437 protein-coding genes, 7 tRNA genes and 1 pseudogene (2 of these 445 only partly in view) are annotated in these 456255 nt (G+C 65.9%); 188 read left to right on the forward strand and 257 right to left on the reverse strand.

Features of this window, described 5'->3' with window-relative positions:
* From nrdF to B9Y86_RS03045, 17 genes are all read right to left on the reverse strand, one after another.
* On the reverse strand, positions 1–97 hold the start of the coding sequence (gene nrdF, locus B9Y86_RS02965; RefSeq protein WP_055924138.1) for a class 1b ribonucleoside-diphosphate reductase subunit beta. 878 nt of this gene lie to the left of the window's left edge; only the first 97 of its 975 coding nucleotides appear in the window; the start codon lies at positions 95–97; its stop codon lies off the left edge, out of view.
* A gap of 54 nt (positions 98–151) precedes the next feature.
* The gene (nrdE, locus tag B9Y86_RS02970; RefSeq protein WP_085482770.1) at positions 152–2257 is read right to left on the reverse strand and encodes a class 1b ribonucleoside-diphosphate reductase subunit alpha; all 2106 of its coding nucleotides are present in this window, start codon (positions 2255–2257) and stop codon (positions 152–154) included.
* 35 nt (positions 2258–2292) lie between these two features.
* A complete protein-coding gene (gene nrdI, locus B9Y86_RS02975; RefSeq protein WP_139824747.1) occupies positions 2293–2703 on the reverse strand; it encodes a class Ib ribonucleoside-diphosphate reductase assembly flavoprotein NrdI in 411 nt (136 codons plus the stop codon).
* 43 nt (positions 2704–2746) lie between these two features.
* Complete coding sequence (gene nrdH, locus B9Y86_RS02980; protein WP_044441583.1) at positions 2747–2980, reverse strand: glutaredoxin-like protein NrdH; 234 nt, start codon at positions 2978–2980, stop codon at positions 2747–2749.
* A gap of 297 nt (positions 2981–3277) precedes the next feature.
* Positions 3278–4693 carry an APC family permease gene (locus B9Y86_RS02985; protein ID WP_085483746.1) on the reverse strand — a complete coding sequence of 472 codons (1416 nt, stop codon included), beginning with the start codon at positions 4691–4693 and terminating at the stop codon, positions 3278–3280.
* A gap of 73 nt (positions 4694–4766) precedes the next feature.
* Entirely contained in the window at positions 4767–5795 is a 1029-nt protein-coding gene (locus B9Y86_RS02990) for a methionine synthase (RefSeq protein ID WP_085482772.1), read from the reverse strand.
* Positions 5792–6802 (reverse strand): putative oxygenase MesX, encoded by a 1011-nt coding sequence (locus B9Y86_RS02995; RefSeq protein ID WP_085482774.1) that lies wholly within the window; start codon positions 6800–6802, stop codon positions 5792–5794. Before B9Y86_RS02995 ends, B9Y86_RS02990 begins: the two co-directional genes overlap by 4 nt.
* A gap of 240 nt (positions 6803–7042) precedes the next feature.
* Positions 7043–8995: a prolyl oligopeptidase family serine peptidase gene (locus B9Y86_RS03000; RefSeq protein ID WP_085482776.1), complete on the reverse strand. Its 1953-nt coding sequence runs from the start codon at positions 8993–8995 to the stop codon at positions 7043–7045.
* A 9-nt stretch (positions 8996–9004) separates the two neighbouring features.
* Positions 9005–9700, reverse strand: a complete 696-nt coding sequence (locus B9Y86_RS03005; protein ID WP_085482778.1) for a DedA family protein — start codon at positions 9698–9700, stop codon at positions 9005–9007.
* 116 nt (positions 9701–9816) lie between these two features.
* The gene (locus B9Y86_RS03010) at positions 9817–10986 is read right to left on the reverse strand and encodes a N(5)-(carboxyethyl)ornithine synthase (RefSeq protein WP_085482780.1); all 1170 of its coding nucleotides are present in this window, start codon (positions 10984–10986) and stop codon (positions 9817–9819) included.
* Positions 10987–11123: 137 nt separating this feature from the next.
* The gene (locus B9Y86_RS03015) at positions 11124–11360 is read right to left on the reverse strand and encodes a hypothetical protein (RefSeq protein ID WP_085483748.1); all 237 of its coding nucleotides are present in this window, start codon (positions 11358–11360) and stop codon (positions 11124–11126) included.
* 186 nt (positions 11361–11546) lie between these two features.
* Positions 11547–12704 (reverse strand): cystathionine gamma-synthase, encoded by a 1158-nt coding sequence (locus tag B9Y86_RS03020; protein WP_085482782.1) that lies wholly within the window; start codon positions 12702–12704, stop codon positions 11547–11549.
* 44 nt (positions 12705–12748) lie between these two features.
* Positions 12749–14113 (reverse strand): cystathionine beta-synthase, encoded by a 1365-nt coding sequence (locus B9Y86_RS03025; RefSeq protein WP_085482784.1) that lies wholly within the window; start codon positions 14111–14113, stop codon positions 12749–12751.
* Between the two features lie 51 nt (positions 14114–14164).
* On the reverse strand, positions 14165–16072 hold the full coding sequence (locus B9Y86_RS03030; RefSeq protein ID WP_085482786.1) for an ABC transporter ATP-binding protein: 1908 nt from the start codon (positions 16070–16072) through the stop codon (positions 14165–14167).
* A gap of 135 nt (positions 16073–16207) precedes the next feature.
* Complete coding sequence (locus B9Y86_RS03035; protein WP_085482789.1) at positions 16208–17170, reverse strand: carbohydrate ABC transporter permease; 963 nt, start codon at positions 17168–17170, stop codon at positions 16208–16210.
* A complete protein-coding gene (locus B9Y86_RS03040; protein ID WP_085482791.1) occupies positions 17167–18510 on the reverse strand; it encodes a carbohydrate ABC transporter permease in 1344 nt (447 codons plus the stop codon). Before B9Y86_RS03040 ends, B9Y86_RS03035 begins: the two co-directional genes overlap by 4 nt.
* 166 nt (positions 18511–18676) lie before the next feature.
* On the reverse strand, positions 18677–20002 hold the full coding sequence (locus tag B9Y86_RS03045) for an ABC transporter substrate-binding protein (RefSeq protein WP_085482793.1): 1326 nt from the start codon (positions 20000–20002) through the stop codon (positions 18677–18679).
* Between the two features lie 305 nt (positions 20003–20307).
* On the opposite strand from B9Y86_RS03045, the gene B9Y86_RS03050 reads away from it, so the two are divergent.
* On the forward strand, positions 20308–21336 hold the full coding sequence (locus B9Y86_RS03050) for a LacI family DNA-binding transcriptional regulator (protein WP_085482795.1): 1029 nt from the start codon (positions 20308–20310) through the stop codon (positions 21334–21336).
* Between the two features lie 81 nt (positions 21337–21417).
* On the opposite strand, the gene B9Y86_RS03055 is transcribed toward B9Y86_RS03050, so the two are convergent.
* The 3 genes from B9Y86_RS03055 to rplJ form a co-directional block, all read right to left on the reverse strand.
* Entirely contained in the window at positions 21418–22095 is a 678-nt protein-coding gene (locus tag B9Y86_RS03055) for a hypothetical protein (protein ID WP_085482797.1), read from the reverse strand.
* 121 nt (positions 22096–22216) lie between these two features.
* Entirely contained in the window at positions 22217–22600 is a 384-nt protein-coding gene (rplL, locus tag B9Y86_RS03060) for a 50S ribosomal protein L7/L12 (protein WP_044441566.1), read from the reverse strand.
* 90 nt (positions 22601–22690) lie between these two features.
* Positions 22691–23203, reverse strand: coding sequence for a 50S ribosomal protein L10 (rplJ, locus tag B9Y86_RS03065; RefSeq protein ID WP_044441564.1), 513 nt, complete (start codon positions 23201–23203; stop codon positions 22691–22693).
* Between the two features lie 324 nt (positions 23204–23527).
* On the opposite strand from rplJ, the gene B9Y86_RS03070 reads away from it, so the two are divergent.
* Positions 23528–23938 (forward strand): DUF4190 domain-containing protein, encoded by a 411-nt coding sequence (locus B9Y86_RS03070; protein ID WP_085482799.1) that lies wholly within the window; start codon positions 23528–23530, stop codon positions 23936–23938.
* Positions 23939–23963: 25 nt separating this feature from the next.
* Here the strand turns inward: B9Y86_RS03070 and B9Y86_RS03075 are convergent, their stop codons facing one another.
* The 3 genes from B9Y86_RS03075 to B9Y86_RS03085 all read right to left on the reverse strand — a co-directional run bounded on the left by B9Y86_RS03075 (position 23964) and on the right by B9Y86_RS03085 (position 27263).
* On the reverse strand, positions 23964–24854 hold the full coding sequence (locus tag B9Y86_RS03075; protein WP_244894605.1) for a TolB-like translocation protein: 891 nt from the start codon (positions 24852–24854) through the stop codon (positions 23964–23966).
* Between the two features lie 27 nt (positions 24855–24881).
* Positions 24882–26231 carry a cation:dicarboxylate symporter family transporter gene (locus B9Y86_RS03080; protein WP_085483752.1) on the reverse strand — a complete coding sequence of 450 codons (1350 nt, stop codon included), beginning with the start codon at positions 26229–26231 and terminating at the stop codon, positions 24882–24884.
* A 192-nt stretch (positions 26232–26423) separates the two neighbouring features.
* Positions 26424–27263: an NAD-dependent epimerase/dehydratase family protein gene (locus B9Y86_RS03085; RefSeq protein WP_085482801.1), complete on the reverse strand. Its 840-nt coding sequence runs from the start codon at positions 27261–27263 to the stop codon at positions 26424–26426.
* Between the two features lie 111 nt (positions 27264–27374).
* Between B9Y86_RS03085 and B9Y86_RS03090 the strand changes: the two genes are divergently transcribed.
* Positions 27375–27989, forward strand: a complete 615-nt coding sequence (locus tag B9Y86_RS03090; RefSeq protein ID WP_085482803.1) for a YqaJ viral recombinase family protein — start codon at positions 27375–27377, stop codon at positions 27987–27989.
* Here the strand turns inward: B9Y86_RS03090 and B9Y86_RS03095 are convergent.
* Positions 27970–28671: a DUF998 domain-containing protein gene (locus tag B9Y86_RS03095; protein ID WP_244894606.1), complete on the reverse strand. Its 702-nt coding sequence runs from the start codon at positions 28669–28671 to the stop codon at positions 27970–27972. The genes B9Y86_RS03090 and B9Y86_RS03095 overlap by 20 nt on opposite strands.
* 189 nt (positions 28672–28860) lie before the next feature.
* Here B9Y86_RS03095 and B9Y86_RS03100 point away from each other — a divergent pair, with 189 nt between their 5' ends.
* Together B9Y86_RS03100 and B9Y86_RS03105 are read left to right on the forward strand one after the other, a co-directional pair.
* The gene (locus B9Y86_RS03100) at positions 28861–29883 is read left to right on the forward strand and encodes an NADP-dependent oxidoreductase (RefSeq protein ID WP_342351705.1); all 1023 of its coding nucleotides are present in this window, start codon (positions 28861–28863) and stop codon (positions 29881–29883) included.
* Between the two features lie 54 nt (positions 29884–29937).
* The gene (locus tag B9Y86_RS03105) at positions 29938–31377 is read left to right on the forward strand and encodes an RNB domain-containing ribonuclease (RefSeq protein ID WP_085482807.1); all 1440 of its coding nucleotides are present in this window, start codon (positions 29938–29940) and stop codon (positions 31375–31377) included.
* On the opposite strand, the gene B9Y86_RS03110 is transcribed toward B9Y86_RS03105, so the two are convergent.
* Complete coding sequence (locus tag B9Y86_RS03110) at positions 31374–32015, reverse strand: TetR/AcrR family transcriptional regulator (protein ID WP_244894607.1); 642 nt, start codon at positions 32013–32015, stop codon at positions 31374–31376. The genes B9Y86_RS03105 and B9Y86_RS03110 overlap by 4 nt on opposite strands.
* A 75-nt stretch (positions 32016–32090) precedes the next feature.
* Between B9Y86_RS03110 and B9Y86_RS03115 the strand changes: the two genes are divergently transcribed.
* Positions 32091–33557, forward strand: a complete 1467-nt coding sequence (locus tag B9Y86_RS03115) for a DHA2 family efflux MFS transporter permease subunit (RefSeq protein ID WP_085482811.1) — start codon at positions 32091–32093, stop codon at positions 33555–33557.
* 34 nt (positions 33558–33591) lie between these two features.
* On the opposite strand, the gene B9Y86_RS03120 is transcribed toward B9Y86_RS03115, so the two are convergent.
* The 7 genes from B9Y86_RS03120 to B9Y86_RS03150 form a co-directional block, all read right to left on the reverse strand.
* Positions 33592–34122 (reverse strand): GNAT family N-acetyltransferase, encoded by a 531-nt coding sequence (locus B9Y86_RS03120; RefSeq protein WP_085482813.1) that lies wholly within the window; start codon positions 34120–34122, stop codon positions 33592–33594.
* 164 nt (positions 34123–34286) lie between these two features.
* The gene (locus tag B9Y86_RS03125; RefSeq protein ID WP_085482815.1) at positions 34287–35240 is read right to left on the reverse strand and encodes a hypothetical protein; all 954 of its coding nucleotides are present in this window, start codon (positions 35238–35240) and stop codon (positions 34287–34289) included.
* Between the two features lie 251 nt (positions 35241–35491).
* On the reverse strand, positions 35492–36181 hold the full coding sequence (rplA, locus tag B9Y86_RS03130; RefSeq protein ID WP_085482817.1) for a 50S ribosomal protein L1: 690 nt from the start codon (positions 36179–36181) through the stop codon (positions 35492–35494).
* A gap of 141 nt (positions 36182–36322) precedes the next feature.
* The gene (gene rplK, locus B9Y86_RS03135; protein WP_055776148.1) at positions 36323–36754 is read right to left on the reverse strand and encodes a 50S ribosomal protein L11; all 432 of its coding nucleotides are present in this window, start codon (positions 36752–36754) and stop codon (positions 36323–36325) included.
* 196 nt (positions 36755–36950) lie between these two features.
* Entirely contained in the window at positions 36951–37946 is a 996-nt protein-coding gene (gene nusG / locus B9Y86_RS03140) for a transcription termination/antitermination protein NusG (RefSeq protein WP_085482819.1), read from the reverse strand.
* A gap of 132 nt (positions 37947–38078) precedes the next feature.
* Positions 38079–38351: a preprotein translocase subunit SecE gene (secE, locus tag B9Y86_RS03145; RefSeq protein WP_085482821.1), complete on the reverse strand. Its 273-nt coding sequence runs from the start codon at positions 38349–38351 to the stop codon at positions 38079–38081.
* Between the two features lie 90 nt (positions 38352–38441).
* Positions 38442–38514: transfer RNA gene (locus tag B9Y86_RS03150), tRNA-Trp, on the reverse strand.
* Positions 38515–38724: 210 nt separating this feature from the next.
* On the opposite strand from B9Y86_RS03150, the gene rfbB reads away from it, so the two are divergent.
* From rfbB to B9Y86_RS03165, 3 genes are read left to right on the forward strand one after another with little or no spacing between them, the layout of a single operon-like run.
* Complete coding sequence (gene rfbB, locus B9Y86_RS03155; RefSeq protein ID WP_085482823.1) at positions 38725–39723, forward strand: dTDP-glucose 4,6-dehydratase; 999 nt, start codon at positions 38725–38727, stop codon at positions 39721–39723.
* Positions 39724–40431 (forward strand): HAD-IA family hydrolase, encoded by a 708-nt coding sequence (locus B9Y86_RS03160; RefSeq protein ID WP_244894608.1) that lies wholly within the window; start codon positions 39724–39726, stop codon positions 40429–40431.
* Between the two features lie 47 nt (positions 40432–40478).
* Positions 40479–41237, forward strand: coding sequence for an HAD-IIB family hydrolase (locus B9Y86_RS03165; protein WP_085482825.1), 759 nt, complete (start codon positions 40479–40481; stop codon positions 41235–41237).
* 280 nt (positions 41238–41517) lie between these two features.
* Here B9Y86_RS03165 and B9Y86_RS03170 read toward each other — a convergent pair whose 3' ends face one another.
* A complete protein-coding gene (locus tag B9Y86_RS03170) occupies positions 41518–42666 on the reverse strand; it encodes a diacylglycerol/lipid kinase family protein (RefSeq protein ID WP_085482827.1) in 1149 nt (382 codons plus the stop codon).
* 123 nt (positions 42667–42789) lie between these two features.
* Between B9Y86_RS03170 and B9Y86_RS03175 the strand changes: the two genes are divergently transcribed.
* Positions 42790–43992 carry a pyridoxal phosphate-dependent aminotransferase gene (locus tag B9Y86_RS03175; protein ID WP_085482829.1) on the forward strand — a complete coding sequence of 401 codons (1203 nt, stop codon included), beginning with the start codon at positions 42790–42792 and terminating at the stop codon, positions 43990–43992.
* A gap of 91 nt (positions 43993–44083) precedes the next feature.
* Here the strand turns inward: B9Y86_RS03175 and B9Y86_RS03180 are convergent, their stop codons facing one another.
* Positions 44084–44434, reverse strand: coding sequence for a DoxX family protein (locus B9Y86_RS03180; RefSeq protein WP_085482831.1), 351 nt, complete (start codon positions 44432–44434; stop codon positions 44084–44086).
* 100 nt (positions 44435–44534) lie between these two features.
* Between B9Y86_RS03180 and B9Y86_RS03185 the strand changes: the two genes are divergently transcribed.
* Positions 44535–45050, forward strand: a complete 516-nt coding sequence (locus B9Y86_RS03185) for a MarR family winged helix-turn-helix transcriptional regulator (protein WP_176223234.1) — start codon at positions 44535–44537, stop codon at positions 45048–45050.
* A 3-nt stretch (positions 45051–45053) separates the two neighbouring features.
* Here B9Y86_RS03185 and B9Y86_RS03190 read toward each other — a convergent pair whose 3' ends face one another.
* Entirely contained in the window at positions 45054–45335 is a 282-nt protein-coding gene (locus B9Y86_RS03190) for a hypothetical protein (protein WP_139824700.1), read from the reverse strand.
* Between the two features lie 197 nt (positions 45336–45532).
* On the opposite strand from B9Y86_RS03190, the gene B9Y86_RS03195 reads away from it, so the two are divergent.
* Positions 45533–46114: a histidine phosphatase family protein gene (locus B9Y86_RS03195; protein WP_085482837.1), complete on the forward strand. Its 582-nt coding sequence runs from the start codon at positions 45533–45535 to the stop codon at positions 46112–46114.
* Between the two features lie 72 nt (positions 46115–46186).
* On the opposite strand, the gene B9Y86_RS03200 is transcribed toward B9Y86_RS03195, so the two are convergent.
* From B9Y86_RS03200 to B9Y86_RS03220, 5 genes are all read right to left on the reverse strand, one after another.
* Complete coding sequence (locus tag B9Y86_RS03200) at positions 46187–47581, reverse strand: sugar ABC transporter ATP-binding protein (protein ID WP_085482839.1); 1395 nt, start codon at positions 47579–47581, stop codon at positions 46187–46189.
* A gap of 50 nt (positions 47582–47631) precedes the next feature.
* A complete protein-coding gene (gene mmsB, locus B9Y86_RS03205) occupies positions 47632–48873 on the reverse strand; it encodes a multiple monosaccharide ABC transporter permease (protein WP_085482841.1) in 1242 nt (413 codons plus the stop codon).
* 33 nt (positions 48874–48906) lie between these two features.
* Entirely contained in the window at positions 48907–50454 is a 1548-nt protein-coding gene (mmsA, locus tag B9Y86_RS03210; protein WP_085482843.1) for a multiple monosaccharide ABC transporter ATP-binding protein, read from the reverse strand.
* Between the two features lie 132 nt (positions 50455–50586).
* Positions 50587–51708 carry a multiple monosaccharide ABC transporter substrate-binding protein gene (gene chvE, locus B9Y86_RS03215; RefSeq protein ID WP_085482845.1) on the reverse strand — a complete coding sequence of 374 codons (1122 nt, stop codon included), beginning with the start codon at positions 51706–51708 and terminating at the stop codon, positions 50587–50589.
* Between the two features lie 303 nt (positions 51709–52011).
* Positions 52012–52995 (reverse strand): LacI family DNA-binding transcriptional regulator, encoded by a 984-nt coding sequence (locus B9Y86_RS03220; RefSeq protein WP_085483758.1) that lies wholly within the window; start codon positions 52993–52995, stop codon positions 52012–52014.
* A gap of 573 nt (positions 52996–53568) precedes the next feature.
* On the opposite strand from B9Y86_RS03220, the pseudogene B9Y86_RS17895 reads away from it, so the two are divergent.
* Positions 53569–53685: pseudogene (locus B9Y86_RS17895) on the forward strand (type IV toxin-antitoxin system AbiEi family antitoxin domain-containing protein); the annotation flags it as partial.
* Positions 53686–53852: 167 nt separating this feature from the next.
* Here the strand turns inward: B9Y86_RS17895 and B9Y86_RS03225 are convergent.
* Positions 53853–53993 carry a hypothetical protein gene (locus B9Y86_RS03225; protein WP_176223236.1) on the reverse strand — a complete coding sequence of 47 codons (141 nt, stop codon included), beginning with the start codon at positions 53991–53993 and terminating at the stop codon, positions 53853–53855.
* A gap of 91 nt (positions 53994–54084) precedes the next feature.
* On the opposite strand from B9Y86_RS03225, the gene B9Y86_RS03230 reads away from it, so the two are divergent.
* Entirely contained in the window at positions 54085–54633 is a 549-nt protein-coding gene (locus tag B9Y86_RS03230) for an endonuclease domain-containing protein (RefSeq protein WP_139824701.1), read from the forward strand.
* Between the two features lie 54 nt (positions 54634–54687).
* On the opposite strand, the gene B9Y86_RS03235 is transcribed toward B9Y86_RS03230, so the two are convergent.
* From B9Y86_RS03235 to B9Y86_RS03245, 3 genes are all read right to left on the reverse strand, one after another.
* Positions 54688–55785: a fatty acid desaturase family protein gene (locus B9Y86_RS03235; protein WP_244894609.1), complete on the reverse strand. Its 1098-nt coding sequence runs from the start codon at positions 55783–55785 to the stop codon at positions 54688–54690.
* Between the two features lie 154 nt (positions 55786–55939).
* Positions 55940–56374 (reverse strand): VanZ family protein, encoded by a 435-nt coding sequence (locus tag B9Y86_RS03240; protein WP_085482853.1) that lies wholly within the window; start codon positions 56372–56374, stop codon positions 55940–55942.
* Positions 56375–56507: 133 nt separating this feature from the next.
* Positions 56508–57896, reverse strand: a complete 1389-nt coding sequence (locus tag B9Y86_RS03245) for a sugar nucleotide-binding protein (RefSeq protein WP_085482855.1) — start codon at positions 57894–57896, stop codon at positions 56508–56510.
* 217 nt (positions 57897–58113) lie between these two features.
* Between B9Y86_RS03245 and guaD the strand changes: the two genes are divergently transcribed.
* The 6 genes from guaD to B9Y86_RS17475 all read left to right on the forward strand — a co-directional run bounded on the left by guaD (position 58114) and on the right by B9Y86_RS17475 (position 62827).
* The gene (gene guaD / locus B9Y86_RS03250) at positions 58114–59511 is read left to right on the forward strand and encodes a guanine deaminase (protein ID WP_085482857.1); all 1398 of its coding nucleotides are present in this window, start codon (positions 58114–58116) and stop codon (positions 59509–59511) included.
* A 2-nt stretch (positions 59512–59513) separates the two neighbouring features.
* Positions 59514–60215 (forward strand): antibiotic biosynthesis monooxygenase, encoded by a 702-nt coding sequence (locus B9Y86_RS03255; protein WP_085482859.1) that lies wholly within the window; start codon positions 59514–59516, stop codon positions 60213–60215.
* A gap of 176 nt (positions 60216–60391) precedes the next feature.
* The gene (locus tag B9Y86_RS03260; RefSeq protein ID WP_085482861.1) at positions 60392–60682 is read left to right on the forward strand and encodes a hypothetical protein; all 291 of its coding nucleotides are present in this window, start codon (positions 60392–60394) and stop codon (positions 60680–60682) included.
* Between the two features lie 70 nt (positions 60683–60752).
* A complete protein-coding gene (locus B9Y86_RS03265) occupies positions 60753–61055 on the forward strand; it encodes a hypothetical protein (protein WP_085482863.1) in 303 nt (100 codons plus the stop codon).
* Between the two features lie 87 nt (positions 61056–61142).
* On the forward strand, positions 61143–62459 hold the full coding sequence (locus B9Y86_RS03270) for a UDP-glucose dehydrogenase family protein (protein WP_085482865.1): 1317 nt from the start codon (positions 61143–61145) through the stop codon (positions 62457–62459).
* 194 nt (positions 62460–62653) lie between these two features.
* Entirely contained in the window at positions 62654–62827 is a 174-nt protein-coding gene (locus tag B9Y86_RS17475; RefSeq protein WP_176223237.1) for a hypothetical protein, read from the forward strand.
* A gap of 107 nt (positions 62828–62934) precedes the next feature.
* On the opposite strand, the gene B9Y86_RS03275 is transcribed toward B9Y86_RS17475, so the two are convergent.
* Positions 62935–63456, reverse strand: a complete 522-nt coding sequence (locus B9Y86_RS03275; protein ID WP_085482867.1) for an LPXTG cell wall anchor domain-containing protein — start codon at positions 63454–63456, stop codon at positions 62935–62937.
* An 80-nt stretch (positions 63457–63536) separates the two neighbouring features.
* Positions 63537–65357 (reverse strand): DUF4012 domain-containing protein, encoded by a 1821-nt coding sequence (locus B9Y86_RS03280; RefSeq protein ID WP_176223238.1) that lies wholly within the window; start codon positions 65355–65357, stop codon positions 63537–63539.
* A gap of 294 nt (positions 65358–65651) precedes the next feature.
* On the opposite strand from B9Y86_RS03280, the gene B9Y86_RS03285 reads away from it, so the two are divergent.
* The 5 genes from B9Y86_RS03285 (at position 65652) to B9Y86_RS03305 (ending at position 71982) form a co-directional block, all read left to right on the forward strand.
* Positions 65652–66812 carry a glycosyltransferase gene (locus tag B9Y86_RS03285; protein WP_085482871.1) on the forward strand — a complete coding sequence of 387 codons (1161 nt, stop codon included), beginning with the start codon at positions 65652–65654 and terminating at the stop codon, positions 66810–66812.
* Complete coding sequence (locus tag B9Y86_RS03290; protein ID WP_085482873.1) at positions 66809–67894, forward strand: glycosyltransferase; 1086 nt, start codon at positions 66809–66811, stop codon at positions 67892–67894. Before B9Y86_RS03285 ends, B9Y86_RS03290 begins: the two co-directional genes overlap by 4 nt.
* A gap of 31 nt (positions 67895–67925) precedes the next feature.
* Complete coding sequence (locus tag B9Y86_RS03295; RefSeq protein ID WP_085482875.1) at positions 67926–69782, forward strand: glycosyltransferase family 2 protein; 1857 nt, start codon at positions 67926–67928, stop codon at positions 69780–69782.
* Positions 69779–70750, forward strand: coding sequence for a glycosyltransferase (locus B9Y86_RS03300; RefSeq protein WP_085482877.1), 972 nt, complete (start codon positions 69779–69781; stop codon positions 70748–70750). Before B9Y86_RS03295 ends, B9Y86_RS03300 begins: the two co-directional genes overlap by 4 nt.
* 122 nt (positions 70751–70872) lie before the next feature.
* Positions 70873–71982 carry a glycosyltransferase gene (locus B9Y86_RS03305; protein ID WP_176223239.1) on the forward strand — a complete coding sequence of 370 codons (1110 nt, stop codon included), beginning with the start codon at positions 70873–70875 and terminating at the stop codon, positions 71980–71982.
* 18 nt (positions 71983–72000) lie between these two features.
* On the opposite strand, the gene B9Y86_RS03310 is transcribed toward B9Y86_RS03305, so the two are convergent.
* The 7 genes from B9Y86_RS03310 to B9Y86_RS03340 all read right to left on the reverse strand — a co-directional run bounded on the left by B9Y86_RS03310 (position 72001) and on the right by B9Y86_RS03340 (position 79759).
* Complete coding sequence (locus tag B9Y86_RS03310) at positions 72001–73476, reverse strand: sugar transferase (RefSeq protein ID WP_244894610.1); 1476 nt, start codon at positions 73474–73476, stop codon at positions 72001–72003.
* Positions 73473–74102 (reverse strand): arsenate reductase/protein-tyrosine-phosphatase family protein, encoded by a 630-nt coding sequence (locus B9Y86_RS03315; RefSeq protein ID WP_176223240.1) that lies wholly within the window; start codon positions 74100–74102, stop codon positions 73473–73475. Before B9Y86_RS03315 ends, B9Y86_RS03310 begins: the two co-directional genes overlap by 4 nt.
* Before the next feature lie 29 nt (positions 74103–74131).
* On the reverse strand, positions 74132–75550 hold the full coding sequence (locus B9Y86_RS03320; RefSeq protein WP_085482883.1) for a tyrosine-protein kinase domain-containing protein: 1419 nt from the start codon (positions 75548–75550) through the stop codon (positions 74132–74134).
* A 117-nt stretch (positions 75551–75667) separates the two neighbouring features.
* Positions 75668–76747, reverse strand: coding sequence for an acyltransferase family protein (locus B9Y86_RS03325; protein ID WP_176223241.1), 1080 nt, complete (start codon positions 76745–76747; stop codon positions 75668–75670).
* Positions 76748–76766: 19 nt separating this feature from the next.
* Positions 76767–77564: a GDSL-type esterase/lipase family protein gene (locus tag B9Y86_RS03330; protein ID WP_085482887.1), complete on the reverse strand. Its 798-nt coding sequence runs from the start codon at positions 77562–77564 to the stop codon at positions 76767–76769.
* A gap of 73 nt (positions 77565–77637) precedes the next feature.
* Complete coding sequence (locus B9Y86_RS03335; protein ID WP_085482889.1) at positions 77638–78552, reverse strand: glycosyltransferase; 915 nt, start codon at positions 78550–78552, stop codon at positions 77638–77640.
* Complete coding sequence (locus tag B9Y86_RS03340; RefSeq protein ID WP_085482891.1) at positions 78524–79759, reverse strand: lipopolysaccharide biosynthesis protein; 1236 nt, start codon at positions 79757–79759, stop codon at positions 78524–78526. Before B9Y86_RS03340 ends, B9Y86_RS03335 begins: the two co-directional genes overlap by 29 nt.
* Positions 79760–79919: 160 nt before the next feature.
* On the opposite strand from B9Y86_RS03340, the gene B9Y86_RS03345 reads away from it, so the two are divergent.
* Both B9Y86_RS03345 and B9Y86_RS03350 read left to right on the forward strand, forming a co-directional pair.
* Entirely contained in the window at positions 79920–81236 is a 1317-nt protein-coding gene (locus B9Y86_RS03345) for a hypothetical protein (RefSeq protein ID WP_139824704.1), read from the forward strand.
* Entirely contained in the window at positions 81233–81955 is a 723-nt protein-coding gene (locus B9Y86_RS03350) for a CPBP family intramembrane glutamic endopeptidase (protein WP_085482895.1), read from the forward strand. Before B9Y86_RS03345 ends, B9Y86_RS03350 begins: the two co-directional genes overlap by 4 nt.
* 149 nt (positions 81956–82104) lie before the next feature.
* Here B9Y86_RS03350 and B9Y86_RS03355 read toward each other — a convergent pair whose 3' ends face one another.
* Together B9Y86_RS03355 and B9Y86_RS03360 are read right to left on the reverse strand one after the other, a co-directional pair.
* Entirely contained in the window at positions 82105–84231 is a 2127-nt protein-coding gene (locus B9Y86_RS03355; protein WP_085482897.1) for an acyltransferase family protein, read from the reverse strand.
* Positions 84232–84459: 228 nt separating this feature from the next.
* Entirely contained in the window at positions 84460–85296 is an 837-nt protein-coding gene (locus B9Y86_RS03360) for a glycosyltransferase family 2 protein (RefSeq protein ID WP_085482899.1), read from the reverse strand.
* A gap of 447 nt (positions 85297–85743) precedes the next feature.
* On the opposite strand from B9Y86_RS03360, the gene B9Y86_RS03365 reads away from it, so the two are divergent.
* Both B9Y86_RS03365 and B9Y86_RS03370 read left to right on the forward strand, forming a co-directional pair.
* Positions 85744–87345 (forward strand): ABC-F family ATP-binding cassette domain-containing protein, encoded by a 1602-nt coding sequence (locus B9Y86_RS03365; protein WP_085482901.1) that lies wholly within the window; start codon positions 85744–85746, stop codon positions 87343–87345.
* 62 nt (positions 87346–87407) lie between these two features.
* The gene (locus tag B9Y86_RS03370) at positions 87408–87824 is read left to right on the forward strand and encodes a hypothetical protein (protein WP_139824705.1); all 417 of its coding nucleotides are present in this window, start codon (positions 87408–87410) and stop codon (positions 87822–87824) included.
* Between the two features lie 186 nt (positions 87825–88010).
* Here B9Y86_RS03370 and B9Y86_RS03375 read toward each other — a convergent pair whose 3' ends face one another.
* From B9Y86_RS03375 to B9Y86_RS03385, 3 genes are all read right to left on the reverse strand, one after another.
* Positions 88011–88289: a hypothetical protein gene (locus B9Y86_RS03375; RefSeq protein WP_085482905.1), complete on the reverse strand. Its 279-nt coding sequence runs from the start codon at positions 88287–88289 to the stop codon at positions 88011–88013.
* A 140-nt stretch (positions 88290–88429) separates the two neighbouring features.
* Positions 88430–88792, reverse strand: a complete 363-nt coding sequence (locus B9Y86_RS03380; protein WP_139824706.1) for a hypothetical protein — start codon at positions 88790–88792, stop codon at positions 88430–88432.
* Between the two features lie 173 nt (positions 88793–88965).
* Positions 88966–89421, reverse strand: coding sequence for an SRPBCC family protein (locus B9Y86_RS03385; protein WP_085482909.1), 456 nt, complete (start codon positions 89419–89421; stop codon positions 88966–88968).
* A 134-nt stretch (positions 89422–89555) separates the two neighbouring features.
* Between B9Y86_RS03385 and B9Y86_RS03390 the strand changes: the two genes are divergently transcribed.
* On the forward strand, positions 89556–90437 hold the full coding sequence (locus B9Y86_RS03390; RefSeq protein ID WP_085482911.1) for an endonuclease/exonuclease/phosphatase family protein: 882 nt from the start codon (positions 89556–89558) through the stop codon (positions 90435–90437).
* A 170-nt stretch (positions 90438–90607) separates the two neighbouring features.
* Here B9Y86_RS03390 and B9Y86_RS03395 read toward each other — a convergent pair whose 3' ends face one another.
* A complete protein-coding gene (locus B9Y86_RS03395; protein WP_085482913.1) occupies positions 90608–91483 on the reverse strand; it encodes a hypothetical protein in 876 nt (291 codons plus the stop codon).
* Between the two features lie 173 nt (positions 91484–91656).
* Between B9Y86_RS03395 and B9Y86_RS03400 the strand changes: the two genes are divergently transcribed.
* Positions 91657–92199 (forward strand): SseB family protein, encoded by a 543-nt coding sequence (locus B9Y86_RS03400; protein ID WP_085482915.1) that lies wholly within the window; start codon positions 91657–91659, stop codon positions 92197–92199.
* On the opposite strand, the gene B9Y86_RS03405 is transcribed toward B9Y86_RS03400, so the two are convergent.
* Both B9Y86_RS03405 and B9Y86_RS03410 read right to left on the reverse strand, forming a co-directional pair.
* Positions 92153–92983 carry a GDSL-type esterase/lipase family protein gene (locus tag B9Y86_RS03405; protein ID WP_139824707.1) on the reverse strand — a complete coding sequence of 277 codons (831 nt, stop codon included), beginning with the start codon at positions 92981–92983 and terminating at the stop codon, positions 92153–92155. The genes B9Y86_RS03400 and B9Y86_RS03405 overlap by 47 nt on opposite strands.
* Positions 92984–93019: 36 nt before the next feature.
* Positions 93020–93709, reverse strand: coding sequence for an endonuclease/exonuclease/phosphatase family protein (locus tag B9Y86_RS03410; RefSeq protein ID WP_085482917.1), 690 nt, complete (start codon positions 93707–93709; stop codon positions 93020–93022).
* Positions 93710–93957: 248 nt separating this feature from the next.
* On the opposite strand from B9Y86_RS03410, the gene B9Y86_RS03415 reads away from it, so the two are divergent.
* The 3 genes from B9Y86_RS03415 (at position 93958) to B9Y86_RS03425 (ending at position 96045) form a co-directional block, all read left to right on the forward strand.
* On the forward strand, positions 93958–94968 hold the full coding sequence (locus tag B9Y86_RS03415) for an LLM class flavin-dependent oxidoreductase (RefSeq protein ID WP_176223242.1): 1011 nt from the start codon (positions 93958–93960) through the stop codon (positions 94966–94968).
* A 36-nt stretch (positions 94969–95004) separates the two neighbouring features.
* The gene (locus B9Y86_RS03420; protein WP_085482921.1) at positions 95005–95577 is read left to right on the forward strand and encodes a P-loop NTPase family protein; all 573 of its coding nucleotides are present in this window, start codon (positions 95005–95007) and stop codon (positions 95575–95577) included.
* A 111-nt stretch (positions 95578–95688) separates the two neighbouring features.
* Entirely contained in the window at positions 95689–96045 is a 357-nt protein-coding gene (locus B9Y86_RS03425) for a nuclear transport factor 2 family protein (RefSeq protein WP_085482923.1), read from the forward strand.
* Between the two features lie 86 nt (positions 96046–96131).
* Here B9Y86_RS03425 and B9Y86_RS03430 read toward each other — a convergent pair whose 3' ends face one another.
* A complete protein-coding gene (locus B9Y86_RS03430) occupies positions 96132–96692 on the reverse strand; it encodes a dihydrofolate reductase family protein (protein ID WP_085482925.1) in 561 nt (186 codons plus the stop codon).
* Between the two features lie 92 nt (positions 96693–96784).
* On the opposite strand from B9Y86_RS03430, the gene B9Y86_RS03435 reads away from it, so the two are divergent.
* Positions 96785–97069, forward strand: a complete 285-nt coding sequence (locus tag B9Y86_RS03435) for a DUF1905 domain-containing protein (RefSeq protein ID WP_085482927.1) — start codon at positions 96785–96787, stop codon at positions 97067–97069.
* A 48-nt stretch (positions 97070–97117) separates the two neighbouring features.
* Complete coding sequence (locus tag B9Y86_RS03440) at positions 97118–97714, forward strand: hypothetical protein (RefSeq protein WP_085482929.1); 597 nt, start codon at positions 97118–97120, stop codon at positions 97712–97714.
* Between the two features lie 91 nt (positions 97715–97805).
* On the opposite strand, the gene B9Y86_RS03445 is transcribed toward B9Y86_RS03440, so the two are convergent.
* From B9Y86_RS03445 to B9Y86_RS03475, 7 genes are all read right to left on the reverse strand, one after another.
* The gene (locus B9Y86_RS03445; RefSeq protein ID WP_085482931.1) at positions 97806–98180 is read right to left on the reverse strand and encodes a VOC family protein; all 375 of its coding nucleotides are present in this window, start codon (positions 98178–98180) and stop codon (positions 97806–97808) included.
* A 49-nt stretch (positions 98181–98229) separates the two neighbouring features.
* On the reverse strand, positions 98230–98673 hold the full coding sequence (locus B9Y86_RS03450) for an SRPBCC family protein (RefSeq protein WP_085482933.1): 444 nt from the start codon (positions 98671–98673) through the stop codon (positions 98230–98232).
* An 80-nt stretch (positions 98674–98753) separates the two neighbouring features.
* A complete protein-coding gene (locus B9Y86_RS03455; RefSeq protein ID WP_085482935.1) occupies positions 98754–99692 on the reverse strand; it encodes a carbohydrate ABC transporter permease in 939 nt (312 codons plus the stop codon).
* Entirely contained in the window at positions 99689–100636 is a 948-nt protein-coding gene (locus B9Y86_RS03460) for a carbohydrate ABC transporter permease (protein ID WP_085482937.1), read from the reverse strand. The genes B9Y86_RS03455 and B9Y86_RS03460 overlap by 4 nt, the downstream gene beginning before the upstream one ends.
* A gap of 62 nt (positions 100637–100698) precedes the next feature.
* Positions 100699–102051 (reverse strand): ABC transporter substrate-binding protein, encoded by a 1353-nt coding sequence (locus tag B9Y86_RS03465; RefSeq protein WP_085483764.1) that lies wholly within the window; start codon positions 102049–102051, stop codon positions 100699–100701.
* A gap of 40 nt (positions 102052–102091) precedes the next feature.
* Complete coding sequence (locus B9Y86_RS03470; protein WP_085482939.1) at positions 102092–104200, reverse strand: beta-galactosidase; 2109 nt, start codon at positions 104198–104200, stop codon at positions 102092–102094.
* Positions 104201–104323: 123 nt separating this feature from the next.
* Entirely contained in the window at positions 104324–105322 is a 999-nt protein-coding gene (locus B9Y86_RS03475; RefSeq protein WP_085482942.1) for a LacI family DNA-binding transcriptional regulator, read from the reverse strand.
* Positions 105323–105453: 131 nt separating this feature from the next.
* Here B9Y86_RS03475 and B9Y86_RS03480 point away from each other — a divergent pair, with 131 nt between their 5' ends.
* Entirely contained in the window at positions 105454–106473 is a 1020-nt protein-coding gene (locus B9Y86_RS03480; protein ID WP_085482944.1) for an SDR family oxidoreductase, read from the forward strand.
* A 10-nt stretch (positions 106474–106483) separates the two neighbouring features.
* Positions 106484–107932 carry a phytoene desaturase family protein gene (locus tag B9Y86_RS03485; RefSeq protein ID WP_085482947.1) on the forward strand — a complete coding sequence of 483 codons (1449 nt, stop codon included), beginning with the start codon at positions 106484–106486 and terminating at the stop codon, positions 107930–107932.
* Here B9Y86_RS03485 and B9Y86_RS03490 read toward each other — a convergent pair whose 3' ends face one another.
* A complete protein-coding gene (locus B9Y86_RS03490; protein ID WP_085482949.1) occupies positions 107933–108646 on the reverse strand; it encodes a hypothetical protein in 714 nt (237 codons plus the stop codon). It lies immediately after the preceding gene.
* 171 nt (positions 108647–108817) lie between these two features.
* Here B9Y86_RS03490 and B9Y86_RS03495 point away from each other — a divergent pair, with 171 nt between their 5' ends.
* A complete protein-coding gene (locus B9Y86_RS03495; protein ID WP_085482951.1) occupies positions 108818–110002 on the forward strand; it encodes a M20/M25/M40 family metallo-hydrolase in 1185 nt (394 codons plus the stop codon).
* A 136-nt stretch (positions 110003–110138) separates the two neighbouring features.
* Positions 110139–111230, forward strand: a complete 1092-nt coding sequence (locus B9Y86_RS03500; RefSeq protein WP_085482953.1) for an FAD-dependent oxidoreductase — start codon at positions 110139–110141, stop codon at positions 111228–111230.
* 6 nt (positions 111231–111236) lie between these two features.
* On the opposite strand, the gene B9Y86_RS03505 is transcribed toward B9Y86_RS03500, so the two are convergent.
* Both B9Y86_RS03505 and B9Y86_RS03510 read right to left on the reverse strand, forming a co-directional pair.
* Positions 111237–111554, reverse strand: coding sequence for a DUF7882 family protein (locus B9Y86_RS03505; RefSeq protein WP_085482955.1), 318 nt, complete (start codon positions 111552–111554; stop codon positions 111237–111239).
* 17 nt (positions 111555–111571) lie between these two features.
* Positions 111572–112069, reverse strand: a complete 498-nt coding sequence (locus tag B9Y86_RS03510; protein ID WP_085482957.1) for a MarR family winged helix-turn-helix transcriptional regulator — start codon at positions 112067–112069, stop codon at positions 111572–111574.
* A gap of 90 nt (positions 112070–112159) precedes the next feature.
* Here B9Y86_RS03510 and B9Y86_RS03515 point away from each other — a divergent pair, with 90 nt between their 5' ends.
* Together B9Y86_RS03515 and B9Y86_RS03520 are read left to right on the forward strand one after the other, a co-directional pair.
* Entirely contained in the window at positions 112160–112762 is a 603-nt protein-coding gene (locus tag B9Y86_RS03515) for a TetR/AcrR family transcriptional regulator (RefSeq protein ID WP_085482959.1), read from the forward strand.
* Positions 112763–112846: 84 nt separating this feature from the next.
* Complete coding sequence (locus tag B9Y86_RS03520; RefSeq protein ID WP_044442618.1) at positions 112847–113338, forward strand: CarD family transcriptional regulator; 492 nt, start codon at positions 112847–112849, stop codon at positions 113336–113338.
* Positions 113339–113585: 247 nt separating this feature from the next.
* Here B9Y86_RS03520 and B9Y86_RS03525 read toward each other — a convergent pair whose 3' ends face one another.
* From B9Y86_RS03525 to B9Y86_RS03545, 5 genes are all read right to left on the reverse strand, one after another.
* The gene (locus tag B9Y86_RS03525; RefSeq protein WP_085482961.1) at positions 113586–114002 is read right to left on the reverse strand and encodes a hypothetical protein; all 417 of its coding nucleotides are present in this window, start codon (positions 114000–114002) and stop codon (positions 113586–113588) included.
* A gap of 140 nt (positions 114003–114142) precedes the next feature.
* The gene (locus tag B9Y86_RS03530) at positions 114143–114898 is read right to left on the reverse strand and encodes a hypothetical protein (RefSeq protein WP_139824708.1); all 756 of its coding nucleotides are present in this window, start codon (positions 114896–114898) and stop codon (positions 114143–114145) included.
* A gap of 45 nt (positions 114899–114943) precedes the next feature.
* Complete coding sequence (locus B9Y86_RS03535) at positions 114944–116107, reverse strand: UDP-N-acetylmuramate dehydrogenase (RefSeq protein WP_244894612.1); 1164 nt, start codon at positions 116105–116107, stop codon at positions 114944–114946.
* Between the two features lie 62 nt (positions 116108–116169).
* Entirely contained in the window at positions 116170–116619 is a 450-nt protein-coding gene (locus B9Y86_RS03540; protein WP_085482969.1) for a MaoC/PaaZ C-terminal domain-containing protein, read from the reverse strand.
* Positions 116616–117062, reverse strand: a complete 447-nt coding sequence (locus B9Y86_RS03545) for an FAS1-like dehydratase domain-containing protein (protein ID WP_085482971.1) — start codon at positions 117060–117062, stop codon at positions 116616–116618. Before B9Y86_RS03545 ends, B9Y86_RS03540 begins: the two co-directional genes overlap by 4 nt.
* Positions 117063–117125: 63 nt before the next feature.
* On the opposite strand from B9Y86_RS03545, the gene B9Y86_RS03550 reads away from it, so the two are divergent.
* Entirely contained in the window at positions 117126–117824 is a 699-nt protein-coding gene (locus B9Y86_RS03550; RefSeq protein ID WP_085482973.1) for a hypothetical protein, read from the forward strand.
* Between the two features lie 329 nt (positions 117825–118153).
* Here B9Y86_RS03550 and B9Y86_RS03555 read toward each other — a convergent pair whose 3' ends face one another.
* The 4 genes from B9Y86_RS03555 to B9Y86_RS03570 form a co-directional block, all read right to left on the reverse strand.
* A complete protein-coding gene (locus B9Y86_RS03555; protein ID WP_085482975.1) occupies positions 118154–118963 on the reverse strand; it encodes a TrmH family RNA methyltransferase in 810 nt (269 codons plus the stop codon).
* Between the two features lie 10 nt (positions 118964–118973).
* Complete coding sequence (locus B9Y86_RS03560; RefSeq protein ID WP_085482977.1) at positions 118974–119624, reverse strand: CDP-alcohol phosphatidyltransferase family protein; 651 nt, start codon at positions 119622–119624, stop codon at positions 118974–118976.
* A gap of 90 nt (positions 119625–119714) precedes the next feature.
* Positions 119715–119788, reverse strand: a tRNA-Met gene (locus tag B9Y86_RS03565).
* Positions 119789–119838: 50 nt separating this feature from the next.
* A tRNA-Thr gene (locus B9Y86_RS03570) sits at positions 119839–119910 on the reverse strand.
* 118 nt (positions 119911–120028) lie between these two features.
* Between B9Y86_RS03570 and B9Y86_RS03575 the strand changes: the two genes are divergently transcribed.
* On the forward strand, positions 120029–121774 hold the full coding sequence (locus B9Y86_RS03575; protein ID WP_085482980.1) for a glycoside hydrolase family 13 protein: 1746 nt from the start codon (positions 120029–120031) through the stop codon (positions 121772–121774).
* A gap of 181 nt (positions 121775–121955) precedes the next feature.
* On the opposite strand, the gene B9Y86_RS03580 is transcribed toward B9Y86_RS03575, so the two are convergent.
* Both B9Y86_RS03580 and B9Y86_RS03585 read right to left on the reverse strand, forming a co-directional pair.
* Positions 121956–123440 (reverse strand): M23 family metallopeptidase, encoded by a 1485-nt coding sequence (locus tag B9Y86_RS03580; protein ID WP_085482982.1) that lies wholly within the window; start codon positions 123438–123440, stop codon positions 121956–121958.
* Positions 123441–123593: 153 nt separating this feature from the next.
* On the reverse strand, positions 123594–124418 hold the full coding sequence (locus B9Y86_RS03585; protein WP_085482984.1) for an inositol monophosphatase family protein: 825 nt from the start codon (positions 124416–124418) through the stop codon (positions 123594–123596).
* A gap of 180 nt (positions 124419–124598) precedes the next feature.
* Here B9Y86_RS03585 and B9Y86_RS17730 point away from each other — a divergent pair, with 180 nt between their 5' ends.
* Positions 124599–126161 (forward strand): response regulator transcription factor, encoded by a 1563-nt coding sequence (locus B9Y86_RS17730; RefSeq protein ID WP_085482986.1) that lies wholly within the window; start codon positions 124599–124601, stop codon positions 126159–126161.
* A gap of 166 nt (positions 126162–126327) precedes the next feature.
* Positions 126328–127875, forward strand: a complete 1548-nt coding sequence (locus B9Y86_RS03595) for a helix-turn-helix transcriptional regulator (protein WP_085482989.1) — start codon at positions 126328–126330, stop codon at positions 127873–127875.
* Positions 127876–127897: 22 nt separating this feature from the next.
* Here B9Y86_RS03595 and B9Y86_RS03600 read toward each other — a convergent pair whose 3' ends face one another.
* The 3 genes from B9Y86_RS03600 to B9Y86_RS03610 all read right to left on the reverse strand — a co-directional run bounded on the left by B9Y86_RS03600 (position 127898) and on the right by B9Y86_RS03610 (position 129761).
* Positions 127898–128680 (reverse strand): alpha/beta fold hydrolase, encoded by a 783-nt coding sequence (locus tag B9Y86_RS03600; RefSeq protein ID WP_425319456.1) that lies wholly within the window; start codon positions 128678–128680, stop codon positions 127898–127900.
* 188 nt (positions 128681–128868) lie between these two features.
* Positions 128869–128953 (reverse strand) — tRNA-Tyr (locus B9Y86_RS03605).
* Between the two features lie 76 nt (positions 128954–129029).
* The gene (locus tag B9Y86_RS03610) at positions 129030–129761 is read right to left on the reverse strand and encodes a lytic transglycosylase domain-containing protein (RefSeq protein ID WP_139824709.1); all 732 of its coding nucleotides are present in this window, start codon (positions 129759–129761) and stop codon (positions 129030–129032) included.
* 132 nt (positions 129762–129893) lie between these two features.
* Between B9Y86_RS03610 and B9Y86_RS03615 the strand changes: the two genes are divergently transcribed.
* The gene (locus tag B9Y86_RS03615; protein WP_055776386.1) at positions 129894–130382 is read left to right on the forward strand and encodes a YajQ family cyclic di-GMP-binding protein; all 489 of its coding nucleotides are present in this window, start codon (positions 129894–129896) and stop codon (positions 130380–130382) included.
* An 11-nt stretch (positions 130383–130393) separates the two neighbouring features.
* Positions 130394–131092, forward strand: a complete 699-nt coding sequence (locus B9Y86_RS03620) for an NUDIX domain-containing protein (protein ID WP_244894613.1) — start codon at positions 130394–130396, stop codon at positions 131090–131092.
* Between the two features lie 58 nt (positions 131093–131150).
* On the opposite strand, the gene B9Y86_RS03625 is transcribed toward B9Y86_RS03620, so the two are convergent.
* The 8 genes from B9Y86_RS03625 to ubiE all read right to left on the reverse strand — a co-directional run bounded on the left by B9Y86_RS03625 (position 131151) and on the right by ubiE (position 139993).
* Positions 131151–132155: an iron-siderophore ABC transporter substrate-binding protein gene (locus tag B9Y86_RS03625; RefSeq protein WP_244894614.1), complete on the reverse strand. Its 1005-nt coding sequence runs from the start codon at positions 132153–132155 to the stop codon at positions 131151–131153.
* Positions 132156–132236: 81 nt separating this feature from the next.
* A complete protein-coding gene (locus B9Y86_RS03630) occupies positions 132237–133037 on the reverse strand; it encodes an ABC transporter ATP-binding protein (RefSeq protein WP_085482997.1) in 801 nt (266 codons plus the stop codon).
* Positions 133034–134095: a FecCD family ABC transporter permease gene (locus tag B9Y86_RS03635; protein WP_085482999.1), complete on the reverse strand. Its 1062-nt coding sequence runs from the start codon at positions 134093–134095 to the stop codon at positions 133034–133036. The genes B9Y86_RS03630 and B9Y86_RS03635 overlap by 4 nt, the downstream gene beginning before the upstream one ends.
* Entirely contained in the window at positions 134092–135102 is a 1011-nt protein-coding gene (locus B9Y86_RS03640) for a FecCD family ABC transporter permease (protein ID WP_085483001.1), read from the reverse strand. The genes B9Y86_RS03635 and B9Y86_RS03640 overlap by 4 nt, the downstream gene beginning before the upstream one ends.
* Positions 135103–135157: 55 nt before the next feature.
* Positions 135158–136702 (reverse strand): L,D-transpeptidase family protein, encoded by a 1545-nt coding sequence (locus B9Y86_RS03645; protein WP_085483768.1) that lies wholly within the window; start codon positions 136700–136702, stop codon positions 135158–135160.
* Between the two features lie 77 nt (positions 136703–136779).
* Positions 136780–138132, reverse strand: a complete 1353-nt coding sequence (locus B9Y86_RS03650; RefSeq protein WP_085483003.1) for an FAD-dependent oxidoreductase — start codon at positions 138130–138132, stop codon at positions 136780–136782.
* Between the two features lie 16 nt (positions 138133–138148).
* Positions 138149–139270: a polyprenyl synthetase family protein gene (locus B9Y86_RS03655; RefSeq protein WP_085483005.1), complete on the reverse strand. Its 1122-nt coding sequence runs from the start codon at positions 139268–139270 to the stop codon at positions 138149–138151.
* Between the two features lie 9 nt (positions 139271–139279).
* Positions 139280–139993: a bifunctional demethylmenaquinone methyltransferase/2-methoxy-6-polyprenyl-1,4-benzoquinol methylase UbiE gene (gene ubiE / locus B9Y86_RS03660; RefSeq protein WP_244894615.1), complete on the reverse strand. Its 714-nt coding sequence runs from the start codon at positions 139991–139993 to the stop codon at positions 139280–139282.
* Between the two features lie 89 nt (positions 139994–140082).
* On the opposite strand from ubiE, the gene B9Y86_RS03665 reads away from it, so the two are divergent.
* Together B9Y86_RS03665 and B9Y86_RS03670 are read left to right on the forward strand one after the other, a co-directional pair.
* A complete protein-coding gene (locus B9Y86_RS03665; RefSeq protein WP_085483009.1) occupies positions 140083–141345 on the forward strand; it encodes an isochorismate synthase in 1263 nt (420 codons plus the stop codon).
* Positions 141346–141356: 11 nt separating this feature from the next.
* Positions 141357–142226 carry a hypothetical protein gene (locus B9Y86_RS03670; protein ID WP_085483011.1) on the forward strand — a complete coding sequence of 290 codons (870 nt, stop codon included), beginning with the start codon at positions 141357–141359 and terminating at the stop codon, positions 142224–142226.
* Here B9Y86_RS03670 and B9Y86_RS03675 read toward each other — a convergent pair.
* The 4 genes from B9Y86_RS03675 to B9Y86_RS03690 all read right to left on the reverse strand — a co-directional run bounded on the left by B9Y86_RS03675 (position 142223) and on the right by B9Y86_RS03690 (position 146012).
* Positions 142223–143083: a PPK2 family polyphosphate kinase gene (locus tag B9Y86_RS03675; RefSeq protein ID WP_085483770.1), complete on the reverse strand. Its 861-nt coding sequence runs from the start codon at positions 143081–143083 to the stop codon at positions 142223–142225. The genes B9Y86_RS03670 and B9Y86_RS03675 overlap by 4 nt on opposite strands.
* 124 nt (positions 143084–143207) lie before the next feature.
* Positions 143208–143870: a dihydrofolate reductase family protein gene (locus tag B9Y86_RS03680; protein WP_085483013.1), complete on the reverse strand. Its 663-nt coding sequence runs from the start codon at positions 143868–143870 to the stop codon at positions 143208–143210.
* A gap of 31 nt (positions 143871–143901) precedes the next feature.
* Positions 143902–145617, reverse strand: coding sequence for a 2-succinyl-5-enolpyruvyl-6-hydroxy-3-cyclohexene-1-carboxylic-acid synthase (gene menD / locus B9Y86_RS03685; protein ID WP_244894616.1), 1716 nt, complete (start codon positions 145615–145617; stop codon positions 143902–143904).
* A complete protein-coding gene (locus tag B9Y86_RS03690) occupies positions 145617–146012 on the reverse strand; it encodes a PLDc N-terminal domain-containing protein (protein ID WP_085483017.1) in 396 nt (131 codons plus the stop codon). The genes menD and B9Y86_RS03690 overlap by 1 nt, the downstream gene beginning before the upstream one ends.
* Before the next feature lie 73 nt (positions 146013–146085).
* Between B9Y86_RS03690 and B9Y86_RS03695 the strand changes: the two genes are divergently transcribed.
* A complete protein-coding gene (locus B9Y86_RS03695) occupies positions 146086–146406 on the forward strand; it encodes a DUF4229 domain-containing protein (RefSeq protein ID WP_176223243.1) in 321 nt (106 codons plus the stop codon).
* Positions 146407–146416: 10 nt separating this feature from the next.
* Here the strand turns inward: B9Y86_RS03695 and B9Y86_RS03700 are convergent, their stop codons facing one another.
* Positions 146417–146833, reverse strand: coding sequence for an SRPBCC domain-containing protein (locus tag B9Y86_RS03700; protein WP_085483021.1), 417 nt, complete (start codon positions 146831–146833; stop codon positions 146417–146419).
* Positions 146834–146990: 157 nt separating this feature from the next.
* Complete coding sequence (locus B9Y86_RS03705) at positions 146991–147977, reverse strand: 1,4-dihydroxy-2-naphthoate polyprenyltransferase (protein ID WP_217809155.1); 987 nt, start codon at positions 147975–147977, stop codon at positions 146991–146993.
* A 127-nt stretch (positions 147978–148104) separates the two neighbouring features.
* Here B9Y86_RS03705 and B9Y86_RS03710 point away from each other — a divergent pair, with 127 nt between their 5' ends.
* Positions 148105–149286, forward strand: coding sequence for a Na+/H+ antiporter NhaA (locus B9Y86_RS03710; protein ID WP_085483025.1), 1182 nt, complete (start codon positions 148105–148107; stop codon positions 149284–149286).
* On the opposite strand, the gene B9Y86_RS03715 is transcribed toward B9Y86_RS03710, so the two are convergent.
* From B9Y86_RS03715 to B9Y86_RS03735, 5 genes are all read right to left on the reverse strand, one after another.
* Positions 149287–150519 (reverse strand): AMP-binding protein, encoded by a 1233-nt coding sequence (locus tag B9Y86_RS03715; RefSeq protein ID WP_085483027.1) that lies wholly within the window; start codon positions 150517–150519, stop codon positions 149287–149289.
* 140 nt (positions 150520–150659) lie between these two features.
* Positions 150660–151082, reverse strand: coding sequence for an organic hydroperoxide resistance protein (locus B9Y86_RS03720; RefSeq protein ID WP_085483029.1), 423 nt, complete (start codon positions 151080–151082; stop codon positions 150660–150662).
* Positions 151083–151093: 11 nt separating this feature from the next.
* Positions 151094–151591 (reverse strand): MarR family winged helix-turn-helix transcriptional regulator, encoded by a 498-nt coding sequence (locus B9Y86_RS03725; RefSeq protein WP_217809156.1) that lies wholly within the window; start codon positions 151589–151591, stop codon positions 151094–151096.
* 148 nt (positions 151592–151739) lie between these two features.
* Positions 151740–152660, reverse strand: a complete 921-nt coding sequence (locus B9Y86_RS03730) for a 1,4-dihydroxy-2-naphthoyl-CoA synthase (RefSeq protein ID WP_085483031.1) — start codon at positions 152658–152660, stop codon at positions 151740–151742.
* A 133-nt stretch (positions 152661–152793) separates the two neighbouring features.
* A complete protein-coding gene (locus tag B9Y86_RS03735; RefSeq protein WP_085483033.1) occupies positions 152794–153747 on the reverse strand; it encodes a hypothetical protein in 954 nt (317 codons plus the stop codon).
* 77 nt (positions 153748–153824) lie between these two features.
* Here B9Y86_RS03735 and B9Y86_RS03740 point away from each other — a divergent pair, with 77 nt between their 5' ends.
* The 4 genes from B9Y86_RS03740 to B9Y86_RS03755 all read left to right on the forward strand — a co-directional run bounded on the left by B9Y86_RS03740 (position 153825) and on the right by B9Y86_RS03755 (position 158264).
* Complete coding sequence (locus tag B9Y86_RS03740; protein ID WP_085483035.1) at positions 153825–154352, forward strand: ribonuclease H family protein; 528 nt, start codon at positions 153825–153827, stop codon at positions 154350–154352.
* 107 nt (positions 154353–154459) lie between these two features.
* On the forward strand, positions 154460–155476 hold the full coding sequence (locus tag B9Y86_RS03745; protein WP_085483037.1) for an o-succinylbenzoate synthase: 1017 nt from the start codon (positions 154460–154462) through the stop codon (positions 155474–155476).
* 195 nt (positions 155477–155671) lie between these two features.
* Complete coding sequence (locus tag B9Y86_RS03750) at positions 155672–156367, forward strand: hypothetical protein (protein WP_085483039.1); 696 nt, start codon at positions 155672–155674, stop codon at positions 156365–156367.
* Between the two features lie 214 nt (positions 156368–156581).
* A complete protein-coding gene (locus tag B9Y86_RS03755; protein WP_085483042.1) occupies positions 156582–158264 on the forward strand; it encodes an O-antigen ligase family protein in 1683 nt (560 codons plus the stop codon).
* A gap of 321 nt (positions 158265–158585) precedes the next feature.
* On the opposite strand, the gene ccsB is transcribed toward B9Y86_RS03755, so the two are convergent.
* Genes ccsB through B9Y86_RS03780 form a run of 5 tightly spaced genes read right to left on the reverse strand, consistent with a single transcriptional unit; the run spans position 158586 to position 163292 of the window.
* Entirely contained in the window at positions 158586–159611 is a 1026-nt protein-coding gene (gene ccsB / locus B9Y86_RS03760) for a c-type cytochrome biogenesis protein CcsB (protein ID WP_085483045.1), read from the reverse strand.
* A 13-nt stretch (positions 159612–159624) separates the two neighbouring features.
* Positions 159625–161295, reverse strand: coding sequence for a cytochrome c biogenesis protein ResB (gene resB, locus B9Y86_RS03765; protein WP_085483047.1), 1671 nt, complete (start codon positions 161293–161295; stop codon positions 159625–159627).
* Positions 161279–162034 carry a cytochrome c biogenesis CcdA family protein gene (locus tag B9Y86_RS03770; RefSeq protein ID WP_085483049.1) on the reverse strand — a complete coding sequence of 252 codons (756 nt, stop codon included), beginning with the start codon at positions 162032–162034 and terminating at the stop codon, positions 161279–161281. Before B9Y86_RS03770 ends, resB begins: the two co-directional genes overlap by 17 nt.
* Positions 162035–162039: 5 nt before the next feature.
* Complete coding sequence (locus B9Y86_RS03775; protein WP_085483051.1) at positions 162040–162651, reverse strand: TlpA family protein disulfide reductase; 612 nt, start codon at positions 162649–162651, stop codon at positions 162040–162042.
* Positions 162648–163292 (reverse strand): histidine phosphatase family protein, encoded by a 645-nt coding sequence (locus B9Y86_RS03780; RefSeq protein ID WP_085483053.1) that lies wholly within the window; start codon positions 163290–163292, stop codon positions 162648–162650. The genes B9Y86_RS03775 and B9Y86_RS03780 overlap by 4 nt, the downstream gene beginning before the upstream one ends.
* Before the next feature lie 164 nt (positions 163293–163456).
* On the opposite strand from B9Y86_RS03780, the gene B9Y86_RS17815 reads away from it, so the two are divergent.
* Complete coding sequence (locus B9Y86_RS17815; protein WP_280522292.1) at positions 163457–163585, forward strand: hypothetical protein; 129 nt, start codon at positions 163457–163459, stop codon at positions 163583–163585.
* Between the two features lie 97 nt (positions 163586–163682).
* Positions 163683–164003, forward strand: coding sequence for a helix-turn-helix domain-containing protein (locus B9Y86_RS03785; RefSeq protein ID WP_085483055.1), 321 nt, complete (start codon positions 163683–163685; stop codon positions 164001–164003).
* Between the two features lie 31 nt (positions 164004–164034).
* On the opposite strand, the gene B9Y86_RS03790 is transcribed toward B9Y86_RS03785, so the two are convergent.
* From B9Y86_RS03790 to B9Y86_RS03800, 3 genes are read right to left on the reverse strand one after another with little or no spacing between them, the layout of a single operon-like run.
* Positions 164035–164604: a GNAT family N-acetyltransferase gene (locus B9Y86_RS03790; RefSeq protein WP_085483057.1), complete on the reverse strand. Its 570-nt coding sequence runs from the start codon at positions 164602–164604 to the stop codon at positions 164035–164037.
* Between the two features lie 4 nt (positions 164605–164608).
* Positions 164609–164908 (reverse strand): Dabb family protein, encoded by a 300-nt coding sequence (locus tag B9Y86_RS03795; RefSeq protein WP_085483059.1) that lies wholly within the window; start codon positions 164906–164908, stop codon positions 164609–164611.
* A complete protein-coding gene (locus tag B9Y86_RS03800; protein WP_085483061.1) occupies positions 164905–165186 on the reverse strand; it encodes a glutaredoxin family protein in 282 nt (93 codons plus the stop codon). The genes B9Y86_RS03795 and B9Y86_RS03800 overlap by 4 nt, the downstream gene beginning before the upstream one ends.
* 58 nt (positions 165187–165244) lie before the next feature.
* Here B9Y86_RS03800 and B9Y86_RS03805 point away from each other — a divergent pair, with 58 nt between their 5' ends.
* On the forward strand, positions 165245–166018 hold the full coding sequence (locus B9Y86_RS03805) for an HAD family hydrolase (protein WP_244894617.1): 774 nt from the start codon (positions 165245–165247) through the stop codon (positions 166016–166018).
* Positions 166019–166203: 185 nt separating this feature from the next.
* Here B9Y86_RS03805 and B9Y86_RS03810 read toward each other — a convergent pair whose 3' ends face one another.
* Positions 166204–166302: a 30S ribosomal protein bS22 gene (locus B9Y86_RS03810; RefSeq protein ID WP_003792170.1), complete on the reverse strand. Its 99-nt coding sequence runs from the start codon at positions 166300–166302 to the stop codon at positions 166204–166206.
* A gap of 156 nt (positions 166303–166458) precedes the next feature.
* On the opposite strand from B9Y86_RS03810, the gene B9Y86_RS03815 reads away from it, so the two are divergent.
* A complete protein-coding gene (locus tag B9Y86_RS03815) occupies positions 166459–167790 on the forward strand; it encodes an aminotransferase class III-fold pyridoxal phosphate-dependent enzyme (RefSeq protein ID WP_085483065.1) in 1332 nt (443 codons plus the stop codon).
* Between the two features lie 367 nt (positions 167791–168157).
* On the opposite strand, the gene B9Y86_RS03820 is transcribed toward B9Y86_RS03815, so the two are convergent.
* Entirely contained in the window at positions 168158–168355 is a 198-nt protein-coding gene (locus tag B9Y86_RS03820) for a helix-turn-helix domain-containing protein (RefSeq protein WP_044442490.1), read from the reverse strand.
* A 114-nt stretch (positions 168356–168469) separates the two neighbouring features.
* Positions 168470–168970, reverse strand: a complete 501-nt coding sequence (locus tag B9Y86_RS03825) for an ArsR/SmtB family transcription factor (protein ID WP_139824711.1) — start codon at positions 168968–168970, stop codon at positions 168470–168472.
* A gap of 142 nt (positions 168971–169112) precedes the next feature.
* On the opposite strand from B9Y86_RS03825, the gene B9Y86_RS03830 reads away from it, so the two are divergent.
* The 3 genes from B9Y86_RS03830 to B9Y86_RS03840 all read left to right on the forward strand — a co-directional run bounded on the left by B9Y86_RS03830 (position 169113) and on the right by B9Y86_RS03840 (position 174020).
* A complete protein-coding gene (locus B9Y86_RS03830; RefSeq protein ID WP_085483774.1) occupies positions 169113–170555 on the forward strand; it encodes a TrkH family potassium uptake protein in 1443 nt (480 codons plus the stop codon).
* Complete coding sequence (locus B9Y86_RS03835) at positions 170548–171216, forward strand: potassium channel family protein (RefSeq protein ID WP_085483067.1); 669 nt, start codon at positions 170548–170550, stop codon at positions 171214–171216. Before B9Y86_RS03830 ends, B9Y86_RS03835 begins: the two co-directional genes overlap by 8 nt.
* A gap of 140 nt (positions 171217–171356) precedes the next feature.
* The gene (locus tag B9Y86_RS03840; RefSeq protein WP_139824712.1) at positions 171357–174020 is read left to right on the forward strand and encodes a zinc ribbon domain-containing protein; all 2664 of its coding nucleotides are present in this window, start codon (positions 171357–171359) and stop codon (positions 174018–174020) included.
* Here B9Y86_RS03840 and B9Y86_RS03845 read toward each other — a convergent pair.
* Together B9Y86_RS03845 and proC are read right to left on the reverse strand one after the other, a co-directional pair.
* Complete coding sequence (locus tag B9Y86_RS03845) at positions 174014–174769, reverse strand: SGNH/GDSL hydrolase family protein (protein WP_139824713.1); 756 nt, start codon at positions 174767–174769, stop codon at positions 174014–174016. The two genes, B9Y86_RS03840 and B9Y86_RS03845, sit on opposite strands and share 7 nt — an antisense overlap.
* Before the next feature lie 71 nt (positions 174770–174840).
* Positions 174841–175689 (reverse strand): pyrroline-5-carboxylate reductase, encoded by an 849-nt coding sequence (gene proC, locus B9Y86_RS03850; protein ID WP_085483071.1) that lies wholly within the window; start codon positions 175687–175689, stop codon positions 174841–174843.
* A 22-nt stretch (positions 175690–175711) separates the two neighbouring features.
* On the opposite strand from proC, the gene B9Y86_RS03855 reads away from it, so the two are divergent.
* Positions 175712–176659 carry a cation diffusion facilitator family transporter gene (locus B9Y86_RS03855; protein WP_085483073.1) on the forward strand — a complete coding sequence of 316 codons (948 nt, stop codon included), beginning with the start codon at positions 175712–175714 and terminating at the stop codon, positions 176657–176659.
* A gap of 170 nt (positions 176660–176829) precedes the next feature.
* Here B9Y86_RS03855 and tadA read toward each other — a convergent pair whose 3' ends face one another.
* On the reverse strand, positions 176830–177258 hold the full coding sequence (gene tadA / locus B9Y86_RS03860) for a tRNA adenosine(34) deaminase TadA (protein WP_085483778.1): 429 nt from the start codon (positions 177256–177258) through the stop codon (positions 176830–176832).
* 90 nt (positions 177259–177348) lie between these two features.
* Here tadA and upp point away from each other — a divergent pair, with 90 nt between their 5' ends.
* The 4 genes from upp to B9Y86_RS03880 all read left to right on the forward strand — a co-directional run bounded on the left by upp (position 177349) and on the right by B9Y86_RS03880 (position 180811).
* Positions 177349–177981, forward strand: coding sequence for a uracil phosphoribosyltransferase (upp, locus tag B9Y86_RS03865; RefSeq protein WP_085483075.1), 633 nt, complete (start codon positions 177349–177351; stop codon positions 177979–177981).
* 398 nt (positions 177982–178379) lie between these two features.
* Entirely contained in the window at positions 178380–179084 is a 705-nt protein-coding gene (locus tag B9Y86_RS03870; protein ID WP_085483077.1) for a winged helix-turn-helix domain-containing protein, read from the forward strand.
* 63 nt (positions 179085–179147) lie between these two features.
* Positions 179148–180254 (forward strand): carboxylate-amine ligase, encoded by a 1107-nt coding sequence (locus B9Y86_RS03875; RefSeq protein ID WP_085483079.1) that lies wholly within the window; start codon positions 179148–179150, stop codon positions 180252–180254.
* Positions 180251–180811: an SRPBCC family protein gene (locus B9Y86_RS03880; RefSeq protein WP_085483081.1), complete on the forward strand. Its 561-nt coding sequence runs from the start codon at positions 180251–180253 to the stop codon at positions 180809–180811. The genes B9Y86_RS03875 and B9Y86_RS03880 overlap by 4 nt, the downstream gene beginning before the upstream one ends.
* A gap of 36 nt (positions 180812–180847) precedes the next feature.
* On the opposite strand, the gene B9Y86_RS03885 is transcribed toward B9Y86_RS03880, so the two are convergent.
* The 8 genes from B9Y86_RS03885 to B9Y86_RS03920 form a co-directional block, all read right to left on the reverse strand.
* On the reverse strand, positions 180848–181276 hold the full coding sequence (locus tag B9Y86_RS03885) for a hypothetical protein (RefSeq protein WP_139824714.1): 429 nt from the start codon (positions 181274–181276) through the stop codon (positions 180848–180850).
* Positions 181277–181338: 62 nt separating this feature from the next.
* Complete coding sequence (locus B9Y86_RS03890; RefSeq protein ID WP_085483085.1) at positions 181339–182853, reverse strand: ABC transporter C-terminal domain-containing protein; 1515 nt, start codon at positions 182851–182853, stop codon at positions 181339–181341.
* A gap of 110 nt (positions 182854–182963) precedes the next feature.
* Positions 182964–184637: a dipeptide ABC transporter ATP-binding protein gene (locus tag B9Y86_RS03895; protein ID WP_085483087.1), complete on the reverse strand. Its 1674-nt coding sequence runs from the start codon at positions 184635–184637 to the stop codon at positions 182964–182966.
* Positions 184634–185485, reverse strand: a complete 852-nt coding sequence (locus B9Y86_RS03900; RefSeq protein ID WP_085483089.1) for an ABC transporter permease — start codon at positions 185483–185485, stop codon at positions 184634–184636. The genes B9Y86_RS03895 and B9Y86_RS03900 overlap by 4 nt, the downstream gene beginning before the upstream one ends.
* Entirely contained in the window at positions 185482–186450 is a 969-nt protein-coding gene (locus B9Y86_RS03905; RefSeq protein ID WP_085483091.1) for an ABC transporter permease, read from the reverse strand. Before B9Y86_RS03905 ends, B9Y86_RS03900 begins: the two co-directional genes overlap by 4 nt.
* Positions 186447–188093, reverse strand: a complete 1647-nt coding sequence (locus B9Y86_RS03910; protein ID WP_085483093.1) for an ABC transporter substrate-binding protein — start codon at positions 188091–188093, stop codon at positions 186447–186449. Before B9Y86_RS03910 ends, B9Y86_RS03905 begins: the two co-directional genes overlap by 4 nt.
* A 41-nt stretch (positions 188094–188134) precedes the next feature.
* Positions 188135–189556 carry an FAD-binding oxidoreductase gene (locus B9Y86_RS03915; protein WP_085483095.1) on the reverse strand — a complete coding sequence of 474 codons (1422 nt, stop codon included), beginning with the start codon at positions 189554–189556 and terminating at the stop codon, positions 188135–188137.
* Positions 189557–189736: 180 nt separating this feature from the next.
* On the reverse strand, positions 189737–190768 hold the full coding sequence (locus tag B9Y86_RS03920; protein WP_244894618.1) for an ABC transporter substrate-binding protein: 1032 nt from the start codon (positions 190766–190768) through the stop codon (positions 189737–189739).
* A 23-nt stretch (positions 190769–190791) separates the two neighbouring features.
* Here B9Y86_RS03920 and B9Y86_RS03925 point away from each other — a divergent pair, with 23 nt between their 5' ends.
* The 4 genes from B9Y86_RS03925 (at position 190792) to B9Y86_RS17735 (ending at position 194609) form a co-directional block, all read left to right on the forward strand.
* Positions 190792–191808, forward strand: coding sequence for a FecCD family ABC transporter permease (locus B9Y86_RS03925; protein WP_085483099.1), 1017 nt, complete (start codon positions 190792–190794; stop codon positions 191806–191808).
* Complete coding sequence (locus B9Y86_RS03930; RefSeq protein ID WP_217809157.1) at positions 191805–192884, forward strand: FecCD family ABC transporter permease; 1080 nt, start codon at positions 191805–191807, stop codon at positions 192882–192884. The genes B9Y86_RS03925 and B9Y86_RS03930 overlap by 4 nt, the downstream gene beginning before the upstream one ends.
* A gap of 98 nt (positions 192885–192982) precedes the next feature.
* Complete coding sequence (locus B9Y86_RS03935) at positions 192983–193744, forward strand: DUF3592 domain-containing protein (RefSeq protein WP_139824715.1); 762 nt, start codon at positions 192983–192985, stop codon at positions 193742–193744.
* A 601-nt stretch (positions 193745–194345) separates the two neighbouring features.
* Positions 194346–194609: an iron chelate uptake ABC transporter family permease subunit gene (locus B9Y86_RS17735; RefSeq protein ID WP_244894643.1), complete on the forward strand. Its 264-nt coding sequence runs from the start codon at positions 194346–194348 to the stop codon at positions 194607–194609.
* Between the two features lie 45 nt (positions 194610–194654).
* On the opposite strand, the gene B9Y86_RS03950 is transcribed toward B9Y86_RS17735, so the two are convergent.
* Entirely contained in the window at positions 194655–195248 is a 594-nt protein-coding gene (locus tag B9Y86_RS03950) for a hypothetical protein (RefSeq protein WP_085483108.1), read from the reverse strand.
* A gap of 112 nt (positions 195249–195360) precedes the next feature.
* Here B9Y86_RS03950 and B9Y86_RS17300 point away from each other — a divergent pair, with 112 nt between their 5' ends.
* The 5 genes from B9Y86_RS17300 to B9Y86_RS03970 all read left to right on the forward strand — a co-directional run bounded on the left by B9Y86_RS17300 (position 195361) and on the right by B9Y86_RS03970 (position 201208).
* Positions 195361–195570 (forward strand): hypothetical protein, encoded by a 210-nt coding sequence (locus tag B9Y86_RS17300; protein ID WP_139824716.1) that lies wholly within the window; start codon positions 195361–195363, stop codon positions 195568–195570.
* A 29-nt stretch (positions 195571–195599) separates the two neighbouring features.
* Positions 195600–197006, forward strand: a complete 1407-nt coding sequence (locus tag B9Y86_RS03955; RefSeq protein WP_085483110.1) for an amidase — start codon at positions 195600–195602, stop codon at positions 197004–197006.
* 106 nt (positions 197007–197112) lie between these two features.
* Positions 197113–198492: an NAD-dependent succinate-semialdehyde dehydrogenase gene (locus tag B9Y86_RS03960; protein WP_085483112.1), complete on the forward strand. Its 1380-nt coding sequence runs from the start codon at positions 197113–197115 to the stop codon at positions 198490–198492.
* Positions 198493–199355: 863 nt separating this feature from the next.
* Entirely contained in the window at positions 199356–199799 is a 444-nt protein-coding gene (locus tag B9Y86_RS03965) for a MarR family winged helix-turn-helix transcriptional regulator (protein ID WP_085483114.1), read from the forward strand.
* Complete coding sequence (locus tag B9Y86_RS03970) at positions 199796–201208, forward strand: cryptochrome/photolyase family protein (RefSeq protein WP_085483116.1); 1413 nt, start codon at positions 199796–199798, stop codon at positions 201206–201208. The genes B9Y86_RS03965 and B9Y86_RS03970 overlap by 4 nt, the downstream gene beginning before the upstream one ends.
* On the opposite strand, the gene B9Y86_RS03975 is transcribed toward B9Y86_RS03970, so the two are convergent.
* Positions 201205–202386, reverse strand: coding sequence for a hypothetical protein (locus B9Y86_RS03975; protein WP_139824717.1), 1182 nt, complete (start codon positions 202384–202386; stop codon positions 201205–201207). The two genes, B9Y86_RS03970 and B9Y86_RS03975, sit on opposite strands and share 4 nt — an antisense overlap.
* Positions 202387–202495: 109 nt before the next feature.
* Between B9Y86_RS03975 and B9Y86_RS03980 the strand changes: the two genes are divergently transcribed.
* The 6 genes from B9Y86_RS03980 (at position 202496) to B9Y86_RS04005 (ending at position 208253) form a co-directional block, all read left to right on the forward strand.
* On the forward strand, positions 202496–203113 hold the full coding sequence (locus B9Y86_RS03980) for a hypothetical protein (RefSeq protein WP_085483120.1): 618 nt from the start codon (positions 202496–202498) through the stop codon (positions 203111–203113).
* A gap of 154 nt (positions 203114–203267) precedes the next feature.
* Positions 203268–204005 carry a YcnI family copper-binding membrane protein gene (locus B9Y86_RS03985; RefSeq protein WP_085483122.1) on the forward strand — a complete coding sequence of 246 codons (738 nt, stop codon included), beginning with the start codon at positions 203268–203270 and terminating at the stop codon, positions 204003–204005.
* 37 nt (positions 204006–204042) lie between these two features.
* Positions 204043–204714, forward strand: a complete 672-nt coding sequence (locus B9Y86_RS03990) for a copper resistance CopC family protein (RefSeq protein WP_176223244.1) — start codon at positions 204043–204045, stop codon at positions 204712–204714.
* An 89-nt stretch (positions 204715–204803) separates the two neighbouring features.
* Positions 204804–205031 (forward strand): hypothetical protein, encoded by a 228-nt coding sequence (locus B9Y86_RS03995; RefSeq protein WP_085483126.1) that lies wholly within the window; start codon positions 204804–204806, stop codon positions 205029–205031.
* A 79-nt stretch (positions 205032–205110) separates the two neighbouring features.
* Positions 205111–205440, forward strand: a complete 330-nt coding sequence (locus tag B9Y86_RS04000; protein ID WP_044442452.1) for a DUF7882 family protein — start codon at positions 205111–205113, stop codon at positions 205438–205440.
* A 158-nt stretch (positions 205441–205598) separates the two neighbouring features.
* The gene (locus B9Y86_RS04005; protein ID WP_085483128.1) at positions 205599–208253 is read left to right on the forward strand and encodes an ExeM/NucH family extracellular endonuclease; all 2655 of its coding nucleotides are present in this window, start codon (positions 205599–205601) and stop codon (positions 208251–208253) included.
* Between the two features lie 219 nt (positions 208254–208472).
* On the opposite strand, the gene B9Y86_RS04010 is transcribed toward B9Y86_RS04005, so the two are convergent.
* The 3 genes from B9Y86_RS04010 to B9Y86_RS04020 all read right to left on the reverse strand — a co-directional run bounded on the left by B9Y86_RS04010 (position 208473) and on the right by B9Y86_RS04020 (position 211594).
* Positions 208473–209057 (reverse strand): histone, encoded by a 585-nt coding sequence (locus tag B9Y86_RS04010; RefSeq protein WP_139824718.1) that lies wholly within the window; start codon positions 209055–209057, stop codon positions 208473–208475.
* A 165-nt stretch (positions 209058–209222) separates the two neighbouring features.
* Positions 209223–210230, reverse strand: coding sequence for a Dyp-type peroxidase (locus tag B9Y86_RS04015; protein ID WP_085483132.1), 1008 nt, complete (start codon positions 210228–210230; stop codon positions 209223–209225).
* Positions 210231–210310: 80 nt separating this feature from the next.
* Positions 210311–211594: an MFS transporter gene (locus B9Y86_RS04020; RefSeq protein WP_085483134.1), complete on the reverse strand. Its 1284-nt coding sequence runs from the start codon at positions 211592–211594 to the stop codon at positions 210311–210313.
* Between the two features lie 46 nt (positions 211595–211640).
* On the opposite strand from B9Y86_RS04020, the gene B9Y86_RS04025 reads away from it, so the two are divergent.
* On the forward strand, positions 211641–212120 hold the full coding sequence (locus tag B9Y86_RS04025) for a DUF3817 domain-containing protein (RefSeq protein WP_085483136.1): 480 nt from the start codon (positions 211641–211643) through the stop codon (positions 212118–212120).
* A 107-nt stretch (positions 212121–212227) separates the two neighbouring features.
* Here the strand turns inward: B9Y86_RS04025 and B9Y86_RS04030 are convergent, their stop codons facing one another.
* Positions 212228–212422, reverse strand: a complete 195-nt coding sequence (locus B9Y86_RS04030) for a hypothetical protein (protein WP_085483138.1) — start codon at positions 212420–212422, stop codon at positions 212228–212230.
* A 185-nt stretch (positions 212423–212607) separates the two neighbouring features.
* Between B9Y86_RS04030 and B9Y86_RS04035 the strand changes: the two genes are divergently transcribed.
* Entirely contained in the window at positions 212608–212979 is a 372-nt protein-coding gene (locus tag B9Y86_RS04035) for a nuclear transport factor 2 family protein (RefSeq protein ID WP_085483780.1), read from the forward strand.
* Between the two features lie 69 nt (positions 212980–213048).
* On the opposite strand, the gene B9Y86_RS04040 is transcribed toward B9Y86_RS04035, so the two are convergent.
* The 5 genes from B9Y86_RS04040 to B9Y86_RS04060 form a co-directional block, all read right to left on the reverse strand.
* A tRNA-Arg gene (locus B9Y86_RS04040) sits at positions 213049–213122 on the reverse strand.
* A 67-nt stretch (positions 213123–213189) separates the two neighbouring features.
* The gene (locus tag B9Y86_RS04045; RefSeq protein WP_085483140.1) at positions 213190–214038 is read right to left on the reverse strand and encodes an acyltransferase domain-containing protein; all 849 of its coding nucleotides are present in this window, start codon (positions 214036–214038) and stop codon (positions 213190–213192) included.
* 17 nt (positions 214039–214055) lie between these two features.
* Complete coding sequence (locus B9Y86_RS04050; protein WP_085483142.1) at positions 214056–214877, reverse strand: carbohydrate ABC transporter permease; 822 nt, start codon at positions 214875–214877, stop codon at positions 214056–214058.
* Complete coding sequence (locus B9Y86_RS04055; protein ID WP_085483144.1) at positions 214874–215815, reverse strand: carbohydrate ABC transporter permease; 942 nt, start codon at positions 215813–215815, stop codon at positions 214874–214876. Before B9Y86_RS04055 ends, B9Y86_RS04050 begins: the two co-directional genes overlap by 4 nt.
* Before the next feature lie 9 nt (positions 215816–215824).
* Positions 215825–217177 (reverse strand): extracellular solute-binding protein, encoded by a 1353-nt coding sequence (locus tag B9Y86_RS04060; protein WP_085483146.1) that lies wholly within the window; start codon positions 217175–217177, stop codon positions 215825–215827.
* 184 nt (positions 217178–217361) lie between these two features.
* On the opposite strand from B9Y86_RS04060, the gene B9Y86_RS04065 reads away from it, so the two are divergent.
* From B9Y86_RS04065 to B9Y86_RS04090, 6 genes are all read left to right on the forward strand, one after another.
* The gene (locus tag B9Y86_RS04065) at positions 217362–218573 is read left to right on the forward strand and encodes an ROK family transcriptional regulator (RefSeq protein ID WP_176223245.1); all 1212 of its coding nucleotides are present in this window, start codon (positions 217362–217364) and stop codon (positions 218571–218573) included.
* Between the two features lie 55 nt (positions 218574–218628).
* The gene (locus tag B9Y86_RS04070) at positions 218629–219660 is read left to right on the forward strand and encodes an ROK family protein (RefSeq protein ID WP_244894619.1); all 1032 of its coding nucleotides are present in this window, start codon (positions 218629–218631) and stop codon (positions 219658–219660) included.
* Positions 219653–220972 carry an MFS transporter gene (locus B9Y86_RS04075; RefSeq protein WP_085483150.1) on the forward strand — a complete coding sequence of 440 codons (1320 nt, stop codon included), beginning with the start codon at positions 219653–219655 and terminating at the stop codon, positions 220970–220972. Before B9Y86_RS04070 ends, B9Y86_RS04075 begins: the two co-directional genes overlap by 8 nt.
* A gap of 5 nt (positions 220973–220977) precedes the next feature.
* Positions 220978–222039: a Gfo/Idh/MocA family protein gene (locus tag B9Y86_RS04080; protein ID WP_244894620.1), complete on the forward strand. Its 1062-nt coding sequence runs from the start codon at positions 220978–220980 to the stop codon at positions 222037–222039.
* Positions 222040–222045: 6 nt separating this feature from the next.
* A complete protein-coding gene (locus B9Y86_RS04085; RefSeq protein WP_085483786.1) occupies positions 222046–223086 on the forward strand; it encodes a Gfo/Idh/MocA family protein in 1041 nt (346 codons plus the stop codon).
* A 93-nt stretch (positions 223087–223179) separates the two neighbouring features.
* Entirely contained in the window at positions 223180–224691 is a 1512-nt protein-coding gene (locus B9Y86_RS04090) for a CoA-acylating methylmalonate-semialdehyde dehydrogenase (RefSeq protein WP_085483152.1), read from the forward strand.
* A 24-nt stretch (positions 224692–224715) separates the two neighbouring features.
* Here B9Y86_RS04090 and B9Y86_RS04095 read toward each other — a convergent pair whose 3' ends face one another.
* Positions 224716–226251: a PucR family transcriptional regulator gene (locus tag B9Y86_RS04095; RefSeq protein WP_139824719.1), complete on the reverse strand. Its 1536-nt coding sequence runs from the start codon at positions 226249–226251 to the stop codon at positions 224716–224718.
* A 92-nt stretch (positions 226252–226343) separates the two neighbouring features.
* Here B9Y86_RS04095 and B9Y86_RS04100 point away from each other — a divergent pair, with 92 nt between their 5' ends.
* From B9Y86_RS04100 to B9Y86_RS04110, 3 genes are all read left to right on the forward strand, one after another.
* Positions 226344–227642, forward strand: a complete 1299-nt coding sequence (locus B9Y86_RS04100; protein ID WP_085483156.1) for an aspartate aminotransferase family protein — start codon at positions 226344–226346, stop codon at positions 227640–227642.
* 99 nt (positions 227643–227741) lie between these two features.
* Positions 227742–229124 (forward strand): NAD-dependent succinate-semialdehyde dehydrogenase, encoded by a 1383-nt coding sequence (locus B9Y86_RS04105; RefSeq protein ID WP_085483158.1) that lies wholly within the window; start codon positions 227742–227744, stop codon positions 229122–229124.
* A 103-nt stretch (positions 229125–229227) separates the two neighbouring features.
* Complete coding sequence (locus tag B9Y86_RS04110; RefSeq protein ID WP_085483160.1) at positions 229228–229581, forward strand: cupin domain-containing protein; 354 nt, start codon at positions 229228–229230, stop codon at positions 229579–229581.
* Here the strand turns inward: B9Y86_RS04110 and B9Y86_RS17740 are convergent.
* On the reverse strand, positions 229574–230437 hold the full coding sequence (locus tag B9Y86_RS17740; RefSeq protein ID WP_244894621.1) for a cupin domain-containing protein: 864 nt from the start codon (positions 230435–230437) through the stop codon (positions 229574–229576). The two genes, B9Y86_RS04110 and B9Y86_RS17740, sit on opposite strands and share 8 nt — an antisense overlap.
* Positions 230438–230702: 265 nt before the next feature.
* Between B9Y86_RS17740 and B9Y86_RS04120 the strand changes: the two genes are divergently transcribed.
* The gene (locus B9Y86_RS04120; protein ID WP_085483162.1) at positions 230703–232343 is read left to right on the forward strand and encodes a histidine-type phosphatase; all 1641 of its coding nucleotides are present in this window, start codon (positions 230703–230705) and stop codon (positions 232341–232343) included.
* A 244-nt stretch (positions 232344–232587) separates the two neighbouring features.
* On the forward strand, positions 232588–233439 hold the full coding sequence (locus tag B9Y86_RS04125) for a phosphatase PAP2 family protein (RefSeq protein ID WP_217809158.1): 852 nt from the start codon (positions 232588–232590) through the stop codon (positions 233437–233439).
* On the opposite strand, the gene B9Y86_RS04130 is transcribed toward B9Y86_RS04125, so the two are convergent.
* From B9Y86_RS04130 to serS, 6 genes are all read right to left on the reverse strand, one after another.
* On the reverse strand, positions 233390–233836 hold the full coding sequence (locus tag B9Y86_RS04130) for a hypothetical protein (RefSeq protein ID WP_139824720.1): 447 nt from the start codon (positions 233834–233836) through the stop codon (positions 233390–233392). The genes B9Y86_RS04125 and B9Y86_RS04130 overlap by 50 nt on opposite strands.
* A 163-nt stretch (positions 233837–233999) precedes the next feature.
* Positions 234000–234088 (reverse strand) — tRNA-Ser (locus tag B9Y86_RS04135).
* Positions 234089–234149: 61 nt separating this feature from the next.
* Positions 234150–235430: an LCP family protein gene (locus B9Y86_RS04140; RefSeq protein WP_244894622.1), complete on the reverse strand. Its 1281-nt coding sequence runs from the start codon at positions 235428–235430 to the stop codon at positions 234150–234152.
* Between the two features lie 53 nt (positions 235431–235483).
* Positions 235484–235571 (reverse strand) — tRNA-Ser (locus B9Y86_RS04145).
* 67 nt (positions 235572–235638) lie between these two features.
* Positions 235639–236442, reverse strand: a complete 804-nt coding sequence (locus B9Y86_RS04150) for an HAD family hydrolase (RefSeq protein ID WP_085483168.1) — start codon at positions 236440–236442, stop codon at positions 235639–235641.
* Positions 236439–237701: a serine--tRNA ligase gene (gene serS, locus B9Y86_RS04155; protein WP_085483170.1), complete on the reverse strand. Its 1263-nt coding sequence runs from the start codon at positions 237699–237701 to the stop codon at positions 236439–236441. The genes B9Y86_RS04150 and serS overlap by 4 nt, the downstream gene beginning before the upstream one ends.
* Before the next feature lie 71 nt (positions 237702–237772).
* On the opposite strand from serS, the gene B9Y86_RS04160 reads away from it, so the two are divergent.
* A complete protein-coding gene (locus tag B9Y86_RS04160; protein ID WP_244894623.1) occupies positions 237773–238756 on the forward strand; it encodes a diacylglycerol/lipid kinase family protein in 984 nt (327 codons plus the stop codon).
* Between the two features lie 2 nt (positions 238757–238758).
* On the opposite strand, the gene pheA is transcribed toward B9Y86_RS04160, so the two are convergent.
* Entirely contained in the window at positions 238759–239721 is a 963-nt protein-coding gene (pheA, locus tag B9Y86_RS04165) for a prephenate dehydratase (protein ID WP_085483175.1), read from the reverse strand.
* A 26-nt stretch (positions 239722–239747) separates the two neighbouring features.
* Positions 239748–240620 (reverse strand): DUF2510 domain-containing protein, encoded by an 873-nt coding sequence (locus B9Y86_RS04170; protein ID WP_085483792.1) that lies wholly within the window; start codon positions 240618–240620, stop codon positions 239748–239750.
* Positions 240621–240806: 186 nt separating this feature from the next.
* Between B9Y86_RS04170 and B9Y86_RS04175 the strand changes: the two genes are divergently transcribed.
* Positions 240807–241319: a GNAT family N-acetyltransferase gene (locus B9Y86_RS04175; RefSeq protein ID WP_176223246.1), complete on the forward strand. Its 513-nt coding sequence runs from the start codon at positions 240807–240809 to the stop codon at positions 241317–241319.
* A gap of 19 nt (positions 241320–241338) precedes the next feature.
* Here the strand turns inward: B9Y86_RS04175 and B9Y86_RS04180 are convergent, their stop codons facing one another.
* Together B9Y86_RS04180 and B9Y86_RS04185 are read right to left on the reverse strand one after the other, a co-directional pair.
* Positions 241339–242121 (reverse strand): hypothetical protein, encoded by a 783-nt coding sequence (locus B9Y86_RS04180; protein WP_085483179.1) that lies wholly within the window; start codon positions 242119–242121, stop codon positions 241339–241341.
* Positions 242118–242501 (reverse strand): PadR family transcriptional regulator, encoded by a 384-nt coding sequence (locus B9Y86_RS04185; protein ID WP_085483181.1) that lies wholly within the window; start codon positions 242499–242501, stop codon positions 242118–242120. The genes B9Y86_RS04180 and B9Y86_RS04185 overlap by 4 nt, the downstream gene beginning before the upstream one ends.
* Before the next feature lie 168 nt (positions 242502–242669).
* Here B9Y86_RS04185 and pgm point away from each other — a divergent pair, with 168 nt between their 5' ends.
* Positions 242670–244316, forward strand: a complete 1647-nt coding sequence (gene pgm, locus B9Y86_RS04190; RefSeq protein ID WP_085483183.1) for a phosphoglucomutase (alpha-D-glucose-1,6-bisphosphate-dependent) — start codon at positions 242670–242672, stop codon at positions 244314–244316.
* 107 nt (positions 244317–244423) lie between these two features.
* Here pgm and B9Y86_RS04195 read toward each other — a convergent pair whose 3' ends face one another.
* The 3 genes from B9Y86_RS04195 to B9Y86_RS04205 form a co-directional block, all read right to left on the reverse strand.
* Positions 244424–245347, reverse strand: coding sequence for an amidase domain-containing protein (locus B9Y86_RS04195; RefSeq protein ID WP_085483185.1), 924 nt, complete (start codon positions 245345–245347; stop codon positions 244424–244426).
* Between the two features lie 82 nt (positions 245348–245429).
* Positions 245430–246809 carry an MFS transporter gene (locus B9Y86_RS04200; protein WP_244894624.1) on the reverse strand — a complete coding sequence of 460 codons (1380 nt, stop codon included), beginning with the start codon at positions 246807–246809 and terminating at the stop codon, positions 245430–245432.
* Positions 246802–247782, reverse strand: a complete 981-nt coding sequence (locus B9Y86_RS04205) for a M15 family metallopeptidase (protein WP_176223247.1) — start codon at positions 247780–247782, stop codon at positions 246802–246804. The genes B9Y86_RS04200 and B9Y86_RS04205 overlap by 8 nt, the downstream gene beginning before the upstream one ends.
* Positions 247783–247938: 156 nt before the next feature.
* Here B9Y86_RS04205 and B9Y86_RS04210 point away from each other — a divergent pair, with 156 nt between their 5' ends.
* Both B9Y86_RS04210 and B9Y86_RS04215 read left to right on the forward strand, forming a co-directional pair.
* Entirely contained in the window at positions 247939–249801 is a 1863-nt protein-coding gene (locus B9Y86_RS04210; RefSeq protein ID WP_176223248.1) for an MDR family MFS transporter, read from the forward strand.
* 109 nt (positions 249802–249910) lie between these two features.
* Positions 249911–251335: a glycoside hydrolase family 1 protein gene (locus B9Y86_RS04215; protein WP_085483192.1), complete on the forward strand. Its 1425-nt coding sequence runs from the start codon at positions 249911–249913 to the stop codon at positions 251333–251335.
* Between the two features lie 19 nt (positions 251336–251354).
* Here B9Y86_RS04215 and B9Y86_RS17305 read toward each other — a convergent pair whose 3' ends face one another.
* Complete coding sequence (locus B9Y86_RS17305; protein ID WP_139824721.1) at positions 251355–251738, reverse strand: DUF6234 family protein; 384 nt, start codon at positions 251736–251738, stop codon at positions 251355–251357.
* A 64-nt stretch (positions 251739–251802) separates the two neighbouring features.
* Complete coding sequence (locus tag B9Y86_RS04220; RefSeq protein WP_085483194.1) at positions 251803–252261, reverse strand: VOC family protein; 459 nt, start codon at positions 252259–252261, stop codon at positions 251803–251805.
* Between the two features lie 171 nt (positions 252262–252432).
* On the opposite strand from B9Y86_RS04220, the gene B9Y86_RS04225 reads away from it, so the two are divergent.
* On the forward strand, positions 252433–253476 hold the full coding sequence (locus tag B9Y86_RS04225) for a LacI family DNA-binding transcriptional regulator (RefSeq protein WP_085483196.1): 1044 nt from the start codon (positions 252433–252435) through the stop codon (positions 253474–253476).
* Positions 253477–253550: 74 nt separating this feature from the next.
* On the opposite strand, the gene B9Y86_RS04230 is transcribed toward B9Y86_RS04225, so the two are convergent.
* Positions 253551–254207 (reverse strand): TetR/AcrR family transcriptional regulator, encoded by a 657-nt coding sequence (locus B9Y86_RS04230; protein ID WP_085483198.1) that lies wholly within the window; start codon positions 254205–254207, stop codon positions 253551–253553.
* 136 nt (positions 254208–254343) lie between these two features.
* Between B9Y86_RS04230 and B9Y86_RS04235 the strand changes: the two genes are divergently transcribed.
* Positions 254344–255888: an MFS transporter gene (locus B9Y86_RS04235; RefSeq protein WP_244894625.1), complete on the forward strand. Its 1545-nt coding sequence runs from the start codon at positions 254344–254346 to the stop codon at positions 255886–255888.
* 89 nt (positions 255889–255977) lie between these two features.
* On the opposite strand, the gene B9Y86_RS04240 is transcribed toward B9Y86_RS04235, so the two are convergent.
* Complete coding sequence (locus B9Y86_RS04240) at positions 255978–256847, reverse strand: DNA-methyltransferase (RefSeq protein WP_085483202.1); 870 nt, start codon at positions 256845–256847, stop codon at positions 255978–255980.
* 43 nt (positions 256848–256890) lie between these two features.
* Between B9Y86_RS04240 and B9Y86_RS04245 the strand changes: the two genes are divergently transcribed.
* On the forward strand, positions 256891–257175 hold the full coding sequence (locus tag B9Y86_RS04245; RefSeq protein ID WP_044442398.1) for a GNAT family N-acetyltransferase: 285 nt from the start codon (positions 256891–256893) through the stop codon (positions 257173–257175).
* Positions 257176–257198: 23 nt separating this feature from the next.
* On the opposite strand, the gene lplAB is transcribed toward B9Y86_RS04245, so the two are convergent.
* The 13 genes from lplAB to B9Y86_RS04305 form a co-directional block, all read right to left on the reverse strand.
* Positions 257199–258248: a lipoate-protein ligase LplAB gene (gene lplAB / locus B9Y86_RS04250; RefSeq protein WP_085483204.1), complete on the reverse strand. Its 1050-nt coding sequence runs from the start codon at positions 258246–258248 to the stop codon at positions 257199–257201.
* Positions 258249–258353: 105 nt separating this feature from the next.
* On the reverse strand, positions 258354–260099 hold the full coding sequence (locus B9Y86_RS04255) for a hypothetical protein (RefSeq protein WP_085483206.1): 1746 nt from the start codon (positions 260097–260099) through the stop codon (positions 258354–258356).
* 49 nt (positions 260100–260148) lie between these two features.
* Positions 260149–260994, reverse strand: a complete 846-nt coding sequence (locus tag B9Y86_RS04260; RefSeq protein WP_244894626.1) for an alpha/beta hydrolase — start codon at positions 260992–260994, stop codon at positions 260149–260151.
* A gap of 162 nt (positions 260995–261156) precedes the next feature.
* On the reverse strand, positions 261157–262002 hold the full coding sequence (locus B9Y86_RS04265) for a transglutaminase family protein (protein ID WP_085483210.1): 846 nt from the start codon (positions 262000–262002) through the stop codon (positions 261157–261159).
* On the reverse strand, positions 261999–262931 hold the full coding sequence (locus B9Y86_RS04270) for an alpha-E domain-containing protein (protein WP_085483212.1): 933 nt from the start codon (positions 262929–262931) through the stop codon (positions 261999–262001). The genes B9Y86_RS04265 and B9Y86_RS04270 overlap by 4 nt, the downstream gene beginning before the upstream one ends.
* Positions 262925–264691 (reverse strand): circularly permuted type 2 ATP-grasp protein, encoded by a 1767-nt coding sequence (locus B9Y86_RS04275; protein ID WP_085483214.1) that lies wholly within the window; start codon positions 264689–264691, stop codon positions 262925–262927. The genes B9Y86_RS04270 and B9Y86_RS04275 overlap by 7 nt, the downstream gene beginning before the upstream one ends.
* 140 nt (positions 264692–264831) lie before the next feature.
* Positions 264832–265779, reverse strand: a complete 948-nt coding sequence (locus B9Y86_RS04280; RefSeq protein WP_085483216.1) for an alpha/beta hydrolase — start codon at positions 265777–265779, stop codon at positions 264832–264834.
* Positions 265780–265781: 2 nt separating this feature from the next.
* Positions 265782–267956, reverse strand: a complete 2175-nt coding sequence (locus B9Y86_RS04285; protein WP_085483218.1) for a family 1 glycosylhydrolase — start codon at positions 267954–267956, stop codon at positions 265782–265784.
* Entirely contained in the window at positions 267953–268711 is a 759-nt protein-coding gene (locus B9Y86_RS17660) for an ABC transporter ATP-binding protein (RefSeq protein WP_217809159.1), read from the reverse strand. The genes B9Y86_RS04285 and B9Y86_RS17660 overlap by 4 nt, the downstream gene beginning before the upstream one ends.
* Positions 268708–269553 (reverse strand): ABC transporter ATP-binding protein, encoded by an 846-nt coding sequence (locus B9Y86_RS17665; RefSeq protein ID WP_217809160.1) that lies wholly within the window; start codon positions 269551–269553, stop codon positions 268708–268710. Before B9Y86_RS17665 ends, B9Y86_RS17660 begins: the two co-directional genes overlap by 4 nt.
* Positions 269550–270401, reverse strand: a complete 852-nt coding sequence (locus B9Y86_RS04295) for an ABC transporter permease (RefSeq protein WP_085483220.1) — start codon at positions 270399–270401, stop codon at positions 269550–269552. The genes B9Y86_RS17665 and B9Y86_RS04295 overlap by 4 nt, the downstream gene beginning before the upstream one ends.
* The gene (locus B9Y86_RS04300) at positions 270388–271323 is read right to left on the reverse strand and encodes an ABC transporter permease (RefSeq protein ID WP_139824722.1); all 936 of its coding nucleotides are present in this window, start codon (positions 271321–271323) and stop codon (positions 270388–270390) included. The genes B9Y86_RS04295 and B9Y86_RS04300 overlap by 14 nt, the downstream gene beginning before the upstream one ends.
* Before the next feature lie 11 nt (positions 271324–271334).
* Positions 271335–272867 carry an ABC transporter substrate-binding protein gene (locus tag B9Y86_RS04305; RefSeq protein ID WP_176223249.1) on the reverse strand — a complete coding sequence of 511 codons (1533 nt, stop codon included), beginning with the start codon at positions 272865–272867 and terminating at the stop codon, positions 271335–271337.
* A gap of 170 nt (positions 272868–273037) precedes the next feature.
* On the opposite strand from B9Y86_RS04305, the gene B9Y86_RS04310 reads away from it, so the two are divergent.
* On the forward strand, positions 273038–273643 hold the full coding sequence (locus B9Y86_RS04310; RefSeq protein WP_176223250.1) for a TetR family transcriptional regulator: 606 nt from the start codon (positions 273038–273040) through the stop codon (positions 273641–273643).
* 350 nt (positions 273644–273993) lie between these two features.
* On the opposite strand, the gene B9Y86_RS04315 is transcribed toward B9Y86_RS04310, so the two are convergent.
* Entirely contained in the window at positions 273994–274689 is a 696-nt protein-coding gene (locus tag B9Y86_RS04315; RefSeq protein WP_085483228.1) for a YceI family protein, read from the reverse strand.
* The gene (locus B9Y86_RS04320) at positions 274686–275909 is read right to left on the reverse strand and encodes a DUF418 domain-containing protein (RefSeq protein ID WP_085483230.1); all 1224 of its coding nucleotides are present in this window, start codon (positions 275907–275909) and stop codon (positions 274686–274688) included. Before B9Y86_RS04320 ends, B9Y86_RS04315 begins: the two co-directional genes overlap by 4 nt.
* Before the next feature lie 172 nt (positions 275910–276081).
* Here B9Y86_RS04320 and B9Y86_RS04325 point away from each other — a divergent pair, with 172 nt between their 5' ends.
* The 3 genes from B9Y86_RS04325 (at position 276082) to B9Y86_RS04335 (ending at position 279380) form a co-directional block, all read left to right on the forward strand.
* Complete coding sequence (locus B9Y86_RS04325) at positions 276082–276741, forward strand: response regulator (RefSeq protein ID WP_085483796.1); 660 nt, start codon at positions 276082–276084, stop codon at positions 276739–276741.
* A complete protein-coding gene (locus tag B9Y86_RS04330; protein ID WP_085483232.1) occupies positions 276738–277835 on the forward strand; it encodes a sensor histidine kinase in 1098 nt (365 codons plus the stop codon). The genes B9Y86_RS04325 and B9Y86_RS04330 overlap by 4 nt, the downstream gene beginning before the upstream one ends.
* A 423-nt stretch (positions 277836–278258) precedes the next feature.
* Positions 278259–279380 carry a Gfo/Idh/MocA family protein gene (locus B9Y86_RS04335; protein WP_085483234.1) on the forward strand — a complete coding sequence of 374 codons (1122 nt, stop codon included), beginning with the start codon at positions 278259–278261 and terminating at the stop codon, positions 279378–279380.
* A gap of 116 nt (positions 279381–279496) precedes the next feature.
* On the opposite strand, the gene B9Y86_RS04340 is transcribed toward B9Y86_RS04335, so the two are convergent.
* Complete coding sequence (locus tag B9Y86_RS04340; RefSeq protein WP_085483236.1) at positions 279497–280831, reverse strand: carboxylesterase/lipase family protein; 1335 nt, start codon at positions 280829–280831, stop codon at positions 279497–279499.
* Between the two features lie 219 nt (positions 280832–281050).
* On the opposite strand from B9Y86_RS04340, the gene B9Y86_RS04345 reads away from it, so the two are divergent.
* Positions 281051–282313 (forward strand): D-arabinono-1,4-lactone oxidase, encoded by a 1263-nt coding sequence (locus B9Y86_RS04345; RefSeq protein ID WP_244894627.1) that lies wholly within the window; start codon positions 281051–281053, stop codon positions 282311–282313.
* Between the two features lie 9 nt (positions 282314–282322).
* Here the strand turns inward: B9Y86_RS04345 and B9Y86_RS04350 are convergent, their stop codons facing one another.
* Positions 282323–282895 carry a hypothetical protein gene (locus B9Y86_RS04350; RefSeq protein ID WP_085483240.1) on the reverse strand — a complete coding sequence of 191 codons (573 nt, stop codon included), beginning with the start codon at positions 282893–282895 and terminating at the stop codon, positions 282323–282325.
* A gap of 48 nt (positions 282896–282943) precedes the next feature.
* Here B9Y86_RS04350 and B9Y86_RS04355 point away from each other — a divergent pair, with 48 nt between their 5' ends.
* Positions 282944–283267 carry a zinc-ribbon domain-containing protein gene (locus B9Y86_RS04355; protein ID WP_085483798.1) on the forward strand — a complete coding sequence of 108 codons (324 nt, stop codon included), beginning with the start codon at positions 282944–282946 and terminating at the stop codon, positions 283265–283267.
* 29 nt (positions 283268–283296) lie between these two features.
* Here B9Y86_RS04355 and B9Y86_RS04360 read toward each other — a convergent pair whose 3' ends face one another.
* On the reverse strand, positions 283297–284316 hold the full coding sequence (locus tag B9Y86_RS04360) for an NADP-dependent oxidoreductase (RefSeq protein ID WP_217809161.1): 1020 nt from the start codon (positions 284314–284316) through the stop codon (positions 283297–283299).
* A gap of 101 nt (positions 284317–284417) precedes the next feature.
* A complete protein-coding gene (locus B9Y86_RS04365) occupies positions 284418–285428 on the reverse strand; it encodes a LacI family DNA-binding transcriptional regulator (protein WP_085483242.1) in 1011 nt (336 codons plus the stop codon).
* A 100-nt stretch (positions 285429–285528) separates the two neighbouring features.
* Here B9Y86_RS04365 and rhaI point away from each other — a divergent pair, with 100 nt between their 5' ends.
* Positions 285529–286692 (forward strand): L-rhamnose isomerase, encoded by a 1164-nt coding sequence (rhaI, locus tag B9Y86_RS04370; RefSeq protein WP_085483244.1) that lies wholly within the window; start codon positions 285529–285531, stop codon positions 286690–286692.
* A gap of 292 nt (positions 286693–286984) precedes the next feature.
* On the forward strand, positions 286985–288487 hold the full coding sequence (locus B9Y86_RS04375; protein ID WP_085483802.1) for a DHA2 family efflux MFS transporter permease subunit: 1503 nt from the start codon (positions 286985–286987) through the stop codon (positions 288485–288487).
* 44 nt (positions 288488–288531) lie between these two features.
* Here the strand turns inward: B9Y86_RS04375 and B9Y86_RS04380 are convergent, their stop codons facing one another.
* Complete coding sequence (locus B9Y86_RS04380; RefSeq protein WP_085483246.1) at positions 288532–289929, reverse strand: hypothetical protein; 1398 nt, start codon at positions 289927–289929, stop codon at positions 288532–288534.
* A 203-nt stretch (positions 289930–290132) separates the two neighbouring features.
* Between B9Y86_RS04380 and B9Y86_RS04385 the strand changes: the two genes are divergently transcribed.
* From B9Y86_RS04385 to B9Y86_RS04445, 14 genes are all read left to right on the forward strand, one after another.
* A complete protein-coding gene (locus B9Y86_RS04385) occupies positions 290133–292976 on the forward strand; it encodes an ATP-binding protein (RefSeq protein ID WP_085483248.1) in 2844 nt (947 codons plus the stop codon).
* Between the two features lie 69 nt (positions 292977–293045).
* Positions 293046–295889 (forward strand): ATP-binding protein, encoded by a 2844-nt coding sequence (locus B9Y86_RS04390; RefSeq protein ID WP_176223251.1) that lies wholly within the window; start codon positions 293046–293048, stop codon positions 295887–295889.
* A gap of 100 nt (positions 295890–295989) precedes the next feature.
* Entirely contained in the window at positions 295990–296706 is a 717-nt protein-coding gene (locus B9Y86_RS04395; protein WP_085483252.1) for an alpha/beta fold hydrolase, read from the forward strand.
* Between the two features lie 60 nt (positions 296707–296766).
* Complete coding sequence (fumC, locus tag B9Y86_RS04400) at positions 296767–298233, forward strand: class II fumarate hydratase (RefSeq protein WP_085483254.1); 1467 nt, start codon at positions 296767–296769, stop codon at positions 298231–298233.
* The gene (locus tag B9Y86_RS04405; RefSeq protein WP_085483256.1) at positions 298233–299618 is read left to right on the forward strand and encodes a threonine/serine exporter family protein; all 1386 of its coding nucleotides are present in this window, start codon (positions 298233–298235) and stop codon (positions 299616–299618) included. The genes fumC and B9Y86_RS04405 overlap by 1 nt, the downstream gene beginning before the upstream one ends.
* Complete coding sequence (locus tag B9Y86_RS04410; RefSeq protein WP_085483258.1) at positions 299615–300400, forward strand: YoaK family protein; 786 nt, start codon at positions 299615–299617, stop codon at positions 300398–300400. Before B9Y86_RS04405 ends, B9Y86_RS04410 begins: the two co-directional genes overlap by 4 nt.
* On the forward strand, positions 300397–301230 hold the full coding sequence (locus tag B9Y86_RS04415; protein WP_085483260.1) for an alpha/beta hydrolase: 834 nt from the start codon (positions 300397–300399) through the stop codon (positions 301228–301230). Before B9Y86_RS04410 ends, B9Y86_RS04415 begins: the two co-directional genes overlap by 4 nt.
* Complete coding sequence (locus B9Y86_RS17480; protein ID WP_176223252.1) at positions 301227–301448, forward strand: VOC family protein; 222 nt, start codon at positions 301227–301229, stop codon at positions 301446–301448. Before B9Y86_RS04415 ends, B9Y86_RS17480 begins: the two co-directional genes overlap by 4 nt.
* Positions 301445–303148 carry an MFS transporter gene (locus tag B9Y86_RS04420; protein ID WP_176223253.1) on the forward strand — a complete coding sequence of 568 codons (1704 nt, stop codon included), beginning with the start codon at positions 301445–301447 and terminating at the stop codon, positions 303146–303148. Before B9Y86_RS17480 ends, B9Y86_RS04420 begins: the two co-directional genes overlap by 4 nt.
* Before the next feature lie 10 nt (positions 303149–303158).
* A complete protein-coding gene (locus B9Y86_RS04425) occupies positions 303159–303875 on the forward strand; it encodes an alpha/beta fold hydrolase (RefSeq protein WP_085483264.1) in 717 nt (238 codons plus the stop codon).
* 248 nt (positions 303876–304123) lie between these two features.
* A complete protein-coding gene (locus B9Y86_RS04430; protein ID WP_085483266.1) occupies positions 304124–304885 on the forward strand; it encodes a DeoR/GlpR family DNA-binding transcription regulator in 762 nt (253 codons plus the stop codon).
* Between the two features lie 177 nt (positions 304886–305062).
* On the forward strand, positions 305063–307111 hold the full coding sequence (locus tag B9Y86_RS04435; RefSeq protein WP_085483268.1) for a bifunctional rhamnulose-1-phosphate aldolase/short-chain dehydrogenase: 2049 nt from the start codon (positions 305063–305065) through the stop codon (positions 307109–307111).
* 142 nt (positions 307112–307253) lie between these two features.
* Positions 307254–308690: a rhamnulokinase gene (locus B9Y86_RS04440; protein WP_085483270.1), complete on the forward strand. Its 1437-nt coding sequence runs from the start codon at positions 307254–307256 to the stop codon at positions 308688–308690.
* Between the two features lie 44 nt (positions 308691–308734).
* Positions 308735–309025 (forward strand): hypothetical protein, encoded by a 291-nt coding sequence (locus tag B9Y86_RS04445; RefSeq protein ID WP_085483272.1) that lies wholly within the window; start codon positions 308735–308737, stop codon positions 309023–309025.
* Positions 309026–309043: 18 nt separating this feature from the next.
* On the opposite strand, the gene B9Y86_RS04450 is transcribed toward B9Y86_RS04445, so the two are convergent.
* Entirely contained in the window at positions 309044–309652 is a 609-nt protein-coding gene (locus B9Y86_RS04450; RefSeq protein ID WP_085483274.1) for an LppP/LprE family lipoprotein, read from the reverse strand.
* A gap of 74 nt (positions 309653–309726) precedes the next feature.
* Here B9Y86_RS04450 and B9Y86_RS04455 point away from each other — a divergent pair, with 74 nt between their 5' ends.
* Positions 309727–310086, forward strand: a complete 360-nt coding sequence (locus B9Y86_RS04455; RefSeq protein ID WP_085483276.1) for a hypothetical protein — start codon at positions 309727–309729, stop codon at positions 310084–310086.
* Between the two features lie 22 nt (positions 310087–310108).
* Here B9Y86_RS04455 and B9Y86_RS04460 read toward each other — a convergent pair whose 3' ends face one another.
* A complete protein-coding gene (locus B9Y86_RS04460) occupies positions 310109–310636 on the reverse strand; it encodes a YbhB/YbcL family Raf kinase inhibitor-like protein (protein WP_085483278.1) in 528 nt (175 codons plus the stop codon).
* A gap of 152 nt (positions 310637–310788) precedes the next feature.
* Between B9Y86_RS04460 and B9Y86_RS04465 the strand changes: the two genes are divergently transcribed.
* From B9Y86_RS04465 to B9Y86_RS04480, 4 genes are all read left to right on the forward strand, one after another.
* Entirely contained in the window at positions 310789–311565 is a 777-nt protein-coding gene (locus B9Y86_RS04465; protein WP_280522293.1) for a FadR/GntR family transcriptional regulator, read from the forward strand.
* Positions 311558–312958 (forward strand): alpha-hydroxy acid oxidase, encoded by a 1401-nt coding sequence (locus tag B9Y86_RS04470; protein WP_085483280.1) that lies wholly within the window; start codon positions 311558–311560, stop codon positions 312956–312958. Before B9Y86_RS04465 ends, B9Y86_RS04470 begins: the two co-directional genes overlap by 8 nt.
* 129 nt (positions 312959–313087) lie before the next feature.
* Positions 313088–313450, forward strand: coding sequence for a DMT family transporter (locus B9Y86_RS04475; RefSeq protein WP_085483282.1), 363 nt, complete (start codon positions 313088–313090; stop codon positions 313448–313450).
* Positions 313450–313770, forward strand: coding sequence for a DMT family transporter (locus B9Y86_RS04480; RefSeq protein WP_085483284.1), 321 nt, complete (start codon positions 313450–313452; stop codon positions 313768–313770). The genes B9Y86_RS04475 and B9Y86_RS04480 overlap by 1 nt, the downstream gene beginning before the upstream one ends.
* Positions 313771–313782: 12 nt before the next feature.
* Here the strand turns inward: B9Y86_RS04480 and B9Y86_RS04485 are convergent, their stop codons facing one another.
* Positions 313783–314109, reverse strand: coding sequence for a hypothetical protein (locus B9Y86_RS04485; RefSeq protein WP_085483286.1), 327 nt, complete (start codon positions 314107–314109; stop codon positions 313783–313785).
* 203 nt (positions 314110–314312) lie between these two features.
* Between B9Y86_RS04485 and B9Y86_RS04490 the strand changes: the two genes are divergently transcribed.
* Positions 314313–314666, forward strand: a complete 354-nt coding sequence (locus tag B9Y86_RS04490; protein ID WP_085483288.1) for a DUF4342 domain-containing protein — start codon at positions 314313–314315, stop codon at positions 314664–314666.
* 107 nt (positions 314667–314773) lie between these two features.
* Here B9Y86_RS04490 and B9Y86_RS04495 read toward each other — a convergent pair whose 3' ends face one another.
* Positions 314774–315436 carry a pentapeptide repeat-containing protein gene (locus B9Y86_RS04495; RefSeq protein ID WP_085483290.1) on the reverse strand — a complete coding sequence of 221 codons (663 nt, stop codon included), beginning with the start codon at positions 315434–315436 and terminating at the stop codon, positions 314774–314776.
* Between the two features lie 96 nt (positions 315437–315532).
* Here B9Y86_RS04495 and B9Y86_RS04500 point away from each other — a divergent pair, with 96 nt between their 5' ends.
* Positions 315533–316708 carry an epoxide hydrolase family protein gene (locus B9Y86_RS04500; protein WP_085483292.1) on the forward strand — a complete coding sequence of 392 codons (1176 nt, stop codon included), beginning with the start codon at positions 315533–315535 and terminating at the stop codon, positions 316706–316708.
* A gap of 87 nt (positions 316709–316795) precedes the next feature.
* On the opposite strand, the gene B9Y86_RS04505 is transcribed toward B9Y86_RS04500, so the two are convergent.
* Positions 316796–317473, reverse strand: a complete 678-nt coding sequence (locus B9Y86_RS04505; protein WP_085483294.1) for an AIM24 family protein — start codon at positions 317471–317473, stop codon at positions 316796–316798.
* A 183-nt stretch (positions 317474–317656) separates the two neighbouring features.
* Between B9Y86_RS04505 and B9Y86_RS04510 the strand changes: the two genes are divergently transcribed.
* From B9Y86_RS04510 to B9Y86_RS04525, 4 genes are all read left to right on the forward strand, one after another.
* Positions 317657–318511, forward strand: coding sequence for a cytochrome c oxidase assembly protein (locus tag B9Y86_RS04510; protein ID WP_244894628.1), 855 nt, complete (start codon positions 317657–317659; stop codon positions 318509–318511).
* A gap of 23 nt (positions 318512–318534) precedes the next feature.
* Positions 318535–319491, forward strand: a complete 957-nt coding sequence (locus B9Y86_RS04515) for an aldo/keto reductase (protein WP_244894629.1) — start codon at positions 318535–318537, stop codon at positions 319489–319491.
* A 55-nt stretch (positions 319492–319546) separates the two neighbouring features.
* Positions 319547–320323, forward strand: a complete 777-nt coding sequence (locus B9Y86_RS04520; RefSeq protein WP_085483296.1) for a hypothetical protein — start codon at positions 319547–319549, stop codon at positions 320321–320323.
* A 118-nt stretch (positions 320324–320441) separates the two neighbouring features.
* A complete protein-coding gene (locus B9Y86_RS04525; RefSeq protein WP_085483298.1) occupies positions 320442–323375 on the forward strand; it encodes an alpha-L-rhamnosidase in 2934 nt (977 codons plus the stop codon).
* Between the two features lie 158 nt (positions 323376–323533).
* Here B9Y86_RS04525 and B9Y86_RS04530 read toward each other — a convergent pair whose 3' ends face one another.
* The 9 genes from B9Y86_RS04530 to B9Y86_RS04575 all read right to left on the reverse strand — a co-directional run bounded on the left by B9Y86_RS04530 (position 323534) and on the right by B9Y86_RS04575 (position 337392).
* Positions 323534–323824 carry a GIY-YIG nuclease family protein gene (locus tag B9Y86_RS04530; protein WP_085483810.1) on the reverse strand — a complete coding sequence of 97 codons (291 nt, stop codon included), beginning with the start codon at positions 323822–323824 and terminating at the stop codon, positions 323534–323536.
* Between the two features lie 236 nt (positions 323825–324060).
* The gene (locus B9Y86_RS04535) at positions 324061–325581 is read right to left on the reverse strand and encodes a glycoside hydrolase family 43 protein (protein WP_085483300.1); all 1521 of its coding nucleotides are present in this window, start codon (positions 325579–325581) and stop codon (positions 324061–324063) included.
* Entirely contained in the window at positions 325581–328073 is a 2493-nt protein-coding gene (locus B9Y86_RS04540) for a beta-glucosidase family protein (RefSeq protein WP_085483302.1), read from the reverse strand. Before B9Y86_RS04540 ends, B9Y86_RS04535 begins: the two co-directional genes overlap by 1 nt.
* 3 nt (positions 328074–328076) lie before the next feature.
* Positions 328077–329864: a glycoside hydrolase family 3 protein gene (locus B9Y86_RS04545; protein WP_085483305.1), complete on the reverse strand. Its 1788-nt coding sequence runs from the start codon at positions 329862–329864 to the stop codon at positions 328077–328079.
* On the reverse strand, positions 329861–332035 hold the full coding sequence (locus tag B9Y86_RS04550; protein WP_244894630.1) for a beta-galactosidase: 2175 nt from the start codon (positions 332033–332035) through the stop codon (positions 329861–329863). The genes B9Y86_RS04545 and B9Y86_RS04550 overlap by 4 nt, the downstream gene beginning before the upstream one ends.
* On the reverse strand, positions 332032–332883 hold the full coding sequence (locus B9Y86_RS04555; protein WP_085483307.1) for an ATP-binding cassette domain-containing protein: 852 nt from the start codon (positions 332881–332883) through the stop codon (positions 332032–332034). Before B9Y86_RS04555 ends, B9Y86_RS04550 begins: the two co-directional genes overlap by 4 nt.
* Positions 332880–334838 (reverse strand): dipeptide/oligopeptide/nickel ABC transporter permease/ATP-binding protein, encoded by a 1959-nt coding sequence (locus B9Y86_RS17310; RefSeq protein WP_425319461.1) that lies wholly within the window; start codon positions 334836–334838, stop codon positions 332880–332882. The genes B9Y86_RS04555 and B9Y86_RS17310 overlap by 4 nt, the downstream gene beginning before the upstream one ends.
* On the reverse strand, positions 334835–335779 hold the full coding sequence (locus B9Y86_RS04570) for an ABC transporter permease (RefSeq protein ID WP_342351707.1): 945 nt from the start codon (positions 335777–335779) through the stop codon (positions 334835–334837). Before B9Y86_RS04570 ends, B9Y86_RS17310 begins: the two co-directional genes overlap by 4 nt.
* A gap of 95 nt (positions 335780–335874) precedes the next feature.
* Positions 335875–337392 carry an ABC transporter substrate-binding protein gene (locus tag B9Y86_RS04575; RefSeq protein WP_085483817.1) on the reverse strand — a complete coding sequence of 506 codons (1518 nt, stop codon included), beginning with the start codon at positions 337390–337392 and terminating at the stop codon, positions 335875–335877.
* Positions 337393–337514: 122 nt separating this feature from the next.
* Between B9Y86_RS04575 and B9Y86_RS04580 the strand changes: the two genes are divergently transcribed.
* A complete protein-coding gene (locus B9Y86_RS04580; RefSeq protein ID WP_085483310.1) occupies positions 337515–338120 on the forward strand; it encodes a TetR/AcrR family transcriptional regulator in 606 nt (201 codons plus the stop codon).
* Between the two features lie 31 nt (positions 338121–338151).
* Here B9Y86_RS04580 and B9Y86_RS04585 read toward each other — a convergent pair whose 3' ends face one another.
* Entirely contained in the window at positions 338152–339120 is a 969-nt protein-coding gene (locus B9Y86_RS04585; protein ID WP_217809162.1) for a nucleoside hydrolase, read from the reverse strand.
* Positions 339121–339254: 134 nt separating this feature from the next.
* Positions 339255–339974 (reverse strand): AAA family ATPase, encoded by a 720-nt coding sequence (locus B9Y86_RS04590; RefSeq protein ID WP_085483819.1) that lies wholly within the window; start codon positions 339972–339974, stop codon positions 339255–339257.
* A gap of 123 nt (positions 339975–340097) precedes the next feature.
* Between B9Y86_RS04590 and B9Y86_RS04595 the strand changes: the two genes are divergently transcribed.
* Positions 340098–340997 (forward strand): DsbA family protein, encoded by a 900-nt coding sequence (locus B9Y86_RS04595; protein WP_176223254.1) that lies wholly within the window; start codon positions 340098–340100, stop codon positions 340995–340997.
* A gap of 112 nt (positions 340998–341109) precedes the next feature.
* Here the strand turns inward: B9Y86_RS04595 and rocD are convergent, their stop codons facing one another.
* A complete protein-coding gene (gene rocD, locus B9Y86_RS04600; RefSeq protein WP_085483315.1) occupies positions 341110–342345 on the reverse strand; it encodes an ornithine--oxo-acid transaminase in 1236 nt (411 codons plus the stop codon).
* Positions 342342–343202 (reverse strand): dimethylargininase, encoded by an 861-nt coding sequence (gene ddaH / locus B9Y86_RS04605; RefSeq protein ID WP_085483317.1) that lies wholly within the window; start codon positions 343200–343202, stop codon positions 342342–342344. The genes rocD and ddaH overlap by 4 nt, the downstream gene beginning before the upstream one ends.
* 180 nt (positions 343203–343382) lie before the next feature.
* Here ddaH and B9Y86_RS04610 point away from each other — a divergent pair, with 180 nt between their 5' ends.
* The 3 genes from B9Y86_RS04610 to B9Y86_RS04620 are packed head-to-tail and all read left to right on the forward strand — an operon-like array spanning position 343383 to position 344974.
* Positions 343383–343811 carry an Lrp/AsnC family transcriptional regulator gene (locus B9Y86_RS04610; RefSeq protein WP_044440623.1) on the forward strand — a complete coding sequence of 143 codons (429 nt, stop codon included), beginning with the start codon at positions 343383–343385 and terminating at the stop codon, positions 343809–343811.
* A gap of 19 nt (positions 343812–343830) precedes the next feature.
* On the forward strand, positions 343831–344607 hold the full coding sequence (locus B9Y86_RS04615; RefSeq protein WP_342351708.1) for a GTP pyrophosphokinase: 777 nt from the start codon (positions 343831–343833) through the stop codon (positions 344605–344607).
* Complete coding sequence (locus B9Y86_RS04620; RefSeq protein WP_085483319.1) at positions 344600–344974, forward strand: GntR family transcriptional regulator; 375 nt, start codon at positions 344600–344602, stop codon at positions 344972–344974. The genes B9Y86_RS04615 and B9Y86_RS04620 overlap by 8 nt, the downstream gene beginning before the upstream one ends.
* 3 nt (positions 344975–344977) lie before the next feature.
* Here the strand turns inward: B9Y86_RS04620 and B9Y86_RS04625 are convergent, their stop codons facing one another.
* From B9Y86_RS04625 to B9Y86_RS04650, 6 genes are read right to left on the reverse strand one after another with little or no spacing between them, the layout of a single operon-like run.
* Positions 344978–346387: an NAD(P)/FAD-dependent oxidoreductase gene (locus tag B9Y86_RS04625; protein WP_085483321.1), complete on the reverse strand. Its 1410-nt coding sequence runs from the start codon at positions 346385–346387 to the stop codon at positions 344978–344980.
* On the reverse strand, positions 346384–347202 hold the full coding sequence (locus tag B9Y86_RS04630) for an ABC transporter ATP-binding protein (protein WP_085483823.1): 819 nt from the start codon (positions 347200–347202) through the stop codon (positions 346384–346386). The genes B9Y86_RS04625 and B9Y86_RS04630 overlap by 4 nt, the downstream gene beginning before the upstream one ends.
* Positions 347202–348209, reverse strand: a complete 1008-nt coding sequence (locus B9Y86_RS04635) for an ABC transporter ATP-binding protein (protein WP_085483323.1) — start codon at positions 348207–348209, stop codon at positions 347202–347204. The genes B9Y86_RS04630 and B9Y86_RS04635 overlap by 1 nt, the downstream gene beginning before the upstream one ends.
* Positions 348206–349084, reverse strand: coding sequence for an ABC transporter permease (locus B9Y86_RS04640; RefSeq protein ID WP_085483325.1), 879 nt, complete (start codon positions 349082–349084; stop codon positions 348206–348208). Before B9Y86_RS04640 ends, B9Y86_RS04635 begins: the two co-directional genes overlap by 4 nt.
* Complete coding sequence (locus tag B9Y86_RS04645; protein ID WP_085483327.1) at positions 349081–350055, reverse strand: ABC transporter permease; 975 nt, start codon at positions 350053–350055, stop codon at positions 349081–349083. Before B9Y86_RS04645 ends, B9Y86_RS04640 begins: the two co-directional genes overlap by 4 nt.
* Complete coding sequence (locus tag B9Y86_RS04650) at positions 350028–351650, reverse strand: ABC transporter substrate-binding protein (RefSeq protein WP_085483330.1); 1623 nt, start codon at positions 351648–351650, stop codon at positions 350028–350030. The genes B9Y86_RS04645 and B9Y86_RS04650 overlap by 28 nt, the downstream gene beginning before the upstream one ends.
* Positions 351651–351739: 89 nt before the next feature.
* On the opposite strand from B9Y86_RS04650, the gene B9Y86_RS04655 reads away from it, so the two are divergent.
* Positions 351740–352348 carry a TetR/AcrR family transcriptional regulator gene (locus tag B9Y86_RS04655; RefSeq protein WP_085483332.1) on the forward strand — a complete coding sequence of 203 codons (609 nt, stop codon included), beginning with the start codon at positions 351740–351742 and terminating at the stop codon, positions 352346–352348.
* A 9-nt stretch (positions 352349–352357) separates the two neighbouring features.
* On the opposite strand, the gene B9Y86_RS04660 is transcribed toward B9Y86_RS04655, so the two are convergent.
* From B9Y86_RS04660 to B9Y86_RS04675, 4 genes are all read right to left on the reverse strand, one after another.
* Positions 352358–354061 carry an amidohydrolase gene (locus B9Y86_RS04660; protein ID WP_085483335.1) on the reverse strand — a complete coding sequence of 568 codons (1704 nt, stop codon included), beginning with the start codon at positions 354059–354061 and terminating at the stop codon, positions 352358–352360.
* A gap of 111 nt (positions 354062–354172) precedes the next feature.
* Positions 354173–355525: an extracellular solute-binding protein gene (locus tag B9Y86_RS04665; protein ID WP_085483337.1), complete on the reverse strand. Its 1353-nt coding sequence runs from the start codon at positions 355523–355525 to the stop codon at positions 354173–354175.
* 44 nt (positions 355526–355569) lie between these two features.
* Complete coding sequence (locus B9Y86_RS04670; RefSeq protein ID WP_244894631.1) at positions 355570–356376, reverse strand: carbohydrate ABC transporter permease; 807 nt, start codon at positions 356374–356376, stop codon at positions 355570–355572.
* A gap of 38 nt (positions 356377–356414) precedes the next feature.
* Positions 356415–357359 (reverse strand): carbohydrate ABC transporter permease, encoded by a 945-nt coding sequence (locus B9Y86_RS04675; protein ID WP_085483341.1) that lies wholly within the window; start codon positions 357357–357359, stop codon positions 356415–356417.
* Between the two features lie 164 nt (positions 357360–357523).
* On the opposite strand from B9Y86_RS04675, the gene B9Y86_RS04680 reads away from it, so the two are divergent.
* Positions 357524–358357, forward strand: a complete 834-nt coding sequence (locus B9Y86_RS04680; protein WP_085483343.1) for an inositol monophosphatase family protein — start codon at positions 357524–357526, stop codon at positions 358355–358357.
* Positions 358358–358421: 64 nt separating this feature from the next.
* Here B9Y86_RS04680 and B9Y86_RS04685 read toward each other — a convergent pair whose 3' ends face one another.
* The 3 genes from B9Y86_RS04685 to B9Y86_RS04695 form a co-directional block, all read right to left on the reverse strand.
* Complete coding sequence (locus tag B9Y86_RS04685; protein WP_085483345.1) at positions 358422–359078, reverse strand: heme utilization protein; 657 nt, start codon at positions 359076–359078, stop codon at positions 358422–358424.
* 130 nt (positions 359079–359208) lie between these two features.
* A complete protein-coding gene (locus tag B9Y86_RS04690; RefSeq protein WP_139824727.1) occupies positions 359209–360285 on the reverse strand; it encodes a LacI family DNA-binding transcriptional regulator in 1077 nt (358 codons plus the stop codon).
* 4 nt (positions 360286–360289) lie between these two features.
* Positions 360290–360889 carry a TetR/AcrR family transcriptional regulator gene (locus B9Y86_RS04695; protein ID WP_085483348.1) on the reverse strand — a complete coding sequence of 200 codons (600 nt, stop codon included), beginning with the start codon at positions 360887–360889 and terminating at the stop codon, positions 360290–360292.
* Positions 360890–360940: 51 nt separating this feature from the next.
* On the opposite strand from B9Y86_RS04695, the gene B9Y86_RS04700 reads away from it, so the two are divergent.
* A complete protein-coding gene (locus tag B9Y86_RS04700) occupies positions 360941–361435 on the forward strand; it encodes a GNAT family N-acetyltransferase (RefSeq protein ID WP_085483350.1) in 495 nt (164 codons plus the stop codon).
* Here B9Y86_RS04700 and B9Y86_RS04705 read toward each other — a convergent pair.
* Positions 361416–362090 carry an HAD family hydrolase gene (locus B9Y86_RS04705; RefSeq protein WP_085483353.1) on the reverse strand — a complete coding sequence of 225 codons (675 nt, stop codon included), beginning with the start codon at positions 362088–362090 and terminating at the stop codon, positions 361416–361418. The genes B9Y86_RS04700 and B9Y86_RS04705 overlap by 20 nt on opposite strands.
* A 138-nt stretch (positions 362091–362228) precedes the next feature.
* On the opposite strand from B9Y86_RS04705, the gene B9Y86_RS04710 reads away from it, so the two are divergent.
* Positions 362229–363557: an alpha/beta hydrolase gene (locus B9Y86_RS04710; protein ID WP_085483355.1), complete on the forward strand. Its 1329-nt coding sequence runs from the start codon at positions 362229–362231 to the stop codon at positions 363555–363557.
* Positions 363558–363687: 130 nt separating this feature from the next.
* Positions 363688–365613: a LamG-like jellyroll fold domain-containing protein gene (locus B9Y86_RS04715; RefSeq protein WP_244894632.1), complete on the forward strand. Its 1926-nt coding sequence runs from the start codon at positions 363688–363690 to the stop codon at positions 365611–365613.
* A gap of 119 nt (positions 365614–365732) precedes the next feature.
* Here the strand turns inward: B9Y86_RS04715 and B9Y86_RS04720 are convergent, their stop codons facing one another.
* Positions 365733–367037: an HNH endonuclease signature motif containing protein gene (locus B9Y86_RS04720; RefSeq protein ID WP_085483357.1), complete on the reverse strand. Its 1305-nt coding sequence runs from the start codon at positions 367035–367037 to the stop codon at positions 365733–365735.
* A 233-nt stretch (positions 367038–367270) separates the two neighbouring features.
* Between B9Y86_RS04720 and B9Y86_RS04725 the strand changes: the two genes are divergently transcribed.
* Complete coding sequence (locus B9Y86_RS04725) at positions 367271–372211, forward strand: DUF3320 domain-containing protein (protein ID WP_176223256.1); 4941 nt, start codon at positions 367271–367273, stop codon at positions 372209–372211.
* A gap of 37 nt (positions 372212–372248) precedes the next feature.
* On the opposite strand, the gene B9Y86_RS04730 is transcribed toward B9Y86_RS04725, so the two are convergent.
* Complete coding sequence (locus B9Y86_RS04730; RefSeq protein WP_085483362.1) at positions 372249–373595, reverse strand: APC family permease; 1347 nt, start codon at positions 373593–373595, stop codon at positions 372249–372251.
* Positions 373596–373733: 138 nt separating this feature from the next.
* Positions 373734–377228, reverse strand: coding sequence for a proline dehydrogenase family protein (locus B9Y86_RS04735; protein WP_085483364.1), 3495 nt, complete (start codon positions 377226–377228; stop codon positions 373734–373736).
* A gap of 70 nt (positions 377229–377298) precedes the next feature.
* Here B9Y86_RS04735 and B9Y86_RS04740 point away from each other — a divergent pair, with 70 nt between their 5' ends.
* Together B9Y86_RS04740 and B9Y86_RS04745 are read left to right on the forward strand one after the other, a co-directional pair.
* Positions 377299–378882 (forward strand): phytoene desaturase family protein, encoded by a 1584-nt coding sequence (locus B9Y86_RS04740; protein WP_085483366.1) that lies wholly within the window; start codon positions 377299–377301, stop codon positions 378880–378882.
* Between the two features lie 135 nt (positions 378883–379017).
* Entirely contained in the window at positions 379018–379374 is a 357-nt protein-coding gene (locus B9Y86_RS04745; protein WP_139824728.1) for a DUF3592 domain-containing protein, read from the forward strand.
* Between the two features lie 19 nt (positions 379375–379393).
* Here B9Y86_RS04745 and B9Y86_RS04750 read toward each other — a convergent pair whose 3' ends face one another.
* Positions 379394–380329, reverse strand: coding sequence for a DNA-3-methyladenine glycosylase family protein (locus B9Y86_RS04750; protein WP_085483370.1), 936 nt, complete (start codon positions 380327–380329; stop codon positions 379394–379396).
* Between the two features lie 109 nt (positions 380330–380438).
* Between B9Y86_RS04750 and B9Y86_RS04755 the strand changes: the two genes are divergently transcribed.
* Genes B9Y86_RS04755 through B9Y86_RS04770 form a run of 4 tightly spaced genes read left to right on the forward strand, consistent with a single transcriptional unit; the run spans position 380439 to position 382724 of the window.
* Positions 380439–380762, forward strand: coding sequence for a hypothetical protein (locus tag B9Y86_RS04755; RefSeq protein ID WP_085483372.1), 324 nt, complete (start codon positions 380439–380441; stop codon positions 380760–380762).
* Between the two features lie 55 nt (positions 380763–380817).
* Positions 380818–381978: an inorganic phosphate transporter gene (locus B9Y86_RS04760; protein WP_085483374.1), complete on the forward strand. Its 1161-nt coding sequence runs from the start codon at positions 380818–380820 to the stop codon at positions 381976–381978.
* A gap of 4 nt (positions 381979–381982) precedes the next feature.
* A complete protein-coding gene (locus tag B9Y86_RS04765; protein WP_085483376.1) occupies positions 381983–382300 on the forward strand; it encodes a hypothetical protein in 318 nt (105 codons plus the stop codon).
* A 28-nt stretch (positions 382301–382328) separates the two neighbouring features.
* The gene (locus tag B9Y86_RS04770) at positions 382329–382724 is read left to right on the forward strand and encodes a YchJ family protein (protein ID WP_085483378.1); all 396 of its coding nucleotides are present in this window, start codon (positions 382329–382331) and stop codon (positions 382722–382724) included.
* A 3-nt stretch (positions 382725–382727) separates the two neighbouring features.
* Here B9Y86_RS04770 and B9Y86_RS04775 read toward each other — a convergent pair whose 3' ends face one another.
* The 8 genes from B9Y86_RS04775 to B9Y86_RS04810 form a co-directional block, all read right to left on the reverse strand.
* Entirely contained in the window at positions 382728–383333 is a 606-nt protein-coding gene (locus B9Y86_RS04775) for a hypothetical protein (RefSeq protein WP_085483381.1), read from the reverse strand.
* The gene (locus tag B9Y86_RS04780) at positions 383330–383914 is read right to left on the reverse strand and encodes an Asp23/Gls24 family envelope stress response protein (protein WP_085483383.1); all 585 of its coding nucleotides are present in this window, start codon (positions 383912–383914) and stop codon (positions 383330–383332) included. Before B9Y86_RS04780 ends, B9Y86_RS04775 begins: the two co-directional genes overlap by 4 nt.
* Complete coding sequence (locus tag B9Y86_RS04785; RefSeq protein ID WP_085483385.1) at positions 383911–384291, reverse strand: hypothetical protein; 381 nt, start codon at positions 384289–384291, stop codon at positions 383911–383913. The genes B9Y86_RS04780 and B9Y86_RS04785 overlap by 4 nt, the downstream gene beginning before the upstream one ends.
* On the reverse strand, positions 384288–384485 hold the full coding sequence (locus B9Y86_RS04790; RefSeq protein WP_085483387.1) for a DUF2273 domain-containing protein: 198 nt from the start codon (positions 384483–384485) through the stop codon (positions 384288–384290). Before B9Y86_RS04790 ends, B9Y86_RS04785 begins: the two co-directional genes overlap by 4 nt.
* Positions 384482–384925 (reverse strand): Asp23/Gls24 family envelope stress response protein, encoded by a 444-nt coding sequence (locus B9Y86_RS04795; protein WP_085483389.1) that lies wholly within the window; start codon positions 384923–384925, stop codon positions 384482–384484. Before B9Y86_RS04795 ends, B9Y86_RS04790 begins: the two co-directional genes overlap by 4 nt.
* A gap of 122 nt (positions 384926–385047) precedes the next feature.
* Entirely contained in the window at positions 385048–385431 is a 384-nt protein-coding gene (locus B9Y86_RS04800) for a hypothetical protein (protein ID WP_085483391.1), read from the reverse strand.
* Entirely contained in the window at positions 385428–385727 is a 300-nt protein-coding gene (locus B9Y86_RS04805) for a DUF7882 family protein (protein ID WP_085483393.1), read from the reverse strand. The genes B9Y86_RS04800 and B9Y86_RS04805 overlap by 4 nt, the downstream gene beginning before the upstream one ends.
* Before the next feature lie 135 nt (positions 385728–385862).
* Positions 385863–386036, reverse strand: coding sequence for a CsbD family protein (locus B9Y86_RS04810; protein WP_085483396.1), 174 nt, complete (start codon positions 386034–386036; stop codon positions 385863–385865).
* Positions 386037–386229: 193 nt separating this feature from the next.
* On the opposite strand from B9Y86_RS04810, the gene B9Y86_RS04815 reads away from it, so the two are divergent.
* The gene (locus B9Y86_RS04815; protein ID WP_085483398.1) at positions 386230–386871 is read left to right on the forward strand and encodes a DedA family protein; all 642 of its coding nucleotides are present in this window, start codon (positions 386230–386232) and stop codon (positions 386869–386871) included.
* A gap of 26 nt (positions 386872–386897) precedes the next feature.
* Positions 386898–387548 (forward strand): GNAT family N-acetyltransferase, encoded by a 651-nt coding sequence (locus B9Y86_RS04820; RefSeq protein WP_176223257.1) that lies wholly within the window; start codon positions 386898–386900, stop codon positions 387546–387548.
* Between the two features lie 22 nt (positions 387549–387570).
* On the opposite strand, the gene B9Y86_RS04825 is transcribed toward B9Y86_RS04820, so the two are convergent.
* The 4 genes from B9Y86_RS04825 to B9Y86_RS04840 all read right to left on the reverse strand — a co-directional run bounded on the left by B9Y86_RS04825 (position 387571) and on the right by B9Y86_RS04840 (position 390760).
* Positions 387571–389163 (reverse strand): Na+/H+ antiporter, encoded by a 1593-nt coding sequence (locus B9Y86_RS04825; protein ID WP_085483400.1) that lies wholly within the window; start codon positions 389161–389163, stop codon positions 387571–387573.
* Positions 389164–389226: 63 nt separating this feature from the next.
* The gene (locus B9Y86_RS04830) at positions 389227–389583 is read right to left on the reverse strand and encodes a UBP-type zinc finger domain-containing protein (RefSeq protein ID WP_085483402.1); all 357 of its coding nucleotides are present in this window, start codon (positions 389581–389583) and stop codon (positions 389227–389229) included.
* 151 nt (positions 389584–389734) lie between these two features.
* Entirely contained in the window at positions 389735–390280 is a 546-nt protein-coding gene (locus tag B9Y86_RS04835; protein ID WP_085483404.1) for an acyl-CoA thioesterase, read from the reverse strand.
* Positions 390281–390289: 9 nt separating this feature from the next.
* A complete protein-coding gene (locus B9Y86_RS04840) occupies positions 390290–390760 on the reverse strand; it encodes a MarR family winged helix-turn-helix transcriptional regulator (protein WP_085483407.1) in 471 nt (156 codons plus the stop codon).
* Positions 390761–390844: 84 nt separating this feature from the next.
* Between B9Y86_RS04840 and B9Y86_RS04845 the strand changes: the two genes are divergently transcribed.
* The 3 genes from B9Y86_RS04845 to B9Y86_RS04855 all read left to right on the forward strand — a co-directional run bounded on the left by B9Y86_RS04845 (position 390845) and on the right by B9Y86_RS04855 (position 394276).
* A complete protein-coding gene (locus B9Y86_RS04845) occupies positions 390845–391771 on the forward strand; it encodes a TIGR01777 family oxidoreductase (protein WP_085483409.1) in 927 nt (308 codons plus the stop codon).
* Between the two features lie 20 nt (positions 391772–391791).
* Positions 391792–392766, forward strand: coding sequence for an SDR family NAD(P)-dependent oxidoreductase (locus tag B9Y86_RS04850; RefSeq protein WP_085483411.1), 975 nt, complete (start codon positions 391792–391794; stop codon positions 392764–392766).
* Positions 392767–393043: 277 nt separating this feature from the next.
* Positions 393044–394276: a glycosyltransferase gene (locus tag B9Y86_RS04855; RefSeq protein WP_085483413.1), complete on the forward strand. Its 1233-nt coding sequence runs from the start codon at positions 393044–393046 to the stop codon at positions 394274–394276.
* A 48-nt stretch (positions 394277–394324) separates the two neighbouring features.
* Here the strand turns inward: B9Y86_RS04855 and B9Y86_RS04860 are convergent, their stop codons facing one another.
* The 4 genes from B9Y86_RS04860 to B9Y86_RS04875 all read right to left on the reverse strand — a co-directional run bounded on the left by B9Y86_RS04860 (position 394325) and on the right by B9Y86_RS04875 (position 400086).
* Entirely contained in the window at positions 394325–396943 is a 2619-nt protein-coding gene (locus B9Y86_RS04860) for an alpha-L-rhamnosidase (protein ID WP_085483415.1), read from the reverse strand.
* On the reverse strand, positions 396940–397827 hold the full coding sequence (locus B9Y86_RS04865; RefSeq protein ID WP_085483417.1) for a carbohydrate ABC transporter permease: 888 nt from the start codon (positions 397825–397827) through the stop codon (positions 396940–396942). The genes B9Y86_RS04860 and B9Y86_RS04865 overlap by 4 nt, the downstream gene beginning before the upstream one ends.
* Positions 397824–398711: a carbohydrate ABC transporter permease gene (locus B9Y86_RS04870; RefSeq protein ID WP_085483419.1), complete on the reverse strand. Its 888-nt coding sequence runs from the start codon at positions 398709–398711 to the stop codon at positions 397824–397826. The genes B9Y86_RS04865 and B9Y86_RS04870 overlap by 4 nt, the downstream gene beginning before the upstream one ends.
* 73 nt (positions 398712–398784) lie before the next feature.
* The gene (locus B9Y86_RS04875; RefSeq protein ID WP_085483421.1) at positions 398785–400086 is read right to left on the reverse strand and encodes an ABC transporter substrate-binding protein; all 1302 of its coding nucleotides are present in this window, start codon (positions 400084–400086) and stop codon (positions 398785–398787) included.
* Between the two features lie 109 nt (positions 400087–400195).
* On the opposite strand from B9Y86_RS04875, the gene B9Y86_RS04880 reads away from it, so the two are divergent.
* From B9Y86_RS04880 to B9Y86_RS04890, 3 genes are all read left to right on the forward strand, one after another.
* Positions 400196–401233, forward strand: coding sequence for a LacI family DNA-binding transcriptional regulator (locus B9Y86_RS04880; RefSeq protein WP_085483423.1), 1038 nt, complete (start codon positions 400196–400198; stop codon positions 401231–401233).
* A 214-nt stretch (positions 401234–401447) separates the two neighbouring features.
* A complete protein-coding gene (locus B9Y86_RS04885; RefSeq protein ID WP_085483425.1) occupies positions 401448–404189 on the forward strand; it encodes a beta-glucosidase in 2742 nt (913 codons plus the stop codon).
* A 100-nt stretch (positions 404190–404289) separates the two neighbouring features.
* Positions 404290–405360 (forward strand): LacI family DNA-binding transcriptional regulator, encoded by a 1071-nt coding sequence (locus B9Y86_RS04890; protein ID WP_139824731.1) that lies wholly within the window; start codon positions 404290–404292, stop codon positions 405358–405360.
* On the opposite strand, the gene B9Y86_RS04895 is transcribed toward B9Y86_RS04890, so the two are convergent.
* From B9Y86_RS04895 to B9Y86_RS04935, 9 genes are all read right to left on the reverse strand, one after another.
* The gene (locus tag B9Y86_RS04895) at positions 405357–406409 is read right to left on the reverse strand and encodes a family 43 glycosylhydrolase (protein WP_085483429.1); all 1053 of its coding nucleotides are present in this window, start codon (positions 406407–406409) and stop codon (positions 405357–405359) included. The genes B9Y86_RS04890 and B9Y86_RS04895 overlap by 4 nt on opposite strands.
* Positions 406406–409009, reverse strand: coding sequence for a family 78 glycoside hydrolase catalytic domain (locus tag B9Y86_RS04900; RefSeq protein ID WP_085483432.1), 2604 nt, complete (start codon positions 409007–409009; stop codon positions 406406–406408). The genes B9Y86_RS04895 and B9Y86_RS04900 overlap by 4 nt, the downstream gene beginning before the upstream one ends.
* The gene (locus B9Y86_RS04905; protein WP_085483434.1) at positions 409006–409872 is read right to left on the reverse strand and encodes a carbohydrate ABC transporter permease; all 867 of its coding nucleotides are present in this window, start codon (positions 409870–409872) and stop codon (positions 409006–409008) included. The genes B9Y86_RS04900 and B9Y86_RS04905 overlap by 4 nt, the downstream gene beginning before the upstream one ends.
* On the reverse strand, positions 409869–410759 hold the full coding sequence (locus B9Y86_RS04910) for a carbohydrate ABC transporter permease (protein WP_085483436.1): 891 nt from the start codon (positions 410757–410759) through the stop codon (positions 409869–409871). Before B9Y86_RS04910 ends, B9Y86_RS04905 begins: the two co-directional genes overlap by 4 nt.
* A gap of 77 nt (positions 410760–410836) precedes the next feature.
* Positions 410837–412135, reverse strand: coding sequence for an ABC transporter substrate-binding protein (locus B9Y86_RS04915; RefSeq protein WP_085483438.1), 1299 nt, complete (start codon positions 412133–412135; stop codon positions 410837–410839).
* A gap of 197 nt (positions 412136–412332) precedes the next feature.
* A complete protein-coding gene (locus tag B9Y86_RS04920; protein ID WP_085483440.1) occupies positions 412333–412914 on the reverse strand; it encodes a DinB family protein in 582 nt (193 codons plus the stop codon).
* Between the two features lie 32 nt (positions 412915–412946).
* Positions 412947–413588: a DUF6226 family protein gene (locus B9Y86_RS04925; RefSeq protein WP_280522294.1), complete on the reverse strand. Its 642-nt coding sequence runs from the start codon at positions 413586–413588 to the stop codon at positions 412947–412949.
* Positions 413585–414652, reverse strand: a complete 1068-nt coding sequence (locus B9Y86_RS04930) for an enoyl-CoA hydratase/isomerase family protein (RefSeq protein WP_085483444.1) — start codon at positions 414650–414652, stop codon at positions 413585–413587. Before B9Y86_RS04930 ends, B9Y86_RS04925 begins: the two co-directional genes overlap by 4 nt.
* Positions 414649–416406: an AMP-binding protein gene (locus tag B9Y86_RS04935; protein ID WP_085483446.1), complete on the reverse strand. Its 1758-nt coding sequence runs from the start codon at positions 416404–416406 to the stop codon at positions 414649–414651. Before B9Y86_RS04935 ends, B9Y86_RS04930 begins: the two co-directional genes overlap by 4 nt.
* 151 nt (positions 416407–416557) lie before the next feature.
* Here B9Y86_RS04935 and B9Y86_RS04940 point away from each other — a divergent pair, with 151 nt between their 5' ends.
* The 5 genes from B9Y86_RS04940 to B9Y86_RS04960 all read left to right on the forward strand — a co-directional run bounded on the left by B9Y86_RS04940 (position 416558) and on the right by B9Y86_RS04960 (position 421475).
* Entirely contained in the window at positions 416558–417337 is a 780-nt protein-coding gene (locus B9Y86_RS04940; protein ID WP_085483448.1) for an SDR family NAD(P)-dependent oxidoreductase, read from the forward strand.
* A gap of 92 nt (positions 417338–417429) precedes the next feature.
* Complete coding sequence (locus B9Y86_RS04945) at positions 417430–417969, forward strand: GNAT family N-acetyltransferase (protein WP_085483450.1); 540 nt, start codon at positions 417430–417432, stop codon at positions 417967–417969.
* 80 nt (positions 417970–418049) lie between these two features.
* A complete protein-coding gene (locus B9Y86_RS04950) occupies positions 418050–419354 on the forward strand; it encodes an MFS transporter (RefSeq protein ID WP_176223258.1) in 1305 nt (434 codons plus the stop codon).
* 111 nt (positions 419355–419465) lie between these two features.
* Positions 419466–419933, forward strand: coding sequence for a GNAT family N-acetyltransferase (locus B9Y86_RS17900; RefSeq protein WP_139824732.1), 468 nt, complete (start codon positions 419466–419468; stop codon positions 419931–419933).
* 243 nt (positions 419934–420176) lie between these two features.
* Positions 420177–421475 carry a nucleotide disphospho-sugar-binding domain-containing protein gene (locus B9Y86_RS04960; RefSeq protein WP_085483831.1) on the forward strand — a complete coding sequence of 433 codons (1299 nt, stop codon included), beginning with the start codon at positions 420177–420179 and terminating at the stop codon, positions 421473–421475.
* A 90-nt stretch (positions 421476–421565) separates the two neighbouring features.
* Here the strand turns inward: B9Y86_RS04960 and B9Y86_RS04965 are convergent, their stop codons facing one another.
* A complete protein-coding gene (locus B9Y86_RS04965) occupies positions 421566–422639 on the reverse strand; it encodes a LacI family DNA-binding transcriptional regulator (protein ID WP_085483456.1) in 1074 nt (357 codons plus the stop codon).
* Between the two features lie 102 nt (positions 422640–422741).
* Between B9Y86_RS04965 and B9Y86_RS04970 the strand changes: the two genes are divergently transcribed.
* Genes B9Y86_RS04970 through B9Y86_RS05000 form a run of 7 tightly spaced genes read left to right on the forward strand, consistent with a single transcriptional unit; the run spans position 422742 to position 430140 of the window.
* Entirely contained in the window at positions 422742–423953 is a 1212-nt protein-coding gene (locus B9Y86_RS04970; RefSeq protein ID WP_244894634.1) for an extracellular solute-binding protein, read from the forward strand.
* On the forward strand, positions 423950–424900 hold the full coding sequence (locus tag B9Y86_RS04975) for an ABC transporter permease (protein ID WP_085483458.1): 951 nt from the start codon (positions 423950–423952) through the stop codon (positions 424898–424900). The genes B9Y86_RS04970 and B9Y86_RS04975 overlap by 4 nt, the downstream gene beginning before the upstream one ends.
* Positions 424900–425715 carry an ABC transporter permease gene (locus B9Y86_RS04980; protein ID WP_085483460.1) on the forward strand — a complete coding sequence of 272 codons (816 nt, stop codon included), beginning with the start codon at positions 424900–424902 and terminating at the stop codon, positions 425713–425715. Before B9Y86_RS04975 ends, B9Y86_RS04980 begins: the two co-directional genes overlap by 1 nt.
* Before the next feature lie 8 nt (positions 425716–425723).
* Positions 425724–426869 carry an ABC transporter ATP-binding protein gene (locus B9Y86_RS04985; RefSeq protein WP_085483462.1) on the forward strand — a complete coding sequence of 382 codons (1146 nt, stop codon included), beginning with the start codon at positions 425724–425726 and terminating at the stop codon, positions 426867–426869.
* Positions 426866–428389 carry an inositol monophosphatase family protein gene (locus tag B9Y86_RS04990; protein ID WP_085483464.1) on the forward strand — a complete coding sequence of 508 codons (1524 nt, stop codon included), beginning with the start codon at positions 426866–426868 and terminating at the stop codon, positions 428387–428389. Before B9Y86_RS04985 ends, B9Y86_RS04990 begins: the two co-directional genes overlap by 4 nt.
* A 36-nt stretch (positions 428390–428425) precedes the next feature.
* On the forward strand, positions 428426–429541 hold the full coding sequence (locus B9Y86_RS04995) for an acetylxylan esterase (protein ID WP_085483466.1): 1116 nt from the start codon (positions 428426–428428) through the stop codon (positions 429539–429541).
* Entirely contained in the window at positions 429505–430140 is a 636-nt protein-coding gene (locus B9Y86_RS05000; protein ID WP_085483468.1) for a LysE family translocator, read from the forward strand. The genes B9Y86_RS04995 and B9Y86_RS05000 overlap by 37 nt, the downstream gene beginning before the upstream one ends.
* Positions 430141–430247: 107 nt before the next feature.
* Here the strand turns inward: B9Y86_RS05000 and epsC are convergent, their stop codons facing one another.
* The 3 genes from epsC to B9Y86_RS05015 all read right to left on the reverse strand — a co-directional run bounded on the left by epsC (position 430248) and on the right by B9Y86_RS05015 (position 432399).
* Positions 430248–430838, reverse strand: coding sequence for a serine O-acetyltransferase EpsC (epsC, locus tag B9Y86_RS05005; RefSeq protein ID WP_085483470.1), 591 nt, complete (start codon positions 430836–430838; stop codon positions 430248–430250).
* A 46-nt stretch (positions 430839–430884) separates the two neighbouring features.
* Complete coding sequence (gene cysK, locus B9Y86_RS05010) at positions 430885–431820, reverse strand: cysteine synthase A (protein WP_085483472.1); 936 nt, start codon at positions 431818–431820, stop codon at positions 430885–430887.
* 138 nt (positions 431821–431958) lie between these two features.
* A complete protein-coding gene (locus tag B9Y86_RS05015) occupies positions 431959–432399 on the reverse strand; it encodes a MarR family winged helix-turn-helix transcriptional regulator (RefSeq protein WP_176223259.1) in 441 nt (146 codons plus the stop codon).
* 71 nt (positions 432400–432470) lie between these two features.
* On the opposite strand from B9Y86_RS05015, the gene B9Y86_RS05020 reads away from it, so the two are divergent.
* Positions 432471–433001 (forward strand): phenolic acid decarboxylase, encoded by a 531-nt coding sequence (locus B9Y86_RS05020; RefSeq protein WP_085483476.1) that lies wholly within the window; start codon positions 432471–432473, stop codon positions 432999–433001.
* Positions 433002–433034: 33 nt separating this feature from the next.
* Here the strand turns inward: B9Y86_RS05020 and B9Y86_RS05025 are convergent, their stop codons facing one another.
* On the reverse strand, positions 433035–433517 hold the full coding sequence (locus tag B9Y86_RS05025) for a GNAT family N-acetyltransferase (RefSeq protein WP_085483478.1): 483 nt from the start codon (positions 433515–433517) through the stop codon (positions 433035–433037).
* A 122-nt stretch (positions 433518–433639) separates the two neighbouring features.
* Here B9Y86_RS05025 and trhO point away from each other — a divergent pair, with 122 nt between their 5' ends.
* Both trhO and B9Y86_RS05035 read left to right on the forward strand, forming a co-directional pair.
* Positions 433640–434584 carry an oxygen-dependent tRNA uridine(34) hydroxylase TrhO gene (gene trhO / locus B9Y86_RS05030; protein ID WP_085483480.1) on the forward strand — a complete coding sequence of 315 codons (945 nt, stop codon included), beginning with the start codon at positions 433640–433642 and terminating at the stop codon, positions 434582–434584.
* A gap of 44 nt (positions 434585–434628) precedes the next feature.
* Positions 434629–435402, forward strand: coding sequence for an isocitrate lyase/PEP mutase family protein (locus tag B9Y86_RS05035; protein ID WP_085483482.1), 774 nt, complete (start codon positions 434629–434631; stop codon positions 435400–435402).
* Between the two features lie 7 nt (positions 435403–435409).
* Here B9Y86_RS05035 and B9Y86_RS05040 read toward each other — a convergent pair whose 3' ends face one another.
* Complete coding sequence (locus tag B9Y86_RS05040) at positions 435410–436096, reverse strand: SDR family NAD(P)-dependent oxidoreductase (RefSeq protein WP_085483484.1); 687 nt, start codon at positions 436094–436096, stop codon at positions 435410–435412.
* A 142-nt stretch (positions 436097–436238) separates the two neighbouring features.
* Here B9Y86_RS05040 and B9Y86_RS05045 point away from each other — a divergent pair, with 142 nt between their 5' ends.
* Together B9Y86_RS05045 and B9Y86_RS05050 are read left to right on the forward strand one after the other, a co-directional pair.
* Positions 436239–437774, forward strand: a complete 1536-nt coding sequence (locus tag B9Y86_RS05045) for a DNA-3-methyladenine glycosylase 2 family protein (RefSeq protein WP_085483486.1) — start codon at positions 436239–436241, stop codon at positions 437772–437774.
* A complete protein-coding gene (locus B9Y86_RS05050; protein WP_085483488.1) occupies positions 437771–438280 on the forward strand; it encodes a methylated-DNA--[protein]-cysteine S-methyltransferase in 510 nt (169 codons plus the stop codon). Before B9Y86_RS05045 ends, B9Y86_RS05050 begins: the two co-directional genes overlap by 4 nt.
* Positions 438281–438284: 4 nt before the next feature.
* Here B9Y86_RS05050 and B9Y86_RS05055 read toward each other — a convergent pair whose 3' ends face one another.
* Genes B9Y86_RS05055 through B9Y86_RS05065 form a run of 3 tightly spaced genes read right to left on the reverse strand, consistent with a single transcriptional unit; the run spans position 438285 to position 440598 of the window.
* Entirely contained in the window at positions 438285–438773 is a 489-nt protein-coding gene (locus tag B9Y86_RS05055) for a hypothetical protein (protein ID WP_085483490.1), read from the reverse strand.
* Positions 438770–439660: an LssY C-terminal domain-containing protein gene (locus B9Y86_RS05060; RefSeq protein ID WP_085483492.1), complete on the reverse strand. Its 891-nt coding sequence runs from the start codon at positions 439658–439660 to the stop codon at positions 438770–438772. The genes B9Y86_RS05055 and B9Y86_RS05060 overlap by 4 nt, the downstream gene beginning before the upstream one ends.
* A 2-nt stretch (positions 439661–439662) precedes the next feature.
* Positions 439663–440598, reverse strand: a complete 936-nt coding sequence (locus B9Y86_RS05065; RefSeq protein ID WP_085483494.1) for a PfkB family carbohydrate kinase — start codon at positions 440596–440598, stop codon at positions 439663–439665.
* Positions 440599–440726: 128 nt separating this feature from the next.
* On the opposite strand from B9Y86_RS05065, the gene B9Y86_RS05070 reads away from it, so the two are divergent.
* The 4 genes from B9Y86_RS05070 (at position 440727) to B9Y86_RS05085 (ending at position 443880) form a co-directional block, all read left to right on the forward strand.
* Positions 440727–441629 (forward strand): ATP-binding cassette domain-containing protein, encoded by a 903-nt coding sequence (locus B9Y86_RS05070; protein ID WP_085483496.1) that lies wholly within the window; start codon positions 440727–440729, stop codon positions 441627–441629.
* On the forward strand, positions 441626–442435 hold the full coding sequence (locus tag B9Y86_RS05075; protein ID WP_244894635.1) for an ABC transporter permease: 810 nt from the start codon (positions 441626–441628) through the stop codon (positions 442433–442435). Before B9Y86_RS05070 ends, B9Y86_RS05075 begins: the two co-directional genes overlap by 4 nt.
* A gap of 82 nt (positions 442436–442517) precedes the next feature.
* Positions 442518–442685 carry a hypothetical protein gene (locus tag B9Y86_RS17485; RefSeq protein ID WP_176223260.1) on the forward strand — a complete coding sequence of 56 codons (168 nt, stop codon included), beginning with the start codon at positions 442518–442520 and terminating at the stop codon, positions 442683–442685.
* A 127-nt stretch (positions 442686–442812) separates the two neighbouring features.
* Positions 442813–443880 (forward strand): alkene reductase, encoded by a 1068-nt coding sequence (locus tag B9Y86_RS05085; RefSeq protein ID WP_085483500.1) that lies wholly within the window; start codon positions 442813–442815, stop codon positions 443878–443880.
* Positions 443881–443938: 58 nt separating this feature from the next.
* Here the strand turns inward: B9Y86_RS05085 and B9Y86_RS05090 are convergent, their stop codons facing one another.
* The 4 genes from B9Y86_RS05090 to B9Y86_RS05105 form a co-directional block, all read right to left on the reverse strand.
* Positions 443939–444337, reverse strand: coding sequence for a hypothetical protein (locus B9Y86_RS05090; RefSeq protein ID WP_085483502.1), 399 nt, complete (start codon positions 444335–444337; stop codon positions 443939–443941).
* Between the two features lie 92 nt (positions 444338–444429).
* Positions 444430–444750, reverse strand: coding sequence for a hypothetical protein (locus B9Y86_RS05095; RefSeq protein WP_085483504.1), 321 nt, complete (start codon positions 444748–444750; stop codon positions 444430–444432).
* Positions 444747–445385 (reverse strand): hypothetical protein, encoded by a 639-nt coding sequence (locus B9Y86_RS05100; protein ID WP_085483506.1) that lies wholly within the window; start codon positions 445383–445385, stop codon positions 444747–444749. The genes B9Y86_RS05095 and B9Y86_RS05100 overlap by 4 nt, the downstream gene beginning before the upstream one ends.
* The gene (locus B9Y86_RS05105; protein WP_085483508.1) at positions 445382–445948 is read right to left on the reverse strand and encodes an RNA polymerase sigma factor; all 567 of its coding nucleotides are present in this window, start codon (positions 445946–445948) and stop codon (positions 445382–445384) included. Before B9Y86_RS05105 ends, B9Y86_RS05100 begins: the two co-directional genes overlap by 4 nt.
* A gap of 113 nt (positions 445949–446061) precedes the next feature.
* Here B9Y86_RS05105 and B9Y86_RS05110 point away from each other — a divergent pair, with 113 nt between their 5' ends.
* Positions 446062–446490 carry an Asp23/Gls24 family envelope stress response protein gene (locus tag B9Y86_RS05110; RefSeq protein WP_085483510.1) on the forward strand — a complete coding sequence of 143 codons (429 nt, stop codon included), beginning with the start codon at positions 446062–446064 and terminating at the stop codon, positions 446488–446490.
* Positions 446491–447109: 619 nt separating this feature from the next.
* Positions 447110–447544, forward strand: coding sequence for an SMI1/KNR4 family protein (locus B9Y86_RS05115; RefSeq protein ID WP_085483512.1), 435 nt, complete (start codon positions 447110–447112; stop codon positions 447542–447544).
* A gap of 234 nt (positions 447545–447778) precedes the next feature.
* Here the strand turns inward: B9Y86_RS05115 and B9Y86_RS05120 are convergent, their stop codons facing one another.
* The 3 genes from B9Y86_RS05120 to hemB are packed head-to-tail and all read right to left on the reverse strand — an operon-like array spanning position 447779 to position 452561.
* Positions 447779–450202 (reverse strand): glycosyl hydrolase family 95 catalytic domain-containing protein, encoded by a 2424-nt coding sequence (locus tag B9Y86_RS05120; protein ID WP_085483514.1) that lies wholly within the window; start codon positions 450200–450202, stop codon positions 447779–447781.
* A gap of 3 nt (positions 450203–450205) precedes the next feature.
* Positions 450206–451570, reverse strand: coding sequence for a glutamate-1-semialdehyde 2,1-aminomutase (gene hemL / locus B9Y86_RS05125; protein ID WP_085483516.1), 1365 nt, complete (start codon positions 451568–451570; stop codon positions 450206–450208).
* 13 nt (positions 451571–451583) lie between these two features.
* Positions 451584–452561, reverse strand: coding sequence for a porphobilinogen synthase (hemB, locus tag B9Y86_RS05130; protein ID WP_085483518.1), 978 nt, complete (start codon positions 452559–452561; stop codon positions 451584–451586).
* Positions 452562–452639: 78 nt separating this feature from the next.
* On the opposite strand from hemB, the gene B9Y86_RS05135 reads away from it, so the two are divergent.
* The 3 genes from B9Y86_RS05135 to B9Y86_RS05145 all read left to right on the forward strand — a co-directional run bounded on the left by B9Y86_RS05135 (position 452640) and on the right by B9Y86_RS05145 (position 454475).
* Positions 452640–453122, forward strand: coding sequence for a MarR family winged helix-turn-helix transcriptional regulator (locus B9Y86_RS05135; RefSeq protein ID WP_085483520.1), 483 nt, complete (start codon positions 452640–452642; stop codon positions 453120–453122).
* 130 nt (positions 453123–453252) lie between these two features.
* Positions 453253–454059: an MBL fold metallo-hydrolase gene (locus B9Y86_RS05140; RefSeq protein WP_085483522.1), complete on the forward strand. Its 807-nt coding sequence runs from the start codon at positions 453253–453255 to the stop codon at positions 454057–454059.
* Positions 454050–454475, forward strand: a complete 426-nt coding sequence (locus B9Y86_RS05145; RefSeq protein ID WP_085483525.1) for a nuclear transport factor 2 family protein — start codon at positions 454050–454052, stop codon at positions 454473–454475. The genes B9Y86_RS05140 and B9Y86_RS05145 overlap by 10 nt, the downstream gene beginning before the upstream one ends.
* Positions 454476–454699: 224 nt before the next feature.
* Here the strand turns inward: B9Y86_RS05145 and B9Y86_RS05150 are convergent, their stop codons facing one another.
* The 3 genes in view from B9Y86_RS05150 to hemC are tightly spaced (at most 38 nt apart) and all read right to left on the reverse strand, a layout consistent with a single transcriptional unit that may run on beyond the window.
* A complete protein-coding gene (locus tag B9Y86_RS05150) occupies positions 454700–455170 on the reverse strand; it encodes a GNAT family N-acetyltransferase (protein ID WP_085483527.1) in 471 nt (156 codons plus the stop codon).
* Between the two features lie 38 nt (positions 455171–455208).
* Complete coding sequence (locus tag B9Y86_RS05155; RefSeq protein WP_139824755.1) at positions 455209–455997, reverse strand: uroporphyrinogen-III synthase; 789 nt, start codon at positions 455995–455997, stop codon at positions 455209–455211.
* A protein-coding gene (hemC, locus tag B9Y86_RS05160; protein WP_085483531.1) for a hydroxymethylbilane synthase crosses the window boundary here: on the reverse strand, positions 455997–456255 show its final stretch. It continues 674 nt past the right edge of the window; the window shows 259 of its 933 coding nt (coding positions 675–933); the start codon falls outside the window, past its right edge; its stop codon occupies positions 455997–455999. Before hemC ends, B9Y86_RS05155 begins: the two co-directional genes overlap by 1 nt.

Consider the following 456255-nt stretch of genomic DNA (forward strand, 5'->3'; position numbering starts at 1 on the left):
TGACGAGTCGGTTCCACACCTCGACGTCTTTGTCGTCCTGGATTCTGTTCCAGTTGATCGCATTGACGTGCGACACGAGCTTGAGCTTCTCGACCATGACCTTATTTTCTTTCGTTGACTGAGCTTGTCGAACCAGAAGATGCCCTCTGCGCTAGAGAGCGCAAGAGACACATCCCTCGATCTCGGTGCCCTCGAGGGCCATCTGGCGAAGACGGATGTAGTAGATCGTCTTGATGCCCTTGCGCCATGCGTAGATCTGCGCCTTGTTGATGTCACGAGTGGTCGCCGTGTCCTTGAAGAACAGCGTCAGAGACAGGCCCTGGTCGACGTGCTGCGTTGCCGCGGCATAGGTGTCGATGATCTTCTCTGCGCCGATCTCGTACGAGTCCTGGTAGTACTCCAGGTTGTCGTTCGTCATGAACGGGGCCGGGAAGTAGACGCGGCCCAGCTTGCCTTCCTTGCGGATCTCGATCTTCGCCGCGATCGGGTGGATCGATGCCGTGGAGTTGTTGATGTACGAGATCGACCCGGTGGGCGGCACGGCCTGCAGGTTCTGGTTGTAGATGCCGTGCTCCATGACGGATGCCTTCAGCTGGTCCCAGTCGGCCTGCGTCGGGATGTGTACCCCGGCCGTGTCGAAGAGCTCGCGAACGCGGTCGGTGGCGGGCACCCACTCGGCGTCGGTGTACTTGTCGAAGAAGGTGCCGGATGCGTAGGTCGAGTCCTCGAAGCCCTCGAACTTGACGCCCCGCTCGATCGCGATCAGGTTCGAGGCACGCAGGGCGTGGAACAGAACCGTGTAGAAGTAGATGTTCGTGAAGTCGATGCCCTCTTCGGAGCCGTAGAAGATGCGCTCACGAGCGAGGTAGCCGTGCAGGTTCATCTGGCCCAGGCCGATGGCATGCGACTTGTCGTTGCCGTCTTCGATCGAGCGCACCGACGTGATGTGGCTCATGTCGCTGACCGCGGAGAGGCCCCGGATCGCCGTCTCGACCGTGAGGCCGAAGTCGGGCGCATCCATGGCCAGGGCGATGTTCATCGAGCCGAGGTTGCACGAGATGTCTTTGCCGATCTCCTTGTACGAAAGGTCTTCGTTATAGGTGGTCGGGGTGTTGACCTGCAGGATCTCGGAGCACAGGTTCGACATGTTGATGCGGCCCTTGATGGGGTTGGCCGCGTTCACCGTGTCTTCGAACATGATGTACGGGTAGCCCGACTCGAACTGGATCTCGGCGATCGTCTGGAAGAAGTCGCGGGCCTTGATCTTGGTCTTCTTGATGCGTGAGTCGTCGACCATCTCGTGGTACTTCTCGCTCACCGAGATGTCACCGAAGGGCACTCCGTAGACGCGCTCGACGTCGTACGGCGAGAACAGGTACATGTCCTCACCCTTCTTCGCGAGCTCGAAGGTGATGTCAGGAACAACGACACCGAGCGACAGCGTCTTGATGCGGATCTTCTCGTCGGCGTTCTCACGCTTGGTGTCGAGGAAGCGCATGATGTCGGGGTGGTGGGCGTGCAGGTAGACCGCGCCGGCACCCTGGCGGGCACCGAGCTGGTTGGCGTAGCTGAAGGAGTCTTCGAGCAGCTTCATCACGGGGATGATTCCTGAGGACTGGTTCTCGATCTGCTTGATCGGTGCGCCGGATTCGCGGATGTTCGAGAGCAGCAGCGCCACGCCGCCACCACGCTTGGAGAGCTGAAGGCTTGAGTTGATCGCGCGGGAGATCGACTCCATGTTGTCTTCGATACGCAGCAGGAAGCAGGAGACGAGCTCGCCGCGCTGCGCCTTGCCTGTATTGAGGAACGTGGGGGTGGCCGGCTGGAAGCGGCCGCCGAGGATCTCATTGACGAGGTTGATCGCGAGCTGCTCGTTGCCGCCGGCGAGGCCGAGGGCCGTCATCACGACGCGGTCTTCGAAGCGCTCGAGGTAGCGCTTTCCGTCGAACGTCTTCAGCGTGTACGAGGTGTAGTACTTGAACGCGCCGAGGAACGTGTCGAAGCGGAACTTCTTGGAGTAGGCGAGGTCGTTGAGCTTGGTGATGAACTCGAACGAGTACTGCTCGATGGTCGCGGCCTCGTAGTACTCCTTCTCGACGAGGTAGTCGAGGCGCTCGCGCAGCGAGTGGAAGAAGACCGTGTTCTGGTTGACGTGCTGCAGGAAGAACTCCCTGGCGGCCTCTTTGTCTTTGTCGAACTGGATCTCGCCGTTCGGGCCGTAGAGGTTCAGCATCGCGTTCAGCGAGTGGTAATCCATCTGCACCTGACCAGGGGTCTCGATGCGGTTGTGCTCTACTGCTGCTGTGGGGACGTCCAAAACGCTTCCAATCCATCGTGGACGGCGGTGACGTCGTCCGGGGTTCCGAATACTTCGAATTTGTAGAGGTGGGGAACTGCGCACTTGCGGGAGACGATGTCTCCCGCCTTGCAGAAGGCTTCCCCGAAGTTGGTGTTGCCCGCAGAGATCACTCCGCGGATCAGGGATCTGTTGTGCTCGTCATTGAGGAACGAGATCACCTGTTTGGGAACCGCCCCGCCCTCGGTGCCCCCACCGTAGGTGGGAAGCACGAGAACGTAGGGTTCGGTGGCCATCAGTCTCGGCTGCCATTTATGAAGAGGGATGCGATCGGCTGGCATCCCGAGCTTCTCAATGAAGCGGTGGGTGTTGCCCGACACAGACGAGAAGTAGACCAGGTTCGACAGGGTGGGGATCGTGTCGACCACCTCGGCGAGTGGCACGGGGAGACTAGCCGGCGAGACGGGCCAGCTCATCGATCTTGTCGGGGCGGAATCCCGACCAGTGGTCGTTGTCGGTGATGACGACAGGAGCCTGCAGGTAGCCGAGCTCCTTGACGGCGGCGAGAGCCTTCTCGTCGACAGACACATCGAAGATCTCGTACTCGAGGCCCTTGTTCTCGAGAGCGCGGTAGGTAGCCGTGCACTGCACGCAGGAGGGCTTCGTGTAAACCGTGATTGCCATGAAAATGCGCCTTTCAGACGAAGGAGATGGGTGGAATGTTCTGTATTGGTTTTGGTGCTGGCGAGGTGAATATCGGACCGTTCGGCCCCGTCACCGTGCCGGGAGTTCAATACTACATATAGGGATCGGCCTCTTCGAGTGCCACTAGATGAAGTGTTACACCCGTGTAATTCTCCACAACGAGTGCACATGGTTATCAACCGTTTGTCCACAAGAAAAATGCCTGAAATTCACGGGTGATCTCGACCGTTGTGGATAACTCGGCGCCGAAAAATCTTTCCAAAAAAGATGCGGCGTTCAGCGCCCTCGGCGTGTCGCGTCGGATGCCGTCGATCGCGACTTCGCAAGGCGACCGATAGCCCACAGAACGACTCCGACACCGAGCAGAACCCCGGCGATCTCGTACTGCTCGACAGGTCTGCCCGACGACCACGGCAGCACCAGGTACACGCACACGATCACTCCCAGCACGGGTAGCACGGTCGGCGTCGTGAAGTGCTCGTGGTCGACTTTCTCGCGCCGCAGCACGAGCACGCTCACATTGACCAGCGCGAAGACGGCGAGCAGCAGGAGCGAGGTCGTGCCGCCGAGGAGAATCACGAGCGGGTTCTTCGGATCGATAGATACGTAGGCCGTGAGCGCGAGCGCGATGCCCGTGGTGAAGAGGATCGCTGCGAACGGCGTCTGCCGCTTTGTGTGCACCTTCGACAGGAACGACGGAAGCACACCCCTCTTGCTCATGCCGTAGAGCAGCCTGCTCGCCATCATCATGTTGATCAGCGCGCTGTTGCCCACGGCGAACAGCGAGATGAAAGGAATCAGTGCTGAGATCGGAAAGTCGGGAGCTGCTGTCTGCACGACGGTGACCAGCGGGGTGTCATTGCCGGCCAGCTCGCCGACTGGCACCACGGCGACGGCGATGATCGCCACGGTCACATAGACGATCGCCGTAATGGTGAGCCCCGACAACAGCGCTCTCGGAAAGATACGGCTCGGGTTCTTGACCTCTTCGACCATGTTCACCGAGTCCTCGAACCCGACCATCGCGAAGAACGCCAGCGATGTCGCTGTGCTGATCGCCAGGAAGATGCTCTTGTCCTCCGGGGTGTCGAACGCGACCACTCTCGAGAAATCGGCGTCACCGCCGAAGATGGCGAAGCATCCGATGAGAATCACGAGCAGAAGCCCCGACAGCTCGACCAGGGTCAGCACCACGTTGAGCCCCACGCTCTCGGCCACGCCCCGCAGGTTCACGGCCATGATCAGCACCATGAAGAGCAGCGCGACGACCAACAGGATGCCGGGGTTCGTGCTGTCGAGACCGAAGCCGGTAGCGAAGTTGCTCGCGAACGCGCCGGATGCGGCCGAGGCGGAGGTGAGCCCCGAGCACATCACGGTGAAGCACACGATGAACGTCACAAAATGGATGCCGAAGGCCTTGTGCACGTAGAGCGCTGCTCCCGCGGCCTGCGGATACTTGCCCACCAACTCGAGGTAGGAGCACGCCGTGAGCAGAGCCACCCCGAAGGCGATGAGGAAGGGAATCCACGCGGCTCCCCCGACCTCGGCCGCCACCTGGCCTGTCAGGGCATAGATGCCGGTGCCGAGAATGTCTCCGACGATGAAGAGAAGCAGCAGCTTCGGCCCCATGACCCGCTTGAGCTCCGGCTGCTGCGCCTCGGTCGAATCATGTGCTTTCTCGTTGATCGTCATGATGTCTGTCGCCCCCTTGTGCGCCAAGCCTGCACCCGACATCGGCGCACGGTCTAGCCCTGGCGCTGCACAATTAAGACGACAGCTCACCCCGCAGGAGGCCCGCGCCCGCGCCCAAGGCGGCGAGCTTCGCGCGGGCAACGCTTCGAGGCAAGGGTGCCATCCCGCAGTTGGTAGAGGGGTACAGCTTGTCGGCATCGACGAACTCAAGAGCCCGCTGCAGGGTACGAGCGACCTCCTCGGGCGTCTCGATGGTGGCCGTCGCCACATCGATGGCTCCGACCATCACCTTCTTTCCCCGAAGGAGTTCGATCAGATCTATGGGCACATGCGAGTTGTGACACTCGAGCGAGACGATATCGATGTCCGACGCCTGCAGCTTGGGGAAGATCCCTTCGTATTCACGCCATTCGGCGCCCAGGGTCTCCTTCCAGTCGGTGTTGGCTTTGATGCCGTAGCCGTAGCAGACGTGCACCGCGGTCTCGCAGGTGAGCCCTTCGATCGCCTTCTCGAGAACGGCGACGCCCCAGTCGTTCACCTCGTCGAAGAAGACATTGAATGCGGGCTCATCGAATTGGATGATGTCGACGCCCGCAGCCTGCAGCTCCCTGGCCTCCTGATTGAGGATGGTCGCGAATTCCCACGCCAGCTTCTCGCGGCTCTTGTAGTGAGCGTCGTAGAGGGTGTCGACCATCGTCATCGGTCCGGGCAGAGCCCACTTGATGGGTTGATCGGTCTGGCCTCGAAGAAACCGGGCGTCGTCGACGAAGACCGGTTTCTCGCGGCTCACTGCGCCCACCACAGTCGGCACGGATGCGTCGTAGCGGTCGCGGATTCTGACCGTCTCCCGTTTCTCGAAATCCACCCCGCTGAGGTGCTCGATGAAGGTGGTGACGAAGTGCTGCCTGGTCTGCTCGCCATCGCTCACGATGTCGATGCCCGCCTGGCGCTGATCGTCGAGTGAGAGGCGAAGCGCATCGTGCGTGCCCTCCGTCAGCTCGTCACCGCTCAGCTTCCACGGTGACCAGAGCTTCTCGGGCTGTGCGAGCCACGAGGGCTTGGGCAGGCTTCCGGCAGTCGTGGTGGGAAGAAGATTGTTCACGACCGTGCTCCCTTCAGATCGGCAGACTGAACCGCGAATTCTGCTGACCAGTCTTCGAGCGTGGTCTTATAGGGCTTCATGAAATGCTCCTCGGCGAACCGGCCCTGCTCGATCGCAAGCCTGCTGCGCTCCTCCCTGTCGTAGACGATCGACGTCGTCGAGAAGCTGGGATTGGTCAGACTCGGCTGATACGTCTCCCCGGCTGCGGAGTGGGCGTTGTAGATCTCGGGTCGGTAGATCTTCTGAAAGGTCTCCATCGTGCTGATCGTCGCGGCCAGCTCGAGGTCTGTGTAATCGTGAAGCAGATCACCGAGGTGATAGAAGGCCAGAGGCGCCACGCTGTTGGGCGGCATGAAGAAGCGCACCCGCAACCCCATCTTCTCGAAGTAGGCATCCGTGAGCGAGTACGCGCTCTGTCGATATTCGACGCCCAGAATCGGATGCTGGTTGTCGGTGCGCGAGTAGGTCTTGCTGCTCGAGACGCTCAGGCAGATGACGGGCGCCTTTGTGAAGCGCTGCGAGTAGGCCTCGGAGTGCAGAAAGCTCTTGAACAGATTGCCGTGCAATTCTCCGAAACCGGGCGGCAGTCCATCGGCCGACGGATCTGCGCTGTGCGCGGGCAACACGATGCTGAAGTCGTAGTCCCGCACATACGACGAGAAGTTGTTGCCCACGATGCCTTCGATGCGTTCGCCGGAGAGTCGATCGACGATGGTGGTCTGCAGCACCTCGATCAGCGGCACAGCATCGCGAAGACCCTTGCCGTCGACATCGACGCTCACCGAGACGATGTCGAGTTCGACCGAGTATCGATCGCCGTCGTCACTGCCGCCGTGAACCAGCTCGTTGATGCGATCGTCGATCATCGTGAACGTGCTGCGCAGATTCTGCAGGCGGTTCTCGCCGCGGGCGAGGTTGGCGAAGTTCGTGGTGATGCGCGTGGTGCCGAGAGGGCGATAGTCCTCGTCGAAACGAGTGCTGTCGATCGAGAAGGCGAGCTGTGTCATCGACAGAACTCCGTTCGGGCGGGAACGACCTGTGCGCCCATGTGGCGAGCGTTCGTGATGGTGACCATGGCGGTGTGCTCCTCGAATAGGGAAGCCGCGATGGCGCGACTCCACGGATAGCGATGTCGCAGGCGTGTCCCTGATCGGGACGCGAGGCTTCGTTGTGCGCACTGCCCTAGCAGGCTACGACAGCGTTGCCCGATCGTGCGCCGAATGACCTCACGTTACGACGCCTCTATCTCAGTCTTCCAACGGCAACACCGGAACGTCGACCGGAACGAAGCCCATGACCTGTCCGTAGAACGAGAGCTCGGCCTCGGTGGCCGAGATGATCGTGGATGCGCGCCGGAACCCGTGCGACTCGCCCTCGTAGGCGAGATACGCGTGCCTCAGGCCCTTCGCCTGGAGCGCGTCCCTGAAACGCTCCGCCTGTGAGGGAGGAACGATCTTGTCGTCGAGTCCTTGCAGCAGCAGCACCGGGCACGACAGTCCGTCGACGTTGTTCAGCGGCGCCCGCTGTTCGTAGAGATCGGCCGCCTCAGGCAGCGGGCCGACCAGCCCGTCGAGGTAGCGCGACTCGAAGTCGTGCGTCTCTGCCGCGAACAGGGTGAGCTCGGCGACCCCGAAGTAGGAGGCGCCGCAGGCGAAGACGTCGGACTGCGTCAGCGAGGCCAGCACAGTCCACCCGCCCGCCGACCCACCGCGGATCGCCAACCGGTGGCCGTCGGCGATGCCTGCCTCTGCGAGCCCGCGTACGGCGGCGACCGTGTCGTCGACATCCACGATGCCCCACTGCCCGCGCAGGCGGTCGCGATACTCGCGGCCGTACCCTGTTGAGCCGCCGTAGTTGATGTCGACGACGCCGATGCCGCGCGACGTGAAGTAGGCGATCGTCGGGTTCACGGCGGGCACCGTGCGGCTGGTCGGGCCCCCGTGCACGAACGCCACGAACGGCGGCCGCTCGCCCGCCGGAGCCGCGAAGTCGGGGTTCGCCGGTTCGTACACGAAGGTGTGCACCGGCCGCTCTTCGGTTCCGAAGGTGCGGGCGACGGCCGTGGGCAGATACGCCCGATCGGGCAGATCGTCGACAGAAAGGCGGATGTCGGTGAGCGCGCGAGTCTGCAGGTCGAGCTCTCGGAGGCCCGACGCCAGAACAGCGCTGCCGCCCGTGACCAGGATGCGCTCACCGCGGCGGGCGCCGAACGAGATGGAGTCGATGTCGAGGGGCAGATCGGTGAGCTCGCCCGTTCGCACATCGAGGATCGCGGCCTGATCGGTGCCGAAGGTGCGCACCGTCAGCAGCCTGTCGGCGTCGAGCACGGTGTACCAGGTGGTGCCCAGCATCCAGAGCGCACCGCCGAAGTCGAACGACGCCGCGTGCAGAGGGCGCAGCTCTGCGCCCGCGACCTCGACGAGGTAGAGGTTCCACCAGCCCGTGCGGTCGCTGATCACGAAGAGTTCGTCGTCGCCTCGCCATTCCGGCTGCAGAACCGATTCGGTGGTGCTGCCCGCCAGGGTGCGCCAGTCGATCACGCGGCCGCCCTCGTCTATGGCCCCGACCCGCAGTTCCGTGCCGTCCCACGGCATCTGCGGATGCTCCCATGCGATCCACGCGAGCTTCGTGCCGTCGGGCGAGATGCGCGGCGACGCGAGAAAGTGCGAGCCAGAGACGATCGACCGGATGCGCCCCGCGTCGCTCGCCGCGCTGCCGTCGAGCGGAATGGCGACGATGTCGCGGGAGAGCCCGGAGTCGCTGTGCGTCTCGCGAACCGCGATGATCTCGGCCCCGCGCTGCTGAAGCTCCGCGAAACGCATGCCGAGCCCCTCCGGGGTCAGCGGGCTGGGCACGGCATCGACCGTGTCGACATCGAGCCGGTAGACGCGCTGATCGTCGAAGTTCGCGAAGACGAGAACCGGCGGGCCGTCGGCGAGGCCGGTCACGGTCCACGCTCCCCCGCCGTATTCGTGCACCCGGGTGCGGGCGTTGAAGGGAACCGGAAGCACGTCGACCGGCTCGCCGTCGGCACCGGCGCGACGAATCGAGAGACGGCCGCCCTCGGTGGGCCGCAGCTCTTGCCACCACACCTCGTCACCTGCATAGGCTCCGCCGCCGACCGGATGCCCTGAACCCGCAAGGGATTCAGCACTGATCGGCGAGGTCCATGTTCCGTAAGGAGCGATGCGAGAGGTCATGAATCCACGCTACAACGGGGCGCTGACAGCGAGATCGCCGACAGCTCTATCACCGGATGGCGCGGCCGGCAGAGCCACCGCCTCGGGCTCCCGCGCATCCCGTTTCAGGGTCGCCCGCCGGGCCGCCCGAGCCATCACGCGGTCGATGAGCAGCCCGAGCAGCACCGCGGAGACGGCGGCGATCAAGGCGGAGAGGAGTGGGTTGTCCTGGATCCACGTCGACGCGATGAGCGCGACGACGAACATGTACAGCGACCACGAGACGCCGGCCACGACGCTGAGCGGCACGAACGTGCGACGCGAGAGGCCGACGCTGCCCGCCGTGAGGTTCACGGCGATGCGGCCCACGGGAATGTACCGGCCCGTGATGATGAGACTCGCCGGCCGCACCCGCAGCTGTGTCGACGCGCCCGCGATGGCCGCCCGCATCGGGCGGCTGCGCATCCATCGGTATCTCGTGGCGCCCACCCGCCGGCCGATCGCGTACACGATATTGTCGCCGACGATCGCGCCCACCGCTGCGACGAGAACGAGCGGAACCAGCAGTGCCGGGGACCCCGCGACGGCGACCGCCACGGCTGCCACGAGCACGATGTCACTGGGTACGGGCGGGAAGAACGCGTCGAGCATGCAGACGGCGAAGACGACGAGAAGAACCCACGGCGACGAGACGGCTCCCACGAGGAGATCGGTGAGCTGTTCCATGGCGCCTTTCGGGATGACGTGTGGGCTATGTCTCCACCGTAGAAAAGGCGAGGGGAGGAGCACATCCACCCGGGGGACCACGCGCGTCGCACCCCGGTCTCATCGTCGACGCTAGGTTATGACTGCACCGCCGGATAGGGGTATTCGGTTGAACGTTTCTGGAATTCGAGGATCGCCTCGTTGCGCACGAGGCCTCCCTCGATCTCGATGGCACGCCGGATCGTCTCCGACTCGGCCCACGACGACGAGCCCTCCATCACCGTCCGAACGAAGGGCATCAGAGCCTCGCTGATCTCCCAGGTGGTCGAGTTCCACAGCAGCGACGGGCTGTGATCGACCGCGTAGTAGTTGGTCGAGTCTCCGACCGTGAACATCGGGTCGGCGAACGTCGTGGCTTTCGCCCATTCGAAGCCCATGCCCTCGTCGACCGACACGTCGACGATGAGGCTGCCTCCGCGGAACATGCTGAGGTCTTCGGTGCGCAGATAGGTGAGCGGCGCGTTCGGATCCTGCAGTGTGCAGTTGACGACGATGTCGTTCTCGGCGAGAAAAGGAGCGAGCAGCACCGGCCCCTCTTCCGTGTTGACCGTGCTCTCGAAGGGCGCGGAGTCGTTGTGCTCGAACTGGATGATGTCGACCGACGGAATCGGCGATCCCACGGCCGCGATCCCCCTGTTGGTCAGCACCCGCACATCGTGGATGCCGTGGGCGTTGAGCGCGGTGACGGCCCCGCGCGCGGTCGCGCCGAATCCGATCACCACCGCTGTGAGCCGGCGACCGTAGTCACCCGTCGAGCCGCACAGCTGCAGCGCGTGGATGACCGAGCAGTATCCGGCGAGCTCGTTGTTCTTGTGAAAGACGTGCAGCCCGAATCCGCCGTCTGCCTGCCAGTGGTTCATGGCCTCCCACGCGATGAGGGTGAGCCGCTTGTCGATGGCGAGCTGGGTGATGGCCCGGTCTTGAACGCAGTGCGGCCATCCCCACAGAACCTGGCCGTCGCGCAGGTCTTCGAGATCGGATGCTTGGGGCTTGGGCAGCAGCACCACGTCGGCCCGCTCGATGATCTCGTCGCGCGTGGCCATCGATCCGACGAGTGGCTCGAGTTCGGAGTCGTGGATGCCGAAGCGCAGGCCATAGCCGCGCTCCAGGAGCATGTTCGCCCGCAGATCTGCATCGATGCGCTCGAGGTGGGCGGGGTGGATGGGGAGGCGCCGTTCGTCGGCCTTGCGTGACGTGGCCATCACGCCGAGGCGCAGCAGGCCGGGCGTGGATGTCGTTTCGCTCATACCTGACCCTAGGGCACGCCTCCCCTCTACGCGGATGAGGAAAAAGCGGCGACACCCGGAGCTTGATGAGCTCGACACACGGAAAGCCCGAAATTCTTCCTCATCCGCGAAGGTGGCGGACCGGAGGGAAGGGGCTGTTATTCGGCAAAGTCTCCTGCCACGATGGCATCTGCGTAGGTGCGGATGTCCGGGCCGGGTTCGAAGTCGATAAACTTGTCCTTCAACGCTGAGAACAGATCAGCGTAGACCTCGTCCGACGAACGTCCTTCCGAAGACTTGGCCAGTTCGAGCACGGCATTGCGCAACACTCGATCGCTGTCTTCGAGGATCTTCGCGCGGGCTTCGTCGTTCCAGGAGATATCGCTTGGTTGCATGAGGGCGACGCTACGCCTCTCGCACACCTACGCGACTGGGGCTTGCGCTCCTGGGCGACATCGTCCAGCCATCGCGGATGAGGAAAAAACCGCGACACGCGGATGCTCCAGTGCACGACACACGGGGAACCCCAGTATTTCCTCATCCGCGAAGACGAAAGTGACGGCCCAAGGCCGAAGGGGCCCCTACTTCTTGGGCAGAGCCTGCTCGATGTCGGCGAGCAGGTCGTCTGCACCCTCGATGCCGACCGAGAGGCGAATGAGGTTCTCCGGCACCTCGAGCGCCGTTCCCTTGACCGAGGCGTGCGTCATCTCTGTGGGGTAGCCCACCAGCGACTCGACGCCGCCGAGCGATTCGGCGAGCGAGAAGAGCTTCGTCGATTCGGCAAACTTGCGGGCCGCCTTCGGACCGGCTTTGAAGGTGAGTGAGAGCATGCCGCCCGGGCGACGCATCTGCCGCTTGGCGAGCTCGTGGCCCGGGTGCGATTCGAGTCCCGGGTAGAACACCGTCTCGATGGCGGGGTGGCCCACGAGGTATTCCGCGATCTTCTGCGCGTTGTCGCTGTGTCGCTCCATGCGCACGGCGAGAGTCTTGATTCCTCGAACGGTGAGCCAGGCATCCATGGGGCCCGAGACAGCGCCGGCCGCGAACTGCTGAAAGCGCACCTTCTCGTGCAGCTCGTCATCGTCGAGAACGAGCCCGCCACCCAGCACATCGGAGTGGCCGCCGAGGTACTTGGTGGTCGAGTGCACGACGACATCGGCACCGAGAGCCAGCGGCTGCTGCAGATAGGGAGACGCGAAGGTGTTGTCGACCACCACGAGTGCACCGGCGGCATGGCCGATCTCGGCCAGCTCGGCGACATCGCTGACCTTCATGAGCGGGTTCGACGGGGTCTCGAGCCAGAGAACCTTCGTCTTGCCCGGAATGACCGCCTTGGCGACGGCCTGCAGATTCATCATCTCGACGGTGTCGTTCTCGACGCCCCAGCGACCGAAGATGCGGTTGATCAGACGGTGCGTGCCACCGTAGACGTCGTTGCCCAGCACAACGTGGTCGCCGGGTTCGAGCACGGCGCGCAGCAGCGCGTCTTCGGCGGCGAGGCCCGACGAGAACGACAGACCGTGCTTGGCTCCCTCGAGGGCGGCGAGAAGGGTCTCGAGCGACGAGCGAGTGGGGTTGCCGCCGCGCGCGTACTCATAGCCACCGCGAAAGCCGCCGATGCCGTCTTGCACGAAGGTCGACGTCTGGTAGATCGGAGGAATGATCGCACCGGTCGTCGGATCGAACTCCTGTCCGGCGTGAACGGCGACGGTCTCGAACTGCTGCTTTTTCTGGGGCATGTCTACTGTCAAGTCTCTTCGGGTGAGTTTTATTCGCCAGCGAACTATTCGCTGAGGAAGGTGAGGAGGTCGTGCCGGGTGATCACGGCCACGGGTTTGCCGTCGTCGGTCACGAGCAGAGCGCCCGCCTTGCCGAGAAAACGACGCGCCGACGCGACAGACTCATGGATGCCGATGAGCGGCAGAGGATCGCTGGCAAAGGCCCCGACATGGTCGGTCATCGAGGCCCGGCCCGAGAAGACCTCCTCGAGCAGGCTCTGCTCGTTGAGCGAACCCGTGACTTCACCCATCACGACCGGCGGCTCTGCCGACAGCACGGGCAGCTGCGAGACACCGTAGCTCGTCATGATCTGGATGGCGTCGCGCACGGTGTCGCTGGGGTGCGCGTGCACGAGCGCCGGCAGTCCGCCGGTCTTCGCCTTCAGGATGTCGCCGACCGTGGCCTCATCGGTGGCGTCTGCGAAACCGTAGCTGCGCATCCATTTGTCGTTGAAGATCTTGCCCAGATAGCCACGACCGCCGTCGGGGAGCAGAACGACGACGACGTCGTCTGGGCCGAGCTTCGCAGCCGCCTTGAGCGCAGCGGCGACGGCGAGACCCGACGATCCGCCGACGAGAAGGCCTTCCTCGCGAGCGAGCCGGCGGGTGAGCGCGAACGACTCGGCGTCGCTGGCGGCGATGATCTCGTCGACCACGCTGGCGTCGTAGGCCTCGGGCCAGAAGTCTTCTCCGACGCCCTCGACCAGGTAGGGGCGGCCCGTGCCGCCGGAGTAGACGGAGCCCTCTGGGTCGGCACCGATGATCGTGACGCCGCCGCCCGACACCTCTTTGAGGTAGCGTCCGACTCCCGAGATGGTGCCTCCGGTGCCCACTCCGGCGACGAAGTGCGTGATCTTGCCCTCGGTATCTGCCCAGATCTCGGGGCCGGTCGTCTCATAGTGGCTGAGCGGACCGTTCGGGTTGGAGTACTGATTCGGCTTGAACGCACCCGGAATCTCTCGAGCGAGCCGATCCGAGACCGAGTAGTAGGAGTTGGGGTCTTCGGGCGCGACAGACGTGGGCGTCACCACGATCTCTGCTCCGTAGGCGGTGAGCACGTTGCGCTTGTCTTCGCCGACCTTGTCGGGAAGCACGAACACGCATCGATAGCCACGCTGCTGCGCAACAAGAGCGAGGCCGATGCCGGTGTTGCCCGAGGTGGGTTCGACGATCGTGCCGCCCGGCTTCAGCTTGCCCTCGCGCTCGGCGGCGTCGATGATACGCGTCGCGATGCGGTCTTTCGACGAGCCTCCGGGGTTCAGATACTCGATCTTGGCGAGCACCGTCGCCTGGATTCCCTCGGTGACGCTGTTGAGCTTGACGAGGGGCGTGTTGCCCACCAGGTCGATGACGGTATTCGCGTATTTCACCCCTCGAAACTATCACCGACGTCCGACGGCCAAGCCCTCCGAAGATCGGAGCTACGTTGTTTCGCGCTGCTGCGAGTAGAGCGTCGAGTAGACCCCTTCGGCATCGATGAGTTCGGCGTGAGTTCCACGCTCGACCACCTCGCCGTTGTCGATCACGAAGATGACGTCGGCAGACAGCACCGTCGAGAGACGATGGGCGATCGCGATGGTCGTACGACCTCGGGATGCCGTGTCGAGCGCCGCCTGCACGACCCGTTCCGAGATGGTGTCGAGGGCGCTGGTGGCCTCGTCGAGAATGAGCACGGCGGGGTCTTTCAACAGCACGCGCGCGATCGCGATGCGCTGCTTCTCTCCGCCCGAGAGTCGATAGCCCCGCTCCCCCACCACCGTGTCGTAGCCGGCGGGAAAGCTCATGACGCGGTCGTGGATGTTCGCCTGACGCGCGGCCTCCTCGATCTCCGCCTGGGTGGCATCCGGCTTGGCGTAGCGCAGGTTGTCGGCGATCGTGGCATGAAAGAGGTAGGTCTCCTGGCTCACGATTCCGAGGTTCGCCACCAGCGAGTCCTGGCTGAGCTCGCGCACGTCTGTGCCGGCGAAGCGAACCGCGCCGTCGGTCGCCTCGTAGAAGCGCGGCACGAGATACGACACCGTCGTCTTGCCCGCGCCCGAGGGGCCGACGAAGGCGGCGAACTGCCCAGGCTCGATGACGAACGACACCCCGTTGAGCGTCGGACGAGAGTCGTCCTCGGCATCCGGATAGCGAAAGACGACGTCGTCGAACTCGACCCGGCCGAGGTGAGCCGTGTCGACCGAGCGCGCGTCGGGCGCGTCGGCGATAGCCGGCTTCAGATCGAGGTACTCGAAGATGCGGGCGAACAGAGCGCTCGAGGTCTGCAGGTCGAGGGCCACGCGCATGAGTCCGAGTAGAGGGAACAGAAGCCGCGCCTGCACCGTCGTGAACGCGACGATGGTTCCCGCCGTGATGTCGGGCGCACCGCCGACCAGCAGCCATCCGGCCACGAGGTACACGATGGCGGGGATCGCCGACAGGAAGATGTTGACCATGGCGAAGAACCACTGCCCGCTCATCTGCTGGCTGACCTGCAGCCGCACCTGCGTGGCGTTCTCATCGGCATAGCGGCCGATCTCGGTCTGCTGCCGGTTGAAGCTCTTCGAGAGCAGAATGCCCGACACGCTCAGGGTCTCTTGAGTGATCGCGGTCATATCCGAGAGCGATTCCTGGGTCTTCGTGGCGATGCGGGCCCGCACCTGGCCGACCCGACGCTGCGCGAGAACCAGGATGGGCATGAGCACGAGGGCCACGATCGTGAGCTGCCAGTTCAGCAGGATCATGGCCACGACCGCCGCGATGAGCGTCACGGTGTTGCCGAGGATCGACGAGATGGTGTTGGTCAGCACGCTGGCCACGCCGCCCACGTCGTTCTGTAATCGCGACTGGATGACGCCCGTCTTCGTCTTGGTGAAGAAGCTGAGCTCCATTGCCTCGAGGTGGGTGAAGAGCCGCACGCGAAGCGCGCCCATCACGCTGTTGCCGACCTTGGCGGTGAGGTAGGTCTGCCAGACGCTCAGCAGGCTCGACACGATGTAGATCACGATCATGAGAACCACGATCTCGATCAGCACCGGCAGGTTGGGGCCTTGGATGAGCGACCCCGCGTCGCCCGTATCACTCCCTGCGCCTGTCGCCGGATCGGCCGAAGGGAAGAGTCCGTCGTCGAAGGCCCGCTGCGTGAGAAGAGGTGGGATCACCGTGAGGCCGGCGCCGAGCAGCACAAGCACGATCGTGCCGATGATGGGCGTGCGATACGGGGAGAAGAGCGAGAGGATTCGGCTCAGAAGGTGGTCGATCTTCGGCGCACTCTTGTTCAGTTCTTTCTGCAGACCGACATCACCGGCGCTCACCCCGCCCCTGCGGCCGCCGGCCCCTCGCATACTCATCTGTTCAACCTACCCGCGCTTCAGACAGAAGAGTCCCGCTGGATGAGTAGCGAGGAACGAACGTATCGAGACCCGACGAGGGGCCTCGATACGGCCGCGGCCGGCCTACTCGACCAGCGGGACCAGTGCTCGTCACTAGCCCTTCGTCGCTCCGGCGAGCAGGCCTCGTACGAAGAAGCGCTGCAGCGAGAAGAACACGACGAGCGGCACGATGATCGAGATGAACGCACCGGCCGACTGCAGGAACCACTGATTGCCCCAGGTGCCCGACAGCGAGTTGAGCGTCTGCGTCAGCGGCAGTGACGTCGACGGCGCGAAGATCGTGGCGACGAGCAGGTCGTTCCACACCCAGAGGAACTGGAAGATGGCGAACGACGCGATCGCCGGCGTGGCCAGCGGCAGCACGATACGGAAGAAGATCTGTCCGTGCCCGGCCCCGTCGACGCGCGCGGCCTCGATCACCTCACCGGGAATCTCCGAGATGAAGTTGTGCAGCATGAAGATGGCCAGCGGCAGGGCGAAGATCGCGTGGGCGATCCAGACCGTTGCGAAGCTGTGCTCGGCATCACGCAGCTCGAAACCCGGGAAGATGCCCACACCGTTGACGGTGAGGCCCTTCGAGAAGAGGCTGAGCAGCGGAACGAGCGCCATCTGAATGGGAACGATCTGCAGCGCGAAGACGCCGACGAACACGATGTTCTTGAACTTGAAATCGATCCACGCGAAGGCGTAAGCCGCGAGCGAGGCGATGACGAGCGGGAACACGGTCGCCGGGATCGTGATGCCGAGCGAGTTGATGAACGACTGGCCCAGGGTGAGAGCCGTGCCGCCCGAGTTCAGCGCCTGTGCATAGTTGTCGAGCGTGAACGACGGGTTCACGAACACGGTCCACCAACCGGTCGACTGCGTGTCTGAACCGGGACGGAACGAGGTGACGAAGAGGCCGAAGGTGGGGATGGTCCAGATGACGGCGATGATGATCGCCGCGATCGTGGCGCCTCGCGAGGTGAGGCGCTTCTGCGCCATCTTCTCGCTCTTCTGGGTCTGCCGGGCGACCTGACGCTTGGTGCGTGTGTCGACGAGAGTGTCGGCGGTCATCGGATCTCCCTCTGCTTGCGCATTTGGTTGGCGTTGTAGATGATCAGCGGCAGCACGAACAGGAACAGCACGACGGCGAGGGCCGCCGAGTGTCCGTAGCTCTGGAAGCGCTGCTGCTGGTTGACCATCTCGAAGCCGAGCACAGTCGTGTTGGCGCGGCCGCCGGTCATGACCGCGACGATGTCGTACACCTTGAGGGAGCCGATGGCGATGGTCGTCAGAACGACGATCAGCGACGACCGGATGCCGGGCACGGTCACGTTGCGGAACCGCTGCCAGGCGTTGGTTCCGTCGAGTTCGGCGGCCTCCATCTGCTCGGTCGGCACGCCCTTGATGGCCGCCGACAGAATGACCATGGCGAATCCGGTCTGGGTCCAGATGAAGACGACGAGAAGCAGCAGGGTGTTGATGAGGGGCTGCGCGTCGAGCCACGAGACGGGCTGGCCGCCGAACGCCGTGATGATGGCGTTGAGCAGACCCACCTGCTCGCCCTGGCGGTTGTCGTAGATGAACTTCCAGATGATTCCGGCACCGACGAACGAGATGGCCATCGGCATGAACACCAGCGACTTGAGGTACTTCTCACCACGCGCCTTATCGATGAACACCGCGTAGGCGAGCCCGATGATGGTCGAGAAGACGGGAGCGACGAGCACCCAGATGAGAGTGTTGACGACCGACCAGAATCCCTCGGGGTTCGTGAACACCCAGAAGTAGTTGTCGAGGCCCACGAATGTGGTCGTGGTCTTGTCGAAGAACGACTGATAGATGGTGGCGATCGTCGGGTAGATGAGACCGAGCGCGAGCAGCAGCACCGCGGGCGCCATGAAGGTGACGAGCTGGAAGAGGTAGCCCGCGCCCTGGCGAGACCGGTAGTCGGCGAAGAAGAGCAGAGCTCCGACGACCAGGGCGATGACGAGAACCCAGATCAGCGCGTTCTGGTACGGACGCAGGAGCATCAGTGCCAGCACCGGAATCACGAAACAGGCCGCGAGACGCAACCAGAAGTAGAAGGTGCCCGAGCGCGGCGCGTACTCGATGAGAACGAGGATGAGGGCGATGACAAGACCGAAGATCACGATGATGATCGGAATCTGAACCAGAGGGTTCAGGTTGCCCATCCACCGGAAGAGGCTGTTCAGTGAGAAGCCGAGAGAAACAGGCTTGGCCTCGTCGTTCGGCGGGCTCGTGATCAGCAGGACGAAGACAACGGCCAGAACGACCGCGGCTCCCGCGACGACCAGCTTGGTCGTGCGCGCCGAGGGCTGCGGCCTCGGCGCTTCATGTAGCTCCGGTGGTGGTGCTGACACCGGAGGCGTCGTCGTTCGTGTGTCGGACATGAATACCCTTTCGAGTACAACGGTGGACTCTTGGATTGGCCAACAGTAGCGCTTAACGAATGCGCTCATCGACCTTTCGATCGGGAGGGCCGAGAGTGGGGGCCGCCCCGTTGTACGAGCGGCCCCCACGGGCGCCGGGCAGATCTGCCCGACAGGTGGTTATGCGTTAGTTCTCGTAGCCGGCCTGGATGTCACTGAGCACCGTGTCGGTGTCCTTGCCATCGATCCAGCTGACCATGCCCTTCCAGAACGAACCGGCACCGACGGTCGAGGGCATCAGGTCTGAGCCATCGAAACGAACGGTCGTGTTCGAGTCCTGGAGGAGCTTCATGGCGTCCTGCAGAAGCGGGCTGGATGCCTTGGAGGGGTCGGCGTTCAGGTTGGCCGAGATGACTCCGCCGAGGCTGACGCGAGCGTCGGCGAACTCGGGGGTAGCCATGTAGGCGGTGACCTTCTTGACTGCCTCGGAGTCGGTGAACGGCGTCACGAACTCGCCGCCGACCTCGATGTTGGCCGAGCCTGCCTCGATGCCCGGGAGCACGAAGCCGTAGACGTCTCCGTCGGGAGCGACGGTCGGTGTCTTGCCTGCAGCGGTCTTGACGTCGAGGAAGTTGCTCGAGAGGAACGACGCCTGGTGGGTCAGCGGGCAGCTGCCGTCGGCGACCTTGGCCGCGACGTCACCGAATGCGGTGGAGTTGATGCTCTTGACATCGCCGTAGCCCGCGTTCACGTAGGCCGGGTTCAGCAGGATCTCTCCGACGGAGTCGAAGGCCTTCTTGATGGCGGGGTCGGTGAACTTGGTGTCTCCCGCAACCCAGCTGTCGTAGACGTCGGGGCCGGACTGGCGGAGCACGAGGTCTTCGATCCAGTCGGTTCCGGGCCAGCCCGAAGCAGCGTCAGAGGCGAAGCCGGCACACCAGGGCGCCTTGCCCGTCTTCTCCTGGATGGTCTTGGTCAGCGCGAGCGTCTCGTCCCACGTGGTGGGAACGGTGACGCCCCACTCCTTGAACTGGGCCGGCGAATACCAGACGTAGCCCTTGATGCTGGCGAGCATCGGGGCTGCGTAGAACTTGCCGTCGAACGTGCCGTACTTCTTCCAGTCGGGCGACCAGTTCTTGTCGACGTTGGCGCTCGTCTCTTCTGACGCCTCTTTGACCTCGCCGGTCTCGACCAGGGTCTTGAGCAGACCCGGCTGGGGAACGATGGCGATGTCGGGGGCGGAACCACCGGTGACCTTCGTGACGATGTTGCCCTCGAAGCTCTTGTCACCCGTGTACTCGACCTTGATGCCGGTGTCTTTGGTGAACGCGTCGAAGCTCTTGTTCAGGGCGTCGGCCTCGGTGCCGGTGATGCCACCGGAGATCTTGACGGTCTGGCCCTCGGTCGAGCCGGAGTCGGTGCCGCTGTCTTCGGCACAGCCGACAAGGGCGAGTCCGACGATGGTGGCGATGGCGATAGGTGCTGCGATACGGCGATGCAGGGAAACCCGCATTTCTCCTCCTCATTGAGTCGAGAACAGATCGTCAGGACGGCCGATCTGCCTGCCGGTTGAGTGACCGGACTAGGACGGCCCAACCGCGCGAACAGGCCGCGGGGAGGGCAGGTAGGAAAACCTTTCCATGAGTCCCATGGAAGCACAACCCCGACACCGACAGAAGAAAATTCCGTAACGATTCGATACCGAGAGCGCTCTCAGAGTTCTGCCTCTCCTGGGTGCCGGCGCTAGGGTTGGGCTCGGGAATGTGACGGGGATGTTACATTTCTGGAACCGATTGCAGACGAGGAGGTCAGCCAGGAATGTCGGGCATCGAAGACGTCGCACTCCGAGCTGGAGTGTCGAAAGCCACGGTTTCGCGCGCGCTGAGCGGCCGGGGCTATGTCTCGTCGATCACGCGGCACAAGGTCGAGAGTGCGGCCAGCGAACTCGGCTATGTGGTCTCGTCGAACGCCTCGAGTCTCGTCACGGGTCGAACGAACAACGTGGGCGTCATCATTCCCGTGATCAACCAGTGGTTCTTCGGCAGCATCATCGAGGGCGTCGAGCGCGCCCTCATCGACCGCGGCTACGACCTCATGCTCTACAACCTCACCAAAGACATCGATGCCCGCAGCAGGGTCTTCGAGTACTTTCTGGTTCGCAAGCGAGTCGACGCGATTATCGCGGTGACCCTCGAGATCTCACCAGACGAGGCGTCGTCTCTTGTTGCCCTCGGCAAGCCCATCGCAGGCATCGGCGGGCCACTCGCCGGCATCCCGACTCTCAGCATCGACGACATCGCGGCGGCGCGTCTCGCGACAGAACATCTCATCGCCCTCGGCCACACGAACATCATGCACGTGGGCGGCGACGCGGCAGAGCTCATGGACTTCAACGTGCACTCCAAACGTCTGCAGGGGTTCATGGATGCCCTCGCGGCCGCCGGCCTGCCGTTCAACGGTGAGTCCTATGTCGCGACCCACTTCGACATCCCGGGTGGATACGCCGCCGGCAAGCAGATTCTCGGCGACCCTCGGCGCCGGCCCACCGCCATCTTCGCCGCGGCCGACGAGGTGGCGATCGGCGTCATCCTCGCTGCCCGAGAACTCGGCATCTCGGTTCCCGATGATCTGTCGGTGATCGGCATCGACAACCACCCCCTCGCCGACCTTTTCGGGCTCACTTCTATCGCCCAGAACCCGGCGAAGCAGGGCGAGCAGGCCGTCGACCTGGTGATCCGGCAACTGGAGACGGCCGGCTGGACGCCCCCGAACATCCACACGACAGTGCCCGCGCAGCTCGTGATGCGCTCGAGCACGTCGGCCCCGCGCGCCGGCTCACCGCGCTGACCGTGGGCGTTCTCGCCCAACGCGGTGGCTAAACCACCGCGGAACGCGAGAACACCCGCGCTCGGCGACGAGCGAGGAGCATCAGTCGCGCTCTCCGCGGAACGCCCGGCCGCTCGACGCGAGGAACTCGTCGAACGAGGCACGGGCACGACGACGGCGGTCGCCTCGTTCATGCCCGACGACGCGCACACGGGGCTCGGGCTTCGTGGTGCGCAGACGTTCCGGGCGCCAGCGATCCGGCCACCACGTGTGGGCCAGCGAGAACGCGAAGAGCAGCCACCCGGGCACGAGCAGCCAGCCATTCGGCACTCCCCCGCCGCCGAGCATGGCCGACGCGACGACGAGGCCGACCCCGATGGCGGCGCCGACGACGGCGAGTTCGCCATTGCGGATCCACCAGAGCCTCGCTCGACGGCTGATGCGCAGCGGCAGTCCCACGACCACCACGAAGACAGTGGAGATCGCCGAGACGGCAATCGCCGCGAGCAGGCAGAGCAACAACGCCCCGACGCCACCCGAGGCATAGCCCGCGCTCAGCAGCAGGATCGCGGCCGTCACCGAGAGGATCGCTCCGGTTGCGATCAGGTGGGCGGTCAGAAGCCCGAGCTGCGCGGCGCCGCGAGCAACGGGCGGGGCCACGGCCTTCACCGTGGCGACGACACGGGCACCGGATGCGCGAAAACTCGGCCTCGCCGTACGATCTTCGGCGGGCGGGGCGTCGTGCACACGAGGGGGAACGTCATCGTAGAGCGTGGCCATGACGACTCCTTCCTGCGTTGGCCCCCAAGGGTACACACCCCACCTGGGTGCACAGAAGGCCCCCGCACCATAGTGCGAGGGCCTTCTGATTCAGTAGCGTGCTCCGAAGCCGGAGCGCAGACTACTTGAGGGTGACGGTTGCGCCAGCCTCTTCGAGCTGAGCCTTGGCCTTCTCGGCGGTCTCCTTGTTGGCGCCCTCGAGGACAGCCTTGGGAGCTCCGTCAACGAGTGCCTTCGCCTCTCCGAGACCGAGGCTCGTGAGGGCGCGCACCTCCTTGATGACCTGGATCTTCTTCTCGCCAGCCGACTCGAGGACGACGTCGAAGGAATCCTTCTCCTCGACCTCTTCGACGGCGGCGGCAGCGCCACCGGCCGCGGCGACCGCGACGGGGGCAGCAGCGGTGACCTCGAAGGTCTCCTCGAACGCCTTGACGAACTCGCTCAGCTCAATGAGCGTGAGCTCCTTGAACGCGTCGAGCAGCTCTGCAGTTGACAGCTTTGCCATGATTTTCTCCTTGTTTCCCCTTCGACAAGCTCAGGGAACGGTTTGGTGTTACCTGCGCACAACGCTCAGGGAACGGTTTGTTGAAGGGTGTTAGTTACTTGACTGCTTCTCGCGCAGCGCATCGACCGTGCGAACGGCCTTCGACAGCGGTGCGTTGAAGAGGTATGCGGCACCGAACAGCGAGGCCTTGAAGGCGCCTGCGAGCTTCGCAAGCAGCACCTCCCGGGATTCGAGGTCGGCGAGCTTCGAGACCTCTTCGGCGGTCAGGGGGTTACCGTCGAAGTAACCGCCCTTCACAACGAGAAGAGGGTTTGCCTTGGCAAAGTCGCGCAGGGACTTCGCGACGGCGACAGGGTCACCGTGAACGAATGCGATGGCGGACGGGCCGGCGAGTTCGTCGTCGAACGACGAGATGCCGGCGTTGTTGGCCGCAATCTTGGTCAGCGTGTTCTTTACCACGGCGTAGCTTGCGTGCTCACGGAGTGTGCCGCGCAGCGTCTTAAGCTGGGCGACCGTGAGACCGCGGTACTCGGTCAGCAGAACGGCGGTCGAGCTCTGGAAAAGTTCCGTGAGTTCGGCAACCGAGGCTTCCTTGTTCGCCATGGCGCTCCTTGTGGTTTCAATGCCGGTAGCCCCGGGCTCACCCCACAAAAAAAGCTCCGGCGCAGGAGGCCGGAGCGAATGCACACGAGTGTGCCTTTACTGACGTATTCCTGCGCAGGTCTTCACGGACGTGAACCTTCGATCACAGCGTCTGCGTTCGAACAAGTCGAATGCGGGCACGGCGATAACCGGCGGTCTTTGGCTTCGTTCACCATACGTCATGCGCGGGAGCCATGCAAGTGCGCTGGAGGATCATGCCCTGGTACTACCGGAACACATCCCCGGTCCGATGCCCGAATCGCGCACGCTTCGTAGCGTTGAAGCATGACAACTTCGACACTCACCCCAGACACCCAGAACGTTCCCGACACCGATGCTGGCGCGAACGAGAACATCACGACACAGCTGCCGATCACCCCGCAGCCGAACCAGGTGCCCCCGGCCCAGGCCGCCGTGCCCGCATCCCCTCACTACAACTACCCGCCCGTTCGTCCCACGAACGTACTGGGCATCGTCACCCTGGTACTCGGAGTGCTCGGGTTCGCGATCGTTCCCGTGATCACCGGCCACATCGCCCTGGCGCAGATCAAGCGCACGGGCGACGACGGGCGGGGCATCACGATCGCGGGGCTCGTTCTCGGCTACATCGGCCTCGCGGGCTACGTTCTCGCGGCGCTGTTCTTCTTCGGCGCACTGTTCCTCGGCTTCCTCGGAGCCGTGAGCTCCTACCGATGATCGACGGTCACGGCCGCGCGGCCGCCTACGTCGTCGGATATGCGACGTAGGCGACGCGGCGGCCATCCGGAGACCAACCCGGCACGTTCGTCGTGCCCTGCCCACCCACAAATGAATCGATCACCCTCTCGTCGCCCGACGTGAGGTCGATCAGCCTCAGTTCGACGTCGAGATTCGGCGGATGGCCCGTCGTTCCCGCGGGATAGCTGAGGTAGAGCACGTGCCGGCCGTCGGGCGATGGATGCGGAAACCAGTTGACCCGGTCGTCGTGCGTCACACGCTGCAGCCCGCTGCCGTCGATGCCCATGCGGAACAGCTGAGCATGGCCCGGGTACCGGCCCTCGCGCTCCGAGTTGAACCAGATGGTCTCGCCGTCGGCCGAGAAGTCGCATCCGTCGTCGGCGAAGGCGTCGTCGGTGAGCTGCGTGTGCGGCCCACCTGTCGCGGGCAGTGTGTAGACGTTGGTCACCCAGGCGCCGGATGCGTCGAGGCCGCCCCCGATGACAGCCAGCGTCTGGCCGTCGGGCGAGACGCCGTGCAAGTAGTACTTGAAGCGCAGCGCCGGATCGCTGTCTGGCGTCAGTCGTATCGCTTCACCGCCACCCCACGGCAGGCGATACAGATGTCCATCTCGCGCGGTGACCACGATGCTCGCACCATCGGGTGAGATGACGTGGTCGTTGTTCAGCACCAGCGCATCCGGCACCTCGATCGGCTCCACCAGCGATGCTCCGTCTGCGCGCAGCCGCACGAGACCGCCCTCGAGGTTGAGCACGAGCCACTCGCCGCCCGGACGCCAGTTCGGCGCCTCGACGAATCGCGACGACGAGCTGAACACGACCGTCGCTTCGCCCGCATCGAGGTCGTAGACGCGAACCTCGGCACGCTGGTCTGCCTGCAGAGTCAGAAAAGTCATGCCATCATTCTCGCCGCAGCGGTGCGATCAGACCCTCTCTTCAGGCAGGGCATCGGCCAGGGCATCCGCCACCGGGTCGCTCTCCTGCCCGGCGAAGGCGCGAAGCATCATGTCGCGGTCGAACTGCCCTTCCCATTTGGCCACGACGAACGTGGCGACGCAGTTGCCCAGCAGATTGACGACGACGCGCATGGAATCCATGATCCGGTCGGCGCCGAGGAGCAGCGCCACCCCGGCGACCGGGAAGATTCCGAGCGCGGCGGCGGTGGCCGACAGCGCCAAGAACGACGAGCCGGGAACGCCGGCCATTCCTTTCGACGTCAACAGGAGCACACCGAGGGCCGTGAGCTGCTGGCCCAGATCGAGCTCCACGCCGAATGCCTGCGACAGAAAGAGCAGCGAGATCGAGAGGTAGATCGCCGCGCCATCGAGGTTGAATGAATAGCCGGTCGGAACGACAAGGCCGGACACAGCGCGCGAGCAGCCGGCAGCGGTCAGCTTGGTGATGATGCGAGGCAGCACGGATTCGGTCGACGCCGTTCCCAGTGCCAGACCGAATTCGGCCCGTGTGTACTTGACGAAACTCCAGAGGGGCACCTTGGGAATGAACCAGGCGATCAGGGCGAGAACGCCGATGAAGAGAATCGCGGCGCCGTAGCAGGCTGCGATCAGCTTCGCGTAGGTTCCGAGCGTGGCGATGCCGTACTGGCCGATCACGAAGGCCATGGCACCGAAGGCTCCGATCGGTGCCACACGCATGATCCAGCCCATGATCTTGAAGGTGATGGCGAGGCACGAGTCCATCACGTTCAGCACCGGCGCCAGCTTGTCCTTGCCGATGACGACGACGGCCGCCCCGACGAAGACAGAGAAGAAGAGCACCTGGAGGAGGGCATTCTGCGCGAACGCGTCGATCACGCTCGTGGGGATCACGCTGAGGATGAAGGTGGCCGCGTCCGTAGGCTCGGCCCCTCCTGTCTTTGCCTGGACGTCCGCCTCGGAAAGAGACGAAGGATCGATGTTGAGGCCTTGGCCCGGTCCGACGATGTTGCCGACGATCATGCCGAAGATGAGCGCGAACGTCGATGCGGCCAGAAAGTAGGTGAGAGCCTTGACGCCGACGCGACCGACGGACTTCACATCGCCCATGTGCGCGATTCCCGTGACGATCACGAGAAAGACCAACGGCGAGATGATCATCTTGATCAGCCGGATGAAGCCGTCACCGAGAGGTTTGAGCTGGGATCCGAGATCGGGAAACAGCACCCCGACCGTGATTCCGAGAACGATAGCCACGATCAGCTGAAAGAACAGCGCGGTGTAGAACGGTCGTCTCACACGTAGGTGGATCGCGCTGGTCGACGTGTCCTCGAACATGCCGTCGGGCGTACTGGCCATGAGTGTCTCTCATTCGCTGATGAGTGGAAGAGGGCATACCTCCACTGTCGATATGGACAGACCAATTAAGAGACATCATTGTTACCGCTCTTCGCGGCATGTATTTCGGCGAAGTAAAACGCCCGGCGTCTTTTGGTGCGCCGTGGGCGGCGGCTTACGCCGACGGCGGCGTCAGTCGCGCCAGCTGTGCTGCGGGTCGTAGCCGAGCAGGCGACGGGCCTTGTCGATCGAGAGCAACGTGTTCGTGTTGTCGAGGTCACCGCGGGTCTCGACTCCGGGGAACACCTCGGCGACCAGCTCGGAGTTCGGGCGGCTCATCACCGTGTCGGGCGACGCGATGATGAAGCGGTCGAAGCCCGTGTGCTGCCACTCGAGCGCCTTTAGAACGGCTTGCGCTCCGTCGCGGGCATCGATGTAGCCCCAGAGGTTCCACTTGCGCAGCCGAGCATCGGCGTCGAAAGAAGGGAACTCCGCGTAGTCGGACTCGTGCATCACATTCGAGAAGCGCAAGGCCACGATCTTCAACTCGGGGTTCCACCGCGTGAGCTCGATCGCCATCGTCTCTTCGAGATGCTTCACGAGCGAGTAGGTGCTCTCTGGGCGCGCCGCATAATCCTCGTCGACAGGAATGTAGGGCGGCGGCACGTCGAACGGCAGCCCGAGAACCGTCTCGCTCGAGGCGTAGACGATGTTCGTGATTCCCGCCCGCTCTGCCGCCTTGAACACGTGGTAGGTGCCGAGCATGTTGTTCTCGAAAGTCACCACGTCGCTGCGCATGCCAGGTGCGGGGATCGCGGCGAGGTGCACGATGGCGTCGAAGCCGTCGGGTCCGTCGTCGACGCTGTGGAAAGCATCCACCACGTCGCCGTAGTTGGTCAGGTCGAGGCGAACGAAGCCGTTGCCCCGTTCACCGACAACGTCGAAGTTGGTCACGGTGTGGCCCTGCTCGCGCAGGTAGGGCAGCACCACGCTGCCGAGCTTTCCAGAACCGCCGGTCAGTGCAATACGCATTCAAAACTCCCGTGTTGTGAGGCGAGCGCTCGGCGTGGATGATCAAAGCGAGCGCGTCACCCCAGTCTGTCACCGGTCGTGAGCGAGAATAGGCAGGTGACTCTCCAGCCGATGCTCCCGTTCCCCTGGGAAGAGGAGCAGAAGCCGGCTCGCCCCGCCCATCTCGACCGCCTTGTCGCAGACGGCACGAATCGAGTCGAGTGGCTGCGCGCGCGCAGTCGCGGCGTGACCGCCACCGATGTGGCCCGCCTCACCGGACCGCAGAACCTCGAGTCGGTGGCCTACGACAAGATCAACGGCACCGGCTTCGGCGGCAACATCTTCACCGATCACGGCAAAGACCGCGAGCCGCACATCGCACGCTATGTGCGGGCCATGTTCGGGGTTCTCCCCAGCTCATCGCTGTTTCACGCCGAGGGCGAGAAGCGCCATCTGGCGACTCCCGACGGCGTGGCCGTCACCAAGAACGGAACGCTCGAGCTGGCTGAGATCAAGACCACGAACAAAGCGTGGCGCTCGATTCCCCGGCACTATCTGCGCCAGGTGTGGTGGCAGCAGTACGTGCTCGGTGCGGAGCGCACCATCGTGGTGTGGGAGCAGCACGACAATTTCATGCCCGTCGACCCCGAGCCGCAGAGCCGTTGGGTCGATCGCGACGAGAACGAGATCGCGCGTCTCGTGAACCTTGCCGACAAGCTGCTCGCGCTCATGCAACCCGGTCGCTGACCGGGCTCGCGCATCCGGTCGCCACCGATGCCCGGCTCGGCACCGCGGCGAGCAGCGCGACCGCGAGAATCGCCAGCCACAGCAGGGCGACGGTGGTCGCGGCGAACTCGAGCAGGCCGCCCAGGTGCTGCATGAATCGGGCGAGAGACAGGATGCCGCCAGCCCCGGAGACCACGGCCACCACGACGGCCGACACCATCGAGTAGCGGGCGAGCCTCGGGTGGTCGCGCGCCGTCGCCACTTGGAGCATCGCGATGCACGCGGCGGCGAAGCCGATCACGGCGATGACGGTGTGCGTGAAGTCCTGCCAGGTGAACGAGTCGCCGACGGGCAGGGGGCAGCCGCTGGTGCAGGTGATCTGCGACGCGAGCGCGAACGCAGAACCCGCGATGAGCAGAGAGACAGAGGGCGTGACGAGGGCGAGGATGCGCATCCGCGAGCGCAGGGTCGTCGCTTCGGCGGCCACGATGAGTGCGGCGACCGCAACGAGAAGGAGCGCCCAGCGGAACGCCCAGGCGGTCGGCTCGCCGTCTGCACCCAGCTCGCTCACGTAGATGAAGCGGTTCGCAGCGATGCGGGCACCCCACAGCAGCGCAAGACCGACGAGCACAGCCACGGCGGCGACAACGAGCAGCGGTCGGGCCACCCGGGGCGACGCAGCACGAGAGAGGCGGAAAGTCACGATCTACGAATGGTAACGGCGGCGAAGTTTGTTTGCCTCCAAGGAACACCGCCGTAACACCGGTGAATCATTCGACCGATTGACTGGAGCGTGCGGGGAGCCCGAACGACCCACACACTCGACAAGCCGCATATTCCTTGTCGAGAATCCCTCACGGGACGCCCAGAACCCGCCGATGAAAGGCCAGCGATGACGCCGCACGAGACCAATTCGATCACCCCGCACGTCGTCAGCGCTCCCCCTTCTTCGCCACCGGCTCTGATGAAAGCGGTCGTCTTCGACGCACCGGGAGATCCATCGGTTCTGCGGCTCACAGATGTGGCCACGCCCGCGAGGGTCGGCTCGGAGGTTCTCGTGAAGGTCTCTGCGGCGGGCATCAACCCAATCGATGCTAAGACCCGTTCCGGCGCCGGAGTGTCTGTCGCCATCCCGTTCTATCCGACCGTCATCGGTCGCGACTTCTGCGGAATCGTGGTCGAGAGCCCCTACGACGGCCACCCGCTCAAACCGGGCGACGAGGTCTACGGCGTCAGTGCAGCGCCTCGCACCTTCGGCTCCTATGCGCAGTACGTCGCCGTTCCGAGTCTGCAGGTTGCGCGCAAGCCCCGTCGGCTCACTCCCATCGAGGCTGCCGCCGTGCCGACCGCGGCGCTCACGGCGTGGGGGCTCGTCGTAGACCTGGCGAAGGCTCACGAGGGGCAGCGCATGCTCATCCACTCGGGAGCCGGCGGGGTGGGCCATCTGGCCGTGCAGCTGGCCGTGTACTTCGGCGCACGCGTGATCGCGACGACCTCGGGCAACAACGCGAGCTGGTTGCGGTCGCTCGGCGCAGAGGAGGTCATCGACTACACGACGACGCGCTTCGAAGAGCGGGTGTCGGATGTCGACGTGGTGATCGATCTCGTCGGCAACGTTCACGACAACACCGGAACACGCTCGCTCTCTGTGCTTCGCCACGGAGGACTCATCATCTCGGTTCCCACCGGGGGCTGGCCCGGATTCGCTGACGAAGCCGAGAAGGCCGGGGTTCGATGGAGCGGTTTTTCCGTGTCTCCCGACGCGGCCTGCCTCGCGATCATCTCGAGACTCATCGACTCCGGCGATCTGCATGTGCACGTCTCCGAGATCTATCCGCTCGACGAGGCGTCCGAGGCGCACGCGCACCTCGAGCGCGGACACACCCGAGGAAAGATCGTGCTCGAGGTTCCGTAGCGGCGGCCCACCCTCCTGCACCGCATGTCATGAGCTCCGCGTACGCTGGGGCGCGTGACTCGATCTTCACTCAGGCTGACGACATCCACCGATGACCGTCTCGCCGCGGCGATCGCGGCAATCCGCGCCGACCTCGACGTACCCACCGCCTTTGCTTCGGCCGTCGAGCTCGAGGCGCAGCGCGTGGTGGCGTCGAACGCTCTGCCGATCTCCGATCTCACCGATGTTCCGTTCATCACGATCGATCCCGAAGGGTCGACCGACCTCGACCAGGCCGTGCAGATCGAGCGGCTGGGCGAGGGCTACCTCCTGCGCTACGCCATTGCAGACGTGCCCGCGTTCGTCGAGCCGCTCGGCGAGATCGATGCCGAGGCGAGGCGTCGCGGGCAGACCTTCTATGCGCCCGATGGCCGCATTCCTCTGCACCCCACGATCATCAGCGAGAACGCCGCATCACTGCTGCCAGCTGAGGTGCGGGGCGCTTTCGTGTGGCGGTTTTCGCTCGGGGCCGACGGCGCTGTGCGCTCGACCGAATTGTCGCGTGCGCGCATCCGGAGCGTTCGCCAACTCTCATACGTCGAGGCCCAGCGCGAGATCGACTCGCGCGAGGGACCCGATGCCGCGGCGGCAGACGTGACGCTGATGCTGCTCGCCGAAGTCGGGCCGGCTCGACGCGCTCTCGAGAGGCTTCGCGGCGGCGCGAACCTCTCGCGACCCGAGCAGATCGTCTCCTCGAGCGGCGGGCACTACACGCTCGAGCGCCGTTCGTCGCTGCCCGTCGAAGAGTGGAACGCGCAGATCTCACTCCTCACCGGAATGGAGGCCGCGCGCATCATGATCGCCGGTCGGGTCGGCATTCTGAGAACCATGCCGGCTCCCGATGCCGAGACAGTCCAGCGATTCAGGCTGCGCACCGAGGCGCTCGGCCACCCGTGGCCCGAGTCCATGCCCTATGGGGAATATCTCGCCTCACTCGACCCGAACAACCCCCTTCAGCTCGCGATCACGCACGCCGCCGGCTCGCTTTTCCGGGGCGCTGGCTACACGGCGTTCGACGGCGACGTGCCCGAGCAGGTCAGCCAGGCGGCCGTCGCCGCACCCTACGCACACACGACCGCTCCATTGCGGCGGTTGGTCGATCGCTTCACACTCGTCATCTGCGAGGCGTTGTGCGCGGGTGAGGCGCCGCCGCAGTGGGCCCGCGATGCCCTGGCCTCACTGCCCAAGATCATGGCGGCATCCGATTCGCGCGCCTCACAACTCGACAACCGGTCGATCGCAGCGGTCGAGGCGGCGCTGCTCTCCGACCGCATCGGGCAACTCTTCGAGGCAGCGGTCATCTCGGCGAAAGAGAATCGCGGCATCGTTCAGATCATCGACCCTGCCGTCGACGCGGAATGCACGGGCAGCCTGACTGCCGGCGAACGAGTGCGGGTAAGGCTGGTCGAAGCAGACATAGAGTCGGGCCGAGTTCTCTTCGAACTCGTCGACTAGACCGGCCGCGTCGACTGCTCGCTCGCGACACACAATACGGCGTCGAGCTTTGCTCCGAACGAGAGGGTCATCAGCTCGGTGGCTGCTTCGTCACCCTCGAAATTGTCGGGCATGCCGATCGCGAGAAGGGTGTTGATCAACATGCCGTCGGCGAGAAAGCCTCGAACATCATCGGCAGGAATCCCCGCCTCGTCGCGCAGCAGTCGGTAGATCTCGAGGAATCCGGCTCGCGCGCGGCGCCCGATCACATCGTCGTGGCCCTGGATGAAGCCCTGCATCAGCGACATCAGGATTCCCCGGTCTTCGATCAGATCGACGTAGGCCTGGCCCAGCCGCGCGCCGAGTTCGTTGCTCGCGATCTCTCCCGAGTCGCGCAGGCGAATGATCTCGCGAAAGGCGACGATGAGCTTGCCGAGGGCGCGCTCCATGACCTCGACGAACAGTTTCTCTTTCGTGCCGAACATGCGCACGACGTAGGGCTGGCTGATACCAGCAGCCTGCGCGATCTGCTCGGTCGTCGTGCCCGAGTATCCCCTGCGCCCGAAGACCGCGCTGGCGTGCCCGAGAATCAGCTCGCGCCGCTCGGCAGCAGGCATTCGCTCGCGAATGGGAGGGTCGGACGGAGTGTCATTGGTCACACTTGACATGGTATCAGCTGATAACTTACTCTCTAGTAATTGATCGATTACTAGTTTAGTTTGTGTGGAGATGTCATGTCAGTTGCCCGTCGAATCCCCGTCTGGCTCGCGCTCATCGCCGCCTCGGTTCCTGTCTTCATGGCCACCCTCGACAACCTCGTCGTGACCAGCGCCCTCCCCGTGATCCACCAAGATCTGGGCGCCGGCGTCACCGAGTTGCAGTGGATCACCAACGCCTACACGCTGACCTTCGCTGCCCTGATGCTTCTCTTCGTGAGCCTGGGCGACCGCTTCGGAAGGCGGCACTTCTTCGTCGGCGGCATCGTGCTCTTCACCCTGTCGAGTGCGGCAGCCGCGCTCAGCACAGAACCATGGATGCTCGTACTCGCCCGGGCCGTGCAGGGTGCCGGTTCCGCGGCCATCATGCCGTTGTCTCTCACCCTGCTCGTCGGCTCAGTCTCCACTCGAATGCGGCCCCTCGCAATCGGCATCTGGGGCGGCATCTCCGGTCTCGGCGTCGCTCTCGGTCCGCTCATCGGTGGCGCCGTGGTCGAGGGGTGGAGCTGGCAGGCCATCTTCTGGCTCAATGTGCCGCTGGGCATCCTCTCCGTTCCGCTTGTCATCGCCGCGCTGCCGAACTCCTTCGGCGCCCGCGTGCGCGCCGACATCTGGGGCGTGATCCTGGCCGGTGTCGGGATCCTCGGCATCGTCTACGGCATCGTGCGCGGCAACGACGCCGGCTGGGCGAGCGCAGAAGTACTCGTCGCGCTTGTCGGCGGCGCCGTGCTGATGGGCCTCTTCCTCGTGCGGGAGTCCCGCGTGTCTGCCCCTCTCCTTCCGCTCCGCCTGTTTCGCGACCGCAGCTTCTCGATCGCGAACGCCGTGGGCCTCATCTTCAGCTTCGGAGCGTTCGGGGCGGTGTTCATCCTCATCCAGTTCCTGCAGATCGTGCAGAACTACTCGCCTCTCGAAGCGGGGGTGCTCACCATGCCCTGGACCATGGCACCCATGGTCGTGGCGCCGCTCGCCGGGCTGATCGCGCCCCGGGTCGGCACGCGCATCCTGATCGTCGCCGGTCTCGCGTCGCTCGCCATCGGCATCGGCTGGCTGGCCGCCACCATGGCTCCGGATGCGACGTACCCGGCCATGCTGCCCGGCTTCATTTTCGCGGGGCTCGGCATGGGTCTCGTCTTCGCCCCGAGTTCCACGGCAGTGCTGGTGAACATGGCCCCGGCCGACCACGCCAAGGCTTCGGGCACCAACTCCACGCTGCGCGAGATCGGCGTCGCTCTGGGCATCGCCGTGCTCACGGCCGTCTTCACCGGTGCCGGCGGCGAACTCACACCGACCGGCTACGTGGATGCCGCGGTTCCGGCCGTCTTCGTCGGTGCAGCAGCGCTGGCCCTCGCCGCGCTGATCGCACTCTTCCTGCCCGCCGGGCGCAGCACAGATGTCCGCGGCGATACACCCGCTGTCCGAGAGCCCACGCCCACCCGCTTGTCACGAATCGACCTGACCGCCGCTGGGAAGGTCGATTCGTGACACACGGGCGTTCCCGGAGTGTGCCGAAGGGCAGCTACAGAACGCGCTCCCGCACGAAGTCGTCTTCATACGTCTCTCCCACGAGAAAGCGCTTCGTGCCCACCTTGGCGAAGCCGTTCTTCTCGTAGAAGCGATTCGCCCGAGCATTCTCCTCGTTCACCCCAAGCCACATGGCAGCGGCCCCGCGCCGCTGCGACGCGGCGATCGTCTCGGTCATGAGTGCGGGTGCGATGCCCTGCCCGTGGTGCCCGGCGAGCACGTAGAACTTGCTGAGCTCGATCGACGGCGTCACCGTCAGCGCCGCCGTCACGTCGGGGTCTGACGGTTCTGCGAACACGATCATCGTGTAGCCGACCGCCTCACCCTCGATCTCGGCGAGCAGGATGTCGCGGGCCGGGTCGGCGAGGTAGCCGTCGAAACTCGTCTGGCTGAGATGGGTCGCGATGAACGCGGCCTTGGCCTCGTCGGTGGTGTGCGGCGGACACGCGAGGGGAAAGGTAGAAGCCGCCAACGCCGCGAGAGCACCACTGTCAGAAACGACCGCACGCCGCACAGAAAGAACCATCCCGTCAGAATACCGTCGCCCGCCCCAAGCCGCCTTCGCCGGCGTGACCCCGCTCCCATGCCCACGAGAGTCCCGAGTTGCCACTTCCGTGCACTCGAGAGTTGCGAGTTGCCACTTCCGTTGACCTCAACTGTCATGTGGCACGCACCACCCCTACCGAAGCGTCAACTCGGTCGGTAGCACAGCCGTCCGGTCCAGCCCTGTCGGTCGAGTTCACCCTGCACCTCGTCGAGGAATTCGTACACTCCGGGTGGCTCCAGATCGTCGGCGACCACGCGAAGGCCGACCATCTCGACGCCCGCGAGCTGCCGGAACCGCCGCACATCGCGCATCCACTGTCTGCGTTGGGTTCGGTGATGGTCGCCTTCGTAGTCGAGTGTGATTCTGAAGCCGCGAATGCGCAGGTCGGGTTGCACGATCACTCGACCCCACTGATCGAGGAAGGGTTCGTTCACGATGAGTTCCGGGCATCCTGCTCGGAGCAGCAGAAGACGCAATTGTGTCTCCTTAGGTGAGTCCACTCGCTCCCGAATCCCCTCGAGTGCGCGCGATATGCGGCGGGCACCTCGGCGATCTATCGAACGTTCCGCTGCCGTTCGCAGCTCATCGAGAGTGGCGAGCGGCCGATATCCTCGACGGGTCTCCCTCGGCCTCACCAGATAGTCGCCCACGATGACGGCTTCGTCGAGAGTGAAGGAAGTACCCGCGAGTTCCAACCATGCGCGGCACGCGGTGCTGTGCGCGAACCCGGCCGATCGCATCCATTCGTCGCCCAACACGGTGCGGCGGTGACCGACGACCTGACGACGCCGGGGCGCACGATACGGCGCGGGCACCGTGACGTGGATGCTGCGCGCATCTCCCCGACGAACGGGAAAGTCGAAGAGACGCGCGGCTGACTCGTGGCTGATGAACGAGCCAGGCGGGAGTACCGCCATCAGCGCTCGGCAACGCTGCACGAAAGTCGGCTGCCGATCGGAGACGATGTTGACGCCTCGAAACGGATGAGCGATATCGCGCGCACGCAATCTCGACGGGCCGACGCCGCTAGACAACGCCTCTCGAGTTGTGAAGATCTTCGATTCGAGCGCATCGGGAAGGGGCGATGGAGTGGACATATCCCGACCGTGGCACGTTTCGCGGGAGCGTCCGCCGAGCGGACGAGCACCTGTGCAGAGCAGTGCATTGGAGGCGGTTGTGCCGGAGTGCTGCGAGTTGCCAGTTGCGTTGACGCCAACTGTCACCTCGACCGCCAGAACCCACCCGAACTGCCATCTCGACGCAGCGAGCCTCGCTGCGCGGCGGGCGCAGCACGCAGAAAGGGCCGCCCTCGCGATGCGAGAGCGGCCCTTTCTGAGGGAAGCTGAGCCTAGATGGCGTTGACGTCGAGCGGGATGCCCGGGCCGAACGTCGTGGAGACCGTGCCCTTGTTGATGTAGCGGCCCTTGGAGGAGGACGGCTTCAAACGGACGACCTCTTCGAGGGCGGCCTTGACGTTCTCGGTGAGCTGCTCCTCGGTGAAGGATGCCTTGCCGGCGACGAAGTGCACGTTGGAGTGCTTGTCGACGCGGAACTCGATCTTTCCACCCTTGATCTCGTTGACGGCCTTGGCGACGTCGGGCGTCACCGTTCCGGTCTTCGGGTTGGGCATGAGGCCACGGGGGCCGAGCACCTTACCGAGGCGTCCGACCTTACCCATGAGCTCGGGGGTCGAGACGGCCGAGTCGAAGTTCGTGTAGCCAGCGGCCACCTTCTCGATGAGCTCGTCGCCACCGACCTCGTCGGCGCCGGCCGCGATGGCGGCTTCGGCGGCGGGACCGGTTGCGAAGACGATGACGCGGGCGGTCTTACCGGTGCCGTGAGGAAGAATCACGGTGCCGCGGACCATCTGGTCTGCCTTGCGGGGGTCGACGCCGAGCTTGAGAGCGACCTCGACGGTGCTGTCGAACTTGGCGGAGCCGGTCTCGCGGGCGAGAGCCATTGCTTCGGTGGGCGTGTAGACCTTGCCCTCTTCGATCTTTGCTGCCGCGGCCTTGTAGGCCTTGGAGTTCTTTGCCATAACTGATTCTCCTGAATCTTGGAGTGTGGTTTACGTGAGCCTGGCTGGCTCTCCCACGTCGTGCTGAGTGGTGCTGATCGTGCGGCGTTCCCCGAGCGTGTCGAAGGGCGGCCTACTCGATCAACGAGGTGCGGTGAGGAGTTACGCCTCGACCGTGATGCCCATGGAGCGGGCGGTTCCGGCGATGATCTTCGACGCGGCGGCGATGTCGTTCGCGTTGAGGTCGGCCATCTTGGTCTCGGCGATCTCGCGGACCTGTGCCTGGGTGAGCTTCGCAACCTTGACGGTGTGCGGAGTTCCCGAACCCTTGGCGACTCCGGCGGCCTTCTTGATGAGCTCTGCTGCCGGGGGCGTCTTCAGGATGAACGTGAACGAACGGTCTTCGTACACGGTGATCTCGACGGGGATGACGTTTCCGCGCTGAGCTTCGGTTGCTGCGTTGTACTGCTTGCAGAACTCCATGATGTTGACGCCGTGCTGTCCCAGCGCAGGCCCGATGGGCGGTGCGGGGTTGGCGGCGCCGGCCTTGATCTGAAGCTTGATCAGACCGGTAACCTTCTTCTTCGGTGCCATTTTTCTCTTCCTTATCTGTGTCGAGTGCGCCCTGATTGGCGAACTCTCCCGCCGTTCGGTGAACGCGGTTTGTGGCCGACTTCGTCAGCACGCCAGAAGGCGCGCCGGTATGAGGACAACCCTCCAAGCATACGCGATACAACCCGTTAACGCCATCGAGCCCACCGAATCAACGGTGGGCTCGATGTGAAGAGCTCTAGAGCTTGGTGACCTGGTCGAAGCTGAGCTCGACCGGAGTCTCGCGCTCGAACAGCGAGACGAGAACCGTGAGCTTGCCGCTCTCGGGCTTGATCTCGCTGATCGATCCGGGCAGACCCGCGAACGAGCCTTCCTTGATCGTGATGGTCTCGCCGATCTCGAAGTCGACCTCGGCCGGAATCGAGCGGGAGACGGCCTTGCCGCCCTTTCCGCCGGCAGCCTTGGCCACGGGGACCTCGGCGACGACGACGAGCGACTGCAGCATCGAGAACGCCTCTTCGAAACGCAGCGGCGTCGGGTTGTGCGAGTTGCCCACGAAGCCGGTGACGCCGGGCGTGTGACGCACGACAGACCAGCTGTCTTCGTTGAGGAACATGCGAACGAGCACGTAGCCGGGAATTCGGACGCGAGTGACGAGCTTGCGCTGGCCGTTCTTGATCTCGACGACGTCTTCCATCGGAACCTCGACCTGGAAGACGAAGTCCTCCATGCCCATCGAGGTCTTGCGGCTCTCGATGTTCTGCTTCACGCGCTTCTCGAAGCCGGCGTAGGAGTGGATGACGTACCACTTGCCCGGCAGAGTGCGGAGTTCTTTGCGGAATGCCTCGTACGGGTCGACCTCGGCCGGCTCGGCTTCGTCGCCCGACTCACCGTCGGCGATCTCGGCACCGGATGCGTCGGCCTGCTCGGCCGCATCGGCACTAACAGCCTCGGCCTCGGCTTCGGCGACTGCCGTGGCGATGTCGTCGCCGTCTTCGTCGAGCACCGTGGCGGCATCGGGGTCATCGAGCACGTCGATGGCCGCGGCGACCTGGTCTGCATCGCTGATGTCGAGGGCGTCATCGACGATGGCGTCGGCCTCGGGGTCTGGATTCGCGTCGATCGCGTCGAGGAGAGCGTCGAGGTCGGCGGGCGTTTCGCGCGCCGCCGTGGTCTCGGCTGACTTCTCTTCGGCTGCGACGTTCTCGACGTCGTCGCGCTGTGACTCTGCCACGTAAATCCGTTCCAATTCGTTGATTATTGCGCTTGGCGCAGAATGCCTTCGTTCACCGCTCTGCGGAACCCAGCCGCACAACGAGTCGGGATGCACCTGTTCTGACAGAACATGTGACCCGCTTCAGTGCGCTTAGGTCGGGTTTCCGAAGACCATCACTGCAAGCCAGGCGAACACTGCGTCGAGACCCGACACCAGCGCCATCATGATGATGACGAAGACAAGAACGACTGCGGTGTAGCTCAGCAGCTCTTTGCGCGTCGGGGTAACGACCTTCTTGAGCTCTTGAAAGACCTGCTTGATGAAGAGCACGATACGGGCGAACGGATTGCGGCGAGCAGCCCGTTCTTTTTTGGCGCTCTCGACGACTTCTTCGCTCGGTTCGTCGATTACTTTGCGTGCCACGTAAGTAGTTACCCTTCACAATTCGGCCATTCGGCCCAATCTCCTCTGTTCGCCCTCACAGAATCTGCGAGAACGACCCGATTCGATCAGCAGGGCGGACAGGACTCGAACCTGCAACCTGCGGTTTTGGAGACCGCTGCTCTACCAATTGAGCCACCACCCTTCGGGCTGAAAAGCCCGGGAATCGTCACCCGCCAAACCCTTCACAAACCCAAAAAGGGCATAAAAAAGCTTGGCAGACTTCAACTACCTCGACCAAGTGTAGGCGAGAGCAGAACGAGAGTAAAGCCAGCGCCCGTTTCGGCATCTCGGCCGACGTCAGGGGCCCCCGTTACTATGGGGGAAATCTTTTCGTCGACTTCAGGAGATCTCAGTGCGCAAGCTTCTCGTTACCGGTGGGGCCGGTTTCATCGGTTCGAACTTCGTGCATTACGTGCTCGAGAACACCGATGACCACGTGACGGTGCTCGACAAGCTCACCTATGCCGGCAACCTCGCATCGCTCGACGGACTCGACCCCGAGCGCTTCTCGTTCGTCAAGGGCGACATCGCCGACGCCGCCCTGGTCGACGGCCTCGTCGAAAACGCCGACGTCGTGGTGCACTACGCGGCAGAGAGCCACAACGACAATTCGCTGCACGACCCGCGCCCGTTCCTCGACACGAACATCATCGGCACGTTCACGCTGATCGAGGCCGCGCGTAAGCACGATGTGCGCTTCCACCACATCTCGACCGACGAGGTCTATGGCGACCTCGAGCTCGACGACCCCGAGCGCTTCACCGAGCAGACCCCCTACAACCCGTCGAGCCCCTACTCCTCGACCAAGGCCGGCAGCGATCTGCTGGTGCGCGCATGGGTTCGCTCGTTCGGGTTGCGCGCCACGATCTCCAACTGCTCGAACAACTACGGGCCTTACCAGCACGTCGAGAAGTTCATTCCGCGCCAGATCACGAACGTGCTCACGGGCGAGCGCCCCAAGCTCTACGGCGCGGGCGAGAACGTGCGCGACTGGATCCACGCGAACGACCACTCCTCGGCCGTGCTCACGATCATCGACAAGGGCGAGATCGGTGAGACCTATCTCATCGGCGCCGACGGCGAGAAGAACAACAAGCAGGTCGTCGAGCTCATTCTCGAGACCCTCGGTCAGCCGGGCGACGCCTACGACCACGTGATCGACCGCCCGGGGCACGACCTCCGCTACGCGATCGACTCCACCAAGCTGCGCACGCAGCTCGGCTGGGTTCCGCAGTATTCCGACTTCGAGTCGGGCCTCGCGTCGACCGTCGCCTGGTACCGCGAGAACGAGAACTGGTGGAAGCCGCAGAAGGCCGAGACCGAGGCGAAGTACCAGCTCCAGGGTCAATAGGTGACCACGGTCGCCGCGACAGGCGCCCCCGGCACGGTTGACCTCACCGCCCGGGCCGTGCTGTTCGATATGGACGGCACTCTCGTCGACTCCACCGCGGTGGTCGAGCAGGTCTGGCGGGCCTTCGCGTCCGAGAACGGCATGGATGCGCAGGCGATCATCGCCACAGGTCACGGCGTGCGGGCCGAAGACACGATGCGGCGGCACGGCCCCGTCGGCTTCGACGTGGCCACGGGCGCCGACCGGCTCTTCGACCTCGAGCTCGCGGCGGTCGACGGCATCGTGCCCGTTCCGGGTGCCCGCGCTTTCGTCGAGAGCCTGCCCACGGCATCCATCGCTCTTGTCACCTCGGCGAGGCGCGCGCTCGCGCTTCGCCGACTCGAGATCGCCGACGTGCCGACGCCGGGCGTCGTCGTGACGGCGGCCGACGTCGAGCACGGCAAACCCGCGCCCGACTGTTACCTTCTGGCCGCGCGGTTGCTCGGCGTCGATCCGGCAGACGCGATCGTCTTCGAGGATGCCGAGGCCGGCATCGCGGCGGGTCTCGCGGCGGGCATGCGCACCGTCGTGGTGGGCTCGCACGAGAGCGAGACCACGCGCGGACTGCCGCGCATCCGAAACTATCGCGACGTCTCGGTGACCCTGCACGAGGCCGCACCCGCCGGCCAAGACCCGCGGCCCAGTTTCACCATCGCTCTGCCCCTCTAGAATCGACGCGCCCCGCGACTTCCGCGATCGGTGCAGAACGGACAGCCATGACCTCGACTCCCCGCCTCGTCGCCTTCGACCTCGACGACACCCTCGCGCCCTCGAAGACGGCCATCGATCCGCGCATGGCGGAGCTTCTTGTGACGCTGCTCGACCGGGTCGAGGTGTGCATCATCTCGGGCGGACAGTACGGGCAGTTCACCGCCCAGGTCATCGACAAGCTCACCGCGGCGAGCCCGGAGGCCCTCACGCGACTGCACCTGATGCCCACCTGCGGCACGCAGTACTACCGCTTCGAAGGCGGGGCGTGGAACCAGGTGTACGCGCAGAACCTCACCGACGACGAGAAGCACCGTGCGCTGGCCGCCGTCGAGGGCGAGGCCCGACGTCTCGGCTACTGGGAGTCTGAGACCTGGGGGCCGATTCTCGAGGACCGCGGATCGCAGATCACATTCTCGGCGCTCGGCCAGGGCGCGCCTGTCTCTGCGAAAGCCGCATGGGACGCCGACGGCGTCAAGAAGAACACGCTCCGCGAGGCCGCCCAGGCTCTGCTGCCCGATCTCGAGGTGCGCAGCGGCGGCTCGACCTCGGTCGACATCACACGTCAGGGAATCGACAAGGCCTACGGCATGGGGCGTCTGTCAGAGCTCACGGGCATTCCGCTCGACGACATGTTGTTCGTGGGCGACCGCCTCGACCCCGATGGCAACGACTACCCGGTGAAGGCGCTCGGCGTCGAGTGCCACGCGGTCGAGGGTTGGCACGACACGGCCGCGTTCCTCGACGAGCTCATTCCGACACTGTAGACCTCGGGTCTCGATACGGCCGCAGGCGGCCTACTCGACCAACGCAGGTTGTGCGCCGGTCGAGTAGCCGCGCGACGAAGGAGCCGGCGTATCGAGACCATCACCGCCGAAGCCGGCGCGTCCAGCGCGCCCACGGAAAGTCGTGCGGCCAGTGGATCGCCAACGAGTGGAATCCCCGCCTGATGCGCGTGGCGAATCCGCTGGCATCGAAGAGCGGCCGCATCGAGGCAGCGCTTCAGGAGCTCTCCGTCGTCTTTGACGGGAATGACGACCGAGATGGTCAGTTCGATGGCGACTCGCCCTTCGAGGCGGTATCGGCGTCGTCGCTCGACTCTGCGAAGAGATCCGACTCGGCGTCGGCGCCCTCGTCGATGCGCTCGCCGGGCAGCCGGGCCTCTTCAGGTTCGTCTTCGGGCCGCTGTTCCTCGAGAGTGACCTCGGCGGGGATGCGCACGCGCAGCGCTCCGGCGTCGACCCAGGTGCGGAACGCGATCGCCTTGCCGAACCCATCGCCGTCGAGCTCGATATCGTGGGCTCGGTCGAGCTTCACGACGAGCTCCTTGCCCTTCACGTAGTTGAGCGCGCGCACCTCTTTAGAGAGGCCGGCCAGGCGGCGACCCACTGCGGTGCGGCGCAGCACCCCGTTCTCCCACACGATCTTCACGATGATCTGCACCCAGCCCACGAAGCCCTTGGGGCGAAGCATCACGATGTCGAAGAGTCCATCGTCGACGGCGGCCTCGGGAAGCAGCAGGATGTTGGCCGGCAGCGATCCGCAGTTGCCGATGATGATCGTGTGCGCGCGCACCGAGTGATTGCCCTGCCGGTCGAGGTTGTAGCGCATGCGCAGTTCGTTCTTGTCGCGCAGCGCCTTGGCTATGGCGCTCACGTAGGCGAGCCAGCCGACCCGCTTCTTGAGGTCGTCGTCGGTGTTCGCGATCATCGTCGCGTCGATGCCGAGCCCTGCCATCACGACGAAGGCGAACTTCTCGACAGAGGAGTCCTCGCGGCGCACCTGAATGAGTCCCACGTCGATGGCACGGTCGTCGCCCGAGAACGCGGTCTCGACCGCGTGGTCGAGGTCGTTCAGCGTCAGGTCGAGGTTGCGGGCGAGCAGGTTGCCCGTTCCGCTCGGAAGCAGAGCGAGCGATGCCTTGCTGCCGTGCACGGCCTCCGCGACCGACCGCACCGTTCCGTCACCGCCGGCCGCGAGAACCATCGTGGCACCGGCATCCAGAGCCTCTTTCGTGACGCCCTGGCCCGGGTCTTCGACGCTCGTCTCGAACCAGAGCGTCTCGCCCCACCCGTTCACACCCTCGTGCCGCTCGACAGAGGCGCGAAGGGCGTCGACATCGACCTTGATCGGGTTGTAGACGACGGCGGCGACCGGCTTCTGGCTCTCGGATGCGTCGGGCTGGTTTTCGCTCATACCGTCAAGGGTATGGGCGGCATTCGGATACGGTCCATCTGTGGCCGACCCGATGCGCAAAGCGATGTCGAGGCCCTAAACTCTCCCGCTGATTCGCAGGCCCTCCCGCTAGGCTTGGCTCTTGTGACCGAACCCACCCGTATCTCGCACCGCATCGCATCCATCGCCGAATCGGCGACTCTGAAGGTCGACAGCAAGGCGAAGGCGCTGCAGGCCCAGGGCCGCCCTGTCATCAGCTACGCGGCGGGCGAGCCCGACTTCGCCACGCCCGCCCACATCGTCGAGGCGGCGTCGCGGGCTGTGCTCGATCCCAAGAACTACAAGTACACGCCGGCGGTCGGCCTTCCCGAGCTGCGCGAGGCCATCGCAGCAAAGACGCTGCGAGACTCGGGGCTCGAGGTCTCGACGTCGCAGATCATCGTCACCAACGGCGGCAAGCAGGCCGTCTACCAGAGCTTCGCGACCCTGCTCGATCCGGGCGACGAGGTGCTGCTGCCCACCCCGTACTGGACCACCTACCCCGAGGCCATCCGCCTGGCGGGCGGCGTTCCCGTCGACGTCTTCGCGGGCAGCGAGCAGAACTACCTCGTGACCGTCGAGCAGCTCGAGGCCGCGCGCACCGATCGCACCAAGGTGCTGCTGTTCGTGTCGCCGTCGAACCCGACCGGCGCCGTGTACTCGCCCGAGCAGACCAAGGAGATCGGTGAATGGGCCGAGTCTCACGGCCTGTGGGTCATCAGCGACGAGATCTACCAGAACCTCACCTACGACGGCGTTCGCGCACTGTCGATCGTCGAGGCCGTTCCGGCGCTGGCCGACCGCACGATCCTGGTCAACGGCGTCGCGAAGACGTATGCCATGACCGGATGGCGGGTCGGGTGGATGGTCGGCCCCGCCGACGCCATCAAGGGCGCCGCGAACCTGCAGTCGCACCTCTCGAGCAACGTCTCGAACATCTCGCAGAAGGCGGCCATCGAGGCGCTCAACGGACCGCAAGACGCCGTCGAAGAGATGCGACTGGCGTTCGATCGACGTCGCAAGGCGATCGTCGCCGGGCTCAACGCCATCGACGGAATCGTCTGCCCCACGCCCGAGGGCGCGTTCTACGTGTACCCCGACGTCACGGGTCTGCTGGGCCGCTCGTGGGGAGGGGTCACGCCGACGACCTCGCTCGAGCTCGCCGATCTGATTCTCGATCAGGCCGAAGTGGCCGCCGTTCCCGGTGAGGCCTTCGGCCCGAGCGGGTTCCTGCGCCTGTCGTACGCGCTCGGCGACGAGCCTCTCGCCGAGGGCATCGCGCGGCTGCAGAAGCTCTTCACGTCGTAGGCCGCGCTGGTCTCGATACGCTCGTACCTCGCTACTCGACCAGCGCAGAACCGCGCTGGTCGAGTAGGTCGCTCAGCGACCGTATCGAGACCTACATGCTGAGCAGGCGCAGCACGAGCGCGGCCACGGCCACAAGAAGCAGAACCGCCGGTGCACCCAGACCCTTGGTGTCGGACACGCGGATGTGGGCGACAATGGCACCCACGAAGTAGACGATCACGCCGATAGCCGCGGCCACGCCGATAGGCCACCAGAAGATGCCGACCACCAGCCCGAGGGCGGCCGCGAGCTCGAGCACCGCGAGCATCCAGACCCCGTCGCGGGGAACCCGCACAACGTCCATGCCCTTCATCACGGTCTCGTTCTTGGCGAGCTTGTTGACGCCCGACCCGCCTACGGCGATGGCGAGCAGAACAGACACGACGATGGATGCGATGAGCATGGTTTTCTCCTGAGGTCGTGCCAACTGTACGACATCAGATCATCCGATGCAAGACGATCTCATTCTGGACGAAATCGACACAGAGACGTACTGTGGTGTTATGTCCCGCGACTCGATCGATTCCTCTTCCGAGGCATGCGCAGCCGCCGGTTCGGTGTCTCTGCACTCCGCCGTCTGCTCATCGGTCGACAACCTCGAGACAGCCGATCTCACCTGGCTGATGCACCGGGCGGCTGAGGTTCTGCGCGCAGATTTCGACGCGGTCGCGAAGACAGCAGGGCTGGTCGATCTGCGCGACTGGCTGGTTCTATCGGTGGTGACCGACGGAATCCCACGCACCCAGCTCGAGATCGCTCGGCAACTCGGCATCGATAAGACAACGCTGATCGCGGTGCTCGACCGACTCGAAGGCCAAGCGTTCATCGTGCGCAGCGCTTCGCCGACCGACAGGAGGGTACGCATCCCCGCAGCGACGGCCGCCGGCGCTGCGATTTACGAGAGAGTCACTGTGGAACGCGATACGGCCATCGCTGCACGGCTCAGCGCTGTGCCGGAGGCCGAGCAGAGTGCGCTGCGCTCAGCGCTGTGGGCTATCGCGAGCGCACCCTCGACGTAGAAGTTATTTAGACGACTTCTTGTCGCTCTTCGACATCGTGGCTCGCTCGGCCTCGAGAGTCGCCCTCAGATCGTCGTCGATACGGTCGTCGACCACGCCGAGAAACGGGTTCGCCATGCGCTTCTTCGCCGGCAGCGCAGAGAGGTAGGCCGTGGCTGCTTTCTGAACACGAACGGTCGCGCGCTCGGTCTTCGAGACCGACGCATCGGGGGTCGCAGCGATCTCCGCGTGCTTACCCAACGCCTTGATGAGTTCGGCCAGCGCCGTGGTGATCTTCTTCGTCATGAGTGCATTGTCCCAGGCGAAAGTGAACATGCAACTCCGTGTCTCATTCCCCGCGAAACGCCGTCTCACCACCGCGAACACATGTGCAGAATGACGCGCTCTGCCGCGCAGCCTCGAGCGGCGTTCTACCATTGAGCCTGGGGCATCGACCTGTTTCGAAGGCGCCCCTCCACTCTCTCGACGAAAGCCCTTCCTTCATGCGCATCGAACTCATCCGCCACGGCCAGACCGACTGGAACCGCGACGGTCGTCTCCAGGGCTCCAGCGACATCCCTTTGAACGACACCGGGCGGGCGCAGGCCGTCGAGACTGCCGCCGTGCTCGCCGATCAGGGCCTGTCGGCTATCGTCTCGTCTCCCCTGATGCGCGCCAGAGAGACCGCTCGCATCATCGCCGAGATCCTCGACATCGACCTGGGCGCGAGCTACGACGATCTCATCGAGCGCGACTACGCCAGCCTCGAAGGAGCGGTGCCGACCGAGCCCATTCCCGACGAGCCCAACGCCGACTTCGCCGACATCGAGCCCCGCGAGGCGGTCACCGCCCGCGGCATGCGCGCCATCGTCGAGATCCGCGACACGAGACTGCCTCTCGACGGCCCGGATGCGACGGTCGCCGCGGTCTGCCACGGCACGATCATCCGCTTCGTGCTCTCCGAGATTCTCGGCGAGGAGATCCCGCACATCCACAACGCGGCGATCAACGAGATCGAGTGGGCGGATGGCGCCTGGCGCGTCTTGAGCGTCAACGGCAGCCCCGTCGTCGAGGCTCGCGCATAGCAGCGCGCCACAACTCAGGCAGAACCGAGCAGCCGTGCACGAAAACGCCGGTTTCGGCCCGTTCTTCCTGAATTAGAGCGGCGCCACCAGCGACAGCAGCTCGAGCGACGACGCTCCGCGCCCCACATCACCCACAACGCGCCCTCCGGCCATCGCCACCACGCGGTCGCTGATCGCCAGCAGTTCGTCGAGGTCGGCCGATGCCACGATCACGGCCTTGCCCGCGTCGGCGATCACCCGCAGCAACCGCCACACTTCGGCACGCCTCTCGTCATCGAGTTCTCGCGTCGGCTCCACCAGCAGCAGCACGCGGTGCTGCGACTCGGGGAACAGCTCGAGCAGGCTGCGGATACGCACCCACTCGTCATCGCGTCCGCGCAGGCGCACGGCGTCGAGGGCACGAGCACCGGGCGTCGGCCTCGTCTCGTCGTCCCGTGTCACCACTCCGGCCTTCACAAGCGCGGGCAGCATCGACGGCGTCGCCGGAGCCGAGATGCCCCCGACGATGCGTACCCGGTACTTCGGCTGAACCGTGACGATCGCGAAGATGCCGTGCTCGATCGCGGCCATGGTGGTGTTCGTCTCGACGGGCAGGCCATCGATCAGCACGGCGCCCGAGGGCACGGTTCCCGCGGTGCGGCCGAACACACTCAGCAGCAGCTCGTTGCGACCAGACCCCTCGAGTCCGGCAAGCCCGACGATCTCGCCGGCCGCGGCGCTCAGCGATGCGCCGATCACCACGCGGGTCACGCGGTCGAACTCGTCGTTGGTGCTCCAGTCGACGATCTCGAAGACCGCTCCGGATGGCGACTTAGCCGCGCGATCGCGCCCCGCAAGGCCGGTCGCGCCGGCCGCGCCCGCGCCGCCCACCCCGGCCGCGCCGTCCCCGGCCGCGCCGTCCCCGGCCGCGCCGGCGCCGGCCATCGCCTCGAGGAGCCGGCCACGGGCATCCGACCCGCTGTCGCCTGGCCCAAGAACCGGCGTGACCGAACCGGCCGACAGCACCGACACCGTGTCACCGATCTCGAGCGCGAAACTCGGCCGTTGGGATGCGACGACCACGGCGATTCCCTCGCTGGCGAGACGGCGCAATGCCCGCACGACCCGCTCTGCGCCGGCATCGGTCAGCCCTGCTGTGGGCTCCGTGAAAGCGAGGACCGTCGCCCCGTGCGCGAGCGCCCTGGCCGCTTCGACGAGAACCCGAGACGCGTCGTCTAACTGCGAAGCGAGCGTGGGAAGGGGCGAGTAGACATCGACCTTGCGCAGCAATGCGGTGGCCTGCGTGCGCATCGACGCGCGGTCGACGATGCCGGGCAGCCCGAGAAAACGCCGCCGCGGCTCGATGCCGAGAAAGAGGTTGTCGGCGAGGTCGAGGGTCGCGGTGAGCGACGACACCCTCCGCACATGCGCGAACGCGACCGTGCCCACGACCCGCGCCAGAACGGCGTCGAGCCCGGGCGAGTCCACGCCGAGAACGACGTGGATCTCGCCCGGGCTCGGGCTGAGCTCTTCGGAGATCAGCGGCCTCCGGAGCGGCGCTTGTTGTAGACGTCGAAGGCGACGGCGAACAACAGCACGAGGCCCTTGACGGCCTGCTGCCACTCGATACCGATGCCCATGATCGACATACCGTTGTTCAGAACACCGATGATCAGACCACCGATGATGGCGCCACCGATCGTTCCGACACCACCCTGAACCGCGGCTCCACCGATGAAGGCTGCCGAGATGGCCTCGAGCTCGAAGCCGTCACCTGCCTTCGGGCCGGCGAGGTTGAGTCGCGCGGTGAAGATGAGGCCGGCGAGGGCAGCAAGGAAGCCCATGTTGACGAACAGCCAGAAGGTGACGTTGCGGGTCTTGATGCCCGAGAGCTCCGCGGCGTGCAGGTTTCCACCGATGGCGTAGACGTGACGGCCGAAGACCGAGCGGTTCATCACGATTCCGTAGACCAGAACCAGCACAGCGAGAACGATCAGGGTGGCAGGAATGCCCTTGTAACTGGCGAGCTCATAGGCGAAGAAGCCGATGGCCGCGGCGATGAGCACCAGCTTGGCGACGAACCAGGCTAGGGGTTCAACCGCCTGGCCGTAGCTCGAGCGTCCTGCGCGGGTGCGGAACTGCTGCACGACGAGCGCGAGGATGGCAATCGCAGCCACGCCGAGTGTGAACGGATCGATCTCGAATTCGCCGAAGATGTTGCTGAGGAATCCGTTTCCGAGAGCACGGTATTCGCCGGGAAAAGAGCCGATGCTGGCGCTGCCGAGCACAACCAGGGCGAGGCCTCGGAAGATGAGCATGCCCGCTAGCGTCACGATGAACGCGGGTATACCTACGAAGGCGATCCAGAAGCCCTGCCAGACACCCACGAGAGCACCGACCAGAAGCGACAGGATGATCGACAGCCACCACGGCAGCCCCCAGTCCACGGCGAAAACGCCAGAGACGGCGCCAACGAAGGCGGCCACAGATCCCACAGAGAGGTCGATGTGGCCGGCGATGATGACCATCACCATTCCGATCGCGAGAACGAGGATGTAGCCGTTCTGCACGATCAGGTTGGAGATATTCTGCGGCCGCAGAAGGATGCCGTTGGTGAGGACGCTGAACAGCACCACCACCAGGATCAGGGCGAGGAAGATGCCGTTCTTGCCCAGGTCGGAGAGGATGTGGGCGAACTTGTTGGTGAACCTGTTCTCCACGGGATTCACCTGGCTGCCGGCCGCGACGCCGTCGGCGGGCTTGGTCTCGAGGTTAGACATGTCGTTGTGCTCCTATATCCACCAGCGCGAGCGCTAGCGGGCCTTTTCCATGGTCATGAGTTTGAGCAGAGCCTCGGGGCTCGCTTCTTCGATCGGCAGTTCGCCAGTGATGCGGCCCTCGCTGAGGGCGTAGATGCGGTCGCAGATTCCGAGCAGCTCTGGCAGCTCGCTCGAGATCACGATCACTCCCTTACCCTCTGCAGCCAGCTTGTTGATGATGCTGTAGATCTCGTACTTGGCACCCACGTCGATTCCTCGGGTGGGCTCGTCGAGAATGAGCACGTCGGGGTCGGAGTAGATCCACTTCGACAGAACGACCTTCTGCTGGTTTCCGCCGGAGAGCTTGCCGGTCTTCGCCAGCACGGTCGGCGACTTGATGTTCATGCTCTTGCGGTACTCGTTGGCGACGGTCCACTCCTGGCCATCGTTCACGAGGCCGAGCTTCTCGAGCTTCTTCAGCGCCGCCATCGAGATGTTGCGCTTGATGTCGTCGATGAGGTTGAGGCCATAGGTCTTGCGGTCTTCGGTGGCGTAAGCCAATCCGTTCGCGATGGCCTCAGACACCGTGCGGGTCTTGATCTCGACGCCGTTCTTGAAGACGCGGCCAGAGATCTTCGAGCCGTAGCTGCGGCCGAAGAGGCTCATAGCGAACTCGGTGCGCCCCGCGCCCATGAGTCCGGCGATACCGACGATCTCTCCGCGGCGCACGTTGATGTTGACGTTGTCGACGACCACGCGGTTCACGTCTTGAGGGTGGTGAGCGGTCCAGTCTTCGACCCGTAGGATCTCGTCGCCGATGTGCGGCGTGTGATCGGGGTAGCGGTTCTCGAGGTCGCGACCGACCATGTCTTTGATGATGCGCTCTTCGGTGACGTCGCTCTTGCTGATCGTCTCGATCGTCTTGCCATCGCGGATCACCGTGACGGAGTCGGCGACCTTCTTGATCTCATTCAGCTTGTGGCTGATGATGATGGCCGTGATGCCCTGCTCCTTGAGGTGCAGGATCAGATTCAGCAGGTGATCGCTGTCATCGTCGTTGAGAGCCGCGGTCGGTTCGTCGAGGATGAGGAGCTTCACTCGCTTCGAGAGCGCCTTGGCGATCTCGACGAGCTGCTGCTTTCCGACACCGATGTCCATGATCTTGGTGGTCGGGTTCTCGCGCAGACCCACGCGGGCGAGCAGCTTTGCGGCCTCTGCGTTGGTCTTGTTCCAGTCGATCAGCCCGAGGCCGCCGCGCTGTTCGTTGTTGAGAAAGATGTTCTCCGCGATCGACAGGTACGGGCTGAGCGCCAGCTCCTGGTGAATGATCACGATGCCTTCGGCCTCGGAATCGCGGATGTCTTTGAATTCGACGATCTTGTTCTCGAAGACGATGTCGCCTTCGTAGGTGCCGAACGGGTAGACACCCGAGAGCACCTTCATCAGCGTCGACTTGCCGGCGCCGTTCTCACCGCAGATGGCGTGAACCTGGCCACGGCCGACCTCGATGGTCACATCTTGCAGCGCCTTGACGCCGGGGAACGTCTTGGTGATTCCCCTCATCTCGAGGATGTTGAGCGGAGCGTCGACCTTGTCCGTCATCGCGATTCTGCTTCCTTGCTGGTTGTTCGTGGGGGTGGTTTACGTCGCCCTAGGCAGCGACGAGAGACTGGATGCGCCGGGCGCGCGACCCGTCAAGGTCACGCGCCCGGAGCATCCGGGATCTTTTAGGTGTTAGCCCTTGATCTCGTCTTCGGTCCAGTAACCGGAGTCGACCAGGACCTCCTTGATGTTGTCTTTCACAACGATCTGCGAGTCGAGCAGGAACGAGGGGACGACCTTCTTGCCGTTGTCGTAGTCCTTGGTGTTGTTCACCTCGGGCTTGTCACCCTTGAGGATCGCGGTGGCCATGTCGACCGCAACGGTTGCCAGCTTGCGCGTGTCCTTGAAGATGGTCGCGTACTGCTCGCCGCCGTTGATCGCCTTGACGCTGTCGAGCTCCGAGTCCTGGCCGGAGATGATGGGCCATTCAGCGCCCACCGAGTAGCCGGCGTCGGTCAGAGCCGAGATGATTCCACGCGAGATGCCGTCGTAGGGCGACAGTACGCCGTTGACCTTCTTCGATCCGTCGGAGTACGTGGAGGTCAGGATGTCCTCCATGCGGCTCTGAGCTGCTTCGCCGTCCCAGCGGAGGGTTGCGACCTGCTGGAAGTCGGTCTGGCCACTGCCGACGACAAGGGTCTTCTTGTCGATGTAGGGCTTCAGAACGTCCATCGCACCGTTGAAGAAGAACGTCGCGTTGTTGTCGTCGGGCGAACCGGCGAAGAGCTCGATGTTGAACGGACCGGCGGGGGCGTCGGTCTTGGCGGTGCCGTCGAGCTCGGTCAGACCGAGGCCGTTCAGCATCGACCATGCCTGCTGCTGGCCGACCTTGAAGTTGTCGAACGACGCGTAGTAGTCGACGTTCTCGGTGTCGCGGATCAGGCGGTCGTAGGCGATGACGGGGATGTCGGCGTCCTTGGCGTCCTGAAGAACGCTGGTGAGCGTGGTGCCGTCGATCGAAGCGACGATCAGGGCCTTGGCGCCCTTGGTGACCATGTTCTCGATCTGCGAGACCTGGGTGGGGATGTCGTCTTCTGCGTACTGCAGGTCGACGGTGTAGCCGGCGTCTTCGAGCTGCGACTTCACGGCGTTGCCGTCCTGAATCCAGCGCTCGCTCGACTTGGTGGGCATCGCGACGCCGATGAGGCCGCCGTCTCCGCCCTTGTCTCCACCGGATGCGCCGGAGGAGCAGGCCGAGAGGCCGATGATCATCGCGCCGGCGGCGACGCCGGCGAGGAGGGTTTTGATTTTCACTGTGTGAATTCCTTTCGAATGTGCAGTGGACGTCGTTGTCTGCAGTGGTGCACGAACCGGCATCGTCCCGAATACCGTTTCGTTCGCCGTGCAGGGCAGGGAGCCATGCGCGGCATAGGGGTGCGAACTAGAGAGAAGGCGGATGAGCTGCGCTGCGAATGCTGCTGGCCATATCGACGACTCCCTTGTCTGCTCTGGTGCGATGTTGCGACCACAATCCTTGTGAACGTTCACAACGCGTGTTCATACTAGACCCGTACATGATCACCCTGTCAACCTGGATTGTTCGGCGTGTCACGATCGTTACCGAGTCTGGGGCGCAGCCGATGAACCGCGCTCGATGAGAGTCGGAAGAATGCTCCCCGCGTACTCCTCGCCCGCTTCGAGCCCGCCCAGCAGCAGGGCCATGCATCGCCTCCCGAGTTCGGCGAAATCTTGCCGAACCGTGGTGAGCGGTGGCCAGAAGTGTGCCGCATCGGGAATGTCGTCGAAGCCGACGATGCTGATGTCGCGCGGAACCTCGAGTCCCCCGTCGCGGATAGCGTGCATGAGCCCCAAGGCCATCTGATCATTCGCCGCGAAGATTGCTGTGAAATCGCGCATCCTCAGCAGCTCGCGCCCTGCGAAGTAGCCGAACTCGGCTGTCCAGTCGCCGAGAATGGGTGCCGTCGTGGGCATGTCTTGATCGCTCATCTCATCGAGGAACCCGGTCATCCGCGCCTCTGCCTCGATCCAGTCCTGTGGACCGGCGAGGTGGTAGATGTAGCGATGCCCCAACTCGATGAGGTGTCTGGTCGCCAGACGCGCTCCCAAGATCTGGTCGACCGAGAGCGACTTGTCCCCGTCGGTTCCGGTGGACTGCAGTGTGACGATCGGCAGGCGCAACGACATGCCGGCGAGAGTGTCGAACACCCGCCGCTGCGGCGCGATCACAACGAGGCCCTCGATGGCCTGGTCGAGCAGTCGGTCGATGGCACGCACGATGGCGGTGGACTCGTATCCGCTGATACTGGCCGTGGTGACCGCATAGCCGGCCGCATTGGCAGCGTCTTCGATCGCCTGAATGCTGGCCGCGGGGCCGTAGTTGGTGCGCGAGGCGGTCAGGATGCCGATGGTGCGGGAACGAGACGTGACCAGCGCGCGAGCCGCCCGGTTGGGCCGGTACTGCAGCTGCTCCATCGAGTCGAGAACGCGCTGCTTGGTCTCTTCGCGGATGTTCGGAAGATCGTTGATGACGCGAGAGACGGTCTGATGGGAGACTCCGGCGAGGCGCGCCACATCGTGCATGCTCGGTGCCCGTGACTTCTTCGCCACCGGCTCGGGTTCCTGTGCCACGCGTCTCAAACCTCATCGTTGTTCACGTTCACAAACGGTGAGCGCTTACTCATTATGCACACCCGCGAAGCCCGCGTCGTGCGCATCCCAGAACAGGGGGTGCTGCAGCGACCCCGGGGCGGCGGCGCTCTAATTCAGGAAGAACGCCTGCAAAACGGCGTTTTCGCGCTCGACGCCTCGGATTTTCCTGCAGACCGGCGCCGCACATCCGATGCTTCGTGTTGCGAGTCCGCCGCTGCAACACAACGACGCGGCCTGCTGCACGAATCGGCGCCGCAGCTCGCAACTTCGGCGGCGCAGCTCGCAGCTTCGGCGGCGCACGATCTGAGTCGCTCCTTCCGCCGGCCGCCGCCTCCCTCATTCAGGAAGAACGCGCCCAAAACGTGGTTATCGCGCGCGGAGCGCCGGATTTTCCTGCAGAAGAGCGCGCCCTCCTCTCCACCACGTTCGTGCCAGGCATCGTTTACTCCACAGAAGTGCCTCCGCGCGGCCCGCAGCATTCAGCCAGGGGCGACGCTCGTGCTCATGAACACATCTCGTGGGCACATCGCCTCCCGAAAAGCACTACTAGCCTTCGGCATGACACATCACTCGATCGCTCGTGCCGTCGCCCGCGGCGAACTTCTGCGCCTGCGACGTGGCTGGTACGCGACACCCCTCACCTCACCCAGTGCGATGCGTGCTGTGACGGTGGGCGGCGTGACCACCTCGCTGTCGGCGACGGAGTTGTTGGGGCTGTGGACACCGCCCGACTCAGCTCTGCACGTGGCGGTTCCGAGCAATGCAAGCAGGTTGCGCGCTGCCGCACCTTACCCGCGGCGACCGCGGTCGACGCCGCAGTCGACGCCGAGGTCGACGCCGCAGTCGACGCCGAGGTCGACGTCGCGGTCGACGCCGCAGTCGAGGTCGAGGTCGACGGCGCTGACGGCATCGACGTCCCACTCAGACACCGGCGCGGAATCTCGCGGTGAGTCTGCACCGACACCCCTCTGCCTTCACTGGCGCAATCACAGAAGTTCGCCTCGAGACGGCGTGGCCTCGGTGATCGACGCACTGATCGATGCCGTGCAGTGCCAGCCGGAGGAATACTCGGTGGTCGTCATCGACTCGGCGTTGAACAAGGGCCTCGTCACGCTTCGCCAGCTCGAGGCCGCATTCGAGCGACTCCCCCGGCGCTATACTCGCGCACTCGGCCGGGCGGACGGTCGAAGCCAGTCGGGCACCGAGACCCTGGTTCGACTGCGGCTCCGTGCCCTCGGCATTCGCGTGTCTCTGCAGGTGCGCGTCTCCGGCGTCGGATACGTAGACCTGATCGTCGGCGACCGTTTCGTTCTCGAGTGCGACAGCAGAAGATTTCACACCGGTCACGAGAGGTACCACGGGGATCGGCTGCGTGATCGAGAGCTCATCAGACTCGGCTACCTGCCCATGCGTCTCACCTACGAGATGATCATGTTCGACTGGCCAGAAACACTGGAAACTATCCTCTCCCGTGTAAGGCGGAGAGAACATCTGTGGCCGCGGCGCTCCAAAACAGGAAAAACCGCCGCTCGCCGCACGAAAACGCGCGATGAGGACGGTTCTTCCTGAATTGCGGCGGCCGCAGCCGCAGCGGCGGCCGAAGCGGCAGCTGCAGCGGCGCGACTAGCGGCCGAACGCCTGAGCTGCGGGGCAGTCGAACGGGTCGCCGCCAGCAGAGAGCCCCACCTTGTTGAGGTAACGGATCACGATGCCGTAGGACTGACGCAGACCGGTCTCGGTATAGAGAATGTCGTGCTTCTCGCAGTACTCCTTGGCGATGGCCTGGGCCTTCTTGAGGTTGGGCCGTGCCATGTTCGGAAAGAGGTGGTGCTCGACCTGGTAGTTGAGTCCGCCCATGAACGTATCCATGACGAAGCCACCGCGGATGTTGCGCGAGGTCAGCACCTGGCGACGCAGGAAGTCGACCTTGCTGTCGTGCGGCAGGGTGGGCATTCCCTTGTGGTTGGGAGCGAACGATGCGCCCATGTAGACGCCGAAGACGGCGAGCTGAACGCCGATGAAGGCGAATGCCATTCCGGGCTCGAGCAGCAGGAAGATGACGATCACGTACGCGGCGATACGCGTGGTGAGCATGACGATCTCGAGCCAGCGCTTGTCGACCTTGCCCTTGCCGAAGACCGTGCGGAACCCGTGGATGTGCAGGTTCAGGCCCTCGAGCATGAGGATCGGGAAGAAGAAGTATCCCTGGCGCTTGGTGGCCCAGGCGTAGAGGCCCTTGGCCTTGGCCGCGTCTTCGGGCGTGAACGACACGAAGTCGCGCTCGATGTCGGGGTCTTTGCCGAGCACGTTGGGGTTGGCGTGGTGACGAGAGTGCTTCGTCATCCACCATGAGTAGCTGATACCCACGAAGAGGTTGGCGAGCGTGCGGCCCGCGATGTCGTTGGCCTTGCCCGACGTGAACACCTGGCGGTGCGAAGCCTCGTGGGCGAGGAAGGCGAACTGCGTGAAGATGATGCCGAGTGCGGCGGCCATCAGCAGCTGCAGCCAGGAGTCACCGAGAAGAACGACGCCTACGCCGACGCCGCCGAGCGCTGCAACGAGCACACCGAACATGGCGTAGTAGAAACCCTTGCGGCGGCGGAGAAGGCCGGCATCGCGAACGGTGTTCAGAAGCGCCGAATACTCGCTGGTCGGGCTGGTACGCGCACCGCCAGGCTTCGTCTTCGTGAAGGTAACGCGCGGTTTGACTGTGTCGGTCACAAGGCCCCTCTCGGCCATCGGGCCCTCGCAGGGCAGCAAGACACCAGGTACTAGCGGTGGCTTGCTCTCACTCTAGGGTGCGGGTCACCTATTCCACGGGTCGAGCCACGGATGCACGGTCTTCCGGTAGAGGATTGCCAGGCCAGGGCATTGCTTAACGCCGCTGCCGCCCGAGCTGTACATAACGCAGAACGCATATAGCCGCACCACCGAGCAACGCGCCCGCCGTATTCGCAACCACATCACCGGCCGACGGGAACCGCTGAGGCAGCCATAGTGCCTGTGTGAGCTCGATCGTGAGCGACGCCACGAACCCGAGCAGACCAGACACCCACCACAGCGACGGCCATGCCAGCAGAGCTATCAGCGCCCCGAGGGGAACGAACATCACGACGTTCGACGCCGATTCGACCACGGAATAGGTGATCCACTCGGGCAGACCGTGCCGATGCAGCACCCCGAGTAGCCGAGCGAGCGCGCTCTGAAACGGCTTGTCGACGGGCGTCGGCCAGAACGTGATCGCCACGACCAGGATCGCGATCATGCCCAGAGCGCGCCAGGCCCATCGTCGAGTGCGCGCGCCGGTCATGCCACGAGGCTAGCGAAGGAGGGTTTCGCCGCTATTGCCGCGACGAATCGATCGTGCTTCGGCCAGACCCCGAGGAGCAGACCCAGAGCACCAGCCCCCGAGGGGCAGACCCCAGAAGGCCAGCCCCCGACTACTAGACCCCGAGGTACTGCTTCAGCGCCTCGTCGCCATCACGAGGAACGAACCCGGTGGCCGCGAGCTTGCCCAAAGGCAGAACGCTGCCGAGCGGCCTCGGCGCAACAGACTTGCCGGCGAAGTACTCTTCGGTCGACACCCCGGTCACATCTGAGGCGGCGTGCCCCGTGAGCTCATACACGCGCGCCGCGACGGCCGCCCACGACAGAGGCTCGCCCTCGTTCGTGAGGTTGTAGGTGCCGAATGAAGCACCCGACGAAAGCAGGTGCCGGATGCCCGCGGCCAGGTCGGTCGTGAAGGTCAAGCGCCCGATCTGGTCGTTCACGACGCTCGGTGCGATGCCGCGCGAAGCGAGCGACGCCATGGTGCGCACGAAGTTGTTGCCCTCGCCGATGACCCAGCTGGTGCGCACGATGTAGTGCTTGGGAACAGTGGAGACGAGCGCGTCGGCGGCAGCCTTGGTCTGCCCGTAGACGCCCAGCGGCGAGAACGCCTCGTCTTCGGGATGCTCGGCCGCGGTTCCGTCGAAGACATAATCGCTCGAGACGTGCACAAGAGTGAGGCGGTTCGCGGTGGCGACCGATGCGAGCAACGCGACGGCCGAGACGTTCGCGGCCCACGCATCCACTCGGCCTGTGGCCGTCTCTGCCTCGTCAACCTTGGTGTAGGCGGCGGCGTTGATGATGGTGTCGTAGTCGCCCCAGTGCCGCGAGGTGTAGCTGGCGGGGTCGGCCACGTCGAAGTCGGCGCGCGAGACGAACTCGGCGTCGGGGAATTCGGCGCGCAGGGCGAGTCCGAGCTGTCCGCCGGCACCCAGCACCAGGGTGCGCGCGCCCTTCATGGGCACCACATCGGCGAGGCGCGGGTGGGCCTGGTCTTTCGCGCTGATCTCGACGTCGTCGAGCGCGATGGGCCACTGGATGTTCGAGGTCTCGTCGGCGAGATTGAGGAACGTGTACGAGGCGGCCGGGCTCCAGTGGTCGTTGACCAGGTAGGTGTAGGCCGTGTCTTCTTCGAGCGTCTGGTAGGAGTTGCCTACGCCGCGCGGCACATAGACGGCGCGACCCGCGTCGAGCTCGACGGTGACGACGGCGCCGAAGGTGTCGCCCTCGCGCAGGTCGACCCACGCGCCGAAGATGCGGCCGGTGGCGACAGAGACGTACTTGTCCCAGGGTTCGGCGTGAATGCCGCGGGTCGTTCCGGTCTTGCCATTGAACGAGATGTTGTTCTGCACCGGTCCGAAGTCGGGCAGCCCGAGGGCCAGCATCTTCTCGCGCTGCCAGTTCTCTTTGAACCAGCCGCGGTTGTCGCCATGCACCGGCAGATCGAGAATGACGAGCCCCGGAATCGCGGTCTCGGTCAGACGCAGTTCTGTCGCTTCGGCCATGGGTGATACCTGTGCTTTCTCTCGCCGCACGCGTTCGGTCGCGCGCAGCGAGCCTATCGGCAACGGGCGCTCGGGTCACCCTGGCAAGGGGCACGCCCATGAAACGCGACGCACCGTAGCAGTCACGGCTGCCGTTGTGGCACGATGTGGCTGAACAGCTCGGTGGCCGGGGGTCCGCATAACTCGTGGCTTTGTCGACCTCGAAAGGCACGATCTCATGGCAATCACAGCAATCCGCGGAACCTTCTTCGACTTCGTCGACGACCCGTGGAAGCACGTGGGCAGTGAACACGAGGCCGCGCGCTTCACCCTCGACGGCCTGCTGGTGATCGACGACGGCATCATCGTGGCGTTCGGCGACTTCTACGACGTGGCCCCCTCCTATCCGGGCATCGACCCGACGGTCATCGCCGACCGCATCATCATGCCGGGGTTCATCGACGGCCACATCCATGTGCCGCAGACGCGCGTGCTCGGCGCCTTCGGTCAGCAGTTGCTGCCGTGGCTGAACGACACCGTCTTTCCCGAAGAGGCGAGGTACAGCGACCGCGAGTACGCCCGCGAGGGCACCGAGCGATTCTTCGAGAACGTGCTCGCGGGGGGAACGACGACCGTTCAGGCCTTCACGACCACCTCGCCCGTGGCGACAGAAGAGTTCTTCGAGGCAGCATCGCGCCGCAACATGCTCGTCATCGGTGGAGTGACAGGCATCGACCAGTTCGCCCCCGAGGGCACGACCAGCACGCCCGAGCAGTTCTACGCCGACAGCACCGCCATGATCGAGAAGTACCACGGCACCGGCCGCAACCTCTATGCCATCACGCCGCGCTTCGCCCTGGGGGCGACCGAGCGGCTGCTCGAGGCGTGTCAGAAACTGAAGCAGGAGCATCCGGATCTGTGGGTCAACACCCACATCTCTGAGAACCCGGCCGAGATCGCGGGCGTGCTGCAGGCCCACCCCGACTGCACCGACTACCTGGGCGTCTACGAGAAGTACGGGTTGGTCGGCCCCAAGTTCTCGGGCGGCCACGGCATCTGGCTCTCTGACAACGAGTTCGCGCGCATGAGCGACAGCGGCGCCGCCGTGGTGTTCTGCCCCTGCTCCAATCTGTTTCTCGGCAGCGGCGTCTTTCGCCTGGGCAAGGCCACAGACCCTGACAGGCGGGTTCGGATGTCGTTCGGTACCGACATGGGCGGAGGTAACCGTTTCAGCATGGTCAACGTTCTCGACGAGGCCTACAAGGTGGGCATGCTCGGCAACACGCTGCTCGACGGAAGCACCAATCGCGTCACCCAGGATCTGGCGCAGTCGGAGCGCAGCAAGCTGTCGCCCTATCGCGCGTTCTGGTCGGTGACCCTGGGCGGTGCAGAGGGGCTCTACATCGACGACCGGGTGGGCAACTTCGAGGTGGGCAAAGAAGCCGACTTCGTGGCCCTCGACTACACGGCCGGCCCGCCCGCGATGCCGTGGCACCAGGAGCTGTTCTTCGGCGCATCCGGCCCCACCACCATGGAGGAGGCCGCCCACGCCCTATTCAGCATCATGATGGTCGGCGACGACCGCAATGTCGACGAGACATGGGTCTCGGGCGTGCGCCTCTACAAGAAGGCCTGAGCGTGAACCACGAGCCCGTCGCCGTCTACCGAGACGAGGCGGTCGCCGGCAGCAGCGGCTTCTCCGCCATCGTGACCGCCGAGGTGCCGGCGGGTCTCGATGACGAGTACATCGCGTGGCAGAACACGATCTCAGCGACCGAGGCCACATTCGAGGGGTTTCTCGGCCATCGCGTTCAACGCCCCGTCGCGGGAGCCCGACACGAGTGGGTGGTCGTCGTGAGCTTCGACACCGAGGCGCACCTGTCGGCATGGCTCGCTTCGAGCGAGCGAGCCGCGCTTCTCGCCGAGGGCGAGAGATTCAACCGCCAGCTCGAAGTCACGAAGACGAGCTTCGGTTTCGACTTCTGGTCACAGCGACCGGATGCCGTGGGCTCGGCCCCGAAGGCCCCGGTCGGCAAACAGAATCTGCTGGTTCTGATGGCCCTCTATCCGATCGTCTTTCTCTGGGGGTACTTCGTCAGCACTCCCCTCTTCGACGGACCGGGCGAGATTCCGTTCTGGCTGTCGCTCTTCGTGGGCAACCTGGTGAGCACTCAGCTGCTCGGCTGGTGGGTGATGCCGTGGGTCTTCAGACGCTTCGACTGGTGGCTGAAACCTCGACAGGGGGTGCGTGTGCAGGTGACAGGATTCGTGATTCTCGCGGTGATCTACGGCTCTTCGATGGCGCTCTACGCCTGGCTCCTTTCGCTCGTCGCTGCCTGATCGTCGGCAGTCTGCGACATAGGTGATCTGAGCCGACTTAGAAGCCCCACGCTCGGTGAACCGATTCTCCGAACTTGCTCCGGGTTTCGTAGCACACCCCGAAAGAGGGACATAATTGAGGATGTGTCGCGATCTCATCCCGAAGGTCTCGATACGACAGATCAGGAGGCAATCTCGTGAAACGCATCGAATGCCAGGGCAAGAGCATCCTCACCACAACGGCAGTGGCAGAGGCCGTCGCCGACTTCTACGCAGCCGCCCACCGACGCGGCCGCACCGTGCGAGTCGACGTGCCCGCGGTCGACCACGATCGCCCGCACGTGCCGCTCGTTCTGACGCCCGGCGAGACGCTCACGCTTCGCGACTGCCCGATGCGGCCGGTCGAGCTCGACGCCACTCACCTGATCGAGTCGCTGGCCACCAGGCAGTCCGCGTGGCTTCCGAGAGTAGGCCGCACGCACGCATAGCCCGAAAGTCAAGCCCTCAGAGCAGGCCCGCAGATCGGTCAAACTCAGTAGGCGACGACGAAGGGCAACCATGAAACGCGTCCAGTGCCAGGGCAAGATCTTCGTGACCACCGACGATGTCGCGCGGGCGGTCATCAACTTCTCTCAGGCGGCACAGAAGCGGGGCCGCGTCGTGAAGATCGATGTGCCGGCCGCCGGTGGCGATGCGGGCGAATACGTCGTCGAGTTGGTGCTCTTTCCCGGTGAACAGCTCGACGTCTCCGACTCCCTCGACGAGCCGGTCGAGCTCGATACAGCGCCCCTCATCCGCTCGCTCTCTGCACGCAAGCTGGCGTGGCGGCCCCACACGATGCCCGAGAGCGAGACCGCGTAACCCTTCGGATGCATAACTCTGGTAGTAATGAGGCATGGATCGGCACAGCGGAGTGCGTCAATTTGCCAAGTCGGGGGAAGGCAGAAGATGAAACTCTCTGTAATCGGATGCGGCTATCTCGGGGCTGTTCACGCCGCGTCGATGGCCGAGCTGGGTCACGACGTGATCGGCATCGACATCGACCAGGCCAAGATCGACGCGCTGGCCGCCGGCAAGGCGCCGTTCTTCGAGCCGGGCCTGCCCGAGATCCTTACCTCAGCCACCGCCACGGGGCGCCTGCGCTTCTCGACTGACCTCGCCGACGCAGCCGGAAGCCAGGTGCACTTCATCGCCGTGGGCACTCCGCAGAAGCGCGGCAGCTATGCCGCCGACCTCACCTATGTGAACGCGGCCCTCGAGGGCCTGCTCCCATATCTATCGGATGGCGACCTGGTGGTCGGCAAGTCGACAGTGCCCGTCGGCACCGCAGCCGATCTCGCCGCCAAGGTGGCGGCATCCGGCTCTGGAGCGATGCTCGCGTGGAACCCCGAGTTCCTGCGCGAGGGCTTCGCCGTGCAAGACACGATCTCGCCCGACCGTCTCGTGTACGGACTGCCGCCCGAGCCGGCCCAGGCCGAGGCATCCAAGGCCTTGCTCGACGCCGTTTACGAATCGGCACTCGGCAAAGACACTCCGCTGGTAGTCACCGACTATGCGACCGCCGAACTCGTGAAGGTCTCGGCCAACGCGTTTCTCGCCACGAAGATCTCGTTCATCAACGCGATGGCCGAGATCGCCGAGGTCACCGGCGCCGATGTCACGCAGCTGTCGACCGCGATCGGCCTCGACGACCGCATCGGCTGGAAGTTCCTGAAGGCCGGCGTCGGCTTCGGCGGCGGATGCCTGCCCAAAGACATTCGCGCCTTCACGGCCCGCGCAGAAGAGCTGGGCCGCGGCGAGAGCGTGGCATTTCTCAAAGAGGTCGACGCCATCAACCTGCGTCGCCGGCAGCGCGTGGTCGACCTCGCGGTCGAGGCGCTCGGCGGCCAGGTCAACGGCAAGAAGATCGCCGTTCTGGGTCTGGCGTTCAAGCCGCACTCCGACGATATTCGCGACAGCCCGGCGCTCGACGTAGCCGTGCAGCTGAAGGGTCGCGGCGCCAACGTGGTGGCGACCGACCCCGAGGCGATCCACACGGCCAGCCGCGTGCATCCGCAACTCACGTACGAGGCTGACCCGGCCGCTGCGCTGCAGGATGCCGACCTGGTCGTGCTGGTGACGGAATGGGACGAGTTCCGCTACATGGACCCCAGCTGGGCGCTGCCGCTGGTCAAGACCCCCACCATCATCGATGGCCGCAACACGTTGGATGCGACGGCGTGGCGCGCTGCCGGCTGGACATACATCAGCCTCGGTCGACCGTAAGGCCCGTCGCTCCCTCCGCGCTGGTCGAGTAGCCAAAGGCCGCCCGCGGCCGACGCATATCGAGACCACCCCACTCCTCTAACACCGGTCGAGCAGGCCGCCCGCGGCCGTATCGAGACCTCCCGATACACAACGTTCCGTAGTTAACCGAGAATTACTCGCTTATCGCCCATGTGCCCCCTAGGCTGCCCCTCATGGAACTTTCCGGCGTGGCAGTCGCAATCACTCTCGCCCTCGTCGCCTGGCTCTGCCTGGCCCTCACCGGCGGCCTGCTCGTGGGAGCGATCGTGCGACGTCGCGACGCTCCGCCCCTGACGTCGCTGCACACCGTCGGCACCGGAGCATCCGACCCCTTCGACGCCCAGTAGGACCGCGCGCTGGTTCGCTAAAAGACTCAAGGCCCCGAGCGATGCCCGGGGCCTTGATATCGAAGTTCCTTTTGGAGGAAGGTTCCCCGCTTAAAGAACCGCTGTTGTTAGACGGCGCGCTTGTTGCGGCGAACGACGTTGAGAACGAAGACGAGCGCGAGGCCGAGGATGAGTGCACCGCTGGCGCCCCAGACGATCAGCATGGGCGTCTCGAAGCCGGTGTTCGGCAGGTTGCCGTTGGCGTTCGAGCCCGAGCCCGAGCCAGAGTCGGCCGGAACGACCGTCAGAACGCCCGTGGAGATGTTGGTCGCGCTGGTGACGGTGATCGTGTAGCTGCCCGGCTCCTTGGCGGACGCCGTGTAGACCACGGAGCCGTCGGCGGCGGCGGGACGCGAAGCCGTGGTGACGACCTTGATGGCACCGAGCGTCACGGCGTCTGGAGCAGATGCGACCGTCGCTTCACCAGGCTGGAAGCCGGAGAAGGCGAGAGAAACCGGTGCGCCCGGAGTGATGACAACCGTGCCAGGACCGGATCCGTCGTCTCCGTACGGAGCCGCATTGGCCGCGGTCGGAACCGAGAAGATGGCGAGAACCGCGAGTAAGCCGACGGCGAGAGACTTTTTAAGCATAGAAAACTACCCCCAATAGTTAGTGAATTTCGTTATTCAAGGAAGGCTGAATGGCCCTGACCCCCGGTAACGATTACTACTTACTGTAAGGCATCCGCGCAGTCTAGTGCGAGGGAGGTTGTTTCGAGTGGGTAAACAAAGGGGGTGTGTCGCACAGATACCTCTCGCTGCGTGGTGTCCGCGCCCAGGAATTGAAAGGCCAGCACCGTGCTCTGACCCGGGGCGAGTTCGACCTCGACCTTGCTTACCCCGTAGCCCGAATCGATCGCTGCCTGGTACGGTGCCCTCTCTCCATCGCGCGCGACCCCCACGTTGAAGAGGCCGGGCGCGCCGTACGCAGCGATATTGGTGCGGATATTGCCTTCGGGAATAGAGAAGTCTCCGCCCCCGGTCACATACTTCGGCAAGGACGTTGCGGCATCGGCCGGCGCCGTGTTGGTGAGTGTGACCTGAATCGCATTGATCGGAAGCCCGTCGTTGCGACAGACAGCACTTCCTGCCGCAATCTCCACACGCAGATACGGGTCCATCTTCGCCGTCGTGCTGTCGTTGAAGTAGAGACCGAAGGCCTGCTCCTTATCCGAGCCAACGGGTAGCTCACCCGTCACCCGGTTCTTGGCCAGCAGCTGCTGCTCGCCGTCGTTGGCACTCCAGATCAAGACTCGGTTCTCGCTGCTCGCCTGCGCGAGCGCCGACACCAAGGCGGAAGGGTCGACGGCACCGGCCGCGAGCTTGTCGAAGACGGCCGACGCGGCCGAAGCGAAAAAGGCGTCCTGCTGGACGGGGTCCGGGTAACGGGCATACACGTCTTGCAAGAGAAGCGTGACCGCGTTGTCGCTCGTGAGCTGGTCTCCCGTGGCGAGTTGAACGGGGCCAGTGGCTTTCAACAGGTACGACAGCGCGACCGGGTCGAGAGAGATCACGCCGTCGACCTGAAGGCCGAACCGTTGGCTCCACATTTCCCGCGCGATCTGTGCCGACAAGGGAAAGTAGGGCGTGAAATTCACATCTTGGATGTACTTGGCCGTGTTCGGCCCGTAGAGCGTGCGAGTATCGGCGGGCAATTCGACGACGGGTTCGGGAAAGGTATCGAACTGGGTGGTCGAGGCCTGTTGCACGAGACTGACGGCCCCTTTGTCTGCCCGAACGATGGCCATCGCCCCGGGAATTCCACCCGTCGAACGCAACTCAGCGTTGTTCTGGAACAGCACGAGGTAGTTGCGCGGTTGTTCGTTGCCTAGCATCGAGGGCAGTAGCCGTGACGCGTCACTGGCGATCTGCAGCCCCGAGGAGGCCTCTTTCAAGTACGTCCCCAGCTGCGTGCGCGCGTCGATCAGGGGTTGCACGGCATCCGTCGAATCGATCGCGTCGACACGAGCGGCCGCGGCGGTCACGACCTGGGACGCGTCGGCCAGGGTTGCCTGCGAATCGATGAGCGGCTGCAGCTGGATCTGACCGTCGACCGGTTTGAAGCTCGACACTCCGATCGAACCGGCGAGCTCGGAGAGGGGCACGACGCCGTTTCGCGAGACGTCGTCCGCCGCGGCGGTGATCTCGCGCATAACGCGCAGATTGGGGCCGACCCACGGCGTCACTTCGGCAAATCTCCAGATCGGATCACTCGTCAGCGATGCAGCAGCGCCCGCATGATCGGCGAGTTCCTGGGCAGAGGCACGCGCGTCATCGACATCACCCGACACCAGCTGCTCTTGCAGACGCGACGCGACCGGAAGAGCCGACTCGAGTTCGCCCTTGGCCAGATAAGCACGAACACCGACCCATGCGGCCAGGCCGACGAGGAGCACGGCGACGACGATCACCGCTGTGAGGATGCGTCGGCGCACCGGCGAGCGGCGGCGCCGAGAACGGCGCTCACCGCGAGTCGGCTGAGCTCGCGACATAGACGGTTTCCAATCACTAGCGAGCGATGAGATGCAATGACCTGGCTCTGCACAACAGTATCCAACCCCGCACCGCCCATACCGAGAACACGTCTCGCCCATCTCAGCTCGGCAACGAATGGCCATGCGTAGGTCTGACCTGATGACGGCGAAAGCATCATCGGATAGGCTGCGTACTTCCGAGCTACAACAAAACTGGCGTTACAGCGTGAACGCCAGCGCGTTGCATACCTTTGGGGGGGCTATGTCGGAAGAAATCACAGTATGCGGTCGTGACGTGGGCGTGATCGCCTGATGTCCAAGCGCAAGTCGGTGTCGATCATCGGCACCCGAGGCTATCCGAGCTACTACGGCGGCTTCGAGACGGCAGTGCGACGGATCGCGCCATATCTGGTCGATGCGGGCTGGGATGTCACGGTCTACGGCCGACACGGATCCACGGCACCCGACGATCCCACTCGCGATCATCGAGTCGTGACCCGCACCACCTGGGGCATCGAAGGGCGCTCGGTGAGCACTCTCACCTACGGCCTGACGGCGTCGATGGATGCCGCGGTGCGGCGCCCTGACGTGGCGCTGGTGATGAACGTGGCCAACGGCTTCTACCTTCCGCTTCTTCGTGCACGCGGCATTCCCTCACTGGTGAATGTCGACGGAATCGAGTGGGACCGCGCCAAATGGGGTCGGCTCGCGAAAAACGTCTTCCGCGCTGGCGCACGCATGACCGCGCGATTCGGTACGCGGATGGTCTACGACTCGCACGAGATCGGGCGGCGCTGGCGCAAGGAATTCGGCGTCGATGGCGTCTTCCTTCCCTACGGCGGCGACACCCCCGCCGAGCTGCCGATCGAACCGGGCCTAGAGCACCGCGGATACGTGCTCGTGGTCGCCAGATTCGTTCCCGAGAACACCATCGAGGAGTTCCTCCTCGCAGCGGAGACCATCTCCGAACGGTGGCCCGTCGTGATCGTCGGCTCGTCCGGCTACGGCGGAGAACTCGATGAACGCGCCCGCAAGTTGGCCGACGACCGAGAGAACGTTCACTGGCTCGGCCACGTGAGCGACGACGCACGGCTGTTCTCGCTCTGGCAGCACGCCGGAGTGTATTTTCACGGTCACAGCGTCGGCGGCACGAACCCGGCGCTCGTTCAGGCCATGGCCTGCGGTACGGCCATCGTGGCACGCGATACCCCGTACAACCGCGAAGTACTCGGAGCCGACTCGGTGCTCACCCGGCCGGTTCCCGACGACATCGCCGAGACCATCATGCAGCTCATGCTCGACCCTGGGCGCATCGAGGAGTTATCGAAGAGGAACCAGGAGCGCGCGCACAGCAGCTACTCGTGGCAGCAGATCTGCGCCGGATACGAGCAGGCCCTCACCGAGCTGATGACGCGTCGCTCGCTCCGATCGGCCAAAGAACGTGGCGAGGCCGATCAGGGGGCAATGCTGTGAGCGCGCTGCCCCACGACGAGGTCTCCGACATCCGCGTGATTCCCCGGCTCCGTGCGGCACACGTGGAGCGCGACATCCCTCGCCCCGGCTCGCTCGTGCTCTATTTCGAGGCCTACTCCGACCTGCCCGACCACATTCCGCCGCAGTTTCGCCGCGCCGATCTCTTGACGATGCTGCGCGCCGTCGCCTCCAGTCGAGGGCGCATCCTCGAACTGCCCGAGCCCCTGTGGGTGCGCTTCTACCCGGCTTCGCTCACCATCGCACTGGTCTGGCGACTCAGTGGGGCACTGCGACGCATCAACCGCAAGGCGCGCTTCTACGCGATCGAGAACAACGATGTCGGCCATGTCGTCTTCGGCTCGGCGAGGCCGGCCATGAGACGGTTGCTCGAACGACCGATAGCAGCGCTGATCGGAGCGAGCATCAGCACGTTGTTCGAACGGGTCGCGTTCGGCAGCGATGGGTCGTTCGAGACCTACCGCTCGATCCCCCTCTGCCGGCCGCTGAAACACAGGGTCTTCCTCGAACTGCCTCAGCGCGCCGATACCTCGACAACCCCGCGCGCCTACAGCGCCATCTTCGTGGGAGGCCTCGAGGTACGAAAAGGAATCCCTTTCCTCTTGTCTGCCTGGGAACGCGTAGAGGAGGCCCTGCCCGAATCCACGCTCACCATCGTGGGCGCTGGGCCACTCGCACAGGAGGTTCACGCCTGGGCCGACAAGAATCCGGCTCGGCGATCTGCGACAGGCTCGCTCGGCAGGTCCGACGTAGCAGCCGCGCTCGCGCAGAGTGCGGTGCTGGTCGCCCCTTCGCAGCGCAGTGGTCGCTGGCGCGAGCAGATCGGCCTGCCGATCTCCGAAGCACTCGCTCGAGGACTGACGGTCGTCACGACAGACGAAACGGGATTGTCATCGTGGCTTGGCGAACACGGCCACACGGTGGTGCCGGCCCAGACCTCCGCAGAGAGGCTCACCACCGCCATCGTCTCGACACTTCTCGAACCTCTGGATCGCGCTGCCGTGCAAGACGCACTCCCTGCCGAAGACGGCCGCCGCCGCGCCCATCGCTGGCTTCACAGCTAGTGTCGAGACAGTCCACCATGCGAAGGATCACATGAGCATTCAGGGCGTCGTCGCGGTCGTCGTTCACCACCGCAGCTATGACACCGTCGGCCGAACCGTCGCGAGCCTCATCGAACAGGGCCTCGACACTGCTGACATCGTTGTGATCGACAACAGCGAGCAACCCGAGCGATGTCCGGAACTCCGGCAGACGATCCACGACGGCGTCGAGATCGAGTTCGTCGAGAACAGAGGGTATGCCGCGGCGATCAACGCGGCCATCAGGTATTTCCGTGAGCGGGAACCTCTGCCGTCGTTCTTGCTCGTAGCGACCCACGAGACACGCACAGAGCCTGGCGCGGTTGGCCGACTCGTAGAGGCTCTGGTTGCGGATGCCGGGGCTGCCGTCGCAGGCCCCACCCTCGTCTCCGGTGCGGAGGGTGAGCAATTCGTCTGGTCGACGGGAGGTTTCATCGACCCGATCACGCACGTTCCGAAACACCACGACCACCGCGCCTCGCTCGAGGAAGTGGATGTCGAGGGAAAGCCGCGCGCGCGTCGCTGGCTCGATGGAGCGTTTCTCCTCTATCGATGGGTCGACATCGAGCGGCACCCGCTAGACGAGAGGTTCTTCGTCTACATGGAGGAGACCGATCTCCATCTGCGCCTCGGTGCCGCACGACGCCGCGCTCTGTGGGTGCCCGGCAGCATCGTCTGGCAGAGCTCGGGCGGCGTGCCTCCGTACTACTTCGCCCGCAACATCCGGCTTCTTCTGAAAAAGCACGGAAACCTCTTTCAGCGCACACTTGCGGCTCCGTACATGATCGCTCGACGTCTACTCGCAACCGTCGTGCGCTCCAAGTCACTGGCAGCCGTCGCGCCCACCCTGCGAGGCGCCCTCGAACGTCTGCCGAGCGATCGCATCCACGACGACAGGCCAGCGCGACCGGTGATCATCATCAACCCGCTCGCTGCGGCCCTCGCCCACTATCAAGAAGAGACAGTCGCGGTGTTCGAGGCCGCCGGAGTGCCCTTCTCGATCCTCTCGGTGCCGGAGCCCTCGCACGCCAGCACGGGTCGCGTCGCCTGGCTGCGAGGGGTGAACGGCCTCTACTCCCAGGCGGCGAAAATGGTTCGCCGAGATCCCCGCAGCAGAGTTCTCGTGCTGTGGCCGGCCACCGGTTATGTCGACCTTCTCCTGCTCGCCCTGCACGGGCTGCGGGGGTCTGTGATCCTGCACGATCCGCATCCGCTCGTACGCGCGATCGGGTACGGTGCGCTCGTTCGACGGATCGCGAGCAGACTGTGCGCGAGGAGGATCACCCTCATCGCGTTGAGCCGCGGGGCCGCAGCCGAGATCACCCGTGATGCGGGAAGGATCCGCGTCGAGACGCTGCCCCATCCGATTCTTCCGCCCACCGAGCACACACCGCCGTCTCCATCACAGACCGTTCGAGTGCTTGGCCAGTTCAAGAAAGATCGCGACCTCGGCGCCCTCGCCGCGATCGGCGAGGCCCTGCACGACGAGTTCGATCTTCAGGTCGTCGGGCGCGGCTGGCCCCCGGTGCCGGGCTGGACTGTGGAGTCGCGATTCGCGAGCGAAAGCGAAATGGATGAACTCCTCCAGAGCAGCGCAGCGGTGGTTGTGCCGTATCGGCGGTTCTACCAGAGCGGCATCGGCATCCGCTGCCTCGAGCACGGCACGCCTCTCGTCGCTCCAGCTCAGGATTTTCTTGTCGAGATTCTCGGCACCGGCGCTCCTGGGCTCGTCGAGGGGGATGCTCGGTCGAGCTGGGTCGACGGCGTGCGGCAGGCGATGGATGCCGGGCGCGACCCGGTGATCGCGGCCGCGGCGGAATGGCACACGAAATGTCTTCGGGCGTGGACGGATTGGGCGAATAGAGAATGAGCAGCGACGTGCCCTATGTGATGGTCGCCCTCGGGCGCAGCCGACCGGCATCCGACTCGGATTGGATCGACTCGGGCCTCGTCAGGCACTTCGTCCGATTCGAGCGGGCCGCACCCTCCGGATTCCGCTTCTCATCGCGCATCTTCGGCCTCGGCCTCGACTCCGCGATCGTGGCGCTGAAGGTGGCAGTCCTGGCCCCCCGAGGTCCGTATCTCGCAGCCAACCCCTGGGTCGCAGTGGCCCTGAGGCTCTTGGGCAAGAGACGCATCGCTGTCACGGGCATCTACGCAGAGAACGGCTCGCGCAGCTTCCGTCTCCTCAGGCGTTTTCTCGGCGACGCTCCCGTCGTCACGCTCGTGAGGCACGAGGCGGAATCATGGAACGCTGCGGGCGGGCGGGCTACCCCGGTGATCTACGGCAATACGTTCGGCTATCCCTATCCGACACCCCCGCGCACCGACGGCAGGATCTCGATCTTCATCGGCGGTTCGTCCGACCGCGACCCAGCGGCGATCGACCGACTGGAGGGCGAACTGCGCGACGCCGATTCGGCATTCGACCTGGTCATCGTCTCGAAAGAGGAGCCATCGTCGTGGTCGGGGCAGAATGCGACAGTCACTCGAACCGGATACGTCTCGGCTGACGAGTTCGGTCGGCTCATCTCTCTCTCCGATGTGGTCTACCTTCCTCTCTCGCACGGGCACCGGGCAGCGGGCCACATGGTCGCGGTGGGCGCCCTCGAAGTCGGCGTTCCCGTGGTGAGCACCGATAGCCCGGCGATGACGGGTTATGTCGACGGCACCGTCATCCGCACGGCGCCGAGCGACGAGAAGGTGCTGCCCGCGCTCGAGTCTGTCGCGCTGTGGGGGCGCGAGAACCGCCCAGAGGTGCGGGCCGAATGGGATGCGCATTACAGTCACCGCGCATATGTCGAGCGGGTCGCCGCCGCACTCCGCCAGAGGGCCTAGACAGAACACCTCATAGCGTAAGTCAAGCAAAGCTCGACTTCTGTTATCGTCATTGCGCTGGGAACCACCCCGTTCCCGGAGGGCTGAAGACAGCCGTTGCCGAACATGGGAACCCGAACCCGATGTCTCAACCTCAAACGGCGAGCCCGCGCGGCGCGACCGACGTGCGATTCCTGCGGGTACTGCCCGAACTCCGCGCCTCGCAGGTCGAGGACTACCGCAACGCCGGACGCGACGGCGACGTCATCTATTTCTCACGTCACTACGATCTCGGCCTCAGCGACATACCGCCCACGTTTCACTCCGTCACCCTCGGGCAGGCGGTGAGGCAGGTTCTCAGATCAGAGGCCGACACCTTCGAACTTCCTGAGCCTTTCTGGGCACGTTACGCGGTGCACACCGTCATTCTCGCGTTGATCTGGCGCATCAACGGGCTCCGGCGAGGCCGCAGCAGACGCGCGCGGCTCTACGCCATCGAGAACAACGATCCGATCATGGCCCTATTGGGACGACCCGTTCCTGCGGCACTGCGAGCGGTGCTCGCGGCCGGACTCGGGCTCTTCATCCTTCTGAGCTACGAGCGCATCGCCTTCGGCAGCGACGGCGCGAAGAATGCCTATGAGTCGTTGCCCCTGGTCAGCTCGATCCCCAGCGGCACGTTCCTCGAACTGCCCACAGGAGCGACCGATCTGCCAACCCGGTCGAGCCCTGGATCGAAGGCGATCTTCATCGGCAACCTCGAGTCTCGCAAGGGCCTGTCGACGCTGCTCGAAGCGTGGCCTCAGGTGGAGAACGACCACCCCGCATCGCACCTGACGATCGTGGGCGCAGGTGCGCTCGAGCAACGCGTCGCCCGCTGGGCGGCCGAAAAGGCGCAGAGCCGCTCGTTTCTCGGTCGGGTCGAGCATTCGCAGATCGACCCGCTCCTCGACCAGGCAGATGTCGTGATCGTGCCATCAGAACGCGACGGGCGCTGGCGCGAGCAGATCGGGCTTCCCATCGTCGAAGGCTTGTCGCGTGGGCTCACTGTCGTCACCACAGACGAGACGGGGTTGGCGCCGTGGCTCCGCTCGACCGGCCACGTGGTCGTCGCCTCGCCCTGCTCTCCGGCAGAGCTCGCCGAGGGCATTCTCTCTGCCCTCGAGTGCCCTCTGCCCCAGCACGACGTCGTCGCGTCGCTTCCCCGTGAAGAGGCGCGCATACAGGCCGCGCGCTGGCTTCTCGAGCCGTGACCGCCGGCATCCGCCTGTCTAGTACGCGCCGGACTTGCTGACGACAGCCTTGAACGTGCGCCAGAGAATCACGATGTCGCCCGTGATCGACCAGTTCTCTACGTAGTAGAGATCGAGCCGCACGGTGTCCTCCCATGAGAGATCCGACCGGCCACTGACCTGCCACAACCCGGTGATGCCCGGCTTCACCAGAAAGCGCCGGTGCACGTGGCTGTCGTACTGGTCGACCTCGCGTTCGAGCGGAGGCCGGGGCCCGACCAGGGCCATTGTGCCCTGGAGCACATTGAACAGCTGCGGAAGCTCGTCGAGGCTGAATCTGCGCAGCAGCCGACCGATCGGAGTGACCCGCGGGTCATTCGCCATCTTGAAGAGCACGGAATTGCCCTCGCTCCGCTGCTGCGATTGGAGTGAGGCGAGCCGGGTCTCGGCATCGGTGACCATCGAGCGGAACTTCATCATGTGAAAACGGGAGCCGTTGATGCCGACCCGAAGCTGCCGGAAGAACACGGGGCCGGGCGACGACAGCTTGACCAGAAGCGAGATGATGCCGAACAGGGGTGCGAGAAGAACGATCAGCACGCTCGCGGCGACCAGGTCGAATGCTCGCTTGGCGAACTGCTTCGACCCCGTGTAGCGCGGCGTCTCCACGTGAATGAGCGGCAGGCCCGCCACGGGCCGGGTGTGGATGCGCGGGCCACCGATGTCGGTCAGGCTCGGCGCGACGACCAGATGCTGACGGCCGGGTTCGAGACCCCAGCTGATTTTGCGGATGGCCTCCGGCGAGAGATCTTCGCTGCTCGAGATCACCACGGTATCGGCTCCGGTCACCTTCATGGCCGAACCGAGGTTCTCGAGGTCGACGAAGACAGGAATCGAGGTGCCGCCGAGGTATCCGGCATCGGCTCTCGCGGGGATGCAGGCGCCCACCACGAGGTATCCGGCCATCGGCTGACGTGCCAGCTCCCTCGCCAGGTGCAGCGTCGACGATTCAGAGCCGACGACCAGAACGCGCGAGGAGTATTCGCCTCGCAGCCGCTTGACTCCGAGCCATTGTCTCCAGATCCACCTCGAGAGCAGAAGGGTGAGCACGCCCAGCGGAAACGCGATCAGGATGTACCCGCGGGCGAGTTCGATCTTGAAGAGGAAGGCGACGATCGCTACCAGACCGAAGAGCCTGACACTCGCGTCGAGCACGAGCCTGTATTCCTGCGGCCCCGTGCCCAGCACCCTGTAAGAGCGCGAACCGAACACTCCGAGAATCGCCAGCCATGACGTCACGAGAAACACCGAGATGGCGGTGTAGCTGAAGGCGACCTCGCTCAGGCTTCCCGAGAAGGTGACGTCGGAGGTCGTTACGCCGAACCATCCGATCTGGGCGCCGAAGATCACCCAGATGAGCACAAGCAGGTCGGTGATGGCGAGGCCCATGGCATAGCGGTCGCGCCAGTCGCGAGACGCTCCTGACGAGACTCGCTTCTCGCGCGTGGCTGTCACGACCCGGCCGATCTGCGAGGTCGCGGAGCCTCGGTCTTGAGGCTTGCCCGCGCGATGGCGGTCACAATGGCATCGACGGCGTGATCGATGAGCGCGCCCGCCTCATCGTAGACCGACTGTTTTCGCCGATATGGGTCGGCAATGTCGTCGTCTGCGGCTGTCGGCATGGCCGATCCGTGGCCGCGCAGACTGGCTGTCTGGCGCACGAATTCATCGAGATCGAAATCAATGACGGCACCCCGACGCTGCCCATCAGGGACAAGACTCTCAGCCGCCGAGATGTCGACGAGTCGCGCGAATTCGCGCAGAGTGAATGTGTAACGACTCGCCCGCGGAACCAACGAGACGACCGCGGATCTGTGTTCACGACTCGCAGTGAGCACGAGGTTCGACGCCGTAATGCCGGCCGCATCGATGGGCGAAGCACTGTGCAGTGACGGATCGCCGCCATAACGGAGCGACAGCTCGGCTGCCTGGGGCGTCATCAGCTCACCCGCTCGAGCACCGGTTCCCGCGCTCGACGCGACCAACCGCATGCCGCGGGCATCCATACGCGCTCGGAACAACTGCTCGGCCAGCGGCGACCGGCAGATGTTGCCGGTGCAGACGAAGAGCACGGAGGGCACCTGTCGACCACCTCTGTCTTGAGTCACGGTCAGGGACGGCTCGCGACGACTTTCGGCGAGGACTCGGTAGGTTCGCCCGTGTCGCCATAGCCATAGCTGTATCCATAGCGCCCGTAGCCGTAGGCATCCGGACCCTTGGTAGGCAGCATCGTGATCACGATGCCCGAGACGGGCGTATCGACGTTGCTCAGATTGGCCAACGCACCCTTCAGCTGGCCCTTGTGCGTCTTGCCGGCAGCGCAGACCACGATCGTGCCGCCGACGAGTCGGGCGAGAATCGCTGCGTCTGTCACCGGAAGCAACGGGGCGGAGTCGAAGAGCACGATATCGAATGCCCTGTTGAACTCGGCGAGGAGGGTCACCAGAGCCTCCGACCCCAGAAGCTCGCTCGGGTTCGGAGGGATCTTGCCGGCGGGCAGCACGAACAGGTCGCCCTTGCCCCAGGGCTGGATCACGTCGGACGGTTCCGCTCGCCCGATGAGCAGATCGGTGAGTCCGACTGCACCCTCGAGTCCGAGGTATTCGTGCAGCTTCGGTCGGCGCAGGTCGGCATCGACGACGAGCACGCGCGCACCGGCATCTGCCAGGGTGATGGCGAGGTTGGCCACCGTGGTGCTCTTGCCCTCGCCCTGAATAGACGACGTGATGACGAACGAACGGTTCTCGCGACCGATGTCGAGGAACTGGAGATTCGTTCGGAGCGTGCGGAACGACTCTGCCCGAGGGCTCTTCGGGTCGTCGTGCACGATCAGGGGGCGCTCGCTGGCCTTGGGGTCGAAGACGATCCCACCGAGAATCGGAGCCTCGCTGATGAGTTCGATGTCGCGCTCGTTGCGGATGCGGTTGTCGAGCGCCTCTTTCAGCACGGCCAGGCCGATGCCGAGGGCCAGACCCACGAGCGCACCGAGTGCGATGTTCAGGGGAACGTTCGGGCTCACCGGCGTCTGCGGCACCTCAGCGTGCTGCACGAGGGTCAGTTTGACCGGAGACTCGGCTCCGGTCTCGTTCGATGCCGTCTCGATGTTCTCGACCGCCTTGGCGAGGTTCTCGGAGACGGCGGTGGCGATCTCGGCCGACAGCGCGGCGTCGACGTTCGTGACCGAGATCTCGATCAGAGTCGTGTCGAGCGGGGCCGACGCCGTGATCATGTTGGCGAGCTCGGTGCTGCTGAGATCGAGGCCGAGCTCGCTGATCACGGGCAGCAGCACGATGGGAGTCGTGGTGAGGTCGGCGTAGGTCTTGACCCTCTGCTGCGTGAAGGTGTTGCCCTGCTGCAGGTCGGAGACGCTCGACCCGCCAGAGGTCGATACGAAGACCTTCGCTGACGAGCTGTACTTCGGTGTCTGAATGATCGAGTATCCGGCAGCCGCTCCGATGCCGAGAAAGAGGAACACGGCGATGAGAACCCAGCTCTTCTGAAAGATGCGTATGTAGTCGCGAAGTTCCACTGAATCGGCCTTCCCCTCAAGGTCGTAAAGCACGGCGAACCTCAGCCCGCGTAGCTTTATGCTGCCACACATCTGGTCGGGCGACGTCAACAGACGATGGCCGCCGCCCGGCGACGATCACTCCGCCTGTCTCAGACGTCGGGCTCCAAGCCCCTGGCGCCCCACGAGACCCTTGAGCCGCAATGCCGGAGACTCGACGGCGAGCCAACTCGCCCACGCGAACGGCACGGTCACCACCACGGCGAGGGCGGCGAACAGCCAGATGGGCACAGACCATCCGGCCAGCAGCAGAAGCAGCACCAGCCCCTGCTGCACCGGGAATCCGTAGATGTACATTCCGTACGAGATGTCGTTGCGGCGCCCGACCCTGTCGAGCGGCGCCATCACTGTCGACAGGTAGATCAGCAGATACGCGATGGGCAGGGCTGCGAGCGCCGAGAACACCCCGAGAAACGCGAACATCGCGGCGAGAAGAGCGGCGACGATCGCGAGGGCCGCACGAGACGGAATCAGGTCGCGGTAGAGGTGAATGAGCGACCCGGCCAAGAAGAAGCCGGCCAGATTCGCGGCACTCTCGAGCACGGGAGACGTGAGGAAGCCGGGCGCCCAGAGGAACACGAGTGACAGCGACATCGCGACCACGAACATCGCGCAGACGACCGCGCCGCGCAGGCGTTCAGAGACGACAGAGACGAGCACGCCGATCAGGAGGTAGCAGACGGCCTCGTAGAAGAGTGTCCACAGCGGCAGATTCCAGACGAAGGGGTAGGCGTTGTTCGACAGCGTGTCTGGCACCCCGAGCTGACGCACGAATAGCCCGGCGTTGTTGAGCACGTAGGCTGCGGCGCCCGCCCAATCGATGGTGCTGCGCCCGTCGAGAAGCGTCGAAAGCGGCGCGAAGACGAACGCCGTCACCGCGAGCACGACGAGAAAGGCGGGGTAGATTCTCAGGAATCGGCGCCATAGATAGGCAGGCAGCGACGACGAGCGGAGCCTGCTGGCCGTCACGAGATATCCGGAGATGCCGAAGAAGCCGGCCACCGCGACCAGACCGGCATCCGTTCCGCCCACCATGGGCGGCAGGCCCAGCCCGTTGACGAGCCACGAGTGGCTCACGATCACCGCTGACGCCAGCAGCAGCCGAATCGCGTTCAAGCTATTGCGATCCGGATCGAAGGCCTCCCCCACCGTCGTCATAACGCGACCGACAACCGGTCTACCGAGCGGTGAGCAGCACGGGCAACTGCGCCTCGGCGGCCGTGGCCAGAGCCGATGAGCCATCGGCATTGGCTGTCTCCCCGTCGTCGGAGAGGCCTGCAGCCCAGAACCCAGACGGTGTCGACACGGCCGTGTGCAGATCGAGCACGCCGACTCCGGCGGCCTGAGCGGCGGATGCGATGGCTGAGTTCAGTGCGTTGGTCTCAGACGCGTCGTCATCGGAGGGAGGAAGCAGCGTGGCTATGGGAATGCCACCGCGGTCGCGAATCGCCTGCCAGAGCACACCGAGGCTCCTGGCGACGGGGGCCGGCTCGGCCCCATCCGCCACCTCGGTCGAGCCGGCCTGCACCACGATGTACCCCTGCAGCGACGGCGATCCCTCGAGAAGCGACCCGAGCTCCTCGACGGTGAGTTGCGTTGTCGCCGCGGTCGGCGCGGGAACCTCTGCACCGTCGACGGCGTTCGGCACGGCACCGGCTCCGACAGAGAGAGACCACCAGGATCCGCCCGTGCTCACCGCTCCGTCGTGGAGCAACGAGACGGCGACCGGGATGACCGGGGTCGGCGTCGGGGTCGGGGTGCTGCTGGGCGTCGGCTCGGCACTGGGCTCACTGCTCGCGGGGGCGGTGCGGATCGCGCCGACGGGCGAGGGGTGGAGGTGAACACCGATCAATGCGGCAGCGGCGAGCCCGAGCGACGCCACGGCGATCACCGCGAGCGCTGCCAGATCGGCCGCCCGCCCGAACGACCACGCAGTGCGCCTCGACGTGCGCGAGCCACCGACCCTCTTCACCATGAACTCCCCCGAGCAGATCTGAACGATATGGTACCTGCGCTACTGTGGCGCATCGGCGGGCGTCGACTCGAGCTCATAGCTTGCCGCGCCGATTCAGGATGCCGTGGGTCAGGCCCTTCAGCACGGCTACCCGCTGGTCGCGACTTCGCGACCGACCGAGCACCTTGCGAAGCGAGCTGTCGACGAGAAGCCGGATCATGCTGGGATATCTCCGCAGGGGAAGATCGAGGTCCCTCATAAAGAAGATGGCGTTCCTCGTGAGGTAGTAGTCCCTGGTCGGACTGTTATGCACGTAGCGAACGTTGCCGCTTCTGCTCAACGTGGGCTCGTCGCCGAGCTTGTGGAACATCGTCACGTTCGGAGTGATGACGAGGCGGCCTCCCGAGAGCCCGACTCGTAGCCCCCATTCTTGATCGACATGATCGATGAAGTAGTCGCTCCGGAACATGCCGAATCTCGCGAAGGCGTCGACATCGATCAATGCCCCAGAACTCACGAGAAAAGCGACCTCTGTCGTTTCGGCGATGACTCCAGGTCGAATCCGGGAGCCGTTCCAGACCCGCGCGAGCACCTGCCCGGATCGCTCGTCTACGACCTTGGGGCCGATGCCGACCGTGTCGGGCGAGGTGTGCCGTTCGGCTGCGAGATCACGAAGCATCGTCTCGACGCCGCCATCGGGAAAACTGCTGTCGTCGTCGAGGAAGAGCACGAAGTCGGCGCCGAGTTCGATCGCCCGCCGCACGCCACGGTTCTGCGCCTCCGCGATACCGATGTTGCCACCCGACGGGATGTACTCGACCCGCTCGCCCAGGTCGGAGAAGTCGGCGTGAGAACTGTCGTCGAACGCGTCGCTGTTGTCCATGATGAACACCCCGAACAGCTGAGGTGCGAGCCGAGCAGCCGTGCGGCGAAGCACGTCGTAGGGCGTGTTGTAGGCGACGAGAACGCCCACGACTCTGTCACCGGGCGAGGGTCTCTGCGTGCTCATGTGCCACCGCCTTTCGAAGCGCGAAGATCTGGTAGACGACGACGATGGTCTCTGAGATCGCCAACGAGATCGCCGCGCCGGTCGAGCCTGAGGTGATGACGAGGATGAAGAGCAGGGGTGTTCCCACGGCGGCTCCGTACAGGGCGCTCACGGCGACTGATCGATCCCGTCCTAGTGCGAGCAAGCAGGCCATGCCCACCACCCGCGAGATCGTCGACGTCGCCACCGCGACACCGAGTGGAATGGTGAGTTCCCACGGAAGTTCGACCGCGCCCCCCGACAGCAGGTCTCCCACGAACGGCCCGCCGACGGCCACCGCGAGTCCCACGGGAATCGCCAGAACATAGGATGCCCGCGTGGCCATCCGGATCCGCCATTCTCGGGGTCTCTCCGAGGTCGACTTGGGAACCCAGCCCTGCGCCCACTGGAAAATGGGGGTTGCTGCCATCAGAGCGAGTCTCATGAGTCTCTCTCCGAGGGCATAGACCGGCACGCTGGCCGGAGCGATCGCAGCGATCACGAGAGTGGGAAGAGAGGCGAAGCTCGTCGCCGTGACGACCGTGATTCCGGCGTACATCTGGCTCTTCACGCCCCTGAATGCCTCGGCGACGCCCCACGACTCGCGGTCGACCGCGGGCCCGCGACCGATGACGACGATGGTCGCCACAGCGCTGGAGAGGATGCCGCCGGCGAGCTGAATCCAGAGAAAGATGTACACGTCTTGCCAGACAAAGAGCGAGCCGACGCCGACGACGCTGCCTATCCAACGAGGAAGCCCATCCCAGATGAAGAGTTTGCGAGGCTGCCCTTCGCCCACGAAGTACCACCCCATGCCCAGACCGCCCAGTGTCACAGTCACCGACGCGATAACGGATGCCAGCGGAAGAGTCGGAGCGAGCGAGAACGCGACAACCGCTGACGCGATCACGATGATCGGCGCGACGAGCAAGCGCGCAATGAGCGAGTTGATCGCGATCACGCGACGCCCGACATCTGATGCTCTCGCCACCAGGCTGGGACCGTTGTATCCCCAGCCCAATGCCACGAAGATCGTGGCGATGCTTCCCACCGCCTGGCCGACCGCGATGGCGCCCCATTCGTCGGCCCCGACCACGTAGATCGTCGCGGGCACCACGAGAAGTCCGATCGCCGAATTCGCGATCATGATCGCCGAGTACCACGACAGGTGGCCGAGCACTCGCCTCATATCTCACTCCCCCAAGTTGGATAATTCGTCGTCTCGCTGCGGCACCGCTTCGATCGTGCAGTCTTGCCGCACCGGGCCGGCACAGACGCATGATCCGTGCACGACAAATGGCGCTGTGCTCAGCTTAGATCAGTGCATTGCGACACCTAAGATGTGACCCGTGGGGGAAAACGTACTGGGGGTACTCGTCGCCGTGGCACTGTTGGCGTCGGCCGCCGTTCTCGTGCTCACTCATCGGGCTCGACGCGACGTGTTGGCCTTCGTTGTCGGCGTGAGCGCAGGGCTCTTCGGAGTGCAGGTTCTGCAGGTTCACGTGTTCACGATTGTCGTCGTCGTGTGGGCTGTGCTGTCTCGCAGAGACGGAAAGTCTCTCGTGGCGCGCGAGGCCGTGGTTCTGGTGGGCGCCGCAGCGCTGCTCGCGTCGACCGCGTTGTTCGGCGAGCTGGTGAACAACCCCCCTCTCGGGCTGCAGCTGCTTGCCTTGGCAGTGTCGGGGGCCATCATCATCGTCTCCGCGAGCGCCACCGACATCCGCACCATGCTCTACGGTTTGCTGACCGTGACGTCGTTCAGTGCCCTGTTCGGTCTGCTGCAAGTGGCAGGCATCATCCCGAGCGATGTGTGGCACCTGAGCATCTCAGCGCTCGGTCGACCCACCGGCATCTACCCCGAGCCAGACTGGCTGGGCATGTACTCCGGCGTCGGTCTTGTTCTTGCCTGGCGTCTCGATCTTCGGCGGTGGCTCCGGGTCGTTCTTATAGCCGTGACCTTCAGCGGTCTGGTGCTCGCTTTTGCTCGAGCAGGATGGGTTGCCACGGCTGGATCGGTGGCTCTGGCTGCGGCCGTCGCGCTCGTCGTTCGATCTCGATCGGCTCGCCGGGGTGCGACACCGGATGCCGCGCCTGCGACACGAAATCGATCTGGCCGAATCGCGGGTGTCGTCGTCACGGTCGTTCTGGGAGTGATCGCGCTCAATTCCATTCCGGCGCTGCACGACAACCTCATCACCAGGCTCTCTCGAACTCTCACCGTCGCGTCAGACGATGTCTCGGCCCAGGCGCGTGTGCAGCAGAACGACGGACTGCTCTATCTTGCAGATTCAGCTCCCTGGTACGGCTGGGGCATCAGCAGCAGCGGCAGGGTGGGGGTCTCCGGTCGGCTAAACTTCGGGGCATCCGACAACAACGTCGGCTCTAACTGGATTCTCTCCATGTGGGTCGACGGCGCCTGGCTCTCGCTTCCCCTGATCGCGGTTCTTCTCTTCGCCTGCGCCGCCGCGGTGCGCACTATCCAGGGCCAACTGCTCGTGCTGGTTCTTCTGAACAGCTTCTTCTCCAACGCCACCTATCAGCCGATCACGTGGTTCTTGGCCGCCCTCTGCCTGGTGAGCCTCAGACACCGGCGCGAAGCAACCGTCGACGTGACGATCTCCTCGAAGGAGAAGAGGCCACGACGCCCGCTCTCCCCTGTCACATGACAGACCTCGGCAAGCGTCACGCCACCGGCACACAACAACTGAGCGCTTCAGTCGTTGCTCTTGCTATCGCGCTGGTCTCGATGCTGGCGCTCGTCTCCTGGCTGCGAACCGGTCCGCTATTTGACCCGCACGTGGTTCTCGTTGCGAGCTACCTCGTCGTCTGGCTGCCTTTTCTCGCCGCGGTCGCGTTCATCTGCTTCGTTCGCGGCACCGGGTCGCTTGCCCATGATGTCGGCCTGCGCATCACGCTTCTCGACGTGGTCGTCGGCGTGGGCGCCGGCCTCCTTGCTCGCGCGGCGGTCGGCATCGTCGAGATCGCTGTCACAGGCCGCATGATCGGGCTCGGAGTGACGTTCGGCGAGACCTACTACGACGTGTGGTGGCTGTTCGGAACGATCCTCGCGCCCGTGCTGATTGCGCCCTTCGTGGAAGAGATCTTCTTTCGCGGGCTCCTGCAGCGCGCAGTGCTGCGGGTGAGTTCGGCCCGGTTGTCGCCCCGAGTCGCGGCTTCGGTATCGATGATCGCGAGCGCGGCTCTTTTCGCCCTGCTGCACCTCACCCAGGCAGCGAGCCCCACAGGGGCCCTCGTGCTCGGACTATCGAGCCTGATTCTGGGGCTGACAGCAGCACTTATCGCTGGTCTCACCGGCCGCATCGGAGGCGCCATCGCCGCCCACGTGGTGTTCAACGGTTCGCTCGTGCTGACGTCGTTCATGTAGTTCCCGCTCGATTCGTCGCCGGCTCCCCTCGGTGCCCGTTGAACCTCCTCATTCAGGAGGAGCGCGAGTGGTGACTCGGTAAAGAGTTGATGGCGAATTCGGGGCTCTCACCGATGGGACGAAGGCGGCACAATCATTGCCGCACGGCTTCACTCAGGGGCAGCGGGCGATGTCGCCGCGACGATGTCGCGGACAAGATAAGGAGCCAGCGTCTTGCTGTAGGTGGCGGTTATGTGCGAGATATCGTCGCGGTACACCAACACATTGCCAATGACTTCTGGACACGTTTCCTGACAGAAGTACTGTTGGGTCGACACGAGGGCCGCGTTCTGCACCAGAGGCACGGCCATCGCGGCACCATCCTGGACTCTGTACCCCTTCTCGGTCGAGATAGAGCAGTCGTCTGTCGCAACGAAGTTGACACGGGTTACGCAAGCCACAGCCTCGCCAGCGCTGATCGGCACATCCTCAATGACCACGATTTTCGAACCCGCTGTCGCTACAGGCGTCCATGTGTCGGCGAATGACTGCGCTAGAGCGTCTTTGTCGGTATTGCCGCTGCCTCGGTACGCCGAAGTGATGACGATGTCGTACGGCTGCTCAAGAAGAGCTTTCTCGATATCTGGCATTGCTTCGCAGCTTCCGCTGATCCAGATACAGGCTGCGCCGACATAGGTGTCGAGAGCCCACCCCTGGCCGGACGCCTCCTGGGACAATCCGGGGATCAGAGAGGCCGCATGGCTGTCACCAACGATTGCAACTCTGACGTCTGAATCGACGTCTCCGTAGTGACATACCTTCATCGCTTGGTCCTCATTGGGAAAGCATGCGTACGAGTTTCCAGTGTCCTCCGCGACGTCCGCCGGTAAAGGCGCCAGTTGTGAGCCAACGACCACCGGAGTGCAGCTCGCAGCAGGATCCAACGTGGCGGCTCCGAGGCACAGGGGCAACGACGCTGCCGGCTCCGCGGCGGCATCCGGATCGTACGCCGAGAGCAGCTCCGCCGTGTCGATCCTCGGGACTGAGACGGGTTGTCTTTGGAACGCAACGACGACCAGAAGTATCGATACGGTGGCGAGGACGGCCAGCCACCCCGTCGCGAGCTTCCGATCTACCGGCCGTCTCGGCGCCTTCGGTGTTCCTGCGCCATCCAGCCATCGAGACTTTCTAACAGGATCCTCAATCAGGTGATAACTCACCACGGAAAGAGCCCCTGTCAGAGCCAACGCGACGACATAATACTCGAGGCTGCTTCCCGGCATCAAGGTCAACAGCATGATGAGAATCGGGAAGTGCCACAGATACAGCGAGTAAGAGATGTCTCCGATGTAATTGGTCGCGCGATTCATGATCGGCCACAGAAAACGCTGAGTCCCTCCCGTTCCTGCAGCTATCACCAGTGCCGTCGCCAGAACCGGAAGGGCCGCCCATGGAGCAGGAAAGGCGTCTGTATCCGAGACGACGAACACGGCCGCCATAACACCGGCAAGACCAATCCATCCCAGCGCAGGACGCAGCCACGCTGGTATCCGAGCAAGATGACCCGCTGTCAATGCGACGATGGCACCGATACCGAGCTCCCATGCCCGAGAAAATGTCGAAAAATAGGCCCAAGTCGGATTGTTAATGGTCTCGAAGATCGCCCATGTGAACGAAGCAAGCGAGATGGCGACAACCGTCAAGCCCACCGCAACCCTCGCCGTCTTTTCGCTCGCCCGTCCTCGACGTGCCACGGCCCAGAAGATCAGAAGCATGAGCCACGGCCATACGAAGTAGAACTGTTCCTCAACAGCGAGTGACCAATAGTGCTGTAGCGGGGAGATGGGGCCCCCGAGTTGGAAGTAATCGGTTCCGGCAGCAGCGAAGTGCCAATTCGCTGCGAAGAATGTGGCCCAGATACCGTCGCCGATTGTTTCCAGCAGACGCGACTTCCCGAAAAGGATTGAAGCCGCGAATATAGTCACCACTACGACGGCGACCGCAGCGGGCATGATGCGTTTGATACGTCGACGGTAGAAGCCGATAAAGGAAATCGAGCCCGTACGCTGATGCTCCCGCAGCAAGAGACCAGTGATCAGAAAGCCAGAGATCACGAAGAAGACATCGACTCCGACGAACCCCCCTGCGGGCCAGCCCAGTAGGTGGTCCAGGATCACCGCGACGACGGCTAGTGCGCGTAGTCCCTGAATGTCAGCTCGGGGGGGGGGGGGAGAGGCCGCCTTGACTCCCGCAGGCTCAGCCCGCGCTGTCTTGGCGTACTTGCGCGTTCTTGTCATCGTTCCCCCACCGATAGATGCCCCAGCGCGATCTTATCGGTCCACAGATCAGCCCTGACACGCCGTCAAGAGCGAACTTTTACTATTGGCCGCAGTCTGCTTAGCGAGACCAGAGATGCTCCTGCGGGTCTCGGTCGTCCGGCCGCTTCCTGCCCCGTCCCGCAGGCGCGGTCAGCCTTCGTACGTAGCGCAACGGATCGCTAAGTGCTGGGCAGCGTAACTTGCTATTCATGAGTGGAGCGCGGCGAGGCCACGGCGGGTACCTCGGGCCATGGCTTCAAGCTTTGCCCGTCTCCCCCGCTCAAAGGCCGCAATGACTGCGGCGCGTTTGGCCAACACCATCAGCGCTCCCAGCAAGCCTGTGGGCAGGTCCGGAAACCTGCGTGTGCCGCGGGGATGCTTTCGGACGTAGACCAGCATGTCGCGCGCGATATAGAACATTCGGAACGCTGAATGGTTCCACACCCTGATGCCACCTCGCATCATGCTCTGGCCGACCTCGTGCATCAAGAGGGCGTGAGGGACTACGCGCACGGTTCTACCCGCATCGGCAAGTCGACCGCAGAAGTCGAAGTCGACATAGTCGATAAACAGGTCCTCATCGAAGCCGCCAGCCTCTCTCCACGCTGCGACGGAAACCAGAGAGCCCGACGTAATCCAGTGAGGAACGTCACGAACCGTTGGATCGCCTGGAGGGCCGATTTCCTTCGTCAAGTTCCGGTCGATGTATCGCGGCACGGCTTCTCCGACCGTGCCGACAAGGTGTTCGCTGAGCGCAGCCACCATGCCGTATGCGGGAACGGAGTCCTGGTCCAGCAGAAGTACCGCGTCCGCGCCCACGTTCTCAGCCCACCGCATGATCTGGTTCAGGGCCGCGGATACCCCGCGGTTCTTCGAGTTCCTCTGGAAGTCTGCCGACGCAGCGATTTCGGCGATGCCATCCGAGTTACTGGAGGCGTTGTCCAAGACGAGCAGTGCCTCAACCTGCGGTCGAACCGCAGTCATCGCTTCCGTCAGTCGCGCGAGATCTGGTTCGTAGGTCACTATTCCGGCAACTATGCGCATGAGCTGATGCTATCGACCGGGCATGACTCGACTCCCATCGTTTGGCGGTGGTCTCGATACGGCCGCGGGCGGCCTACTCGACCAACGCGAGGGTGCGCCGCCTCGGGCGGCCTACTCGACCAACGCGAGGGTGCGCCGCCTCGGGCGGCCTACTCGACCAACGCGGGGCGCGCGGCCTCGGGCGGCCTACTCGAGCGACTGAGGGTGCGCCGCCGCACGTGCTTCTCGATCGCGCGCCCATCGCATCCTGTATCGTGAAATGCGTGCTGAGCCCCGAGATCGACAGCGCCTAGCCACCGTTTCTTCGGTGGCGGCCCCGCGACGACAGTAAGAGCCGTTCCAGAGGACGGCCGTGAGTCGCGTGCCGTCGAACCATCGCCCCGCGATGGGTTCTGTTCATCTCCGCTCCCCTCACCGGGTCGAGCGCACACACCTCTTCGGGATCTCATGTCATCACGCAACGCATCAATCGTTCTCTCAGCCCTCTCGTTTACGTGGCCCGACGGCACGCCCGCTCTGTCTGGCATCAGCGGCAGCTTCACATCGGGGCGCACAGGCCTCGTCGGCGCCAATGGCAGCGGCAAGTCGACCCTGCTTCGGCTGATGGCGGGCGAGCTCACACCGACCTCGGGCACCGTCACGGTCACCGGCGCGGTCGGGTACCTTCCTCAGTCATTGACCTGGCACGACTCGACGACCGTCGCCGACCTCCTCGGCGTCGCATCGATCCTCGATGCCATCCGGGCGGTCGAGGCGGGCGATGTCGACGAGCGTCACTTCGACACCATCGGCGACGACTGGGACATCGAGGCGCGCTCGGCCGAGCAGCTGCGCCCCCTCGGGTTCACGGCCGACGACCTCGGGCGACACGTCGGCCAGCTCTCGGGCGGCGAGGTGATGCTCATCGCGATCGCGGGCCTGCGGGTGCGACGCCTGCCCATCACGCTGCTCGACGAGCCGACCAACAACCTCGACCGCCAAGCAAAGCGGATGCTGGTGCAGCTTCTCGACACCTGGCCCGGACCGCTGGTGGTCGTCAGCCACGACCTCGAGCTGCTCGACCATATGGATCAGACCGCCGAGCTCTACGGCGGCAGCCTGACTGTCTTCGGTGGACCGTATTCCGAGTGGAAGCAGAAGCTCGAGCTCGACCAGGCAGCCGCAGCACATGCGGCCGACGCGGCCGCTCACGCGGTCAAAGCGGAGAGACGCCTCAGGGCAGAAGCCGAGAGCAAACTGGCGAAACGATCGAAGACGGCCAAGACAGCGAACGAGAACAAACGCGCATCGAAGATCGTGATGAACGGCCAGGTATCGAGGGCCGAGAACTCAGCGGCGAAGCTGCGCGCGACGCGGCATGACCGGCTCGACGCAGCCCTCACATCTCGCAATGACGCTGCAGAACGGGTGCGGCCAGAGCAGAAGATCAGCCTGCAGCTCCCCGATCCGGCAGTGGGCGCGAGCCGTCGCATAGTCGAACTTCGCGGCACGAACCGCACCATCGCCATCCAGGGCCCGGAGCGCGTAGCGCTCGTCGGCCCGAACGGCATCGGCAAGTCCACCCTGCTCGAGAACCTCGTCTTCGGGCGGGATGCGGAACCCGGGCGAGCATCCGGAGTTCTGCACACCGACCGCGTCGGATACCTCAGCCAACGACTTGCGGGGCTCGACGATGCCGAGACGGCGATCGAGAACATCCGTTCTGTCGCACCGACCACGCCCGACTCGCAGGTTCGCAACCAGCTCGGCCGCCTGCTGATCAAGGGCGACAACGTCGGCCGGCCCGTCTCTACTCTTTCGGGCGGCGAACGCTTCAGAGTGGCGTTGGCCCGGCTGCTGCTCGCCGATCCCCCGGCGCAACTGCTCATGCTCGACGAACCCACCAACAACCTCGATCTCGTGAGCGTCGACCAACTCGTCGACGCCCTCAACGGCTATCGCGGCGCGCTGCTGCTCGTGAACCACGACGACCACTTTCTCGCCCGCCTCGGGTTGACGGCGACATTGGCTCTGGATGCCGATGGCCGGCTCTCGGATCTGACCCTATGACGGCGATCGACACGAGCGGAGCTCGCTCGGTAGTCTGGCCGCCTAATCATCGGGAGAACAACATGCGTGTCTTGGCCTGGATCTATCTCGTTGGCGGCGTTGTCGCGCTGTTCATCGCATGCGCTTTGCTGATCGGCAATGACGATCTCGCCCTCGGCGGTCCTTCGCTTCTGCCCGACATCGTGACCGACAGTTGGAGAATGCTGCTCGGCCTTGCCATATGGGTGGCCAACGTAGGCCTCAGTGCCGCATGGATCGCGTTCCGGCGCCTGCCGAACTGGTCGTGGTTGCCGATGTTGATTCCTCTGTTCTTCATTTTTGGGTATTTCTCTGTGGGCCTCGCGCCGACTGCTACCGCGGCGATCATCGGGCTGATCGTCGGAGGAATCGTGGCTCCCGCGGGGGTCGCAGCGATCGCATCTGCCATCGGTCATGCTGTGATGCAGCACCGCGCCAGAGTGGTGAGCGGCCCGGCGTAACCGCGCGGGGCCGCGCCGGTCGAGTGGTCGTTTCGACCGCGCGGCCGGCGTATCGAGATCACTCGGGTGTGATCTCGATACGGTCACTGGGCGACCTACTCGATCAGCGGGGAGAGTGGGTGGGCTACTCGATCAGCGGGGCGGGGTGAGCGGGCTGCGCGGTCAGCGCGGGGTGGGGTGAGCGGGCTACTCGATCAGCGCACGCGAGCGCCGCTCTCCCACGGTGAGGCCGGCCCAGAATGCCGCGACGACGAGGCCGAGCGCGACGACCGCGAGGGCGTACATCGTGGGAGCCGACACCAGATGGGTGGAGTTCGGGTTGAAAACCTCACCCGACAGCGGCGCGTAGGCCACCCAGGCGAACGACATGGGTTGCGCGGCGAAATAGACAGCGCCCGCCGCCCCGGCCACAACGGCGACGATCGCGGCGACCAGCAGGAGACGTTTCACGGAGGCGAACTTCATACCTCCACGCTACGGACTTCTCGGCGCGAGAGGGCGATCCGTGTCGACCGCCCGCGTTCGGAATCCATGCGTCGCCAAATGCTCTTCACAGAGGAATTCAGAGCATTTCGCGACGGATCGATGGCGCGACTCTGGGCGCCTCAGCGCGAGAGGGCGACGAAAGCGAGGGTGAGGCTTATGCCCGCGATGACCACGAGGCCGCCGAGTTGCAGCACATCGGCAGAAGGCATCGCCAGCGCGCGTCGGGCGAAATCCGACTTCTTGGCGGCGGGGCGCTTAGCTGGCGCGGGCCTCACGGCGGCAGCATCCGCAACCCGACGCCTCGACGGCGTATGCACACCCAATACCGGGGCTGCGGCGGCAGCAACTGCAGTCACAACTGCGGGAGCAGCAACCGCCGAAGTGGGCGAAGCGACTCCGCCCTCGACCCGAGCAGTGCGCTCGTCGTCGCCGAACTCGGCTAGCAGGGAGTCGAACGTGAATTCGCGTTCGGCAACAGACATGTTGGCGTGATCGCGAGCGGGCACAGGGGCAGTCATGGAGTCCGAGCGGTGAGGGTAAGAAGCTGAAAAGTAGAAGGCGCCCATTCAGCGTAGGGGGTGAACCAACGCCTTCTACTCATTCAAAGATAAGGATTACTCAGCTCTTTGTCCACTCGGGGCAGAGCAGGCTCAGATCAGGCCTGAACCTCGCCGCGCCAGGCACCATCGGGGTGCTCGGTCGACTCGATGTATTCCTTGAAGTTCTTCAGGTCTTTCTTCACCGCGTGGCCACCGACGCCCACGGCCGAGCCGAGCTTCTCGAGCAGGCCCTTCGGCTCCCAGTCGAGCTGAACTGTGACGCGGGTCTCGGTGTCGGCGAGCTTGTGGAACGTGACGACGCCGGCGTGGTCGACCTCACCGCCGGTGCTGTTCCAGGCGACGCGCTCGTCGGGGTGCTGTTCGGTGATGTTGGCCTCGAAGGTGCGCTCGACTCCTGCGACGCTCACCTTCCACTCGGTGAGAGTGTCGGTCACCTGCTGGATGGACTCGACCTCGTCGAGAAACTTGGGAAACTCCTCGAACTGCGTCCACTGGTTGTAGGCGACAGAGACGGGAACAGAAACGTCGACGGTCTCGATGATCTGGGGCATAAAAGTAACTCCTTGTATTGCGGTATCAGCTTGTCCGTACGCTCTCGACGTTACGTCGCCGCGCGCAACACGAGACCCCCCTTGACTCGCGGCGCATCCCGCAGCAATCGGGCAGCGCGGCCTACGCTGGCCCCATGACTGACGCCCCGATCTTCGGCCAGGCCCACGCACCCGATCTGCATGTGATGACCTACAACATCCGGCGTCGAATGCGACAGAACGCCCCCGGCAGCCCCGATCTGTGGTCGAAGCGTCAGCCGCTGCTGCGGCAGCTCATCTCGCGCGAGCGCCCCACCGTGCTCGCCACCCAGGAGGCCCTGCCCGATCAGGCCCTCTTCATCTCTGCGGTGCTCGGCCCGCACTATCGGCGCATCGGCTACGGCCGCAACGCCGACGGCACCGGCGAGGGATGCCCGCTCTTCTACGACTCCCGTCGACTGCACCTCGAGAGCTGGCGACAGATCGCCCTGTCAGAGACACCGGATGTCGCGGGGTCGCGCTCGTGGGGAAACCTGATTCCGCGCGTGGCCGTCGTCGCGCGCTTCATCGACGTGAAGACCCACGAACCTCTTCGCGTGGTGAGCACGCACTTCGATCACATCTCGAGGCGGGCTCGCCTGCGCTCGGCCGAGCAGCTCGCGGCGATCGCCTCATCGAGCGACGAGTCGATCATCGTGATGGGCGACATGAACACCGATGTCGGCACGGTTCCCTACGACGCGATCGTCGGCGACGCCGGGCCCCTCGTGGATGCCTGGAGCGCGGCGGGCGTTCGGCTCACCGCCCCGTGGGGCACGTTCTCGAACTACCGGGCACCGAAGACAGGCACCAAACGCATCGACTGGATCCTTGTGAGCCCCGACCTCGAGGTGCGCGAGGCGGCGATCAATGCCTCGCGTTTCGATGGCGCAGCCGCATCCGATCATGAGCCGGTGCAAGTGATGCTACGCCGACGCGCAGACCCGGCGGGCGAGGTCGTTAAAAAGATGAGGAGCGCCGGATCTATTGGGGGTTGAACCGGCGCTCGCTCGATCTAAAACTATGTGCTTCGACGGCTCGGTTCTAGGTTATTGAAGATTTTTCACCCCTCTTTTCACCCCCCTGGTGGGTGGTTTCGAGGCGCACGTGAATTCGATGCGCCGCTTGGTTTCGATACGCTCGTTCCTCGCTACTCAACCAGCGCAGCTCAGCCGAGGCGGTCTAGGCGCTCCTGGGCCTGTTTCGCCCGCTTCTTGGCCTGCACTTCAGCGCGCTCGGCCGCCTTCCTGTCGCGCTCGCCGACCTGGATGTCGTGATAGACATGCGCCAGATCCGACTCCACTCCGCGAAGCTGCTCTTCGATCTCGGTTCGTTCGGCCTCGAGCTCGGCGCGCCGACTCGCGAGGTCGCCGAGTGCGCCCGCGAGGTCGTTCACCGATTGATGGGCCGTCGCCACGTCGTCGAGCGCGCTCCAAGCCGCGGCCTCCGCAGCCTTGCGCTCGCGCTCGCTGACCTCGGGGTCGGCTCTGGATGCCCGTGGGCGCGCCGCCCGGGCCCGTCGCCCCATCGAGACACCCTCTGGCGGCAGCGCGGCGGCACCCTCGAGCCGCACCGGCTCCCACCCCGTGACCGCGAGCCCGCGAACCAGAAGCCCGTCGCGCACCAGCGCGGCGGCATCCGGGTCTGTCATCGCAGCCTGCAGGGTCTGCGTCACCTCGATCATGGCCGAGCCGCTCAGAGTGACGCCGGCGCCATCGGCGAGCTCACGGGTGCGAGCCGACGCCCGAGACAGCAGCTTCTGCCGCTCGGCGCCAAGCGAGCGCAGGGCGACCGGATCGCTGTTCTCTTGCGCGTCGCGCAGCCGCTCGCCGAGATCGAGCAGTTCATCGAAGATCGTCGGATCTTCACGCACCAGCGTGCTGACCGCCCAGGCAGTGGCCTGCGCCCGAGGCAAGCGTTTGATGGCCGCGGCATCCGACCGCTGCGACGCCTCGCGCGCAGCCTGATTGCGAGCAGACGTGAACTCGGCGGGCGGCAGCTCGTAGAGCGCCTTCGCCACCCGCCGCAGTTCGCTCGAGGTCATGCTTCTATGTTCGCGCATCGGGAGCGCGCACGGGCCCGTGCGCTGATTGAGTAGCCGCGCGACGAAGGAGCCGGCGTATCGAAATCACCTCAGCGTGGTTTCGATACGCTCGTTCCTCGCTACTCAACCAGCGCAAACAGCGGGAGGCCAGGAGGCCTCATTAGGGTTGAACGGTGACCGACTCCAGTGACTCCGCCGACTTCGATGCCCGACTCGCCGCCGACCCCGTGCACAACGAACTCGAGCAGGCGCTTCTCGATGGCATTCGTGGTGAGGTGCGGCAGACGGTCTTCATCTCGGCATTCCTGACCACGCCCGTGTTCGCGCTGAGCCGCACCGAGACAGCCGCCGACGCCACCTCGGGCTTCAGCCCCCTCGTGCTCAGCACCGTCGGAGGCGCCCCGATGCTGCCGCTCTTCACCGACCTCGCGCGCGTTCCGGCTGAATACCTCGAGGTCGCGCCGCACACGGTCGCCCTCACCGGAGGACGTTTCGTGGCCAGCGTCGCCGACGAGGTGGGCATGGTGGTCAACCCGGGGCATCCGATCGGCTTCGAGCTGTCGCCCGAAGCGCTGGCCGCGATCAGACGCGACTTCGCCGAGTCGCAGCAGGCCCAGCCTCCGCCTCGCATCCGCGCATCCGCGCCCGCGCCCGCGCCCCGCGGCGCGCTCAGGACCTCGGCAGCTCGGCCAGCTGGCCGAGGCGCCCCGCGATAATGCCGGGCAGCTGAGCGAGCACCTCGTTCGCCTGCCTGGTGGCGCCCTCGAGATTCGCGTGCTTGCCGTCGTCTGAGGTGCCCGCCAGCCACCGGCCACCGGCGTCGGCGACCGGGGTGTAGACATCCAGAATCGCGATGCCGGCCTGCCGGGCAGCGCCCGTCAGCAGCCGATTCAGCTCGATCACCTTGCTGCCGACCTGGCTCGACGGCGGCACGAGAACCGCGATCGGGGTCGAGCCGCGCTCGCGCACGCCTGCCCAGAGGGCCTCGATGTCTGACGCGGCCCGGGCGGGCGAGCTGCCGGCGAGCAGGTCGTTGGTTCCGGCCTGCACGAGCACGTAGCCGCCCTGGGCGCCGGCCGCCGCTTCGTCGAGACCGGATGCGATGGTGTCGGCCACCGCGCCGGGTTGCGACGCGAAGGCCCCCATCGAGACGCCCGGAATAGCGTTCGCCTCGACGGTCTGCCGCCACCAGGACGCGGCGAAGTAGGCGTGCGAGTCGCTGAGCACCGAGAGCGGAACGACCTGTGTCGAGGCAGGCGTCGCGGTGGCCGTCGGTGTTGCAGGCGGTCGAGCAGTGGCGACCGCACCCACGACCAGGGTGCGCTCCCCCACTCCCGTGAACCCTGCCTCGAGAGCTGTGCCGGCGGCGGGCCAGAGCGCGACCAGCGCGGCGAGCACGACCGTGCGCCAGAACGCGCCCTTCGCAACCCGCTTCGACGCCCGGCGTGAAGCGGCTCGAGTGCCCGGTTCGCGGCGTGGCTCGCCAGATGAGGCGCTCACGGCCGGGGTGGTCGGTCTGGTCTGGTCTGGTCTCAGCTAGTCGCCGACGACCTCGGCCATGTCGTATTCGGCCTTCACGAGAATCGGCAGGTGGTCGGAGTCGCCCTGCGGAAGGGTCTTGACCTCGTCGATGCGGAACCCGTTCGAGGTGACGAAGTCGAAGTGGCCACGCACCCACTTGTAACGCATGTACGTCACGCTGTCGCTCAGCGACAGCTCGTAGCCCGAGTCCTTGATTCCAGCCCGCAGCTTGTTCTGGAACAGGGGGTAGTTGAAGTCGCCCACCATCAGAATCGGAATGTCGACGCCGATGCGCTGCAGCTCTTCGTGGGCCGCGGTGATCTGGGTTCGACGCAGAGAATTGGATGCCGTGAGCGGCGCGGCATGGAACGACGCGGCGACGAACGAGCGGTCGGTCTGGCGATCGAGAAGTCGGGCGCCGAGCAAACGCTGGGTTCCGGGCGACATCACCCGGTCGTGCATGGACTTCTTGAGCGTGAAGGTGGTGCTGTCTTCGACCGAGAAGCGCTCGGCGCGGTAGTAGAGCGCGAGACCCAGGCGGTTCTCTGTCGTGGCGTGCGACATGGTCAGGTGCCCCATGGTCGACGGGAGCGACGCGGTGTCGGCCTCTTGAACGCAGAAGATATCTGCGTCGAAGTCGTCAGTCAGGGCGGCGAGTTCGCCACTGGCACTGTTGTTCCGCAGGTTGTAACTCAAAACGCGCATTCTGGAAAGTCCTCTCGCAGTTCTGCTAGACGACAGACTATTCGTGACGGGCTGAGATTTGGATCGGTTGCGGCTGTGCCTTCGATTGTTTACGTCGACTTAACGCGCCGGTTCGCTGAACGTGTCAGCGCGTTCCACCCGCGAGCGCGGGTGTTCTCGCCGAACGCGCGGGCACAACCACCGCGCTCGGCGAGAACGCCCGCGCTCGGCGCAGGAATACGAACCGGGTTTCATGCGTTCACATACACATGAAGAAAATCGGGTTTCTCTCGTTCGGCCACTGGCAGCCCATTCCCGGGTCGCTGACTCGCACGGCGGCCGACGCGCACCTGCAGATGATCGAGCTGGCTGTCGCCGCAGAAGAGATCGGCGTCGATGGCGCCTACATGCGCGTGCACCACTTCGCGCGCCAGTTCGCCTCGCCGTTTCCGCTGCTCTCGGCCATGGCCGCCCGCACATCGAAGATCGAGCTCGGCACCGGCGTGATCGACATGCGCTACGAGAACCCTCTCTACATGGCAGAAGAGGCGGCGACGGCCGACCTCATCTCAGGCGGCAGACTGCAGCTTGGCGTGAGCCGGGGATCACCCGAGACCGCGCTCCGGGGCTCCGAGTCGTTCGGTTTCGTTCCGCAAGACGGCACGACGGATGCGGACCTCGCCCGCGCGCACACCGAGCTCTTCCGGGCCGCGATCACCGACGCTGGCGTGGCCATGAGCAATCCGCAGATGACGGGCGTGAGCCAGCCCATGGGCATCCTGCCCCAGTCGCCCGGTCTGGCCGACCGCATCTGGTGGGGGTCGGGCACACGCGCGACCGCCGTCTCGACGGCGGAGCTGGGCATGAACCTGATGAGCTCGACTCTGCTCACCGAAGACACCGGTGTGCCCTTCGGCGATCTGCAGGCCGAGCAGATCGCGCTCTACCGCGCCGCATGGAAGGACGCCGGCTGGGAACGCGAGCCGCGCGTTTCGGTGAGCCGCAGCATCCTGCCCATCACCACGGATCAGGACCGCGCCTACTTCGGCGACATGAGCCGCGACCGCGAAGACCAGGTGGGCTACCTCGACAACGGCATCGCTCGCTTCGGCAAGAGCTATGTGGGCGAGCCCGACGCGATCGTGAAGGAGCTGCTCGACGACGCGGCCGTGCGCGATGCGGATACCGTGCTCGTGACGATCCCGAACCAGTTGGGCGTCGACTACAACGCGCACCTGCTCGAGACGATCGTGAAGGACATCATGCCTGCGCTCGGCTAGCGCCCGTCGAGTCGGTGCGCCGCTATCGTGGCAGGCATGTTGAGTCCCGAGGACGCGCTTCTGCATAGGCCCCGGCGCGTGCTCATTGCCGGCGTCTCGGGGGTGGGCAAGACGACTCTCGCCGCGCGGGTAGGCCGGATGCTCGACATTCCGCACACGGAGATCGATGCACTTTTCCACGGGCCCGGCTGGGTTCCGCGCGAGGAGTTCCTCAACGACGTTCGTCTGCTGGTGTCGCACGAGACGTGGGTGACCGAGTGGCAGTACTCGTCAGCCCGACGCACGCTCGCCGAAAAGGCCGATCTCCTCGTGTGGTTGGACCTGCCATTTCTGACTGTGACCTTTCCCCGAGTCATCAGGCGAACCCTCAGGAGGCGACTCAAGCGCGAGAAGCTCTGGAACGGAAATATCGAAGGTCCGCTCTCCACGTTCTTCACCGACCCGGAACACATTGTGAGATGGGCCTGGTCGACGCGACACAAGTACCGCGAACTGATTCCCGAGGTGGAGTCGGAGTTCGCCCACCTCACGGTGGTGCGTCTGCGGTCGAAGCGTGACATCGAACACTGGCTGGCCCAGCTGCAGAAGGCATACGCCGACCCTCGATAATTGCTATCGAGAGTGCAGTTTCTGTCGGTCGTCGACCCCGAGACGGGCGAGAACTGCTCACTCGAGTTGAGATGGCCCAGGGCGTCTACCGTCGATCCGTAGTCTGGGTTCATGGACGACCTCATCGATGCCGCCTGGCAGGGCGAGGAGGCTTTGCTATCGATGGGCGTGCGAAGCGATGCCGATCGGCTTAGCGAGCTGCTCGCATCCGATTTCTATGAGATCGGGCAGTCTGGGCGGCGCTGGAGCCGCGACGAGATCATCGACTCGCTGGTCGCCGAGGGCGACGAGCATCCGGATGCCGAGCTGACGGAGCGCGAAGCAGTGCTCATCGGCGTCGACACCGTGCTGCTGTCGTATCGCCTCGAGTTCGTCGCTCGTAGCAGTCGTCGGTCATCGCTCTGGCGATGGGATGGCCGCCGCATGAGGTGTTTCTTTCACCAGGGCACCCCGCTGCCGACGGGCTGAGGGGTGCACACGGTGGTCTCGATACGGCCGCGGGCGGCCTACTCGACCAGCGCAGATCAGCGCGGATCAGCGCGGATCAGCGCGGATCAGCGGCGCACGCGGTGGCGGAGGTACGCGACGCCCGAATCGAACGCGCGTGTCTCGAGCAGTTCGAGGTCGACGCGGTTCTCGTCGCGAGCGAAGAACGGCAAGCCTCCCCCGACCAGCACGGGATAGACCCTCATGTAGTACTCGTCGATCAGGCCGAGAGTAGCGGCCTGGGCTGCGAGAGTGGCGCCGCCGATGGCGATGTCGCCATCGGCCGGCTCGGCGCGGAGACGCGCGATCTCATCGGCAAGGCCTGAATCAGCCAGACGCGCGTTGCCTCGAACCGTCGACAGCGTTGTGGAGAAGACCACCTTCGGCAACGCGTTCCAGAGATTGACCCACTCCTGCACCGGGGCCGCGAGCGCAGCCACATCGACGGTCTCCCAGTAGAGCATCGCCTCGTAAAGGTGCCTGCCCATGAGATGCACCCCGACGTCGCGGATCTCGTCGAGCGCGATGTCGAAGACCTCGTCGCTCAGACCGGGCCAGTCGAAGTCGCCATCCGGCCCCCGCACGAAGCCGTCGAGCGACACGCTCATCGAATAGGTCACGCGGCGCATGGGGTCTCCCGTTCTTCGCCTGTGCGCTCGATATTACGACCGTCGACGCCAAATCGCTCGCGACAGAACACACCGCCTCGATACCCTGAGATATGGCTACCAACGAGGCGAGCAGAGTCGAGTTCGATTCGACGATCGGTGTCGATGTCAAAGGCGAGACCTGGAGTTGCGTCGAGATTCCCGACTCGGTCGTGCTCTTCGGAACCGGTCGGAGTGTTCGTGTCGACGCACTGATCGACGGGGTCGCTCTCGAGAATGTCGGGGCCATGCCCACGGGCGCAAACGGTCATATGGTGTCGGTGAGCGCCAAAGTTCGCAAAGCCCTCGGCAAAGATGTGGGCGACGACGTGCATGTGGTGATCGTCAAACGCGCGTAGCCCGCGATGAACGCAGCACATGCGCCAACACAGAAAGAGAGTCGAGTTATGACTGACGTCCGAAGTCGCGCGTGGCTGTGGGGCGGAATCGCCTTGATCGCCTCGGCCATTGTGCAGTTCGCGCTTCCGTCAACTCTGAGAGGCAGCAGCCTCATCGGCGCGCTGCTCATCGCCGCGGGACTCATGCTCTTCGCGTTCGGCGGAGGTGTCCGCCGCAACATCTTCGGCGGCCACGTACTCGGGGCCGTAGGCGCGGTTCTGCTCGCAGTGTTGCTGATCACCACGAACATCGTGAATCTCTTCCCCGACTTCGGCGGTCCCGCCTGGAATCAGGAGTGGGTGGGTTCGGTCGTGGGATTTGCCCGGCTGGCTCTATCGATCATCGTCGTCGTTCAGGTCGGCAGGTCGTCCGAGCTCTCGAGCCCGTGGCGATGGGCTCCCGTCTGGGCCGTGCTCGCGCAGGAGTTCAGTTGGGTCATATTCCAGGTCGGCCTCATCAACGCAGGAAACACCGCGAACGGTCCGGGCCTGTGGGTCACATCGTTCTCCGCCGTCGTTGCTGCCTCCGTTCCGATCTTCATCGGCGTGCTCGCGATCGTTACCTCCGTCGCGAGGCAGCCAACTGCGCAGCCTGCCCCCGCTTAGAGCTCCGAAGAGCGCAGTAGTCCCCACTGCGGGCAGAAAGTACCCGCGCACCGGTACCAACTGTCCGCAGCGGGGACTACTGAGAGGGGCGCTACTTCGCCTGGCCTATGCCGAGCGCGTTGCCGTCGGGGTCGATCAGATAGGCCACCCAGGCATCGCCCTGGTCGGCGATGCCATCGACCGTCTTCAGCTCATCGGTGTCGTAGTTCTCGGGCTCGACGCCGCGGTGCTTCAACTCCTCGAGCTCGGCACGCAGGTCGAGAACCCGCCATTCAGCCTGAGTCTGCTCGTCTTTCGTGCCGACGGTCGAGGCGGTCACCTTGAGCCGGGTGTTGCCCGAGGAATAGGTGATGGCGGTGTCTGTGGCCTCGATCACGTCGAGGCCGAGGCGCTTCTCGTAGAACTCGCGCGAGGCATCCAGGTCTTTGGAGAGCAGCACAACGTCGACGGGGTGGTCTTTCAGCATGGGTGGAGCCTTTCGATCGGTGGTGTGAGTCCGCAGCAAACGTCGGCAGCTACTTGCCGTCGGCCTTTCCCTCTGCGATGTACGCGAGCCGCCGCAGAGTTTCGACGTTGCGCACGTAGAGTCCGATGTCGAGCAGCGCTGGCGGAACGTATTTTCCCGGGCCGGCGACGGCCTTCTCGATGATCCGCACGACGCATCCGGTGCCCCGCGGTTTCACGTCGATCTGCACAGACGCCTCGCCGATCGGCCAGCCCTTGGCGACGATGAGCATGTGCCGGGGCGGATCCCACTCGTGCATCGTCGTCTCGTCATCGATCACCGCGGGCCACGAGCCGAACGAGTGATGCAGATGCGAGCCCTCCGCGGGCCACGCCTTCTCGACATCGCGCATGCGCGACGAGCCCACCACCCACGTCGGAAACAGCCATCCGTCGGCGAGCACGGCGAAGACATCCTCGGGCGAACAGGCCATGAGTCTCACGTTTGTCGACATGAGTCCCAAGCATTCAGCATCAGCCAACTGTCGTCTAGGCCCCTCGGCGCCGAAACCGTCACACGCCCGGAGCGATCTGATCAGCCCTTCACACCGCCCGTGCTGAGGCCGGACTGCCAGTAGCGCTGCAGGAACAGGAACGCCACGACAAGGGGAATGATCGATACGAACGACCCCGTCAGCACAGTGGAGAACAGCACCTGGGCGCCGCCGCCGCCGGTTGCCGCCTGCTGCCATTGAGCCAACCCGACCGTGGCCGGGAATAGAGCGGGGTTGTTGAGCATGATCAGCGGTAGGAAATAGTTGTTCCACGTCGACACGAGGGCGAACAGCAGGACGGTGACAATACCTGGCGCCAGCAGGCGCGACGCGATGGTCGTGAAGATGCGGAACTCTCCGGCGCCATCGATACGCGCAGCCTCGATCAGGCTGTCGTCGACCGCATCCGCGGCGTAGACCCTGATCAGGTAGACGCCGAAGGGGCTGACGAGGGACGGCAGGATTATGGCCCACGGGGTGTCCACCAGGTTCGCAGCGCTGAACAGCAGATACGTCGGGATGGCGAGCGCCGTGAGCGGCACCATCACAGCGCCCAGGATGAGCGCGAACACGAACGAGCGGCCCTTGAAGACGTACTTCGCGAGCGCGTAGCCGCACATGGTCGCGAGCAGCGCGGCCCCGACGGCGCTCGTGATGGCATAGAGCGCGGTGTTGCCCATCCACCTCACGAAGATTCCATCTTGGAAGGTGAACAGCTGACCCACGTTGTCGAAGAGCGCGAATGTCTGGCCGAACCACAGCCCGAAGGTGCTGAAGAGGTCTCCGTTCGTCTTCGTCGACGACAGAAAGAGCCAGACCAGCGGCAGCAGGAAGTACGCGAGCGTCATCCACAGGATGATCGTGAGCACCGAACTGCGGCGTTTGTCGCGCTCGACAGGCCTCTTGCCGCGCGCCCGCGCGGCCTCCTTGCGGCTCGGCACCGCCGAGGAGACGAAGGGGGATGGTGTGGCGACGGTCACGACAAACGCTCCTTGCGTGCGGTGGCGAGCTGCACCACGTAGCTGATGATCATGATGAGGAAGCCGAGCAGGAACGCGATCGCCGCCGCGTAGTTGATGTCCTGGTTTTTGAAGGCCACGTTGTAGGCATAGAGGTTCGGCGAGAAATCGGATCCGATGGCGTTCGGCGCGATCGAGTACAGCAGGTTGGGCTCGTTGAACAGCTGGAACGATCCGATGACCGAGAAGATGATCGTGAGCATGATGGCCGGCCGGATGGCCGGGATCTTGATGCTCCAGGCCGTGCGCCAGGCCCCCGCCCCGTCGATCTCGGCGGCCTCGTACATCTCGGTCGGAACCGAGCGCAGCGCCGCGTAGAGCACGATCATGTTGTAGCCGATGAACTCCCAGCTCACGATGTTCATCGTGCTGCCGAGGATGTTCTGCGGCGAGAGCAGGGTCGGGGCGTCGAGACCCACCGCGCGGAACAGCTGCGCGATAAGGCCGGAGTCGGTGCCGTAGAGATAACCCCACATGAGTGTGGCCACCACGCCGGGAACGGCGTACGGAACGAAGATCGCGAGCCGCACGAACTTGCCGCCCTTGACGCGGCCTGTATCGAGGGCGAGCGCGATAAAGAGGGCGATCACCAGCATGATCGGCACCTGAACGAACAGGAACATGGCCACACGGCCGAGACCGGCCCAGAAGCTGGGATCCTGCAGCGCCCTCGTGTAGTTGGCGAGGCCGGAGAAGACCTCGCCGCCGACCAGCTGGGAGGTGAAGGTGCTGAGGTACCCGGCGTAGCCGAGGGGCACCAGGAACATGGCGGCGAAGACGATCAGGAAGGGAACGATCAGCGCCCAGGCCGCGAAGAGCTGTGGGCGTCGGATGGTGCTGCGTCGCGCCGGCGCAGCGGAGGCGCGCGACGGTGAGGTACGTCGAAGAGGGGGTGCGGCGGACATGTGGCTCCTTCATTAGGCCGGAAGGGTGCCGGCCGGCCGCGGCCGGCACCCCTCGATAAGCACTACTTGACCGTGAAGCCCTGCTGCTTCGCGTAAGCGACGACAGCGTCCTGCCAGGCGGTGAGCGCCGACGACATGTCGGCCTTGTCGGCGATGGCCGTGCCGAGCGTGTCGTTGAAGCTCGAATAGACGTAGTCCATGAACGGCAGCCATTGGAAGTCGGTGCTGACGGTGTCGGAGACTCCCGCAAACAGCTCATTCACCTTCTGGCCGCCGTAGAACTCGGACGCCTGGCCGGTGAAATCCGGGCTGGTCAGGGTGTCCGTGGTGGTCGGGAACAGGAACTGCTTGTTCGCGAACGTCAGGGTCGACTCGGCGTCGCCGTTGAGGAACTTCGAGAACTCGGCGGCGGCGATGGGGTTCTTCGTGCCGGTGATCACGGCGTCGGACGAACCGCCCCAGTTGCCCGAGACGTCGTCGCCCGCGTTCCACTGCGGGATCTTGGCCGCGGTCCATTTGCCGCTCGTGTTGGCCGCCGTTCCCTGCAGGAACACGGGGCCCCAGGCCGCGGTCTGCCAGCTGGCGTACTTGCCCGACGAGAAGCCCTGATACCAGGCATCGTTGAAGTCGGCATCGGTGGACACCAGATCTTTGTCGATCAGGTCCTGCCAGAACTTCACGACCTTCTGCGTGGCGGCGGAGTCGAGGTCGATGCCGACCGTCTTGTCACCGTCGTAGCTGAACGGTTTGGCCCCGGCCTGCCAGAACAGTCCTACGACCTGGCCGGGGTCGTTGCCCGGGAGGTTCGATATGTACGAGCCCGTCTTGTCTTTGATCGTCTGCGCATCGGAGGCGAAGTCGGCCCATGTGGCCGGGGCCTGCGAGAGACCGGCGGCGCTGTAGATGTCGGAGCGATACAGGTTGCCGAGCGGCCCCGAGTCCTGCGGTATAGACCAGACGCCCTTGTCGTCGGCAACCTGGTTCCACACCCAGTCGACGTACTTCGACTTGAGCTCGTCCCCGCCGTAGGGCTGCAGGTTGACGAGGCTGTTCGTCTGACGGAACGACGGGATGTATTGGTATTCGATCTGCGCGACATCCGGTGCACCCTTGCCGGCCTTCAGCGCCGTGCGCAGCTTCGGGTACTGCACCGTGCCTGTTCCGACGTTCACGACCTCGACCTTGATGGCTGGGTACTTGGCCTCGAACAAGTCGACCTCCTGCTGGATGTCGGGCACCCAGGTCCAGAACGTCAGCGTCGTCGGAGTCTGCATCGCCTTGTCGATGTCGGCCTGCGAAACGGCCGCGGTCGTCGAGCCGGCGTTGCCGCCCGCTGATGGGGTGCATCCGCTGAGGATAAGTGTCGACGCGACCGCGAGGGACACGAGCGTCGTTGCTGCGTGAGTTCTTTTCATCATCAAATCTTTCGTGGGTAGGTGGAGGTGGACGGTGGTGCTACTCGCCGACGACGACGCGTTCGAAAACGCGGGCGGCCCGACGGGCGAGGGTCAGGGGCGCGCCGGCCGAGAAGATCTCGCCGGTCTCGAGGTCGCGCACGGCGGCGGGGGGCACAACGACGGCTTCCTCGCCGGACCAATTCGACACGAACACCACGCTCGCGAGGCTCGGGCGCGACGCGGTCGTCACCGTCACCGGGATCGGCGCAGACCAGAGCGCGGCGGCAGCATCCGGAACGAGCCAGCGGGCCAGCGACCTCGACAACTCGGGGTTGGGCACGGTGGCGACGTAGGTCACGCGTCCGGCACCGGATGCACGGGTCGTCACGACCGGGCCGGTTCCGATCTCAGACTCGGGCAGGCTCACCAGCACGTCTGCGCCATCGAGCAGAACGACGTCGGCCCAACGGGTGGCGGCGGATCCGTCTTCGAGGGTGATCTCCCCCTCTGCCTCGGCCAGCACGGCCGTCGGCTCGTCGAGATTCGTGTATTCCTCATACCGGATGCCTGCGGGCCCAGCCAGGACGGCCGGCGCCGCAACCCGACGGGCCCGGGCGAGATCGTCCCCGTATCCGGTGCGGATGCCCACAACGAGGTGGCCGCCCGCGGCGGCGTAGGCAGCGAGGGCCTCGAGCGTCTCGTCGGACGCGACGTACAACGCCGGGGCCACCAGTACTGGCCAGCGCTCGACGAGCTCGGCCGCGTCGAACGCGAGGAACTGCTCGACGTGCTGCACGCGCACCTGCGCACCCACCTCGGAGAGCCCGCGGTAGTGGGCATCGAAGAGCTGCGTGTACGAGTTGCGGTCGGGGCCGCCGCTCGACGTCGCGAGGGGCGGATAGGTCTCGAACGACCACTTGGTGTCGGTCGACCACAGCATCAGCACGTCGGAGTCAGGCTCCATGCCGTCGAGTGCCCCGCCGAGCGCGGCGAAGGTGGCGCCGAGGGAAGCGACCTCGCGATAGATGCGGCCGGGAACCTGGCTGTGCGGAAGAACTCCGCCCCAGTAGGTCTCCACGCCGAAGTGCAGTGTGTGCCAGTGCCAGTACTCCACCATGCGGGCGCCGCGGGCTACGAGCGCGAGCGCCGCCTGCTTGATCTGGCCGTCGAACGGAGGGTGGTTCTGCCACGGGCCTCCGATGGACTGCGCGTTCGTCTCGGTCACCAAGTAGGGGGCCTGCGCGCTCGAGAAAGCACGGTCGCCCCACTCCATCAGGGCCCAGACGCCCGTGTGCCACCAGTCGGCCTCGCGGTCGATCTCGACGCCGATCGTCAGGCCATCCTGCATCTTGTAATAGGGATTTCCCGCGGTCACATCGAGGGACTTCACCACCTGATCGTCGGCGAGCTGCGGCCGCGAGTACGACAGGCAGGTCGTGACGAACTGGTCGTCACGTGCGTACTCGCGAACCACGCCGGCCTGCCACGCGATGAGCTCGTTCGTGAGCGTGGCCTGGAACCGACGCCACTCGAGGTCGTACTGAGGCTGCGTGTTGCCATCCGGGCGCCAGAGTTCTTCGAAGCTGCCGAGACGGTGAGACCAGTACACAAGGCCCCACTCTTCGTTGAGCCGTTCGATGGTGCCGTAGCGCTCCCGAAGCCACCCGACGAAGCGCCGGAAGACCTGGTCATTGTGCGGCAGCTGGTTGCCCGGCTCGTTATCGACCTGGTACCCGACGACGGCCGGATGATCGGCGTAGCGCTCGACGATCTTGCGCACGATCCGCTCGGCGTAGAAGCGGTAGGCGGGGTGACTCTGATCCATCTCCTGCCGTGCACCCCAACCGGAACGCACGCCAGTGGGTTGTTCAGCCTCGATCTCCGGGTGCAACTTCTGCAGCCACGGAGGCACAGCGTAGGTCGGGGTTCCGAGGATGACGGAGATACCGCGGGAGTGGGCGCCGTCGAGAACGGGCTGCAGCCAGTCGAGCTCGAAATGCCCCTCGCGGGGTTCCCACGTCGACCAGACAGATTCGCCCACGCGAATCACCGTGAAGTGCGCTTCGACCATCAGGTCGAGATCCCGATCGAGGGTGCCGGGCTCCTGGTATTCGGCGTAGTACGCCGCCCCGAAGAGAATGCCCGAGTGCTGCGGAGGTTTCGTCATCGTTGACCCTATTCTCTGTAAATGTTGTCGATAACATTTGTGCTGAGATGAAACTAGTCGACGTTGCTCCGATTACGCAAGACCCTGTTCGGTAACGAATCCGTCGACGGGCCCGGAGGCAGTTCAGTCGCCGATCGGAGCGGTCGATCTGCGTTGAATCAGGCGCGGAGTGGGTGGGGTCAGTCCACCATGCGGCTGTTTGCCCTCAATCTCGGCGACAAGGGTCGACACCACGTAACGCCCCTCGAACGCGAAGTCCATGGCCACGCTCGACAGTGAGGGAACCATGTATTCGGCCTCGGGAGCGTCGTCGGTACCGATGATGCTCATATCGTCAGGCACACTGATGCCGGCCCCGGACAGCGCTGCGAGGGCACCCATCGCCATGCTGTCGTTGGCCACCGCGATTGCCGTGAACTCGCCGGCCCGACGCGCGAGTCGTGCGCCGGCCTCGTAGCCGGAGCGGGCCGACCAGTCCCCCTCGTCGTGCACCAAAACCGTGCCTCCAGCGGCAATGAACGCGTCACTGAATCCCTGGCGGCGTTCGCCCGACGCCGTCCAGACTGGAGGCCCTGCGAGGTATGCGGCACGGCGGTGGCCAAGCGCGACGAGGTGCTCTGCGGCGACCCGGCCAGCTGCAGAGTTCAGAGTCTCCCGGCCGTCGGCGCCACGTAGATCGAAATCTCGAGCCACGGGGATCGACAGCTCGCGGTCCTCGACGGCCGCACGCCCGGTCTGCGTCTGGGCCGAGAGAACGATGCCGGCGATCTGGTCCTGCAGAATCACATCGAGCGCCTCGCGCACCGACGCCTCGTCACCGCCGTCGATCGATACGATGTCGAGAACGTAGCCGAGCTCGCGCGCGGCGGCGGCGGCCCCGACGAGGGTGCGAGACGGCCCCGACTGGTCCATCCGATCCGCGAGATAGCCGATCCTGTTCGTGCGGCGCAGGCGCAAGAACCGTGCCGCCGAGTTCGGCTTGTATTCGAGCTCGGCCAGCGCACGCTCGACCTTCTCTCGCGTATTCGGTCGGATGCCCTCGAAGCCGCTGAGGTACCGACTCACCGTCTGGTGCGATACGCCCGCCCGCTCGGCCACATCGTAGATCGTGGCGGACTTCATGTCAGGAGCTTACTGACAGCGGCCGCCGCATACGCCATTACTCCGAACCTGTCGACCGGGGCGCGCTTTGGGTCGAGGTGACACACACTCGAGGGAGCGCCGGGAAATCCGTGTGCAATCGAGGGAGTGTCATGAGTCGTGGAGTAGCCGTCGTTACCGGAGGAACCGCTGGACTCGGTCGAGCGATCGTAAGGGAACTCGCCGACCGCGGATGGGACGTGGCCGTGCTCGCACGCGGCGAAGGCGGTCTTGCAGGAGCCGTGTCAGACATCCAGATTCGCGGGGGTCGCGCGCTCGGCATCAGCACGGATGTCGCCGATCGCGAAGCCGTCGAATCGGCAGCAGACCGGGTGGAATCCGAGCTCGGACCGATCGAGCTCTGGGTCAACGACGCGATGGTCGGAGTCTTCGGCGACTTTCTCACGACCGAGCCAGACGACTTCGAGCGCGCCACGCAGGTGAACTACTTCGGCTTCGTCAATGGAACCCGAGCGGCACTCTCGCGCATGGTCCCCCGCGAGCGCGGCCACGTCATTCAGATCGGGTCGGCGCTCGCGCACCGAGGTATTCCGCTGCAGGCCGCGTACTGCGGAGCGAAGCACGCCGTGAAGGGGTTCACCGAGTCGGTGACCACCGAGCTCATCCATGCCAAGAGCCCCGTGCGCATCTCCACCGTCGACATGCCCGCGCTCAACACGATCCAGTTCAACTGGGTCAAGTCGCAGCTGCCCCATCACCCGCAGCCGGTGCCCCCGATCTATCAGCCCGAAGTCGGTGCGAAGGCCGTGGCCGATGTCGCGGATCACCCGCGCCGGCGCACCTGGGTGGGCGAGCCCACCATCAAGACCGTTCTGGGCAACCGCTTCATCGCGGGGTGGCTCGACACCTACCTGGCGAAGGTCGGATACGACGGACAGCAGGCTCCTGAGAAGGTCGAGGCGATGCTGCCCAACAACCTCTACGAGCCGGCGACAGGCGACAAGGGCGCCCGCGGCATCTTCGGCAGCGACGCTCGAAATGGAAGCCCGGCGACCTGGGCGATCGGCCACCGCAAGACGATGGCCGCGGCCGCCGTCGGCCTGGGCGCCGCTGCGGCAGGGGGCGCGGCGATGGCCGCCACCGCTGTGGTTTCGCGCCTACGCCGGTCGTAGGCTGGTCGGCATGAGCGAAGTGGATGCGGTCGTCGTCGGCGCAGGGCCGAACGGTCTTGCCGCGGCCGTGACCCTGGCCCGCGCAGGGCTGTCCGTGCGCGTCTACGAAAAGAACTCAACCATCGGCGGGGGCGCCCGCACCAAAGAGCTGACGCTTCCCGGCTTTCTGCACGACGTCTGCTCGGCCGTTCACCCGATGGCCCTGGCCTCCGGATTCTTCCGACGTTTCGGCTTGCAGCATCGCATCGAGCTGGTGCTGCCCGAGGTGTCGTACGGGCATCCGCTCGACGGCGGTCGCGCCGGAATCGCGTACCACGACCTCGCCCGCACGGTCAGCGCTCTCGGCCGCGACGGAGCTGCCTTCCATTCGCTGATGGCCCCACTCGTCGAACGCGCCGATCAGGTGGCGCGCCTCGCGGGCTCGAGTCTGCTGATGGCCCCGCGCCAGCCCATTACGGCCGCACTGTTCGGGCTGCGTGTGCTCGAACAGGGCCTGCCGACCTGGAACGCTCGTTTTCAAGGCGATGTCGCGCCCGCGATGCTGACCGGCATTGCGGCCCACGCCATCCGGCCCATGCCCAGCCCCGTCACCGCTGCGGCCGCTCTCAGCCTCGGCAGTTACGCGCACGGTCGCGGCTGGCCCGTGCCGGTCGGCGGCAGCCAGGCGATCGTGGATGCGATGGCCGCCGATCTCGTGGCGCACGGTGGGCAGATCGAGACGGATGCCGGCATCCGGTCGCTCGACCAGCTGCCGTCGTCGACGGCCGTGCTCTTCGACACCACGCCGCGTGCACTGGCGGATATCGCCGGTCGGCGGCTACCCACGGTCTACACGAGGGCGCTGCGGAAGTTCCGTTACGGCAACGGGGTGGCCAAGGTCGACTTCGCGCTGTCGGGCCCCGTGCCCTGGACGAACGCCGAGCTGCACAAGGCCGGAACCGTGCACGTGGGTGGAACCCGCGCCGAGATCGCGGCATCCGAAGCCGACGTCGCCGCCGGACGGCACACCTCGAACCCCTACGTACTCGTTGCGCAGCCGTCGAGTTTCGACCCCTCACGCGCGCCCGAGGGCAAGCATGTGCTGTGGGCATACACCCACGTTCCGAAGGACTCCTCGATCGATCAGACCGAGGCCATCATCACCCAGATCGAGCGCTTCGCCCCGGGCTTCCGAGACCTGATCCTCGGCTCGGCGAGCATGACCGCGCGCGATATGGAGAACTACAACCCGAACTACATCGGCGGCGATATCGCGGCGGGCGCGGCCACTCTCGCGCAGCTGGTGAGCAGGCCGGTGATCTCGTTCGATCCATGGCGCACTCCGGCCTCGGGCATCTACCTCTGCTCGTCGTCGACTCCGCCCGGGCCTGGCGTGCACGGCCTCGCAGGCTGGTACGCGGCGAAGAGCGCGCTGAAGCACAGCTTCGGAATCAGGACTACGCCGTCGCTTGCTCCCTGACTAGGCCGAGATGGCGTCGAGCTGGTGCTCGCCTTCAGCCGCTGACAGAGCGTCGGAGGCAGCGGTATCGGCCTCGTGACGGCGGAGAGTGCGACTCATCTTGCGGATCTCACGACGGGCGAGCCGCTCGAGCGTCGAATCGGGGTGCGCGCTGCGCACGTCTTCGAGGGCCTCGACCGTCAGCTGCGGCCCCGCGACCCGGCGCAGCGCGTACATGGCCTGCTGCGCGACGTCGATGTCGTGGATGAGCTCGCGCAGGGCGCGCTCCGTCTCGGGGACGCGCCGAAAGCGCGGCAGACCGAGCACGACCGGCTGGCGGTTCGTGCCATAGACGGAGTCGGTCGCTATGCCGAGAACCAGCGACGCTTCGCGTATCGGCGCCGCATTCACGAGCGCCTGACCGAGCTGCCACCCCACGCGTCCGCGGCGCACAGCACCCCACTCGAGAAATGATGCGTGAAGAGCATCGAAGGCCGCGGGTCGCGCGGCGGGGTTCTTGAGGTGCAGGGCGACGATCTCGATGACACCGGGATCGGTGAGCCGCGGAAGCGCCTCGATCAGTACCGGCGTGGCCGCTTTCGAGTCGAAAGACGAAGTGCCGAAGTAGCGGTGATCATTGACGAAACGACCGAAATCCTCCGCACCCGCGACCGAGCGGTCAGCGAGAAGACGGCGCACGAGGGCGCGCTCATCGGTGGTCGAAACAACGGTCATAGCAGGAGAATACATCCGGTTGCTGAGGATTTATCGACGTGGGTGTCCCATCTCGTGACATTCTGTCACGTATCGCGTGAAAAAGCACCGAATTCGACGGATGAGGTGCACTCCAGAGGCCTCTTCTCGCGCGGGCCTGCGGCACAGGCCCGGTCACGAGACAATGGAGTCATGAGCGAGATCGTCGACAGCCCAGGGCAGAGCACTGCCGCCACCGGCGAGTCCGAACTCGTCTCGCTTCTGCGACGACTCGTCGAGATCGATTCGTCGAACCCCGACCTCGGCAGCACCGGCCGCGGCGAGGCAGCCGTAGCCGACTTCATCACCGACTGGCTGGCACCCCATGGATGCGACATCGAACGACTCGAGGCCGCTCCCGGTCGCCCGTCGATCGTCGCAACCTGGCGCGGCACCGGTGGAGGTCGATCACTGATGCTCAACGGACACATCGACACCGTCTCACTCGACAGCTACGACGGAGACGGCCTCTCCCCCGTGATTCGCGACGGCGCGATGTTCGGGCGAGGCAGCTACGACATGAAGTCGGGGATCGCGGCGATGATGGTGGCCGCGAAGACGGCTGCGGGGCAGCCGCATCGCGGTGACATCGTGCTCGCGCTCGTCGCAGACGAGGAGTTCGAGAGCGCCGGAACAGTCGAGGTTCTCAAGCAGTTCTCTGCCGACGGCGCCATTGTCGTCGAACCGAGCGACGGCGAAGTCACCCTCGCGCACCGCGGTCTCGTCTGGCTCGACGTCGTCATCACGGGCCGCGCCGCTCACGGCTCCCGCCCCGACCTCGGGCGCGACGCGATCGTGCAGGCAGGCCGCTTTCTCGGCCGCCTCGGCGACCTGGCTCACGAGCTCACGACCCGGCCCGAGCATCCATTTCTCGGTGCGGCCAACGTGCACGCATCTCTCGTGCGCGGCGGCGTCGAGATGTCGAGCTACCCGGCCGAGTGCACGATCGGCATTGAGTGGCGCACACTTCCCGGGCAAGACCTCGACACGATCGTCGGCGAAATCGACGCGCTTCTGGTCGCGGTGTCAGCCGAGCATCCCGGGTTCGAATACCGCATCGTGCCCGGCCTCACCGAGCCACCCTTCGAGGCGGACCGCTCGTCGGCCGTCGTGCGGAGCGTACTCGCGAATGTCGAAGCCGTCACCGGAAAGCCGCCCGTTCTGCGAGGCGAACCCTTCTGGACGGACTGCGCCCTTCTGGCCGAGGCCGGCATCCCCGCCGTGCTCTTCGGAGTGACCGGCGGCGGAGCGCACGCGGCCAGCGAATGGGTCGACCTCGCCTCGGTCGAGACCGTCACCGAGGTACTCGAGCGCACAATCCTCGACTTCTGCGCATAGGCTCCGCCTGCCCGGAGCGCTCGTTTTCAGGAGAATCGACGGTGCCGAGCGCGAAAACTACGTTGTCGGCGCACTTCTCCTGTGTTGGAGCGCGGCGGTCGGCAATAAATCGCGCGCTCCCACGGTTGAAGCGCACGTGAGCACAGCACTCCCCCACGACACCCGCGTGGTCATCATCGGCGCCGGCCAGGCGGGGCTCTCCGTCGCCTTTCACCTGCGCCGCCTCGGGCTCGTGCCCGCGCGCGACGTCGTCGTACTCGACCGCGGACCGCGCGCCGGAGGAGCCTGGCAGTTCCGCTGGGAATCGCTTCGACTCGACACCGCCCACAAGGTCGACGACCTTCCGGGCATGTCCGAACTCGGTCTCAGCTTCTCGACCGCCGACCAGTCACTGCCGGCCCGAGACGTGGTGAGCGACTACTACGCGAGTTATGAACGACACTTCGGCCTCGGCGTCGTGCGCCCCGTCGAAGTCACCGGCGTAGCGAAACTGTCCAACGGGCGCTACGAGGTGCAGACCAGCCTCGGCCCCGTGCGCGCGGAGGTCGTCGTGAATGCCAGCGGAACCTGGGCGCGGCCGTTCCTCCCCACGTATCCGGGCGCCGACACATTCGCGGGCATCCAACTCTCGACGCCCGACTACCGGGCGGCGGCCGACCTGGCCAGCCTCGATGTCGTGGTCGTCGGCGGCGGAACCTCGGCAGTCGGGTTCCTCCTCGAACTCGAAGGCGTCGCCGCGTCGACCACCTGGGTCACGAGGCGGCCCGTCGAATTCACGATGGACGAGCACTCGAAGGTCGCCGCGGTCGAACGTGCCGATGCGGCAGCTCGCGCAGGGCTGCCGATTCCGAGCGTGTCGAGCGGCACCGGACTGCCGGCGAGCCCTCGCAACATCGCCGCACGCGAGCGCGGTGTTCTCGTCGACCGTCCCATGTTCTCGTCGATCGAAGCCGACGGCGTGCGCTGGTCTGACGGCACATTCCAGCATGCCGACGCGATCATCTGGGCCACGGGGTTTCGAGCCGAGTTGGCACACCTCGCTCCGCTTCACCTGCGCGAGTCGGGTGGTGGAGTCGCCGTCGAGCGGGGCCGCTCGCTCCGCGATCCGAGCATCTTCCTCGCCGGCTTCGGCCCGCAGGCGAGCACGATCGGCGCTAATCGTGCCGGTCGGGTCGTGGCGACTCAGGTACTGGATGCCCTGGCGGCCACGAACGCCGCCACGGCCTAACGAGTCTTAGGTCTGCGGGCCCGTTCCGCCGGGCTCCGCGATCAGCACCATGCCGTTCGCGCTGTTCGCCGTCACCATCAGCGCTTCGATCCAGGCGCGGTTCACGGGTGGCTGGCGGTTGCCATAGAAACGGATATGCAGGGGAATCGTCGGATGCATCCAGATGGAACTGCGCCCATTGCCTTCGTCGGAGTTGTGCTCCCAGTTGAACAGGAACGCTTCACCTCGCCGGAACTTGGCGTTGATGACCACTCGCATGTGAGCGAGCACACGATCATCGATGTCGATTTCGAGGCCGGTCGGGCCGTAGATGAGTTTTCCCACCTAGTTAGTTTATCTAGCTATTTATCCGACTTCGACACGGCGTCGCTCATTCGCTCCAGAAACGCGGTGATCACGGTCGCGTCATGAGCCTCGAGGCTTCGCGCAACAGCCATCATGCGATGGTGCATATCGCCGAACACCTCGCTCATATCCGAGTGGGTCATGGGCGTGGCGGCCAGCACCACCGCGCGCCCGTCACTCGGATGCTTCGTGCGATTGAGATGACCGCTCGCGACGAGCCGGTCTACCAACACGGTCGTGGATGCCGACGAGATACCGAGGTGGCCGGCCAGGTCTTTCGGACTCACCGGCCGCGAATCGCGCTCGGCATTGACGACGAAGCGCAGCGCCGTGATGTCGGTCTCATTGAGACGCAGTGCCGCACGGGTTCGACGGCGCATCGCCATCTCTGCCACCCGATAGCGACGGAGTGCATTGAGGGCATCGACACCGGTCTTCAGCTCGACATCGTCGCCATACCAATAGCCCGAAGCGCGCACCTCAGACGATTCCATGGGTCGATTCTAAGGCCCGTTCGCTAGGCGAACTAAGCATCTCTCACCGTTCTCGGACAGGTGTCCGAGAAATCGTGATAGACTGAGCCGATGTCGACTGTTCGAAGTGCTGTTGTGCCCGACAGCTTTCGATCTTCCGCCGAAGCTCCGGCCGACCCGAGAGCCGCCCGCACCCGACAGGGAATCCTGTCCGCTGTCGCGCGACTCCACTCGGCAAGTGCCGGAGACATCTCCGTCAGCGACATCGTGCGCGAGGCGAAGATCAGCCGCAGTTCGTTCTACGCGCACTTCTCCAGCCTCGACGACCTCGCAGTCGCCCTGCTCCGGCAGGAGTTCGCCAGCGTTGCTGCGCCTAACCCCGGCGAACCCAACCCCGCTGCCAGTCTTCGCGAGAGCTACACGCGGCTCGTGCAGCACTTCGCTCAACGAGAGTCGCTCTACTCCCACGCACTCGGCCTCCCCCTGTCTCAACGCGCGTTCGATGAAGTGATCGCCGCATACGCCGAGCAGGTACTGGCGTCGTTCTCCGCACCGACCTCGGGAGCAGGCGCCATCCGGGCCCGCCTTGCGGCGACATACGTCGCCGGCGGCACCGTGAGCCTGCTCAGCGCCTGGGTATCCGACCATCACGACATCAGCGAAGACGAGCTGGTCGACGAACTCATCGCGCTGCTGCCCCCGTGGCTCAATTGACTCCTCGAGCATGGTCGGCAGACCAGCGCTCACCTCAGATCTAACCTCCGCACACCACGTCACAAAGAAAAGAGAAGCCCAGTCGTGAAATTCGATATTGGAGAGACCCTCGTCTACCCGCACCACGGAGCGGTCACCATCACGGAACTCGAGACCAAGAAGGTCAAAGGCGAAGACAAGCGCTATATGACGCTGCGGGTGCACACGAGCGATCTCATCATCAAGCTTCCGATCGACAACGTCGAGCTCGTGGGAGTGCGTGACGTGATCGATGCCGCTGGTGTCGACGAGGTCTTCGCCGTTCTGCAGAACGACTTCGTCGAGGAGCCGGGCAACTGGTCGCGCCGATACAAGGCGAACCAGGAGAAGATGGCCTCGGGCAGTGTGCACCGCGTCGCAGAGGTCGTGCGCGACCTGTGGCGCCGCGAGCAGGCCCAGGGTGTCTCCGCCGGCGAGAAGCGACTACTGCTCAAGGCGCGACAGGTGCTGATCTCCGAACTCGCACTCGCACGCCGAGTCAGCGACGAAGATGCGTCGCTGCTGCTCGACGAGGTCTTGAACGCGGTCGTCGTCTAACTTCTTCGAGGCCATCGCACGAGAGTGCGTGGCAGAGGCCGACCGGTCCCCCCGGACCAGATCCCCACATCCCTGTCGGCCTCTGCCTATTAGCTCAAGCTAGACATTTCTGAGAGCGGTTGCAACGTGACGAACCCTCACGTTACGTCGTAAGTCGTTCCGTGGAGCCCAGCGACGGGCATCCGGTGTCTTAAAAAGAGAAGGCGGGCCCGGGGTGCTGCACCCCGGACCCGCCTTCTGTGTCGTGCTAGTTGCAGACCTTCGAGAGAGCCATGAAGGTGTCCTGAACGTCGGTCGAAGCGTCGGTCAGAGCCTTCGTGTCGGCCGAAGCCGGGTCTTGCGAGTACGTCTTGAATTCGCTGACGAGCGTACCCAGAGCCTTGTCGGCGTCATCGGCAACCTTCTTGACCTCGTCGTTCGAGACCTTCGACACGTTCTCGGAGAACTTGTCGGAGACCGTGTCAAGAGCCTTGGAAGCACCCTCGGGGTCGGTGGCGGCGTCGGAGAGGCTGCTCGTCAGTTCGCTCTGCAGATCGGTGAGACCCGACTCGAGAACCTTGCAGGCGTCGGCCTTGCTCTGTCCGCCGGCGCAACCGGTCAGCAGAAGTCCGGTGATGGCGAGCGCGCCGATCAGCGATGTGGTCTTAGTGCGCGAGATTCGCATTGTTGGTTACTCCTCTTTGGGGGGTGCGTGGTGTGAAAACACTAGCAGTCACCCGTATACACGCCGAGTTCACGGCATGGGCAGTACTCACCATTGACATGCCCGAAGCCGCGCACGAACGCGACCGTCGCCGCGGCAGATTACTGCGTCGGCACCGCCAGGCTCACGCTCGGGTCGGCGTCGAAGAACTCCACCGTCGTCCAGGAGTCGGCCTCGCCAGCGACAGGGATCTCCGCCTTCATCAGATGGCCGGTCTCGTCGATCCAATACCGGATCGTCGGCGCGGCGTTGCTCGGTGCGGTCGTCGCCGGCGCATCCGACGTGGGGCCCGCGAACACGTCGACCGTCACTCCGTCGACGTCGTCGGAGCGCAGCCAGAGGGCATCCGTCTGCTGCAAGAGCTGCGGATTGTCGGGCCGGTCGTTGCCGAGCCCCAGGAGCACGGCGACCACGTTCGACAGGCTCGTCGCCGATGGGTCGAGGGCGCTGTCCTGCCAGCCGTCGGCCGGCACCGGAAGCGGGGCCTTGTCGAGCGTGGTCGGCTGATATCCGAGCGACTGTGATGTGAAGCGCAGCAGACCGGTGTCGGCCGCCCCGTCGACCGTGGTCGAAGCGAAGCCGTAGCCCGCTCCCGCTGCGTAGTCGATCCAGCCAGAGAACTGCACCGGCTGTGCGCCGGGGATGCTGAACGTCACCGCACGCACACCGCTGTCGAAGTTGTTGAATCGAAAGATCGCGAGCCTCTGCGCCTGCTCCGTCGACAGCGCCGAACCCGCGGCCTGGCTCGAGGCCGGAGCACCCGGAGCGTCTGACGGAGCACAGCCCGACACACCCAACATGGCGCCCAGAACGACCATCACCACGAGGGGGCGCATCCCCCGACTAATTCGGACCACCCGCCGAGGCTAGCGCATGCTTCGAGGCAATAACGTCAGAGTGCGCTAGACGAAGACGGGCTCCGGCTGCAACACGACGCCGAACTCCGCAGACACGCGATTCTGGATGTACCGCGACAGTTCCGCGATGTCGGCGGCTGAGGCGCCGCCCGTGTTCACGATCGCGAGGGTGTGCTTCGAGGAGATCGCGGCGCGCGATCCGGGCAGAGAGAATCCCTTGCCGATTCCCGCGCGCTCGATCAGCCACGCGGCGCTCAACTTGACCTGCGGCCCCGCCGAAGACGACGAAGACGCGGGCGCAGACGAGACCCCGCCGAGCGGGCCCGACAGATCGACTGCGAGGCCAGAACCGGGCTCAGGCAGAGCGACCACGATCGGTTCCTGCTCGGGCTCGACGAGCCAGCGCGGCGCATCCGACGGCAGCCCGCGAGCGAAATTCTCGGAGACGATCGGGTTGGTGAAGAACGAGCCGGCGCTGACGGAATCGGGATCCGTGGCATCCAGAACCATGCCCTTCGACGCCCTCAGCGACAGCACGGCCGAGCGCACGGCGCCCAGCGCCACCCGGTCTCCGACGGCGACGCCGAGCGCGGTGGCCAGCTGCGGGTACGCGATCGGGTCGCCCAGTGCGAGAGGCCCGAGCGGCTCGGCCGATGCATCCGACTCGGTCAACGAGAACGTCACCGAGAGCACGACGCCGCGCCTGCCGCGCTTGAACACGCTCGTGCGGTAGCCGAGCTCGAGGTCGTCGCGTGCGATGCGCTCGACGCGGCCCGTGCCGTAGTCGAGAAAGTCGACCGAGACGATCGAGTCGCCGGCCTCCTGCCCGTATGCGCCGATGTTCTGAATGGGCGATGCGCCGGTCGAGCCGGGAATGCCCGAGAGCGCCTCGAGTCCAGACCAGCCCTGCTCCACCGTGTAGGCGACGAGGTCGTCCCACGGCTCGCCGGCCTGCACGCGCAGTCGCACGGTTCCGCTGGGCGCGACGATGCGAGCGACTCCCCTGGTCGCGACGCGAACGACGGTGCCGTCGAAGCCCTCGTCTGAGATGACGACGTTGGAGCCGCCGCCGAGCACGAACCAGTCGTCGCCCGAGTCCCAGACGCCGAGGACGCTCTGCAGCAGTTCGGGTTCGCCCTGAGGTTCGATGATGCGCGCTGCCGGACCTCCGACCTTGAGGGTCGTCAGGGGGCCGAGCGCGACATCCACGGCCTCGACCGAATCGCCTGTCGGCTCACCGGCGTGTGGTTCTGGCTGCCCGTGCCGCCCACTCATACGGATGCGGTGGGCGCCAGAGAGACGACGGCCTGCGCCTTGCCGAGAACCGTGTCGCCGTTGTAGGTGACGGTCAGGTCGATGCGTGCGGTGCCCGCCTCTGCGTCGACTTTGCCGACCTTCGCGCTCACGATCAACTCTGCTCCGTCGACGGGGTCGACGAGCACGGGGCGGGTGAAGCGCACCTGGTAGTCGAGCACGCGTCCCGGGTCGCCGATCCAGTCGACGACCGGCTGCACGGCGAGCCCCATGGTCAGCATGCCGTGCGCGAGAACACCGGGCAGGCCCACGGATGCCGCGACGTCGTCGCGGTAGTGGATGGCATTGAAGTCACCGCTGGCTCCGGCGTAGCGCACCAGCGAGTCGCGGCTCAGCGCGAAGTGACCGCCCGCGACGACGTCGCCCGCGGTCAGCTCGTCGGGCGTGAGGGTGATTCCGGCGGTCATTCGTCTCCCCTGACGACGAGGGTGGATGTTGCGGTGACGACGTGCGCGCCCGTCGCGTCGACGATCGTCGACTCGGCGGTGACCATGGAGTGGCCACCCAGCGACTTGATGCTCGCCACGTTCAGGGTGGCCGTGAGCTCGTCGCCGGCCACGATCGGGCGGGTGAAAGTGAAGCGCTGATCGCCGTGGACGACGCGCGAGAAGTCGATGCCGGCATCCGGCTCGCTCAGCAGCTGCTTCAGGGTGTGCTCCTGCACCACCACCGCGAAGGTGGGCGGCGCCACGACGTCGGTGTAGCCGGCAGCCCTGGCCGCCTCGACGTCGGTGTTGAGCGGGCTCGTGGCGAAGACGGCGGCGGAGAATTCGCGCACCTTCTCACGGCCGACGAGATAGGGAGAGGTCGGGGCGAAGACGCGTCCGACGAGTTCGGGGTTCACTGGCACCCGTCCATTCTACGAACGCCCCGGCTGCCTATGCTCTGTTGCGCCTGCCTAGACTGATCAGCGATGAGCACTCCTCCGGCCCCGAAACCGCACTCCGCCTCGAACAGCACGCTCCTCATCGTGCTTGGAATCGGCGGGGCGCTCGGTCTCGTTGTGTCGATCGCGGCAGCCGCAGTGGTCTTTGTGCTGGCCATCGGGGTCTTCCGGGGCGCGAGCTCGGCCGGCCCCGCGCCCCAGCCGTCGCCATCCAGCGATTCGCCCGGCGACGTCGACTACAGCGATCTCACGTTCGGTTCGAACTACACGTTGCCGGCCGGCAGCCTCGCCGCCCTCACCTTCAGGCCGCCCGAGGGAACAGACTGGGCCGTCGACCCTGATGCCAAGAGCGACGCCGACACGATGAGCTACGTGAGCGAGTCGACCGGCTGCAAGCTGCGCATCTGGCAGTCGTCTCTCGACTCGGTCGATGTCGCTGCCGGCGACGACGAGAAGACCTCGCGAGCGGTGGCCTCGGCGTTGCGCACCGAGCAAATTCCCGATGACGCGTTCGCCAAGCACACGTTCACCGGCGGCTTCTCCTCGGCGAAGGTCGAATTCGTCGACGTGCTCTGGGGTGCATCGAACGGCAACTACCTGGCCGTGCGCGCCTTCGGCGACGCGGGTGTCTTCGTGTCGGTCGGGGTGGCGTGCACGCAGTCGAGCGCGTGGGATGCGGTCAAGCAAGCCGACGCGGGACTCGGAGTCGTCACCCTCTCGGAGTGACCCATGCGCTGATCGAGTAGCCGCGCGAGGCACGAGCACGGCGTATCGAAATCACCCCGACGGTGGCCTCGATACGCTCGTTCCTCGCTACTCGGCCAGCGCAGAGCTACGCGACCGGCGAAACGGGAGGAGATGAGCACCTCCGACTCGAATACCGCATTGGTTTTGCGTAGCTCCTCCCGTTCGCCCGGGTGGTCTCTGGAAAACAGAGATTCCACCTTCTGCGCCGATTGAGTAGCCGCGCGAGGCACGAGCACGGCGTATCGAAATCACCCCGACGGTGGCCTCGATACGCTCGTTCCTCGCTACTCATCCAGCGCAGGAGGGGGTCAGCCGGAGACCGCCCACATCGCCACCGCGCTGGCGGCCGCGACGTTCAGCGAGTCGATTCCGTGCTTCATCGGAATCTGCACCACGGTGTCGGACGCTGCGATCGCTTCAGCGGTGAGTCCTTCGCCCTCCGCGCCCAGCACGAGGGCGAGACTCTCGGGAAGCCGAGCCTGGAAGTCTCGCAGGCTGACGGCATCCGGGGTCAGGGCCAAGGCTGCCACGTGGAAGCCCGCAGCGACCAGCAACTCACGGGTCTCGGGCCACTCCCCGACGCGGGTCCAGGGCACCTGCAGCACGGTGCCCATGCTCACGCGGATGGCGCGGCGGTAGAAGGGGTCGGAGCAGCGCGGCGTCACGAGAATCGCATCGGCTCCGATCGCGCCCGCCGAGCGGAAGATCGCGCCCACATTGGTGGGGTCGACCACGTTCTCGAGAACGACGATTCGGCGGGCGTTCCGGATGAGCTCCGCCGGGTTCGCGAGCGCCGGGCGATTCATCGAGGCGATGAGTCCGCGGTGCAAGACGTAGCCGGTGAGCTCGGCGAGGAGCTCGCCCGGGCCGGTGAAGATCGGCACGTCGGTGAAGCCGTGCTCGGCGAGCGCCGACTCGGCCTCGTCGGTGGAGGTTCCGAGTGCCAGCACGGAGCGGGGCGCATGCCCGGCACGCAGGGCACGCTCGAAGACGAGGAGCGACTCCGCGAGATAGAGGCCGTGCTCGGTGCCGCGCGCCTTCTTGAGGGCGACATCGGTGAGGTGGGCGTAGTCGCCAAGCCGCGGATCGCCGAGGCTGTCGATGCGCAGGACGGGCATTGAGCGGCCGCTATCCGCGCCGGTTAGGTGCGTCCGCGTCTGGACGACCAGCAGCGGATGCGCCGAGTGGGCGCGGATCTGCGCGGCCGGCGCGGCCCTCGCGGATGACGATCGCCGCGTACTGGGCGCCGACGAAGACGTGCAGCAGGCATCCGATGACCACGCCGTAGAAGGCGACGACCGCAACCACCTCATGGCCGGCGAAATCGGAGTGGCCGAGCAGCAGCAGCGGCAGTCCGAGCATCAGGAAAGTCGTGCGGATCTTCGAGATATAGGTGATCGTCATCGAGCCCTGGCGCTTGTACGCAAGGATGATCAGGCCCAGGATAAGGTCCGTCGCCGCGATGGCGATGAGGATCCAGAGCGGCAGAATGCCGCTGATGACGAGAGTCACGCACACGACGACCTGGCTGGCACGGTCTGCGACGGGGTCGAGCACCGCACCGAAGTGTGTCACCTGGCCGAGCTTGCGCGCCGCGAAGCCGTCGATCCAGTCGGTGGCGCCGAGTGCGACGAGCACGATGAAGGCCCAGAAGTTCTCGTGCCAGACCAGCACCAGAAGCACGAACAGCGGCATGAACAGGATGAGACGGGCGAACGTGATGGTGTTCGGCACGTTCAAGATCTGCTCGCGCTGCCGCGGTGCTGTCGGGGTCTCCACTCTCTGAGGGTAACCGGTGCGCGGCTCGCAGCACTGCACGCCGCGGGCAAGAAAAAAGCCCCCAAGATGGCGAGATCTTGGGGGCTTTCGTAGCGGGAGCGGGACTCGAACCCGCGACACCACGATTATGAGCCGTGTGCTCTAACCACCTGAGCTACCCCGCCGGGCGCCGTCCGTTCGGCTGGCAGCTCGCGCTGCCGCCTGTGGAGGACGGAGCCCCCTGTGGGAATCGGACCCACTACCTCTTCCTTACCAAGGAAGTGCTCTACCAATGAGCTAAGGGGGCGTAACCTGCGCACGACTGATAAGCCGTGCGATTTGGCACCTGTAGAGAATAGCATCACAAAGAGGCCAGCCCGAACCGATGTCTAGGGTCGAAACGATTCGAGGCTAGAGTGTTGCGCATGACAGTCGAACTCACCGACACCTCCGGCGCGCCCGAATCCGACGCGCAGAGCCGCCTGATCGCGATCGGCACTGGCTCCGAGTGGTGGCGCTCAGCCGTGATCTACCAGATCTACCCGCGGTCATTCGCCGACAGCGACGGCGACGGCATCGGCGACCTGCCTGGAATCACGAGCCGCCTCGACTCGCTCTCCACCCTCGGCGTCGACGCGATCTGGCTCTCGCCTTTCTTCACCTCGCCCCAGCATGACGCGGGTTACGACGTGGCGAATTATGTCGATGTCGATCCGCTCTTCGGCACCCTGGCCGACTTCGACACCATGCTCGCTCGCGCTCACGAGCTCGGGCTCAAGGTCATCGTCGACCTGGTTCCCAACCACACCTCGTGGGATCACGAGTGGTTCAAGGCCGCCCTCGCCGCCCCGGAGGGCAGCCCCGAGCGCGACCGGTACATGTTCCGCGACGGCCTCGGCGAGAACGGTGAGATCGCGCCCAACAACTGGCAGTCGGTGTTCGGCGGCCCCATGTGGGAGCGCACGACCAACCCCGACGGCACCCCGGGCCAGTGGTACCTGCACATCTTCGACGTGAGCCAGCCCGATCTCAATTGGCAGAACCCGTGGGTGCGCGAGCAGATGATCGCCGTACTGCGCTTCTGGCTCGACCGCGGTGTCGACGGCTTCCGGGTGGATGTCGCGCACGGCCTGATCAAAGAGACTGGGCTCCCCGACTACACGCCTCCCGCAGACGCCGGCAGCATGGGCGGCGGAGCAACGCCTCTCGAGCCCGGAATCGACTCCGACGACCCGCCCACCCCGCCCTATTGGGCGCAAGACGGCGTGCACGAGATCTACCGCTCGTGGCACGAGGTGCTCGACGAGTACGAGGGCGATCGAGTGCTCTGTGCCGAGGCCTGGGTCGAGCCGCTCACCAAGCTCGCCCGCTGGGTGCGCCCCGACGAGATGCAGCAGGCGTTCAACTTCACCTACCTCGAAGCCGCATGGAGCGCTCCGCAACTGCGAAAGGTGATCGACACGTCGATCTACGCCTTCGGCACCGTCGGCGCACCCTCGACTTGGGTGCTGTCGAACCACGACGTCGTGCGTCATGCGAGTCGACTGGCTCTCGGCGCCGACAATCTCCAGGGCGATGGAATCGGACCGAAGACTCCGGGCTTGCCCGACACCGCGCTCGGGCTGCGTCGCGCCCGCGCCGCCACCGCCGTGATGCTCGCGCTTCCGGGCAGTTCCTACATCTATCAGGGCGAAGAACTCGGCCTGCCGGAGGCCATCCATCTGCCCGACGATGCCCGCCAAGACCCGACCTGGTTCCGCACCAAGGGCGAGCGCTACGGGCGCGACGGATGCCGCGTGCCGATTCCCTGGGAGGCCGGCAAGCCGAGTTATGGGTTCGGCCCGACGGCATCCAGTTGGCTGCCGCAGCCGAGCGACTGGGATGCATACTCCCGCGACCGCCAGGCTGCCACGCCAGGGTCGACGCTCGAGCTCTACAAGCTCGCCCTGTCGCTGCGCGCGCAGCACGAGTTGGGAATGGGAACGATCGAGTGGCTGCCCGGCTACGACGACGACGTGATCGCGTTCTCGAACGGAGCCGTCACGGTGATCTCGAACATCGGCTCGGTGGCGGTGGAACTGCCTGCTGCAGCCGGCGACGTGCTGCTCGCCTCCGAGGCGATCGTCGAGGGCGTCCTTGCGGTCGACACGACGGTCTGGCTCGCGAGCTGACTCACACTCCGCTGATCGAGTAGTCGCGCGAGGAACGAGCCGACGTATCGAGATCACCGCGGCAGGTCTCGATACGGTCGCGGGCGACCTACTCGACCAACGCAGAACCGGTCGCGGGCGACCTACTCGACCAACGCAAAACCACTCGCGGGCGACCTACTCGACCAACGCAGAAGGCGCGCTAGTTGGCGTACTGGTTGAGCCAGGGCATCGGGTCGATGGGCGTGTCGCTGGCGTTGTGGATCTCGAAGTGCAGGTGTGCGCCTGTCGAGGTTCCGGTGCTGCCCACGTTGCCGACCTGCTGACCGACCTTCACGTCTTCGCCCTTGCTCATGGCGACCGAGCCGCACTGCATGTGGCCGTAGAGGCTGGCGAACTTCATGCCGTTGACGTTGTGGTCGACGATGACGTAGCAGCCGTAACCGCCGGCATCGCTCGTCTGCGCGAGACGCACCGTTCCGTCGGCGACCACCTGGATGGGCGCACCCATTCCGGGGTTGAAGTCGATGCCCTGATGGTTCGTGCTGCCGATGCCACCGGGCGACGAGCGGTACCCGAAGCCATCGCTGATGGGCACACCGGTCGGGAAGGGCCACTGGATCGTGCCGCTGGTGTCGTTCGAGAATGTGTCGGCCGTATTGAACCCGGTCATCGACACCTTGGGCACGCTCGTGACCGTGTACGAGTCGCGATCGACACTCGCCGCAGAGGCTTCGCTGGCCGCCCTGGCCTGTTGCTTCGCCTTATCGCCGCCGGTGTTCTGATCGGCCTGTACCTGCACGCTCTGGGAGATCGACGCATTCGGTGTCGCGGCGAAATACGCTTCTGCGGGAAGCGACGTGGCCACGGCTATTCCGCCGGCGACGAGAAAAGCGAAGATTCCGAAGCTCTTCTTGGCGATCATCTTGGTCGACGGGCGGCGTCGGCGCTGCTGCGGTATCGCCGCCTCGCCCGATCCGCTGCCGGATGCGTCGGCCGCTGATTTCGGCGAACTCACGCGAGGGCGCTCGGCGGGTGTGCTGGCCGCACGACGCCCGGCCTTGACCCGCGGCGGAGCATTCTCGTCGTCTGACGAATCGGAGACCGCGCGTCGCCCAGGCACCCGAGTCGATGGCGTGGGCGCGACCTCACCGAGAACGTCGGCAGGATCGGTGACGACCGCGGCGGGCGACTCCTGCGCCACGGGAGGGCTGACATCGGTGGGCGCGTCTGACGAGACAGCAGACTCTGCGACGGTGACGTCGACGGCAGAGACAGGAGTGACCGACTCTGCGACACCGGTCGCGACAATCTCGGGCTCTGTCGCGGCGAACGCGGTAGCGGAGGAGAGCTCGTCGGTCGACGCGGCCGCGCGGCGTCCGCGTGGGCGAACGGTGTTCTCGAATGCGGCTCGCGCCGCCTCGCGCTCTTGCACCTCGGTGAGGACAACCGGAGAGGCGACCCCGGCGGCTCTGGCCGCCCTGCGGGTCTGGGGGGCCGCGGCGCTTCGCGCATCCGGAATCGCTGCCGCAGAATCGGCGGACGCGACGGGCGAATTAGACGAGAGGGAGCCAGCGGCAGCCGCCTGCCTTCTCGACCGGCGAGAGTGCAGATTCGCTTCGGCCTTGGGCGTCGTACCGTCGGTCGCAGACGAGAGGTCATCTGGACGAGGGTTGTGACGAGCCAAGGTGCAGTAGTTCCAATGTCAGTTCGGGTTTTAGAGCCAAACGCGTCTTCTAAAACTCAAGCCAAGCGAAGACGCGACTGTCGAGGTTAACCGTCAAGTCTGAAAATTTCCGCAAAACGAAAAAATTCGGCGCATATTGACGGCGATCGGCTGTCAGATAAGACCGGCGGATGCGTAGAGATCGCGCAGGATCGGCTCGAGTTCGACGGCCAGCGATTCGTCGGCCGCCAGCAGGAAGCGGGCGCTCTCGGCATCGCCATCGAAGCCGCCGACCCGACCGCCGGCCTCGCGCACGACGAGCGCACCGGCTGCGTGATCCCAGGGGTTCAGTCCTCGCTCGGCGTAGGCGTCGAGGCGCCCCGCCGCCACCCAGCAGAGGTCGAGAGCCGCGGAACCGGCTCTGCGGATGTCTCGGACTCGGCCGAGGATGCCGGCCAGCACCTGGCCCTGCCGCATCCGCGTCTCGGCACTGTACGAGAAGCCCGTGCTCAGAAGGGTCTGCTCGAGCGAAACGTCGGAGTTCACCTGAAGCTGCTGCGCGCCGAGGTAGGCTCCACCTCCTTGTGCGGCAGTGAAGACCTCGCCCGTGGCCGGGTTCACGACACACCCCGCGAGCGCGTTCCACTCCTGTGGATCGGCGCCGCCCTCCACGACGGCGATGCTCACCGCGTATTGAGGGATGCCGTAGAGATAGTTCACGGTGCCATCGATGGGGTCGACGATCCAGGTCAGGCCGGAGCGGCCGGTAGAGCCCGTGGACTCCTCACCCAGGAACCCGTCCTCTGGCCGCACGTCGGCGAGCGCACCCCGTATGTAGGTCTCGACCTCGCGGTCGGCGAGGGTCACGACGTCGACGATGGAGGACTTCGTCGCCGCGACCTCGACGCCCTCGGCGCGACGACGGGCCGCGAGCGCGCCTGCTTCGAGGCCGATCCGGCGGGCGATGTCGAGCAGGTCGTTGTTGGCAGCGATGGTCATGACCCCAGCCTGTCACAGCGCTTCGCCGACGGCTTATCCACAACCGGAAGCATTCACTGGCCCAAGGCATGGTCATGGGAGTTAGGATCGACAAGCTTTAAGCGTCAGAGCTGCATGTTTTAGCCAACATGTGATGGAAAGCGTTGATGGCATGACGTACACCGACAAAGAAGGGTTCCCATGACTCCGATCGGCAGATCAGTCGGAGCAGAAGAATCGGAGCGCGCCGCGCGCTTCAGGAGACTGTTCGCGTCCACCCTCCGCACACGGGGATGGCGCGAGGCCCAGCCACTGATCGAACAGCACTGGCACGAGTTCGCCCTCACCGAGCCCGATGTGCTGCTCGACGTCATAAAGATGCTGCCCTCAGAGGTGTTCATCGAGAATCCGACCTGGCTCATCGGGGTCGATCACCTCCGGCACGCGGTCGCAGGAGAGGCTCCCCGATCGACGCATCTAACCGACTCCGCGGCTCTCGTTTCGCAGAGCCGCGGGGTCGGCCTGAAAGCACGTCTGATCGCCGCGACCGGTCGAATCGTGTCGTCGCGCACGGCAGGACGCCTGCCGGAGGCGGTCGCCGGCGCGACCGAAGCGCATCGCGCACTGCGCTCCGCAGAGAGCGACGAACTCGCTCCGCTGAAAGCGACGCTGCCGCATCTCACGATCCAGTGGTCCAGGGCGATGGAGATCGCCGACCATCCCGGTGCCGTCGAGCTCTACGAAGACACCTATGAAACCGCTCTTCTCTTCGATCAGCCAGACGTAGCCCGCCGTGCAGCGGCATCCCTCGCGTGGATGTACGCGGAGCAGGGACATACGCACGAGGCACGCAGCTGGCTCGACCGGGGCAACGGCATCGATCTGCCGACCAGCAAATATGACACGCCCCTCTATCTCGCCGCGGCTTTGCTGGCGGTCGACGCGCTCGATCGCGACGAGGCTCGCGCTCAACTGGCCATGGCACTGCGGTTTCCGGCAGGAGAGTATTGGGCCGCGCTGCTCTGGGTCAGGTCGCACCTCTGCAGCACGCCCAGCGACGTCACCCACGTCGAACGCGACCTGTCGAGCGAGCTGCTCCATCACCCCGAAGCGCTGACGAACAGCGGCGCCAATCTCCGCTATCTCGACTTCGCTCGGTGGGTGCTGAACCGACCGCAGTCCCCTGTGGTGCGCGACCCACGGGCACCCCTCCAACGCACGACGGCTCGGGATCTGATCGATTCGGAGGTGGCGTATCGGCAGGGTTCGTTCGACGAGGCTCTTCGCCGATGCGCCCCCCTTCTCACAGAGAGCACGGCGCCTCGATTCAGGGCGTCGGCACTTCTCCTCACGGCCGCGAGCCGCTTTCGCCTCGGGCGCACGAAGTCGGGGATCGAGGCGTTCCGCCAGGCGCACGCCCTCGCGGAACACGAGAACCTTCTTCTGGTCTTTTCGATGATCGACCGCACCGACCTCCGCGAGCTGGCTCGCCTGAGCGGGCGAGAACTGCGACCCATCGTCGATGTCGTACACCCTCACAGAACATCGAGTCGGCCCACACACTCTCTCAGCAGACGCGAGCGCCAGGTGCTGAGCCTCCTCGCTACGGAACTGCCGAATGCAGAGATCGCCCAACGCCTCTTCGTCACGATGAACACGCTCAAGTCGACCCTCCGAAACGTCTATCGAAAGCTCGGTGTGCACGATCGGCAGAGCGCATCTGACGCCGCGCAGATGATGGGAATCGACCGCAGCGAACATTAGGCGACTTCCTCGCAAAAGCCGCGTCATAAGTGTCACTGTCGAGCGTCTCTCCAAGTGGTGAGAGGTATTCCGGGCGCCTACGCCCTCGCTACATCGCCACTTCATGGGCAGCGTCGAGCTTCGCCGCGGCCCGCGCACTTCCTGAATCGACCGAGGAATGTAGACGATGACGATAGACAAGGCTCTGCCTTATGGCGAAGCCGCAGCCTCCTTTTTCACACGCGTTCGCGCAGAACTCGATTCACGGGAGTGGCGCTCCGCCGCACGCACCATCGAAGACAACTGGGATCACTTCGCTCTGACGGAGCCGCAGGTTCTCCTCGACGCTTTCACCGCCCTGCCTTCGGAGGCGTTCATCGAGACGCCCTCCCGCCTCATCGAGGTCGACTACCTCCGCTACGTCGCTTCGGGAGCCGCGCCGCACGCGTTTCGTCGCCGGTTCAATCCCGCAGCAGACACGCCCTCTCCTGATCTGCCCCTGCGAGACCGACTCTTCGGCATCACCAGCAGGGTGGCCGCGCATCGCTCAGCAGGCAGAATCGCGGATGCGGTGGCCGACGCCGTCGAGGCGCGTCGCGTTCTCGACACGGCCGACGCAGAAGAGACCGCCGAGCTGCGCACGGCGCTGCCCCACCTCACGATCCACTGGGCCCAGGCGCTCGACGTGGGCGACAGCCCCCTCGCCGCGCTCGAATACGAGCAGACCTGTGCGGCAGCCGTGGCCACCGGTCAGCCCAGGATCGCACGACGGGCAGCCGCCTCGCTGGCGTGGATGCACGCCGAGCAGGGGCGCATCCACAACGCCCGCACCTGGCTTGATCGTGCGACCGGATTCGACGTCGCAATAGACCGCTACGACGTTCCTCTGCTTCTGGCCGAGGCATTGATCGCCGTCGATGGTCTCGACACCGAGAAGGCACGGCGACATCTCGCGGCGGCCGACCAGTTCGTCGCCGGCGAGTACTGGGCCGCGTCACTCTGGCTGCACGCCCTGCTGAGCACCTCACCCGAGGACATCATCATCACCGAGACGGTGATGACGCGCGAGACACGACGCCACGTATCGAGAGCGGTCGAACCGGGCGCACATCGCCGGCAGGTGGCGCTCGCCCGATGGACCCTCAGAGTGAGACGCGGAACACTGCAGACCCCGGGCGGCGACGACGACCGGATCCCCTCGGCGATCGCAGCGGAGAGAGCCTATCGCCAGGGCAGATTCGCCGACGCTCAGACCGTCGTCTCTCGACTGCCGAAAGACGAGCTGCCTCCTCGCCTCGGCGCCGCCGTGCTGCTCATCGCGGCCGCAAGCGACCTGCGCCTCGGCCGACGAGATCAGGCCGTGGATGCGTTTCACCGCGCTCACGACATGATCCAGCACGAGGGACTCTCGATGGTCTTCGCGACCATCGACGCGTGCGCCCTGAAAGAGCTGGCCGAAGCCAGCGGACTTTCGGTCGATTCCGCCGTATTGCAGTTCTTGCACGACAGCACCGACGATCCGCGCCCTGCCATGCCATCGCTATCGCGGCGCGAACGGCAGGTACTCGCACTCCTCGCCTCCGGCATGTCGAACAACGAGATGGCAGAGACGCTCTTCATCACGGTCAACACTCTCAAATCGACGGTCCGCAACCTCTACAAGAAGCTCGGCGTGCACGATCGCGCAGAGGCCTCGGACCTCGCTCATCGGCTCGGCCTCGACGACGGCGCGTGACGCTCATCGCCCCATCGAGATCTCAGGCGCGCAGGAACTCGATCGCCGCGGTGCGGAAGTGGCGCGACGTGGGCGCATTGAAGTGGTTACGACCGGGGATCTCGTAGAAGACGCCGTTCGGTGTCGCCGCCGCGAGCGAGCGCGAGCGCTCGAGGATCGAGTCGTCGCTGCCCGTCGCGAACAACACGGGCTGCAGGGGCGGATGCGCCGGGTCGGGTTGGATGCCGTCGCGCATGCCGTCGACAAGGCTCATCAGGGCCTCGAGATCGTTGCCCGGAATGGCGGAAGCCATCGTGACGTAGGCACGGGTGATCCGATCTTCGACCTCGGTGCCGGTCTCGATGAATGCCCTCGCCTCGTCGGTGCGCAGCCGGGTGAGCGGCTGGCCGTCGGGGATTCCGCCGAGAACCGCCCGGGTGATGCGCCCCGGTAGATCGAGTGCGGCCTGCCAGCCGACCCGCGCGCCCAGCGAATACCCCGCGTAGACCGCCTCGTCGATCAGGTAGGTGTCCATCACCACCACGAGATCGGCCACGAGCTGTTCCATCGAATAAGCGGCGGGGTCGTGAGGCTTGTCGCTCTCGCCATGCCCACGCTGATCGAGGGCGATCACCCGATAGCCCGCCCGCGTGAGATCGCGAGTCCACCCTGTCGCGTGCCAATTGACGAGCGCGCTCGACGCGAAGCCGTGCACCGCGATGACGGTCGGCGCATCCGCATCGCCGAACTCGTAGGTGGCCAACTGCAGCCCGTCGGAGGACATGATCTTCTGCGCGCGGGGCGCGGCTGGCACAAGAGAGTTCACGCGACCAGTCTGCCAACAATCGGTGGCGCACTCCGCGGGTGCGGCGACGACTGTGCCCGTTTACCTCCATTACGTCGGTGCTTCGCCGCACAAATGGAGGTAGATGGGCACAATCAGGCGAAGACGCGAACCGCGCACACCCCGCTACGAAGAAAGCCCCGCGAATCGCGCGATTCGCAGGGCTTTTCTGGTGGCAAGTGAGGGATTCGAACCCCCGAAGTCTAAGACGGCTGATTTACAGTCAGATCCCTTTGGCCGCTTGGGTAACTTGCCAGGGCGCACCCGACCACGTGAAACACACAACCGAAGGCGCGTGTACACATTACCCGCCTTCAGGCTGTCGGCGAAATCAGGCCTTCGCCACGTCCTCGGAATAGCGGATGGCGTACTCGGAGACACCCAGCGCATAGGGCGCCGCGTCGTTGTATGCCGCGATGGCCATGCGCCAGTTGTCGGCCACAGAGAGGTCTCCGCCGGCGTGGCAGAGGTAGTTCGCCGTGGCCAGAACGGCGTCGTCGAAGTTCTGCGGATCGACCTTTCCGTCGCCCGACCCGTCTGCACCCCAGTTGCGCCAGCTGTCGGGAATGAACTGCAGCGGGCCGACCGCGCGATCCCACTCAGCGTCGCCGTCGATCGTGCCCTGATCGCTGTCGGGAATGGCGTTCGTCGTCGCACCGTCGAGCGCGATGCCGAGAATGGGCGGGGTGACGAGCCCGTCGGCGCCGATCGACGAGCCGTCGATCGTGCCGTGGTGACTCTCCATCTCGCCGATGCCCGCCAGCGTGTTCCACCCCAGGTTGCAGCCCGGGTTCTGATTGGCGACATAGACGGCTGCTCCGCCATACGCGAGCATCGCGCGATCCGGGATGCCGGTGGCCGCGGCCGCGCTCGCCGCCCAGTCAGCGTCGATGAGAGTCGGCAGGCCCGCCCAGGGGTCGACATCGGGAGCTACGGCCGCCTCGAGCGCGGCCTTGGCAGGAGCCTCCGCCGTCTCCGGTTCGCTGGGCTCGGGTGACGTCGTGCACCCGACGAGAGCGAACGCGACGACGAAAACCGGGGCAAGAAGAAGGGAGCGGCGCACTCGCACCAGTGTACGGATCAGGTCTGACGCGGCACCGAGCGCGGGTGTTCTCGCCCAACGCGGTGGCCGCGCCTGCACGCTCGGCGAGAACACCCGCGTTCGGCGACATGGCGAAAAGCTAAACTGGTGCGCATGGCAGATTCAAGCTTCGACGTAGTCAGCAAGGTCGACAAGATGGAGGCGGACAACGCCCTCAACCAGGCGCACAAAGAGGTGGAGCAGCGCTACGACTTCAAGAACATCGGCGCCTCCATCGAGTGGAGCGGCGAGAAGGTTCTGATGAAGGCCAACTCCGCCGAGCGAGTGAAGGCGATCCTCGAGGTGTTCGAGGCCAAGCTCATCAAGCGCGGCATCTCGCTGCGCAGCCTCGACGTGGGCGAGCCCTACGCATCGGGCAAGGAGTACCGGCTCGAGGCATCCATGAAGAACGGCATCGAGCAAGAGGCCGCCAAGAAGATCTCGAAGCTCATTCGCGACGAGGCCCCGAAGGGCGTCAAGAGCCAGATTCAGGGCGACGAGCTGCGCGTCTCGTCGAAGAGCCGCGACGACCTGCAGGCCACCATGGCGCTGCTCAAGGGCGCTGATCTCGACGTGGCCCTCCAGTTCATCAACTTCCGCTGATCGGCGGGCAGATGACGATGGATGCCGGCACGCCGGCCGCCGCCCAGCAGCCCGCGGCAGTTCCCGGCGTCGACATTCCAGACGCCCGGGGCCGCACCGGCCTCGACCAGACCGGCCGTGAGCTGACGGGCAACCCCCGCGTTCGCGTCAAAGACGTGCGACTGCTCTCGTCGAACTGGCACGTCTTCCGTGCCAACACGCTGGAATACCAGCGCGCCGACGGGGTGTGGGAGACGCAGCACCGCGAGACGTACGATCGCGGCAACGGTGCGACCATCCTGCTCTACTCGCTCGAGAAGCGCACGGTGCTGCTGACCCGTCAGTTCCGCTACCCGGCATACGTGAACGGGCATCCCGACGGCAATCTCATCGAGGCGGCCGCGGGCCTGCTCGATGACGACGACCCGCTCACCGCCATCCGGCGCGAGGCGCGTGAGGAGACCGGGCACGAGATCGGCGAGGTGAGCCCTGTATTCGAGGCCTATATGAGCCCGGGTTCTGTCACAGAGAAGCTCTTCTTCTTCGCCGCGCCCTATTCGCCCGACACCCGAGCGGATGCCGGTGGCGGGCTCGCCGACGAGGGCGAAGAGATCGAATTGCTCGAGATCGACTTCGACGAGGCACTCGACCGCATCGGCAACGACATCATCGACGCGAAGACCATCATGCTGCTGCAGTGGGCCGCACTGCGCGGACCGTTCGCACGCTGACGGGTCGTTCCCTGAGCTTGTCGAAGGGGCCCTTCGACAAGCTCAGGGAACAGTGTCGTTACTTTGCGGCGGCCGCCAGAGTGTCGACGAGGTTGTCGAGGCCCCACGGGAGCGACAGCGCGGTGGGCGGTGAGACGGCGGAGATGTTCTGTGCTCCCACCAGCTGCGCGGCGTGCCCGGCAGCGACGGCCGGAATCACGGACGTCTGCGGCGAACTGGTGAACGCATCGGCCTCGGGCTGTGTGGTCGCATAATTCAGCACGACATCGGCCTGGAGCTTGTCGAGCTGCTCGTAGCTGAGCGTGTAGAAGAACGTGCCATCGCCGTTCGACAGATCATCGACGGCGGGGGCATTCGTGAAGCCGAGGTCGAACATGAAGCCCACCCGCGGATCGTTCTTCTTGTAGACGTAGAACGTGCCGGAGCTGTCGGCCACGGCGGCGAGAGTCTTTCCCTTGAACTCGGGGTGCTCAGCTGCCTTCTGCGCGATCTGCGCGTCGATGCCATCGAGTACCTTCTTGGCCTCGTCGCTCTTGCCGAGAGCGGTGCCCACGGTGGTGACGACGTCGCGCCACGGGGTGCTCCACGCCTGGTCGGGGTATGCGACGGTCGGGGCGATCTCCGAGAGCTTCTTGTACTGCTCCTCGGTGATGCCCGAGTAGACGGCCAGAATGACGTCGGGGTCGGCAGCAGCGATGGCTTCGTACGGCGGCTCGTCGGGCGACTCGGGAAGGATCGTCGGCATCGCGGCGCCGTCTTTGTCGATCGCGTCTTTGACCCAGGGCAGCACGCCGTCTTTGTCGCCCGCGTACGAGTCGAACGGGATGGCGACAGGAATCACCCCGAGGGCGATGGATGCGTCGGTGCTGCCCCATCCGAGCGTCACGACGTTCTTCGGGTTGGCCGGCACGGTGGTCTCACCGAAAGCGTGCTCGATGGTCGCTCCGCCAGCCGACGCGGAGTCGGTCGAGGAGTCTGAGGCAGCGGTGCTGCAGCCGGCGAGCAGGAGTGCGGCGGTGAGAGTCGACGCGACGACCGCAGCGAGTTTCATTCTTCGGGGCACGGAAAATTCTCCAATGGTGATGCGAAGTGGCAAGGGATGTTAGGTAAGCCTAAGCTCACCTGGTCGAAAACCGCTAATGCTTCACAGACCGTGATGAAAACGCCCCATCGGTACGACCATGGGTGAGTGACTGATGGGATCGTCGATGATGACGGCCTCGAGACCGAACGCAGCGCCCACGGTGTCGACCGAGATCACATCGGCCGGCGCCCCCTCCGCCACGATCTTTCCGGCCGACATCACCACGAGGTGATCGGCATAGCGCGCCGCCAGATTGAGGTCGTGCAGCACCATCACCACGGTGGTTCCCCGCTCGCGGTTCAGTTCGTGGAGCAGGTCGAGAACCTCGATCTGGTGGGTCACATCGAGGAAGGTCGTGGGCTCGTCGAGCAGCAGAATGTCGGTCTGTTGCGCGAGCGCCATGGCGATCCAGACCCGCTGGCGCTGGCCACCCGACAGTTCGTCGATACGACGGTCGGCCAGATCGACCGTGTCGGTCGACCGCAGAGCCTCCGCGACGGCCTCGGAATCCTCGGCGGTCCACTGCCTGAACAGCCCCTGGCGAGGAAACCGTCCACGCCCCACCAGATCGGCCACGGTGATGCCGTCGGGAGCGATCGGCTGCTGAGGAAGCAGGCCGAGCACGGTGGCCAGTTGCTTGCTCGGGTAGCGGTGCACATCCGTTCCGTCGAGCGTCACGATGCCCGCCTCCGGGCGCATCAGCCGCGCGAACGCGCGGAGAAGGGTCGATTTGCCGCAGGCGTTCGGGCCCACGATCACGGTGACGCGGCCGTCGGGGATGACGGCGTCGAGGTTCTCGACGACACGACGCCCGTCGTAGCCGAGAGATAGAGAATCCGCTCGCAGTTCATGAGACGTCATGCTGTTCCTCTCGATCGGTTGCTGCGGGCCAGCAGAATTAGTAGAACGGGGGCGCCCACGATGCCCGTCACGATGCCCACGGGCACCTGGAGACCGGAGACCGCGTGCTGAGCGATCAGGTCGGAGCCCGTCACCACGAGCGCGCCCACGAGTGCACTCACGACGAGAGCGGGCCCCGTTCCGCCCAGAAGCCGACGCGCGATAGGCGCCGAGACGAAGGCCACGAAGACGACCGGCCCTGCGGCAGCCGTGGCGACGGCCGCCAGCCCCACAGCGATCAGGGTGATGACGAGCCGCGCCGGCGTGACGCGCACGCCGAGGCCGGTGGCGGCCTCGTCGCCGAGTTGCAGCATCCGGAGCCGGGGCGACACGACGGCGAGCGCCACCGCGAGCACGACGAGCCCCACGGCGGTGCTGGTCAGCTCCTCCGACGTGACAGTTCCGAGGCTGCCGACCAGCCAGACGAGTGCCGACTGCGCGTCGCGCACATCGGAGCGGGTGAGCATGAAATTGATCGCCGCCTGCGCCAGAAAGGCGAGAGCGATGCCGATGAGCACGAAGCGAGATCCGACGACGCCGTGTCGGGCGGCGAGTACGGTGATGAGGCCGGCCACAAGCACGGCGCCCCCGAACGCGGCGAACGAGACGGCGAGGCCGCTCCAGCCGAGCAGCAGGATCGATCCGACAGCGGCTGCGCTGGCGCCCTGGGTGATGCCGATGATGTCGGGGCTCGCCAGGGGGTTGCCGAGCAGACTCTGGAAGACCGCGCCGGCAAGCCCGAAGGCCGCGCCGACCATCAGGCCGAGCAGAAGTCGAGGCACGCGGAGGCCGAAGATCACGAAGCGGTCGCCACCGCTGCCTCCGCCGAACAGAGTGGTGAGAACATCACCCGGCGCGACGACCCGATCGCCGAGCATCAGCGCCAGCACGGCCAGCCCCACGAGCGCCGCCGCCATAACGACAGCGACGACGAGAGACCGGATGCGCCCAGCGCGGCGGGCGACGGCGACACGCGCGAGATCGTCGAGAAGGGGCTGGTATCGCTCCGGCACGGTCATCGTGTGACCGCCCTGTTTCCTCTGACGAGGACGATCAGCGCGGGCGCACCGATGAGCGCGACCACGATGCCCGCCTCGAGCTCCGAGGGCGGGGCGATGAGGCGCCCGACGGTGTCGGCGATGACGAGCAACGCCGCCCCGAGAGGCATCGACCAGAGCAGGATCCAGCGATAGTCGGCCCCAACGAAGCGACGCACGATGTGCGGCACGACGAGGCCGACGAACACGAGGGGGCCAGCAAGCGACGTCGCCGAGCCGCACAGGAGAATGATGGCGACGCCCGCGACGATGCGGGTGAGTCCCACACGCTGGCCGAGCCCCCGGGCCACATCGTCACCGAGAGCGAGCGAGTTGAGGCTGCGCCCGAGCAGCAGAGCGGCTGCCGCCCCTACGACGAGGAACGGCGACACGGTGGCGACAGTGGACACGTCTCGGCCCACCAGAGAGCCCGCAGACCAGAAGCGGAACTGCGCGAGAGTATCGAGGTCGCGCAGCAGAATCAGGGTGATGAACGATGTGAGCACCGCCGTCGTGGCCGCGCCGGCGAGGGTGAGGCTGAGCGGAGACGGCCCCGTGCGCCCAGAAGCCACAGCGTAGACCAGCGCCGCTGCCAGCGCGGCTCCCCCGAAGGCGAACCAGACGTACCCTGACGGTGCCGTCACTCCGAAGAACGCGATAGCCGCGACCACCGCGAGCGACGCACCGGCGTTCACCCCCAGGAGACCCGGATCAGCGAGCGGGTTTCGGGTGAGTCCTTGCATCAGCGCGCCCGCGAGTCCGAGTGCCGCACCCGCAACGAGACCGATGATCGTGCGGGGAACGCGCAGATCGAGCACCACCATCTGCTCGACGCTGGCGGTGCCACGCGAGAACACCGCGTCGAACACCGAAGCCACATCGATAGAACGACTCCCGAGCAACAGGCTGGCCCCCACCGAGAGGAGCACGACGACGAGAAGGGCGAAGAATCCCAGCACCCTCGTCGCGGGCCGGGTGAAGGTAAGCATTACCTAAGTATGACAGCCCACCAGGACCGACCGAGGAGCAGCGGCGAGTCGAACGTCAGTAGGTGACGGTGACCTCGGTGCCCATCGGGGCCCAGTCGAAGACATTGGCGGCCTTGTCGAGCGGCATGTTGATGCAGCCGTGGCTCATGACATTGCCGAAGTTGTTGTGCCAATACGCACCGTGAAGAGCCTCGTCACCGTTGTAGTACATGACGTCAGGCACGTTCTGCGTGTAGTAGTTCGGCGCCTGGGTCAGGTCGGGGTTGCCCATGTTCTGCGAACTCAGCTTGGCCGTGATGCGGAAGTTGCCCGTGTGCGAATCGTGCCCTGACACACCCGACGAGATCAGGAAACTGTCGATGACCTGACCGTTCTCGAAGAGATACTCGCGCTGTTCGCTCAGGTTGACCACGATATTGCGCGATGTCTTCGTGACCTGGGCGGCGGTGACGGTGACGGGAAGCTCGAACACCGGCTTGCCTTCAGCCAACTGAGTCGCGTAGGCGGCAGCGACCCCACTGGTATCGCCGAGTGCACGCCCGTCGGCGCCCGCGGCGATCGTATCGAGCGTCGCACCTTCTGTATCGGTGATCTCGGTGCCGTTGACCACATCACGGTTCACAGCCGCCGGCAGGGTGTCGACGACCTTCTGAATGGCCGCCTTGTCTGCCGTGTAGCTGTAGCTGCCGTCGTCGTTCGTCGAGAGCGTGATCCACGATGCCACCACTGCGCGGTCGACCGGAACGGTGCGCTCCTCGCCGACATAGAAGCCTGCGGTGTCGAGAATGGTGTTCAACTCAGTGGCCGTCGCGGTCACAGAATCGGTCGATGCAGACGCAGCTACCACAGTCGGTGTCACAGCGACGTCGACACTGGTTTTGCCCGAGACGAGCGCGTCTTGCAACGCGCTGCGGAACGAATCGAGGTCTACGCCCGCGCCGTCGACGGCGGGTGTGACGACGTAGGTGGCCGTTGCGGAGTCGAAGGCCATCGTCGCGTTCACCGGATCGACGAAGAGTTCGGGAGCGAGTTTGCGCAGGGCGGACGTCGCCGTCTTGGTATCGATCTTGACGGTCGGCGTGACGGCTGTCTTCGCGTTCCACTCGGTCACGTTCCAGAACGGACTCTGGGAGTACGCCTTCTCGGCGAGCGTCTGAGCGTCGACCGATGCGCCGAGGTCGGCGCCCTTGAGTTCGGTGGCCGAGCTGCTGGTCGAGGCGTTCGCGATGCTGGCACCGAGCTGGGCGCCGTTCACGATCTTGTCGCCGTCGGCTCCGGTAATGACGACAGCCGTGTTGGCGAGTCGCTGACTCACGGCGTCGGATGCGGCTCCGACGGTCATTCCGCCGACATTCACGCCGGCGACGGTGGTGCCGGGTGCGATCAACAGCAACGAGGCGGCGACCAGCGCGATCGTCGCTACGGCAGCGGGGATGCCGAGCCAGAGCCCGAGATGACGCTTCTTCTTCTTCGTCGCCTCGGGAATGACCCATCGGGTCGTCTCGGGCGCAGCAGACGCGGCCGGATCGACGGGCTCGACGCTCGCCTCGGGCGCAACCGATGCCTCGGGCGCGCTCGGCGCAGGAGCCAGTTCAGTCACGTCATCACCTCCGCCTCGGAGAACCCACTTCACACATGCTACGTCACGAGTTCGCTTCGGCCGGTAACAATAAGGCGTCAGGTGTTGGAAACTCGGATCATCTCGTCGCGCGGCACGACCTTCTTACGCAGGCGACCCTCGGCCTCGCCGAGCGCGAGCTCGTGTTGGTCGAGCTGGTGCCAGCCGTCGATGGTCGTGAACTCGACACCTCGTGAGGTGAGCAATTCGACGATGCTCTGCTCGTCGGGGTGAGTCGGCGCCCACCAGCTCGCCTGGTCGTTCACAACGTGCTGGATGGTCTCCATGGCATCGGACTTGGTGTGCCCGATGAGACCCACTGGGCCGCGCTTGATCCATCCTGTGGCGTAGACGCCGGGAATGACGGAGTTGTCGTCGGCGAGCGCCTGGCCCTCGTGATTCGGGATCACGCCGTGGCGCTCATCGAACGGGATGTCGGCGAGCGGCGATCCGAAATACCCCACGGCCCGATAGATGGCCTGGATCTCGATCTCGCGGATCTCGCCCGTTCCCTCGACGCTGCCGGCACCGTCGGGCCGCGTGCGTTCGTAACGGATCGACGCGACCCGGCCATCGGCATCCGATGTGATTTCGAGCGGCTTCGCGTAGAAGTGCAGGTGCAGGCGGCGAGAGGCCTCGCCCACCGGCCGCTCACGCCACTGATTGAGCACCTTGTTGATGACGAAGACCTGCTTGTTGCTCGCGATCGCGGCCTTCGAGGCCTCGTCGAGCTCGAAATCCTCGTCGTAGACGATCATGTCGACGTCACGCATCTCGCCGAGCTCACGCAGCTCGAGCGGGGTGAACTTGACCTGCGCGGGGCCCCGGCGACCGAAGACATGCACATCGGTGACGGGCGACGACTTGAGGATCTCGTAGACGTTGTCGGGGATCTCGGTGGGCAGCAGGTCGTCGGCGTGCTTGGCGAGGATGCGCGACACGTCGAGCGCGACGTTGCCGTTGCCGATCACGGCGACCGACTGGGCCTCGAGCGGCCACGTGCGCGGAACATCCGGATGGCCGTCGAACCAGCTCACGAAGTCGGCGGCGCCGTAGGAGCCCTCGAGCTCGATGCCGGGGATCGCCAGCGGCGCGTCGGTGATGGCGCCCGTGGCGAAGATGACGGCGTTGTAGTGCTTCTTGAGGTCGTCGAGGGTCACGTCGACGCCGTAGCGCACATTGCCGAAGAAGCGGATGTCACCGCGATCGAGCACCTCGCGCAGAGCGGTGATGATGCCCTTGATGCGCGGGTGGTCGGGTGCGACGCCGTAGCGAACGAGTCCGTATGGAGCGGGAAGGTGCTCGAAGAGGTCGATCGAGACGTCGAAATGACGTTCGGCCTTGATCAGAAGGTCGGCAGCGTAGATTCCGGCGGGGCCGGCTCCGACGATGGCCAGTCGCAACGTGGTCATTTAGGGAGGTGTTTCCTTAATTTGTGCGATCCACCACAGTGTCGGCGAATCGGGTGAGGGTCTTCTTGACGGTTCCGTCTGGAAGAGGAGCAAGAGCATCGACGGCACCGCGGGCCCAGCCGTGCGCCTCGTCGATCGTGGCCTTGGTCACCGGATGCGCGCGCAGTTCGGCGATCACAGCGTCGACGGCGGCCTCGTCGACCTTGTCGCCCGGCTTCGCCGTGGCGACCGCGTCGATGCGCTTCAGCAAAGCCGCGGCCTCGGCGTTGCGCTTGGCACGCTTGCGCAGGTAGAGAACGGGAAGCGTGACGACGCCCGCGCGTACGTCGGTACCCGCCTTCTTGCCCGTGGGCTGAGTCTTGCCGTCACCCTCGGCGGGCGGCGACATGTCGAGCACATCGTCGATGAGCTGGAACGCGACGCCGATCTTCTCGCCGAACTCGATCACCGGCTGCTCGTACTCGACGGGAGCGTTCGAGAAGATGACGCCCATCTGGGCCGAGGCTGCGATCAGCGACCCCGTCTTGTCGCTCAGCACCTGCAGGTAGTGCTCGATCGGGTTCTCATTGTCTTTGGGCCCGATCGTCTCGCGCAGCTGGCCTAGGCACAGGCGCTCGAACGTGTCGGCCTGGAGCTGGATGGCGCGCTCGCCCAGGATGGAGAGCAGCTTCGACGCGCGAGCGAAGAGCAGGTCGCCGACGAGGATCGCGATGGAGTTGCCCCAGACGTTCTGCGCGGTCGGAACGCCGCGTCTCACGGGAGCCGAGTCCATGACGTCGTCGTGATAGAGCGAAGCGAGGTGAGTGAGCTCGATCGACGCGCCGGCCATGATGACCTCGTCGGTCACGCCGTCGCCGAGCTGGGCAGTGAGCATCGCCAGAATCGGCCGCACGCGCTTGCCACCGGCCTCGAGCAGATAGCGCGCCGCCACATCGGCGAGCTCGTCGCTGAATTTGACCTCGGCGAACAGCCTCGCCTCGAGACGCTCGATTCCGTCGTCTACCGCGCGGGCAACCTCGCGGTCGCGACTCGTCGAGAAGAGGCGGTCGTGCAGATTGAGCGACGACGACAGGCTCTGGGTGCGCCGGGCTTTGCCTGCGGGCGCACGCGTGCCAGCAACGGGTGTTTTCGGGGTCACGTGTTCAGCCTACTGACCCGTACGGGGCTTGATGCCCCGGTGCAGGGCGACAATGCCGAGGCTGAGGTTCTTGTACGCGACCCTCGAGAACCCGGCCACGCGCATCCACTCGGCCAGGGTCTTCTGGTCTGGCCAGGCCTTGATCGAATCGCCGAGGTAGTCATAGGCCTCGGCGTTCGACGACGCGAGCTTCACGAGGGTGGGCATGACCTTATTGAGGTAGGTGAAATAGCCGCTGCGCACGAGCTTGGCGGGCGGCTTCGAGAATTCGCAGATCACGATTCGACCGCCGGGCTTGGTCACCCTGTAGAGCTCTGCGAGCGCTACGTGAGGGTCGACGATGTTGCGCAGTCCGAACGAGATCGTAACGGCGTCGAACTCGTCGTCGGCGAAGGGCAGATCCATGCCATCGGCCTGCACGAATTCGACATTGCGATTGCCCGCCTGCTGACGCTTGCCGACCTCGATCATGCCCGGCGAGAAGTCAGCCGCGATCACGTGGGCGCCCTTCGCGGCGAGTGCCGCGCTCGACGTTCCCGTTCCTGCTGCGAGGTCGAGGATGCGATCGCCCGGTCTCGGGTCGACGGCCCGCACCGTGGCCGCGCGCCACAGCTGGTCGTTGCCCACCGAGAGCACAGCGTTCGTGCGGTCGTAGTGCGTGGAGACCTGGTCGAACATCGCGGAGACCGCCTGGGGCTTTTTAGTAAGGTCTGCCTTATTCACACTCCCAGTGTAGTTGCGTAGCCCGCGTGACGGCTGGGGATAGCGCATCTTCGGGAATGCGTTCGCTCCAGCGGAACTAGGCTGAAGAAGTGAGCGAAACGTCACGAACTCTGCCCCGGCTGGTCGTCGAGACCACCCGCGTCGACGACATCCGACTTCTGGTGCCACTGCTCGACTCGCGGCATCCGCTGCTCTGGATGCGCAAGGGCGAGGGCATCGCAGGCGCAGGAGTAGCGCTGCGGCTCGAGTTCTCGGGCGATAACCGATTCGTGGATGCCTGCGAGACGTGGAGAGAGGTCGCCCGGCTCGCGCAGGTGACCGACCCCCTGCAGTCGCCCGGCACCGGACTCGTGGCCTTCGGCGCCTTCGCGTTCTCGGCCACCTCAGCTCTCATCTCGACCCTCATCGTTCCCGAGATCGTCGTCGGCAAGCGCGCGGGTACCTACTGGATCACCCGCATCACAGCGGTGTCCGAGTCGGGCGCCCCTCTCGCGCCTTCACTTCCGATGCCCGCCGCCCGCCCGCTCGGCGCCGAATACCGGCTCTCGCTCCTGCCCGGCCAGGTAAAGCCCGACGACTACCGCGAATCAGTCAAGGCGGCCGTCTCGCGCATCACCGCGGGAGAACTGAACAAAGTAGTTCTCGCCCGCGATCTGGTGGGGCACCTGCCCGCCGAAGCCGATCTTCGGCGCACTCTCACCGACCTCGCTCTGGGCTACCCCGACTGCTGGACCTTCGCCGTCGACGGCCTCATCGGATCGAGCCCCGAGACCCTCGTGCGTGTCGATCACGGCACGGTCAGCGCCCGTGTGCTCGCCGGCACGATCTCGCGCGGTCGAGACGCCGAAGCAGACCACGACGCCGCAATAGCGCTTGCCACGAGTTCGAAAGACCTCGACGAGCACCGCTTCGCCGTCGCGAGCGTCGTGCAGTCGCTGAAGCCGCACACCCGCACCCTCATCACCTCAGAGATACCGTTCACGCTGAAACTGCCCAATCTGTGGCACCTCGCGAGCGACGCCGAGGGCATCCTCTCCGACGGTTCGACCTCGCTCGATCTGATCGCCGCCCTGCACCCCACGGCCGCTGTCGCCGGCGCGCCGACGGCTACCGCGCTGGCCCTCATCGACGAGCTCGAGCCGTTCGACCGCGGTCGCTACGCCGGGCCCGTCGGGTGGGTCGGTGCGGATGGCGATGGCGAGTGGGCCGTGGCGTTGCGCTGCGCCCAGATAGCCGAGAACGGCGACATCACCGCGTATGCGGGCGCAGGCATCGTGGCGGAGTCCGACCCCGAGCGCGAACTCATCGAGACGAAGATGAAGTTCCGCCCCATCGTCGAGGCCTTCGGCTAGGAGCGTGCGCCGTGCCGCCCACTTCGTTCCCTGAGCCTGCCGAAGGGAACTCCGCGGGTCCGCGCTGGTCGAGTAGGCCGCCCGCGGCCGTATCGAGACCACCGGCAGATGGTCTCGATAGGCTTCGGCCGCAAGCGGCCTCGGGCTACTCGACCGGCGCAGCGCCCGAGCGCCAGGCCCTCGCGCGCGCCGCATACGGACGCACCACATCTTCTGAAGACGAGGTTCGCGCCGCCGAAGCCGCGCGCGAGCTGCACGAGTTCGATCTGCGCGAGGCCGCCGAGCGGCAGGCTCTGCACCAGGCCACCCTCGATGCCGCAGATGCCCGCGAGCGCCGAGCCCATCGCATCCGGTCTCGCTCTGTTCGAGTGCTGGGCGCGCTCGTCGTGCTGGGCGTGATCACGGCCGGGGCTGCCACATTTCTCGCTCCGACCGCGCCTGCTCCGTTGAGCGATCTGCCGCGCACCGCCCCTGCGACAAGCGAACCCCGCGTCGATCTCGGCCCGGGCATCGTCGCGACGGTGCCGTCCGGGCCTGTGGGCCGGACAAGCTCGGGCAGCGCGGCTTCGGCCGAGCATTGGTTCGACGAGCCGCAGAAGGACACCGACCGGCTTCCGCAGATCGTGGGGAATATCGACCCGTCGTCGACACGCGCGGTAGACCCCAGGGTCAAGGGCTGGCAGGTGTTCGTAGCCAAGGACACCGCCGGGGGCTTCTGCGTGATTGCTCGCGAGACTCCGAATGGCGTAGCAGGTGCCGGATGCGCGACGCCCGAGCAGTTCACGTCGGCCGGCATCCTGCTGAACACGGGCGGCGCGACCGCGATCACGGTCTACTGGGACGGATTCGACCTGACCGTCGAGTCCTCCCCGTCTTCTTAGCTCGCCGCGAGCCGCGCCTTCTCGACCTCGATGTCGTAGTCGGCCGGGGGCCAGCCCTGGCCGAACGCCGACATCGTCTCGATGAGCAGCTGCTGCACCGCGGCCCTGGCGTACCACTTGTGATTGGCAGGAACGACGAACCAGGGCGCGATCTCCGTCGACGTGTTCTGGATCGCCAGCTGGTAGGCCTCTTGATAGGCGGGCCAGAGCAGACGCTCGTCGACGTCGCCCGGGTTGTACTTCCAGTACTTGTCTTCGCGCTCAAGGCGGGCGCCGAGCCTGGCCTTCTGCTCGTCGGAACTGATGTGGAGCATGACCTTGACGATGGTCGTGCCCGACTCCGTGACCTGGCGCTCGAATTCATTGATGAGCTCGTAGCGGTGCTCGATCACGTCGGGCGTCGCGAGTTCGCGCACCCGCGCGATGAGCACGTCTTCGTAGTGTGAGCGGTCGAAGACCCCGATCTGGCCCGCCTTCGGCAGGGCGTTGCGGATGCGCCAGAGAAAATCGTGGCTGAGTTCCTCGGGCGTCGGCTTCTTGAACGAGGTGTGCGCCACGCCCTCGGGGTCGACCGTGCCGATCACGTGGCTGACGATGCCGCCCTTGCCCGCGGAATCCATCGCCTGCAGCACGAGAAGCACGCTTCGGCTGTCGCCAGAGAGGCTGTTGGCGTGAAGCCTGACCTGCAGGTCGTCGAGAACGGGAGCCCCGGCCGCGAGCGCCTTCTCACCCTGCTTCTTCGAGGCTGCGACGCCGGGCGTGCTCTCGGGGTCGAGGTCGGCGAGCACGAAGCCCTCTCTCGCGGCGAGCAGATCGCGGGCGCTGCTCGAGAAGAAGGTGTCGTCGTTCTTGGCCATGGTCATTCCCTTTCGCCGAGCGTGACCCCCACTGTAGAGGGAGATTTCGTGCAGCCACAGCGCGTGCTCGTCGCTCCTCGACGAGGATGTCGCCTGGCTGAACGGAATGTGGCCTACCGACCGGTCAGCGGGCCTTGCGGGTGAAGACGTAGTGCACTACGCCCGATGGTGAGGCAGTGGTCTCGACATCGAAGCGCTCCTCGACGCTCTCGAGGCCGTCCCACAATCGAACGCCACGTCCAAGCACGATCGGCACGACCACGATGTGCAGATGGTCGACGAGGTCTGCCTCGAGAAACTCGCGCACGACGGTCGGGCCGCCGCCGAGGCGCACGTCGAGACCTCCGGCCACCTCTGCCGCGAGCTCGAGGGCATCACGTGCCGAGGCGTCGCGGAACAGGAACGTGGTCTCGCCTACTGCGATGTCGGATCGCTCATGGTGCGTGAGCACGACGACAGGCGTGTGGAATGGAGGCTCTTCGCCCCACCACCCGCGCCAGGACTCGTCTTCCCACGGTCCTTGCTGCGGCCCGAACTTGCCTCGGCCCATGATCTCGGCACCGATGCCCACCTGGGTCGCGGCGGCGAACGCATCGTCGACGCCTCGGGTGCCGGCACCGGCCGCCTCGGCATCGTGACCGGTCATGCTCACGAAGGAATGAGTCGGAAAGAACCACGACATGAGTCTCTGCCCGGCATGACCGAACGGAGCCTCGAACGTTCTGTCTTCGCCCGTGGCAAAGCCGTCGATCGAGACGGCCAGGTTGTGCACTCGAAGTTTCGTCACGAGGGCAACCTAGCAAAGGGGCAGGCGCGCGTCACTGCATTTCGCCGAACGGAACCTCGACGATGCTCAGCGGCCCCGCGGGACTCGTCAGCGCACGATCGAGCTCAGCGCGCGTCGAGACCCTCGTGTAGCTCCAGCCGTATGCCGCGGCGAGCTGCTCGATCGAGACCGACTGGGGGGTGCGCATCACACGAGCGAAGGCATCCGGGTCTGCCGTGGCTGCGACCTCGAGCGAGTCGAAGATCGTGCCGCCGCCGTCGTTCGCCACGATGAGCTGAACGCGCGGGCGTCTCTCGCCGTCACCGATCAACAGGCCACCCACGTCATGCAGAAGCGTCAGATCGCCGAGCAGCACTCGCGTGATTCCGCCCTTCGCATCGGTCTGGCTGGCCAGGGCGACGCCGATCGCGGTCGAGGCGGTTCCGTCGATGCCGGCGAGCCCACGGTTGGCGTGCACTGTGATCTTCTTGCCGGGCACGATCTTGTCGACCTCGCGAATCAGTCGTGATGCGCCCAACACCAGCCGGTCGTGCGGCCACGTAGCGCGCCATACCGCGAGAGCCAAAACCGGTCTCGAGATGGATGCCCGTGCGGCGGCCAGTTCGGCCTTCGCATATTCGCGGCGGCGGCCGAGGTCACCCGAGCGGGGAGCCTCGACATCGGGCGCAGGAAGTTCCGGGTCGTCGAGCTCGAGCTGGTGTCTGCTCGCCATGACCCAGCGGCCGAGCCAGGCGCGGGCATCCGGTTCTCGACTTGCGGCGATGGCCTCGGCGCTCGCCTCGACCCGGTCGACCAGCATCCGCCCGTCGTGCCCGGGCGTGATTCGCTCGCCACCGGATGCCACGACCACGAGCTGCACATCGGGCCGCGCGAGCAGAGCGGGCACCTCGCGGCTCAGGGTCGGATGGCCGAAGACGACGACGCGCTCGACGTGCGCAGCCAGGTCACCGGCGAGCAGAGCACGGTAGGCGACGATCAGGTTCGGGCCGAAGCGCGCACCGCTCGAGACCTCGGCGATCAGAGGCCATCCGCCCGCGTGAGCGAGTTCTTCGGCCTCGGCGCCCGCGCCGTCGCCCGCGACGACGACGGTGCGCGGTCCGGGCTCCAACGCATGGGCGAGCGCCGGATGCGACGGGGCCGGGTCACCGAGATTTGTTGCCGGCAACTCGGGGAAGGCTCCCGAAAGCGGTTCTCGGAACTGCAGATTGAGGTGCACGGGGCCGGGCATGCCTTCGCGCCCGAGCGCGGCATCCGTTGCATTCGTCGCGAGCGTCTCGGGGTCGGGCGACAGGCCGAGAGCCTCGTCGACCGGCTCAGCTGCGGGAGCAGAAGGCGGCTCCACGTCGAGCTCGAGCCTCACGAAGGCACCGAAGATGCCGGGCTGCCAGGTGGTCTGATTCGCGCCGGTGCCGCGCAGCTCCGCGGGGCGATCGGCCGAGAGAACGATTAGCGGCACTCCACTGTGATGCGCCTCCATCACAGCGGGCAGCAGATTGCCCACGGCTGTTCCCGACGTCGTGACGATTGCTACGGGGAGGCCGGTCTCACGGGCGATACCAAGAGCGGTGAACGCCGCCGACCGCTCGTCGACGCGAACGGTGAGATCGAGGATGCCGCGACGATCGAGTTCGGCGGCGGCCAGGGCGAGCGCCTGAGAACGCGACCCCGGAGTGAGCACGACATGGCGAAGCCCCCGAGCCGCTAGGTGCGTGAGGAGGGCGACGGAGAAGTCCGTTGCCGGGCTCACTAGGCCGGGCCGGGCTTTCCTCTGCGCCCCGATGTGGGGTCGTCAGAGGGGTTGTCGCCTGCCTGCTCGGCGAGACGCTTCTCGAGGTCGCGGATCTGCTCGTCGGTGCGAGCCTCGGCTGCGGGGTCGCGCGGAGTCGTGTAACCGAGCTTGCCGAGGAAGTCGGGGTCGTCATCCGGACCCAGCGTGCGATACACGGCGGCCTTCTGCTCGCGGCCGCGGCCGATGACGAACCAGAGAACCCCACCGATGATGGGAATGACGATGATGACGAGGAGCCACGCCCACTTGGGAAGGCCTCGAACAAGGCGGACAGGCCGCAGGGCGGCGTCGACGATCGAATAGATCATGAACGTCACGGCGACGATACCGAGGACGAACAGCAAGCGGGCCATGAACTAATGATAGGCGCGGTAACCGTACGTTTGCCCGGGGGTTGCCAGAGGAGGAGCGCATACACTGAGTGCCGTGAATCCTCGACGCACATGGTTGCTCTTCTCGCTCATCCGCATCGGGCTGTTCGCCGTCGTCCTCGCGATTCTGCTGCTGCTCCTGACACCGGGGGGTGTGCCCGCATGGATCTCGGCGCTGCTCGCCGCGATCATCGCTTTCTGCCTCTCGTTCATCTTCTTGCGCAGGCAGCGCGAGGAGGCGGCAAAGAGCCTCTATGAGGCGCGCGCCAGCACGAAGCGCTCGCAGTCGTCTGCTGCGGGAGACGACGAAGACATCGAAGACGCGGCAGTCGACGGCACCGCTGCCGAAGGCACTGCCGCCGACAAGCAGCCGTAGGTCTCTGGGGCTATTTCGCCTGGCGCTTCAGCGCCTTCTCGAGGTCGCTGGCCACACCCTTCCAGCGTCCGAGCATCATCTTGCGCTCGTCGCGGCTGGTGAGCTTCTGCTGGTGAAACGAGATGGTGGTCGCGCCGTCGGCCTCTTTGAGACTCAGCTGCAGAGTGGAATCGTGGTTCCATTCGCCTGGCCGCCAGCTCACGCGCAGATCGACTCCGGGCTGCACGCTGAGAACGCGTCCGGTGATGTCGTCGTCGGTCTCATAGGCGGCGCCCTTGACCAGAGGAAGCTTCGTCGTCTTGCCCAGCCAGAGCGGCAGGCCTTCGCCCATCAGGAACACCCAAACGGCCTTGCGGCTACCCGGCACCGTCTGTCGAACGCCGACATCCCAGCCGGCAGAAGTGTTCGGTCGCGAGTAGTCAGCCATGCCTCGACTCTAGGCGCTGCGGCGACCGCCTCGCGTCCAGTGGTCTCGATACGCCTCGGCCGCAGGCGGCCTCGAGCTACTCGACCAGCGCAACACTTCCTGCGCTGGTCGAGTAGGCGCGCGACGAAGGAGCCGCCGTATCGAGACCAGCGCGGGGCTAGAACGCGATGGCAGCCGCCAGGCCCAACCCGTAGACGAGCCCGGTGAGGCTCGTGAGCTGCAGCGCCAGGATCAGTTCTTTCGGCGTCTTCGCGGTCAGCACGATCAGACACGCCGGAAGGGCAATCAAAAGCGCGAAGAACACGAGGATCGCGAGCGGGAACAGCACGCTCAGGAATCCCACCACCACGAACGGAATCAGCATGTAGACGCAGTACAGGATGCGCGCGGCTCGGTCGCCGACACGCACCGCGAGCGTCTTCTTCTTCGCGATGCGGTCCTGCGGAATGTCGCGAATGTTGTTCACCATCAGAACGGCGCACGAGATGAATCCGATTGCAACGGCCGAGAGAAGCCCCTCGAGGCTGATGTCGCGGGCCAGCACCCACAGCGTGCCGAGGGTGGCGACCAACCCGAAGAAGACGAACACGAAGAGCTCACCGAGCCCCGCGTATCCATAGGGCCGCTTGCCGCCGGTGTAGAACCAGGCGGCCACAATGGCCACGGCGCCCACCGCGAGAAGCCACCAGATCTGCGTGATGATCACGATGGCGATGCCGGCGGCCGCAGCCAGACCGAAGAACACCAGAGCGACCGTCAACACCAGCTTCGGCCGCACCGCGCCCGAGCCGGTCAGCCGCGCAGGCCCGACACGGTGCGCATCAGTGCCCCGGATGCCGTCGGAGTAGTCGTTCGCGTAGTTCACGCCGATCTGCAGCAGCAACGAGACGGCCAGGCAGAGGGCGACCAGCGGCAGCTTGTCGTGCACCGAACCGAGGATCGTGGCGGCACCCGTTCCGAGCGCAACCGGCGCTATTGCAAGAGGAAGCGTGCGCAGCCTCGCCCCAGCGATCCAGTCGCGCGCCGTGACCTTCGCGACGCGGTTCGGCGCGACGCGCGGCCCGGCCGGATGACCGCTGGACTTCACACGACGGGCTTTTCGCGACGGAGACTTCTTGCGGGGCGACTTCTTACTCGTAGGCACCCGACGATTGTATGGCTCGACGTAGAATGGATGCTGGTGCGCCGGGAAGTCTGGTCGGCAAGCGATCAGGGGATCGCTTCATTTCAGCTTCACGACCCCTCCGACACGGAGGCACAAAGGACACCACATGAGCGTGATTCGATCGGAGCGCGTCGCCGCCCTCGTCCTCCTGGTGGCCGCGGCCATCGGCCTCATCGTCGCCAACACCCCTGCGGGGCCCGGCCTGATGAGGCTGCAAGACGCTCACCTCGCTATCCCCGGCACCCCTCTCGATCTCTCTGTGGGCCACTGGATCAGCGACGGCCTGCTCGCGATCTTCTTCTTCGTGGTCGCGGTAGAGCTGAAGAACGAGTTCGCTGTGGGCCAGCTCAACAGCGTGTCGAAGGCTGTGCGGCCCGCCATTGCTGCGCTCGGCGGCGTGATCGTTCCGGCACTCATCTATGTCGCTTTCACGTCGGGGTCGGGCTACGAGAGCGGGTGGCCGATCCCCACGGCCACCGACATCGCCTTCGCGCTCGGCGTGCTCGCGGTCTTCGGCAAGGGCATCCCGTCACGCCTGCGCATCTTCATTCTCGCGCTGGCGATCCTCGACGACATCGTGGCGATCCTCATCATCGCCGTCTTCTTCACCGCCGACCCCAACCTGCTGTTCATCGGCCTCGCTGCCGTCGGAGTCGCGCTCTTCTGGTTGCTCAGCCGCAGCCTCGGCGGTCGTTATCGGATGCCGGTGGGCATTCTGATGGGCATCGTCGCCCTGGTCACGTGGTCGCTCACGTATCTCTCCGGCGTGCACGCCACGATCGCCGGCGTCGCTCTGGGTCTCGCGATGGTGCGTGTCCCCGCGATGCGCGTGCGGCACGTGCTCGAGCCCGTGACGAACGGCGCGATCCTTCCGATCTTCGCCTTCTCGGCCGCGCTCGTCGCTATTCCGCAGGTCGCTCCGAGCGAGTTGGCCGCACCCTTCTGGGGAATCCTGGTCGCCCTGCCCGTGGGCAAGATCATCGGCATCAGCCTCGGCGGATGGCTCTCGAGCTTTGTCGGGCCACGCGAGAAGCGCCCGCATCTCACCCTGCACGGGCTGCTCGCGGCTGGAGCTCTGGGAGGCGTCGGGTTCACCGTGTCGCTGCTGATGAACGAGCTCGCATTCGCCGGCCAAGAAGAGGTGGCCGACGAGGGTACGCTCGCCGTGCTGCTCGGGTCGTCGATCTCCATCGTGATCGCCGCGGTGCTCGTGTCGATGCTCGCGGCGTACTACAAGCGGCTCCGCACCCTTCGCGAGAATGCAGTCGACAAGCTCCGCGCGGCCTGATCAGCGCGCGTCGGTAGCGCCTGCGGCGTCGACCGAAGCCAGCGAGCGGGCAAGGCTGATCCTGTCGGGCTTGCCGGATGCGAGGGTCGGCATGGCCTCGACCGTCACGATGCGCACGGGTGCGGCCGCGCGACCCGGCCCCGCGATCACGGCCTCGCGCACGCGCTGCAGGCTGTCGGCATCCACCGGACCGTCGGTAACGACGACCGAGACCTGACCCCACTCGGCGCTGGGCTGCGGCACCACGACTGCACCGCGGAACCCCTCGATCGACTGCACAACACGCTCGACGCGGTCGAGCGACACCTTGATTCCACCCGAGATGATGACGTTGTCGATGCGGCCGGAGACACGCACGACACCGCCGACCACGTCGCCGGAGTCGGCTGTGCGGTACCAGCGGCGACCGTTCTCGGTGCGGAACTTGCGGTCGGTGAGTTCGGGGTCGCCGAGGTATCCCTCGGCAAGCATGGGACCTGAGAGTTCGATCTCCCCCGCGCTCACCCGCGCCTGAACCTGGCTGAGCGGGATGCCGTCGTACACGCATCCGCCCGCCGTCTCGGAGGAGCCGTACGTGCGACGAACGGTGAGGCCGAGCTCGACGGCCCGCTCGAAGAGCGCGGCCGGCAACGCCTGCCCGCCCACGAGAATCGCGTCGAGGCGACGCAGCTGCTGCCGGATGCCCGCATCAGCCTCGCCCGCGTCGATGACCCGGGCCAGCTGAGCCGGAACCAGCGAGGCGAACCGCAGCGGGGCATCCATCTCGTCGACGAGAGACGCGAAGACGCGGGCCGAGAAGTGGCCGGGCGGCTGAATGACGGGAGCCGTTCCGGCCACGATGGAGCGCACCAGAACCTGCACGCCGGCGATGTAGTTGGTGGGCAGAGACAGCAGCCACTGCCCGTTGCCGCCGAGTTCGCTCTCGACCGCGGCGGCGCTGGCGAGAAGGGCGCCGGTCGACAGGGCCACGCGCTTGGGCGCGCCCGACGAGCCCGACGTCTCGATCACGAGGGCGACGTTCGTGGCCACGTGATCGGGAACGGGGTTCTCTCGCACTGTGGGTGTTTCGCCGGGAGCGGGGGCCGCGTGCCTCGGCTGCGGCCGGGAATCGGGGGCCCGTTGCTCTTCGAGCCGGGGCAGGATGGCCGCGCCTCCCTGCGACAGGGCTTCACGCAGGCGCGGAAGCACGGCCATGGGATCGTTCGCAACCACGATGTCGAGCGGGCGTGTCATCCGTTCACCCTACGTGAGCGCGTGTTTCCGGTGGGTAACGTCTGCCCCGAATCGCCGAACGCGGGTGTTCTCGCGCTGCGCGGTGGCTAGGCCACGGCGGTCGGCGAGAACACCCGCGCTCGGCACGGGAACGGAGGAGACTAGCCCTCTTCGACGACGATCTGAACGTCGATGTTGCCACGGGTGGCGTTGGAGTACGGGCAGACCTGGTGCGCAGCGTCGGCCAGCTCCTGAGCCTCAGCGAGCGGCAGGCCCGGAAGGACGACCTCGAGCAGAACGGCGAGCTGGAATCCGCCTTCACCGTTTGGTCCGATGTGCACGCGACCGCCGACGCTCGAGTCGGAGATCTTCACCTTGCGGGCGCGGGCGACGCTCTGCAGAGCGGAGTGGAAGCAGGCCGCGTAGCCGGCAGCGAACAGGTCTTCGGGGTTCGCTCCGTTGCCCGATCCGCCCATCTCCTTGGGAATGGCGAGGTCGAGGTCGACCTGTCCGTCGCTCGTGCGCACGTGGCCGTTGCGGCCTTCGCCGGTCGACAGGGCTTCAGCGGTGTAGAGAATCTCCATGGTGTTTCCTTTCATCGACCGACGTCGGGTGCGCCGGTGGTCTGGGTGGTGTCGAACGAGCGGGTGTCGTCGGCCAGCTGCTTCAGCACGCCGCGGAGCTGCGTCGCCGTGGCGAGGTCGAGCTTCATCGCGCCGGCAACGCAGGCGGGAACGGCAGCGAGCTCCTCGCGCATCCGCTCGCCTTTATCTGTGAGGCCGATCGTCACGACTCTGGCATCGTCGGATGCGCGGGCGCGCTCGAGGTAGCCGGCCTCCTCCATGCGCTTCGTGAGCGGCGAGAGGGTGCCGGAGTCGAGTTCGAGCCTCGAGCCGAGGTCACGGAGCGACATCGCCCCCTCATTCCAGAGAACGACGAACACGAGGTACTGCGGGTACGTGAGCCCCCAGGGTGCGAGCACCGAGCGGTACGTCTGAGTGATGGCGTGCGACGCGTTGTAGAGAGCGAAGCAGACGAGCTCGTCGACCACGAAGGGCTGCTGCGCTGCAGGTGCTTTCGTCGTTTCGGTCACGACAAAAGCATTGCGCACAATTCAATTGTGCGCAAGCTAATGGTCTCGATACGTCGGCTCCTTCGTCGCGCGACTACTCGACCGGCGGACCCTCTCGCTGATCGAGTAGGCCGCCCGCGGCCGTATCGAGATCTCCGGCGGCAAGCCCTCAGTAGTGGTAGGGGAACGGAGACCAGTCGGGCTCACGTTTCTCGAGGAACGAGTCACGCCCCTCGACGGCCTCGTCTGTTCCATAGGCCAGCCGCGTGGCCTCGCCCGCGAAGACCTGCTGGCCCATGAGCCCGTCGTCGACCGCGTTGAACGCGAATTTGAGCATGCGGATGGCCGTGGGCGACTTGGTCAGGATCGTGCGTGCCCAGTCCAAGGCTTCCTTCTCGAGCTCGGCGTGCGGCACCACCGCATTCACCGCGCCCATCTCGTAGGCCCGCTGCGCCGAGTACTCACGCGCGAGAAAGAAGACCTCGCGCGCGAACTTCTGCCCGACCTGCCTGGCGAAATATGCGCTGCCGTAACCTGCGTCGAACGAGCCGACATCGGCATCCGTCTGTTTGAACTTGCCATGCTCTTCGCTCGCGATCGACAGATCGCAGACCACGTGCAGTGAGTGCCCGCCGCCGGCCGCCCAACCGGGCACGACGGCGATGACGACCTTGGGCATCGTGCGGATGAGTCGCTGCACCTCGAGGATGTGCAGTCGCCCGGTCGCGGCGCCGGCGAGGGGGCCGTCGGGCGCGGTGCCGTCGGCGTACTGGTACCCGTCACGACCCCGGATGCGCTGGTCGCCGCCCGAGCAGAAGGCCCAGCCGCCATCTTTCGGGCTCGGGCCGTTTCCGGTGAGCAGCACGACTCCGATGCGCGGATTCTGCCGCGCATCATCGAGCGCACGGTAGAGCTCGTCGACGGTGTGCGGGCGGAACGCGTTGCGCACCTCGGGCCTGTTGAAGGCGATGCGCGCCACGCGCCCGTCGTTCGTGTGGTGGTAGGTGATGTCGGTCAGGGCGCTCGCCCCGGGCGCTGTGGCCCATTCGGAAGCATCGAAGATCTCAGAGACGAACGGCGTTTCAGACATGCTGCCAGTCTGCCAGCCCCGCGCCGATCGAGTAGCGGTCGCGAGGAACGAGCACCGCGTATCGAGATCACATCCGTCGTGATCTCGATAGTCGGTTCGTTGCTCGCTACTCGACCAGCGCGGCGGGCCGAGGTTACGGCGCGGGCGGCTCGCGGTCGTCGTAGCGGCGCGCCCTGTCACGAAACTCGTCCTCCAGCTCTGCGGGCAGTGTTCCGCGACTCACGATCTCGAGGTCGACCGAGCTCATCGGCCCGCCGCGAAGCTCTGCTCTCGCCCGCGCCGCCTCGAGAAAGCGCCCCGTGCGATCGTGCTTCAGCTCGATGATCGTGAGCTCGAACTCGCTGCGTGAGTGCACCGACTCGCGGGCGACAAGCGACCACACGACCTGATCCCGCAGAGTCATGCCTCCGAACTCGTGCTCCACCGCAGCGAGGGCCGCGGCCCCGGATGCGTGGGCCGGGTCGTTCCGCAAGGTCACGTCGTGAAAGCCCTCGGCCTGGAGCAGGCCCGTGACCAGGTCGACGAGCTGCATCTTGACGAGCGGATTCGTGAGCTTCGCCGTGGAGCGCCAGGTTCCGGTAGTGCACGTCTCGAGCAGACTCTCGCCTCCCCAGTCGTTGAGCTCCGAGTCGATGCGCGGGATCTCGCCGAACAGCCCCCAACTCAAACCGAACTGCGGGGTGATGGCATCGCGCAGCCGCGCGAGCAGAGCCTCGTTGCGCTCGATGACCTCCTCCTGCGACAGCGCCGCCAGAACGAACTCGGCATCACCCGCCCGCGTTCCCGGATAGAGCGACCAGTCGACACCGTCTGAGACCGTCGGCAGGTCGTCGTCCGGGCCGATGCCGAGGTCGGAGAGAACTGCCTGCGCGCGGTCTTGCACCGCATCCAGAAACCCTGCAAGGCCGCCCTCGTCGTCGCCCGGCTCTGTCTCGAGCGCCTGACCCGGCGCATCCGACACCGTTCGCGCCTGCCGGGGGGAGCCGTAGGCGGGCCCACCCACGCGTGGCGGCGTGCCACCGGGCGTGCCGTAGTCGGGGATACCGGGCGCCTCGTCGTCGTGCGCCGGGGACGTGTCGTCGCGCATGCGTTCAGTCTGTCAGCCCGGGTCGCCTACCCTCGATAGTGCGCATTCCCGCTTTGTGCGCCAGAAGGAGTCCCCCCGTGACGATCGTCGCTTCCGCAGACGGCTCAGCCCTCGGCAACCCCGGCCCCGCAGGCTGGGCCTGGTACGTCGACGATGAGCGCTGGGCGGCGGGCGGCTGGCCCCGCGCCACGAACAACATCGGCGAACTCACCGCCGTGCTCGAGCTGCTGCGCGCGACCGAGGGCGAGAACGAGCCGCTGCACATCATCTGCGACAGCCAGTACACCATCAAGGCGTGCACCGAGTGGATGGCGGGCTGGAAGCGCAAGGGCTGGCGCAAGGCCGACGGCAAGCCGGTGCTCAACGTCGAGATCATCAAGCAGCTCGACGACGCTCTACAGGGGCGGGTCGTGACCTTCGAGTGGGTCAAGGGGCACGCGAACCACCCCATGAACGAGGCGGCCGACGCGCGCGCCCGAGCCGCATCGACGGCGTACCAGAACCGCACGGCCGTGCCGAGTGGTCCGGGATGGCCGGGCGCCGCCGCATCCGCCCCGGTCGAGGCCGTTCTGGCCGAAGACACCGCCCCGCCTTCGCTCTTCTAGGCTCGCGGAGCAGAAACGGTTCAGCCTGAGCGGACCCTCGTCGCTATTCGACGAGGACATGCTCCACGTGCACCGAATCAAACCGAGACGTCGGCCTACGCTGGAGCATGGCCTCCCCCGCACTCCCCGCTCTTGCCGAACTGCTCGCCGCCGCGCACGTCGTCTCTCTTCCGCTGACCACCCGGTTTCGACGCATCGACACCCGCGAGGCAGTGGTGTTCCGCGGACCCGAGGGCTCCACGGAGTTCTCGCCCTTCGCCGAATACGACGACATCGAGGCGGCCACCTGGCTCGCCGCAGCCATCGACTTCGGGTGGCGGGCGCAGCCCTCTCCCCTGCGCGACCGCATCCGCGTGAACGCCACGGTTCCCGCGGTGGATGCGTCGCGGGTACCCGAGGTGCTCGCCCTGTACGACGGGTGCCGCACCGCAAAGGTGAAGGTCGCGGAAGCAGGACAGGTACTCGCCGACGACGTCGCCCGCGTGCGGGCCGTGCGTGCGGCGCTCGGTGCCGAGGGGCGCATCCGCGTCGATGGCAACGGCGGCTGGAATGTCGACGAGGCCGAGCACGCCATCCATTCACTGGCCGAATTCGACCTCGAGTATGTCGAGCAACCGTGCGCCTCGATCGCCGAACTCGCCGAACTGCGCGAGCGCCTGCACGACTGGGACATCCCGATCGCTGCCGACGAGAGCGTTCGCCGAGCCGACGACCCTCTCGAGGTCGCGCGCGCGGGGGCCGCAGACCTCCTGGTGATCAAGGCGCAGCCGCTGGGCGGCGTGCACTCGGCACTCGACATCGTTGGCGAAGCCGGGCTGCCCGTCGTCGTCTCGAGCGCCCTCGACACGTCGGTGGGCCTGTCGATGGGAGCCTGGCTCGCCGCCAGCATCCCCACACTCGACTTCGACTGCGGGCTTGGCACGGCGTCGCTGCTGGCGGCGGATGTGACGGCGCGGCCCGTGCGCGCCGTCGACGGCTTCATCGAGGTGGAACGCGTCGAACTCGACGACGCCTTGCTGACGCAGCACGCGGCATCGGTCGAGCGCGACGCCTGGTGGCGAGCCAGAATCAGCCGTTGCTACGAGGCACTCACCACCCTCGAGCTGGTTCGACCCGATCGATAGCAAGCGCTCGCGTCATGTGCGCAAAGTCGTCACGCTGTGCCATAAGCCCCGAACTGGGGGTATGAAATAACTACGAATTCTCGCTAACGTCGCTCTGGCTGGCAATTTCCCGAAAATCTGGAATGTCGTCCGGCTCACCCAGCAAAACGCGGCCGTCCCCTATCTTCCGGGCACAGCACCGACGAAAGGTCCCCAATGGCACTCCTCCTCGCATCGCGCGTGCGCGCCGTCTGCACCGTCGCCGCAATCGGGGCGCTCGCCGTCGCGGGTGTCGGCTTCAACGCCAGCGCCGCATCGGCAGAACCCACCGGAACGAGTTCCGGTTCCGGGGGAACCAGCTCTGGCAGCGGCGGCACGAGTTCGGGTTCTGGAGGAACCAGCTCTGGCAGCAGCGGCTCCGGCTCGGGTGGTTCGAGTTCTGGTGGATCCGGCACCGGAACTGGTCCTGGGACAGGCTCCGGAACGTCGACGACCGGGCTCACAGCACGCCTCATCGAAGGATCGACGCTCACCGTCGCCCGCGGGAGCCAGCTCACCGTGACGGGCGAAGGCTTCACCCCCCAGGGCGAGGCCAAGGTCTGGTTCCATTCCGACCCGATCCTCGTGGCCACCGCGACCGTCGCAGCAGACGGCACAGTCACTGCCACATTCTTGGTTCCCTCAGCTGCCGCCGCCGGCGTGCACACCATCGAGATCGAAGACGTCAGCACCGGGCGAGTCTTTGTCGTCGCCACAGTGACGATCACCGATCAGGCGACACTCGCCCAGACAGGCTTCGCGGGTGACCTCGCTGGTGGAGCCGGCGCGCTTCTCCTGCTCGCCGGCGCTGGCGTTCTCGTGAGCCGGCGGGTCGGTCGCGGCACGCTCAGCGCAGCCTCACCGAAGGCCTGATTCTCTGTCGCTCGTCGTCGCCCAGACAGCCCGAAGGGCACCCGGCATCAACCGGGATGCCCTCCGGGCTGTCAGTGCGTTCGCTGCGATCACGCTCGCCGTAGCCGCGACTATCGTCTTCCTCCCGGGAGGACTGGTTCGCTGGTTCCTACCGAAAGATGCTCTCCTCGCGATCGCCGTCATTCCGGCGATTCTCGCCACGCCGCAGGGCAGAATGCCACGATGGTTCGTTCTGTCGATCACGGCGCTGTTCGCATTCCTCGCGATAGCGGCGTTGCTCGGCGAGAGTCCTTCGGCACAGTTCTGGGGCCGCTGGCCACGCTACGAGGGCGCAGTCACTCTGCCGGTCTACGTGGCGAGCGCCTGGATCGGCGCGCGACTTCTCGCACGCCCTGGCAGCGCTCGCACGGCGCTCTACCTTGCGGTCTGCGCAGCCGCCATCGCGCAGGGTGCCGTCAGTGCCATCGAGTCCACGGGCCTTCGACCCATTCCGACCGACATCGAACGTCCCGGCGGGCTCGTAGGCCAGGCCACCGATCAGGGCACGCTCGCGGCCATGATGTTCGCGTTGCTTCTGCCGACCCTGCTCCTCGCCTGTCGTCGGGGGCACCGGTTATGGTTCCGACGCGCCTGGCCCGCGCGGGTTCTTCTGGTCAGCGCCACCACTCTGGCGCTGCTGACCGTTTTCTGGTCGGGGTGCCGCGCCGCGCTCGTCATGGTGATCATCGTCATCCCGGCTGTAGCCGTCGGCGAGTTCATCACCTCGCGCCGGCGTCGGGGGCAGCAGCGTGTTGCTGACAGCCGAGCCCTCGACGGTTCGCCGAACAGCGCATCCAACGCCACGGGGGTCATTCGTGGCGGAATAGCGGTGGCAGCGGGGCTCGCGGCCGTTGCGGCCCTCGCGATCGCCACGCCGTCTATGCGAGACCGCTTCACCGATCTGACCGGCTCCGCCATGAAGAGCGCCACCGACCGCGCGGCCATGTGGCAGGAAACCGTCGGGCTCATCGCCAACAGACCAATCACGGGGGTGGGCCCGAGCGGATACGTCGACGCCATCGTCCCATTCCACACGCAGGAGTGGTACGACTCGGTGGGCACGACCGTCCTCGACTCGCCCCACAGCCTGCTGTTTCAGGCAGCGGCAACGGGCGGGCTGCTCACCCTGGCGGGGGTCGTGGGCCTTGCCCTTGCTGTCTTGGCTGTAGGCCTTCGTCGCTGGTGGCGACTCGGTAATCAGGGCGGGAGTTCGGCGGATGCCGAGAGCGCGGCTCTCACCGCGGGTGCCGTTCTGGCGCTCATGACGCTCGGAGGCGTGTTGCTGTCAGCATTCACAGCGCCATCGACGCAGATCCTGGGCTGCCTCCTCGTGGGCTTTGTCGTAGCGAAAGCCCGACCCTCGGATGCCACGGCGCAGGCTCCGGGACGTTCCGTCCGGTCTGCGCGCCGACGGGTCGTCCGCTCTCTGGCGCTGAGCGGCGCGGTTGCGTGGGCCGCATTTCTCGGGGTCACAGCCGCAGCCGAGATTCCGCTGCAGAACGGTTCGGATCTCGCGGACATGCGCCGCGAGATCGATGCGAACGCGCAGTTCGAATTGGCGCAGTCTCTGCGCCCGTGGGACAGCGACATCGCAAAACTCGCGACCAGGGCGTTCGCCCGTTCAGCGCTCAACGATGTGCCGACCGCCGCCGACTATGCGGTGAGCTGGGGAAACAGGGCCATCTCGGTCACCCCGAACGACGTCACCGTGGCGAAGGCACTGGCCCTCGGACTCGACCGATCCGGCGACGTGGCGGGGGCCCGCCACTTGCTCGAACGTATGCTCGCCCGTGCTCCGTACGACCCGACCTTCGTTCAGCACTACGCCGAGATCGTGGCACGCACCGACCAGCACTGACACAGCACTGACACCGGCAGCCCGCTACAACTCAGGTAGAAGCGCGCTGCCGTGAACGAAACCGCGCTCTTTCGGCGGTTTTTCCTGAGTTGCGGCGGTCATTCCGTGTGGACTCTTGTGTCTGCGCTGACGATCGTCGCCATGTCAGGGTGGATTCAGTCGGAGCTTCGACCTCGACTGGTCAGCCTTATCGCGCTCGCGCCGATCATCTACATCAGCGTTCTCGCGGGCCAGATTCTCACGGTCACGGTACTGCTGGCCGGATTCGCCGCGGTCGTACTCGTTCTACTACTCGTCGTGCGCGGCGCTCGATCGCGCGGTCTACAGGCCCGAGTAGGCGTGCAGTCCCTTGAAGAACACGTTCACGACGCCGAAGTTGAACAGCACAGCGGCGAAACCGATCAGCGCGAGCCATGCCGACCGCGATCCGCGCCAGCCCTTGGTGGCGCGAGCGTGGATGTAGCCGGCGTAGATGACCCAGATGATGAAGGTCCACACCTCTTTGGTGTCCCAGCCCCAGTAGCGGCCCCACGCTCGCTCAGCCCAGACGGCGCCGGCAATCAGGGTGAAGGTCCAGAAGACGAAGCCGACGATGTTGATGCGGTAGGCGAGGTTCTCGAGGCGCACCGAGTTCGGCAGCGTATCGAGTAGACGGAAGTTCAGGAAGCGCGATTTGGGCGACGCCTCGCGACGGTTCTGCAACAACTGGATGCCGGAGAGCGCACCACCGAGCGCGAAGAACGCGGTGCCCAGGCTGGCCACGAACACGTGGATGACGAGCCACGCGGACTCGAGCGCCGGCGGCAACGGCACGACAGCCACGTAGTAGTTGACCGTCGAGACGCCCAGCAGGATCAGCACCAGCCCGGTGATGAACGTTCCGAGGAAGCGCAGGTCTTCGCGAGTCAGCACGATGAGGAAGACGGCCATGATCAGCAGGGTTCCCGTGATCGAGAACTCGTACATGTTGGCCCACGGCACCCGCTCGGCGGCGACGCCGCGCAGCACGACACCGACCAGCTGCAGCAGGAATCCGAGAATGGTGAGCGAGACGCCGATGCGCAGGCTCACGGAACGCTTCGGGGCCACCGCGCCGTCATTGGGCCCACCGACAACAGACGTGCCCGAGGCCGCAGAAACGGAGGAATCGCTCACCGGGGTGCCGTGCGAGAGGCCGGCCCCCGACACGGACGCGCCGACCAGTTCAGGGGCTGCAGCAACCGCCGCCGCGGCCTTCATCTGCGATGAGCGGCGCGCGAGGTCGAGCGCGAAGGAGATAAACGCGAGCGCGTAGATCGCCATCGCCGAATAGACGAGGAGAATCGAGTACTGTTCGAGCGTTTCCATCACGATGGCAATCCTAAGCGTCGTCCGACGTGTTCGCGCCGGGGTTTGTGGTTGTCGTCTTGCCGGCAGACGTCGGAAGGCTCTTGATGTGCTTGTCGGCGATCTCGGCGACGGCGTCGTCGAGACGCGGGTCGTCGCCGCGCGCGAGTCCGGCGTACTCGAGAGTGACGCCCGTGCCGTCGGCGTTCTCGATGAGCTTCACCCACACTCGGCGCCGCGGAATGAACAGCGACGTCAGCAGTCCGCCGAGCACCAGAATGGCGAATACGAGAACCCAGGCCTGCGTCGGATCGCGGTGAATGTCGAATGACGCAAAGCGCTTGACTCCGTCGAGCGTCACCGAGCCGAGGCCGTCTGGCAGTTGGGCCGTCTCGCCCGGCTTGAGCTCGATCGAGTCGACGCCGGTCTTTCCTCCGTTGAGCTGGGTCATCTTGTCGGTGGCCAGCGAGTAGACGGATGTCGGCACGCCCTTGTCGAGGCCGAGGTCGCCCTCATACACGTTGAGGGTGACAACCGGATACTCAGCCTCGGGGAACGATGAGAAGAAGGCGCCGCTCGGCCCCACATCCTGCGTCGGGTAGAAGAAGCCGATCATGCCCACCTGCTTGGGCAGGCCGTCAGTGATCTTCACGACTCCGAGAGAGGTGAGGTTGGCGTCTTGGGGCAGGAAGGGCACCGAGTCGGTGAAGACGACGTCGCCCTGAGGGTTCTTGACGGTGAGCGTCGGCGCATAGCCGTTTCCGAGCAGGTAGACATCGGAGCCGCCGATCTTGAGTGGGCTGTTCACCTTGACTTCGCCGTCGGACTCCTGACCGTCTTCGGTCGTCGTCACGTGCGCGGAGTAGTCGATGGGCTGCCCGAACGCGTTGAGGTTCTTGGTCTCATAGGTGGCGTCGAACTTGTCGAGCCGCAGGGTGAAGGGCGTCAATGTGTCGTCAGAGAAGAAGCGCCCCGGGTTGAACGAGTCGAAGGCGAGCAGCGTATTCACGAACGTCTGCCCCTCGACCACCACACGCTGGCCTGCATAACCGAAGCCGCCGCCGATTCCGACCGTGACGAGGATGCCGACGAGTGCCGTGTGAAAGACCAGGTTGCCGGTCTCGCGCGCATAACCCCGCTCGGCTGAGACCGACGTGGAGCGCGCATCCTGGAACATGCGAACCCGGTAACCCGACTTCTTGAGGATCGAGCGAGCCGACTCGAGAATGGCCGCCGAGTCGCCTTCGGCCTGACGCGTCGTGAACCCTCCGAGCCGTTCGAGTCGAGCGGGAGTCTTCGGCGGAGCCGAACGGAGCGCATCGAAGTGATGCTTGGTACGGGGAATGACGCAGCCGACGAGCGAGATGAACAGCAGCAGGTAGATGCTCGAGAACCACACCGAGCTGTAGACAGAGAACATCTGCACGCTGTCGAGGATCGGCGCCAGTGTGGGATTGTCGACGAAGTACTGCGTGACGCCGTTCGGGTCGCTCGAGCGCTGAGGCACGAGCGAGCCCGGCACAGCCGCCAACGCGAGCAGCAACAGCAGGAACAGCGCCGTGCGCATGCTCGACAACTGCCGCCAGAACCAGCGCAGCCAGCCGACCACACCCAGCTTCGGCTGGGTGATGGATGCCGAGTCGCCGTTACGTGCGGACTCGGGCGCCGGGCTCGGGGAATCGAAATGATCAGACGGGCGAGACAAAGGAGAACATCACCCCCTGCAGGTTGTTCATGACGATGGTCCAGATTCCCGAGACCATCAAGAGACCGACGGCGATGAGCAGTGCCCCGCCGATGATGTTGACCGCGCGAATATGCCGCTTGAGGAATGCGACGGATCCGGTGACCCAGTTGAAGCCCAGAGCGACGAGGAAGAAGGGGATGCCGAGGCCGATGCAGTACACCAGGCCGAGCAGGGCACCACGCCAGGGAGAGGCTCCGTTGAGGCTCAGCGCCGCGATTGCAGAAAGGGTCGGGCCGATGCAGGGAGTCCAGCCGAGCCCGAACACGATGCCGAGCAACGGCGCACCAGCCAGCCCGGTGGCGGGAGCCCACGACGGCTTGAACGTACGCTGCATGAAGGTGAACTGGCCGATGAAGACCAGGCCCAGCACGATGACCACGACGCCGAGGATGCGCGTGATCAGGTCTTGCCAGGTGGTGAGCCAGGCACCGACCGCACCGAAGGCCGCTCCGTAGGCGACGAAGACCAGCGAGAAGCCAAGCACGAACAGGGCCACGCCGAGAAGCAGCCGGCCTCGGCCGCGCGCGCGACCCGTCGCATCCGGAGCAGACGCGAAGCCGCCGACGTAACCGAGGTAGCCGGGTACCAGTGGCAGAACGCACGGCGACGCGAACGAGACGAGCCCGGCCAGCAAGGCGATCGGCAGGGCGAGCAACAACTGCCCGGAGAGCACCGCCTCCGCGAAGGGATTGTTCACCGGTGCTAGCTCGACTCGGCGATGGTGTCACGAATGAGCGTGTCGAGAATCGACGGCTCGCTCACCTGGCCGAGGATCCGCGCGGCGACCCGGCCTTGTTTGTCGATCACGAGAGTGGTCGGCACGGCGTTCGGCGACACCTCTCCGCTGAACGCGAGCTGCAGCGCGCCGTCGGTATCGATGACCGAGGGGTAGGTGATGCCGTAGTTCTTTTCGAAGCTGATGGCCTGGGGGGCCTGATCGCGCACGTTGACGCCGAGGAAGCTCGCGCCCTGTCCATCGTATTTCTCGCTGAGCTTGGCGAGTTCGGGGGCCTCGACTCGGCACGGTGCGCAGCTGGCGTACCAGAAGTTGAGCACGACGACCTCACCCGAGTAGTCGGCCTGGCTCACAGCAGAGCCCTCGGCAGTGGTGCCGCTGAAGTCGACCGGCTGCTGACGCGAATCGGGCTCGATCTCGGTGACCGTGCCGTCTCCGGCGATGTAGTTCTTGCTGTCGCCCGAGAGGTACTGATCGGCCAGGGGGTCGTTCGAGCACCCCGCCAGCAGCAGGGCGCCGGCCACGACGAGGCCCGCCACACCTGCTCGAGCCGCGCGGCGCATCCGGATGCCCGTCATACGGCACCCACGTCTGTCGCGTTCTCGGCGAGGTCGGCCGCGGGGTCGACGTAACCCGCCTCGACCCAGCGGTTGCCGACGCGCTCGAAGCTCGTGATGCTCGAGAGCTCGCAGCGGCGGCGGCGCGGATCATGGAAGAGAGGTTTGCCGGCGATCGCGAGATGGGTCGTCCAGATGGGCAGTTGATGGCTCACGAGAACCACGTCTCCTGACTCGACGGAGTTGTAGGCGTCATTCATCGCCGCGAGCATCCGAATCTTTATCGAGGCGTAGGGCTCTCCCCAGCTGGGAACGGTGGGGTTGCGGAGCCACGGCCACGTGCGGGGATTCTTGAGAGCGGAGCTACGGCCGCGCATGCTCAATCCCTCGAAACGGTTAGTGGGCTCGATGATGCGCGGATCGGTGATGATGGGCAGCTCGAACGCCTGCGAGACCGGCTGGGCCGACTCCTGTGTGCGCTGAAGGGGGGATGCGTAGAGAGCGCTGATGCTGCGGCGCCTCTCGACGAGCTCGGCCGCGGCGGAGCGCGCCATCTCGTGACCGAGGTCGGAGAGGCCGAATCCCGGGAGTCGCCCGTAGAGCACACGTTGGGGATTGAAGACCTCGCCGTGACGCACGAGATGGATCTGGCTGGCTACCACGGAGTCCAGTTTACGGAGCGGCGGTCGGGGAAAAGCTGATAGCCGAGTGATGCGCTTACAGAGAGCGAAAACTAAGTAGCAAAAATACTTCTCTGCCATAGAAATAGTTAGTTGTGCTTCCGTGTTAAGAAGTTGAGACTTATCACAAGAAAGGTTTACTCATCATGCTTATCGCCATCGTCGTATCGTCCATCTTCGCCATCATCTCGGTTGCCGGAGTCGCCGCAACCGTGCGCGCCGTCGCCAATGACGGCTACCGCCGCCAGCCCACGCGCGAGTACCTCGCCCGCTGACCCGGCGGTCCTGCCGAGACGCTAGACGACGCAGGGCACAAACGCATTGAGCTTCGACGCTCTGGCCTCGCTTCTCTTATGCGCGACATCATGACGCGTGACCAAAACGCACTCGGATGCCGCCGCGATTCTCGGCGATCGAGTGCGCGAACAGCGTCTGAAGTTGGGGCTGACTCTTGAAGACCTTGCTTCGCTGTCAGAGATGCACTGGACCAGCGTCGGCAAGATCGAACGCGGCCAGGTCCATCCGAACGTCGAGACGCTCGTTCGCCTCGCCACGGCGCTCAATGCCGACCCTGGCGTCTTCGTCGAAGGCTTGAACGCCTCGATGTACGCCAAGCGCGTGCACGGCCTCACCGCCGCGGACTTCATCCGCGAGCGGGAGCGAGAGGAATCGCGCCGCTCCGAGGTGTCCTGACCCAGCGCGCTGCACGCGGCAGAAAACGCCACTACGCGCTCGGGCGCGACCGCATCCATTCGTCTCGGGTGAGTACGTAGCGCACACACGCGCTGATGGGCGAGCCGTCGGGCACGTCCGGATGCGCGAAGTCGTCGACGTGACGCATACCCAGTCGGCGCATCACGCCGCGCGACGGCTCATTGATCGCCGCGGTGATGGAGTTCACCTCGAGAAGCTGCGGGGCTGCATCCGATGCGAACGCGGCGTCCAGCGAGGCGGTCGCCGCCTCGAGGGCGAAACCCTGCCGCCAGTGGGCGCGGGCGATCCGCCAACCGATCTCCATGCCATCAGAACCGGGCACACCCTCTGGCATCGGCCCGATGCCCGTGAAGCCGATGAACTCACCCGTGTCACGACGCTCCAGCGCCCAACGACCGTGGCCATGCAGGTCGAACCCGGCATCTAGTCGGTCGGCCGAGATATCGCTGCGCTCCCTGCTCTGCACCGCGGGAAAGTAACGCATCACCTCGGGGTCGGCGTTCATCGCGGCGAAGGGCTCACGATCAGACGGGACCCAGCGGCGAAGAACCAGTCTCGGAGTCTCGAGTTGCTCCGTCACAGCTTCAGAGTTCGAAGTCGACGCTCGCCCGCGCCGAAACGAGCGGCCTGACGACGTCGACGGCTTTCAGGTGCTCGGGGTGCACCTGGTAGGTCTCGAGACCCTCGAGGTCGTCATAGTCGGCGACGAGGCAGATGTCCCAGTTCTGATCGGCGTAGGCCACGTTGGGCCCGATCGAGAAGCTCTTGATCTCTGGGATGACCGCAGGCAGCGGAGCGAGAGCGGCCTGGATGGCGGCAGCAGCGGCCACCTTGCCCTCCTCATCCACAGCAGCGAGCTTCCATGCGACAACGTGACGGATCATGCGGACTCCTCGAGTTCGGTGGTGAGAGCGTTCGTGAGGCGTGCCGGATCGACACGCCAGATGGTGTGCACGCGGCCGTTGATCAGCACCACGGGAATCTCCTCGACGTACTCGTCGAAGAGCTCTGGGTCGTCGAGAATCGACTTCTCGTCGAAGGCCACCGATGGAGAGTCGCCGCGAGGCGGGAAGGTCGCCAGCACGTCTGACACCACTTGCCGGGCGTCATCGCAGAGATGACACCCCGGCTTCGAGAGCAGGGTGAGCTGGATGGCGGGCACTCATTCACCCTAGACCCCGGCGCCGTCGCGCAGCCTGGATGGGTAGCATGGTGAACCCATGCCGAATACCGAAATGCCGCCGGGCAGCGACCACGAACCGCCCGCCGCGAACCGCCCTGTCATCGCCTTCTTCGATGTCGACAACACGCTTCTGCGCGGAGCGAGCGTCTGGCATGTGGCGATCGGCGCGTGGCGTCGGGGAATGCTCTCCCCCCGCGACATCTGGCGCTTCTTCTGGCAGCAGCGTCACTTCATCAAGGTCGGCGAGAACATGGGCCACCTCAGTGACATCAAAGAAAAGGCTCTCCGCCTGATCGAGGGCAAGACCCAAGCCGAGATCCGGTCGCTGAGCGAGGACATCTTCGATCGACGCATCAGCCAGCGACTGTGGCCCGAGACGGTGGCGCTCACCAAAGAACACCTCGCCATGGGGCACCAGGTCTGGATCGTGTCTGCAACCGCCAGCGAGGTCGCCGACGTCTTCGCTCGCCGGCTCGGTTTGACCGGTGCTCTCGGCACCCGATTCGAGTCGAAAGACGGCGTCTACACGGGCGTACTCGAAGGCCCGGTGATGCACGCGCAAGACAAAGCCGACGCATCCATCGCCCTCGCCAATGGAATCGGCGTCGACCCTGCGGAGTGCTGGGCCTACTCGGACTCGAGCAATGACATCCCGTTGCTGACGTTCGTCGGGCATCCGGTCGTGGTGAACCCCGACCATGCTCTGAACGCGCACGCGACGAAGCACGACTGGCCGGTGATGCGGCTCAACCCGTCGAGCATCAAAGACGCTCGCAAGCGCGTACGCCGAGAGGCCCGCCGCGCTCGCTGAGGCGATCTTATCGTTGGTCGAGTAGCGAGGGACGAGCGTATCGAGACCACAGTTACGGCGATCTCGGTACGTCGGCTCCTTCGTCGCGCGACTACTCGATCAGCGCTTAGCGGGCACAGCAAAAGCGCCAGACCTGAGGCCTGGCGCTTGTGCTACTTCGGCAGCGCATGGCGCTGCACGAGATGCTACTTCTTGTTGCGGCGCTGGTGACGGGTCTTGCGAAGCAGCTTGCGGTGCTTCTTCTTCGCCATACGCTTGCGACGCTTCTTGATTACTGAACCCACAGGGACCTCACGATTTTGAGCTTCGCTGCGCAGATCGCAGCGGAAGAGAATTTTGCCTCGGAGCAGTCTACAAGGCCAATCGCTGAACGACTAATGCACGTCGAACCCCTCCGTTTCCTGAGCCTGTCGAAGGGATCAGCCGCATAGGCTGGCAGCATGGTTCGCGACTTCGATATCACCCAGCAGCGCTTGCTCGTCACTGAACTTCCGGGGCCGAAGTCGGTGGCGCTCCAGGAGCGTCGGGTCCGCTCCGTCTCTCGTGGCGCCGGCACCCTGGCGAACATCTACATGGAGCGCGGCGCTGGAGCGATTCTCGTCGACGTCGACGGAAACCAACTGATCGATCTCGGGTGCGGAATCGGTGTCACCACGATCGGCCACGCGCATCCGGATGTCGCCGCCGCGGCGGCCGCTCAGGCCGGCAAGCTCACGCACACCCTCTTCACCGTCACCCCCTATGAGAACTACGTGCGGGTGGCCGAGAAGCTCGCCGAGATCACGCCGGGCGACTTCGAGAAGCACTCGATCCTCGTGAATTCCGGCGCCGAGGCCGTGGAGAACGCGGTGAAGATCGCGCGCAAGTTCACGGGGCGGCGCGCGATCGTGAGCCTCGACCATGCATTCCACGGGCGCACGAACCTCACCATGGCCATGACCTACCGCCCGTGGCCGGAGCGCGCCGGCATGGGGCCGTTCCCGGGCGAGGTCTACAGCGTTCCCACGAGCTACCCATTCCGCGACGGGCTCTCGGGCGCCGAGGCCGCCGAGAAGACCATCGACTACATCACCACCCACATCGGCGCATCCGAGGTCGCGGCGTTCTTCGTGGAGCCGATCCAGGGCGACGGCGGAATCGTGATTCCGGCGCCCGGCTACTTCGCCCGCATCGCCGAGTTCTGCCGCGACAACGGCATCGTCTTCGTCGCCGACGAGATCCAGGCGGGTATCGCCCGCACCGGAACCTGGTACTCGATCGAGCACCACGACGGCGTGATCCCCGACCTCATCACCACGGCCAAGGGCATCGCGGGTGGCTTCCCGCTCGCCGCTGTCACGGGTCGCGCAGAGATCATGGATGCCGTGCAGCCCGGCGGCATCGGCGGCACCTTCGGCGGCAACCCGGTCTCGACCGCGGCCGCCCTCGAAGTGTTCGACATCATCGAGCGAGAGGGCCTGCTGGCCGAGGCGCAGCGGGTCGAGGCGTCGCTGTGGGCGCGCATCGGCGACTGGGCCGAGAAGTTCGATGTGGTCGGCGAGGTCCGCGGCAAGGGCGCCATGTTCGGCGTCGAGCTCGTGAAGCCGGGCACCCGAGAGCCCAACCCCGAGGCTCTCACCGCCATCCTGAAGTACGCCACCACGCACGGCGTGATCGTGCTGGATGCGGGCAGCTGGGACTCGGTGCTGCGCATCATGCCGAGTGTGGTCATCAGCGACGAACTCATCGGCGACGCAGCGACGGTCCTCGAAGAGGCACTGGCCCTGCTCTAGCCACCTTGCGTTGATCGAGTAGCCACGCGAGGAACGAGCACGGCCTTGCGTTGATCGAGTAGCCACGCGAGGAACGAGCACGGCCTTGCGTTGATCGAGTAGCCACGCGAGGAACGAGCACGGCCTTGCGTTGATCGAGTAGCCACGCGAGGAACGAGCACGGCCTTGCGTTGATCGAGTAGCCACGCGAGGAACGAGCACGGCGTTGCGTTGATCGAGTAGCCACGCGAGGAACGAGCACGGCCTTGCGTTGATCGAGTAGCCACGCGAGGAACGAGCACGGCGTATCGAGATCAGCCCACGGTGGCCTCGATACGCTTCGGCCGCGGGCGGCCTCTGGCTACTCGACCAGCGCAGTACGCGGGGGCTATGCCGTGTCTGCTGCGTGCTGCGTCAGCGCCTCTGCGACCGCCGTCTCGGGCACTCGAAAGCTGCGCCCGAAGCGAATCGCCGGCATCTCGCCCGAGTGCACCATGCGATACACCGTCATCTTCGACACACGCATCATGTCTGCGACCTCGGCCACGGTCAGAAAGCGCACATCGGGCAGGTCTGAGCCGGCCATGGCGTCTCTCCTCTATACGAGCACTGCAACGAGTCACAGGAGTGACGAATGAGACTCCGTGATGATTCGCAACTCTAGGGGGTGCACCGGATGCGGGGCAACCGGGTCCCGGCCCTATTTGCGCAGTCGCGACACCAGCTTGGTGGCGTTGGCCTGCAGATCTTCGACGACGGCCCGCGCCTGGTGGCTCGAGGTCGCGACCGTGCGCCCGACGTTTCGAGCGAATTCCGAGGCCGAGCCCGCGGCATCCGAGCTCTGGCCGGCCACTGCCGTGTCTGCCCACTCAGCGTCGTCGTCTTTGAGCGAACCGTCGAAGTCGGCCGAGAGAAAGGGAATGGCCCAGTCTTCTACCTCTTCGAGCGGCGAGGCGTCGAGCTTGTAGTAGCGGTGCTGCCCCTCTTCGCGAACGACGACGAGGCCGGCGTCGCGCAGAACTTTGAGGTGCTTCGACACCGTGGGCTGGCTCAGGTCGAGCGCGTGAACCAACTCAGAAACGCTCGACTCCCCCGCATGTGGCACGACCTCAGCGGAGCCCGCCGCCATGTAGCGATCGAGCAGCAGCTCGAGCAGGTGGCGTCTCGTCGGGTCAGCGATCACGGAGAAGATGTCGGCCATGGCATAAGGGTAGTCATTCGACGGCTGAATACTCCTCAGCCGCTGAGCTTGGCGCGCCGCCCGGATGCTTCGTCGGAGTACCATGACGGGAATTCATTCGGCCGACCGAGCAGCTGTCGGCCTCGTTGACGAAGGACGCTCGATGCGCATACCCGCACCCACGCGGCGCTCCGTCTACGCCAGCAGAACGCCGATCGGCCGCATCCGCGACATGATCGACGAGTTCTCCGAGCAGTCGCCCTCGCGCTTCGCGATCCTGATCTTCACGGCGATGATCCTGATCTTCACCGTGCTCTTCTCGCTGCCGGTCTCTCAGGCCAAGGGTGCTGTCACGCCGATCGCCGACGCGCTCTTCACCGCCGTCTCGGTGATCTGCGTCACGGGGCTCTCCACCGTCGACATGGCCACGCACTGGTCGGTCGTGGGCCACATCTTCATCTTCATCGGTGTGCAGATCGGTGCACTAGGGGTACTGACCCTGGCGTCGATCCTCGGCCTCGCCGTGTCGCGCAAACTCGGCCTCAAGAGCCGGCTCATGGCCGCGGGCGACACCAACCCCATGCGGATGCGCCACGGCGCCGTGTCGGAGGGCCAGGCCGTGCGGCTCGGCGAGATCGGCGGGCTGCTGGCAACTGTCGCGGTGAGCTCCCTCGTGATCCAGCTCGTGATCGCACTCCTTCTCATCCCCCGCATGCTCATCGACGGCGTCGCCCTCGCTCCGGCGATCACCGACAGCTTCTACTACTCGGCCATGGCGTTCACGAACACCGGCTTCGCGCCGAATGCCGAGGGACTCGCACCGTTCGAGAACGACTACTGGTTCCTCAGCATTCTGATGCTCGGGGTATTCATGGGAAGCATCGGATTTCCGATCATCTATGTGCTCTCCCGCAACCTCAAGAAGCCGAAGCGTTGGTCGCTGCACGTGAAGCTCACGCTTGTGACGTCGCTGATTCTCATCATTGCCGGAGCCGTGCTCTACATCGTGCTCGAGTTCGACAACCCGAAGACCTACGGCGACCTCAACGCGGGCGACACGATCTTCCAGTCGCTGTTCCTCTCGGTGATGACGAGATCCGGCGGCTTCTCAACGATTCCGATCAGCGACCTCAACGGCTCGAGTCTGCTGGTCACCGACATGCTGATGTTCATCGGCGGCGGCTCCGCATCGACCGCCGGGGGAATCAAGGTGACGACCCTTGCGGTTCTGTTCCTCGCCGCGTTCGCCGAGGCCCGCGGAAACGAATCGATGGAGGCCTTCGGGCGACGCATTCCGGGCGATGTGCTGCGACTCGGCGTGAGTGTCGTGCTGTGGGGCGCGACGACCGTCGCTGTGTCCACCATCGTCATCCTGCAGATCACCAAGGCGCCGCTCGACTTCGTGCTCTTCGACGTGATCTCTGCATTCGCGACGTCTGGACTCACAACCGGGCTCACGGCATCCCTTCCCGACTCGGGCATCTACGTGATGGCCGCGACGATGTTCATGGGCCGCGTTGGTACAGTGACTCTCGCCGCGGCGCTGGCAGCGAGCCAGCGCCGGCAGCTGTTCAGACGACCCGAAGAGAGGCCCATCGTTGGTTGATCGCATCAAGCACGACGCCCCCGTTCTCGTGATCGGCCTCGGTCGCTTCGGGGCCGCGACGGCGGGCCAACTCGACCGCCTCGGCCGCGAAGTTCTGGCCATAGACGACAACGACACTCTCGTTCAGAAGTGGTCGGAGCGCATCACCCACACGGTGCAGGCGGATGCGCGCAACATCGACGCGCTGCGGCAGATCGGCGCGGGCGAGTTCTCGATCGCCGTCGTCGCCGTGGGCTCGTCGATCGAGGCCAGCGTTCTCATCACCGCGAACCTCGTCGACCTCAAGGTCCCGCAGATCTGGGCCAAGGCCATCTCGAAGTCACACGGAAAGATCCTCGAGCGCATCGGCGCGAACCACGTGATCTACCCCGAAGCGGAGGCCGGCGAGCGCGTCGCCCACCTCGTGTCTGGGCGGATGCTCGACTTCATCGAGTTCGACGACGACTTCGCCCTCGTCAAGATGTTTCCGCCCAAGCCGATTCGCGGAAAGAACCTCACAGAGTCGGGCGTGCGTTCGCGGCACAACATCACCGTCGTCGGCGTGAAGTCACCCGGCAAGCCGTTCACCTACGCCACAGAGAAGACCGTCGTGACCGACCACGACATCATCATCGTCTCGGGCACCTCGAGCGACATCGAGAAGTTCTCGGCGCTCGAGTAGCCAAAAAGCACGCCGTGTCCCCCAAAATGCCGACACGGAACACCCTCGATCGGGTTACAGCTCCTGCTAGACAGGTGCATGGGAGAGAAATACGCGTGCGATTTCGCGTGCCCGCTGCCTAAACCGAACAAGGGATGCACGTGAGCAACGATCCAAATCTGCCCAACCCGGATGCCCCTGCGGCTCCTGCTGTGCCGCCGGTGCCGCCCGCACCGTCTGCGCCGCCCGCGCCTGCGGTGCCGCCCGCGTCGTCCGCACCCTCCGGCGCGCCCAGCGCGGCAGGGGCAGAAGTTCCCCCGATGCCCCCTGTCGGTGGCGCGCCCGTCGGAACTCCTCCGGTCGGCGGGCCTCCGGTCGGCGGGCCTCCGGTCGGCGGGCCTCCGGTCGCTCCCGGCAAGCCGTCGGCTCTCGCGCAGGCGGTGAGGCCCGAACAACTGATTGGCCTGTTGCTCCCCCTGGGAGCCGGCCTCGTCGGAACCTATATGCTCGGGCTCGTCTTCTCGATCCTCACCGTGATGTCCGCCGGCGAGCCGCGTCCGTGGTCGATCGTGGCCGCGCTCCCGCTGCAGCTCATGGGCGCGGGACTGCTCGGCACGATCTCGGCAACCGTATCTGCCGGAATGTTCGGCGTATCGATCAGCGGCTCGGTCATCGCGTTTACTGTTCCTGTTCTCTTTCTGCTCCTCCAGGCCGGCGCCGTGGCCACTCTCTCGTACCGAGCCGAGCTGCGCATCCCGACGACCTCTGCCGCAGTTCGCTGGCTGGTCTCGCTGGCACAGGGCATCGCCTACTCCCTGCTGCTCGTGATCCTCACGCTCGCGGGCACGGCGAGCTACACGGCGAGCGGAACGACGTTCTCCGCGACGACGTCCTCGGTGAGCCTGTTCTTCGGTGCTGTTGTGATCATCACTCTCAGCGCGGCCCTCGCCCGTTCGCGTGCGGCGCGCTCCAGGGGAGATGCGAAACCTCTCGGACTGAGCCGCACGATGCCCGCGGCGCTGTCCTCCGCTCTGCGCGTCGCGTTCGGTTACACCGTCGTGGCCTCTGTCATCGCAGCAATCGCGATCGCGATCGGGGTCGCCGTTCAGGAGTCACCTGACGCGCTGCTGAGCGCCCCGCTGTGGTTGCCGTCTGCGGCACTGGCCGGTCTGGCGATCATGCATCTCGGCCAGATCAGCCTCGGCGGAAGCATGCAGAGCTCGCTCGGATCCGAAGCGCCCAGCTCCGTCTGGATCGGTTCCGCTGAACCATGGGTCGTTATCGTCGACATCGTTCTCGTGCTCGTGCTGATCGCGCTCGCCGGTGTCTGGCTACGCCTCGCGCGGTCGACGAGTCGGTTCTCGCCGCTGGCCGCATGGGGCTCCACCGTCGGAGCTTTCGCCCTCGCCGGGCTACTGGTGTCGTTGTTCGGATCGGTCATAGCGACTGGTTCGGTGGGCGGCCTAGTCTCCGGCAGCGTCTCTGTGGGTCCCGCACCCTGGACCCTGTTGCTGTTCGCTGCAGTCGGCGCTCTCGTCGAGTTGGTCGCCCGATATGCCGGCGGCATCCTTCTCGGTCTGCTGCCCGCGGCCTTCGTCGCTCGACTGTCTCGTCTCGCCGCACCGTCGGCCAGTCCAGCCGTTGCGGGCGGCGACCCGCAGCCCGCCGCACCGGTCCTGCAGCCCGCGCATCCAGAAGCCTCAGCAGAGGCGACCGGCGGCACGGTGCCCGTGATGGCACCCACCACGGCGGCCTCTGCCACGACGCCACCCCCGGCGGCCCCAGCCGCCCCAGCCGCGACTCCACTCGATCCACGAACCAAGAAGCGCATCCTGGTGGGAAGCATCGTGGGCGGTGGAGCACTCGTGCTCGTGCTCCTCGCCACGGTGGGCCTCTCGATCGCCAATGGAGCCATCAACCCGCCTCAGGCACGCGTGACCGAGTACCTCGATGCGCTCGTAGACGGCAAGGCTTCCGAGGCGCTCGCCCTGGCCGATGTCGACGCCCCGAAGGCCGACCGCGTTCTTCTCGACGACAAGGTCTTCGCCGCGGCGACCGAACGGATCACCTCCTACGAGATCACCTCCGTGAACACCTCGAACGACGTCGCCTCGGTGACCGCAGAGCTCGATCAGGACGGCCGTAAGAGCACCGTGCGGTTCTCGGTGCGCTCGACGGGCAAGCAATGGCTGTTCTTTGACAACTGGAAGCTGGAAAGACCGGATCAGGGCTCGATCAGGATCTACGCCCCCGAGTCGATCGAGAAGATCCAGGTGAACGGAATCGACGTCGACCTCACGCCCGAACAGCGCGATGGCAGCGTGGATCTCCCCGTGCTACCGGGCACGTACGAAGTCGGCGTCGCCGACTCGGATAAGTGGTTGACAGCCAAACCTGTCAGCAAGACCGTCGTCGCCGGCGAAAGCAGTGCAGTCCTCGGCCTGAACGCCCCCGCCGTGCTGGAGCCGGAGCCGAGCGATGAGCTCACGAGCACCATCACGACTCAGGTGGACGACTATCTCGCGAAGTGCATCGCATCGACAACGGTAGATCCCGAGAACTGCCCGAACTCCGTGTACGCATACGGCAGCCCGACGAACGTCGTCTGGACGCTCGACAAGAAGCCTGCGTACGAGATCAGGATCAGCTCGGATGGCGAGCTCCAGGTCAACACCGCCGAGAGCGGCTCCGCATCGGTCACCTACAAGTACACGTCTGTGAGTCAGCAGCGTGACGGTTCGGACAAGACGAGCATCCGCATCTCGGGAACGATCGAGCTCGACGGCGACAAGGCGACCTTCACACCCGACGACAGCTACTACTGATTCGCTTCGCGGCCCGCTGGGGCCTTGCGGCCGGCGGTCGCGTGCTCGCGCAGATCTTTTGCCCGAGCCGCGACCGCCGGCAGAAATGCCGAAGCCCACACCCTGTAGCCGCGGTCGTTCGGGTGGAACAGATCAGCAGCCGACTGGTAGACGGCGCCGAGAATTCCTTGCCGTTTCGTCACCGCATAGAGCGGGGCGACGACGAGGCCGTGGCGCTCGGCTGTCGCCCGCACGATGCGATTGGCGACAGCCACCAAGCGCTCACGCTGGGGAATGTGAAAGCACGGCAGATCGGCCACGATCGCGGTCGAGGGTAACAGCGCGTAGAGCTCTTCGAGCTCTCGGGCGAAGCGGCCTTTCTCGAACGAGTTGATGTCGTTGGCGCCGATCGACACGGTCAAGAGATCGGGTGAGGCATCGCGCAGCAGCGTGGCCAGCTTCGGCATCTGGATGGCGAGGGCCTCGCGAAGTCGGGCGCCTGCAACGCTGAGATTCACAATGCGCACCGTACGCCCTGTCTCTGCGGCGAAGTGGTTCGCCACGACCTGGACGTATCCGCGATAGGGCTTCGATGCGCCGATCCCCTGCGCCGCCGAATCTCCGATGACCAAGTAGAGCAGCTCGCCCGCCTTCTTCTGACGCGCTCGCCAGAACGCCGAGTTCACGGGAATCGTGAGGTCGATGCGCGCGGCCGCCGTTTCGCGATGCCGCACGATGGCACTGATCGGCCAGAGGGAGAGAAGATTCACGCTGAAACGCTATCGCTGCACCCTGACACCGCACAGGGGGTTGCCCTTCGACTGGCTCAGGGAGCGCATGCTCAGCCGGCGGCGAGCTCCCTCGCGCGCGCGAGCGCCGCATCCGTCGCCCGGGCGAACAGCTCGTCGACTCCCCCGTCTTGCAGCACCGCGATAGCCCGCTCGGTCGTTCCGTTGGGACTCGTCACCTGTCGGCGCAGCTCAGACGGGGTGCTGGTCGATGCGGCGAGCAACTGCGATGCCCCCAGGAACGTGCCGTTCACCAGAACGGCGGCCTCCTCCGCGGTGAAGCCTTTCTCGACGGCCACCGCGGTGAGCTGCTCGATCAGAAAGAACACGTACGCCGGGCCCGACCCCGAGATCGTCGACAGCGCATCCAGCTTGTCTTCGGGCACGACCACGACCTCACCCACCGTTTCGAACACCCGCGTTACGAGAGCGAGCTGTTCGGCCGTCGATCGGGTACCGGCCGAGAGTCCGGTCACGGCGCTGCCCACGATCGCGGGCGTGTTCGGCATCGACCGCAGCACGGCAACCGCCTCGGGCAGGCGCTGTTCGAACGTCGCGACGGTGACGCCGGCCGCCACGCTCACGACGATCGCGCCGGGCTCGAGCGCATCCGCTATCTCGTCGAGCAGGGCCGGCACCATGGGCGGCTTCACCGCCACAAGAACGATGGATGCCCCGGCGACGGCCCGGCGATTCGCCTCGGGATCGTCGTCGGTCGCCCAGGCCGTGACCGCATCGACCTCGGCGAACTCGGCGGCACGCACGGCCGACCGGTTGGTCACGCGGATGCCGCCGGAGACGTCGACGGTGGGCGCGAGCAGGCCCGAGAGGATGGCGCGCCCCATCGATCCTGCGCCGAGGATGGCGATGGCGGGCAATGAGATGGGAGAGGTGTCTGTCACGGGTCCATCCTAGGATTGGGGCATGAGCGCATCCGGAGGAAGCAAGGCGATCATCGCCGCGCTGGCGGCCAATCTCGGTATCGCTCTCACCAAGTTCATCGCGTTTCTCTTCTCGGGATCGTCGTCGATGCTGGCCGAGAGCGTGCACTCCGCCGCCGACTCGGGCAATCAGCTGCTGTTGCTGCTCGGAGGCCGCAAGTCACGCAAGCAGGCCGACCGGGCGCATCCGTTCGGCTACGGCCGCGAGCGCTACGTCTACGCCTTCGTCGTGTCGATCATCCTGTTCTCGGTGGGTGGCGTCTTCGCGCTCTACGAGGGCATCGAGAAGATCAACAACCCGCACCCGCTCGAGGTGTGGTGGTTGCCGATGCTGGTACTCGTCATCGCCATCGGGCTCGAAGGGTTCTCGCTGCGCACCGCGATCGGCGAGTCGAACCACACTCGGGGCTCGCTGAGTTGGTTGCAGTTCATCCGTCGGGCGAAGGCACCTGAGCTGCCGGTCGTGCTGCTGGAAGACACCGCCGCCCTCCTGGGACTCGTCTTCGCGTTTGCCGGAGTCGGCCTGACCGTGCTCACCGGCAACGGCGTGTGGGACGGCATCGGAACCGTCTTCATCGGAGCCCTACTCGTGCTCGTCGCCGTAATCCTGGGCATCGAGACGAAGAGCCTGCTGGTCGGAGAGGGGGCCACCGACGAAGACCTCGTGAAGATCGAGAACGCCATCACGTCGAGCCCGGAGGTCGAGCACCTCGTGCACCTGAAGACCATGTATCTGGGCCCAGAGGAGATGCTCGTCGGCGCCAAGATCACGCTGCCCGCGGCGACCACGCTCACCGATATCGCGTTGGCCATCAATGCTGTCGAGGCGCGCATCCGTGAGGCCGTGCCGATCGCCCGGGTGATCTACCTCGAGCCCGACGTCTACGCGCCGAGCGTCGCCGACGCCACCGGCTCTGCGCCGGTCGAGTAGGCCGCCCGCGGCACCCGTGCGCCGGTCGAGTAGGCCGCCCGCGGCACCCCTGCGCTGATCGAGTAGGCCGCCCGCGGCCGTATCGAGATCCGTCGCGGCGATCTCGATACGCCGGCTCCTTCGTCGCGCGACTACTCGATCAGCGGAGAGCCATGGGCGCGACTACTCGTTCAGCGGTGGCGGAAGAAGGTCGTCAGGGCGGCGGCGCAGGCGTCGGCCTCGACTCCCGCCCAGACCTCGACCCGGTGGTTCAGCCGCACATCGCGCAGAACGTCGTAGACCGAGCCGACAGCGCCCGCCTTCTCGTCCCACGCGCCGAACACGACCGTCGGAACGCGCGCGCCGAGGATCGCGCCGGCGCACATCACGCACGGTTCGAGCGTGACGATCAGCGTGCACCCCTCGAGACGCCAGTCCCCCGTCGCCGCTGACGCTTCGCGCAGTGCCAGCACCTCGGCGTGGGCGGTGGGGTCGTGCAGCAACTCGCGCTCGTTGCGGCCGTGGCCGATGACCCGGCCGGAGGCATCCAGAACCATCGCCGCCACGGGCACGTCGCCCGACGCCTCGGCGAGCCGGGCATCTTCGAGAAGCTCGCGCATCCGCTCGCCGTAGGCGGCAGGCCAGGGATGCGCGGGGTGCGATCGATCGGACATTCCGCCAGGCCCCTTCCGCTCCAGTAGATTGAGCCTATGCGAGTACACGTTGCCGACCACCCGCTCATCACGCACAAGCTCACCGTGCTGCGAGAGAAGTCGACGCCGTCACCGACGTTCCGTGCACTCACTGAGGAACTCGTGACGCTGCTCGCCTACGAGGCCACGCGCGAGGTGCGCACCGAGGTCGTAACCATTCAGACGCCGGTCGCCGAGACCCAGGGGCTCGCCATCTCGGAGCCTCGCCCTCTGATCGTTCCCATTCTTCGTGCGGGGCTCGGCATGCTCGAGGGCATGATGAAGCTCGTTCCGAGCGCCGAGGTCGGCTTTCTCGGCATGGTGCGCGACGAGGAGACGTTCGAGCCGACGACCTACGCCGAACGCCTGCCCGACGATCTGAGCGACCGCCAGTGCTTCGTGCTCGACCCGATGCTGGCCACCGGTGGGTCGCTGAGCGCGGCGATCGAGTTCCTCTTCGACCGCGGAGCCGTCGATGTCACGGCGATCTGCCTTCTCGGTGCCCCCGAGGGCGTCGCTGCCCTCGAGAAGGCCGTCGAGGGCCGCGAAGTGCACCTCGTCCTCGGAGCGCTCGACGAGCGACTCAACGAGAAGGGCTACATCGTTCCGGGCCTCGGAGATGCCGGCGACCGCCTCTACGGCCTCGTCTGAGACGACGCGAGGTCACGATCGAGCTCGCGAACAAGAAATAACTTGACATGCGGAGTCATATTCCGCTTAGCTTTCGTTCATGACTGACAACGCGCTCGCCCTTACCTCCTTTGAGGCACTGGGGACTGCTGGCATGATGATGCCCAGCAGCGCTGTCATGTGTTGCCGAATGTGTGCCTAATCAGACACTGCGCCTGACAATCAGGTTCGCTCGGTTCTGAGGTCTGCTTCTCTCTTTAACGAAAGAGGCCTCCGTTCCCCCGCCTGGTTCTGACTCTCAGAACCACTCGCGGTCTCCGGCTGTAACGCCGCACCATTCGCACAACCCGCCCTGGGGCATCCGCTTCGTCGCCGTATCCGGCCGGAGCCCACGGGCACCTCATCGAAGGATTTCTCCCATGTCTCTTGCACACCTCGACACCCGCCCCGCCGCCGTCACCCCGATCACCCGCTCAGAGCAGCTCGCCCCTGAGGCGCCCTCGACTCACCTGCGTGCCGTGCCCACCGGCACCGAGGCTCGCGGCTTCGTTCTCTACGTGGGAATCGACGAAGACAAGGCCGCCGCCGACGGTACCGACCTATCAGAGATCGTCGCCCAGCTGCGAGCTCTCGCCGCCCAGCTGTCGCCGTCATCAGAGACCTACGCCGCCGTCGCCCTGGCCCCGCGCGGCGCCGGTGGACGCGACGTCGACGTGGTGCGCCTCGCACTGCAGGATCCCGCAGCACTCGCCAAGCACCGCCACACCCCCGAAGACGAAGACCGCGCTCGCGATGGCGTCGTCATCGACCTGTCACGCAAGCGTGTACTGCTCGACAACAACGCGGCGAACCTCACATACAAGGAGTTCGAGCTGCTGCAGTACCTCGTGCTGCGCGAGGGAAAGACCATCGACCGCGCCGAACTCATCGCCTCGCTCTGGTCGGCCGACGACAGCGATATTCCGAACGAGCGCACGATCGACGTGCACGTGCGGCGCCTCCGCGCCAAGCTCGGCGACTACGAAGACATCGTGCGCACCGTCCGCGGCGCGGGCTACCGCTTCGATCGCCACGCCGACGTCTCGGTGCAGCACACTTCGACGCCCTCGCCCGACCTGTTCTAAGCCGAGCCGCTCCTCGAAGACAAGGGCTGTCACAGACCATCCGCCTCCCACTAGGTTGTGGTCATGGGTGCAGAACTGACGCTGGGCGCAGAAGAAGAACTCCACCTCATCGACCTCGAGTCGTGGCGGTTGTCGGCCTCGGCTCCACAGCTTCTCCAGCAGCTCGACGCGGCGAGCTACGGCGCCGAACTTCAGCGCACAACCGTCGAGACGAACACCGGGGTGGTGCAGACGTTGGCGGGGCTCCGGGCAGAGCTCGTGCGTCTTCGCCGAGGGGTGATGGATGTCGCCCGTCCGCTGGGCGTGGGCATCGCGGCCGCCGGCACGGCGCCACGGTCGGAGATCTCCGACTTCGAACTCACCAGCTCACAGCGATTCGGTGCGATGCAAGAGAAGTATCGGCTGCTCGTCGACGAGCAATTGATCTGTGGATTCCAGGTTCACGTCGGTGTAGCCGACCGCGACCTCGCCGTGCAGCTCGCACAGCGGGTTGCCGATCGTCTCCCTGTTCTTCTCGCTCTGTCAGCCAGCTCGCCGTTCTGGAACGGCCACGACACCGGCTATGCGAGCGTGCGAAGCCTGGTCTGGCAGCGCTGGCCCAGTGCGGGAGCGACGGGCCCCCTCGCCTCCGCCGCCGAGTACGACGAACTCATCTCTGATCTGATCGATACCGGGGTGATCGCCGACAGCAAGATGGCGTACTTCGACGTACGCCCATCTGCCCACGTCCCCACCCTCGAACTGCGCGTCTGCGATGCGCTGCCCCTCGTCGACGACGCCGTGCTGATCGCGGGGCTCTTCCGCGCCGCCGTGCGGTCTGCGGAGATCGACATCGAGAGAGGGGTTCCTCTGCAGGCTCGGCGCGCACCCATTCATCGGGCGGCCCTGTGGCAGGCCTCCCGCACCGGGCTCTCAGCCGAGCTTCTCAGCGCGGGCCCGCACCCGCACCCGCTCGACGCGGCGGATGCCGTGCGCGGCTTGGTCGACGACCTCAGGCCCGCGCTCGACGAGTTCGGCGACTACGCGGTTGTGCGCGATCTGGCGGAGCAAGCGCTCGGCCGGGGCAACTCATCCGACCGCCAGCGCGCAGCATTCGCGAGTCAGCAGAGCCTCGACGACGTCATGCGACTGGTCGTCGGCGAGACGCAGTCGATCGGAGAAGGACCATGACGGCGAACCCACGCCGTGCAATCGGCTTCACCACCGAACTCGTGACGGGCGCGGTAGCCCTTCGGAGCTGGACTGTCGCACTGCAGACGCCGCCCACCGAGTTCTATCCACGCTTCGGACCCCTGCCCGCGGTCGTGGGCGTACTAGGCCAGCCGTCGTCGTGGGATGTCGTCGGCTACACGCGCACCCTCCAGCTGTCTGACGGCGGCACCGTCGTCGAGACGATCACGCACAGCGAGCCGGGCGTGTTCTTCGCCTACGACCTGAGCCGATTCACGGGCATCCTCGGTCGGCTCGTGAGCGGAGGACGCGCGGAATGGACTTTCACCCCGGCAGGCCCAGGTGGCTCTGATGACTCGGGCGGCCCTGGAGGCTCGAGCCCCCACTCCGATTCGGCGACCACGAACATCCGGTGGCAGTACCGGTTCTATCCCCTGCCGGGCCGCGCATTCATCGTTCGCGCCATCGTGGGTCTGTTCTGGGCACCGTACATGCGTCGGGTGCTCAGCGCGATCGTGGAGACGGTCGAGGCGCGAGGAAGCAGGCCGAGCGACTGAGTCGGTCCGGGCCGGGTCGCCACGGCGACGAGACCGTTACTCGGGCGGGGCCTCCACGCAGGGGCCGGATGCGGAGAGCACCACGACCGGCCCGCCCTGCGGCGCGGTGCTGAACTCTCCCAGTCGCAGGTAGTACCCGTCGGCCGACACCATAGAGACTGCCGTGGTGGCTTCTGAAGATCCGTCGGCCGCCACCTTCTTCTGAATCTTCCACCCTTGGCGCTGCTCGAAGCTCGCGGCCGCCTGGTCGAGCCATTCCGCACGGTCGAAGTCGGCGGCGACCACGATCGTGCGGGTTCCTCCGAACTGCGCCGCATCATCGCCACAGGCTATGCGCACCTCGTCGTCGCTCGAGCTGAGCACGGCCGCCGACGACAGCGTCTCCTGCACTTCGTCACGAAGAGACAGCGCCGCCGCACGCGAGCCGTCATAACTCAGGCCTGTCGATCCCGGATCGTTCACCACACCACATCCTGTCATTGTCACGACGACCGCGGCGGTCGCCAGCATCGCTTTGATTCCGGACCTCATGATCCGGCGGGCTTGTTTCCACTCAGCAGGTCGATCAGCCCATCTTTGACCTCGTGGCTCGTGTTCGTCGAAGCGATGAGGCTGTGATTGTCTATGGACTGCTTGAGCAGCGGGTCGAACAGAGTCGGCGTCTTCCACCCGATACCCGGATCGAGCACAGAGAAGCCGTTCTCTTCGCTCGGCGTGAGGGGGAAGCCCGCCCTCTCGAAGCTCAGCGTGACCGATGGATCGAGGATCGACCCGCCGAACTCGATGTCCGACGGGAGGAGTCCGTTGACTCCTCGAGCGGCGAGGATGGCATCGCCGCCAGTCGTGTAGTCGTAGTAGCCGGTGCCCTGCTGCGGCTCCCAGCCCCCGGCCATTCCGATGCCCGACAACGACACCACATTCGTGTAGTGCGCGCCAGCCGACTCACTGGCCGTGAGAATCGCTAGTCCCGCAGAATGACCGACCGCGGTGTTCGGCATCGACTCGAATCCCGACGCTTCGAGCCCGGATTGGAACTGCGCCTGTGTCACGCCGAGGTCGTGGGCGAGCGAGGTGTCCGACGGGGGGTGAGAGAGATCCCACTGCGGGTAGGTTCCGTCTTTCATCACAAACGCCACCGTACCCGGCACGGCCCCGGCCACGTAGTCGGGCAGACCTTGCACACCATGTGTGTAGAAGGAATTCATGTCGGTCGCGGTGCCCGGGATCCAGGTGAGCTGCTGAGTCGCCGTCTCGGGGTTGCCGATCATCTCGACGATGCGGTCGGCATCTCGGTCATAGGTGTAGAGCTGAACGTCGCCGTCGACGGCTTCCTGCAGGTACTTGTTCTCGTTCTTGAGATCTTTGAGTTCGTCGTTCAGGGCCTGGATGTCGCCCGGTCCCGTGATAGCACTGAGTGCATACCTCCACGGCTCTGCGAGCTTCTGCTCGATCTCTTTGATCCTGGTGTCGTTCTTCTCGATCTGATCGCCGGCGATGTTCGCGTTGGCGGCGACTCGATCGAGTGCGGGCACGCCGTCGAGGCCACCGACGAGTTCGGGAGCGTTCTTGATCAGGCGCGCCTGCTCGGCCGGGGTCAGAGACTCCCACCAGTCGTGCGCCGCATCGGGGTCTTTACTGAACTTCTCGGCGAGATCGCGCAGCTCGTCGCTCGACAGATCTTCGAGGTCGTCGACGGACTTGCCGCCGAGATCGCCGGAGGTCGTGCCGTCGCTCGATCCCTTGCCGGTGCCGCCATTGCCTGCGCCGCCTCCGGTGTCGGAGCTCGTTGTCTGCTGCTCATCGGCGTTCTTGACGAGGATCGTCACGAGACCGTGAAGGCTACCGCTCGCGCGGGTGAGTCCCGGCTTGTACTGCGAATTCCAGTGAGAAGTGAACTCCGAGCCGTCGGGCCCGAGCCAGCGTGTGCTTGCGAGCGCGGCCGACAGCCCGTTCGTCGTGTCGTCGAGTTGACGGCTGGCCGTGTCGACGAGCTTCGCGAACGCGCGAAGCTCGTCGACGTCTGCGCCTACGAATCCGGCCATGAATCGACTCCTTTGTTCCCCCGTGGGCACTGATGCTCCACGTGACTCAGAGTAGGAGGCGGCGGGCCGGAAGGCCATGGGGACATGTCCCCATGGCCTTCCGGCCTCGTCTAGCCGCTCGTGCGCGGGATCGCCTCGAGCAAGGCGCGGGTATAGGGATGCTCAGGGCGCGCGAAGATCTGATCGACCGTGCCGCTTTCTACGACCTTCCCCCGCTTCAGCACCGACACCGTGTCGGCGAGCTGCCTGACCAGCGCCAAGTCGTGCGACACGAGCAGGTACGACAGGCCATGCTCGCGTTGCAGACGAGAAAGAAGTTCGAGGATGCCCGCCTGCACACTCACGTCGAGCGCCGAGGTCGGTTCGTCGAGCACCAGCACGTCTGGCCGCACGACAAGGGCACGGGCAATGGCCACGCGCTGGCGTTGACCACCAGACAGCTGGCTCGGTCGGCGCGACAGAACGGATGCCGGCAGCCCCACCTCGTCGAGCGTCTGCTGAACGAGTCGGGCACGCTCTGATCGTTCGTCGACGCGGAAACGGTCGAGCGGCTCCCGCACGATCTTGCTCACCCGCCAGGTGGGATCGAGTGACGTGAACGGATTCTGGTAGACGAGCTGCAGGTGCCGTCTGAGGCTGCGCAGCTCCGCCGCCGTCTGCCCGTGCACCCGCGAGCCCGCTACCTCGATCTGTCCGGCATCCGGCTGTTCGAGGCCCAACAGAAGGCGTACCGCGGTGGTCTTGCCCGACCCCGATTCGCCGACGAGCGCGTGGGTCGTTCCCTTCTCGAGCGTAAACGAGACGCCGTCGAGCGCCGCCACCTCGCCATCGCCCGAGCGGAACCGCTTGGAGACATCGCGAACCTCGACAGCGCGAACCGTGACAGGTGCGGCATCGGCGGATGGAGCAGTGCGCTGGACGCGGTATCGGTCGGGGTTGAGGGCGGGCACATCGGCATGCAACTGCCGCGCGTACTCCGACGTCGGAGCCGAGAAGACCTGTCTCGACGAACCGCTCTCTTCGACGACCCCGTTCTTCAACACCACGATCGAATCCGCCCGCTCGGCGGCGACCGCGAGATCGTGCGTGATGAGCAGCAGACCGATGCCCAGGTCTCGTCGCAGTTCGGAGAGCAGGTCGAGAATGAGCTTCTGGATGGTCACGTCGAGCGCCGACGTGGGCTCGTCGGCGACGATGAGCGCCGGCCTCGGCAGCACGGTCAGCCCGATGAGAACACGTTGCAGCATTCCGCCTGAGAGCTGATGCGGATACGAGGCGTAGACCCGCTCGGGGTCGGGCAGGCCGACCTGCTCGAAAACCGACAGGATGTTTCGGCGCCGGACCCGCGCATCCGATTCGCCCGCGAGCGCCGCCGCCTCGTGTGCCTGCGAACCGATGGTGCGCACCGGGTTCAAGGCCGACGACGGATCTTGCGGAATATAGCCCAGCAGGCGGCCGCGCAGAGGCCTGAACTGCCGCTCGGGCAACCCGAACAGTTCTCGTCCTTCGAGACTCACCCGTCCGCTCGTGGCGCTCTCGCCCGAGGGAAGCAGACGCAGGATGCTCTTCGCCACCGTCGACTTTCCCGAACCTGACTCGCCGATCAGTGCCAGGCTCTGCCCGCGCTCGAGAGAGAATCCCACGTCGCGCACGACCGTGGTGTCGCCATATGCGACTGCCAGGCCCTCGACGGTGAGGAGAGAGGCGCCATCGGGCCGGCCGGAACGGGCGGTCGGCGCGACGGCAGGAAGCACCTGCCGCGTGCTCTCGATCGATACGGTCATCGTGTTCTCCTCAACCAGGTACTGATGCGGTTCACAGAGAGAACGGTGATCACGATCACCAGCGCGGGAGCGTAGATGAGCCACGGTGCGGTCGCGTACGACTTGCCCGAGGCCACAAGCAGGCCCCAATCGGATGCCGGTGGCGGGTCTCCGTAGCCGAGGAACGCGAGCGAGGCGATCACCAGAATCGAGGTGCCGAACTGCAGGACGGCGAGTGCGACCACCGACTTGTAGGTGTTCGGAAGGATGTGCCCGAGCAGCGCGTGGAGCCTGTTGCCACCCTGCAGGTAGGAGGCCTCGACGAACACAGATCCGCGCGCCCTCAGCACCTCGGCGCGCATGAGCCGGGCGAAGATCGCGATCGCGGAGACTCCCGTCGCGATCGCCGCGTTGATCGTCTGGAAACCGAGCGAACTGACGATGACGACGGCGAGGAGGAAGCTCGGGATGGCCAGCAGCACGTCGACGACTCTGCCGAGCACGACATCGACCGCCCCGCGGAGGAACCCACTCGCCAAACCGATGATGCTGCCGACGACGAGTCCGATCGAGACGGCCACCAGCGCGCTCGTCACCGACGATGCCGTTCCGTACACGACACGGGCGAACACATCCCGTCCGAGGTGATCGGTTCCGAACCAGTGCGCGCCGCTCGGCGCCGTCAGCTTCTCGGCCGTGTCTCCGACCGACGGGTCGAATGAGGTGAACAGCCACGGCACCAGCGACCACAGCAGCACGATGACGATGACGACTGCGGCGACCGCCACCGTCGGCGGCACGCGAACGGCCGATTGCCGTGCGGCGCGAAGTCGATCCGACGGTCTCAGGAGCGCTGTCAAGCTGGTCATACCGGCACCACGACCTTTCGTTCGGACTTCACGTCGAGCCGGGGATCCAGGAGCGGCGACACGAGGTCGGCGAGCAGATTGACCGTGACGAAGACCACGGCCGCGAGCGATACCACGGCCTGCAGAACAGGCACGTCCTGGCTTGTGACCGCCTTCTGCACAACCGTGCCGAGTCCGTCGCGACCGAAGATCGTCTCGGTGATCACGGCCCCTCCGAGCAGTTCGCCCACGACGAGCGCGATCATCGCGACGGCGGGAAGCATGGACGGCTTGACCAGATGCCGCGCGAACAGTCGCGCCTGGCTCAGGCCTCGGGAGCGCGCGACAAGCGCGTACTCCTGCCGGGACTCATGATCGAGGTTGGCGATGAGTACCTCCGCCAGCGGCGCCGATACCGGGATGGCGAGGGTCAGGGCCGCGAACAGGGTTGCCGCAGCGCTATCGGGGTCGATGGTGGTGAAGGTGTGCAGCCGGAACGCGAAGAGCTCGATCAGAACGAGGCCGACGACGAAGTTGGGAACCGACAGGAAGAGCGACGGCACCGATCGCAGCACTCCGCGCGCCCACCTGCTCGGCAGGTACTGCACGCCGTACGCGATCGCCACCGCGATCACCACGGAGAGCGCCAGTGCGGTGCCCGCCAGTGTCAGCGTCGAAGGCAGCGCATCGCCCACGAGCTGCGACACCGGCAGGTTGGACTGCAGCGAGAACCCGAGGTCGCCGGTGACAAAACGTCCGAGCGAGAGGATCAGCTGGATGATCACCGGCTTGTCGAGTCCATAGTGCGCGACGATCTGCTGGATCTGGTCGTCTGAGAGTCCGTTCTGCGGATCGCGCAGCATGTTGGTGATCGGATCGCCGGGCAGCACGCTGATCACCAGGAAGGTTCCGATGTACGCCAGCAGGACGACGACCAGCGCTTGGGCGGCCCGAAGCAGCGCGTACCGCCCGTAGGACTTGGTCACGGCGCTATCCAGGCGGCCGCGAAGTTGGCGAACGCCAGACCGTTGAACGTCACGCCCTTGATGTTCGGCGACAGCAGGTAGAGGCGCTGCACGAGCTGAACGGTCGGAATCGAGTATCCCTGCTCGAGCACGTACTGCTGCAGATCTTTGACGAGCGCGGTTCGCGAATCGCGATCCGAGGCGGTGGCGATTCCGTTTGCCAGCTCATTCAGCTTCTCGTCGCCTGTTCCCGCCTTGAACCAGTCCTCGCCCTTGTTCTGGCTAGTCAGGACTCCGGCGACGGTGCCCACATCGACGAAGCTGCGCGAGGTCTGGAACAAGGGCGGCTGGTGCGCGATGATCGCGGCGTAACCCGACACATCGACGACGTTCAGGTTCACCTTGATGCCGATGCGCTTCAGCTGCTGAGCGATGAGCTCGTCCTCGGCCTGGGTCGATGGCACATAGGGATTGGGGGTCACGGTGAACTCGAGCGTCGCGCCGTCTTTCGATCGATACCCGTCGGAGCCGAGCACCCAGCCCGCTCCGTCGAGCAGCTTCTCCGACTTGTCGGGGTCATACGAGAGCAGATCGCTGTAGTCGCCCGCCTCGGGAACGTTGCCTTGCAGGAAGGACCGTGCAACCTCCCAGTCACCCGTGTACACGGTGTCGACGATGTTCTGCCGATCAATGCCGTGCTGGATGGCCTGCCGGACGGCGAGTTCGTTCGTCGGAGCGACACTGGTATCGACCTGGAATCCGTCGGTGAAGCCCAGGTAGCGCGGGGTGTCCACGACGAGGCCCTGGTCGGTGAGCGACTCGATCTCCTGCGGTTCGACGTTGTAGGCGACGTCGGCCTGCCGCGACGCGACGGTCGACGTACGCACCGAGGTGTCTTTGATCACCTTGTAGGTGATGGTGTCGAGATACGCAGCGCCGCTATGGCCGGTCGCCTCCGGCCCCCAGTCGTAGTCGGGCCGTTTCTCGAGCACATAGCTATCGCCCTGTGTCACCGATTTCACCGTGAACGGCCCACTGCCGACCTGCTTCGTGAGATCGGCCTGGTCGTCGATCGACAGAGCCAAGGTCGCGGGCGACAGCAGGATCGCACCGTGGTACGCCAGCGTCGGAATGAAGCTCAGCGCAGGTGAGGTGAAGACGACATGCACTGTCGAGCTGTCCGTCGCCTCCGCGTGATCGAAGTTGCCCGATGGAAAGAGTCCCACCTTGCTGATACCGCGGTCGGGGTCGCCTTTCGCCCAGATGTTGATGTTGTCGACGACCGCGGCCGCATCGAGCGGAGTGCCGTCAGAGAAGGTGACGCCCTCTTTGAGGTGCAGAACGAACTCGGTCGCCCCGTTCAACTCCTCCCAGCTGGTGGCGATCCAGGGGCTGAGCTGTCCCTTCTCATCGACATAGATGAGCTTGTCGGTGATCTCGCCCCACAGGTTGCCCTCGTAGCTCGAGATCGATGTCTTGCTCGAGACCCAGCCGGCGTCGTAGCCCTGAATGAGGAACGTCAGATTGCCGCCCTCAACCGGGGTCGAGTCAGAGGACGCCTGACCGGGGGGTGTGCCCGCGGCGCACGCCGCGAGAAGTACCGTCGTCGCGGCAACGGCGATGGCTGCACGAGCCGCTCGCCGTACTGTCGTCGAGATCGTCATGGTGTTTCTCTTTCTGCTGAATAGGTGCACGAAAGCGCGACTCAGATGGCCTTGCCGGGATTGAACAGGTGCTGCGGATCGACGGCGGCCTTGATGGCGCGTTGCGCTTCTATCGAGCGCTGTGACAGTTCTAGAGCGGCCCACTCGCGCTTGAGCGTCCCGATTCCGTGCTCGCCCGAGACGGTGCCGCCGAGTGCCAGAGCGATGCGAACGAGTTCCGTGGCAGCCTCCGCAAGTGACTCCGGAATGACCGCGGGGTCGTCGCCCTGCCTGATCTCCTGTGTGATCAACGGGTGCAGATTTCCGTCTCCCGCGTGGGAGACCGCCGAGATCTCGACGCCGAAACGGGCCTCCAGCGCGGCGAAGGAACGATAGACGGCAGGGAGCGCCGACTTGGGAACCGCGATGTCTTCGCCGATGAAGCGGCGCGACCCGGGCAGGCCCCGGCCGTGTCGGCGCAGCTCCCAGAGAGCGACGCTGTCTTCGTCCGACTCCACCGTGACGCGCGCGCCGACTCTCGTCAGAGCATCCTCGAGGTCTGCGGCCTGCTCGTCGATGCCGTAACCATCGAGCTCGATCAGAATGAGCGATTCGCCCCGCTCACGGAGTCGGGTGCCGGAGTGCGCGTCGATGCCCTCGAGGCTGACCTTGTCGAAGAACTCGATGATGGCCGGCCGCACCGGTGAGAGGGTGATCGCGCCCAGACCCTCGGCGCCGGATGCCGTGCTGTCGAAGAACGCGGTGACGGTGCGTCGGGCTACCGGAAGAGGGCGCAGGCGAAGGGTGGCGCGCACCACGATACCCAGCACTCCCTCGGAGCCGACGAACAGCGAGGTCAGATCGAGCCCGGTCACCCCCTTGATCGATCGATGACCGACGCTGATGAGGCTGCCGTCGGCGAGTACGACGTCGAGGGCCAGCACCGACTCCCGGGTCACCCCGTACTTCGCGCATCGCAGCCCCCCTGCGTTCGTTGCGATGTTGCCGCCGATGGTCGAGATCTCGAAGCTGGCGGGATCGGGCGCGTAGAACAGACCGAACTCCCGCAGGTGCGCGTTGAGGTCTCCGTTGATGACGCCCGGTTCGACGATCGCGACCTCGTCGAGTGGCGAGACCTCTACGATGCGGTCGAGCCTGTCGGTCGAGATGACCAGCTGCTCGCCCGTAGCGCTCGCGCCGCCGGCCAGGCCGGTTCCCGCCCCACGAGCGACCACGGTGACGCCATATTCGGCTGCGAGCCGCACGAGCGACTGCACGTCGTCGGCCGTCGTCGGGAAGGCCACCGCGGGGCCACGAAGACCGTCGACCACCGAATCGGGCCGCGGTGCCGTCGCATAGTCATACTGATAGGCCGCGGTGTCGGTGGATGCCGGCCGCACGTCGATCTGCGGGTGCCGGTTCGCCACGGCGCGCATCAGTGCGTCGGCCGGGCTGATAGTCGCGGTCGTGTCGGCTGAGGTCATCGTCGATCGGTCCCTTCCTCGTCAGGAGACCGATACTGCTGTGACCGAGACCTGCGCGACGGTTCTCGGCGTAACTTTTAGACGCCGACGTAACACAACGTCAGCTGATTTCGCCTCGCCAGCCGTCTGTGTGAAGCACCTTCGCCGGCTCGCGAGGGTGAGGCATCCGACCTCAGGTGCCTAGCCGCCCAGCGTCTTCTCCAACTGCGACAGCACACCTCGGGCCGCAGTCGGTCCGACGTTGAGATAGAACACGTCGTCGTCGACCGAGACAGCGTGGTCGTCGTCGACGGCATTGAGAGTGGGCCACAACGGCAGCGAGGTGAGCTGGGTGTCGTCACCACCCTGCACTCCGTAGAAGATCCAGTCGGCGTCGGCCTGGTCGAGCTGCTCTGAGCTGATGTCGACAGAGGTGTCATTGGTGAACTGCTGACTCTCGGGGCGAGCGAGACCCGCGTCTTCTGCGACGGATCCGCTGAACGAGGCGACGCCGAAGATGCGCGTGCGGTCGGCATTCTTCCGCAGGAACGACACCGTCGGTGCTCCCTCGACCGTGGCCCCGAAGGCCTTGGCGTCGTCCTGGTAGTCGTCGAGCCACTGCTCGGCCTGCTGGGTCTTGCCGATGGCGTCGGCGAGCAGAAGGAAGTCCTGCTTCCAGTACAGACCCGTGCCCTGGGTGACGACGGTCGGAGCGATAGCGCTCAAGCTCGCGTACAACGCCGTCGCATCCTTGCCGGCGCTGCTCATCACGATCAGGTCGGGAGCCAGATTCGCGATCGTCTCGACGTTCGGCTCGAAGCGGCTGCCCACGTAGGTGACCGCGTCGAGCGCGGACTTGTCGTCGGGGAACGCTTTGTAGAGGTACGACGGAATCATGTCGGCCCCGTCGCCTGAGGTCGACCCGGTGGGAACCACTCCGAGCGTCAGCAGGGCGTCGGCCTGGCCGGTGGAGATCACGACGACCTTCTTCGGCGCGGCCTCGAGGGTCGTCGATCCTGAGAAGTGCACGACGGTGCGCGGAAATACTCCGTCGGATGCCCCGCTGCCCTTACCCTCGGGCATGGTGCGCGGGGTCACATAGCTGGTCGGATGCGCATCAGACGAGGGCGGTACCGTTGCGGCGGGCGACGCGGCGGAACATCCGGCCAGCAGGAGAACGGCGAGGGACATGGCGGCGAGCGAGGTTCGCTTCTTCAATTCGGCAGTAAACACCGACCAAGCATAGGCTTACCTAAGTGAGCGTTTACAGGGCAGAGCGATCGCGCCGCATCCGGCTGCCTGTCGCCCTCATCGCCGGAGCCACCGTCCTCGTTCTGTTCACCGTTCTCAGCCTGGCGATCGGCTCGAAGAATCTGAGCATCGGCGAGGTCTTGAACGGGCTGCTCGCCGCAGACGGCTCTCGCGGGTCGATCATCGTCTGGCAGCTGCGCATGCCTCGAACCCTCCTCGCCATCGTGGCGGGCGCGGCTCTCGCCGTCTCGGGTGTGCTCATGCAGGCGCTGACACGCAACCCTCTCGCAGAGCCGGGACTGCTCGGTGTCAACGCTGGAGCCGCATTCTCTGTCGTCATCGCGATATCCGCGTTCGGCGCCACTCGCGGCGACGAATATCTGTGGTTCGCGTTTCTCGGAGCCGGCGCCGCCGCCGTCTTCGTCTATCTCATCAGCATCCGCCGCACCCAGGCCAGCGACCACGCTCGTCTCGTACTCGCGGGAGTCGCGCTGACGGCAAGTCTGGGAGCGTGCACCCGCATCATCACCCTGTTCGATGCGACCGCCTTCGACTCGTACCGCTTCTGGGTGATCGGGTCGGTCGCCAACCGCGGCTTCGACACCGTCTTCTCGGTTCTGCCGTTCATCGCAGCCGGCCTCGTGCTCGCCTTCGTCTGCGGCCCATCGCTCAACGCCCTCGCCCTGGGCGACGAGCAGGCCGTCTCGCTCGGTGTGCCGGTGACGGCTTTGCGCATTCTGGTGATCGCCACGATCACGCTGCTCTGCGGCGCGGCCACGGCAGCGGCCGGCCCGATCGCATTCGTCGGGCTCGTGGTTCCGCACGTGCTGCGACTGATCGCGGGCGTCGACCAGCGCACCATCCTGGTGCTCTCTGCTCTCGTCGGCCCGTCGCTCATGCTGGCTGCGGATGTGATCGGCCGGCTCATCGCCCAGCCGTCCGAACTCGAGGTGGGCGTGGTCACCGCGTTCCTCGGTGCCCCCGTTCTGATCGCCCTGCTTCTTCGACGGAGGCCTGCGTGAGCGGCTTCGGCAGGCGATCCCTGCCACCCGGCTACTTTCGATTCCGGATGCCGGGCGGCACCGCACTGCTGGTTCACCGTCGCTCCGCCGTAGTCGCTGCGGCGCTTTTTCTTGTCGCCCTCGCGGTCGCCGTCGTCGAGATCGCGACCGGCGATTACACGATCACCCCGACCGGTGCCCTCAACGCACTTGTCGGCGGCGGATCGGATCTCGATCGTTTCATCGTGGTCGACCAGCGGTTGCCCCGGGCGGCCGCAGCCCTTCTTGTGGGTGCCGCGCTCGGCGCATCCGGTGCCATCTTTCAGAGCGTGTCGCGGAACCCTCTGGGCAGCCCCGACATCATCGGCTTCACTACGGGCGCCGCCACGGGCGGGCTGACCGTGATCCTGTTGGTGGGCGCGTCGACGGCCACGACCATTCTGGTGGGCACACTCGTGGGCGGCTTCGCGACCGCTGCGGTCGTCATCGCGCTGGCACTGCGACGCGGAGCCACCGGAGATCGACTGGTGCTGTCGGGCATCGCCGTGGCGGCGATGTTGGCCGCAACGAACGACTACCTCGTGAGCCGCGCCGACATCGAGAACGCAGAGGTGGCGAAGGCCTGGCAGTACGGAAGCCTCAACGCGATCTCGTGGCCGCCGCTGCTGCCGCTCGCGGTCGTGCTGGCGTTCGCGCTTCCGGCGGCGCTGCTCGCCTCGCGCTCTCTGCGCGTCCTCGAACTCGGCGACGATACGGCCGCAGCGGTAGGCCTACGCGTGGCGCGCACCCGCACCGTCGCACTCGCACTGGGCGTCTGCCTCGCCGCCATCGCCGTGGCAACGGCCGGCCCGATCGGCTTTCTGGCGCTCGCCGCACCCCAACTGGCGCGCCGTGTCGCCCGTTCGCCCGGCGTCACCGTGCTTGCGTCGACAGCGATGGGCGCCGCGCTGCTCGTGAGCGCCGACCTGCTGGCGCAGCGGCTGCTGTCGCCGTTTCAGATTCCCGTCGGCCTGGTCACGGCCGCGATCGGCGGGGCGTACCTCGTCTGGATGCTGGCGCTGGCCCCCGCGTCGGGGTCGCGGTCGGGCCGCACGTGAGACGGGCTATGCGAGGGCGAGAACAAAGCCGATAACAACGAGCGCGGCCAAGGTTCTAGGTTGGATATCGTCGAGACTAGCGAGCAGTGGAGGACGAGATGAGTACGCTCGACCCTATAGAAGCGCGACAGCGTCGGGAAGCAGCCAGACTTGGCTCGCCCGGGGCTTTCGTGGGTATCGTGATCGGGCTTCTGCTGATCGCCGTCGGCGGGGCCTTCGAGACGCGCGCCCTGTTCGGCTTCGCGGAGTTCGACGCGATGGGCGATGTCGACGAGCCGCCATTGGCGATCTTCGGAATGATCGTGGGGCTCCCCCTGCTGCTCGCCGGCTTCTTTATCCACACCGGCGCGAGCCGTCGATTCACCGGAAAGCTACTGAGTTCTCCCGGCGTCGGGCCGGTCTCGATCCTGCTCGTCGGCCTGTCCGCTGGTGCTTGGTGGGGAGCTCTGTCAATGCCGTCGCCTGGCGCCTTTTGGATGGTTCCGCTCGGCTTGACGGTTCTCGCGGCGCTTCTCCTTGTCGCGGGCGCGGCAAAACGGATGCGTGGGCGTTCGCAACGAGGCACGCTGGCCCGACTGGTGGTTCAGGGACGGATCGCCGCCGGTGTCATCGTCGAGATACCCGAGATCGACCCGTCCTCCGGGGGCCTCATAGGCCCGGTGACGGTGAAGTTCACCGACTCGGCGGGCGTCGACAGGTGGGTGACGAAGACAGGGCAATGGAAGCGCCGAGACCTCCCACAGACAGGAGACTCGGCCAGCGTTCTCTACGATCCCGAACGGCCGAGCGATACGTCGCGGATCTGGGTCGCGCCATCCGAATCGACCACCGTCGACGATTTCAGCCGCTGGCACGCCTAGCCCGCCGACGAACCCTAGACTCGAAGAATGATCGGTTTCATCGTCGCCTTCAACTGACGGTCCTGCGACCCGCCCCTCGCAGTTCCTGGCACCGGCCCCGGGCGGGTTCGAACGCGCCGCTTTAAGGCGCGCAGACCCTCATCAGCGATGATCCTCCGCAGCGCTTCGGCGCGCGTCGAGGTTCGTATTACCGAAGGCCCATAATGCCCACCGATCACCTGTCTTATCGAGCCGTGCTGCGCACACCGCAGATAGCTCGCTCCTTTCTCCCCAGCATCGTCGGGCGCCTGTCGCTCGCCACGTCTGGGCTCGCCCTGGTGCTGCTGCTCGAGCAGTCCACCGGATCGTTCGCCCTGGCCGGGGTGATCACCGCCGTCTTGGGAATCGCGAACGTCGTAGCCACTCCCTTGCGGGCACGCCTCATCGACAGCCACGGCCAGACCGTGGTGCTCGGCGCGATCGGACTCGGCCACGCGGCATCCCTCATCGCGCTGGCCGCGGTGCCTCATGCCGACACGCTCTGGCTTCTTCTCCTTGCCGCCGCGTGGCGCGCACCCGCACCGTCGCACTCGCACTGGGCGTCTGCCTCGCCGCCATCGCCGTGGCAACGGCCGGCCCGATCGGCTTTCTGGCGCTCGCCGCACCCCAGCTCGCGCGCCGTGTCGCCCGTTCGCCCGGCGTCACCGTGCTTGCGTCGACAGCGATGGGCGCCGCGCTGCTCGTGAGCGCCGACCTGCTGGCGCAGCGGCTGCTGTCGCCGTTTCAGATTCCCGTCGGCCTGGTCACGGCCGCGATCGGCGGGGCTTATCTCGTGTGGATGCTCGCGCTCGCGCCTGCGTCGGGGTCACGGTCGGGCCGCGCGTGACGCGGTCGGGCCGCGCGTGGCAGTGGGTCGTGCAGAGTTGGCCGGCTACTTCAGCGGCCATGGAGCGTCGTAGTGGCACGTCACAGGACCCGTATCGGATGATTCCTGATCAACGACGGCTCCGCCGTACCGGATCTGGCAGCTGTGCAAGTAGCCCTCGCCGCCCGGCGACGGCGTCACGGTGATCTCGACGGTCTTCTTCGTGGTGTTCCACCATTTCACACCGTCTTTTTGCCACTCTTCGGTGTACGTCTGAAAGTCGTCCGCGTACGTCACAGTGAAAGTGGGTCCACCAGTAGCGCGCACCTCGACGTCGACCGGGCGCGCTGTAAGCAAAACGACCATGATCACCACGACGACAAGGTCGACGACGAGGCCGATAACGGCGAGCACCGCCGTCCAACGCAATATGGCGCCGCGTTGGCCTCGCGAGCGAGCACGAAACATGAGCACCAGCGCGACCACGGCTGCGACAGCCCCAAGCCCGACGAGCGGAAAGAACTCGTAGTAGAAAACCGGCGCGATCACGGCGGCGATCGCCAGCCACAGTGCGACGAGCGGAGTTCGCCCGGAGACGCGCCCACCAGCGCCCGTCGGAGCCGCTCCGTCGGCGGGCAACGATCCGTCAGCCTGAGTCATGTCTTTCCCATCGATAGTTGCCCGCACGCACTGCCTTGGGCCTTTCCGTGCCCTGCAGACTGCTGTCGTTCTGCATTGGGTATCACGAGACTAGCGAGCAACGGAGGACGAGATGAGCACGGTCGACCCTGTAGACGCACGCCAGCGCCGGAAAACGGCCAGACTCGGCTCGCCAGGGGCAGTCATGGGTATCGTGATCGGCCTCCTGCTGATCGCCACGGGCGGAGCCCTCGAGACGCGCGCCCTGTCCGTCGGTCTGGCAGGCGGCGCCTCTGTCTCTATCTCGCTTCGTGAAATCCGCGCGAAACGATCCCCTCTGTAGCGTGGGCAGCGAGACGAAGGCGGGGCCGGATGCGCGAACTCAGTTTTAGCTCGGTTGTACAGCAGGCCGCGTGGGTGGCTTCGGGAGAGGTGAGTGCACGGGAGCTCGTAGATCACTCGCTCGACGCCATCGAGTCACTCAACCCCCGACTCAACGCTGTCGCCGAGGTGATGGCCGCCGACGCCATGGCACGCGCCGACACCCTCGACTCGCAACGCCACGACTCCTCGGCAAAGATGCCCCTGCGTGGGGTACCCATTGTCATCAAAGAAGAGAACGATATCGCCGGCATCCCCACCCGGTACGGCAGCGCGGCCTACTCCACGCCCGCCCGCGCAGACAGCGAGGTGGTTCGCAGGCTCCGCGCAGCCGGCGCGGTCGTCGTCGGCACGACCCGCATGCCCGAGTTCGGCATCTGGCCCTTCACCGAGAGCGAGGCCTACGGGATGACCCGCAATCCCTGGAATCTCGAGAGGTCGCCGGCCGGGTCGAGTGGAGGTACGGCGGCGGCTGTGGCATCCGGCATGGTGGCCGCGGGAATCGGCGGCGACGGCGGCGGTTCCATCCGGCTGCCCGCCAGCTGGTGCGGCCTGTTCGGACTCAAGGCACAACGAGGGCGGATGAGTCTCGCGCCGAACGCCGACCTGTGGCGATCACTGGGCGTCATCGGGCCGATCACGCGCACGGTCGCCGACAGCGCGCTCATCCATGACGTCATCGCCGGCACCACCGCAGTCGACCGCTTCCGCGCTGCACCGTTGGCGGCGTCGATGTATGCGGCGGCGACGAGCGAAACGGTGACTCCGCTCAGAATCATGGTGTCGACGAAGAACCCCTCTGGCGGACCGGCGGCAGACTCCGATACCACCGAAGCGCTGATGCGCACCGCAGCTCTTCTGGCGACACTCGGCCACGAGATCATCGAGGCAGATCCCGCGTACCCCAAGCTGAACCTGCCGTTTCAGCTTCAGCTGAGTGGCGGCATCGGAGACGAGGCGGCCCGCGCCGACGAGCCCCACCGTCTGGAATCTCGGACAAGGAACATGCTGCGCATCGGTCGCCCGCTGCGTCGACTCGGAGGCTGGGCTGAGCGAACCGCCGCTCGGCTGGGCGAGCCGTTTCTTGATGACCTGTTCGGCAGGGTAGACCTTCTCCTGACTCTCACCACGCCCACTGCAGCCTTGCCGATCGGGCAGTTGCACGATGCCGGGGCGCTGACGGCGGTGCGACGTGCCACACCTGTCAGCTCGTACACCTCGGTGTGGAACGTTCTCGGAAATCCTGCCGCCGCGGTGCCCGCCGGGTTCGGTGCCGACGGAATGCCTCTCAGCGTGCAGGTCATCGGGCCGCCGAATGGCGAGCTCTCTGTTCTCGCCCTGGGCGCCCAGCTCGAACGCAGTCAACCATGGGCCGATTCTCTTCCCCCGGCGGGCTGAACCACGGTCGAGGCGACCTCGGCCGGACTTCCGACGGCCGACGCCGCCTCTTACAATTCGAAGACCGCATCGCACGATAAGCACCTCAGAATCAAGGAGCACACCAGTGAGCGACTACGCCGTCATCAACCCTGCGACCGGAGAGACCCTCCGCGACTATCCGACGATCACCGACGAGGAGCTTCGTCAGGCGATCGCCTCGGCTTCGGCCGCGCACGAGGAGTGGTCTCGCCGCGTTGCGGTCACCGAGCGGGCGGCCCTGGTTGCACGCGTGGCCGCGCTTCACACCGAGCGCCGTGAGCAGCTGGCCGAGATCGCCGTGCGCGAGATGGGCAAGACCCTGGAGCAGGCGCTGGGCGAGGTCGATTTCGCCGCCGCGATCTACCAGTACTACGCCGACAATGGCGAGGCCTTCTCCGCCGATGAGGCGATCGAGCTGTCCGACGGCACCGGTTCGGCGTTCGTGCGGCGCGCTTCGCTCGGCGTGCTGCTCGGCATCATGCCGTGGAACTTCCCGTACTACCAGGTGGCCCGCTTCGCAGGCCCCAATGTGGTCAATGGCAACACCATCCTCCTGAAGCATGCCCCGCAATGCCCGGAGTCGGCGGCCGCGATCGCGCAGATCTTCGACGATGCCGAAGCCGAGCTGGGCGCCCATGACTCGGTCTACGTGAACATCTTCGCGACCAACGAGCAGATCGCGACCGTCATCGCCGATCCGCGGGTGCAGGGCGTCTCGGTCACCGGGTCGGAGCGAGCCGGCTCGGCCGTCGCGGAACTCGCGGGTAAGCACCTCAAGAAGGTCGTCCTCGAACTGGGCGGCTCCGATCCGTTCATCCTGCTCTCCACCGACGACCTGGATGCCGCGGTGCAGGACGCCGTCAACGCGCGCCTCGACAACAACGGCCAGTCGTGCAACGCCGCCAAACGCTTCATCATCATCGACGAGTTGTACGACGCGTTCGCAGAGAAGTTCACGTCTGTCTTTACCGCGAACACCCCCGCCGACCCGATGGCCGACTCCACACAACTCGGTCCGCTGTCGTCGAAGGCCGCTACCGAGCGACTGACCGAGCAGCTCGGACGCGCTCGATCGCAGGGCGCGACGATCCTCGCGTCAGGTGAGCCCGACGGCAACTTCTTTCCTCCTGCCGTGCTCGCAGATGTCACGCCGACGATGGACGCTTTCCACGAAGAGTTCTTCGGACCGGTCGCGGCTCTCTACCGCGTCTCGTCCGAAGACGAAGCGGTCAGGCTCGCGAACGACACTCCGTTCGGCCTCGGTTCTTACGTCTACACGACCGATCAGGCGCAGGCGTTACGCGTCGCCGATGCCATCGACGCCGGCATGGTATGGATCAACCTCGTGCTGGGCGATGCCGCCGAACTGCCGTTCGGCGGTGTGAAGCGCTCCGGCACCGGCCGCGAGATGGGCCGCCTCGCCATGGATGAGTTCGTGAACAAGAAGCTCATCCGAATCGCGTGAGTCGGCCCCTTGCCGTTCTTCGCTCGAAGAGTCGCTTGTCGTAGGGTGCCTGCGTGAGAGCAAAAACCATCGCGGTCGCAGGTTCGTTGGCGCTGGCCCTCATGGGGTCTGTCGCAGGATGCTCACCGGTGGGGTGCGGCGGCGCAGCAGTCGAGCCACCGAGCGTCTACCTCGATGCGGGCCCCTGGCTCGAGGCGAATCCCGGGGCGACAGCTCAAGCGTGCTTGGGCGATGGCGAATGCAGAACCCTTACCCCCGGTGCCCAACAAGTCTCCGCGACAGGGGGTATCGGAGCACAGTCGTCGTACTCCTTGAGCGTGACAGGTGAGCTCACCGGATCGCCGATCCTGACAGTGACTGAGGACGTCGACATTCCCGTCACCACGACCCAGGCAGCATGCGGCCCCAGCAGGTCGCAGACACGAAAAATGTCTCTGAATCGCTCGGGCCAGCTCGTCACACCATGACCACGGCACGTGCTCGGGAGAGCACCCCTCGCCGCCGGTGAAAGTGACTCCGTGGAACTGATTCCTCGTGACCTGGCCACCTCGAATTGCACCGGACACATGCCCCCCGAACAGGGGTTCCCAGAGAACTCCCAGCAAAATAACGTTTTGGTAACTAGCGCTCCGTTACTCAACCGTTATATGGTTCTAGAGCGTTAGTTGTTTGCTGTGGCAGGTAACGCAGAATGTGATTGCAGGACACTCTTGGTGCAAGGGAAGAAAGCCCGTCGTTAGCCTCTACGACGGGCTTTCTGTCTGTCTGCGAACGCGTCACTCCAGCGAGGGATGTCAACCCGCCCCTCCTGTTTCGGACATTCCTCAGCGGCGCCCCTAATGTGGAGCCACGAGAGGATCTCCATGACTAATCCAGCCTCCCCCGTCGAAGCGTGGGAATCGCTCTTTCGCGCTCAGGTCGCGGTGATGCGACAGATCGCCTCGGAGTTTCCCTCCGACGTCATCTCTCTGAATGAATACGACGTTCTCTTCACCCTGACCCGCAGCGAGAACCGAACCCTGCGCATCCGGGAATTGAACGAGAACGTGCTGCTCACCCAACCGAGCATCTCGCGCCTGGTCGACCGCCTGGCCGCCCGCGGTCTCGTCACGAAGCTCACCGATCCGAACGATGGCCGCGGAACCCTGGTTGCACTCACCGACACCGGATTCGCTCTGTTCCGCGACGCCGCGCGCATTCACGGCCGCTCCATCACGAGCCGCATGAGCACCGCGCTCTCACCCGACGAGCTCACAGACCTCGCGCGCCTCACCGGCAAGCTCTACGCGAGCGTCACCACCAGATGAGCGCACCCAGCGTCGTCTGGTTTCGTGACGACCTGCGGGTCGCAGACAACCCGGCCCTGCACGAGGCCGCCCAGCGTGGCGAGCCGATCGTGTGCCTCTACATCCTGGATGACGCCAGCTCCGACATCAGGCCGCTGGGCGGCGCGGCCCGCTGGTGGCTGCACCACAGCCTCGACACCCTCGCCTCGTCGCTGCGCGACCTCGGGCTCGATCTCACCCTTCGACGCGGCGCGGCCTCCGACGTCATCGACTCGGTCGTCGCCGAGACAGGGGCGAAGGCCGTCTTCTGGAACCGTCGGTACGGCGAGGCCGAACGCGCGGTGGATGCCGGCATCAAGTCGTCGCTGCGCGCTGCGGGCATCGAGGCCCGAAGCACTCAGGCGTCGCTTTTGTTCGAGCCCTGGACCGTACTCACCGGGCAGGGCGCGCCCTATCGCGTGTTCACGCCGTTCTACCGGTCGTGCCTCGCCCAAGCCGAGCCACGGCATCCGCTGCCTGTCGACGACGAGGTCTCGGCCTTCGACGGCGTGACCGGCGACGATCTGGCCGACTGGGCACTGCTGCCCACTCAGCCCGACTGGGCGGGCGGGCTGCGCGAGGCGTGGGTTCCCGGAGAGAAGACCGCGCTCGAGAGGCTGCGCGCGTTCCTGGCCGACGAACTCTCGTCGTATGTGGCCGAGCAGGATCTGCCCGCGCAGGATGCGACATCCGGTCTCTCGCCGTATCTGCGTTGGGGCGAGATCAGCCCGTTTCAGGTGTGGCACGAGACCCGCTCGTTCGTGGCGTCGCTCGACAGGCGAACGTCGGAGGGCGCCACAGCAGCCGAGGGCGCGAGCGCGTTCCTGCGCCAGCTCGTGTGGCGAGAGTTCTCGTACCATCTGCTGTTCCACTGGCCGCAGATCACCCACGCCAACATGAGGCCCGCCTTCGACGACTTCCCGTGGTCCGAGCCGACCGACGTCGTGATGGAGGCGTGGCAGATGGGTCGCACCGGCATCCCGCTCGTCGATGCGGGCATGCGCGAACTGTGGCAGACGGGCATCATGCACAACCGGGTGCGCATGGTCGTGGCGTCGTTTCTCGTGAAGAATCTGCGCATCGACTGGCGCGAGGGCGAGCGGTGGTTCTGGGACACACTGGTAGACGCGGACCCCGCAGCGAACGCGGTGAACTGGCAGTGGGTCGCGGGGTCGGGGGTCGACGCGGCGCCCTACTTCCGCGTATTCAACCCCGAGTTGCAGGCCACCAAGTTCGACCCGCACCGCGAATACATCCGCCGATTCGTGCCCGACATCGACGACGAGACCTACCCGCCGCCGCTCGTCGACCTCAAAGAGTCGCGCAAGGCCGCACTGGATGCCTATGCCTCGATCTCGAAGGATCGTGCGTTGGGCGAGCCGGGCGCCTAGATCCCTTCGCCGGGCACGATCGTCGAGTCGATGCTGCGGTTCAGCGCCTGCGCGTCGGCGTCGAGATCTCGCAGCTGTTGCTGAAGGTCTCCGAGTCGCGTCTTCTTGTCGTTGATGGCCGTTCTACGCGTCTCGAGCTCGGAGTCGCGAGCGATGAGTGCAGCCTTGTCAGCATCGAAGCCGGCCGGATCGCCCGAGTAGCCGTAGGCCTGATTCTTGGCGATGAAGGCATCGATATCGGCGTTGAGTTGAGTCTGGTCGGCGTTGAAGGTGTTCGTGTCCGACTCGATCTCGTCTGCGAGCGCCAGAATCTGGTTCGACAGATCTGTCGTCTGCTTCTCGAGGTCGCTGAACACCTTCATATACGAGGCATGCAGCCCGACGACGATGCTCCGGTCGCCGAAGTAGCGCTTGTAGTACGTTTCGAGTTCGGGGTCGAGATCGGCGAATTCGGTTCCGACGATGGAGTGCAGCTCGGTGATGCGGGTGCCCGGCTGCGAGATCGCATAGGCGTCCATGCGGTCGGCGAGCTCGGGATCGTCTCCGTGTTCCTCGTAGGCCTTCTCGAGCAGTACGCCCAGTCGGTCCTGCGACTTCTTGTCGAGGCGGTCGAAGGCGGCGTGCAACATCTCGTGTGCCGCCGTGACCTCGCGCAGCCCGTCGAGGCGCTCTTCAGTGACGTTATAGAGATGGATGGTCTCACCCGTGTAGCAGCCGAGGAGGAACTGCTCGGGGCGGATTCCGCAGGCCGTGTTGAATTCGTTTGCCGTGTTCAGCTCGGGATGACTCGTGTAGAAGATGAAGGTGCCGACGTCGTTCAGATCGGCACGCTCGACCAACGACGAGATGTTGTCGCTCGGGGTGTAGTCGGCCACCGATTGCCGGTCGGCGATGAGTCGAGCATTGGCCATGTAATAGACGCCGCCCGAAACGGGGAGTGCGATCGAGAGCAACGCCGCCACACCGACCATCAGGCCCTGCCACCAGGTCATTCCGCGCGTGCGCACGGGCTTGGGCGACCCGGATGCGTAGGGCCGGGGTGACTGCGAGGGATACTGCTGGGTCTGCTGCGGCGGATAGGGCTGATGCTGGGTCTGCTGCTGCGGCATCGGAGGAACCGGTGGTCGACCTGCTGCGCCGCTCTGCTCGGGGCCGGTCGGATACGGGGGCAGACTCACGGAGGTTCCTAACACTCGACACAATCCTGCTGACCAGACTAGCGGGGGGCGGATTTTGCGGGAGGACGAGCCGAATAGACTTGACGGTGATCGCGAGACGAGGAGCACGATGAGCACACGCTGGACACGCGTCGCTCGTGGCACGCTCGCCGCCGGGTTCTCGACCTTCGTGGCCGCCTTCTCTCACGCTGCTGCCGGGGGAAGCGCGCCCAGCATCGCGGCACTCTCGCTGGCCATCGCCTTCTCGACCATGATCTGCGTGGCCCTCGCGGGGCGCGGGCTCTCGTATTGGCGTATCGGCGCCTCGGTCGCCGTGAGCCAGGTCTTCTTCCACACGCTCTTCAGCCTCATCGCCACGCCCGCCGCGCGCGCGCCGGGTTCCGCCCCGGCCGCCCATAGCGGCCACGATATGGCCGCGATGTTCGCGCCGACGGGCCCCGCGGCATCCAGCGCCCTCGCAATCGGCATCGATGTCGCCATGATCGCGGGCCACGTGTTCGCCGCGGTCGTGACCTTTGCCGCCATCGTCTGGGGCGAGCGCGCCGTTCGCGGCCTGCTCGCTGCCGCGCTCGTGCGTGCGACGCGCCTCTCGGCCCTCCTTGTTCCCTCGCCGTCCTTCGCTCCCCCCGCGATCAGGGTGGGGCGCGTGCATCGCATCGACGCCCCGGCCATGCTCGAGGTGCTGCGGGCCTCCCTCTGGCACCGCGGCCCACCGCTCTTCGCCTGACCTTTCCCCTTCCTCGGGCCCTATCTTCGGGCCAGCACTTCGCGGGCACGCACTCGCCCGCGCACCGAGGCATTTTCGCGCACCCTGCGCATTCATCTCGCCGGAGCAGCCGCGCCTTCGACGCGCCCCTCCGCACTCTTTTCAAGGACTCACCATGAAGAAATCCACCTCGCTCACCCTCGCCTCGACCGGCCTCGGCCTCGGCGTTCTGTTGGCCGTCGCCGTTCCTCTCTCGGCGAGCGCACACGTGAGCGTCACCCCCGCCGCGACGGCCGCGGGGTCGTACACCGTGCTCACGTTCGCCGTTCCGCACGGATGCGATGGGTCGGCCACGACCTCGATCACCATCGACATTCCCGAGACGATCGCGTCGGTGACGCCCACCGTCAACCCCAACTGGGACGTCTCGAAGGTCATGACCCCGCTGGCCACCCCAACGACGAATGCTGAAGGCGCAACCGCGTCGGAGCGCGTCGGTCAGGTCGTCTACACCGCCAAGACTCCGCTGGCAGACGGCTACCGCGACACCTTCGCGCTCTCACTGCAGCTGCCGACCGACGCCGCGGGCACGACCCTCGACTTCCCCGTGCTGCAGACCTGCGAGACCGGCTCGACGAACTGGAATGAGATCCCGGCCGAGGGTGCTGACGAAGACTCGGTCGAGCACCCGGCGCCCAACATCAAGGTGACCGACGCCGTGGCGACCGAGGCCGACGGCGACCCGATGCCGGCTGGCTCCATGGCGTCGGATGCGACGGGCTCGGCATCGAACACGGCCTCCGGTTCGTCTGATGATGTGCTGGCACGCGTGCTCGGTATCGGCGGACTCGTGGTCGGTGCCGTCGGCGTCGTCATCGCCGTCGTGGCCACGCGACGCTCGCGGGCGGCCTAAGCGCATGCGCATCGCTCTGCCGAGGTTCTCGAGTGGCGTGACCGTGGCGATCGGCGCCCTGGCGCTGCTCGGCACGGGAGCGCTCGCGGTCGGCGCAATCGGGCAGCTTCCGCCCGCATCCGCGCACAACTATCTCGTGTCGTCGACCCCGGAGGCGGGGTCCGTGCTCACCGTACTGCCGAGCGACTTCGTGATCACGACCAACGATGTGCTGCTCGACTTCGGCGGGGGGAGCACCGGATCGGCCGGCGCCCTCGAGGTTCAGGGCCCCGACGGCCTGTTCTACGGCGACGGATGCGTGACCGTTGCGGGGCCGTCGATCTCGACGGCCGCCGCACTCGGTCCGGCCGGCGACTACACGGTGCTCTGGCGCGTCGTCTCGACCGACGGGCATCCGGTGTCGAATCAGTTCTCGTTCACGTGGAAGCCGGATGCGGGGCAGCCCGCCTCGCCCGGCTCCACGACCGCGCCCGTCTGCCCGACGGCGGCCGACGCCTCCGGTGACGGTGCGTCGACCGGTTCTGCAAGCGGCTCCGACTCCTCGTCGGTCGCTGAGACATCAGACGAGGAGTTCGTATCAGTGCTGGCGTGGGGTGGCGGAGCTCTCGCCGCCGTCGCGGTGGCCGTCGGCGTGACTCTGTTCATCCTGCGGCGACCGAAACTGGGAGCGGGCTCCGGAAGTGATTCACGCTCCTCGAGCGATATCTAGCCCTGCCGCGAATCGGAGCTCTCACCGAGACTGGTGAGAGCTTCGATTCGCAGACTTCGCGAAAGGAGCGAGGAAAGAGCAGGAATAGCGTGATCGCACACAGCACCGCCTCGCCGACTCGACAAGCCGTATCGCTGGTCAGACTCTCACCGACGGAATGGCGGGTCTCAGATCCCCGCGTCTCAGCTCACGACGCGGCGTCGCTGCTCGGGTTCATCGAAGCACGTGGCCCCATCTTCGAGGTGACTCTTGTGAACCGCGGCGTCGCTTCTCATACTGCGCGCAGCCTCGACGACGCGCTGGAACTCTTCGCCTAGAGTCATAGATCGGGTCGTGTCTCGCCTAATGTGGGAGGATCACCGCGCGCAGCGGTGCGCTGAGGCACGAGGGGACATCATGGGAAAGTTGCTATACGGTGACTCCGACATCGAGATCGAGTTCGACGACCGGGCGCTGACGCACCTGCAGATCGTGATCGGCTCGAAGCTGCGGCGTGGAGAAAGCTTCTTCTTCTCGTGGAAAGACGACCCCGCCATCGGCGACGGTCGCTCGAGCATCTGGCTCGACAAGTCGATTCCGCTCTATTTCAAGTTCTTCGGCGGCAAGATGCCCACGCTGAACCGCGAGTGGCTCGAGATTCTCACATCCTCGGCGAACAGCGGGCAGGGGCTCATCTTCTCCGAAGAGCCGAACGGCGCCACGAACCCGCCCCGGGGTCACGTCTAAACGACCCGCCGCTCTCGGGCGCCGCGCGCATCCTGACACGCCCAACACCCCCTCAATAGGGGTACTTTAAACCTGTTGTTTACACGCGCGTCTCGCTGCCGTCGCGCACTGTCCCTTGGATGGATGAATACCACTCGTCATCCGAACAAGGGATCTCCATGCCCCGAACGCACCACACTCGGCTCAGGCTCGGCCTGGCACTCGCCGCCGGAGCCGCACTCGCCGCCGGCCCCATGATCGCTGCCCCCGCTGTGGCCGCCAGTACCGGGGTCATCATCAATGAGGCGTACGTGAACGGCGGATCGACCGGCGCGAGCTACGTCAACAAATTCGTCGAGCTCTACAACCCGACCGACGCCGCTGTCGATCTGAGCACGATGTCGCTGCAGTACCGGGCCGCGGGCAAGGCTGACGACCCCACCGGCGTCCTGCCGCTGACGGGAACCATCCCCGCCGGCGGACACTACCTGATTCAGGGCACGAGCAATGCCGCGAACGGAGCGCCTCTGCCGACCCCAGACGCTACGGCCAAGTTCTCGTTCGCCGGCGGAGGAGGAACCCTGTTCCTGGCGAATCAGACGACAGCGCTGGCCGCACCGTCCATCGGTTCCCTGGTGAACAACCCGGCCGTCATCGACCTGCTGGGCTATGGCTCGTCGAACACCTTCGAGGGCGCTGCGGCTGTGACGCCGTCGGTGACCACATCGTTGACCCGCACAAGTGCGGTCGACAGCGACGTGAACTCCGCAGACTTCGCCGTCGCGCCGCCGACACCTGAGAACAGCGGGGGCGAGCAGGCACCGGAACCGGAGGAACCGTCTGGGCCGCCGGTCACCGCCACGATCGCCGACATTCAGGGCACGACGGATGCGAGTCCCCTCGCCGGTCAGGCCGTCATCACCCGCGGAGTCGTCACCGCCAGCTACCCATCCGGCGGCTTCGACGGCTACGTCATCCAGACGCCGGGCACCGGAGGGGCGGTCGACCTGGCGACGCACACGGCATCCGACGGCCTGTTCGTCTTCTCGTCGGCGACGGTGTCACAGGCCCCCATCGGCGCGTACGTCGAGGTCACCGGCACCGTGTCGGAGTACCAGGGCCTGACCGAGGTGACCGTCGCATCCGATGGCCTGACCGTGCTGACCGAGGCGGCGACGACGCCGATACCGGCCACACTCGCTGTGCCTGTCGACCCCACCCAGCGGGAGTCTCTCGAGAGCATGCTGATCGCTCCTGCGGGCGACTACACGGTCACCGACAATTACGACACGAACTTCTTCGGGTCGGTGGTGCTCGTAGCCGGATCCGAGCCGCTCACGACCCCGACATCGGTGACCGAGCCCGGCAGCGCCGAGTACCGAGCGCTCCTGGCGGCGAACACCGCGGCCAAGGTGACTCTCGACGATGGTGCGAGCACGAACTTCAGCAGCGCGGCGAACACCGCGAAGCCGCTGCCGTATCTGACCGTCGAGAACCCCGTGCGCATCGGCGCAGCGGTGACATTCACACGCCCGGTCGTGCTCGACTACCGCTTCGACACCTGGAGCCTGCAACCCACCCAGGAGTTGACGCCGTCGAACGCCGCCGAGGTGCAGCCCGCGACCTTCGAGAACACGCGCAAGCCCTCCCCCGCGGCTGTCGGAGGCGACGCGACGGTCGCCTCATTCAACGTGCTGAACTACTTCTCGACCACGGGCGATGAGTTGAGCGGATGCTCGTACTACACCGACCGCGAGGGCGACCCCGTGACCGTGAACAAGGGGTGCGACGCTCGCGGGGCAGCCGAGCAGGAGGACCTCGACCGGCAGCAGGCAAAGATCGTCTCGGCCATCAATGCGCTCGACGCCGATGTCGTCTCGCTCGAAGAGATCGAGAACTCCGCCCGCTTCGGAGAGCAACGCGACGCATCACTTGCTCAGTTGACGGCGGCCCTCAATGCCGCGGCCGGTGCTGGCACCTGGGCGTTCGTGCCCTCACCCTCAGCGATTCCGGCCGATGAGGATGTGATTCGCACGGCCTTCATCTACAAGCCGGCCGTCATCAAGACCGTCGGCTCCTCGGTGATCCTCGACGACCCGGCGTTCGTCAATGCCCGCGATCCGCTGTCGCAGGTGTTCGCACTCGCCGATGGCGGAGACGACAGCCGGTTCATGGTGATCGTGAACCACTTCAAGTCGAAGAGTTCGGGAACAGGCGCAGACGCGAATCAGAACGACGGGCAGAGCGGATCGAACGCCTCACGAGTGCGGCAAGCCAACGCCCTCGTGACCTTCGCCGCCGCGCGCAGGGCAGAGACGGGCATCGACCGAGTACTACTGAGCGGCGACTTCAACGCCTATGAGAAAGAGGATCCGGTCGATGTGATCCTCGCGGCCGGCTACACCGATATCGGCGAGGCCACGGGCAAGAAGAGCTACGCGTTCGAGGGTGCGGTCGGCTCGCTCGATCACGTGTTCGCGTCGCCCGCTGCTGCGGCGGATGTGACGGGTACAGACATCTGGAACATCAACTCGGTCGAGTCGATCGCCCTGGAGTACAGCCGTTACAACTACAACGCGCTCAACCTCTACCGGGCCGATCCCTACCGATCGAGCGATCACGATCCGGTGGTCGTCGGGCTCGCGCTGCGCGGAGACGCGTCGGCAGACCCGGGGGATCCGGGCTCTCCTGGGGCGGCTGCTCCGACCCGCCTCGCGGCCACGGGAACTGACGCTTCACCATTGCCGATCGCGGCGCTGGCACTGCTCCTCCTCGGAGCGGGGTTCGCTCGTATAGCTCAGCATCGACGCCGCGAGTCGGCGCCGATCGAGTAGCGGCGCAACGGAGGAGCGCGACCATGCGCCGATCGAGTAGCGGCGCGACGGAGGAGCCCGATCATGCGCCGCTCAAGTAGCGGCGCGACGGAGGAGCGCGACCATGCGCCGATCGAGTAGCGGCGCGACGGAGGAGCCCGCGTATCGAGATCACTGCAGCAGTGGTCTCGATACGGCCGTGGCCTGCCTACCCGGCCGGCGCAGGCGAGAGTACGGGCACTAGTCCTTGAGGCGCTCGACCAGAATGGCGCGGCTCATTCTCGAATAGCCGACGATCCCTTTCGCCTTGGCCTGCGCGCGCAGCTCGACAAGGGTCGGCGGCTTGGTGGCCGCAGGTGCGGCCTTGGGGGCGGCCTTGGGGGCGGATGCCTTCGGCAGGTCGAGTGCGCGCTTCGTCGCAGGGGGCGCCGATGCGATGGGCGGCGCGGCCACCTTCTTCGCTGCGGCGGACTTCGCAGTAGCGGGCTTCTTCACGACCGGCTTCTTCGCGGCAGGCTGCTTGGCGGCAGGCTTCTCAGGGGCGGACGCCTTCTTCGTCGCGACAGACTTCTTCGCCTCGGGCGCTGCATCTTTCACGACGCTCTCGAGGTCCTGGCCGACTTTCTCGGCCTGCTTGCGTAGTTCCTTCGAGCGCTCGCTCGCCGCCTTGCGCGCCTTCTTCACCGCGGTCTCCGCCGCCGCGATCGCCTCGCGTGCCGCCTTCTCGAGCTTCTTCTCGATGTTCTTCGCGGTCTTCGATACGGTCTTCTCGTTCGACTTCTTCGTCGCCTTCGAGGTGGACTTCTTCGTCTTCTTATCAGCCATGACGGCCCCCTTCTCTCCCACGGCACTGGCGCGCCGGGGTTCTAGATTGGCAGTACTCAGTGAGAAAGTACCGAACCGTGCATTCGACACACGTCGACACTCGCGCCGAGTGTGCAGAAAGCGTCGGTGGCACGCGCCATCACCGGCCGAAAGTGCACACTCGAGCTACGTGGCTAGCGGGAGCGTGGGCGTGGGCGCGAGCGTGGGCGCGGGCGTGGGCGGGAGGGGCGGCGGGTCGTCGAGGAAGTCGCCGGTGGGGGTGAAGTACAGCGATCCGGTGACTGCCGTCGAGAAGTCTAGGATGCGGTCGTAGTTTCCCTCGGGGGCGCCGACGAACATGTTCTTCAGCATGCTCTCGGTGACCGCCGGCGTCTTCGCGTAGCCGATGAAGTAGGTGCCGAACTCGGCCTCTCCGACCCGGCCGAACGGCATGTTGTCGCGCACGATCTTGAGCTCGTTGCCATCGGCATCCGTCAACACGGTCAAGACCGTGTGAGCGTTCGGGGCCTTCTTCTCTTCGGCCTGCTCGACGTTGTCGGCTTTGCCCCGACCGATGGCCTGTTCCTGCTGCTCGACCGTCAGCGTGTTCCAGGCCGTGAGGTTGTGCAGGTACTTCTGCACGACCACGTAGCTGCCGCCGACGAACTGCGGCTCGTCGTCGCGCACGATCACGTTCCGCACCGCGAGCGCGCCGGTCGGGTTCTCGGTGCCGTCGACGAAGCCGAGCAGATCGCGTTCCTCGAAGTACTTGAAGCCGTGCACCTCGTCGACGACGGCGGACATGCCCCCGAAGCGCTCGACGAGAAGGCTCGCGAGTTCGAAACAGAGATCCATGCCCTTGGCTCGAATGTGAAACAGGATGTCGCCGGGCGTCGAGACCGAGGAGTGCACCGCTCCATGAAACTCAGGCAGAACGTGCAATTGGTTCGGGCGGGGTCCGTCGAAGAGCCGCGACCAGGCATCCGAGCCGATGGAGGTGATGCAGGTAAGAACCCCATCGGGCACACGAAAGCCCACAGAACGCACGAGGCCGGAGATATCACCGAGCGCATCGTGTACCAGTTGTTCGTTGCCCGCCGCGACCGTGAGCACGAGGAAGATGGCCGAGTCGCTCAGCGGATTGAGGATGGCTTGAGATGCGGCGAGCGGCTCGCCGTCGGCAGGATCGGTCACAGCTGAACGCTACTGGAGCGGCTCGCCGAGGCCGCTAGACGGACGTCGAAACCTGCGGCGAACTCGACCGGCACCCAGCGTCACGCGACCTCGTCGACCGGGCCCGTCGCATCCAGGGGGTGCGCGATCTCGTCGCGCGGCATGCGGGCGATGAGCAGGGCGGCGACCGCGAAGAAGACGGGCACGATTCCGGCGACGAGGAACGTGGGCATCAGGCCGACGGCTTCGCCGACAGGGCCCGCGAGCGCCATCGACACGGGCATGAGCGCGAGCGAGACGAAGAAGTCGAGGCTCGACACCCGCCCGAGCAAATGACGCGGAACCCGCCTCTGCAGAAGGGTTCCCCAGATCACCCCGCCCGCAGAGCCCGTGAAGCCCACGATGAAGACGGCGGCAGCCATGACCCATAGCTCACTCGTGAACCCGATGATCGCCATGGGAACCGAGCCGACTCCCCAGACCAGCAGCATCACAGTGAGATAGCGGCGAGGCAGTGGGCGCGAGGCGACGAAGATCGACCCGATGGCACCGCCGACTCCGAAGGCTGCGAGCACGAGGGCGAACGATCCCGCTCCTCCCCCGGTCTGGTCGCGCACCGCGAACGGCAGCAACACCTCGATGGGGCCGAGCAACACCAGCACCCAGCCGAATGCGAAGAGCAGGGTCGCAAACAGCCAGGGCGTGCGCACCATATAGACGACGCCCTCGCGCATGTCGCGATAGACAGAGACGAGCGGATGCGCGGTGTCGGCCGAGCGATCACGCACGACGGGCACGCTGCGCATCAGGCTGAGCCCCACGAGCGCGAGAACGTGAACGACGACGATCACGACGAAGGCGAGGGGTGGGCCTCCGATGGCGATGAGGCCGGCGGCGAGCGCGGGGCCGGCGGCCTGCATTGCCGAGGGGCGGAGCACTCCCTCGATGCCGTTCGCCGCGAGCAGGTCATCTGCAGGAAGGAGGGAGGGGAGGATCGCCGAGTACGCCGGGTAGAAGAACCCCTCGCCGATGCCGAGCAGAGCGGCCGCGACCACGAGGTGCCAGAGTTCGAGCGAGCCTGTGAGCGCGAGCGCGGCGACGCCGGCCATGCTCACCACTTTGACACTCTCGATGCCCACCAGAATCAGACGCTGCGGTACCCGGTCGGCGACGACTCCACCGATGAGGGTGGCGCCGACCATTCCGATGCTCGTGGCAGTGGCGGTTATCGACAGCTGCAGCGGGCCCCCGCCGAGCTCGATGACCTGCCATACGAGGGCCACCAACCACATGCCGCCGCCGAAGAGCGAGAGCGTGAGCGCGCCGAAGAGCAACCGGTACTGCCCTGTGGCGAACGGCCGCACGGCGCGGGGAAGCTGAGCCATTCCTCTACGCTACGGGCACCCAGCGACGATACGAGACACTGGATGTATGGCCTCCGTTCGCACGTTCACGCCCGAGAGACTCTTCCGCGTCTTCGCCCTGCTCGAAACCATCACCTGGACACTGCTCATTCTCGGCATGATCCTGAAGTACGCGGTGGGGGTGGGCGACTGGCCCGTATCGATCGCGGGGTTCATCCACGGACTGATCTTCATCGCGTACGCGCTGCAGGCCGGCGTCGTGGCCGTGAACCAGCGGTGGCGCCTCGGCCTCGCGACGCTCGCCGTCGCATCCGCCGTCGTGCCCTATGCCACGATCCCGATGGAGCGCTGGCTGGCCCGCCGCAGCAACCTCGAGGGCGGATGGCGTACGGAGTCGACAAGCGACCCCCGAGACGCGCGCCCGCTCGATCGCGCGTTCCGCTGGGCGATCAACCGCCCCCTGCCGCTGGCCGGTGCACTCATTGTGGCCCTCGCCGTGATCATGACGACGCTGCTGATGGTCGGCCCTCCCGGAGGCAAGGCCTGAGCAGCGAGCCGCGCGCGCCCGTATTCAGGAAAACTGCTCTGGTTCGGACGACTTCGCACGCGACGACCCGGTTCTGCCTGACTAAGAGCGCCGCTGACCGCTCGAGCTCAGAGCTGAGGTTCGTCGGTTCCATCCGCGATGAGCAACTCCATCTTGACTTCTTGCACGCGCAGGTAGCTCTGGAGGGCGGCCGTCGCCGCCAGCATCAGGCGCGCGAGGATGATCACAAGGACGACGGCACCGATGAAGAGTGCCGCCATGAACACGATGTACGGGATCTGAACCCAGCCGTTGTAGAACATCTAATCGACGGTAGTACGCAACCAGAAGAGACGTCTACTCGAGCGGCAGCTGACGTCGTTCGCTCCAATTCAGGAAAAACGCTCCGATTCCGGTGAATTCGCGCGCGACGGACCGGTATTTCCTGTGTTGAAGCGCACGTGCGCGGTGAAAGACGTGGTCAACGATGCTGACTACGATCGAGCGCATGAGCCTCACCGACGACGCAGCTTCATTTCTGGCCGAATACGAACTACGCACCAACGCGCACGACGTCGAGGCGTGGGCTGATTTGATCGCCGAGGATGCCACCTACTGGTTCACGAACGGCAGTCACGTTGGCAAGCGGGCGGTCGTTGATGCGGTCGCCTACAACTTTCGCGCGATTGCGGATGAGACCTACCGGATCTCGGAGATCGAGTGGGTGCATAGAGCAGACGATGTCGCCGTCGTGCGCTACCGATTCGATTGGCACGGCGTCATCGACGGTCACGCTGCGAGCGGCGGAGGAAGAGGAACAAACGTCATGTCTCGACGCGACGGTCGCTGGCAGATGACGCACGAGCACCTCAGCGCTTGACGCCGCTACACGCCCTCGCGGGCAATGAAAAAGCCCCCGACTCCGTGGAGTCGGGGGCTTCTGGTGTTGTGCGCCCTAAGGGATTCGAACCCCTGGCCTTCTGATCCGTAGTCAGACGCTCTATCCAGCTGAGCTAAGGGCGCAGGTCAAGACCAGATGAAATCCTAGCACGCCTCGCGGCAGCCCGTTGACGCAGCCGCAAAACGCGGCTCAGAGCTTCAGATATCCCCACGTCACCTGCCACGTCTCGCCGAGCTCGAAGCGCTCGAGCACGGCGCGCTGCAGCGAGGTGTCGCGCGGCAACTCGTCGAGCCGGCTCAGGTCGCGGGTGCGGAAGACGAAGTACAGCGCGTCGGTGTGTCCGTCGCTCGAGTGGCCGATCGGCGTGAAGCGACGCACGAACGATCCCACGTTGCTCTCGGGCGCGACACGGTCGAGCAGAAATGGGTCGAGCATCCACGAATCGCACGTGACCACAGACACCGGATGCTGCGGAAAGCGCTCTGCAAAGAACTGCTTGGCCGCAGCGAGACTCTCATCGACGAGGCTGGGCAGCAACGGGCCAGACTCCGGGATGTGCACCGCGAGCACCCAGTCGCCCGCCTTGATCACTCCGTCAACCTCGGTGGCGGGTGCGGCTCTCTCGAGCGCGAACTGCAGCCGGCCCAGCGCGAAGATGCGCACCGTGAAGTGGTAGGTGAGCCAACGCCAGGTCTGCAGGCCAAACTCCCCGGTGACGCGGCGACTGATGGCGAGGTGCCGCCCGACGTCGGCCAGCGTGTCACGAATCACTCGATCGGGAATGTCGTGCCGGCGGCTCCACGCCACTACTCGCGGGGTGAGGGTGAAGAACGCCTTCAGCCAGACCAGCGGATCCTGCGTCGGTTCATCGACGGGAATCTGGTTGAAACTGCCGAAGCTGCGTCGCAGCGCCGCCACGACCGGTGCGACCTGTTCCGCATCGTCAGTACGCTCGAGCAGGCGGGCGCAGTCGGCTCGGTCGACCTCGTCGATCGCGAGAAGACCGAACAACGTGTCTTGGTCGTATGCCGCGGCCATAGACGCATTCCTGTCTGTCATCGGCTCGAGATGCCGTCGAGCATGCCGCTGATGAAGCGCTTCTGCAGAAAGAAGTACAGCACGACGATGGGGGCGGCGATGATGATGCCCGCCGCAGCCAGCAACGAGTAATCGGTCGCGTGCTGACCCTGGAAGAAGGCGAGGCCCAGGGGCGCGGTGCGCAGACTGTCTTGCGTCACCATCACCAGCGGAATGAGGAACTCATTCCACGTCCACATCGCCACGAGCAGGCACATCGTCATGATCGACGGAATCGACGGCGGCACGATGATCTGCCACAGCGTGCGCAGATCGGTGGCGCCGTCGAGCCTGGCCGCCTCGATGACCTCGCCGGGGAACGACATGAACTGGTTGCGCATCCAGAAGATGCCGAACGCGAGCGACTGTGCGATCTGCGGCAGGATGAGCGCCCAGTAGCTGTCGGTGACATGCGCCGATCGCAGATTGAAGTACAGCGGAATGATGAACGCCTCAGCCGGCAGCAGCAGACCCGCGAGCAGCACAAAGAACACGATGTTCGAGCCGAAGAACTTCAGCCTGGCGAAGGCGAATCCGGCCATCACGCTGAGCACCGTGGTGACGACGATCACGGTGACCGTGACGAGAACGCTCGAGACGATGTACTGGGCGAAGTGGCCGCGATCCCACGCCTCGACGAAGTTGCCGAGCTCGATCGACTCGGGCATCCGGAACCCGCTCGTCGAGCTCGACGGGCTGATCGCGGTGATGACGACACCGAGCAGCGGCACCAGAGCGAACGCCGCGAAGATGACGAGAACGAGGTAGGTGACGAGCTTTTCGCCGAGCGAGAGCTTCATTCGGTGTCTTTCGGTTGCAGTCGCCCGATCAGGGCGGTGATCAGCAGGATGCCGATGGTCAGCACGACCGCGACACTCGCGGCGGATCCGACCTGGCCCGAGTTGAACGCGCGATTGTAGGCCTCGAAGGCGGGAACCGACGTGCTGTTTCCCGGGCCTCCGCGCGTGGTGATGTAGACGAGGTCGAAGGTCTTGAGCGACGACACCACGGTGAGGGTGAGCGCCACCGTGATCTGTCCGCGCAGCGCCGGCAGGGTGATGCCGAAGAACTCCTGCAGGCCGCTCGCTCCGTCGAGCCGCGCCGCCTCGAACAGTTCGGGCTGCACGTTGCCGACCCCGCTCAGAAAGAGAACGAGGCAGAGGCCGACGTTGAGCCAGGTTCCGACGAAGCCCACCGAGACGAGCGCCGTGTTGAAGTCGCCCAACCACACATGCGTGAGCGAATCGAGCCCGATGGCCCGCAGCAGCGTGTTGAGCAGCCCGTTGGGCGAGTAGATCGAGAGCCAGGTCGTAGCGATCACAACCGAGGCGATGACCTGAGGAAGGAAGAGCACCGTGCGAAAGAAAGACATGCCGCGAAGGGCATGTGCCCGCGAGATGACCATGGTGAGGAGCAGGGCGATGGCGATGGGCAGGAACGAGTAGAACACCACGAGCACACCCACGTGCATGAACGAGTCGCGCAGTTGCTCGTCTTGAACGATGTCGATGTAGTTCTGCACACCGGCCCAGGTTGCGACACTCAGGCCGTTCCAGTCGTAGAGCGAGTACCACGCCGTCTGCAGCGTGGGCACGATGAGGAAGATCAGCGAGAACGCGAGCGCCGGCGCGACGTAGAGGAACGCCTTGAGCGAGGCGACGCGGCGCCGGCGGGTGCGGCTCGGGGCCACACCCGCCGTTCGCGTCTCACCCGAGCGGAGCCGAGTGGTGACGGTCATTCGGAGTCCTTACTTGCTTCCCACGAAGCCGGAGTAATCCTTCTGAAGAATGTCGGTGAAGGCCTCGGGCGTGACCTGCTGATCGGTCAGCTGCTGCACCGCGCTCGTGAGTGTGTCGTAGAACGTGGGCGTGGAGTAGTCGAGATACGGCACCAGCCCGCCCGACGAGGTGACCTTGCCGTAGGTGTCGAAGACATCCGTCTCGAGACCAGGCTTCGGCGTGTAGTCGGCCGGAATCACTGACGGCAGGCTGTTCTCGTCGATGAACGTCTTGGCCGCATCCGCATTGTTGATGAAGTCGATGTAGGCGGCAGCGACATCCGGGTGCTTCGAGCCCGTCGTGACAGCCCAGGCCAGACCCTCGCCGCCCGTGGTCACCGGCGAGTCCGCGCCCTTCGGGATGAGTGTCGTGAAGCCGGCGTCGTCACCCATCGCCTCCGAGATCGCGGCCTGCTTCCAGGTGCCTACGACGTAGAAGGCAGACTGCCCGGCCTCGAACTGGGCGAGGGCATCATCGCGAGAGACACCGTTGGCACCCTCGGTGATGTACCCCTTGCTCGACCAGTCCTGAATCGTCTTCGCGGCCGTGACCGACGCGTCGTCTGTCCACGCGCCGCCGGCGCCGGTGACGAGCTTGTTCACCGCATCAGACCCGGCGATCGCCGCCTGCACCACGCCGAAGAGGTGGATGCCCGGGCTCTTCTCGATGTCGCCATACGCCATGGGCATGATGCCTGCGGCCTTAGCCGCCGCCATGTCTTGCTCGAGCTCGTCGAGCGAGGTCGGAGCCTCGACGCCGAGCTGCGTCAGGATCTTCTTGTTGTAGTAGATGCCCACCACCTCGCCGGTCTGCGAGATGCCGTACAGATTGTCGCCCTGCCAGGTCTTGCCATCAGCGCTGAACGAGTTGATCTTCAGCAGCGATTCCGGGTAGTACGAACTCCAGTCATACAGGCCGTCGTAGTCGTTCAGCGAACGGATGAGACCGCCCTGCACGAATGCGCCCATATCGGGATAGCCCTGGTTGGCCTGAACCACGTCGGGAGGATTGTCACCCGAGAGCGCGAGCTTGAGAGTGGTCTTCAGGTCGGCGAACGACTGCGTGACCCTGTCGATCTTCACATTCGGGTATTTCGCCGAGAACGCGGCGTTCAGCTTCTCCTGCGCGTCGGTGATGCCCTCATCCGTGTTCTGATCCCACACCGTGAGGGTGACGTCTCCGGCTCCGGCGACGTCTTTCGATACGGGGCCGCCGGATGCCGCGGGAGCCGATCCACTGCCGGGTGCGCAGGCGGTGAGCGACAGCGCCACCGCGACGGACACGGCAATGACTCCTGTCCAGGAACGTTTCTTGCCATTCATGCTGACTCCTCGACTTGCTGGGGGGAACTGAGAGATAGGGGCGATGGAGCGAAATGGGGTGGATCGGGTGCCTGAGGTAAAAGCTATGGTTCCTATGTTTCGTACGAGTTACCGTTTGATTGCCACCGCAAGTAGATTGCAATTCGAACGACTTCGTTCGATTCTCGGCCTATATGGTGAGTGTATGACACGAGCAGAGCTTTTCCGAGAATCGGAATTCGCCTCGGGATCGGTCGGCGACATCTTTCGCCTGATCCGTTCCGGCGCAGCCTCCTCTCGCTCTGCGCTCGCGCGCCATATCGGCATGGCGCCCTCGACCATATCGCTCAGAATCGACTCTCTCATTCGCCTCGGCCTCGTCAGCGAGGCCGGCGACGAGCAGTCCCGCGGCGGTCGGCGTGCCCGCTCGCTCGAGGTCTCGACGGGCGCCGGGTTCGTCGGGGCGATGGATGTCGGTGCTCACCATGTGCAGGTCGGCATCGCCGATCTCGGTGGTCGCATGCTCGCCGTAGAAGATGTACCCGTGGCCATCGAAGACGGCCCCGCCTTGGCCGCCGAGGCCTTGTGGGCAGCGCTGCGAGGCCTCATCGCCGCGAACGAACTCGATGAGGCGCAGCTTCTGGGGGTAGCCATCGGCCTCCCCGCTCCCATCGAATACCCGAGCGGCCGTGTCGTTCTGCCCTCGTTCATGCCCAGCTGGCACAACGCCGACCTGCCCGGTCTGTTCAGCGAGTTCACGAGCGTGCCGGTGCTCGTCGAGAACGACGCGAACCTCATCGCGCTGGCCGAGCAGACGATGGGAGGCCAGAGCAGCGACCAGCTCCTGGCCATCAAACTCGGCACCCGCATCGGCTGCGGCATCGTCTCCGACGGTCGACTGCACCGCGGGGCCGGCGGTGCGGCCGGCGAGATCAGCCATACCTCGGTGCAGGGAACCTCCACGATCTCGTGCGTCTGCGGCACCCCGAACTGCCTCGAGTCCGTCGCGAGCGGCGGCGCGATCGTGGCGCGGCTGTCGCAGCTGGGGTACGACGTGCAGACCGCCGCAGACGTCGTCGAGCTCGGCCGCGGGGGCGACGCTCAGGTCGTCGATATCCTGCGCAGCGCCGGCACCTCGATCGGCGGCGTCCTCGCGTCGATCGTCAACTTCTTCAATCCGCGTGACGTGATCCTCGGTGGAGCGATGTCTGCGTCGGCGCCCCTGGTCGCCGCCATCCGGGCCGAACTCTTCCAACGCTGCCTTCCGCTGGTCGGCAACGACCTCGACGTGCGCGCCGCGCGCAGCCCCGGCGATGCCGGCGTGCGGGGCGCGGCGCACCTGATTCTCGAAGAGGTGCTGGCGCCCGCCCGCATCGAGCAGCTCGTTCGAGAACTCGACGACACGACGCCCGCCTGAACGCTCAGACACTATCCCCGCCCCGACCTTTCGTCTTAGAACTGCGAGTACTTCTGTGATCCACCCGCACCACTCGGCCCTCGAGGTCGTGATCGCGATCGACATCGGCGGCACGACGGTCAAGGGCGCGGCCGTCGACGCCGCGGGCACGGTGGTCGCGCGGCACACCACCGCGACCTTCGATGGCGGCCGTGACGCCTACGAGAGCGTGCTGGCGATCGCGCGCCGGCTCGTCGACGAAGCGGCGGCGGGCGGCTTCACGATCGCGGGCATCGGCATCGCCTCGCCGGGACTGGTCGACCCCGAGTCGGGTACCGTGCGCTTCGCCGCCAATCTCGGATGGGACGGCTTTCCGCTGCGTCAGCTGCTCGAGGCCGAGTTCAGCGTCGCCGTCAGCGTCGGCCACGACGCCCGCTCGGCCGCGCTGGCCGAACGCGCCGCCCAGGGGGCCGGCGCATCCGGCACCGACGCGGGCTCGAGCTACGACGCCGCGTACGACGACGCCCTCATCGTGCCCATCGGCACCGGCGTCTCGTCTGCCGTCGTCTCGGGCGGCGTTCTCGTCGAGGGTGCCACCGGCGCCGCGGGCGAGCTCGGCCACATGCTGGCCGTGCCGAACGGCGCGCTCTGCACGTGCGGGCAGCGAGGCTGCATCGAGGCCTACGCGTCGGGAACGACGATCCTCGATCGGTACCGCGAGCACGGCGGAACCATCGCGTCGTCGACCCGGGCCATCGCATCCGCTCTCGACACCGACCCGATCGCCGCCCGTGTCTGGGCCGACGCCGTCGATGCCCTGTCTGTCGGGCTCGCCGGCATCACCGCGGTGCTCGATCCTGCCGTGATCGTGATCGGTGGGGGCGTTTCGGCGGCGGGCGACACTCTGATCGCGCCGCTCCGCGAGGCCGTCACGGCCAGGCTCGGCTGGCGCTCGACCCCGCGCATCGAGCAGTCTGCGCTCGGGGCATTGGGTGGCCTGATCGGCGCGGCGATCATCGGCTGGGCAGATCGGGTTCCGGATGCGGGCTTCGCCCGACAGGCCCTCCGTTCGCTGGGGCCGGAACAGCGCGGAGCATCTGATGCCTAGGAACGCTCTCGCCGGCAGCTCGCTCGACCGAAGGCTGATGCTCATCTGGGGCGCCGGCGTTCTGGCTTACATCGTCTCGATCGTGAACCGTACCTCGCTCTCCGCGGTTGGCACCGAGGCGTCGGCACGCTTCCACGCCGACGCGTCAACCCTGGCGCTCTTCGCCGTTCTGCAACTGCTGGTCTACGGTGCGATGCAGATCCCCGTGGGCCTGCTGCTCGACCGTTTCGGTTCGCGACGCGTCATGACCGTGGGAATGCTGGTCATGGCCGCCGGACAACTCGTGATGGCGCTGACCCCCGACGTGCACATCGCGATCGCCGCACGCGTTCTGCTCGGTGCCGGCGATGCCGCGATCTTCCCCAGCATCCTGCGCGTGATCGCCGCATGGTTCCCGGTGAAGCGCGCTCCGATCATCATTCAGTTCACCGGGCTGCTCGGGCAGTTCGGCCAGATCGTCTCGGTCATTCCTCTGGCCGCCCTGCTGCACGCCACGAACTGGCCCACCGCCTTCGTCTCGCTCGCCGCCGTTGGCGCGCTGGCCGGCATCCTGACCTTCGCCATGGTGCGAAACGAACCCGAGGAGACGGGCGCGATCACCGTGGTGACGAGCCGCCCCGATCTGCGGCAGGGGTTTGTGGATGCCTGGAAGCACCCGGGCACTCGGCTCGCGTTCTGGTCGCACTTCTCCACGCCGTTCGCGGGCAACGCGTTCGCTCTGCTGTGGGGCTACCCGTTCCTCGTCGAGGGACTCGGGCTGTCGGTGCAGCTCGCATCGCTGATCTTCACCTTCTATGTGCTGGTCGGGCTCGTCCTGGGGCCTGTCGTCGGGGCGGCGTCCGCCCGGCATCCACTGCGCCGATCGTGGATCGTGCTGACCGTCGTCGGGGCCCAGGCCGCACTCTGGGCCGTGGTCATTCTCTGGCCGGGTGCTGCTCCCCTGCCCGTGATCTTCGCGCTGGTCGCTGCGCTCTGCGCTGGTGGCCCCGGCTCGATGATCGCATTCGACCTCACCCGCGCCCACAACCCGGCACAGCGTCTGGGAACCGCCACGGGAATCGTGAACGGCGGCGGCTTTCTCGCCAGCGTCCTCGCGATCCTGTTCATCGGTATCGCCATGGATGTGCAGGGCGCGGGGACTCCTGCGACCTACTCCCTCGCCGCATTCAAGATCGCCTTCCTCGTGCAATTCCCGATCTGGGCCGTCGGCATCGTCGCCCTGCTGCGCGAACGTCGCCGCACCCGCGCGGTGATGGCGGCCAGAGGCATCCATCTGCCCCGAATTCGCGACGTGATCGCCCGGAGGCGATGACCGCAGTGCCCACCATCTCTTCACCCGCCCACCTCTCCTCCCCCGACGGAAAGACAGCCATGACACACACTCCGCTTCGAATCGGCCTCATCGGCGCCGGCGGCATCAGCCACTCGCACCTTCGGCACCTGCTCACCCTCGGCGCCGATGTGTACGTCTACTCCGAAGCAGGAGCGGCCGAGCTGGTCGCCCTCTACGGCGGAACCGTGGTGGACAGCCTCGACGAGCTGCTGGCGGCGGTGGACTTCGTCGACGTGGCCACCCCGACGTTCACGCACCACGCCCTGGTCAAGCGTGCGCTCGAGGCCGGCAAGCACGTGATCAGCGAGAAGCCGCTCGCGCGCACCGACGCGGAGGTCGACGAGCTCGCAGGTCTGGCAGACGAACTCGGCCTCATGCTGTTCCCCGCCCACGTCGTGCGGTTCTTCCCCGAGTACGTCCTGCTGAAAGAGGCCGTCGCATCCGGTCGACTCGGCGACCTCGCGGTACTCCGCTTCTCTCGATCCGGCGCTTTTCCCACCCGCACTCCCTGGTTCGCCGACCGCGCTCTGTCGGGCGGCATCATCATGGATCAGATGATCCACGACATCGACATCGCGAGGTGGGTCGCAGGTCCCGTCGAGCGAGTATCCGCGGTCTCCTCTCATGCGGGGGATGCGACGACGCCGGTCGAGGCAGCGCACGTTCTGCTCACCCACAGCTCGGGAGCCATCAGTCACATCGCCGGAATCTGGGGCCCGTCGCACCTGCCTTTCACCACGGAATATTCGGTGACGGGAACCGAGGGTTCGCTCGCCCATTCCTCGGTGGCGGAACGCAACTACATTTCACACCTCGCCAGCACAGACGCGCCGAGTGGCCTGCTGCCGGAGGTCGACCCGGCAGAGAACCCCTACTTCGCCGAGCTGCGCGAATTCACCGACGCTTTCGGCGGAGGTGCGGCGCCGCGGGTGTCTGCTGCCGAAGGCGCCGAAGCCGTGCGCCTCGCCAACGCCGCCCTACTCTCGCTCGAGACGGGGCAACCTGTCGATATCGAATCCCCCTCAGCACAGGCCACCGGAAAGTAGATGACGATGCGCACTCCCGACCGCCCCCTGAAGATCGCCGTCATGTCGTTCGCGCACACCCACGCTCGTGGCTACATCGACCTGCTCAAGGGCACCCCATCGGTGAGCCTGCTCACCTCCGATCCCGGTGAGCACTCCGACACAGAGCTGCGCGGGCGCGCGTTCGCCGAGCACCTCGGCGTCGACTACGTCGACAGCTACGACGAGCTCATGGCCTGGCAACCGGATGCGGTGATCGTCACCAGCGAGAACGCCCGCCACCGGGCCGACGTCGAGCGCGCGGCCGCGGCCGGGGCGCACATCCTGTGCGAGAAGCCGCTCGCCACGAGCCACGAAGACGGCGTGGCGATGCTCGAAGCGGCAGACGCCGCAGGCGTCATCCTGATGGTCGCGTTTCCCGTGCGCTTCGCGAGCACCTTCTCTCGGCTGAAGGCCGAGTACGACGCGGGCCAGCTCGGGCAGGTCTTCTCTATTCGCGGCAGCAACAACGGCAAGCTGCCGAGTGAGCGTGCGTGGTTCACCGACCCTGAGCTCTCGGGCGGAGGCGCTCTCGTCGATCACGTCGTGCACATCGCCGATCTGTTGGAGGCTCTGATGGGCGCGGCGCCCGTGTCGGTGACCGCCGTCACCAACCAGAAGCTGCACGCCGACAGGGCCCGCGCCGAGACAGCCGGTCTTGTGACCATCAGCTACGACAACGGCGTGATCGCGGCGATCGACTGCTCGTGGAGCCAACCCGACACGGCTCCGAGCTGGGGCGGTGTCTCTGTGACCCTGGCCGGCACCGCGGGAACCGTGGCCGTCGACTTCTTCGGACCGCGCGCACGTGGTCTCGACACGGCGACAGGCCTGCCGATCGAGGCGCCCTACGGACCGAACTTCGACGAGGCTCTACTGTCGAGCTTCATCGACGCGGTCTGCTCGGGAGAGCAGCCCCAACCCGACGGCGGCGTAGGGCTGCGTACTCTCGACATCGTGCTGGCGGCGCAGGAGTCGGCCCGCACGGGTCGAACGATCGCCGTGGCTGACGTCGCCTCGAGCAGCTAGGCGTGAGACAAATCGACGACCTGTCGAACAGCCAACGCCTCATTCGACAAAAGCGACACGTCGATTGACGCGCTGAGGCCTTAGCTTTGGGCCATGAACCCAGAGTCCAGCTCACCTCTTCCCGTCGTCGCGCACTGGATCGACGGGATCGAGTATCCGTCGTCATCGGGACGCACAGCCCCGGTGTTCGACCCCGCGTTGGGCGTAGAGACGAAGCGCGTCGCGCTGGCCGACCAGTCCGAGATCGCCGCGGCGATCGCCAGCGCGCGGGCAGCGTTCCCCGCGTGGCGCGATCTGTCTCTCGCTCGCCGGCAGCAGATCCTGTTCCGATTCCGCGAGCTGCTCGAAGCGAAGAAGGGCGAGCTCGCCGAGATCATCACGAGCGAGCATGGGAAGGTGCTCTCCGATGCGCTCGGCGAAATCACCCGCGGGCAGGAGGTCGTCGAGTTCGCGACCGGCCTGGCACACCACCTCAAGGGCGAGTACTCCGAGAACGTCTCCACCGGTGTCGACGTCTACTCCACGAAACAGCCGCTCGGCGTGGTGGGCATCATCAGCCCCTTCAACTTCCCGGCCATGGTGCCGATGTGGTTCTTCCCCATCGCCATCGCCGCCGGCAACACCGTCATCCTGAAGCCCTCCGAGAAAGATCCCAGCGCAGCACTCTGGATCGCGAAGCTGTGGAAGGAGGCCGGCCTCCCCGACGGCGTGTTCACCGTCCTCAACGGCGACAAAGAGGCCGTCGACGGCCTGCTCACGAGCCCGGATGTCGCATCCATCTCGTTCGTCGGCTCGACCCCGATCGCGCAATACGTGTACGAAACAGGCACGAAGCACGGCAAACGCGTGCAGGCACTGGGTGGGGCGAAGAACCACATGCTGGTGCTGCCCGATGCCGACCTCGACCTCGTCGCGGACTCTGCCATCAACGCCGGCTTCGGCTCGGCCGGCGAGCGCTGCATGGCCATCTCGGTCGTCGTGGCCGTCGAACCCGTAGCCGGCCCCCTGATCGAGAAGATCACCGAGCGGATGTCCGGCCTCCGCACCGGAGACGGTCGCCGCGGCTGCGACATGGGCCCGCTGGTCACCGAGGCGCACCGCGACAAGGTCGCCTCCTACATCGAGATAGCCGCCACCGATGGCGCGAGCATCGTGGTCGACGGCCGCGACGTGCAACCCGACGGCGACGCGAACGGGTTCTGGCTCGGCCCGACCCTGCTCGACCGAGTACCGACCACGAGCCGCGCTTACACCGAGGAGATCTTCGGCCCCGTCCTCTCCGTCGTGCGCGTGAACACCTATGAGGAGGGCGTGAAGCTGATCAACGACGGCGCATTCGGCAACGGCACCGCCATCTTCACCAACGACGGCGGTGCGGCACGCCGCTTCCAGAACGAGGTCCAGGTAGGAATGATCGGCATCAACGTGCCCATTCCCGTGCCTGTCGCCACCTTCTCGTTCGGCGGCTGGAAGGCCTCGCTGTTCGGCGACACCAAGGCACACGGCGCCGAGGGCGTGCGGTTCTTCACCCAGCAGAAGGCCATCACGAGCCGATGGCTCGATCCCTCCCACGGCGGCATCAACCTCGGCTTCCCCCAGAACTGAGTTCGCCCCGTTCGAGCCTGGCCGCTACTGCCCGTTCTCCTCGGGATCGATGAGCTGCAGCGCCGACCAGAGCTCTGCCCTCGCCGCGAACTGCTCCAGATCGAGCCCGAGCAGGGTGTCCGCCGCGGCCACCCGGTTGCGCAGGGTGTGTCGGTGGATGCCGAGCTGGCGGGCAGCCGGGTCCCACGCTCCGTTGTGCTCGAGCCACACCCGCAGTGTTTCTGCGAGAGCCTCACGATCGCGCAGCGGCAGGTCGAGCAACGGCCTCAGGATGCGTCGGGCCACCGCCTCGCCGCCGCTCGCGGCGAGCAGTCCCTGCATCCCCTCGTCGGCGAGTCGTTCGAACAAGATGAAGGGATGCTCGCGCGACACGGCGCGACCGGCGTGGCCCGCCTCGGTGAGAGCGCGAGGCAGCTCGTTCCACCGCACCGGCCCCGAAGTACCCGCGCGAAGCCCATGACGCAGGAGCAGCGCCTGCAGATCGTCGAATTCGTCGTTGCCCGTGATCAGCAGAATGCGCCCGCCGCGCTCGGCGAAGAAGAGCCGGCCACTGTTCTGGTCGGCATGCAGCTCGAGCTCATCGAGCAACGCCTGCCCAGAGACCTCCCCCACCACCGCGGTGAGTCGCACGGGCTCGGCCGGCAGCGCGCCCCAGAGCGACTCGGCCGTGCGGTCGGCCACGTCGATCACGCCGGCCAGAAGCAGTTCGAACAGGCCGGTGCGAAGCCGCCGCCGTGCCGCGTCCAGGTTGCGGCGCTGCTCGAGCGCGATACTCGCGAGCCCGATCACGCTCTCCACCACGTCGCTGCCCGCGGCATCCAGAGGTTCGGAGGCACCGACGGCCAGCACTCCGCGAAGCTGACCGCGCTGGCCGATGGTCTGCAATGTGATGCCATCGCCTGCGTCGAGGATGTTGAGGCCGGCCCGCGATCCACGCGCCAGCGTGCGGGCCACCGCCTCGGCGACCACGGGTTCGAGCTCGGCCGGCACCGGGGCGAGCCCCGGCACCCGCAGCCGGTTTCCCACGGAATCGTAGAGCGCCACCCAGCAGTCGAGCCGGTCGGCGAGTTCGAGCAGGATGGCGCCGAGACCGTCGACCCGCAGCGCTGCCCTGGCGACGGCGCGCTGGGCGTCGAGCGACCACTGCAGGCGCTCGCGCCGCTCGTCGGCGAGTACGTCGGCGACCCATCGGATGATGCCGATAAACGGAGTACGCCGCTCGACCTCGAAGAGCGGCAATCCCGCCCGATCGCACGAGGCCGCCAGGGCATCCGGAATGCGATCGTGCACGATGCCCGTGGCGAACCCGAGCGCGACCACGCCTCGCGCGAGAAGCCGGTCGACGTACTCGGCGACGAACGCGTCGTTGCGCTCGGTGAACTGAGCGCCGTCGGTGAGCAGCAGTTGGCCAGGCTCCAGCCATGGCGTCGGATCGGCCAGATCCGAGCTGTGCGCCCAGGACAGCGGTTCGTCTATGAACGCATCGTCTGCCGCGCCGCCCGCCGCCAGTCTCAGGCGAAAGTCGCCTTCGGCGAGAAGCCGTCTCATGGTTGCCGGCACTGACCACCTCTATCGTCGTTATGTCGACTCTTAGGCTAGTCGATCGACATTTCGGCACTCGTTTCGTGTGGCGAACACGACACACTGACACCATGCCGAGTAACGAATCCGTCTCCCTCTCCGATCGCTCTACCGTCTTTCACTCCTGGTCGGCCCAAGGGGCGTTGGCCCCGCTGGCGATCGCGAGCGGACTGGGAAGCCGAGTATGGGACTTCGACGGTAAGGAGTACCTCGACTTCTCGTCGCAGCTGGTGAATGTGAACATCGGCCACCAGCATCCGAAGGTCGTTGCCGCCATCCAGGAGCAGGCCGCCCTGCTCACGACCGTCGCACCGGCACACGCGAACGCCACCCGCGCCGAGGCTGCCCGCCTCATCCTCGATCGGGCGCCTGAGGTCTTCGAGAAGGTGTTCTTCACGAATGGTGGTGCCGATGCGAACGAGAACGCGATCCGCATGGCCCGTCTGTACACGGGCCGCGACAAGGTGATCTCGCACTACCGCTCGTACCACGGCAACACCGGGGCCGCCATCGTCGCCACCGGCGATTGGCGACGGATGCCCAACGAGTACGCCCGCGGACACGTGCACGTGTTCGGCCCCTACCTCTACCGCTCCGAGTTCTGGGCGTCGACGCCCGAGGAGGAATCGGCCAGGGCGCTGCGCCACCTCGAGCGCGTCATCCAGTCCGAAGGTCCCGACACGGTCGCCGCGATCCTGATCGAGACCATCCCCGGCACCGCCGGCATCCTGGTACCGCCGCCCGGCTATCTGAAAGGCGTGCGCGAGCTCGCCGACCGCTACGGCATCGTGCTCATCCTCGACGAGGTCATGGCCGGATTCGCGCGCACCGGCCAATGGTTCGCGTTCGACGCCTTCGATGTCGTGCCCGACCTCATCACCTTCGCCAAGGGCGTCAACTCGGGCTACGTGCCCGTCGGTGGCGTGCTCATCTCCGGGCCGATCGCGCACCACTTCGACGAGCGGGTCTTCCCCGGCGGGCTCACCTACTCCGGGCATCCACTCGCGGCTGCCAGCATCGTGGCGACCCTTCACGCGATGGCGGATGAGGGCGTGGTCGAGAACGCGCGCACCATCGGCGAGTCGGTGATCGGTCCGACGCTCGCTCGCCTCGCCTCGACCCACGAGGTGATCGGCGAGGTGCGCGGCACCGGAGTGTTCTGGGCAGTCGAGCTCGTCGCCGACCGCGCCTCCCGCGAACCACTGGATGCGGCCACCATGGGCCGCCTGAAGTCCTCGCTGCTCTCCGCAGGGCTGCTTCCTTTCATCGCAGAGAACCGAATTCATATCGTGCCTCCCGCCGTGATCACCCCCGCCGAAGCCGACCACGGTCTCGCACTTCTCGATGAGGCGCTGTCCGTTCTCCGATGACGACGACGTCGACTCGGCACACAGTGATCGTGGATGCCGTGCTCACGAAACCATCGAAATCATTTCTGCTGTTGCCACCACGATCGAAGGATCTGCCCTATGAGCCACTACGCCGTCATCAACCCCTCAACCGGTGAGACTCTGTCTGAGTACTCGACCATCACCGACGCTGAGCTCGGCGCCGCCACGCGATCGGCCTCCGATGCATTCGAGGGCTGGTCGCGCAAGGTCACGGTCGCCGACCGGGCCGCGCTGATCGCGAAGGTGGCCGAGCTGCACAGAGAGCGCAGGCTCGAGCTCGCCGAGATCGCTGTGCGGGAGATGGGCAAGCCGCTCGACCAGGCCCTCAGCGAGGTCGACTTCGCCGCCGCGATCTACCAGTACTACGTCGACAACGGCGAGATGTTCCTGTCCGACGAACAGATCGAGCTCTCCGATGGAACCGGATCAGCGTTCGTGCGCCGCGCGGGCCTCGGCGTGCTGCTCGGCATCATGCCCTGGAACTTCCCGTATTACCAGGTGGCGCGGTTCGCCGGCCCGAACATCGTGGCCGGCAACGCCATCCTTCTCAAGCCCGCCCCGCAGTGCCCGGAGTCGGCTCTCGCAATGCAGACCATCTTCGACGAGGCAGCCGCGTCAGTGGGCGCACCCTCTGCTGTGTACGTCACCATCTTCGCCACCAACGAGCAGATCGCCACCGTGATCGCCGACCCGCGCGTGCAGGGCGTTTCGGTGACCGGCTCTGAGCGGGCGGGCGCGGCCGTGGCCGAGATCGCGGGCAAGTATCTCAAGAAGGTCGTACTCGAGATGGGCGGGTCCGACCCCTTCATCCTCCTGTCGACCTCCGACATCGACGGAGCGGTTCAGGACGCGGTCAGCGCTCGCCTCGACAACAACGGGCAGTCCTGCAACGCGGCCAAGCGGTTCATCGTGATCGACTCGCTGTACGAGGAGTTCGCGGCGAAGTTCACAGCGGCGTTCACGGCGGCGCAGCCGGCGGATCCGTTCGCCGAGGGCACGCTGCTCGGCCCGCTGTCGTCGACGTCCGCAGCCGACCGCCTCGAAGAACAGCTCGGCCGAGCGATCTCACAGGGCGCCACTGTGGTCGCCAAGGGCGAGCGCAGCGGCAACTACTTCCCACCCGCCGTGCTCGCCGACGTCACCCCATCGATGGACGCTCACCACGAGGAGTTCTTCGGACCTGTGGCGGCGCTCTACCGCGTCTCGTCGGAGGACGAGGCGATCGCGCTCGCCAACGACACCCCGTTCGGGCTCGGCTCCTACGTCTACACCACCGACCAGGAGCAGGCGCTGCGCGTGGCCGACGCGATTGATGCCGGCATGGTGTGGATCAACCTCGTGCTGGGCGACGCCGCAGAGCTCCCCTTCGGTGGAGTGAAGCGCTCGGGCTCGGGCCGTGAGATGGGTCGCTTCGCGCTCGAGGAGTTCATCAACAAGAAGCTCATCCGCATCGCAGGCTGAGCCGTGTTCTCGGCCGACGACAGATGGACAAGTCGGCAGTTCAGGTCAGATGGTGGGCTAATTTGTCATTCGCCTCTCGGTGCGGTCCGAGTAGCCTTCACACATGGTCGACTCCAGCACGAATGCCTTGCAGCCCGGCGGAATGATCGATGCGTTGGCCCTTTCTCTCGATCTCGCACCGGCCGACAACGTCGTGGCCGGCACGCCCCACACCGGTTTTTACGAGCTGATGGATACAGATGGACGCTCGGTCGGAATATGGGAGCTCGGAGTCGGGACAGTGACCGACACCGAGATCGACGAGGTGTTCGTCGTGATCAGCGGATCGGCCACTGTGGAGTTCGACGACAGCGATGAGACCCTCTCGCTACGTCCTGGGTCCGTCGGTCGTTTGGGCGCCGGGATGCGCACCCGCTGGACCGTCACAGAGACACTCCGCAAGATCTACATCACCTGAGTGCGGCACGGGTCCGTTCTGCCTCGATGAGCTGCTCGAAGACGGCCGCGTAGGTCACGCGGGCCTGCTCCCACGACGCAGTCATGTCGAGCTGCGTCGGGTCGTCGATCGGCAGCGCGTAGCCCGCCTGGGCATGCGGCACCGGGTCGCCCGGCAGAACGAGGGTCTGGATGTAGGCGCCCGTGTCGACGTTGAAGGTCAGCGTGTGCGAGGCCACATTTCGATCCCAGTCGTCTGACGGCCACGAGAGGAACGAGACGTGCCGGGGTGGCAGGTCTGTGCCGAGCTGGGTGGCCGAGACGTAGCTGCCGTAGTGCTCCTCGCCCGGAGAGAGGATCTTGTAGGAGCCGTTGTCGAGGTAGATGAGCAGCGCTTCGGGAAACGGCTTGGGGCCGTACATCGCGGTGTAGCGGAAGGCCTGCGCGAACACAGGCTTCCCGAGCGGCACGGCGACCGATGCAGCGCCCTCGTGCGGTCCGACCTCCGGCACGCTTTCCCCGCCTTCGGACTCCATAGGTTCCTCGCCGGGGGGCGGGCACGGCACGGCAGCCTCGGAACCGGCCGGAATGTGCGACAGGAACACCAGCTCAGCCTCTTCGACGCCCGTGCTGTGTGCGATGTGCACGATCTCGGGCTGCTCGATGAGCGGGGTGGCGATCTCGAAAACCGTATCGCGATCTCTGGTCGAGTGCCTGATCTCTCCGCGCAGCAGAAATCCGGTCTGCCAGCCGTCATGAAAGTGCCAGCCTGTCGACGATCCGACGGGAATCACGACGCGGCGCACCTCGACGCGGCTCCCATCGGGCCGTTCGATGCTGGCGAGAATCTCAGTCGACGGCGATTCTGGTTCGCTCACGAACACTCCCTGTTTGCTTCGCGTCGAGGCTATGCCGTCGACCATGGGGCCGCTCCTCGCGGGTAGTTCATTTTCGAGCCCCGGCCTGGCCGAACCCTGGGATCGCCGATCTCAGCACATACTGCGCACGCCGACACTCGCTGTTCATGTCTACGACAGCAGCAGGTCACGTGGGAGAAATAATCTTCGCCTGTCGCGACAGCGACCACCCGACTCGCGCCTCATGCTTACCCCTGAGCGCGCGACCTTCCCGCACAGGATTCCGATGCTGCCCAATTCCCCCTTCTCTGCGAGCTCCCGCGGGCGCCGCGGCCCTGCACGATCACGCGCACTCCTCGTCGTCTCGAGCGCACTCGTTCTGGTGCTCGCCGGCTCGGCGGCCCCCGCCCTGGCGGCATCCGGAACGGGTACCGACCCCGCGTCGGGCCGCACGTACTACAGCAGCAAGACCCCCTACGTGCCGCAGGAGACTCCGGCCGAGCTGCAGACCGCGCCCGCCGGATTCCTGCCGGTCTACACGGAGTCCGTCGCCCGGCACGGATCCCGAGCGCTGTCGAGCTTCAAGTACGACTCTCTGACCACACAGGTCTGGGAGCAGGCGCGTTCCGAAGGAGCACTCACCGAGCTCGGCACAACACTCGGCCCCGAGGTGCAGAAGCTGACCGCCGCGAACCAGAAGCTCGGCTACGGCAACCTCACCGGCCAGGGCGCGACCCAGCACCGGGGCATCGGCAGCAGGGTCGTCGAGCGGCTTCCCTCGCTGTTCGCGGGCATCGACGCCGGAACCGACACCGTCGCCGTCGAGAGCTCGGGAGAGGCCAGGGCCACGGCATCCGGCAAGGCGTTCGAGCAGGGGCTCACTCAGGCCGATCCTCTGATCGCCTCCCACCTGCCCGCGGCCATCGCCCAGCGCCCCGACACCCTCTACTTTCACAAAGAGGACATCAACGCCGACTACCAGGCATACGCCGACAGCACGAAGGTCAGCGACGCGGTCGATGCCATCTACGCCCAGCCCCGCAGCCACGAGGCATCTCGCGAGGTGCTCGAGCGCATCTACACGCCGGCGTTCGTCGATCGACTCGCAGCCGGTGCGTACCATTTCGTCGACGGCGGCGACGGCAAGACGACCGTCGACAACGAGGTCGACGCGGCGATGATGCTCTACAACCTCTACATCATCGCGCCCGACATGACCGAGGAGGTGCAGGTCGACTTCGACCGCTACTTCGCCGGCGCAGACGCCGAGTGGTTCGCGTATCTGCTTGACTCCGACGACTTCTACGGCAAGGGCCCCGCCTTCGCGGGCAGCGACATCACCTACAAGATGGCCACGCCCCTGCTCACCGACTTTCTCGACTCGATCGACGCGCGGTTGGCTGGTTCCACGACCGCGGCGACCTTCCGTTTCGCCCACGCCGAGACGATCATCCCGTTCGCGGCGCTGATCGGCCTGCCCGGCTCGACTCAGCCGGTGACACCGGATGCGCCGTATTCGTACGCGACGAACGATTGGCGCGGCGAGACGGTCACCCCCATGGCCGCGAACGTTCAGTGGGACGTCTTTCGCGACGCCACCGGTCGCGCCATCGTGCGCATGCTCTACAACGAGCGCGAGATCGCCTTCCGCGCCAGCTGCACCCCCATCGCCCCCGGTTCCCACTTCTACGACGTGAGCGAGGTGCGCCGCTGCATCACGGGGCAGGTCGCGGATGCGCCCGGCGCGGCGTCCGACCCGGCGGATAGCGCGACGGCGAGCAACGCGAATGGCTCGGCGACACTCGCGGCAACAGGCGAGGATGCGACGGAGCGCGACCTGCTCATCGGCCTGGCTCTGGCACTGCTCACCGCCGGGGCTGGCGCACGTCTCGTGCGCAGCGCGCGCCGCAGCCGCTCGAGGCTCTGACCCGCGCCAGCACCGCGCCGCCACTGAGGTGCGGAGTATGGCCGCATCCCGACGCCGGGTAGCGGCCATACTCCGCACCTCAGTGCGCCCGAAAGACACACCACGCGTCTGACAACAGCTAGTGTGCTTGGGCATGACGTCATCACATTCGGCGAGTCGAGGAGAGGCGGCTCCACCTTCGGCTGATGCACGCTCTAAATCCGTCGAAGCCGCTCACCCGAGCCGTCGATGGATCGTCACCGCCGTGGTCGCAGCGGCACTGCTGATCCTCGTCTACGTCATTGCCGTGCTCACGCCCTGGGGTCAACGATGGGAGAACGCTGCTCTCACGGGTTCCGGGCGGGCGTCGCCCGACGAACAAGCCCAGGCTCTGGATGCCCTGGCGGCGATTCAGATCTGGTCTCTGGCCGTTGCCCTCGCCGGCATCGCGGTGATCGGCTTACTCAGGCGTCAGATACTGACAACAATCGTCGCCCTCGCCGTTGTTCTCGGCGGTGCCGGGGGCGCCGAAGTGCTGAAGCGTTGGGTCCTGCCTCGCCCGGAACTCTTTGCAGCACCTGTCGATCTCATTCAGAACAGCTTTCCGAGCGGGCACACGGCCATTGCCATGACCACGATGGTGGCGGTGTTTCTCGTCGTGCCCTACCGGTGGCGTGGCTGGGCGATGTTCATCGTCATGACGTGGGCGACGAGCATCGGGCAGTACACCGTCACCGCGCACTGGCATCGACTGTCAGACACCGTCGGCGCCGATCTCATGGCGTTGATCCTCGGCAGCGTCGCGGCGTATTGGCTGCACCGACGAGGGCTCGTGCATGTCTCGGAACAACGTCGATACGGCGGACGCGTCGTCTACGTCGCTTTGGCGACGATCCTGGGGCTCGTCTCGCTGGCGCTCGGAACGCTTCTCGCGTGGGTGTCGATCGATCAAGAGCTCGCCTCCGGGTCGGGCGACCACAATGCATTCCTGGCCACGCAGGTGTTGGCGGGTGCCTTCTCGACGGCTGCGGCGCTCGTCTACTGGGCAACCTGGCATCGGCTCGAGATCACCGGCTCGAGCGAACTCGCGATCGACGGGCATTCCAGACGGCCGTGAAGCCCGCGTAGGCGCCGAAGACGACGATGAACCCCAGCACTCCGATCCATGGTCCAGGGCCGTTCTGGTAGAACCAGCTCAGGTAGACCAACAACAGCGAGCTGCCCAGCGCGCCACCCACCCCGGCGCCGAAGCTGATCCTCGTGCGTTCGGCCGGCATCCCGGTGGTCGTTGCCGAGCCGCGCTTGCCGATGTACGCGCCGAGACCCGCGGTCAACCCAGAGATGATGCCGGTAATCACCGACGGAACCATGATGAGAATGATGATCCACCGGACGCCGGCCTCGGAGTCAGGCAGGTTGGCGATGTAGACCGATGCCTGGATGGCCAGCATGGCCGCGGTGAAGAGCACAGTACCGAACACTGTGAGGGCGAGGATCAAGCCGCGCATTGTCATCGGCCTCAGTGTTTGTCGAGAACGTCATCACGATTATCTAACTGCACGTTCCAGGTCTGTGCTGACGCCCCGCTCGGCAGCGGTTGCGCCACCTTGCGGGCACTGCCGTAGGTCAAACAAAAACGGCCCAAACTTTCGTTTGGACCGAGTTCGAACTGTGGTGCGGAGACGGAGGGATTTGAACCCTCGGTGGGGTTTCCCCCACTCCACCTTAGCAGGGTGGTGCACTAGGCCGGACTATGCGACGTCTCCTTGGCTTGCGCCTCAGCAATCATAGCCGACGTCGGCCGAATCTCTACTTTCGGCCTCTCGATCAGTCGTCGAAGCCCTTGCTGCAGGTGTACTCCGCGGCCGATTGGCCCGTGATGCTCTTCGGCAGCACGGTCGCAGCCGAGCCGGCCTGACCAGCCTGGGTCAGGGCTGCTGCCGCATCCGATTCGCCGGCGCCCGGGTCGGCCGTCGTGCCGGATGCCGGGGGCAGCGCATTCGGGTCGACCTCGGCGCCCAGGCCGGTGTTGCCGGCTTCGGCGACGATCGGCTGATCGGCTCGGATCGCGGCGAACATCGCTTCGGCATCTGCGGCGTTCGGCTGCACCTTGCCGGCGTACACACCGGAGCCGCCGGTCGACCCTGGATACGCGTAGAACCCGATCTTGTCGAGCGGAATGTCTTTGAGAGCGACCGCGATCGACACCATGGTGTCGGGCGAGCTCAGACTCGTGGAGACCTGCATGTTGCTGGCGGCCGCCTTGGCCAGGCCATAGAGCTTGGTGACATCGGTCAGCGTGTCCGAGCTCTTGATCGTGCGCACGAGCGACGACAAGAAGACCTGTTGCGAGCTGATGCGACCCAGGTCGCTGCCGTCGCCGACGCCGTGTCTGGTTCTCAAGAACTGCAGCGCATCCATGCCCTGCAGCTGGTGCGTGCCCGCTGTCAGATGGGTGTTCGTCCACTCGTCGTCGATGGGAGACGCCACGCACACGGGCACACCGCCGACCGCGTTGGACATCTCGATCACGCCGTTGAACTGAATCTCGGCGGCGAAGGGAATCTCGAGCCCGGTGAGCTTCTCGACCGTGAGCACGGTGCAGGGCAGGCCGCCGTAGAGCAGGGTGACATTGATCGGCTGCGCCGACATCGCATCGCTCGTGCCGCCCTCGCCATCGGGGCATTCGGGGATCGACACGACGAGGTCGCGCGGGAAGCTGATGACCGACGCGCTGGAGTGATCCTGCGAGATGTGCAGGAGCATCGTGACGTCGTTCAGGTTCGACGTCTCGTCGCCGTACGCCTCGCCTTGACCCGCGCGGCTGTCGCTGCCGACGAGCAGCAGATTTACTCCCCCATCGATCGCCGCGATGTTCGGCGGCGGCAGGTCGGTCTTGTCACCCTCGAGGGCGACGACGGTGAGGTCCTTGCGCACATCCCACGTGGCGATCGCGGCGATCGATACCCCGCTGACGAGAAAAACGGCCATCATCAGGCCCACGACTCTGAAGAAAGAGGAGACGACGTTCGACGTGCGCTGACGTCCATGGCGAATCGCGGTCGGTCGAGGCGAGCGCGCGCCGCGACGCGAAGAATCTGCTCTCACTCGGTCCTTTCATGCACACGGTCTCGGGGTAGACCATGGTCATCGGGGTGGAATGGCGGAGGGCTAGGGATTCGAACCCTAGAGACATTTCTGCCCACCAGTTTTCAAGACTGGCTCCATCGGCCGCTCGGACAGCCCTCCTTGCCCGGTAGAACCAGACAAGCCACGATTCTAACCGAACCGCATCCGTCGGTGGGTCAGGCAGTGGTCAGAACGTGCGAAGAGCGACGGCCAGGCCGTCTTCGTGCACGGATGCCGTCACCTCGCTGGCAACGGCCAGCACGTCGTCGGGCGCCTGGCCCATCGCGACTCCGCGGCCGTGTTCGCCGGCCCAGGTGAGCATGTCGACGTCGTTGCGACCGTCGCCGATCGCGAAGATCCGCTCGCGCGGAACATCCAGAAGCTCGCGCACGCGCTCGAGGCCCGTGGCCTTGTTCACGCCGTCCGGAGCGATGTCGAGCCAGGCCGTCCAGCCGATGGCGTAGCTCACCTTGTGCAGGCCCATGCGCTCGACGAGAGAGAGGAAGTCTTCCATATCGTGGTCGGGCGAGATCACGACGACCCGGGTCGCCTCGATAGTGAGCAGCTGCTCGAACGGCACCGCTCGGCTACCGACGTCGGCGGCGGTCACGGGGAACGTGCCGTAGTAGCAGAAGTTGCCCTCCTCGTCTTCGACGGCGAAACTCGCCTCGGCGAGATGAGCCCTGATCTGCGTGAGCACGGGCCCGGGGTCGAAGGTCTCGACGAACTCGCGGCGGTATCCGACGGGTGCCGTCTCGTCGCGCTTGAGCGTGATGGCACCGTTCGAGCACACGACGTACTCCGGCGTGATCGACAGCTGGTCGAGCATGGGCAGCGTCGACGCCACCGAACGCCCGGTCGCCAGCATGATCTCGTGCCCGAGCGCCGAGACCCGAGCGACCTCGTCGCGGACCGCGTCGGTCAGAGTGCCGTCTTCGTGGATGATCGTGCCGTCGATGTCGAGGGCGAGCAACCAGCGATCGTCGGTCACTTCGGCTCGATTCTCTCGACTCCGTTGAGGTACGGGCGAAGCACCTCGGGCACGATCACCGATCCGTCGGCCTGCTGATGCGTCTCGAGAATAGCGACGATCCAACGAGTGGTCGCCAGAGTGCCGTTCAATGTGGCGACGGGAGCGGTCTTGCCGCTCTCGGTGCGGTAGCGGGTCTCGAGGCGACGAGCCTGGAAGGTCGTGCAGTTCGAGGTCGACGTGAGCTCGCGGTACGCATCCTGCGTGGGAATCCACGCCTCGATGTCGTACTTGCGTGCGGCCGACGAGCCGAGGTCGCCCGCGGCCGTGTCGATCACGCGGTAGCTGAGACCCAGATCCTGCATCATCTGCTCCTGGAACGACACCAGGGCGAGGTGCTCGTTCTCGGCATTCTCGGGCAGCACGTAGCTGAACATCTCGAGCTTGTTGAACTGGTGCACGCGCAGGATGCCGCGGGTGTCTTTTCCGCCCGAGCCGGCCTCGCGGCGGTAGCAGGTCGACCATCCGGCGTAGCGCTTCGAGCCGCCCTCGAGGTCGAGAATCTCGTCGGAGTGGAAGCCCGCGAGCGCCACCTCGCTCGTGCCGGTGAGGTAGAGGTCGTCGGCGGGAAGGTAGTAGATCTCGTCGGAGTGCTCTCCGAGGAACCCGGTGCCGGCCATGATCTCGGGGCGCACGAGCGTCGGAACGATCAGCGGCACGAAGTCGTTCTTCTCGGCACGGTCGAGCGCCAGCGTCATCAGGGCGAGTTCGAGTCGGGCACCGATTCCGGTGAGGTAGTAGAAGCGCGCACCCGAGACCTTGGCGCCCCGCGCCAGGTCGAAGATGCCCAGGGTCTCGCCGAGCTCGACGTGGTCTTTCGGCTCGAAGTCGAACGACGGACGCTCTCCGACCTCGCGGAGGGTCACGAAGTCGTCCTCGCCGCCGGCGGGCACGCCGTCGATGATCGGGTTGGCGATCTGCCGAACGATCGTCGTGAACTCGGCCTCGGCATCCGACGCCCGCTGGCTCGCGGCCTTGACCTCGGCGGCCAGCGACTGGGCCTCGGCGACGAGAGCCTTCTTCTCTTCTTTGGCGGCCTGCGCGACCTTCTTGCCGAAGGCATTCTGGCTCGCGCGCAGGTTCTCGTACTCGCCGATGGCGGCCCGGCGGGCGGCATCCGCTGACAGAGCCGCGTCGACCAGGTCGACGGAGTCGCCCCTCGCCGCCTGCGATTGGCGGAGGACATCGGGATTTTCGCGCAGGAGTACGGGATCGATCACCGCTCAAGCCTACCTTTTGCGGCGCGCGCGCCCGGATGGCCGCGGGTGAACAACGCGGTAGCTTTACACTCGTGGCCACAATCGAAGAACCCGCAGAGCCCCAACGGGCCGCTGTCGTGTACAACCCGATCAAAGTGGATGTCACCAAGTTGCGCGTCGAGATCAACCGGGCTGCCACGTCGGCCGGTTTCGAGAAGACCCTCTGGTTCGAGACCACGATCGACGAGGCCGGCCAGAACCTCGCCCGGCAAGCTGTAGAACAGGGCGCGACCGTCGTGATCGCGGCGGGCGGCGACGGCACGGTCAGAGCCGTCGCAGAGGGACTGCGCAACACCGGCGCCGCCCTCGGCCTCCTCCCGAGCGGCACGGGCAACCTCTTGGCCCGCAATCTCGACATGGGCGTTCCTCACACCGAGAGGGCGCTCGGCATCATCTTCACCGGTAAAGATCGGGTCATCGACCTGGGCCTCGCCGCGATCACCCGAGCCGACGGAGACGTGCAGGAACACGTCTTTCTCGTCATGGCAGGTCTCGGGCTCGACGCGAAGATGATCGCGAACACCAACTCAAGGCTCAAAAAGGCCGTCGGATGGCTGGCCTACGTCGACGGCGTCGGCCGCTCGCTGCCCGAGCTGCGCCCGGTGAAGTTCCGCTTCTCGATCGACGGGGCGCCCTGGAAGTCCACGTCGGCGCACACCGTGATGGTGGGCAACTGCGGCGTGCTCCCCGGCGGCGTGCTCCTCATTCCGGATGCCAAGCTCGACGACGGCGTGCTCGACATCATGGCGTTGCGTCCCGAGGGCCCGTTCGGCTGGCTGAAGGTGTGGAACAAGATCGCGTGGGAGAACGGGGTGCTGCGCAAGTCGGCAGCCGGGCGCAAGATCATCGATCTGTCACGCGACGTTCGCTCGGTGACCTATCGCACGGGCAAGGACCTCAAGCTGGTCGTCGCCGAGCCCGAGGAGTTCCAGCTCGACGGCGACGAGTTCGGCGAGGTCACCGCCGTGCACAGCTGGGTCGAGCCGGGTGCCCTCCGCGTGAAGGTGCCTGCGTAGCCCTACGAGGCGTCCGGCTCGCCCGAGATCACTCCGCGCAGCCAGTCACGGGCCTCGATGAACACGTCGTCGTCGTAGCGCGGGATGTACTCGATGGGCGCCTTGTCGGCTCGGGGGTACGAACCCAAGAAGATCACCTTCGGGCTGAAGCGGCGCACGCCCAGCAGCGAATCGGCCACGCGCTCGTCGAGGATGTGCCCGTCTGCGTCGATCACGAAGCGATAGCGACCGAGGGCGTCGCCGATGGGCCGCGACTCGAGCAGGCTCATGTTCACGCCGCGGGTCGAGAACTGCTCCAGCAGTTCGAGCAGGGCTCCGGCGCGATCGTCGGGCAGTTCGACGATCAGGCTCGTCTTGTCGGCTCCGGTGCGCGGAGGAATCGCGGTGGTCTTGCTCACCAGCACGAAGCGGGTGACCGCGTTGTCGTTGTCACCGATGTTCTCTGCGAGAACGTCGAGGTCGTAGTGATCGACGATTCCGGGAGGCGCGACGGCTGCGTCGGCCAGGTCGTTATCGAACAGCGAGGCCGCAGCGGCGACGTTCGACGTGGCCGGGATGTGCCCGTGGCTCGGCAGGTTGGCATCGAGCCAGTGGTGGCACTGCGTATAGGCCACCGGATGCGCGTTCACGACCTTCACATCGGCCAGCGTCGTTCCCGGCTTGGCCACCAGAACGAACTGCACCTTCACGAGGTACTCGCCCACGATGCGCAGATTCGGGATCTTCGCCAGAGCATCCTGCGTGGCGTTCACGCCGCCCTCGATCGAGTTCTCGATCGCGATCATCGCCGCGACACTGCGCCCGGCGACGACGTCGTCGAGAGCCTCACCCACGTTGTTGACGCTGCGCCAGATCTTGCCACGGGCATCCGGAACCTGCGCGAGAGCCGCCTCGGTGAACGTGCCCCGGGGGCCCAGGTAGCTATAGCTCTCGGTGGCGGCTTCGTTCTGCGGTGCGTCGGACATGGCTCAGAGCCTATTCGACGCGGCCTCTATTGCCGGGGCGCGCCCACGGTGCGCTGTGGCGCATGCTCCGGAAGAAGCAGCGTGCGGCGCTGCAGCCGTGACAGCAGAAGGACAGCCGCGCCCAGCGCTCCGAACGGAACGCCTCCGAAGAGGATGACACCACCGATGATCGCCATCAGCCCGAAATCGTTTGCGCCTATTCCTCCGACGAGCACGACAGCGCCCACGACGAGCGCAACTCCGCCGAGACCGACGAAGATCCATCCCATCCATGCGAGGATGCGCAGCATCCGGGCTCCGGTGAATGTCGGACGGGGTCCATAACGCGTGCCGATGTACTGCGACCACCGGGCACCGGTCCACCATCGAGTGACATTCGGCGCCACGGTGTACCAGCCGGCGTCGGCACCCTCCTGCTCGCCTGGGAGCGGACGAACCGCATCGATCGCAACGGCTGCCGAACGAGGTACCGGGATTCGGCGCACCGCGGTGGTCTGTATGGCCATCACGAACCAGAGCACCGCCAGGCAGAACGTGATCGTCCCAGTCGCGAAGATGCCGCCAGCGAGTAGGCCGAGTCCGAACTGCGCGAGTGCCAGCATGAGGAAGAAGCAGCCGAGCACCCATGCCATCACCGGCTGCTCTGTCGTGTTCCAGTCGGCGCCGGGGACGCCGCGTTTGATGCGCAAGCCCGTCCAATGTGAGCCGTCCCACCATCGCGGAAATCCGGCTACCGTCTCGTACCAGCCCGGCGCCGGAGCGGTGAGCGACGAGGGCTGGTCCACGGCCGCAGAGTTCTGAGGATTCGCGTCGGCCTCATGAGCCGTCCACTGCACGCCATCCCACCACCGCACTCGCCCTGGTGTTCCGGCGTCGTACCATCCGGGAGCCATTGTCATGTGGGTTCCCTCTCCGATGTTCTTTCGACGGACGCTCGAGGCTTCTTCTCCGAGACCGCTCTTGGCCACGGTAGCAGCACGCAATCGCGTGTCGAGGAGAGCCGACGTGAAGCGGTTGAGCGTGGCTTTGTAGAGTGACGTGGACGCGAAATGCGATTCAGTCGGAACGCGAGGGAAGGGTGCCAGGTGACAGCCAACAGCAGCGGCGCGCCGCTTACGACAGTGGTCGTCGACCCTCGTTCTGACGAGGGACGAGCGGCCGTGAGGCGCTTCTACATCGACATCGTGGGCCGCTACTGGGGCCGGCCGGCCACGGATGCCGAGGTCGAGCAGGCCATGCTCGACGAACCCAGTGACGACCTTCGCGGCGAAGGCGGATTTCTGCTCCTGGTCCAGGATGACGCACGCGTCGTAGGGTGCGGAGGCGTGCGCTTCATCGAGCCGGGCGTCGGCGAACTCACCCGAATCTTCGTCGACGTGACCTCCCGGGGTCGAGGCGCGGGTCGCATCCTGATCAGTGAACTCGAATCGATCAGCGCTCGCCGCGGCGTGCACACTCTGCGGCTGACGGTTCGCGACGATCTCGTCGAGGCGCACCAGCTCTACCAGCGGCTCGGCTATGAGAAGGTCGACCCTTTCTCGACGTCGCCCTACGCCGATCACCACCTCGCGAAAACGCTGTCGCCCACTGCCGAGTAGCCCTGCACCGCGCTCGTATTCAGGACGAACGGGTCGAAAACGGGGTTTTCGCGCGTGGTGGGTGCGTTCCTCCTGCGTCCGAGCGGCGACGTGCTCCAGCAGACAGCCCGCGCAGTGCCATGGAGAAGAAGAAAACGGCAGTCGCAGCGCCGGGCACAACGGCGATGTATCCGATTTTGTCGACACTGAGATTCATCAGCACGAGGACGTTCGTCGACGCGTAGCCGAGCGTTGCGCTGAGGCTCCAGAAAGAAATGCCGACCGCCCACGTCAGCGGAATGCTCGCTGCCGCCATGACCATGAGCGCGGCCGGTCTGGTACTTGCCCGGAAGAAGAGAGCGAGCCCGGTGAGCATGGCCATCGGTGCAACGAGCAGCAGCAGCTGCAACTCTTCCGAGCTCCGCGCGTCGGGGTTCAGCAGCACTCGGATCGTCGTGAAGACACCCACGATCGCGAGCGTCGTCGCCAGCGTCAGAACTACAGCCGTCGCAGACGAACGCGGGCGTCGAGTGTCGGCCGACAGTGCGCCTTGTTCCCGTCGAACGTCTCGGATGCGAGTGGTGCGCCAAGCCAGGTCGGCGGCGATCCCACGAATGGCCCGCCAGGCCAGGCTCAGCGCGAGCAGGCGGCGAGCGGCTGAGCCGGGCCCGACGTCTGCGCTCTGCTCGTAGAGATCGGAAGCGATCTCATCGCGGCGCTGCCCCGCGACATCTTCTGGGAGCTTTCGTGTGTAGAAAGCCACCCATCGCAAGATGAGGGCGACCGTCAGGTGGTGGGCGATGGTGGAGCGTCGCTCGCTCATGGAAGCACCGGGATGCTTGGGAACACGGGAACCGCCGTCGCGCTCTTCGACGAGGCAGTCGATGCATCCGATCTCGACGCGCTCTTCACCGTCTCGATTCCTGCCGCGGTGATCGAGTACAGGCGACGGCGGGGCCGCCCCTCTGCCTCGGCCTGCTCGGCGTCTTCCCAGCGCGATTCGAGCAGCCCTCTTTCAGTGAGTCGCCCCAGAGCTTTGTACAGAGTGCCATGCGAAATCAACGCCTGCGCCGGCCTTTCGGCACTGATACTTCGGGCGATCGAGTACCCGTACGCATCAGAGCTCTGAGCACAGAGATCAATGACGGCATGGAGCAGCGACATCTCCATCGGAAGTATCGATCCTTCTTTGCGTCTCGGCATATCAAAAGAATAGGAAGGTACCTTCTCGAAGTCAACCAGTCGGCTGCGAAGCGCTCGCCCGCAGGAAGAACGGACCGAAAAACGAGGTTTTCGCGCGCGGTGGGTGCGTTTCTCCTGAATACGAGCGGCACCTCCTCTGAGCGGTGTCGGAGTGCCAGACTGGGAGGCATGGAAAACCGCGCCGGCACCGTTGCCCTCCCCGAAGACCTGGTCGATGTCGAGGCGCTCGTTCGCGCCTATTACGAACTGAAGCCCGATGTCACGATCGCTGACCAGAAAGTGGTCTTCGGCACGAGCGGACACCGCGGCTCGTCGCTGAACACGGCCTTCAACGAAGACCACATCGCCGCGACCACGCAGGCCATCGTCGAGTACCGCGCGGGCCAGGGCATCACCGGCCCGCTCTTCATCGGTATCGACACCCACGCGCTCAGCCGCCCCGCGCAGACGACGGCCCTCGAGGTGCTCGTGGGCAACGAGGTGCGTGTGCTCGTCGACGAGTTCGACAGCTTCACCCCGACCCCCGCCGTGAGCCACGCGATCATCGCGTACAACCTGGCCCTTCGACAGGCTCAGGGAACGGCCGAAGGATTCGAGGGGCAGGCCGACGGCATCGTCGTCACGCCCAGCCACAACCCGCCCGCGGATGGCGGCTTCAAGTACAACCCGCCCCACGGAGGCCCCGCAGACAGCGACGCCACCGGCTGGATCGCGAACCGCGCCAACGAGCTGCTCGCCGACGGCCTACGCGGCGTGAAGCGCGCCGAGCCCAGCGCGGTCGAGACCTACGACTTCATGAACAACTACGTGAACGATCTCGGCACCATCATCGACATGGAGGCCATCAAGAAGTCGGGCATCCGCATCGGCGCCGATCCGCTGGGCGGCGCCAGCGTCTACTACTGGCAGGCCATCCGCGAGCGCTATGGAATCGACCTCACGGTCGTGAACCCGCTCGTCGACCCGCAGTGGGGCTTCATGACTCTCGACTGGGACGGCAAGATCCGCATGGATCCGTCGTCGCCCAGCGCCATGGCATCCGTGCTCGCCCACCAGCACGACTACGACCTCCTCACGGGCAACGACGCCGACGCCGACCGGCACGGCATCGTGACCCCGGATGGCGGCCTCATGAACCCCAACCACTACCTGGCCGTCGCCATCCAGTATCTTTACGCCAATCGCGCCGACTGGAAGCCCGACGCCGCGATCGGCAAGACCCTCGTTTCGTCGAGCATGATCGACCGGGTCGCGACCGAGCTCGGTCGCACACTGCTCGAGGTTCCGGTGGGCTTCAAGTGGTTCGTGCCGGGGCTGGTCGACGGAACCGTCGCCTTCGGTGGGGAAGAGAGCGCGGGCGCGAGCTTCTTGCGTTTCGACGGCACCGTGTGGACGACCGATAAAGACGGCATCATCCTGTGCCTGCTCGCGGCCGAGATCCTCGCGGTCACCGGCAAGACGCCCAGCCAGCTGTACTCGGAGCTCACCGAGAAGTTCGGCTCGCCCGCCTACGAGCGAGTGGATGCCGCGGCCACGAAAGCGCAGAAGGCTCGGCTCGCAAAGCTCGACGGCGACGCGATCACCGCGACCGAGGTCGCAGGCGAGACGATCATCGCGAAGCTCAGCCACGCGCCCGGCAATGGAGCAGCGATCGGCGGGGTGAAGGTCGTGACCGAGAATGCGTGGTTCGCGGCGCGCCCCAGCGGCACCGAAGACGTGTACAAGATCTACGCCGAGAGCTTCTTGGGCGAAGAGCACCTGCGCCAGGTGCAGAAAGAGGCCAAGGCGATCGTCGACGAGGCCCTCGCCGAGTAGCGCACCCTCGGGTGGCCTCGATACGCCGGCTCCTTCGTCACGCGCCTACTCGACCAGCGCAGTCCTAGGCGCTGGTCGAGTAGGCCGCCCGCGGCCGTATCGAGACCCTACGCGATGCTGTAGAACCAGGCTGTGGCGCCCGGGTTCTCGATAGTGATCGCCTGGTCGAGGTCGCGGTACTGGGCATCGATGGTGTGCCCCACCATGCTGATCGCACCCGTGGCAGCATCGACCTTCGACACCAGCATCGTGTGGTCGACGCCGTTCTCGTTCTCGGGATCCCAGTCGAACATGACGACGTCGCCGACCTTCACCTGCGCCCGCTGATCGAGCGAGAGCCGCGTAGCCCTGTCGGTCTGCGAGGCGAACCACGCGTCCATTGCAGGACCGCGCGCCCAGCTGTCGCTGAAGTCGCCGGTGGTGTTCCAGTCGCTGTACCACTCGTCGGTCTGCTGCCACCCGCGCGCGATCAGGGTCTGGTTCACGAAGTTGCCGCAGTCGTTGTCGGGGAATACACCCCAGACCTCGGAGTTATAGTCCTGCCAGTGGGCGAACGCGTACTGCATCTGCGCGTCGACGCCCGTGACGACCTGATAGTCATAGTCGGCCGCACTCGCGATGACCTCGCCCTCGTCGCTCGAGACGGTCACGCTCACCGCGCCCGCCGCGTAGTCGACCGCCGCCGGTGCCACGACCTGCAGCTGATTGTCGGCCACGGCGGTGATCGACGTAGCCGCTGCACCGCCGAAGATCACACTCGATACATGGTCGAGGCCCTCGCCGGTCAACGTGATCGTTTCGCCACCGAGAAGAGAGCCGGATGCCGGAGACATCGTGTCGATGCGCGTCGCGTCGGTCTTGCCTCCCTGCCCAGACCCCTCGGTGTGGGCTTTATCTACAGCCGTACATCCGGTCAGCGCGAAGGCTGCCACGAACAGGGATGCGAGAACCGAGCGGGTCGTACGCGTGCGGCGAGTGATGATCTCCTCCAGAGAGTTCTTCGGGCGCACCGACCTTAAAGACGAGCGCATGACCGGGATTCATCCCATCCCAGCACAGCTTTCTGAGCGCCCCCTTAAGGGTGACGTCGAGAGAGACCGCGTGTCGCGCTCGTCAGGCCCGCCGCGGGCGCTGCGACACCCGCGCGCTCACGATCAGGGCCAGGATGCCGGCCACCAGCGAGAAGGCGAAGGTCGCCACAAAAGACGGCTGGCTTCCCGGCGCGCCCGCCACGGAGAATGCGACCGCACCCAGCGCGAGTGCGATGGCGGATCCGCCGGAGTCGGCGATGGCGAGCGCCGATGAATTGAAGCCCTGCTCGGCGGGCGTCGAGTAGTCGAACGTCAGCACCGTGATGCGCGGATAGGCGAAGCCCATACCCGCGCCCCCGAGGAACCAGCCCCCGATGATCACCCAGGCGGGCAGCTCGAGCGCGGTCACGAGCAGCACCACGCCGATCGCTGCGGTCGCCCCGAGAATTCCGATGCGGATGGCGGTGCGATGCGACACCCGATCTCCGAGTCGCCCCTGAGCCAGCGACGACGAGCCCCACGCGACGCCCGAGAAACTCAGGGCGAGCCCGGCGAGCGCCGCTGTGAGTCCGAAACGCTCGGTGAGCACATAGGGCAGGTACACCTCGGCGCTCATGAACGCCCCGGCGAGCAGGCCGCGCATCGCGATCACGCTCGGCAGCCCACGGCGCAGGCGCAGGCTGGCCGCGGGCAGAAGCGGCCGGAGGGCCACGAGCGCAACGGCCAAGCCCCCTGTTGCCAGCACCCACCGGGCTACGCCATCCAGATCGGCTGCGATGTTCAGACCCAGGATGGCGATGGCCAGCAGCACGGCCCAGAGCGCACGCGCGGTGCTGCTTCGGCCATCCGGTTCGAGGCGGTCGTGCGGCGCCATGCTGCGCATGGCCGGCAGCACCATCGCCATCGCCGGCAGCACGAGCACGACGACGCCGAGGAAGACCCAGCGCCATCCCAGATACTGCCCGACGACGCCCGCAATGAACGGCCCGACCAGAGCGGGAACGACCCATGCCGCCGCGAAGGCTCCGAAGATCTTGGGCTGCAGGCGGGGCGGATAGATCTTCGCGACGATCACGTAGAGCGCGACGGTCAACGCTCCGCCGCCGAGACCCTGCACCAGGCGCCCCGCGAGGAAGATCGGCATCGTCGGAGCGGTGCCGGCGATCACGAGCCCCAGGGCGAAGAGCGCAACGGATGCGTAGAGCGCCTTCACCGGTCCGCGCCTGTCTGACCAGTCGCCGGCCAACACCATGCCGATCACGCCCGACGCCAGCGGGCCTGCGAAGGCCAGGGCGTAGAGGGCCAGCCCATCCAGATCGCGTGCGATCGCGGGCATGATCGTGGTGACGGCCAGCTGCTCGAAGGCGGCGATCACGATGAGCGCGCACGCGCCGATGCTCACCAGGCGATACGGCTTATCGAGAATGCCCTGGGGGCGTGCGGCGGCTTCTGGCCTAGTCAAGATAGCCGGGCGCGGCGGGCAGGCCGAAGAACTCTTCGAGGGTCGCGACGCCCTCATTGTGCATCTCGGTCGAGAGGTCGACCCCGATGTAGCGGAAGTGCCACGGCTCGTACTCGTATCCCGTGATCGCCGTCTTGTCTGCCGGATAGCTCAGCAGAAAGCCGAACCGGTAGGCGTTGGCCGCCAGCCACTGACCCGCGGTCGTGTCGCCGAAGCACGGGCCGTCGAGCGAGCATCCACTGCCCGACGTCAGAAGGTCGATCGCCATGCCGGTCTGGTGTTCGCTGAAACCCGGGCGCGCGCTCGTGAGGTCTGCGCCGGCCGTTCCGAGCTGATTGACGTATCTGTTGTACGCGTTGACCTGGATGCCATACGAGCGGTACCCGCTCTGGGCCACGAGCTGCTGACCGATCTCGGCGTTCGCCGCATCGACCATCGTTGCGAGCGCGTCGGCCGCCTCTTGCCGCAGCGGGAATCCGTTGGGGTTCGGAATGTCTGACCGCAGCGGCACCAGGTCGGGCGGCACGTAGTTCGCCGCATCGGGAATCGGGCGCGTCTTGTTGACGACGAACCAGATGCTCGTGGGGTCGTCGATCGAGCGCGCCGATTTGTCGAAGCCGGTCGAGGCGGCGGGCGCGGGTTCCGAGGGAACGGCGAGCGGCACCGCTGTCTGGATGGGCGCGGGGATGGTGATCTGCGCGGGAGCCGAGGCCTGGTTCGGCAGCGAATCGGCGGTCACGGATGCCTCGGGCACGTTTCGCTGTGCCGTCGCGCTCCACAGAGCCGCTTCGCCGACGACCACGAGCACGATGGCGGCAAGCCCGGCTGTGAACACGCGAGCCTTCGACTGGCGAGTGGGTTCGCGGCGCTGAGAGGGATCGCGGCGCAGCGAGGACTCGTGACGAAGATGGGTTTCGCGGCGACGAGAGGGTTCGCTGCGACGCAGTTCGCGTCGCGGTCTCAAGTCAGTCACCATTCCACAATACGGGCGCGATCTGTTCTTTTCGTGGAGGTTGGAACGCCGCGCGGTTGAGAAGCCGTTTCACTCGGTGTAACTTTGCACTCTGCGCAATTTTTCTGCCGTGCGATTTTCTCCCCCCGTTTACCCTCTCTCCCCGTCAGGAATCTCATGACCTCAACACCGAGCGCTCCTCGGAGCTCGAAGAAGTCCGGCGCTGATCGCGCACGGGCTGCTGCCGAATCCGGCGGCCAGCTGTCGGCGCGACAGATCCAATTCATCATCTTCGGCCTCATGGCCGGAATGTTCCTCGCCGCACTCGACCAGTCCATCGTGGGCACGTCGATGCGCACCATCGGAGACGACCTGAAGGGTCAAGACCAGCAGGCCTGGGTCACCACGGCCTACCTGGTGGTGTCGACGATCGCCACACCGATCTACGGCAAGCTCAGTGACATCTTCGGTCGCCGTCCGCTCTACATCATCGCCATCTCGATCTTCATTCTGGGCTCGCTCCTCGCGGGCATCTCCACGTCGATGATCGAGCTCGCCGGCTTCCGCGCCATCCAGGGCCTGGGCGCCGGTGGCCTGATGTCCTTGGCGCTCACCGTGATGGGCGACATCCTCGCTCCCCGCGAGCGGGCCAAATATCAGGGCTACTTTCTCGCCGTCTTCGGCGTCTCGAGTGTGCTCGGCCCCCTGCTGGGCGGCCTGATCTCGGGAACTCCCGAGATCTTCTACATCACCGGATGGCGCTGGATCTTCCTGCTCAACCTGCCGGTCGCAGCGATCGCGATGATCCTCGTCGTCAGCTTCCTGCACATTCCCCACACCCGCCGCGATGCCCGCATCGACTGGTGGGGCGCCGCATTCATCGTCATGGGCATCGCACCCCTGCTGCTCGTCGCCGAGAATGGCCGCGACTGGGGCTGGGGTTCGGCGGGCGCGTTCGCCTGCTACGTGATCGGCGTCGTCGGCATCGTGGCGTTCATCTTCACCGAGCGCCGCATGGGCAGCAACGCCCTCATTCCGCTCTCGTTGTTCTCGTCATCGACCTTCTCGATGGCCAGCATCATCGGAACCCTTGTGGGCTTCGGAATGTTCGGCGGCATGCTGACCATCCCTCTGTACCTGCAGATCGTCAACGGGGCCACACCCACCGAGTCCGGCCTGCTGATGATTCCGATGGTCGTGGGTCTGATGATCGCATCGATCGTGTCGGGTCAGATCATCGCTCGAACGGGCAAGTACAAGGTCTTCCCGATCGTCGGAACGTTCCTGATGTCGGCAGCCTTCTTCTACCTGACGTTCGCGACAGCGACCAGCGGCGTCGTCTACATCATGGGCGGAATGCTCATGCTCGGTCTCGGCCTCGGCCAGTTGATGCAGACGCTCACGATCGCCACCCAGAACTCGGTCGGGCCTCGCGACATCGGAGTGGCCACGAGCGCCGCGACCTTCTTCCGCCAGATCGGTGGAACACTCGGCACCGCCGTCATCTTCTCGGTGGTGTTCTCCCGCGCGCCCGATGCCATCCAAGACGCGTTCAAGACGCCGGATGTCGTGGCCGGCATCGCGGCGGCAGGTCAAGACCCGAAGGTGCTCGCCAACCCGGCCAACGTCGACATTCTGACGCAGATGCAGCTCGCGCAGTCGGGACAGCCGAACACTCTCGGCAGCGCACTCAACGGCGACACCTCGTTCCTGAACCTCATCGACCCGCGCCTTGCCCGCCCCTTCCTTGAGGGCTTCTCGACAGCCATGGTCACGGGATTCTGGATCAGTCTCAGCGTCGTGCTCGTCGCCTTCCTCCTCAGCTGGTTCCTGAAGGCCACCCCCCTGCGGCAGAAGTCGGCCCTGCAGGAGGCCAATGACGACGCCCAGGCTGCGGCCGCCGCGAAAGCCGATGGCGCCCGCGCCGACTCCGAGGGCGAGCTGCAGCTGCAGCTCGGATCGACACGCGCCGCGGAGACCTTCGGGGCGCTCGTCGAACCAGCGACCGGCAGCGTTCCAGCGCAGAAGCCCAAGCCGTAGGGCCCTCCGACCGCTCCGGCAGGTTTGACACCTGTCGGAGCGGTCGCCTACCGTGGTGAGAATGCCGAGAGAGCGCTCTCTCGCTGCAATTGAGGAGCCCGTCGCCACTATGTCGCTCGACACACCCACGTTCACGTCTTTCCCTCCGGGCTTCATCTGGGGCTCGGCCACGGCCGCAGCTCAGATCGAAGGAGCGGCCCACGAGGGCGGCAAGGAAGACTCGGTGTGGGACGCGTTCGCTCGCGTGCCGAACGCGATCATCAACGGCGACACCCCCGAGGTGGCGGTCGACCACTACCACCGCTTCGCTGGCGACGTGGCGATTATGAAAGAACTGGGCCTCGACTCCTATCGGTTCTCGACGAGCTGGTCACGCATCAAGCCGGGCGACCGTGAATTCAACCGCACCGGCCTCGACTTCTATTCGCGCCTGGTCGACGACCTGCTCGAGGCCGGAATCCTGCCCTGGCTCACCCTGTACCACTGGGACCTCCCTCAGGCGGTCGAGGAGCTCGGCGGATGGGCCAACCGCGACACTGCCTTCCGCTTCCGCGACTACGCCGAGGGCGTCTACGCGGTTCTCGGCGATCGCGTCGGGCACTGGACCACGTTCAACGAGCCGTTCTGCTCGGCCCTGCTCGGCTACGGAGCCGGCGTGCACGCTCCCGGCCGCCGCGAGCCTCTCGCCGCGATCCAGGCCGTGCACCACCATCACCTCGCGCACGGTCTCACCGTGAACCGCCTGCGCGAGCTCGGTGCTCAGAATCTGGGCGTCACGTACAACCTGACCAACGCCATCCCGGCGGATGCCGCAGACCCCGTCGATCTCGACGCCGCGCGCCGTCTCGACGGCATGATGAACCGCATCTTCCTCGACCCCGTGCTGCGCGGGGCCTACCCCGCCGATGTGGCCGACGATCTGGCGGCCGTCGGCATCCAGTTGTCTGAGATCGTGCACGACGGCGACCTCGAGATCATCTCGGCGCCCATCGACTTTCTCGGTATCAACCACTATCACGACGACGTCGTCAGTGGACATCCGCTGGAGGCCGGGGCCATCGACCCCCACCTCGTGGAGAACGGGCGGCCGCTGTCGTCGCCGTTCGTCGGCAGCGAGTTCCTGACCTTTCCGAGCCGTGGCCTGCCCCGCACCGCCATGGACTGGGAGGTGCACCCCGATGGTCTGCGCCACCTGCTGGTGCGACTCGGCCACGAGTACCCGAACCTGCCGCCGCTGTACATGACCGAGAACGGCGCGGCCTACGACGACGTGGTGTCACCAGACGGCGCCGTGCACGACCCCGAAAGGGCGGCCTTCATCCTGGCGCACGTGACCGCCGTCGCTGAGGCCATCGCCGAGGGCGCAGATGTGCGGGGTTACTTCGTGTGGTCGCTGCTCGACAACTTCGAGTGGGCCTGGGGCTACGACAAGCGCTTCGGTATCGTGCGCGTCGACTACGACACGCAAGAACGCACGATCAAGGACTCGGGGCGTGCGTTCGCTGCCGTCTTCGCGGGGCGGCCCGCGGAGTAGTGGCAGCGCGGGGCGGTTGTTAGTTGCAGTCGCCGCTGCCGCTGTAACACGGCTTGTAGTACGGCGACAGCGGCTCGCCTGTCGGTTCCGGAGGAACCCACCTGCCTGCCGGTACCGCGAATAAGACCGAACCGCCCAGGGCCATCACCACCAAGATGCTGCTGAACACGATGAGCCACACCGACCTGCGAAGTATCGAGATCACCAGGGCTGCGATCACGCTTCCGACGCACAATATCGCCGTCACGTCGTATCTCGCGATGTCCGACTTCGACGGGACGGGGGTCTGGCTCCCCAGGTTGAAATAGACCTCGAAGGACTGCCAGAGCAGCGCAAGGCCGCACAAGCTGCCTATCGCCCACAACCCGAAGGCCCAGCCGCGACCAACCCGGGGTGATGACATAGCGCAACCCTGACAGGAGAGGCACACGGCCGCACGTCGGCACTTTCGGGGACTGAGACGCGGGCTACCCTCTCGTACCGAAGTCGGCGCTGCCTTCGCGCTCCTCGAGCGAGTCGAGCTCCTGGAAAATCGTGACCTGCAGGCCGGCCGGCGCCTCGAGACGCGAGTTGACCGAGCGCCACGGGGTCTCGCGCGGCTCTGCGATCAGCTCTGCCCCCGCTTCGACGAGATCGTTGGTCACGGATGGCGAGTCGTCGACCTCGAAGGCGATCCGGATGCGCGCGCTCGGCTTTCCCTCGGCCTCGACCCGGTCGATCATGCGCTTCTGTGCGGGGTTGGCGATCTCGAGGGTCGCGAGCCCCGCGTTGAGGATCATCACCTTCGCGTCACCCTCCCCCTCGTAGGCGGCCTGCTCCGTGAGTCCGAGTGCGTCGCGGTAGAAGGCGACGGCCGCGTCGTAGTCGTCTGCCTCGACCACGAGTCGGAGCTGGCGAACAGAGGTGGGTGGAATCGATTCGGTCATTCTCCGAGCGTAAGAGGAGCGGCCGAGGCGGGGAAGGCCACTGAAGTGCGGAGAAGGGCCGCTTCGAAGGGATTCGAAGCGGCCATATCCCGCACCTCAGCGTCGTGGCCTGCGGGTCCGCAGCCAGCCGCGCTCCTAAACTGGTCTCCACGCAGGAGAAGGGCATTGTCAATGTCGATCGACACCCCCGAGCAGATCGTTCCGCAGGCGCCCACCCTCGAGATGGTCGCGCATGAAGCCGGAGTCTCGCGGGCCACCGTGTCGCGCGTCGTCAACGGGTCGACCGCGGTGACCCCGCAGGTGACCGCCGTCGTGAACGCGGCGATCGAGAAGCTCAACTACGTTCCCAACAGGGCGGCCCGCTCACTGGCGAGCCGGCGCACGAATGTGATCGCACTCATCGTTCCCGAGCAGACGTCGATCGTGTTCAGCGATCCCTTCTTCGCCGCTGTCATCCAGGGCGTGGCCGTGTACCTCAACGACACTGACTACACGCTCAATCTGCTCATCGCGTCGGAGACCTCGAGCGACAAGACCCGCCGCTACCTGCTGGGCGGCAACGTCGACGGCGCGCTGGTCGTGTCGCACCACTCGGGCGACCATTCGTACACGCGGCTCGGCCAGAAGCTGCCGATCGTCTTCGGCGGCCGCCCCCTCACCCCCGAACTCGACGACAGCTACTTCGTCGACGTCGACAACGTGGCCGCCGCCCGCTCGGCCACTGAGCATCTGATCTCGCTCGGCCGCACCCGCATCGCCACGGTCGCCGGCCCCCAAGACATGCCGCCCGGCGTCGATCGCCTGCGCGGGTGGCGCGAAGCCATGGATGCCGCAGGGCTCACCGACGACCTCGTCGAGATCGGCGGCTTCTCTCCCGCGTCGGGTGCGGATGCGATGGGCCGGCTGCTCGATCGCGATCCGTCGATCGACGCCATTTTCTTCGCAAACGACCAGATGGCGGCCGGCGCGTATCCGGTGCTGCGCGAGCGCGGACTCTCGATACCTCAGGACATCGCTGTGGCGGGCTTCGACGATGACCCCCTCGGCACGGCGCTCAGCCCGACTCTCACGACCGTGCACCAGCCGTCGTCGGAGCTCGGCGCCGGCATGGCCGCAGCTCTCGTTCGCTTGATCGCCAAGGAGGAGATCGAGCGGGCGACCATTATGCCGACGAGCCTCGTGGTCAGGGAGTCGTCGAAGGCACCTCTGCGCTGATCGAGTAGGCCGCCCGCGGCCGTATCGAGATCCAGTACCGGTGGTCTCGATACGCCGGCTCGTTCCTCGCGCGGCTACTCGACCGGCGCGGAACCGGCGGGTGCTGCGCGCAGCCCCACTGCGGGGAGGATCACCCCGTCGATGAGGGTGATCAGGAAGTCGCGGCTCACCGGCTTGCGCTGAAGGAGCGAGCGGTAGGCCACCATCGAGGGTGAGATCAGCGAGACGAGCTGGATGTCTATATCGGCGGCGATCTCACCGCGTTCGACCGCGCGCTTCAACAGCATGCGGTTGATGCGAGCGCGCGGTTCGACGATGGCCTCGTTCGCTGCGTCGGCCAGATCGGGAGCGGACGACAGCATCGAGGCGAGACCGGCCATGATCTTGAGCTTGCGCTCGGCGTCGTCGATTGTGGGTGGGCGGATCATGCCGACAAGATCTCCGCGCAGCGTTCCCGTATCGGGAATCTGCACCGCATCGAGATCGCCCTTCTTCAGACACGCGACCGCATCGAGCACCAACTCGTTCTTCGAGGCCCAGCGCCGGTACACCGTCGCCTTGCCCGCTCCTGCTCGAGCCGCGACCATGTCGATGGTCATGCCGTCGAAGCCCGTCTCGGAGAGCACCTCGATCGCGGCATCGAGAATCTGCTGATCTTTTGCCGGATCGCGTCGCCGACCGAGCTTGGGGGCGCCATCCGCCACTTTCTGATCAACGTCGAGCTGCGTCATTGCGGCCGTCTCTTTCTGTCGTCTGGCAAGCGCTTCGCCTCCATGCTACCAATTAGGGAACCATCATGATCCGGAACTCAACAGATTCGAAACTGTAGCTATCCGAAACTTGGAAGTTCCGTATATGCTCTTCGACATGACCCAGATCACCTCATCGCCCTCGGACGTCGCCGACGCCGCGAAGGTCTCTCAACGCCGCTGGCTGACGCTCACTGTCGTCGCCCTCGCCCAGCTCATGGTCGTGCTCGACTCGACCGTGGTCAACATCGCCCTCCCCGCCGCCCAGACCGACCTCGGATTCAGTGACGGCGACCGCCAGTGGGTCTTGACCGCCTACTCCCTCGCTTTCGGCAGCCTGCTCCTTCTCGGCGGACGCCTCTCCGACCTCATCGGCCGCAAGCGCACGTTCATCATCGGACTCATCGGCTTCGCGGTCGCCTCGGCACTGGGAGGTGCTGCAGAAAGCTTCGGCACGCTGGTCGCCGCCCGCGCTCTACAGGGAGCCTTCGGCGCTCTTCTCGCGCCGACCGCCCTCGCGGTGCTCACCACGACCTTCACGATCCCCAAGGAACGCGCCCGCGCCTTCGGCATCTTCGGCGCGATCGCCGGAGCCGGCGGAGCGGTCGGTCTTCTCCTCGGCGGATTCCTCACAGAGCGCTTCGACTGGCGCTGGAACCTCTATATCAACGTCTTCATCGCGATCATCGGTGTGATCGGCGCCGCCATCTACGTGTCGGAGTCCAAGCGCACCGGTCCACGACCGAAGCTCGATATCCCTGGCACCGTGCTCATCTCGGGCGGCCTCTTCGGCCTCGTCTACGGATTCGCGAACGCCGAGACCGACGGCTGGGGCTCGCCGCTTACCTGGGGGATGCTCGCGGGCGCCGCCGTCCTGCTCGTCGCGTTCGTACTGTGGCAGCGCAGAGCCGCACACCCGTTGCTGCCGCTCAAGATCGTGCTCGACCGCAACCGCGGCGCGGCCTACGCCTCGGTACTGATCGCGGGAGCCGGCATGTTCGGCATCTTCCTGTTCGTCACCTACTACCTGCAGTCGTCGCTCATGTTCTCGCCCATTCAGACCGGCCTCGCATTCCTTCCGATGATCGGCATGCTCGTGCTCGCTGCGCAGTTGTCGACGAACATCTTCGTTCCCCGGTTCGGCCCGAAGATCATGGTCCCGACGGGCATGATCCTCGCCATGATCGGCATGATGCTGCTCACCCGCCTCGACCTCGACAGCAGCTACGCGGCCAACGTGCTGCCCGCCCTGATGGTCATGGGCTTCGGAATGGGCACGATCATGCCGGCGTCGATGCAGACGGCCACGCTCGGCGTCGACCGTGAGTTCGCCGGCGTCGCGTCGGCCATGGTCAACACGAGCCAGCAGGTCGGAGGATCGATCGGCGTCGCACTGCTCAATACCCTGGCCGCCACCGCCGCCACCGATTACCTCGCCGCGAATGCACCGGTCACTGCGACTGTCGCAGCCAACGCCGCTATCGCCAGCTACGCGACCGCGTACTGGTGGGGCGCAGGCTTCTTCGCACTCGGAGCGGTGGCCTCCGCGCTGCTGTTCCGCCGACGCGGCCAAGGCCTGTCGCTCTCCGCTCACCCTGCCGCACCAGCCGCCCGAGCCGGCGCATCCAATGTGGCCGATGCCGTGCCGATGCCCGTTCACTAGGGCCGCCGCGCCCGACCCCGTTCGCGCCCGTTCGGCGCATCCGCTGCCCGTCTATCGGCGGCGCGTGTGCCGAACGGGCGCGGATGCGTTCACGCGTCGCGCAGGGGAACGTCGGGCATGCGGGCGCGCATCACCTGGATCGCGTCGGGGTTGCGATCGACAAGAACGAAGCGGCGGCCGAGAGCCTGAGCGACGGCGCCCGTCGTGCCGCTTCCCGCGAAGAAGTCGAGCACCCAGTCGCCTTCGCGGCTCGACGCCTGAATGATGCGGCGCAGGATGCCCTCGGGCTTCTGCGTGGGATAGCCGGTCTTCTCGCGACCGGTCGGCGACACGATCGTGTGCCACCACACATCGGTGGGCAGCTTGCCGCGCGCGACCTTCTCGGGCGTGACCAGACCGGGCGCCATGTACGGCTCGCGGTCGACCGACGATGAATCGAAGTAATAGCGGGTCGGGTCTTTCACGTAGACGAGGATCGTGTCGTGCTTCGCCGGCCAGCGACTCTTCGACTTGGCCCCGTAGTCGTAGGCCCAGATGATCTCGTTGAGAAACGACTCTCGGCCGAACAGCGCATCGAGCAGCACTTTGGCATAGTGCGCCTCGCGATAGTCGAGGTGCAGATAGAGCGTTCCGTCGGGCGCGAGCAGGCGCCAGGCCTCGATCAGGCGAGGTTCGATGAACTCCCAGTAGTTCTCGAACACGTCGTCGTAGGCGAGCAGGTCGCCCTTGATGCGCTCGTAGCTGCGGCCCTTGAAACCGGTGACCGAGCCGACTCCGGCCTGCGTACGAACGGATGTCGTCGACTGCCGCTTCTGCACACGGCCAGTGTTGAACGGCGGGTCGAGATAGATGAGCGTGAACGCCTCGTCGGCGAGGCCGGTGAGAACGGGAAGATTGTCACCCTGGATGATCCGGCTGACTCCCTGGTCAGACGCCGGGTCTGTGGGATGATCGGGCATCCTGCAATTGTGGCAGGTCTTGCCGAGGCGTATCGTTCGTTGAATGCAGAGCCGCGAAGTGCGCCATGAGCCCGATGCCCGCCGCTACACCCTCTGGATCGACGACGAACAGGTCGGCCTCGCCGACTACGAGGTGCAGGGCGACGCCATCGCCATCACCCACACCGAGATCGATCCCAGCAAGCAGCACGGAGGACTCGGCAGCGTGCTGGTGCAGGGCGTTCTCGATCAGATCGCCGAGGGCACGCAACGCGTGATTCCCGCCTGCCCCTTCGTGGCGAGCTACATCGACAATCACGAGGAGTACCAGCCGCTCACCACGCGCTGAGCCTTCTCACCTGGCACTGAGACCTAGGGAACGCGGGCGATCCACTCGGGCGTGCTGAACTTGGTGCGCACGAGCTCTTCGGCCTTGGCGTACTCGTCGTCGGTGATGTCGCCGGGCGTGGCTCCGTAGAGGCCCGTGAACGTGGCGATCATCTTGTCGATGATCTCGGCCCGAGACAGACCCGTCTGACTGCGCAACGGGTCGACCCTCTTCGCCGCCGACTTCGTGCCCTTGTCGCTCATCTTCTCGCGGCCGATGCGCAGCACCTGCACCATCTTCTCGCCATCCATGTCGTAGCTCATGGTCACGTGGTGCACGACGGCGCCGTTGCCGAGCCTCTTCTGCGCGGCTCCGCCGATCTTGCCCGTGGGGCTCGTGATGTCGTTCAGGGGCGCGTAGTGGGCGTCGATTCCCAGCGCCTTGAGGGCGATGATGACCCACTCGTCGAGAAAAGCGTAGGAGTCGGCGAAGGTCATGCCCGAGACGAGGGCGGCGGGAACGTAGATGGAGTAGGTGATAACGGAGCCGGCCTCCATGAACATGGCACCGCCCCCCGAGATGCGCCGCACGACGTCGAAGCCGTACTTCGCCGCGTTCTCGAGGTCGACCTCGTTCTTCAGCGACTGGAAGCTGCCGATGACGACGGCGGGCGATTCCCACTCCCAGATGCGCATGGTGGGCTGGCGACGCCCCTCGCCGACCTCGACCGCGAGCACCTCGTCGAGAGCCATCTGCTCGACCGGCGAGACGGCCTTCGAGTGGATGACCTGCCAGTCGTAGTCGCGCCATCCGGTGGCCTTGGCGAGCGAGCGCCGCACGGCGACCGCGACGGCCTCGGGCGAGAAGCCCAGAAGCTGCGCACCCTCGGGGAGCGCGGCCTTCACCGCGGCGGCGATGGTGGCCGCGTCGGACTCGACCGGCAGACCCTCGATGGCCGCGTTGATCAGGGGAAGAGCGTCGTCGGGCTCGAGAAAGAAGTCACCCGCCAGGCGGAAATTCGCGATGCGACCATCGACCTGGTCGAGGTCGACGACCACGAGTTTGCCGCCGGGAACCTTGTACTCACCATGCATGCAGCCAGCCTACGCCGCTGCAATTCAGGAAAACGGGGCCCGAAGCCCCGTTTTCGCGCACGGGCGCCTCGATTCTCCTGAGCTAGGGCGCAGTAGGTAGCGCGGCTAGCCTGCATCCGTCAAAGACAGCGTGAGCACGATCGCCGGGGCATGTCTACTGTTCAAGCCGCTTGCCCGCTCGACAGCTTCTTGACCTGCATCGCCGAGCCATAAGCCCAGCAGCAGGTCGAGGAGTTCTGTGCCAACACCTACGGATGCAGAACGGATCTGATCGTAGGTAGCCGTCGCCACTTTCTCATTGTTCCTCGAGACGCACACGCCAAGCAGAACCTTTGCTGGGACAGATATAACTTTTGGTGCCCGGTGCAACTGTATGAGCCAATAGGTTGCGCCCGGATCCATCGTGAGAATCAGCTTGAGTTGCTCGACATCGATCTTCCAGGACGGAGCGGCCTGCGGGTCTTCCCTATTGCCTGCTTGCTTCACCTGCACGAGATGGCCCGTTCGGACTTTCTGTCGGCCAGGAAGATTTATGTCGACGACAATTCCGAGGTCCGCTCCGCTGAGCTTCTCGTGAGTACTTGAGTTCGTTGACGTGACAGACAGACGAACAGGAGGCGTTCCTGCCTGACTCTGAGGAAGGAGTGAGTCGTCGTGAAACGCCGTTGCCAGAGCATTGACGATCGCCCCGGTAACCTCGGTCTCTTCGGACAAGCCCGCTGTCGAGAGCCGCTCCAGGCACCCGCTGATCTTGTCGCGAATCTCCTTCTCGAGAGTGGCGTCGCCCAACCACGTGCTGGTGGGTGAGGCCAAAGGCTGAGGAGTGAGATAGTAGCGCTGATCGAGCCACCACATGAAGGTCGACATCGCGGACGCCGTCGAATGTGGACTGGCCGCCAGCGCAAGACCTCGAGCCCGCAAGGCAAGGTCCGATCCGCCCTCGCCATAGAGTGTCGCCGCGTGTAGAACAGCGGAGTTCTCCATTGCCATGGTGAGAAGCAGGTTGTGATGAGCGGTCGAATCCAGCGCCAGGAACCAGGGCACTGCCACAGCAATTGCGACATCGTCTTGGCGCGCTCGCTTCAAAAGTTCGTCTTTGAGGGCAAGCATCGTGAAATGTTCAGGGTTCGTATCAATGCGAAGAATGAGAGAGTCGATGAAGAACGCTGCCTTGCGATGGTCGTCCACTTTCGGCTCGACGGGCGCTGCCCGTCGAGCGGAAAGCAGTCCGACGATGATCTGCATTGCGGGGGAAAGATCCACCACGTCAATCCAGCGAGACACCGTGACCCACGGCTCGGCAACAGCCAGGCGGTCGTACGAGCTGTTCATCAGTTCAGCCTGCAACGCGGGTTCAACGATGTGGGGAAGAAGAATCGTCATGGCTAACGCCGTCAATGGAGAGTTGTGAAGAGTGACATTCCCGAAGACCGAAGTGCTGTCATCGTCGGCGTGGTTAGACGTTACGTCACTGGTGGGCCAATGGAACGGTCGGCCAGGCACAGGCTCGGTGAACAATTCAGTCATTTTTTTCGCAGCAGAACTTTGATCCTCCTTAGCAAGGTCCATCCATCCCAGGTATTCCCAACAGTCGGTCTTTGATGAGGTCACGCCATCAACTTCTGGGGTGTCGGACAGCAGATCGATTGCCTTCCCGCGATTGACAATCTCTTCAATTGCGTCGAACCACGGAATATACAGTTTTTCTGCGCGAATAGCTTTTTGCCGCGCAACCGCTCGAAAGTGCTCATGCGCACCGTCAAAGAGGGTCTTATAGAGGGCGAAATCCTCGAAATGTAACTCGAGGTCTTGTTCATCCTCGGGCGAGGGATACCGCAACTGTTCGGACATGTTCCGAGTTTGTCACTTCGCGACTGCGTAGGTCACCCAGGTGCCCTAGCTAGGGCACGACGTGGTGCTCGAGCCAGTCGACGAGGCGGTCGGCCACGGCGGCGCGGTTCGTCTCGTTGAAGACCTCGTGCCGCGCCTCGGGAAACACCACGACCTCGACATCGGAGAGCCTCGACCGCCCCGTGAAGGCGCGCGCGAGCCTGCGCATACTGGCTGTTCCGCCGAGCGTGTCATCGCTGCCACCCATAATGAGCACGGGAAGGTCGCGGCGGATCTCGCGCCCCGGCAGCCCGAACAGCAGCACACCGTCGCGCACGCCGAGCTCCTTCAGCGCCTTCGCTTCGAACATGAACGGGTCGGCCGCGGCAGCCGCCTGCATGGCCACATCGCGGCTCAGCCATTCGAACCCCGAGCCCTGGCCGCGGGCCGGGCGGTGACGCCGCGTCAGGTCGCCGCCATCCATCGACCCCGGCATCCGCAACGCCGTGCCGGTGAGCACGACGCCGTCGAAGGCTGTCGAACGGGTGTTGATCACGCGCTGCAGCAGCAGCGAGCCGAGGCTGTGGCCGATGGCGAAGAGCGGAACGCCGGGCGTCTCGTCGCGCAGCAGGCGGGTGAACCGCAGGATGTCGGCCTCGGCCGTGCGCGCTCCGTCGGGGCCCATGCGGTGGCCGGGCTGCGTCTCGCCGCCGGGCAGTCGGGCGGTCTCGCCGTGGCCGCGCAGGTCGTGGGCGTAGACGGCGTATCCGGATGCGTTCAGCCGGCCCGCGAGTTCGGCATACCTGCCCGAGTGCTCGCCGAGGCCGTGCACGATCTGCACGACACCGCGCGGGCGGTCGACGGGCCAGGCGGAGTAGCTGATGGCGACGCCGTGGTCGCTGAGAAACTGGGGCACCCGTTCATTGTGCACCCCCGCCCGGACCCTGCCTTCCCTTCGCGGATGAGGAAAAAAGCGCGACACCCCGCGGCGAGCTCAGGGCCAGCCGGCGTGTCTTCATTTTTTCCTCATCCGCGAAGGGGGAAGCGCGGGGTGGGGAGGGCGGAGGTCAGCTTCGGATCAGCTCTCTCGGGTGATCTCCACCGTGACGAAGAGGCTCGATCCGAAGGGGCCGGCATAGACACCGCGCAGCGGAGCGACGTCGTTGTAGTCGCGACCGCGCCCCACGGTGACGTGGCGGTCGCCGATGTCGATGGAGTTCGTGGGGTCGAAGCCCCGCCAATCTCCGCAGTACCACTCCACCCACGCGTGTGACTCTCCCGCGACGGTCTCGCCGATCTCGGCGTTCGGCTTGGGGTGCAGATAGCCCGATACGTAGCGCGCGGGGATTCCGACGGAGCGCAGGGCGCCGAGGGCGATGTGCGCGATGTCCTGGCAGACGCCGCGCTTGTCGGCCCAGGAGTCCTTCGCTGTCGAGTGCACGTGCGTGACACCCTGCACGTACTGCATCTGATCGCCGATCGCCGAGCAGATCTCGAGGGCGGCCTCGCAGGGGCTCTCATAGCGAGACGCGATCTCACCGGCCAGCTCGATGATGTCGTCGGCGGGATCGGTGAGCCGGGTCTGCTTGGAGTGCTCGACGAACGCGGTGGCCTTCGCAGACGCGTCGGCCAGTGCTTCCCACCCGACGATGTGGGGCTTGTGCGCGCGCGGGCGTACCTCGACGAGGCTGTTGGCTGTGAGCGAGAGCTCTTTGTGCGGGGTCAGCACTTCGAAGCTCGACACCCGGGTGCCCCAGTAGTCGAGGTAGCTGTGGTTGCTCGATACCGGCGCGATCTCGAGGTTGGAGTAGAGCACGAACTGGTCGGTGCTCGAGACGGGGAGCATGCGCGCCTCGTTGTACGAGGCCGCCACCTCGCCCTCGTAGCGATATCCGGTGACGTGCCGGATGCGGAGCCGGTTCATGTGTTCTCTCCCGTCCAGGAAGGAGCCGCGTTGGTGGGGAAGTATCTCTGCCTGATCGCCTCGGATGCCGTCGACGTGGCATCCTGCACACTGTCCATGTGCTTCGGGAGCTCGTGCAGAATGTCCATGATCGGGCGGTATTCGAGCTGGCTGCGGATCTGGCCGAGCAAGCGCTGTGCCCGGTCGGTGACACCGACGCGGTCGTTGCGGGGCTCGATGGCACGCAACGACTCCTCTGCCCGAGACACCGAGAAGATGATCGAACGCGGAAACAGGCGGTCGAGCAGTAGGAACTCCGCCGCGTTGCGCGCCGAGGGCACGCCACGGTAGGTGCGCAGATAGGTCTCGTAGGCGCCGCACGAACGCAGAATGGTCGTCCAGCTGGGGCCGGATGCCTCGGTGAGGCTTCTCGTCGCCAGCAGGCGGGCCGTCATGTCGGCCTGCTCGAGCGACCGGCCGAGGTTGAAGAAGTGCCAAGCCTCGTCGCGGCTGGTTCCCGCCTCGACGATGCCCACCGCGAGCGCGGCACGTTCGCGTACCCACCCGAAGAACTCGTGGGTCTTCTCGGCCGCGACCTTGCGCGGCATCTTGGCGCGGGTCGTGTTGAGGCACTCCCACAGCTCTGTCGACACGATCTCGCGCGCCCGGCGGGCGTTCTCGCGGGCCGCGCCCAGTGAATAGGCGATGGATGCGGGATGCGTGCGGTCTACCGCGAGTGTCGCAAGAACGTCCTGCCGCGTCAGCGCCCGCTCGGGGCCGGGAACCTCGCTGCCCATGAGCGCGAGGAGCGAACGGCAGGCGAGGTCTTCTTCGATCCACGGGTCTTCGAGCAGGAGCTGGAGGTGAACGTCGAGGATGCGTGCGGTTCCGTCGCTGCGCTCGATGTAGCGGCCGATCCAGAAGAGGCTTTCGGCGATGCGGCTCAGCATTCGTCTGCTCCCCTCTCGGTGCCGGCTGGTCTCGATACGCCCGCTCGTTCCTCGCGGGCTACTCGACCAGCGCCGCCGCGCTGATCGAGTAGGCCGCCCGCGGCCGTATCGAGATCGTTGCTGCGCACCTGTTGCTGCTGTTGCTGCTGGTCGTTATTCGGCTTGTCTTGAGGAGAGTGATCCACGGCGTGCTTGCCCACGATTGGAATCGACTGCGTGTTGGCCGCCTGATCGGCGACGAGCCCCTGGATGTTGCGGGCCGACGACTCGTGGAAGAAGTCGGGCTCGAGCCCGATGACCCAGGTGTCCTTCGATCCGCCGCCCTGGCTCGAGTTCACGACGAGCTCGCCCTCGGGAAGCGCCACCCGCGTGAGCCCGCCGGGCAGAACCCAGATGTCACTGCCGTCGTTGACGGCGAATGGACGCAGATCCGCGTGGCGCGGCCGCATCCCGTCTTCGACGAGCGTGGGGATGGTCGAGAGCTGAACGACCGGCTGCGCGATCCAGCCGCGCGGGTCTTTCAGGAGCCGCTTGCGCAGCGTCTCGAGCTCGGTCTTGGATGCCGCCGGTCCGACCACGAGGCCCTTGCCACCCGAGCCGTCGACCGGCTTCACGACGAGCTCGTCGAGACGATCGAGCACCTCTTCGAGCGAGGCCGGGTCTTCGAGACGCCAGGTGTCGACGTTCGGGATGATCGCGGTCTCGCCGAGGTAGTACTTGATGAGGTCGGGCAGGTAGGTGTACACGAGCTTGTCGTCGGCGACGCCATTGCCGACCGCATTGGCGATCGTCACGTTTCCGAGCCGTGCCGCCATCATGATGCCGGGCGAGCCCAGCTGGCTGTCGGCACGGAACTGCAGCGGGTCGAGGTACTCGTCGTCGACCCGGCGATAGATCACGTCGACGCGCATCGGACCTGCCGTGGTGCGCATCCAGACCCTGCCGCCCGAGCAGAACAGGTCGCGGCCCTCGACGAGCTCGACGCCCATGAGTCGGGCCAGCAGCGTGTGCTCGAAGTAGGCCGAGTTGTAGACACCGGGGGTGAGTACGACGACGTTGGGGTCGTCGACGCCGGCGGGTGCCGAAGCGCGCAGCGCCTGCAGAAGCTTGTTCGGGTAGTCGCCGACGGGGCGAACGCGCATCGAGACGAAGAGCTCGGGCAGCGTCTGCGCCATGACCCGGCGGTTGGAGATGACGTAGCTCACGCCCGACGGCACTCGCACGTTGTCTTCGAGCACCCGCCAGGCGCCCTTCTCGTCGCGGATCAGGTCGATGCCCGAGACCTGGATGCGCACATTGTTGGCCGAGACGATGCCCGCGGCCTGGCGGTGGAAGTGGCTCGACGAGCTGATGAGCGCGGCGGGAATGACTCCGTCGCGCACCGCGTGCTGTGGGCCGTAGATGTCGGCGAGAAAGGCCTCGAGCGCCCTGACCCGCTGCTTGATTCCGGCCTCGACGTTCAGCCATTCCTTCTGCTCGATCACCCGGGGAACGGCGTCGAGCGGAAAGGGCCTCTCCTCTCCGGCGAAGTCGAAGGTGACGCCCTGGGCGAGGTACGAACTGGCCAGCGCATCGGTGCGCCCACGCAGTTCCTCCTGTGTCATGCGAGCCAGCGCCTGGTACACGTCTTTGTAGGCGGCGCGGGCTTCGACGGGCGCCAGAGAGCTTGGTTCAGGGAACATTTCGTCCCATGCGCTCGCGGACCCGCGCGAGGAGCGAGGGTTGAGTGTGGCGCCGTAACCGGCGAACAGGTCGACCATGCCCTGAGCCTAGTGCGGCGTTGTTGCCGGTGTGTTTCGGACGCTGCGAGCTGGCCGAGTGCGCTGATTGAGTAGCCGCGGGAGGAACGAGCCGGCGTATCGAAATCACCCCACCGTGGTTTCGATACGCTCGTTCCTCGCTACTCAACCAGCGCGGCAGCGAAGAAGTCGAGCGAGCGGGAGACCTCGGGCAGCGCAGGGGTGCGGTTCAGGTGGCCATGCAGCATGCCCGTGGCCAGCTGCGTCTCGACGAGCGCACCGGCCTCCGCCAGCTGCTCGGCGAACAGCTCGCCCGACGGCCTGAAGTCGTCGTACTCGCTGATCAGGATGCGTGTGGCCGGGAATCCGTCGAGGGGCGCGTTTCCGGGCATCACCTCAGCCGGGAGGTCGGAGAGCCGACCGGCGTAGTTCGCGAACATGGCGCTCACCACCGACGCGGGAGCCCGAAGCACCCGCGGCAACGTCGCCATCACCTCGTGAACGTCGTCGTCGACTGCCGGAAGGGGGAAGTGCAGTGCCGGATACGCGAGCAGCAGCGCCGCGGGAATCGGGCCGCCGGTGCGGCGCAGCCGCACGACGGCAGCGGCGGCCAGGTTAGCCCCCGCACTCCCGCCGCCGATCGTGATGCGTCGGGCATCCACCCCCAACTCGGCGGCGTGCGCCACCAACCAGAGCCAGGCCGCCTCGACATCGTCGAGCGGAATCGGGTGCCGGACGCCCGCGTTCGCGAGCCGATAACCGACGGCGACGACGAGTGCGCCCGACCGGGCGGCGAGCTCCGCACTCACGACGTGGGACTCGTTCATATCGAGGTCGCCGCCGACGAAGCCGCCGCCGTGGTTCCAGAGCAGCGCGGGCAGGGGTGCCGATGCGTCGACGACCCGATATAAGCGCACCGGAATCGGTCCGTGCGGCCCCGGAACGACCTCGTCGCGAACGTCGACCGACCTGGGTATCTCGTACGGAGCGGGATCGGTGAAGAACTCCGCGTATATCCGGGCGTTGGCAGGGTCGGCGCGGTCAGCGTTCCAGCTCGGGTCGGTCGGGATACTCCGCACTCGATCGGCGAGGTGAGGGTCGAGGGGCATGATCAGGCCACCAGTTTTTGTCGCAGCGCGCCGAGATCATCCGGAGAGAATCCGTGCACTCTCAGGTACTCAGTCACGGTTCCGTGATCGTGGCGGATGACGTCGAGCACCCCTTCTATGAGTTCGCTGGGCGACACGAGGAGATCATCGAGATCGGCATCCAGAATGGGCGACCCGTCGGGCGACGAGAGCGTCATCAGCGCCGACACCTCGGCTCGGAACCCTGTGCCGAGCAGGTCGCCCGATTCAGCGTAGGTGCGCACGATGTCGACGTCGCGCACACCCAGTGCGGCCAGCAGAATCGCGACGAAGACACCGGTGCGGTCCTTGCCCGCGGTGCAGTGGGCGAGCACCGCGCCCTGTGCCGCAGTGATCGCGCGCAGTCCCTGCGTGATCTCGCGGCCCCGTGTCTGCACGATCTCTCGGTAGATGGATCCCAAACCGGATACGCCGGATTCATCGGCCGCGGCTCCCACGAACAAACCCGCCTCGGGGTCGGACGGTTCGTGCAGGGGAAGGTGCATGATGCGGGCCCCCTCGATCGCGTCGGGCGACTGCGTCACCTCGGTCGTTCCGCGCAGATCGAGGATCGTGTCGACTCCCAGCAGCGTCAGGGTTCTGCGCCCGTCGTCTGTGATGCCATGGAGCCCCGCCGTGCGGAAGAACAGGCCATCGAGCACCCGCCTGCCGTCCATGGTCTCGAGCCCTCCGATGCCTCGGGCGTTGTGCACGCCTCGCACGTCGATGCCGAGGTGATCTCCGACGGGCTGCTGTTCAACCGCGTCGGGCACAGCGCTCGAGCGCACCACCTGTCGATACCACTCGAACGATGCTTTCGGAGTACGCACGAGGGTCTCGGGGTCGACGTGAATCAGCCCGAACCGCTGGGTGAATCCGGCCATGTACTGCAGGTTGTCGTGGCTCGACCACGCGTGATAGCCACGAACCCGCGCTCCCCCGGCGATCGCGTCGGCGACCTCCTGAATAGCCCAGCTCAGGTACCGGATGCGCCGCTCGTCGTTCACGACGCCGGTCGCGTCGGGCGCATCCGCGTACCCCACCCCGTTCTCGGTGATCACCACATCGGGATGATCCGGGTACGTGGCCGTCAGCCAGTCGAGTGCGTCGCGGAGTCCGCCCGGGGTGAGCTGGCGGTGGGCGCCTCCCCAGGGCAGACCCGGTGCCGGCACGATCGTGAAGCCCAATGGTGCCGTCACCGGCGCGAAACCCGCGAACATCGCGGCGCGCGGAGGGAGCTCTGCAAGGTGCGCGGCCGCGCGCTCGGGAGCCGCGATCGAATATGTCGAGTACCAATTCACGCCCAGCACGTCCATGCGCTGGGCGATCGTGTCGAGGTCGCCGTCGCGCACCGTGTCGCCCAGTGCGGCCAGGAGCTCGGGCAGATGCCCGCGCCCCAGCATCGGGTCGAGAAAGAGCCGACCATCGAAATACTCGGCGCGCTCGGCTGCCGCGATGTCGTCGGCGTGGCTGGTCGCCGGAGAGGCGCCGTTCATACTCAGGATCGTGCCGATGTCGCCCGCGACTCCCGCGGAGCGCAGGGCCAAAATCGCTCGGCCGTGGGCGAGCAACAGGTTGTGCACGCTCGCGAGGCCCGCCTGCCCCTCGCGCCGGGCGGGCGGCAAGAATCCCGCGACATAGGCCCCGAGAGATGGATGGGTCGGTTCGTTCATCGTGAACCACTGCGCGACCCGGTCGCCCAGGCGCTCCCCCACGACCGCAGCCAGGTGCCCGAAGTGCTCGGAGAAGTCGCGGGTCATCATTCCGCCGAGATCCTCCATCCACTGCGGGGTGTCCCAGTGATAGAGGTTGAGGGCCGGAGCGATGCCCCGCGCGAGCAGGCCGTCGACCAGCCGCTCGTAGTAGTCGAGCCCCGCCTCGTTGACGCTGCCCGTCGCATCCGAGACGATTCGTGGCCATGCCACCGAGAATCGGTGCGCGCCGGCCCCGAGTCGCTGCAGCAGGTCGAGGTCTTCGTCGAGGCGGTGGTACTGATCGATCGCGCGATCACCGCTCGTGCCGTCGGGAGTGCGCAACCCCGTATGGAATGCGGTGTCCCAGATCGACGGCACCTTGCCGTCTTCGTTCCAGGCACCCTCGACCTGGTAGGCGGAGGTTCCCGTGCCCCAGATGAAGCCGTCGGGGAAGGTGTTCGTCATCGTGTCTCTTTCAGATGGGGAAGTTTCAGATGGGGCAGGCGCGGTGCCGCCTCGAGCAGCTGCCGGGTATAGGGGTGTTCGGGGGCCGAGATCACGCGCTCGGTGTCGCCGCTCTCGACGATGCGCCCCTCGCAGAGCACCGCCACGGAGTCGGCGATCATGCGCACCACCGCGAGGTCGTGCGAGATCACGAGCAGGCTGAGTCCGACCTCCTCACGCAGATCTGCGAGCAGATTCAGCACGCGTGCCTGCACAGAGACGTCGAGCGAGGAGACCGGTTCGTCGCAGAGCAGCAGTGCGGGTCTGGCGACGAGTGCCCGCGCGATCGCAACGCGCTGTGCCTGGCCGCCCGACAGCGTTCCGGGGCGCGCATCCGCAAACCGCTCGGGATCGAGCCCGACCCTGGCGAGCAACTCGCGCGCCGTCTCACGTCGCTGCTGGCGGGTGCCCTCTCCCCGAATCGTGAGCGGCTCTGCGACGACGTCGATGACCGAACGGTGCGGGTTGAGAGAGGAGATGGGGTCTTGGAAGACCATCTGGATGGGGTGATCCATTCCTCCGTCGTCTACGCGGATGGCTCCGGAGCGCGGCTTCTGAAGGCCGATGACCGTGCGGGCGAGTGTCGACTTGCCGGAACCGGATTCGCCGACGAGCCCGACGCATCCGCCGGCCGGCACACTCAGGCTCACGCCATCGAGCACGATCCTGTCGCCGTAGCCGACGACCAGATCGTCGATGGTCAGAACGTCGTTCACGAGAGGGCTCCTTCTTGGGGGGTGCGAAGTCGCCGCAGCCTGGGTCCGTCGAGGCGCGGGATGCTGTCGAGCAGCGACCGGGTGTAGGGGTGCTGAGGTGCCTCGATGACCTCGGAGGTATGCCCGGCCTCGACGATCCGGCCGTTTCGCATAACGATGATCTCGTCGCAGCGCTCCGCGGCCACACCGAGGTCGTGAGTGACCAGCAGCATGCTCGATCCCGTGCGCAGACGAGTATCGTGCAGAAGATCGAGAACGCGTTTCTGCACCGTGACATCGAGTGCCGTGGTGGGCTCGTCGCCGATGAGCAGCGCCGGCTCCGTGAGCGCCGCCGCGCCGATTCCGATGCGCTGACGCTGGCCGCCCGACAGCTCGTGCGGGTAGCGACGCGACTCGCTCTCCGCACTGCGGAACCCGACGCTGCGCATCAGCTCGATGCCACGACGGCTTCGCTCGCGGCGGGTGGCTGTGCCGGCGAAGGCGAGCGTCTCGGTGAGCTGGTCGCCTACGCGAATGGTCGGATTGAGCGAACGGAGCGGATCCTGGTGGATCATGCCCACGCTGGTGGCAAGCGCTCGCCGTCGCTCGCGGCCGCGGAGTGCGAGCATGTCGTGCCCGTCGAGAGTGACGCTCCCCGTGACGCGCAGGGTCACACCCGGCGGATGCACGCCGAGGATCGAGCGGATGAGCATCGACTTGCCTGCCCCCGACTCCCCGACGATGCCGAGCGAGCGACCGCGGGTGAGAGAAAAGGTCACCCCTTCGACCACCGTGCGCTCGGTGCCGTGGCGCAGCACGGTGGTCGTGAGGTCGCGCACCTCGAGGATCGCGTTCGTGTTCATCGCTTCGCCTCTCGAAGGTGCTCGCCGAGCACGTTGATCGCCAGGATGGTGACGCAGAGCAGCAGCGCCGGCAGGAGGGTGACCCAGGGAGCGAGGGCGAGCTGGGTACGACCCTCGGCTATCAGGCCACCCCAGGAGGGCTCGGGCGGCCTCAGCCCAAATCCGAGAAAGCTCAGGGCGCCTTCGGAGATGATCGCAGTGGCGAGCGTCGTCATCAGGAACGGCATCATGACCGGCAGCACGCTCGGCAGGACCTCGCGGGTGAGTATGCGCCAGCCGCTCGCTCCCAGTGTTCGGGCAGCAACCACGTAGTTCTCGGCCGCGATCGACAGCGTGGCGCTGCGGCTGAGCCGCGCGAAGACGGGAATGGCGAACGCGGCGATCGTGAGCGAGATCGTCGGCAGGCTGGGTCCGGCCAAGGTCACGACCGTGGCGACGATGATCAGCGACGGCAGGGCGATCGTGACATCCGTCAGAAAGCCCGTGATCGCATCCGCGATGCCGCGCCGCAGGCCGGCCCATACACCGAGCAGGATGCCGAGGCCGCCGCCCACGAACACGGTCACGAGTGCCACCACGGCGCTCGAACCGGCCCCGTGCAGCGAGCGCGAAAACACGTCGCGTCCGAGGTTGTCGGTTCCGAAGGGGTGGGCGAGGCTCGGCGCCTGGCTGATCACGGTGTAGTCGTTCGTGAGCGGATCGGCGGTGAGCCCTGCTGCTGCCACGAGCGCGCCGACCGCCAGAAGCGCGAGCCAGAGGAGAGCGACGATCACGCCGATGCGCGGGATGCGGTTGCGCGCCACAGATGCGATGGCGACGCCGGGCGTCGCCAGGTCAGACAAGGCCATGTTTGCTCCTCGGGTCGATGCGGCTGACGGCGATGTCGGCGAGAATGCCGAAGATCACGACGGTGGTGGCGGCGAAGAGCACAACGCCCTGAATCATCGGAAGGTCTCTGACGCCGAGCGAGCTGACGGTGAGGCGACCCAGGCCCGGTATGGCGAACAGGCTCTCGACGAGCAGGGTGCCGCCGAGCGCCACGCCGAGACTGACCCCGATGAGCGCCAGAAGGGTCGACGACGAGGGCCTCAGGATGCGCCACCACAGAAGCTGAGGGTCGGATGCGCCGCGCACGATCGAGGCATAGGCATACGGCGAGCGGAGGGCCTCGATGGCCGAGCCGCGCAGTGCTCGCACATATACAGCGCCCTCCGCGAGCCCCAGCGTGAGCACGGGCAGCACCATGTGGGAGATGTTCTCGAGCGGATCGTCGACAAAGGCCGTGTAGCCGGATGCCGGCAACCAGCCGAGCTGCACCGCGAAGAACTGGATCGTGATGATGCCGACGACGAACGAGGGCACCGCCAGAAGCAGGAAGGTGCCGGTGGAGACGAGCCGGTCGAGCTTGCCCCCGACGTTGCGTGCGCTGTGCAGAGCGAGTGGGACGGCGACCGCCAGGGCCACAACCTGGCTCAGGATGACGAGCTCGGCAGTGGCGGGAACTCTAGAGAGGATCTCGACGAGCACGGGGCGGCCCGAGGCGAACGAGGTGCCCCAGTCACCGGTGACGACCCCACCCATGAAATTGACGAAGCGCACGAAGGCGTTCTGGTCGAGGCCCAGCGTGTGGCGCAAGGCCTCACGCTGGGCCTCGGTGGATTCATCTCCGAGGATGACGAACGCCGGGTCACCGGGCAGGAGAGCGGCGAGCTGGCATGTCAGCGCCGAGACGACGATCAGCACCAGAAGCGATCGGCCTGCGCGCGGCAACCAGGCGATTCTCACTCTGCAGCCCACCCGATCTCGCCGGGCTGGACCGACACCAGCGTGAGCTTGCTGACATCGGGGAACCCGGCGACCTTGGCGGAGCCGATGAAGCCGGCATTGCCGGCCGTGAGCCACAGCATGGGCAGGTCTGTGGCCAGCTTCTGCGAGGCGTCCGTGAGCAGTTTGGTGCGGTCGGGTCCGTTGGTAAGAGCCTTCGCCGATCCGAGCAGCTGGTCGACATTACCGTTGCTGTAGCCGGTGAAGTTGTACTGGCCCGTCGAGGTCGCGACCAGAGCGCCACCCGAGGGATCGGAGAAGATCGACGTGACCAAGACGGCAGCCTCGAAGTCCTTGGCCGCGAGCGCGGTGCCGAATGATGCTCCGTCGACAGGCACGATCTCGACATCGACACCCACTGCGGTGAGCATGTCCTTGATCACCGTCGCGCGTTGGATCGAGTCGGGAGAATTGTCCGCAGAGATCGAGAAGCTGAGCCCGGCTCCCTCGAGCACCTTCTTCGCGGCGTCGACGTCGTACTTCGGGTAATCGATCGAGGGTGCATCGGCGAGAAGACTGTACGGACTGTCGACGGTGGTGCCCTCGCCGAGATTCACCACGGCGTTGACGGCGTCGCGGTCGATGGCCTGGGCCAGAGCAGTTCGCACCTTCACGTCAGCGAACTTCTCATTCGAGAGATTGAGCTGCAGCGCACTGACCGCCGCTGGAGCAACATGCACCGCGAGGGCGCTATCGCTGCGGGCCTGTTCGAACTGGCTCGCCACCTCTGTCCAGATCAGATCGACGTCGCCCGACTTGAGGCTCTGGAAGCGTGAATCGGCATCCGGCATCATGCGGAACGTGATGCTGTCGAGATCGGGGGCCTCGCCCCAGTAGTTCTTGTTTCGAACCACGGTGACGGAGTCACCCGGAGTGAAGGACTCGATGGTGTACGGCCCGGCGCCGATCGGGAATCCGAACTGATCTTTCGCCGTGGTCGACGTGACCATGCCGAGCGTTCGAGCGAGCTGGGAGGCGAAGTCGGCGTTCGGGGCCTTGAGATCGAAGACCATCGTCGTGTCATCGGTGATCGTCATTCCGCTGATCTGCGCGGCCTGTGCCGCAGCGGGCGACTTGGTCGCGGGGTCGGCCAGGTGCTCGACGTTGGCCTTCACCGATGCGGTCGTCAGAGGCGAGCCGTCAGAGAAGGTGACCTTCTGTGGCAGCGTCAGCGTCCAGTGCGTGGCCGTCTCATCGGATTCGAGCGACTTGGCGAGCCCCGGGGTGAACGTTCCTCCCTCGGCGGGTGCCATGAGGGGCTGGTAAAGCGCGTTGGCCAGCAGGCGCACGGGCTGTTGCCCCATCACGGCGGTGCTGGCGTCGAGCGTCGCGAGCTCTCGATCGAGAGCCACGGTGAGGGTGCCGCCCGAGCTCACCGCAGCGGCAACCGTGGGCGATGACGACGACGTCGGGCTGCTGCACGCCGAGAGCGTGAGCATGCCGACGATTGTGGCTGCGAGAAGGGCGCAGGATGCCCTACGTCGGTTCATGGAGTTCCTCCTGATCGGGTGGCGGGGTGACCACGCTGGAGACGGTACGGAGGAAGTGTGAATGGTGGCACCAGTGCCACTTTCCATTAGGTGAACGGATGATAAACAAAAGTGGCACTAGTGCCACAATCGCCGTTTCGCGTGCCACTCTTTTGCCAGGAGGAATAAAGATGAACGCCCCAGCACAGGCAGCAACCAGGCGAGCGGAACAGAAGGACCGCACCCGCGAGGACATCCGGGCCGCCGCCCTCGACCTTTTCGAGAGCCGTGGTCTCGAAGGCACCACCATCGACGACATCGCTGCCGAGGCGTCGATAGGCCGGCGCACCTTCTTTCGGTACTTCTCATGTAAAGAGGCGGTGCTGTTCAGCGGAGGCCTCTTTCAGGAGATCGCCGACGACCTCCACAGTCTGCTCGATGAGGGCGTCCCTCCCATGCGCGCTCTGATCAAAGCCATCGAGCGCGATGCCTACGGCGCAGACGACCCCGACGAAGTGACCATTCGTCGACGCCGCATGCGCGTGGACCTGCTCGAGAAACCTGCCGTCGCCGCCTACTACCGCAGCGAGATCGCACGAACGGCGCAGGTGGTCACGGACGTTCTGCGCGCGCATCCGGAGCACGCGCGAGTGAAGTACCTGCCTGAGATGGTGGGCGGCCTGCTGCACACCATGACACTCGCGCACCTCGAGAGCGGCGAGACCCACCACTTCTCGGTCGACGCCGATACCTGGAGACAGGCCCTGCTCGCCCTGGAACGCGGATTCGACGAGTAGCTGACGTCGCTGGTCGAGGAACGAGGAACGAGGAACGAGGAACGAGGAACGAGGAACGAGCTTATCGAGACCACCTTCGGGGTGATCTCGATACGCCGGCTCGTTCCTCGCGCGGCTACTCGATCAGCGCAAGATGTGGAACATAAATGGGAGGAGATTCGGAACATCGGTGCGCTATTTGCATCGGATCAGCGAATCTCCTCCCGTTTCGAGGACTGCACGTCAGCATCCGCCCTGTGCGCTGGTCGAGTAGCGAGGCACGAGCGTATCGAGACCACCCGGAAGTGATCTCGATACGCCGGCTCGTTCCTCGCGCGGCTACTCGATCAGCGCAAGACCCGGGCGTTCGATCAGCGCGCGGCCTTCTGCAGCGCGAGCGAGAACTCGATCGAGCCCTTCGGCTCCACCTTCACGAAGCCGAGGTCGGGAGCGGTGACGCTGTAGTCGGCGAAGGTGATCGGCACGCTTCCGGCAAGAATCGCTCCGTCACCGCTGAGGGCGAAGGTCACCGGCGCAGTCACCTCTTTGGTGACGCCGTTGATGCTGAGGGTTCCCTTCGTCTGCACGGTCTGCGACGTCGCCAGTGACGAGGGGTCGATCTTCAACGGTTCGGCGATCGTGAACGTCGCCTTGGGAAATTTGCTCGTGTCGATCGCGGTCGTGCGGAAGTACTCGTCTCGCGCCGCCTCGGTCGTGGCGATCGACGCGACGTCGACACTGATCTCGGCGCTCTTCACCGTGTCAGACGTCGTCGAGATCGCCGCGTCGACCTTGGAGGTGCGGCCCGTGACCGTGACGTCGGTTCCGTTGAGAACTTCTTTGACCCGATACCCGGCGTAGGAGCTCGAGCCCGTCTTCCATGAGCCGGCGAGCTGCTCTCCCGAGAGGGTACTCGGCTTCAGTACTCCGAGGTCCTCTGTCGGTGCTGCCGCGGCAGGGCCGACCACGAGGTCTCGATAGAGGGTGGGACCCGCGATGAGTGCGGTGGCACCGAGGGCGACGACCAGGGTTGCGGCGGAGATGATGACGACATTGCGAGTTCTCATGAGTGTGTCCTTCTATCGGTGGTCGGATCTGTGGAGAGCGAGGTCGGGCGAGCGATCAGCGCCGCGGTGGTGGAGTGCACGAGCGATTCGAGTGGACCGCGCCGCGCGAAGCGGAACCAGATCAGGGCGAAAACGATCGATCCTGCGATGAAAGCCAGCAGCACCCACAGGGGCGACCCTGGCATCGCGTCGAGGCCGGCGACGTTGATCGTGAGCACGTGCACGACGTAGATCGTCAGCGACATCGATCCCGCCGCGACGATCGGTCGGGTGAGGCGTGGCAGCCACTCGGCGAATCCGAGGCACAGGGCGAGGATTGCCAACGCGACCCCGATGCCGCCGACGATCTCGAAGGTCGAGCCGGTGTGCGCATCCGCCCCCATCAGAATCGACCAGTCGAGCGAGCCCGATGCGTCGGGCGGGCCGACGACCGCCTGCGGGCCGAGAGGAGCGAGCAGCGCCGAGAACCCATAGGCGACGAACGCCATGCCGACCCCGATGGCGAGCATTGTCGTGCGCGATAGGCGAGCGATGTCCATGCGTCCGAGCGCCAGCCCCACGAGGATGAACGGCATCCAAGTGACCGCCGGGTAGATACCCGTCACGAGAAGCTGGTCGATGCCCTCGCCCGAGATGAGCGTGATGGGATCGACGCGAGCGACGACATCCGCCGCACTCGAGCCCCACCACCACGACTGAACGAGCAGAGCCACGACGGGGCCGACGAGCGCCCAGCATCCGGCGATCACGAGCAGGGTGTGCGCCTTCATCCGCAGGAACGGGATCGCGAGCAAGAAGAAGACGCCGTAGTAGGCGAGGATGACGGCCACCGGGGTGCCCATCGCGGTGAGCGTGACGCCGATTCCCATGATGAGCAGGCCGCGCACCGCGATGCGCAGTCGGGTGCGTCGCGGGTCGGATGCGCCGGGCGGCGTCGCGCCGCCGCTGAGCAGAGCGAGCGAGAGACCGGCGAGGGTGGCGAAGAGGATCGACGAGCGGCCGGATGCGGCGAACATGAGCGCCCCGGTCAGCCCTCCCACGTCGGACGACGGCCCCACGTGCGCCGCGAACATACCGAACAGGGCCAGCCCTCGAGCGAGGTCGATGCCCCGGATGCGAGGGCGAACGGCGATGGTCTCGGCTGTCTGCTCGGCGAGCTTCTCGGTGGGCTTCTCGGTGGGCTTCTCCGCGGGCGGCGCTGTGGCCGAGGTTGTGCTCATGGGCGACTCCTGTCATGTGGTGAGGCGATACATCGACTCTCCGGCAGGGGCGGCGGCGGCAGTATCCGCCGGTCGACCAGAGCACCCCCGACACCTGGGGGGTATTCGCCCCCGCGACCTCGATACGTCTGTTTCTGGCCCTACGGTGGAGAGCAACAGGATGGAGAACCCGATGATCCGCGTGGTGGTGATCGACGACGAGGCGCTCGTGCGAAGCGGGTTCCGCTTCATCCTCGAAGCAGTCGACGACATCGTGGTGGTGGGTGCCACCGATGGTCATGGGGCCATCGACCTCATCACCGAGACCGATCCCGACGTCGTGTTGCTCGACATCCGGATGCCGGGGCGCAACGGCCTCGAGATCCTCAGCGAGCTCGATCCCCACACGGGCGGCCCGGTTGTCGCGATGCTCACGACCTTCGACACCGACAGCTATATCGCCGAAGCACTGAGGCGCGGAGCAGCGGGTTATCTGGTGAAGGACACCGACCCCGAGCAGCTGCCGCATCTGGTGCGCAGTCTCGCGGCCGGCGGCGTCGTGCTCTCGGCCGAGGCGAGCCGGGCAGTGCTGCACAGGCAGCTCGGCACCGTCGACAATGACATCGCGAAGAAGCAGGTGGCACAGCTCACCGCGCGAGAACGCGACGTGCTCGTATTGCTGGGCGGCGGAGCATCCAACACCGAGATCGGCTCGTCGCTGCATCTCAGCAGCGGAACGATCAAAGATCACGTCAGCTCGATCCTGGCGAAGTTCGGCGTCGCGACCCGCGTACAGGCGGCCCTGGTGGCCGATCGTGCGGGTCTACTCGAGACGAGCGGCGGCACACGATGAACTCCGTCTATCGTCTCTTCGCCCGCACTCCCCCGATCGTCATCGATCTGATCCTCGCGGGGCTGGCGCTCACCGATGGGCTGCTCAGCCTGTGGCGCACGACCGACACCGACACGATCTACACGATCGTCGCGGCGGCAGGTCTGCTGCTGCGCCGACGCGTTCCCTACCTGGCGCTCGCCCTCACGCTGCCCAGCCTGTTCTTCGGGGCATCCAACGTGGCCGCGATCATCGCGCTATACACGGTGGCGGCACTCTCGAAGTCGCGCATCGGCGTGCTCGTCGCGGCCGTCATCGTCTTCGTGGGCAACACCAGCTTCTGGGCTGAGTCGCTCACCGTCGCCGAGTCCGTTCCCGACATCATCTACAGTCTTATGGTCGCGGCGGGGCCAACGGCTCTCGGTTTGCTGACCCGCACCTACGGTGAGCTGGCGCGCCGGGTCACCGAGCTCAGCATCCTGCGCGACCAGGAGCGCGAGCGCATCAGCGACGAGGTGCGTGCTGCCGAGCGCGTGCAGCTCGCCCGGGAGATGCACGATGTGGTCTCGCACCAGGTCAGCCTCATCTCGGTGCAGGCCGGCGCGCTGCAGGTGCGCTCGGCTGACCCCGAGGTGAAGGAGGCGTCGCAGACCATTCGCCGCCTCGCCTCGCGCACCCTCGAGGAGCTTCGGCAGATGGTTCTCGTTCTGCGCGGCCCTGCTGACGAGGGCGTGTCACTCACCCCGCAGCCGACCCTCGCAAGCCTCGAGGAGTTGATCGCGGGCAGCGGGCTCGATGTCGAGACGAGTCTTTCTCTTCCGTCGGATCTCTCCCCCGCCGTGCAGCGCACTTTCTATCGCACCATTCAGGAAGGACTGACGAATGTGCGCAAACACGCGCCGGGGGCGCGGGTGACCGTGCGCGGGGCCGTCGAGAGGAAGGAGATCGTCGTTTCGGTGACGAACTCGGCGCCGACACAGCCCGCGCTGGATCTGCCGTCTGCGCGGCACGGGCTGCTGGGATTGGCCGAGCGCGCGGATATTCATGGCGGGTCTTCGTCGGCCGGGCCGACGCCGGATGGCGGGTTCGAACTCGAGTTGCGCGTTCCTCGCTGACCGGAGGTGCGCAAGGCGAGCCAAGTACTGCTGCGGCGTCCCCCAAATCTGTCGAAGGGCGGCAGCTACTCAACCGACGAAAGCCGCGCCCGCCAATGGGCGGAGATCCGACGAGCCGACGACGTATTCGGTTCGGATGCGCTGATCTCCGCCCGTTCGTACATCGGATGGTCTCGATACGCTCGTTCCTCACTACTCGACCGGCGCTCCCCTCTGCGCCGGTCGAGTAGACGCTCCGGCTGCGGAGCCGTCGCATCGAGACCACCAGAATGTATGCGCATTCCACCGCGACAACTACGCTTGTCACACACCCGACCACTCTCCGAGGAGACGCATGACCGCGACCATTTCGCTCCAGCTCTATACGGTTCGCGAGGCGCTCAGCGCCGGCCGCAAGTTCCTCGTCGAGAGGGGTCTCCGCTGATGAGCGCACCCTCCTACAGCCCCACCGGATCCGGCCCCGTGGGCATCGGCATCATCGGCGCCGGCGCGATCAGCGACCAGTACCTCTCGAACCTTGTCACCTTTCCCGACGTGCGCGTCGTGATGATCGGCGATCTGGATGTCGCACGCGCCGCATCGCAGGCCGAGACATATGGCGTGCCGCGTTCCGGACGCGCTGACGAGGTGCTGAAAGACGACGACGTCGAGATCGTGATCAACCTCACGATTCCGGCCGTGCACGCCGAACTCTCCTCGGCGGCGCTCAGCGCCGGCAAGCACGTGTGGAGCGAGAAGCCGATCAGTCTCGACCGCGAAAGCGGCCAGGCCCTGCTCGACGTGGCAGCGGCATCCGGCCTTCGCATAGGCGTCGCGCCCGACACCATTCTCGGACCGGGCGTGCAGAGCGCGCTCCGCGCGATCGCGCGCGGCGACATCGGTCGGCCACTCACGGCGATGACCGCGTTTCAGGGCCCCGGCCCCGAAGCGTGGCATCCGAACCCCGACTTCTTCTTCGTTCCCGGTGCCGGCCCGCTCTTCGACATGGGCCCGTACTACCTCACGACGCTCGCGTGCATCTTCGGCTCGTTCACCGAGGTGGCCGCCATCGGTTCGCGGGCCCGCGACATCCGGGTCATCGGATCCGGCCCACGCGCCGGAACCGAGCTGCCCGTTACCGTGTCGACCCAGATGAGCGCGCTCGCCCGCTTCGAGGGCGGGGAATCGGCGCAGAGCATCTTCAGCTTCGACTCTCCCCTGCGGCGTTCAGGCTTCGTCGAGATCACCGGCGAGACGGGAACCCTCGTGCTGCCCGACCCGAACATGTTCGAGGGCGTGAGCACGCTGGTGCGCGGCGACGAGAGTACCGAGCTCGCCGAGACCGGATTCGCCGGCGGCCGCGGCTCGGCCGTGCTGGAGATGGCCAGGGCCATCCGTTCGGGTGGCACCGATCTGCTGCCGGCCCAGCTGGGCTATCACGTGCTCGACGTGATGACCGCGATGGAGGAGTCTTCGGAGGCCGGCCAGTTCGTGCGCGTGCAGAGCACGGCGCCCGCCTCCCCGGTACTCCCGGAGACGTGGAACCCGACCACCCGCACCCTGTAGCGGCGCTGCGCGGAAGCATCCGCACCCTTTCGGCGCATCCGCGCCGGTTCGGCCAGGCGCGGATAGCCCCAACCGGCGCGGATGCCCCGCGGTCGAGCGCGCGAGCGCGTTTCGCCCTAGAGAAGCGGCAGCACGTCGTCGTATGCGCCCTCGACCAGGCGGGTCGTCGCCGTGGAGTCGGCACCGAAGACGAGCACCGGATCTGCTTCGACGCCTCGGGCGGCAGGCCACGAGGGCTCCTCGCCCCTGACGAAGGCGACGAATTCGCGGTGCATCCGATCGGCGAGCGCTGCAGGCGCATCGCTTCCGAGAACAGCTTCGACTCCCTCTGCTCCGAAGATGTCGAAGAAGAAGGGAAGGTCGATGCAGTGTGCGGCGCCTCCCACGATGGGCGAGGCCCAGTCGAACGAATAGAGCCAGGTGCCGGCTGGTGCGGATGCTCGCGCCCGCGCCGTGCGCAACACTGCGGCCCTGAACAGTGTGTCGGTCTCACGAGGAAAGACGGCGGGCGTCGCCCGGCCACCCGCGCCAGGGCTGTCGAACTCGTCGGCCGTCGATCCGATGAGAAGGGGCTTGTCGAGTCCGTTCACGCCTAACCCGTCGCGAATCGAGAGGGGCAGCAGCTCGCCGCCACTCACCGGTGCGAGCGACAGCTCACCGGCCTGAGGGTGCCGCTCACCCCAGTGGATCACCGCATCCTGCAGCGCATCAGGGTCGATCGAGCCGAAGCCTTCTGCGGTCGGCTCGATGCCGAGCGACTCCGCAAGCACGGCAGAGCGCCGGCGCGCCTCGTCGAGCGAAGTCGAGATGTCGATGGGCGACACCGCAATCGCACGATGAAAAAGCGGCTGAGCCTGAGGACTGGCCAGCAGCGCGAGCACCGCGCCTCCCCCGGCGGACTGCCCGGCCACGGTCACCCGAGCCGGGTCTCCCCCGAACGCGGCGATGTTGTCGCGCACCCACGCGAGCGCCAGCAGCCAATCGGCGACGCCGCGGTCGGCCTGGCCATCCACCGCCGCGAAGCCGTCGACGCCCAGCCTGTAGGAGATCGACACGAACACGATGCCGTCGCGCACAACGGGCGCGCAGCCGTACCAGGGGCTCGCGGCGGAGCCCGCGACGTAGCCGCCGCCGTGGATCCAGACGAGCACCGGGGCGGGCTCGCCCGTGATCGCGTCGTGAGGAGCGAAGACGTTGAGTGTGAGCGTGTCGTCGCCAGGGATAGACGGCTCGGGGATCGTCGTGACCGGGTAGGGCTGGCCGCGCTGCGGCGTCGCACCGAAAGCGGATGCCGAGAACGGCTCGTCGAAGACGGCCCTCGGCTCGGTCGCAGCGAAGCGACGCGCACCGGTGGGCGCCTCGGCGAACGGAATGCCGAGGAAGCGTGCATCCACCCCGTCGGTGAACCCGACGATGGTGCCCGCCGCGCAGGTGACCTCGTATGACGGCATGGGTGACTCCTCGGTCTCGACTGCACTCTGGAGACCAGGTGTCGGGCTCAGATCATGCTAACGGCGGCGTCGAAAATGCGTGCGACCCGTCGCGCTTGCCGCGTACGCTACAACCGTGGCTGTCGACGATGAGCCAGCTTCTGCCCTCTCATCGGATGTGTCGGCCTCGACCTGCGTCGTTCGCATCGAGCGATGAGACCATCGACGAAGAAGGACCCCGTGAGAAACGACTCCGAGCTGAACTGGGCGGGCACGCTCGAATACGGCGCCGCCGACATCATCGACGCCACCACCATCGACGAGGTCTCCTCCCTCGTTGCGGGCGCCGAGCGCATCCGGGCCCTCGGCACCCGGCACTCGTTCAGCGATATCGCCGACACCGACGCCCTGCTCGTTACGGTCACCGACATAGAGCCCGACTTCTTGCTCGACGAGGATGCCCGCACCGTGACTGTCGGCGGAGGAACGCGATACGGCATCCTCGCCCGTTTTCTCGAAGACCACGGCTGGGCGCTGCACAACATGGGCTCGCTGCCGCACATCTCGATCGCCGGCGCCATCGCCACCGGCACGCACGGTTCGGGCAATGGCAACGGCGTGCTTTCGACCGCAGTATCCGCCCTCGAGATCGTGATCTCCGACGGAGAGCGCCGCACGGTGCGGCGCGGCGAGCCGGGCTTCGACGGTCTCGTCGTTGGGCTCGGGGCCTTCGGCGTCGTCGTTCGGGTGACCCTCGACATCCAGCCGTCGTTTCAGGTTCGGCAGGATGTCTACCGCGGCCTGCCCTGGGACGTTCTGCTCGACGACCTCGACGGCGTCACCAGCCTGGGCTACAGCGTCAGTGTGTTCACCGACTGGGTCGAAGAGACGATCGCGAACTTCTGGGTGAAGACTCGAATGGATGCCGGCACAGAGGTCGTCGACGAGTGGCGCGGAGCCAAGCGCGACATCGTGTCGGCGGGCGCGCTCTGGGAGACGTCGGACGACAACCTCAACGTGCAGGGCGGCGTCGCCGGCCCCTGGCTCGAGCGACTTCCGCACTTCCGGCTCGACCGCGTTCCGTCAGCGGGCGACGAGATCCAGACCGAGTACTTCGTTCCGCGCTCGCAGGGCGCAGACGCCATTCGCGCCCTCCGCGCCCTCGGGGAGAAGATCGCGCCGCACCTCATGATCACCGAGTTGCGCACCGCGGCGGCCGACGATCTCTGGCTGAGTATGGCCTACCAGCGCGACTCGCTCATCATCCACTTCACCTGGAAGAACGAGCCCGAGGCCGTTCTCGCTCTCTTGCCGCAGATCGAGGAGGCACTCGCACCGTTCGAGGCGCGGCCGCACTGGGGCAAGCTCAACACCGTGGATGCCGCCACTCTCGAGCGCCTGTACCCGCGGCTCCCCGAGTTCCGGGCTCTGGCCGCGGAGTGGGACCCGACGGGCGCGTTTCGCAACGCCTACCTCGACAGGCTCATCTTCACGGGCGAGTAGCCTCGCGGGTCAGCGCGCGACGAGCCGCCCACCCGTGAATGCTGCCGTCGCGTCGAGGATCGTCTGCATCGGCACGTCGATTGCTGCGCCGCCGATGCTGAAGCCTTGCGTCGAAAGGCGGGGGAACATCTTCGGCGTGATCGTCGTCTGCACTCCGGCGCTGTCACGCGTCACGCCCTCGTAGATCCGAAAGGTCGCGATGTCGTGGCGGCCGCGAGTTCTGACGTCGACAGACGAGACCGTTTCCCACGGGAGCACGAGCAGTCCCTGCGTCGTATTCGCGGTCAATCCCGTCGCATCCAGCGTGAGCACCGGGCCCGCGGAGACCCTCTTCGCGACCTTGCCCGCCACACGCAACGCCAAGTAGCCCTGGTAAAGAGCGACGATCAGAAAGATGAACCCCGCCACCAGCCCATAGCCCACCCCCGTAGTTGCCCCGACCACCGCGCCTGACAGCACGGCGGAGATGGCGCAGAAGACGGCCATGCCCGATGCGAAGGCAAGCGGAACGCGAAAGGCCTTCTTCACGCCTTCGAGATCGGTGCCCACGACGAGGGGCGGAAGCACAGCGGCATCAGTCATATGCCCAGTATCGTGGCTGCCGGGGCAACCACCAACGAACGGATTCGCATGATCATCTTCGGAACTCGCGGCTGGGCCACCGTGCTCGCCATGTTCACCTACCTCTGCGCGAACTGCCAGCGCCCGGCGGCCCAGCGCATCGTGAAGCGTCAGCGCTGGTTCACGCTGTTCTTCATTCCCACGTTCCCATTCCACATCTCGCGCTACCAGCAGTGCGTCAACTGCGGCGTCGAGACTCCTCTCACCAAGGAGCAGGCCGAGAGCGCCGTATCGTTCGCCGAGCAGATCCAACCTCGGCCCCAGCAGCCCCAGGAGACCGCGCCAACGCAGCAGCAACCGGCCATCGACGGCCCGGCGCAGCCCATGATCTGAGCCCGGCCCGCGTCGCCGCCGAAGGGCAGCTAGATGCGCACCAGCATCTTGCCCACGTTCTCTCCACGCATGAGGCCGAGGAACGCATCGACAGCATGGTCGATTCCGTCGACGACCGTCTCGTCGAAGACGACCTCGCCGTTCTGCAGCCACGGACCCATCTCGGCGTAGAACGCCGGGGCGTGCTCTGCATAATTGCCGACGGTGAAGCCCTTCATCGTGAGCCCGCGCGTGACGAGGTTCGACATGTTTCGCGGCCCGGCCACGGGCTCGGTGGTGTTGTAAGCCGAGATCGCGCCGCAGAGTGCCGCGCGCCCGCCGTCGTTGAAGGAGTTGAGGGCGGCCTCGAGGTGGTCGCCGCCGACGTTGTCGAAGAACACGTCGATCCCCTCGGTGGCGAGAGAGGCGAGCTGCTCACGCACAGGGCCGTCCTTGTAGTTCAGCGCGGCGTCGTACCCGTACTTCGAAGTGAGCAAGGCGACCTTCTCGGCCGACCCCGCGGAGCCGATCACGCGCCTCGCACCCTTCAGCCGAGCGATCTGGCCCACGGCCGTTCCCACGGCTCCGGCCGCGCCCGACACGAAGACGGTGTCGCCCTGCTTCAGCTTCGCGATCTCGGTGAGTCCGACATAGGCAGTGAGCCCCGTCATACCGAGCATGCCCAGGTAGACCGACGATGCGAGCCCGGGTATCTCCTCCACCACCCGGAATCCGGCGGCGTCTTCCTGAACCACGTCGCGCCAGCCGAACGCGTGCACCACAAGCGCACCCACGGGCACGTCGTCAGACGCCGACTCGATGACGCGGCCGACGGCGCCGCCCAGCATCGTCGCATCCAGTTCATAGGGGGCGACGTAGCTCTTCACATCGTTCATACGCCCGCGCATGTAGGGATCGACCGACATGAACTCGTTCTTGACACGCACCTGGCCCGGCTGGAGCGCTCCGAGTTCGACCGTGACGGTGCGAAAGTCGGATGCCTTCGGCCAGCCGACGGGGCGGGCGGCGAGCTGGATCTGGGTGCTGGTGGCGATGGTGTCGGCGGTCATATCGGTAGTGCCTTTCGTTGCGTAATCGTGCATCGAATTTACTGTACCGTTCGTTTCAGTAAGATTCCCGAGAGTCACCACCCCGTCATGCCACGAGGGGATCAGCCCCGTGTGCTGGCCCGAATCACGAGCTCCGGCTGGAAGACGACATGATGCGGCGGCGCGTCCGGGTTCTCGACCTCGGCGAGCAGGATCTCGACCGCGGTCTTTCCGATCAGCGCGCTCGGCTGACGAATCGAAGACAGCGGCACAACGGCGGCACTCGCGAAGTCGATGTCGTCATAGCCGATGAGCGCGATCTGCCCTGGAACAGACACGCCTGCTCCCTGCATGGCGAACGCCTGCAGCAGCCCCATCGACACCAGGTCATTCGCCGCGAAGATCGCGTCGGGCCGCTCGTCGGGCGAGCGCCCGACGATGTCGGCCCCAGCTGCCCGGCCTGCCAAGACGCTCAGCGCGTCGATCTCGATGACCTCGAGCGAGACATCCGGATGCGACGCGACGGCCGCGCGGGCGCCCTCGAGTCGGTCGGCCACCTGGCGGATGCCCATCGGTCCGCCAACGAAGGCGAGCCGACGGCGACCCAGCGACATGAGGTGCTCGACCGCGAGTCTGCCGCCCGCGAGGTCATCGACCGCCACCGAGCTGAATGGGCCGTCGGGGCTCGATCTGTCGACGAGCACGGCGGGGATGCCGCGCTGCTTGAGCCGCGTGAGCCGTTCGGTGATGTCGGCATACGCCGAGATGACCACTCCGTAGACGCGCTGCTGCTCGAACAGATCGAGATAGGTGGCCTCGCGCTGCGGATTCTCGTCGCTGTTACCGAGAGTCACCGTCAGCCCCGAGCCGGCGGCCTCGTCTTCGGCCCCGCGCGCCAGATCGGTGAAGAACGGGTTTCGCACGTCGAGAACCACCATGCCGATGGTACGACTGCGGCCGTTGCGCAACTGCCGAGCGGCATCGTTGCGAATGAAACCGAGTTCGTCGATCGCCCGCTGAACGCGTTCGACAGCCGCCGGCGATACCTTCTCGGGGTGGTTCAATACGTTCGACACCGTGCCCACAGAGACACCCGCCCGCAGGGCGACATCCCGAACACTCGACGCCGACATGGTTCCACCCTAGAGGCCTGATGGTCGCGCCTTGTGAATCCATTCATCGTCGCTTAGTCTTGGCGATGTTGAATCGATTCAAAGAAGAACGGAAAAACTCATGGTGCAGTTCAGTGACATCGCCGCCCAGCTCGAGGGGCAGTCCATCGAACTGCCGTCGTGGGCATTCGGCAACTCGGGCACGCGATTCCGCGTCTTCGGAACCCCGGGCACGGCTCGCAACCCCGAAGAGAAGATCGCCGACGCGGCCCAGGTCAACAAGTACACCGGGCTGTCACCCAAGGTGGCCATCCACATTCCGTGGGACAAGGTCGACGACTACGCAGCCCTCGGCGCCTACGCCAACGACCTCGGCGTCGAGCTCGGAACCGTGAACTCGAACACCTTCCAAGACGAGGACTACAAGTTCGGATCACTGACCTCGTCGAACCCGGCCGTGCGGCAGAAGGCCATCGACCACCACTTCGAGTGCATCGACATCATGCATGCGACGGGCTCGAAAGACCTCAAGATCTGGCTCGCAGACGGCACGAATTACCCCGGGCAAGACGACATTCGCGGGCGCCAGGATCGCCTCGCGGAGTCGCTGCAGACCATCTATGACCGCATTGGCTCAGATCAGCGGCTGGTGCTCGAATACAAGTTCTTCGAGCCGGCGTTCTATCACACCGACGTTCCCGACTGGGGAACGAGCTACGCCCAGGTCGCAGCCCTCGGCGAGCGCGCCCTGGTCTGCCTCGACACCGGACACCACGCACCCGGCACCAACATCGAGTTCATCGTCGCCCAGCTGCTGCGCCTCGGAAAGCTCGGTTCGTTCGACTTCAACTCGCGCTTCTACGCCGACGACGACCTGATCGTGGGCGCGGCCGACCCGTTCCAGCTGTTCCGCATCCTCTACGAGGTCATCCGCGGCGGAGGCTACGGACCCGACTCGGTCGTGGCTTTTATGCTCGACCAGTGCCACAACATCGAGGCCAAGATCGCCGGCCAGATGCGCTCGGTGCTCAATGTGCAGGAGATGACGGCGCGCGCGCTGCTCGTCGATCGCCAGGCACTCACTGCGGCACAGGAGTCCAACGACGTGCTCGGCGCCAACGCCGTTCTGATGGACGCCTTCTACACGGATGTCCGCGGGCCGCTCGCGTCGTGGCGCGAGTCTCGCGGTCTTCCGGCCGACCCGATCGCCGCTTTCCAGGCATCCGGTTACCAGGAGAAGATCTCGGCTGAGCGCGTCGGCGCCCAGGCCAGCTGGGGCGCATAGCGAAGGCATCTGCGCTGGTCGAGTAGCGAGGCACGAGCGTATCGAGACCATCACCGGGGTGATCTCGATACGCCGGCTCCTTCGTCGCGCGGCTACTCGATCAGCGCACTCGCGCGGCTACTCGAACAGCGCAGATCAGCGCGACTCTTTCGGGTGTCGGGGGAATAGAGCAGAGTGGTCACAGGTTCTCCCGACGAAGCGAATTCCGTGAGCCATCGCTGGCGCTTCCCATTCTTCTCTTCTCAGCCCTGGAGTTCTCGTGACTGATCGCCTCGCACCGCCCACAGACTCCATGCCGGCGGTCTCACCGTCGTCGGCTCCCGACGCACCCGCATCCCCCTGGGCCGAAGACCCGGCGCTCGCCGGTCGCAACCGACTCGTCATCTCTCTGCTGCTCGTCTCGGCCTTCGTCGTGATTCTCAACGAGACGATCATGAGCGTGGCCCTGCCCGTGCTCATGAAAGACCTCGACATCGCCGCGGAGGCGGCTCAGTGGCTGACGACCGCGTTCATGCTCACGATGGCCGTGGTCATTCCGATCACCGGCTTCCTGCTGCAGAGGTTCAACACGCGCCCGGTCTTCCTCGCTGCCATGGCGCTCTTCAGCGCGGGCACGTTCATCTCGGCGATGGCGCCCGGATTCGAGATTCTCCTCGCGGGCCGTGTCATCCAGGCCAGCGGAACGGCCATCATGATGCCGCTGCTGATGACCACGGTGCTCAACCTGGTTCCCCCAGCAACCCGCGGTCGCACGATGGGCAATATCTCGATCGTCATCTCGGTCGCGCCGGCCATCGGCCCCACGATCTCGGGCCTCATCCTCAGCGTTCTCGACTGGCGTTGGATGTTCTGGATCGTTCTGCCCATCGCCGTCGGTTCGCTGGTGCTCGGCTTCCTCAAGATCCCCAACGTCACCGAGCCGCGCAAGGCTCCCATCGACGTCTTCTCGGTCATCCTCTCGGCATTCGCGTTCGGCGGTCTCGTCTACGGCCTCAGCTCGATCGGTGGCCACGGCGCAAGCGAGGGCGGAATGCCCACCTGGCTGCCGCTCGTCGTCGGCGTCGTCGCACTGGCCGCGTTCATTCTTCGCCAGGTCTTGCTGGCCCGTCGAGAGAAGGCGCTGCTCGACCTCCGGGTCTTCCGCTCGCCGACGTTCTCGGTGGCCATCGCCATGCTCGCAATCAGCATGATGGCCCTGTTCGGCACGCTCATCATCCTGCCCCTGTACACGCAGAACGTTCTCGGTCTCAACACCCTGTCGACGGGCCTGCTACTGCTGCCGGGCGGACTGCTGATGGGCATCCTGGCGCCCTTCGTCGGGCGCATCTACGACCGCTTCGGCCCGAGGGTGCTGCTGATTCCGGGGTCGATCATCGTGAGCGCGGCCTTCTGGGGCATGACCCTGTTCACTGCCACCACGGCCTGGGGCTGGGTACTTGCCGCCCACGTCACCATGAGCCTCGGCCTCGCGCTGCTGTTCACTCCCCTGTTCACCGCGGGCCTGGCATCACTCACCCCGAAGCTCTACTCGCACGGCAGCGCCGTGGTCGGCACCGTTCAGCAGCTCGCCGGAGCGGCAGGAACCGCGTTGTTCGTCTCGGTGATGACGGCGCAGGCGCTCACCCTTTCGGGCGGCAGCGCTCCGACCGCGGTCGACACGGCCGGAGGCATCCACTCGGCGATCATGTACGGTGCGTTCATCTCTCTCGCAGCCATCGCGATCTCGTTCTTCGTGAAGGCGCCCGCTCAGCCCTCCGCCGAGGGTGTTCACGACGCGATGCCCGCGGGCCACTAGGAGCGAAGCGCCCACCGGCTGAGCGTTTGTTTCCAGGGCTCCGCTCAGCGAGGCAGCATTCGCACCCGAGCTGCGGCTGCGCGCTCCTGCGTTCGGGTCAGAGTCTGCTGCCCGGCAGGCCGGATGACGTAGCCGGTCACCGGGTCGACCTGGTCGAGGTCTGGCCGAAGCGTGCGGCTCAGCGTGTAACCCGCTGCATGTTCGGCCTCCTGGCGCCGTCGAAAGTCCGCCCTTCGGTACCAGGCGATGCTGCGCGAGTGCCTGCCGGCCAGTAGCGGATATCGGGCAGGAACAGGCTCGCCTGTGCCTGTTCCCCAGACCGGCGTACCCGCAGCTCCCTCGCCGCGAAGCTCAGATATCGGCTGTGGCAGCACCTCCGGATCTTCACCGCCCGAGACGATCTGTCGCGCCCGCAGCACCGCCCATTCGGATGCCGGCAATTCGGGGCCGCCGGCATCCAGTAGCCGCGCCGCCGAACGTGCCCTCCTCTGCTCGCGACGCGTGAGCGCACGCTCGCCAGCACGTCGGATCACGATGGAGGTTGCGGGGTCCAGCTGATCGACCTGAACAGGGCCGAAGCGCGAAAGCGTGTAGCCGGCCTCGAGCTCCTTTAGGGTGAGAATCTTCGCCGCCCTACCGCGGGTGACTGCGACGAGAATGGCGGCGCCGCTCGCGATCACACCGACGAGGCCTGGAATTCGCATGACGTCGGAGCCTTGCACCTGAGACGCGATGAACACCACGATGCCGCCCACGAAAAGCACGCCGACGATTGCTCTCCAGACGGATTGGGTTCGTGTCGACGCCGCCCCGTAGACCGGTTCACGGCGCTCGATGCCGCCCAGGAGTTCGTCGGCCGTGCGGCTCGGTAGGTCACGGTCGGCCGCCAGTTTCTTGCGAGTCGGGTCGAACTCGGGCACCTCCTCGCGCATCAGATCCCTCGAATTCAGCCGCGCGGTGGGCGTGCCGCGCAGTACGTTCACCTCCCGTGCGACCCCCAAGGTATCGAGCGACGAACTCTCGGCGTTGAGACTCGCGATGCTGACCGACGGCGGGTATACGAGCAGAGGAATCGTCACCGAGTGGGCGGTGATCGTGATCGCCTCCCGCATGACCAATGAGCGGGGGGCGATCGCGAATATCTCCTTGAAAAGCGAGCGACGCTGGAACTGGGGCACCGTTATGGCGGCCAGACCGACGCGGTCTACCTCCGACCACGGTATGAATGCCCGGCAATCAGCAGCGATGTCGGGGGCAGTGGGTACGGTCAAGTCATAGAGCCTGACTCCGTCGCCGTCGAACACCACCTGAAACGGGTCTCCGAGTCCGCGAAGCCGACCGCCGTACCCCGCCTCCCAGAGCCGGATGAGCGTCTGCTCCGACGCCGTCGCATGCAGGTGGATGTCACGCGGTCGCGATTCCTCTGTCGATCCTGCGGCCATGCCTCATTATCTCCGAAGCGCCATCGCGCTGCTTCGTGCGTCAAGGCGCCTGCGCTCGTTCCCAGACGAGTGATGTCGAGGTCGATCTTTTCGCTCGACGGGTGATGTGGGCGGCGCCGAGGCATCGGTAGCTTTCACAGTGAGAAATAAGGAGGAATCCGCATGCTCGATCACCGATCGACACCGCATGCGGTCACAGCGCCGTGACCCAGATCGATGTCGGCCCGCACGCCGACGGAAGGTCACGCCCCGTCTTCGAGGTCGGCTCCGGCTTCGGCTCCGGTGAATCGGAGCCCGCACTCGACACTCCCTCACGGCGACCCGCGCTGATCGCGCGCGAGAACGAGATCGCCGCCATCCGGAATGCCGTCAAGGCTGCCTCCCGAACCGGCTCGACCCTCCTCGTCTCAGGTGACGCGGGGCTCGGCAAGACCTCACTGGCATTCGCTGCTGTGGAGTACGCCCGTTGGGCGGGCCTCGACGTTCTGCAGGCATCCGGTGTTCAGGCAGAGGAGGACGTGCCCTACGCGACGCTGCACCAGCTCCTCCACGTGCTGCGCGACCGTGTTGCCGACCTTCCGCCGCCGCAGCGTCAGGCCCTGCAGTCGGCCTTCGGCGAAAGCCAGGAGTCGCCGAGCATCTTCCTCGCCAGTGTCGCCGTGCTCACCCTCCTCTCTGAACGCGCGACGTCGGCCGGCCTCCTGATCGTGATCGAAGACATCCATTGGGTCGACCCCGCGACGCGCGCCGTCGTGAGTTTTCTGGCCCGTCGAATGGCGGCCGAGCCGATACTCCTGATTCTGACGGCCCGTCCGTCACGGATCGCCGATGAGCTGGCAGACAGCCCCGATGTGCAGCACATCAGCCTCGAGCCGCTCGATGAACCGCAGGCGCGTCGACTCCTTGCCGAGCGTCGCGGCCCCATGGCCGCGGCGGTTCAGGAACGCGTTCTGACCGAGGCACTCGGAAACCCCCTCGCTCTCATCGAGCTGAGTTCCGTCGCCGACCGCATCGGCGAGATCTCTGCGGCATCGACGCCTCTCACGAAGAGGCTGGAGAGTGCGTTCGCCCACCGGCTGCTCGATCTGTCGTCGATCGAGCGATCCGTGGTTCTCGTGGCGGCGGTCACCGCGGAGCACCGCCAATCCGAGATTCTCGCCGCCACCTCCCGTCTGGTAGGCGAAGATGTCGACGCGCAGACGATCGACTCCCTGATACTGCTCGATCTTCTGCATCGCTCACGTGGCGAGGTCACCTTCCGCCATCCCCTCGTACGCTCCGCGGTCGTGCAGACCGCGACCCCCGCGGAACGCGCGAGGGCGCATCGAGCGGTCGCATCGCTTCTGCCCGTGGGCACAGACAGGCAGCTGTGGCACCTGGCAGTGGTTGCCGATCTGCCCGACGAGAAACTCGCCGACGCTCTCGAGCAGAGTGCGGCACGGGTACACGAAGCGGGCGACGCGGTCACCGCAATGACCGCGTTCCGGCGCGCGGCCGAACTCAGCCCTCATCTCGAAGATCGGGCGCGGCGCAACTATCGTTCGGCGGCTATCGCGATCCGCCTGCAACAGCTCACCGAGGCTCAGCAGCTGATCGACGAGATCGGCCACCAGACCACCGACCCGGGCCTTCTCGCTCGAGTGGCGTGGCTTCGGCAGTCGATCCCGGGCAGTGAGCTGCAGACAGGGCAGTTCGACGCCACCATCCGAATCGCCGATGAGCTGCACCGTGCGGGCCGCACGGAGCATGCAGTGACGGTGTTGATGACGGTCGGCCGTCAGATCTGGCCGACCGTCGCCGAGGGACCCTTCTGGCGCAGCATGCTCGAGCACACTCTCGGCTACGGACTCGACGTGCTCGATCCGCGTGTTCTGTGGATGAAAGCTCACGGCTCTCCCGGCACCGCTTCACAGGAGGTTCGGCAGGCGCTCGAGTCGATCGATCCTGACAGCGGCTTCACGGTGCACCAGCTGAACATGCTGGCCGATGCGTCGACGATGGTCGGCGACGTGCAGAGGGTCGATTCCTTTATGCGTCCGACGATCGAGGGGCTGCGCCGCGAGGGCCAGTTGCCACTGCTCTCGATGGCGCTGCTGACGGATTCGGCGGTTCAGAGCCTCACTGGGCGGTTCCGCCTGATGCGAAGCACGGCAGACGAGGCCCAGCGCCTCGCCGACGAGGCACAGCAGCCATTCCTCGGCATAGCGGGCTATCTGCATGGCCAGATTGCGCGTGCGACGCTGGGCGAGCCGCTCGCGATCGAACGGCTGCGGGAGCTGTATCCGGCCTCCGCCGCTGTGCTGGATAGGAACCCCTACCGCCAGATGATGATGCTGACGCAGGGCATCTCTGATGCCGGAGAGGGGCGACACCTCGACGCCTATGTTCGCCTGCGGCCCTTGGTCGACCAGAACGAGCCGGGCTTTCAGTGGGCCTGGGGGCTTCTCTTCGCCTTCCCTCACTACGTCGACGCCGCAGCCCGTTCGGGTCATCACGCCGAGGCGCGCGAGCGGGTGGCCGAGGTAGAAGCGCGCACGGGACTGGCCGAGTCCGAGAACCTCCGCTCGCAACTCGCTGTGGCGCGCGCGCTGCTGGGGGCGGGCGACGGCGACGTCAGCGCCGATTCCGATGCGGCCTTCCGCATAGCCATCGACGCGACATCGAATGTGCTGCCGTATTGGCGCGCCAGATCGATGCTCGCCTACGGCGAGCGCCTGCGCCGCCAGCGTCGCATCACCGAGGCGAGAGAGCAGCTGCGACAGGCGCGGGCCGAATTCGACCGGATGCATGTGGTGCGGTGGGCGACCGTGGCGCGGAACGAGCTCGAGGCGGCCGGAGAGCACAGCCCCCGTCGCCCCGTCGATCCCGGGTCGCTGCTGACCCCGCAGGAGGAGCGTGTTGCGTCGCAGGCCGCAGAAGGCTTGACCAACAAGGAGATCGCAGAGCGACTGTTCTTATCACCGCGCACGGTCGCGACCCACCTGCACGCGGTCTTCCGCAAGCTCGAGATCACGTCACGATCGGAGCTCAAGAACATCAACGACTGAACTGAGGACACCCTGCCAGGGCTACCCTCGTGCGAACCACCGTTGCGCTTCATGAGCGACAATCGGGAGGTGTCTTCTGCCCAAAATCCTCCCGGCGCTGGGCACGGTGCGACGAACCCCCGACTGACGGGCTCCGACAGCGTTCTGTTCTCCACCCCATTGCGTGGGCGCGAGCAATTCGCAGAACAACTCGCCGACGCCGCGAAATCGGTCGAGGCGGGCAACTCGCGGGTCATCATCCTGCGTGGCATTCCAGGCGTCGGCAAGACGCGATTGCTCGGTGAGGTACTGGCAGAGGCGTCCCGGCGAGGCTGGAAGACCGTGACAGCGACCACCGAACCCGACTCGAACCTCATTCCGCTCGGATCGCTGCTCGATGCGGTCGCCCGCACGAGTCCGCCGCTGCTGACCAAGACGCACATCCAGGCACTCGCTGGCGAACCGGATGCGCGGTACTGGCTGGTGCAGGCGCTACGCGACGCGTTGGAGACGGCGACGAAGACTCAGCCGGTCGCCATAGTCATCGACGATATGCACTGGCTCGATGCCGCATCGCTTGCCGTACTCCGGTCGCTCCTGCCTCGGGTGGCCGATCTGCCCCTGCTCTGGGCCTTATCGGTGCGGTCGGGCGAGCACGGCGCACCGGTCAGCCGAACCATGACCGAACTGGCGAAGACGGCGACGGTCGTCGACGTGGCAGCGCTGAGCGACTCCGCCGTCGACGACATCGTGACCGACATCGTCGGTGCACCGCCTGGGGCCACGTTGTCGGCGATCATGCAGCGCACCGAGAACGTGCCTCTGCTCGTGATCGAGCTTCTGCAGGGCTTGATGGAGGAGAACCTCGTCACGACCAGGTCCGGCGAAGCGTACGCCCTCGGAGGCTCGGAACTGCCCGAGCGGTTCGGCGCCTCGATCCGAGAGCGCATCATGCATCTGTCGCAGCCGGCCCGAACCCTGGTGCAGATCGCTGCCGTGCTCGGCCACGGATTCACCATCCAGAACGCGGCGACGCTTCGCGGGCGCACAGCCGCCGAACTCGTCGAGCCCCTTGCCGAGGCCGTGGCAGCGCACATCATCACCGATGGCACCGAACTGGCCTTTCGGCACGACGCGATCAGGGATACCGCACTCGGCATGCTGCCCGACGACCTTCGATCGCAGCTTCAGCGTGATGCCTGGCGCGTGCGCATTGCCGCGGGTGAACCCGTGCTCGCCGTCGCGGCAACGGTCGCGCAGACCGCCCTGGCAGCCGATGACGACGCGATAGCGCTGTTGCACGATGCCGCGCTTGAGCTGGTCGCAACCGACGCGTCGAGTGCCGCCGAACTCGCCGAACGCGCGATCGAGCTGATGGCTTCGGAGCCCCGCTTCGCCCAGCTCGCCGTCGACCTCGTTCCCGTGCTCTACGCCGGGGGCAAGGCGACGGCGGCCAGGTCGACGGCCGCCGCGGTCTTCTCCGCTCTGCCCGTCGACAGCGAAGCGCATCTGCTTCTCTCGATCGCACGACTCGAGACCGAATCGTCATTCGAGGAAGCGATCAGAACCTGCGACAGAGCGCTCGCGCTCGAGGGCGTGCCCGACGATGTTCGCGCCAACCTCTACGCCGTCAAGGCACTCAACTACGCGAACATCGGTCGGTTCGTCGAGCTCGCCGACACTCTGGCGCTGGCGACGACTGCGGCGACAGCAGCCGAGGAGTACGCCGCGCTCGCAACAGTCGAGGCCACCGAATCCGTGCTCCGCTTCTACGAGAATCGGTTCGGCGAGGCCTATCGGCTCATCACGAGCGCCGAGCAACGGATCGCGATCTCGCCCGGGCGCACCCCGTCGCACTGGCTGCCCGAGGGCCTGTGGCGCGCGTTCCTCAGCAACTCCCTCGGTGATGGCGAGTCAGCACTCCGGATCGCCGACAACAACCTCGCGGAGACGACCCGGCGACGAGAAGCGCCGGCGATGGCGTTCTGGATGATGCTCCGCTCTCGGGTACTGCTCGATCTCGGCAGGCTCGACGACGCCAAGACCCAGGCCGAGGCCGTGCTGGCCATCGCCCAAGATCTGCAGCTCGGCGACTTTGCCGATGCGACCGCAGGCTACGTCGTCTTTCGCGTCGCGCTCTACCAGGGCGACAGCGCCGAGATCGGTCGCAATCGGGACTTTGTGCGAGCGATGTCCGACGGGCCCGGTCTCTTCAAAGTCGGCCGTTGGTTGTCTGCCATCGCGGCAGACGACGTGGGCGACCACATCGGCGCGCTCGCGTTCACGAACGATGCTTTCGCGACCCTTCGGGATCCGATCCCCTCGATGACGACGCCCGCCGACTTCGGGGACGACATCGACCTCGTACGCATCTCGATGCGCGCGGGTGCAGTCGATCGCCTGGCGACGATCCTCGACGTCGTCGAGGCCCGCGCCGTCGCGAATCCGGGCAATGCGCTCGCCGTCGGCATCCATCACCATGCACGGGGCCTGATCGAGAACTCGAGCGACGAGCTACGGCATGCCGCAGCGGCGCTGCGCGAAGCGGGGCGGCCGCTTGTGCTCGTCTGCGCGCTCGAGGATCTCGGCGCGGCCCTGGCATCGACAGATGTCGACTCCGCTACCGCAGCCTGGTCAGAGGCACTCGGCATCGCAGAACGCTGCGGCGCACTGCGCGACGCGGGCCGTCTGCGTCGGCACCTGCGCGGCATCGGCGTTGTGCGCCGGCCTCCCACCTCGACCACGCCATCGGGTCTCACGACTCGCGAGTTACAGGTGGTCGAGCGACTGGCCGAGGGCCGCACCACCAACCAGATCGCGGACGACCTGTTCCTCTCGCCCCACACGGTGATCACGCACATCAGGCATGCCTCGACCAAGTGGAATGTGAGTTCGCGCCGCGGCCTCGTCGAACGGTTCAAATCGCAGAGCTGAGTACTGCACAAGGGCACGACGCAGACTAAGCATCTGCGCGGCCCGATCTACGTCACGGTGACCGATGCCGGTCGGGGCATGTGCTTTCTACCGTGAAGACATGAGTTCTGATCCGACGATCGTCCTCGTTCACGGGGCCTTTGCAGACGCGTCCAGTTGGGCGCCCGTCACCCGACGGCTGCTCGATCTGGGGTACTCGGTTCTGGTTCCCGCCGTGCCGAACAGGGGCCTGGATTCGGACGCCGCCTATGTGCGATCGATCGTCGAGCAGATCGATGGTCGGGCGCTGCTGGTCGGCCACTCCTATGGCGGCGCCGTGATCACGGTGGTGGGTGAGGCAGAGAACGTCGTCGGGCTCGTGTACGTGTCGGCATACGCCCCGGATGTCGGCGAAAGCGTGGGTCAGTTACAGGCCGCTTTCCCCGATCCCGAGCTCGCCGCCAATCTCGTCTACACGTACTTTCCGAGCGGAGGCACGGAACCCGGCATGGACGTCTCGGTCGACATTGACGCGTTCCCCCGAGTTCTCGCGGTCGGTGTGCCCGACGATGTCGCCGAGGTTCTCGCCGTCTCGCAGCGACCCCTCGCGGCAGTGGCATTCGGCGACATCGCCACGAGCGCCGCGTGGCGCACGCGACCCGTTTGGGGCCTCGTCTCCTCGAAGGACCGCTCCATCAATCCCGATCTGCAGCGCTTCGTATATGCCAGGGCCCGCGCTCATCGCGTGATCGAAGTGGATGCTCCCCACCTCGTGATGCAGACGAACCCCGGCGAGGTCGCAGCCCTCGTCAGAGAAGCCGTCGAGTCCGTCGGCTGACAACCGATCTTCTCCTTGCGAAACCAACAATCCAGCACCGTGACGAAAGGAACCGAGCCCATGGCTACCCAGAATCAGACAGAGACTCCCCCTCGCTACACCGACGTTCCCATCGGCATCGATGCAACCGGAAAGCGCACCGAGTTCGACAGCATGGGCACCGTCGATGTGCCGGCCGAGCGTTATTGGGGAGCGCAGACCCAGCGTTCGCTGCAGCACTTCTCGATCGGCCACGATCACATGCCGATCGAGGTATATCGCGCCTACGGCGTCGTGAAGAAGGCCGCGGCTCTGGTGAACGAAGAGGCCGGACGCCTGCCCGGCTGGAAGGCAAAGGTCATCGTTCAGGCCGCCGACGAGACGATCGACGGCAAGCTCGACGACGAGTTCCCGCTCTACGTCTGGCAGACCGGTTCTGGCACCCAGAGCAACATGAACATCAACGAGGTTCTCTCGAACCGCGGCATCCAACTGCTCGGCGGAACGCTCGGCAGCCAGGTTCCCATCGGCCCGAACGACGATGTCAACATGGGCCAGTCGAGCAACGACTCGTTCCCCACCGCCATGCACATCGCCGCGATTACTGAGCTCGACGAACGTCTGCTGCCCCGTCTTCGCGAACTGCACGCCGAGATCGCGGCCAAGGCGAAGAAGTGGATGGACGTCGTGAAGATCGGGCGCACCCACTTGGAAGACGCCGTGCCGCTGACGGTCGGCCAGGAGTGGTCGGGCTACGCCGCGCAGATCGAGGAGTGCATCCGCGAGATCGAGCACAGCCGCGAAGGCCTCCTGCGCCTGGCCCTAGGTGGCACCGCCGTCGGAACGGGACTCAACGCCCCGGCGGGCTTCTCTGAGAAGGTCGCCGCGAAGATCGCGGAACTCACGGGCAAGAAGTTCGTGACCGCGCCGAACAAGTTCGAGGCGCAGGGCTCTCTCGACGCCATGGTGCGCGCGCACGCCGCCCTCCGCGGGGTAGCCGTGTCGCTGATGAAGATCGCGAACGACATGCGCTGGCTCGCATCCGGCCCGCGAACCGGATTCGCCGAACTCGTGCTGCCGTCGAACGAGCCGGGCTCATCCATCATGCCGGGCAAGGTCAACCCGACCCAGTGCGAGGCGATCGTCATGATCTCGATCCAGGTGATCGGCGACGACGCCGCCGTGGCATTCGCCGGGTCGCAGGGCAACTTCGAGCTCAACGCGATGCGCCCGATCATCATCAACAATTTCCTGCACTCCGCCCGCATTCTGGGCGACGGAGTCGAGAAGTTCTTGACCTATTCGGTGAAGGGCACCGAGCTGAACGAGAAGAAGATCGCGTCGTATGTGGGCGAGAGCCTCATGCTCGTCACGGCCCTCAGCCCTGTCATCGGCTACCAGAAGTCGGCGCACATCGCCGAGGCCGCGCTCGCCAACGATCAGACTCTGCGCGAGGCCGCCCTGGCCTCCGGTGAGGTCACGGCTGAGCAGTTCGACAAGATCGTGAATCCCGCAGCCCTGACCGGCTCGGGCGTCGGAGGCGCCTGATGGTCGCGCGGCGCGGAGTCGACGCCGCCTCCGCGCCGCGCCCCTCCTCGGAGGCGGCGTCGGCCGGGGCCGCCGACGGTGAGCAGTTTCTGGTGGATGCGATCGCCGCGCTGCACGGAAACGGCGCGAGTTCCGAGAGATCCATCGAACGCGCTGCCCAGCTCGAACCGGCACTGGGAGTGAAGGGTCGACTCGACCTGGGCTGGAACACATCGTCGATCGACCTGGAAGCGCGCACGCCCAATGGTGTCGATACGGCCGTTGGCGGCCCACTCGACCAGCGGAGGACGACACTGCGCTTCGCTACCACGCCGTCTGCCGTCGCCATGAACCGAGTACTCGCCGTCGACCGCGCAATCAACGAGTTCTCATCGAGCACGACGACGCTGGCGACAGCCCGCAAGGCCGTCGCACGGGCTGCAGCCCTCAAACCGTCGAACATCTTTCTGTTCGCCGCGGCCTGCGCCGTCGGCGCCAGCTGCCTGGCGATCATCTTCGGCATCCACCATGGAGAGACCGTTCTGCTCATCGCTGCTAGCTCCGTTGCGGGAGCATTTCTGCGCCGCGGCATCGGCCGCCTGGGCGGTTCGAACTTCTGGCAGGTGGGCGTCGCAGCATTGCTCGCCGGTCTGCTCGGGGCGATAGCCACCAACAGCGATATCAGTTCGTCGCTGCGGCTCGCCGCCGTCTGTCCCTGCATGATTCTGGTGCCGGGTCCGCACCTGCTCAACGGTTCCCTCGATCTCGCGGCCCTCCGCATCCCGCTCGGTCTGGCTCGACTCACGTTCGCGACCCTTACGCTGCTCTCCATCGCCGCCGGCCTGCTCGCCGGCCTGACCCTCGGCGGGGCGGAGCTGGTCGTCGATCCAGCGGGCCGCGACATCCCGCTCTGGCTCGACGCCGGCGCCGCTGGGATCGTGGCCGTCTGCTACGGCATCTTCTACTCCGCTCCCCTGCGCATCCTCATCTGGCCGTTCGTCGTCGGGGCCGCCGTGCATGCCCTTCGGTGGGTCGCACTCGACATCTGGCACCTCGAGTCCTACGTGGGCGCCGGGTTGGCCTGCCTCGCTGCCGCAACGATCCTTCTTCCGGTATCCCGCCGATTCCAGCTTCCGTTCTCGGCGATCGGCTTCGCCAGCGTCGTCTCCCTGATGCCGGGAGTGCTGATCTTCCGCTCGCTCGCAGGGCTCGCTCAGCTGCAGACAGCGACAGGAACGACCGCCGAACACCTGCTCGTCTCGACGATCAACGACGCGAACGTCGCGTGGCTCACGATCTTCGCCATGGCGATCGGATTCATCCTGCCTGCGGGCGTCTACGGCTGGATCCGGCACCGCTCAACGCGAAGCCACTCAGCGCCGACATCGAAGGAGACTGCCCGATGAATACCCCGCCGCCTATCCCGGCGACGACGCGCGCTCTCTCGCCGGCATCTGCATCCTCGAGCGTCGCCCTGCCGGCGGCCCTCAGCCTGCTCGCCGGAGCGACCGACGTGACCAGTTGGCTTCTGCTGGGAGGCTTCTTCTCGGCCCACGTCACCGGCAACCTCGTCGTGATCGCCGCCGATGTCGTTGCGGGCCGTGCGCCGGGTGTGGCATCGGTTCTCGCCATCCCGGTCTTCGTGCTGATCACGGCCGCGGCGACGATCGCATCACGTCGGTTGGTTCTGCATGGCATGTCAGCGCAGACGCTCACGACGGTGCTGCTGGGCGCGCAGACCCTGCTACTCGTGCTGGCCGCCACACTGTCGTTTGCCACGCGAGCGTCGGAGGATCCCACCCAGCCTCTCGCTGTCATCATCGGTCTCTGCGCGGTGTGCGCCATGGCTACACAGAACGCGTTCCTGCATCTGGTTCCACCGAAGGCGGCCTCAACCGCCGTCATGACGGGCAATCTCGTGGCGGGCACGATCGCCCTCGTCGACCTCGTGCTCAGCCGGGGCGCATCGGGATCGGCCCGCTCCCGCTGGCACAGCGCCTGGCCACTGCTCACGGGCTTCGTCGGTGGATGCCTGATCGGCGCGGCCGGGGCCGTCGCGTTCAGCGATCGCGCGTCCCTGATCCCAGCGGTACTAGCCTGCGTTCTCTTCTTCGTCGTACTGTCGAGGCGTTCGAACCCGGCCCGTGAAAAACCCAGTACTGATCAGCCGAAAGAAGGACGTTCATGACCACTCCGCTCATCACGCTCGATGTTCCCTACGGCACGGGTTCAGACCCGATGCACCTGCTCGATATCTACGAAGACCCCGACCGCACAGACGACGCGACCCGCGCGGCGATCATCCTCGTGCACGGCGGCGGCTGGTTTCGCGGCGACAAAGCCAAGGAGAAGACGCTGGCCAGCTTCTTGGTCGAGGCCGGGTACCTGGTCTTCGTGCCCAATTACCGCCTCGCGCCCGACCACATCTTTCCCGCAGGTCGCGAGGATGTGCTGGCGGCCGCCGAGTGGGCGCGCGCGTCTCAGCACGCCTTCGATCGCGCACGCGTGGCCTTCTTCGGCGGTTCGGCCGGCGGCAATCTGGTGGTCGAGGCCGCGATAACCACCGGATGCCCCGCCGTGAGCTGGTCGGGAATCTTCGATCTCGCCGGCATCATCTCGGCCACCGATGCGACGGCCGCCGAGCCGACGACGCAGGATCTCGATGCCATGCGCAGCGCCGACATCAACCAGACCGGCCGCGACGACGCCTTCCTCCGCTGGGTGATCCTCCAGGAGGTCGGCGGCGACCGCTCGGCCCTCGCCGCGGCATCCACCACGCCGCGAGTGACCGAGACGACCGGGCCCGTGTACCTGGCCAACTCGCTCGCCGAGTTCGTGCCGGTCTCGGATGCCGCCGCGCTGCAGAACGCACTGTCGTCGGCCGGAGTCGCGAGCACTCTGCAGCTGGTTCCCGGAACGCATCACGCCGAGGGCTACCTGCAGCAGGCATTGCACGGCTCGCTCGCATTCCTCGCCGACGCGCTGCGCCGACCAGATTCGAAGGGATCTCCGTCATGACGACCACCGCCCACACGACGCCGTCTGCTCCGGCAGTGCAGACGCAGCGACTCGTGTCCTTCCTCGTAGATGGAGCCCGCCTGACCATCCGTCGTGTCGAGGAGTTCGACGGGTCTGGTCCGGCGGGGATAGCCGTGTCGTGGACGGTCGACGACTTGGATGCGTCTGTCGGCGACTCGACGGACCGCGGCGCTGTCGTTCATCGCGGTCCGCAGTGAGCGTCGGGACAGCAGCATCCAGACCGCCCGGGCCCCTGGCGCCGCTCGCCGTCACCATCTTCCGGTGGCTCTGGATCGCCGACGTCGTCAGCAACATCGGCGGCTGGATGCAAACGGTCGGCGCGCAGTGGTTTCTCGTCGAAGACCACGCCTCGCCCGCCGTCATCGCTCTCGTCTCGACCGCCTCAGCGGCACCCGTTCTTCTGTTCGGCATCCCGGCCGGCGTGCTCGGCGAATTCGCGAACAAGCGGCACCTGCTCATCGGCGTGCAATCGGCCCAGGCGCTGGTGGCCGCGGGGCTCGCCGTGCTCACCGCCATCGGGGCGATGACACCGACCTTGCTGTTGGCCTTCACCTTTGCGCTCGGCGTCGCGTCGGCCGTGCAGCTGCCCGCCTATCAGGCATTCGTTCCCGGCGTCGTTCCAAAGCCGCTCATCGGCGAGGCCGCATCGCTCTCGTCGATCGGTGTCAACGTCGCCCGAGCCATCGGACCGGCGATCGCCGGCGTCGTGATCGGCTCCTGGGGCATCCCCTTCGTCTTCGCTCTCAACGCGCTGAGCTTCGCCGGCCTGCTTCTCGTGCTGATTCTGTTCAAGGGCTACAAACAGCCGACCGCCGACCGGGAGCCGTTCATGTCGGCGACCCGAGCGGGCCTGCGTTACGTGCTGCACGCCGCCGTCGTTCGGCGCATCTACTTTCAGCTGCTCATCTTCATCGTGCCGGCCAACGCACTCTGGGCTCTGCTGCCGGTGCTTGCCAGCAGCCGACTGTCGCTCGACTCCAACGGCTACGGAATCCTGCTCGCGGCTCTGGGCGTAGGGTCGATCGGCGGCGCTTTCATCATTCCCAAAGCGCGCGCTGCTCTGGGAACCAACCGGCTCATCGTCGTGACGAGCGCCGCCTACGGCATCGGAATCGCAGCGACCGCGCTGTCGCAGGCACTGTGGATCACCCTGCCGGTGCTCGTTCTCGTCGGCCTGTCGTGGATCGGCGTGATCGCCACCCTGAACGGCACGGTTCAGGCGTTCCTGCCCGGATGGGTGCGCACGCGGGGCCTCTCGGTCTATCAACTGGTGCTCTTCGGCGGAACGGCATTCGGCGCGGCGATCATCGGCGCTCTCGGAGGGATCTTCGGCACCGCTCACACCATGGCCGTCGCGGGAATCGTCGTGGTCGTCGGCGCAGCCATGCTGCTCATCTGGCCTCTGCATCCCACCGCCGACAAGAGCCGTGCCGCATTGCCCATGCCTCTCACCGATGTGCCGCCGGTCGCCACGCCTCTGCCGGGTGATGACGACGCGAATCCCGACGATGCGGCTGCCGCCGCGGATGTAACCGCCACTCCGGCCGTCAATCACGAACTCGACCCGGCCGGCGCCACGCTCGTCATCGTGCGCTACGAGATCGCAGACCGCGATCGAGCGGCGTTCCTCTCCGCGATGCGCACGCTCGAGCAGAGCAGGCGCCGCACCGGAGCCCGCTCGTGGGATGTCTACGACGACCGCGAGCGCCCTGGCTTCCTCGTCGAGGCATTCCACGTCGGCTCGTGGCAAGAGCACCTCAGCCAGCACCACAACCGCACCACCGGCTACGACACCGAAATCGTCGAGGCGGCACGCACACTCTCCGCCTCGCCCCCGACGGTCGAGCACCTCGTCTCGGCCGCCCTCCCGCACCACCCTCACACCACGACTAAGTAAGGAACACACCATGGCAACCACACCCACCATCGTTCTCGTGCACGGCGCCTTCGCCGACGCCGGCAGCTGGGCACCCGTCACACTCGAACTGCTGAACCAGGGCTACACCGTCCTGGTTCCCCCGGTCTTCAACCGCAGCCTCATCGGCGACTCCGCCTACATCAGGTCGTTCGTCGAGCAGATCGACGGACCGGTGATTCTCGCGGGACACTCCTACGGCGGAGCCGTGATCACCGTCGCCGGCGTCGCCGAGAACGTGGTCGGCCTCGTGTATGTGTCGGGCTACGCACTCGATGAGGGAGAGAGTCTCGGCCAGCTGCAGGGCGGCTTCCCCGACTCCGAGCTCGCTGCGAACCTCGTGTACTCGCCCTACCCCATCGAGGGCGCGGAGCCGGGAACGGACGTCTCGGTGAAGATCGACGCCTTCCCCGAGGTCTTCGCGGCCGGGGTTCCTGAAGACACCGCACGCATGCTCGCAGTAGGCCAGCGCCCGCTCGCGGCCGTCGCGTTCTCCGAGGCCGCCCCCGTCGCCGCCTGGAAGACGAAGCCCAGCTGGGGCATCGTCTCGAGCGCCGATCACACCATCAACCCCGATGTCGAGCGCTTCGGCTACAAGCGAGCCGGCGCCCGAAAGGTCATCGAGCTCGATGCGCCGCACCTCGTGATGCAGACCAACCCCTCCGAGGTCGCGAAGTTCATCACCGACGCCATCGACGAACTGGGCTAGTCCTCGAGGCGAGGCCGCTGCGCATCCACACCACTTGGCGGTAATCGACCCACACCTCGGCGTTGAGGTCGATTACTGCCATCTGCGTTCCGGCGCACGAGGCCCACCTGTCGCAGATCGACCTACCGAGCGACTTTTGGGTCGATATGCGCCAAGCCGAGGGCGGTGCACCCCCGGGATCGATGGTTGGCACATCCGCCGTGTTACTTTATGTGAGTTCCAAGCTCCAGCTCACACGGAAGGCAACTATGGCGACCACGCGCAGTTTCGGCGCCGAGGCTCGCCGCGACGCGCTTCTCGCCACGCTCAGGGCTGAGGGCGGCGTGCGCCTCGAGGCCGCGGCCCAGCAGCTCGGCGTGAGCGTCATGACCGTGCGGCGCGACCTCGACGAGCTGGATGCGGCGGGCCTGGCAAGACGGGTGCGCGGCGGCGCCGTGCCCGCGATCAGCGCGCGGCCGTTCAGTGAGCGCCGAAGCGCCGGGCGCGCAGCAAAGACGCGCATCGCTGAGAAGGCCTCCTCTCTCCTCCCCGGCGCGGGGTCCATCGCGGTCGACGCATCCACCACCGCCGGAGGCCTTGCCGCCCATCTCGCGCCGACCGGCCCGCTGACCATCGCGACCAACAGCTACGAGAACTTCGCCGCACTCAACGCGAACAAAGACCTCTCGCCGGTTCTCGTCGGGGGCGAGCTCGATGACCGCACGGGCAGTTTCGTGGGACTCATCGCCTGCCAAGCCGCCCAAGCCATGCTCTACAGCAGATTCTTCGCCTCGGCCTACTCGCTCGATGCAGACAACGGCAGCTCCGAAGTATCGCTCGCCGAGAGCCAGGTGAAGCGCGCTTTCGCGGAGCGCGCTCGCGAGATCGTTCTGCTGGTCGACTCGTCGAAGCTGGGCCAACAGGCCCTCGCCGTGGGCTTCGCGTGGAGCGAGATCGGAATCCTCGTGACGGAGCTCGACCCGTCCGACGCGGCTCTCGACCCCTACAGGGATCTCGTAGAACTCCTCTGACCCGCCCACTCCCCTTCGCCGATGAGGAAATACCTGCGACTCGCCGTCTCCGACGCAGTCACGTGCGGGGTGTCGCGCATTTTTCCTCATCCGCGAGGGAGAAAGTCGGCGTTGTGCTCTCGCGTTAGATTTTGTAACATATAACAAAACGCAACATACCCGTGCATTGGAGCGCCCATGACTTCCCTCGAGACCCCCGCCGCCGCCGCCGAGCTCATCGCCCGCTCCAATCGTCTCGGACAAGATCCGAAGAACACCAACTACGCCGGAGGAAACACCTCGGCCAAGGGCGTCGCCACCGACCCGGTCACCGGCGAAGACGTCGAGCTGATGTGGGTCAAGGGATCAGGTGGCGACCTGGGCACACTCACCGAATCGGGGCTCGCCGTTCTGCGCGTCGACCGCCTGCGCTCGCTCGTCAACGTCTACCCGGGTGTCGACCGCGAAGACGAGATGGTCGCGGCCTTCGACTACACCCTATTCGGCAAGGGCGGCGCGGCCCCCTCGATCGACACGGCCATGCACGGCCTCGTCGACGCGGCGCACGTCGACCACCTGCACCCCGACTCCGGTATCGCCATCGCGACCGCCTCCGACGGCGAGGCCCTCACCACGACGATCTTCGGCGACAAGGTCGTGTGGGTTCCGTGGCGTCGCCCCGGCTTCCAGCTCGGCCTCGACATCGCCGAGATCAAGGCGCAGAACCCGGATGCGATCGGCTGCATCCTGGGCGGCCACGGCATCACCGCGTGGGGCGATACGAGCGACGAGACCGAGGCGAACAGCCTCTGGATCATCGACACCGCCGCCGCCTACATAGCGGAGCACGGAAAGGCGGAACCCTTCGGCCCCGCCCGCGACGGCTTCGGCGCACTCGACAAGGAGGCTCGCCGAGCGAAGGCCGCCGCACTCGGTGCCACTCTTCGCGGTCTCGCCTCGACCGACGCCCCGAAGGTCGGCAGCTTCACCGATGCCGACGTCGTGCTCGACTTCCTCGCCTCGTCCGAAGCGCCGCGCCTCGCGACCCTCGGCACCAGCTGCCCCGACCACTTTCTGCGCACCAAGGTGAAGCCGCTGATCCTCGATCTGCCGGCCGACGCATCCATCGACGAGTCGATCGCACGGCTCGTCGAGCTGCACGCCGAGTACCGCGCCGACTACCAGGCCTATTACGACCGGCACGCCACGGCCGACTCCCCCGCGATCCGCGGCGCCGACCCGGCGATCGTGCTCGTTCCGGGCGTGGGCATGTTCAGCTACGGCGCGAACAAGCAGACCGCCCGCGTCGCCGGCGAGTTCTACATCAATGCCATCAACGTGATGCGCGGCGCCGAGTCGCTCTCCACCTACTCCCCCATCGAGGAGAGCGAGAAGTTCAACATCGAGTACTGGGCACTTGAAGAGGCCAAGCTGCAGCGGCTGCCCAAGCCGAAGTCGCACGCCACCCGGGTCGCGCTCGTCACGGGTGCGGCATCTGGAATCGGCAAGGCCATCGCGACCCGCCTCGTCAAAGACGGCGCGTGCGTCGTGATCGCCGACCTCGACCTCGAAAAGGCTCAGGATGCCGCCGCGCAGCTCGGATCGACCGACGTCGCCATCGGCGTGCAGGCCAACGTGACCAGCGCAGACGAGATCCAAACCGCGATCGACGCAGCCGTGCTCGCGTTCGGCGGACTCGATCTCGTGGTCAACAATGCCGGCCTCTCGTTGTCGAAGCCCCTGCTCGACACGACCGAGGGCGACTGGGATCTGCAGCACAACGTCATGGCCAAGGGGTCGTTCCTCGTGTCGAAGGCGGCCGCGAAGGTGCTCATCGATCAGAAGATGGGCGGCGACATCATCTACATCTCGTCGAAGAACTCGGTCTTCGCCGGCCCCAACAACATCGCGTACTCAGCAACGAAGGCCGACCAGGCGCACCAGGTGCGTCTGCTCGCCGTCGAGCTCGGCGAACACGGAGTGAAGGTCAACGGCATCAACCCCGACGGCGTCGTGCGCGGCTCGGGCATCTTCTCGGGCGGATGGGGAGCCAAGCGCGCCGCCGTCTACGGCGTGCCCGAAGAAGAGCTGGGCGCCTACTACGCCAAGCGCACGATCCTGGGCCGCGAGGTTCTTCCCGAGAACGTCGCCAACGCGGTTGCGGTGCTCACGGGAGAAGATCTCACGCACACCACCGGCCTGCACATTCCTGTCGATGCGGGCGTCGCGGCGGCCTTCCTGCGATGATGCTCTGCATGACGAGCTGCGCTGATCGAGTAGCCGCGCGAGGAACGAGCCGGCGTATCGAGATCACCTCCCGGTGGTCTCGATACGCTTCGGCCGCAGGCGGCCTCGGGCTACTCGACCAGCGCACGGCGGCGGTCTCCGCATGACCGCCGCCGTCGCCGCCGTCGACCTCGGCGCCACCAGCGGCCGGGTCATGCTGGGCTTCGTGTCGCACAATGAACTCAGCCTGCGACCGGTCGCACGGTTTCCGAACACGCCCGTTGCCACGATCGACGGACTGCACTGGAACATCCTCGAGCTCTACCGCAACGTCGTCTCGGGCCTCGGTGCCGCCGTGCGCGAGGAGCCGTCGCTCAGGAGCATCGCCGTCGACTCGTGGGCCGTGGACTACGCCCTGATAACCGGCAACCGCATGCTCGGAAACCCATACCACTACCGAGACCAGCGCACCGCGGCCGGCGTCGAGAAGACGAGCGCTCTGGTGTCGGCAACCGAGCTCTACGCCGCGAACGGTCTGCAATTCCTGCCCTTCAACACGCTGTACCAATTCGCAGCGGATGCCGTGGCCGGCTCGCTCGATCAGGCCGAGACCGCGCTGCTCATTCCCGACCTCATCAACTTCTGGCTCACGGGCGCCGCTCGTGCTGAGAAGACGAATGCGTCGACCACGGGGCTGCTGAATGTGCACACCCGCGAATGGGATGACGCGCTCATCGAGCGGCTCGGTCTGCCTCGCGGACTCTTTCCCGAGCTGGTCGAGGCGGGCACGCCGATCGGCACCCTGCTGCCGGCCGTCGCATCCGAGATCGGCCTGTCGAACCAGGCCGCCCTGTCTCTGACCGTGACGGCCGTCGGGTCGCACGACACCGCATCCGCCGTCGTCGCCGTGCCCGCGACGGGCGACGACTTCGCCTATATCTCGAGCGGAACCTGGTCGCTGGTCGGGGTCGAGTTGCCGAGCGCCGTGGTGAGCGAGGCGAGCCGGCTGGCCAACTTCACCAACGAGGGCGGCGTCGACGGCCGCGTGCGCTACCTCAGCAACGTCATGGGTTTGTGGCTGCTGAGCGAATCGGTGCGCACGTGGGAGAAGTCGAGCGGAGCTGCGATCGACCTGCCCCCTCTCATCAGCGAGGCCGCCGCGGTCACCACCCCGGTCGCCGTCTTCGACGCCGACGACCCGCGCTTTCTGGCGCCCGGTGATCTTCCGTCGCGCATCGTCGACTGGTGCGCCTCGAACGATGTGGATGCTCCACGAACCAGAGCGGAGTTCGTTCGGTCGATCATCGAGAGTCTTGCTCACGCCTACGCGACGAAGATCGAGCAGCTCACCGAGCTGTCGGGCCGCAGTATCCGCACGATTCACATCGTGGGCGGCGGATCGCTCAACGCCCTGCTCTGCCAGCTCACGGCCGACCGCACGGGTCGCACGGTTCTTGCCGGCCCTGTCGAGGCGACCGCCATCGGCAACGTGCTCATCCAGGCCCGCGCCCAGGGTCTCGTGACCGGATCGCTCGAGAGCCTGCGTGCTCTCGTCGCTCAGGCATTTGCGCCGGTCGTCTACGAGCCGCGTTCGCGCTAGGTCTTCCGCCGACCGAGCGCGTGCCGACCCCGTAACCTGTCGCTATGACGCAACCCTCCCCCAACCAAACGTCTCAGCGGCCGACCATCACCTCGGCGGTCGTTTCGCTCGTCGCCGGAGTTGTGGCCGTTCCCACATTCGTCTTGGGATTCACCATCGCGGCATGGGTCTGCGCTCTCGTCGGACTCTTTTCGGGAATCGCCGGGATTCGACGTGCCCGCGGGACAGCGCCAGGGCTTCCCCTGGCCATCGTCGGCCTTGTCGTCTCCTCGATCATGCTGCTCACGCTGGCAGGCATGCTCGTGCTGTTTCTTTCTCGCCCGTGGCGGTACTGAGCTCGGTCATCTCCTCGATCAGCCTGTGGGCGGAACGTCGCCCACCATCTCGACGGAGTCGGTCGCAGCGTTCCACGTGTAGGTCGCGACCGCGCGGCCCGAGGCCTCGGTGTTCGACTCCATGCCCTGGTTGAAGCGATAGGTCACACTGATCGAGTTGTCGGCCGTACGCTCGACTGCCGGCGTGAAGCCGTAAGCCTTCTCAGTCGCCGTTCCCAGGTACACGCCGTCATGAAACAGGAGGATCGCTGCGGGACTGCTCACTGTGGCGAACTCCAGCGTCACGACCGACCATGACAAGGCCGCGCACGGATCGTATCCGCTGTAGTCGGCGTTCGCCGCATCCCAGCGCGAACTCTCGAGGCCTGCCGGGGCAGGCAGCGCGGCGATGCCGGCAGCCGCCGCCTCCTGTGCGGTCGCCGGGCCGCATGCATCCGGGGAAGGCGTCGGTGTTGCAGCAGTATTCTCGCTCGACGAGGGAGCGGGGGCTGCAGCGGTCGGCCCGGGGTCTGTGGTGGTCGCGCATCCCGCTGCAAGAGCGGCTACAAGGGCCGTGAGAGCCAGACCGGTTGATGCACGACCGACGGCTCGCGGCGAGCGCTGCTGGGCTTTTGTCTCCTTCATCATGCTTCCAGCCTCCTACGGACAGCCGTTCTCGTCCACCCGCCTTGGTGTCTGCCCGCAGGAGTACCGTGATCCCCATGAGCAAGCCATCCGATGAGGCGGTCGAACTGCTGCACGAGATCGCCGCCGACCTGGGCAAGGCGGGGCCGGTCGAGCTCGGAACAATGTTCCGCAGCCCCGGCATCCGCACCGAGACAAAGATCGTCGCGTTCCTCGGCACCGACGACCGACTCATCGTGAAGCTGCCTCGCGAGCGCGCGCTCGCCCTCATCGAGCAGGGCGTCGCCGCCAGTCTCTCGATGGGCAGACGCACGATGCGCGAATGGATCGAGGTGCCTGCCGGCGACGACCTGCACACTGACAACCCGTCACAGACGCTCGAGACCTGGTCACGCCTGGCCAAGGAGTCGTTCGACCACGTGCGGTCACAGCTATAGCGACCGCCAGCTCAGACGCGCGTTAAGCGCTGACCCCGTACGGAGCGCTGATCACCGCGCGCCCGACAGCGTGCATAAAGAGATTGAACCCCAGCATGGCGGGCGTCGCATCCTCAGGAAGCTCGAGTTTCTCGACGTCGACCGCGTGCACCACGAAGTAGTACTCGTGGTCGCCGTGCCCGGGCGGAGGCGTCGCACCGACGTAGCCCGCGACACCGGCGTCGTTGCGCAGGGTGACCGCACCCTCGGGCAATGCGGTGCTGCCGGGTGTTCCGGCGCCAGCGGCGAGGCTCGTCACATCGGCCGAGATGTTCAGCACGGCCCAGTGCCAGAATCCGGATGCCGTGGGCGCGTCGGGGTCGTAGACCGTCACGACGTAGCTCTTGGTCGCCTCGGGCGCGCCCGACCAGCTGAGCTGGGGCGACACGTCGCCGCCTCCCGCCGACTCGCCCAGCTGCGGATCCGAAAGCCTCTCGCCCTGTCGCACGTCGGTCGACGTCAACTCGAACGAGGGAAGAACAGGAAGGTTGTCGTAGGGGTTCGCGCTCATGGGGTGTCCTTTGCTCGAAGGTCGGGGTACAGCAACGCTAAACCTCTCGTCTGAACATTCAGTGCGTCTGGACGCCGACACACAGCTGTCGTATGCTGTGGCCTGACCACATGGCCTGACCACAGGCATCCGACGATCGAGAAGGGCGCACCGTGACCGCCATCGATACGTCCGCATCCGTCGATTCGCGCCGCGCATGGGAGGTCGTACTGCAGCACATCGAGGCCGATCTGCTCGCGGGGCGACTCGTTCCCGGCGATCACCTGCCGGCCGAGCGCGCGCTCTCGAGTGAACTCGGAGTCGGCCGATCGTCGGTTCGCGAGGCGCTGCGCGTGCTCGAGGTTCTCGGACTCATCCGCACCCAGACCGGGTCGGGGCCGCAGTCCGGCGCCATCATCATCGCTCGCCCCTCGGGCGGCATGTCGTCGCTGATGCGCTTGCAGGTCGCGGCGCAGGGCTTCGACGTGCGCGACGTCGTGAAAACCCGCCTTGTGCTCGAGGCGGCGGTCGTCACCGAGCTGGCCGAGGCATCCGCGGCCGCCCTCGACTCTGCGCCTCTCGATCTCGGCGACGCCGTGCGGTTGCTCGACGCGATGGATGCCGATGGCCGGGTTTCCGAAGCAGAGTTCCTCGCCCTCGACGCGGCCTTCCACCTCGCCCTCGCGGAACTCTCGGGAAACGCGGTGATCGCCTCGATGATGGCGGGCCTGCGCAACTCGATCGAAAGCTACGTTCTCGCCGGCGTGCCGAACCTGCGGTCATGGGCCGAGACATCCGGCCGCCTGCGGCACGAGCACCGGGCCATCATCGCGGCGATCGAGTCCGGCGATGCCGAGTCGGCGCGCGACATCGTGAACGCCCACATCACCGGCTACTACGCCGAGACGAATTTCATCTCCACATCCGAACAGAGGACATCCGATGGTTGAACGCCGCTTTCCTAACCCCAAAGAACTGCTGCCGCTGATGCAGTTCAAGAAGCTCGAGCTCGACGGCAAGAAGCGTCGCCTGCAGGGCGCGCTGACCATCGACGACCTGCGCACCATCGCCAAGCGACGCACCCCGAAGGCCGCGTTCGACTACACCGACGGATCAGCCGAGGGCGAGATCTCGCTGAGGCGCGCGCGCCAGGCCTTCCAAGACATCGAGTTCCACCCCTCGATCCTGCGCGACGTGTCGAAGCTCGACACGACCACGCAGATCCTCGGCGGAACATCGACCATGCCGTTCGGCATCGCCCCCACCGGTTTCACCCGGCTGATGCAGACCGAGGGTGAGATCGCCGGAGCCGGCGCTGCCGCCGCGGCAGGCATCCCCTTCACCCTCTCCACCCTCGGAACCTCGTCGATCGAGGCCGTCAAGGCGGCGAACCCCACCGGACGCAACTGGTTTCAGCTCTATGTGATGCGCGAGCGCGAGATCTCGTACGGGCTCGTCGAGCGGGCCGCCGCAGCCGGCTTCGACACGCTGATGTTCACGGTCGACACCCCCATCGCTGGCGCGCGACTGCGCGACAAGCGAAACGGCTTCTCGATCCCACCGCAGCTCACCCCGGGCACCATCATCAACGCCATCCCCAGGCCGTGGTGGTGGTACGACTTCCTCACGACTCCCCCGCTGGAGTTCGCGTCGCTGTCGTCGACCGGCGGCACCGTGGGCGAACTGCTCGACTCGGCGATGGACCCCTCGATCGACTTCGACGACCTCGCCTTCATCCGCAGCATGTGGCCCGGCAAGATCGTGATCAAGGGCGTGCAGAATCTCGAGGATTCCCGACGCCTCGCCGATCTCGGCGTCGACGGAATTCTGCTGTCGAACCACGGAGGGCGCCAGCTCGACCGCGCTCCGATCCCCTTCCACCTGCTGCCCGACGTGGCCCGCGAGGTCGGCAGCGACGTCGAGGTCATGGTCGACACGGGCATCATGGACGGCGCCGACGTTGTGGCCTCGCTCGCCCTCGGCGCGAAGTTCACCCTGATCGGACGCGCCTATCTCTATGGGCTCATGGCAGGCGGGCGCGCGGGTGTCGACCGCACGATCTCGATCCTGTCGGAGCAGATCGTGCGCACGATGAAACTGCTCGAGGTCGCGTCGATCGACGAGCTGACACCGGCACATGTCACACAGTTGCAGCGTCTCGCCCCGCGTGCTGTCTCGGCGCAGACCGCGGCCGTTGCCGAGAAGGCGGCCTCGCGACCGGCCCGCGGCACAGCCTCGTCGGCCGGCGCTCGCAAGGCACCTGCCCGCAAGACGGCCGCATCCACGCCCGCCGTCGCGAAGGCTGCGGCGAAGAAGGTCGAGGCAACGCCCACAGACGCGTAGCCCGGCGGCGACTGCGCTCTGATTCAGGAGATACGCAACCCAGGGGCGGTTTTCGCACGTGGCGGGGCGGATTCACCTGAGAACGAGCGCAGCGCTCTGGCACACTGACGACATGACGAAGGCCAGACCGTGAAGAAGTGGTTGTTCCTGGGCGGAGCCATCCTCAGTGAGGTGACCGGCTCGCTGTCGTTGAAGGCCGCGCTCGAGCATCCGGGGTGGTACGCGCTGATGGCAGCCGGGTTCGCGGGGGCCTTCGTGTTTCTATCGCTGGTGCTCAGGGCCGGGCTGCCGCTCGGCGTCGCGTACGGCATCTGGGGTGCGCTCGGTGTGGCGCTGACCGCGCTCTTCTCGGCGCTGCTGTTCGGCGAGCCGCTGACCCCGATCATGGGTGCCGGGCTGCTGTTGATCATCGGCGGCGTGCTCTGCATCGAGCTTGGGCGCCAGCAAGCCGAGAAGACTCGCGGAGCCGCTGCCGTCGGGGAGGCTCGCTAGTGGCCTGGGTCTTTCTCATCGGCGCGATCCTCACCGAGGTCACCGCCACGTTGTCGCTGAAGGCGGCGGTCACGGGCAACAAACTCTGGTACATCCCGGTCGCACTCGGATACGGCATCGCCTTCACCTGCCTCTCGTTCACGCTCCAGAACGGCATGGCCCTCGGCGTGGCCTACGGCATCTGGGCTGCGGCCGGTGTCGCGCTCACCGCCGTGGCAGGGCGGCTCATCTTTAAGGAGCCCTTCACTTGGGTCATGGCTCTCGGCATCGCCCTGGTCATGGGCGGCGTGCTTCTGGTCGAGGCGGGCGCTGCTCACTGACGCGAGTGCGGCTCAGCCCAGGTTGATGATGCCCAGCCCGATGGCGAGCGCGCTCACGGCGACGGCACCCGTGCCGACGGCCACGAAGGCGAGCGTCTTCACGGCCGACGCGCGACGCGTCGAATGCTCCACCAGGTCTTGGGCCTGGTGCAGGGTGCCGCACGACGCGACGTGAGCGCCACGGGCATCCGTCACGTCGTAGTGGCCATCGACGAACTCGACGAACCCCGCGAAGTCACCGCGACGCGACGCTACCCAGAGCTTCGCCTCGGGCGAGAGCCACGTGAGCGGTCCGGTCGAGTCATCTGTGGGGCGGGCGAGGGCTGGTGTCGAGGTCATGACTTCAGCTTTGCGCGTCGAGGCTCCAGGCGAATCCTGCCTGAGGATGACTTCGTGTGCCGCAACGGTGGTACTTAGGTCTAGTCGGCGGTCGCGTTAGTACCGCAGACCGATGCGCGATTGCAGTGTCCGGGCAAGAATGAGAGCAGGCGTTCCGAACCGGGTCGCCGAACGCGCACCAACGTCAGACAGGACGAATCGACATGAGCGACAAGAAATCCACGTTCGAACAGTTCGAGGTTGCCGGCGACAAGCTGGTCGAAACGGTCAAGAACCTCATCCACGAGGGCAACGTTCGCCGCATCATCCTGAAGCGCGAAGATGGCAGCGCTCTGCTCGAGATCCCCGTCAACGCCGGCCTCGTGGGCCTCGCCCTCACGGCTGCGATCGCCCCCGTCCTCCTCGCCATCGGCGCGATCGCCGCGGTCGTCTCGCAGGTCACCCTGGTCGTCGAACGGCGAGCGGATGCGGCCGGTTCCGTCGATGCACCGACGACGACGCCGACCGCAGGCCCCGCAGGCGGATCCGCCGAGCCTGACCCCTCGGCATCCATCTGACCTCGATCTGAGCCGGCCGACTTCGATCACGGGCATTTCGTGCACGTGGGCGTGCAGCTCGTCGGATAGATCCGAGCATGCGGCGAGGCTGCACGAAATGAGGCTGCTCAGTCTTCGACGCGAATGCCGAGGTGTTCAGCGAAGGCAGAGGCCAGGTCGGCGACCTGCCCCTGCGAGAGGGTGGCGCCCGCCAGGGCCGTGAAGCCATCGATGCGGGAGAATTCGGCGCGGCGCAGGTCGACGCTCGCCAGGGTGGCGTGGTGCATGTTCAGCACGCCGATCGTGCAGTCCACGAATGCGACGCGGTTCAGCTTCGCGCTGCTGAGGTCGAGTTCGTCGATCGAACAACCCGTGAACAGCACATCGAGCAGAGTGGCGCCGGAGAGATTGACGAAGCCGAGCTTGGTCGACGAGATGTGCACCGACGAGAGCGCCGCTTCGTAGAGCTCTGCAGAGCCCAGCCGTGACCCGTCGATCGTGACCGAACGCAGCTCGGCGCGGGGAGCAGAGAAGATGGGCGCGTTGAGCCGTGTGAACTCGACGTCGGAAAAGGTCGCCCCGCGCAGAAGCGCATCGTGCGCCTGAACGTCATCGAAGACGCACTCCCTGAACTGGCTGCCCGACAACTCGCGACCCGCGATGTCGAGGCCGTCGAAGCGCAGACCCTCGAAGAGGTCGTGGGGCTGGAGCGCCTCGGGATCGCCGACGACGAGATCGTCGAGACGGATCGCATCCAGGCGCGGTTCTTGCGTGCCGGGCTTGCGTGCCATAGAGGGCCTCTCGTGTGTTGGCATCGGGTCGGCGGCCGAAAAACCGCACCGCTGAAGTCTAGGGAACCTCGACGACGGTCGACTAACCTGGCGCGCATGCCCCCTATCCCTACGCCTTTCAGCGCACAGGTGACGGCCGAGGAACTCACCGACCTGCGCGCACGCCTGCGTGCCACACGGTGGCCGGATGCGCCAGAGGACGCGGGCTGGTCGCTGGGCAGCGACGTCGACTATCTGCGTCAGCTCGTCGAGTACTGGGCCGAGGAGTTCGACTGGACTGCGCAGGAGGCGGCGCTCGCTCGCATCCCCCGCTTCCGCATCGAGCTCGGCGGCCTGGGCATCCACTTCGCCCATGTACAGGGCGTCCGCGCCGCTGGCTCTACGTCGAAGGCCATGCCGCTGATCCTCAGCCACGGCTGGCCAGACTCGTTCTGGCGCTACTCCAAGGTGATCCCCCTGCTCACCGACCCCGGCTCGCACGGTGCGGATCCTGACGACGCGTTCGACGTCGTGGTGCCCGACATGCCGGGCTTCGGCTACTCAGACAAACCGGTCGGCGCGCCGCTGAACTCGATCGACGTGGCCGGCCTCTGGGCCGAGTTGATGGATGCGCTGGGTTACGACCGCTTCGGCGCCGCCGGTGGCGACATAGGCAGCCACGTGAGTCGCTACCTGGCGCTCGACTTCCCGCACAGGGTGTCGGCGGTGCACCGCACCGACGCGGGAATCCCCGTAGCTTTGCCCGGCCTCGAACTCACTCCGGCCGAGCAGAGATTCGTAGACGAAGCCGCGGCCTGGAACCTGAGCGAGGGCGCGTATGCCGCCATGCACCGCACGAAACCGCAGACCGCGGCCGTCGGCCTCACCGACTCCCCCGTCGGCCTGGCTGCGTGGATCGTGGAGAAGCTGCGGTCGTGGAGCGACTGCCACGGCGATCTCGAGAGCAGCTACTCGAAAGACGAGATCCTGACTCTCGTGAGCATGTACTGGTTCACCGGCACGATCGGCTCGTCGATGCGCATGTACAGCGCGAACGCCGCGATCCCATCGGCGCAGCTCGCCCGCCGCGTCGAGGTGCCGTCGGGCTTCGCTCTGTTTCCCGGCGACATCCTTCACCCGACGCGCGAGTGGCTCGACCGCACAGCGAACACGGTGCATGTGAGCGAACCCGCACGCGGCGGTCACTTCGCCCCGTTCGAGGAGCCGGAGCTCTACGCGCAGGAACTGCGCGACTTCTTCCGCCCGTTCCGCCGCACTGCGCTGGTCGAGTAGACCGCGAGGAAGGAGCGGGCGTGTCGAGACCACCAGACGGGTCTCGATACGGTCGCTGAGCGACCTACTCGACCAGCGCGGACCCGACTACGACGTCGTGGTGGTCACGCCCGTGAACTCCGACGGCTGAATGATGACCCAGCCCGGTCCGTGGAACGCGTACTGGAACGCCTCGCCGGAGCCACGGCCGATGAACGCGCCCGCGCTCAGCGACGACTTGATCGTGGGCTGCAGGTTGGCGCTCCACGCGACGGTGGCGTTGATGTCGGTGAACGTCGGCTGCTGCGAGCAGTCGAGAATCATCGGGGTGCCCTGGGTTGCGACCGCTAGGTGGCCATGGCCGTGCACGGTCGTGTTCCAGAAACCGCCGGCGAGCATGCTCGCACCCTTGAGGCGGGTCAGATCGTAGCCGAGGTCTGCCTGGAACGCCAGAAGCGACGTTCCGTTGATCGTGACACCCTCGCCCTCGAGCTGGATCAGGTGGATGTTCGCGCTGTGGTGCGCGAAGAACACGTCGCCGTGACCGTAGACGCGCATCAGCGGCTGGTCATCCGACGAGACCATCTTGCGCAACAGGGCACCGGCATCCTTCGCACCCTCGTGCTTGAACTCGACGTTGCCCTGGTAGGCGACCATCGCGCCCTTGCGCGTGATGATGTCGCGACCTGGGCTCACGCGCGAGCGCAGCATGTAGGGATTCTGCAGAGCCATCAGAGCGTCGGATTCGACCTCGTTGTTCTCCTGGCTGAAAAGTGTGGAACGCATGGGGAGTCTCCTTCTCGTGCGACGACGTGGGGTGGCCCCAGCTTAGGGGGCGCCCTCAGAGACGCGGAGTAGTATCCGACTCGTTCCCGGCCTCGCGCCTCACGCATCCTCGCCACGAAAGGCACGCCGACGCCTCCCCTCGACATCCTGCTGGGCTCGTGGTCGCTCGACCCGGTCGCCCTCGTGGCGATACTCGCCAGCGCTGCGCTGTACGCGATCGGCGTCTCGCGCATCCATCGTGGCGGCGGCCACTGGCCGGTCTCGCGAACCGTCTTCTTCGTGGTCGCGGGTCTCGGCTCGTGGGCCGTGGTCTCGTTTGGCTTTCTCGGCACCTACAGTGAAGAACTCAGACTCGCCTTCACCACCCGCATCGCACTGCTGCTCTTCGTCGTTCCCGCGCTGATGGTGCTGGGGCGTCCCGTCGAACTGGCGCGACGCTCGCTCGGGCCGCGAGGCGCCGCTCGGCTCGAACGCGTGCTGTCGTCGTGGATCGTGCGCGTCACCGGCAACGCCGCATTCGCCACCCTGTTCGCCGCGCTCGCCTTCTGCGTGTTCCTCACCCCGCTGGCCGGCCTGCTCAGAGTGAGCCCGATCGCCGAGCCGGCCATCGGCATCCTGGTGCCCGCCATCGGACTGCTCTTCGCTCTGCCCCTGGTCGAGAATTCGGCGGCCCGCAGCACCCTCTTCATCACAGCCGAGTTTCTTCTCGCCTTCGTCGAGCTGGTTCTCGACGCGATTCCGGGCGTTCTGATGCGCTTGAACGACGGCATTCTGGATGGCGTCGGCCCCGGCATCGCGAGCGGGGTAAGCGCCGTCGCGTCGCAAGCGCTGCCGGGATGGTGGCCGAATCCGTTGCACGATCAGCACCTCGCGGGCGATCTGCTCTGGTTCATCGCAGAGATCGCCGACGTTCCCATTCTTATTCTGCTGTTCGTGCGCTGGTCGCGGCTCGACCGCCGCGACGCCAAGAAGATGGATGCGCTGAGCGACGACGAGATGGACGCCCTGACCCGCGAGCACCTCGACCGCCGCGGCTGAGCATCCGCGCGTAGGCTCGATTCGTGGATGACATCGAGATCGAAGACAGTATCGCGTCGCGCCTGGGGCTCGGACTCGCCGCCATCGGCCGCCCCGCGTACATCACCGCGGGGCGCGCAAAAGACCTCGGCGAGGGCGCCGACAGAAGCGTGGATGCGATGCGAGCCCGGGCCCACAAACTGCTCGACGCTGCGTGGTGGCTGGGCATCCGCTACATCGACGCTGCCCGGTCGTACGGACTCGCCGAGCAGTTCCTCGGATCGTGGCTCGCCGAGCATCCGGGGCATCGCGACGAGCTGACGATCGGCTCGAAGTGGGGCTACGAGTACATCGGCGACTGGCGACTCGATGCCCCGCAGCAGGAGCGCAAAGAGCACTCGCTCGCCCTCTTCGACCGGCAGTGGGCCGAAACGCTGGAGGCGCTCGGCACAGAACCCGACGTCTACCTCGTGCACTCGCTCACGTCTGACAGCCTTGCCCTCGACGACTCCGCGCTGCTCGATCGGCTGCGCTCGCTTCGTGACAGTGGCGTGCGCGTGGGCTTCTCGACCAGCGGGCCGGATCAGGCCGCGGTGATCGAGCGTGCGCTCGGTTTGGCCGACTCCCCCTTCTCTGCCGTGCAGTCGACCTGGAACCTGCTCGAGCCCTCTGTCGGCGACGCCCTCGCAGCGGCGAACGACGCGAAGTGGCTCGTCGTCGTCAAAGAGGTGCTGGCCAACGGTCGACTCACGTCGCAGGGAGGGGAGACGGCCGCCGAGTCCCTCGCTGCCGAAGACGGGCAACGTCTCGACGGACTGGCAATCGGGGCTGCCGTCACGCATCCCTGGGCCGACATCGTGCTCACCGGAGCCGTGACGCGCAAGCAGCTCAAACAGAACCTGGATGCGCGTCCGCCGTCGCTCGATGCGGAGCGCCTCGCCGAGCTGGCCCAACCGGCCGAGGAGTATTGGGTGGCCCGCGCCGCCCGCCCCTGGAGCTAGCATCCCGTGCACTCGACCGAGCGAAGTGAGCGTCAACGAACCATCAGGAGACACTATGAGCGACAAGAGTTTTGATGGCCCTCCCCTGTCGAACACGGCGAAGCCGTCGGATGGACAGGGCGTGAGCGCACGGAGCCGAGTACTCCGGCCGTTCGGCTACGCAGGCATCACGATCGTGTGGCTTGCCCTCTCCACCGTCGTGGCCGGCCTCGTCGCGGTCATCCCGTTTTCGATCCTGCAGCAGGGCGATCTCGCGTCATCACCCGGAGTGGAGAACCTGAGCAAAGACACGGAATGGCTTGCGGCACTCATCGCGCTGCCGATCGTCGCGCTGATGTTCGGGGCGGTGATCTGCCTGCTGTTCGTGGGCTCGTTCTCCCTGTTCGTGCTGTCGCTGATCGCATTCACTCGGTCGCTCCGCCCGTCGTACGCCCACGAACAACTCACCACCACGCGATGGACGAGCGACGCCATCGGTCCGGTTCGCCTCGGCGGTGTGCTCGCTCAGACGGGCGCGGCGCCAGCCCGCTACAAAGACGTGCTCGACAAGCAGTCACTCTCGCTCATCCCGGTTCGACGCACACGGTTCTCTGCCTTCTGGACCAGCGTCATGTTCTTCGCGTGGGTCCCTTCTGGCAGCACGATCCTCGGTGGTTTCTGGCTGGGTCTGGCGTATCTCGTCACCGTCGCCTGGGCGACGTGGCCCGTGACAGGACCGATGGTCATCGTCTGGGCCGCTGTTTCTCTGGCGCTCACGGCTGTGGGACTCCGCATCGTTCTGCGTGGACACCGCGCCAATCTGGCCCGCCAGTTCTCACAGCCCACCACCTGAAGTAGTTCTCTGCACGGGCGCAGCGGCCGGCGCGCACTAGCGGCGAAAACCGAATAACTGTAAGGTTTTTGAAACGGTTCATTCTGCCGCCTGTCCCACGTCTCAACGGAGAGTCTCCATGCCCCAGCCCATATCTGACGCCGCCGCCGTCTCCGTCTCGACACTCTGGGCCGAGGGCCGAGGCCGACCCGACTTCCTGGCCACCGGCATCCCGTCTCTCTCGTGGCAGGTGACGACGGATGCGCCGGGCTGGTTGCAGGCATCGGCCGACATCGAGGTGCGGCGCGGCTCGGGCCCCGCCTCCGCGGGCAATGGCGACGTCGAGTCGTTCACAGTCGAAGGCCGCGAGTCGCAGCACGTCGCGTGGCAGGCCACTCCCCTCCGCGCATACGACACGGCCGAGGTTCGCGTGCGGGTGCACGGCGAAGACGGCTCCACCTCGGAGTTCAGCGATTGGGCAGCTCTGCGCACCGGTCCGCTCTCGGCAGATGACTGGGTCGCACCGTTCATCGCGGTCGACGGGCCGACCGACGCCGACCTCGCGCAGAGCAGCAACCTCGAGCGCGGCACCGTGCGCTTCCGCACCGAGTTCACCCCGCGCGACGACGTGACTTCCGCGGTGCTCTCGGCCACCGCTCACGGCCTATACGAGTTCACCCTCTCGGGCAGCGTCGTGGGCGACGAGGTACTCACCCCCGGCTGGACCGCCTACGACGACCGCCTCACATTTCAGAGCTACGACGTCACCGACCGCCTCGCGGCCGGCGAAGCAGTCGTGCTCGGAGCCACCGTCGCCGAGGGCTGGTACCGCGAGCGCTTCGGCTTCGACGGAAACTTCGCCACCTTCTACCCCGGACCGATCGCCCTCTCGGCCCAGCTCGTCATCACCTACGAAGACGGCACCATCGAGCGCATCGTCACCGACGACCGCTGGCAGGGAACAGCCGCGGGGCCGGTCGTGAGCGCGGGCATCTATCCGGGCGAGGCATTCGACGCCCGGCTCGACGACGACGCTCTCCTCGCCGTCGGCACCGAGTTCCCGAAGCCGGCCTCCACGCATGAGCTCAGCCCCGAGCAGGCCGACCCCGCGCGTCTCGTGCCGTCGTTCGCACCGCCCGTTCGGCGCATCCAGAACGTGCCCGCGCAGCGGATCTTCAACTCGCCCTCGGGCAAGACCCTGGTCGACTTCGGCCAGAACCTCGTGGGCTGGCTCGAGCTCACGGTCGATGCGCCCGCTGGGCACGAGGTGACCCTGCGCCATGCCGAGGTGCTCGAAGACGGCGAGCTGGGCATCCGGCCGTTGCGCTTCGCGAAGGCGACCGACACGTTCACGGGCGACGGTCGCGGCGAGCGCACGTGGAGCCCGCGGTTCACGTTCCACGGCTTCCGCTACGCCGAGATCACCAATTGGCCTGGTGAACTCAGACTCGAAGACATCTCGGCCGTCGTCGTGCACAACGACATGGTGCGCACCGGCTACCTCGAGACGAGCAATCCCCTGCTCGACCAGCTGCACTCCAACGTTCTCTGGGGCATGCGCGGAAACTTCCTGAGCCTGCCGACCGACTGCCCGCAGCGCGACGAGCGCCTCGGCTGGACAGGCGACATCCAGGTCTTCACACCCACCGCCAGCTACCTCTACGACACGAGCGGCTTCCTCGGCTCGTGGCTGCGCGACCTCGAGGCCGAGCAGCGCAAGGCGACCGGCGTCGTTCCGTTCGTCGTGCCGAGTCCGCTGCCGATGCCGCCGATGGCCGCCGCCGCGTGGGGCGACGCCGCCACCCTGGTTCCGGATGCCCTCTTCGAGCGTTTCGCAGACCGGGCCGCGTTGGCCGCCCAGTACGAGAGCATGACCCGGTGGGTCGACGTGGTCGATGCACTGGCCGGAGAGAACCACCTGTGGGCGGGCGGGTTCCAGTTCGGAGACTGGCTCGACCCGAGTGCGCCGCCAGAGAACCCGGCGAAGGCGAAGACCGACCCCGACATCGTGGCGACGGCGTACTTCTACCGTTCCGCAGCACGCACCGCGGAGGCTGCCCGCGTTCTCGGCCACTCAGCCGACGCGAACCGATACGGCGAGCTGGCCGACGGCATCCGGGGCGCGTTTCTGCGAGAGTATGTGACGCCCTCTGGCCGCATGATGTCGGATGCGCACACCGCGTATGCGATCGCGATCGGCTTCGAGCTGATCATCGAGCCGCGGGCGCTGGCCGCAGCGGGAGCGCGCCTCGCGGAGCTCGTCCGCTCGCACGGCTACCGCATCGGCACCGGATTCGTGGGAACTCCCCTGATCTGCGACGCACTTGTTCGCGGCGGACAGAGCGATGTGGCGTTCCGGCTGCTGCTCGAAGAGGGCTGCCCCTCGTGGCTCTACCCGATCACCATGGGCGCGACCACCATCTGGGAGCGCTGGGACAGCATGCTTCCCGACGGCAGCATCAACCCCGGCGAGATGACGTCGTTCAATCACTACGCCCTCGGCGCGGTCGCAGATTGGATGCAGCGATCCATTGGTGGAATCGCCCCGGGTGCCCCGGGATACGCGGTCGTCAAGATCGCTCCCGTGCTCGGCGGCGGGCTCACCCGTGCGCACGCGAGCCTCGAGACCGGCTTCGGTATCGTCGACGTGTCGTGGATGCTCGAGGGCACGTCGTTCTCGCTCGTCGCGGTGGTTCCGCCCAACAGCTCGGCGCGCGTGACTCTGCCCGGCACGGTTTCGGCCGACGCGATCGAGGTGGGATCAGGGCGGCACGAGTTCACGGTTGACGTGTCGGCTCTCGTGTCGGTGGCTGCGCCCCAGCCACTGACGATGCAGACGCCGCTTTCCGAGATCGTGGGGGACACGGAGGCTCGCGACGGGCTGGAGGCGCTCTTCGCCGAGCTCGGCTACTTCATCGGCCTCGGCTGGACCGCTAACGGAAACTGGAAGACGGGCAGCCCTCTGGGGAAGTCCCTCATCATGATGCCCCCGCACAACGTGGCCCGCGTGGAGCAGTACCTGACCACCCTGAACGCCGCCCGCGGCATATACTCCTCCGCGCCGGTCAAATAGGCCCGCGAGGAACGAGCCGCCGTATCGAGACCACACCACAGTGGTCTCGATACGCTTCGGCCGCAGGCGGCCTCGGGCTACTCGACCAGCGCACCTCACGTCGCTCGACCAGCTCAACCCCGCGCTGATCGAGTAGGCCGCCCGCGGCCGTATCGAGATCACTCCCGCCGCTTCCAGACCTTTTTGCTCAACCCTGGAAGCCTGTGCAGTTCACCCGAGATGAGCGCCTCCCGCTTGGCGCGACTCCACCCCTGAATGCGCTTTTCCATGGCAAACGCCTCATCGACCCGGTCGTACTCCTGCGAGAAGACCAACTCGACCGGCAGACGACGCTTGGTGTACTCGGCGCCGTGTCCGGAAGTGTGCTGCTCGACGCGCGCATCGAGCTGCCAGGTGCTCCCGACGTAGTAGCTTCCGTCTGAGCAGCGGAGGATGTACACGTGAGGCATGCGGATGATTATGGCCGGTGCCGCGCGGCTGCCGTTGGAGTTCTCCACAGGGGTGGTCTCGATACGCTTCGGCCGCAGGCGGCCTCGGGCTACTCGACCAACGCAGAACCTCGCCGGTCGAGTAGGCGCGCGAGGAACGAGCCGCCGTATCGAGACCACACCACGATGGTCTCGATACGCTTCGGCCGCAGGCGGCCTCGGGCTACTCGACCAACGCAGAACCTCGCGGCCTCGGGCTACTCGACCAACGCAACACCCTCGCGGCCCGTGTAGCGGAAGGCGGTGAAGAGCACCTCACCGCGGGTCGCGTATAGGCCGATCACCCTGCCCGTGAACGATGCCGCGGTCTCCTGAGAGAGGTAGCGGCCGTCGACGCGCGCCAGCTCATGGCGCGAGCCGTCGGTGGTCGTCGCGCTCAGCACCACGAGATCGCTCGTGAGGTTGGGCAGAAAGCCCTCGCCCGTCGAGGCCACGAAGTCGAGGCCGAGAGTGACGGGCGAGTCGGAGGGCACATCGACGGACCACTCCTGCCGGATGCCGGCCACGGCCGCCCGCGCGGTCACGACACCACCCGACACCTCCACCTCGTAGTGGTGCAGTTCGTCGTAGCGAACCGCGAGCCCGCCGACTCCGGATGCGCCGGGATCGACGACGACAGACGCCGAGGCGACCGGATGCTGCTGCCGGTACCCGAGGAACGCCGGCCTCAGGTCGTCGAGGGTCGACCCATCGCCGGTCAGCACGACATGACCGGGCAGGGCACTCGACGACGCGAACGAAGACGGATACCGCCGCACCCCGATCCACTCGAGTCCCAGAGAAGAGCCCTCGAACGAGTCAGAGAAGACGAACTCCCCCGGTCGCGGGTTCAGCAGCACAGGGTCGGCCTCGAGCCAGCCGTCATCAGTCCAGCGCGCATCGGTGATGAACGTCTCTCGGCCCATCGCCGAGAACGCCTGGGTCATACCCGTGGGCCGCATGCCCAGCATCACGATCGCCCAGCCGCCATCCGGTGTCTCGACCAGATCGCCGTGACCGGTGTTCTGAATCGGGCGCGCTGTACTGCGCGCAGACAGGATGGGGTTGCCCGGCCCAGACTCGAAAGGCCCGGCCGGGTGCAACCCGCGGGCCACGCTGATGCCGTGGCCGCGCTCGGTGCCACCCTCGGCGATCACGAGATACCAGTACTCGCCGCGCATATAGAGGTGCGGAGCCTCGGGGAACTTCAGCCCCGTCCCACTCCACAGCGAAACCGGCGAAGACAGCACGGCTCCGGTCGAAAGATCGACGGTCACCTGCAGAATTCCGGCGTGCTCGCCGGGCGGATTTCCGCTGGTGACGTCGAGGCCCGAGTAGGTGACGTAGGCGCGACCATCAGAATCCCAGGCGAGATCCGGGTCGATGCCGTGCACGCCGTCGATCACAATGCCGTCGCTCCAGGGGCCAGCCGGATCCGAGGCTGTGAAGACGAGCATGCCCCGGCCCATCGCATCCGTCACGACCACGTAGAACACGCCGTCGCGATGACGGATGGTGGGAGCCCAGGCGCCGCCGAGCGTCGGCACAGAGTGCGACGCGAGCTGACCCTCACGCGAGACGACGTGGCCGATCTGCTTCCAGTCGACGAGATCACGACTGTGGAACACCGGGATGCCGGGCAGGTATTCGAACGTCGAGTTCACCAGGTAATAATCGGCGCCGACTTTGACGACACTCGGGTCGGGGTAGAAGCCCGCGATCAGCGGGTTGGTCCGCATCACGAAGAAAGAGCGGTGACGTCGATCGACTTGCTGAACGGCAGGTTCGAGACGCTGGTTCCGGCGTGCAGCTGGAACGCGCCCTGCTCGTAGTGCCACCCCGCTGAGCCCTGCGCATCCACGCCCCAGTCGGCGAAGGCGCGAGCCGACACGGGAATGGTGACCCACGTGCTCTCTCCCGGTTCGACGCGAGCCGCTGCGAAACCGACGAGCCAGCGCACCGGACGCTCGATCGACGAATCCCGACGCGAGGCATACACCTGCACGACCTGCTTGCCCCGGCGCGAGCCCGTGTTCGTGACCCGCACGGCCGCCGAGACGGTGCCGCCCTCAAAGATCGTCGAGCTGTCGAGTGCGAAGTCGTCGAGCGACCAGCTCGTGTAGCCCAGCCCGTGGCCGAACTCGTAGGCAGGTTCCGTGCCGGCCTTCAGCCAGGCCCGATACCCGATGTGGATGCCCTCGTCGTACGACACCGCACCGTTCTGGGGCGTCACGTCGATCACGGGCACGTCGGCCTGCTCGATCGGCCACGTCGTGGGCAGGCGACCACCCGGCTCCGCGAGCCCGAGAAGGATGTCGGCGACCGCGTCACCATACTGCTGCCCTCCGAACCAGCTCAGCAGCACGGCCGAGACGTCGTCTCGCCACGGCAGAAGCACGGGTGAGCCCGAGTTGACCACCACGACGGTGCGCGGGTTCACAGCGGCGACGGCGCGCACGAGCTCGTCTTGACGACCCGGCAGAGCGAGCGAGTCGCGGTCGTAACCCTCCGACTCGACGCGCGAGTTCGTTCCGACCACGACGACAGCGACATCGGCTCCGCGCGCCGCTTCGACGGCGTCGGCGATGAGCTGCTCAGGGTTGGAGGTGTCTGGCTCGATACCGATCGTGATGCTCAGCGCGCCCGCGAGCGGCCCGCCCTGCACGATGTCGTATTCGATGGTCACGTCGATCGGCGTACCCTCGACGACGGGTACCGCGATCGAGCTCGACGGTGGCGCGAGGAATGCCGCGCCGAGGTCGACGCCCTCCGTGATCACATTCTCCTCGTGCAGCAGCTCGCCGTTCACGATGACGCGACCGTTGCCCGAGCCCGCGAAACCGAGCAGGATCTCGCCCGTCGCATCCGGTGTGTAGCGCGTGGTGAACTCGAGCATCGAGGCCCGAGCGATGGGGGCGTCGCCGCCGAACCACACGAGCGCCGACGCACGGCGGTCTTCGTCGAAGATCGAGGCACCGGATGCGTCGAGGAAGCGAACATGCGCGCCGGGTTCACCGGTGGCCGGGTTGGTCATCCGGTCGAGGGGCAGCTCAGCGATGCCCTCCTGCACGACCGCGCCGACCGAGTAGCTGACCGTGGCGTCGGGCAGCGCGGAGCGGAGTCCGTCGAGCGGGGTGACGACCTTCTCGGGAAGAACGGTGGCACTTCCGCCACCCTGGGTGCGGGCGAATCGGGCGTTGTGGCCGATCACGGCGACCGATGTCAGCGACGAGGCGTTCCACGGCAGCTCTGCGTTCTCGTTGCGCACGAGAACGGCTCCCTCCACCTCGGCTGTGCGGGCGAACGCGATTCCGTCTTCGACGACCACCGGCTCGGGCACCACGGCGTCGAAGCCCTCGAGCGCTCCGACCCGCGCGGCGAGCGCCAGCAGGCGCAGCACCTTGCGGTCGATGGCAGACTCCTCGACCTCGCCAGCGCGCACGGCGGCGACGAGGGCATCGCCCCAGGGGCCGGCGGGGCCGGGCATCACGAGGTCTTGCGAGAAGCGGGCACTGTTCACGGAGCGCACGGCGGTCCAGTCGCTGATCACCACTCCGTCGAAGCCCCACTCCGAGTTGAGCGGGGTCTCCAGCAGCTCATTCTCGGTGACGGTGGAGCCGTTCACCGAGTTGTACGAGCTCATGACCAACCAGGCGTGCGCCTCGGTGATCGCTTTCTCGAAGGCCAACAGATAGAGCTCACGCAGGGGTCGCTCGGCCACTCGCACGTCGACGGTGAAGCGGTCGGTCTCGAAGTCGTTGGCGATGTAGTGCTTGGGGGTCGCGCCGACGCCGTTCTCCTGCAGGCCCTCGACGTAGGCCGCAGCCAGGTCGGCGGTGAGAATGGGGTCTTCGCTGAACGCCTCGAAGTGGCGGCCTCCGAGCGGCGAGCGGTGCAGGTTGATGGTCGGGCCGAGCACCACGTCGACACCCTTGCGGCGCGCCTCGACGGCGGCGACGTTTCCGTAGCGGCGGGCGATAGCCGCATCCCACGACGAACCGAGTGCGGTGGCCGAGGGCAGATTGAGCGACGGGCTGCGCTCGTCCCACACCTCGCCGCGAACGCCCGAGGGCCCATCAGAGACGAGGATGCGACGCAGGCCGATCTTCTCGATCGGCCAGGTGGCCCAGAAGTCGTGGCCCGTGAGAACGAGCACCTTCTCTTCGAGGGTGAGCTTCGCGAGAAGCTCGAGCAGTCGCGGGTCGGTGGAGGCCTGGATGTGGTCGGTCATGTCTCAGTTGCTTTCTGTGGAACGAGGGGCGTTGGAATAGCTCAGGCCGTGGCCGAAGTCGAAGAGCGGGTCGGTGAAGCGGTGCGGCTGGTCGAGGTCGCCCGCGAGCACGTCCTCCATCGAGCGCGGCATTTGGAACGGAAGCCGTCCTTGCGGCTCGGCACGCCCGAAGAGCACGTCGAGCACGGCCCGGTCGCTCGAGCCGAAGTCACCGACGAGGGCGGCGGCCTCAGCCGCGATCTCGGGGATGACCGCAGGGCGCTCGAGGTTCTGCACCACGACGGTCGGCCGCGCCGCGAGAGTCTCGCGAATCTGCGCGAGCTCGTCGGCGGGCACATCGAGCGGCCCCGAGTGGAAGTTGCTCTCGAAGATCGTCGTCTGCCGGTGGTCGTGCGGGGTGGCCAGTCGCAGAATGACGACGTCGGCATCGTCGATCGACGACGCGACCTCGGCATACGAGAACAGCACCGCGTCGTCGATATCGGGCGCGAAGACCTTTATGCCCGCCGACAGCGGCAGGGTCGGATGCGCCGGGTCGCCGTTCGTGAGCAGCGTCAGCGAGCGACGCTGGGCCTCGAGGCCGGCGGCCACGAGATCGGCCCGGCCCACGACATCCGCCGCCTTCGTGGGGTCGAGCGGCTCGGCGTCGAACAGGCCGAGGCGCAGCTTCTCGCGCAGGATGCGCGTGACCGAATCGTCGATGCGGGCCTCGCTCACGCGGCCGTCACGCACCAGCTGAGCCACGAGCGAGCTGTCGTAGTCGCCCCCGAACTGATCGACTCCGGCCTCGAGTGCTCGCTGCGTGCGGGCTGGCGGATCGAGCTGCTCGATGCCCCACGCCCGCGCGACAAAGGGCTGCCCCATGATCTCGTGATCGTTCAGCACACCCCAGTCGGTCGAGATGATGCCCTCGAACTCGAGGCCCTCGCGCAGCATTCCGGTGATGACCTGGCGGTTGAAGGCGAAGGCCACCTCTTCGAGCTCGGTGCCCACGGGCATGCCGTAGTAGGCCATGACCTGGTTGGCACCGGCCGCGAGCGCGGGCGGGAACGGGGCGACGTGTTCGGCGAGGTGGCCACCGGGGTACACCTGTTCCCTGCCGTGGGCGAAGTGCGGGTCCTCTCCGTCTTTCTGCGGTCCACCACCCGGAAAATGCTTGACCATCGTGGCCACGGAATCGGGCCCGAGCTCGGGAGTCTGCACGGCCTCGATGAACGCCGAGGCGAGCTCACCCGTGAGAGTCGGATCACCGCCCCAGGTTCCTGAGATGCGCGACCAGCGCGGCTCGGTCGCGATGTCGATCTGCGGGCCGAGCAGAAGGCGGATGCCGACGGCCCGGAATTCCTGCCGCACCGCGTCGCCGAAACGGCGGGCGAGCTCGGGATCGCGGGTGGCGGCGAGCCCCGTGGGCTCCGGCCAGGCCGAGAAGGCACCGGCTGCGTGGGATGCGCCCGCGCGCTCGGTCGCGGCGGAACGCGGGTCGCTCGACACGGTCACGGGAACCCCCGACCCGGTCTGCTTTGCCAGCACCTGCAGGGCGTTGTACCAGCGCGCCTGCTCGGCCGGCGTCAGCACGTTCACCAGGTTCATGTGGGTCACGTGGTGCTTCACGACGTAGTCGTGCACGGGGCCGGGCAGAAGCGGGAGACCGTCTTCGGCGGGAATGGCGGAAGGGTCGACGAAGGCCATGGCGTGGAACATCTGGCCCGCCTTCTCGTCGAGGGTCAACGACGAGACGAGCTCTGCCAGCCGGGCCTCGCCGGCTTCGTCGAGTTCGAGCGAGCGAGTCATGGGGTCTCCTTGTGTGAGGGTGGATCAGAGTGCGGCAGAGAAGGAGTCGCGAGCACGCGCACGTCCCAGGCGCCCAGCTCGAGGGCCGAGCCCGAGCCGAGAACCGGGCCATCGGCATCCAGCACGTCGACGAGCTCGCACGGCGTGGCGACCGACTGCTCGAGCCACGACCAGTTGTGCACGAAGTACACGCGGCGTGCGTCGGGGCCGGTCGAACTCGTCACGGTGACGCTGGGCGGCAGGTTCTCCCAGCCGGCCACGGGCTCGGGAACGAGCCACTCGGCGATCGAGTGAGCGAGCTGCTGGTTGGGCACGGTTCCGACCATCGTGATGCGGCCCCTGCCGTGGGCACGGGTCGTGACGGCGGGCCAGCGGCCGAAATGCGGATGCACATACGACACGAGGTCGTCGGCCGTGGTCGGCGTGAGCCCGTCGATCCAGTCGGTCGCGGCCGAGCCGTCGCGCAGCGCGAGGCCGGCTACGCCGTCGGGCGCATCGGATGCCGTGGTCACCTCGAGCGGTTCGACGAGATTTGCGAGTTCGTCGTACCAGGCGCCCGCCGCGTCGTCGAGCAGCGCGGGCTTCTGCTCGAGGCGAGCCCTGCCCTCCCTGTCGGCGTAGGCAGAGCGCGGGCCGAGAACGAGGTGCCCTCCGGCCGCGGCGTAGTCGCGCAGCCAGTCGAGTTCGGAGTCTGCCGCCGTGAAGAAGGCCGGCACGATGAGCACGGGCAGCTCTGCCGCCACCGCGGCGGCATCCCGACCACCGATCGGCGCGACGCCATCCGCTGCCCTCGACTCGAAGAGCTGCTGCGGCCGCACGAGCCGGGTCTGCAGGCCTGCGTCGAACGCGCCCCGCACGAACGACGCCATGATCTTGCGGTAGGCGTCGGCATCGAGGTACTGACCGGGGGCCTGAAAGGGCGCCTGCGACGACAGGGCGAACTTGCTGTCGGAGTCGTAGAGCACGGCGACGTCGACGTCGGGCGTGCCCTCTGAGATGAGGTCGCCAGCGCGGCCGAACTCGCCGCCGAGCAGGGCCAGCTCGCGATAGGTGCGGCCGGGCTTCTGGCTGTGCGGCAGGATTCCGCCCCAGTAGGTCTCGGTTCCGAAGTGCAGCGTGTGCCAGTGCCAGTACTCGATCATGTCGGCGCCGCGTGCCACGAGCGCCCAGGCCGCCTGCCGCCACTGCCCGTCGTAGGGCGAGAAGTTCATGGGCGAGTGCCCGATCGATGACGCGTTCGTCTCGGTCACGAGAAAGCGCGCCTGCTTCGACGAGTACATGAGGTCGGCGAGGTGGAAGAGCGCCCAGGTGCCCTTCACGATCCAGCCGGTCGAGCGCTCGTCGGTCGACGGGTGCGCCAGCGAGGACTCCATCTCGTAGTACGCGTTGCCGCTCGCCACATCGAGTTCGGCCGAGAGATCGACGTCTTCGACACCGAGCTGGTCATACGAGATACAGGTCGTCACGAAGTGCCCAGGGGCGGCGAGTTCTCGCACGATCGCGGCCTGCCAGCCGATGAAGTCGGTCACGAGCTGCGCCTGGAAGCGCCGCCACGCGAGGTCGTACTGCGGCTGCATGTTGCCGTCGGGAACCCACAGGTCGTCCCACGTCGAGAGCCGATGCGACCAGTAGACGAGGCCCCACTCGCGGTTCAGCGTCTCGACATCACCGTACTGGTGCCGCAGAGAGTCCTTGAACGCCTCGAAGACACCGTGGTTGTAGAGCAGGCGGATTCCGGGTTCGTTGTCGACCTGATACCCGATGATCGCGGGGTGGTCGCGATAGCGCGTGACGATGGCGCGGATGATGCGCTCGGCGTGAAAGAGGAACGCGGGGTTGGTGAAGTCCATCTCCTGCCGATTGCCCCAGCGGTTCGGCACGCCGGTCGCCACATCGGCCGCGACCTCCGGATGCGTGCGGGCCAGCCACATGGGCAGGGCGTACGTCGGCGTGCCGAGGATCACGCCGATGCCGCGCGCGTGGGCGCCGTCGAGTACGGGCTCAAGCCAATCGAGGTCGAAGACACCGTCTTCGGGCTCCCAGGTCGACCAGACGGACTCGCCGACGCGGATGACCGTGAACCCGGCCTGCTGCATGAGGTCGAGATCCTCGTCTAGCCGAGGGCTGGGCTGGTACTCGTGATAGTAAGCGGCTCCGAAACGGATGCTCACAGAGCTCCCGCCTGCTGGCCCTGCTCGGCGAGAAGACGCTCACGATCGGCCCGACGCTGCTCCTGGCGCACCGGATCGGGCACCGGGGCCGCGAGGAAGAGCCGCTGCGTGTACGGGTGCTCGGGGCGCGCGGTGACCTGGTCGCCGTCGCCCCACTCGACGATCTCGCCGTGATACATCACGGCCACGCGGTGGCTGAGGTTGCGCACCACCGCAAGGTCGTGAGAGACGAAGAGGTAGGCCACGCCGGTGCGCTCCTGAATCTCCTTGAAGAGATCCATGACCCGCGCCTGAGTCGACAGGTCGAGAGCCGACACCGGTTCGTCGCACACGATGAGTCGAGGCTCGAGGGCGAGCGCGCGGGCGATCGCGATGCGCTGGCGCTGGCCGCCCGAGAACTCACGCGGCAGCCGGTCAGCAGCAGACTGCGGCAGGCCGACCTGGTCGAGCAGCGAGAGAACCCGCCTCGACGCCTCCTTCGCCGCGATGTTCTTGACCGTCAGCGGCTCGACGAGGATCTGCTCGATCGTGAGCGAGGGGTTGAGCGAGGTGTAGGGGTCTTGGAAGACCACCTGTATCTCGCTCGAGAGCGCGCGACGCTCACGGCGTCCGAGGTGAGCGATATCGGCACCCTTGTAGAGGATGGAGCCGCCCGTCACCGGAGCGAGTCCGAGCACGGCGCGACCGAGCGTGGTCTTGCCCGATCCCGACTCTCCGACGAGGCCGACCGTCTCTCCGGCGCGGATGTCGAGCGAGACTCCCTTGAGGGCCTTGAAAGGCGCCTTGCGGAATCCCTTGATCGGGTATTCGACCACGACGTCTTTGACGTCGAGCAGCAGCTCACTCATCGCAGGCCTTCCTTCTCAGTCTGTGCTGTCTCAGTGCGTGCCGCGACGAGCTCGCCGCGAGGTTCGCCCTCCTCGAGGATCGCCGCGAAGAGCGCTTTGGTGTATTCGTGCTCGGGGGCCGCGAAGATCGAGCGCACCGGCCCGGTCTCGACGATGCGGCCTGCACGCATGACCGACACCCGGTCGCACAGATCGGCGACGACGCCGAAGTTGTGGGTCACCAGGATCACGCCCATATTCAGCTCTGCCTGCAACTCGCGCAGCAGACTCAGGACTTCGGCCTGCACGGTGACGTCGAGCGCCGTCGTGGGCTCATCGGCGATGAGCAGATCGGGGTCGCACGAGATGGCGCCGGCGATCAGCACGCGCTGGGCCATACCGCCCGAGACCTCGTGCGGATACGCGTCGAAGGTGCGCTGCGGGTTCGGAATGCCCACCCGCTCGAGCAGGCCGAGCGCACGCTTGGTCGCCTCGGACTTGCTCAGGCCGAGGACCACACGCATCGGCTCGACCAGCTGGGAGCCGATCGTGAACGACGCGTCGAGGTTCGACATAGGCTCCTGCGGAATGTACGCGATCTTCGCGCCGCGGAGCTTTGTCATCTCTTTCTCCGTGGCGTGAGCCAGGTCTTTGCCCTCGAACGAGATAGACCCGTCGATGACTCGACCTCCGTCGGGCAGCAGCCGCAGCACACTCCAGGCGGTCTGGGTCTTTCCCGATCCCGACTCGCCGATCAGCCCGTGCACCTCGCCGCGGCGCACGCGCAGCGAGACGTCGTTGACCACGACCTTGATCGACCCGTCGGGCTGGTCGTAGCCGACAGCGAGGTTTCTGACCGAGAGCAGCTCTTCGCCGAACGGGTTGCCGGTCGATGAGCGACCGCCGTCTTCGGGGTCTGGATGCACGACCACGGGGTGCACGATCTCTCCGGGCTCCGAGGCGGCCGGCTGCTCGAGGGCCAGGCGGCGCTCCTCCTCAGAGATCGTGGCCATGCCGACTGTCGAGAGGTGTGCGGCCTTGACGATGGGAGCCTCGGCTGCACGGTCTCGGTTCTTGCGGCGCTTGACCGGACCGGCGGTTCGTTCGAGCTCGTCGCGCATGACGTTGGCGAGCAGCGTCAGCGCGATACAGGTGAGTGCGATCGCCGACGCCGGCCAGATCATGAGATCGGGGTTCGTGTAGATCTTGGCGAATGCGTCGTTGAGCATCGATCCCCAGCTGGGCACGGTCGTGTCACCGAGGCCGAGGAAGTCGAGCCCTGCCTGGATCGCGATCGCGATGCCCGTGATCATCGCTGCCTGGATGATGACGGGAGCGCGCACGACCGTGAGAATGTGTCGGGCGATGATCCGAGCATCCGAAAGCCCTGCGACTCTGGCGGCATCAACGTACAGTTCGTTGCGCACCGCCGAGACCGAGGCGTAGACGAGGCGGAAGAACGCCGGCGACAGCAGCACACCGAAGATCGCCATCGAGAGCCACATCGACGGGCCGAGCACGGCCCGGGCAGCGAGCAGCACGACGATGCCGGGCAGAGCCATGAGCAGGCCTGCGAACCACGACGAGACCGAATCGAACCACTTGCCGAAATATCCCGCGATGAGACCAGCGACGACGCCGATCACCGCCGCGACCACGAGGGCCAGCAGCGCACCGGCGAGGGAGAACCTGGTGGCGAAGAGGAGGCGCGAGAGAACGTCGCGCCCGGCCGAGTCCGCACCGAGCGGATGCGCTCCCCCGGGAGGAGCGAGAACGTCCTGCAGCGAGGCCGTGTTCGGATCGGCTGGTGCAAGCAGGGGGGCGAAGATCGCCGAGAGCACGAGAAGCGCGAGGAAGATCAGCGCGATGAGCCCCACGGGGTTCTTGAGCAGCTTGCGAAACAGAGACACGCGCGCGGCGCGCTCTTCGAGCCCAGGGGTCAACTGCGGATCGGGAAGGGGCATGGAGGAGGTCACGAGAGTCGCACCTTCGGGTTGAGGAAGCCTTGCAGAATGTCGATGACGAGGTTCACGACCACGACGATGATGGCGGTGACCACGACGAGACCCATCACCAGCGGGATGTCGCCCTGGTTGGTCGCGGCGACGGCCACCTGGCCGAGGCCCGGAATGGCGAAGACCTGTTCGACGATCACGGCGCCACCGAGCAGGCCGACGAATTGCACGGCGAGAACGGCGAGAGCAGGTCCCCCCGCATTGCGCAGTACGTGCTTGTAGATGACGCGATTCGCTGAGAGCCCGCGACTGCGGAGCGTGCGCACGTAGTCCTGGCGCAGCGCGTCGATGACGGATCCGCGGATCTGCTGCGTCACACCGGCGATGCCGCCGATGGCTAGCGCGATGACGGGCAGGGCGATCGACGACAACCAGCCTGACGGCGAGGTCGCGAACTGCACGAAGCCGGTCGGCTTGAACCAACCGAGGTTGATGGCGAACACGATCACCAGGCCAAGGGCGATGAGGAAGCCGGGAATCGCGAAGCCGAGAACGGAGATGACCTGGACGAGCCTGTCGGGCCAGCCTCGCCGACGCGCCGCCCACACTCCGAGCAGAACGGCGACGATCGCGCTGATGAGCGTCGCGCCGATGACAAGCGACAGGGTCACGGCAACCCGTGAGGAGATGGCCTGGATGACTTCTTGACCGGTGAACCACGACGTACCGAAGTCACCGACGACGGCGTGGGAGACCCAGTCGATGAACTGCCCGTACAGAGGCCTGTCGAGACCCAGCTGTTGCGCCTTCTGAGTGACGGTCTCGGCCGTTGCGGTCTGGCCGAGGATGCGGCGGGCGATGTCGCCACCGCCGATATAGAGCAGGCCGAAGGCGATCGTCGAGATGACGACGATCAGCACGACACCGGAGGCCAAGCGCCTCAAGATGAATCTCAACACCATTGTTCCTTTGCGGAAAAGAAGAGGGATGACGCCATGGGGAATGCCCCGTCGGTGCCGACGACACGAGGTGCCGGCACCGACGTGGCTCCGAGGGGCTACGCCTTCGGCGTGATGTTCCAGAGGTAGGGCACCGCGTTGCCGGGCTGCATGACCACCGAGGTGTTGGCATCGGTCATGTAGGTCGACTGCGTGCGGTACCACGGCGCGAACCAGGCGTTGTCGACGAGGTACTTGTTGAGATCCTTCGCAGCCTGGGCCGACTCTTCTTCGGTGCCGTTCTGAACGGTGGCGATGTATCCATTCACCGTGTCATCAGACGTGTGGTACGGGTTGAAGGTTGCCGTGGGAGAGATCAGGAACTGAATGAGCTCCCAGTCGCCGCCCTGCTGCAGGGGGATGTAGACGACGGGGTACTTCGGCGTCAGGACGTCGGCGATGAAGTTGTTGCCCGGCTCGCCGTATTCCACGGTGATGCCGACATCGGCCAGCTGCTGCTGGATGAGGGTGAACGTCGAGGCTCCGAGAAGGGGCGAGCTGGGCATCTGGATGGTGACTCCGTCGGCGTAACCTGCCTCGGCCAGAAGCTCCTTGGCCTTCGCGGGGTCGTAATCGTAGGCCGAGTCGAGGCTCTTGTCGTAGGCGGCGGAGCGCTCCGGGAACACCTGAGTGGTCGGAGTGCCGAAGCCATTCTCGACGGTCTTCAGCATCGCGTCCTTATCGAAGGCGTAGTTGATGGCCTGTCGCACCTTGACGTTGCTGAGAGCGGGGTCGACGGTGCCGTCGCGATCCATCAGGGTGAGTCCTGCCCAGTTCAGCTCGAGCGGGTTCGAGGTGAAACCGGAGGCCTCCATCTGGGCGATGTCGTTGTTGTTGACCGTGTTCGTGGCGTTGACCTGTCCGCCCTTCACCGCGTTGAGCAACGCTGTGGGGTCGGTATACACGTTCATCACGATCTTGTCGTAGTGCTGGTTCTCGGGCTTCCAGTAGTCGGGGTTCTTGTTGAACACGTAGGAGGTTCCGATGACGGTGGCCGCGGTGTCGAGAGTGTAAGGACCACTGCCCACCGGAACGGTCTGGATGTCGGCGGAATCGAAGGCGCTCGGCGCCTCGACGAGTCCCGCGTTCTGCGTGAGATAGGTGAGAAGAGCCGGGTTGGCGGCCTTCAGCGTGATCGTGACGGTCTTCGCGTCGGTGGCGACGGCATCCGTCATGTCGACCAGGTACGAGGCGTTGGGGCCGGCACCGTCACGGAAGCGCACGAGGTTCTGGGCGACGGCCTCAGCATCGAGGGCGGTGCCGTCGGTGAACTTCACGTCATCGCGCAGTGTGAGCGTGAGTACCGTCTTGTCTTCGTTGTACTCCCACTTGGTCGCGAGCCCGGGCTGGACCTCGCCCTTGGTGTCGGCCGTGAGAATGGTGTCGTAGACGGCCTGCATGTAGGGCGATTCGTTCGCCCAGTTCGACTGCGCAGCAGCGAACGTGGAGGCCTGAACGATCCCGCCGATGGTGAGGGTTCCTGCCGAACCCCCACTGTCACTCGGTGAAGCGGAGCAGCCGGTCAGGCCCAGTGCGACGACGGCGGCCACCGCCACCAATCTCTTCCATCGGAACATCGTTGTCTCTTTCGGGTGCATGTAGACCCCCATTGGGCTACGTCTGGAGCGACGCTAACATGAAAAGCGAGCGACCACTAGGTTTTGATTGAATCGTTATTTTCGCGGGTAGAGTCGCCCTCATGACTTCTACCGGAAAGCCCCGCGGCTCCTATGCAAAGACGGCCGCCCGGCGACGAGAGATCCTCGAAGCCGGCATCGAGGTCTTCTCGTCGAACGGTTTCCGCAGCGGCTCGATCCGCGAGATCGCCGAACGCGTCGGCATGAGCCAGGCGGGCCTCTTGCACCACTTCTCGAACAAGAACGAGCTGCTCGCGGGGGTGCTCGAGCTGCGCGATGACGAGTCTCGCCGCATATCGAATCTCGACAGCCCTGACGGCCTGGAGCATCTTCGCGGTCTGGTGAGAGTGGTGGAACACAACGCGAGCGTGCCCGGGCTCGTCGAGCTGCACTGTGTGCTTTCGGCGGAAGCAACCTCGCCCGACCATCCGGCCCACAGCTACTTCGTGAATCGCTATCGATGGGTCATCGGCATCACGAAGGCGTCATTCGAGGGCGCACTCGAAGCCGGCCAGCTCACCCCCGGCGTCGATCCCGCCAGCGCGGCGCGCTCTTTCGTCGCGCTGATGGATGGCCTTCAGGTGCAGTGGCTGCTCGACAAGGAGTCCGTCGACATGGCAGAGGAGACGCGTCGCTTTCTTCGCCCGCTCCTCACCGTTCCCCTGTGATTCTTCGTTTCCCTGTGATCCTTCGTGGCCACTAGCTCGCCGCGAGCAGCCCCAGCTTCGCGAACAGATCGTCGAACATCAGCCGCACGTCGAGACGGGTGTAGATGCGCAGCCGTCGCGCATCCGGCACCTCGACGTACTCGCCCACGTCATCGAACGACGGGGTCGGGCGCACCACGTAGTCGCTCGACGACGGGTCGGCCTCGAACGCAGACTGCAGCGCGGTGAGCAGAACGAGCGGGCTGTCGCCGGCGATGTAGGTTTCGCCGAGAAAGATACCGTGCGCTCCCGCCATCCCCGACACCCGCGTGATGGCCCGCTCGAGATGCGCGCCGAGCGCTCCCCCGGGGCCGACACGCGTGATGAGCTCGGCGGTCGAGAGCAGGGTCTGCCGATAGGCGTCGCGAGGAATCTGCCAGATCGGAATGTCGGAGTCACCGAAGACCACCTGGCCCGCGATGAGGTCGATGTTGAGGTTGTACTCGGCACCGGTGGATCCGGGCGGCGGAACGGCGAGCCCTGAGTGCTCGGGTCCACCGATCCACACGAGCGTGAGCCGCTCGGCGATGCGCGGCTCGAGCAGCCAGGCGCTCGCCACTTCGGTGAGCCCCGCTCCGCACGCGAGATAGAGCGGCAACTCGGTGTCGTCGCGCATCGCCTCGGCGATGATCGCGTCGGTCGCCGCAGACCGGATGGGCGTCGCCCGATCGCTCAGCCCGACGTTCGAGCCGGCCACCACCGGCACGTGACCGGCGAGACCGGCGAGCGTCACGACATCCAGAGCCGCACGCGCGGCGTTCTCGGCGGTGACCTCTGACGGATCGAACGGATCGCCTGGCCGCAAATGGGAGCCGATCACGGCGCGGATCTCGACCGAGGGCGAGAGCAGATGATGCGCGAGTTGCAGCAGTCCATCGGGATCGCCCGAGAAGTCGTTATCGATGATCACGCGCGCCCGGGCGGGAACGAGATCGCGGAGTCGGGCGAGAGAGGCTGGCATCAGTGGCATCCTAGGCATCGAGAGTAAAACCAAGCATGCGCTCGGTTTTCATCGATTGTAGCTCTGCCAAGGCGTTTCCCGAGCGCGCCGGCCGAGTAGCCGAGCGAGGAACGAGTGCGGCGTATCGAGACCACCTACACGTGCCTCAGGAACCGGCCCGGCGCATCCAGAAACAGCGAGAGGTTGCGTACCAGGTCGAGTTCAGCCCACTCGGCGCGGCGCAGGCCCCACTCTCCCACCTCGTGAATGACGGCGCCGGGGAACGCGGCCAGCACGGGCGAGTGAGTCGACAAGATCACCTGCGACTTTCCGGTAGCCACGAGGTCTTTCAGAATTCCGATGAGCGCGAGGCAGCCCGAGAACGAGAGCGCGGATTCGGGCTCGTCGAGCACCCAGAGCCCTGGCCCGCGAAACCGAGCCTCGACGAGCTCGAGAAACGACTCACCATGTGACAGTTCGTGAAACCGTGGCTCGGGGCGAACTCCCGGATTCTGCTCCAGATACGTGTAGAAACCGTGCATCGTCTCGGCCCGCAGAAAGTAACCGCGCTTGCTCGCCCCCGCGTTGCGCACCAGTTGAAGGTGCTGCCACAGTGCCGACTCGCTCGATCGGGTCGAGTGCATTGCGCCCGCCGACCCGCCCTCGGCCGACAGTCCGTAGGCCTGGGCGATCGCCTCGACGAGGGTGGACTTGCCCGATCCGTTCTCGCCGACGAACACCGTGATCGGCGCGAAGTCGAGCCCGTCGTCGAGCAACTGCGAGACGGGCGCGAGGGTCGCGGGCCACGCCCCGCGCGGCATCGGTTCGAGCGGATGCTCCTGGGCACGGCGCAGAGGAAAGCTCTCGAAGGCCATGGCCCCATTCTGCCGCGTTCGGCTGTTGTTCAGTCTTTTCGGGGCAATGTCGAAGCGTCGGCGAAGTTGCGCTCACTAGTGTCGGTGCGTTCGTTCTGCGCACCGCCGAGGAGAGACCAACCGATGAGAGCCGACAAGACCCTGTTCACCGGACTCAGCAAGAAGGATCGTCGCGCGCTCGTGCGCGAGCTCGCTCGGCTGGAGCGCGAAGAGACGGCCCGTCGCCGCCGCCGACGACGTATCGCGTGGCGGGCCGGGCTCGGAGTGGTCGGGGTCGCTGTTCTCTCGGTCGGCACCGTCACGATCGTCTCGGCGCTGCAGCCTGCGCCGGTGCTCGGACCACAGAACATGGCGAGCGACGGAGTGCTGCTCTCGGGCAACGGCAAGTCGGTCACGGCCGCGACGACGGTGGCCCTCGAGGCGGGTTCCACGCCCGAGACAAGCACGCTCGACAAGACCGACGGCATGCTGCACCTGGTCGTCTACGCCGACTACGGCAGCGCTGATTCGGCCACATTCGACACCACGAACGGCAGCACCGTGCTGTCGTGGGTGACATCGGGCAATGCGACGCTCGAGCTCCACCCCGTGGCGCTCGACGACTCGGTGAATCAGAACTACTCGAAGCGCGCGGCGAACGCCGTCGCGTGTGTAGCCGATGCAGCGCCCGACAGCGTTCCGGCAGTGAACACGGCGTTGGCCGCCGCACAGTCGACCGCCGGAGCCTCAGGACTGACCGACGACCAGCTCGTGGCCCTCGTGCAGAAGGCGGGCGAGAACGACAAGTCCGTCGCAGACTGCATCACGTCGGGCACGTTCAACGACTGGGTTACGGATGCCACGGGCAGGGCCCGCGCGTCGGTCCCGAACTCCGATGTGCCGGCCCTCAAGACGGCGCCTCTTGTACTGGTGAACGGCACCGCGTACACCGGTGCGCTCGACGACGCGAACGCCTTCGAGTCGTTCGTGAAGAGCGTCTACGCGCCGGCAGCGGACGCGCCGGATCCTGCGCCGGTCGAGTAGCCGCCTCCCTTTGCGCTGGTCGAGTAGGTCGCCCCGCGACCGTATCGAGACCCAGCTCGTGGTCTCGATACGCTCGTTCCTCGCTACTCGGCCGGCGCGGACAGCCAGCTGACTACGCCGCGAACGACTCCAACGTTGCCGCCAGTTCGTCGACCAGCCAGTCGATGTCTTCTTTCGAGATGACGATCGGCGGCGCGAGGCGAATGGTCGACCCGTGCGTGTCCTTTGCCAGAATTCCTCGCGCGAGCAGAGCCTCGCACACGTCTCGGCCCGATGCCAGTGCGGGGTCGATGTCGATGCCGGCCCAGAGACCCGCTCCGCGAACCTCGACGACGCCGCGACCCACGAGCGAGAGCAGGCGCTCGTGCAGGTGGGCCCCGAGTTCGGCCGCGCGGGCCTGGTACTCGCCGGTCGCCAGTAGATCGACGACGGCGTGTCCCACGGCGGCGGCCAGCGGGTTTCCGCCGAACGTCGATCCGTGCTCGCCAGGGTTCAGCACACCCAGGATGTCGGCGTTGCCGACCACGGCTGACACCGGAACGATTCCGCCACCGAGCGCTTTGCCCAGCAGGTAGAGATCGGGCACGACACCCACGAGGTCGCAAGCAAACGTAGCGCCGGTGCGGCCGAGTCCCGACTGGATCTCGTCGGCGATCATGAGCACGTTCTGCGCCGTGCACAGCTCGCGCAGAGCCGGCAGATACGACGCGGGCGGCGCCACGATTCCCGCCTCGCCCTGGATCGGCTCGACCAGCACGGCGACCGTGTTCTCGTCGATGACGTTCGCCACGGCATCCACGTCGCCGTAGGCGACACTGCGGAAACCGGGCGTGAACGGGCCGAAGCCGTCACGAGCCGTCGCATCGTCGGAGAAGCTGATGATCGAGATCGTGCGGCCGTGGAAGTTGCCGTCCATGACCACGATGTTCGCCTGTTCGGGCGCGACACCCTTGACCCGGTAGCCCCAGGCTCGGGCGACCTTGATGCCCGACTCCACAGCCTCGGCGCCGGTGTTCATGGGCAGCACCATGTCTTTTCCGGCGAGCGCGGCCAGCGCGGCCACGAATGGCCCCAGCTGATCGGAGTGGAACGCACGCGACGTGAGCGTGATGCGGTCGAGCTGCGCCTTGGCAGCGTCGATGAGCACCGGGTTCGAGTGACCGAAGTTGACGGCCGAGTACGCGGCGAGGCAGTCGAGGTAGCGTCGCCCGTCGATGTCGGTGACCCAGGCTCCATCACCCGACTCGACGACGACCTGAAGCGGGTGGTAGTTGTGCGCGGCGTGCTCTTCGACGAGCCGGATGGCCGCCGCCTGGCTGGCCGACAACTCCACAGCCACGGGGCTCATCGGAGTTCCAGCGTGCAGCACTTGACGCCGCCCCCGCCGAGCAGGAGCTCGGAGAGGTCGACCTTGATGGGGTTGTAGCCGCGCTCGCGCAACTGCTTCTCGAAGCCCACCGCACGGTTCGCGATGACCACGTTGTAGCCGTCGGAGATGGAGTTGAGGCCGAGGATGGCGCCGTCTTCTTCGCTGACTTCAATCGCGTCGGGGAAGCGCCTCTCGAGCTCGAGGCGGCTGGCCGTGTCGAAGGCGCTGGGCAGGTAGGCGATGTTCGCCGAGGTGTCGCCGGTCAGCGGATCGAGTACGGAGATCGCGGTGTCGAGGTGGTAGAACCGGGGGTCGACGAGGGTCAGGGTCACGACCTCGCGGCCGTAGATCTCGCCGAGCTCTTCGTGACTGTTCGATGCGCTGCGGAATCCGGTGCCCGCCAGGATCACGTCGCCGACGAGCAGGAAGTCACCCTCGCCCTCGTTGGTGTTCTGCGGCTCGGCGACCTCGTAGCCGTGCTCGCGGAACCACTCCATGAACGCGGGGCCTTCGGGCTGGCGCTCCGGGTGTGTGAACAGCGCGCCGTAGGCCACGTTGTCGATGATGAATCCGCCATTGGCCGTGTAGACCATGTCGGGCAGGCCGGGGATCTGGTCGATCAGCTCGACCGTGTGGCCGAGCGAGAGGTAGGTCTCGTAGAGGGTGTTCCACTGGGTGACCGCCAGCGAGGTGTCGGTCGGGATCGCCGGATCCATCCAGGGATTGATGCGGTAGGCCACCGTGAAGTGGTCGGGGCGGCACATGAGGTAGTGCCGCTTGGTGGCGACGCGAGCGGGAGCCGCGGTCTGGCCCGAGTTTTCGAGAGTGGACGTCATGGAAAGTTCCTCCGAGGATGGTCACGGGAGGCGGACTGAGTCCAGTGGCCCGGACCTGTTGCACAGCCGGGCACGCCTGACAACAGTCTTGCACGCGGCAATCCGCGCGTACTGCTCGTTCGACGCCGAACTCGTGCGCGAAGTTCAATCCGTTGCAATAATTCCGCGTATCCTCACTATATGGACGCGCTGGATTACAAGATTCTCGACCTGCTCAAGCTCAATTCCCGCTCGGGCTACGGCGACATCGGCCAGGTCATCGGGCTGTCGGCCTCGGCGGTCAAGCGCCGCATCGACAGGCTCGTGGGCAGCGGCATCATCCGCGGCTTCACCATCCAGCTCGACCCCACCCTCGACGGCACGGTGACCGAGGCCTACGTCGAGCTGTTCTGTCGCGGAACGGTCGCGCCCGCCGAGCTCAAGCGCATCCTCTCGTCTGTTCCCGAGGTGGTCGATGCGGGAACCGTCACGGGCAGTGCCGACGCCATCGTGCACATGCGCTCGCGCGACATCCCGAGCCTGGAACTCGCCCTCGAGAAGGTGCGCATCGCTCCCAACGTCGACCACACACGCAGCGCCATCGTGCTCTCGAACCTGATCCGCAGGTAGCACTGGCAGACTTCGACCCGTGCACGCCGCAAACAATCCGCCCGACACAGACCTCCGGGCCGAATTCACGCGCTTCATGATGTCGTACAAATTCGCCATCGACGAGGTCATGACGAAGATCAACATTCTGCGCGAAGAGTTCAATCATGTACACGACTACAACCCGATCGAGCACGTCAATTCGAGGCTGAAGTCGCCAGAGTCGATCCTCGAGAAGGCGCAGCGCAAGGGACTCGCGATAGACACTGCGGTGATCCGTGAGTGCATCCACGACATCGCCGGAATCCGCATCACATGCAGCTTTCTGAGCGACATCTACAAGATCCGCGAGATGCTCGCGCGCCAGGTCGACCTCACGGTGATCGCCGAGCGCGACTATGTGGCCTCTCCCAAGGCCAACGGCTACACGAGCCTGCACCTCATCGTCTCGATTCCGGTGTTCATGTCTGACAGGGTCGAGCAGGTGCCCGTCGAGATCCAGATCCGCACCATCGCCATGGACTTCTGGGCGAGTCTCGAGCACAAGATCTACTACAAGTACAACCGCGAGGTTCCGGCGACTCTGCTCGACGAGCTGAAAGAAGCGGCAGACACGGCGAACCGCCTCGACCGCACGATGCAGAGCCTGCACACGCAGGTTCGAGAGCTGGATGCGAGCGCCGATGCCGCGGCTGCTTCGGACGAGGGCGTGGTTCCCTTCGGCGATCTCGAGCGGCTCATCGTGCCCAAGGCACTGCTCGATTCTCTGGCCGCGCAGCCTCCGCAGCCGACGTCGGATGAGGCATCCGATGCCTGACGCGACGTTCCCCGGCCACTGGTCGGTGGATGCCGAGGGCTCGGCGCCCCCATTCGAGCAGCTGCGGGCGCGCGTTCTCGAACAGGTCGCTTCGGGCGAACTGCCCGCGGGATTTCGGCTGCCGCCCGTTCGCTCGCTCGCCGAGCAGCTGGGACTCGCGACGAACACGGTAGCCCGGGCGTACAAGGAACTCGAGGCCGACGGCATCGTCGAGACTCACGGTCGCAACGGGACTCTCGTTTCAGCGCAGGGTGACGCGGTCCACCGGGCAGCACAGAACGCGGCGGCGGAGTATGCGGCAAAGACGCGCTCGCTGGGCATCACCTCCGACGAGGCTCTCGCCTTCGCGGAGGCGGCGCTGCGATAAGCCCTACGAATCGAATCCGATGCCGAACGCCTCCATCGCACGGATGAGTACTCCATCGCGCCCGCCATTCGCATCGGAGCGAGCGATCGCGTGACGCATCGTCTGAATCGCAGGGTAGGCGATGGGTTCGGGAGGGATGGGGAACGGCTTGACCGTGGAGAAGGCGAGGCTGGTGCGTTCCGTCACGGCTCCCTCGAGCAGGTCGAGCATCACGGCCGCGCCGAAACGAGTCGCACCGACGCCCAGACCGGTGTAGCCCGAGCTGTATGCGACCGTCCCTCCGTGGGCAGTGCCCTGAAACGAGACGAACTTCGTCGACATGTCGATCATGCCGCCCCAGGCATGACTGAACCGAATGCCTCGAAGGCCCGGGTGGGCCGTGAAGAAGTGATCGGCGAGCCGCTCGAAGGTCTCGGGCCGCTGATCGTACTCGGGCCGGATGCGGCGGCCCCGGTGATACACGGCATCGTAGCCGCCCCACAGAATGCGATCGTCGGCGGTCTTGCGGTAATAGTGAAACTGACGCGACATATCGGTCATGCCGTGTCGCCCCGTCCATCCGATCTGCTCGAGCTGAGCACGGTTGAGCGGCTCCGTGACCAGCACGTAATCGTAGATCGGCACAGTTCTCAGTGCGTTGCGCTTGAGCAGTGACGGAAATCCGTTTGTGGCCAGCGCCACCCGCCTGGCCGTGATTCGGCCGCGCTCGGTGACGGCGATCGCGGAGCCGTCGTGGCGCTCCAGTTTCGTGACACGGGTGCCTTCATAGATGCGCACACCCAAATCCAGGCACGCCTGCCGCAGCCCCCAGGCCAGCTTGGCCGGATGCACGAGGGCGAGCTGATCCTTCTCGAAGATCGCTCCACGCACGACCGGCGAGCGGGTGTACTCGGCCAGAGCTTCGCCCTCGAGCACCTGAGCTGCGCCGCGGCGAAGTTCGTCGAGCTGATGGGGCTCTGTGGCCACGGAAAGAACGCCGTCCTCCTCCCACTCGGCGTCGATGTTGTAGCGCACCAAGGTGGCCCGCATCTCGTCGAAGTTCTCGCGCGCGAGCGCCTCGATCTGCGGCAGCTCATCCGCGAAATGGCGTGCGCCGTTGTCTTCGCCGTGGGTGAGTGATGCTTCGACGAAGCCGCCGTTGCGCCCGGAGGCGGCCCATGCGATGCGACTCGCCTCGACAAGCAGCACCTCTCGACTCGGGTCGCGCTCCTTGGCCTGAAGCGCGGTCCAGAGGCCGCAGAAGCCACCTCCCACCACGAGCAGATCGGTGCTCGCATCAGAATCCAGTGGGGGCAGTGCCGCCGGTCGCCGCCCATCGAGCCAGAATGGCACGGGCGAGGCGCCGCGCAACGACTCTCGGAGTTCGGCCCGCGGGAGCCGCACATCGTGCCCGTACGTTGCGGCGTCGGTCATGACGTCTCTTTCATCGAGTCGAGTTCGAGCCTGCCACGGCGCACACGATCGAGATCCCAGCCGGGGCGTGGCACCGAGTCGAGCAGAAGTCGTGTGTATGGATGCTGCGGATCGGCCAGCACCTGCTCCGTCTGCCCGGCCTCGACCACTCGTCCCGAGCGCATGACGATGACATCGGTGGTGATGTAACGCACCACCGCCAGATCGTGGCTCACGAACACATAGGACATGCCGGTGTCTCGACGGATGTTGTCGAGGAGCACGAGTACCTGAGCCTGGATCGACACGTCGAGCGCGGCGACCGCCTCATCGAGAACGAGGATGGCGGGTTCGATTCCCAGAGCGCGGGCGATGGCCGCCCTCTGCCGCTGACCGCCCGACAGGGTGCGAGGCAGGGCTCCCCCTTGGCGTGTGCTGAGACCCACCTGATCGAGCAGTTCGGCGACACGGGCCTGTCGACGCTCACGCGACCAGTCGAAGTGCAGGCGCAGCGGCTCCTCGAGCGCCTCGGCGATCGTGATCCGTGGGTCGAACGAATGGAACGGGTCCTGGAAGATCATCTGCACGAGCCGCGCCCGTCCGCGCCGGCCACTTCCCGTGGCCCCGGGGAACTCCACCGATCCCGAGCTCGGGCTTTCGAGGCCGACGATCATGCGCGCGGTCGTCGACTTGCCCGACCCCGACTCACCGACCACGCCGAGCGAGGAGCCACGCTTCAACGAGAACGACACGTCGTCGACCGCGACCGTCGATTTGAACAGCTTGCTCAATCCCGTGGCGCGAAGCACGGTCTCGCCATTCTGTGAGTCGCTCATCATGCCGCCTTCTCGTCGCCGGGCATTATGCAGGCCACCTCCGTCGCACGCGACGGACGCAGGGCGGGAACTTCGGTGGCGCAGGCGGGCACCGCTATCGGGCAGCGGTCGCGGAAGGCGCAGCCTGCTGGCGCCTCCGCCAGCGCAAGCGGCCGACCCACGATCGGGGTGAGCGTCGCCCGCTCACCGGTGAGGCGGGGGTTCGAGCCGAGCAGCCCGACGGTGTAGGGATGCTGCGGTTCGGCGAAGATGGCGGATGCCGCGCCCGTCTCGACCACGCGCCCGGCGTACATCACGACGATGCGGTCGCAGAGCGCCGCGGCAAGTTCGAGGTCATGAGTGACGAAGAGCATCCCGGTGCCGGACTCGGCTTGCAGCCGCTTGAGCAATGCGACGACCTCGGCCTGGGTCGTGACGTCGAGGGCCGTCGTGGCCTCGTCTGCCAACACCAGTCGGGGTCCGATCGAGAGCGCACCCGCGATCACGATGCGTTGGAGCATGCCGCCGGAGAATTCGTGCGGAAAACGCCGCATCGCTCGCGCGGGGTCGCGGATGCCGACCTCCTCGAGCAGGCCGATCGCCGTGCGATTGGCCTCGGCGCGCCCGACGCCGCGGGCCCTCAGCCCCTCGGTGAGAAAGTCGCCGAGCCGACGCACCGGATTCACCGAGCTGCGCGGATCCTGGAAGATCATCGAGGCCCGCGTACGCCGCAGCTCGAGCAGCTGCGCCGCGGATGCGCCGATCACCTCGACGCCGTCGACCACGACAGACCCGGTGGTGATGGCGTGTCCGGGGAAGAGTCCGAGAGCCGAGCGCGACGTGACGCTCTTGCCCGAGCCGGATTCGCCGACGAGTCCGACGATCTCGCCCTTCGCGACGCTCAGGCTCACCTTGTCGAGAAGGGGGCGAGATTCGCCATCGACCTGCACGGTGATCGACAGGCCCGAGATCTCCAAGGGGGCGGCAGCGGCCGCTGCCGCGGAGGAATTCGTTGCAGTGGACATCATCGAGCACTCCTGGAGGCGAGGCTGAAGCGGTCTGACAGCGACTCGCCGAGTACGTTGACGGCGAGGACGGTGAGAATGACCGCCATACCGGGGAACAGGATGCTCCAGAGATTGCCCTGGAGCACGGCGCTCTGGCTCTGCGCGATCATCGAGCCCCAGTCTGCCGCTGGCGGCTGCACACCGAGGCCCAAGTACGAGAGCGCCGCGATATCGAGCATGGCGTAACCGAAGGTCAGCGTCGCCTGAGCGAGCAGGACCGGAGCGATGTTCGGGAAGATATGCCGCACCGTGATGGCGAGCTCGGAGAAGCCCATGACGGCGTGGCTGCCCACATAAGGCTTCGCCTGTTCCTGGATAGCCGCCGAACGCACGATGCGCCCCACGAAGGGAATGTAACCGAGCGCGAGCGCGCAGATCGGGGCGGTGAGTCCCGGACCGAAGACGGCCACGGCGAGCAGCGCCAACAGCAGCGTCGGGAAGGCGAAGACGATGTCCATGGCGCGCGAGACGATCATGTCGAATGCGCCGCCGATGCGTGCCGCGGCGAGGCCGAGCAGAGCACCGACGGCGGTCGTGATGACGGCGACGGCGAGCGGCGCCAGCAGACTGAGCTGGGCTCCGATCAGCAGGCGGGAAAGCGTGTCGCGACCTGTGCCGTCGGTGCCGAGCAGATGTTCACTCGTCGGCCCCGCCGAAGAGTTCAGGATGTCGGTGGCGTCGGGCGCATACGGCGTTATCACTGGCGCGAGCACAGAAGCGACCGCGACGATGCCGAGGAGCGCTATGGATGCGACGACCAGAGCGGATGGCCGCGTCCGACGGCGTGTGCGTCGAGCGGTCCCCGCGAGGGCCAGACCGACAGTGTCGAGGCTCATCGGAGTCCTCCTACCGCGCGAACACGCGCATCGACGAAAGGCAGCGCGAGGTCTGCGATCGTGCTGGTCACGACGAAGAGCCCCACTGAGAGCAACGAGATGGCCTGCACGACAGGAAAGTCTCGGCGCGCGATCGACACGACGAGCAACTGACCGATGCCGTCGACACCGAACGCCGTCTCGACGATAGCCGTGCCGATGAAGAGCGCGGCGAGCAGCAACGCCGTGATGGTCATCATCGGGCCCACCGAATTGCGCACGACGTGACGGCGCAGGATGTCCATGCGGGCCACTCCACGGCTACGCGCCACCTCGACGTGCTCGCTCACGAGCTCTTCGCGGAACGTCGCCCGCATGATGCGCGCGACCAGACCGAAAGTGGCGACCATGAGCGCGATAGCCGGCAGGGTGAGGTGGTAGACCATGTCGCCGAACCCGTCCCCCGAACCGGTCGCGGGGAACATCCGGAGCTGCACAGCGAAGACGCCCAGCAGCACTAGGGCCACCACGAACGAGGGCGTCGCGATCGAGAGGCTGGTGACCACGAGCCCGATTCGATCGATGATCCCCGGTCGGGTAGCCGAGACGAGGGCCATGCCGAGTCCCAGCACAAGAGAGAGTGCGGCTGCGTAGAGCACCAGGGTGACGGTGGTCGGCATACGAGCAGCGAGCAGGTCGTTCACCGATGACCCGTAGACCATCGACTGGCCGAAATCGAGCTGCAGCACGCTCCCCAGCCAATGCGTGAAACCACTCACGAAGCCCTGGTTCAGACCGAGCTTCTCGCGCAGTGCCGCCCTCTGCTCGGAGGTGAGCCGCGTGCCGGCGGTGATCGCCGAAACCGGATCGCCGGGGATGAGCCGGAGGCTGCCGTAGATGACTACGGCAGCCACGCCCATCGTGACGATCGCGGCGAGCAGCCGTGATCCGATCAAGCGGAAGATCACTTGCCGCCCAAGCTGGCCAGCCATGGCGAGTACAGGTAGGACGGTGCCGGGGTGAGACCCGCCAGCTTGCTCGAGTAGTAGGTGTTGACGTACTGAGAGACAAGAGGGATCTTGGTCGCATCGGCGGTGAGCAGAGCCTGAGCCTTGGTGACCAGCTCTGCTCGGGCATCGTCGTCGCTGGTCTTGATCGCCTGCGCCAGCGTCTCGTCGAACTCAGGATTGGAGTAGCCCGCGAAGTTGTAGTAGCTGCCAGTGGTCGAGTACTCGTAGTAGGCGGCGGGCTCGGGGAAGTCGAGGTAGCCGGTGGTCAGGAACACGTCGATACCCGCGCGAGCTGCCGGATCGTCGCTGAAAATGCCAGAGTATTCAGCGGGCTGCATCGGCTTGAGCGTGACCTTGAGGCCGATGCCCTTGGCGTTATCGGCGACCACCGCGGCGATTTTGGTGTCTTCCTCACTGCTCGCTGCGTAAGCGAGCACGATCTCAGAGCCGTCGTACGAGGATTCGCTGAGCAGCTTCTTCGCCTCGTCGAGGTTCTGGGTTGGTGCGGGCAGCGCGTCGTAGGCCTTCTGGTATATGTCCTTCGAGTAGCCCCACGCCGACGGTGGCACGATCGCCCTGATCGGCTCGGCGGTCCCGCGGTAGATGGACGACGCTATTCCGTCGTAGTCGATGACGGCTTTGAGGGCGGCGCGTGTCTTGACATCGGCGAGGCTCCCCTTGAGGTTGGCAACGGACATCGACTCAAGCTTGTAGCTCTTGTTGAACAGCAGATTGCCGATTCCGCTGAGAGAGTCGAAGGAGGAGACCGGCACCATGAAGGAGCCGTCGACGGAACCGGAGCGCAGCGCAGCGACTTGAGCCGACGGGTCCGAGGTGAAGGTGAACGTCGCCGAGCCCACGAGCGGGGTCACGTCTTTGTTCCACCAGGAATCGTTCTTCTTCACGGTGATGTCTGAGCCTGAAGACCAGGTGCCCAAGGAGTAAGGACCCGTGCACATCACGCCGCCCGAGGCTGTGCCGAAATCGGCACCCGCAGACTCGGCGAAGGCCTTCTCCACCACGCTGAAGGCCGGGGTGGCGAAGAATTGCGGCATCATCGCGTTGGGTTCGTTCGTCGCGATGGTGACCTCATCGGGAGCGGTCGCTGTGACCGTCGCCCCCGAACTCGCCCACGCTGTCCACGACGAGCCGAGTGCGGGGTCGAGGATGCGGTTGATGCTGTAGACGACGTCGTCTGCGGTCATCGCTTTGCCATCCCAGAAGGTGACCCCGGGGCGAAGATGGGCAACGTAGGTGGTGTCGTTGATCTTGTCGATCGATGTTGCGAGGCCGGGCTGCAATTCGCCGGAGGGGGTCTGCGTCATGAGCGACTCGCAGAGGTTCGCGACGACCGTGCTGTTCGACTCGACAGCAGATTGAGCCGGGTCGAGGCTGTAGGGCTCGCCATCCGGCAGGTTCCACGTGACGGAGTCGACGGGTGCCGTAGCGGCGGACACGTTGTCGACCAGCTTCGGAGTGAAAGCGCTCGTGCTGGAGCCGCTGTTGCTGCAGGCACTCAGCAACAGCACCGAACCGGCCACGCCGGCCGTCATGAGGATGATTCGTTTGCGATTCATGTAGTTAGTTTCTGGGTGTGGATATATTTAGTCAATACTGACAATGTAACGAGCATGTTAAAATAATCGGGCGATAAGACGGGAGACTTATGGGGCGACGATCTCTCGCCACAGAACGACGTCAGCAGATCATCGCTGTCACCATTCAGTGCATGTCGAAGCACGGACTCGATGGCACGACGCTCGAGCGGATCGCAGAACTCGCCGACATGGCGCGGGGGCACCTCAGGCACTTCGTCGGCAACCGCGATGAATTGCTCACCGACGCGGCTCGGGTGTTCTTTTTCGGCAACGGGGCGATGGACGAGAAAGATCTGGCCGTCGCGGTCGCCACCATGCCCATCATCCCGCGCAGCCTCGGCGTCGAGGGGGCACTCACCTTCCTCTTCGACGACTTCGTGGCGCCGAGCTCCGACAGCGCCGCCGTGACAGCATTCATCGACGCGGGTCGCACGATTCCCGCCATCCTCGAGATCGTCGCGAGCTCGTACCGAAGCATGGAGGTCTCGCTCTCCGAGATCATCAGCGACGAGCATCCACGCGCCCCCGAGGCGAGCTGTCGCCGAGTCGCCAACGCCGCGATATCGATGGCCGTGGGAACGAGCTTCCTGACCAACATCGAGTACTCCACAGAGCGCATCGCCCACGCTCTCGCGATAACCACATCACTGATCGCCGGGCTCGATCAGTCGGACTAGACCCGGCGTTCAGAACTGCCCGAACACCACCGCTCCCTCGAAGACGACGACCACGGGCTTCACGGCGCCGACCTGCCCTGGAGCCAGGTCGAACAGGTCATCGGAGAGCACCACGAGGTTCGCATCCTTTCCCACTTCGAGCGAGCCGACACGATCGTCGATGCGTAGTTGGCGCGCGGCAGCACTGGTGTATCCGGTGATCAAGCGCTCGAGCGTCAACCGCGAGGCGCTGCTCGGCCGCACACTCTCGGGATAGCGTTCCGCGTCGAGCGGAAACTCGGGATCGATCCGCGTCATGGCAGTCTGCATTCCGAAGAACGGGTCGGCTCGATGAAGCTCGTACTGCGTCACCACATCGCTCGCGAAGGTGAGTGTGGCGCCGCTGTCCGCGATCCGGTTGAACTCGTACATACGGCCCCAGCGCTCATCGCCAAGATGCACACGGGCTTCTTCGCCGAAATAACCGCCAGACCAATGGTTGGTCCAGTTCACGATGATGCCGAGTTCGGCAGGGCGGTGCATATCGGCGGGGTCGACCAGCTCGCAGTGCGCGAAAGTGACCTGACAGCGCCAGGGCTCCTCCGCCTCAGTCGCTCGGCCCTGGGCGATCCCCACCGCGTCGCACGCCACCCTGAAGGCACGGTCGCCCACCATGTGGATGTGGATGTCCAGCCCCGCCCGGTTGATCATCTCAAGACAGTCGACGAGCTCGGGTGTCTCCATCTGGATTTCACCACGGTCTACGCCCGTCGGGTCTGTCGCCATCGGCTCGATCACGGCACTGTTGCCGCTCTCATTCGTGCCGTCGAGAAAGAGTTTCAGAGTGCGGATGCGGGCGCGCGCGCCGCCGAATCGCGCTTCGTAGCCGTGGGCCACCTCGATCGCCTCCGGCAATCCGGCCAGGGTGCGGAACCGCGGCGCTCCTTCGTAGTGGAAGGGGAATCGGCGTTCGCGGTCGAGTTGGGATACGGCCTCGAGAATGCGGTCGTCGTGCACGAGCGCCTCGAACAGCCCCGTCACACCGTGCCGGGTGAGGAAATCGAAGAACGGCCCCACGGTCTCCGCGGTGACCTCCTGCGGTGGCCTCCAGTCGATGCGCTCGTACAGGCGCTCGATGAAGTGCATGTAGGCGGTCTCACGAACGTGGCCTGTCGGCTCGCCGTCGGCGTCGCGCACGAACATCTCCAGCCCCGGCCTGGGGTCGGGAGTGTCCTTCGTGACCCCGAGCAACTCGATCATTCTCGAGTTCACCCACGACGAGTGGTCACTCTGATCCTGCAGCAGCACGGGCCGGTCGCTGATCGCGGTGTCGAGGAGCTGCCTGGTCGGCGCATCGCCCGCAGAGAAGATCGTGCTCGCGTAGTACTCGAAGTAGAGGTACGGCGCCTCTTCTTTCGGATGCTCCTGGCCGTAGCGCCGCACGAAGTCGAGGATCTCCTCGAGATCGTCGGTCAGAGGAAGCGCCGTGTGCCAAGCGCTCTGAACGACCATGGTCGGATGCGTGTGGGCGTCGATCAGACCCGGCAGCACGAGCCGGCCACCCAGGTCATGCACGGGCGAATCCCCCGCATCCGGAGCCTCATCGGCCGCACCTACGAAACAGAGCCGACCCTCGCGCACGACAACGGTATCCGCCCACGGATTCGCGGGATCCTCGGTGTAGAAGCGCCCATTCGTGAGCGTCAGGGATGCACCGATCGGATTGTTGGTCATAAATGACAATCTATTGCATGGCGATACCGGGGCCAAGCACAGTCGATCGGGGAGCTTTCGACGACAAGGCCCCCAGCGCCACGAGCGACGCTGGGGGCCTGCGAGGCGGCGTCAGCCGGCCGCCGTGTTGTACGCCGCGATCTGATCCGCAGCCTTCGACTCGGCGTCCTTCATCGTCGATGTGACGTCGGCACCCTCGACGATCTGGTTGAACGCACCGATGACCGTGGCACGCACTGTCGGGAACGCGCCCGTACGGCATCCGGCTGCGGCCTGACTGGCCGGCGTGTTCGCCAGCTGACCGGCCATCGACGCGACGTTCGGATCGGCGAGCGACTGCTTGCCCACCGTGGTGTCACCGGCCGCGGTGTTCGATGCAAGGTAGCCGGTGGCACTGGCCCATTCGGCCTGCACGTCGGCGGAGTGCAGATAGGTGAGGAACTCGTACGCCGCCTTCTGCTGAGCTTCGGAGTGCCCGTCGCCGGAGATCCACAGAGCGTTTCCGCCGATCACAACACCGGCATCCTTCGACTCGGAGGTCTTCGGGAAGGCAGCGACCGTCGAGGCCGTCTTATTCGGGTCGGCGGTGGTGTACGCCCCAGAGGAGGTCATCATCATGCCCACCTTGTCGCTGGCGAATGCCGACACCATGGCGCTGTTGTCTGTGCCGGGATTCAGTGCGGTTCCGTCTGAGAACAGCTTCTGCAGCGTGCTCATAAACGCGACCTGCGTGGGCGAGGTCAGGTCGAGACCCGTGACCTTGTCGGAGCCGCGGCCATTCTCGGGGGTGCAGAAGTTCTCGCCGCCCGAGGCAGACATCTCCTCGAGCATCCACGAGTCGCTCATGTTCATGGTCATGCCGTACGCGCCCGACGCGGCGTGGATCTTCTCAGCCCAATCGGCGACCTCGGCCACCGTCGTCGGGGGCGTGTCCGGGTTGAGCCCGGCCTGGGTGACCAGGGATCGGTTCAGGTACAACACCGGCTGCGACACCGAGAACGGCATTGCCGCGAGGCCCCCGGATGCCGCCGCGTAGTACGAACTGACGACCGGCGGAAAACTGTCGGCGTCGAACGACGAGTCCTTGTCGGTGAAGGTTGACAGGGGCGTGGTCTTCTTCGAGTCGACCATGAAGCCCGTTGCGATGTCGTTCATCATCAGCACATCGGGCGTCGATCCCGACTGCACGGCGGCGGTGTACTTGGTCTGCAGATCGGCATATGCGCCCTGAAACGAGGCGTCGACCGTGATCTTGCCCGCCTCTTGCGCGTTGAACTTCGACACGAGTGTGTCGAGCTCGGTTGCCGCGGGGCCCGTCATCGCGTGCCAGAACGTGAGGGTCACGGGTCCGGATGCGGTGGCCGAGTCGGCGTCGGAGCCGGCCGCCGCGCATCCGGAGAGGGCGAAGAGGAGCGCCGTGCCAGCGGCTGTAGCCGCGACGAGGGTGCGATGACGAAAGGACATAGTTCGGGATTCCTTCTGCTCGGGTTCTAGGTGGTGATCGGGTTCTACTTGAGGGCGCCGGCTATGATGCCGCCGGCCAGAAATCGCTGCGCAAGGAGCACGACGATGAGTACGGGGAGGGTGACGATGGCGGCTCCAGCGAGCACGACGCCCACGTCGGTCGCCTCGGAGCTCGAGAGCTGGGCAATACCCACCTGCACGGTTCGGTTGTCTGGTGAGTTGGTGACCAGGAGGGGCCAGAAGAATCCATTCCAGGCTGCCGTGGCACTGACCAGAGTCACCGAGATCAGCGTCGGCCGGACAACGGGCAACAGCATCGATCGAATGAAGCGGAAGTGTCCGGCCCCGTCGAGCAGCGCCGCGTCACGGAGCTCGCCCGGAAAACTCAGGAATGCCTGGCGGAACAGGAAGATGCTGAGAGCAGAGGCGACGAAGGGCAGGAAGACGGCGGTCACGGTGTCGATGAGGTGCCACGACGAGATCGTGAGGTAGTTGGCGATAAGGGTCGTCTCTGCCGGGATCATCATGCTCGACAGGAGGACCAGAAAGAGCGCTCGGGTGCCACGCAGGCGACAGAAGACGAGCGCGTACGCTGCGGCGATTCCGATCGTGACCTGGAGCAGCGTCTGGCAGACGGTGACCACGACACTGTTTCCGAATTGCTTTCCGAGCGGAATGACCTGGGTGGCACGGATCACGTTGTCGAGCGTGAGATGAATGGGCACGAGCCCTTCCAACCCCTGATCGAGCCACGCCGTCGGCGTGAGGGCGCCCTCGAAGATGTAGTACAGCGGAAAGCACACGACGATCACCGCCGCGACGAGCCAGACATAGAGCAGCGCGCTGCGCATCCGGGCACGTTTCGACGCACGTCTTCTCGGCGGCCGCATCAGTAGTTCACCCGCTTCTCGAGAACGCCGAATTGCACGAGTGACAACGCCAGCACGAGCACGAAGAGCACAACGCCGAGCGCAGCAGCCAGGCCGAAGTTGGCGCTGCCCGCACCGAATGCCGACTGGTAGATGTTGTAGACGAGAGTCGTGGTGGAGTTCGCCGGCCCGCCTCCCGTGAGGATCTGGATCTGACCGAACGTGGTGAGTGCCTCGACGGCCCCGGTCACCACGATGAAGAAGAGCGTGGGTGTCACCAGTGGCAGAGAGATCGACCAGAGGGTTCGAAGGGGTCCGGCGCCGTCGAGATGCGCGGCCTCGATGACGTCGTTGTCGATGGCCCCGAAGGCGCCGAGCATCAGCAGCACGGTGAACCCGATCGAGCCCCATACCGTGACCACGATCACGCTCCCGAAAGCCCACTGCGTACTGGTGAAAAAGGGGATGGCAGAGCCGCCGAAGCGCGTGATCACCGAGTTGACGAGACCATTGCCCTGGGCGAGCATGGCGGCGAATGCGACGGAGGCCGCCGAGACGCTGACGACCATGGGCGAGGTGAGCAGAGCCCGGAACACGGGGACGCCGCGGAGCTTCGTCGTCAGCGGAATGGTGATGAACAGCCCGAGCACGATGCGCCCGGCCACCACCGCCAGGCAGAACGCGCCGGTGCGCAGCATCGTGGCGATGAACTGCGGATCGGTGAAGATCGTGATGTAGTTCTTCGCGCCCACGAAGCCCGCGGCCTGGCCGAAGATATCTGTTCCCTGCGTGCTGAGCCAGAAGACCTTGCCGAGCGGATAGAACACGAAGACAGCGAATGCCGCGAAGGCGGGGAGAAGCAACGCGATGCCGACACGGCGATCAGAACGAAGCCAGGACTGCGCTGACGGCGCCCGGCGCCGACTCAGCGCGACGCGTCGCTCTGTGGTGATGGAGGCCGACATTCAGCATCCTTTCGGATAATAGGGAACGTTCCCTTTCTGGAACGGGTCAACTCTCCGACATCCCCACCGGTGCGGTCAAGCGGCACGAGCATCCGGTCGCCGAGCGTTCACGCGTCGTTAAGGAAGACCTGAATCAATCCCTATCAACCCGAACAGGAGCACCCATGACCCCCGACACGAATGACGACCCCAACGAGCTCGTGCGTCTCGCCGAGAACGCAGCTCGAACCGCCGCCCCCGCCCTCATCGCGGGGTTCCGATCCGAGATGGACATCTCGTTCAAGCGAGACGCCCACGACGTGGTCACCAAGTACGACCGCGAAGCCGAACGCGTGATCAGCGAGGTGCTGCAGTCAGGCGCCCCCGGCTCACAGATTCTCGGCGAGGAGACAGGCAGCTCAGGAGAGGCGCGGCTGCGCTGGATCATCGACCCCATCGACGGCACGGCGAACTTCGCGCGCGGCCTCGCCTACTGGTGCGTCTCGATCGCCGCCGAGGTCGATGGCGAGGTGGTCGCGGGAGTTGTACTCGACCCGATGGCAGACCACCTCTTCGCCGCGGCCGACGGCGAGGCCACCCTTGACGGCACGCCCATGCGATCAGCCTCGGCCTCCGACGACCGCTCCACCCTGCTCACGAGCTTTCCGAACCAGCACGATGTCGATCTGCTCGGCGACGCAGCTTTCGAGCTGCTCGCTCAGATCACGAACGACTACCAGCACCACCACAGCACCGGCAGCGGTGCGCTGAATCTGGCGCATGTCGCGGCCGGCTGGTCTGATGCGACGATGGGCTTCGACACGAGCCCGTGGGATGTCGCGGCCGGCGCTCACATTCTGCGTCGCGCGGGCGGCAACTACGCCGGCTTCCGCGAGGGAGTCGCCGTCGACCGCCCGCAAGAGAGCCTCGATTATGTGGCGACGGGAGCGGGCGGCGACCACAGCGCCCTCATCGCTCGGGTGCGCGAGCTCTCGTCTCGCTGGTTCCCGGCGGCCTAGCAAGAGACCGGATGCCGCGGGCCGCCGCAGATGCGGCCGCGGCCCGCGGCATCCGGCCCCGGAGTTACTCGCCGGTCAGCTCCCAGCTGTGCACGTGCTCCCACGTCATCGTCTTCCACCAGCGACCCGACCAATCGGGGCTGGCCGTGCGATACATCACAACATTGCGCCCTGCGAACGAGGTCGGCACGGGTACCTCGAGCTCTGCGATGAACTCGCCCACCTCGTCGCGCAGATCAGGCCTCTCGTAGAGGTCGTGCGAGGCCAGCGACAGATGCCCGCGAAACAGCTCGGGCACGAAGTCATTGGGCAACGGGTTGTTCATGGGGCGCCTGAACCTCTCGACGGTGGCCTCGATGTCTCGAGCGAGGCTCACGAGCGCATCATTCACGGTGCCGTCGGCGTTCTGGCTCACGTCGTAGACATAGCCCATTCCCGGCGACCGGATGCCCGCGTTGTGCACCTCGAATGCCTCGCGCTCCGCGAGCAGCGCGGTCACAGCCGCGATGACCTCGTTCTCGTTGAAGCCGAAAGGCTGGCTGCCGACGAGGGTGGCGTGCGGGGGAAACGCACCCGCCGAGAGCAGCCCGTACTGGGCTCGCAGCTGGTCGGTGATCACGGTCACGGCGCGGCAGGTCTTCGCGTCGGGGCGCAGGTAGATGCCGTAGCGGTAGGGGTCGCTGTCGTCGCGGGGCAGCTTGTGGGCGATGTGGTCGTTCACACGATCTCGCTTTCTGAGGTGAGTGTCGTTCGGGATAGGGAACGTTCCCTATTGTCTGACACAACAACGACGAGACACGTGAACGCCCAGGCGTCCAGTTAGTGAACGAACGGTAACGACGGTTCTCGGCCTACGCCGACAGAGCCGCGGCCGTTCTGCCCGGGATGAGCTCGCCGTCGATCGAGCGATGCCGCGCCCCCTGCGACAGACCTTCGATCTGGTCGACCACATCGTCGACAGACAGTCGACCGATGAGATTCAGCGGCTGGCGCCACGAGGTGAATCCGAGAAGGCTCGACGTGAAGGGCTTCACCCCGTCGTAGCCGGTCACGGAGATGTCGTTCGGGGCGGTAAGGCCTCGCAGCTGCAGCGACTCGAGAACCGCGAGAGCCCACGAGTCGCTCGGCGCCATCAGGGCGGTGACGCCGCCGGCGTCGAGGATCGCCTGCACGATGCTGTCGGTGCCCTCGATCTCGAGGCCGTAGTCCTCGCAGCGGAACGGCAGAACGTCGACCCCGGCGTCACGCAGGTGCTGCACCATGGCCTCGGTTCTCGCCGACTGGGTGAGCGAGGATGCCGCCGTGTGCGTCATCACGGCGACCCGCCGGTGGCCGAGCTGAACGACGCGTTCGGCCATTCCCCGGCCTCCCCCGACCTCGTCGCAGTAGACGCTGCTCACCGATGGGTCGGTCTCAGGCCGGCCCGCGATGACAGTGGGAATGCGATGTGCGAAGGGAATGATGTCTTCGACGGGCAGCGCACCGCTGCACACGATCAACCCCTCGACGCGAAGCGACACCAGAGTCTCGAGAGCGCGGCGCTCCTCCTCGATCGAGAAAGAGCCGGATCCGGTGGCCGTTACCGCTCGGTATCCCCGGGCCGATGCCTGTTCCTGGAACGCCGTGAGGAGGTGACCATAGAACGGCGTCGCGGCATCCCGAACGAAGACACCCAACGTATGAGTGCGATGAGCCGACATGCCTCGCGCGTTGGCGTTAGCGACGTACCCCATCGCCTCTGCCGCCGCTTTGACCTTCGTGACGGTACGCGCAGCCACCCCGGGCGCGCCCGACAGAGCCCTCGAGACGACCGACTTCGAGACGCCCGCGGCCGCTGCGACATCGTGGATGGTGGGGACCGAACCGGGAGGGCGCTCGCCCGGCGCGCGACCCACGGGCTCATTGTCTTCGGGGGTCAGCTCGCGCACCCTCCTACGCTATCGGGCGTGCGACCGCGGTAGTGGCTTCGAGCACCAGCTCGAGCGCCTGCCGCTGACGGCTCGCCGGCCACCGCTCTGGATCGCCCGCCGCGAGGGTCGACACACCTTCGACGGCAGCTGCCAAGGTCGACGCCCGCTCACGAGCACCCACCGCATCACTGGCGCCCGACGCTTCGAGCAGTCGTACCAGACGCGTCGCAAATGCCCGACTGTGCAGCGCATGACGCTCGGCCAGAATCGGGTCACTCAATGCGGCGGCCAGAAAGCCGATCCAGACCCTGGCTTCGGCGAGCTTCTCGGAGTCGCTCGGCAGGGCGTGGAAGACGACATCGCGCAGTGCCGTCGCCGCATCGGCAGCATCGCTTTCGAGCGCGTCCGAGCGCACCCGCGTGCGCTCGTGCAGAACGTCGCGTGCGTGCAGGAGCAGTTCTCGCTTGTCGCGGAAGGTATGCAGGACAAGACCGGTCGAGCACCCCGCTCGTTCTGCGACCGCCCGGAGCGTCAACCCGGTCGGCCCGCGGTCGGCGAGAGTGAGAAAGACTGCTTCAGACAAGCGCTGTCGAGTCGCTTCGTCATCTCGAACACGGGGCATGACTACACCGTAACATCTGTTACCGTAACGATTGTCACCGAAAGGACCTCGATGAACTGGAAGATCGCCCCCGTCGACTACGACCACCCCGACGCCGATCGGCTGAGACGTGAACAGCGCCGAGAACTCGACGCGCGATACGGAAGCAGCGACCACGAACCAGGAATCCCTCCCTCCGCCGACGACGTTCCCGTGTTTCTGGTCGCCACAGATCCCTCCGGCCGCGCCATCGCCTGCGGAGGGCTGCGCCCCCTCGACGATACGGTCGTCGGAGCGCACTCCGTAGAGATCAAACGAATGTATGTGGTGCCGCAGGCTCGAGGCACAGGGGTGGCGACCGCCGTCCTGAGAGCCCTCGAGGCCGCGGCCGCCACGTTGGGAGCGCATCGCGTCGTCTTGGAGACGGGAACCCAGCAGCCCGACGCCATCCGGTTCTACGAGCGCGAGGGCTACGAGAGCATTCCCCTTTTCGGGTCATATATCGGAGGGGCCGAGTCGGTGTGCTTCGGACGACCCGTTTCTGCCGTCACTCCAGCTGCGCCATGACGGCTTCTTCAATGCCCTCACGGTGTGCGCCGTAACGATCCACCAGCAAGGCACTCATGCCTACCGCACGTGCCCCATCGATGTCATGCAGGGGGTTGTCTCCCACGAACAGACATTCCTGCGGCGCGACGCTGAGGCCCGCCGCCAGCAGGCGAAAGGCCGCGGGATCGGGTTTCTGCACGCCGATGCTCTCGGAGATGCAGACGTGGTCGAACACCTCGAGCAGTCCGGTGACGCGCAACTTGTCGAGTTGCTGCTCCTCAGCCCCGTTCGTCAGCAGCCCCACCCGGCGCCCCGTGGCCTTCACCCGCTGCACCAGCTCTACGCTGTCTTCGAAGGAACGCCAGGCCGCCCTGTAGCCCCTCAGGTACAGGGCGAACAGCGCGTCGAGGTCGGCCGCCTCGGTGGGAGCCTGCACTCCCAGTGCCGGCAGCACGGTTCGTAGTCGCTCGCGGCGCTGCTCCTGAAAGTCGATCCGTCGCGAGCGCCAACGTTCGAGCTGTTCCTCTTCGGCGGCGAACCAGAGTGCGCGGGCATCCTGCGAGGGCCCGATTCCGAGCGATTCGAGAAAACGGTCGACACCGACGATCGCCGAACCGCGATGGTCGAACAGCGTGCCGTCGAGGTCGAACCCCACCGCTCGAATCTCGACCATGACTACACCTGTCTTTCACCGCGCTCACGAAACCGGTCTGCCGCTCGGCGTACGGCTGAGTTCAGCCTGCCAACTCGCTCGATCATTCAGATCTTTCACTTCAGTGAAACATGAGATGGTGTCACCAGGAGGCGCGCTGTGCTGGATTGGTTCTACAACATCAACATCGTTGATGGTCCGCTTCCTCTCGTGATCTGGGCGATCACCGTCGCCGGCGTAGTTCTGCTTCTCATCCGACGGCCCAGCCGGCGATGGCTGTTCCTGGCTGTCGGCAGCATGCTGACCGGCGCCGCCCTGGGCCTGGCCGTCGAGATCATCGTCGACGCCACCGGCGTGGTCGGTGTGCCGCTGCCCTCTCCAACAGCCCCGTGGCTCGCCGCCCTGTGCGCGGCCATCGGTCTTGCCTGCATGAACATCGTCAGAACGTCGCGTCGCCGAAAAGTCGCCGCTGTGGCCCTCATCGTCTTTTCGGTGCTGTCGGCGGGTCTTGGCATCAATGCCGGGTTCGGCATCAATCGCACGATCGGATCGGCCTTCGGCGTCTCTACCGGGGCGGCGATCGAAGGACTCACCCGACCCAAACAGGTCGGCCCCGCCCCCGTTCCCGTCGTCACCGCACCCCTCTACGAGAGTTGGAATCCGCCGGCCGACATGCCCACCACGGGCAAGACCGGACTGCTCACCGGTGCTGACGCGATAGCGTCGAGCACGGCGTTCGTGCCCCGCGAAGCATCGATCTACCTTCCGCCGGCGGCTCAGGTAGCCAATCCGCCCGCGCTTCCGCTGGTGGTCATGATGATGGGCCAGCCCGGAAATCCCCAGCCGGATTTCATCGCCGCCGCACTCGACGAGGTGGCAGCGAAGAACAAGGGACTCGCTCCCATCGTGATCATCGCCGATCAACTCGGCGACCCGAACACCGACCCTGTCTGCGCCGACTCCGCCAGATATGGCGGCGTCGACACCTACTTCAACAAAGACATCGTCGCCTACGCGAAGAGCACACTGCACATCGTGCAGGACCCTCGATATTGGACGATTGCCGGGTACTCGAACGGCGGGGCCTGCGCATTCACCTGGGCGAGCAAGTATCCGGAGATCTGGGGCAATGTCGTCGATATCTCGGGCAACGAGTGGCCCGGAGACGAGAACGAGACGGCCGCCATCGCCGACGGATACGGCGGAGACGCCGACGCTTTCGCAGCTGCGAAGCCCGCGGCTTGGCTCGAGAAGAACGCCGGCAAATTCACTACGCACGTGGCGATCTTCACCGCGGGCGAGAACGACCCGGAGTACACGCAGTTCGCGGTCAACAATGCCGCTCTGGCCGAGGCAGCCGGTTTCACGACCAAGAACTATGTCGTGCCAGGCGCCGATCATGTGGTGACGGCCTTGCGTGGCGGACTTCCCCATGCCTTCACCGAGCTCTACCCACGGCTAGGACTCGCTGCACCCCCTTCGCCGTGACCCACAGGCTGAGAGCCGGCTCTGGAATTACTCGGCATCTCCCTACTTTCCAACGGTCGCCATCTTCCGTTCAACGCCCGTTCATCGCACCGTCGATTGATCAGGAAAAACGCGGAGAAAACTCGACGCCGTGCCCGAACACACCGAAAATCACGATCGTCCCGGCCTCTCTCGCCGTGGGTTCCTGGCCGCCAGCGGAGCCGTGGGCGCCCTGGCCGCAGCCGGTATGGGCTCTGCCGCGCCCGCCGCGGCGTCACCCTCCACTGCCGGCCCGCTGATAGCCGCAGCATCGTCGGCGCAGGCCGCCTCCACCTCCGCGGTCTCCGCGAAGAAGTGGTCGCCCGACCTCCCGTCACCGCGGTTCACCTTCGCGGTGATGCCCGACACCCAGTACATGTTCGATGGAGCATCGATCGATCCGAAGCCGCTTCGCGCCTCGCTGCACTATCTGCTGTCGGAGCAGAAACGACAGAACATCGTGTTTCTCGCACACCTGGGCGACCTGACCCAGAACGGCGCCGCCGCCGAGATGGCCGCCTCGGGTGCTGAATTCGCGGTCCTCGACAAAGCCGGCGCGGCCTACAGCGTGCTGGCAGGCAATCACGACATCGATTCGTCGACCGACGATCAGCGAGGACAGACGGCATACCTCGATGTGTTCGGGCCATCGAGATTCAGCGGTTCAGACAGCTTCGTCGACTCGTCGCCCGACGGCTACAACACGGCGCACCGGTTCACTGCCGCAGGACGCGAGTGGCTCGTTCTCGCGCTCGACTGGCGAACCAGTTCCGGCGGTCTCGCATGGGCGCACTCCGTACTGGCGGCACATCCCGAATCACCGGTCATCCTTACCTCGCACACGCTCGTCGACTCGGCCGCTGACGGCTCGGCAGCATTCGACGAGTATGGGCAGGGCCTCTGGGACTCGTTCATCGCCAGTCACGACCAGATCTTCTTGACCCTCAACGGCCACTACTGGGGACCGGGTCGCACGACGGCCGTCAATGCGGCCGGGCACACCGTCGACCTGCACCTCACGAACTACCAGAACCGCTACTACGGCGGCGCGGCGATGATCAGGCTCTACCACTTCGACATGGAACGCAATGTGATCGACGTCGAGACGCTCTCGCCCTTCCTGATCGACGGCGGACTGAAGACACCGAACGAGCTCGCCGAGCAGGAGACGAGCCTGAGCGGCGACATCGACCGATTCACCGTGCAGATCGACTTCACCGAACGGTTCTCGGCATTCGCGCCAGTGGCCGCTCGCCCGGCGCGCTCAGCGCAGAGCATGCTCGTCTCCGGCACGACCGCCTATTGGCGATTCGATGGTCAGCCGAACGGCGCGACGGTGAGCGGTTCGACGCGCGTGGCCGATCTGAGCGGAAACGGCAACGATCTCATCGTCGCGGGTCGGCCCGGCGCAGTCGCCGGCGCCCTCCTCTGGTCGGATACCCATCATCCCGACCAGCCGGGCGCGGGCAGCCTGGCGCTGACCGGCGGTCGGCCCGGCGGCGACTACCTGAAGACCGTCGATCAGGCACCGCTGAACAGCAACCAGTTCCTCCGCGGCTATACGGTCGAGGCTTTCTTGTTTCTGCCCGCCACATTCGACGGCAGCGCGAACGGATTCTGCGCCCTCCTGTCTCAGTCGTCATCTGCCGGCGAAGCGGGTAAGGCGCACTCCAGCAGCGGCGACCCGCAAGAGCCCTCGGTCACGTTGAGCCTCTCCGGCGACCGAGAGCTGCAGTGGTGTGTCTACCCCGCCAGCCAGGACGGCTCGCTCACGAACTGGGGCCACGAGCTGCCCCTCGCCGCCTGGTGGCACGTCGCGATCGTCAACAACGGCAAACACACGACGATGTTCGTCGACGGATGCCCTGTCGCACGAAACCCCTCGACGACGAACAACGGTCTGGCGGTGGTCGGCCAGCCCTGGCTGCTCGGTGGCTACAACTACGGCGGCAAACTCGATCAGGTCTTCGTCGGCAATATCGGAGACGTCAGATTAGCCGAACGAGCCCTCGATCCGAGCGAGTTCATGATCGCCTAGCCGACGTCCACCTCTTCAGCCGCAGACTCGAAGGCGGCAGGCTCGAAGATCGTGGGTCGTTCGGTGCGTTCGTGTTTGAGCGCGCCGTGTTTGAGCGCGCCGTAATCGCTGTTTGTCCTCTAGAAAGGGCAGTCCGCGAGATACTCCTCCGATCCTGTCGATCTGGCCGCGGTAGTGATGGCGTCTTCGAGTTGTTTCGGTGCGGGTCGCATCCGTCCTTCCGGGCGGACCGTGTACTGGTAGCCCGCTGGCGACGTCGCCGTCAGGGTGTCGTCTCCGTTCTGCACGATCTGCCACCTCGTGTGGTGTTTCACTCGGTGGTGCGCCTGGCTCAACGGCGCCAAGTTCTCCGGGATCGTGTCCCCTCCGTAGGCGTGGTCCTCGGTGTGGTCGATATCGGCCTGCTCTGACGGGACGGTGCAGCCGGGGAACACGCATGTCGGGTGCACTAACCGGGCGTGGTCGATCATCTTTCGTGTGGGCCGATAATCCCTCGGGTCGGTGGTCAGGATGCGCCCGGTGATCGGGTCGGTGAGGATCCGCCGCCACGACGTCGCCTCCGCCGTCAGCTGCGCCGCGGTGGCGGGGTCGATGGGCCCGTAGCCGCGAAGGATCGCCGCCTCCTCGCCAACACCCAGCAGCGTCATCGCCGGGACCATCACGTGCACCCTGCCGCGGACACCGCGGGTCGCACCGGGGATGGAGGTTTCGCCGTTGAGCATCAGGTCGGTGAGGGCATCGAGTTTCAGGTGCGTCATGCTCCGCGGATCGCCCCCAGCCCTGAGACCTGCCGCCAACCGAGTCGCCCGGTCGGTGATGGCGTGAATCTCAGGTGCCGGAGCGAACAGGGTCAGATACGCCATGCCATCCGCCGCCGGATCGGCATAGATGCGCCGGGTCGCTGCTGCCTTCTCCGCCCGTTCGACCGCGGTGGTGGGTTGGGCGATCTCGACTTGGGCTCTTGCTTTGCGGTCGAGTTGCTTCGGATTCACCTCCGCGGCCAGCGCCGCGAGTGTGGTGTCGTACGCCACCAGCGCCTCACCCTGAAGGCCGTCGGCGTGCTTCGCGATGACCTCGGCGTGCTCCCACGACACAGCACCGGCCGCCACTGCGGCGAGTGTGGTGGGGAGATCATCCACGAGAGCAGTGCTGGTGTCGATCAGAGTCGCGGCGCGATACTCGGTGCGGCGGGTGAGCTGGGCGAGTTCGGTGAACAACTCGACCCTCTCGACCCGGGCGGTCGACCACACAGGCCCACCGGAAGAGGTATCTGTTGGTGCCTGCCTGTGCAGGTGATGAGCAGCGTCGGTGACGCGTCTGGCCCTGATGGCAGACAGTCGGGCTATCTGCTGATCGAGGGCGGCGACCTCTTCGAGCGCGACCACGTACGGGTCGGGTTCGAGGAGCGGAATGGTGGATGTCATGTGAGAAGTCAAACAGCAGCCACCGACACTGGGATGGAACTCCCATTCTACGCTTGATCAGGGAATATCACTGTTGATAAATCCCCGAGGGTGCTCCCTGTGGAGGAGCAGATGACGCCAGTGAGCGAGTCCGAGGTCGTACGAGGCCGCGCCTCGATTTCACCAAGCACGGCTCGGCACATCCGCCCCACGCAGAGCAGCGGCGACACTGGATGCAAGGGGAGATAGGCACCATGACCAACAACACCGGCGAGCCAGTCAGGCGCGCACCGAGACACGCGGCACCGATCATCGACGGCTCTGAACCCGTGCGCGACGCCCTCATCGAAGATGCTCCCACCCAAGACGCTCCCCTGAGCGACGCTCCTCCCGTCGACGCTCCCATCGACCCCGAAGACGCCGTCGTGCTCAGCCGCCTCGAGCGTAACGACGACTCCCCCGCGCGCGTGCGCAACTGGAAGCGCGACCTGCTCGACCTCACCCTGCGCAATCCGCTGCTCAATATGCCGCGCACCCAGAAAGTGCTCGACCTCGTCGTGCCGCCGGGCCTGCTCCCCTCGATCGACGACGCTGTGCACGCGGGCCGCAAGCTCCGCCTCTCGAGCGGGCTCGACGCATCCGGCCGCAAGCGGGTCGACGGCATCGACTCGCACACGCCGCTCGCGCACGACGAACTGAGCGCCGTCTTCCGCACCTCGCGCACGCTCTTCTCTCAGCTCGATGACGAGAAGCACCGCAAGCAGCTGCGGGCGATGAAGCGCGAGGCCGAGTCTCTCGAGCAAGAGACAGGCAGCAACTACCTGTACCTCACGCTCGGCACGCTGATTCACACACGACCGGATGGGCGCGAGGCCCGCGCGCCCCTGTTCCTCATGCCGGTCCGGCTCACCGGCGGCCTCTCGTTCACCCCCTACTTTCTCGCCGCCGAGGACGACGACCTCGCGACGCCGAACCTGTGTCTCTTGCAGTGGTTCGAGACCACGCAGGGGCTCGACCTCTCTGAGCTGCGCGAGCCGGCCATCGACGACTCCGGAATCGCGATCGAGGCGGTGTTCGACGGCATCCGCCGCCAGCTGGCCGAAGCCGAGCTGCCCTACCGGCTCGAGGAGTCGGTGAGCCTCGCCATCCTGCGCTTCTCGACCTTTCAGATCTGGAAGGATCTCGAGCGCAACTGGCGCTCCCTTCTCTCGAACCCCGTGGTCAGGCACCTGGTCGAGCGGCCGGGTGAGACGTTCGTCGAACCGGCCGGCAATGCCCGCCCAGAGATCGACGAGGCCGCTCTGAGGCTGCCGATCGCGGCCGACGGCTCTCAGATGGCCGCCGTCGTGCGCGCCACGAGCGGCCAGTCGTTCGTTCTCGAGGGCCCTCCGGGCACTGGCAAGTCGCAGACCATCACGAACCTCATCGCCCACGCGCTCACAGAGGGCAAGACGGTGCTGTTCGTCGCCGAGAAGCAGGCCGCCCTCGAGGTCGTGAAGCGACGGCTCGATCGGATCGGCCTCGGCACGTTCAGCCTCGAACTGCACGGCGCCAAACAGTCGATGAACACGATCCGCGAGCAGCTGCGCGAGTCGTTGCGCCTGCGCGTGCCGACCGATCCGCACGCCTGGGCCCTGGCCGACACCCGGTTGCGTTCGGCGATCGCCGAGCTCGACCGGCATCCGGCGCGGGTTCACTCACCCAACGCGCTGGGCTACACGGTGTGGTCGGCCTACGATGCTCTAGCGACCCTCGGCGAAGGTCCTACCGCGGCGGTGCCCGCGAACTGGCTCACCACAACCCCCGCCGAGAGCCCCACTATTCTCACCCGCGACTTCCGCGACGCCGCGCAGCGCTTCGGGCTGCGCGCCGGCCACCCGTGGCTCATCGCCGGGGCGACCGATCCGGCCCAGCTGCAGGTCGCGCCGGTCACCGATTCGCTGCGCGACCTCGCCGCCGTGCGACCCCGCCTCGACGGGCTCTCGCCCGAGGCACGCCTCGCTCTCGGAGACCTCCGCCCGGCGACCGAGCTGCCCGTCGCATCCCGCCTGCTCGAGGCCCGCTCTCGTGGCCTTCTGCCCGCGACCGACGCGCTCGCGACCATCGACCGATCGACCTGGCGCGAGGCATCCGAGGCCCTGCGCGCCGGCCTCGTCGACTACCTCGAGCGTCACGCCGCCGTGCTCCACAGCGTCTCGCCCGCGGCGATCGAGGCACCCAAACTCGACGAGTGGGCCGAGCGATCGGCCGCCCTCGACGCCGCCTGGTTCGTGCCCGAGCTGCGTCGCCGTTCGATCCGATCAGCCATGCGGCCGCTGCTTCGCGCCGGATTCGAGCCGAGCGGCAAGGCGGTCACGCCGCTGCTCGTCGGGCTTCAGGCCGCACGATCGGATGCGCAGGAGCTGCAGCGCCAGGCCGCTGCTCTGGCGGGTCTCGTTGTTCCTGCCGGCTGGCAGCCCTACGCGCCCGACGCGAAGAACATGCTCGACACAGCCGTGCGCACCTCGCTCGGCTCGGTCTGGTTGGCGAAGCGCACCCCGCGGGCCTGGGGCTGGATCTCGACCGCACGCGACGGCGGCGAGGCCGAAACCGCAGTGCGCGACGGAGCAATCGTGCGCGACATCGATGAAAGCTGGAACCGCTGGCTCGCCGCCATCGGAGCCACAGGACTCACGGTTCGGCAGTGGGCGCACGGCCGCGACTGGGTCTCTGCGTGGGCCACCGACGAGGTCGCCTGGCTGATCGACGTGCGCGCCACCGGGCTGCTGCAGCTACAGCGCTTCACCGAGACCAGGCGCCAGCTAGAGCACCTGCGCGAACTGGGCCTCGCGGGCTTCAGCACGCAGTTGGCGACCGGCCAGATCGAGGCAGCCGACGCATCCGAAGCCCTTCTGCGAGGGCTCGCCACCGCGTCGCTCGACGAGCGACTGGCGGCGACCCAACTCGACAGTTTCGATGGCGACGCTCAGGACAGGCACGTCTCTGCCTACCGAGATCAGGGCGCCTTGGTGCGCGAACAGCTGCGCAGCGAGCTCGCCTCAGAGCTGCTCGCCGCGCGCCCCTTCGACGCCGACGAGCTGCGCGGCGAGGTGGCCGAACTCGCTCGCCAGATCGAGCGCAAGCGCGGGGGCCTCGCCTTCCGCGAGGTGGCCCGCCGCTACCCGCGAGCGCTCACGTCGATCGTTCCGGTGTTCCTGATGAGCCCCGGATCTGTGGCGCACTTCCTCGATCCCGACAGCATCGAATTCGACCTCGTGATCTTCGACGAGGCGTCGCAGATCAGGGTTCCGCAGGCCATCGGCGCGATGGGCCGAGGCAAGGCCGTGATCGTGGTCGGCGACTCGAAGCAGATGCCGCCCACGAGCATCATGCAGGTGGATGCGACCGGTCCCGACACGCCCGCCGCCGACCGCGATCAGCCGCTCGTCGTCGAAGACCTCGAGTCGATCCTCACCGAGTCGGTGGAGTCGGGGCTGCCGCAGCTGTGGCTCAATTGGCACTATCGCAGCCAAGACGAGAGCCTCATCGCGTTCTCGAATGCCGCGTACTACGGCAACAAGCTCGTCAGCCTCCCGTCGCCGAGCAGCGCTGGAGCGAAGGCGACCCCGGGCGCCTCGGCCAGCACCGGCCTCAGCTGGCGCCGCGTCGACGGCGTCTTCGACCGCGGACGAAGCCGCACGAACGAGGTCGAGGCGCAGGCCATCGTCGACGAGATCGTGTCGCGACTGCGCGCTCCCGCCACGATGCGCGAGTCGATCGGAGTGGTCTGCTTCAACGTGCAGCAGCGCGATCTGATTCTCGACAAGCTCGAAGACAGCACCGATCCGGTCATTCAGAAGGCTCTGCTCGCGGCCCCCGGCTCCGAGCTCTTCGTCAAGAACCTCGAGAACGTTCAGGGCGACGAGCGCGACACGATCCTGTTCTCGCTGGCGTTCTCCAAAGACCCCGACACGGGCACTCTGCCGCTGAACTTCGGACCGCTCAACCTTCCGGGCGGCGAGCGCCGACTCAACGTGGCCGTCACCCGCGCAAAGCGGCAGGTCGTGCTGTTCAGCTCGTTCGACGCGGGAGACATCCAACTCACCCGCTCGCGCGCCCAGGGCATCGCCGATCTCAAGGCATATCTGAACTTCGCCGCCACCCGCAGCGTCGGCGCACTTCCCGGTGGCGGCCGAGGCGGGGCGCAGGACGCCGTGACCGGCAACCAGGGACGATTCGTCAACGAGATCGCCGCCGCCCTCCGCGACCGCGGCCTCGAGGTCGAGACCGGGCTCGGGCTCTCGTCGTTCACGGTCGACATCGCCGTGCGTCGACCTGGCCAGACGTCGTGGGCCGTCGCCGTGATGGTCGACGGGCCGGGTTGGGCGTCACGAGCCACGGTCAGCGACCGCGACGGCGCGCCGAACCTGCTCGTCGACGTGATGTCGTGGCCCGCAGTGATCCGCGCGTGGCTGCCCGCGTGGGTGAGAGACCGGAGCGCGCTCATCGCCCGCATCGTGGTCGCGGTCGATCACCCCGCGAGTGCGCGACTGCCCGACGCGGATGCGGTTCAGGCCGTGCGCGAGGCGGGCAAGGCGGCCGATCGGGCTGCTGCAGACGCGGCGGCAGAGAAGGCGTTCCCCACCGCGGTCTCGACCTCGACGCTGGCCCGCGAACTGCCCGTGTTCGAGCCGGCAGACGACAGTGCGGTCCATCCGCAGTCGGCTCTCGACAACATCGACTCCGTGCCCGTCATCCGATCGATGGCGGCAGACATCCTCGACGTCGAGGGGCCCATCCCTCTCGACCGCCTGGTCGGCACGATCGCCCGCCGCTTCGACTACAGCCGAGTCGGCGATGCGAAGCGCTCACTGCTGCAGCACATCGTGCGCGAGGCATTCACGGTCTCGGTCGACGACTTCGTGTGGCCCGCGAGCCTCGATGCGTCGAGCTGGCGTGGTGCGCGACGCACGTCGTCGAGCACAGTTCGGCCGGTCACCGACGTGAGCCCACAGGAGATCTCGAACGCGATCGAACTGCTGCTGGCCGAATCGCTCTCGATCGATTCAGACGAGCTGCTGCGCGAGACCGCGTCGGTGCTGGGTTACTCGAGGCTGACTGAGCAGACGCGCACCTGGATCGAACGCGGCCTCGCTCTCGCCCTTTCAGAGAACCGAGTACAGCGCGAGGGCACGAGGCTGGTTCGCACGCAGTAGCCCGCGCATCGCACGCCTCCATGTGTCACAGATCGACCTATTCTTCGAGTTTTGGGTCGATTCGCGCCACATGGTGCGAGCGCAGTTCGCGCAGCACGAACCCCGCCACGACCACGAGTACGCCCGTCACCACGGCGGGCAGCGGCAGGGTGACCACGAGCACTGCACAGCCGAGCGCACCCAGCACGCTCACCGCGCGCGGATACCGCCGATACGCTCTGGCCTGCCGAAACGCCGCCAGGTTCGCGACGAAGTAGTACAACAGCACCCCGAACGATGAGAACCCGATCACTCCGCGCAGATCCGCAACGAGCACCAGCACGACGACCACCGCGCCCACCACGAGCTCCGCGCGATAGGGCGTGTTGAACCGAGGATGCACCGCGCTGAACCAGCGCGGCAGATCCCCCTCGCGTGCCATCGCGAAGGCTGTGCGGCCGAGCCCTGCGATGAGCGCCAGCAGCGCGCCGAGCGAGGCGAGAGCGGCCCCGATGCGCACCAACGGCGAGGCCCACGCCCATCCATTGGTCGTGACGACGTCGACGAGTGGGTTGTCGGTGGCCGCGAGACCGGATGCGCCGAGCGCCCCGAGCGCGGTCACGCCGATCGCGGCGTAGATCACCACGACGACCGCGAAGGCGATGCCGATCGCGCGAGGGATGTTCTTCGACGGATCGCGAACCTCCTCACCCAGAGTGGCGATGCGCGCGTAACCCGCGAAGGCGAAGAACAGCAGGCCCGCCGACTGCAGAACAGCGAGCGGGCCCACAGACCCGCCGCCGGATCCGCTACCAGACTCGCCGCCGGGAGAGGCCGTGCCCGAAAGCCTCCATTCCCCGCCACCGCTGAACCACGATTGGAGGTATTCGGGCACAACCGCCCAGCTTCCGCCCAGCAGTCCGGATGCGACGACCACCGCGAGCAGGGCCAGCACCGGAATCACGATCACCTTCGTGAGCAGCGCAGTGCGGGTGATGCCGAACAGGTTCACCGTGACGAGCATGACGACCACCGCCACCGCCACGGGGCGCGCCCACGGAGAGGGAACGGCGTAGGCCGCGAACACCATCGCCATCGCGGCCGAGCTCGCGGTCTTGCCGACGAGAAAACTCCAGCCCGCGGCGAAGCCCCAGCGCGGTCCGAGTTCCTCTCGGCCGTATACATAGCTGCCTCCGGCCGACGGATACTGCGCGGCCAGCTGCGCCGACGACGAGGCATTGCAGAACGCGACGATGGCCGCGACGACGAGACCAATGAGCATCCCGGCGCCGGCGATGTGCGCGGCGGGCTGGAACACGGCGAAGACGCCCGCGCCGATCATCGAGCCGAGACCGATGAAGACGGCATCGCCGAGACCGAGGCGGCGCTCGAGACGAGATGACATCACGCGCGAACGCTAGCGCACGCCAGTAAACACCCGGTACCGGAGGGGCGAGATGACACTTCGGGCGAGCGCAATCGTCACCTCAGCGGCGCCGGAGCACCCGAACTGCCACCTCAGCCCCCTCTGGCGCAGCCACGGCTACAGCAGGCCGTCGGTCAGAGAGCTCGGGTTGCCGAAGCGGTGATTCGTGATCGACACTGCCTGCTCTCGCACGAACGGCAGAAGCTCGATGCGGCCCGCGCGCGTGACCTCGCCGGCGTACACCGCGACATCCGGTTCGTCACCCAGCGCGTCGGCGAGCTGCGTGGCCGAGCCGCCGATGAGCCGGATGCGCGGGGTCGCGACCCCTTCCGCGGCGACTCGGGCGAGCCACGCCTCGTCGTTCTCGATGACCACGCGCACGTTCCACTCCTTGAGCAGGGCACGCATCGGCCGCGGAAGCTTGTGCGCCGATGACAACGTGACCTTCGAGCGGGCGAGCGTCGCCGCCGAGAGCACGCGGAGAAGCTCGTGCCTCTCGCCGTCGTCCGACAGGCGCACCGTGACCGGAACGGGACGGTAGCGCAGCACGTTGCGCTCGACACCGAGCCCCGATCGATCGACGGGGGCGAACGAGTCCGACCAGGCGACCGCGTCGCTCTTGGCACCGCGGCGGGCGATGTCGAAGTGGTTCCAGTCGAGGCCGGCTTGAGCCGAGTCGAGCAGTGCGCCCACGCGGCCGTCGAGCCCCGCGTTGCTGAGGCCCTGACTCGGTTGGCCCTCCTCGGTTCTCCACGAGCCGAGGTGCACGAGGTAGTTCGGGCCGCCGGCCTTGGCCCCGGCGCCCACGGCGGAGCGCTTCCATCCTCCGAACGGCTGGCGCTGCACGACGGCGCCCGTGATGCCCCGGTTCACATAGAGGTTGCCCGCCTCGACGGTGGCGAGCCACTGCTCGATCTCCGCCGCGTCGAGCGAGTGCAGCCCGGCGGTCAGCCCGTAGTCTGTGCCGTTCTGCAACTCGACGGCCTGCTCGAGCGTCGACGCGTGCATGATTCCGAGAACGGGCCCGAAGTACTCGGTGGTGTGGAACGGCGAGCTCTCCAACACGCCCTCGCGCACTCCCGGGGTCCAGAGTCGCCCGTCGGAACTGCGCCGCACGGGCTCGACCAGCCACTTCTCGCCCGGACCGAGCGTGGTCAGCCCGTCGAGCAGCTTTCCCTCTGCCGGTTCGATGAGCGGGCCCATCTCGGTGAGGGGGTCGGATGCGTAGCCGACCCGCAGCGACGACACCGCATCGACCAGCTGTCGGTGAAAGCGCTCGGAGCGCGCGACAGAACCGACGAGAATCACGAGCGACGCGGCCGAGCACTTCTGGCCGGCATGGCCGAAAGCGCTCTTCACGATGTCGGCGACGGCGAGGTCGAGGTCTGCTGCGGGAGTCACGACGATGGCGTTCTTGCCGCTCGTCTCTGCGAGAAGCGAGAGGTCGCGCCGCCACGAGCGGAACAGCTTCGCGGTCTCGTATGCGCCGGTGAGAATGACGCGATCGACGCTCTCGTGAGCAATGAGCTGCCGAGACAGATCGCCCTCGTCGATGTCGACGAGCGCGAGCAGATCACGCGGGATGCCGGATTCCCACAGCGCCTCGACGAGCACCGCGGCCGAGCGTCGCGCCTGGGGCGCGGGCTTGATGATCACTCCGCTTCCCGCTGCCAGCGCAGAGAGCACCGAGCCTGCCGGGATGGCGACGGGGAAGTTCCATGGTGGCGTCACGACCGTGAGCGCCGACGGCACGAACACGGCGCCATCGACACGGTCGAGTTCCGCGGCGCGCGCCGCGTAGTAGTTGGCGAAGTCGATCGCCTCGCTCACCTCGGGGTCGCCCTCGGCGATGGTCTTGCCCGTCTCCGTGGCCATGACCTCGATGAGTCGGTCGCGGTTCGCCTCGAGTGCGAGCGCCGCACGGCGCAGCACGGCGCCGCGCTCGGTGCCCGTCTGCGTACCCCAGCGGGCGCCCGCCGCTCGTACCGACTGGATGATCCCATCCAGCGCCGCGGGATCGGTCACCCGAGCCGCGTCGATCGTGTCGATGCCGATACCGTTGTTCGGCCCGACGAGACTCAGGATGCGTCGGCCCCAGCTGCGATTCGCAGCCAGCGAGGGATCGGTGTCTGCCGTGTTCTCGAACTCCGTCGCGCGAGCGAGCTCCGAGAGATCGCCCCGATCCTGAGTGCGGTTGCGCATCGGTACGCCCCCTGAGCCTGTCGACGGGCCGGGCTCGACAGCCAAGGCATCGACCGAAACCAAGAACCGATTCTTCTCCCGCTCGAATGCCGCGTCGCTGGCGGCGATGTCGAAGACGCTCGACATGAAGTTCTCGTCGCTCGCGTTCTCTTCGAGGCGGCGCACGAGATAACTGATCGCCACATCGAACTCTTTGGGGTGCACGACGGGGGTGTACAACAACAGCTGCCCGACCTCGCGGCGAACAGCGTCGGCCTGAGCGGTCGCCATGCCGAGCAGCATCTCGAAATCGATGCTCTCGGTCACGCCGCGATTCTTCGCGAGCAGCCACGCGAGTGCGATGTCGAACAGGTTGTGACCGGCGACTCCGATGCGCACGGCGTCGGTGCGCTCGGGAGTGAGCGCCCACTCCAGCACACGCTTGTAATTCGTGTCTGTGTCGCGCTTGGTGTCGTAGGTGGCGAGCGGCCAGCCGTGGATGGCCGCATCGACGTGTTCCATGGCGAGGTTGGCGCCCTTCACCACGCGCACCTTGATCGGCGCGCCCCCACGCTCGCGACGCGCGGCCGCCCATCTCTGCAGGCGCTGCATCGCGCCCAGCGCATCCGGCAGATACGCCTGCAGCACGATGCCGCCGGTGTAGCCGAGCAGCTCTTCGCGGTCGAGGATCCGCATGAACACCGCGAGGGTCAGGTCGAGGTCGCGGTACTCCTCCATGTCGAGGTTGATGAACTTGTTTTCGGGAAGAGCGATGCGGTACAGCGGCAGCAGGGTCTCGGCCACGCGCTCGACCGTCTCGTCGAACGCCCACATCGAGAGATCGCTGGCAACTGCCGACACCTTGACCGACACGTAGTCGACGTCGGGCCTGGCGAGCATCTTCTCGGTTCCCTCGAGGCGGCGTCGCGCTTCGGCAGAGCCCAGAACGGCCTCGCCCAGCAGGTTCAGGTTGAGTCGCGATCCGTCGGCACGCAGCTTCTCGATCGCGGGGCCGAGCTTAGAAGGGGTCGCGTCGACCACCAGGTGCCCGACCATCTGGCGCAGAACCTTGCGCGCCGCCGGCACGACGACTCCCGGAACGACCTCTCCGAAGACTCCGCCGGCCGCCACGGCACCGCGCAGGTACCACGGGAGAAACGCCGGTACCTTGCGGCCGAGGATCTGCAGATTCTTGGCGGCCACCGCCGTGTCTTCGGGCCGAGCGACGCCATCGACGAAGCCCACCGTGAACGCGAGGCCGTCGGGGTCTTCGAGCACCCCGGCCAGACGTTCGGCGGAGGGATCGGGGGCCACGTCTTTCGACTCGTCGAGCCAGCGACGCACGAGCGCCACTGCCTGCGACGCGAGGTCGGCGGGAGTGAGGCTCGGATCGGCCTCGAAGTCGGGCGAGTTCGGGTTCGCAGAGGTCACTCTTCGAGGATATGACGTGGGCGCCTCCAACAGCCGGAGGCGGAGCGCAGCCCGCAACTATGCTCGAGGCATGAGCACCGCGGCCCTGCCCTCCGAAGTCGACGTCGTGATCGTGGGCGGGGGCCACAACGGCCTCGTCGCAGCCGCATACCTCGCCAAGGCCGGCCGCTCGGTGCTGCTGCTCGAGCGACTCGAGCACACGGGCGGAGCAGCCGTGTCGGCGCAGGCCTTCTCGGGCCATGACGCGCGGCTCTCGCGCTACTCCTATCTCGTCAGCCTTCTGCCACAGCGCATCATCGACGACCTCGGCCTCGACATCACTCTGCTGCGCCGCCGTTACTCCTCATACACTCCTCTGCCCGGCACCTCGACCGGGCTGCTCATCGACAACGGCGACGCCGAGGCCACGGCCGACTCGTTCGCCGCGATCGGCGCCGAATCGGATGCGCGGGGTTTCGCAGACTTCCAGCAGCGCACGGCGAGGCTCGCCGAGAGCCTCTGGCCGAGCCTGACCGAGCCGCTGATGACCCGCTCGGAGGCGAAGGCGCTCGTGGCCGATGATGCGAGCTGGAATGCCTTCATCGAGAATCCCCTCGCCGGAGCCATCGAGGCCGATGTCGCGAACGACCTGGTGCGGGGCGTTCTGCTCACCGATGGGCTGATCGGAACGTTCGCCCGAGCATCCGACGAAGACCTCGCGCAGAACCGGTGCTTTCTGTACCACGTGATCGGCGGCGGAACCGGCGACTGGGACGTTCCGGTCGGCGGCATGGGCGCGGTCAGCGGCGCGCTGTGGCACGCTGCCACAGAGTCCGGCGCCACGATCGCGACCGGCGCCGAGGTCACCTCGGTCGACCCCGACGGCACGGTTGCGTTCACGATCGACGGCGCAGATCAGGTCGTTCGCGCGCAGAGAGTGCTCTCGAATGTCGCGCCGTTCGTGCTCGACCGCCTTCTCGTTGAGAACAGCGCCGACGACGCCCGAACACAGCCCGAGGGAGCGCAGGTGAAGGTCAATCTGCTGCTGTCTCGTCTGCCGAAGCTGCTCGACGAGACGGTCTCGCCCGAGGCCGCGTTCGGAGGCACGTTCCACATTCACGAGGGCTACGCCGAGCTCGACCGCGCCGTCGACGATGCGGCTTCGGGCGCCATCCCCTCGCCGCTGCCCGCCGAGATCTATTGCCACTCGCTCACGGACCCGTCGATCCTGTCGCCCGAGCTGCAGGCATCCGGCGCCCATACCCTCACCGTGTTCGGCCTTCATGTGCCCTCGCGACTGATCACCGACGAGAACAACGACACCATGCGCGAGCGCCTGCAGGCTGCGGTGCTCGCGTCGCTGAACAGCGTGCTCGCCGAGCCGATCGAAGGATGCCTGCTGCGAGACGACGAAGGCCGGCCGTGCATCGAGACCAAGACCACGCTCGACATCGAGCGCGCACTCGGCATGCCGGGCGGCAACATCTTTCACGGCCCGCTGTCATGGCCGTTCGTCGAGGATGGCTCCCCGCTCGGAAGTCCCGCGGAACGGTGGGGCGTCGCTACGCGGCACGAACGCATCCTGGTCTGCGGCTCGGGAGCTCGACGCGGCGGGGCGGTGAGCGGGCTCGGCGGCCACAATGCGGCGATGGCAGTACTCGAATCAGTGAGCTGACGCAGCAGCTCAAAGCCTGAACTTTGCTCATAAGTCTTGACTCGACGTGAGTCGCTGTGTCTACGATGAATCATTCGCATCCGATCGCCGCGTAGTGGCGCGTTCACGATTCGGATGCTCGATCAGATTGCGTCCATGGATCTCGGTTTTCGAGCGAAGAAGTGGTTCGGTGCCGACGAGCTGCCCCTGCGCCCCGCCGTGGTGCAGGGCATCGACGATGAGATCGAGAACCCGTTCGATGTCGACGTGACGCTGATGCGCGACTGGCCTCGGGCAACCGCAACGATCGTCACCGTCGAACGCACTGGAGAATGGATCGACCGCAACGAGTTCTTCGATCTGACTCTCGAGATCGAGCTCGACGGTGTCGGGCGCTACTCGGTGCGGCAACGACAGCTCGTTCCCGAGAAGACGAAGGTCGATTGGCGCCCCGGTGGCGAGATCGGCGTTCTGGTCAACCCGAGCGATCACTCGAAGACTGTTCTGGCCTGACCCATTCGCCCGGCTCGAATCAGTGCGCTCGGTGATCTTGGATCGTCATGCGCGCGCCATGCCTGGGCTTGGCGAAGCCGCTGGCCAGAATGAGACGCACGATGCGCTGTCGGTGCCCTCGCCAGGGTTCGAGCAGCTCGAGCATGCCATCGTCGTCGACGGGCGAGCCGGTCAGTGCATAACCGACGTGGGCGGCGAGGTGGTAGTCGCCCACGCTCACCGCGTCGGGGTCGCCGTGCGTGCGCTGCGTGGTCTCGGCCGCGGTCCACCGACCGATACCCGGCAGCGTCTGCAGCCGTTTCGCGGCCGTGGCAGCATCCACACCGGCTGCACGCTCGAGAGCGGTGGCGACCTGGCACGCCGACACCACCGTGCGGCTGCGACGCGGATCGACGCCGGCGCGATGCCACTGCCACGAGGGCACCCCACGCCAGATGTCGGCGTGCGGTGAAACGTACATGCCGGCGGGAGCAGGGCCGGGAGCCGCGTCGCCGTGGATACGAATGAGCTTGTACCAGGCCCGGTGCGCTTCGAGCGTGGTGACCTTCTGCTCGATGATGGCCGGCACGAGGGCCTCCATCATGAGCCCCGAGCGGCTGAGCCGCATTCCCGGGTTGCGCCGACGCACCTCCGCGAGCGCGGGATGCGTGTCGAGCGACAGCTCGGACCAGTCGTCGTCGTGACCCAGAAGCGTGGGAACCCGCTCGATCACCCAGTGCGCACCCTCGCCCCACGCGTAGGCCTCGATGCCGTGCCGGCGTTGGCGCAGCAGCAGCGTTGCCGCTCCGATCGGTGTACGCACCGTGCGCCAGAACCCCTCGGGCGTCGCGCGGCAGGTCGGGTCGCCCGTTCCTCTGCTGTGCACGCCCATGGTGCGCGCGACGTCGACGTCGTGCGCCGGCGCGTAGACGGTGGCGACGACCTCGGATGCCGCGGGCGCCGCCTCAAGAGTCATGGTGACGGCAGGCTAACCCGAGGCTCAGACATTCGCCGCATCGACGCGTGATCATCTCCCGTCACGGCACGTTCACCCGCGCGTCACCGAAGCCTGACACAGTGGCGCCATGCACACGTCGACGGCGACCCTCACCGCCCTCCACTCCCCCCATGCGCTGTCGGTCTTCACCGATCGGCTGGCTCGGTATAGGCGCATGCCGGTGGATGCCCACGGCTTCATCGTGTCGATTCCCGACGCGGGGCGCGTGCTGGTGCGGCAGGAGGGTCGTTCGCTCACGCTCAACGTCGTGGCGGCCGACGAGGCCACACTCGCGGCATCGATGGCGGCGGTCGTGAGCGAGCTCGAGCAGGGCTTCGGCCGCTCCGACTTCAGGCGCAGCATCTCGATTCGCTGGCAGCGTCGCGACATGGTTCCGGTCGCGCTGCGCTGATCGGCAGCACTTCACTCCTCATCACTGCAGCGCCCGATCCGAAGGGACGAAAAACGTGGATGCGCTCATCACCGTTCTGCTCGTCATAGCCATAGCCCTCGTGTTCGACTTCACGAACGGGTTCCATGACACGGCGAATGCCATGGCAACCTCCGTCGCGACGGGCGCGCTCAAGCCGAAGGTCGCTGTCACCATCTCTGCCGTGCTCAACCTGGTCGGCGCCTTCCTGTCGACGGAGGTCGCGAAGACCATCTCTCAGGGCATCATCAAAGAGGGCGACGGTGGCGTGCAGATCACGCCCACGATGATCTTCGCCGGGCTCGTCGGCGCTGTGTTGTGGAACCTCGGCACCTGGTATCTCGGTCTGCCTTCCAGCTCCACCCACGCGCTCTTCGGCGGCCTCATCGGCGCCGCAGTCATCGGAGCCGGCTTCGGCTCGGTCGACTTCGGCGTTGTTCTGTCGAAAGTGATCCTCCCCGCGCTCTTCTCTCCCCTGGTCGCCGGACTCGTGGCACTGGTGGCCACGTATGCCGCGTACACGATCACCAAACAGGCCCGCTCCCGCGGGGCAGATGCCGGTTTCCGACATGGCCAGACCATCTCGGCCTCGCTCGTCTCGCTCGCCCACGGCACGAACGACGCCCAGAAGACGATGGGCGTCATCACGCTGACGCTCATCGCCGCCGGTTACCAGAGCCCCGGAACCGCACCGCAGTTCTGGGTGATCGCCAGCTGCGGCCTTGCGATCGCCATCGGCACCTATCTGGGTGGATGGCGCATCATGCGTACAGTCGGCAAGGGCATCACCGATGTGCAGCCCGCTCAGGGATTCGCCGCCGAGACGAGTTCGGCAGCGACCATCTTGATCTCGTCGCACCTGGGTTTCGCGCTTTCGACGACCCAGGTGACCTCGGGAGCGGTCGTCGGATCGGGTCTCGGCAAGAAGCTGGCCAAGGTGCACTGGGGAGTCGTGGGCAAGATCGCCACGGGGTGGCTCTTCACGCTTCCCGCCGCCGCTCTGGTCGGTGGCCTGGCCGCGTGGCTGGCAAGCACCAGCACGGCTGGACTGATCATCGTGGCCGTCTTGGCACTCGTCGGCGGACTCGGTTTCGTCGCCTTGGCTCGCCGCCACCCGGTGAACCACAAGAACGTCAACGACGTCGAATCCGAAGAATCCGAGACCGCCGCGGTCTCCACCTCCGCCGGAAAGGCCTGATGTCATGACCATCTTCAGCGAATCGGCACGCACCGCAGCAGCAGACGCGTCGGATAAATTCCTCGGCATCGATTGGGCCGCCTTCGGCACCGTCTTCGTGGTTGCTTTTGTGGCCGCGGTGGTCATCGTGTCGTTCTACGCCGTCGGGCTGCGCCTGTTGGCCGTCGGCTCCACCGACGACACAGGCGCCGACGGGTCGATCGTCTCGACCGCCCGAGGCGAGCGCCCCCTCGGGGCCACCGTCGGAGCCTTCGCCTGCCTCGCCGTGTGCGTGGCCGCCGTTCTCTACAGCCTGTACATGATCATTCCGCAGTTCCACTGAGACCTGCGGCCTCACTCATAATGAATGCGTGGATCCCGACGCGCGCTGCCCCTGCGGCTCCGGCCTGAGCTACGGCGAGTGCTGCGGGCCGTTTCACAGCGGGGCCGCGAGCGCCCCGACCGCCGAGCGCCTGATGCGGTCGCGGTTCTCGGCATTCGCGGTGGGCGACCCGGCCTACCTGCTGCGGTCATGGCATCCGGATGCCCGACCCGCGTCGATCGAGATCGACCCCGACACACGATGGCTCTGGCTCGAGATCGTGCGCACCGAGCGCGGCTCGGAGCGCGACAGCGACGGGGTCGTCGAGTTCCGCGCGAAATACAGGGTGGATGCGCCGGAGGGCCGATCGTCGGGCGTTCAGCACGAGGTCAGCACCTTCGCCCGGGTCGCGGGCGAGTGGGTCTACGTCGACGGCGAGGCCTGATTTCTACTGCAGGCGGGTTGTCTTGCCGACCCGGGCTCGGAACCCGCCGCTGACCTGGATCAGCGCGGGCAGTTCGCGCCCCAGCAGCCCGTCGAGAGCGAGCAGTTTCGACTCGACGATTCCCGCCGCGTCTTTCGGGGACACTCCGCGGCGGCAGGTGATCGACACCTTCAGCACGGGCGTGCGGCGGACTCTGTAGGTGGAGACGTGCGACGCGACGAACTCGGAGTGGCCGTCCAGAGCATCCTGAAGGGCCTGCTCGGCAACCGACGACTCGACGATCGTGGTGCCGTGCTCTCCGCTGGAATCGGTGACGGCCCTCGACGTGTGACCGTGCCCATGACGAGCGATGAACACGATGAGAATCACGATGGCGATGACGAGAAGCGCCACGACGGCGACGAGGATCCAGCTGACCCCGAGGCCCGCGAGCTGTGTCTGCTCTAACCACGACCCGACCTGTTCGGTGACCTGCGAGCCCGTGTCCTTCCAGACATCCCGGATGCCCGGCACGAGAACCGCGGCAGCAGCAGCGCCGCCGACGATGAGCAGCACGAGGCCGCAGACGAAGATCAGAAGCCTGTTCGCGAAACGATTGGTGCTGGTCATGCTCCGACCTTGCCTTTCTCAGCGATGCGTACACGAGCGCGGACTGTGGGCCGCAGCCCGTATGAGTCGAGCTGCTCGGTCACGGCGCGGGTGACGGCGTCGCGATCTGCGGGGATGCCCGACGCCGGTGTGAGATCGACGACGCCGAGTCGATGGGACACCGACACGGTCGCGTTATCGGGGTCGACGTTGCCGGCGTACGACGCGTGGCGGGCGAGAGCGGATGCGATCACCTCGTTGTCGACGACGGTCACCGCCCGCTCGGTGTCGATCAGGTGCCGCGCGCGGCGACCCGGCGACAGCGACGTGATGATCAGCACGAGGCCGGCCACGGCCGCAACGATGCCGGCGGTTGCCACGAGCGCAGCGGGTTGTTCCGCAAGGCCGACGGCAGACGCGAACATGTCGGATGGCGCGACGAGCAGCGCGGGCAGCCCGAGCAACGCGATCACGACCTCGGTCCCCGCCCAGGCGAAGACCACGATCAGAATGATCGCCAAGACGATGGCGAGCATCGAGCGCGAGGAGTGGGTCTCGCGCCGTGCGATGCGGGCGTAGAGAGCCTGGTTGCTGGAGCTCATTTCACTCTCTTTTCTGGCTGGATGGAGACGCCGGAGACCTTCACGATCACCTGCGCGATCTGCGATCCGGTGAGGGTCGTCACCCGCTCTCGGATGTCACCCTGGGCCCGCGCGGCGCGGTCGAGAATCGAGCCGCCGGAGCGGCCGACGACCGAGCTGTCGGACTGGATGCGATCGAGCGATACGACTCGGATGGGTGTCGTCACCGTCAGGGCGAGAAGCCCGTCACGGTCGGCGAGATCGACGCCCACGTGGTTCGAGTCGACTCCCAGTGCGTCTGCAGTGACGGCCGACACGACGCGGTTCAGGGCTTTCGACGTGATGCGGGTTCGACCGCGCTGTGCCGCGCCGGCCGGAGACGTCGCGGCGACACTCATGAGGAGGATCGCTTTCCGCGGAACGCGTCGACGAGGCCTGCCACGTTGAGCTTGCCGTCGACGATTCGGCCGACGAGGGCGCCGATGGCCATGGCCACCGCGACGAAGACGAACGCCCAGAAGCCGAAGGCGACACCGCTGAGCGCGAGAACCGCGCCGATGAGAATACCCGTGCGGGTTGCCGAGGGGGTCACAGTACTCGGGCCTCAGCGTCGTCGGAGTTGTCCTCCGAGGGAAGGTGCACGTCGTTGACGGTCACGTTCACCTCGGTGACCTCCATGCCGACGATCGACTCGACCGCCTTGATGACGTTGGCGCGAACGCCGTCCGAGACATCCTGCAGCGGCGCCGGGTACTCGGCGACGATGGTCACGTCGACGGCGACCTGCGTCTCGCCGACCTCCACGTTGATTCCCTGGCTCTTGTCCTCGCCGGCGACAGCTTCGCGAATGGCGCCGAACGCACGAGCGGCGCCGCCACCGAGAGCGAAGACACCGCGCGACTCGCGGGCTGCGATGCCGGCGACCTTGGCGATGACGGAGTCGTTGATGACGGTCTTGCCGAGAGTGCTCGACTCGGTAGTGACTCCTGCGGGAGCGACAGAGGCGGGGGTGGCGGGAGTGGTGCTGGCCATGATGATCTCCTTCGGGTTCTGATGCCCGGATCTTCCGGGGCTGTGTTGTGCTTCATGAATAGGTCGTCGGTGGCAACGGATTCGTCACGCGGATTGTTGAACTTTTTTTCGGGCCGCTCTTCTCAGGGCAGCAGCTGCTGCAATCTGCCGACCCATTCGACGATGGTCGGGATCGCCTCGCCCGCCTGATCCGCTGCGGCGATAGCGCCCGCGGCCAGGGGATAGAGCGAGACGATCAACGCCGCGATGACAGCGGCGACAGAGCAGATCCAAGCGAGCGCACCACGACGGATGCGCAGAATCAGTGCCAGGAATCCGGCAGCCAGCGCATAGCCGCCGACGACAGTGACGATCATGGCGCCGACCGGAAAGTCGACGAGGGGGGCGGATGCCGCGGCAGACGCGACGAGACCGATCACGGGCACGAGCACGACGGTCGCGACGATGACGGTGACGATCACGCCAGCGCCGAGGGCGAACCAGACACTGCGCGGGCGATGCTTCATCGCTCGACCGCGGTGGGCTCCGGCACGACCTCGAGCCCGTTGGGCGAATTCGCGGTGCGCATCAGCGCATCGATCCACGCACGATTGAGGGTGGGATGCCGTTTGCCGGAAAAGGTGAAATAGAGGGGAATCGAGGGGTGCAGCCACATCATGTGGTGACCGCGATCGTTCTCCCACGAGAGAGCGAAGCTCTCGCCGCGGCGAAGCTTCGCGAGCACGACCACTCGAACATGGTTGAGCGGTCGATCGTCGAGAACCATTTCAGCGCCCGAGTTTCCATAGATGAGCTTGCCCATCAGCGGTCGCCCTGCGAGTAGATGAAGGTATTCACGTTCTGTGTCTGTGGCCTTTCACATGTGACGTCGGGGTGTGGCGAGATGCCGTTAAGCGGGCCGACCCCGGCCTCGTGGGCCGGGGTCGACAAAGGGCGCTTAGTGCTTGAACGCGTCTTTCACGTTCTCGCCGGCCTTCTTCGCGTCGGCCTTGGCCTGCTCGGCCTTGCCCTCAGCGACCTTGCTGTCGTCGTTGGTGAGGTTTCCGAGCGCCTCTTTGGCCTTGCCAGCAAGGTCTTCGGCGGCGTTCTGGATCTTGTCTGCTGCGCTCATGATTCGTTCCTGTCTTTCTCGTTTAGATGAAGAGCCAGCGTGTGCGGCTCTCACGTCTATGACGCAGTTCGGCCGCGATTCGTCACGCGTCTGGCACGTCAAAATACTGAGAAAAACCTGGATGCCGATTCCGGCCGCCGGTTCCCAGGCCCTTGGGAGGAAGGACTTTCCGCGGCATGCCACCCTTGAGGGGATGATCCGTACAGCAGGCAACCCCACCGAGCTCGGCGGGCTCGCCGGCTTCGCTCTCACTCTGATGGAAGGCATCGGCGAGTGGGGGGTGGGGCTCTTCACCCTGCTCGAGACGGTCTTCCCTCCGATCCCGAGCGAGGTCATCCTGCCGCTCGCAGGATTCCTCTCGGAGCGGGGCGAGCTCAACCTCGTTCTCGTGATGATCACGAGCACCCTCGGCGCCTACGCGGGATCGCTCATCCTCTACTGGCTCGGCGCCAAGCTCGGAATGGATCGGGCGATCGAATGGCTGTCGAAGCTGCCCCTGGTCGACAAGCACGACTTCGAGAAGGCTGCCTCGTGGTTCTCCCGGCACGGCAAGTCGGCGGTGTTCTTCGGCAGATTCATTCCGGGCGTACGCAGCCTCATCTCGCTGCCGGCGGGAGCAGAGCGCATGCATCTCGTGACCTTCAGCATCTTCACCATCGCGGGAAGCGCGATCTGGAACGGTCTGCTGATCGGTCTCGGCGCAGCGCTCGGAACGCAGTACGAGATCATCGAGAAATACAGCGACTACCTCAACTACGCGGTCTATGCAGCAATCGCGGGAGTCATTGCGTGGCTCATCATCCGGCGCATTCACCGCCACCGCGCCGACGCCTGACGGCCTTTCGAGTACTCTGGGGCACCATGTTGACTCTCGACGACGTGTGGCCGCTCTTCGCGCTGAGACTGCGCTCGCCACGGCTCGAGCTACGACTGATGCGCGACGACGATCTTCCGGCCGTCGTCGAAGCGGTGCTCGCGGGCATCCACCCGCCCGAGCGCATGCCGTTCTCCTCACCCTGGACCGATGCCGAGCCCGAGCAGCTCGTCCGCGACTTCGCGAAGTACCACTGGCATCTGCGCACAACCGTGCAACCCGGCACATGGACGCTCGACTTCGTCGTTCTGTATGAGGGCCGAGTCATCGGAATGCAGGACCTGCGCGCCGAGAACCTGGCTCGCACGAAGACCGTGTCATCGGGGTCGTGGCTCACCCGCTCGGCCCAAGGCCAGGGCTTCGGCAAAGAGATGCGGGCTGCCATTCTGCTCTTCGCTTTCGACCATCTCGACGTCGAGATCGCCGAATCGAGCGCGGCCACGTGGAACGAGTCGTCGCTCGGTGTCTCGCGTCGACTGGGCTACACCGACGCGGGTGTCACCGTCGTGGAGCCCCGCCCGGGAGAACCAAACACGATGCAGAAGCTGCGCCTCGACCGTGAGAATTTCGCCCGCCCAGACTGGCCCCTAGAGGTGCACGGTGATGCACTCGCCCGCGCCGAGCTACTGCGGCTCTGATCCTCGCGCCATCCGCGCCCGCTCAGGTGAGGTTCTCGCCCGGCTTCGGCGGCTTGTGCATATCGAGGGCGGATTCCTCGGCGTCGATGAACGCCAGCGTCGTCTTGACCGCGCGCTCCTGGTAACGACCCTCGGATCGGGCGTCGAGCACCGCCTGCCGTTCGGCCTGCACCATCATTCGACGCAGCCTGTTGTACGACGCGGGGCGGGTCTCGTGATCGGCCTCGGGCGGATTCTCGAGCGCTTCGGCCAAGAATCGCGCGTTCGTACGCAACCGCTCGACCACACCGGGCTCCACACCGTCGAGCTCCTGCTGCTCGAGCAGGTCGAGGCCCGCGGTCTGCGCCTCGGCCATGAGCCGCTGGGTTTCACCGCGCTCCTGCTCGACATCGGGCGCGGGCAGGCGAAGCTTGCGAATGATCCAGGGAAGCGCCAACCCCTCGACCAGAGTTCCGGCGACCACGACGAAGGCCAAAAACTGCAGGAATTCCCTGTTCGGCGTCTCTTCGGGCAGCAGGAACACGGCCGCCAGCGTGACCACACCCCGGATGCCGGCGAACGATACCGCGATCCCGGTACGCCAACTCCATCCGCGGCCCCGCAACCACTGGGGGCCGAACCGGTAGACCGAGGTGGTGATGAGCATCCACACCACCCGAGACACGATAAGCGCGAGCAGAATGACCGCGGAGATGCCGACCGTCGTCAAGAAGCCCGGGCCAGAGTCGACGACGCCGTCGAAGATCTCGGCGAGGGCGAGGCCCATCAGCAAAAAGACGGCGTTCTCGAGCAGGAACTGAATGGTGCGCCAGTTGATCGACTCGGCGATGCGCGCCTCAGCAGTCTGGATGACGGGCGATCTGTACCCCAGGAAGAGGCCCGCGACGACGACCGCCAGAACGCCCGATCCGTGGAACAGCTGCGCGGGAATGAACGCGAGGTAAGGCGTGACCAGCGACAGGCTCGTGTCGAGTACGGGTGCCCTCAGCTGCTGGCGGATCTTCGAGAGCACCCATCCGACGCCCAGGCCCACCGCCACCCCCACGACCACGGCGATCACGAAGTCGGTCGCGACCATCCACGGGGTGATGATGCTGACCATCGCAAGAATGGCCGCGTTGAGGGCGACCAGAGCGGTGGCGTCGTTCAGCAGACTCTCGCCCTCGAGCACGGTCACGAGTCGCCGGGGCAGACCGAGGCGACCGGCCACGGCCGTCACGGCCACGGCATCCGTCGGCGCGACGACCGCGCCGAACGCAAACGCGGCGGCCAACGAGATGGCCGGGATGACGAGCCACGCGGCGAAGCCCACGACCACCACGGTAAAGGCCACAAGGCCCACCGACAGAAGCAGGATGCCGTCGCGCCGGGCGCGTACGTCGACGAACGACGTGCGAATGGCCGCCGCGAAGAGCAGCGGTGGAAGCAGCCCATAGAGGATGAGATCGGGTTCGATCTCGAGATGTGGCACGCCGGGGATGAACGAGGCCACGGCCCCGACGAGCACGAGCGACACGGGAGCCGACCAGCCGATGCGCTTTGTCAGCCCGCTGACCGCGACGGTGACAACCACGAAGGACACGATCCAGATGATCGCGATAACCGAGTCCTGCATGTGCCCCCCTCTACGCGTTGATCGAGTAGGCCACCTGCGGCCGTATCGAGATCACCAACTCCCTTACTGGTTCAACAATTCCTGCCAGTTCGAAGGAACGCGCCCCGCCGGCCCGGGAACAGGCTGATCGATGGGGTGGCTGTCGGGCGCTGCAAGCTGCGGGGCTCCGTCGTAGTACTCGGCGGTCTCGAAGCTCCAGACCCAGTCCTCGCCGGGTTCGAAGCTCTGAATGATCGGATGCCCCGTCGCGGCTCCGTGCTTCGACGCGTGCTGGTTCGGCGAACTGTCGCAGCAGCCGACGTGCCCGCACTGCGCGCAGCGGCGCAGGTGGAACCACCACTGATCGTCGGTCTCGAGACACTCCACGCAGCCCGTGCCACTCGGCGGAACAGACGGATCGATCCCTGGAATCGTGCTCATAGTTCTCCCCGTTCTCCCCTTGGCGAAGCGCATGCAACGTGCCACTCACACTAGCGGCGCGGCGTACGCCTGTAACTGTCCCCGCTGCGGACAGTATGTACCGGCACACCGGTACCCACTGACCGCATCGGTACCTGCTACTCCAGGAGAGTCACCACTCGCTGGGCGCGGGAGCCTTCGTCGCGGGCAGCGCTGTTTTCTGGCCCCACTCGTGCAGCCATTCCGGAACCGTGACCTCGGCGGGGATCGGGCCCACGGCATCCAGGAGCTCGGGCATCGGAACGACGCCGCCACTGCGTTTCAGGAAGCGGCCGCGGATGAACGCGTGTGCGTAGATCTCGCCGTCGACCGCGAAGCGCTGCTCGACGTAGACCGCCTTGTCATCGAAGCCGAGCACGCGAGACTCCACGTCGAAGCGCTGCCAGAGGGTGAGCGACTTGCGAAAGCTGATCGTCTCGGCGACGACGACCGGGTACCAGCCGCGCTGATTGAAGATGCGCCACAGCCCGCAGCGCACGAGCATGTCGAGGCGCCCGAGGTCGAGAATCGAGAGGTAGACGCCGTTGTTCATGTGCCTGAAGATGTCGAGGTCGGTGGGCAGCACCCGAAAGGGCGTGGACGCGACGTCGAACGTTCCCACGCGACGCCTCGATCGGGCGCGCCACTGGTACCAGACCGTGCGAAAGAAGAGGTGCATCCCCCGAATCTAGCTACCGGCCGCCTGTCCTTGTGCATCGAGTCGGTTTTCGATGTCGCGCAGCACACGCGCAAACACACGAGCATCCTCCTCACCGATGTGCCCGACGACGAGTTCTCTCACGACGTGAGAGTGACCCGGCGCTGCGGCGGCCAGCACACGTCGGCCCTCATCCGTGAGCACGACACGAACGCCCCGCGCGTCCTCTTCGACGGCTGCGCGCGAGACCAGATGCGCTTGCTCGAGTCTGCGCACCTGTTGCGTGAGCCTCGTCTTGGGATTCTGTGTGAGTTCGCCGAGCCGGGTCATGCGGCAACCGGTTGGTCCGTTCGCCTCGAGAATGCTCAGGATGGCGTACTCACCGTGCGTCAACCCGAACGGACGCAACTGCTCGCCAAGACGCCGCTCGAGCTTCCACTGCACATCGACCCACTGGCGCCACAGCCCGGCCTCAGCAGGGGTCAGCCAGTTCTCAGTCATTTCTCCCCATCTTGTCCAATCCTGAACAAAAGAGTAGCGTATCGGCAAGTAGTCCAATATTGGACTAGAGAGACGAGAACTGTCATGAATGAATCGAGAACCATTCTTCTCGCGGGAGCCTCGGGCTTCATCGGCACGGCGCTCACTGCGGCGCTCGCGTCCGACGGGCACGACGTGCGCCGGCTCGTTCGCCGCGAACCGATCTCACCGGTGGAGACGCAGTGGCAGCCGGAGCGCCGTCAGCTGGCTCCCGGCGCTCTCGACGGTATCGATGTGGTGATCAACCTGGCAGGCTCCAGCATCTCTCAACTGCCCTGGACGGCAGGGAGGAGGACTCGGATCCTCGAATCACGTCTGGATGCGACAGCCACGCTCGTGGACGCGATCACGGCCTCACCCACACCGCCGTCGGCTTTCCTGAACGCCTCCGCATCGGGCTTCTACGGTGACCGTGGCGACGACGCGCTCAGTGAAAACGCTGTGCGAGGAACGGGATTCCTCGCAGATGTCACGGCTCGATGGGAGGCCGAAGCCCAGCGAGCGGCCGCGTTCACTCGCACTGTGCTCCTGCGCACGGGAATCGTTCTCGCCAAGGGAGGCGGAGCCGCGGCACCCCTCGTTCCTCTCACCCTCGCAGGCCTCGGCTCGAGACTCGGCTCGGGCCAGCAGTGGTGGCCGTGGATCTCGCTCGTCGACGAGGTGCGCGCTATCCAGCATCTGGCTTCGGAAGACGTCCATGGCGCCGTGAACCTCGTCGGCCCGACACCCGCCACGAGTGAGCAGATAACCCGTGGGCTCGCTCGCGTGCTGCGCCGCCCACATCTCTTCGCCTTGCCCACGTGGCTACTGCGTCTCCCCCTGCGCGACGCAGCAGACGAACTGCTGTTGAGCAGCCAACGAATGCTCCCCGATCAGCTCATGAAGAGCGGGTTCCGCTTCACTCACGACTCGGTCGGAGCCGCCCTCGCGATGTTCGATCCGCGGCCGCCCTCTGAGGACGCGCATATGTGATCCAGACGTACGCTTGATCAATGACAACCACACCCCAGCACGCGCTCCCCTCCGGATTCACCGACCGTTCCACGGCGAGCGATGTGCTGGCGGGCATCAACCTGTCGGGCAAGACGGCCATCGTCACGGGCGGGTACTCTGGGCTCGGCATCGAGACGGTCGCCGCACTGTCGGATGCCGGTGCGCGCGTCGTCGTGCCGGCTCGCCGCCCCGACGTGGCGCGGCAGGCCCTGGATGCGCGAGGCCTCTCCGAGGTCGAGGTCGACACGCTCGATCTCTCGGATCTTGCGAGCGTGCGAGCCTTCGCGGAGCGCTTTGTGGCATCGGGGCGAAGCCTCGACATCCTGATCAACAACGCGGCGATCATGGCCTCGCCCGAGGCGCGCGTCGGCGACGGCTGGGAGTCGCAGTTCGCCACAAACCACCTCGGCCACTACGTGCTCACGAATCTGCTGTGGCCCGCGCTCGTCGCTGACGGAGGCGCCCGCGTGGTGGCCCTGTCGTCGACCGGGCACAAGCTCAGCCCCATGCGTTTCGACGACCCGCAGTTCACCTCGGGCTACGACAAGTGGCAGGCGTACGGCCAGGCGAAGACGGCCGACAGCCTGTTCGCCGTGCAGCTGGATGCGCTGGGTCAGTCGCACGGCGTCCGCGCCTTCGCGGCGCATCCGGGCGGCATCATGACCGAGCTGCAGCGCCACCTGCCCCGCGAAGAGATGATCGCCTCAGGCTGGATCACCGAGGACGGCACCGTGAACGAGCGCTTCAAGACGCCCGCGCAGGGCGCGGCCACCTCGACGTGGGCAGCGACATCACCACAGCTCGAGGGAATGGGCGGCGTGTACTGCGAGGACTGCGACATCGCCGAGCCCACCGTCGCCGGCAGCCCGACGGCCCGCTTCGCGGGGGTGGATGCTCATGCGATCGATCGCGACGACGCCGCCCGGCTGTGGGAGTTGTCGGCAGAGCTCACGGGCGTGAACGCGTTCGCGTAAGCACTGCCACACGCTGAAGTGCGGGAAAGGGCCGTTTCCCAACGAGCCGAAGCGGCCAAATTCCGCAACTCAGTCACGATCAGGGCGAACGACGATGGCAGCCGAGGTTTTCGATTCGCCAGCCGAGTTGAGGTGACTCATCACCGTGATTGCGTGAGGCCGTCCGCTGTCGAATCGACAGATTGTGCGGGAGACGGCATGATGATGCTAGACGATCGTCTAGCGAAAATCAGAATCGCTTGCTTTCGACCCCCACGGCCAGATTGGAGCGCAGGCAATGGCGACACCCCCGGATCGACCCCTGAACATCGCCTTCTCGTTCCCTCGAGGCCGAGGCCATCTGGCTCCTCTGCTGCCGATCGCCCGTCATGCCGAAGCCCTCGGTCATCACACCGCTCTGATCGGCGCTCGAGAGCCGGTGCTCGAGCAGACAGGATTCACCCGACTCTGCCCCCGAGACATCACGCTGCCATCGAGCACGGTCGGCACCGGCTCCATGAGACCCTTCGACTCGAAGCGAGTGCTGCAAAAAGTCGAAGAAGTATTTCTCGGCACAGCCGCGTATGGCGCATTGATCGACGTGCACCAGCTTCTGACCGAGTGGCCTGCCGACATCCTCGTGTGCAGCGAATTCGATTTCGGAGCAATGACCGCCGCTGAGGAGGCCGGGCTCCCATGCGTCGTCGTGACAGCTTTCGCCACCGCGAGCAATTCGTGGAAGGACTCCATCCGAGTACCGATCCAACAGCTTCGCTTCGCGGCAGGGCTCGCGCCCGACCCGCATCTGACCATGTTGGATGGAGCGCTGACCGTGGTGCCCGCCACGGCCTCGATGCGGCCCGACAGCGACTTCGGCGGCAGCGTCATGCGTCTTCGACCCACGCCCGTCGAGATCGCCGCACCCCACCCCGCGGCCGAGTGGTTTCGAGCCGGCGACGAGGCCATTCGCATCTACGTCACCCTCGGCACGGAGTTCAACACGAGCTCCGGAGACCTGTTCAGTCGCATTCTCGACGCCGTCGCCGGACTGTCCGCTCGAATTCTGGTCACCACGGGCCCCTGGGTCGACCCTCGAACGGTCGAACCCACGGAGGATCTCGGGCAGAGCAGTATCCGCGTGGAGCAATATGTTCCCCAGGCAGAACTCATGCCGCATGCCGATCTCGTCGTGAACCACGGCGGTTCCGGTTCGGTCGTCGGGGCGCTGCACGCTGGCGTTCCGGTGCTCGTTTTTCCGCTCGGTGCAGACCAAGTGCCCAACGGAGACTACGTCGAAGCTGCCGGAGCCGGAGCCGTCTTGATCGCGGAGTCAGCCACATCGACCGAGATCAGAACAGTCGCGACACACATCCTGTCGACACCGACGTACCGCCTGGCCGGGCAAGCAATCGCAACGCAGCTGCGAGCACTGCCCGCGGTCGAGGAGGTCGTGGCCGCCATAGAGCGGCTCGCGAGCCCGTCTGATCGTCGAGAATCTTCACCCGGAGTGGGAGAAACCACGCACCTGTAAAGAACGAGCTGCGGCGGGCTGAATCATGCCATGCCGTCGCATGCTCCGTCAGGCGACGGCGAGCAGCCCAAATGTGACATCGTGCCGCCCGTGGGCCAGCTCCACCGCGTCGTGGCCTGGAACATCCAGTACCGCCGAAGTACCCACCGGCACGACGCATGTGACGTGCAAACCAATGTCCATCACACGCCATTCGATCGACGCCTCACCATACGGCGTCACGTGCCGCGCACTCGCCGATGTGAGCCCGCCGCCGGGTCGCGGGGCGAATCGGATGCGACGATAGCCGGGCGCTTCAGGGGCCAAACCTCCCACGACGCGATGCAGCCAATCACCGACAGAGCCGAGGGCGTAGTGATTGAAGGAGGTCATATCGCCGGGATTGACGGTGCCGTCGGGAAGCATGCTGTCCCACCGCTCCCAGATCGTGGTGGCACCCATTCTGACCATGTACAGCCACGACGGGCATTCGTCTGAGAGCAGGAGCCGGTAGGCCGCCTCGTCCTGCCCCCCGAGCGTGAGCGCGTCGGAGACGACAGGCGTGCCGGCGAATCCGGTTGCGACCCGTCCGCCGGCATCGTTGACCAGCGCTGCGAGGCGGGAAGTGCCGACCCGTTGCAACTCCGGGGTCGGCCAGAGTCTGAACGTCGTCGTCAGCGCGTAAGCGGCCTGAGATCCACCTTCCACCCTGCCGTCGGCGCTGAGGAAACGGTCTGCGTAAGCCGACGCGACCGCCGAGGCAAGGTCACCGTAGAACTGCGCATCCTCGGACTCGCCGATGATCTTGGCAGTCAGCGCCAACCGCTGTGCGGACCGAGCGAAGTATGCCGTCGCGACCAAGTATGGGTCGGTCGTGGCGAGCTCTGGCTCGTCTGCTGGCGCCGCCGGGTCGAGCCAGTCTCCGAGCTGCATCGTGCCCGCGCAGATCAGGTCTTCTCCGGCCCGGGCATGCACCTCGTCGACCCACGCCTTGGCGCTCGGGTATTGCCGGCGGAGTAGCTCGATGTCGGCGGTGCGCTGATGCAGAACGTCGGGAGTGAGCACCGCGACATCGCCCCACACGGCGACAGGGTCGACCGGAGCGTGCTGCCAGCTGCCCAGCGGCAGGTATGGCACGTAGAACGGCACCGTGCCGCGGTCGGTCTGTTCGACCGCTACGTCCTCCAGCCACGACGAGAGCATCCCGGTGACCGAGTAGAGAAAGGATGCCGTGGGCGCGAAGACCTGGATGTCGCCCGTCCAGCCGAGCCGCTCGTCACGTTGCGGGCAGTCCATAGGGATGTCGACGAAGTTCGAGCGCATGCTCCAGAGGATGTTCTCGTGCAGTCGGTTGACCTCGGCGTTCGAGCTCTCGAACCAGCCGACCCGCTGCATATCAGTGTGGAGCACCCGGGATACCACGCTCTCGGCCGTGAGCTCGCCCTCCCATCCGCTGATCTCGGCGTAACGGTAACCGTGAATGGCGAAGCGCGGTTGCCAGGTGAAGTCGCCTGGCGGAAGCTCGACCGCGTCGGTCGCCTTCGCCTGACGCAGCGTACGCGTGTAGAGCTCACCGTCTTCGAGAAGCTCGGCATGCCGCAACACGACCGTGCTACCGCCAGCCGAGTGGCCGGTAATGCGTAAACGCCCGGAGTGGTTCTGGCCGAAATCGATGATCCAGCGGCCGGAACCCTTGCTGTCGATGCTCACGGGCGCGAGCTCGTCTGTGCAGCGGACGGGCGGGCCGGTCGGTGCGACCAGTCTGGCCGAGCCACGATCGAACACGGCTACATCGCTCCACGACGGATCGGTCCAGCCTGTCGTCGACCAGCTCGCATCGTCGTCGCGGAGATCGACGTGCTCCCCGTCATAGATGCTCGACAGCATTATCGGCCCGAAACCGGCTGTCCAGCTATCGTCACTGGCGACGACGGTGCGCCGCCCATCCGACCGGGTCAGTTCGATCTGGGCGAGCACAGACTGATCGTCCCCGTAAACGTTTCGTGATCCACCTTCGAAGCCGATGCGATCGCGCCACCATCCGTCTGACAGCCAGATTCCGATGGCGTTCGCCCCGGGCACGATGAGCTGATCGAGATCGAAAGTCGCGTAGCGCAAGCGATGCTGGTAGCTGGTCCAGCCGGGCGTCAACTCCTCATCGCCGACTCGGCTCCCGTTGACCTCCGCCTGAGCAAGTCCGTGGGCGGTCAGGTACAGCCGGGCTCGCACGACGTCGTCGGGCGCGGTGAATTCTGCACGAACCCGCCCAGGACGACGATCGGTCTCACGGTCTTCCGGCCATCCGGGGCCCACGAAGCGACCAGACCAGTCGTCCTCGTCGAGCAGACCCAGCTCGACGGTTGCGTGTTCGCTCCACTCGCTCGTGCCGAAGTCGGAGATGCTGGCCACCCGCACGTGCACGCGCTCGCGAGACGCGAGGGTGCGTCCGGGCCAGCTGACGAGGACCTGCTCGTCGCCGTCGACCAGGTACTCGGTCACTTCCGAATCGCGGCCGGGGATATCGACGGTGACTTCGATCACCGCGCCGGACTGCCGAAAACCCTCCGGTGCAGTGTCATAGTGCCACGACAGCCGAGGCCGAGACTCACCGATACCGAGACGACCATCGGCGTGATGCTCGAACCGGACGCTGACGGGGCGGGGGGCAAGGACACCCGCCGAGCTCATCCCTTCACCGCGCCGGCGGCGAGCCCACGCATAACGCGTTGGTTGAGCACGAGGTACAGAGCCAGAATGATGAAGACGTTGATACAGATTGCGGCGAAAGTCGGCCCGTAGTCGACGACCCCGAACTGCCCCGTGAAGTTGAGCAAGCCCACCTGCACGGTTCGCAGGCTGTCGTCGGTGGTGAACGTGAGGGCGATCAGCAGGTCGTTCCAAAGGAAGAAGAACTGCACCAGCGCGATGGTGAAGATCGCGTTGCGCATCATCGGCAGAGCGATGAAGAAGAACGACTTCAATGTGCTCGCGCCGTCGATCGTCGACGCCTCGAAGATCTCGCGCGGGATGTTGCGGAAATACGTCGCCATCATGAACACGGTCAGTGGCAACGCCGTGGCCGTATAGGTGATGATGAGCGGCCAGAGCGTGGAGCTGAGGCCGAGGTTGAAGTATACGGAGAACAGTGGCAGCAGGATCATCTGACCCGGGATCATGATGCCCACAAGGAACACCAACAGCAGGGTGTTGCGGCCCTTGAAGACCATGATCTCAAGTGCGAATCCGGCGGCAGTTCCGATGAGCAGGCAGATCGCAAGGGAGGGGAAGACGGCGATCACCGAGTTGAGCAGGTAGTGCGCCGTCGATTCCCACGCGATGGAGTAGTTGGAGAAGTTGAACCAGTTCTCCGGCAGAGCCCAGGTCGGATTATTGAGGAATTCGTCTTGCGTCTTCAGCGAGCCCAGCACGAGCCAGACGAGAGGGTAGACGAAGACGATCAGCAGCACGGCCACGACGATCCAGCCCGGAATCTTGCCAAGCACAGACCGAACGCTGCGCCGTCGCCGCGCCGGCTTCAACGGCCGCGGGGAGGCGATTGCGGTGTTCGTCATGAGAACTCCTTAGAGTTGCGCGCGGTGGAGCGGAAGATGGCGACGGTGACGAGCAGGCACATGATCGTGAGCATGAGGGCGATTGTCGAGCCGTACCCGTAGTCGCCTCCCGCGAACGCGGTGCGGTACATGTAGAGAGTCAGCGGTGTCGTAGAGGTACCGGGGCCGCCGCCCGTGAGCGCGTAGATGGAGTCGAAGACTTTGAGCGTGCCGTTGATACTGAAGATGCCGGCCGCGATGATCACAGGCCAGGAGAGCGGAATCACGATGCGGCGGATGAGGCTGAACGTGCCTGCACCGTCCAGCCGTGCCGCCTCCATGACGTCGTCTGGGATGTCGATCACCCCGGTATAGAGGAGCACCCCGTAGAAACCCATTGCGCGCCAAATGTCCATGATGGCAATCACCACGAAGGCCGTGCCGGGATTGCCCAGCCAGTCGACGGATTCCATACCGAGTCCGTTGAGGAACGAATTGACGAGCCCCGTCTGGGGCGCGAATTCGAACATCTTCTGGAACAGCAGCGAGACGGCCACGGTGGGCAGCACCACTGGGAAGAAGACGAGTGTGCGCACGACGTTCGACGCCCGTTTGAGGAAGAACGTGTAGAGCAGTGCCAGAAGGTAGCCGAAAACGATCTGGCCGACGGTCACCAACAGCGCGTATTTAATAGTGAACAGCACGGCCGGGCCGGAGTTCGGGTCGTTCCAGAACCGTGCGAAGTTCGCGAAACCGGCGAAGTCGAAACCGCCGAGAACGCTTCCGGTGAAGAAGGTGTAGCCCAGCGACCACAGCATCGGCAGCAGCATGACCAGGGTGTAGACCAGCAGTGCCGGCCCGAGCAGGACCCCGATGGCGCGCTTGTCGCTGAGTACGGATTTCATGTCAGCCTCGAGAAATGTGAAACGCCGTGGGCGGGGTCGACCCGCCCACGGCTCGATCGGATGAAGGTGAAGGTCAGTTGCCGAGGGACGACTGCACGGTGTTCATGAAGTCGGAGCCCGTCAGCTGGCCGGAACCCAGCGGGCCTCCGTTGGTCTGGCTCGCCGTAGTGGCAGCCGGGCCGAAGAGGGCCTCGAACCACTGGACCGTCTCGCCGGAGTCGGCGATTTCGGTCTGCACGAGCTGAGTCAGCGGCGGAACCTCGACGTCGCCATTCACTGCGAAACCAGTGATCTGGCCCTCGCGCAGTGCCGCAGCACCATAGTTCGCGGCGATGCAGCTGGCCCACGACTTGACCTTCTCGTCGCCGTCATACGCCGACTTCGAGAAGGCGATGTCGGTGCCCACGTTGGCCGGCGTCTGATCAGCCGAACCCGCGCCACCACTCACCGCGGGGAAGGGCAAGAAGCCGATGTTGTCGGCCCCGATCTTGTTCTGTTCAGTGTCGTTGAACGCAGACACAGCCCATGAACCCATGTAGTAATAGGCTGCTTGACCGGTGAGGAACTGGTTCAGTGCCGTGGCGTAGTCGATGGAACTCGGCGAAGGACCGAAGTAACCGGCCGAGCCGAGCTCGGCAATGACGTTCGCGGCGTCGGTGTACTCGGGGTCGGTGAGCTTGGCAGATCCGTCGGAGATCTTCTTCAGCGCGTCAGGGCCGAGGGTGCGGTAGATGTATGCGCCCACCCAGCGCGTGACACCCCAACCATCGCCGCCCTTGCCTGCGGCGGAGATCGGCTGAACACCAGCGGAGTCCAGCGTGGCGAAGGAGTCCTTGAGCGATTCCCAGGACGTCGGTTCGGAGACACCGGCTTTTTCGAGCAGGGCCTTGTTGTACCAGATTCCCTCGATGTTCAGCTCGGTAGGCAGCACGAGGGTCTTGTCGTCGTACAGAGTATGAACTCCGGACAGGGCCACCGGAACGATCGACTTCTCGACGTCGGTACCCGTGAAGTCGGCCACCTTGCCGGCGCCGTCGAGTTCTTTGAGCAGGTCGGGCGAGTTCGGCGAAACGAAAGCCGATGGGAGAGCGTTCTGCCCACCCAGCAGCTGGAGCTGCTGATCGAGCGAGGCCTGGGCCTGCTTGTTGATCTTCAGCGGAAGAGCCTTGTTCTCGGCGGCACACTCGTTTTCGCTGAGCGAGGTCAGAACCTTGGGGATGGTGGAGTTTTCGTTGATGGCGAGAAAGGTGAACTCTTTCGCCGAACTGGCCGCACCCGATCCACCCGACGAACAGGCCGCCAGGCCTACGGCTACGACGGCAGCCGCAGCTGCCGCCAGTACGGTGCGGCGACCGCGAGATGTGCTGTGGAACATGGGTTCCTCCTTGAACCTGAAATGGAATTGAAGCGCTTCACAATATACATACGGGTTCGCTAGAACGTCAAGCTGGTGCGACGGGGCTCCCCCATAATGGTTCAACATCATGTCTGTTTCAGAGAGAACTCCCCCCGCGCCGTCCGCAGCGCGGATGGAAGACGTCGCCAAGCGAGCCGGAGTAGCTCTCGGCACCGTCTCGAACGTCATCAACCAGCCGCAGAAGGTCTCGCGCGCCACGATCGACAAGGTGCAGCGCGCGATCGCAGAGCTGGGCTTCGTTCCCAATCGTGCCGCCCGAGCCCTCGCCGCAGGCACGAGCAATACCATCGGCGTCGTCATTGCAGACCTCAGCAACTCGTTCTTCGTGGACATGGCCCGTGGGGCCGAGAGCATCGCAGCCGAATCCTCGATCAACGTGGTGCTCGCCAACGCTGACATGCGGCGCTCGAAGCAGGCGGCGAACCTCGACCTGTTCCGCCAAGAGCGCATGGCGGGCATTCTGCTCGCCCCACTACCCGGCGCCGATGGCTCGCTGCTGACCGGTCGAAACAGAACTCCTCTGGTTTTCTTGAACGATGCCGCCATCGAGGGCGCCTGCACGGTGAGCGTCGACAATGAGTACGGCGGCTACCTCGCCGCGAGCCATCTGCTCGCCATCGGTCGACGGCGGCTGCTCTTTGCCGGAGACCCCGCCCAAGCCGTGCCGATCGCCGACCGGTTGCGAGGCGTCGAGCGGGCCGTGCGCGAAACTGCCGGCGCAAGCCTCGAGCTCTCCCCCACCCCGGAGGTTCAGGCCGATGACGGGCGCACCCTCGGCTTCGCGATCGCACATCGACCGGAATCGGAGCGACCCGACGGGATCGTCGCCGCGGCCGACCTGCTCGCGCTCGGTCTCGTACAGATTCTGGGAGCCGACGCATCCATTCGCATACCCGAGGACATCGCGATCACGGGGTATGACAACAACCGGGCGGCATGGGAAAGCCTCATTCCCATCACCACGATCGCCCAGCCCGGCGAGCAGATCGGGGCAGTGGCGATGGCGCTGCTGCTCGAGGAGATCCGCGATCCCGAGGGGCACGAGCACACGCATTCGGTGCTGGAGCCCACGCTCGTGGTGCGGGCGAGCACACAACGCACCTGACCGCGACTCGAGCGCGCAGGCCGAGCCCGGGTGCCGGCTGAATTCGGGCCTCGCGCGCTTGCCTGACCGATCGGATGAGCTGCGCGTACGCCTCACAGATGAGGTAGCGCCTCAATAACTCGAACCGACCGCGCCCTTGCCATGACGCGCAGCGATGTGATTGGGTTATGAAGCGCTTCATGAAGCGCTTCATTGCAGCTCAAGGAGGAACTGAATGACGATAAAACGGAGAATCGCACGCATCATGGCCGGCTCGGGGGCAGCCTTGCTTGCAATATCAGCACTGACCGGGGCGGCCGCCGCTCCAGACCAACCGTGGCGCGACACGTCGCAGACGCCGGAATGGCGCGCGAACGCACTGCTGTCGGCGATGACGTCCGAAGAGAAGGTGACACTCATCCTCGCGACGAACGATGCAGATTTCGCACCGCTGGCCTATCTCGGCATACCCGAGATGAGGCGAGTGGATGCATCGGGCGGGCTTCGAGGCGACACGGGCGTCACTGCGTTCCCGGCGCCGAATGCCCTGGGCGCCACGTTCGACACCAAGCTCGCGGGCGAGTACGGAGCCGTCATCGGCGCCGAGGCACACGACAAGCGTTGGAACGTCGTGCTCGGTCCAACCGTGGACATCGACCGAAACGGACTCTCCGGCCGGGCTGCCGAAGGCTACGGCGAAGACACTCTCGTCAACGGCAAGATGGGTGCCGCCGTCTCTGCGGGTGTTGAGAGCAAGGGTGTGAGCACGATGATCAAGCATTTCGCCGCTTATGCCCAGGAGAGTGGGCCGCGCGAGACGCTCGGAGTCGACGTGTCAGAGCGAGCCCTTCGTGAGCTCTACTACCCGCCGTTCGAGACCGCTGTGGTCGACGGAGGAGCCGACTCGGTGATGTGCGCGTATCCCCGAGTCAACGGAACGTACGCGTGCGAGAACTCCGAGATGCTGACGGCACTGAAAACCGATTTGGGTCTCAGTGGCTACGTCGCCACAGACTTCGATCCTCGGTCAGAGTGGATCTCCGGCATCAACGCGGGCGTCGACTCCCAGTCGTTGTTCGCCAAGACCGATCGCACACCGTTCACCGACGGCCGCATTTCAGCCGAGCGTGTCGACGATGCTGTCTACCGGATCCTGCTGGCACTCTTTGACTCTGGCGCGTTCGATACACCACTACCGGCCGAGGCTGCCGCCGTCGTGACGAACGACGATCATCTCGCGACCGCCGTCGAAACCGGCGAAGAAGCGACCGTGCTCCTGAAGAACTCCGGAGTGCTCCCGCTGAGCAACGAGCCGTCCGTGGCCGTCATCGGCCCGGCGGGCGCGGATGCGATCACCGGCATCGAAGGGTCGTCGTACGTGAATCCGGGCGACTTCGTGACTCCCGCCGAGGCGATCGCTGCCAAGGCCGACGAGACAACCGTTTCGCAGGGATCGCTCGGCGACATTGCGCTGCCCACGGCTCCCGCCTCTGCATTCGGAGCCGGAATGAGCGCCGAATACTTCGGCAGCACCGACTTCTCGGGCCCGGTGATCTCGAGCGGCACTGCATCGAACATCGACTTCTCCGGCGCTCCCGTCGAGGGGCTTCCCTCGTCCTGGTCCGCTCGCTACTCCGGCACGATCACCCCGACGTCCACCGGGCTCCTCCGGCTCTCCTCTCTTCTTTCCGGAAGCGCGAAGGTCACGGTCAACGGTGAGACGGTCTTCGACGGATCCCGCTTCATCTGGGACTTCTTCTTCGCACCCCAGGAGTACACGCTGGGTGGAGTCGTCGAACTCGAGGCGGGGGTGCCCGCAGACATCGTGGTCGAGTACTCGACCGCGGGCGGTGGCTTCTTCGGACCGCGCATGACGCTCGGCTGGCAGCCTGACAGCCTCATCCCCGCGGCTGTCGAAGCCGCACGCAACTCGGATGTGGCGGTTGTGTTCGCAAATGAGTTCACGGGCGAAGCAGTCGATCGGGTCGGTCTGTCTCTTCCTGGCGACCAGAACGCGCTCATCGAGGCGGTGGCGGCGGTGAACCCGAACACGATTGTTGTGCTCCACACTCCTGGCCCTGTGCTCATGCCATGGCTCGACGATGTGGCCGCAGTCACCCAGGCCTGGTATCAGGGAGCGGCGGTCGGCGAGAGCATCGCGAACGTGCTCTACGGCGATGCGGATCCCGGAGGCCGCCTCCCGATGACCTTCCCGGCCTCGACCGACCAGGGTCCAGCTCTCGTGCGCGACAGCAACGAGGTGAGCTACGACGAAGGCATCTACGTCGGGTACAAGTGGTACGAGCAGAACGACCAGACACCGCTCTTCCCGTTCGGATACGGCGAGTCGTACACCGACTTCGCCTACTCCGACCTGGCGACGACACCGATGCTGATTCCGGCGTCACCGGTCGACGGCCCGTCAACGGCGGCTTCGATCGCGACCACTCCCGCAACAGCGTCTGTGACGATCACAAACACGGGTGACCGCGCGGGATCCGACGTCGTGCAGTTCTACGCTGGGGCTCTGCCGACGGATGCCGTCGACACCGTCGATCGGGCGCTGGCCGGATTCGCGAAGGTCGATCTGGAGCCGGGCGAGTCTCAGCGGGTCACCGTCGAGCTAGACAACCGCGTGCTGTCGTATTGGGACACCACCGCCGATCGCTGGGCCGCACCGACCGGGAGCGTTCCGCTGGTTGCGGCGCGATCCGCTGTAGACGATCAGCTGTCCTCGTCGGTTGCTGTCTCTGTCGCGCCGACCTCCACAGGCCCGGACGGAACACCGGGGGACGGAACACCGGGCACCGATCCGGCCGGCGACCAGCCCGGCGCATCCGGTTCGGACAAGCTGGCCGCAACGGGAAGCAGCACCGTGGCCAGCTTGGGCTTGATCGCCGGCCTGCTCCTGATGCTGGGGGCTGGCCTCGTGGTTCAGCGTCGCCGGTCGCATGCCTCGCAAACGCGCCGGAGTTAGCAGATCCGCCTGACGCCGAGGCCGTCGCATCGCACTCTGATCGATGCGACGGCCTCGGCGCTAGTGTGGAGAAAGATCCCCGCCCGGTAGGAGTACAACAGTGGTAAAGACGGCATTAGCCCCGACGGCCAGCGGCAAGAACGGCTCCGTCACGATGCTTGACGTCGCCCACCACGCTGGCGTGGCGATCGGAACCGTATCGAACGTGCTCAACCACCCCGAGGGTGTGACGCCGTCGATCCGAGACCGCGTCATCGCATCCATCGATGAACTCGGCTTTGTACGCAACCGCACCGCCAGCAAGCTCGCGGCAGGTGTCAGCAACACGGTCGGCGTGGTTCTGGCCGACCTCGACAACTCCTACTTCACAGACATGGTCAGGGGCGCCGAACGGTCGGCATCCGAGGTCGGCAAGTTCGTGGTCACCGGCAACTCGGACATCGACATGTCGAAGCAGCGCTCCTACCTGAACTACTTCGATGAAGAGCAGGTGTCGGGAATTCTGGTTGCGCCCCTGGGCGGAGTGATGCCCCCGACGGATCGACATCTCGCCGGGCGACGCCCACTGGTCATTCTCGACGCAGCTCGCCAGCAGCATGATCACTGCGCAGTGAGCACCAACAACGTGGCGGCCGGATGGATGGCCGCGGAGCACCTGCTCGGTCTCGGTCGGCGCCGTTTGATCTTCGCGGGTGGGCCGGTATCCCGGTCTCGAGCCCTCGCCGATCGCCTTCAGGGGGCGAGAGACGCCGTAGATCAGGTCGCGGGGGCGACGCTCGAGCACATCTCAACCGATGAGATTCAGATCGAAGACGGTCGCCATGTGGGGGCTCTGCTCACCGAGCGAACCACCGACACGCTGCCCGACGGAATCGTTGCCGCCGCAGATCTGCTCGCGCTGGGTATCGTGCAAGTCCTGACATCGTCATCGCCGTATCGATTTCCCGACGACATAGCGCTGGTCGCGTGTGATGACAACCGTTCGGCTTATGACAGCACCGTTCCTATCTCGACCGTAGATCTGCCCGGGCTGGAGATGGGCTCGACCGGCATGCGTCTGCTTCTCGAGGAGTTGACCGACGGCAATGCCCACGAGCATCAGCACGTTACGCTCGACCCCACACTCACCGCTCGCGAGAGCACCCTCGGACGCAGCCGGTCAGAAGCCTAGGCATCCTCGTAGTCGTCGGGGCTCCATGAGTCGTGCCACTCGATGACGGGAATGTCTCCGTCGAATCGGATGGGAAGCCACACGTAGTCGGCGATCGACGAGTCGACGTGCGCAAACTCCTCCATGGGCTCGTCGCCGTCTCGGCCCGGAGCGAAGTGCGCTTCGAACTCCTGGAACGCTCGAGCCCCGTCGTCGAGATAACCCGGAAGCCAACGGTCGCCGAGCGCGATGTACAGCTCCCGCTTGCCCGGGTGTTTGAAGATCGACGAGAGTTGAGAGTGAAACGATGTGCGCGAGGCGTCTGTCGGATGCGGATCGCCCAGGATCGTATAGGGCCCGTGGTAGCTGGCCGCGACTGCCGATTCCGAGGGGTTCGGATAGTACCCGGTGGTTCCCGAGGTGATCAGATAGTGCTTGCGATTGCGGGCGAAGTAGGCCGGAGCCTCTCGCACATAGGGAGGCTGCGGCTGCGGGAAGTGCGTGGAGTAGTAACCGGTCACGTTCGTGTAGTCGTCGGTCAGGTCGGCGACGATCAGCTCCGAGTGCACGCGCTCGAAGTAGTAGTACGCCTTGCCGTCGTGGGGGTCCACGACCAGATCGAAGTCGCCGGCGCTCATCCCGAGCGGTCTCAGCCATTTCGTGACCGTCGTGTATGGGCCGAGCACGTCGTCAGCCACCAGCACGGTGGACCGCTGGACAGATCCCTTGCTCATCACTTTGAGCCAGCACACGTACTTGCGGGTGCGGGCGTTGTAGATGATGTGCGGTCGGTCCATACCGGCGGTCGGGTGCAGCGGCGACTCTTCGTCGTGGGGCTCCGGGGGGATGATCAGCCCCCGGTCTGTCCAGTTGACCAGGTCGGTCGAGGAGTAACAGCGCACGCCCCAGTGCCAGATTCCACTGCCCGGCGTCGATCGTTCCTTGTTCTCGCCGTACCAGTAGAAGGTGTCGTCGACGGCGATGATGGAGCCTCCGTGCGCCTGAATGCGGTTGCCCTCAGTGTCATTCCATACGCGGCCAGGGTAGATGAGGTTCTGCTGCTCGGTCATGTGATCTTTCTGAGTTCGGCGATGCGGATGCGTGAAGAAAGCTCGTAGGTGCCCGCACCGAGTTGCCGCCGCTCGGCCTCGCCGGGCAACTCGACCTCAGCTGTCACGCCGAAGGGAATCGTCGCGGTGAGGTGAAACCATTCCTTTTCGAGTCGCCAGGAGACCTCGATGCTGCCGTATGGACTGTCGAAGCGGGTAGCGGCGGCGCGGACGGTTCCGCCCGGCTTGGGGGCGATGCGTACACGTCGGTAGCCAGGTTCGAGCGGTGCCAGACCGGCGACCGTTCGATGCATGAAGTCGACGACCGCGCCCAACGCGTAGTGGTTGAACGACGTCATGTCGCCCGGATTGACGCGGCCGTCGGGCAGCATGCTGTCCCAGCGTTCCCAGATGGTCGTCGCTCCCATAGTGATCGGGTACAGCCACGACGGGCACTCGGTCTGCTGAAGCAGTGCGTAGGCGGATTCGACATGCCCCGTTTCGGCGAGAGCACCGCAGATGATCGGTGTTCCGACAAAGCCCGTCTGGATGCGATAGCCACCCTCGGCCACAAGTTCGGCGAGGCGCGTTCCGGCCTCCAATCGCTGCGCGTCGTTTTCGAAGAGATGGAAGGCGAGGGCGAGGGCGAGCGAGGTGGGAGACTCACCCTTCATGCGGCCCGAAGACAGAACCCATTCTCGGCGAAAGGCAGAGAGAGTGCGGTCGGCCAGATCGGTATAGGCGATAGTCGCTCTGCTGTCTCCCAGGAGTACTGCAACATCGGCGACGATACGGGCCGATCGCACAAGGTACGCCGTGGTTACGAGGTATCGATCCGTTCGGGCGGCCCCCGGGTCTTCGGGTGGCGCGATCGGATCGAGCCAGTCGCCGAGCGCGAAGCCCGAGCGAATCACGCCGTCGTCATCGGCCCGCGCCGCGAGGTGGTCGACCCAGCCCCGCATACTCGCGAACTGCTGCGACAGTATCCCGACGTCGCCCAGCTGCTCCCACATGACCCAGGGCACGATCGCGGATGCGTCACCCCAGACGGCAGAGGACGCCTCGGGGAATCCACAGGGAACCCATGGAACGAAGTTGGGCACCGCGCCGCCTGCATGCTGCTCGGCGGCGACGTCACGGAGCCAGCTGTCGAGCACCGCGGCGCTTCGATAAAGATACGACGCAGCGGGTGCGAACACCTGGATATCGCCGGTCCAGCCCATGCGCTCGTCACGTTGAGGACAGTCTGTGGGCAGATCGACGAAGTTGTCGCGCATGCTCCAGACCGTGTTGTCGTGCAGTTTCTGCAGCATCGGATCGTCGACCGTGAACCAGCCGGTGCGCTCCATATCGGTATGCAGCACCACGGCCTTCACAGATTCCGGCGCAAGAGTCGCGGAAGGCCAGCCCTCGAGCTCCGCGTAGCGGAATCCGTGGATCGTGAAGCGGGGCTGCCACTCCTCATCGCCCTCACCTCGGAAGGTATAACTGTCGATCGAGGTGGCCCGACGAAGCGTGCGCACCGCGAGCTCGTCGTTTTCGAGCACCTCCGCGTGGTGCAGTCGAAGCACATGGCCCGCGTCGCCCGCCGCCCGGAACGACAATCGACCAGAGATGTTCTGTCCGAAATCGAGCCGGATGCGCCCATTCGGCCTGTATTCGACAGCGACAGGCGACAGCGTCTCGATCTGCCGCACGGGCTCGGCCACGGCGTGTTCTATGCGCGCAGAGACGCTGGCCAGCTCCCGCAGTTCCGGGCGCACCCAACGCGAGTCGTCACATCCAGCACGCGCCCAACCGGGTTCGTGCAACCTCGCGTCGAACTCCTCGCCCTCGTAGAGACCTGCCGATGTCGTGGGTCCTCTAGACGCGCGCCAGGACTCGGCAAGGTCGACGATCCGGCTCACGCCGTCCTCGCCAGTCAGCTCGAGTTGTGCGGCGACGCCGATATGAGGGCCGTAGAGGTCCCAGACCCCTCCATCGAAGCCTATGTTTCCGCGGAACCAACCGTCGGCAAGTTCAATACCGATCGCATTCGCGCCGGTCGTCAGCAGCGGGGTGACATCGTATGCCTGAGCCCGCAGGCGGTGGTCGTAGCTTGTCCAGCCAGGGGCGAGTTCATCGTCTCCGACTCGCAGGCCATTGATCTCGGATCGATAGATGCCCTGCGCCGTCATGTAAAGCCGGGCGCGCACCGGCGTGACCTCGACCTCGAACTCGGCGCGCAGCATCCATGCCGGCCTCGGGCCCGTGTGAGGCGCGGATGCCGATGGCACGACGAGAGGAACGGTCCAGTCCTCGCGCTGGAGAAGGCCGACCTCGAGCCGGAGCGGCTCGCTCCAGCCCCCGATCGTGCCGTCGGTCAAGCCGGCGCGCGCTCGAACCTCGACCATCTCGCGCGAGGCGAGAGGGGCGAACGGCCACGCCACGAGAACCTGCTCCGCTCCCTCGACCCGAGCCGTCTGCGTATGACCGTCGAGCGTGGTCTTCTCGAACTCGGTCCAGAGCAGCTGGCCCTCAGAAGGTGAATCCACCCACCACGACAGGCGAGGCGTAGACGTGCCCAGGCCGTAGGCCTCTCGGCGGTGCTCAGCTCGCAGCCGGGTTATCAGGGCGCTCATCCTTTCACCGATCCAGCCGTCAGGCCCTTCATGACCTTCTGGTTGAGGAAGAGGTAGAGCACGAGCGTGCCAACGACATTGACCGCAATGCCAGCGAACATCGGACCATAATCGACGGCTCCGTACTGACCCGTGAAGTTGAGAAGGCCCGCCTGAATCGTGCGCAGGTCCTGGCTGTTGGTGAAGGTGAGTGCGATCAACAGGTCGTTCCAGATGAAGAAGAACTGCACGAGGGCGACCGTGAAAAGTGCATTGCGCACGAGCGGCATACCGACCGACCAGAAGATCCGATAGATGTTCGCGCCGTCTAGCGTGGCGGCCTCGAAGATCTCTCGCGGAACAGCCCGGAAGAAGGTGGCCATCATGAACACGGTGAGAGGCAGGCCTGTGGCCGTGTAGGTGATGATCAGAGGCCAGAGCGTGCCTGTGAGATGCAGCTTGAAGTAGATCGTGAAGAGCGGCAACAGGATCATCTGCAACGGGATCATCACACCGGCGAGGAAGACGAGAAGAACGGCCCCACGGCCTTTCCACACCATGACCTCGAGGGCGAATCCCGCAGCCGTTCCAAGGAAGAGAATGAGAAACATCGAGGGGAAAACCGCGATCACGCTGTTGAGGATGTACTTGCCGAGCCCACCCCCCACGAACGCCTCGGTGTAGTTGTCGAGGCTCCAATTGCGAGGCAGTGACCAGAACGGCTCGCTGAGGAATTCATCCTGTTGCTTGAACGAGCCGAGCAACAGCCAGATCAGCGGGTAGGCGACTATGGCGAGCAGAATGGCGACGCCGATGAAGACCGGCAGGCGTCGTACGAAAGTGCGGACACGACGGTGGAACGGCGTTACGGCGAGAGTGGTCATTTGTCGTTCCTCGTGAGGTCACGGCGCGACGCGCGAAAGATGAAGATCGTCACCAGCAGGCACATCACCGTGAGCATCAGCGCCACTGTGCTGCCGTAGCCGTATTGGCCGAAGCTGAACGAGGTCTGGAACATGTAGACGGTCAATGGAGTAGTCGACGTTCCCGGTCCGCCGTTGGTGAGGGCGACCACAGAGTCGAAGACCTTGAGCGTTCCATTGATGCTGAAGATGGTGGCCGACAGAAGAACAGGCAGCGACAACGGAAGAATGATGTGCCGAACCAGGCGCCAGCCCGCCGCCCCATCGATCCTCGCGGACTCGATGATGTCTTCGGGGATCTCGACGACACCGGCGTAGAGGAGGACTGCATAGAACCCCATGGACCGCCAGAGATCCATCATGAGGATGACCCAGAACGAGGCATCCGGCTGGCCGAACCAGTCGAATGTGTTGAGCCCGACGAACTGCATGATGGAGTTGATCGGCCCCTCGGTCGGAGCCGCTTCGAAGAAGCGACGGAACAGCAACGCCACAGCAACGGTAGGAAGAATCACCGGGAAGAAGACCAGCGTTCGCACAAGCGACGATGCCTTCTTCAGGTAGAAGACGTACAGCAGGGCGAGGGCGTAGCCGACGACCACCTGCAGCACGGTGAGGATGAGTGCGTACCGGAGAGTGAAACCGACCGCTTCGAGGGCAGTGGGATCGTTGAAGAAGCGAACGAAGTTGTCGATGCCGACGAACTCGAACCCGCTGACCGCGTTGCCCTCGTAGACGGTGTAGACGAGTGACCACACGATGGGCACGAGCATCACCAGCGAGTACACGAGCAGGGCGGGGCCGAGAAGCACGAGAACGGCACGTGGGTTGCCGAGGAGTCTTTCCATGGGTGTGCCTTTATTTCGTCGCTACGAGCGCGGAGCCACAAGCGGCTCCGCCCTCGCAGCGGATGAATGAGAGAGGGTTACTTGTTCGCGTCCTGCACGAGCTTCATAAATGCATCTCCCGTGAGCGTGCCGGCCGCGAGCCCACCACCGTTCTTCTGACTGACCGCGGTCGCCTCAGGGCTGAAGGCAGCCTCGAACCAGAGCACGCTGCTGGGAGCGGCGGCGATGATGTCCTGCACCTCCTTGGTGAGGGCGGGCTGGTCGGCCGGCGGGTTGTTCACCACGAAGCCTGTGACCTGGCCGAACTCATTCAGGGCGACATCGCCATAATTGGCTGTCACGCAGTCGAGCCACTGGGCAACATTGTCGTCGTATCCCTTCGCGGTGAACATGACGGGGATTCCGACGTTCGCGGGAACCTGGTCGATGGTGCCCTTGCCGCCTTCGACCGTCGGGAATGGAGCGAAGCCGATGTTGTCGACTCCGATTTTGTTCTGCTCTTCGTCGTTGAACGCGGACAGAGCCCAGCTGCCCATGTAGAAGAAGGCGCCGCCGCCCGTGAGGAACTGGTTGAGAGCAGTGTTGTAGTCGATCGACCCTGCGGCCGGACCGAAATACCCGGCGGTTCCCAGCTCAGCCACGGCGTCTGCAGCGGCGACGTACTCGGGGTCGGTGAGTGACGCATCCCCGTCGGCCACCTTCTGGAGCGCGTCGGGACCTAGGTCGCGCGCGATGTAGTCACCTACCAGGCGGGTGATTGGCCAACCGTCTTTACCGGCGGCGATGAAAGGCTGCACGTCGTTGGCCTGGAGCGTGGCCGCCGCATCGACGAGGTCGTTCCACGTGGCCGGAGCCTCGATGCCGTTGTCGGCAAGGATCTGCTTGTTGTACCAGAATCCCTCGATGTTGAACTCGGTCGGCAGCGCATACAGATCGCCGCCACCGTAGAGCGCCTTGATCGTCGACTCGGCAGCCGGCAGCACACGGCCCTCGAGGCCCTCTTTTTCGAAAGTCTCTGAGAGGTTGAGCACCTTTCCGGAGTCGATGAACTCCTGCATGAGGGAGGGTGTTCCACCCGCCATGCTCATGTCGGAGAGGGCGTCCTGGCCTGCGAGCAGCTGAAGCTGCTGGTCCCACGTCGTGCCGTCGATCGCGTCGGCCTTCAGCGGCGCTGCCTTCTCTGCTGCGGCGCACTTGTCCTTAGCCAGAATGTCGAGGGTGCCCGAGATAGCCGTGTTCTGAGTCTGGCCCAGGTAGGTGAATTCTTTCGTGCTCGACGCTCCGCCTCCAGAGCAACCTGTCAGCGCGATAACGCCCACGCCCACGGCAGCAACGATGGATAGGTTTCGCTGGCGATGCCCGCGTGCTGTGATCATTGTTTCCTCCTTGAAACGAGCGCATGAAGCGCTTCATGTGATGAGCAGAAGGCTGGTGAAGCGCTTCATATGAAGAGTGTGGACGGCAATGAAGCGGTTGTCAACCAAAAACGGTCGACCGGCTCGACCAGGGGACTGCGCGAACTCGGCTCGAGGCTCAAGCGTTCATACGGCGGAGCCTTATCGCTCGATCGAAGCTACGGCACCCAGAATCCGATCGCACACAGCAGCCGCGTCTCGTCGTCGGCGTCTGCCGGCGGCTCGATCGCGGGAGGAAAGACCCCGAAGCTGCGCCATTCGTCTGCGTGGGGAACGACCCACTCGTTCAACCCGTCGATGAGCTCGGGCGAGAGATGGAAAGGGATTCCGAGGTGCTTCGCGATCATCCACGCCTGGGTCGCGCGATACATGGCGAGATGCGAGAGCCCCTCGTCGGCCGGGTAGTCGCCGTACTGAAAACGGAACGTCGAGCCGAAGTCGACACCACCCTGCACGGCTGCCGTAGCCACGTCGTTCAGTGCGTCGTAGGCGGCGATCGGGTCATCGCCGAGCAGGTCTTTGTCTCGCAGCTCGTCGCCGTCGGCGATCGACTTGCCTGCCAGCACGCCCGGGACCCAGGCTTCGTCGTAGGCGTGCGACTTGAGGATGTCGAGAACGGTGGGATTCTCGACGGACGACCAGGACGCGGGAACGGGCTTGTCGAAGTCGCCCGGCTGCACTCGATCGATGACGCTGCGAAGGGCCGCGTCAGACAGGAGAAAAAAGGTATCGGCTTTCATAGCCGAAGTGTAGGTACAACCTCCGACGCTGACTAGGCCCCGCGGAGAGGCCACGCACTCCATTGGCCAGATGCAGGCAGGATGCCGCGCGCCGCTTCTACTCGTTCCACCGGCACCTCGCCTAGCCGGCGACGAGCGGACTCCATTCCAGCGTCGTTCTGGAGCCTGTATTCGAACCAGCCATCCGGTTCGGCGTCGATCCGCTCGGAGCCTCCCCCGTTCACAACGACCTGGGCCGTCCACTCGAGTTGGTCGACGAGCCACAGCACGTCGTCGTCGCACGCATCGCAGCCGCACGCGGGAAAAGTCGAGTCGAAGAGCGCCCCCATATGAAGCACGACACCGGGGAACGACGTGAACGCGAAGGTCAGCGGAGCCGCTAGGGGATCACGGGGCGTGATCCGAACAGCTGTCTCCAGATCGTGGATCCACCGCTCGAAATCGGCGGCGACTGTCTCGTTTCGTTCCACGGCGACATCGAACGTCACGATCAGCCAGTCGATCAGTGCGCGAGCAACAGTTTGAAGCGGCTCGAATCGATCGAGATTGGCTGTGCGCGAATAGGCATCCTCGGGCGGTGACATGCCTCTCCATCGAGATCCATACGGGATCGGCCTCCCCGTCTCGTCGAGATACACCTTCACCGGCAGCGTGGGCCGCTCGTACCCGATCATTCCGCAACGGCCGCCTGCGGGAAAGGTGCGGCAACGCCATCCGTCGCCTGGAAGAACGACGCGACCGTCGCCGACGACACCTCTTCGATAGTGGTCGGCGCCCAGTGAGGGGTGCGGTCCTTGTCGATGACCTGGGCACGCACTCCCTCGCGAAAGTCGGGGTGGGCCAGCGCGTGCGCCATGATCCGCAGCTCCTGGTTGAGGCAGGCCTCGAGGCTGGGCAGTTCACGAGCGCGGCGCAACGAGTCGAGAGTGACGGCCACTGCCGTGGGCGACTTGGTTCTGATGAGTGCGGCCGTTTCCGTCGCCGCAGAGACGCCCGACGCCGCCAGGGCCTCCAGAATCTCGTCGACAGAGTCGTGCGCGAATGCCGGCTCGATCCACGTCGCGTCAGAGATCGAGGCACCGGATGCGCCCGCGCCGCGAGGCGGCTCGGCAGACACGGCGGCCACGGCCTCGTCGGCCGGCAGCTCCTCGAGCGACGCCACGAGAGACGCAATTCGATCGGAAGGCACGAACGTATCCGCGAGCCCCAGCTCGATCGCGTCGGCCGCTGACGCGGTGCGCGCGGTGAGGGCCAGGTAGGTGCCCAGCTCGCGGGGCGCGCGGCTCAGCAGCCAGCTGCCGCCGACATCCGGCGTGAGGCCGATGCTCACCTCGGGCATGCCGAGCGCAGAGTCGTCGGTGACCACCCGATGCGAGGCGTGGCCGGAGAGGCCGATGCCGCCGCCCAGCACAAAGCCGTTCATGACCGCGACGAACGGTTTCGGGTAACGGGCGATCATGTTGTTGACCAGGTACTCGTCGCGCAGGAACCCGACCGCGCTCGCCACATCGTCGGCCGCAACGCGACCGTGAAGCTGGGTCACGTCGCCACCCGCGCACAGCCCACGGGTTCCGTTTCCGGTGAGCAGAACCGTGCTGATCGAGTCATCGACCGCCCATGTCGTGAGGGCATCACCGATAGCCGTGACCATCTCATGCGTCAACGCGTTGATCGCACGCGGGCGATTCAGTGTGATGTGCGCGAGCCGGCCACGAACCTCGAGGAGCACGTCACTCACGACGCCACCCCTCCCGTGTTGCCCACAGCCTTCAGCTCCGGAAACTGATCGTCGCGCCACTCCACCGCAACCACGACACCCTCGGCCACCCGCTCCTCGCGCTCGCGCAGCTCGACCCGGCGGATCTTGCCCGAGATCGTCTTGGGCAGCTCGAAGAACTCGATGCGGCGAACCCTCTGGAACGGGGCCAACCGCTCACGCGCGAATTTCAGGATGTCGCGGGCCGTCGCATCCGTCGGCTCGAAGCCGGCCGCGAGCACGACGTAAGCCTTCGGAACCGCGAGCCGCAGGGCATCCGGAGCCGGCACGATGGCCGCCTCGACCACCGACGGATGCTCGATGAGCACGCTCTCGAGCTCGAACGGGCTGATCTTGTAATCGGATGCCTTGAACACGTCGTCGGTTCGGCCCACGTAGGTGAGATAGCCGGCGGCGTCGCGCGTGGCCACGTCTCCGGTGTGGAAGTAGCCGTCGTGCTCGCTCTCGGCGTTCTTCGCGGGGTCGCCCACGTAGCCGGTCATGAGGTTCACCGGCCGCGAGCGCACGTCGACGCAGATCTCGCCCTCGTTGGCCTCGAGACCGGTCAGCGGGTCGACGAGAACGATCGGGCAGCCCGGAAGCGGTCGGCCCATCGAGCCGTCCTTGATGTCGGAGCCGGGGGTGTTGGCCACGACCGCCGTCATCTCGGTCTGGCCGTAGCCGTCGCGAATCGTGAGGCCCCAATGCTCTCGCACCCGCGAGATCACCTCGGGATTCAGGGGCTCACCCGCCGAGATCGCCTCGCGCAGATCGCCCGCGCCTTTGCTCAGGTCGGTTTGGATCAGCATGCGCCATACCGTGGGCGGCGCGCAGAACGAGGTGACCTTCTCTTCGCGAATGCGGTCGACGAGGGCCACCGCGTCGAACCGCGCGTAGTTGTAGACGAAGATCGTGGCTTCGGCGATCCACGGCGCGAAGAAGCAGCTCCACGCGTGCTTGGCCCAGCCGGGCGAGCTGATCGCAAGGTGCACGTCGCCCGGGCGCAGTCCGAGCCAGTACATGGTCGAGAGGTGCCCCACCGGGTACGAGACATGACTGTGCTCGACGAGCTTCGGGCGGCTCGTCGTGCCCGAGGTGAAGTACAGCAGCAGGGCGTCGCTCGATGCGTTGCCCGGGTGCGGCAGGGGGCCGAGGTTCGGGTTGGTTGAGTCGGTCGGCTCGCTCGCGAAGGCGTCGTCGAAGGTCAGCCAACCGGATGCCGCTGGCGCGTCCGCCGCTGTGCCCACCCGAATGCGCGTGTACTCGCCCGGCACGGCATCGAACTTGCCGGCGTCCGCGGCATCCACGATCACGTGACGCACGCGCCCGCGCTCGACGCGGTCGATGAGGTCGGCCGGGCCCATGGCAGTTGTCGTCGGCAGAATCACCGCCCCGAGCTTCATGATGGCGAGCATCGCCTCCCAGAGCTCCACCTGGTTGCCCAGCATCAGCATCACGGTGTCGCCCTTTGTGACACCGCGAGCGCTGAGCCAGTGACCGAGCAGATCGGAGCGGGTGGCGAGCTCGTCGAAGGTGCGCGTGGTGCGGCGTCCGTCTTCCTCCACGATCACGAGGGCTTCAGCGTCGTTGTCCCTGGCGATATGATCGAACCAGTCGATCGCCCAGTTGAAGTGGGGACCGACATCCGGCCAGACGAAGTCGCGGCGGGCGGTGTCGTAGTCGTTGCGCAGGGCGACGAGCTGGTCACGGGCTGCGCGGAAAACGTCGGTGGTCATCCCTCGACTCTATGCCGACCAGAAGCGAGCCAAGGGATGTCTGTACCCACACACCCTCGTCGGAAATCCCACGGCGTTTCGGGCATGTTCTCCGACAGCGACAGCACCCGCCTTCCGATTTGCTCCTGAACGGTTGCTTTAGAGTCGGCATATGACGGTTGACTCCCATTTGCGACAGCTGTTCTCTCTTGAGGGGCGCACCGCGATTGTTACCGGGGGCAGCTCTGGAATCGGTTTCGCCATTGCGAAGAGCCTTGCGTTAGCAGGAGCCGCGACCGTAGTGGTGGCGCGAGACAAAAACCGACTCGATCAGGCCGTCGCCGACATCCGCGAACACGGCGCACGAATAGAAGCGGTGGTTGGGGATCTCAGCAGCCGGCGAGGAATTCATCAGTCCGCAGAGGACGCGGTTGCGCTGGTGGGCGAGCCGGACATTCTGGTCAACTCGGCGGGCATCAACCTCCGGCCCACGATGAACGACCTCACCGAAGAGGTGTGGAACGCAACCATGACCGTCAATCTCGAGGCGCCCTACCTCCTCGGCCAGCGGTTCGCCCCGGGAATGGCGGAGCGAGGCTTCGGCCGACTGATCTCGATAAGTTCTCAGCAGGCTCATCGTGCATTCGTGCAGAGCGGCGCGTATGGAGTATCCAAGGCCGGGTTAGAAGCGTTGGCTCGTTCCCAGGCAGAAGCCTGGTCTCCCCACGGTGTCACCAGCAACGTGCTGATTCCCGGGTTCGTCCTCACCCCTCTGAACGACAGGATCGCCTCGCAACCCGAGCGGGTAGCTCAACTCGCCGCTCGGACCATGGTCGGACGCAACGGACTAGCCGAGGACTTTGCTGGGGCTGCCCTCTTCCTTGCTAGCTCCTCATCGGCATACATCACCGGACAGGGACTCGCGGTCGACGGCGGTTTCTCCGTTCACTAGGAAACCCAATACTCCTGCCCCTAAGACGCTTGATCTCTCCGCTCTTGCGTTGTGCACGACGCCCCCTCCCATCTCTCTGTCAGAATCTGCGCATGAACCGCGACGATACATCCTCAGAAGCGGCAGCTATCGAGACCGAGCGCCTGCTGCTGAGACAGTGGCGTCCTGGCGACGCCGCGCTCCATCATCAGCTGTGGTCCGAGCGCGATCCTCGCGTTCCTGCGCACCGTCGCCTCAATCAAAGTGGCCATCCAAGCATCGCTGAGATGGAGATATGGATACTCAGCGACGATCAGGTGCCGGCGCCCGGTCTGCTCGTCGTGCAGCGCAGAGGTTCCGGCACTGGTCTCGGGTACTGCGGACTCATCGAGAACAGCACCGGAAACACCGAGGAACCCGAGCTTGCGTTCGAATTCTTGCAGGAGTTCTGGAACCGTGGTTACGCAACCGAATCGGGTGCCGCAGTCATCGATCGGGCACGAACGCTCGGCTATCCGGGACTCGCGTCGACCGTCCGTGCTTGGAACACGGCGTCACTGCGAGTCCTGGAAAAACTGGGGTTCGTCAACACAGGTGTGCATGAGCACGACGAAATGCACGGCGATTCGCTCCTGCTACGAAAAAGTCTCTGACCAAGGAATATTGGGCCTGACGCCTAATGCAGGTATGTTCGTTGTCCCGGGCAAGTGGTGCGGGCGAGCGGAGTTTCACTGTGTCTCGCAGCAGTGCTCGGATCGCGCCCCTCGCCGCGGTCTTCGCGATCAATGGGGCCGTGTACGGCAGTCTCCTCCCGCGCTATCCCCAACTAGCCGACCAGGTGGGTGCATCCGCCGGTGAGTTCGGTGTGGCACTCGCGGGCATCGGTTTGGGCGGAGTAACCGGCGCTCTCGTGGCCACACGGGTGATACGACTCGTGGGCGGACCTGTGCCGGCTCTCTTCGCTACGGGAACCGCCTTTCTCCTCGCTGCAATCGCCGTGGCCTCGGCACCGTCTCTCGGCTTGCTGACCTTGGCATTCACCGCCCTCGGCCTCTTCGACGGCTTCGTGGATACCGCCATGAATCAGGCCGGCGGGGCGATGCGAGCTCGCCTTGGCGCATCCGTTATGGGGCGTCTGCACGCCACCTTGGCAGCAGCAACCGTGGCCGCTACGGCCCTCGGCGCTGCTACGGCAGACGTCGTTCCCCTGCAACTTCACCTAGCCGTCGTCGCGACTCTGCTCTTCGTACTGCTGCTCACATCCCTTCGCGCGCTGCGCACCGAGTTGCCCAGTCGTGCCGCGGATGCTCCTGGCGACGATCGAGACGTCCACGCAAGGAGTCGAACTCGTCCGCGGCGACGTACGCTCTGGTGGGCAGTCGTCGTCGGCGCGGGCCTCGCCGCCGTTCTCGTTGAGCTTCCCGCGCAGGAGTGGTCTGCACTTCTTCTCTCGAGAGAGCTGTCGGCGACCTCCTTCGTCGCTGGCCTCGGTCCGCTCGTCGCGGTCGCCGGCGTACTCGTCGGACGGCTGAGTCTTGACCACGCGGTCAACGCCTTCGGGTGGCGCATCGTCATCAGGGCCGCCGGCATCGTCACGAGCGTGGGCCTCGTAGCGGGTCTCGGCGTGAGCGCGGCCACTGAGACCGTGCTGCCCCTGCTTGTCGGCCTCGGGGTATCGGCTGTCGGAGCGGGCGTGGCTGTTCCTCTGCTCTTCGACCGCAGCACTCACCTCGCCGTGCGCGTAGGTCTCGCCCCAGAATCGGGACCTGGATTGGTGTCCGGAACATTCCGCATCGGCGTGCTCGTCTCGCCTCTTCTCATCGGAGGGGTCGCCGAGATCGCGGGCCTCTTCGTCGCCCTCGCCCTCGCCGCCGTTGCGGGCGCCGTCTCGCTTCCCACAGGCACTGAGGTGCGGGAAATGGCCGCTTCCAATCGAATCGAAGCGGCCGTTTTCCGCACCTCAGTGACACGCGGCAAGGTACGCCAGCATTCGGAACAAGATTGGTCGCGAGCAGGTCGACAGCCGCGACGCCGTTAGCGCAGAGCCAACGGCCGAGCTGATCGGAGCGAGTGGCGAGCTCCTAGAAGGTGCGCGTCGCGCGGCGCCCCTCAGCGTGCACTGACGACAGGCACAACTAATGTGTTCCACATGGTTGTGACCCGTCCTGCGAGCGCCGACGATTACGCGCGTCTCGTGCAATGGGTGCCCGACGCCGCCGCGCTTTACCTATTCGCCGGTCCGAGCCTTGTTTGGCCGCCCACCGTCGCACAATTCGAGCAACTCGCTACGAGACCAGGTCTAAGCGCCTGGGTGTTAGATGATGACCAACATCAGGCCGCGTGGGGACATTTCGACCTGACGACGCAAGGCCGTTCCGCTCGCTTGGGAAGAGTGATCATCGATCCGCGATACCGCGGACGAGGCCTCGGACACAGTCTCACCCGGGCGTCAATCGAGAGGGCTCGTGTTCTCGACATGAGCGAAGTCCGTCTAGCGGTCGTGACAGACAACGAACCGGCAGTGAGGGCCTACCGGCGAGCTGGGTTCGAAGAAGTCGTGGATCCCGAACGTCCCCAGTTCACAGCGATGGCCTATCAAATCTCCGATCACCCGTAAGACGGTCAACCACTGGAACAGCCGTGCACCGCGGTCGAGGAGGCGGCTCGGTAACTGAGGACAATCGCCCCAGCACGCATCCGGGATCCGCGTCCTTCCGGGGTGATTTCGGCCTGCCGATCACCAATGTCCTCAGTTACGAGCCGCTCGTCGGGGCACAGGCGAATGGACGCTTTGCGAGATAGCTGGGAGTTCCCGGCGTTCTCAGCTTCATCCCGGGGATACCGTCTCTACCATCGGCTCGTGCCCGCCTACCTTCTGTGCTCTCCGCCGATCTATGGTCATCTTTCGCCCGTCATCGACATCGGTCGGGGGCTCATGGAACGGGGCGCCGACATCACCGTTCTCACCGGCCGCAAGTATGAGGATCTCGTGGCGCGGTCGGGCCTCTCGTTTGCCCCACTTCCTGCCGAGGTCGACTACGACGATGACGATCTGGATGCCTGGCTCCCGGGCCGCGACAAGATGCGCGGCTTGGCGGCGGTGCGATACGGGATGATCGGTATGTTCGCCCGGGTGATTCCGGGGCAGTGGCGGGCCGTCGAATCACTCCTGGAGTCGGGGTCGTTCGATGCGATCATCGGTGAAGCCTCGTTCACCGGCCTCGCTCCCTATCTGGCGCGGGCGCCCAAAGACCGACTGCCGGTGGTCGGGGTGTCGGCTGTTCCGGTGATCATGGCGAGCGTCGACGCTGCGCCGTTCGGCACGGCACTGCAGCCGGGAACATCCGGTCTAGCCCGTGCGCGCAACAGCGCGCTCAACGCCTTCCTCCTGCGGGGCCCGTTCAGACCAGTCGAGCTCGCCGTGAAAGAAGCGATGGCCGAGGTGGGCGTGCCTCCATCCGGTGTCACCTTCTTCGACTTCGCCTACCGGTCATTCGATCTCCTGTTCCAGCTCAGCGTCGAGAGCATGGAGTATCCGCGGCGCGAGCTGCCCAGCACCGTCCGCTTCGTCGGGCCGCTGCGGCATGGTCGGCGACACGCATCCGGCCGGCCCGACTGGTGGGGCGATCTGCATGCCGGTCGGCCCGTCGTGCATGTGTCGCAAGGCACCATCGACAACGTCGACCTCGGGCGCCTGATCGTGCCGACCCTTCGCGCTCTCGCGAACGAGGACGTGCTTGTGGTGGTGACAACCGGAGGGCGCCCGATCGCCGAGGTGTCGGCAGCCATGGGAGGCGACATCCCATCCAATGCCCGCATCGCGGAGTTCGTGCCCTACGACGAGCTTCTTCCACTCTGCGACGTCTTCGTCACCAATGGAGGATTCGGCGGCGTGCAACGGGCGCTCGCAGCGGGCGTTCCCCTCGTCGTGGCCGGGTCGACCGAAGAGAAGCCGGAGGTGGCGGCGCGTGTGCAGTGGGCAGGATGCGGCATCAACCTTCGCACCGGGTCTCCTCGGCCCGATCGAGTGCGCGACGCGGTGCGACAGGTGCTGCACGACACGAGCTACCGTGCGGTCAGCGAGGTGCTCCGCGACGAGATCAGAGCCCTGCCAGACCCGATCGACGTCATCTCAGATGCCCTGGCCCGCACGCACTGAGGTGCGGGAAATGGTCGCTTCCGATCGAATCTAAGCGGCCATTTTCCGCACTTCAGTGATCTCGATATGGTCGCTGGGCGACCTACTCGATCAGCGCGGCGGGCCCGACGTGTCGCCCTCGCGGAACGCCACCGGCAGCACGATGCTCGACGGAGCTCCGCCCGCCAATAACTCCCCCACCATGCGGCCCGCCTGCAGTCCGCGTTCGTGCAGGGGCTGCTCCACCGTCGTGAGGCGGCGACCTAGAAGCGGAAGATCCGCCCCGTCGAATCCGGTCACCGTGAGGTCACGCGGAACCTCGATTCCTCGCGCCGCAGCCGCTCGCAGCGCTCCGACAGCGAGCATGTCGTTCTGCGCGAGGATCGCAGTCGGACGCACAGCTTGGTCGAGCAGGCGCCCCGCCGCGATCTCTCCGGAGTCGAGTTCGCGACCGCCCGCCTCGACGCGCACAGCGTCAGGGAACACGGATGCCACTGCCCTCAATCGCTCCCGGATCGTGCGGTTGCTGATCGAATCGAGATCTGCATCGATCGCTTCGAACGGACCGGGCGGACCGTTCGCGTCGATTCGGGTGGACCGCATCACCACCCCGACTCGGCGGTGGCCGAGATCTCGCACGTGGCGCGCCAACACGGCCATCCCGCTGGCGTCGTCGATGTCGACCAGGGTGACGCCCTCTTCGTGCGGACCCTCGACCCCGACCATGGCAAGACGCCGTGCGCGCATGCTCGGCAGTATCCCGTCGAACTCCTCGCCGCGGGTGAGAAACACGACAGCGTCGACAGGCATGCCGTCGAGTAGCCGGGCCGAACGGTCGCCCGACTCCGATCGATGCGACAGAAGGAGTTGGCCCACGTCGATGTCGTCGAGCGCCTCACTGAGCCCCGCCATCGTGGCCATCGCCACGGGATTCTGGAAGGCCCGGCGCACGGTTCCCGCGATGATGATGCCCACGATGCCCGACCGGCCGCTCTTCAGCGAGCGGGCCGTCGGGTTCGGCCCCGCGTAGCCGATCTCGGCGGCGGCAGCCAGGATGCGCGCCCTCGTACGCTCGGTGATGGAGCCCGTGCGACGGTACGCCAGCGATGCGGTGGAGGTCGAGACCTTCGCGAGCGCAGCGACATCGGCGAGGGTCACTGAGGTGCGCGCTGGGGTCGTGGTCATGCTTTTCACCATATCCACGCGCAGCTTCTTCCCAGGGCGAGTTAGGCACGATGTCCCCCAATCGCAACGTTGCGTTAACCATCGCAGCCCACTATCGAAACGATGCGATTCGCATCCACACCCGACCCGAATGGACGAACAACCGTGATGCCCCGTCGTTGTCTTCTTACCCTCTCCGCCGCTGCAGCGGTCGCGCTCGCGCTGGCCGGCTGCGCCCCCACCGCCAGCACCGACGTCGCCGCCGCCACCAACCACGCCGTGACCGACGCCTCCGGCACCGCGACCGTCTTCATCTCCGGCGACACCAACGTGCAGAGCCTCTGGACCGATGCCATCATCCCCGCCTTCGAGAAGGCGAACCCCGGCGCATCCGTCACGACGACCCTCGACCTGCACGGCGAGCACGACGCGCAGACCATGGCCAAGCTCACCAGCTCCGTGCAGGCCAAGGAAGACCCCGGATTCGACCTCATCGACTCGGGCTTCATCCAGGCAGCAGGAAAGGCCGGGCTGCTCGAAGACGTCTCGGCCGACAACATCCCCAACCTCGCCACGGTGCCCGACACCACGGTGAAGGCCGGCGCCGGATTCGGAATCCCTTACCGCGCCTCCTCCGTACTGCTGGCGTACGACTCCGACAAGGTGAAGACGCCGCCGACCACTCTCGACGAGTTGCTGAAGTGGATCACCGCGAACCCGGGCCAGTTCACCTACAACTCGCCCTCCACCGGCGGCTCCGGAGCAGCCTTCGTGACGACCGTCCTCGACAAGTACGTCTCCGACAAGTCGCGCACCGCCATGACCACGGGCTACGACCAGTCGCTCGAGGGTGAATGGGACAAGGGCTTCGACGAGCTCAAGAGCCTTGGTTCGTCGATGTATCAGCAGGGCGTCTACCCCAACGGCAACAACCAGGTGCTCGAACTGCTCGGCACCGGTGCGATCGAGATGGCTCCTGTCTGGAGCGACCAGGTCATCACCGCTCAGAAGACCGGCACACTGCCCTCGAACATCAAGTACGCGCAGATCTCGAACCCCTCGTTCACCGGCAGCGCCTCGTACCTCGGCATCCCTAAGACGGCGGCACACAAAGACGTCGCGCAGAAGCTGTCCGACTACGTGCTCTCCTCCGAGGGTCAGGCGCTGATCGCCTCCACGATCGCCGGCTACCCGGTGATCTCGCTCGACAACGTTCCCGCCGACCTCAAGGACAAGTTCGCCTCGGCCGACCCCTCGACGCTGCGCCCGACCTACTACAGCCAGATGGCATCCGACATGAACAACCTCTGGGACGCGAAGGTTCCCGGACAGTGACCGACATCCGATCGGGGCGTCGCGCCCCGGTCGGTGCCCGGCGGCGGGTCTCCCCTGAGGCCCGCCGCTCCGGCATCGGCCTCGCCATGGCGCTGCCGCCCGTGGTGCTGCTCGCACTCTTCGTGGGCGTTCCCGTGGTTCTCGCCATCGGCTTCAGCCTCGGCCACACGGGTGGCCTCAACTCGACGATCGCGTCGATCGGACTGAACACCCGCGAGGCGACCAGCTGGTGGGGAACAGCCCAGGCCTACGTCGACGTCTTCACCGACCCGCGCTTCACCCGCGACCTCGGCGTGACGATCGGCGTGACCGTGGTCTCGACGCTCATCGTGCTGGCGCTGGCCTTGGGTATCGCCCTCAACCTGCGCCTGCGCGGCGGACGACTCGCGAGTGTCTTCGCCGGCCTGGCGGTGGTGCCCCTCTTCATCCCCGTGGTGATCGCGTCGTGGGCCATCCTGACCTTCTACTCGGGCGACGGATTCGTGCGCACGGTCTTCGCCCTCGTGGGTCTGACCGGACCGACCTGGGGGTACACGACCGTGGCCGTGGTCATCGGCTCGGTGTGGACGAGCCTGCCGTTCGCCACGCTCATGGCCATCTCGGGGGTGCAGTCGATTCCCGACGCCATGATCGAGGCCGCTAAGGATGCCGGTGCCTCGTCGTTCTCGATCGTCACGCGGATTCTCGTTCCCCTCAGCGCGATCCCCCTCGTGATCGCCGCCACCTTCACCGCCATCGGAGTGCTCGGCTCGTTCACCGTTCCGTACTTCACCGGCCCGAACGCGCCGAGCATGCTCGGCGTCGACATCTCGAAGTACTTCCAGGCGTTCAACCATCCGCAGCAGGCGATCGTGATGGCCGTCGTGGTCTTCGTGCTCGCATCCGGAATCGCGTTCTTCTACGTGTGGGCGAACTTCCGATCGGCAAAGAAAGAAGGTCGGGTCTGATGCGCACACGCATGCTCTCTCGCGGCGTCGTCACGGGTGCCCTGTTCGTCGTGGTGGCCGTGTTCATCCTGGGCCCGCTGCTGTGGCTCGCGGCGCACGCCTTCGCCACCTCGTGGGACTACCCCAGCCTGCTTCCCGCCGGGCTCACGTTGGACTGGTGGGCGGTGGTCTTCAACGACGCCGAGCTCGGCGCCGCCGTGCGCAACTCGCTCTACTTCGCGCCGCTGACCGTGCTGGTCTCGGCGGTCGTGTGCCTGCCGGCGGCCTACGCCTTCTCGCGCTTCGAGTTCCCCGGTCGACGCATCTTCTTGGTCGGCCTGTTCGCCACGAACGCGTTTCCCAAGATGGGACTCTTCGTCTCGATGGCCTCGCTGTTCTACGGTCTGCACCTCATGAACACGATCGCCGGCGTCGTGATCGTGCAGCTCGTGGGCACCGTGGTCTTCATGACCTGGATCCCTGCGGCGGCCTTCAGCTCGGTGCCGCGCGCGCTCGAAGAGGCGGCCCGCGACGCCGGGGCCGGGCGCATCCGCACCTTCGTGCGCGTGACCCTGCCGCTCGCCCTGCCCGGCATCCTCGTGGCCATTCTCATGTCGTTTCTCGCAGCCTTCGATGAGGCCCAGGGCACCTATCTCGTAGGGGCGCCGGTCTACATGACCATGCCCACCGAGATGTACTCGCTCGTTCTGAACTACCCCAAACAGGTCGCCGCGGTCTTCGCGATCCTGCTCTCCGTTCCCTCCGTCGCCCTTCTGCTCTTCGCCCGCCGTTTCATCATGGGCGGGCGTCTGGCCGAGGGCTTCCAGATTCGTTAGGCACCACCATGACAACACCCACCAAGACCGACGCCAGATCGGGACTCACGGTCACCGCGCTCACGAAGGTGCTGAGCAACCGCACGATCGTCGAGAACTTCGAGCTCGACGTGGCCGCGGGCGAGCTCGTCGCCCTGCTCGGCCCCTCTGGATGCGGCAAGACCACGACGCTGCGCATGATGGCCGGCTTTCTGCAGCCCGACACCGGCTCGGTCAGCATCGGCGGCATCGACGTCACCGACAAGGGGCCAGACAAGAGGCCAAGCGCCATGGTCTTTCAGAACTACGCGCTCTGGCCGCACCTCACGGTATTCAAGAACGTGGCGTTTCCCCTCTCTATCAAGCGCGTTCCCCGCGCCGAGATCACCGAGCGGGTGATGGCGGCCCTCGAAACGGTGAACCTCGCCCACCACGCCCACTCCCGCCCCGCACACATCTCGGGAGGCGAGCAGCAGCGCGCCGCTCTCGCACGCGCGATCGTGCAGCGCCCCGACCTGCTGCTGCTCGACGAGCCCCTGTCGAACCTCGACGCCAAGCTCCGAGTCAAGGTACGCGAGGAGATCCGCGACATTCAGCAGCGCCTCGGCATCACCACCGTCATGGTCACGCACGACCAAGACGAAGCGATGGCCATCTCCGACCGCGTCGCCGTGATGAACGCCGGGCGCATCGAGCAGGTGTCGACGCCGACCGAGCTCTACGCCAACCCGCGCACCCTGTTCGTGGCCTCGTTCATCGGCAGCATGAATGTGCTGCCCGCGCCGACCCTGTTCGAGAGCGCGAGCTTGAGCCACGTGCCGAACGCTGCGCCGGATGCCGCGGCCGACACGTCGAGTTCCGGCACGTCGACAGACGACCCGCCCGCCGAGGCCTGGGCCGTGCGCCCCGAAGACGTGCTCTTCGAACCAGGTTCGGGCGCGCGCCGTGCCGGCGCAACACCCGTCGAGGTACGTCGGGTGCTTCCCCATGGACACTTCTCCGAGCTCGTCCTCAACGCGGGCGGCGCCGAGGTGCGCTCGGTCGCGGGAGGAGTTCCTCCCGCTGTGGGTGACCACGGAACGGTGACTCTGAACAACGTGCGGCACTACGTCGACGGCGTGCTCGTCGACGGCCGCGCCCGCACGGCGCGTGTGCTGGCAGGGGTGAAGGCGTGACCGCGATCGTCGCCCACCGCGGCGATTCCTCGGTTCACCGCGAGAACACCCTCGAGGCGATCCGCTCTGCGATCGCGGCCGGCGCCGACACCATCGAGATCGACGTGCGGCTTACGGGCGACGGGGAGGTCGTGCTGCTGCACGACGCCACCCTGCAGCGGCTCTGGGGCGTCGACGAACACCTCGCCAACCTGACCCTGGCCGAGGTCGAGAAGCTGGGCGGGGGCGAGCTGCGCATCCCGTTGCTGCGCGATGTGCTGAACCTGATGCACGACGCCGCCCCCCTCCTGCTCATCGACATGGACTCCCCAGAACCCGCAGCCGCCGCACACCGCGTCGTCGCGGCATCCGGATCGTCGGTAAGAGTTGCCTGGTGCGGCCACATCGAGGCGATGAGAGTGATCCGTCGACGCGACGCGGCAGCCGAGATCTGGATGCCGTGGGCCGAGGCGAGTGCGCCCAACGCCCTGGATCTCGCCGAGCTGCGGCCCGCCGTCGTGAACCTGCCCCACGTCTTCGTGGGGCGCGAACTCGTCGCGGCCATCCATTCGCTCGGCGTGCGCGTCTCGTGCTGGACAGTGGACGACGCCGAGCAGATGGCGTGGCTCCTCGCCATCGGAGTCGATTCGATCACGAGCAACCGGCTCGCCCTCGCGATGTGTCTTCGCGACAACGACGGGGCGGCGACCGTGCAGATGATTCCTCGCGCCCGGCTCATTGCCCGCGAACTTGCGAGCTGGGCCGTCGAATACGTTCGCAAGCACCACGTCACCTCTGTGTCGACCAAGGCCAACCCCGCCGACCATGTCACCGAGATCGACCTCGCCATCGAGCGCGTCGTGCGCGGGGTCATCGGCGCCCAGTTCGCCGACCACTGCTTCGTCGGCGAGGAGTTCGGCGGCGAGGCACAAGCGGACAGGCCGTGCTGGTACCTCGACCCCGTCGACGGCACAGCCAACCTCGCCAACGGCATGCCGTGGACGAGCTTCTCGCTCGCCCTGGTCATCAACGGCGCACCGGTCGTCGGCGTCGTCGCCGATCCCTGGCGCGGTGTGATCGTCGAAGCCGAGGCCGGCGGCGGCGCCTGGTCCAACGGCATCCGCCTGTGCCTCGACAAGGCGGATGCCGAGGCTGTGTCGGCGCCCGCGATCGGCCCGGCTCCCGATCCCCTACGCGGCGCGATGGTCAGCACCGAACTCGCGGCGCACGCGGCGTGGCCGGGAATGATTCCGATGCTCGAGGCGCTGTCGCAGCGCTACTGCACGATGCGCATCATGGGATCGGGCACGCTGACCGTCGCCGGCATCGCTCTCGGCCATGGCGTCGGCGCGGTCATCGGCCGCTTCGGGCCTGTCGACCACCTTGCCGCCGTGCTCATCGTGCGTGAAGCGGGCGGCGTCGTGCTCGACGAGAACGGCGACGACACGCTGTTCCCTGCCAGCGGCGGCGTGCTCGCGGCGGCGAACCGTCAGACAGCCGAGCAGCTTCATACGCTGTGGAGAGAGGCCGTTGCTCGGTAAAGTTCGATGCAGCCGTCACCCGCACAAAGGAGTTCCATGCTGATCGAAGCCGACCTCGACGCCGTTCGTCGCCACGAGATCGCGAGCCGGGAGCCCGCCGACTTCGACGCCTATTGGCGGGCAACGTTGGCAGACGTGAGCGACGTTCCCCTCGACGTGCGGGTCGAGCGGGTCGAGAGCGTGCTCAGTGTCATCGACGTGTTCGATGTCACCTTCCGCGGCGCCGACGGCACCGATGTGAGGGCGTGGCTGCGTGTGCCTGCCGGCACCACGGGCGCCCTGCCCACGGTGGTCACCTATGTCGGCTACGGCGGCGGGCGGGGCAAGCCCGAGGAGTCGCTCACCTGGGCGGCGTCCGGCTTCGCGCATCTGCACATGGATACGCGCGGCCAGGGCGCCTCATGGAGCGTCGGCGACACACCGGATGTCGGCCCCGGCGGCCCGCAGATTCCCGGGGTGATGACCAAGGGCATCCAGAGCCGCGACGACTACTACTACCGCCGGCTGTTCATCGATGCGGTGCGCGCCGTCGACGCGGCCAAGCAGCTACCGCAGGTAGACGCGACGCGCATCGCCGTCGCCGGCGGAAGCCAGGGCGGTGGCCTTGCGCTTGCGGTGGCCGGGCTGCGTGACGACCTCGCCGCGGTCGTGGCGTTCGTGCCGTTTCTCTGCGACTTCGGGCGGGCCACACTGATCACCGATGCGTATCCGTACCACGAGATCATCGACTACCTGCGGATCCATCGCGACCAGGCGGCATCCGTCTACGAGGTGCTCGGCAACTTCGACGCCGTGAACCACGCGCGTCGGGCCACGGCGCCGGCGCACTTCTCGGTCGCGTTGATGGATGCGACGTGCCCGGCCTCCACTGTCTACGCCGCGTTCAACGCGTACGCCGCAGAGAAGGAGATCACCGAGTGGGCGTTCAACGGCCACGAGGGCGGCGGCATCGAAGACGAGACGCAGGCGATCGCGTTCCTGAAGAGGCACCTCGGGGAGCAGCGAGGTCTCGATACGGCCGCTTCGCGGCCTACTCGACCAGCGCGGATCTGCGCCGGTCGAGTAGCCGCGCGAGGAACGAGCCGGCGTATCGAGACCACCACTACTATCGGCTCATGGTGCCCTTCGAGAACCTCGCTGCATTCGCTCTAGCCGCTCTCGCCCTCGCGGCGCTTCCCGGGCCGAGTGTGCTGTTCATCATCGGCCGCTCGTTGTCGCTCGGCCGCGCCGCCGGTCTGCTCAGCGTCGTGGGCAACGCGAGCGGAATGGCGCTGCAGGTGATCGCGGTCGCCGCCGGGATCGGCGCGCTCGTGGCCTCGAGCATCGTGGCTTTCACGATCATCAAGTTCGCGGGCGCCGCCTACCTCGTCTACCTCGGAGTGCAGGCCATCCGGCATCGAAACCGGGCATCGGATGACGCGGCACGCCCCGCCCCACGCACGCTCTGGCGCGTCTACGGCGAGGCAGCGATCGTGGGGGTCTCGAACCCGAAGTCGATCGTGTTCTTCGTGGCGATTCTGCCCCAGTTCGTCGAGCGCAGTAGTGGGTCGGTTCCACTGCAGCTGGCAGAGCTCGGCCTCATCTTCTTGCTTTTCGCCGTGTTCTTCGACAGCATCTGGGCGCTCACGGCCGGCTCCGCGCGGCGCTGGTTCGCGACCTCGCCCAAGCGCATGGCGAACCTCGGAGCCACTGGCGGAGTGCTCATGATCGGACTCGGCGGCGGGCTCGCGCTCACCGGCAACAAGAGCTGACTGGTCTCGATACGGCCGCGGGCGGCCTACTCGACCAACGCAGCCCTGCGCTGGTCGAGTAGCCGCGCGAGGAACGAGCCGGCGTATCGAGACCGAGACGCCGCTGCTCAGATGTAGATGGCGGGGTCTGTGTAGAAGGCCTCGGCCGTCGGCTCCGCGGAGTGTGCCCGCGGGCGGGCCACTGCCGGGATGCCCGTGATCACCGAATACGGCGGCGCATCGTTCACCACCACGGCCTGGGCTCCGACCACGGAGTGCGCTCCGATCACCAGCGGCCCGAGGAGCACGGCTCCGGCGCCCACGGTCACGTCGTTACCGAGAGTCGGATGCCGCTTCTCGCGCGCCGTGCTTCTGCCGCCGAGCGTGACCCCGTGATACAGCATCACATCGTCGCCGATCTCGGCCGTCTCGCCGATCACGACTCCCATGCCGTGGTCGATGAAGAAGCGTCGCCCGATCGATGCTCCGGGGTGGATCTCCACACCGGTCAGAAAACGCACGTACTGCGAGACGAGCCGTGCGGGCAGACGCAGCCCGCGCATCCAGAGTCTGTGTGCGAGGCGATAGCCCCATACCGCGTGCAGCCCCGAGTAGCTGAGCAGCACCTCGAGCCTCGAACGTGACGCCGGGTCGCGGCGTCTGGCCGTAGCGATGTCTTCGCGGGCGCGCGCAAACGCGGCCGAGCCTCGGGCGCTCACGCCCGAGGCTCGGCCGACGCGCGAGACGCGGCCAGGGTCATGCGGCTCAGTCCTGCAGGTCTTCGTACAGAACGGTCGACAGGTAGCGCTCGCCGTAGCTTGCGACGACGACCACGATGGTCTTGCCCGCGTTCTCGGGGCGAGCCGCGAGTTCGAGGGCGGCTGTGACCGTGGCACCCGACGAGATGCCGGCGAGGATTCCCTCTTCGGCGGCGAGGCGGCGGGCCATCGAGACCGACTGCGTGATGTTCACGTCGATGACCTCGTCGTAGACCTCGCGGTCGAGCACCTCGGGCACGAAGTTGGCGCCGATGCCCTGGATCTTGTGCGGCCCGGGTGCGCCTCCGTTGAGGATCGGCGACTCGGCGGGTTCGACGGCCACGACCTGCAGGCCGGGCTTCTGCTCCTTGAGGTAGTTGCCGGCGCCGGTGATGGTTCCGCCGGTTCCGATGCCGGCGACGAAGATGTCGACGGCGCCATCGGTGGCGTTCCAGATCTCGGGTCCCGTGGTCGCACGGTGGATGGCCGGGTTCGCCGCGTTGGCGAATTGCTTGGCCAGTACGGCTCCGGGGGTGTTGGCGACGATCTCGGCTGCCTTCTCGACGGCTCCGCGCATGCCCTCGGGGCCAGGGGTGAGAACGAGCTCGGCTCCATATGCGCGCAGCAGCGTGCGGCGCTCCTTCGACATCGACTCGGGCATCGTGAGGATGACCTTGTAGCCGCGGGCCGCGCCGACCATGGCGAGAGCGATGCCGGTGTTGCCCGACGTTCCCTCGACGATGGTTCCGCCCGGAGGAAGCTCGCCCGAGGCCTCGGCAGCGTCGACGATGGCGACGCCGAGGCGGTCTTTCACGCTAGAGGAGGGGTTGTAGAACTCGAGCTTCGCGAGCACGGTTGCGCCGAGTCCCTCGGTCACGCGGTTCAGGCGAACCAGCGGAGTGTTTCCGAAGACCTCGGTGATGTCGTTGTAGATGCTGGACATGGCGGCAAATCCTTAACTGAACTCATGCGAGCTCGACGACGAGAAGGGGACAACTCTCTCAGCCTAGGGAGTCAGGGAGAGCGCGAAGCCATTGTTACGACAACTAGCAGCAATTCGTAGCCGTTATGGCAGTATTCGTCAGTTCTGTTCGGCCAGATCGTCGCTCAGGCGCGCGAGCAGGGGAAGCGCCGCGCCGATCTTCGCTCTCTCGGCGGCGCTGAGACGAGCAAGCGATTCGTCGAGAACGGCCTCGCTGACAGAGTCGTAGGTGCTGAGAAGCTGCATGGCCTTGGGGGAGGCGGATATGAGCGTGACACGACCGTCCGAGGCGGTGATCCCGCGTTCGACGAGGCCCGCCGACTGAAGGCTCTTGAGGAGATTGCTCACGGTGGACTTCGCCACGCGAAGGGCCTCTGCGATGTCACTGGGGCTGAGCGGCCCCTTGTGTGTGAGAACCCTGAGCACCTCCACCTGCGCATCAGGAAGGTTGGGCAGACTTCCACGAGACCGTGTTGCGCGCAGAATGCCGCGGCGCAGCGGTCCGGTCAGTGCTGCCAGCTCTCTGGCGATACTCGTCACGTCGATCCCCCTCGCTGGGAGCTTACCGACAAGCGATTGGCCACAGACTGGTTTTGTAACAAAATAAACCCATGACGAACACACCGACCACGATCGAGAACCCCATCCCCGAGCAGAACCTCGAGGGCATCGTCGGACACCGACTGATCTACACCTACGCCAATGGCTGGCAATACGAGATGTACGTCAAGAACGCCACCACGATGGACTACCGCATTCACAGCGGCATGGTGGGCGGTCGCTGGGTGAAAGACCAGACCATCGACCTGGTCAGGCTCACCAAGGGGGTCTTCAAGGTCTCGTGGAACGAGCCCACCGGAACCTCCGTGGTCGTCAACATCCTTCCCGACGAGCGCGTGCTCCACGGAACGATCTTCTTCCCGCACTGGGTCGAGCTCGATGGAAGCAAGACCGTGCTGTTCCAGAACGACCACCTCGACCAGATGCGCGCCTACCGCGACGCGGGCCCGACCTACCCGATCTTCACGGTTCCCGAGTTCGGCAAGATCACCCTCTTCGAGTTCGTCGGAGAGAACGACGACGAGGTCATCTCGGTGGCCCCAGGTGATCTGCCCGCTGATTTTGCGCAGCGAAGCAACTAATGACTCCGCGCTAGCTGGCTGAGCCCTGTCGACCTAGAGCGACTTGCGCATCTTCACGCTCACGGGCTCGTATCCCACGGAGTCGTAGAGCGTGCGGGCTGCGGTGTTGAAGGCGAAGACGCTGAGGCCCAAGGTGCGCGCCCCCTGAGAGCGCGCATACTCCTCCGCCAGGTTCATCGCCTCGCGTCCGATGCCGCGACCCCGGTGTTGTTCGTCGACGAGAACGTCCCAGATCCACCACGAATTGTCGTCGCCGGAATTGCCCGCGCCCGAACCGCTGCGCCCCAGCCACAGGTACCCCACGGAGCGCTCGAGCTCATCGACGAGGTCGAAGACCGCGTTGAGCGCCGTCGGCGCACCTGAGGCGAAGAGACCCTCCATCGACTCGGCCGAGTGCCGCCGCGCCTCGTCGTGCGACTCGCCCGTGACGATGAGATCTCTCTCGTACTCGTCGCGGCTCCGCTCGAGCCACGCGGGAAAGCGTTCTGGACTCATCGGAACCAAGTGAACGGGCATGCACCCAGTGTGGCGCACAGAGGGCCCGGTGATTGTGCCCGAATACCTCCATCCGTTGACTGCAACCACCGCACAATGGAGGTATTCGGGCACGAAAACAGTGGCGCGCGTAAAATCGGTGGGTGGCAGTCTCGAAGGTCCTCCTCTATTACGCGTTCACTCCGCTCGCCGACCCCGATGCCATTCGCCTGTGGCAGCGCGACCTCTGCGAGTCGCTCGGACTGCGCGGACGCATTCTGATCTCGAAAGACGGCATCAACGGAACCGTCGGCGGAGAGCTCGGAGCGGTCAAGAAGTACCTGCGCAAAACCCGCGACTACCCGGCATTCAAGCATCTCGACGTGAAGTGGAGCGAAGGATCGGGGCTCGATTCTTCACAGAGTTATCCACAGGCTCCCCACGGCGTGAGTCTCGACTTTCCGAAGCTGGTCGTGAAGGTACGCGACGAGATCGTGAGTTTCGGCGCTCCCGAAGAATTGCACGTCGACGAGTCCGGAGTTCGCGGCGGAGGAACGAAGCTGACTCCCGCCGAGCTGCACGAACTCGTCGAAGAGAAGGCGAAAACCGGCGACGACGTGGTGTTCTTCGACGGCCGCAACTCGTTCGAGGCCGAGATCGGCAGATTCGACGGCGCAATCGTGCCGAATGTGTCGAACACGCGCGAATTTGCCGCCGTTCTCGACTCCGGCGCGTACGACCATCTCAAGGGAAAGCCAGTAGTTACCTACTGCACAGGCGGAATCCGTTGCGAAGTACTCTCGAGCCTGATGACCTCGCGAGGCTTCGGCGAGGTGTATCAACTCGACGGCGGAATCGTGCGCTATGGCGAGACTTTCGGCGATTCCGGGTTGTGGAACGGCTCGCTCTATGTCTTCGACAACCGGGTCTCCATCGATTTCAGCCCCGACGCGGCGGTGATCGGCGAATGCCACCGATGCGGCGCATCCACGAAGCGCATGCAGAACTGCGCCGAAGTGTCATGTCGCACCCAACTCGTGATCTGTGATGCTTGCGCCCAGGCGCAGCCGCCCGCGTGCGCCGAACACGCGAGCATCGTAGCCGGATAGTTTCCACACAGTTATCCACAGGCCGATCCGCCTAGGCTCGGCTCATGAACACCAAAGACAAGGCTCATCAGCTTCTCCACCTGCACGAGCAGCGCGCGATCCTCCAGGTCGTCAACGTCTGGGACGTCGCAAGCGCCCGCGTGGTCGCCGATCTTCCGGGCACCACGGCGCTGGCGACGGCCAGCCACAGCATCGCCGCGACCTTCGGCTACGACGATGGCGAGAACATCCCCGTCGAGCTGATGCTCGACATGTGTGGGCGCATCGCGAGCGCCACCGACCTGCCCGTTTCGGCCGACCTCGAAGCCGGATACGGCGATCCAGGTGAGACCGTGCGCCGGGCGATCGGAGTGGGAATCGTGGGCGCGAACCTCGAAGACCAGATGAAACCGCTGATCGAGTCGGTCGAGAACGTGGCCGAGGTCACGAAGGCAGCGGAGAAAGAAGAGGTGGGCTTCGTTCTCAATGCCCGCACCGACGCGTTCATCAGAGCCGGAGACCGCCCGCTCGATGACGTGATCTCCGACGCCATCGAGCGCGGTCGCGCCTATCTCGACGCCGGCGCCGCGTGTATCTTCGTTCCGGGGCTGCTGAGCGAGCAGACGGTGATCCGCCTCGTCGAAGGAATCGGCGAGCACCGCGTCAGCGTGATCAACGTGCCGGGGTCACTCACGCCGGCGAGGCTCGAGCAGCTGGGCGTTGCGCGCATCTCGTATGGACCCTGGACGCAGCGCGTCGCACTCACCGCGCTGCAGGCATCCGCCCGCGAGCTGCTGACCGGCGGCCACCTGCCCGAGGGCACGCAGCCGCTCAACTGACCGACGGTCAGAACGCGCTGCTCGGCAGGTCTCGGGCGCCGGATGCGATGGCGTCGACGATCACGCCGGCCACGTGATCGGCGTCGTGACCCGCGGGAAAGGCAGGCGCGGTTCCGGCGATCGCGCGCGTCACCAGCCCGGTCTCTGTGTGGCCGGGTCGAGCGTCGAGCAGCCGGATGCCCGCCCGACGGTTCTCGCGACCGGCAGCCACCATGAACGCCGCGAGCGCGGCCTTCGACGCAGAGTAGGCCGCGAGCCCCGCGGTCGGAGCCTCGGCCACTATTCCGCTGATCGTGACGACCGCGGGCTCCCGCCCCTCCTCCGCGCTGCGAGACAGCGCGGGGAGGGCGGCGGTGATCAACTCGATCGGCGACGCCGCATTGACGGCGAACAAGTCGGCGACCGTCTCTGGTTCGAGTTCCGACGCCGGCCCGAAGGCTACGACGCCGCTCGCGATGACCACAGCGTCGAGTCCGCCGAGGCGACGCTCGGCCTCGGCCACGACGGCCGCCGATTCGCGGTGCAGATCGGCTGGGATCGTCTCGGCGGCGAGGTCGAGCGCGTCGAGCCGATCGACATCACGGGCGCTGAGTGCGAGCACGGCACCCGCCTCCGAGAGTCGCCTCGCGATACGCGATCCGAGTCCACCCGTCGCCCCGACCACAAGAATGCGCTTTCCCCTGAGTTCTGTCATGGGCCCACGCTAGGCGCGACCGAAGGATCGGTCGAAGACATTGACAGGTCGTCATCGAGGCCGAATGTGTCGAAGAGCTCCACCCCACGGCCGTGTCCGATTTCCGCTAGCCACCCGTCAGTGGATGCGGCAGGGTTGAGGCATGGATTTCGGCGAGCGGTACCGCGTGATCGAGTCGCGCGACGCGCGGTTCGACGGTCGCTTCGTCACCGCCGTCAGTTCGACCGGCATCTACTGCCGACCGAGCTGCCCGGCCCGCACGCCCAAGCCCACGAACGTCACCTTCTACCCCACGAGTGCGGCGGCCCATCTGGCCGGGTACCGCGCGTGCAAGCGCTGTCTGCCAGAGGCGACGCCCGGCAGCCCCGAATGGAACCTGCGTGAGGACGTCGCCGCACGGGCGATGCGACTCATCGCAGACGGTGTGGTCGAGCGCGACGGCGTCGACGGGCTGTCTCGCCGAATCGGGTACTCGGCTCGGCAGCTGAACCGCATCCTCGTGGGAGAACTCGGAGCCGGCCCGATCGCGCTCGCCCGGGCCCATCGTGCGCAGAACGCCCGAACCCTGATCACGGGTACGGCCATGCCGATGGCCGACGTGGCCTTCGCGGCCGGTTTCACCAGCATCCGCCAGTTCAACGACACCGTCTCCGAGGTGTTCGATCTCACTCCGTCGGCCCTGCGGTCACGATCGCGCGCGACTCCGGCCTCGGGGGCACCGGATGCCGCCGGCTCGATCCGTCTCGCGCTGCCCTATCGCGAGCCACTCGACGTCGACGGACTCTTCGCCTGGTTCCCGCCGCGAGCGGTCGCAGGGGTGGAGACGGCCGGGCCACGCCGATATGCGCGCACTGTGCGACTTCCGCACGGCGCGGCCCACGTCGAGCTGAGCGCGCCCGAGCGCTCCAAAGGCCATCCCCGTATCGACGCCGTGGCCCGTTTCGAGAACATCGCCGATCTTCCGGCGCTGCTCAGCCGCGTGCGGCGGCTGCTCGACCTCGATGCCGATCCACAGGCCGTCGATACCGTCCTCTCCCGCGACGAGCGCCTCGCATCCGAGGTCGCTCGCGTGCCCGGCATCCGGGTGCCCGGTGCCCTCGATGCCGGCGAGATGCTCATCCGGGCGCTCCTCGGCCAGCAGGTCACCGTGGCTGCCGCGCGCACGCAGTTGGCGCGACTGGTCGACGCACTCGGCGACAAGCTGCCCCTCTCGATCCATGACGACGATGCCGCGCATGTTCACCCTCGCCTCTTTCCCACCCCGGCTGCGATTGCCGAACACGCGCACGAGATCCTCCGTGGTCCCGTCGCCCGCACCGATACGGTGCGCCGCGTTGCCGAGGCGCTCGCCGACGGTTCGCTCTCGATCGATATCTCAGACACGCGAGACGATGTGACCGCCCGTCTCACTGCGATTCGTGGCATCGGCCCCTGGACGGCCGACTACGTGGTCATGCGCGCTCTCGGGCACCCCGACGTGTTCGTGCGTCGCGACGTCGCGATCCGGTCGGGCGCGCGCACCCTCGGCTTCGCTGACGGCGACGCGGCACTCGCCGCCGAGGCCACCGCCTTCGCACCCTGGCGCAGCTACCTCTCTATGCACCTCTGGCGCGCGGCCGCTGCGCCGACGCCCGCTTCAACTCCCCCACCGGCTTCTCATCCGAAGGAACACCCATGACCGCGACAGCCCTCCTCCACACCATCGATACGCCCGATGGGCCGTTCACGATTCTCGAAGACGACGAGGGGCGGGTGCTCTCGTCGGGCTGGACGGAATCAGACGAGGCCGTGCTCGCCCGCCTGGCTCCGCGCAACCGTCCGAACGCGGTGGCGGGGCGATCTGCCAACACCCGGGCGGTCGAGGCGTTCTATTCGGGCGACGTCCACGCCATCGATGACGTGCCCGTGCGCCAATTCGGCACTCCCCTGCAGACCGTCTCGTGGGCGGAGCTACGGCGCATCGCCCCGGGATCACCCATCACATACACCGAACTCGCCGCCCGAAGCGGCAATGCGCGCGCCGTGCGCGCGGCAGCGAGCGCGTGCGCCCGCAACGCTCCCGCACTCTTCGTGCCGTGCCACCGCGTGATCAACACCGCCGGCGGCCTCGCCGGATTCGCCTGGGGCATTCCCGTGAAACGCTCCCTACTGGCACGGGAAGCGGCCGCCGCGAACAACGGGTAGTGCTTTATGCCGCTCGGCCGGCCCGGCGCAGAAGGCGTCTGCTGCGACGCGCGTCGCGCCGCCCGTTCGAGTTGCTCGTCGTGAAGTCGCGCGCATCCGAGTCGGAGAGGGCGACCAGCACGAGGATGTCGAGCGAGAGGCCGAGCAGCCCGCCGTTCTCGAGCGTGAACGAGGTGCCGTCGGCGAAGAAGTCGGCGGCCGAGCCCAGCACCAGAATCGTGGCGAGGATCATCGCCACGAATCGCGCCCGGTTGCTGCCCGTGAAGATGAACCGCGCCACCGCCAGGTCGATGATCACGGCGATGCCCAACAAGACCATGATCACGACGAACACGGCGCTCGACAACGCCTGATCGTCGGCACTGGTGCCCAGATCGAGCGAGACGTCGACGTCCTTCCAGTCGAAGGCGATGTTCACCGCGGTCACGATCGTCGTCACGGTGCGCAGCAGAATCAGCAGCACCCCGAGGTAGATCGAGATGGGCCGCCTCACGACTCCACCTCCGGCCCCGCGCCCGACGTCACGGGCACCTGCCGCAGATCGATCTGCGGAAGGTCGCCATCCGTCGCGATGGCATCGCCGCCGCCGTTGACGGCGTGATAGCCGGTCGAGAAATTACGGATGACGGTCACGATCGCGGCAGGATTGGCCGCCGTGACCGTCGCCACGATGTGGTCGCGTTCCACATCGGTGTCGGCGTCGATCTTGTGCGTGACCTGCAAGGTGAACAGCGACAGCCCGACGCTGCGGTCGTAAGTTCCGGCCGCGAGCCACTGCGTGGGAATTCCCCCGGGCAGAAGCCACCCCTCGGGCGCCCGCCAGAAACGCACGTGGTGCCTCTGGGCCGGGTTACCGGCGACCTCCTGCTGGTAGGTGAAGTCCTGGATGTTGCCGAAGAGATAGAGCGGGCTTACGGGCGCATCGGAGTAGCTGCGGCGCATGATCGTCGACATCACGATGCGCCACGCCGACGTGAGGCTCACCTCGTCGGCGCGGGTCCAGCCCGCGGACACCATCGAGGCGTGCACCTGCTCGGCGCTGCCGAACAGCGACAGATTCACGGGGTCGCCGAGCAGCCCTTCGCGGGTGCGGGCGCGGCCGATGAAGTAGTCGGGCACGTAGATCACGGTGAGCAGCGTGTGGATGCGCGGCAACAGAAGGTAGGCCAGCACGACCCAGAAGATGAGGATGAACCAGAGGTTCTGCCACCCGCGCGTGAACGATTCGGTCACAAGCAGGTAGCCGAGCCACGCCGTGGCGACGGTGCCGAAGACGAAGAATGCCCGGTCGAAAAGCCGCACGATCCCGAGGCGCTGGCGCGCGGCATCCGGATGCGCGTCGCGCTCGTCGGCCTCGAGTTCGTCGAGCGGCGTCGCCATGGCTAGACCGACGCGACCGCGACAGGAACGCTGGCCGAGGGGAGCTGCAACAGCGCGCCGCGGGTGCGGCAGGTCGCGGCGGCCACCGCCATCGCCCGCTCGAGAATCGCCTGCCACTCGTCGCCGGTCTGCGGCAGCTGACCCGACTCTCGCGCCTCGACGAGGCTGGCCGCGACGCTCGCAAGTGTGGCGTCGCCCGCGCCCATCGTGTCGACCACAGGCTCCGACATCAGGGTGATCGGCTGGTGCACGAGAACACCCGACTCCGTGGCAATGGATGCGCCATCGCGCCCCGCCGTCGACAGCACGGTCTGCGAGCCGGTCGACGTGAGGCCTTCGGTGAGCATGAGCAGCGACGCGTTGTAGAGCAACGCGGCGTCTTCGTCGCCGACCTTCACAAGAAGCGCCGTCGCCGCGACCCGCTCGAAGTTGGTCACGAACTCGTGCACCGAATGCAGCATGCCCTCGCGCGGATTCGGGTCGATCAGCAGCCTGCTCTGTGGCTCCGACACCGCGTCTTCGAGCAGCGCGACCTGATCGGCCGAGTCGAAGCGCAGACAGCTGATCACGACGAACGGCGCCGCGTCGATGGCCCGGCGCACCCGATCGTCGAACTCGATGAAGCGCTCGACCGATGCCTCGTTGAAGCTGTACCGCGGCTCGCCGTCTGTGCGGTCGGAGATGGCGCGAGCCGTGCCGCGGGGTGCCGGCGTCGCGATCAGATTCACCCCGTACTCGGCGAGGAACGCGCGGATGCTGTCGCCGTCGGAGTCGTCGCCGACCATGGCCACGAGAGTGGTCTTGACGCCGAGGCGGGTGAGTCCTACTGCCACGTTGAGCGCGGCTCCGCCGACGAAGTCCTCCGAGCCCTCGGGCGTGCGGAACTCGTCTATGAGTGCGTCACCGATCACGACAACGGAACCCGTCGCATCCACCATTACGCACCCTCACGTTCGACAAGCCTCAGGATGCACACTCTATTACTGGTGACTTCCCACGCGCACCCGAATAGGGTGGTGTGGATGCCTCGACTACTCCGCCCTGCCAGCCGCCGCGACGTGCGACCATGACCGCGGGCGTGACGATCGAGTTCTCGGGCCTCACCAAGACCTTCGGAGCGGTGAAGGCGGTGTCCGATCTCTCATTCACCGTCGAGCCGGGGCGCGTCACCGGTTTCCTCGGGCCCAATGGGGCGGGCAAGACCACGACTCTGCGTATGCTGCTGGGGCTCGTGCGGCCGACATCCGGCTCCGCGACCTTCGGCGGAACCGCCTATCGCGATCTGCCCACGCCGCTCGCGACCGTGGGCTCCGCGCTCGAGGCGGCCAGCTTCCATCCGGGCCGCAGCGCGGCGAACCATCTGCTCACGTACACCCAGGCCGCAGGGCTCGACCGCGAGCGCGTGCAGCTCGTTCTGCATCGAGTGGGCCTCGGAGCCTACGGCGATCGACGCGTCGGCGGTTACTCGCTCGGCATGCGCCAGCGCCTCGGCCTCGCGTACGCGCTGTTGGGCGACCCTCGCGTGCTCGTGCTCGACGAGCCCATCAACGGCCTCGACCCCGAGGGCATCAAGTGGATCCGGCTGCTGCTGCGCGAACTCGCAGACGAGGGGCGCACCGTGCTGATCTCGTCGCACCTGCTCAGCGAGGTGCAGCAGAGCGTCGATGAGGTCGTCATCGTGTCGCACGGCAAGCTCATCCACCGCGGTTCGCTGGCCAGTCTCGACCAGAGCGAGCAGAAGCAGGTCATTGTCGATGCGACGGATCGAGCAGGTCTGGCCGCAGCACTCGGGGCGGCGGGGTACACCGTGAGCCCGCTGCGCGGCGGCGTTCTCGTCGACAACGCAGAGGCCGCAGATGTGGGGCGCATCGCCTTCGCCGCAGGCATTCCGGTGACCGCACTGTCGCAGAAACGCGTGGGCCTCGAAGAGAGCTTCTTGCACCTCGTCGGAGAGGAGGGGGCGCTGTGAGTCGTTTCGGCGGAGCCCTCCGGTCGGAGGTCACAAAGATCACCTCGACCCGCATGTGGTGGATTCTCGCGATCATCATGGTCGCCTATATCGCCGTGTGCGCCGGCGGGGCGGCGGCGCTCTTCGGCGCGGTCGGCCCTCACAATTTCGGACCGTCGATGTCGGGCAAGAATCTGGCACCGCTCATCTACAGTTTCGGGCCCACTCTGGGCTATGTCTTCGCTGTGCTGCTCGGCGCCCTGGCCACGACGAACGAGTTCCGTCACCAGACGCTGACCCCCACGTTCTTGGCTACGCCGCGACGCGGTCGGGTTCTCGTGGCGAAGCTGGTCGCGCTCACCGGCGCCGGGGCGTTCTACGGCGTGCTGGCCATGATCGCGGCGGTGGGCGCCGGCGCCGGATTGCTTCTCGCGTTCGGCATCGACCCGCAGTTGAGTGATCCGGCCACGTGGGCACTGGTGGGTCGCTCCGTTCTGGCCATGGCACTGTGGTCGGCCATCGGTGTCGGCCTCGGAGTACTTGTGCCGAGCCAGGTGGCCGCGATCGTGATCGTGCTGGCCTTCACGCAGTTCGTCGAGCCCCTTCTGCGACTCGCCTCATCGTTCGCGGAGTGGACCGCACAGATCGGTCAGTTCCTCCCCGGTGCGGCGAGCGATTCTCTGGTCGGGGCGAGCTTCTTCGCGCTCACCGCACGCCCAGGAGGCCCGACCCTGGAGTGGTGGGAAGGCGGCCTCGTGCTGCTCGGTATCGCCGTGGTCGTCAGCATTCTGGGATGGTTCACGAGCTGGCGCCGCGACGTCACCTGACCCTTCTCTTCGTGCCTGCCGAGGTGGGTTGCAGCTGCAGTCGAGGTCGCGCAGGATGGACGGACGACGAAAGGAGTTCTTCATGAGCAGCCTGGCAGACCCCCTGTTCGAGCCCGACCCCGACGCCGAGCGCGAGGTCGATCTCGAGGTCGATGAGCTCGACGTGCCCAATACGATCGACCCCGACGAGCGCGTCGAACTCGACGACGACGACCCCGAAGCGGTCGAAGGCGACGGGCCACACCTCTAAGCGACGGCCCGCCTGTGCGGAACCGGCGAGATTTCGCGCACGAGGAATGATTTCGTCACACTGACGCGTTTGCCAGAGAGTCGCTCTAGCCTCGACAGACACCTCATCGAACGAAAGAAGCATCGTCGTGCAGCTTTTCTCCCCCGTTTCGCTCGGCTCCCTCAACCTCGACAACCGTGTCGTGATGGCGCCACTCACCCGCCTACGGGCTGAAGAAGGCGGAGTTCCCGGTGAACTCATCGCTCTGCACTATGCGCAGCGCGCCACAGCGGGACTCGTGATCACCGAGGGAACGTTCACCTCGGCCGGCGCGCAGGCCTACGCGGGCCAGCCCGGCATCGAGACCGAGGAACAGGCCGAGGGATGGGGCCGCGTCGCCGCCGACGTGCATGATGAAGACGGCCTGATCGTGATGCAGCTGATGCACGCGGGCCGGGTCACGCATCCGCTCATCAACAGCGGGCTCACGATCTATGCCCCCAGTGCGACCGCCATCGAGGGTGAGGTGCGCACGCCCGAGGGCGCGTTCCCCTACCCCGTTCCGACCGCCGCGACCGAAGACGACATCGTGCGCATCATCGACGAGCACGTCGCTGCAGCTCGCCGCGCCGTGGAGGCCGGATTCGACGGCGTCGAGGTGCACTCGGCCAACGGGTACCTGCTGCACCAGTTCTTGTCACCCACGAGCAACACGAGAACGGATGCCTACGGCGGCTCCCCCGAGAAGCGCGCGCGGTTCGGCGCCGAGGTCATCACCGCCGTCGCCCGCGAGATCGGGGCCGACCGAGTCGGCGTGCGCATCTCACCCGAGCGCAACATCCAGGACGTCTTCGAGAAGGATGCCGATGAGACGCGCCTCACCTACGAGACGCTGGTCGACGCGATCGCACCGCTCGGCCTGGCCTACCTGAGCGTGCTGCACCCCGAGCCGGGCTCCGAGCTGGTTCAGGATCTGCGTCACCGCTTCGGAGGCGCCATCATTCTGAACAACGGATTCACGACACCCACCACCCGCGAAGAGGCGCACAGCCTGGTGAACGACGGACTCGCCGACGCTGTCGTCGTCGGCCGCGCACTGCTCGCCAACCCCGACCTGGTGCGCCGCTGGCGCGAGGAGGCGGAGCTCAACGAGCCCGACCCGAAGACGTTCTATGCGACGGGAGCAACTGGCTACACGGACTACCCGACCCTGTAGGGGGTTTCTGCGCCGGTCGAGTAGACGCGAGCGGCCTACTCGACCGGCGACGGCACGATCAGTCGGTGGCGATCTCTTTAGCCGGGTCTTCGATGGCCGGAGGTAGTCGCAGCGCGCGCAGCAACTCGAGTGCGTGCGTCGTGGTGATGATCACGCGCATGAACTCTGCGCCGTCGCCCTCGCCGTCGATGTCGATGACCACCGACGTGCGAGTGCCTTTGATGAGCAGAAAGTCTTTGCCGTCGTGCACCTTCCAGGTGCCGATTGCCAAGGTCAACGGAACCGCCGAGCCCGGCGCCCTGATGCCGCGCACCCACACCCACGGGTCTTCGGTGATGACCGCTGATCGGATGCGATCGAGCGGGATGTCGATATTCGTGCGGCGCAGCGACAGAATCTTCTCGGCGCGGGTCAGGCGGATCTCGAGTCGATCAGTGTGCACGAACAGAACAGCCATACGTCTATCCTGCCCGCGATAGCTGGCGATATGCGCAATTCACCGGCGCCTGCTCGTCACGATCTGACTACGACCGTCGATCGAGCACGAACTCAGCCGATCGCCACCACGCTCACGGCGATCAGGGGCAGCGCCGAGGCCGGTGTACCCACGGGTGCCTGCTGCACGAGATGCTCCAGTACGGCAGCGTGCACCCGCTCGCACACGGCGCGCGACGCGTCGGCGTCGGCGATGCCGATTCGGATGCGCACGGTCGGCTCGCCGATGTGCGCCGCGACATCCCTTGCCAGCCCTGCCACGGCCGTCGGCAGGCCGAGGATCTCCGGCAGCTGCGGGTAGACACTGGTGACGCCGGCAACCGCTCGCACGACATCGTCGATGCTCGCCGCCGAAGCGTTCGTCTCGTCGATCACAGAACGTCTCCCTCGTTCGAAGCCGAACCGTCGCCGGCATCATCGGGTTCCTGATCATTCACCTGCGCGAAGTACACATCGTGCACGGTGATGTCGATGCTCGCGATGGTGAGTTCGGTGTGCTTGAGCAGCGCCGAGTAGATGGTCTCCCGAGCACGGTCGACGGTCTCGACGATGCGCTCGCCCCAGAAGACGGATGCGTCGATCGACACCGTGATCGGGGTGCCGGGCACCGTGACGTCGCCATCGAGGCGGCAGCGACCGATGATGAGTCCGCCGGAGCGGTCTCCCGCGGCGCGGATCAGCCCGCGCACTGCACCCTCGGTGACCGAGAGGGTCGCGCGCGGCGAGGGCGGCAACAGCGGGATGTCGCGCCCAGCTCGTGCCTCGCGGCCGATGCTCTCGAGAATGCCACCCAGCCAGTCGTCGCTCCGTGGGGCTTCAGCCGCGGCATCCACCTCGACGAGAGACTTCGAGATCTGTCGCAGCCGCTCGAGCGAACCGAGTGCGATGCGGCAGCCGGCAGACCCCTCGATCGACGGATCGAGCGGGGTACGCCCCCGATCGAGATAGTCGCTGAGTTCGTCGATCGTGTGGCCATCGAGATCGTCGCGTTCGTTGTCGAGATCGGTCATCGCCAGGCCTCCATTTCGGTCATGAGATTGCGTCGAGCGCGCGAGAGCAGCCCGCGCACGGTGCTGGCGGGGATGCCCATCTGCTCGGCGATCTCGTCGTAGCTGTGTTCGCCGACCTCACGCAGCACCCAGCAGCGCTGCTGGTCGAGGGGCAGCGTCGCCAGCGCCTGCGACACTGCCTCGTGCAGCGAGGTCGCCTCGCTGATGGCATGGGGCGAGAGTCTGTCGGGCTGGGCCGCGTCGACGTCATCGACGTCGAGGTGGTTCTTGCGTGCGCGGATGCGGTCGATGCTCTTGTGGCTGACGATGCGCATCAGCCAGCTCTTGACCACCGAGCCGTCGTTGAGCGAGGGCAGGTCGCGCCACGCCGTGATCAGCGTTTCTTGTACGACGTCGTCGACCTCGTCGTTCGAGCCCAGGATGCGGCGGGCATACGCACGCAGCAACGGCCCGTATCGCCGGGCCAGCACCTCGAATGCGCGAGTGTCACCGTCGGCAGCACGGCCCGCGAGGATGCGATCGTCGGCGTCTTCGAGAGAGAAGCGATAGGGAGCCGCGCTCACCGGACTCCCCCGTTCCCACGTCTTCGAAAAAACTTTCACGTGATCTGTGACGATCTGCCGACTGAATGCGACCTATCACTGAGACTATTCCACACCGAAAAAGGAGATATCCCATGGCCAACACGACCCCCGCCAGTGTAAGCACCCCGACCAACCTGCAGACCGCCCTCGGCAAGACGGTGATCAACGACGGCGTCGTCGCCAAGGTGGCCGGAATCGCCGCTCGCGAGGTCGCCGGAGTCTTCGCTCTCGGAGGCGGAGCAGCCCGCGCGCTCGGCGCAATCCGAGGCGCGATGAACAGCACCGACCTGTCGCAGGGAATCAGCGTCGAGGTCGGCGAGACCCAGGTAGCCGTCGACGTGACCATCGTCGCCGAGTATCCGGCGCCGCTGCAGCAGGTGGCCGACGGCGTTCGCGCATCCATCATCTCTGCGGTCGAGACGCTCGTGGGTATGCAGGTCACCGAGGTCAACGTGAACATCGTCGACGTGCACATCGCGTCTGACGACGATGAGGCAGAGGCGGAGGCGCGGGTTCTGTAGCCTCGCGCGCTCGACCAGCGGGCGTACTGAGGCTGTGGTGGCCCGCACGGGTGCGGGTACCGAATCCATCCGCTGTGTCTCGAAAAACTCATCTGTGCCCCCTGTTCGATGCGTTCGCCATCACCTTCGCGGGACCATTCGAAGGAGCCACCTTTAGCGAAAACCGCCGGACCCGCTCACCGTGTGTCGGACAGTCCCATCTCGTCATATGGTGTCTTTAGGGGCAGGTGGGTGCTGCCGTGAAGTCCAAATCCGGCACAAAAGATGTGAGCTTGGCGAGTAGCGTGCCGCGTGAAGCCGGAGACTTCTTATATGTGCGGATCTACTCCGCGCCGCACATCCTTCGGGGTCTCCTCGATATCGAAAGATCGAACGACGGTCGGATTTTGGGGCCTGCTAGGTCTTTTGATTCGGCTACATCAGCACAAGCACCCATTACCCCCGGTTCTGACCCTTTGTACTCGACGAGTACCCCGCTCGCGTTTGAGCACCATTCGACGGTCGTGCCACGGCGCAAATGACCGGGCACCATCTTCCTCGACTACGTCGATCGGCGGCCTCTCAAGCACCAATTCATCCGTGAAAGTTCACGTCTCGGCTGGTCCTATAGGGTCTGGGCATGACCTACAGCGACTTAGCTGCTCTTCTTCGCGGATTGCCCGATGCCGAATTCGGATCCGGCGCAAGTGAGGACGACATCTCCCAGGCGGAGGGGCTCATCGGGCCGCTTGTCGGCGAATATCGAAGCTTCTTAGAAGAGTTCGGATGGGCGAATATCCGACACCTCGAGATCTTCGGCCTCGGCGACGGCACCACAACAGCAAACGACCTCGTCAAGACAACGCTTTTTGAGCGAAGCTACGGGCGCATCCCTCACTTGGTCCCCGTCGAGAACATCGGAACCGGAGACCTCTGCTGCGTTCGACAGGTTCCCGGAACGCTTTATGATTCCCCAGTCATCCTCTCGCCCCTCGATTCGGGCGAAGCGGACTACATCGAAGACCGCGAGGGTTTCGCCCACTGGCTCATCGAAAGGGTCAAGAACATCATCTGAAGGCACTGGCAGCGGATCCCCGGGACAGCGGTGATTCGCACCGCAGCGAAGCGGGCAAATACCCCTGTGCAGGCCTACCTTCCCTACAACAGGGTGGCCGATGGCACCGTCCACGACTGGTGACGACAGGCCCAGGTGCATTGCGGCGGCCATCCCGACCGGCGAGATATCGGTGGGCCCGTGCACTCATCGCCGGCGAGGTCGACATCAGCGCCGATCAGCTGTCGACTGAGCTCATCGTGCGCGGGTCGACCGGCCCGGTGCCGGCCGGATGACGAGGGTCTCGCCCGCCGCCGCATCCCACGTCGTCGCCAGCCTTTCACCGTCGGTACCGACCGCCGCGAAGTGAATCGAGGCGTCGTCGGGCCGGCCTCTCACGGTCGCCACCCAGTCGCCCGCCGGCACCGTGACGGTGAAGGACCGTGTCACCGATGCGTCGAGTTCGGCACGCACGAGCCGGCGCTCGTCCCACTCGAGTGAGACCTGCGCCCCGCCGCGGGCCCGAATGTTCCGGAGCTCTCCGGCGTACCAGCGGAGCGGCATGGCGTTGAGGAGCCGGATCGACTCGTTCTGACTCTGCACGAGGGCTTCGACGATGCCGGCGGCCCCACCGAGGTTGCCGTCGATCTGGAAGAGGTGCCCGTCGGGGTGCGTCTCGACATCGACGGGGTGGAGGTCGAGGAGGGATGACGAGCTGAGGCCGTCAGTGAGCACGTCGAGCGAGTGCTCCACGAGAGAGGCGTCTCGAGCACGGGTAGCAAGGCACAGGATCCAGGCCTGACTCCACCCGGTGTACCCGCTGCCATGGGCAACGCGATCCTCGAGGGCTCGGCGTGCAGCTCGGAACATCTCGGGCGACGCGTACTCGTCGAACGAGGAGCCGGGGAAGAGGCCCAAGAGGTGCGATGTGTGCCTGTGGCCCCGCGCGCGCGGCTCCCAGTCCTCCGCCCATTCTTGGAGCAGCCCGTCGGCGCCGATCTGCGGCCTGCGCACGAGCGGCAGCGCCGCGCGCACGGCGGCCAGGAGCTCGTCGTCGCCGTCAGCCGCGTCAGCCTCGGCGAGGAGCCGCTCAAAGACCTCCAGCACAAGTGTCTGGTCCATCGTCACCCCGGCGCTCACGGCGAACTCAGCCTCGTCACCGTTCGGCCTGAAGCTGTGTTCCGGCGAGGTCGACGGCGATACTGCGAGAGTTCCGTCTGCATACGGCTGCAGCAGAGACAGAGCGAAGCGGGCCGACCCGGCGAGAGCCTTCCAGGCCTGCGCGCGGAGGGATGCGTCGTGGCGGGGGGCGAAATCGAGGTGATCCCAGAGCTGCAGGGTGAGCCAGAGCCCGCCGGTCGGCCAGTTGGACCACGTCGCGTCTGCCGGCTCGAGGCCTCGAACGAGGTTCGAGAACCCCCAGATGTCGGTGTTGTGGTGCACACACCACCCCTCGGCCCCATAGGTGCTCGCCGCCGTGCGCGAACCGGTCGCCTCGAGCCCTAAGACGAGTTCGGTGAAGGGCTCGGTGAGCTCGCCGAGTCCGCTGACATCGGCCGGCCAGTAGTTCATTTCGACGTTGATGTTCGTGGTGTAGTTCGAACTCCACCCCGGGCGCACGCTGTCGTTCCAGATGCCCTGAAGCGTGGCGGCCTGAGTGTCGGGCCGGGAGCTCGAGATGAGGAGGTAACGACCCAGGTGGTGGTACAGCTCGTCTGTCTCGGTCTTCGACGATGAATCATCCGGCGCAGCAACCAGTCGCAGATCGCTCCGATCGAACAGCTCCGCGTGCGCCGCGCGATGACGATCGCGGAGCTCCTCCGTAGTCGCGCCGGCGACACCGCGGAGCGTTGCGAGAACCTGCTCAGAGAGCGCCTCGCCATCGGCACTCGGACGCTCCGAGCGCCCACGGAACCCGTCAGTGGCCGCCACGAGGATGCGAGTGGTCGCGCCCGTCGCCCCCGGCACCTCCCTGGTCTGCACGAGGATTGCCACGGCGAACCCCATGCCGGCATCGACGAGACCGTCGGCGTCGGGCTCGCCCGCGTCGTAGATGACCGCATCGGCAACGTCGCCCAGGTACTGAGGCAGCACGCGCGAAGGCGCGCGACCCGTTGCGATGTCGACGTAGTCACCGCCTCCCAGCTCCACTCGCTCGTGTCGCACGGGATGCGGCGAACGGAACTCTGGTGAGGAGCTGGAGGGAGCCGGCTGCGAGACCTCCATGACCATGACCTGCTCGGTCGCGCTCACGAACGTCTCGACCTCGACGCGGCCGTCAGCCGAGTCGTAGGCGACTGTCGCGGCAGCCCGTGCCAGGTCGAGAGAGCGCGAGTAACCGCCGGTGGACGCATCGCCATACGCCCAGTCGATGAAGCCGAGCGGCTCGTACGACTGGGTGTACGCATCCGACTGCATGCGCATCGCGAGCGCTTCTGCCCGCGCCCACTCGCCGTCGCGCACGGCCTCGCGGAGCGGACCGAGAAAGCGCCGGGGCTCCTCGCCGTCGTCGTCTGCAGCACCGAGCGGCCCGCCCGACCAGAACGTGTCGAGGTTGAGATCCACGTGTTCACGACCGGCCCCGCCGCGCACAGAAGCGCCGAGTCGCCCGTTGCCGAGCAGGAAGGAATCGTTGATCGAGATCGCCGGCTCGTGCCGGGTGATGTCGAAGCGTTTCACCGCTTATACGGCCAGGGTCGACGACGCGGATGCCGCTGCGCGGGCCGCCGCCGGGAGCGCATCGAGGATGCGGCCGATCGCCTTATCGTCGTGAGCTGCCGACACGAACCACGCCTCGAAGACAGAGGGCGGCAGCGAGACCCCCGAGTCGAGCATCGAGTGGAAGAACGCGGGATAGCGGAACGCATCCTGTCGCTGCACGTCAGCGTAGGTGCGCGGCGCACCGCCCGCCGAGGGGGTGTAGTCGCCGAAGACGAAGCTGAACAGGTTGCCGGCGCGCTGCACCGAGTGAGTCACCCCGACATCGGCCAACGCCTCCGACACCGACGACGACAGCAGATCTGCCGTGGCGTCGAGACGCGCATAGACGGATGCGTCGGCCAGCGTCAGCGTGGCGATTCCGGCGGCGACGGCCACCGGGTTGCCCGAGAGAGTTCCGGCCTGGTAGACCGGCCCGAGGGGCGCGAGGAAGTCCATGACGTCGGCTCGGCCGCCGAGCGCCGCCAGGGGCATCCCACCGCCGATGACCTTGCCGTACGTCACGAGATCCGGGCTGTACGCATCCGACCCCTCGGCAGCCTGCGCCTCGGACTCGAGGGCCCAGTACCCCGCCGGGTGAACCCGGAAGCCGGTGAGCACCTCGTCGACGATGAGCAGGGCGCCGTTCTCGTGGGCAATGGCTGACAGTGCAGCGTTGAATCCGGCATCCGGTGCCACGACGCCCATATTGGCGGCCGCGGCCTCGGTGATGATGCCAGCGATGCGGCCCGGGTGCAGGGCGAAGGCCTCGCGCACGGCGTCGAGGTCGTTGTAGGGCAGCACGAGGGTGAGGGCCGCGGTTGCCGCGGGCACACCGGCGGATGCGGGCAGCCCCAGCGTGGCGAGACCCGAGCCGGCCTCGGCGAGCAGCGAGTCGGAGTGCCCGTGATAGTGGCCGGCGAACTTGATCAGCACGTCTCGGCCCGTGAATCCGCGGGCGAGACGGATGGCCGTCATCGTGGCCTCGGTTCCGGTGGAGACGAGGCGGATCTTCTCGATGGGCGAGCGTCCGCCGCTCGTGACGCGGGCGCGCACGAGTTCGGCGAGCTCGGTCTCGCCCGGGGTCGAGGCGCCGAACGAGAGGCCGCGACCGGCGGCATCCTGAACGGCCGCGACGACCTCGGGATGCGCGTGGCCGAGAATCGCCGGCCCCCAGCTCGAGACGAGATCGACGTACTGAGTGCCGTCGGAGTCGGTGACGTAGGCGCCCTTCGCCGAGGTGAGGAAGCGAGGGGTTCCGCCGACGGAGCGGTAAGCACGCACGGGCGAGTTGACGCCGCCTGGAATGCTGAGGCGCGCCCGGTCGAAGAGTTCGTCGTTGCGAGTCATGGGGTCAGGCTCCCTATCGGAGGGTCGTGGCGAGCTCGGTCGCCCAGTAGGTGAGGATGGCGTCGGCGCCGGCCCGCTTGATGCTGAGAACGGATTCGAGGATCGCGCGGTCGCGGTCGATCCAGCCGTTGGCCGCGGCGGCTTCGATCATGGCGTATTCCCCCGACACCTGGTACGCCCAGACGGGAACCGGCGACCAGGCCGACACGTCGGCGAGCACGTCGAGGTAGCTGCCCGCGGGCTTCACCATCACGATGTCGGCGCCCTCGGCCACGTCGAGCTGCGCCTCGCGCAGGCCCTCGCGGCGGTTGGCGGGGTCGAGCTGGTAGCTGCGGCGGTTTCCCGTGAGCGTAGAGGCGACCGCTTCACGGAACGGCCCGTAGTAAGCGGATGCGTACTTGGCCGAGTAGGAGAGCACGGCCACGTCGCTGCGTCCGGCGTCGTCGAGGGCGTAGCGCACGGCGGCGACCTGACCGTCCATCATGCCCGAGAGGCCGAGCAGCGCCGAGCCCGCGTCGGCCTGCGCCAGCGCCATGTCCTGGTATCTCAGCAGGGTGGCGTCGTTGTCGACCCGGCCATCGGCATCCAGAACCCCGCAGTGGCCGTGGTCGGTGAACTCGTCGAGGCACAGATCGGTCTGCACGACGAGGGCGTCGCCGACCTCGGATGCGATCACGCGGGTGGCCTGGTTCAGGATGCCATCGGGGTCGGTCGCGCCGGTGCCGGTGGCGTCGCGGTGCTCGGGCACGCCAAAAATCATCACTCCGCCGAGGCCCGCAGCGGCGGCGTCTTGCACAACGGAGCGCACCGACTCGAGGGTGTGCTGCACGACTCCGGGCATCGAGCCGAGCGGGCGGGGATCGGCGCCCTCGCGCACGAAGAGGGGCAGGATCAGGTCGGCCGGGTGAAGGCGAGTCTCGGCGACCTGGCGACGGATCGCATCCGTGGCACGAAGGCGGCGCGGACGAGCGACAGGAAAGCCAGAAGTCATGGGTTCCAGCTTATCCGCGTGCGCTGGGCGAGAGCCGGGCGGAGCCGCCCCGACCTAAGGTGGATACGTGAGCGAACGATGAATTTCACCACGGCGAAACAGGCGGCCGACGACCCGAGGATCCTGGTCTTCGGGCGGCTACTCGGCGCAGCGAATCGACTCGAGTACATTCTCGGACACGCGCTCGAAGAGTCCACAGGCCTGACTCACTCCATCTACGAACTGCTTCTGGTCGTGGGTCGGGCCGGGGGCGGTGGCATTCCCGTGCGGGATGTCGCGCAGTCGAGAGTCGTGACGTCGGGTGGGGCCACCCGTCTGGTCAACCGCGCGGCCGAACTCGGCCTCATCCGACGACGCCCCTCAGAGACCGACGGCCGCGTGCAGCTCGTGGAGCTCACAGACCTCGGCGAGCAGAAGCTTCTCGAGGCAAGCGAACTCCACGCTCACAACATCGAGCGCTACCTCATCGACGTTCTTCCAGCCGATCAGGCGCGCATCTTCGCCGAGGCCGTTCGCACGCTCAGCAAGAACGCGGAGGCCGAGCTTCCTGTCATGCCATGACCCGAGTTCGGATCACTATTTACCTCTTGGGAATAGCTGACTAGTCAGCTATTGTGGTGCTTGACAAGCAGCAACGCGCTGCCGCCTCGGATACACCCGAGCGCCCCAGAGACAAGGAACCACCATCACCATGTCACTCTCATTCCAGGTCTTCGACCTCGACTTCCCCGCCGGCTCGCCCAACAAGTCGGCGACGCTCGTCACCGGCGAAACGGAGGCGCTGCTCGTCGACGCCGGCTTCACCCTGGCCGACGGACACCGACTCGTCGCCGCCGTGCTCGACTCCGGCAAGAAGCTCACCACCGTATTCGTCAGCCACGCCGATCCCGACTTCTACTTCGGTCTCGAGGCCATCGCCGACGCATTCCCCGACGCCCAGATTCTTGCGACGCCCATCGTGATCGAGCACATCACCGCCTCGTTCGAGGGCAAGCTGAAAGCGTGGGCAGCCCTCGGAACCAACCTGCCCACCCGACTCGTCGACATCCAGCCCCTCGGCACCGACTATCTCGAAGTCGATGGCCAGAAGCTCGAGCTGCGCGGCGGCTCAGAAGTGCTGCCCGACCGCCACTACCTCTGGAGCCCCGAGGAGAAAGCGATCATCGGCGGCGTACTCGTGTTCCAGCAGGAGCACGTGTGGACCGCGGACACGGCCCGGCCCGAGCAGCGCGCGGCCTGGATCGCCCTCCTCGACCAGATGTCGGCTCTCAGCCCCGAGCTCGTGGTTGCGGGGCACCGCCTCCCCGGAACACCCAACGACGCTTCGGGCATCGACTACACCCGCTCGTATCTCGAAGAGTTCGAGAGAGTGCTCGAGCGCACCGAAGACGGCGCGTCGGCTACCGCGGCCCTGGTCGAGGCCTACCCGAACTCAGGGATGCTCATCGCGGCCCAGCTTGGACCGAAGGTTGCGAAGGGTGAGATGACATGGGGCTGACACCCGAAGACTTCGCCGTGTCGACCGCGCCTCGCGACGTCGTGCGCCGCCAGTATCTCGCATCGGCGGCCGCAGACCTCGACGCCCTGAGGGCAACTCTGGCGCCCGATGTCGAATGGACCGAGATGACCGGCTTCCCTCTCGCAGGCACCTACCGCACACCCGAGGGCGTCACCTCCAACGTTATGGAGGTGCTCGGTCGCGACTGGTCAGACTGGACCGCGCACGACGACAGCTATGTGGTCGAGGGCGAGAACGTCGTTGTGCTGGCGCGCTACACCGCGAAGAACAAGGCGACCGGCAAGGCGATGAATGTGCGGGTAGCCCACCACTTCGTCGTTCGCGGTGGACTCATCGTGCGGTTCGAGCAGTTCGTCGACACGGCTCAGGTCGCCGAAGCGGCACGCGTCGACTGAACTGAGCGCGGGTGTTGGAGTGCGGCGCGGTGGTTGAACCGCAGCCCTGCAGCTGAACACCCGCGCGAGACCCCATACTCGAGCTCGCCGGCGCAAGTCCGCGCAGCCCCGACGCCTCCACACGGTTCAACAGGATGGATTGGCGACGCGCTGCGGTTTCGGCAGCAACACGCCGGGTGGAATCGAGAACGTCCTGTTGAACACGACGTCGGAGAGATCGTCGACTAGCTCAGCTGCTTCCGCATCTGAACGGCGAACGTCGAATAGTCGAGTCGTTCGTACAGCTCCCGAGCGGTGGTGTTGTATCCGAAGACATTCAGCCCCATCGACTCGACACCGAGCCCCCTCGCGTGGTCTTCCGCGAGCCCGATAGCAGCGGCAGCCACACCGTGTCCCCTGTGGGCCTCGTCGACGAAGACATCCCAGATCCACCAGTCGACCCCGGCGCCCTCATTGGCCGGACCGACCCAGACCCAGCCAACAGAAGCCTCTCCCTCGATGATGTGAGCGATGAGGTGCTGGTCTCGGCGTTTGCCCGCCGGAAAGAGTTCAGCCCATTCCTTCTGCGATCGCGCGTGCGCGCTTTCGGGAGACTGACCCGACCGTATCCGAGACTCGGCGTAGGCGGCACTGGCCCGACGAATCCAGTCGGGAAGCTCATCGTCGTGCATCGGTCGAAGTCGGACAGCGCTCATCCGGCGAGTTTAAGTCGGTAACGCTGTACGCCCGGTGGCTATTCGTCGTCAGACTTCTGAGCCTTCGCCACTTCGACGATCGCGTCGATCAGCGATACCGCGCTACGCTCCTTCGCCACGAGGTCGACGCGCACGCCGTACGCCGCTGCATCGCGCGCAGTCTGCGGGCCGATCGCAGCCACGATCGTGGTTTCGGGCATGCTGCCGAACTGCAACTGCACCTGTTCTGCCACACTGCCCGACGTCACGAACACCGCTTTGAACGCGCCGGCCTGAATGTCACGCACGATCGCTTCATCGACCGGAACCCCGATGGTTCTATACGCGACGACCGATTCGACGGTGTGACCGCGAGCGATGAGTCCCTCGGTGAGAACGGGCTTGGCGATGTCGCTGCGCAGCGTCAGAATGCGCAGCTCCGCGCCGTACTGCTCGAACTGGGCGAGCTCACGCAGCAGCCCCTTTGCCGAGTTGTCTTCCGGTGGAACCAGGTCGACCTGATAGCCGGCAGCGGTCAGCGCCGCGGCTGTCGTCTCTCCGACGGCCGCGATGTGCGTCGACTCCGGGACGGTGGCCTGGTGCGCCGCGAGAACGTCGACCGTGGTGGCGCTCGTGACCGTCAGCCAGTCGAACTTTCCTGCGGCGAGCGATGCGAGAGCCACAGTGAGCGCTCCGTCGTCGTCGGCTGCGGCGAAATTGATCATGGGGGCGACGACAGGCGTGGCGCCTGCCGCGCGAAGATCGGATGCCACGCCGTGGCCCCACGGGCCGCCTCGCGGAACCAGCACGCGCCATCCGCCGAGCGGACGATTGCTCCACGGCGTCATCATGCGGCGCCTCCGAGCGGAGCCAGCTCGGCTGCTCCGTCTTCGAGCAACTGCGCAGCGACCGCTGCGCCGAGAGCCTCGGCCACTACGCCGTCATCCACCCCGGTCAGTGTGGCGCTGCGGGTGCATCCGAGCTCTGCCTCACCAGACGGGGCGTAGACCACAGCGGTGAGAACGAGCAGATCGCCGTCGAGAGTGGCGTGCGCGCCGATCGGCGCGGCGCATCCGGCTTCGAGGGTGGCGAGAACAGATCTTTCG

The organism is Agreia pratensis, assembly GCF_900177685.1.
GTDB classification, from domain to species: domain Bacteria; phylum Actinomycetota; class Actinomycetes; order Actinomycetales; family Microbacteriaceae; genus Agreia; species Agreia pratensis.

Coding starts and splice junctions, on each gene's coding strand:
- B9Y86_RS03965 (WP_085483114.1), top strand. CDS start 199,356: ATGACTAATCCAGCCTCCCCCGTCGAAGCGTGGGAATCGCTCTTTCGC.
- B9Y86_RS04635 (WP_085483323.1), bottom strand. CDS start 348,209: ATGATGTCCACTGCAACGAATTCCTCCGCGGCAGCGGCCGCTGCCGCC.
- B9Y86_RS03750 (WP_085483039.1), top strand. CDS start 155,672: ATGGCACTCCTCCTCGCATCGCGCGTGCGCGCCGTCTGCACCGTCGCC.
- B9Y86_RS04730 (WP_085483362.1), bottom strand. CDS start 373,595: ATGTCATCTCGTCTCGAGCGCCGCCTCGGTCTCGGCGATGCCGTCTTC.
- B9Y86_RS05100 (WP_085483506.1), bottom strand. CDS start 445,385: ATGACCGATCTCGACAACGAACGCGACGATCTCGATGGCCACACGATC.
- B9Y86_RS04725 (WP_176223256.1), top strand. CDS start 367,271: ATGACCAACAACACCGGCGAGCCAGTCAGGCGCGCACCGAGACACGCG.
- B9Y86_RS04220 (WP_085483194.1), bottom strand. CDS start 252,261: ATGACCGAATCGATTCCACCCACCTCTGTTCGCCAGCTCCGACTCGTG.
- B9Y86_RS03100 (WP_342351705.1), top strand. CDS start 28,861: ATGACGCCGCACGAGACCAATTCGATCACCCCGCACGTCGTCAGCGCT.
- B9Y86_RS03445 (WP_085482931.1), bottom strand. CDS start 98,180: ATGCTGAAAGACCACCCCGTCGACGTTGTGCTGCTCTCCAAAGACCTG.
- B9Y86_RS04365 (WP_085483242.1), bottom strand. CDS start 285,428: ATGTCGGCGTCGAGTGTTCGGGATGTCGCCCTGCGGGCGGGTGTCTCT.
- B9Y86_RS17815 (WP_280522292.1), top strand. CDS start 163,457: ATGCTTATCGCCATCGTCGTATCGTCCATCTTCGCCATCATCTCGGTT.
- B9Y86_RS04590 (WP_085483819.1), bottom strand. CDS start 339,974: ATGGCCTTCGAGAGCTTTCCTCTGCGCCGTGCCCAGGAGCATCCGCTC.
- B9Y86_RS03125 (WP_085482815.1), bottom strand. CDS start 35,240: ATGTCCACTCCATCGCCCCTTCCCGATGCGCTCGAATCGAAGATCTTC.
- B9Y86_RS03855 (WP_085483073.1), top strand. CDS start 175,712: ATGAGCGCATCCGGAGGAAGCAAGGCGATCATCGCCGCGCTGGCGGCC.
- B9Y86_RS04320 (WP_085483230.1), bottom strand. CDS start 275,909: ATGAGCACAACCTCGGCCACAGCGCCGCCCGCGGAGAAGCCCACCGAG.
- B9Y86_RS04030 (WP_085483138.1), bottom strand. CDS start 212,422: ATGTTCTACAACGGCTGGGTTCAGATCCCGTACATCGTGTTCATGGCG.
- B9Y86_RS04820 (WP_176223257.1), top strand. CDS start 386,898: ATGTTGACTCTCGACGACGTGTGGCCGCTCTTCGCGCTGAGACTGCGC.
- B9Y86_RS03030 (WP_085482786.1), bottom strand. CDS start 16,072: ATGAGTATGCGAGGGGCCGGCGGCCGCAGGGGCGGGGTGAGCGCCGGT.
- B9Y86_RS03410 (WP_085482917.1), bottom strand. CDS start 93,709: ATGCGCGTTTTGAGTTACAACCTGCGGAACAACAGTGCCAGTGGCGAA.
- upp (WP_085483075.1), top strand. CDS start 177,349: ATGCGAGTACACGTTGCCGACCACCCGCTCATCACGCACAAGCTCACC.
- B9Y86_RS04035 (WP_085483780.1), top strand. CDS start 212,608: ATGAGCCTCACCGACGACGCAGCTTCATTTCTGGCCGAATACGAACTA.
- B9Y86_RS03365 (WP_085482901.1), top strand. CDS start 85,744: ATGTCATCACGCAACGCATCAATCGTTCTCTCAGCCCTCTCGTTTACG.
- B9Y86_RS04585 (WP_217809162.1), bottom strand. CDS start 339,120: ATGCCAGCCTCTCTCGCCCGACTCCGCGATCTCGTTCCCGCCCGGGCG.
- cysK (WP_085483472.1), bottom strand. CDS start 431,820: ATGTCCAGCATCTACAACGACATCACCGAGGTCTTCGGAAACACTCCG.
- mmsA (WP_085482843.1), bottom strand. CDS start 50,454: ATGACGGACAAGGTCGACGCTCCGCTCAACATCCTCGAGATGAGGGGA.
- B9Y86_RS04450 (WP_085483274.1), bottom strand. CDS start 309,652: ATGATGAAGGAGACAAAAGCCCAGCAGCGCTCGCCGCGAGCCGTCGGT.
- B9Y86_RS04835 (WP_085483404.1), bottom strand. CDS start 390,280: ATGCACCTCTTCTTTCGCACGGTCTGGTACCAGTGGCGCGCCCGATCG.
- B9Y86_RS03985 (WP_085483122.1), top strand. CDS start 203,268: ATGAAGAAATCCACCTCGCTCACCCTCGCCTCGACCGGCCTCGGCCTC.
- B9Y86_RS04700 (WP_085483350.1), top strand. CDS start 360,941: ATGAACTGGAAGATCGCCCCCGTCGACTACGACCACCCCGACGCCGAT.
- B9Y86_RS04850 (WP_085483411.1), top strand. CDS start 391,792: ATGACAACCACACCCCAGCACGCGCTCCCCTCCGGATTCACCGACCGT.
- B9Y86_RS04245 (WP_044442398.1), top strand. CDS start 256,891: ATGCAGAGCCGCGAAGTGCGCCATGAGCCCGATGCCCGCCGCTACACC.
- B9Y86_RS17485 (WP_176223260.1), top strand. CDS start 442,518: ATGAGCAGCCTGGCAGACCCCCTGTTCGAGCCCGACCCCGACGCCGAG.
- B9Y86_RS03085 (WP_085482801.1), bottom strand. CDS start 27,263: ATGCGTATTGCACTGACCGGCGGTTCTGGAAAGCTCGGCAGCGTGGTG.
- B9Y86_RS04025 (WP_085483136.1), top strand. CDS start 211,641: ATGGCCTCCGTTCGCACGTTCACGCCCGAGAGACTCTTCCGCGTCTTC.
- B9Y86_RS04680 (WP_085483343.1), top strand. CDS start 357,524: ATGACCCCCGACACGAATGACGACCCCAACGAGCTCGTGCGTCTCGCC.
- B9Y86_RS03935 (WP_139824715.1), top strand. CDS start 192,983: ATGAGTACGCTCGACCCTATAGAAGCGCGACAGCGTCGGGAAGCAGCC.
- B9Y86_RS03510 (WP_085482957.1), bottom strand. CDS start 112,069: ATGGAATCGTCTGAGGTGCGCGCTTCGGGCTATTGGTATGGCGACGAT.
- B9Y86_RS03815 (WP_085483065.1), top strand. CDS start 166,459: ATGGTTCGCGACTTCGATATCACCCAGCAGCGCTTGCTCGTCACTGAA.
- rplJ (WP_044441564.1), bottom strand. CDS start 23,203: ATGGCGAACAAGGAAGCCTCGGTTGCCGAACTCACGGAACTTTTCCAG.
- B9Y86_RS03075 (WP_244894605.1), bottom strand. CDS start 24,854: ATGACTTTTCTGACTCTGCAGGCAGACCAGCGTGCCGAGGTTCGCGTC.
- B9Y86_RS04425 (WP_085483264.1), top strand. CDS start 303,159: ATGGCAACCACACCCACCATCGTTCTCGTGCACGGCGCCTTCGCCGAC.
- B9Y86_RS04330 (WP_085483232.1), top strand. CDS start 276,738: ATGAACTCCGTCTATCGTCTCTTCGCCCGCACTCCCCCGATCGTCATC.
- B9Y86_RS04865 (WP_085483417.1), bottom strand. CDS start 397,827: ATGACGAACACCGCAATCGCCTCCCCGCGGCCGTTGAAGCCGGCGCGG.
- B9Y86_RS04825 (WP_085483400.1), bottom strand. CDS start 389,163: ATGCAGGACTCGGTTATCGCGATCATCTGGATCGTGTCCTTCGTGGTT.
- B9Y86_RS04270 (WP_085483212.1), bottom strand. CDS start 262,931: ATGCTGAGCCGCATCGCCGAAAGCCTCTTCTGGATCGGCCGCTACATC.
- B9Y86_RS03265 (WP_085482863.1), top strand. CDS start 60,753: ATGAAACGCGTCCAGTGCCAGGGCAAGATCTTCGTGACCACCGACGAT.
- B9Y86_RS04655 (WP_085483332.1), top strand. CDS start 351,740: ATGGGGCGACGATCTCTCGCCACAGAACGACGTCAGCAGATCATCGCT.
- B9Y86_RS03185 (WP_176223234.1), top strand. CDS start 44,535: ATGTCCCGCGACTCGATCGATTCCTCTTCCGAGGCATGCGCAGCCGCC.
- B9Y86_RS17475 (WP_176223237.1), top strand. CDS start 62,654: ATGGAACTTTCCGGCGTGGCAGTCGCAATCACTCTCGCCCTCGTCGCC.
- B9Y86_RS05110 (WP_085483510.1), top strand. CDS start 446,062: ATGGCCAACACGACCCCCGCCAGTGTAAGCACCCCGACCAACCTGCAG.
- B9Y86_RS03900 (WP_085483089.1), bottom strand. CDS start 185,485: ATGACCAGCTTGACAGCGCTCCTGAGACCGTCGGATCGACTTCGCGCC.
- B9Y86_RS03240 (WP_085482853.1), bottom strand. CDS start 56,374: ATGACCGGCGCGCGCACTCGACGATGGGCCTGGCGCGCTCTGGGCATG.
- B9Y86_RS17305 (WP_139824721.1), bottom strand. CDS start 251,738: ATGTCATCACCCCGGGTTGGTCGCGGCTGGGCCTTCGGGTTGTGGGCG.
- B9Y86_RS03325 (WP_176223241.1), bottom strand. CDS start 76,747: ATGACGACGGTGGGGGAGGCCTTCGATCCGGATCGCAATAGCTTGAAC.
- pheA (WP_085483175.1), bottom strand. CDS start 239,721: ATGTCCGACGCACCGCAGAACGAAGCCGCCACCGAGAGCTATAGCTAC.
- B9Y86_RS04670 (WP_244894631.1), bottom strand. CDS start 356,376: ATGCGCAGCGCGCTGCTCTATGTCTGGCTCGTCGCGGCGGTGATCGTC.
- B9Y86_RS03050 (WP_085482795.1), top strand. CDS start 20,308: ATGTCGGGCATCGAAGACGTCGCACTCCGAGCTGGAGTGTCGAAAGCC.
- B9Y86_RS05090 (WP_085483502.1), bottom strand. CDS start 444,337: ATGGCTGTTCTGTTCGTGCACACTGATCGACTCGAGATCCGCCTGACC.
- B9Y86_RS03575 (WP_085482980.1), top strand. CDS start 120,029: ATGACAGTCGAACTCACCGACACCTCCGGCGCGCCCGAATCCGACGCG.
- B9Y86_RS03910 (WP_085483093.1), bottom strand. CDS start 188,093: ATGACGATCTCGACGACAGTACGGCGAGCGGCTCGTGCAGCCATCGCC.
- B9Y86_RS03120 (WP_085482813.1), bottom strand. CDS start 34,122: ATGGTTCTTTCTGTGCGGCGTGCGGTCGTTTCTGACAGTGGTGCTCTC.
- B9Y86_RS03220 (WP_085483758.1), bottom strand. CDS start 52,995: ATGCACGATGTGGCGCGCCTCGCCGGAGTCTCCCATCAGACCGTCTCT.
- B9Y86_RS04110 (WP_085483160.1), top strand. CDS start 229,228: ATGGTCGACTCCAGCACGAATGCCTTGCAGCCCGGCGGAATGATCGAT.
- B9Y86_RS03595 (WP_085482989.1), top strand. CDS start 126,328: ATGACGATAGACAAGGCTCTGCCTTATGGCGAAGCCGCAGCCTCCTTT.
- B9Y86_RS03795 (WP_085483059.1), bottom strand. CDS start 164,908: ATGATCCGTCACGTTGTCGCATGGAAGCTCGCTGCTGTGGATGAGGAG.
- B9Y86_RS03735 (WP_085483033.1), bottom strand. CDS start 153,747: ATGCGCGACGACACGTCCCCGGCGCACGACGACGAGGCGCCCGGTATC.
- B9Y86_RS03395 (WP_085482913.1), bottom strand. CDS start 91,483: ATGACCTCGAGCGAACTGCGGCGGGTGGCGAAGGCGCTCTACGAGCTG.
- rplK (WP_055776148.1), bottom strand. CDS start 36,754: ATGGCACCGAAGAAGAAGGTTACCGGTCTGATCAAGCTTCAGATCAAG.
- B9Y86_RS04580 (WP_085483310.1), top strand. CDS start 337,515: ATGACTTCTACCGGAAAGCCCCGCGGCTCCTATGCAAAGACGGCCGCC.
- lplAB (WP_085483204.1), bottom strand. CDS start 258,248: ATGCATGGTGAGTACAAGGTTCCCGGCGGCAAACTCGTGGTCGTCGAC.
- B9Y86_RS03355 (WP_085482897.1), bottom strand. CDS start 84,231: ATGACAAGAACGCGCAAGTACGCCAAGACAGCGCGGGCTGAGCCTGCG.
- B9Y86_RS04860 (WP_085483415.1), bottom strand. CDS start 396,943: ATGAGCTCGGCGGGTGTCCTTGCCCCCCGCCCCGTCAGCGTCCGGTTC.
- B9Y86_RS03055 (WP_085482797.1), bottom strand. CDS start 22,095: ATGGCCACGCTCTACGATGACGTTCCCCCTCGTGTGCACGACGCCCCG.
- B9Y86_RS03115 (WP_085482811.1), top strand. CDS start 32,091: ATGTCAGTTGCCCGTCGAATCCCCGTCTGGCTCGCGCTCATCGCCGCC.
- B9Y86_RS03285 (WP_085482871.1), top strand. CDS start 65,652: ATGTCCAAGCGCAAGTCGGTGTCGATCATCGGCACCCGAGGCTATCCG.
- mmsB (WP_085482841.1), bottom strand. CDS start 48,873: ATGTCTAACCTCGAGACCAAGCCCGCCGACGGCGTCGCGGCCGGCAGC.
- B9Y86_RS03825 (WP_139824711.1), bottom strand. CDS start 168,970: ATGGCCGACATCTTCTCCGTGATCGCTGACCCGACGAGACGCCACCTG.
- B9Y86_RS05155 (WP_139824755.1), bottom strand. CDS start 455,997: ATGACGCCGTGGAGCAATCGTCCGCTCGGCGGATGGCGCGTGCTGGTT.
- B9Y86_RS03080 (WP_085483752.1), bottom strand. CDS start 26,231: ATGTTCGAGGACACGTCGACCAGCGCGATCCACCTACGTGTGAGACGA.
- B9Y86_RS04755 (WP_085483372.1), top strand. CDS start 380,439: ATGCACACGTCGACGGCGACCCTCACCGCCCTCCACTCCCCCCATGCG.
- B9Y86_RS04830 (WP_085483402.1), bottom strand. CDS start 389,583: ATGAGCACGATTCCAGGGATCGATCCGTCTGTTCCGCCGAGTGGCACG.
- B9Y86_RS04630 (WP_085483823.1), bottom strand. CDS start 347,202: ATGAGCGACTCACAGAATGGCGAGACCGTGCTTCGCGCCACGGGATTG.
- B9Y86_RS04335 (WP_085483234.1), top strand. CDS start 278,259: ATGAGCGCACCCTCCTACAGCCCCACCGGATCCGGCCCCGTGGGCATC.
- B9Y86_RS03485 (WP_085482947.1), top strand. CDS start 106,484: ATGAGCGAAGTGGATGCGGTCGTCGTCGGCGCAGGGCCGAACGGTCTT.
- B9Y86_RS05045 (WP_085483486.1), top strand. CDS start 436,239: ATGGATTTCGGCGAGCGGTACCGCGTGATCGAGTCGCGCGACGCGCGG.
- B9Y86_RS04500 (WP_085483292.1), top strand. CDS start 315,533: ATGCCCCCTATCCCTACGCCTTTCAGCGCACAGGTGACGGCCGAGGAA.
- B9Y86_RS17665 (WP_217809160.1), bottom strand. CDS start 269,553: ATGAACACGAACGCGATCCTCGAGGTGCGCGACCTCACGACCACCGTG.
- B9Y86_RS04555 (WP_085483307.1), bottom strand. CDS start 332,883: ATGAGTGAGCTGCTGCTCGACGTCAAAGACGTCGTGGTCGAATACCCG.
- B9Y86_RS03195 (WP_085482837.1), top strand. CDS start 45,533: ATGCGCATCGAACTCATCCGCCACGGCCAGACCGACTGGAACCGCGAC.
- B9Y86_RS04325 (WP_085483796.1), top strand. CDS start 276,082: ATGATCCGCGTGGTGGTGATCGACGACGAGGCGCTCGTGCGAAGCGGG.
- guaD (WP_085482857.1), top strand. CDS start 58,114: ATGGCAATCACAGCAATCCGCGGAACCTTCTTCGACTTCGTCGACGAC.
- B9Y86_RS04405 (WP_085483256.1), top strand. CDS start 298,233: ATGGTCGCGCGGCGCGGAGTCGACGCCGCCTCCGCGCCGCGCCCCTCC.
- B9Y86_RS04020 (WP_085483134.1), bottom strand. CDS start 211,594: ATGGCTCAGCTTCCCCGCGCCGTGCGGCCGTTCGCCACAGGGCAGTAC.
- B9Y86_RS03775 (WP_085483051.1), bottom strand. CDS start 162,651: ATGACGGGCATCCGGATGCGCCGCGCGGCTCGAGCAGGTGTGGCGGGC.
- B9Y86_RS05065 (WP_085483494.1), bottom strand. CDS start 440,598: ATGGTGGATGCGACGGGTTCCGTTGTCGTGATCGGTGACGCACTCATA.
- B9Y86_RS03720 (WP_085483029.1), bottom strand. CDS start 151,082: ATGGAGATTCTCTACACCGCTGAAGCCCTGTCGACCGGCGAAGGCCGC.
- B9Y86_RS04120 (WP_085483162.1), top strand. CDS start 230,703: ATGCTGCCCAATTCCCCCTTCTCTGCGAGCTCCCGCGGGCGCCGCGGC.
- B9Y86_RS04435 (WP_085483268.1), top strand. CDS start 305,063: ATGACTTCCCTCGAGACCCCCGCCGCCGCCGCCGAGCTCATCGCCCGC.
- B9Y86_RS03005 (WP_085482778.1), bottom strand. CDS start 9,700: ATGGAACAGCTCACCGATCTCCTCGTGGGAGCCGTCTCGTCGCCGTGG.
- rhaI (WP_085483244.1), top strand. CDS start 285,529: ATGGTGCAGTTCAGTGACATCGCCGCCCAGCTCGAGGGGCAGTCCATC.
- B9Y86_RS04800 (WP_085483391.1), bottom strand. CDS start 385,431: ATGAAGCATCGCCCGCGCAGTGTCTGGTTCGCCCTCGGCGCTGGCGTG.
- B9Y86_RS03805 (WP_244894617.1), top strand. CDS start 165,245: ATGCCGAATACCGAAATGCCGCCGGGCAGCGACCACGAACCGCCCGCC.
- B9Y86_RS04085 (WP_085483786.1), top strand. CDS start 222,046: ATGCGCACTCCCGACCGCCCCCTGAAGATCGCCGTCATGTCGTTCGCG.
- B9Y86_RS03675 (WP_085483770.1), bottom strand. CDS start 143,083: ATGGCCAAGAACGACGACACCTTCTTCTCGAGCAGCGCCCGCGATCTG.
- B9Y86_RS04540 (WP_085483302.1), bottom strand. CDS start 328,073: ATGACCGACCACATCCAGGCCTCCACCGACCCGCGACTGCTCGAGCTT.
- B9Y86_RS03035 (WP_085482789.1), bottom strand. CDS start 17,170: ATGACCGCCGACACTCTCGTCGACACACGCACCAAGCGTCAGGTCGCC.
- B9Y86_RS04805 (WP_085483393.1), bottom strand. CDS start 385,727: ATGGGCAAGCTCATCTATGGAAACTCGGGCGCTGAAATGGTTCTCGAC.
- B9Y86_RS03000 (WP_085482776.1), bottom strand. CDS start 8,995: ATGACCTCTCGCATCGCTCCTTACGGAACATGGACCTCGCCGATCAGT.
- B9Y86_RS04210 (WP_176223248.1), top strand. CDS start 247,939: ATGACCTCAACACCGAGCGCTCCTCGGAGCTCGAAGAAGTCCGGCGCT.
- B9Y86_RS03010 (WP_085482780.1), bottom strand. CDS start 10,986: ATGAGCGAAACGACATCCACGCCCGGCCTGCTGCGCCTCGGCGTGATG.
- B9Y86_RS03465 (WP_085483764.1), bottom strand. CDS start 102,051: ATGAAAAGAACTCACGCAGCAACGACGCTCGTGTCCCTCGCGGTCGCG.
- B9Y86_RS03245 (WP_085482855.1), bottom strand. CDS start 57,896: ATGGCCGAAGCGACAGAACTGCGTCTGACCGAGACCGCGATTCCGGGG.
- B9Y86_RS04255 (WP_085483206.1), bottom strand. CDS start 260,099: ATGTCCGAACAGTTGCGGTATCCCTCGCCCGAGGATGAACAAGACCTC.
- B9Y86_RS04075 (WP_085483150.1), top strand. CDS start 219,653: ATGCCTAGGAACGCTCTCGCCGGCAGCTCGCTCGACCGAAGGCTGATG.
- B9Y86_RS04940 (WP_085483448.1), top strand. CDS start 416,558: ATGACGGTTGACTCCCATTTGCGACAGCTGTTCTCTCTTGAGGGGCGC.
- B9Y86_RS03375 (WP_085482905.1), bottom strand. CDS start 88,289: ATGAAGTTCGCCTCCGTGAAACGTCTCCTGCTGGTCGCCGCGATCGTC.
- B9Y86_RS03820 (WP_044442490.1), bottom strand. CDS start 168,355: ATGGCCGGCTCAGACCTGCCCGATGTGCGCTTTCTGACCGTGGCCGAG.
- B9Y86_RS04495 (WP_085483290.1), bottom strand. CDS start 315,436: ATGGCACGCAAGCCCGGCACGCAAGAACCGCGCCTGGATGCGATCCGT.
- B9Y86_RS04965 (WP_085483456.1), bottom strand. CDS start 422,639: ATGACCACGACCCCAGCGCGCACCTCAGTGACCCTCGCCGATGTCGCT.
- B9Y86_RS04720 (WP_085483357.1), bottom strand. CDS start 367,037: ATGACATCCACCATTCCGCTCCTCGAACCCGACCCGTACGTGGTCGCG.
- B9Y86_RS03335 (WP_085482889.1), bottom strand. CDS start 78,552: ATGAGCACGCAGAGACCCTCGCCCGGTGACAGAGTCGTGGGCGTTCTC.
- B9Y86_RS03585 (WP_085482984.1), bottom strand. CDS start 124,418: ATGACCATCGCTGCCAACAACGACCTGCTCGACATCGCCCGCCGGATC.
- B9Y86_RS04705 (WP_085483353.1), bottom strand. CDS start 362,090: ATGGTCGAGATTCGAGCGGTGGGGTTCGACCTCGACGGCACGCTGTTC.
- B9Y86_RS05060 (WP_085483492.1), bottom strand. CDS start 439,660: ATGGCGACGCCGCTCGACGAACTCGAGGCCGACGAGCGCGACGCGCAT.
- B9Y86_RS03525 (WP_085482961.1), bottom strand. CDS start 114,002: ATGCGAATCTCGCGCACTAAGACCACATCGCTGATCGGCGCGCTCGCC.
- B9Y86_RS03070 (WP_085482799.1), top strand. CDS start 23,528: ATGACAACTTCGACACTCACCCCAGACACCCAGAACGTTCCCGACACC.
- B9Y86_RS05115 (WP_085483512.1), top strand. CDS start 447,110: ATGACCTACAGCGACTTAGCTGCTCTTCTTCGCGGATTGCCCGATGCC.
- B9Y86_RS04575 (WP_085483817.1), bottom strand. CDS start 337,392: ATGTTCCGATGGAAGAGATTGGTGGCGGTGGCCGCCGTCGTCGCACTG.
- B9Y86_RS05035 (WP_085483482.1), top strand. CDS start 434,629: ATGAACACCAAAGACAAGGCTCATCAGCTTCTCCACCTGCACGAGCAG.
- B9Y86_RS03550 (WP_085482973.1), top strand. CDS start 117,126: ATGAGCACTCCTCCGGCCCCGAAACCGCACTCCGCCTCGAACAGCACG.
- rocD (WP_085483315.1), bottom strand. CDS start 342,345: ATGAGCCCCGTGGCTGTGGAGTTGTCGGCCAGCCAGGCGGCGGCCATC.
- B9Y86_RS03875 (WP_085483079.1), top strand. CDS start 179,148: ATGGGTGCAGAACTGACGCTGGGCGCAGAAGAAGAACTCCACCTCATC.
- B9Y86_RS03755 (WP_085483042.1), top strand. CDS start 156,582: ATGCCACGATGGTTCGTTCTGTCGATCACGGCGCTGTTCGCATTCCTC.
- B9Y86_RS04520 (WP_085483296.1), top strand. CDS start 319,547: ATGAGCGACAAGAGTTTTGATGGCCCTCCCCTGTCGAACACGGCGAAG.
- B9Y86_RS04925 (WP_280522294.1), bottom strand. CDS start 413,588: ATGATCGGGTACGAGCGGCCCACGCTGCCGGTGAAGGTGTATCTCGAC.
- B9Y86_RS03870 (WP_085483077.1), top strand. CDS start 178,380: ATGTCTCTTGCACACCTCGACACCCGCCCCGCCGCCGTCACCCCGATC.
- B9Y86_RS03280 (WP_176223238.1), bottom strand. CDS start 65,357: ATGTCGCGAGCTCAGCCGACTCGCGGTGAGCGCCGTTCTCGGCGCCGC.
- B9Y86_RS03385 (WP_085482909.1), bottom strand. CDS start 89,421: ATGCCCCAGATCATCGAGACCGTCGACGTTTCTGTTCCCGTCTCTGTC.
- B9Y86_RS04045 (WP_085483140.1), bottom strand. CDS start 214,038: ATGGCCGCGGCATACGACCAAGACACGTTGTTCGGTCTTCTCGCGATC.
- B9Y86_RS04625 (WP_085483321.1), bottom strand. CDS start 346,387: ATGACCGACGCCGCAACGTACGGGCACGATGTGCGGCTCCCGCGGGCC.
- B9Y86_RS04840 (WP_085483407.1), bottom strand. CDS start 390,760: ATGACTGAGAACTGGCTGACCCCTGCTGAGGCCGGGCTGTGGCGCCAG.
- B9Y86_RS04105 (WP_085483158.1), top strand. CDS start 227,742: ATGAGCCACTACGCCGTCATCAACCCCTCAACCGGTGAGACTCTGTCT.
- B9Y86_RS04065 (WP_176223245.1), top strand. CDS start 217,362: ATGACACGAGCAGAGCTTTTCCGAGAATCGGAATTCGCCTCGGGATCG.
- B9Y86_RS03350 (WP_085482895.1), top strand. CDS start 81,233: ATGACAGACCTCGGCAAGCGTCACGCCACCGGCACACAACAACTGAGC.
- B9Y86_RS17300 (WP_139824716.1), top strand. CDS start 195,361: ATGAGCACGGTCGACCCTGTAGACGCACGCCAGCGCCGGAAAACGGCC.
- B9Y86_RS04130 (WP_139824720.1), bottom strand. CDS start 233,836: ATGACAATGCGCGGCTTGATCCTCGCCCTCACAGTGTTCGGTACTGTG.
- B9Y86_RS03615 (WP_055776386.1), top strand. CDS start 129,894: ATGGCAGATTCAAGCTTCGACGTAGTCAGCAAGGTCGACAAGATGGAG.
- B9Y86_RS03460 (WP_085482937.1), bottom strand. CDS start 100,636: ATGTCCGCCGCACCCCCTCTTCGACGTACCTCACCGTCGCGCGCCTCC.
- B9Y86_RS04430 (WP_085483266.1), top strand. CDS start 304,124: ATGGCGACCACGCGCAGTTTCGGCGCCGAGGCTCGCCGCGACGCGCTT.
- B9Y86_RS05135 (WP_085483520.1), top strand. CDS start 452,640: ATGAATTTCACCACGGCGAAACAGGCGGCCGACGACCCGAGGATCCTG.
- B9Y86_RS04265 (WP_085483210.1), bottom strand. CDS start 262,002: ATGAACCGGCTCCGCATCCGGCACGTCACCGGATATCGCTACGAGGGC.
- B9Y86_RS04985 (WP_085483462.1), top strand. CDS start 425,724: ATGACAACACCCACCAAGACCGACGCCAGATCGGGACTCACGGTCACC.
- B9Y86_RS03045 (WP_085482793.1), bottom strand. CDS start 20,002: ATGCGGGTTTCCCTGCATCGCCGTATCGCAGCACCTATCGCCATCGCC.
- B9Y86_RS17730 (WP_085482986.1), top strand. CDS start 124,599: ATGACTCCGATCGGCAGATCAGTCGGAGCAGAAGAATCGGAGCGCGCC.
- B9Y86_RS04945 (WP_085483450.1), top strand. CDS start 417,430: ATGAACCGCGACGATACATCCTCAGAAGCGGCAGCTATCGAGACCGAG.
- B9Y86_RS04410 (WP_085483258.1), top strand. CDS start 299,615: ATGAATACCCCGCCGCCTATCCCGGCGACGACGCGCGCTCTCTCGCCG.
- B9Y86_RS04375 (WP_085483802.1), top strand. CDS start 286,985: ATGCCGGCGGTCTCACCGTCGTCGGCTCCCGACGCACCCGCATCCCCC.
- B9Y86_RS04855 (WP_085483413.1), top strand. CDS start 393,044: ATGGCGACACCCCCGGATCGACCCCTGAACATCGCCTTCTCGTTCCCT.
- B9Y86_RS04535 (WP_085483300.1), bottom strand. CDS start 325,581: ATGCGGACCAACCCGCTGATCGCGGGCTTCTACCCCGACCCGAGTGTC.
- B9Y86_RS05025 (WP_085483478.1), bottom strand. CDS start 433,517: ATGCCCGTTCACTTGGTTCCGATGAGTCCAGAACGCTTTCCCGCGTGG.
- B9Y86_RS03450 (WP_085482933.1), bottom strand. CDS start 98,673: ATGTCGACAAACGTGAGACTCATGGCCTGTTCGCCCGAGGATGTCTTC.
- B9Y86_RS17480 (WP_176223252.1), top strand. CDS start 301,227: ATGACGACCACCGCCCACACGACGCCGTCTGCTCCGGCAGTGCAGACG.
- B9Y86_RS04525 (WP_085483298.1), top strand. CDS start 320,442: ATGCCCCAGCCCATATCTGACGCCGCCGCCGTCTCCGTCTCGACACTC.
- B9Y86_RS03415 (WP_176223242.1), top strand. CDS start 93,958: ATGAAGAAAATCGGGTTTCTCTCGTTCGGCCACTGGCAGCCCATTCCC.
- B9Y86_RS03540 (WP_085482969.1), bottom strand. CDS start 116,619: ATGACCGCCGGAATCACCCTCACGCCCGACGAGCTGACCGCGGGCGAC.
- B9Y86_RS03745 (WP_085483037.1), top strand. CDS start 154,460: ATGGCCTCCCCCGCACTCCCCGCTCTTGCCGAACTGCTCGCCGCCGCG.
- B9Y86_RS03630 (WP_085482997.1), bottom strand. CDS start 133,037: ATGACGTCTCATGAACTGCGAGCGGATTCTCTATCTCTCGGCTACGAC.
- B9Y86_RS04355 (WP_085483798.1), top strand. CDS start 282,944: ATGATCATCTTCGGAACTCGCGGCTGGGCCACCGTGCTCGCCATGTTC.
- B9Y86_RS04915 (WP_085483438.1), bottom strand. CDS start 412,135: ATGATCACAGCACGCGGGCATCGCCAGCGAAACCTATCCATCGTTGCT.
- B9Y86_RS03435 (WP_085482927.1), top strand. CDS start 96,785: ATGGCTACCAACGAGGCGAGCAGAGTCGAGTTCGATTCGACGATCGGT.
- B9Y86_RS04695 (WP_085483348.1), bottom strand. CDS start 360,889: ATGCCCCGTGTTCGAGATGACGAAGCGACTCGACAGCGCTTGTCTGAA.
- B9Y86_RS03640 (WP_085483001.1), bottom strand. CDS start 135,102: ATGCTTACCTTCACCCGGCCCGCGACGAGGGTGCTGGGATTCTTCGCC.
- B9Y86_RS04905 (WP_085483434.1), bottom strand. CDS start 409,872: ATGACCACTCTCGCCGTAACGCCGTTCCACCGTCGTGTCCGCACTTTC.
- B9Y86_RS03890 (WP_085483085.1), bottom strand. CDS start 182,853: ATGGCCGGATTCGTAGGCGCAGACGTCGACGAGCTTCGCGCGTTCGCG.
- B9Y86_RS03480 (WP_085482944.1), top strand. CDS start 105,454: ATGAGTCGTGGAGTAGCCGTCGTTACCGGAGGAACCGCTGGACTCGGT.
- B9Y86_RS03170 (WP_085482827.1), bottom strand. CDS start 42,666: ATGAGCGAAAACCAGCCCGACGCATCCGAGAGCCAGAAGCCGGTCGCC.
- B9Y86_RS03270 (WP_085482865.1), top strand. CDS start 61,143: ATGAAACTCTCTGTAATCGGATGCGGCTATCTCGGGGCTGTTCACGCC.
- B9Y86_RS04395 (WP_085483252.1), top strand. CDS start 295,990: ATGAGTTCTGATCCGACGATCGTCCTCGTTCACGGGGCCTTTGCAGAC.
- B9Y86_RS03015 (WP_085483748.1), bottom strand. CDS start 11,360: ATGCAACCAAGCGATATCTCCTGGAACGACGAAGCCCGCGCGAAGATC.
- hemL (WP_085483516.1), bottom strand. CDS start 451,570: ATGACTCGCAACGACGAACTCTTCGACCGGGCGCGCCTCAGCATTCCA.
- fumC (WP_085483254.1), top strand. CDS start 296,767: ATGGCTACCCAGAATCAGACAGAGACTCCCCCTCGCTACACCGACGTT.
- B9Y86_RS03980 (WP_085483120.1), top strand. CDS start 202,496: ATGAGCACACGCTGGACACGCGTCGCTCGTGGCACGCTCGCCGCCGGG.
- B9Y86_RS03190 (WP_139824700.1), bottom strand. CDS start 45,335: ATGACGAAGAAGATCACCACGGCGCTGGCCGAACTCATCAAGGCGTTG.
- B9Y86_RS03090 (WP_085482803.1), top strand. CDS start 27,375: ATGCTCCCGTTCCCCTGGGAAGAGGAGCAGAAGCCGGCTCGCCCCGCC.
- B9Y86_RS04225 (WP_085483196.1), top strand. CDS start 252,433: ATGTCGATCGACACCCCCGAGCAGATCGTTCCGCAGGCGCCCACCCTC.
- B9Y86_RS03620 (WP_244894613.1), top strand. CDS start 130,394: ATGACGATGGATGCCGGCACGCCGGCCGCCGCCCAGCAGCCCGCGGCA.
- B9Y86_RS04050 (WP_085483142.1), bottom strand. CDS start 214,877: ATGAAGCTCTCGCTCGGCGAAAAGCTCGTCACCTACCTCGTTCTCGTC.
- B9Y86_RS04180 (WP_085483179.1), bottom strand. CDS start 242,121: ATGAGCGAGCGACGCTCCACCATCGCCCACCACCTGACGGTCGCCCTC.
- B9Y86_RS04545 (WP_085483305.1), bottom strand. CDS start 329,864: ATGACTCGCTCGCTCGAACTCGACGAAGCCGGCGAGGCCCGGCTGGCA.
- B9Y86_RS03420 (WP_085482921.1), top strand. CDS start 95,005: ATGTTGAGTCCCGAGGACGCGCTTCTGCATAGGCCCCGGCGCGTGCTC.
- rplA (WP_085482817.1), bottom strand. CDS start 36,181: ATGGCAAAGAACTCCAAGGCCTACAAGGCCGCGGCAGCAAAGATCGAA.
- B9Y86_RS03370 (WP_139824705.1), top strand. CDS start 87,408: ATGCGTGTCTTGGCCTGGATCTATCTCGTTGGCGGCGTTGTCGCGCTG.
- B9Y86_RS04470 (WP_085483280.1), top strand. CDS start 311,558: ATGGTTGAACGCCGCTTTCCTAACCCCAAAGAACTGCTGCCGCTGATG.
- B9Y86_RS04610 (WP_044440623.1), top strand. CDS start 343,383: ATGGACGCGCTGGATTACAAGATTCTCGACCTGCTCAAGCTCAATTCC.
- B9Y86_RS04570 (WP_342351707.1), bottom strand. CDS start 335,779: ATGGTGTTGAGATTCATCTTGAGGCGCTTGGCCTCCGGTGTCGTGCTG.
- B9Y86_RS04445 (WP_085483272.1), top strand. CDS start 308,735: ATGACGCAACCCTCCCCCAACCAAACGTCTCAGCGGCCGACCATCACC.
- ddaH (WP_085483317.1), bottom strand. CDS start 343,202: ATGACGTCCACTCTCGAAAACTCGGGCCAGACCGCGGCTCCCGCTCGC.
- B9Y86_RS17900 (WP_139824732.1), top strand. CDS start 419,466: ATGGTTGTGACCCGTCCTGCGAGCGCCGACGATTACGCGCGTCTCGTG.
- B9Y86_RS04280 (WP_085483216.1), bottom strand. CDS start 265,779: ATGCCCCTCGACCCTCACCTCGCCGATCGAGTGCGGAGTATCCCGACC.
- B9Y86_RS05070 (WP_085483496.1), top strand. CDS start 440,727: ATGACCGCGGGCGTGACGATCGAGTTCTCGGGCCTCACCAAGACCTTC.
- B9Y86_RS03880 (WP_085483081.1), top strand. CDS start 180,251: ATGACGGCGAACCCACGCCGTGCAATCGGCTTCACCACCGAACTCGTG.
- B9Y86_RS03020 (WP_085482782.1), bottom strand. CDS start 12,704: ATGCCCCAGAAAAAGCAGCAGTTCGAGACCGTCGCCGTTCACGCCGGA.
- B9Y86_RS04350 (WP_085483240.1), bottom strand. CDS start 282,895: ATGACTGATGCCGCTGTGCTTCCGCCCCTCGTCGTGGGCACCGATCTC.
- B9Y86_RS04785 (WP_085483385.1), bottom strand. CDS start 384,291: ATGAGTGTCGCCGCGACGTCTCCGGCCGGCGCGGCACAGCGCGGTCGA.
- B9Y86_RS04650 (WP_085483330.1), bottom strand. CDS start 351,650: ATGAATCGCAAACGAATCATCCTCATGACGGCCGGCGTGGCCGGTTCG.
- B9Y86_RS04100 (WP_085483156.1), top strand. CDS start 226,344: ATGCCGAGTAACGAATCCGTCTCCCTCTCCGATCGCTCTACCGTCTTT.
- B9Y86_RS04895 (WP_085483429.1), bottom strand. CDS start 406,409: ATGACCGAGCAGCAGAACCTCATCTACCCTGGCCGCGTATGGAATGAC.
- B9Y86_RS03730 (WP_085483031.1), bottom strand. CDS start 152,660: ATGTCTGAAACGCCGTTCGTCTCTGAGATCTTCGATGCTTCCGAATGG.
- B9Y86_RS04530 (WP_085483810.1), bottom strand. CDS start 323,824: ATGCCTCACGTGTACATCCTCCGCTGCTCAGACGGAAGCTACTACGTC.
- B9Y86_RS04310 (WP_176223250.1), top strand. CDS start 273,038: ATGAACGCCCCAGCACAGGCAGCAACCAGGCGAGCGGAACAGAAGGAC.
- nrdH (WP_044441583.1), bottom strand. CDS start 2,980: ATGGCAATCACGGTTTACACGAAGCCCTCCTGCGTGCAGTGCACGGCT.
- B9Y86_RS04215 (WP_085483192.1), top strand. CDS start 249,911: ATGTCGCTCGACACACCCACGTTCACGTCTTTCCCTCCGGGCTTCATC.
- B9Y86_RS03895 (WP_085483087.1), bottom strand. CDS start 184,637: ATGACCGTATCGATCGAGAGCACGCGGCAGGTGCTTCCTGCCGTCGCG.
- B9Y86_RS04000 (WP_044442452.1), top strand. CDS start 205,111: ATGGGAAAGTTGCTATACGGTGACTCCGACATCGAGATCGAGTTCGAC.
- B9Y86_RS04970 (WP_244894634.1), top strand. CDS start 422,742: ATGCGATTCGCATCCACACCCGACCCGAATGGACGAACAACCGTGATG.
- B9Y86_RS04360 (WP_217809161.1), bottom strand. CDS start 284,316: ATGACCGCCGACACCATCGCCACCAGCACCCAGATCCAGCTCGCCGCC.
- B9Y86_RS04235 (WP_244894625.1), top strand. CDS start 254,344: ATGACCCAGATCACCTCATCGCCCTCGGACGTCGCCGACGCCGCGAAG.
- B9Y86_RS03955 (WP_085483110.1), top strand. CDS start 195,600: ATGCGCGAACTCAGTTTTAGCTCGGTTGTACAGCAGGCCGCGTGGGTG.
- B9Y86_RS02985 (WP_085483746.1), bottom strand. CDS start 4,693: ATGACGATCAACGAGAAAGCACATGATTCGACCGAGGCGCAGCAGCCG.
- B9Y86_RS03430 (WP_085482925.1), bottom strand. CDS start 96,692: ATGCGCCGCGTGACCTATTCGATGAGCGTGTCGCTCGACGGCTTCGTG.
- B9Y86_RS05000 (WP_085483468.1), top strand. CDS start 429,505: ATGGTGCCCTTCGAGAACCTCGCTGCATTCGCTCTAGCCGCTCTCGCC.
- B9Y86_RS03180 (WP_085482831.1), bottom strand. CDS start 44,434: ATGCTCATCGCATCCATCGTCGTGTCTGTTCTGCTCGCCATCGCCGTA.
- B9Y86_RS04055 (WP_085483144.1), bottom strand. CDS start 215,815: ATGACCGTCACCACTCGGCTCCGCTCGGGTGAGACGCGAACGGCGGGT.
- B9Y86_RS04935 (WP_085483446.1), bottom strand. CDS start 416,406: ATGACCACCGACGTTTTCCGCGCAGCCCGTGACCAGCTCGTCGCCCTG.
- B9Y86_RS04620 (WP_085483319.1), top strand. CDS start 344,600: ATGCCTGACGCGACGTTCCCCGGCCACTGGTCGGTGGATGCCGAGGGC.
- B9Y86_RS04795 (WP_085483389.1), bottom strand. CDS start 384,925: ATGGCCAGCACCACTCCCGCCACCCCCGCCTCTGTCGCTCCCGCAGGA.
- hemB (WP_085483518.1), bottom strand. CDS start 452,561: ATGACTTCTGGCTTTCCTGTCGCTCGTCCGCGCCGCCTTCGTGCCACG.
- B9Y86_RS03490 (WP_085482949.1), bottom strand. CDS start 108,646: ATGACCGTTGTTTCGACCACCGATGAGCGCGCCCTCGTGCGCCGTCTT.
- B9Y86_RS03390 (WP_085482911.1), top strand. CDS start 89,556: ATGACTGACGCCCCGATCTTCGGCCAGGCCCACGCACCCGATCTGCAT.
- B9Y86_RS03495 (WP_085482951.1), top strand. CDS start 108,818: ATGAGCGAGATCGTCGACAGCCCAGGGCAGAGCACTGCCGCCACCGGC.
- B9Y86_RS03165 (WP_085482825.1), top strand. CDS start 40,479: ATGACCTCGACTCCCCGCCTCGTCGCCTTCGACCTCGACGACACCCTC.
- B9Y86_RS04455 (WP_085483276.1), top strand. CDS start 309,727: ATGAGCAAGCCATCCGATGAGGCGGTCGAACTGCTGCACGAGATCGCC.
- B9Y86_RS04415 (WP_085483260.1), top strand. CDS start 300,397: ATGACCACTCCGCTCATCACGCTCGATGTTCCCTACGGCACGGGTTCA.
- B9Y86_RS05140 (WP_085483522.1), top strand. CDS start 453,253: ATGTCACTCTCATTCCAGGTCTTCGACCTCGACTTCCCCGCCGGCTCG.
- B9Y86_RS05150 (WP_085483527.1), bottom strand. CDS start 455,170: ATGAGCGCTGTCCGACTTCGACCGATGCACGACGATGAGCTTCCCGAC.
- B9Y86_RS03635 (WP_085482999.1), bottom strand. CDS start 134,095: ATGACCGTGCCGGAGCGATACCAGCCCCTTCTCGACGATCTCGCGCGT.
- B9Y86_RS05020 (WP_085483476.1), top strand. CDS start 432,471: ATGACGAACACACCGACCACGATCGAGAACCCCATCCCCGAGCAGAAC.
- B9Y86_RS03710 (WP_085483025.1), top strand. CDS start 148,105: ATGAGCGTGATTCGATCGGAGCGCGTCGCCGCCCTCGTCCTCCTGGTG.
- B9Y86_RS04775 (WP_085483381.1), bottom strand. CDS start 383,333: ATGACCAGCACCAATCGTTTCGCGAACAGGCTTCTGATCTTCGTCTGC.
- B9Y86_RS03830 (WP_085483774.1), top strand. CDS start 169,113: ATGCGCATACCCGCACCCACGCGGCGCTCCGTCTACGCCAGCAGAACG.
- B9Y86_RS03360 (WP_085482899.1), bottom strand. CDS start 85,296: ATGCGCATAGTTGCCGGAATAGTGACCTACGAACCAGATCTCGCGCGA.
- B9Y86_RS04640 (WP_085483325.1), bottom strand. CDS start 349,084: ATGAGCCTCGACACTGTCGGTCTGGCCCTCGCGGGGACCGCTCGACGC.
- B9Y86_RS04885 (WP_085483425.1), top strand. CDS start 401,448: ATGACGATAAAACGGAGAATCGCACGCATCATGGCCGGCTCGGGGGCA.
- B9Y86_RS03340 (WP_085482891.1), bottom strand. CDS start 79,759: ATGAGGCGAGTGCTCGGCCACCTGTCGTGGTACTCGGCGATCATGATC.
- B9Y86_RS04185 (WP_085483181.1), bottom strand. CDS start 242,501: ATGCCGAGACGCAAAGAAGGATCGATACTTCCGATGGAGATGTCGCTG.
- B9Y86_RS05050 (WP_085483488.1), top strand. CDS start 437,771: ATGACCGCGACAGCCCTCCTCCACACCATCGATACGCCCGATGGGCCG.
- B9Y86_RS03440 (WP_085482929.1), top strand. CDS start 97,118: ATGACTGACGTCCGAAGTCGCGCGTGGCTGTGGGGCGGAATCGCCTTG.
- B9Y86_RS03470 (WP_085482939.1), bottom strand. CDS start 104,200: ATGACGAAACCTCCGCAGCACTCGGGCATTCTCTTCGGGGCGGCGTAC.
- nrdE (WP_085482770.1), bottom strand. CDS start 2,257: ATGGATTACCACTCGCTGAACGCGATGCTGAACCTCTACGGCCCGAAC.
- B9Y86_RS03690 (WP_085483017.1), bottom strand. CDS start 146,012: ATGGCCCGCTTGCTGTTCGTCCTCGGTATCGTCGCCGTGACGTTCATG.
- B9Y86_RS04240 (WP_085483202.1), bottom strand. CDS start 256,847: ATGCCCGATCATCCCACAGACCCGGCGTCTGACCAGGGAGTCAGCCGG.
- B9Y86_RS04880 (WP_085483423.1), top strand. CDS start 400,196: ATGTCTGTTTCAGAGAGAACTCCCCCCGCGCCGTCCGCAGCGCGGATG.
- B9Y86_RS03295 (WP_085482875.1), top strand. CDS start 67,926: ATGAGCATTCAGGGCGTCGTCGCGGTCGTCGTTCACCACCGCAGCTAT.
- B9Y86_RS04315 (WP_085483228.1), bottom strand. CDS start 274,689: ATGAGAACTCGCAATGTCGTCATCATCTCCGCCGCAACCCTGGTCGTC.
- B9Y86_RS04810 (WP_085483396.1), bottom strand. CDS start 386,036: ATGAGCGCAGCAGACAAGATCCAGAACGCCGCCGAAGACCTTGCTGGC.
- B9Y86_RS04090 (WP_085483152.1), top strand. CDS start 223,180: ATGAACCCAGAGTCCAGCTCACCTCTTCCCGTCGTCGCGCACTGGATC.
- B9Y86_RS04875 (WP_085483421.1), bottom strand. CDS start 400,086: ATGTTCCACAGCACATCTCGCGGTCGCCGCACCGTACTGGCGGCAGCT.
- B9Y86_RS03950 (WP_085483108.1), bottom strand. CDS start 195,248: ATGACTCAGGCTGACGGATCGTTGCCCGCCGACGGAGCGGCTCCGACG.
- B9Y86_RS03515 (WP_085482959.1), top strand. CDS start 112,160: ATGTCGACTGTTCGAAGTGCTGTTGTGCCCGACAGCTTTCGATCTTCC.
- B9Y86_RS04780 (WP_085483383.1), bottom strand. CDS start 383,914: ATGAGCTCCAGCAACCAGGCTCTCTACGCCCGCATCGCACGGCGCGAG.
- B9Y86_RS04980 (WP_085483460.1), top strand. CDS start 424,900: ATGCGCACACGCATGCTCTCTCGCGGCGTCGTCACGGGTGCCCTGTTC.
- B9Y86_RS04440 (WP_085483270.1), top strand. CDS start 307,254: ATGACCGCCGCCGTCGCCGCCGTCGACCTCGGCGCCACCAGCGGCCGG.
- B9Y86_RS04765 (WP_085483376.1), top strand. CDS start 381,983: ATGACCATCTTCAGCGAATCGGCACGCACCGCAGCAGCAGACGCGTCG.
- tadA (WP_085483778.1), bottom strand. CDS start 177,258: ATGCGCGAGCTTCTCGAAGATGCCCGGCTCGCCGAGGCGTCGGGCGAC.
- B9Y86_RS04995 (WP_085483466.1), top strand. CDS start 428,426: ATGCTGATCGAAGCCGACCTCGACGCCGTTCGTCGCCACGAGATCGCG.
- B9Y86_RS04900 (WP_085483432.1), bottom strand. CDS start 409,009: ATGAGCGCCCTGATAACCCGGCTGCGAGCTGAGCACCGCCGAGAGGCC.
- B9Y86_RS04870 (WP_085483419.1), bottom strand. CDS start 398,711: ATGAAATCCGTACTCAGCGACAAGCGCGCCATCGGGGTCCTGCTCGGG.
- B9Y86_RS03425 (WP_085482923.1), top strand. CDS start 95,689: ATGGACGACCTCATCGATGCCGCCTGGCAGGGCGAGGAGGCTTTGCTA.
- B9Y86_RS04645 (WP_085483327.1), bottom strand. CDS start 350,055: ATGGCTGGCCAGCTTGGGCGGCAAGTGATCTTCCGCTTGATCGGATCA.
- B9Y86_RS04285 (WP_085483218.1), bottom strand. CDS start 267,956: ATGACGAACACCTTCCCCGACGGCTTCATCTGGGGCACGGGAACCTCC.
- B9Y86_RS04505 (WP_085483294.1), bottom strand. CDS start 317,473: ATGCGTTCCACACTTTTCAGCCAGGAGAACAACGAGGTCGAATCCGAC.
- B9Y86_RS04740 (WP_085483366.1), top strand. CDS start 377,299: ATGAGCACCGCGGCCCTGCCCTCCGAAGTCGACGTCGTGATCGTGGGC.
- B9Y86_RS04275 (WP_085483214.1), bottom strand. CDS start 264,691: ATGGTCGACCTGTTCGCCGGTTACGGCGCCACACTCAACCCTCGCTCC.
- B9Y86_RS04595 (WP_176223254.1), top strand. CDS start 340,098: ATGAGAGCCGACAAGACCCTGTTCACCGGACTCAGCAAGAAGGATCGT.
- B9Y86_RS03970 (WP_085483116.1), top strand. CDS start 199,796: ATGAGCGCACCCAGCGTCGTCTGGTTTCGTGACGACCTGCGGGTCGCA.
- B9Y86_RS03380 (WP_139824706.1), bottom strand. CDS start 88,792: ATGTCTGTTGCCGAACGCGAATTCACGTTCGACTCCCTGCTAGCCGAG.
- B9Y86_RS04750 (WP_085483370.1), bottom strand. CDS start 380,329: ATGACTCTTGAGGCGGCGCCCGCGGCATCCGAGGTCGTCGCCACCGTC.
- B9Y86_RS04910 (WP_085483436.1), bottom strand. CDS start 410,759: ATGGAAAGACTCCTCGGCAACCCACGTGCCGTTCTCGTGCTTCTCGGC.
- B9Y86_RS03715 (WP_085483027.1), bottom strand. CDS start 150,519: ATGACACGCCCGCTCGACATCGTGGTTGCGAACGATCCCATGGCCGTG.
- B9Y86_RS04845 (WP_085483409.1), top strand. CDS start 390,845: ATGAATGAATCGAGAACCATTCTTCTCGCGGGAGCCTCGGGCTTCATC.
- B9Y86_RS03700 (WP_085483021.1), bottom strand. CDS start 146,833: ATGGCTGACTACTCGCGACCGAACACTTCTGCCGGCTGGGATGTCGGC.
- B9Y86_RS03330 (WP_085482887.1), bottom strand. CDS start 77,564: ATGGTGAAGAGGGTCGGTGGCTCGCGCACGTCGAGGCGCACTGCGTGG.
- B9Y86_RS02995 (WP_085482774.1), bottom strand. CDS start 6,802: ATGACACAGCTCGCCTTCTCGATCGACAGCACTCGTTTCGACGAGGAC.
- B9Y86_RS03300 (WP_085482877.1), top strand. CDS start 69,779: ATGAGCAGCGACGTGCCCTATGTGATGGTCGCCCTCGGGCGCAGCCGA.
- B9Y86_RS04305 (WP_176223249.1), bottom strand. CDS start 272,867: ATGAACCGACGTAGGGCATCCTGCGCCCTTCTCGCAGCCACAATCGTC.
- B9Y86_RS04675 (WP_085483341.1), bottom strand. CDS start 357,359: ATGTCGGCCTCCATCACCACAGAGCGACGCGTCGCGCTGAGTCGGCGC.
- B9Y86_RS04490 (WP_085483288.1), top strand. CDS start 314,313: ATGAGCGACAAGAAATCCACGTTCGAACAGTTCGAGGTTGCCGGCGAC.
- B9Y86_RS04170 (WP_085483792.1), bottom strand. CDS start 240,620: ATGACAATGGCTCCCGGATGGTACGACGCCGGAACACCAGGGCGAGTG.
- B9Y86_RS04010 (WP_139824718.1), bottom strand. CDS start 209,057: ATGGCTGATAAGAAGACGAAGAAGTCCACCTCGAAGGCGACGAAGAAG.
- B9Y86_RS04815 (WP_085483398.1), top strand. CDS start 386,230: ATGATCCGTACAGCAGGCAACCCCACCGAGCTCGGCGGGCTCGCCGGC.
- ccsB (WP_085483045.1), bottom strand. CDS start 159,611: ATGGAAACGCTCGAACAGTACTCGATTCTCCTCGTCTATTCGGCGATG.
- B9Y86_RS04195 (WP_085483185.1), bottom strand. CDS start 245,347: ATGCGCTCGTCTTTAAGGTCGGTGCGCCCGAAGAACTCTCTGGAGGAG.
- rplL (WP_044441566.1), bottom strand. CDS start 22,600: ATGGCAAAGCTGTCAACTGCAGAGCTGCTCGACGCGTTCAAGGAGCTC.
- B9Y86_RS04745 (WP_139824728.1), top strand. CDS start 379,018: ATGGATCTCGGTTTTCGAGCGAAGAAGTGGTTCGGTGCCGACGAGCTG.
- B9Y86_RS03040 (WP_085482791.1), bottom strand. CDS start 18,510: ATGTCCGACACACGAACGACGACGCCTCCGGTGTCAGCACCACCACCG.
- B9Y86_RS03555 (WP_085482975.1), bottom strand. CDS start 118,963: ATGCCCGTCCTGCGCATCGACAGCCTCGGCGATCCGCGGCTTGGCGAC.
- B9Y86_RS03915 (WP_085483095.1), bottom strand. CDS start 189,556: ATGACCTCAGCCGACACGACCGCGACTATCAGCCCGGCCGACGCACTG.
- B9Y86_RS03305 (WP_176223239.1), top strand. CDS start 70,873: ATGTCTCAACCTCAAACGGCGAGCCCGCGCGGCGCGACCGACGTGCGA.
- B9Y86_RS04460 (WP_085483278.1), bottom strand. CDS start 310,636: ATGAGCGCGAACCCCTACGACAACCTTCCTGTTCTTCCCTCGTTCGAG.
- B9Y86_RS04230 (WP_085483198.1), bottom strand. CDS start 254,207: ATGACGCAGCTCGACGTTGATCAGAAAGTGGCGGATGGCGCCCCCAAG.
- B9Y86_RS03275 (WP_085482867.1), bottom strand. CDS start 63,456: ATGCTTAAAAAGTCTCTCGCCGTCGGCTTACTCGCGGTTCTCGCCATC.
- B9Y86_RS04660 (WP_085483335.1), bottom strand. CDS start 354,061: ATGACCAACAATCCGATCGGTGCATCCCTGACGCTCACGAATGGGCGC.
- B9Y86_RS04340 (WP_085483236.1), bottom strand. CDS start 280,831: ATGCCGTCATACGAGGTCACCTGCGCGGCGGGCACCATCGTCGGGTTC.
- B9Y86_RS05040 (WP_085483484.1), bottom strand. CDS start 436,096: ATGACAGAACTCAGGGGAAAGCGCATTCTTGTGGTCGGGGCGACGGGT.
- B9Y86_RS04380 (WP_085483246.1), bottom strand. CDS start 289,929: ATGGCCGCAGGATCGACAGAGGAATCGCGACCGCGTGACATCCACCTG.
- B9Y86_RS04060 (WP_085483146.1), bottom strand. CDS start 217,177: ATGAATGGCAAGAAACGTTCCTGGACAGGAGTCATTGCCGTGTCCGTC.
- B9Y86_RS04005 (WP_085483128.1), top strand. CDS start 205,599: ATGCCCCGAACGCACCACACTCGGCTCAGGCTCGGCCTGGCACTCGCC.
- B9Y86_RS04920 (WP_085483440.1), bottom strand. CDS start 412,914: ATGAAAGCCGATACCTTTTTTCTCCTGTCTGACGCGGCCCTTCGCAGC.
- B9Y86_RS04295 (WP_085483220.1), bottom strand. CDS start 270,401: ATGGCCTTGTCTGACCTGGCGACGCCCGGCGTCGCCATCGCATCTGTG.
- B9Y86_RS03475 (WP_085482942.1), bottom strand. CDS start 105,322: ATGAAGTCCGCCACGATCTACGATGTGGCCGAGCGGGCGGGCGTATCG.
- B9Y86_RS05145 (WP_085483525.1), top strand. CDS start 454,050: ATGGGGCTGACACCCGAAGACTTCGCCGTGTCGACCGCGCCTCGCGAC.
- B9Y86_RS04485 (WP_085483286.1), bottom strand. CDS start 314,109: ATGACCTCGACACCAGCCCTCGCCCGCCCCACAGATGACTCGACCGGA.
- B9Y86_RS03650 (WP_085483003.1), bottom strand. CDS start 138,132: ATGACCACGTTGCGACTGGCCATCGTCGGAGCCGGCCCCGCCGGAATC.
- pgm (WP_085483183.1), top strand. CDS start 242,670: ATGGAAAACCGCGCCGGCACCGTTGCCCTCCCCGAAGACCTGGTCGAT.
- B9Y86_RS04665 (WP_085483337.1), bottom strand. CDS start 355,525: ATGTCCTTTCGTCATCGCACCCTCGTCGCGGCTACAGCCGCTGGCACG.